The sequence below is a fragment of the Paenibacillus sp. FSL R5-0517 genome (assembly GCF_037974355.1).
Classification (GTDB): Bacteria; Bacillota; Bacilli; order Paenibacillales; family Paenibacillaceae; genus Paenibacillus.
In genome coordinates, this window is sequence record NZ_CP150235.1 from 1211099 (window position 1) to 1672471 (window position 461373).

At 47.1% G+C, this 461373-nt stretch carries 396 protein-coding genes, 6 tRNA genes, 2 pseudogenes, 2 riboswitches and 2 other annotated features (2 of these 408 only partly in view); of the genes and pseudogenes, 280 read left to right on the forward strand and 124 right to left on the reverse strand.

Annotated elements, in window-relative coordinates:
- Together MKX40_RS05330 and MKX40_RS05335 are read right to left on the reverse strand one after the other, a co-directional pair.
- Positions 1-708 carry the beginning of a YhgE/Pip domain-containing protein gene (locus tag MKX40_RS05330; RefSeq protein WP_339242929.1) on the reverse strand. It extends 1479 nt beyond the left edge of the window, so the window shows 708 of its 2187 coding nt (coding positions 1-708); it begins with the start codon at positions 706-708; its stop codon lies beyond the left edge, outside the window.
- 77 nt (positions 709-785) lie between these two features.
- Positions 786-1364 (reverse strand): TetR/AcrR family transcriptional regulator, encoded by a 579-nt coding sequence (locus MKX40_RS05335; protein ID WP_339239997.1) that lies wholly within the window; start codon positions 1362-1364, stop codon positions 786-788.
- A gap of 281 nt (positions 1365-1645) precedes the next feature.
- On the opposite strand from MKX40_RS05335, the gene MKX40_RS05340 reads away from it, so the two are divergent.
- Positions 1646-2422, forward strand: coding sequence for a hypothetical protein (locus MKX40_RS05340; protein ID WP_339239998.1), 777 nt, complete (start codon positions 1646-1648; stop codon positions 2420-2422).
- Positions 2423-2641: 219 nt separating this feature from the next.
- Here MKX40_RS05340 and MKX40_RS05345 read toward each other — a convergent pair whose 3' ends face one another.
- A complete protein-coding gene (locus MKX40_RS05345) occupies positions 2642-4378 on the reverse strand; it encodes a HAMP domain-containing methyl-accepting chemotaxis protein (RefSeq protein ID WP_339242932.1) in 1737 nt (578 codons plus the stop codon).
- A 590-nt stretch (positions 4379-4968) separates the two neighbouring features.
- On the opposite strand from MKX40_RS05345, the gene MKX40_RS05350 reads away from it, so the two are divergent.
- The 12 genes from MKX40_RS05350 (at position 4969) to MKX40_RS05405 (ending at position 24531) form a co-directional block, all read left to right on the forward strand.
- A complete protein-coding gene (locus tag MKX40_RS05350) occupies positions 4969-5178 on the forward strand; it encodes a tautomerase family protein (RefSeq protein WP_339240000.1) in 210 nt (69 codons plus the stop codon).
- A gap of 56 nt (positions 5179-5234) precedes the next feature.
- The gene (locus MKX40_RS05355; RefSeq protein ID WP_253442400.1) at positions 5235-6152 is read left to right on the forward strand and encodes an ABC transporter permease subunit; all 918 of its coding nucleotides are present in this window, start codon (positions 5235-5237) and stop codon (positions 6150-6152) included.
- Positions 6153-6164: 12 nt separating this feature from the next.
- Positions 6165-7043, forward strand: coding sequence for a carbohydrate ABC transporter permease (locus tag MKX40_RS05360; protein WP_124117211.1), 879 nt, complete (start codon positions 6165-6167; stop codon positions 7041-7043).
- 42 nt (positions 7044-7085) lie between these two features.
- Positions 7086-8123, forward strand: a complete 1038-nt coding sequence (locus MKX40_RS05365; RefSeq protein WP_339240003.1) for a response regulator — start codon at positions 7086-7088, stop codon at positions 8121-8123.
- The gene (locus tag MKX40_RS05370) at positions 8120-9958 is read left to right on the forward strand and encodes a sensor histidine kinase (protein WP_339240004.1); all 1839 of its coding nucleotides are present in this window, start codon (positions 8120-8122) and stop codon (positions 9956-9958) included. The genes MKX40_RS05365 and MKX40_RS05370 overlap by 4 nt, the downstream gene beginning before the upstream one ends.
- A 36-nt stretch (positions 9959-9994) precedes the next feature.
- Positions 9995-10762 (forward strand): 3-oxoacyl-ACP reductase family protein, encoded by a 768-nt coding sequence (locus MKX40_RS05375; RefSeq protein WP_339240007.1) that lies wholly within the window; start codon positions 9995-9997, stop codon positions 10760-10762.
- Positions 10763-10796: 34 nt separating this feature from the next.
- The gene (locus tag MKX40_RS05380) at positions 10797-13166 is read left to right on the forward strand and encodes a DUF4962 domain-containing protein (RefSeq protein ID WP_339240008.1); all 2370 of its coding nucleotides are present in this window, start codon (positions 10797-10799) and stop codon (positions 13164-13166) included.
- A 337-nt stretch (positions 13167-13503) separates the two neighbouring features.
- A complete protein-coding gene (locus MKX40_RS05385) occupies positions 13504-15054 on the forward strand; it encodes an extracellular solute-binding protein (protein ID WP_339240009.1) in 1551 nt (516 codons plus the stop codon).
- An 86-nt stretch (positions 15055-15140) separates the two neighbouring features.
- Positions 15141-19472: an alpha/beta hydrolase fold domain-containing protein gene (locus tag MKX40_RS05390; protein ID WP_339240010.1), complete on the forward strand. Its 4332-nt coding sequence runs from the start codon at positions 15141-15143 to the stop codon at positions 19470-19472.
- A gap of 358 nt (positions 19473-19830) precedes the next feature.
- Positions 19831-21813 (forward strand): CotH kinase family protein, encoded by a 1983-nt coding sequence (locus MKX40_RS05395; RefSeq protein WP_339240012.1) that lies wholly within the window; start codon positions 19831-19833, stop codon positions 21811-21813.
- A gap of 349 nt (positions 21814-22162) precedes the next feature.
- Positions 22163-23851 carry a methyl-accepting chemotaxis protein gene (locus MKX40_RS05400; protein ID WP_339240013.1) on the forward strand — a complete coding sequence of 563 codons (1689 nt, stop codon included), beginning with the start codon at positions 22163-22165 and terminating at the stop codon, positions 23849-23851.
- Positions 23852-23886: 35 nt separating this feature from the next.
- Complete coding sequence (locus MKX40_RS05405) at positions 23887-24531, forward strand: Vat family streptogramin A O-acetyltransferase (protein WP_339240015.1); 645 nt, start codon at positions 23887-23889, stop codon at positions 24529-24531.
- 296 nt (positions 24532-24827) lie between these two features.
- Here MKX40_RS05405 and MKX40_RS05410 read toward each other — a convergent pair whose 3' ends face one another.
- Entirely contained in the window at positions 24828-25100 is a 273-nt protein-coding gene (locus tag MKX40_RS05410; RefSeq protein WP_169480336.1) for an HU family DNA-binding protein, read from the reverse strand.
- Between the two features lie 100 nt (positions 25101-25200).
- The gene (locus MKX40_RS05415; RefSeq protein ID WP_017690333.1) at positions 25201-25401 is read right to left on the reverse strand and encodes a cold-shock protein; all 201 of its coding nucleotides are present in this window, start codon (positions 25399-25401) and stop codon (positions 25201-25203) included.
- A 169-nt stretch (positions 25402-25570) separates the two neighbouring features.
- On the opposite strand from MKX40_RS05415, the gene MKX40_RS05420 reads away from it, so the two are divergent.
- The 7 genes from MKX40_RS05420 to mglC all read left to right on the forward strand — a co-directional run bounded on the left by MKX40_RS05420 (position 25571) and on the right by mglC (position 35356).
- The gene (locus tag MKX40_RS05420; protein WP_339240016.1) at positions 25571-26461 is read left to right on the forward strand and encodes a tyrosine-type recombinase/integrase; all 891 of its coding nucleotides are present in this window, start codon (positions 25571-25573) and stop codon (positions 26459-26461) included.
- Between the two features lie 348 nt (positions 26462-26809).
- Entirely contained in the window at positions 26810-28543 is a 1734-nt protein-coding gene (locus MKX40_RS05425; protein WP_339240017.1) for a response regulator, read from the forward strand.
- A gap of 26 nt (positions 28544-28569) precedes the next feature.
- Positions 28570-30366: a sensor histidine kinase gene (locus tag MKX40_RS05430; protein WP_339240019.1), complete on the forward strand. Its 1797-nt coding sequence runs from the start codon at positions 28570-28572 to the stop codon at positions 30364-30366.
- A complete protein-coding gene (locus tag MKX40_RS05435) occupies positions 30344-31516 on the forward strand; it encodes a substrate-binding domain-containing protein (RefSeq protein ID WP_339240020.1) in 1173 nt (390 codons plus the stop codon). Before MKX40_RS05430 ends, MKX40_RS05435 begins: the two co-directional genes overlap by 23 nt.
- 163 nt (positions 31517-31679) lie before the next feature.
- The gene (locus MKX40_RS05440; protein ID WP_339240021.1) at positions 31680-32741 is read left to right on the forward strand and encodes a galactose ABC transporter substrate-binding protein; all 1062 of its coding nucleotides are present in this window, start codon (positions 31680-31682) and stop codon (positions 32739-32741) included.
- A 74-nt stretch (positions 32742-32815) separates the two neighbouring features.
- On the forward strand, positions 32816-34321 hold the full coding sequence (locus MKX40_RS05445) for a sugar ABC transporter ATP-binding protein (RefSeq protein ID WP_339240022.1): 1506 nt from the start codon (positions 32816-32818) through the stop codon (positions 34319-34321).
- Positions 34322-34336: 15 nt separating this feature from the next.
- The gene (gene mglC, locus MKX40_RS05450) at positions 34337-35356 is read left to right on the forward strand and encodes a galactose/methyl galactoside ABC transporter permease MglC (protein WP_076214373.1); all 1020 of its coding nucleotides are present in this window, start codon (positions 34337-34339) and stop codon (positions 35354-35356) included.
- Positions 35357-35593: 237 nt separating this feature from the next.
- On the opposite strand, the gene MKX40_RS05455 is transcribed toward mglC, so the two are convergent.
- The gene (locus MKX40_RS05455) at positions 35594-35929 is read right to left on the reverse strand and encodes a hypothetical protein (protein ID WP_339240023.1); all 336 of its coding nucleotides are present in this window, start codon (positions 35927-35929) and stop codon (positions 35594-35596) included.
- Positions 35930-36187: 258 nt separating this feature from the next.
- Between MKX40_RS05455 and MKX40_RS05460 the strand changes: the two genes are divergently transcribed.
- The gene (locus tag MKX40_RS05460; RefSeq protein ID WP_339240026.1) at positions 36188-37759 is read left to right on the forward strand and encodes an ATP-binding protein; all 1572 of its coding nucleotides are present in this window, start codon (positions 36188-36190) and stop codon (positions 37757-37759) included.
- A 367-nt stretch (positions 37760-38126) separates the two neighbouring features.
- On the opposite strand, the gene MKX40_RS05465 is transcribed toward MKX40_RS05460, so the two are convergent.
- The 3 genes from MKX40_RS05465 to MKX40_RS05475 form a co-directional block, all read right to left on the reverse strand.
- Complete coding sequence (locus MKX40_RS05465) at positions 38127-39959, reverse strand: ABC transporter ATP-binding protein (protein ID WP_339240028.1); 1833 nt, start codon at positions 39957-39959, stop codon at positions 38127-38129.
- Positions 39952-41739 (reverse strand): ABC transporter ATP-binding protein, encoded by a 1788-nt coding sequence (locus tag MKX40_RS05470; protein WP_339240030.1) that lies wholly within the window; start codon positions 41737-41739, stop codon positions 39952-39954. The genes MKX40_RS05465 and MKX40_RS05470 overlap by 8 nt, the downstream gene beginning before the upstream one ends.
- 102 nt (positions 41740-41841) lie before the next feature.
- Positions 41842-42276, reverse strand: a complete 435-nt coding sequence (locus MKX40_RS05475) for a MarR family transcriptional regulator (protein ID WP_339240032.1) — start codon at positions 42274-42276, stop codon at positions 41842-41844.
- A 253-nt stretch (positions 42277-42529) separates the two neighbouring features.
- Between MKX40_RS05475 and MKX40_RS05480 the strand changes: the two genes are divergently transcribed.
- From MKX40_RS05480 to MKX40_RS05495, 4 genes and pseudogenes are all read left to right on the forward strand, one after another.
- Complete coding sequence (locus MKX40_RS05480) at positions 42530-43468, forward strand: NUDIX domain-containing protein (RefSeq protein WP_339240033.1); 939 nt, start codon at positions 42530-42532, stop codon at positions 43466-43468.
- Positions 43469-43560: 92 nt separating this feature from the next.
- Complete coding sequence (locus MKX40_RS05485; RefSeq protein WP_339240034.1) at positions 43561-44046, forward strand: NADAR family protein; 486 nt, start codon at positions 43561-43563, stop codon at positions 44044-44046.
- A pseudogene (locus MKX40_RS05490) lies at positions 44039-44961 on the forward strand (TIGR02452 family protein). Before MKX40_RS05485 ends, MKX40_RS05490 begins: the two are co-directional and overlap by 8 nt.
- A 47-nt stretch (positions 44962-45008) precedes the next feature.
- Complete coding sequence (locus MKX40_RS05495; protein ID WP_339240035.1) at positions 45009-45431, forward strand: macro domain-containing protein; 423 nt, start codon at positions 45009-45011, stop codon at positions 45429-45431.
- A gap of 131 nt (positions 45432-45562) precedes the next feature.
- On the opposite strand, the gene MKX40_RS05500 is transcribed toward MKX40_RS05495, so the two are convergent.
- The 4 genes from MKX40_RS05500 to MKX40_RS05515 all read right to left on the reverse strand — a co-directional run bounded on the left by MKX40_RS05500 (position 45563) and on the right by MKX40_RS05515 (position 50505).
- Positions 45563-46510, reverse strand: a complete 948-nt coding sequence (locus MKX40_RS05500; RefSeq protein WP_339240036.1) for an iron-hydroxamate ABC transporter substrate-binding protein — start codon at positions 46508-46510, stop codon at positions 45563-45565.
- A 60-nt stretch (positions 46511-46570) separates the two neighbouring features.
- Positions 46571-47593, reverse strand: a complete 1023-nt coding sequence (locus tag MKX40_RS05505) for an iron ABC transporter permease (RefSeq protein ID WP_339240037.1) — start codon at positions 47591-47593, stop codon at positions 46571-46573.
- 2 nt (positions 47594-47595) lie between these two features.
- Positions 47596-48669 carry an iron ABC transporter permease gene (locus tag MKX40_RS05510; RefSeq protein ID WP_339240038.1) on the reverse strand — a complete coding sequence of 358 codons (1074 nt, stop codon included), beginning with the start codon at positions 48667-48669 and terminating at the stop codon, positions 47596-47598.
- Between the two features lie 99 nt (positions 48670-48768).
- Positions 48769-50505: an AraC family transcriptional regulator gene (locus MKX40_RS05515; RefSeq protein WP_339240039.1), complete on the reverse strand. Its 1737-nt coding sequence runs from the start codon at positions 50503-50505 to the stop codon at positions 48769-48771.
- Between the two features lie 654 nt (positions 50506-51159).
- Between MKX40_RS05515 and MKX40_RS05520 the strand changes: the two genes are divergently transcribed.
- Both MKX40_RS05520 and MKX40_RS05525 read left to right on the forward strand, forming a co-directional pair.
- A complete protein-coding gene (locus MKX40_RS05520) occupies positions 51160-52161 on the forward strand; it encodes a Gfo/Idh/MocA family oxidoreductase (RefSeq protein WP_339240040.1) in 1002 nt (333 codons plus the stop codon).
- 21 nt (positions 52162-52182) lie between these two features.
- A complete protein-coding gene (locus MKX40_RS05525; RefSeq protein ID WP_339240041.1) occupies positions 52183-52806 on the forward strand; it encodes a pyroglutamyl-peptidase I in 624 nt (207 codons plus the stop codon).
- 632 nt (positions 52807-53438) lie between these two features.
- Here the strand turns inward: MKX40_RS05525 and MKX40_RS05530 are convergent.
- Entirely contained in the window at positions 53439-54281 is an 843-nt protein-coding gene (locus MKX40_RS05530) for a 1,4-dihydroxy-6-naphthoate synthase (RefSeq protein ID WP_339240043.1), read from the reverse strand.
- Complete coding sequence (locus MKX40_RS05535; RefSeq protein ID WP_339240044.1) at positions 54278-55192, reverse strand: futalosine hydrolase; 915 nt, start codon at positions 55190-55192, stop codon at positions 54278-54280. The genes MKX40_RS05530 and MKX40_RS05535 overlap by 4 nt, the downstream gene beginning before the upstream one ends.
- 1157 nt (positions 55193-56349) lie before the next feature.
- Between MKX40_RS05535 and MKX40_RS05540 the strand changes: the two genes are divergently transcribed.
- The 11 genes from MKX40_RS05540 (at position 56350) to MKX40_RS05590 (ending at position 68486) form a co-directional block, all read left to right on the forward strand.
- Positions 56350-56739: a GntR family transcriptional regulator gene (locus tag MKX40_RS05540; RefSeq protein ID WP_339240045.1), complete on the forward strand. Its 390-nt coding sequence runs from the start codon at positions 56350-56352 to the stop codon at positions 56737-56739.
- Positions 56732-57634: an ABC transporter ATP-binding protein gene (locus tag MKX40_RS05545; RefSeq protein WP_339240048.1), complete on the forward strand. Its 903-nt coding sequence runs from the start codon at positions 56732-56734 to the stop codon at positions 57632-57634. Before MKX40_RS05540 ends, MKX40_RS05545 begins: the two co-directional genes overlap by 8 nt.
- On the forward strand, positions 57609-59636 hold the full coding sequence (locus tag MKX40_RS05550; protein WP_339240051.1) for a hypothetical protein: 2028 nt from the start codon (positions 57609-57611) through the stop codon (positions 59634-59636). Before MKX40_RS05545 ends, MKX40_RS05550 begins: the two co-directional genes overlap by 26 nt.
- Positions 59637-60295: 659 nt before the next feature.
- Positions 60296-61231: a hypothetical protein gene (locus MKX40_RS05555; protein ID WP_339240054.1), complete on the forward strand. Its 936-nt coding sequence runs from the start codon at positions 60296-60298 to the stop codon at positions 61229-61231.
- 80 nt (positions 61232-61311) lie between these two features.
- Positions 61312-62337 carry an alpha/beta hydrolase gene (locus tag MKX40_RS05560; protein ID WP_339240056.1) on the forward strand — a complete coding sequence of 342 codons (1026 nt, stop codon included), beginning with the start codon at positions 61312-61314 and terminating at the stop codon, positions 62335-62337.
- A gap of 52 nt (positions 62338-62389) precedes the next feature.
- Positions 62390-62935 carry a nickel-responsive transcriptional regulator NikR gene (nikR, locus tag MKX40_RS05565; protein ID WP_339240057.1) on the forward strand — a complete coding sequence of 182 codons (546 nt, stop codon included), beginning with the start codon at positions 62390-62392 and terminating at the stop codon, positions 62933-62935.
- Positions 62936-63227: 292 nt separating this feature from the next.
- Complete coding sequence (locus tag MKX40_RS05570; protein ID WP_339240059.1) at positions 63228-64889, forward strand: ABC transporter substrate-binding protein; 1662 nt, start codon at positions 63228-63230, stop codon at positions 64887-64889.
- A 42-nt stretch (positions 64890-64931) separates the two neighbouring features.
- Entirely contained in the window at positions 64932-65927 is a 996-nt protein-coding gene (locus MKX40_RS05575) for an ABC transporter permease (protein WP_339240060.1), read from the forward strand.
- Entirely contained in the window at positions 65924-66925 is a 1002-nt protein-coding gene (locus tag MKX40_RS05580) for an ABC transporter permease (protein WP_339240061.1), read from the forward strand. The genes MKX40_RS05575 and MKX40_RS05580 overlap by 4 nt, the downstream gene beginning before the upstream one ends.
- A gap of 3 nt (positions 66926-66928) precedes the next feature.
- Entirely contained in the window at positions 66929-67885 is a 957-nt protein-coding gene (locus tag MKX40_RS05585) for an ABC transporter ATP-binding protein (RefSeq protein WP_339240063.1), read from the forward strand.
- Positions 67875-68486, forward strand: a complete 612-nt coding sequence (locus MKX40_RS05590; RefSeq protein ID WP_339240064.1) for an ATP-binding cassette domain-containing protein — start codon at positions 67875-67877, stop codon at positions 68484-68486. The genes MKX40_RS05585 and MKX40_RS05590 overlap by 11 nt, the downstream gene beginning before the upstream one ends.
- Positions 68487-68694: 208 nt before the next feature.
- Here MKX40_RS05590 and MKX40_RS05595 read toward each other — a convergent pair whose 3' ends face one another.
- Positions 68695-69885: a MalY/PatB family protein gene (locus tag MKX40_RS05595; RefSeq protein WP_339240066.1), complete on the reverse strand. Its 1191-nt coding sequence runs from the start codon at positions 69883-69885 to the stop codon at positions 68695-68697.
- A gap of 410 nt (positions 69886-70295) precedes the next feature.
- On the opposite strand from MKX40_RS05595, the gene MKX40_RS05600 reads away from it, so the two are divergent.
- Complete coding sequence (locus MKX40_RS05600; RefSeq protein ID WP_339240067.1) at positions 70296-70985, forward strand: stalk domain-containing protein; 690 nt, start codon at positions 70296-70298, stop codon at positions 70983-70985.
- A 183-nt stretch (positions 70986-71168) separates the two neighbouring features.
- Here MKX40_RS05600 and MKX40_RS05605 read toward each other — a convergent pair whose 3' ends face one another.
- A complete protein-coding gene (locus MKX40_RS05605) occupies positions 71169-73178 on the reverse strand; it encodes a S9 family peptidase (RefSeq protein ID WP_339240068.1) in 2010 nt (669 codons plus the stop codon).
- Between the two features lie 394 nt (positions 73179-73572).
- On the opposite strand from MKX40_RS05605, the gene MKX40_RS05610 reads away from it, so the two are divergent.
- From MKX40_RS05610 to MKX40_RS05635, 6 genes are all read left to right on the forward strand, one after another.
- Positions 73573-74130 (forward strand): STM3941 family protein, encoded by a 558-nt coding sequence (locus tag MKX40_RS05610; RefSeq protein ID WP_339240069.1) that lies wholly within the window; start codon positions 73573-73575, stop codon positions 74128-74130.
- 44 nt (positions 74131-74174) lie between these two features.
- A complete protein-coding gene (locus MKX40_RS05615; RefSeq protein WP_339240070.1) occupies positions 74175-75041 on the forward strand; it encodes an aldo/keto reductase in 867 nt (288 codons plus the stop codon).
- Positions 75042-75260: 219 nt separating this feature from the next.
- On the forward strand, positions 75261-75647 hold the full coding sequence (locus MKX40_RS05620) for a GntR family transcriptional regulator (protein WP_076331852.1): 387 nt from the start codon (positions 75261-75263) through the stop codon (positions 75645-75647).
- The gene (locus MKX40_RS05625; protein WP_339240072.1) at positions 75640-76338 is read left to right on the forward strand and encodes an ABC transporter ATP-binding protein; all 699 of its coding nucleotides are present in this window, start codon (positions 75640-75642) and stop codon (positions 76336-76338) included. The genes MKX40_RS05620 and MKX40_RS05625 overlap by 8 nt, the downstream gene beginning before the upstream one ends.
- Positions 76335-77075, forward strand: a complete 741-nt coding sequence (locus MKX40_RS05630) for a hypothetical protein (protein WP_339240074.1) — start codon at positions 76335-76337, stop codon at positions 77073-77075. The genes MKX40_RS05625 and MKX40_RS05630 overlap by 4 nt, the downstream gene beginning before the upstream one ends.
- Positions 77076-77454: 379 nt before the next feature.
- The gene (locus tag MKX40_RS05635; RefSeq protein WP_339240075.1) at positions 77455-77955 is read left to right on the forward strand and encodes a hypothetical protein; all 501 of its coding nucleotides are present in this window, start codon (positions 77455-77457) and stop codon (positions 77953-77955) included.
- 104 nt (positions 77956-78059) lie between these two features.
- On the opposite strand, the gene MKX40_RS05640 is transcribed toward MKX40_RS05635, so the two are convergent.
- Both MKX40_RS05640 and MKX40_RS05645 read right to left on the reverse strand, forming a co-directional pair.
- A complete protein-coding gene (locus MKX40_RS05640) occupies positions 78060-78944 on the reverse strand; it encodes a WYL domain-containing protein (protein ID WP_339240077.1) in 885 nt (294 codons plus the stop codon).
- A complete protein-coding gene (locus MKX40_RS05645; RefSeq protein ID WP_339240079.1) occupies positions 78892-80247 on the reverse strand; it encodes a WYL domain-containing protein in 1356 nt (451 codons plus the stop codon). The genes MKX40_RS05640 and MKX40_RS05645 overlap by 53 nt, the downstream gene beginning before the upstream one ends.
- 459 nt (positions 80248-80706) lie before the next feature.
- Here MKX40_RS05645 and MKX40_RS05650 point away from each other — a divergent pair, with 459 nt between their 5' ends.
- Together MKX40_RS05650 and MKX40_RS05655 are read left to right on the forward strand one after the other, a co-directional pair.
- Positions 80707-82200, forward strand: coding sequence for a TROVE domain-containing protein (locus tag MKX40_RS05650; protein ID WP_339240081.1), 1494 nt, complete (start codon positions 80707-80709; stop codon positions 82198-82200).
- Between the two features lie 26 nt (positions 82201-82226).
- Complete coding sequence (locus tag MKX40_RS05655) at positions 82227-83030, forward strand: nucleotidyltransferase domain-containing protein (RefSeq protein ID WP_339240083.1); 804 nt, start codon at positions 82227-82229, stop codon at positions 83028-83030.
- 158 nt (positions 83031-83188) lie between these two features.
- Here the strand turns inward: MKX40_RS05655 and MKX40_RS05660 are convergent, their stop codons facing one another.
- Positions 83189-83581, reverse strand: a complete 393-nt coding sequence (locus tag MKX40_RS05660; protein WP_339240085.1) for a RidA family protein — start codon at positions 83579-83581, stop codon at positions 83189-83191.
- A gap of 277 nt (positions 83582-83858) precedes the next feature.
- Between MKX40_RS05660 and MKX40_RS05665 the strand changes: the two genes are divergently transcribed.
- Positions 83859-84110 (forward strand): hypothetical protein, encoded by a 252-nt coding sequence (locus tag MKX40_RS05665; RefSeq protein ID WP_339240087.1) that lies wholly within the window; start codon positions 83859-83861, stop codon positions 84108-84110.
- Positions 84111-84234: 124 nt separating this feature from the next.
- Here MKX40_RS05665 and MKX40_RS05670 read toward each other — a convergent pair whose 3' ends face one another.
- The 4 genes from MKX40_RS05670 to MKX40_RS05685 form a co-directional block, all read right to left on the reverse strand.
- Positions 84235-85071: a hypothetical protein gene (locus MKX40_RS05670; protein WP_339240088.1), complete on the reverse strand. Its 837-nt coding sequence runs from the start codon at positions 85069-85071 to the stop codon at positions 84235-84237.
- Between the two features lie 58 nt (positions 85072-85129).
- Positions 85130-85588, reverse strand: a complete 459-nt coding sequence (locus MKX40_RS05675) for a hypothetical protein (protein ID WP_339240090.1) — start codon at positions 85586-85588, stop codon at positions 85130-85132.
- Positions 85589-85604: 16 nt separating this feature from the next.
- Complete coding sequence (locus MKX40_RS05680; RefSeq protein ID WP_339240092.1) at positions 85605-86672, reverse strand: WXG100 family type VII secretion target; 1068 nt, start codon at positions 86670-86672, stop codon at positions 85605-85607.
- A 305-nt stretch (positions 86673-86977) separates the two neighbouring features.
- A complete protein-coding gene (locus MKX40_RS05685) occupies positions 86978-87898 on the reverse strand; it encodes an AEC family transporter (protein ID WP_339242935.1) in 921 nt (306 codons plus the stop codon).
- A gap of 120 nt (positions 87899-88018) precedes the next feature.
- Here MKX40_RS05685 and MKX40_RS05690 point away from each other — a divergent pair, with 120 nt between their 5' ends.
- The 3 genes from MKX40_RS05690 (at position 88019) to MKX40_RS05700 (ending at position 90926) form a co-directional block, all read left to right on the forward strand.
- Positions 88019-88534: a mismatch-specific DNA-glycosylase gene (locus tag MKX40_RS05690; RefSeq protein ID WP_339240093.1), complete on the forward strand. Its 516-nt coding sequence runs from the start codon at positions 88019-88021 to the stop codon at positions 88532-88534.
- A gap of 225 nt (positions 88535-88759) precedes the next feature.
- Positions 88760-89335: a sigma-70 family RNA polymerase sigma factor gene (locus tag MKX40_RS05695; protein WP_339240095.1), complete on the forward strand. Its 576-nt coding sequence runs from the start codon at positions 88760-88762 to the stop codon at positions 89333-89335.
- Positions 89313-90926 (forward strand): hypothetical protein, encoded by a 1614-nt coding sequence (locus MKX40_RS05700; RefSeq protein WP_339240098.1) that lies wholly within the window; start codon positions 89313-89315, stop codon positions 90924-90926. Before MKX40_RS05695 ends, MKX40_RS05700 begins: the two co-directional genes overlap by 23 nt.
- A gap of 227 nt (positions 90927-91153) precedes the next feature.
- Here MKX40_RS05700 and MKX40_RS05705 read toward each other — a convergent pair whose 3' ends face one another.
- The gene (locus MKX40_RS05705; RefSeq protein ID WP_339240100.1) at positions 91154-92215 is read right to left on the reverse strand and encodes a LacI family DNA-binding transcriptional regulator; all 1062 of its coding nucleotides are present in this window, start codon (positions 92213-92215) and stop codon (positions 91154-91156) included.
- Positions 92216-92630: 415 nt separating this feature from the next.
- Between MKX40_RS05705 and MKX40_RS05710 the strand changes: the two genes are divergently transcribed.
- On the forward strand, positions 92631-93950 hold the full coding sequence (locus MKX40_RS05710; RefSeq protein ID WP_339240101.1) for a glycoside hydrolase family 125 protein: 1320 nt from the start codon (positions 92631-92633) through the stop codon (positions 93948-93950).
- A 342-nt stretch (positions 93951-94292) separates the two neighbouring features.
- Here the strand turns inward: MKX40_RS05710 and MKX40_RS05715 are convergent, their stop codons facing one another.
- On the reverse strand, positions 94293-95348 hold the full coding sequence (locus MKX40_RS05715) for a Gfo/Idh/MocA family oxidoreductase (RefSeq protein ID WP_339240102.1): 1056 nt from the start codon (positions 95346-95348) through the stop codon (positions 94293-94295).
- Positions 95349-95387: 39 nt separating this feature from the next.
- Positions 95388-96275, reverse strand: coding sequence for a sugar phosphate isomerase/epimerase (locus MKX40_RS05720; protein ID WP_076214488.1), 888 nt, complete (start codon positions 96273-96275; stop codon positions 95388-95390).
- A 129-nt stretch (positions 96276-96404) separates the two neighbouring features.
- On the opposite strand from MKX40_RS05720, the gene MKX40_RS05725 reads away from it, so the two are divergent.
- Positions 96405-97301 (forward strand): AraC family transcriptional regulator, encoded by an 897-nt coding sequence (locus MKX40_RS05725; protein ID WP_339240104.1) that lies wholly within the window; start codon positions 96405-96407, stop codon positions 97299-97301.
- A 270-nt stretch (positions 97302-97571) separates the two neighbouring features.
- On the opposite strand, the gene MKX40_RS05730 is transcribed toward MKX40_RS05725, so the two are convergent.
- Positions 97572-98255: a serine/threonine protein kinase gene (locus MKX40_RS05730; RefSeq protein WP_339240105.1), complete on the reverse strand. Its 684-nt coding sequence runs from the start codon at positions 98253-98255 to the stop codon at positions 97572-97574.
- Positions 98256-98980: 725 nt separating this feature from the next.
- On the opposite strand from MKX40_RS05730, the gene MKX40_RS05735 reads away from it, so the two are divergent.
- Positions 98981-99898 carry a PD-(D/E)XK nuclease family protein gene (locus tag MKX40_RS05735; protein ID WP_339240108.1) on the forward strand — a complete coding sequence of 306 codons (918 nt, stop codon included), beginning with the start codon at positions 98981-98983 and terminating at the stop codon, positions 99896-99898.
- Positions 99899-100068: 170 nt separating this feature from the next.
- Here the strand turns inward: MKX40_RS05735 and ald are convergent, their stop codons facing one another.
- On the reverse strand, positions 100069-101202 hold the full coding sequence (gene ald, locus MKX40_RS05740) for an alanine dehydrogenase (protein WP_339240110.1): 1134 nt from the start codon (positions 101200-101202) through the stop codon (positions 100069-100071).
- Between the two features lie 189 nt (positions 101203-101391).
- Here ald and MKX40_RS05745 point away from each other — a divergent pair, with 189 nt between their 5' ends.
- The 3 genes from MKX40_RS05745 to MKX40_RS05755 all read left to right on the forward strand — a co-directional run bounded on the left by MKX40_RS05745 (position 101392) and on the right by MKX40_RS05755 (position 105800).
- A complete protein-coding gene (locus MKX40_RS05745; protein ID WP_339240111.1) occupies positions 101392-103062 on the forward strand; it encodes a PucR family transcriptional regulator ligand-binding domain-containing protein in 1671 nt (556 codons plus the stop codon).
- A 172-nt stretch (positions 103063-103234) separates the two neighbouring features.
- On the forward strand, positions 103235-103366 hold the full coding sequence (locus MKX40_RS05750) for a hypothetical protein (RefSeq protein ID WP_339240112.1): 132 nt from the start codon (positions 103235-103237) through the stop codon (positions 103364-103366).
- Positions 103367-103730: 364 nt separating this feature from the next.
- Positions 103731-105800, forward strand: a complete 2070-nt coding sequence (locus MKX40_RS05755; protein ID WP_339240113.1) for a hypothetical protein — start codon at positions 103731-103733, stop codon at positions 105798-105800.
- A gap of 47 nt (positions 105801-105847) precedes the next feature.
- Here the strand turns inward: MKX40_RS05755 and MKX40_RS05760 are convergent, their stop codons facing one another.
- Both MKX40_RS05760 and MKX40_RS05765 read right to left on the reverse strand, forming a co-directional pair.
- A complete protein-coding gene (locus MKX40_RS05760; protein ID WP_339240115.1) occupies positions 105848-107695 on the reverse strand; it encodes a sigma 54-interacting transcriptional regulator in 1848 nt (615 codons plus the stop codon).
- Positions 107696-108166: 471 nt separating this feature from the next.
- Positions 108167-109090, reverse strand: a complete 924-nt coding sequence (locus tag MKX40_RS05765; protein ID WP_339240117.1) for a proline dehydrogenase family protein — start codon at positions 109088-109090, stop codon at positions 108167-108169.
- Between the two features lie 259 nt (positions 109091-109349).
- Here MKX40_RS05765 and pruA point away from each other — a divergent pair, with 259 nt between their 5' ends.
- Both pruA and rpoN read left to right on the forward strand, forming a co-directional pair.
- Positions 109350-110897: an L-glutamate gamma-semialdehyde dehydrogenase gene (pruA, locus tag MKX40_RS05770; RefSeq protein WP_339240119.1), complete on the forward strand. Its 1548-nt coding sequence runs from the start codon at positions 109350-109352 to the stop codon at positions 110895-110897.
- 129 nt (positions 110898-111026) lie between these two features.
- The gene (gene rpoN / locus MKX40_RS05775) at positions 111027-112331 is read left to right on the forward strand and encodes an RNA polymerase factor sigma-54 (RefSeq protein WP_339240120.1); all 1305 of its coding nucleotides are present in this window, start codon (positions 111027-111029) and stop codon (positions 112329-112331) included.
- Between the two features lie 127 nt (positions 112332-112458).
- Here rpoN and MKX40_RS05780 read toward each other — a convergent pair whose 3' ends face one another.
- On the reverse strand, positions 112459-113892 hold the full coding sequence (locus MKX40_RS05780) for an aspartate ammonia-lyase (protein WP_339240121.1): 1434 nt from the start codon (positions 113890-113892) through the stop codon (positions 112459-112461).
- A 333-nt stretch (positions 113893-114225) separates the two neighbouring features.
- On the opposite strand from MKX40_RS05780, the gene MKX40_RS05785 reads away from it, so the two are divergent.
- The 3 genes from MKX40_RS05785 to MKX40_RS05795 all read left to right on the forward strand — a co-directional run bounded on the left by MKX40_RS05785 (position 114226) and on the right by MKX40_RS05795 (position 117523).
- A complete protein-coding gene (locus MKX40_RS05785; protein ID WP_339240122.1) occupies positions 114226-115503 on the forward strand; it encodes a methyl-accepting chemotaxis protein in 1278 nt (425 codons plus the stop codon).
- A 198-nt stretch (positions 115504-115701) separates the two neighbouring features.
- A complete protein-coding gene (locus tag MKX40_RS05790) occupies positions 115702-116547 on the forward strand; it encodes a hypothetical protein (RefSeq protein WP_339240123.1) in 846 nt (281 codons plus the stop codon).
- 268 nt (positions 116548-116815) lie between these two features.
- Positions 116816-117523: a hypothetical protein gene (locus MKX40_RS05795; RefSeq protein WP_339240124.1), complete on the forward strand. Its 708-nt coding sequence runs from the start codon at positions 116816-116818 to the stop codon at positions 117521-117523.
- A 328-nt stretch (positions 117524-117851) separates the two neighbouring features.
- On the opposite strand, the gene MKX40_RS05800 is transcribed toward MKX40_RS05795, so the two are convergent.
- A complete protein-coding gene (locus tag MKX40_RS05800) occupies positions 117852-118826 on the reverse strand; it encodes a ring-cleaving dioxygenase (protein ID WP_339240125.1) in 975 nt (324 codons plus the stop codon).
- A gap of 241 nt (positions 118827-119067) precedes the next feature.
- On the opposite strand from MKX40_RS05800, the gene MKX40_RS05805 reads away from it, so the two are divergent.
- Entirely contained in the window at positions 119068-119829 is a 762-nt protein-coding gene (locus tag MKX40_RS05805; protein WP_339240126.1) for a TIGR02206 family membrane protein, read from the forward strand.
- 139 nt (positions 119830-119968) lie between these two features.
- Here the strand turns inward: MKX40_RS05805 and MKX40_RS05810 are convergent, their stop codons facing one another.
- The 3 genes from MKX40_RS05810 to MKX40_RS05820 form a co-directional block, all read right to left on the reverse strand.
- On the reverse strand, positions 119969-120763 hold the full coding sequence (locus MKX40_RS05810; protein ID WP_339240128.1) for an SDR family NAD(P)-dependent oxidoreductase: 795 nt from the start codon (positions 120761-120763) through the stop codon (positions 119969-119971).
- 208 nt (positions 120764-120971) lie between these two features.
- Positions 120972-121235, reverse strand: coding sequence for a YqkE family protein (locus MKX40_RS05815; RefSeq protein WP_339240130.1), 264 nt, complete (start codon positions 121233-121235; stop codon positions 120972-120974).
- A 484-nt stretch (positions 121236-121719) separates the two neighbouring features.
- Positions 121720-122370 (reverse strand): peptidylprolyl isomerase, encoded by a 651-nt coding sequence (locus MKX40_RS05820; protein WP_339240132.1) that lies wholly within the window; start codon positions 122368-122370, stop codon positions 121720-121722.
- Between the two features lie 256 nt (positions 122371-122626).
- Between MKX40_RS05820 and MKX40_RS05825 the strand changes: the two genes are divergently transcribed.
- Positions 122627-123841 (forward strand): MFS transporter, encoded by a 1215-nt coding sequence (locus MKX40_RS05825; RefSeq protein WP_339240133.1) that lies wholly within the window; start codon positions 122627-122629, stop codon positions 123839-123841.
- A gap of 196 nt (positions 123842-124037) precedes the next feature.
- Here MKX40_RS05825 and MKX40_RS05830 read toward each other — a convergent pair whose 3' ends face one another.
- From MKX40_RS05830 to MKX40_RS05845, 4 genes are all read right to left on the reverse strand, one after another.
- Complete coding sequence (locus MKX40_RS05830) at positions 124038-124460, reverse strand: VOC family protein (RefSeq protein WP_339240135.1); 423 nt, start codon at positions 124458-124460, stop codon at positions 124038-124040.
- A 173-nt stretch (positions 124461-124633) separates the two neighbouring features.
- A complete protein-coding gene (locus MKX40_RS05835; protein ID WP_339240136.1) occupies positions 124634-124828 on the reverse strand; it encodes a hypothetical protein in 195 nt (64 codons plus the stop codon).
- Between the two features lie 39 nt (positions 124829-124867).
- Positions 124868-125239: a hypothetical protein gene (locus MKX40_RS05840; protein WP_339240138.1), complete on the reverse strand. Its 372-nt coding sequence runs from the start codon at positions 125237-125239 to the stop codon at positions 124868-124870.
- 120 nt (positions 125240-125359) lie between these two features.
- Positions 125360-125521, reverse strand: a complete 162-nt coding sequence (locus MKX40_RS05845) for a hypothetical protein (RefSeq protein ID WP_221819028.1) — start codon at positions 125519-125521, stop codon at positions 125360-125362.
- A 145-nt stretch (positions 125522-125666) separates the two neighbouring features.
- Here MKX40_RS05845 and MKX40_RS05850 point away from each other — a divergent pair, with 145 nt between their 5' ends.
- The gene (locus tag MKX40_RS05850) at positions 125667-125948 is read left to right on the forward strand and encodes a hypothetical protein (protein WP_062832955.1); all 282 of its coding nucleotides are present in this window, start codon (positions 125667-125669) and stop codon (positions 125946-125948) included.
- A gap of 152 nt (positions 125949-126100) precedes the next feature.
- Entirely contained in the window at positions 126101-127999 is a 1899-nt protein-coding gene (locus MKX40_RS05855) for a HAMP domain-containing sensor histidine kinase (protein ID WP_339240139.1), read from the forward strand.
- Positions 128000-128076: 77 nt separating this feature from the next.
- On the opposite strand, the gene MKX40_RS05860 is transcribed toward MKX40_RS05855, so the two are convergent.
- Entirely contained in the window at positions 128077-128319 is a 243-nt protein-coding gene (locus MKX40_RS05860) for an NHLP leader peptide family RiPP precursor (protein WP_017690236.1), read from the reverse strand.
- 54 nt (positions 128320-128373) lie between these two features.
- On the reverse strand, positions 128374-129321 hold the full coding sequence (locus tag MKX40_RS05865; RefSeq protein ID WP_339240141.1) for a hypothetical protein: 948 nt from the start codon (positions 129319-129321) through the stop codon (positions 128374-128376).
- Positions 129322-129541: 220 nt separating this feature from the next.
- On the opposite strand from MKX40_RS05865, the gene MKX40_RS05870 reads away from it, so the two are divergent.
- On the forward strand, positions 129542-130279 hold the full coding sequence (locus tag MKX40_RS05870; RefSeq protein ID WP_339240142.1) for a hypothetical protein: 738 nt from the start codon (positions 129542-129544) through the stop codon (positions 130277-130279).
- Positions 130280-130316: 37 nt separating this feature from the next.
- Here MKX40_RS05870 and MKX40_RS05875 read toward each other — a convergent pair whose 3' ends face one another.
- Together MKX40_RS05875 and MKX40_RS05880 are read right to left on the reverse strand one after the other, a co-directional pair.
- Entirely contained in the window at positions 130317-131570 is a 1254-nt protein-coding gene (locus tag MKX40_RS05875; RefSeq protein ID WP_339240144.1) for an acyltransferase, read from the reverse strand.
- Between the two features lie 178 nt (positions 131571-131748).
- Positions 131749-132744 carry an LCP family protein gene (locus tag MKX40_RS05880; RefSeq protein ID WP_339240145.1) on the reverse strand — a complete coding sequence of 332 codons (996 nt, stop codon included), beginning with the start codon at positions 132742-132744 and terminating at the stop codon, positions 131749-131751.
- A gap of 184 nt (positions 132745-132928) precedes the next feature.
- On the opposite strand from MKX40_RS05880, the gene MKX40_RS05885 reads away from it, so the two are divergent.
- The 5 genes from MKX40_RS05885 (at position 132929) to MKX40_RS05905 (ending at position 143611) form a co-directional block, all read left to right on the forward strand.
- The gene (locus tag MKX40_RS05885; RefSeq protein WP_339240148.1) at positions 132929-133480 is read left to right on the forward strand and encodes an undecaprenyl-diphosphatase; all 552 of its coding nucleotides are present in this window, start codon (positions 132929-132931) and stop codon (positions 133478-133480) included.
- 240 nt (positions 133481-133720) lie between these two features.
- Positions 133721-135436, forward strand: coding sequence for a methyl-accepting chemotaxis protein (locus MKX40_RS05890; RefSeq protein ID WP_339242937.1), 1716 nt, complete (start codon positions 133721-133723; stop codon positions 135434-135436).
- Positions 135437-135847: 411 nt separating this feature from the next.
- Positions 135848-138769, forward strand: a complete 2922-nt coding sequence (locus MKX40_RS05895; protein ID WP_339242938.1) for a glycoside hydrolase family 9 protein — start codon at positions 135848-135850, stop codon at positions 138767-138769.
- Positions 138770-139075: 306 nt separating this feature from the next.
- Positions 139076-142351, forward strand: coding sequence for a glycoside hydrolase family 48 protein (locus MKX40_RS05900; protein WP_339240150.1), 3276 nt, complete (start codon positions 139076-139078; stop codon positions 142349-142351).
- Between the two features lie 465 nt (positions 142352-142816).
- The gene (locus MKX40_RS05905) at positions 142817-143611 is read left to right on the forward strand and encodes an SH3 domain-containing C40 family peptidase (RefSeq protein WP_339240152.1); all 795 of its coding nucleotides are present in this window, start codon (positions 142817-142819) and stop codon (positions 143609-143611) included.
- 129 nt (positions 143612-143740) lie between these two features.
- Here the strand turns inward: MKX40_RS05905 and MKX40_RS05910 are convergent, their stop codons facing one another.
- Positions 143741-144649 carry an ArsR family transcriptional regulator gene (locus MKX40_RS05910; protein ID WP_339240154.1) on the reverse strand — a complete coding sequence of 303 codons (909 nt, stop codon included), beginning with the start codon at positions 144647-144649 and terminating at the stop codon, positions 143741-143743.
- A 179-nt stretch (positions 144650-144828) separates the two neighbouring features.
- Here MKX40_RS05910 and MKX40_RS05915 point away from each other — a divergent pair, with 179 nt between their 5' ends.
- The gene (locus tag MKX40_RS05915; protein ID WP_339240155.1) at positions 144829-146334 is read left to right on the forward strand and encodes an alpha-N-arabinofuranosidase; all 1506 of its coding nucleotides are present in this window, start codon (positions 144829-144831) and stop codon (positions 146332-146334) included.
- 619 nt (positions 146335-146953) lie between these two features.
- Here MKX40_RS05915 and MKX40_RS05920 read toward each other — a convergent pair.
- Positions 146954-147706 (reverse strand): MBL fold metallo-hydrolase, encoded by a 753-nt coding sequence (locus MKX40_RS05920; RefSeq protein ID WP_339240157.1) that lies wholly within the window; start codon positions 147704-147706, stop codon positions 146954-146956.
- 131 nt (positions 147707-147837) lie between these two features.
- Between MKX40_RS05920 and MKX40_RS05925 the strand changes: the two genes are divergently transcribed.
- Positions 147838-148269, forward strand: coding sequence for an Lrp/AsnC family transcriptional regulator (locus MKX40_RS05925; RefSeq protein WP_339240158.1), 432 nt, complete (start codon positions 147838-147840; stop codon positions 148267-148269).
- Positions 148270-148298: 29 nt separating this feature from the next.
- On the opposite strand, the gene MKX40_RS05930 is transcribed toward MKX40_RS05925, so the two are convergent.
- The 3 genes from MKX40_RS05930 to MKX40_RS05940 all read right to left on the reverse strand — a co-directional run bounded on the left by MKX40_RS05930 (position 148299) and on the right by MKX40_RS05940 (position 152506).
- Entirely contained in the window at positions 148299-148808 is a 510-nt protein-coding gene (locus MKX40_RS05930) for a hypothetical protein (RefSeq protein WP_339240159.1), read from the reverse strand.
- A 151-nt stretch (positions 148809-148959) separates the two neighbouring features.
- Complete coding sequence (locus tag MKX40_RS05935) at positions 148960-150771, reverse strand: ABC transporter ATP-binding protein (protein WP_339240160.1); 1812 nt, start codon at positions 150769-150771, stop codon at positions 148960-148962.
- Entirely contained in the window at positions 150764-152506 is a 1743-nt protein-coding gene (locus MKX40_RS05940; protein WP_339240161.1) for an ABC transporter ATP-binding protein, read from the reverse strand. The genes MKX40_RS05935 and MKX40_RS05940 overlap by 8 nt, the downstream gene beginning before the upstream one ends.
- A 361-nt stretch (positions 152507-152867) precedes the next feature.
- Here MKX40_RS05940 and MKX40_RS05945 point away from each other — a divergent pair, with 361 nt between their 5' ends.
- From MKX40_RS05945 to MKX40_RS05980, 8 genes are all read left to right on the forward strand, one after another.
- Positions 152868-153791, forward strand: a complete 924-nt coding sequence (locus MKX40_RS05945) for an S-layer homology domain-containing protein (RefSeq protein ID WP_339240162.1) — start codon at positions 152868-152870, stop codon at positions 153789-153791.
- Positions 153792-154604: 813 nt separating this feature from the next.
- Entirely contained in the window at positions 154605-155576 is a 972-nt protein-coding gene (locus tag MKX40_RS05950) for an ABC transporter permease subunit (protein WP_339240163.1), read from the forward strand.
- 15 nt (positions 155577-155591) lie between these two features.
- On the forward strand, positions 155592-156500 hold the full coding sequence (locus MKX40_RS05955; RefSeq protein ID WP_105600785.1) for a carbohydrate ABC transporter permease: 909 nt from the start codon (positions 155592-155594) through the stop codon (positions 156498-156500).
- A 41-nt stretch (positions 156501-156541) separates the two neighbouring features.
- Positions 156542-158137 carry an extracellular solute-binding protein gene (locus MKX40_RS05960; RefSeq protein WP_339240164.1) on the forward strand — a complete coding sequence of 532 codons (1596 nt, stop codon included), beginning with the start codon at positions 156542-156544 and terminating at the stop codon, positions 158135-158137.
- A gap of 112 nt (positions 158138-158249) precedes the next feature.
- Positions 158250-159536, forward strand: coding sequence for an alpha-L-fucosidase (locus MKX40_RS05965; RefSeq protein WP_339240166.1), 1287 nt, complete (start codon positions 158250-158252; stop codon positions 159534-159536).
- Positions 159537-159599: 63 nt separating this feature from the next.
- Positions 159600-160622: a carbohydrate-binding family 9-like protein gene (locus MKX40_RS05970; protein WP_339240167.1), complete on the forward strand. Its 1023-nt coding sequence runs from the start codon at positions 159600-159602 to the stop codon at positions 160620-160622.
- 7 nt (positions 160623-160629) lie between these two features.
- On the forward strand, positions 160630-163263 hold the full coding sequence (locus tag MKX40_RS05975; RefSeq protein WP_339240168.1) for a transglutaminase domain-containing protein: 2634 nt from the start codon (positions 160630-160632) through the stop codon (positions 163261-163263).
- Between the two features lie 5 nt (positions 163264-163268).
- A complete protein-coding gene (locus MKX40_RS05980) occupies positions 163269-164315 on the forward strand; it encodes a glycoside hydrolase family 18 protein (protein ID WP_339240170.1) in 1047 nt (348 codons plus the stop codon).
- 161 nt (positions 164316-164476) lie between these two features.
- Here the strand turns inward: MKX40_RS05980 and MKX40_RS05985 are convergent, their stop codons facing one another.
- Both MKX40_RS05985 and MKX40_RS05990 read right to left on the reverse strand, forming a co-directional pair.
- The gene (locus MKX40_RS05985) at positions 164477-166777 is read right to left on the reverse strand and encodes a helix-turn-helix domain-containing protein (protein WP_339240171.1); all 2301 of its coding nucleotides are present in this window, start codon (positions 166775-166777) and stop codon (positions 164477-164479) included.
- 314 nt (positions 166778-167091) lie between these two features.
- Entirely contained in the window at positions 167092-168606 is a 1515-nt protein-coding gene (locus MKX40_RS05990; RefSeq protein ID WP_339242939.1) for a glycoside hydrolase family 43 protein, read from the reverse strand.
- 173 nt (positions 168607-168779) lie between these two features.
- On the opposite strand from MKX40_RS05990, the gene MKX40_RS05995 reads away from it, so the two are divergent.
- Complete coding sequence (locus MKX40_RS05995) at positions 168780-169646, forward strand: helix-turn-helix domain-containing protein (protein ID WP_339240172.1); 867 nt, start codon at positions 168780-168782, stop codon at positions 169644-169646.
- A 135-nt stretch (positions 169647-169781) separates the two neighbouring features.
- Here the strand turns inward: MKX40_RS05995 and MKX40_RS06000 are convergent, their stop codons facing one another.
- The 4 genes from MKX40_RS06000 to MKX40_RS06015 form a co-directional block, all read right to left on the reverse strand.
- On the reverse strand, positions 169782-170351 hold the full coding sequence (locus MKX40_RS06000) for a YdeI/OmpD-associated family protein (protein ID WP_339240174.1): 570 nt from the start codon (positions 170349-170351) through the stop codon (positions 169782-169784).
- Between the two features lie 11 nt (positions 170352-170362).
- Positions 170363-170872, reverse strand: coding sequence for a DinB family protein (locus MKX40_RS06005; protein WP_339240176.1), 510 nt, complete (start codon positions 170870-170872; stop codon positions 170363-170365).
- An 82-nt stretch (positions 170873-170954) separates the two neighbouring features.
- The gene (locus MKX40_RS06010) at positions 170955-171872 is read right to left on the reverse strand and encodes a YafY family protein (protein WP_339240178.1); all 918 of its coding nucleotides are present in this window, start codon (positions 171870-171872) and stop codon (positions 170955-170957) included.
- Between the two features lie 268 nt (positions 171873-172140).
- Positions 172141-173058 (reverse strand): winged helix-turn-helix transcriptional regulator, encoded by a 918-nt coding sequence (locus MKX40_RS06015; protein WP_339240179.1) that lies wholly within the window; start codon positions 173056-173058, stop codon positions 172141-172143.
- Positions 173059-173443: 385 nt separating this feature from the next.
- On the opposite strand from MKX40_RS06015, the gene MKX40_RS06020 reads away from it, so the two are divergent.
- The 7 genes from MKX40_RS06020 to MKX40_RS06050 all read left to right on the forward strand — a co-directional run bounded on the left by MKX40_RS06020 (position 173444) and on the right by MKX40_RS06050 (position 182179).
- A complete protein-coding gene (locus MKX40_RS06020) occupies positions 173444-174364 on the forward strand; it encodes a glycoside hydrolase family 43 protein (RefSeq protein WP_339242941.1) in 921 nt (306 codons plus the stop codon).
- Between the two features lie 132 nt (positions 174365-174496).
- Complete coding sequence (locus tag MKX40_RS06025) at positions 174497-175840, forward strand: sugar ABC transporter substrate-binding protein (RefSeq protein WP_339240182.1); 1344 nt, start codon at positions 174497-174499, stop codon at positions 175838-175840.
- Between the two features lie 156 nt (positions 175841-175996).
- A complete protein-coding gene (locus tag MKX40_RS06030; protein ID WP_036611613.1) occupies positions 175997-176887 on the forward strand; it encodes a sugar ABC transporter permease in 891 nt (296 codons plus the stop codon).
- Positions 176888-176913: 26 nt separating this feature from the next.
- Positions 176914-177756 carry a carbohydrate ABC transporter permease gene (locus MKX40_RS06035; protein ID WP_036611483.1) on the forward strand — a complete coding sequence of 281 codons (843 nt, stop codon included), beginning with the start codon at positions 176914-176916 and terminating at the stop codon, positions 177754-177756.
- 56 nt (positions 177757-177812) lie between these two features.
- Positions 177813-179234 (forward strand): arabinan endo-1,5-alpha-L-arabinosidase, encoded by a 1422-nt coding sequence (locus tag MKX40_RS06040; RefSeq protein ID WP_339242943.1) that lies wholly within the window; start codon positions 177813-177815, stop codon positions 179232-179234.
- A gap of 920 nt (positions 179235-180154) precedes the next feature.
- Complete coding sequence (locus MKX40_RS06045) at positions 180155-181135, forward strand: family 43 glycosylhydrolase (RefSeq protein ID WP_339240184.1); 981 nt, start codon at positions 180155-180157, stop codon at positions 181133-181135.
- A 198-nt stretch (positions 181136-181333) separates the two neighbouring features.
- On the forward strand, positions 181334-182179 hold the full coding sequence (locus MKX40_RS06050; protein ID WP_339240186.1) for an EcsC family protein: 846 nt from the start codon (positions 181334-181336) through the stop codon (positions 182177-182179).
- An 866-nt stretch (positions 182180-183045) separates the two neighbouring features.
- Here MKX40_RS06050 and MKX40_RS06055 read toward each other — a convergent pair.
- Complete coding sequence (locus tag MKX40_RS06055) at positions 183046-184320, reverse strand: MFS transporter (RefSeq protein ID WP_339240187.1); 1275 nt, start codon at positions 184318-184320, stop codon at positions 183046-183048.
- Between the two features lie 210 nt (positions 184321-184530).
- Between MKX40_RS06055 and MKX40_RS06060 the strand changes: the two genes are divergently transcribed.
- Positions 184531-184743: a hypothetical protein gene (locus MKX40_RS06060; protein ID WP_339240188.1), complete on the forward strand. Its 213-nt coding sequence runs from the start codon at positions 184531-184533 to the stop codon at positions 184741-184743.
- Between the two features lie 137 nt (positions 184744-184880).
- On the opposite strand, the gene queF is transcribed toward MKX40_RS06060, so the two are convergent.
- The 6 genes from queF to MKX40_RS06090 form a co-directional block, all read right to left on the reverse strand.
- Entirely contained in the window at positions 184881-185372 is a 492-nt protein-coding gene (gene queF / locus MKX40_RS06065; protein ID WP_017690202.1) for a preQ(1) synthase, read from the reverse strand.
- A 149-nt stretch (positions 185373-185521) separates the two neighbouring features.
- A complete protein-coding gene (queE, locus tag MKX40_RS06070; RefSeq protein ID WP_339240190.1) occupies positions 185522-186295 on the reverse strand; it encodes a 7-carboxy-7-deazaguanine synthase QueE in 774 nt (257 codons plus the stop codon).
- Entirely contained in the window at positions 186288-186779 is a 492-nt protein-coding gene (gene queD, locus MKX40_RS06075) for a 6-carboxytetrahydropterin synthase QueD (RefSeq protein ID WP_339240192.1), read from the reverse strand. Before queD ends, queE begins: the two co-directional genes overlap by 8 nt.
- Positions 186776-187456: a 7-cyano-7-deazaguanine synthase QueC gene (queC, locus tag MKX40_RS06080; RefSeq protein WP_339242944.1), complete on the reverse strand. Its 681-nt coding sequence runs from the start codon at positions 187454-187456 to the stop codon at positions 186776-186778. The genes queD and queC overlap by 4 nt, the downstream gene beginning before the upstream one ends.
- Before the next feature lie 543 nt (positions 187457-187999).
- Entirely contained in the window at positions 188000-188704 is a 705-nt protein-coding gene (locus MKX40_RS06085) for an AIM24 family protein (protein WP_339240194.1), read from the reverse strand.
- Between the two features lie 17 nt (positions 188705-188721).
- Complete coding sequence (locus MKX40_RS06090; RefSeq protein ID WP_339240195.1) at positions 188722-189177, reverse strand: hypothetical protein; 456 nt, start codon at positions 189175-189177, stop codon at positions 188722-188724.
- A gap of 331 nt (positions 189178-189508) precedes the next feature.
- On the opposite strand from MKX40_RS06090, the gene MKX40_RS06095 reads away from it, so the two are divergent.
- The 3 genes from MKX40_RS06095 (at position 189509) to MKX40_RS06105 (ending at position 191718) form a co-directional block, all read left to right on the forward strand.
- Complete coding sequence (locus tag MKX40_RS06095; RefSeq protein WP_339240196.1) at positions 189509-189676, forward strand: hypothetical protein; 168 nt, start codon at positions 189509-189511, stop codon at positions 189674-189676.
- A gap of 207 nt (positions 189677-189883) precedes the next feature.
- Entirely contained in the window at positions 189884-190588 is a 705-nt protein-coding gene (locus tag MKX40_RS06100; protein WP_339240198.1) for a hypothetical protein, read from the forward strand.
- Positions 190589-190746: 158 nt separating this feature from the next.
- Positions 190747-191718, forward strand: a complete 972-nt coding sequence (locus MKX40_RS06105) for a WYL domain-containing protein (RefSeq protein WP_339240201.1) — start codon at positions 190747-190749, stop codon at positions 191716-191718.
- 56 nt (positions 191719-191774) lie between these two features.
- On the opposite strand, the gene MKX40_RS06110 is transcribed toward MKX40_RS06105, so the two are convergent.
- Positions 191775-192446, reverse strand: a complete 672-nt coding sequence (locus tag MKX40_RS06110) for a 3'-5' exonuclease (RefSeq protein WP_339240204.1) — start codon at positions 192444-192446, stop codon at positions 191775-191777.
- A gap of 426 nt (positions 192447-192872) precedes the next feature.
- Between MKX40_RS06110 and MKX40_RS06115 the strand changes: the two genes are divergently transcribed.
- Together MKX40_RS06115 and MKX40_RS06120 are read left to right on the forward strand one after the other, a co-directional pair.
- Complete coding sequence (locus MKX40_RS06115) at positions 192873-194819, forward strand: FAD-dependent oxidoreductase (RefSeq protein WP_339240206.1); 1947 nt, start codon at positions 192873-192875, stop codon at positions 194817-194819.
- 368 nt (positions 194820-195187) lie between these two features.
- Positions 195188-196972 carry a proline--tRNA ligase gene (locus tag MKX40_RS06120; protein ID WP_339240208.1) on the forward strand — a complete coding sequence of 595 codons (1785 nt, stop codon included), beginning with the start codon at positions 195188-195190 and terminating at the stop codon, positions 196970-196972.
- A 609-nt stretch (positions 196973-197581) separates the two neighbouring features.
- On the opposite strand, the gene MKX40_RS06125 is transcribed toward MKX40_RS06120, so the two are convergent.
- From MKX40_RS06125 to MKX40_RS06135, 3 genes are all read right to left on the reverse strand, one after another.
- On the reverse strand, positions 197582-199381 hold the full coding sequence (locus MKX40_RS06125) for a 5'-nucleotidase C-terminal domain-containing protein (protein ID WP_339240209.1): 1800 nt from the start codon (positions 199379-199381) through the stop codon (positions 197582-197584).
- Positions 199382-199554: 173 nt separating this feature from the next.
- Positions 199555-199971 (reverse strand): ImmA/IrrE family metallo-endopeptidase, encoded by a 417-nt coding sequence (locus tag MKX40_RS06130; RefSeq protein ID WP_339240211.1) that lies wholly within the window; start codon positions 199969-199971, stop codon positions 199555-199557.
- 42 nt (positions 199972-200013) lie between these two features.
- The gene (locus MKX40_RS06135) at positions 200014-200457 is read right to left on the reverse strand and encodes a helix-turn-helix domain-containing protein (protein WP_339240212.1); all 444 of its coding nucleotides are present in this window, start codon (positions 200455-200457) and stop codon (positions 200014-200016) included.
- 882 nt (positions 200458-201339) lie between these two features.
- On the opposite strand from MKX40_RS06135, the gene MKX40_RS06140 reads away from it, so the two are divergent.
- The 7 genes from MKX40_RS06140 (at position 201340) to MKX40_RS06170 (ending at position 207406) form a co-directional block, all read left to right on the forward strand.
- Positions 201340-201822, forward strand: a complete 483-nt coding sequence (locus MKX40_RS06140; RefSeq protein ID WP_017690187.1) for an ArpU family phage packaging/lysis transcriptional regulator — start codon at positions 201340-201342, stop codon at positions 201820-201822.
- A gap of 55 nt (positions 201823-201877) precedes the next feature.
- The gene (locus MKX40_RS06145) at positions 201878-203596 is read left to right on the forward strand and encodes a GAF domain-containing sensor histidine kinase (RefSeq protein ID WP_339240213.1); all 1719 of its coding nucleotides are present in this window, start codon (positions 201878-201880) and stop codon (positions 203594-203596) included.
- An 18-nt stretch (positions 203597-203614) separates the two neighbouring features.
- Positions 203615-204349, forward strand: a complete 735-nt coding sequence (locus MKX40_RS06150; RefSeq protein WP_339240214.1) for a response regulator transcription factor — start codon at positions 203615-203617, stop codon at positions 204347-204349.
- A gap of 189 nt (positions 204350-204538) precedes the next feature.
- Entirely contained in the window at positions 204539-205114 is a 576-nt protein-coding gene (locus tag MKX40_RS06155) for an NAD(P)H-dependent oxidoreductase (RefSeq protein ID WP_339240215.1), read from the forward strand.
- Positions 205115-205158: 44 nt separating this feature from the next.
- A complete protein-coding gene (locus MKX40_RS06160) occupies positions 205159-205617 on the forward strand; it encodes a VOC family protein (protein WP_339240217.1) in 459 nt (152 codons plus the stop codon).
- On the forward strand, positions 205614-206249 hold the full coding sequence (locus MKX40_RS06165) for a VOC family protein (RefSeq protein WP_339240219.1): 636 nt from the start codon (positions 205614-205616) through the stop codon (positions 206247-206249). The genes MKX40_RS06160 and MKX40_RS06165 overlap by 4 nt, the downstream gene beginning before the upstream one ends.
- Before the next feature lie 206 nt (positions 206250-206455).
- Positions 206456-207406, forward strand: coding sequence for a hypothetical protein (locus MKX40_RS06170; RefSeq protein ID WP_339240220.1), 951 nt, complete (start codon positions 206456-206458; stop codon positions 207404-207406).
- A 107-nt stretch (positions 207407-207513) separates the two neighbouring features.
- Here MKX40_RS06170 and MKX40_RS06175 read toward each other — a convergent pair whose 3' ends face one another.
- The gene (locus MKX40_RS06175; RefSeq protein ID WP_339240223.1) at positions 207514-207996 is read right to left on the reverse strand and encodes a hypothetical protein; all 483 of its coding nucleotides are present in this window, start codon (positions 207994-207996) and stop codon (positions 207514-207516) included.
- A 345-nt stretch (positions 207997-208341) separates the two neighbouring features.
- Here MKX40_RS06175 and MKX40_RS06180 point away from each other — a divergent pair, with 345 nt between their 5' ends.
- The 24 genes from MKX40_RS06180 (at position 208342) to MKX40_RS06295 (ending at position 238385) form a co-directional block, all read left to right on the forward strand.
- On the forward strand, positions 208342-210192 hold the full coding sequence (locus MKX40_RS06180) for a DUF4127 family protein (protein ID WP_339240225.1): 1851 nt from the start codon (positions 208342-208344) through the stop codon (positions 210190-210192).
- A gap of 330 nt (positions 210193-210522) precedes the next feature.
- Positions 210523-211446, forward strand: a complete 924-nt coding sequence (locus tag MKX40_RS06185) for a hypothetical protein (RefSeq protein WP_339240226.1) — start codon at positions 210523-210525, stop codon at positions 211444-211446.
- A 179-nt stretch (positions 211447-211625) separates the two neighbouring features.
- The gene (locus tag MKX40_RS06190; RefSeq protein WP_339240229.1) at positions 211626-211826 is read left to right on the forward strand and encodes a hypothetical protein; all 201 of its coding nucleotides are present in this window, start codon (positions 211626-211628) and stop codon (positions 211824-211826) included.
- The gene (locus tag MKX40_RS06195; protein ID WP_339240230.1) at positions 211826-213289 is read left to right on the forward strand and encodes a phage tail sheath subtilisin-like domain-containing protein; all 1464 of its coding nucleotides are present in this window, start codon (positions 211826-211828) and stop codon (positions 213287-213289) included. Before MKX40_RS06190 ends, MKX40_RS06195 begins: the two co-directional genes overlap by 1 nt.
- 96 nt (positions 213290-213385) lie before the next feature.
- On the forward strand, positions 213386-213793 hold the full coding sequence (locus MKX40_RS06200; RefSeq protein WP_339240231.1) for a phage tail tube protein: 408 nt from the start codon (positions 213386-213388) through the stop codon (positions 213791-213793).
- 256 nt (positions 213794-214049) lie between these two features.
- Positions 214050-214484, forward strand: coding sequence for a hypothetical protein (locus tag MKX40_RS06205; protein ID WP_017690174.1), 435 nt, complete (start codon positions 214050-214052; stop codon positions 214482-214484).
- A 182-nt stretch (positions 214485-214666) separates the two neighbouring features.
- The gene (locus MKX40_RS06210) at positions 214667-216433 is read left to right on the forward strand and encodes a hypothetical protein (protein WP_339240233.1); all 1767 of its coding nucleotides are present in this window, start codon (positions 214667-214669) and stop codon (positions 216431-216433) included.
- Positions 216434-216487: 54 nt separating this feature from the next.
- Positions 216488-217117 (forward strand): LysM peptidoglycan-binding domain-containing protein, encoded by a 630-nt coding sequence (locus MKX40_RS06215; RefSeq protein ID WP_339242946.1) that lies wholly within the window; start codon positions 216488-216490, stop codon positions 217115-217117.
- On the forward strand, positions 217114-218100 hold the full coding sequence (locus tag MKX40_RS06220; RefSeq protein WP_339240235.1) for a phage portal protein: 987 nt from the start codon (positions 217114-217116) through the stop codon (positions 218098-218100). Before MKX40_RS06215 ends, MKX40_RS06220 begins: the two co-directional genes overlap by 4 nt.
- The gene (locus tag MKX40_RS06225) at positions 218093-218503 is read left to right on the forward strand and encodes a hypothetical protein (RefSeq protein WP_339240237.1); all 411 of its coding nucleotides are present in this window, start codon (positions 218093-218095) and stop codon (positions 218501-218503) included. The genes MKX40_RS06220 and MKX40_RS06225 overlap by 8 nt, the downstream gene beginning before the upstream one ends.
- Positions 218496-218951, forward strand: a complete 456-nt coding sequence (locus tag MKX40_RS06230; RefSeq protein WP_339240238.1) for a DUF2634 domain-containing protein — start codon at positions 218496-218498, stop codon at positions 218949-218951. The genes MKX40_RS06225 and MKX40_RS06230 overlap by 8 nt, the downstream gene beginning before the upstream one ends.
- 4 nt (positions 218952-218955) lie before the next feature.
- A complete protein-coding gene (locus MKX40_RS06235; RefSeq protein WP_339240239.1) occupies positions 218956-220095 on the forward strand; it encodes a baseplate J/gp47 family protein in 1140 nt (379 codons plus the stop codon).
- Positions 220096-220232: 137 nt separating this feature from the next.
- A complete protein-coding gene (locus MKX40_RS06240) occupies positions 220233-220823 on the forward strand; it encodes a YmfQ family protein (RefSeq protein WP_339240240.1) in 591 nt (196 codons plus the stop codon).
- A complete protein-coding gene (locus tag MKX40_RS06245) occupies positions 220823-221845 on the forward strand; it encodes a tail fiber protein (RefSeq protein WP_339240241.1) in 1023 nt (340 codons plus the stop codon). Before MKX40_RS06240 ends, MKX40_RS06245 begins: the two co-directional genes overlap by 1 nt.
- A 262-nt stretch (positions 221846-222107) precedes the next feature.
- Complete coding sequence (locus MKX40_RS06250; protein ID WP_339240242.1) at positions 222108-222605, forward strand: phage holin family protein; 498 nt, start codon at positions 222108-222110, stop codon at positions 222603-222605.
- A 366-nt stretch (positions 222606-222971) separates the two neighbouring features.
- Complete coding sequence (locus tag MKX40_RS06255) at positions 222972-223937, forward strand: glycoside hydrolase family 25 protein (protein WP_339240244.1); 966 nt, start codon at positions 222972-222974, stop codon at positions 223935-223937.
- Positions 223938-224869: 932 nt separating this feature from the next.
- Positions 224870-226519 carry an ABC transporter substrate-binding protein gene (locus tag MKX40_RS06260; RefSeq protein ID WP_339242948.1) on the forward strand — a complete coding sequence of 550 codons (1650 nt, stop codon included), beginning with the start codon at positions 224870-224872 and terminating at the stop codon, positions 226517-226519.
- Between the two features lie 222 nt (positions 226520-226741).
- On the forward strand, positions 226742-227746 hold the full coding sequence (locus tag MKX40_RS06265) for an ABC transporter permease (RefSeq protein WP_339240246.1): 1005 nt from the start codon (positions 226742-226744) through the stop codon (positions 227744-227746).
- A gap of 41 nt (positions 227747-227787) precedes the next feature.
- Positions 227788-228687 (forward strand): nickel transporter permease, encoded by a 900-nt coding sequence (nikC, locus tag MKX40_RS06270; protein WP_339240247.1) that lies wholly within the window; start codon positions 227788-227790, stop codon positions 228685-228687.
- A 1392-nt stretch (positions 228688-230079) separates the two neighbouring features.
- The gene (gene htpG / locus MKX40_RS06275) at positions 230080-231960 is read left to right on the forward strand and encodes a molecular chaperone HtpG (protein ID WP_339240249.1); all 1881 of its coding nucleotides are present in this window, start codon (positions 230080-230082) and stop codon (positions 231958-231960) included.
- A gap of 717 nt (positions 231961-232677) precedes the next feature.
- Entirely contained in the window at positions 232678-234093 is a 1416-nt protein-coding gene (gene dgt, locus MKX40_RS06280; RefSeq protein ID WP_105597648.1) for a dGTP triphosphohydrolase, read from the forward strand.
- A 42-nt stretch (positions 234094-234135) separates the two neighbouring features.
- Complete coding sequence (locus MKX40_RS06285) at positions 234136-235170, forward strand: MsnO8 family LLM class oxidoreductase (protein ID WP_339242950.1); 1035 nt, start codon at positions 234136-234138, stop codon at positions 235168-235170.
- 256 nt (positions 235171-235426) lie between these two features.
- Complete coding sequence (locus tag MKX40_RS06290; RefSeq protein WP_339240251.1) at positions 235427-237139, forward strand: methyl-accepting chemotaxis protein; 1713 nt, start codon at positions 235427-235429, stop codon at positions 237137-237139.
- Between the two features lie 268 nt (positions 237140-237407).
- Complete coding sequence (locus tag MKX40_RS06295; protein ID WP_339240253.1) at positions 237408-238385, forward strand: RNA methyltransferase; 978 nt, start codon at positions 237408-237410, stop codon at positions 238383-238385.
- Positions 238386-238727: 342 nt separating this feature from the next.
- Here MKX40_RS06295 and MKX40_RS06300 read toward each other — a convergent pair whose 3' ends face one another.
- Entirely contained in the window at positions 238728-239684 is a 957-nt protein-coding gene (locus MKX40_RS06300; RefSeq protein WP_339240255.1) for a D-2-hydroxyacid dehydrogenase, read from the reverse strand.
- Between the two features lie 206 nt (positions 239685-239890).
- On the opposite strand from MKX40_RS06300, the gene thpR reads away from it, so the two are divergent.
- Both thpR and MKX40_RS06310 read left to right on the forward strand, forming a co-directional pair.
- On the forward strand, positions 239891-240493 hold the full coding sequence (thpR, locus tag MKX40_RS06305; protein ID WP_339240256.1) for an RNA 2',3'-cyclic phosphodiesterase: 603 nt from the start codon (positions 239891-239893) through the stop codon (positions 240491-240493).
- Between the two features lie 130 nt (positions 240494-240623).
- A complete protein-coding gene (locus tag MKX40_RS06310) occupies positions 240624-241469 on the forward strand; it encodes a cell wall hydrolase (protein ID WP_339240257.1) in 846 nt (281 codons plus the stop codon).
- 276 nt (positions 241470-241745) lie between these two features.
- Here MKX40_RS06310 and MKX40_RS06315 read toward each other — a convergent pair whose 3' ends face one another.
- Complete coding sequence (locus MKX40_RS06315; RefSeq protein ID WP_339240259.1) at positions 241746-242960, reverse strand: glycosyltransferase; 1215 nt, start codon at positions 242958-242960, stop codon at positions 241746-241748.
- A gap of 381 nt (positions 242961-243341) precedes the next feature.
- Here MKX40_RS06315 and MKX40_RS06320 point away from each other — a divergent pair, with 381 nt between their 5' ends.
- The 4 genes from MKX40_RS06320 to MKX40_RS06335 all read left to right on the forward strand — a co-directional run bounded on the left by MKX40_RS06320 (position 243342) and on the right by MKX40_RS06335 (position 252067).
- Positions 243342-243923 carry a TetR/AcrR family transcriptional regulator gene (locus MKX40_RS06320; RefSeq protein ID WP_339240260.1) on the forward strand — a complete coding sequence of 194 codons (582 nt, stop codon included), beginning with the start codon at positions 243342-243344 and terminating at the stop codon, positions 243921-243923.
- A gap of 206 nt (positions 243924-244129) precedes the next feature.
- A complete protein-coding gene (locus MKX40_RS06325) occupies positions 244130-246412 on the forward strand; it encodes a YhgE/Pip domain-containing protein (RefSeq protein WP_339240261.1) in 2283 nt (760 codons plus the stop codon).
- Between the two features lie 674 nt (positions 246413-247086).
- Positions 247087-251685, forward strand: a complete 4599-nt coding sequence (gene gltB / locus MKX40_RS06330; protein WP_339240263.1) for a glutamate synthase large subunit — start codon at positions 247087-247089, stop codon at positions 251683-251685.
- A gap of 226 nt (positions 251686-251911) precedes the next feature.
- Positions 251912-252067, forward strand: a complete 156-nt coding sequence (locus tag MKX40_RS06335) for a hypothetical protein (protein WP_215078381.1) — start codon at positions 251912-251914, stop codon at positions 252065-252067.
- 96 nt (positions 252068-252163) lie between these two features.
- Here the strand turns inward: MKX40_RS06335 and MKX40_RS06340 are convergent, their stop codons facing one another.
- The gene (locus MKX40_RS06340) at positions 252164-252532 is read right to left on the reverse strand and encodes a helix-turn-helix domain-containing protein (protein ID WP_047841965.1); all 369 of its coding nucleotides are present in this window, start codon (positions 252530-252532) and stop codon (positions 252164-252166) included.
- 348 nt (positions 252533-252880) lie between these two features.
- On the opposite strand from MKX40_RS06340, the gene MKX40_RS06345 reads away from it, so the two are divergent.
- From MKX40_RS06345 to MKX40_RS06480, 28 genes are all read left to right on the forward strand, one after another.
- The gene (locus tag MKX40_RS06345; protein WP_339240265.1) at positions 252881-253315 is read left to right on the forward strand and encodes a hypothetical protein; all 435 of its coding nucleotides are present in this window, start codon (positions 252881-252883) and stop codon (positions 253313-253315) included.
- Between the two features lie 155 nt (positions 253316-253470).
- Positions 253471-254229, forward strand: coding sequence for a CpsB/CapC family capsule biosynthesis tyrosine phosphatase (locus MKX40_RS06350; RefSeq protein WP_339240266.1), 759 nt, complete (start codon positions 253471-253473; stop codon positions 254227-254229).
- A gap of 32 nt (positions 254230-254261) precedes the next feature.
- Complete coding sequence (locus MKX40_RS06355; protein ID WP_339240267.1) at positions 254262-255017, forward strand: Wzz/FepE/Etk N-terminal domain-containing protein; 756 nt, start codon at positions 254262-254264, stop codon at positions 255015-255017.
- The gene (locus MKX40_RS06360; protein WP_339240268.1) at positions 254998-255675 is read left to right on the forward strand and encodes a CpsD/CapB family tyrosine-protein kinase; all 678 of its coding nucleotides are present in this window, start codon (positions 254998-255000) and stop codon (positions 255673-255675) included. Before MKX40_RS06355 ends, MKX40_RS06360 begins: the two co-directional genes overlap by 20 nt.
- 182 nt (positions 255676-255857) lie before the next feature.
- Complete coding sequence (gene galU, locus MKX40_RS06365; protein WP_253431548.1) at positions 255858-256760, forward strand: UTP--glucose-1-phosphate uridylyltransferase GalU; 903 nt, start codon at positions 255858-255860, stop codon at positions 256758-256760.
- A 35-nt stretch (positions 256761-256795) separates the two neighbouring features.
- Complete coding sequence (locus tag MKX40_RS06370) at positions 256796-257455, forward strand: sugar transferase (RefSeq protein ID WP_253442423.1); 660 nt, start codon at positions 256796-256798, stop codon at positions 257453-257455.
- Between the two features lie 34 nt (positions 257456-257489).
- Entirely contained in the window at positions 257490-258866 is a 1377-nt protein-coding gene (locus MKX40_RS06375; protein WP_339240269.1) for an O-antigen ligase family protein, read from the forward strand.
- A complete protein-coding gene (gene pssD / locus MKX40_RS06380) occupies positions 258863-259321 on the forward strand; it encodes a PssD/Cps14F family polysaccharide biosynthesis glycosyltransferase (protein WP_339240270.1) in 459 nt (152 codons plus the stop codon). The genes MKX40_RS06375 and pssD overlap by 4 nt, the downstream gene beginning before the upstream one ends.
- Positions 259318-259797, forward strand: coding sequence for a PssE/Cps14G family polysaccharide biosynthesis glycosyltransferase (gene pssE, locus MKX40_RS06385; RefSeq protein ID WP_339240271.1), 480 nt, complete (start codon positions 259318-259320; stop codon positions 259795-259797). The genes pssD and pssE overlap by 4 nt, the downstream gene beginning before the upstream one ends.
- A gap of 37 nt (positions 259798-259834) precedes the next feature.
- Positions 259835-260902 (forward strand): glycosyltransferase family 4 protein, encoded by a 1068-nt coding sequence (locus MKX40_RS06390; RefSeq protein ID WP_339240273.1) that lies wholly within the window; start codon positions 259835-259837, stop codon positions 260900-260902.
- Between the two features lie 21 nt (positions 260903-260923).
- Positions 260924-261868: a glycosyltransferase family 2 protein gene (locus MKX40_RS06395; protein WP_339240275.1), complete on the forward strand. Its 945-nt coding sequence runs from the start codon at positions 260924-260926 to the stop codon at positions 261866-261868.
- A gap of 11 nt (positions 261869-261879) precedes the next feature.
- A complete protein-coding gene (locus MKX40_RS06400) occupies positions 261880-262902 on the forward strand; it encodes a glycosyltransferase (RefSeq protein ID WP_339240277.1) in 1023 nt (340 codons plus the stop codon).
- Positions 262903-262945: 43 nt separating this feature from the next.
- On the forward strand, positions 262946-263851 hold the full coding sequence (locus MKX40_RS06405; protein ID WP_339240279.1) for a glycosyltransferase: 906 nt from the start codon (positions 262946-262948) through the stop codon (positions 263849-263851).
- A gap of 8 nt (positions 263852-263859) precedes the next feature.
- Positions 263860-265236, forward strand: coding sequence for an oligosaccharide flippase family protein (locus MKX40_RS06410; RefSeq protein ID WP_339240280.1), 1377 nt, complete (start codon positions 263860-263862; stop codon positions 265234-265236).
- Entirely contained in the window at positions 265223-266251 is a 1029-nt protein-coding gene (locus MKX40_RS06415; RefSeq protein WP_339240282.1) for a polysaccharide pyruvyl transferase family protein, read from the forward strand. Before MKX40_RS06410 ends, MKX40_RS06415 begins: the two co-directional genes overlap by 14 nt.
- Positions 266248-267630 carry a sugar phosphate nucleotidyltransferase gene (locus MKX40_RS06420; RefSeq protein ID WP_339240284.1) on the forward strand — a complete coding sequence of 461 codons (1383 nt, stop codon included), beginning with the start codon at positions 266248-266250 and terminating at the stop codon, positions 267628-267630. Before MKX40_RS06415 ends, MKX40_RS06420 begins: the two co-directional genes overlap by 4 nt.
- A gap of 32 nt (positions 267631-267662) precedes the next feature.
- Positions 267663-268994 carry a UDP-glucose/GDP-mannose dehydrogenase family protein gene (locus MKX40_RS06425; protein WP_339240285.1) on the forward strand — a complete coding sequence of 444 codons (1332 nt, stop codon included), beginning with the start codon at positions 267663-267665 and terminating at the stop codon, positions 268992-268994.
- A 13-nt stretch (positions 268995-269007) separates the two neighbouring features.
- Positions 269008-269928: an LCP family protein gene (locus MKX40_RS06430; RefSeq protein WP_339240286.1), complete on the forward strand. Its 921-nt coding sequence runs from the start codon at positions 269008-269010 to the stop codon at positions 269926-269928.
- 21 nt (positions 269929-269949) lie between these two features.
- Positions 269950-272109, forward strand: coding sequence for a hypothetical protein (locus MKX40_RS06435; protein ID WP_339240287.1), 2160 nt, complete (start codon positions 269950-269952; stop codon positions 272107-272109).
- Between the two features lie 29 nt (positions 272110-272138).
- Positions 272139-272702, forward strand: a complete 564-nt coding sequence (locus tag MKX40_RS06440; protein WP_339240288.1) for a VanZ family protein — start codon at positions 272139-272141, stop codon at positions 272700-272702.
- 86 nt (positions 272703-272788) lie between these two features.
- Positions 272789-273310 carry a hypothetical protein gene (locus MKX40_RS06445; protein ID WP_339240289.1) on the forward strand — a complete coding sequence of 174 codons (522 nt, stop codon included), beginning with the start codon at positions 272789-272791 and terminating at the stop codon, positions 273308-273310.
- 362 nt (positions 273311-273672) lie between these two features.
- Entirely contained in the window at positions 273673-273852 is a 180-nt protein-coding gene (locus MKX40_RS06450; protein WP_036668929.1) for a hypothetical protein, read from the forward strand.
- A 32-nt stretch (positions 273853-273884) separates the two neighbouring features.
- The gene (locus MKX40_RS06455) at positions 273885-274793 is read left to right on the forward strand and encodes an ABC transporter ATP-binding protein (protein WP_339240290.1); all 909 of its coding nucleotides are present in this window, start codon (positions 273885-273887) and stop codon (positions 274791-274793) included.
- A complete protein-coding gene (locus tag MKX40_RS06460; RefSeq protein ID WP_339240291.1) occupies positions 274786-275565 on the forward strand; it encodes a DUF2705 family protein in 780 nt (259 codons plus the stop codon). The genes MKX40_RS06455 and MKX40_RS06460 overlap by 8 nt, the downstream gene beginning before the upstream one ends.
- A 173-nt stretch (positions 275566-275738) precedes the next feature.
- Positions 275739-276812: an AI-2E family transporter gene (locus MKX40_RS06465; RefSeq protein WP_339240293.1), complete on the forward strand. Its 1074-nt coding sequence runs from the start codon at positions 275739-275741 to the stop codon at positions 276810-276812.
- A gap of 225 nt (positions 276813-277037) precedes the next feature.
- Entirely contained in the window at positions 277038-277433 is a 396-nt protein-coding gene (locus MKX40_RS06470; protein ID WP_339240294.1) for a GntR family transcriptional regulator, read from the forward strand.
- A gap of 23 nt (positions 277434-277456) precedes the next feature.
- Positions 277457-278557 (forward strand): DUF5808 domain-containing protein, encoded by a 1101-nt coding sequence (locus MKX40_RS06475; RefSeq protein WP_339240296.1) that lies wholly within the window; start codon positions 277457-277459, stop codon positions 278555-278557.
- Positions 278558-278607: 50 nt separating this feature from the next.
- Positions 278608-280191, forward strand: a complete 1584-nt coding sequence (locus tag MKX40_RS06480) for an alpha/beta fold hydrolase (RefSeq protein WP_339240297.1) — start codon at positions 278608-278610, stop codon at positions 280189-280191.
- Positions 280192-280288: 97 nt separating this feature from the next.
- Here MKX40_RS06480 and MKX40_RS06485 read toward each other — a convergent pair whose 3' ends face one another.
- Positions 280289-281647 (reverse strand): hemolysin family protein, encoded by a 1359-nt coding sequence (locus MKX40_RS06485; protein WP_339240298.1) that lies wholly within the window; start codon positions 281645-281647, stop codon positions 280289-280291.
- 375 nt (positions 281648-282022) lie between these two features.
- Here MKX40_RS06485 and cls point away from each other — a divergent pair, with 375 nt between their 5' ends.
- Positions 282023-283462, forward strand: coding sequence for a cardiolipin synthase (gene cls / locus MKX40_RS06490; protein WP_339240300.1), 1440 nt, complete (start codon positions 282023-282025; stop codon positions 283460-283462).
- 349 nt (positions 283463-283811) lie between these two features.
- Positions 283812-284723 (forward strand): YitT family protein, encoded by a 912-nt coding sequence (locus MKX40_RS06495; RefSeq protein ID WP_278296378.1) that lies wholly within the window; start codon positions 283812-283814, stop codon positions 284721-284723.
- Between the two features lie 54 nt (positions 284724-284777).
- Here the strand turns inward: MKX40_RS06495 and ligD are convergent, their stop codons facing one another.
- The 5 genes from ligD to MKX40_RS06520 form a co-directional block, all read right to left on the reverse strand.
- On the reverse strand, positions 284778-285668 hold the full coding sequence (gene ligD, locus MKX40_RS06500; RefSeq protein ID WP_339240302.1) for a non-homologous end-joining DNA ligase: 891 nt from the start codon (positions 285666-285668) through the stop codon (positions 284778-284780).
- Between the two features lie 39 nt (positions 285669-285707).
- Positions 285708-286658, reverse strand: a complete 951-nt coding sequence (locus tag MKX40_RS06505) for a DNA ligase (protein ID WP_339240303.1) — start codon at positions 286656-286658, stop codon at positions 285708-285710.
- Between the two features lie 53 nt (positions 286659-286711).
- Positions 286712-287809, reverse strand: coding sequence for an endospore germination permease (locus tag MKX40_RS06510; RefSeq protein ID WP_339240305.1), 1098 nt, complete (start codon positions 287807-287809; stop codon positions 286712-286714).
- Between the two features lie 182 nt (positions 287810-287991).
- Complete coding sequence (locus MKX40_RS06515; RefSeq protein WP_339240306.1) at positions 287992-288861, reverse strand: VOC family protein; 870 nt, start codon at positions 288859-288861, stop codon at positions 287992-287994.
- A gap of 271 nt (positions 288862-289132) precedes the next feature.
- Positions 289133-290044 (reverse strand): Ku protein, encoded by a 912-nt coding sequence (locus tag MKX40_RS06520; RefSeq protein WP_339240307.1) that lies wholly within the window; start codon positions 290042-290044, stop codon positions 289133-289135.
- 226 nt (positions 290045-290270) lie between these two features.
- On the opposite strand from MKX40_RS06520, the gene MKX40_RS06525 reads away from it, so the two are divergent.
- The 7 genes from MKX40_RS06525 (at position 290271) to MKX40_RS06555 (ending at position 297076) form a co-directional block, all read left to right on the forward strand.
- A complete protein-coding gene (locus MKX40_RS06525; protein WP_339240309.1) occupies positions 290271-290567 on the forward strand; it encodes a hypothetical protein in 297 nt (98 codons plus the stop codon).
- Between the two features lie 4 nt (positions 290568-290571).
- Entirely contained in the window at positions 290572-290748 is a 177-nt protein-coding gene (locus MKX40_RS06530) for an H-type small acid-soluble spore protein (protein WP_026081228.1), read from the forward strand.
- Positions 290749-290936: 188 nt separating this feature from the next.
- The gene (gene tsaE, locus MKX40_RS06535; protein WP_339240310.1) at positions 290937-291419 is read left to right on the forward strand and encodes a tRNA (adenosine(37)-N6)-threonylcarbamoyltransferase complex ATPase subunit type 1 TsaE; all 483 of its coding nucleotides are present in this window, start codon (positions 290937-290939) and stop codon (positions 291417-291419) included.
- Positions 291416-292270 carry a tRNA (adenosine(37)-N6)-threonylcarbamoyltransferase complex dimerization subunit type 1 TsaB gene (gene tsaB, locus MKX40_RS06540; RefSeq protein WP_339240311.1) on the forward strand — a complete coding sequence of 285 codons (855 nt, stop codon included), beginning with the start codon at positions 291416-291418 and terminating at the stop codon, positions 292268-292270. The genes tsaE and tsaB overlap by 4 nt, the downstream gene beginning before the upstream one ends.
- Positions 292271-292505: 235 nt before the next feature.
- A complete protein-coding gene (gene rimI / locus MKX40_RS06545) occupies positions 292506-293027 on the forward strand; it encodes a ribosomal protein S18-alanine N-acetyltransferase (RefSeq protein ID WP_237176573.1) in 522 nt (173 codons plus the stop codon).
- Positions 293024-294079, forward strand: a complete 1056-nt coding sequence (gene tsaD / locus MKX40_RS06550; RefSeq protein ID WP_339240312.1) for a tRNA (adenosine(37)-N6)-threonylcarbamoyltransferase complex transferase subunit TsaD — start codon at positions 293024-293026, stop codon at positions 294077-294079. Before rimI ends, tsaD begins: the two co-directional genes overlap by 4 nt.
- A gap of 321 nt (positions 294080-294400) precedes the next feature.
- Positions 294401-294759: a binding site (T-box leader), on the forward strand.
- 67 nt (positions 294760-294826) lie between these two features.
- Positions 294827-295165 (forward strand) — a binding site (T-box leader).
- Positions 295166-295519: 354 nt separating this feature from the next.
- Positions 295520-297076, forward strand: a complete 1557-nt coding sequence (locus tag MKX40_RS06555) for a 2-isopropylmalate synthase (RefSeq protein ID WP_253431642.1) — start codon at positions 295520-295522, stop codon at positions 297074-297076.
- Positions 297077-297647: 571 nt separating this feature from the next.
- Here MKX40_RS06555 and MKX40_RS06560 read toward each other — a convergent pair.
- Positions 297648-299606, reverse strand: coding sequence for an ABC-F family ATP-binding cassette domain-containing protein (locus MKX40_RS06560; RefSeq protein WP_339240314.1), 1959 nt, complete (start codon positions 299604-299606; stop codon positions 297648-297650).
- 280 nt (positions 299607-299886) lie between these two features.
- On the opposite strand from MKX40_RS06560, the gene MKX40_RS06565 reads away from it, so the two are divergent.
- The 11 genes from MKX40_RS06565 (at position 299887) to MKX40_RS06615 (ending at position 308013) form a co-directional block, all read left to right on the forward strand.
- A complete protein-coding gene (locus MKX40_RS06565; RefSeq protein ID WP_339240315.1) occupies positions 299887-300525 on the forward strand; it encodes a 5-formyltetrahydrofolate cyclo-ligase in 639 nt (212 codons plus the stop codon).
- A gap of 15 nt (positions 300526-300540) precedes the next feature.
- Complete coding sequence (gene moaC, locus MKX40_RS06570) at positions 300541-301044, forward strand: cyclic pyranopterin monophosphate synthase MoaC (protein WP_223869015.1); 504 nt, start codon at positions 300541-300543, stop codon at positions 301042-301044.
- A 37-nt stretch (positions 301045-301081) separates the two neighbouring features.
- Entirely contained in the window at positions 301082-301567 is a 486-nt protein-coding gene (locus MKX40_RS06575) for a MogA/MoaB family molybdenum cofactor biosynthesis protein (protein WP_017690080.1), read from the forward strand.
- A 209-nt stretch (positions 301568-301776) separates the two neighbouring features.
- Complete coding sequence (gene tatA, locus MKX40_RS06580; RefSeq protein WP_036611264.1) at positions 301777-302025, forward strand: twin-arginine translocase TatA/TatE family subunit; 249 nt, start codon at positions 301777-301779, stop codon at positions 302023-302025.
- Between the two features lie 78 nt (positions 302026-302103).
- Complete coding sequence (gene tatC / locus MKX40_RS06585) at positions 302104-302886, forward strand: twin-arginine translocase subunit TatC (protein ID WP_339240316.1); 783 nt, start codon at positions 302104-302106, stop codon at positions 302884-302886.
- Between the two features lie 481 nt (positions 302887-303367).
- Positions 303368-303649 carry a co-chaperone GroES gene (gene groES / locus MKX40_RS06590; protein ID WP_153977313.1) on the forward strand — a complete coding sequence of 94 codons (282 nt, stop codon included), beginning with the start codon at positions 303368-303370 and terminating at the stop codon, positions 303647-303649.
- Between the two features lie 73 nt (positions 303650-303722).
- A complete protein-coding gene (gene groL / locus MKX40_RS06595) occupies positions 303723-305357 on the forward strand; it encodes a chaperonin GroEL (RefSeq protein ID WP_094939589.1) in 1635 nt (544 codons plus the stop codon).
- 267 nt (positions 305358-305624) lie between these two features.
- Positions 305625-306056 (forward strand): hypothetical protein, encoded by a 432-nt coding sequence (locus MKX40_RS06600; protein ID WP_339240317.1) that lies wholly within the window; start codon positions 305625-305627, stop codon positions 306054-306056.
- Positions 306057-306063: 7 nt separating this feature from the next.
- Positions 306064-306306 (forward strand): hypothetical protein, encoded by a 243-nt coding sequence (locus tag MKX40_RS06605; RefSeq protein ID WP_339240318.1) that lies wholly within the window; start codon positions 306064-306066, stop codon positions 306304-306306.
- Between the two features lie 227 nt (positions 306307-306533).
- Positions 306534-307577, forward strand: coding sequence for an NAD(P)/FAD-dependent oxidoreductase (locus MKX40_RS06610; RefSeq protein ID WP_339240319.1), 1044 nt, complete (start codon positions 306534-306536; stop codon positions 307575-307577).
- A gap of 88 nt (positions 307578-307665) precedes the next feature.
- On the forward strand, positions 307666-308013 hold the full coding sequence (locus tag MKX40_RS06615) for a hypothetical protein (RefSeq protein WP_339240321.1): 348 nt from the start codon (positions 307666-307668) through the stop codon (positions 308011-308013).
- A 124-nt stretch (positions 308014-308137) separates the two neighbouring features.
- Here the strand turns inward: MKX40_RS06615 and MKX40_RS06620 are convergent, their stop codons facing one another.
- Both MKX40_RS06620 and MKX40_RS06625 read right to left on the reverse strand, forming a co-directional pair.
- Entirely contained in the window at positions 308138-308707 is a 570-nt protein-coding gene (locus tag MKX40_RS06620) for a hypothetical protein (protein ID WP_339240322.1), read from the reverse strand.
- A gap of 398 nt (positions 308708-309105) precedes the next feature.
- A complete protein-coding gene (locus MKX40_RS06625; protein WP_339240324.1) occupies positions 309106-312225 on the reverse strand; it encodes a glycoside hydrolase family 2 TIM barrel-domain containing protein in 3120 nt (1039 codons plus the stop codon).
- Positions 312226-312351: 126 nt separating this feature from the next.
- On the opposite strand from MKX40_RS06625, the gene MKX40_RS06630 reads away from it, so the two are divergent.
- Positions 312352-313185, forward strand: a complete 834-nt coding sequence (locus tag MKX40_RS06630) for an AraC family transcriptional regulator (RefSeq protein ID WP_339240326.1) — start codon at positions 312352-312354, stop codon at positions 313183-313185.
- A gap of 5 nt (positions 313186-313190) precedes the next feature.
- Here MKX40_RS06630 and MKX40_RS06635 read toward each other — a convergent pair whose 3' ends face one another.
- On the reverse strand, positions 313191-315245 hold the full coding sequence (locus MKX40_RS06635) for a helix-turn-helix domain-containing protein (protein ID WP_339240327.1): 2055 nt from the start codon (positions 315243-315245) through the stop codon (positions 313191-313193).
- A gap of 264 nt (positions 315246-315509) precedes the next feature.
- Here MKX40_RS06635 and MKX40_RS06640 point away from each other — a divergent pair, with 264 nt between their 5' ends.
- From MKX40_RS06640 to MKX40_RS06670, 7 genes are all read left to right on the forward strand, one after another.
- Positions 315510-316730 (forward strand): amidohydrolase family protein, encoded by a 1221-nt coding sequence (locus tag MKX40_RS06640; RefSeq protein ID WP_339240328.1) that lies wholly within the window; start codon positions 315510-315512, stop codon positions 316728-316730.
- 62 nt (positions 316731-316792) lie between these two features.
- Positions 316793-317959 carry a hypothetical protein gene (locus MKX40_RS06645; RefSeq protein ID WP_339240329.1) on the forward strand — a complete coding sequence of 389 codons (1167 nt, stop codon included), beginning with the start codon at positions 316793-316795 and terminating at the stop codon, positions 317957-317959.
- A 215-nt stretch (positions 317960-318174) separates the two neighbouring features.
- The gene (locus MKX40_RS06650) at positions 318175-319110 is read left to right on the forward strand and encodes a helix-turn-helix domain-containing protein (protein WP_339240330.1); all 936 of its coding nucleotides are present in this window, start codon (positions 318175-318177) and stop codon (positions 319108-319110) included.
- A 31-nt stretch (positions 319111-319141) separates the two neighbouring features.
- Complete coding sequence (locus MKX40_RS06655) at positions 319142-319630, forward strand: DinB family protein (RefSeq protein ID WP_339240331.1); 489 nt, start codon at positions 319142-319144, stop codon at positions 319628-319630.
- A 188-nt stretch (positions 319631-319818) separates the two neighbouring features.
- Entirely contained in the window at positions 319819-320106 is a 288-nt protein-coding gene (locus MKX40_RS06660) for a hypothetical protein (RefSeq protein WP_339240332.1), read from the forward strand.
- A gap of 156 nt (positions 320107-320262) precedes the next feature.
- Positions 320263-320619 (forward strand): DUF3021 family protein, encoded by a 357-nt coding sequence (locus MKX40_RS06665; RefSeq protein WP_339242952.1) that lies wholly within the window; start codon positions 320263-320265, stop codon positions 320617-320619.
- Between the two features lie 127 nt (positions 320620-320746).
- Complete coding sequence (locus MKX40_RS06670) at positions 320747-321265, forward strand: GNAT family N-acetyltransferase (protein WP_339240333.1); 519 nt, start codon at positions 320747-320749, stop codon at positions 321263-321265.
- Positions 321266-321300: 35 nt separating this feature from the next.
- On the opposite strand, the gene MKX40_RS06675 is transcribed toward MKX40_RS06670, so the two are convergent.
- Both MKX40_RS06675 and MKX40_RS06680 read right to left on the reverse strand, forming a co-directional pair.
- On the reverse strand, positions 321301-322545 hold the full coding sequence (locus tag MKX40_RS06675) for a hypothetical protein (protein WP_339240334.1): 1245 nt from the start codon (positions 322543-322545) through the stop codon (positions 321301-321303).
- A gap of 14 nt (positions 322546-322559) precedes the next feature.
- The gene (locus tag MKX40_RS06680) at positions 322560-322910 is read right to left on the reverse strand and encodes a hypothetical protein (RefSeq protein WP_339240335.1); all 351 of its coding nucleotides are present in this window, start codon (positions 322908-322910) and stop codon (positions 322560-322562) included.
- Positions 322911-323347: 437 nt separating this feature from the next.
- Between MKX40_RS06680 and rhaD the strand changes: the two genes are divergently transcribed.
- The 7 genes from rhaD to MKX40_RS06715 all read left to right on the forward strand — a co-directional run bounded on the left by rhaD (position 323348) and on the right by MKX40_RS06715 (position 336570).
- Positions 323348-324193 (forward strand): rhamnulose-1-phosphate aldolase, encoded by an 846-nt coding sequence (gene rhaD, locus MKX40_RS06685; RefSeq protein ID WP_339240336.1) that lies wholly within the window; start codon positions 323348-323350, stop codon positions 324191-324193.
- Between the two features lie 326 nt (positions 324194-324519).
- Complete coding sequence (locus MKX40_RS06690; RefSeq protein WP_339240338.1) at positions 324520-326337, forward strand: APC family permease; 1818 nt, start codon at positions 324520-324522, stop codon at positions 326335-326337.
- Positions 326338-326681: 344 nt separating this feature from the next.
- Entirely contained in the window at positions 326682-327644 is a 963-nt protein-coding gene (locus MKX40_RS06695; RefSeq protein ID WP_339240340.1) for a sugar ABC transporter permease, read from the forward strand.
- Positions 327641-328462, forward strand: coding sequence for a carbohydrate ABC transporter permease (locus tag MKX40_RS06700; protein WP_339240342.1), 822 nt, complete (start codon positions 327641-327643; stop codon positions 328460-328462). Before MKX40_RS06695 ends, MKX40_RS06700 begins: the two co-directional genes overlap by 4 nt.
- 388 nt (positions 328463-328850) lie before the next feature.
- Positions 328851-330209: an ABC transporter substrate-binding protein gene (locus tag MKX40_RS06705; protein WP_339240343.1), complete on the forward strand. Its 1359-nt coding sequence runs from the start codon at positions 328851-328853 to the stop codon at positions 330207-330209.
- A gap of 433 nt (positions 330210-330642) precedes the next feature.
- Positions 330643-336219 carry a 5'-nucleotidase C-terminal domain-containing protein gene (locus MKX40_RS06710; RefSeq protein ID WP_339240344.1) on the forward strand — a complete coding sequence of 1859 codons (5577 nt, stop codon included), beginning with the start codon at positions 330643-330645 and terminating at the stop codon, positions 336217-336219.
- A gap of 132 nt (positions 336220-336351) precedes the next feature.
- Positions 336352-336570 (forward strand): immunity 17 family protein, encoded by a 219-nt coding sequence (locus MKX40_RS06715; protein WP_339240345.1) that lies wholly within the window; start codon positions 336352-336354, stop codon positions 336568-336570.
- Between the two features lie 457 nt (positions 336571-337027).
- On the opposite strand, the gene MKX40_RS06720 is transcribed toward MKX40_RS06715, so the two are convergent.
- Both MKX40_RS06720 and MKX40_RS06725 read right to left on the reverse strand, forming a co-directional pair.
- Positions 337028-339619: a glycine betaine ABC transporter substrate-binding protein gene (locus MKX40_RS06720; protein ID WP_339240347.1), complete on the reverse strand. Its 2592-nt coding sequence runs from the start codon at positions 339617-339619 to the stop codon at positions 337028-337030.
- On the reverse strand, positions 339585-340814 hold the full coding sequence (locus tag MKX40_RS06725; protein ID WP_339240348.1) for a glycine betaine/L-proline ABC transporter ATP-binding protein: 1230 nt from the start codon (positions 340812-340814) through the stop codon (positions 339585-339587). Before MKX40_RS06725 ends, MKX40_RS06720 begins: the two co-directional genes overlap by 35 nt.
- Before the next feature lie 501 nt (positions 340815-341315).
- Between MKX40_RS06725 and MKX40_RS06730 the strand changes: the two genes are divergently transcribed.
- Positions 341316-341891: a GbsR/MarR family transcriptional regulator gene (locus MKX40_RS06730; protein ID WP_339240349.1), complete on the forward strand. Its 576-nt coding sequence runs from the start codon at positions 341316-341318 to the stop codon at positions 341889-341891.
- Between the two features lie 128 nt (positions 341892-342019).
- Here the strand turns inward: MKX40_RS06730 and MKX40_RS06735 are convergent, their stop codons facing one another.
- Together MKX40_RS06735 and MKX40_RS06740 are read right to left on the reverse strand one after the other, a co-directional pair.
- The gene (locus tag MKX40_RS06735) at positions 342020-343645 is read right to left on the reverse strand and encodes a helix-turn-helix domain-containing protein (RefSeq protein ID WP_339240350.1); all 1626 of its coding nucleotides are present in this window, start codon (positions 343643-343645) and stop codon (positions 342020-342022) included.
- Between the two features lie 185 nt (positions 343646-343830).
- The gene (locus tag MKX40_RS06740; protein ID WP_339240351.1) at positions 343831-345117 is read right to left on the reverse strand and encodes a DUF5050 domain-containing protein; all 1287 of its coding nucleotides are present in this window, start codon (positions 345115-345117) and stop codon (positions 343831-343833) included.
- 266 nt (positions 345118-345383) lie between these two features.
- On the opposite strand from MKX40_RS06740, the gene MKX40_RS06745 reads away from it, so the two are divergent.
- Entirely contained in the window at positions 345384-346370 is a 987-nt protein-coding gene (locus tag MKX40_RS06745) for a Gfo/Idh/MocA family oxidoreductase (protein ID WP_339242954.1), read from the forward strand.
- Positions 346371-346373: 3 nt separating this feature from the next.
- On the opposite strand, the gene MKX40_RS06750 is transcribed toward MKX40_RS06745, so the two are convergent.
- The 3 genes from MKX40_RS06750 to MKX40_RS06760 form a co-directional block, all read right to left on the reverse strand.
- The gene (locus tag MKX40_RS06750) at positions 346374-347168 is read right to left on the reverse strand and encodes a MurR/RpiR family transcriptional regulator (protein WP_339240353.1); all 795 of its coding nucleotides are present in this window, start codon (positions 347166-347168) and stop codon (positions 346374-346376) included.
- An 88-nt stretch (positions 347169-347256) separates the two neighbouring features.
- The gene (locus MKX40_RS06755; RefSeq protein WP_339240354.1) at positions 347257-348090 is read right to left on the reverse strand and encodes an ABC transporter permease; all 834 of its coding nucleotides are present in this window, start codon (positions 348088-348090) and stop codon (positions 347257-347259) included.
- Positions 348083-348988 carry an ABC transporter ATP-binding protein gene (locus tag MKX40_RS06760; RefSeq protein ID WP_339240355.1) on the reverse strand — a complete coding sequence of 302 codons (906 nt, stop codon included), beginning with the start codon at positions 348986-348988 and terminating at the stop codon, positions 348083-348085. The genes MKX40_RS06755 and MKX40_RS06760 overlap by 8 nt, the downstream gene beginning before the upstream one ends.
- 328 nt (positions 348989-349316) lie before the next feature.
- Here MKX40_RS06760 and MKX40_RS06765 point away from each other — a divergent pair, with 328 nt between their 5' ends.
- The gene (locus MKX40_RS06765) at positions 349317-351152 is read left to right on the forward strand and encodes an HSP90 family protein (protein ID WP_339240356.1); all 1836 of its coding nucleotides are present in this window, start codon (positions 349317-349319) and stop codon (positions 351150-351152) included.
- Positions 351152-352207 carry a hypothetical protein gene (locus MKX40_RS06770; RefSeq protein ID WP_339240358.1) on the forward strand — a complete coding sequence of 352 codons (1056 nt, stop codon included), beginning with the start codon at positions 351152-351154 and terminating at the stop codon, positions 352205-352207. Before MKX40_RS06765 ends, MKX40_RS06770 begins: the two co-directional genes overlap by 1 nt.
- A 162-nt stretch (positions 352208-352369) precedes the next feature.
- Here the strand turns inward: MKX40_RS06770 and MKX40_RS06775 are convergent, their stop codons facing one another.
- The 4 genes from MKX40_RS06775 to MKX40_RS06790 form a co-directional block, all read right to left on the reverse strand.
- Positions 352370-354562, reverse strand: coding sequence for a serine hydrolase (locus MKX40_RS06775; RefSeq protein WP_339240359.1), 2193 nt, complete (start codon positions 354560-354562; stop codon positions 352370-352372).
- 51 nt (positions 354563-354613) lie between these two features.
- A complete protein-coding gene (locus MKX40_RS06780; protein ID WP_339240360.1) occupies positions 354614-355384 on the reverse strand; it encodes a DUF3169 family protein in 771 nt (256 codons plus the stop codon).
- Position 355385: 1 nt separating this feature from the next.
- Positions 355386-355595: a helix-turn-helix transcriptional regulator gene (locus tag MKX40_RS06785; protein ID WP_017690042.1), complete on the reverse strand. Its 210-nt coding sequence runs from the start codon at positions 355593-355595 to the stop codon at positions 355386-355388.
- Positions 355596-355757: 162 nt separating this feature from the next.
- Positions 355758-357053 carry an MFS transporter gene (locus MKX40_RS06790; RefSeq protein WP_339240361.1) on the reverse strand — a complete coding sequence of 432 codons (1296 nt, stop codon included), beginning with the start codon at positions 357051-357053 and terminating at the stop codon, positions 355758-355760.
- 129 nt (positions 357054-357182) lie between these two features.
- On the opposite strand from MKX40_RS06790, the gene MKX40_RS06795 reads away from it, so the two are divergent.
- Positions 357183-359069 carry an ABC transporter substrate-binding protein gene (locus MKX40_RS06795; RefSeq protein ID WP_339240362.1) on the forward strand — a complete coding sequence of 629 codons (1887 nt, stop codon included), beginning with the start codon at positions 357183-357185 and terminating at the stop codon, positions 359067-359069.
- A 58-nt stretch (positions 359070-359127) separates the two neighbouring features.
- Here MKX40_RS06795 and MKX40_RS06800 read toward each other — a convergent pair whose 3' ends face one another.
- Entirely contained in the window at positions 359128-360621 is a 1494-nt protein-coding gene (locus MKX40_RS06800; protein WP_339240364.1) for a serine hydrolase, read from the reverse strand.
- Positions 360622-360869: 248 nt separating this feature from the next.
- Here MKX40_RS06800 and MKX40_RS06805 point away from each other — a divergent pair, with 248 nt between their 5' ends.
- The 6 genes from MKX40_RS06805 (at position 360870) to MKX40_RS06830 (ending at position 369659) form a co-directional block, all read left to right on the forward strand.
- A complete protein-coding gene (locus MKX40_RS06805) occupies positions 360870-362069 on the forward strand; it encodes a DUF4367 domain-containing protein (RefSeq protein ID WP_339240365.1) in 1200 nt (399 codons plus the stop codon).
- A 393-nt stretch (positions 362070-362462) separates the two neighbouring features.
- A complete protein-coding gene (gene alr, locus MKX40_RS06810; RefSeq protein WP_339240367.1) occupies positions 362463-363650 on the forward strand; it encodes an alanine racemase in 1188 nt (395 codons plus the stop codon).
- Positions 363651-363910: 260 nt separating this feature from the next.
- Positions 363911-364192 (forward strand): ribbon-helix-helix protein, CopG family, encoded by a 282-nt coding sequence (locus tag MKX40_RS06815; RefSeq protein ID WP_017690037.1) that lies wholly within the window; start codon positions 363911-363913, stop codon positions 364190-364192.
- A gap of 3 nt (positions 364193-364195) precedes the next feature.
- Positions 364196-364546 (forward strand): type II toxin-antitoxin system PemK/MazF family toxin, encoded by a 351-nt coding sequence (locus MKX40_RS06820; protein WP_024630714.1) that lies wholly within the window; start codon positions 364196-364198, stop codon positions 364544-364546.
- Positions 364547-364780: 234 nt separating this feature from the next.
- Positions 364781-366970 (forward strand): alpha-galactosidase, encoded by a 2190-nt coding sequence (locus MKX40_RS06825; RefSeq protein WP_339240368.1) that lies wholly within the window; start codon positions 364781-364783, stop codon positions 366968-366970.
- Between the two features lie 469 nt (positions 366971-367439).
- The gene (locus MKX40_RS06830) at positions 367440-369659 is read left to right on the forward strand and encodes a Tex family protein (RefSeq protein ID WP_339240369.1); all 2220 of its coding nucleotides are present in this window, start codon (positions 367440-367442) and stop codon (positions 369657-369659) included.
- Positions 369660-369839: 180 nt separating this feature from the next.
- On the opposite strand, the gene cmpA is transcribed toward MKX40_RS06830, so the two are convergent.
- On the reverse strand, positions 369840-369983 hold the full coding sequence (cmpA, locus tag MKX40_RS06835) for a cortex morphogenetic protein CmpA (RefSeq protein ID WP_017690033.1): 144 nt from the start codon (positions 369981-369983) through the stop codon (positions 369840-369842).
- Between the two features lie 180 nt (positions 369984-370163).
- Entirely contained in the window at positions 370164-370520 is a 357-nt protein-coding gene (locus MKX40_RS06840; protein ID WP_339240370.1) for a hydrolase/acyltransferase, read from the reverse strand.
- Positions 370521-370639: 119 nt separating this feature from the next.
- Between MKX40_RS06840 and MKX40_RS06845 the strand changes: the two genes are divergently transcribed.
- The 3 genes from MKX40_RS06845 to MKX40_RS06855 all read left to right on the forward strand — a co-directional run bounded on the left by MKX40_RS06845 (position 370640) and on the right by MKX40_RS06855 (position 371365).
- Entirely contained in the window at positions 370640-371101 is a 462-nt protein-coding gene (locus MKX40_RS06845; protein WP_036669054.1) for a SprT family protein, read from the forward strand.
- 93 nt (positions 371102-371194) lie between these two features.
- Positions 371195-371270, forward strand: a tRNA-Asn gene (locus MKX40_RS06850).
- Positions 371271-371276: 6 nt separating this feature from the next.
- Positions 371277-371365, forward strand: a tRNA-Ser gene (locus MKX40_RS06855).
- A gap of 225 nt (positions 371366-371590) precedes the next feature.
- Here MKX40_RS06855 and MKX40_RS06860 read toward each other — a convergent pair.
- Positions 371591-372289, reverse strand: coding sequence for a winged helix-turn-helix domain-containing protein (locus tag MKX40_RS06860; protein ID WP_339240371.1), 699 nt, complete (start codon positions 372287-372289; stop codon positions 371591-371593).
- Positions 372290-372416: 127 nt separating this feature from the next.
- Between MKX40_RS06860 and MKX40_RS06865 the strand changes: the two genes are divergently transcribed.
- A complete protein-coding gene (locus tag MKX40_RS06865) occupies positions 372417-373064 on the forward strand; it encodes a flavin reductase family protein (protein WP_339242956.1) in 648 nt (215 codons plus the stop codon).
- Positions 373065-373159: 95 nt separating this feature from the next.
- Positions 373160-373831: an MgtC/SapB family protein gene (locus MKX40_RS06870; RefSeq protein ID WP_339240372.1), complete on the forward strand. Its 672-nt coding sequence runs from the start codon at positions 373160-373162 to the stop codon at positions 373829-373831.
- Between the two features lie 66 nt (positions 373832-373897).
- Here MKX40_RS06870 and MKX40_RS06875 read toward each other — a convergent pair whose 3' ends face one another.
- Together MKX40_RS06875 and MKX40_RS06880 are read right to left on the reverse strand one after the other, a co-directional pair.
- Positions 373898-374794 (reverse strand): Cof-type HAD-IIB family hydrolase, encoded by an 897-nt coding sequence (locus MKX40_RS06875; protein ID WP_339240373.1) that lies wholly within the window; start codon positions 374792-374794, stop codon positions 373898-373900.
- Positions 374795-374798: 4 nt separating this feature from the next.
- Entirely contained in the window at positions 374799-375575 is a 777-nt protein-coding gene (locus MKX40_RS06880) for a DeoR/GlpR family DNA-binding transcription regulator (RefSeq protein ID WP_339240375.1), read from the reverse strand.
- A 306-nt stretch (positions 375576-375881) separates the two neighbouring features.
- Here MKX40_RS06880 and MKX40_RS06885 point away from each other — a divergent pair.
- The 4 genes from MKX40_RS06885 to MKX40_RS06900 all read left to right on the forward strand — a co-directional run bounded on the left by MKX40_RS06885 (position 375882) and on the right by MKX40_RS06900 (position 376833).
- Positions 375882-375953: transfer RNA gene (locus MKX40_RS06885), tRNA-Glu, on the forward strand.
- Between the two features lie 106 nt (positions 375954-376059).
- Positions 376060-376135: transfer RNA gene (locus MKX40_RS06890), tRNA-Lys, on the forward strand.
- Positions 376136-376152: 17 nt separating this feature from the next.
- Positions 376153-376235, forward strand: a tRNA-Leu gene (locus tag MKX40_RS06895).
- Positions 376236-376407: 172 nt separating this feature from the next.
- Positions 376408-376833: a helix-turn-helix domain-containing protein gene (locus MKX40_RS06900; RefSeq protein WP_339240376.1), complete on the forward strand. Its 426-nt coding sequence runs from the start codon at positions 376408-376410 to the stop codon at positions 376831-376833.
- A gap of 108 nt (positions 376834-376941) precedes the next feature.
- Here MKX40_RS06900 and MKX40_RS06905 read toward each other — a convergent pair whose 3' ends face one another.
- Genes MKX40_RS06905 through MKX40_RS06930 form a run of 6 tightly spaced genes read right to left on the reverse strand, consistent with a single transcriptional unit; the run spans position 376942 to position 381725 of the window.
- Complete coding sequence (locus MKX40_RS06905; RefSeq protein WP_339240377.1) at positions 376942-377913, reverse strand: urease accessory protein UreD; 972 nt, start codon at positions 377911-377913, stop codon at positions 376942-376944.
- On the reverse strand, positions 377819-378538 hold the full coding sequence (gene ureG / locus MKX40_RS06910) for an urease accessory protein UreG (RefSeq protein WP_017690021.1): 720 nt from the start codon (positions 378536-378538) through the stop codon (positions 377819-377821). Before ureG ends, MKX40_RS06905 begins: the two co-directional genes overlap by 95 nt.
- Before the next feature lie 33 nt (positions 378539-378571).
- Complete coding sequence (locus MKX40_RS06915; RefSeq protein WP_339240378.1) at positions 378572-379267, reverse strand: urease accessory UreF family protein; 696 nt, start codon at positions 379265-379267, stop codon at positions 378572-378574.
- 33 nt (positions 379268-379300) lie between these two features.
- A complete protein-coding gene (gene ureC / locus MKX40_RS06920) occupies positions 379301-381019 on the reverse strand; it encodes an urease subunit alpha (protein ID WP_339240379.1) in 1719 nt (572 codons plus the stop codon).
- Entirely contained in the window at positions 381016-381405 is a 390-nt protein-coding gene (locus MKX40_RS06925) for an urease subunit beta (RefSeq protein ID WP_339240380.1), read from the reverse strand. The genes ureC and MKX40_RS06925 overlap by 4 nt, the downstream gene beginning before the upstream one ends.
- Before the next feature lie 17 nt (positions 381406-381422).
- The gene (locus tag MKX40_RS06930) at positions 381423-381725 is read right to left on the reverse strand and encodes an urease subunit gamma (RefSeq protein WP_253431836.1); all 303 of its coding nucleotides are present in this window, start codon (positions 381723-381725) and stop codon (positions 381423-381425) included.
- A 261-nt stretch (positions 381726-381986) separates the two neighbouring features.
- On the opposite strand from MKX40_RS06930, the gene urtA reads away from it, so the two are divergent.
- From urtA to urtE, 5 genes are all read left to right on the forward strand, one after another.
- On the forward strand, positions 381987-383237 hold the full coding sequence (gene urtA, locus MKX40_RS06935) for an urea ABC transporter substrate-binding protein (protein WP_339240381.1): 1251 nt from the start codon (positions 381987-381989) through the stop codon (positions 383235-383237).
- Positions 383238-383433: 196 nt separating this feature from the next.
- Positions 383434-384339, forward strand: coding sequence for an urea ABC transporter permease subunit UrtB (gene urtB, locus MKX40_RS06940; protein WP_036610830.1), 906 nt, complete (start codon positions 383434-383436; stop codon positions 384337-384339).
- Between the two features lie 21 nt (positions 384340-384360).
- Positions 384361-385452, forward strand: a complete 1092-nt coding sequence (gene urtC / locus MKX40_RS06945; RefSeq protein ID WP_339240383.1) for an urea ABC transporter permease subunit UrtC — start codon at positions 384361-384363, stop codon at positions 385450-385452.
- A complete protein-coding gene (gene urtD / locus MKX40_RS06950) occupies positions 385415-386224 on the forward strand; it encodes an urea ABC transporter ATP-binding protein UrtD (RefSeq protein WP_339240384.1) in 810 nt (269 codons plus the stop codon). The genes urtC and urtD overlap by 38 nt, the downstream gene beginning before the upstream one ends.
- Positions 386202-386897: an urea ABC transporter ATP-binding subunit UrtE gene (gene urtE, locus MKX40_RS06955; protein ID WP_339240386.1), complete on the forward strand. Its 696-nt coding sequence runs from the start codon at positions 386202-386204 to the stop codon at positions 386895-386897. Before urtD ends, urtE begins: the two co-directional genes overlap by 23 nt.
- A 29-nt stretch (positions 386898-386926) precedes the next feature.
- Here urtE and MKX40_RS06960 read toward each other — a convergent pair whose 3' ends face one another.
- The 3 genes from MKX40_RS06960 to MKX40_RS06970 form a co-directional block, all read right to left on the reverse strand.
- Entirely contained in the window at positions 386927-387562 is a 636-nt protein-coding gene (locus MKX40_RS06960; RefSeq protein ID WP_339240387.1) for a hypothetical protein, read from the reverse strand.
- 27 nt (positions 387563-387589) lie between these two features.
- A complete protein-coding gene (locus MKX40_RS06965; RefSeq protein ID WP_253431853.1) occupies positions 387590-387799 on the reverse strand; it encodes an XRE family transcriptional regulator in 210 nt (69 codons plus the stop codon).
- Positions 387800-388069: 270 nt separating this feature from the next.
- A complete protein-coding gene (locus tag MKX40_RS06970; RefSeq protein ID WP_339240388.1) occupies positions 388070-388771 on the reverse strand; it encodes an urease accessory UreF family protein in 702 nt (233 codons plus the stop codon).
- Between the two features lie 444 nt (positions 388772-389215).
- Here MKX40_RS06970 and MKX40_RS06975 point away from each other — a divergent pair.
- A tRNA-Leu gene (locus tag MKX40_RS06975) sits at positions 389216-389298 on the forward strand.
- A gap of 147 nt (positions 389299-389445) precedes the next feature.
- Here the strand turns inward: MKX40_RS06975 and MKX40_RS06980 are convergent.
- Positions 389446-389925 carry a glutathione peroxidase gene (locus tag MKX40_RS06980; RefSeq protein WP_215076520.1) on the reverse strand — a complete coding sequence of 160 codons (480 nt, stop codon included), beginning with the start codon at positions 389923-389925 and terminating at the stop codon, positions 389446-389448.
- 370 nt (positions 389926-390295) lie between these two features.
- Positions 390296-390471: riboswitch (cyclic di-AMP (ydaO/yuaA leader) on the forward strand.
- A 115-nt stretch (positions 390472-390586) separates the two neighbouring features.
- Here MKX40_RS06980 and MKX40_RS06985 point away from each other — a divergent pair.
- Both MKX40_RS06985 and MKX40_RS06990 read left to right on the forward strand, forming a co-directional pair.
- On the forward strand, positions 390587-390985 hold the full coding sequence (locus tag MKX40_RS06985; RefSeq protein WP_339240389.1) for a hypothetical protein: 399 nt from the start codon (positions 390587-390589) through the stop codon (positions 390983-390985).
- Between the two features lie 329 nt (positions 390986-391314).
- On the forward strand, positions 391315-391998 hold the full coding sequence (locus MKX40_RS06990; RefSeq protein ID WP_339240390.1) for an HAD family hydrolase: 684 nt from the start codon (positions 391315-391317) through the stop codon (positions 391996-391998).
- Between the two features lie 134 nt (positions 391999-392132).
- On the opposite strand, the gene MKX40_RS06995 is transcribed toward MKX40_RS06990, so the two are convergent.
- A complete protein-coding gene (locus MKX40_RS06995) occupies positions 392133-393485 on the reverse strand; it encodes an Nramp family divalent metal transporter (protein ID WP_339240391.1) in 1353 nt (450 codons plus the stop codon).
- A gap of 329 nt (positions 393486-393814) precedes the next feature.
- On the opposite strand from MKX40_RS06995, the gene MKX40_RS07000 reads away from it, so the two are divergent.
- From MKX40_RS07000 to MKX40_RS07075, 16 genes are all read left to right on the forward strand, one after another.
- On the forward strand, positions 393815-394234 hold the full coding sequence (locus MKX40_RS07000; RefSeq protein ID WP_339240392.1) for an organic hydroperoxide resistance protein: 420 nt from the start codon (positions 393815-393817) through the stop codon (positions 394232-394234).
- A 216-nt stretch (positions 394235-394450) separates the two neighbouring features.
- A complete protein-coding gene (locus MKX40_RS07005; RefSeq protein ID WP_036610816.1) occupies positions 394451-394696 on the forward strand; it encodes a zinc ribbon domain-containing protein in 246 nt (81 codons plus the stop codon).
- Positions 394697-394795: 99 nt separating this feature from the next.
- Positions 394796-395074: a hypothetical protein gene (locus MKX40_RS07010; RefSeq protein WP_253431871.1), complete on the forward strand. Its 279-nt coding sequence runs from the start codon at positions 394796-394798 to the stop codon at positions 395072-395074.
- 180 nt (positions 395075-395254) lie between these two features.
- A complete protein-coding gene (locus MKX40_RS07015) occupies positions 395255-395677 on the forward strand; it encodes a thiol-disulfide oxidoreductase DCC family protein (RefSeq protein WP_339240394.1) in 423 nt (140 codons plus the stop codon).
- Between the two features lie 61 nt (positions 395678-395738).
- Positions 395739-396602: a DUF6612 family protein gene (locus MKX40_RS07020; RefSeq protein WP_339240395.1), complete on the forward strand. Its 864-nt coding sequence runs from the start codon at positions 395739-395741 to the stop codon at positions 396600-396602.
- 218 nt (positions 396603-396820) lie between these two features.
- Positions 396821-397204, forward strand: a complete 384-nt coding sequence (locus MKX40_RS07025; RefSeq protein ID WP_339240396.1) for a VOC family protein — start codon at positions 396821-396823, stop codon at positions 397202-397204.
- A 160-nt stretch (positions 397205-397364) separates the two neighbouring features.
- Positions 397365-398582 carry a ParA family protein gene (locus MKX40_RS07030; RefSeq protein WP_339240397.1) on the forward strand — a complete coding sequence of 406 codons (1218 nt, stop codon included), beginning with the start codon at positions 397365-397367 and terminating at the stop codon, positions 398580-398582.
- Positions 398579-399883, forward strand: a complete 1305-nt coding sequence (locus tag MKX40_RS07035; protein WP_339240398.1) for an ATPase, T2SS/T4P/T4SS family — start codon at positions 398579-398581, stop codon at positions 399881-399883. The genes MKX40_RS07030 and MKX40_RS07035 overlap by 4 nt, the downstream gene beginning before the upstream one ends.
- A gap of 40 nt (positions 399884-399923) precedes the next feature.
- Entirely contained in the window at positions 399924-400667 is a 744-nt protein-coding gene (locus MKX40_RS07040) for a type II secretion system F family protein (RefSeq protein WP_339242958.1), read from the forward strand.
- A 12-nt stretch (positions 400668-400679) separates the two neighbouring features.
- Positions 400680-401549, forward strand: coding sequence for a type II secretion system F family protein (locus MKX40_RS07045; protein WP_339240399.1), 870 nt, complete (start codon positions 400680-400682; stop codon positions 401547-401549).
- Positions 401550-401560: 11 nt separating this feature from the next.
- Positions 401561-401755, forward strand: a complete 195-nt coding sequence (locus MKX40_RS07050) for a Flp1 family type IVb pilin (RefSeq protein WP_339240401.1) — start codon at positions 401561-401563, stop codon at positions 401753-401755.
- Positions 401733-402410: a TadE/TadG family type IV pilus assembly protein gene (locus MKX40_RS07055; protein ID WP_339240403.1), complete on the forward strand. Its 678-nt coding sequence runs from the start codon at positions 401733-401735 to the stop codon at positions 402408-402410. The genes MKX40_RS07050 and MKX40_RS07055 overlap by 23 nt, the downstream gene beginning before the upstream one ends.
- A gap of 90 nt (positions 402411-402500) precedes the next feature.
- Positions 402501-404618 carry a hypothetical protein gene (locus MKX40_RS07060; RefSeq protein WP_339240405.1) on the forward strand — a complete coding sequence of 706 codons (2118 nt, stop codon included), beginning with the start codon at positions 402501-402503 and terminating at the stop codon, positions 404616-404618.
- 29 nt (positions 404619-404647) lie between these two features.
- Positions 404648-405679 (forward strand): pilus assembly protein, encoded by a 1032-nt coding sequence (locus MKX40_RS07065; protein WP_339240406.1) that lies wholly within the window; start codon positions 404648-404650, stop codon positions 405677-405679.
- Between the two features lie 16 nt (positions 405680-405695).
- Complete coding sequence (locus MKX40_RS07070; protein WP_339240407.1) at positions 405696-406205, forward strand: prepilin peptidase; 510 nt, start codon at positions 405696-405698, stop codon at positions 406203-406205.
- A 156-nt stretch (positions 406206-406361) separates the two neighbouring features.
- Positions 406362-408140, forward strand: coding sequence for a DUF6382 domain-containing protein (locus MKX40_RS07075; RefSeq protein WP_339240408.1), 1779 nt, complete (start codon positions 406362-406364; stop codon positions 408138-408140).
- A 24-nt stretch (positions 408141-408164) separates the two neighbouring features.
- On the opposite strand, the gene MKX40_RS07080 is transcribed toward MKX40_RS07075, so the two are convergent.
- On the reverse strand, positions 408165-409076 hold the full coding sequence (locus tag MKX40_RS07080; RefSeq protein WP_339240409.1) for a TIGR01777 family oxidoreductase: 912 nt from the start codon (positions 409074-409076) through the stop codon (positions 408165-408167).
- 156 nt (positions 409077-409232) lie between these two features.
- A complete protein-coding gene (locus MKX40_RS07085; RefSeq protein ID WP_339240412.1) occupies positions 409233-409700 on the reverse strand; it encodes a DUF2621 domain-containing protein in 468 nt (155 codons plus the stop codon).
- Between the two features lie 170 nt (positions 409701-409870).
- Here MKX40_RS07085 and MKX40_RS07090 point away from each other — a divergent pair, with 170 nt between their 5' ends.
- Positions 409871-410977: a deoxyribonuclease IV gene (locus MKX40_RS07090; RefSeq protein ID WP_149846393.1), complete on the forward strand. Its 1107-nt coding sequence runs from the start codon at positions 409871-409873 to the stop codon at positions 410975-410977.
- Positions 410978-411020: 43 nt separating this feature from the next.
- Positions 411021-411914, forward strand: a complete 894-nt coding sequence (gene purU, locus MKX40_RS07095; protein ID WP_339240413.1) for a formyltetrahydrofolate deformylase — start codon at positions 411021-411023, stop codon at positions 411912-411914.
- Between the two features lie 73 nt (positions 411915-411987).
- On the opposite strand, the gene MKX40_RS07100 is transcribed toward purU, so the two are convergent.
- Positions 411988-412464, reverse strand: coding sequence for a hypothetical protein (locus MKX40_RS07100; protein WP_339240414.1), 477 nt, complete (start codon positions 412462-412464; stop codon positions 411988-411990).
- A 431-nt stretch (positions 412465-412895) separates the two neighbouring features.
- On the opposite strand from MKX40_RS07100, the gene tkt reads away from it, so the two are divergent.
- The 5 genes from tkt (at position 412896) to MKX40_RS07125 (ending at position 418491) form a co-directional block, all read left to right on the forward strand.
- On the forward strand, positions 412896-414938 hold the full coding sequence (tkt, locus tag MKX40_RS07105) for a transketolase (RefSeq protein WP_339240415.1): 2043 nt from the start codon (positions 412896-412898) through the stop codon (positions 414936-414938).
- Between the two features lie 268 nt (positions 414939-415206).
- On the forward strand, positions 415207-415524 hold the full coding sequence (locus MKX40_RS07110) for a pyrimidine/purine nucleoside phosphorylase (RefSeq protein WP_105408176.1): 318 nt from the start codon (positions 415207-415209) through the stop codon (positions 415522-415524).
- 188 nt (positions 415525-415712) lie between these two features.
- Complete coding sequence (locus tag MKX40_RS07115; RefSeq protein ID WP_017689982.1) at positions 415713-417068, forward strand: glucose-6-phosphate isomerase; 1356 nt, start codon at positions 415713-415715, stop codon at positions 417066-417068.
- A 176-nt stretch (positions 417069-417244) separates the two neighbouring features.
- Positions 417245-417877 carry a YigZ family protein gene (locus tag MKX40_RS07120; protein ID WP_253431918.1) on the forward strand — a complete coding sequence of 211 codons (633 nt, stop codon included), beginning with the start codon at positions 417245-417247 and terminating at the stop codon, positions 417875-417877.
- A 5-nt stretch (positions 417878-417882) separates the two neighbouring features.
- Complete coding sequence (locus MKX40_RS07125; protein ID WP_339240417.1) at positions 417883-418491, forward strand: TetR/AcrR family transcriptional regulator; 609 nt, start codon at positions 417883-417885, stop codon at positions 418489-418491.
- A gap of 189 nt (positions 418492-418680) precedes the next feature.
- On the opposite strand, the gene MKX40_RS07130 is transcribed toward MKX40_RS07125, so the two are convergent.
- The gene (locus MKX40_RS07130) at positions 418681-419082 is read right to left on the reverse strand and encodes a secondary thiamine-phosphate synthase enzyme YjbQ (RefSeq protein ID WP_339240418.1); all 402 of its coding nucleotides are present in this window, start codon (positions 419080-419082) and stop codon (positions 418681-418683) included.
- A 500-nt stretch (positions 419083-419582) separates the two neighbouring features.
- On the opposite strand from MKX40_RS07130, the gene cysT reads away from it, so the two are divergent.
- The 11 genes from cysT (at position 419583) to MKX40_RS07185 (ending at position 428615) form a co-directional block, all read left to right on the forward strand.
- Positions 419583-420398, forward strand: coding sequence for a sulfate ABC transporter permease subunit CysT (cysT, locus tag MKX40_RS07135; RefSeq protein WP_017689978.1), 816 nt, complete (start codon positions 419583-419585; stop codon positions 420396-420398).
- Positions 420395-421192 (forward strand): sulfate ABC transporter permease subunit, encoded by a 798-nt coding sequence (locus tag MKX40_RS07140; RefSeq protein ID WP_339240419.1) that lies wholly within the window; start codon positions 420395-420397, stop codon positions 421190-421192. Before cysT ends, MKX40_RS07140 begins: the two co-directional genes overlap by 4 nt.
- A 1-nt stretch (position 421193) precedes the next feature.
- Positions 421194-422258, forward strand: a complete 1065-nt coding sequence (gene cysA, locus MKX40_RS07145; protein WP_091015266.1) for a sulfate ABC transporter ATP-binding protein — start codon at positions 421194-421196, stop codon at positions 422256-422258.
- A 24-nt stretch (positions 422259-422282) separates the two neighbouring features.
- Complete coding sequence (locus MKX40_RS07150) at positions 422283-423347, forward strand: sulfate ABC transporter substrate-binding protein (protein WP_339240420.1); 1065 nt, start codon at positions 422283-422285, stop codon at positions 423345-423347.
- Positions 423348-423504: 157 nt separating this feature from the next.
- Complete coding sequence (locus MKX40_RS07155) at positions 423505-423951, forward strand: hypothetical protein (RefSeq protein WP_339240421.1); 447 nt, start codon at positions 423505-423507, stop codon at positions 423949-423951.
- A gap of 193 nt (positions 423952-424144) precedes the next feature.
- Positions 424145-424939 carry an MBL fold metallo-hydrolase gene (locus tag MKX40_RS07160; RefSeq protein ID WP_339240423.1) on the forward strand — a complete coding sequence of 265 codons (795 nt, stop codon included), beginning with the start codon at positions 424145-424147 and terminating at the stop codon, positions 424937-424939.
- Between the two features lie 112 nt (positions 424940-425051).
- Positions 425052-425921, forward strand: coding sequence for an RNA polymerase sigma factor (locus MKX40_RS07165; RefSeq protein ID WP_339240424.1), 870 nt, complete (start codon positions 425052-425054; stop codon positions 425919-425921).
- Between the two features lie 18 nt (positions 425922-425939).
- The gene (gene clpP, locus MKX40_RS07170; protein ID WP_017689971.1) at positions 425940-426521 is read left to right on the forward strand and encodes an ATP-dependent Clp endopeptidase proteolytic subunit ClpP; all 582 of its coding nucleotides are present in this window, start codon (positions 425940-425942) and stop codon (positions 426519-426521) included.
- Between the two features lie 228 nt (positions 426522-426749).
- Positions 426750-427124, forward strand: a complete 375-nt coding sequence (locus MKX40_RS07175) for a GntR family transcriptional regulator (RefSeq protein ID WP_339242960.1) — start codon at positions 426750-426752, stop codon at positions 427122-427124.
- Between the two features lie 5 nt (positions 427125-427129).
- Positions 427130-427996, forward strand: coding sequence for an ABC transporter ATP-binding protein (locus MKX40_RS07180; protein ID WP_339242962.1), 867 nt, complete (start codon positions 427130-427132; stop codon positions 427994-427996).
- The gene (locus MKX40_RS07185; protein WP_339240426.1) at positions 427989-428615 is read left to right on the forward strand and encodes an ABC-2 transporter permease; all 627 of its coding nucleotides are present in this window, start codon (positions 427989-427991) and stop codon (positions 428613-428615) included. Before MKX40_RS07180 ends, MKX40_RS07185 begins: the two co-directional genes overlap by 8 nt.
- A 121-nt stretch (positions 428616-428736) precedes the next feature.
- Here the strand turns inward: MKX40_RS07185 and MKX40_RS07190 are convergent, their stop codons facing one another.
- Complete coding sequence (locus tag MKX40_RS07190; RefSeq protein ID WP_339240428.1) at positions 428737-430158, reverse strand: PLP-dependent aminotransferase family protein; 1422 nt, start codon at positions 430156-430158, stop codon at positions 428737-428739.
- Between the two features lie 123 nt (positions 430159-430281).
- Here MKX40_RS07190 and MKX40_RS07195 point away from each other — a divergent pair, with 123 nt between their 5' ends.
- Positions 430282-431220: an EamA family transporter gene (locus MKX40_RS07195; RefSeq protein ID WP_339240430.1), complete on the forward strand. Its 939-nt coding sequence runs from the start codon at positions 430282-430284 to the stop codon at positions 431218-431220.
- Between the two features lie 64 nt (positions 431221-431284).
- Here MKX40_RS07195 and MKX40_RS07200 read toward each other — a convergent pair whose 3' ends face one another.
- A complete protein-coding gene (locus MKX40_RS07200; RefSeq protein WP_339240432.1) occupies positions 431285-431854 on the reverse strand; it encodes a TetR/AcrR family transcriptional regulator in 570 nt (189 codons plus the stop codon).
- Between the two features lie 156 nt (positions 431855-432010).
- On the opposite strand from MKX40_RS07200, the gene MKX40_RS07205 reads away from it, so the two are divergent.
- Positions 432011-433537 (forward strand): FAD-dependent monooxygenase, encoded by a 1527-nt coding sequence (locus MKX40_RS07205; protein ID WP_339240435.1) that lies wholly within the window; start codon positions 432011-432013, stop codon positions 433535-433537.
- A gap of 40 nt (positions 433538-433577) precedes the next feature.
- Positions 433578-433757 carry a hypothetical protein gene (locus MKX40_RS07210; RefSeq protein ID WP_339240437.1) on the forward strand — a complete coding sequence of 60 codons (180 nt, stop codon included), beginning with the start codon at positions 433578-433580 and terminating at the stop codon, positions 433755-433757.
- 114 nt (positions 433758-433871) lie between these two features.
- On the opposite strand, the pseudogene MKX40_RS07215 reads toward MKX40_RS07210, so the two are convergent.
- Positions 433872-434366, reverse strand: a pseudogene (locus tag MKX40_RS07215) (HAD-IIB family hydrolase); the annotation flags it as partial.
- A gap of 16 nt (positions 434367-434382) precedes the next feature.
- Between MKX40_RS07215 and MKX40_RS07220 the strand changes: the two are divergent.
- Entirely contained in the window at positions 434383-434760 is a 378-nt protein-coding gene (locus MKX40_RS07220) for an EamA family transporter (RefSeq protein ID WP_339242964.1), read from the forward strand.
- Between the two features lie 183 nt (positions 434761-434943).
- Here MKX40_RS07220 and MKX40_RS07225 read toward each other — a convergent pair whose 3' ends face one another.
- Positions 434944-435342, reverse strand: a complete 399-nt coding sequence (locus MKX40_RS07225) for a helix-turn-helix domain-containing protein (RefSeq protein WP_339240438.1) — start codon at positions 435340-435342, stop codon at positions 434944-434946.
- Between the two features lie 179 nt (positions 435343-435521).
- On the opposite strand from MKX40_RS07225, the gene MKX40_RS07230 reads away from it, so the two are divergent.
- Positions 435522-436397 (forward strand): SDR family oxidoreductase, encoded by an 876-nt coding sequence (locus tag MKX40_RS07230; protein WP_339240439.1) that lies wholly within the window; start codon positions 435522-435524, stop codon positions 436395-436397.
- Positions 436398-436465: 68 nt separating this feature from the next.
- Positions 436466-437104, forward strand: coding sequence for a nitroreductase family protein (locus tag MKX40_RS07235; protein ID WP_339240441.1), 639 nt, complete (start codon positions 436466-436468; stop codon positions 437102-437104).
- Positions 437105-437238: 134 nt separating this feature from the next.
- Here the strand turns inward: MKX40_RS07235 and MKX40_RS07240 are convergent, their stop codons facing one another.
- Complete coding sequence (locus MKX40_RS07240; protein WP_192134328.1) at positions 437239-438042, reverse strand: Cof-type HAD-IIB family hydrolase; 804 nt, start codon at positions 438040-438042, stop codon at positions 437239-437241.
- A 278-nt stretch (positions 438043-438320) separates the two neighbouring features.
- Positions 438321-439325 carry a lipoate--protein ligase gene (locus MKX40_RS07245; RefSeq protein WP_339240444.1) on the reverse strand — a complete coding sequence of 335 codons (1005 nt, stop codon included), beginning with the start codon at positions 439323-439325 and terminating at the stop codon, positions 438321-438323.
- Between the two features lie 189 nt (positions 439326-439514).
- Here MKX40_RS07245 and cobD point away from each other — a divergent pair, with 189 nt between their 5' ends.
- The 11 genes from cobD to MKX40_RS07300 all read left to right on the forward strand — a co-directional run bounded on the left by cobD (position 439515) and on the right by MKX40_RS07300 (position 451102).
- Complete coding sequence (gene cobD, locus MKX40_RS07250) at positions 439515-440705, forward strand: threonine-phosphate decarboxylase CobD (protein WP_339240445.1); 1191 nt, start codon at positions 439515-439517, stop codon at positions 440703-440705.
- Positions 440702-441532 carry an adenosylcobinamide amidohydrolase gene (locus tag MKX40_RS07255; RefSeq protein WP_339240446.1) on the forward strand — a complete coding sequence of 277 codons (831 nt, stop codon included), beginning with the start codon at positions 440702-440704 and terminating at the stop codon, positions 441530-441532. The genes cobD and MKX40_RS07255 overlap by 4 nt, the downstream gene beginning before the upstream one ends.
- A 44-nt stretch (positions 441533-441576) precedes the next feature.
- Positions 441577-442557 (forward strand): adenosylcobinamide-phosphate synthase CbiB, encoded by a 981-nt coding sequence (gene cbiB / locus MKX40_RS07260; protein WP_339242966.1) that lies wholly within the window; start codon positions 441577-441579, stop codon positions 442555-442557.
- The gene (locus MKX40_RS07265; RefSeq protein WP_339240448.1) at positions 442548-443234 is read left to right on the forward strand and encodes a histidine phosphatase family protein; all 687 of its coding nucleotides are present in this window, start codon (positions 442548-442550) and stop codon (positions 443232-443234) included. Before cbiB ends, MKX40_RS07265 begins: the two co-directional genes overlap by 10 nt.
- A 151-nt stretch (positions 443235-443385) precedes the next feature.
- A riboswitch (cobalamin riboswitch) is annotated at positions 443386-443531 on the forward strand.
- 441 nt (positions 443532-443972) lie between these two features.
- The gene (locus tag MKX40_RS07270) at positions 443973-444971 is read left to right on the forward strand and encodes an ABC transporter substrate-binding protein (protein WP_339240449.1); all 999 of its coding nucleotides are present in this window, start codon (positions 443973-443975) and stop codon (positions 444969-444971) included.
- On the forward strand, positions 444968-446014 hold the full coding sequence (locus MKX40_RS07275; protein WP_307414522.1) for an iron chelate uptake ABC transporter family permease subunit: 1047 nt from the start codon (positions 444968-444970) through the stop codon (positions 446012-446014). The genes MKX40_RS07270 and MKX40_RS07275 overlap by 4 nt, the downstream gene beginning before the upstream one ends.
- Positions 446011-446817 carry an ABC transporter ATP-binding protein gene (locus MKX40_RS07280; RefSeq protein WP_339240450.1) on the forward strand — a complete coding sequence of 269 codons (807 nt, stop codon included), beginning with the start codon at positions 446011-446013 and terminating at the stop codon, positions 446815-446817. Before MKX40_RS07275 ends, MKX40_RS07280 begins: the two co-directional genes overlap by 4 nt.
- Before the next feature lie 45 nt (positions 446818-446862).
- Positions 446863-447984 (forward strand): nicotinate-nucleotide--dimethylbenzimidazole phosphoribosyltransferase, encoded by a 1122-nt coding sequence (gene cobT, locus MKX40_RS07285; protein WP_339240451.1) that lies wholly within the window; start codon positions 446863-446865, stop codon positions 447982-447984.
- Positions 447981-448541 (forward strand): bifunctional adenosylcobinamide kinase/adenosylcobinamide-phosphate guanylyltransferase, encoded by a 561-nt coding sequence (gene cobU, locus MKX40_RS07290; RefSeq protein ID WP_339240453.1) that lies wholly within the window; start codon positions 447981-447983, stop codon positions 448539-448541. Before cobT ends, cobU begins: the two co-directional genes overlap by 4 nt.
- Positions 448538-449428 carry an adenosylcobinamide-GDP ribazoletransferase gene (cobS, locus tag MKX40_RS07295; protein ID WP_339240455.1) on the forward strand — a complete coding sequence of 297 codons (891 nt, stop codon included), beginning with the start codon at positions 448538-448540 and terminating at the stop codon, positions 449426-449428. Before cobU ends, cobS begins: the two co-directional genes overlap by 4 nt.
- 129 nt (positions 449429-449557) lie before the next feature.
- Positions 449558-451102: a cobyric acid synthase gene (locus MKX40_RS07300; RefSeq protein WP_339242968.1), complete on the forward strand. Its 1545-nt coding sequence runs from the start codon at positions 449558-449560 to the stop codon at positions 451100-451102.
- Positions 451103-451368: 266 nt separating this feature from the next.
- Here MKX40_RS07300 and MKX40_RS07305 read toward each other — a convergent pair whose 3' ends face one another.
- On the reverse strand, positions 451369-453069 hold the full coding sequence (locus tag MKX40_RS07305; RefSeq protein WP_339240457.1) for a methyl-accepting chemotaxis protein: 1701 nt from the start codon (positions 453067-453069) through the stop codon (positions 451369-451371).
- Positions 453070-453420: 351 nt separating this feature from the next.
- Here MKX40_RS07305 and MKX40_RS07310 point away from each other — a divergent pair, with 351 nt between their 5' ends.
- The 3 genes from MKX40_RS07310 to MKX40_RS07320 all read left to right on the forward strand — a co-directional run bounded on the left by MKX40_RS07310 (position 453421) and on the right by MKX40_RS07320 (position 456440).
- The gene (locus MKX40_RS07310) at positions 453421-454818 is read left to right on the forward strand and encodes an L-cystine transporter (protein ID WP_339240459.1); all 1398 of its coding nucleotides are present in this window, start codon (positions 453421-453423) and stop codon (positions 454816-454818) included.
- 375 nt (positions 454819-455193) lie between these two features.
- Entirely contained in the window at positions 455194-455877 is a 684-nt protein-coding gene (locus tag MKX40_RS07315; RefSeq protein ID WP_339240460.1) for a queuosine precursor transporter, read from the forward strand.
- A gap of 209 nt (positions 455878-456086) precedes the next feature.
- Complete coding sequence (locus MKX40_RS07320) at positions 456087-456440, forward strand: hypothetical protein (RefSeq protein WP_339240461.1); 354 nt, start codon at positions 456087-456089, stop codon at positions 456438-456440.
- Between the two features lie 284 nt (positions 456441-456724).
- On the opposite strand, the gene MKX40_RS07325 is transcribed toward MKX40_RS07320, so the two are convergent.
- Positions 456725-457813, reverse strand: coding sequence for a Xaa-Pro peptidase family protein (locus MKX40_RS07325; protein ID WP_339240462.1), 1089 nt, complete (start codon positions 457811-457813; stop codon positions 456725-456727).
- A 271-nt stretch (positions 457814-458084) separates the two neighbouring features.
- On the opposite strand from MKX40_RS07325, the gene MKX40_RS07330 reads away from it, so the two are divergent.
- Positions 458085-459299 carry a PQQ-dependent sugar dehydrogenase gene (locus tag MKX40_RS07330; RefSeq protein ID WP_339240463.1) on the forward strand — a complete coding sequence of 405 codons (1215 nt, stop codon included), beginning with the start codon at positions 458085-458087 and terminating at the stop codon, positions 459297-459299.
- 552 nt (positions 459300-459851) lie between these two features.
- On the opposite strand, the gene MKX40_RS07335 is transcribed toward MKX40_RS07330, so the two are convergent.
- Together MKX40_RS07335 and MKX40_RS07340 are read right to left on the reverse strand one after the other, a co-directional pair.
- On the reverse strand, positions 459852-460583 hold the full coding sequence (locus tag MKX40_RS07335; protein ID WP_339240465.1) for an MBL fold metallo-hydrolase: 732 nt from the start codon (positions 460581-460583) through the stop codon (positions 459852-459854).
- A 56-nt stretch (positions 460584-460639) separates the two neighbouring features.
- Positions 460640-461182: a hypothetical protein gene (locus MKX40_RS07340; protein ID WP_339240467.1), complete on the reverse strand. Its 543-nt coding sequence runs from the start codon at positions 461180-461182 to the stop codon at positions 460640-460642.
- A 103-nt stretch (positions 461183-461285) separates the two neighbouring features.
- On the opposite strand from MKX40_RS07340, the gene MKX40_RS07345 reads away from it, so the two are divergent.
- Positions 461286-461373: the 5' end (the start) of an SDR family oxidoreductase gene (locus tag MKX40_RS07345; RefSeq protein ID WP_339240469.1), read on the forward strand. 776 nt of this gene lie beyond the right edge of the window; only the first 88 of its 864 coding nucleotides appear in the window; it begins with the start codon at positions 461286-461288; the stop codon falls past the right edge of the window.

Consider the following 461373-nt stretch of genomic DNA (forward strand, 5'->3'; position numbering starts at 1 on the left):
TTGGGCGAGAGTGGACGTACCTTCTTCTAACGAAACTATGCCCGTTTCGAGCTTGTCGGTGCCAGCGGCCAGTTTAGAGAGGTTCTCTTTTAATGTAGCAGCACCCTCATCCAGTTTGATCGCACCATTATGAATCTGACCTGCGCCATCCCCGGCATCCGCCAAACCACCAGAGATTTTTTCAACCTGATCCAATAACGTTTCGGTATACGATTCTGTGACTTTGGCAGCAACTTTGGAGCGAATTTGTTTAACCGCCGTGCCACCGATCTGACCCGCGAGGAAGTTGTATCCTTCATTGGGTTCGTAGATCAGATCTGCTGGCTCAGGGTGCTCATCCATCAGGGTCGTTGCTTTGGAGGAAAAGTCCTCCGGAATAACAATCGTCATATAATATTTATTGTCTTCCATGCCTTGATCTGCTTGTTCACGAGTGACGAATTGCCAGTTGAAATCATCGCTTTTTTTCAATTCATCGATCAGATTCTGACCGACCTCCAGTGATTTGCCGTTGTAGACTGCACCCTGATCCGTGTTGACCACGGCTACAGGTAATTCATTCATTTTGCCATAAGGGTCCCAGAATGCATTCAGGAACAGGCCGCTATACAATACCGGAATGAACAGTACAACGAGAATCGGAATAAATACTTTTGGTTTCTTGAAGGCGGACTTCAGATCCTGCCCAAATACGTGGAATGATTTCATCATGTTCTCTCCCTATCCTTACGCTCATCCATTTGTTCTGTCTCTATTATGTGTTGGATATAGTAGTTTACCTTTCTCTAGGTGGGGGATAAGCCATTCTTGAGAAAGAGGCCCACAAAATCCTTGATCTGATCCTTATGCAGCGTAGGATGCGCTTTGTTCCAATCCGAGGTTAAGGTGACATACAGCTTCAGCAGGACAAAAGAAACCAGTTTGGGATCGTCTCTGCGAATCTGCTCCAACTCCATGGCACGGCTGACCTGACGCTCCAGATATTCGAGAATGGCTGTCTCCACTTGCTGCAAACCTTCCTTGGCTTGCAGTGTACCGAACTCGTTAACCTCCTGAAAAAGCTTAATCAACAACTCATGTTCCTCCCGGTACTCCAGCAGAGAGTCCATACTCATATGCACGTTATCCAGAAAGGAATTTTCTTCCTTCACGGTCTGCTCTGTAATCTGTCTCATGTCCGTAATGATTGAGCGCAGAATCTCGCTGAACAGTTCTTCTTTATTTTCGAAAAAAGTATAGATCGTTCCCTTGCCCACATTGGCAAGTCTCGCAACCTGCTCCATCGTTGTGGCCTTGTAGCCAAACAGGGCAAAGGATTTCTCGGCAGAGTCCATCACCTGTTGCCTTCGATCTATCGTTTTCATGGTATTTACACCTCCTTGTGGTTGAAAGGATAAATGGGAAGATAAACTTTTATGACCGATTTACTATTATGGTCAGTTGGTCGTTAACAAATGTAGCACTTGAACAGGGAAGGTGGATGTGATCTTTGTCATAAAAGTGCTGGGATAGGTTCGATAGGTGCGAATGTGATACTCATATGAAAAAGCGATGACGGAGCGTTTAACGAGTAGAATAGCTGAGCGAAAAAAAGCTTGTAACTATGTCTTCGTTGAATCCGTCTAATAGGTTGAGGTGATTGAGAATGAAACCATTTAAATATTGGAGTCAGCGTTTGAGTATGCTTTTGATGCTAGTCATTATTGTTGGCTGTGGAATATCGAATAAGGGGGAAATAACATCCAAACCCCATGAAACGAATACGGAAGAAGTGGCAAAGGAATCAACGAAGGGATGCCCGGGAACCATTGAATGGATTGATTTTCTGATGTTCAATGATGTTACATACTTTCAAAACAACGAAGGGACCAAAGAGGTACCTGCAGAGCAAATTGGGGACAGGATAGGGGAAGTGAGCTACATGCTGAACGAGCATGTGTGTGCGGATCACGTGACCGAGAATGGAGATGCGGCATATCTTCCAATTGGAACGGTTATGTATGAACTAAAAGGTTATAAGTCACATTATCGCGTGGTAGCGAATAATAAGGTTTACGAAGCAAAAGAAAATCCCCATGCGAAGACAATGGGAGACCTGATGGACATTGAAGGCAAAGTGGAAAAAGTCAGCCTTGAAAGCGGCAATGATGGCAGCTCAATCGGTGACTTCCCCCAGGAAGCCGCATCTGAATTCATGAACGAGCTTCTGCCGTTGCGATATGTTGGCTTTGATGAAGTGTATAAGAAATCCAAGCATGAGACAGGAATTTTTTTACGTGTGCATCTTCAAGATGGAACATCATTTCGAATGGTTTATTATCCAAAAGCAAATGCTTTCTCAGCAGGAGCATTTGGAACAGAAAAGTTACAATTGTTAATCGTTTCTCAGAGAAAAGAAATTAAAGCAGCTGCTGGATTATAGAGTGGAGTGGAGGTTCAACAATTCAGCTACAATGACGAGAAAAAGATGATTATAAATGCAGAAGAATTACTGTCTGTTAAATGATACCTGGAACCTATCCACCTACCCTGGTAACAACAAAAAACCAAGGCTTCGAGTTAGTCACTCATTAGCCTTGGTTTTTACTGTGTCTTATTATTGTTATCTGTATCTATCCCTGTATCTGTGTCCTACTTAATTCTATTCTGCTCGTACTTTAAAGAATGAGATCAGTTCTTGCAGCTGCTCGGATACAACCGAGAGTTCATCGGAGGCACTCACAATGGCAGCCATGGAGGCTTCCTGCTCTTCAATGGACTGCTCAATTTGTTTACTGCTATTCGCTGCCTTGCTGACATTGGCAGAGAGTTCATCCGCCGTAGCAGACATTTCTTGTGTACTTGCCGAGATTTCTTCGGTAGAACTGGAGATATCCTGAATCTGGTTTGCAACTTTATTCGTAGCAGTCAGAATATTCTCGAAGAATACACCTGTCTCTTGGGTAACTTCCAAGCCTTTCGTTACTTCCTTGGAACCCAACTGCATCGCCGCGGCAGACTGAGTGATATCCCGCTGGATCTCCTCAATTAACTGTCGAATCTGCTTGGCTGATTCCTGGGATTGTTCCGCCAGATTACGCACCTCGCCTGCAACCACGGCAAAACCTCGTCCTTCTTCACCCGCGCGTGCTGCCTCAATGGAAGCATTGAGCGCCAGTAAGTTGGTTTGTCCGGCGATCTCCGTAATGAGATTAACAATGTTGCTAATCTCATTCGAGTTATTTTCCAACGACTGAATCGAGTTCGACGTATTTTGTACTGCACCGGAGATCAAGCGCATCTGCTCAATAACTTGCTGCATCACCACATTACCTGTACTGGAGCGCTGCTCCATGCTGAGTGCTTCGTCTGCCACATCAGCTGAACTGCTGGCGATGGTCTGTACGACCGTTGACATCTCTGTCATGGCACGTGCATTCTCTACCGTTGCTTTGTCCTGAGACACCAGTCCGGTGGATATCTCCCGAATATTGGTGCTGATGGATTGAATGTTCACATTATTTTTCTCGGAAATGCCCAGTAGTTGTTTGGAGGATTCCGAGAGGTGATGTGAAGTATTCTGTACTTTGTAGATGGTTGTATTGAAGCGATGGATCATCGCATTAAACTTCTCGTTGATGATACCCAGATCATCTCGCCCGGTGTCGATGATTACGTCCAGATTACCCGTGCTGACTTCTTCGATACCTTTCATCAGGTTGCGAATTGGAAGCAACGTTCTTTTCAGCAATATGAATTGCAACACCATGAACAGGATCAGGAATCCGACAAGGAACATCAATCCGTACGTAAGCAATTCCTTAAGTCCTTTTGGAACGGCACTTGCATCAACATCGAAGTAAAGAGCAGCGTACATGGAGCCATCTGCATTATTAATAGGGTAGATCAGTGTGGTCCAAGTTCCGTACTCGTCCGTGTAGAAATCACTGAAAGCAGGCTTCCCGTCCTTTTTCATCTGTTCCAGCACCACAACGTTATTTTGAGGTAGAGGATACATGGCACCTGCGGGCAGATTACCTTCCTCAAATGGTTGCAACAGGTTCGTTGGAATGGCGATGATGGACGTTCCGTCTCCTTCTTCAAGTTCTGAACCGAAAATGTACGCCTGTGCGATATTTGGATAGAACTCATGGATGGAATCAAGGTAAGCTTTCATTTCCTGCTGTACAGGACCGGAGTAGCTTTTTTCCTTAGCCGCTTCTGCCACTTTGGCAGTGTCGAGATCATCGTACCATTTCTGGGTGATGACGGTAGCCTGGTCGTGCAGCTGTTCAACCAGAATGTTTTTCTGCAATTGATATGCGGCAGTGATCAGGATTACACCAATCAACGTGATACTGCCGAATGAAATCACCAAATTTTTGATAAAGAAAGGCATGGTACTCCAGCGAAGCTTATTAAACAAGATGGTTCACTCCTTCTACAAATATGAAAATACACTATACCTGGATGGGGTGCTATACGCTATGTAATCTAACGAATATTTAGTTGGAAATGATTATCGTGCAACTTCTATAATTCTTATTTTTACTGTGGTTACGTGACATTCTCTTATGATGCAGTGTGCTTCTTGCATTGTTACAAGTTCTACTTCACTTATAGGACCCCCAGGTAAGTTACTTCGTAGAATATATCGTTATAAAGTCATATTAATATTAGCTTTTCGTGCAAAAATGGTTCTAAGGTACTGGTTCTGTGGGCGTGTTTTTCGTTTTCGATCTTTATTATTACGTTTGTTAATGCAAGGTCAGAAGGACTGAAACATGATATAACAAGACGTTGGATTGATGACTAATTTCAAAATAAACGGGACTCCCCTTTCATAAAGGGGACCTTTTGGGTTTGTTTGCCATGACCTAAAGAAAACACAAGAGAACGAAAAGACAGTCCATTGTTGCCCTTATGCAGGAGCGCTAAGATAAAGTTGTTAAAGCGTTTACATTATGGATTGAAGGGAGCTTAACTCGGATGCCAGAAATTACGATCAGGCTGTATGAAGGCAGGACGGATGAGCAAAAGCAGGAGATAGTGGAGGTGTTCACACGCGAGCTCTCGCGTATTATCGACCGTGAGCCGAATTATATTTCCGTTGAATTTAATGAAATCCCATGGGACGAGAACGTTCCTGATAATTTGAGAGCCATGCAAACACAGAAGCAGGGAGGGGAGAAGACGTGAAGCCGACGGATATCGTGCCACCAAGCCGGGGAACAACCGGACTTCACTCGTCTGGTCTGGGCACCCGGCTCGGAGATACAGGACGTTATCTGTGGCGATACCGGATCCTATATCTGCTCTCCGTACCGGGTATCCTGTATTTTTTCCTCTTCAAATATGTGCCTCTCTTCGGCTCCATCATTGCCTTTCAGAACTACAACATTTTCAAAGGTATCACCGGCAGTGATTGGGTAGGATTGGAACATTTCCAGAAGATGTTCAGCCATTATGACTTTTTGCGAATTCTCAATAATACACTTCTGCTTGGACTATATGATCTGGTAATTGCATTCCCGGTACCGATCTTACTGGCCATTCTGCTAAATGAAGTACGGATGATTGTATTTAAGCGGTTGCTGCAAACGATTGTATACATGCCTCACTTTCTATCCTGGGTCGTTATTAGCGGAATTTTCATGGGCATTTTCTCGATGGATGCCGGGGTGGTGAACAAGGCACTTGGGTTTCTGGGGATGCAACCAATCTACTTTCTTGGAGAAGACTCGTATATTCGTTCCATTCTGATTGGTTCCGGCATCTGGCGTGACTCCGGGTATGGAACGATTATTTTCCTGGCAGCCATTGCCGGCATCAATCCCGATCTGTATGAGGCGGCAGAGGTGGATGGAGCCGGACGTTTGAAGCAAATATGGTCGATTACCCTGCCATCCTTGCTGCCGACGATTATGATCCTGCTCCTGCTGCACATTGGGAAGTTCCTCGATCTGGGCTTTGAGCGTGTGTTTGTATTCCTGAATCCGCTCAATCTGGAATCGGGTGAAATTCTCGATACGTATATTTACAAAGCCGGGCTTCTCTCACAGCAATACAGCTATACAACGGCCATCGGATTGTTCAAGTCGGTCGTGGGTTTGATGCTTGTTCTACTCGGTAATTTCTTCAGCAAAAAAACAACCGGCGAAAGCCTGTATTAGGAGGCGAGCTCTATGCGTACCCCCAGTGTCCGTTACCGTATATTTCGCATTGGTAATCTCGTTTTTCTAACGCTGCTCTCGTTGACGATGATTCTGCCTTTCATTAATGTGCTGGCCCAATCACTCAGCAGCTCGGAAGCGATCATGGGTGGAAAGGTTAGCTTCTGGCCTGTTGATTTTACCTGGATCAATTATGAATATGTATTCGGGGATGCTGCATTCTGGCGGGCATTTGCGGTATCGGTTGGGGTGACGCTGTTCGGGACGCTAGTCAATCTTGCTGCAACGGCATCTCTTGCGTATCCTGTGTCTCGTCCCGAGTACAAGGGACGCTCTCTCGTTGTCATGTTTGTTCTGGTAACCGTCGTATTCTCGGCGCCGCTCATTCCGAACTTTATCCTGATGAAGGAACTGCATCTGGTCAACAATCCACTGGTGCTGATTGTGCCGGGAGCGATTAATGCCTTTAATTTCTTCGTTATGCGCTCGTTCTTCGCACAGCTGCCGGGTGAGCTGATTGACGCTGCTCGTATCGATGGCTGTGGAGAATTCGGTATCATCTGGCGTATCGTCATCCCATTGTCCAAACCGGCCATGGCATCACTCGGTATTTTCTATGCGGTAGGCCACTGGAATGCGTATTCCACGGCGCTCTATTATCTGAATGATCCGGCCTGGTGGCCGATCCAGGTAACACTCAAGAAGCTGTTTGAAAGTGACGATATTTCCGTCGATCCAGGTTCTGCCGTCTATAGCACCCTTGCGCATACATCGCCGGAAGGCATCAAAATGGCAACCATTATTATCGCCACCTTGCCGATCATTATCATTTACCCTTTCCTGCAAAAGCATTTTGTAAAAGGAATCATGGTCGGCTCCGTCAAATCTTAAGTACAAGCAACATACAGATCTGACGGAAACGGGGGAATGGCGATGTTCAGAATCTTGATTACGGACGATGAGCCCATGATTCGAATGGGTCTGGCGAAGATGATCAAACAAGCGGGACTGTTCGACTGTGAGATTCGGCAGGCTGCACATGGGGAAGAAGCTCTCCAGATGATGGGAGACTTTCGGCCGCACATCCTGTTTACGGATATCCGCATGCCAACGATGGACGGTATTGAACTATGCCGTCGTTTATCCGAGCAAGGCAGTACGATACGCATTATTGTGGTTTCCGGTTATTCGGACTTTGAATATGCAAGAGCCTGTATGGATTATGGGGTAAAGCGATATTTGCTGAAACCTGTGGGAAGACAGGAGCTTCATGAACTGCTGCTCAAATTGCTGGCATCCGAAGAGGATAAACCTACGGTTTCTCTTGTACCCGTGAGGGAGCTGAACGATTGGGCGATGCGTCTGGAAGAGGCGATATGGGAGCTAAGGCAATCCGATGTGACGGAGTTGCTCGCAGCATGGTCAGATCGTTATCCGGCATATGCCCTGATGCCTGAGCAGACAGCGGAGCTTTTTCAGGAATTGCTGGAATTGATTGTAGCCAGAATGAATGCACGGGGAAACGGAACGATGAGTACGTCCAGCCAGATTAATGAAAGCGCTTCCTCAAAAGAGTGCTTCAAGGCTCTGGGCAACGAAATCCAGATGTTGATGAAAACGATCAAGGAAAAGCGCAGCGGCAAGCGCAAGCATCCGGTGGAAGAAGCTAAGGCTTATCTGGAACAGCATTTGCGCAGGGAAGTGTCACTGGACGAGATTGCCGCCAAGTTGGGACTGAACCCGTCCTACTTCAGCCAACTGTTTAAACAGACGACAGGTCAGACCTTTATTCAATACCGGATACGCAGCAAAATGGAACTGGCCAAACGCATGCTGGAACAGCCGGGCAACCGGATTACGGATATATCCTACGAAGTGGGGTATGCGGATCATCCCCATTTTACCAAGACATTCAAGAAGATTACCGGACTGACCCCGTCCGAATACCGTAGCAAGTTGGGCATTGAATGATGAAGCGCAGCCTGTCGATCCGCCTGTTCTTTCATTTTGCCATCGTAATTACGTTGTCCCTGTCTGCTATCGGCTTGTTTACCTACACCTATGCCTCAACTGAGATGAACGACCAGTTGGCGGGCAACATCGCCCAAACGATGCGTAATACGGCGTACCAAACCGACCTGTATTTGCAAAATTATGATCGCTCAACGTACTCTATCCTCTCTAATGGAAGTGTGAAGCATTTCCTCGATATGAATTGGGAGGATAGTTATGCCTATTACGAGTACAGCCGTCAGATTAAAAGGAACGTGTTCCCGCCTGTATTTATGTTATATCCACAGATCAAGTTCCTGTATGTTATCGGGGAGAACGGGCGGGTTGTCATCGATGACAACCAGAATTCAGCGGGCATACCCGATATCGATGCTGCCCAGCAGTATAAGGAGCTGCTCGCTGCAACCCCTGCGAATGGCGAATCGACGTTGCTCACCCGCAGTATTCGCAGTGGACAGAGTTCGAATGTCATTACGATTGCACGCCGGATCAGGGGGATGTCCTCCTACACACCAAACGGAGTGCTGGCGATGGAAGTGAATGTGCTGGAGCTTGACAACATCTGGGGAGAACTCGATCTCGGTCAAGGGGGATATCAGTATGTGATGGATCAGAACGGAAATGTCATCTACCTTCCTGCGGTCGAGGAGGCGCAAACCGTGATGTCATCCAGCACCGTGGACAGACTTATGCACATGGAGGCAGGGTCACTGGAACAGAACACGGATGGCACCAAACGGCTCTTTATATCGGAACTGTCTGCCTATTCGGGCTGGCGCTTTGTCGCTTCCGTGCCGCTGTCGGAGCTTCAAAGGCCGATTGCAACGATTCGCTCAGCTACATTATGGGTTGGTGCAGGAACCTTGCTCGCTGCGCTTGTTGTGGCGTATCGGATCGGAGCATCTCAAGTGGAACCCATTCGGGTGCTGATGAACGGAATGAGACAGACGGAGAAGGGAATCTGGAACAAGGTGGAGATGAAGGAAAGGCGTGATGAGATCGGCGTGCTGATCCGCAGCTATAATCTGATGGTCAGCCGTCTGTCGGACATGATTGAGAGTGTATACGAGTCGGAGCTGCGTCGCCAGAAGTCGGAAATTGAGCTACAGCAGGAGGCGTTGGAACGACACCGTGCGGAATTTCAGGCGCTCCAGTTGCAGATCAATCCGCATTTTCTCTACAACACGCTGGAGACGATCAAATGTTATGCCGTTGTACAGGACTCCGAAGAAATTGCACAGATGGTGGAATCGATGGCCCATATGCTCCGTTATTCCATTCAGACCAATCTGGAGGAAATTACGGTGGCCAATGAGTTGAAGCATGTGCTCGCCTACCTTTCTATCATGAAACATCGCATGGATCGGGAGCTTGAAGTGGAGGTCATCATTGCACCGGATCTGTTGCTAGAAAAAATGGTTCGTCTCACCCTCCAGCCCCTGGTGGAGAATGTGCTGCAACATGCGTTTCCACAGGGCATGGAACCGGGTCATTATATCCGCATCGATGCTCGGCGCCTGGAAGATCGCTTCCTTGTGATCGTGCAGGATAACGGCATGGGCATGAACGATGAACGCCTGAAGAAGCTGCGTGACCGTCTGGAATTAAATCGTCTGGCAGGGGAAGATTCCGATGATGTCTACCATCGTGGAGGCATTGGTCTTATGAATGTCCATCGACGGATTCAACTGGTATTTGGAGAAACGTATGGCTTGATGATTGAGAGTGAGCGAGGCTTGGGAACGACCATTACGATGGCGCTTCCGGCCGATCAGCACAGCAAGCGGATTTAATGTAATTGAAACCAATAACAGGGAGGAAGATCAAACATGAATATTAACTTGCAGAACAAAATTGCGTTGGTAACAGGTTCCAGTGGAGGGATTGGCGCTGCTATTGCCGGGTCATTGGCTCGCTGTGGGGCAAAGGTGGCTGTGAATGGTCTGCATAATATGGAGCGGGCGGAGGAGGTCGTGGCAGCGATTCGGAATGCTGGCGGTGAAGCGGCGGCATTTCAGGCCGATGTGACCGATATGGATGCCATAGAATCGATGGTTGGGGATATCACGCTTCGTTTCGGCGGTCCAATTGACCTGTTGATCAATAATGCGGGGCATCTGGTGGAGCGGAGCCCTATTGAAACGATGAGCGAGGAGCTTTACAGCCGGATTATGGATGTCAATCTGAAGAGCGCCGTATTTGTCTCCAAAGCGGTCATTCCTGGCATGAAGGCGGCTGGAGGCGGACGAATTATCAATCTAACCTCGGTAGCGGCTCATAACGGGGGTGGGCCGGGTGCAGCTATTTACGCAGCCTCCAAGGCGGCTGTCATTGCGTTAACCAAAGGGCTTGCCAAAGAACTGGCTCCTGGGGGGATTACGGTTAATGCCCTTTCACCGGGCTTCATTGGACAGACGGCATTCCATGCTACGTTCACCTCTGCAGAAGGCCGGTCTTCTGCAGTAGGCAGTATCCCGCTTGGACGGGAAGGGACTCCCGATGATGTTGCAGGAGCGGCGCTGTACCTGTGTTCTGACCTGGGGGCTTTTATCACCGGAGAGACGATAGAAATCAATGGCGGAATGTACATGCGTTGAGGCTACAACATTGCGATAAGGAGGAAACGATACGATGGAAGTGAAACGGAAGCTTGCAGAAAGACCGTTGTACCAACCTATTAGCGGGCCGTTCCATGTGGACTATGCACCTGATGAACATACCATTCTGGCAGAGAATCCGCCAAGGTTTACCTGGATGGCGGCACAGCAGGAGGATGAGAATGCCTATCTGCTGCAAGTATCGGCGAGCCCTTCTTTTCAGAAAGAAGAGACGATGACCTTTACGCCGCTCCCGTATAATTTTTTCACACCTGACCGGGTGTTTGAACCTGGAGAGTATTATTGGCGATATGCGCTGCTTGTGGATCATCCAGTGCAGCAAGGAAGCGAAGCCGAAACGGATGCCGTGCAGGAGAAACAGCAGGAAATGTCATCATGGAGTGAGGTACGGCGGTTTACGGTTCCAGCGGGACTACCGGAGACACCTCTACCCTCCCGGGCACAGCGATACGTTTGCACAGACACATCTCACCCACGGCTGTGGCTTGGTGAGCGTGGACTGAATGCGCTTGCCGATGGTGTTGCGTCCGACTCCACGTATTGCGGCTGGGATGTGTTTATGGCAAATTCCGTGGAACCGTGGGCAGACCGTGAGCCAATTCGTGAACCGCTGCCTTACCCGGAGAACAAACGTGTCGCCACGTTGTGGAGACAAATGTACATTGACTGTCAGGAAGTGTTATATGCCATTCGTCATCTGAGTATCGCTGGGCGGGTGCTTCGAGACGAACGGCTGCTTGAAGCGGCGAAAACCTGGCTGTTGCATGTGGCGGCCTGGGATACGGAGGGAACAACCTCCCGCGATTATAACGATGAGGCAGCCTTTCGGGTCGCAGCGGCGCTTGCTTGGGGCTATGACTGGCTGCATGATGAGTTGAACAGTGAAGAGCAAGATGTGGTAAGACGCAGTTTGCTGCGGCGGACAGAACAGGTAGCCCAGCATGTAATGGTCCGCTCAAAGATTCATCATGTGCCCTATGACAGCCATGCAATTCGTTCATTGTCTTCCGTACTTGTACCGTGCTGTATGGCTTTGTTGCATGAGGAGCAGCAAGCTGCAGCGTGGCTGGATTATGCGATCGATTATTATGCCTGTCTGTACTCCCCTTGGGGTGGCAGTGATGGGGGTTGGGCCGAAGGACCGATGTACTGGACAACAGGCATGGCCTATGTAACCGAAGCGATGAATCTGCTGCGAAACTATGCGGGCATCGACTTCTTCCGTCGACCGTTCTTCCAGCGTACCGGGGATTTTCCACTCTACGTGTACCCGCCTGATGCACGGCGCGCCAGCTTTGGGGATCAGTCTACGCTGGGTGACCCGGTCAATTTGAAAACAGGCTATCTTGTGCGCCAACTGGCAGGTGTTACAGGCAACCGCTGGTACCAGTGGTACTTTGAGCGTGTACGCCAATCCGATCCGGGGACAGAGGGAGCCTTTTATAACTACGGCTGGTGGGATTTTAACTTTGACGAATTGGTATATCGCCACGATTATCCGCAGGTGGAGGAAGAGTCACCTGTGAACATCGAGCCGCTCAAATGGTTCCGGGATGTGGGATGGGTAGCTATGCATCACCGGATGGATGATCCGGATGAGCATATGATGCTGCTACTCAAGTCAAGCCGTTACGGCTCTATCAGCCATAGCCATGCGGATCAGAACAGCTTTACCCTGCATGCATTCGGTGAGCCGCTTGCGGCGGATACCGGCTATTATATCGCGCATGGAAGTTCCTTTCACCGGGAATGGCGCAGGCAGACACGCTCCAAAAACAATCTGCTGATTGGCGGAGCAGGTCAGTATGCCGAGAACAACAAAGTGCTGAACATGGCGGCAACCGGGCAGATCGAAGATGCCTATTGGCGAGACGGTGATGGTTATGTGCGCGCGGTAGCGACCGATGCCTACGCCAGCACCGTACCGCATGTGAAGCGTGTTGTACGGGAAATACATTTTCTGCAATCATCCTACTTCGTCATTGTGGACCACATTGACCTGAAGAAGCCGGACAGTGTTCAATGGCTATTCCATGCACTACACCCGTTACAGCTGAAAGGGCAGACCTTCCGTCTGAACGGTACTAAGGCAGGGCTTGAGGGGACATTTGTCTATGCTTCCTCCGGTGAACTGTCGCTCAGCCAGACGGATCAATTCGCAGAGGTGGACCCGGCAGAGTATGAAGGGCTGGACAGACATTATCATCTAAGCGCGGAAACACGGCCTGCTTCAAGCCATAGAATTGTAACGCTGCTTGTGCCATATAAGATTGAGGAGCCGAAGTATGTCCCTTATTTCATCGATGACCAGGATCACGGCATTCATCTCTATTTTACCGACAACGGTATAACAAAGAAGATCGAGGTATCCAAGACGTACTAGTTAAGATGAACTGAATATTTACACAAGAACGAAGAATGCAGAACCCATCTGAAGAAGCGAAGCGTTCGCTAAAGCTTTCTGTAAGAAAGCTACATCGGAAGCATACGCTTATCCCCGGATTTTCCCCTCCGAAAAGGGAATCAAAAAAATCTGGGGATAACTAGCGATCGGAAGAGGGTACTGCAATCGCAGTGGCAGAGTGTTGACCTAAAGAAAACGCAATCTAATCTAAAACATCCCCATTGTTGCAGGCGGTGGGGATGTTTTAACATCTATTTGAAAGCGCTTCACCAACGAGTGGTACCTAAATCTAAATCAGGATGAAAAGAGGGGTAGCATGAAAAAGTGGATGGTCACAGGCATGGCGCTATTGCTGGCGACAACCGTCATGGCGGGATGCAACACTGGAAGCGGGGCGAAATCCGGTGAGAATGGGGGAGACGGCAAGACGAGGTTCTCCATGTCACTGCGAACGCTGGCGTATACGTATGTGGAGAAGTCGCCCGACATCAACCAGGATAAATGGGTGAAAAGGCTGGAGGATCTGACCAATACCGATCTCAAAATTGTCCTGGTGCCTCATAAGGAATATGAGCAGAAAATGGTGCAAATGTTTGCCACCAATGATATTCCTGATGTGGTGCAGGGTGACGGCGGCGTCAACGGCAAGGAGATGGCCGGCTCGGTCGAAGCCGGAGTATTTCAGCCACTGGATGAGTTGTTGCAGCAGTATGGGCAAGATTTACTGAAAGCCGTGCCGAAGGAAGCCTGGGACCAGGTCACCCATGACGGCCAGATCTATGCCATCCCTGAATATTTATCCAATCCATCCCGCCGGGCAACCTGGATTCGTAAGGATCTGCTGGATCAAACCGGATTGCCGGTGCCTACTACGGTGGAGGAGACAATGGAAGTGCTGCGCGCCTTTAAAAAGCTTGGCGTGGAGAATCCATATATGGGGCGTGAGGATTTCAAATATGCGGATACCTTCTTTGGTGCCTATGATGTGCAGCAGTTCTTGTCCATGATGGAGCAGCAGGGCGACCAGATTGTACCGAAGTTCATGGATAACGAGAATATGCAGCAAGCCCTGACGGTGTATAAGACGATGTATGAGGAAGGGCTTATCAACAAAGAGTTCGCAACGATTAATTCCACCGTATTCAAAAATACGATCCTCTCCGGCAAAGCGGGCATGTGGTCCATGAATGCCAACGAACTGATCCAGTGGGAGAAGCAGATTAAAGCGTCGGTTCCCGATGCCAAAATCGAGATTATCCCTTCCCCTGTCGGCCCGGACGGAAAAGGCGGTTATTATCTGTACGGTCCTGTGACACGTGCCTACTTTATTAATAAGGATGCGGCCGATCCGGCTTCCATTATCCGTTTCTTCAACTGGATGGTGTCTGACGAAGCGGAGAAGTTCTTCACGTACGGTACGGAAGGAGAGACCTATACAGAGGATAATGGTGTGATTTCATATACAGCTCCGACAGACTCTGCTGGCGTGGACGAGGAGCGTTACCGTCAATCGTTCTTATGGTTCGTACAGGATACAACATACAACAAAGGCTCCCTATCCCTGACTGAAGAAGGCAAAAAGCTGATGAATATTTACGATACGGTTTTAGCCAAAGAAGGTCGGGATGGCATTAACTTTGATCCGCGTTTGGAAGCTTTTGTACAGAATCCCGATATTGCTCCCAATTCGGATACACCTCCTCAGGTATTGCTCACACACATGATCAAGATGGTATATGGCAAGGAGCCGATCTCCGATTGGCCGAAGGTAGTTGAAGAATGGAAATCCAAAGGCGGGGATCAGGCCATCAAGGAAGCCACAGAGAAGTTCAAGAACGGTGAAGGCGTGTCGGCACCGCGTCGATAGAATTGTACTGGATAAGCAATGATTACCATCAGCAATCGCAAGGGTATAACGTCAGGAGATTGGACTACCGTGCGGAGGGGATACAAGTGAATAATTTGTTCAAAACGTGGAAAAAACGCGTTGTCCTTGTTGCCATGTCTATGATTCTCATTAACGGCACCATCGTTCCCATGCATGAAGTCCGGGCGATGGAAGATGTTGTTCCTAGCTCTATTCGTAACCCTATACAGGAAGAAAGAGAGAACGTCCCGGAGCCGGAGGGCCCGGAGCTGGAGATTTACGCGGAAAACTTTGATGACCCGGACAATTTTGGCTCTACAGGTGGAATTGCATTGAGAGCTCCCTGGTCGCAGGAAGGGGCAGGTGGAAGCAAGGCCAAGACGTCATCTTCCACCACGGCTCCCTCGCTGCCCAATATGATCAAGATGGACGGAACCGATGCGCTTGCACTACCTCTCAACTTGACTGGATACGGAAATATTCGGCTGAGCTACTACACTCGTGCTTCCTCCTATATAACTGGAAGTGTGATTATCGAATGGTCGAAGGATGGTGGCACATCCTGGACGACGCTGGAGACATTTGAACTTCCCCCGGGCACCCCGGACCTGAAGAATAAGGAAGGCAATACGCTAAAAAGCTGGACGCTGGGTTCGGAAGCGAACAATAACAGCACGGTCAAAATTAGATTTCGGACAGGAGATGCCATGCAGGCCAACATGTATATCGACAATGTTGCCATTTACGGTCAGGCTATTCCCGGAATAACGCCTGCCCCATCCCCGGTGCCACCTGGAGAGGGGAATACTGAATTCACGCCACCGCAAGGAGTGACTTTATATGAGGATGTGGAGATCGGTACGGCTGGTGGGCGGGCGATGTATTCATCCATTGCCGTTCCCGAGACAGCGGCAGCAGAACCGATGCCAGTCATGGTCTATATCCATGGAGGTGGATGGAATCACGGGGACCGGAAGCAGGCACTGAACTCCATATGCAACTATGTACTCAAACGTGGTTACATCGGTGTGTCTCTGGACTACCGACTGACGCCTGAGGCACCTTTCCCTGCCCAGATTCAGGATGTAAAGCTTGCTATTCGATACCTGCGAGCTCACGCTGAGCAGTACAATCTGGACCCAAGCCGTATTGGTGTCTGGGGATCATCGGCGGGCGGACATCTCGCTGCATTGCTCGGTACAACAGGGGACATGGTCGCTGGTGACACTGTAGAGCTCGATACAGGGGTGACAGTAGATATACCTGATCTGGAAGGTTCAGGCGGATGGTCTGAGTATTCCGACAAAGTGCAGGCGGTCGCTGACTGGTACGGACCTGCTGATTTTACAACGACATTTGCTAATAACTATAGCTCGGTCACAGCTCTGCTTGGCGGGCATCGCGCGTTCGATGTTCCGGAGCAGGCCAGACTTGCCATGCCGGGCACGTATGCCTCACCAGATGATCCACCATTCTGGATTCGGCACGGTGATGCTGACGCCACTATTCCCTATACCGACAGCGTTACTTTCGCGGGACAGCTTCAATCTGCGGGTGTGCCGATTGTGGATATGAAAGTCGTGCCTGGTCAGGGCCATGGATTTACAGGAACCGCTTCCGAGACTGCGAATGCAGAGGCATGGGCTTTCATGGATGAACATGTGAAGAACCGGATCGTTACGGAGCCTATTATTTTCAAAAGCAATCCTGAAGACACTTCGCCTGAAGATGAAGAAGTGGCTGAAGAAAAACCGTTGATTGAAAAGGTCATCGCCAGTAAGCTGCCAAGCGACGATGCGGCGATTGACAGCAGCAAGTCTGACCTGAATTTCAATCAGGCCACGGGCTCCAGTACCGGATTACTAAGCATCTCTTCCACTTCTTCAACCAAGAAATATGTGTACTTCAAATTTGATATGTCCGGAAATGAGCCGGAAGGAGATCGGTATCGATTGCGGATTGCAGCCAAGAAAGGCACATCAAATATCGATACCACGTTGTCTCTGTACGGTTTGAATGTAACAGACTGGAGCGAATCATCGTTAACCTGGTCGAATGCTCCGGTCCAAAGTCTGAGCGAAGGTTCGCTGCTCGGCACATTCCAGGTTACGGCAGATCGGAATGGAAGTCCGGCCGTCTACGAAGTGGATGTAACCGATGTTGTGAAGAATCGTCCAGATGCGGATCAGGTTGCATTTTTGCTTGCGGATGCGGAATCAACGGGTGTTTCCGTGAACGTATACACCAAGGAAGCGAACGGAACGAGCAATCCGCGTCCACAGTTAGCAGTCATTGCTTTGATCGAAGAAGGCAGTGACACGCAGTCACCCGAATGGGAGCAGGGAGCTGAGCTTGAGATTCGCAACTGGGGGACAGATTTTGCGGAACTGAGATGGCCAGCGGCCAGCGATGATACAGCTGTATCTGCCTACCGAATTTATCGAGATGGAGTCCTGCTGGCAGAACAAAGTAAGCGGTCATTTCATGACAGCGAACTTGCAGCTGGGACATCGTATACGTTTCAAGTGAAAGCAATTGACGAGGCGGGCAATATCAGCAGTGCTTTATCAACCGAAATGACAACCCTAGACGTCCCGTTATCGTCCCTGCCTGTGGCTTCTGTAACGGCAAGTGGCAGCGACGGCAACCTGGCGACCAATACCCTCGACAATAACAGCTATACACGCTGGTCTGTTGCCGGGGAGGGGCAATGGATCACATTTGATCTGGGTCAGATACAGTCAGTGGGTTATGTGGGGATTGGTTTTTACAAAGGGGATGTCCGAAAGACCTTTTTTGAGATGGAATCGTCTGTTGACGGTGAGCAGTGGACCCAGGTATTCAACGGCGAAAGCAGTGGGGATACAATCGAAATGCAGGCATTTGATATCCCAGACACTTCTGCACGTTATGTACGAATCACAGGGCATGGCAATTCAGATGCGAGTATTTACACAAGTCTGACCGATGTGCATCTGTATGCCCCTTTTGCAGGGGGAGGGACACCTGTGGCTCTGATTCCATATATCGTGCCACAACCACCTGAAGGGACGATGCCCTTTATCGCCCCAGGTCTGACGGAAACAGATGGCACACCACATGTTGTCCATGTTCCACATGCCGTGACCGGACGTACAATTGATGTACGGGATTTTGGAGCAAATCCTGCCGACAACACGAGTGATGACCGACCAGCAATACAGGCTGCTATTGATGAGGCTGAGGTGGGTGATGAAGTGTTTTTACCCAATGGAGTGTACAATTTGTTATCCGGGCCGGATGGAACCACCAACCTGATGCTCAAATCCGGCGTGAATCTGAGAGGAGAGAGCCGTGAAGGAACCGTGCTCAAGACATCGCTGGATCAGGTAACGGGCAGTGCCGTTCTGAAGGCATCAGCTCAGCATAGCATTCTCGTATCCAACATGACCCTAACTTCATCCTGGTCCGGCAGCTACACGACGGATCATCAATCCAATAATCCCTCCGCTGGGGGGCCGGATAGTCTGATTCACATCGCCAATTATGGTGAGTTACCATCGTATGACATTACAATTGAAGGCGTAATTGTGGAGAAGTTCAAACGAATGGCGATCCGAATTGAGCACAGCCGCGATGTTGTTGTGAAGCATGCAACCTTTCGCAATGCAACAGATCTGGGCCCCGGAGGTTCAGGATACGGAATTTCGATTCAGGGAACGGCCAAGACCGATCGACTTGGTTTTGATAATGATACGTTATGGAATGTGGTGGAGGACAGTGCATTTGAGGGTCCTTATCTCAGACATGGAGCACTGATTCAGTTTGTGGCTCACAATAACGTGTTACGCGGCAATACATTTAATGGAACCAAGCTGGATGCCATTGATCTTCATGGTGAACTGGAGTATTTGAATGAAATCTCCGGCAATGTCATTACGGATGTGCTGACAGGTGCAGGGATTGGGCTTGGCAATACAGGGGGTTCAGCGCCCAGCAACCACAGCAAGTCTGGCAAAGGAAACTACATTCATGACAACACAATCAAGAACAGCCGGATCGGTATTTCGGTGACGATGGGTACTCCCGATACTCTAATTGAAGATAATCTCATCGAGAATACAACCACGATTGCAGATGCGGCTGGAATCAAAGTATTAAATGGACCAGGTACGGTAATTCGCGGCAATGTGATTCGTAACAATACTGCCAGTGGATACTGGGGCGTACGGCTTGAGCGCGACAAAGGCGATGCTGGAGCTGGCAATATAGGCGAAGGGAATCCCGAGAATGTGTTGATCGAGGATAACCGAATCGAAGGTAACACAAACGGAATCGGCTTGTTTGCCGGAGTCGGCATTCTGCTAAACGCTAACATTCTAAACAACGTGAATGAGGACTACTACCAAGCAGAAGGTGTGACCGTTACCGAACTATAAAGGATCAGAATAAGTAGCCTAGCAGGTATCTATATAAGTTGAAGCTCAATTTTACACCTAAACGGAGAGTGCAGAACCAATTTGAAGAAGCGTAGCGTTAGCCTTTTATCACCGGATTTTCCCCATAAACAAAGGGAATGATGAAAATCTGGGGATAAGAGCGATCGGAAAATGGTACTGCAATCGGAGTGATAAGGTGTAACATTCATAGTTCAACTTATGTAGCCTGATGGGCTACTTTTTGTTGTAGTCGTTTTTTTGTTGTAGTCGTTATTTAAGATTCACTAAAGGTTCGTCCTCTACCATGGTTACATAAGCCTCAGTTGCTTAACAGAAACCAAGAAGGAGGATTCATCATTTGAATATACTATTACGAAAAGTTGCAGTAACGGCATTATCCGTGACTATGGTAACGTCATCTTTTGGCCTGATGGCAGGTCCAAATACGGCATTTGCCGCAGAGAGCACAGCGACAACCGCGAGTGCAGGCGTGACACAAGCTTATGAATCGTTGTTCCAGACGGACAACGTGATTGATGTGAATGTAACGATTGATGATGCAGACTGGAAGAGTATGCTTGAAAGTCCGCTCGATAAGGATTACAAGAATGTGAGTGTGGACGTGGACGGCAACAAGCTGGACAACGTTGGTTTCTCCACCAAGGGGAATCTGACCTTGAAAGCCGTAGCCTCGATGGAGGATTCGGATCGATACAGCTTCAGACTGAAGTTCGATAAATACGACAAAACACAAACCTTGCTCGGACTGGACAAAATGGTGCTCAATAACAACTATGCAGATCCATCCTATATGCGTGAGGTACTTCACTATGAAGCGCTTCGCAGTATTGGCATGGATGTGCCGATGACAAACTATGTTAATCTGTATGTTAATGGCGAACTGGTCGGTTTCTACACCGGGGTTGAAGCCGTAGATGACAGTTACTTGGAACGCAACTACGGTGAGGATTACGAAGAAGGCGTGCTATATGATACAGATGAGAAGAGTTATCTTCAATATGAAGAGGGCAGTGACTACAGTACAATCACCAAAGACTTGGGTACGGATAAGGACAAAGCCAAACTAAAAACCTTCATCCAAACGCTGAACGAGATGCCAGAAGGTGAAAAGGGTGATATCGAGAGCGTGCTGGACGTGGATTCGGCGCTTCAATATATTGCAGGCAACATGGTTTTCGGCAACTATGACAGCTATAGCGGCGACAAAGGACATAACTACATGCTCTATGGCGATGAGGATGGCAAGTTTACCGTTGTACCTTGGGACTTTAACATGTCCTTCAACGGATACTCGGGTGGAGGCGGACGTGGCACAACAACCGGATCAACCACGACCAACACCAACGCAACGAACGTATCTGTGGACGAGCCTGTACTAGGCATTAGCATGGAAAATGTACCGATGATTAACAACCTGCTTGCTGTACCGGAGTATAAGGAAAAATATATGAGCTACGTCAATGAACTGACGGACTATATGGAAGGCATTCAGAATCGTATTACTGATCTTGCCAATGAGATTCGTCCTTATGTAGAAGCAGATCCAACGAAATTTTATACGACCGAACAGTTTGAATCCAACATTGCTTATTCTGCCAATGCAGATGTCGCAGGGGGGATGGGCGGTACACCACCTGAAGGATTTGAGGGAATGACACCACCTGAGGGTATGGAAGGCATGACACCGCCGGAAGGTTTCGAAGGAATGACACCTCCAGATGGAGCAACACCTCCGGATGGCACAACGGGAACAGGAACAACAGATAGCACAGGCAATACGCAGACGCGTCCTGGCGGTAACTTTGGCGGTGGAGGCGGAGGTATGGGTTCCATGGCAGCCGGGTCACTAACTACATTTGCACTGAATCGTCTTGCAAATCTGCAAGAGCAACTTGGGCGTGAAGTAACGCCACTGCCTGAGACCTCGGAAGAGACAGGCTCGAATACTTCATCTGGAACAACCGACAAAACCATTACCGTAACACTCGATGGTAAATCAATCACCTTCCCGGATCAGGACCCACTGCAGCAAAGTGGCCGAGTGATGGTACCTGTGTATGCAATCCTCGAAGCACTTGGTGCAGAAGTGACTTGGGACAAAACGGCGAAGACCGTAACAACCGTTCTGAATGACCAGACTCTTGTGCTCAAGATCGGAAGTAGCACAGCAACGGTAAATGGAGAGACAATTGAAATTGATGCCCCCGCGATCATTCAAAACAGTCGTACACTCGTACCCGTTCGCTTCATTTCAGAAGGACTGGGATTAGCCGTGGATTGGGATCAAGCTGCTGCACAAGTAAGCCTTACATCCAAATAAGCAATATCTTCTGCGGAGCAACGTTGTGGTACGGAGAGAGAGAAGGGATTCGATGGTCAGATCGAATCCCTTTTTGTTCTGCTTTTGTAGATTAGAAAGGAGCGAAGACATATCTAATTTATCGTTCCAGATTGATATTTAATTTCCAACCAGCAGATCATTCTCACATAATTACGGAGAAAGCGGAAAAACTTTGATTTTTAATTTCAAATAAATGTGATAAAAGTCACTGAAATATTATAAAAAATGTGAATACTCCTACCGATATGACTATAGTGATATTCGAAACAGACTCGAAATCGGCTTGAATATCCCCACAATTACATAGGGAAAAGGGTGGCTCACACACATGCGAAGCATGAGCATCGGTACCAAAATCAGTTTGATCGTTATCAGTATATTTATCGTCTTCTCCTCAGCCGTGGCGGTAAGTGTAATCATGGAGATGAGACAGGGGATTACGACATTCGCTACAGAGAAGGCGAAGCGAGATTTGGAGATGGCGAATAGTATCATTACATATAAGTATCCAGGAGAGTGGGCCATTCAAGACGGACAATTATTCAAGGGAGATATCGCGCTGGAAGGTAACTTCGAACTGGTGGATGAGATTGGACAAGCATCTGGGGACACGGTGACCATCTTCCGAGGTGATGAACGTGTCGCTACGAATGTTATGATAAACGGGGAACGTGCTGTTGGCACGAAGGTATCTGAAGAGGTCGCCCAGATCGTTTTGCAGCAAGGGGAAAAATACTTCGGTGAAGCCGTGGTTGTGGGTCAGAAATATCAAACGGCCTATGAACCCATCAAGAATGCATCCGGGGAGATTATCGGCATTTTCTATGTTGGTGCTTCTCAATCATTAATTGATGTGATTATCTCCTCGTTCCTCAAGACATTCCTGATCGTATTCCTGCTCGCAATGTTGGTCGCAATTACCCTGATCCTGTGGTACGTTCGCAGGGTGAGAGTACGAATCGAACGGGTATCCGTGGCAATTAAGCGGGCGGGCACAGGTGATTTTACACAGCCTGTAGTCGATAACGTCCAAGATGAAATTGGCATGCTGGGCACGGGATACAATGAGATGAGAAGCAATCTGCAGATGATCATTCAGGGTGGACTTCAAGCTGCGGAGAAAGCAGAGCATTCGACTGGATTGCTGCTCAAGATTGCGGATCAGACGGGTAATGAATCGGCACAGATCGCCTCTTCTGTTGAACAAGTCGCGCAGGGAGCCGAGCGTCAGACGGTCAGTACGGAAGAAAATCTGCAGGCGATGGAAGAAGTGGCTATAGGCGTACAACGTATGGCAGACAAGGCCTCCAGCATTTCTGACTCTGCTATGTATTCACGCAACCAGGCAGAGACCGGAGGTGAAGCGGTGCAACGTACCGTTCAGCAGATGTCTACGATTGAATCCTCCGTTACCAGAACGGATGAAGTCATTCGCATGCTGGAAGGGAAGTCGGCACAGATTAGCCAGATGGTTTCCACCATTCATGAGATTGCAAATCAAACGAATCTGCTCGCCCTCAATGCATCCATTGAAGCGGCAAGAGCCGGGGAACATGGTAGAGGATTTGCCGTGGTATCTACCGAGGTTCGTAAACTGGCTGAACAAGCGGGAGACTCTTCAGATCGTATTGAAGAACTGGTCAAAGCCATGGAACAAGATATGCAGCAATCGCTATCGGCCATGTCAAAAGTGAAGGATGAAGTGCAAGAAGGGCTGCGCTTGACCCGGGAAACGGAACAAAACTTCAGACTGATCCGGGATACGAACTTGCGTATGGCGACAGAGATTGAGGACATGGCTGCGACGAGTGAAGAGATGTCCGCAGGCGTGGAGCAGATTGTGGCTTCCGTACATGAGATCGCTCGCCATGCGCAGACGGCCAGTACCAATTCACAGCAAGCTGCCGAATCTGTTCATGAACAGCTCAAGTCGGTAGAGCAGATCAAGGCTTCTGCGGCTATTTTGTCTGATGTGTCGACGGAACTCCAGACTTCACTTCGTCCGTTTAAGATATAATATCTGTTACAATAGGGAAAAGGAGGGACTTCAATATGGCCCCTGATAAAACAAAACTTTTCCCCAATGAGAATATCCGCACCGTATGTTACATTCAAAACCTGCCGCCTCGTTCCAACGTGGACATCGGTGATTATACGTATTATAGCGATAACAGCAATCCGCCAGAGCAATTCTATGACCGGATACAACATCATTATGACTTTATTGGTGATCGCCTGGTTATTGGCAAGTTCTGTGCAATTGCGGAAGGTGTGACATTCATTATGAATGGCGCGAATCATCGGATGGAGGGCATGACGACGTATCCTTTTAACATTTTCGGTGGAGGATGGGAGCGCGTGACACCTACACTTGAGCAGCTTCCATATAAGGGTGACACGATACTGGGGAACGATGTATGGCTTGGACACCATGTGACGATCATGCCTGGTATCACGATTGGAGACGGGGCAATCGTTGCCTCCAATTCAACTGTTGTGAAGGATATCGAACCCTATACGATTGTTGGTGGTAATCCAGCCAAAACTGTTAAAAAGCGTTTTGATGAAGAAACAATTGCACTGCTGCTGGAATTGAAGTGGTGGGATCAGGATGAGGAGTGGCTGGATACGCACCTGGAACGTCTTGTCTCTACATATGATCTAGAGATATTACGCGGACTTTTGAACAGCAAGTAGAGCAGGTAGAAAGTGTATTTAACCAAAGCAAATCAGGCCCTGGACCGTTTTGAGCGGATCAGGGCCTCTTGTTGTCCAAGATGAAATGTTAGATTAGCGGATGGGGGGACGTAGAGTACAATCAGACTTTGCTAGTGGGGGTTTTGAATGAGTATGAGTTTCTGCATGATCCGTGTTTGTCTGTTTGCCTGAATAAAAGTTAATGATATCATCAACGGTAGTAAACACGACATTTAAATCCATATTATCATTGTGTGTTTGAATAAAAACCTCTTTTCAATGGGTTGTTGCGTTGTTTAATTTAAAGCTTCTTTCATGCTTAAGCCTGCTGTGAATACAGGAACTTTACCTGCAGGTAGTTGAATTTCTTTGCCTGTTCTCCGACTTCTTCCCGTTCTTGCCTCACGCTTCTGTACTTCAAATTTCCCGAATCCAACCAGTTGAACTTCTTTACCTTCTTTGAGAGCTTCCAGAATTGAGTCCAGTACAACGGTTACCGCCTTTTCAGCATTCTTCTTGGAGAAACCGCCAGCCTTGGCTACTTCTGTGATCAATTGTTCTTTATCCATGGGGAATACCTCGCTTTCATTGTTGGGGTGTGAAATTCTGTGCTGTACAACCTATGAGTAAATAAAAAGCTGCCTTATTAATAAGGCAGCTTTCATATAATTAAAGTTTAGTAACGTTCTCAGCTTGTGGTCCACGGTTACCTTGAGTTACTTCAAATTGAACGCGTTGACCTTCGTCCAAAGATTTGTAACCTTCACCTTGAATTGCACTGAAATGAACGAATACGTCTGTTCCTTCTTCAGTTTCGATAAAGCCGAATCCTTTATCCGCGTTGAACCATTTCACTGTACCTGTTTGCATGTGATTCCTCCAAAAAATAAGTTTTTAGCCGATCATTATGACGAGTATATTTAAAAAATTGACACTCACCTGGTGCATTTAAACCACAGACTTGATGTCCGCTAATGTATCGATTAATATTATAATACCATGTCCGCTAATATAAGTCAAGATTTGGAGGTAATTTCTAATGAATCAGTCATCAGGGATTTCGGTGCAGCGGGAGCCAACGATAGAAGAATTCATTCATATGCTTGCCAATGAGGATGAATTACAGCCCAAAACCGTGAAGGAATATGCAAGTGATCTGAAGCACTTTATCGAATGGTACAAGGAGAACACCCTGCTCGGGGAAAAGGTTACATTGAGAATTGAAGACATAGATACATCCACTTTAGTCCATTATCGTGAAGATTCACACAAGGTTATGCTATTGAAACCAGCCACCATTAACCGCAGGTTGATTACGCTGAAGCGTTTTTTCAAATGGGCAGTCCTGGAATCCAGACTCAATCATGACCCTTCCAAAGCATTAAAATTCATTCCGGAAGACAAAGTCAGTCCACGCCGAATGACATCCGAAGAAGAAGAAGCGTTCCTCGCGGCAGTGGAGTACGTTAACTCTCTTCGTGATCGGACTATCCTGACCCTTATGTTCCATACAGGCTTGCGAACGATGGAGGTATGCAATCTCACGCCTGGTGATATTGAACTTGGTAGACGAAGTGCTTACCTGACAGTGAGAGCCGATAAACGCAACCGGGAGCGTAAGGTCCCTTTGAATATGCAGTGTATTGTAATATTGAATCAGTACTTATCTGATTTTGCTACCGATCATACGTACCTTTTTCCTTCGGAAAAGACAAACGATCGTTTAACGGAGAGAGCACTACGCCATCTGATTAAAAAAGTAATGATTGCAGCAGGGCTGGAAGGACTGAGTTCACATGATCTGCGTCATCGTTTTGGCTACGCCATGGCAGAGCATACGCCACTGCACCGTTTGGCGGAGATGATGGGGCACACCAATCCAGATACGACAATGATTTATATCAAAGCATTAAGTACGAATCAGCGGTGAAAACATGAATAAAGAATCCATATGATACTTAGAATTAAACCCCTCTTATTAGAAGTTCTTCGAAATTTCCGTGTTTGTATTACTTTAACCTAACCTTGGCATTCATATACTCTCCTTCACATTTCACTTAGGCACTGCCCGACAGGGTTGCCTTACCTCTATTTAAGAAAGCGATTACATATCCCTAATAATATTGTATATTATGATGGCAACCTTGGATCTGATCAACATGATTCCTTAGCATTTGGCATAAATTCGGTGAGAAATAAGAAATCCAATGATTCACAATATCACACATATATCAGTTGTTAGGGCATACAGCCCATTATAAAAAGGAGGAATCCGAACGTGTACCGGGTACTGCTGGTGGATGATGAAGAAGATGTGCGGGAAGGACTTGTTGTAGAGGTCGATTGGGAAGCGCTCGATCTGCGGATTGTCGGTTTGGCTGAGAATGGGCGAGAAGCTTTGGAGATGGCGGAGCGGGTGGAGCCGGATATTGTGGTGACCGATATCAGCATGCCCTTCATGAATGGTCTGGAACTCGCGCAAAGATTGAGGAAGCGTAATCCACTTGTGAAGGTGGTCATCTTAACTGGATATGATGAATTTGATTATGCGAGGCAAGCCATCTCGTTAAGTGTGGATGAATATCTGTTGAAGCCGTTCTCGGCAGGACATCTCACCGAACTGCTCACAAGACTGCGCGCCCAGATGGCCGCTGAAGTGGCCGAGCGTGAAGATGTACAGCAGCTGCGTGAGCACTATCATACCAGCTTGCCATTACTGCAAGCAGATCTGATGGCGACCCTGCTCCATCGGCAGAAATCCTCGACATATATTCATAGTAAAGCCAAACAATGTGGTTTGGATCTGGCAGGAAAACGCTACGGGGTGTCTGTATTGACACTGCATATGGAAGGAGATGTGCAGAAGGACAAACCTGAGGAAGTATTCAACGAGCTGCCGCCGCGGCATAACCAATCAACATCTGAGGAAGCGGATCAGTCTGAGCTATTCGTGCCCGGAGGTTCATTGCGTCAATCGGAAGATGCTGAACTGAAACGCTTTGCTGCACTTAACATTGCGGCAGAAGTATGGGCGGAACACGGGGCTGGTCATGCCTTTATGCATCAGGAGACGATTGTCCTGCTCTATGTGGATCGCTTGGGCGGTACAGATGGCGCGAAGCGACAACAGAAGGCATTGGAAAATGTGATGCGCAGCATCAACCACTACTTGCGTATCCCGGCTACGGTGGGATCTGGTCAGATCGTGGATACACTTGCGGAGGTGAATCAGGCCTATGAAGATGCCCTGCTCGCCTTGGATTATCGGCTTGTACCCGGAACGGATTCAATCATATATATCGCGGATGTAGAGCGGCAGACGGCGGGCAAGCTGCGGTTCGACGAGTTGAAGCAGCAGACGCTGACACGTTGTCTTAAGGCGGGTACACAAGTGGAACTGGAGGAAGCACTGGCGATCATTTTCCGGGAAATTACAGTGGAACATGGGCGCAGTGATATTCAGCTCTATCTGATTGAAGTGTTAACAACAGTATGGAAGGCAGCGCAGGCATCCGGAGAAGAGATGGAGGACATCTTTGGAGCAGGGTTCCAATTGTATGCTGATCTGTTCCGACTGCCGGGTCTTACTGACGCACAGAAGAAGGTACGGGAGGTCTGTCTACTTGTACAACATCGCATTGCCAGTGGTCGCCAGCATGTATATAAGGATATTGTTGAGCAGGCGTTAGTCTTCACCAAAGAGCATTATGCCGACCCGGATCTGTCCATTCAGAAAGTGTGCGGACATTTGCATATCAGCTCCGGTTATTTTTGTGGCATTTTCAAAAAAGAAGTGCAGCTTACCTTCCTGCAGTACCTGATGCAGATCCGGATGGAGGCAGCCCGTGAACTGCTTCGCTCGACAGAGCTGAAGTCGTTTGAGATTGCGGAGCAGGTTGGCTTTGCTGAACCGAACTACTTCAGTTTTTGTTTCAAAAAACATATTGGCGTCTCGCCCAAAGAGTATCGTAAACAGGCTTCCCAGGCAGCACATGAAGGTTCAATCCGATGAAGTTCTGGTCCAAGTGGTTGAACTCCATGGGAATTCAATTTCGCTCCAGGCTGCGCTCGTCCAGAGTCAGCAGTATCCGTTTTATTATTACGTGGTCCTTCTCCGTCTTCATCGTTCTGGTGCTGACCATCATGGCGATGCTTCTGCATGACAAGTTCACGCAGGCTGCCGAGCGAAGTGCGGAACTGACGACGAGACAGATTGTGGATCAGGTCAGTTATAACCTGGAGGATTACGTCCGCAGCATGTCTCATCTGTACCGTGCCATTGAGGAACATATGCTGCGTGACGGGACATGGGAAGGGGAGTTGGTGGACAAACAGCTCGACACATTGCTCAGCAGTCGTGAAGATATCATCTCGATTACCCTGCTCGATTCCACGGGTCAATTGCTCAAGAACCGACCTACAGCTGAATTAAAACCGAGTGCCCATGTGACACAGCAAGGGTGGTTTCAGTCTGCGCTTCGTGTGCCGGATCACCTGAGTTTCTCGTTACCTCATATTCAGAATATGTACACAGGCCCATATAAATGGGTCGTTTCCATGAGCAAAGGCATAACGATACGGCAAAATGGTCAGGATCGGCAGGTTATCCTGCTGGTCGATATCAATTTCAAACAGATGGATGAATTGAGCCGCCGGGTCAGTCTGGGGCAACGGGGATACGTCTACATCATTGATGAGAGTGCGGGCAATATTGTGTACCATCCGCAGCAGCAATTGATGTATATGGGACTCAAAAGTGAGAATATCGAACAGGCATTGGTGGCTTCAGGCAGTTACGAAGATGAGGCAGATGGACAGAAAAGGCTGAATACCGTGAAGTCAGTTGCCAATATTGGATGGAAAATTGTCGGTGTGGCCTATTTGGATGAAATTATGACAACACGTCAGGAAGTGAACGGATATCTCATTCGTGTACTGGTCGTTGTGCTCGTGCTGGTCATCCTCGTATCGCTCTTTCTTTCCTCCAGTCTGACTCGTCCGATCCGGCGAATGGAGCGCAAGATGAAGGCTGTGGAGCGCGGGGATTTCAACGTGGAGTTGCCTATCGAAGGACCGCTTGAAGTGGAACGTTTATCCCGTCGCTTCAACCTGATGGTCAATAAAATCCGAACCCTGATGGATGAGATCATTCATGAACAGGAGCAGAAGCGTCGTCTGGAGCTGGAAGCCTTGCAGGCCCAGATCAATCCGCATTTTTTGTATAATACGCTGAATTCCGTGGTGCGCATGGTCGGCATGAGCCGCAATGAGGAAGTGATCACGATGATCACGTCTCTTTCGCGCCTATTCCGCATCAGTCTCAGTCAAGGTAAAACGATTATCACGGTCAGGGAAGAGCTGGAGCATGCGCAGCATTATTTGACGATTCAACAGATGAGATTCAAGCGAAAATTCAACTTTAACATTCAGGCAGATGAGACGCTCCTGGAATGCCTGACCTTAAAGCTGGTGCTTCAACCCCTGATTGAGAACGCCATTGTTCATGGCATCGAGTACCACATGGACGAAGGAAGTATTGAGGTCGATGTTTATTGTGAGGACAACAAGCTGGTGTTTCGCATTACAGATAATGGGGTCGGCATGACGGAAGAACAGATGTCGGGATTGTTAAGTGGCCGTCCGGTTGTCAAAAGCGGTGCAGGATCAGGTGTCGCGGTACGCAATGTACATGACCGAATCCGGCTCTATTACGGGGAGGGTTATGGTCTTGAATTTGCAAGTGAGCTGGAAGAAGGCACCACGGTCTGGATTCGAATTCCCATTCAATCGCAGCAGAAGGAGGTCGAGCCTGATGACGGACAAACAAGCGAATAGGAACGATGCCCGTAGAGTTAAAGGATTGAATATTTGTACGTATTGGAAAAAGGTTGCTGCGAGCATCCCGGGATTTCGGAAACGTCGGTTGTTAACTGTGACAGTTGCAAGCTTCTGTCTGCTTATAAGCAGTGCCTGTGGCCTCTCGAGTCCAGATGCTGCGGCAGTACCATCACGTATTGCACTGATTACACCAGCAGGCACTGGCGAACTTGCGGAAGCCATCCGGCTTGGTGCCGAAGCGGCTGCCAAAGAGAGTGGGGTGGAACTGATTACCGTGGAAGCATACCCTTCCGAGGGTCATGTGTACACACCTGCCCTTCTGGACGCTGATCGAAGTCAGATGAAGGTCAAACAGGCAAATCCGAACAGCCAAACGTTGTCTCGCAGTGTGCGAGAGCAGGCACAGGTTGAAGCAGCCGCATTGGCTCTGAAGCAGGGGGCATCAGCTCTATTGGTTGATCCCCTGAGTGAGAAGGCACTTAGCAATATTATTCAGGAGGCACAGACATCAAATTCCGATGGAACCATCGTTCCTGTCATTGTGCTTAACGATGAATTTCCCGTGAAAGGTGTAACCAGTATCATCTCCATGGATAATGTCGAGGCAGGGAGACAGGCGGGCCAGGCCATGGCGGAGCTGCTGAAAGGGCGAGGGCGTGTAGCATTATTGGGTCCAGACCCCGTTAATTCCGGTCTGATTCAGAGAGAGCAGGGGGTAATGGAAGTCCTGGTACAGTATCCTGATATTCAAGTGGAACCCAAATCGATATGTAATACACGGGATGGATGTTGGCAGACTGCGAAGCAATTGCTGGACCAGCAGGATGTGGATGGCTTTATCACTCTTCAGGAACCGGCTTCATTGGGAGCAGCTGATGAACTGAATCGACGCAACTCTGCAGACAAAGTAAGAATTGTTGGATTCGGCAGTGAACAACAGCAACTGGAGCAATTGCAAGAAGGGGTCTTTGATCATCTTATCGTCCAGAATGGATATAGCGCAGGTTATCTGGGATTGAATCAAGCCGTTGCACGGCTGAACAATCAACAGGTGCAATCGAGAGTTCTACTTGAGACGAAGCTGGTTAGTACAGACAATATGTTCTGGATGGATAACCAGAAGCTGTTGTTTCCTTTTGTACAATGAACGGATGCTGGAACGAATGGTGAATGAGAAAAATTAAGCTGTTTTTTAACTTGAGGAAGATTTCGATAGAACAGGTGAAGATATTGTATTCGAATTTAATGTAAACCCTTTCATAATAAAGACATCGGTTAAGCCGAATGAACTTGGGGGAGGTCATTAGGATATGAAGAAAACATGGATGACACTGTTGATTACAGCATGTATGGTTGTGGCGGCGGGTTGCAGTAGCGGTGGAGACAGCGCAGGTGGAAGTACAGGAACAGATACAGGAGGCCAAACAGCAGCCGGGACGGAAACGCCCAAGATTGGTGTCGCCATCTACAAATTCGATGATACATTCATGACGGGGGTACGTAATGCGATGACCGCAGCAGCGGAAGGTTTTGCGACTCTGGATATTGTGGATAGCCAGAATGCACAGCCAACCCAGAACGAGAAGGTCGATCTGTTTGTGTCCAAGAAATACAATGCCATGGCCGTGAATCCGGTGGACCGGACGGCAGCAGGTGTCATTATTGACAAGGCTAAGGCAGCGAACATTCCAGTGGTTTTCCTTAACCGTGAGCCCGTGGCTGAAGATATGAACAAGTGGGATAAAGTGTACTACGTAGGAGCAAAAGCGGAGGAGTCCGGTACGATCTCTGGACAGCTGATTGTGGACTACTGGAAGGCACATCCGGAAGCAGATAAAAACGGCGATGGCAAACTGCAATACGTCATGCTGAAAGGGGAACCGGGTCATCAGGATGCAGAGCTTCGGACCAAATATTCGGTTCAGGCCATCCAGGATGCCGGTATCGAAGTGGAAGCATTGGCGGAAGACACGGCCATGTGGGACCGTGTGAAGGGTCAGGAGAAAATGCAAGCTTTCCTGGCATCCCACGGCGACAAGATTGAAGCCGTTCTTGCGAACAATGATGACATGGCCTTGGGTGCCATTGAGGCATTGAAAGCAGCCGGATACTTCAAGGATGGCAAATCGATGCCGGTTGTAGGTGTAGATGCAACAGCTCCAGCCATTCAGGCTCTACAGGATGGAACGATGCTGGGCACGGTGCTCAATGATGCCAAGAATCAGGGTGCAGCCACGGTGGCACTGGCTTCCGTACTTGCCAAAGGTGAGACACCAACGAAGGAAAATACCAAATACGATATTACCGATGGTAAATACGTCTGGATTGCATACAAAAAGATTACCAAAGACAACATTGCCGACGCCCAATAACAGCACGAGACAGGGACGTCCGACATTCGGGTAACGTCCCTTTTTTGCTGGTCATATGGAAGGGAGGAACCAAGATGGAGTCACCTTACCTGCTGGAGATGAATGGAGTCTCGAAAGCATTTCCGGGTGTGCAGGCACTAAGTCAGGTTACATTGAAACTGAAGCCCGGTACGGTTCATGCCTTGATGGGAGAGAATGGAGCGGGCAAATCCACACTAATGAAATGTCTGTTCGGGATGTATCATCCGGATGAAGGAACGATACGCATCGAAGGAAATGATGTGGATATTCCGAATTCCAAGGCGGCACTTCAGCAAGGCATATCCATGATTCATCAGGAGCTGAATCCGGTCCCGCATCGCCCGGTGATGGAGAATATCTGGCTGGGGCGTTTTCCGATGAAGGGAATACTGGTGGACGAGAAACGGATGTATTCCGATACACTGGCTCTGTTTAAGGACCTGAATCTGGATATTGATCCGAAGGCTCAAGCGGGAACATTGTCTGTCTCCAAGATTCAATCGATGGAAATCGCCAAGGCGGTCTCATTCAATTCCAAAGTTATTGTCATGGATGAACCCACCTCTTCCCTGACAGGCAAGGAAGTGGAGCAACTCTTCGCCATTATTAATGAACTACGCAGTCGGGGGGTGTCCATTATCTACATTTCCCACAAGATGGAGGAGATCCTGACGATCTCGGATGAAGTGACAATCATGCGTGATGGCTTCGTTGTCGGGACTTGGGATGCTGCGGATTTAACGACAGATCTGATTATTACACGCATGGTGGGTCGTGATCTGGATGAACGTTTCCCGGAACGCACCAACGTACCTGGTGAAGTGATATTAAAGGCCGAGGGTCTGACATCCAACCAGTCCAAATCGTTTTGTGATGTATCCTTTGAGCTGCGAAAAGGTGAAGTGCTCGGTATTGGCGGCTTGGTTGGAGCACAGCGGACAGAACTGATGGAATCCTTGTTCGGACTGCGCGGACTCGCTTCAGGTACGATTTCGATTCATGGGCGCAAGGTGAAGATTAATTCCCCCGCAGCAGCGAAACGTCATAATATCGCGTTGCTCACGGAAGAACGAAGGGTTACAGGAATATTCCCCGTGTTGTCGGTGTATGAGAATACGATCATTGCCAGTCTGGGGCGCTACCGCAATCGCGTGGGCTTGCTGGATGAGAAAAAGGGACGGGAAGAAGCACGGGAACAGACGCAGAAGTTCAGAACCAAAACGCCTTCAGTTAACACGCTGATTCGAAACCTGTCGGGCGGTAATCAACAGAAAGTTCTGTTGGCCCGCTGGTTGCTGACTGATCCGGAGATTCTGTTGCTGGATGAACCGACACGTGGAATCGATGTAGGGGCCAAGTTCGAGATTTACACCATTATTACGGAACTGGCTCGTCAGGGCAAAAGCATTATTATGATTAGTTCGGAGATGCCTGAACTGCTGGGTATGTCGGATCGCATTATGGTGATGAGTGAAGGGCGTCTAACCGGAATCGTGGACGGAGCCGAGGCAACAGAGCAGGATATTATGAGGCTGGCCGCTCAGCAGCGGATGGCTTAGTCAGGAGGGAAACAGATGAACACACAGATGATCAATCAAGTGAAAAATTATGTAACACAACGCGCTATCTTTATCGTATTGATTCTGCTCATCATTGGTATAGCTATTGCCGATCCGAATTTTCTTGCCTTCTCTACACTGCGGGACATCTTACAGCAATCCTCCACACGGGCCATTATTGCACTCGGTGCAGCCTTTATCCTCGTCACGGGTGGGGTTGATCTGTCCGCGGGAAGGGTGGTTGGTCTGACGGCTGTTGTATCGGCATCGATGCTGCAAATTGATGAGTATGCGAACCGCTTCTTCCCCGATCTGCCCCATTTGCCGGTGTTGTTGCCGATTCTGGTTGGAATCACCGCAGGTCTATTCGTGGGTTTGGTCAATGGACTGATTGTCGCTAAATTACATGTGCCCCCTTTTATCGCAACGCTGGGTACAATGGTTGCCGTGTATGGACTGAACTCCATCTATTTTGATACGGAACCCAATCAGTCACAGCCGATCGGAGGATTAAGACCTGATTTTACCGTCATTGGCTCTGGATACATTGATCTGGGCGGGGGTTATTCCATCCCGTATATTGTCCTTATCGCTATTGCGGTGGCTTTAATCTGCTGGGTGATCTTTAACAAAACACGTCTCGGCAAAAATATGTACGCGATCGGCGGTAACATTCAGGCAGCACATGTATCCGGGATTCATGTGGCCCGCAACCTGGTTGCCTTGTATGCGATTGCAGGGGCATTATATGGCCTGGGTGGCGTGCTCGAGGCAGCCCGAACGGGTGGAGCAACAAACAATTACGGTAATATGTATGAGCTGGATGCGATTGCCGCATGTGTGGTAGGTGGCGTATCGACAGCGGGTGGTATTGGAACGGTACCTGGAGTTATGGCGGGTGTGCTGATCTTCGGGGTCATTAACTATGGTCTGACGTTTATCGGTGTGAGTCCGTACTGGCAATTGATTATCAAAGGATTGATCATTGTTGCTGCGGTGGCTTTTGACATCCGTAAGTATATGGCGAAGAAATAAGATTAACGTGAAAAGGTTACACCAGTCACTCCGATGACAGAACAACCTTCTGATCGCTGTTATCCCCAGATTTTTTGATTCCCTTCTAAAGAAGTGAAAATCCGGGGATAAAGGCGCACGCTCCGCTTCTTCAGGTTATTTCTGTCCTCTACGTTATCGTGTAAACAATTTGTTCATCTTATATGGTAAAGCAGCAAAAAAGCCAGCTCTCGGGATATAGAGAGCTGGCTTTAAGCGTTATGCATTTACAAACCAATCTACGACAGTAATTATAGGACTAATAATACAAAATACCAGCATAAATGCGGCCACATTACGGGCAACACTTGTGCCATAATGCGCACGATATTTTTTGGCGATCAGGAAGGCTGGAATCCAGAAGAGGGCTGCTACTACAAATGGTATGTGAAGTCCTTGAGTTCCATTGCTATAAATAGGTATGTTTATTAAGTTGAAAAGGTAATGACTGATCATAAAATCGGCTTTGCCCCATGGAAAGTTAAAGGCAAGGCCCATCGTCAGGACGAGCAGAGACAGCGTCCCGAAGCCCAGTGGTTTGCGTTGTGTTGTCATGTGACATCCTCCATAACCAAGAATTTATCCTAAATTAATCCATTAATGTATTGTAACACAATACTAACCATGCTTAGAGGAATTGTTTCACTTTTGTCGATTACAATTACATCATATGTCCTATTGCCTTCATAAATTATACATTCATGTGAATTTGACCAGCCTCCATTAATCGACAACATCAGCTATTCATAATCGATATAATACATGTACATAAGTTGTTTGATGTGAGTTTTATGTCAAAGGGGGCGAGGCTATTTGCTAAGTTACACGATGAAAATGGTAATTTTCCCACTGGGCTGTTTGCTTGTCATTCTGTCCTCTTATGTTCTAAGGCTTACCCCTCATTTGGCAATCATGTTGCTTTCGGGGACTTTATTGGTAGCAAGTATTTTTGGGGAGAGAAGATATCCTGTACTTAGGAAATTTCAATGGATTTTTCTCGGAACATTCCATTATTTCAGTGAGCTGAACTGGTGCAACATGTTGTATTATATGCTCATCCTTTCCATGATTCAGGGCAAACAGCGTGTAGCGCAGACCTTGCCCATTTCACTGCTGTTAATGCTGGAATATACGGTGATTCGCCTTTCCTATGTGCCTATAGATGCATATGCATTGCTGGTATCCATGTTTGATTTGTTAACCTCTATTGTCATTATATTTTTATATCATACCTTGGTTAACAGTGAGACTGAGAAGCGCAGACTTCGGGAAAAAAATCGGTTCCTCACCCTCCATGATCCGCTGACCGGACTGCTGAATTACGAAGGGTACATGGAGATGCTAAATAAGGCAGTAGAAGAACATCGCTTTTTTTTGCTTATCCTTTTGAACGTTAATAACTTTAGCGGTTATAAAAAAGCTTCAGAAGATCCTTGGTGTACGGTAATCACAGGCACAGGCCAGATGATAAGCAATCATTTCACCGAGGCCTATGGCATATCCCGGTATGCAGGAGATCGATTCGCGGTCGTTTTGCCGGAGATCCAGGATGTGGAAGAACGAATGTCGTCATTGTTGTCCGTTCAGCTGCAAGGACTCCAAGTAAGCTATAGTATCTCCCTGTACCCGGAAATGTCGAATTCGTTGCAGCACTTTATGACGGTGGCCGAGGATAGACTGCTTCAACAACAGCGCAGCAAATGGCTGAAAAATGAAGAAGAAGTATTTCGTTCCGAAAGGCTAAGGGCCGTAGGTGAACTGGCCGCGGGGATGGCTCATGAAATTCGGAACCCGCTTACCGCGATTCGAGGATTCCTGCAGCTGTCACGTGGACAAGCATTTAATATCGCACCATGGTATGAAGTGATCATGGGTGAGGTGACGAGAGTGACCGATCTGACGGCCGAATTTTTACAGTTTTCGAAACCTCATGCCAATCATATGAAGCCGGAACAATTGGGCCACTGCCTTGAGCGGGTGATGTCTTTGACTGAGTCAGATGCGGCATCCCGTGGACATCGAATTACACTTGAAATGTCGAATGAGCCAGTCGTAATCAACATGGATCGGGATAAGATTGTGCAGGTATTAATCAATCTGATTCGTAACGCCTTTGAAGCAATGACAGACCCTGGCGAGGTTCATATGGATTTGTTACAGGAAGGAGACGCTGTACTCATTTCCATTACAGATACAGGAAGCGGCATTCCGGAAAATTCGCTATCCACAATCTTTAATCCCTTTTATACAACCAAAGAAGAAGGGACGGGACTGGGACTTGCACTCTGCCAGAAAATCGTTCAGGACCACAATGGCAAAATCACTGTCCATAGCGAAATGGGGGTTGGTTCAACCTTCACGCTTCATCTGCCAATGGAGACGTAATGCGTATATCAAATATAGGGATAGTAGCAGCATGCTTTCATTTAAAAAAAACAAAAAAACGCCGCATTGGGATTGAAGAACCCCATGCGGCGTCTTGTATTTCGAATAAACTATTGTGCACAAAACACATCGGTTCAGATCATTTTAGCTAATTTCTAAGGAACATAGGACGTCTTATTTGGCCCTCAGGTCCTTACTTTAATTTGTAAGAAACTTCAGACACGTTATTTCCCAAAAAAACATGAAAAAAACGCTGAAAACGCCTGTTTACTCGGATATAACGTGGCTCTGGTTCCTTAGATTTCTGAAGGAGCTTCAAAAGCTTGAATAAGACGCCTCAGATTCGTTAGAGCTCGCCCCACACGCTTTAGTTCGACTTATTTAGCTGTCCCTGATGTAACTGATAGTAAAATCCCTGTTGCAGCATCAATTCGTCATGGCTTCCGCGTTCAGCGATCTGTCCATCATCAATGACGAGAATCTGGTCAGCTTCACGAATCGTGCTCAGTCTGTGGGCGATGACAAAGCTGGTACGGTCCTTCATTAACGTCCGCATCGCTTCCTGGATCTTCATCTCAGTACGCGTATCAATGCTGCTTGTTGCTTCATCCAGAATAAGAATGGCCGGATCAGCCAGAATTGCCCGGGCAATGGTCAGCAGCTGTCGTTGTCCTTGGCTTAGATTGCTTCCCCCGGAAATGATGGGGGTATCGTAGCCCTGTGACAGTTTGCTGATGAACGAATGTGCATTCGCCAGCATAGCCGCTTGCCTGATCTGTTCATCCGTTGCATCCGGCTTGCCATAGGCGAGATTGTCACGAATGGTACCCGAGAACAGGTAGGCATCCTGAAGTACAATGCCGAGCTGCCGACGGAGTTGATCCTTCTCCAGTTCCGAGATGTCACATCCATCGATGGTAATCCGTCCGCCTGTAATCTCGTAGAAACGGGGTAACAGGTTGATGATAGTCGTTTTACCTGCGCCGGTGGGTCCAACAAGTGCAATCATCTCGCCAGGGTTTGCAGTAAAACTGACCTTCTTCAGAATGTCTCGTTCCGCACTGTACCCGAAGGACACATCCTCAAATACAACTTTACCTTGAATCTGATCCAGTTGTTTCTTCTGTTCCTCCACATATTCGCCAGGCGTATCCATGATGTGAAACACACGTTCAGCACCCGCAATGGCAGCCTGAATCAGATTGTACTGATTGGCCAGATCGCTCAGCGGTCGCTCAATCTGGCGGGAGTATGCGAGAAAACTGACAATTAGTCCGATGGACGTCAGATCATGATAAGCCATCCATCCACCTACAGAAGCCAGTATGGCAAAACCAATATTGTTCATCACGTTCATCGTAGGCCCAACCAAACCCGAAACAGTCTGGGCCTGGGTGCTGGATGTACGAAGTTTCTCGTTCAGGTTCTGAAAATGTTGATGTGCCTGATCCTGACGGTTATAAGCCGCTACGACTTTCTGTCCAGCAATGGTTTCCTGAGCATACCCATTCAGTTCACCGAGCAATTTTTGCTGGGCGGTGAAATGTTTGCGTGTTCTTGACGCGATCAGACGAGTGGCGATGGTAATTAAGGGTACCGTCACCAGACTGAGCAGGGTAAGCCGAACATCAAGTGCGAACATGATCGACAAAGAGCCAACGAGCAGGATGGCGCTGGACATCAACTGGGTTACGCTTTGATTCAGCGTTGTAGATACGTTGTCAATATCATTGGTGGCCCGGCTCATCAGATCCCCGCTTTGATTTTTATCAAAAAAGCTGACAGGCAGCTCTTGCAGTCGGGAGAACAACGCATGACGCAGATCTTTAACGGTCAGTTGGGACACACCAATCATGACATAGGATTGAGCCCACATCAGGAGTGAGCCAAGGACATAAACACTCAGCAAGAGGAGACATTCTTTCAGCAAACCCGCTGTTAATTTGGGAACGATATGTTCATTAACGGCACGGCCGAGAAGATAAGGTCCCGCCAGATTGAGCAGTGTTCCGAGAGCGGTCAGCACCAATGCAGCAATAACTCCTTTGCGATGACGTCCCATGTATGACCATACCCGGATTAAGGCGTGGCGAGCATTTTTAGCTCTGACTTTGGGAACAGGTCCTCTGCCCGCTGGTCCGGGTCTTCCGATGGGAGGCACGACCGTTTGTTGTATGGAGGAAGAGGCAGGTTTAGCCAAATTGAACATCCTCCTTCCGTTGCTGCGAATAATAGATGGCTTGGTAGTGGGATGAATGAGCCATAAGGTCATCATGTGTGCCGCTGGCAACGATCTGTCCTTCATCAATAACATATATACAGTCTGCATCCTTCACGGAGGAGATCCGCTGTGCAATCAAAAAGGTGGTGCTGTTTTTCATTAGGGACTGCAAAGCCTTCTGAATACTTGCTTCCGTACGCAAATCCACAGCACTGGTGCTATCATCCAGAATCAGCACTTCCGGTCGCATGAGCAGGGCACGTGCAATGGATATACGTTGTTTCTGCCCACCGGACAGATTGACCCCGCGCTGACCCAGTTCCGTGTCATACCCATCTTTCAGTTTCATAATAAAATCATCCGCAGCCGCAGCTTGTGCCGCAGCACGCAATTCAGTATCTGTTGCACCGGGCCGGCCGAAGCAAATGTTATCCCGGATGCTGCCGCTGAACAGAATGGATTCCTGGAGCACAATGGACACACGGCTACGAAGATCCTGAAGATCCCAGTTGCGTACGTTCACTCCATTCACGAGCACTTCACCCTGCGAAGCATCATACAGACGGGGAATCAGCTGCACCAGCGATGTTTTGCCTGAACCTGTGGAACCGATCAGGGCCACTTTCTCACCCGGGCGAGCGATCAGGTTAATGCCAGAGAGTGCATGGTCTCCGTCATAACGGAAAGACACGTCCCTGAACTCCACTTGACCAGCTGTGCGCGACACGACAGGAGATGGACGGGATGATCTCTGGTGGTCACGGGTAGACGGAAGTGACTGTACAATCCTGGAGTTATCGCTTCCTGATTGAATATCCGGCTGTGTATGTAACACCTCGTTGATCCGGGCGGCAGATACCTTGGCTCGGGAGAAACTCATCATCATCATGCCGATCGACGTGAGGGATGAGAGTACAACCGTGACATAGTTGATAAAAGCAATCAGATCTCCGGCAGCAATATCGCCTCCAACTACCTGGAAACCTCCGAACCACAGCACCGCTACAATGGTAGCGTTCAGCATCAAGCTGAGCACGGGTGCATTCAGCGTGACTATACGCCAGGCTTTGAGGGCGGTTGAAGTATAATCTTCGTTGGATTGCTTGAACCGCTTTTTCTCCAGACGTGCACGTGCAAACGCCTTGACGACACGGATGCCGGCAAGATTCTCCTGGAGCACGGCGTTGACCTGATCAAGCTTGCTCTGAACACTGGCGAACAGCGGATAGGAAGCTTTTATCAGAATAAATAAAATAATAAACAGTACCGGCACAGTGGCAATAAGAATCAAAGCCAGCTTCACACTAATCGTAAATGCCATGATGATACTACCGATGATCAGCATCGGCGAACGGATGAACATCCGCAGCAGCATCTGTACAAAAGTTTGCATCTGTGTAATATCACTGGTCAGACGAGTAATCAGAGATCCTTCCTGAAACGTATCCAGATTACGGAAGGAGAAGGTCTGAATATGATCAAACAGTTCCTGACGCAGGTTCGTGCCGTATCCTACGGCAGCTTTGCTTGAATAGAGTGTGCAGCCTGCGCCGCCAACCCAGCCGATTAACGCAACAAGTAACATGATCAGACCTGTAGTTACGATATGGGACAGATTTCCTGCAAGTACACCATCATCCACGATGCTGGACATCAGCTTAGGCTGGAGCAGATCCATGGTTACCTCAAGTACCATGAGTAGCGGGGCGATGATCGCCGCTGACTTATACGGTGTCAAGAATCGTTTTAACGTCCACAATAGGAAATCACCTCGGTTTTAATTGCATAAGTAAATCAATTTCATCAATCTTTAGTTGCTTCAAGCCAGTTGTTATTAGCGATATCGAGAGTTTGCATCACCTCAGGATTCACGCAGGTTTTGGAGCATACGCTGTGCAAGTGCAGACATGATCTCGGATTCTTCCGGCGTAAAATCTTTCTGAGCCTGCTGTTCCAACTCCTGAATCACGATCCTCAATTCTTGCAGCGCGGAGCGTCCCTGATCCGTCAGGTATACCCGCAGACTGCGCAGATCCTTCGGGTCTGCTTCACGTCTCACATAACCGGATGTTTCCATGCGCTTGAGCATGACGGTTACCGTTGCGGGGCTGCGCTGAAGTTGTTCGGCCAGTTTTTTCTGGGATTGGCCATCCTCCCGTTCAAGCTGGAACAACAAAGGGGGCTGCCCCGGGTATAACTCGGGGTGGTTCACAAGTTTCTCATGAACCTTGTAACGTTTGAGTTTCACGAGTTCGGATAGCTGTCCCATTAACCGATCATTGTGGACTGGGTTCATATCATCCGCTCCATTTCTACTTCATTTCAACTTCTCGGTACTGAAAACTAGACATTTTTGAACACATCATTTAGTTAGTCGACTAACTAAATTTTAAGTTTGATTTGACATATCGTCAAGTGACTACAGATCATTTATTTTGGATTGGAAATATTGACCTGAGATAAAACGATGTGATAAATTGATATTATCTAATTGTTAATAACAAAATATTAATAACAAAATGTTAATAACAGAATGGGGTTTATATCGTATGACTAAGGAAGGTTCCTCTGGAGGAAATGCTCCCGATTACCAGGAGCATCAGGATCAGGCACATATTAGTGAAGAACAGTTTTTGGACAGCTATGATGCTGGCGATTATGAACGTCCTTCCGTCACCGTGGACATGTTGGTATTTACGATCCGCAGTGAAGCTCAGGAGAATTATCGCAAACTCGCGGAACCCGAACTCCAGTTGCTGCTGATTCGTCGAGGTGGCCATCCCTATCTGGGACAGTGGGCGTTACCGGGCGGATTTGTCTCCATGCAGGAATCACTGGAAGATGCTGCTCGGCGGGAATTGTTGACGGAGACGGGGCTGGATGATATTTATCTGGAGCAACTGTACACCTGGGGAGATGTGGAGCGAGACCCACGTACACGGGTTATCAGCTGTTCCTATATGGCGCTGGTGGATAGCAGCGAGCTGGAGCTTGAGGCCGGTGATGATGCCAGTGAGGCCAGTTGGTTTCGGGTGGAGCAGCGTCTTCTGGAAGAGAAGCGCCATATCCATGAGCGTGGACGTGTGACAGAACGCAGGCTGCAGTTGATTTTGACCAATGGAACAGAAGAGTTGTCGGCCATTGTTGAGACAAAAGAAACGATAGAAGGAAAAGTACGGAGCCATCATGTGACGTTGGGTGAGGTTCAGGGGATTGCATTTGATCATGCCAAAATCATTCATTATGCACTTGAGCGTCTGCGATCCAAGATCGAGTATACGGATATTGCATTCAATCTGATGCCGGAGACGTTCACACTGACTGCACTTCAGAAAGTACATGAGATCATCAGTGGCAAAAAACTGCTGGCTGCCGCTTTCCGGCGCAAAATCGCCGATTGGGTCATTGAGACGGGAGAATATGCGAGCAGTGCCGGTCATCGACCATCACGTTTATATAGATTGAATCCAGAGAGGCATACACCATAGAAACGGTAGGAACCAATGAACTCGTACGAAGTGATTCAGGCCAGAGGCCCGGATCGTTGTATACATGAGGAGCAAGTAAAGAGGGGATATGGATGGAAAAGTTTACGTTTTTCTGGCGGACAGCATCGCCGTTCTCACAGTGGCACCCGGCGGATTTTACTGTGAACGGGATTCACTACACGAGTGCGGAGCAATACATGATGCACCAGAAAGCACTGCTGTTTGGGGATCAGACCATGGCCGACAAGATTCTGAAGGCAAGCTCTGCTTCGGTACAAAAAAAGCTGGGCAGACAGGTCACAGGTTTCGACCAGACGTTATGGGGAGCTGAGTGCCAGCGCATCGTTTACGAGGGCAATTTGGCCAAATTCACACAAAACGAAGAACTGCTAACCGCACTGCGTGCCACTCGTGGAACGACCCTTGTGGAAGCAAGCCCGGATGATCGCATCTGGGGTGTGGGACTGGCGGAGGAAGACCCGCGCATTCGCAATCGAAGAACATGGCGGGGAACCAACTGGCTGGGTGAGATTCTGACCCGTCTAAGAGAAGATATAGGAAGTGATTCAGATGAGTGATTCTAGTAGATCAACGGGCAATGGTGGCTCCAATTCACGTTCCAAGCGGGCTAATATCGCACAGCAGACGTTGGCTATTTTGGATGAAGGGCATTACGTAAATGGGTATGATCGCAAGGTTGGGATCGGTACCGATGTGCAGCAAGCCATCCGAAATTCGGTGTTATACCATCCAGCAGCATTGTCCGCGCTCAGAGAAAAACGTCGTACAGAAGCTCACGTTGGAATTCAACCCGCTGCCCCATCATCTGAAGTTGAAGCTGCATTGGGTCGCATTGAAGTTACTGGCGAACTACACTTGGAGCCGCTTCACGTTTGGCAATAGCTGAAGGAAGAGAAGATGTGGTCTGTCTAAACTTTGCATCAGCGAAAAATCCGGGCGGCGGTTTCCTTGGCGGAAGTCAGGCACAGGAAGAGAGTCTGGCCCGAGCGACAGGACTATACCCGTGCATCGCCCAGATGGATGAAATGTACGATTACAATCGCAAACAGCGATCGGGTCTCTATTCGGATTATATGATCTATTCACCGGATGTTCCGGTGATCCGTGATGATGAAGACAGGCTGCTGGATAAATATTATGTATGCTCATTCATTACTGCGCCGGCGGTGAATGCGGGTGTGGTGAAAGAGCGTGGAGAAGCGGATGATTTACAGATTGAATCGGTGATGAAGGAACGCATCCGTTATATTCTGGATGTGGCTGTTGCGAATGGTCACCGCACGATTGTTCTGGGTGCGTACGGTTGCGGCGTATTTCGTAATGAACCAGCAGTAGTGACGAAGTATTTTCATGATGTGTTAGTGGGAGAGGCTTATAAGGACGCCTTTGAACGCATTGTATTTGCCGTATATGATCGATCAGCAGGTCAGAGAACATTAAAGGCATTTCAACGTTTTTTGGCAGAGGTCTAATAAATAAAATAAGGATCTGTGTAAATAGGATAAAGGAGAGAGATGACATGCAATTTCATGAGAGACAGCAGGATTTGTTTGATCTGGGAGATGATTACTCGCTTGCGCACTGCATATCAGCCGATGCAAGGATGGGCAAGGGCATTGCGGTACAGTTCCGCGAACGATTCGGTTTGGAGAATCTACAAGAACAGGCCAAACAAGAGCCGCTTGAGATTGGACGATGTTATCCGGTAGGCCGGACGCTCAATCTGGTCACCAAGGCAAAGTTCTCCAATAAGCCGACGTACCAATCATTGACGAATGCGGTAGAATCCATGCGGGACGTATGTGTGATGGAAGGGATTACGAAACTGGCGATGCCCCGGATCGGATGCGGGTTGGACAGACTGAAATGGGAGAAGGTCAGCCCAATTATTCAGGAAGCTTTTGCCGATATGGATGTTGAGATTATTGTCTGTACAGTGTGAGAGCGCTTGGTGGAAAAGGAAAGATTGCAGCTTGCTGACAGATTCAAAACAAAAAACCTCAACTTTGACCGGAATAGAGCGTCAGTATGATTCATACCAACGTTGTTCCGATTTCAAAGTGAGGTTTTTTGTTATTTTTTGGAGAACATTTCTTTGGCTTCATCCATGGCCATTTTATTACCAATCGATGAGTAATCGAGCCAAGGTTGTGCCCCAATCGGGTAGACATGACCGGCTTTGACTGCTTTCAGACCTTGCCAGATCGGATTGTTTTGCAGCTCCTTGAACATGGTTTGGGCTTCATCATCCGAATTCACAACCACAAAGATTGCATCTGCATCATAGTCCGGCAAGATTTCACGGGAGACGACCTGGTACGGTTTAGTTGAATCGATATCTGTGATGCCTTTGGCAGGTGTCAGACCGAGATCCTCATACAAAATGGGACCCATGGGACGGCGTGTACTGAACACACGCAACTCTTTGGCAGTAACACGAATCGCCATTACGGTACCATCACCAATCGTGTCATGAATCAGAGATTTCACTTCTTCCGTTTCGGTCGCGTAGTCCTGAATGTACTGCTCGGCTTCCTTCTCGCGATTCACGAGTTTGCCAATGTCTTTCAGATGATCACGCCATGTACCGTCATCCAGGTTGAAGACATGCACCGGAGCAATTTTCTCGAATTTGGCAATATCATCACCCGAGAATTCTTCGTCCAGATAGATTACATCGGGTTTCAGAGCAAGCAAAGCTTCCATATCCGGGTCTTTAACCGGCCCAAGTGGCGTTGTATTTTGAAGACGATCCGCAACATGGGACAGGAAGCCTTTGGCTTCGCCACCGATAACAGAACCAACTGGCGTAATCCCGAGTGATAGCAGATCATTGGTCAGATGGATCGACATGGAGGCAATACGTGGCTCTCCTGAACCTGCACTGTTATCCTGATTGTTGGTTGAAGTATCCGTGGATGAACCACCAGAAGCAGATGACGAGTTATTGGCCGTTCCACAGGCAGCGAGCACAAGCACCAGACAGATACTCATGACAAGCATAAGGTTTTTCTTTAACATGGGTAGTCACATTCTCCTTGAACATCTCTGGGATGTAATTATTGTTTTTGTAAAAAAAGATCACTTGCTTCGTACTAACAGGTACAAAAAGTAAGGTGCGCCAATCGCGGCAACCACTACACCTGCCGGAATGGCGTTAGGCTGAAAGATCGTTCGCCCGATCGTATCAGCGCTCACCAGAATAACCATCCCAATGAGTCCGGCAGCAGGGATCAGATGCCGATGCATCGGACCGACAAGTCTGCGCGCCAGATGTGGTGCGGCCAGACCGATAAAGCCAATCCCCCCGGCCATCGATACACTGACGGCAGACAAGGCTACGGCACAGAGCAACAAAATAATACGCTGGGATCGAACAGGCGTCCCAATGCTGGTTGCGGCAGCATCTCCAAGGTTGAAGGCATCGAGCGTTTTGGATCGACTCCAAATGTACGAGATACATAGCACCACCCAGGGAAGCAACGCTTGCACATGAATCCAATCCCGGCCCCAGACGCTACCTGCCAACCAGCGGGCGGCAAAGGAATAGGTGTCTTCATCCAAACGCAGGGATAAGTAGAGGGTCAACGCATGGAACCCGGCCGCTACCGCGATTCCCACCAGAATCAGCTTAATGGGAGATACGCCGTTATGGCGATCATAAGATAACAGCATGATGATCAGGGCGGCGGCAACACTGCCTGCAAAAGCGAACAACGGAATCAGCAAGGCTACAGAGCCATCCATTGTAAAGGAGAGACTAACAAACACCATTAGTCCAAACGCTGCCCCTGCATGTAATCCCAGAATGCCCGGGTCCGCCAGCGGATTGCGGGTAATCCCTTGCAAGGCTGCCCCGGCAATACCAAGTCCCGCTCCGGCCAGTACAGTGACCAGGATGCGAGGCAGTCGGTAATCAAACAGTACAATCTGATCATCCGAACTGCCATGACCAAGCAAGGTCTGTAACACAGCTACTGGGGAGAGGCGAATGGTTCCCGTGTTCAGGCTGATCACAATAACGGCAATGGCGATGCAGAGCAGTGTGATGCTGACGACTAACGAACGTTTACCTCGTGATCGTGAAGGTGTATTGAAATTCATCGCTACAAGGCCCTCCTTTCTTTACGGGCCAGATAGAGGAAGAACGGTACACCAACAAAGGCGACCATAATGCCTACTGCGAGTTCTTCCGGCGGGTTCACGATGCGTGAGCCCAGATCGGCGAGCACCAGTAATATCGCACCAAGCAGAGAAGACATCGGAATGATGAGTCGATAATCCACACCCACCAGTTTGCGTGAGATATGGGGGATGACGAGTCCAACAAATCCAATTGAGCCTACTGCCGACACGGACACACCAGCCAGCACAACAACTGCTGCGAGGGCAAGAAACCTCGTCCAGCGCAGGTTGATCCCGAGATTAATCGCGACTTCTTCTCCGAGTGACATAAGGGATACACGCCGGGCGAGTGGCATAATCAGGACGAGTGTTGCGAGCAGCACGGGAAGAATCAGCTTGAGATGCCGCCATTCAATTCCGCCAAAACCTCCTGCATACCAGAAGGCCAGATCCTGACTCAGGTCAAAATAAATGGCAACGCCTGTGCTGAGCGAGGTTAACATGGCTGCAATAACGGCCCCTGCGACCGTCAGTCTGATGGAATTCAGACCACCCGGTGCTGCCATTCCAAGCAGGAAGATAAGCAGTGTGCCCAAGACAGCCCCCACGAATGATAAAACCATGATCCAGCCATAGGGCAGTCCGGGCCAAAAGGCGAAGCTCAGTGCTACCACAAAAGTGGCTCCGGCATTGATGCCCAGAATGCCCGTGTCTGCCAGCGGATTACGTGTAATGCCTTGCATTAAAGCTCCTGCAACAGCAAAGGCAGCGCCGATGATAACCGCTGCAAGCACACGAGGCAGCCGCAGTTCATGAATAATCTGATGTGGTGTCAAAGCCGGGTTGTACTGAAATATGGCAGCCCATACGGTTTCCAGCGTTAGCCCTTTGGCACCTAACGAGATGGCGACAAACATACTTAGCAGCAGTATGGCTATGGCAGACAAAAACGTCAGCCCAACGGTCACCGCAGATTTTTTTGAATTAGATGGACGATGTGGCAGTCCCGGATGTTGAATACGGGTCACTCCTTCGGTACCAACAACGTATTTCATTGTTATTGATTATCATTATCAATTAGTCATCATTATAGAATCTTAATTCAGGCCCGTACATGGCATAAATTAAGATTCTGGAGATGGACATTTTTTAGATTACAAAAGTGAAGGTTTGTTCGTCAACATAGAGAGCGCTTCATCGAGCTGGATGTTGATGGAATATGGAGCATATACGACCCATGAGTTCCAGTCGATGAGATGCACACGTCCGTTTTTTACCGCGGGATGGCTGTTCCATAGTGGATTCGAAGCCATCTCTTTCCATAGTGTTGCCTTTTCATGCATAGAATTAATCGCCAGTACAAGCACATCTGCCTCCAAACCATCCCACTCTCCTGGTGTGAAGGGCAGCCAGTTGAATCCGACGCCGGGAGGTTTGCCAGCCAGTTCGGTCTGAATGCGCTGAGGAACGGCCAATTGCAGACTGCGGTAAAAGACATGTCCGAAGTTGCGATGGCTGTACATCCGTGGGCCTTTAGGCGTTAACGTGCCAACGGCAACGGTAATATCTCCGACGAGTTCCTTCATTTTTTTGCGTGCACGCTCCGCTTTGCGCTCATGTCGATCCAGCCAATCTGTCGCGGCTTGGGTACGATCCACAATGGATGCGATCTGATGCAGATGACCGAAGACGTCTGTCTGGTTCCAGGGAATGGTGATGATAGGGGCGACATCGCCAATATGCTCCATGGCTTTTGCAGTGGCATTGTCCTTGGTCAGAATCAAATCAGGATTCACATTGAGGAATGCCTGACGTCCTTGTTCCCACGGTTCGTAAGCATGGAAGGGCAGTTCCAGCGATTTGGGCAGATGAGGCAGATGCCCCTGGATCTGAGCTGCGCATGGTGTGACGCCAAGTGTCATCAGATGGTCCGTGTATGGATAGGAGAGCGACACGATGTTCCGGTGGACCTGCTTCGCATAGGAAGTGGGTGCATAACCAGCATGGTTCCGGAAACGTCGGCTGAAATAGAATTCGTCACGGTAACCCACTTCACGAGCCACATCACGGATACGCAGATCGGAAGTGAGCAGCAATTCCTTGGCCCGGTTCATACGCAGATGAGTGATGTATTCAATCGGATTCTTCTGCATGCGGCTCTTGAATAGCTGTGAGTAATAGGACGGATGCATGTCGGCCAGTTCAGCCAGCTTTTCCAGCTTGATTTCGTACATATAGTTTTCACGCATATATTGCAGGGTGGACCTGAGCCACTGTTCCGGTTCCTCCTGCCCAGCCGCTGCGTCCGTCTGATCTTCTTGTTGTTGGGGCCAGAGCATATGTAACAGTTCCGTCAGGAAGAGCTGCGCCTTCAAGCCTGTTTCCAAACCTTCGTTGGTTAATTGTGTAAGCTGGGCGGCAATGCGCTGTATACCGTAAAATGGGCCCTGAATCCAGCCTGTAACTGGTGAACTGAGTTCACGTTCGTAGATGCGTCTGGCTTTGGTTTTCTCCGTAGCCCGATACAGATCGAAATGAATGATATACAGTTCAATATCATGGTCTTCATCTCCGATCAGTTCAATTGAAGCGCCGGGTGTGCACAGACAAGCTGATTTGCGGACCACGTGGAATTCGGTCCCATTCATGATCAGTTGGCCTGTGAATTTGTGCATGTATATAAAGGTATGATGAGCAAGTTCAGTAGTGGACCAGCGCCATTTACCACGGGTTATGATATGTTCTGCCTGACGAAGTTCGATCAGGGTATCATTCAGGAATGCATCCAGATCTGCCCGGTTTGAGGGTTCCTTTTCTGAACGGGGATTTGTCTGCTGATGCAACAGGTATGGATTGATGCCGCTGTGGGCCGTACCAGGGATGGTAGTCATGGTGCTTGTGACCTCCTCTCTTTTGAAAAGTTATTAGGTAATCATTGAACAGTTATTTAGGTCATGATTGAAGCGGGGACGTACGATATTTTGGCGGACCTGAACGTCTTTGTTGAACATCCATTGATCGCGTGGCATGAGGCAAGAATTGTATGAATTGAATAGGGGCATATCCCCGGATCATGCCGTGTGGACACATGTGCAGATTCTGGATCGCGCTTAGTGATAACTATACCAAGAGCTTACCGTCAGCTCGGAGACGCTGGATTATAATCGTTGGCTGAGTTGCCTGTCAGGGCCTTCGCAGTATAGTCAGATATTTTTATATACCTGTAAGACAGGGATAGGATGTTGTTAATCAGGTATGATGGTTGATTTAACCGGATTATTGTGAGTTACAACCATGCCACGGGACAAGACCTTTTGGCTCCTAGTCTGCTGATAATCTTAGCAAATCTACTGAAGAATTGAAATGTACACAGATATGTTCGAGGTGCAGATGAGATGGAAGTCTAATGAACGTAAATAAAAGTAAATAATCGAAACCGTTTTCTGACGTAGGCGTTTCTTTTTGGTAAAATAAAGGGGATAACCTGTTGGCCTGATCTAAATCATGAACATTTTCAACCCAAATTGCAGTAGGGAGGCTTCGATATGACAGAAGTAGTGGAACGGAACAAAGTACGTTGGGGCATTATGGGCACGGGATGGATTGCATCCCAGTTTGCAAGGGATCTGGAGCATGCCGGGAACGCAGTGAAAGCAGCGGTAGGTTCGCGGACAGCGGGAAGCGCGGAGAAGTTTGCAGCTGAATATGGTTTTGCACGCGCTTACGGCTCGTATGATGAGATGCTTCAAGATCCTGAGGTAGATATTATCTATGTGGCAACACCACATCCTGTGCATAAGGAGAATGTCATGGCTTGCCTCGAGGCAGGTAAGGCGGTGCTCTGTGAAAAGCCGTTTACGATGAATGCGCGTCAACTGGAGCAACTGGTGGAGACGGCACGGGAGCGCAATCTTTTCCTGATGGAAGGGATGTGGACACGCTTTTTGCCGCCGATTGCTCAAGCCAGAGCATGGATCGCAGAAGGTCGAATTGGTGAAGTACGTTTGCTTCAGGCAGACTTTGGATTCCGTGCCGGTTGGGAGCCGGAAGGAAGGTTGCTTAATCCGGATCTGGGTGGAGGAGCTTTGCTTGATGCAGGGGTGTACCCGATCTCCTTTGCTTCGATGATCTTTGGCGAACAGCCCCAGCATGTATGGAGTACGGCCAATATTGGTGAGACGGGTGTGGATGAGCAGTTTTCCGTGCTGTTGTCCTATTCCGAGGGACGCTCTGCTTCATTGAGTGCGGCCATTCGTCTGAACCTCAGCAATGAAGCGGTCATATACGGTACGGAGGGCAAGATTCGTCTGCCTTTGTTCCTCGCGGGCAAAGAAGCTTATCTGCATGTGAACGGTCAGGACGAGCCGGAGAAATTCACGGATGATCGAACATGTATTGGTTATGCTTTTGAGGCAGAAGAAGCCGGACGCTGTATCCTCGAAGGTCGGACGGAGAGCAATACGATTAAACTGGACGAATCCCTGGAAATTATGAAACTGATGGACACGATTCGGGGTCAGTGGGGATTGCGTTACAAATCAGAGTAAACAGACAGGAGCTGACGTGTAATGGTGAAAATTCTGATATCCGGGTTTGAACCTTTTGGCGGGGACACAGTGAATCCGACTGGAGCGTTAATGGAAGCTCTTGCGAACGAGGTGGTGGAGGGGGCTGAGCTAAAAACAGTACTGTTGCCCGTGCACTTCGATGAATGTGCAGACCTGCTCATCGCAGAGATGGAAGCCTATCGGCCGGATGTTGTTATCGCCTGTGGGCTGGCCAAGGGCAGAACATGCATCACACCGGAGCGTATTGCCGTGAATGTCAAAGACATTCCGCCTGGCTCCTACGCGGATAATCAGGGGCAACGTTCCGTGGACGAGCCCATTGTAGACGGCAGCCCAGACGGTTTGTTCTCCACGTTGCCGATCCGAGCCATGGTGAATGACATGTCAGCAGCAGGTATTCCCGCAGCCGTCTCTAATACAGCAGGCACGTATATCTGCAACAACACGATGTACCGGTTGCTCGATCACATTCGAGTAGGGCAACTTCCGATCCGTGCCGGATTTGTACACTTTCCTGCCTCGACAGAGATGGCTGTGTTGCAGCCTTCCGTCCCTTCGCTACCTATACCCGTGATGCTGGATGCGCTGCGGATGATGATCCGCACCATTGTGGCTGAATCGTAGGGAAGGTTTGCTATCGTTCGGTTGCGGTTGCAGCAGATCGTAGGCGATGGTTGGATTTGTATCGTAGACCGCAATTGTGAATGGGAGAGCAGTGGGCTGGGATAATGGAGTACAGTAGGGTTCAAGATGACGTGGAGAGCTTGGAGTTGCATGGGGTTCTTTCTGCTTTGATCTTGGGTTGAGTAGAGTGTAGAGACATGAGTATAGATATGAAGTTGAACATGAAGTAGAATAAAAAGTTGAATATAGAATTGTATATAAAGTCAAAAAAAAGAGTTGTCCCATCGTCATGAATCTGACGTTAGGGGACAGCTCTTTCTGCTTCTATGTCGAGATCGTGTGTCGCTCAAGTCTAACGAACCCAGCGCACGCTATTCACTTGAAATTTGCACATACCCATTTCTAACGAATCGTAGAAGCGTTATTGAATGAAAATAAGCGAAATTTCAGTGATATGACCCATTTCTAGATGAATAGAGTGTCTGAGATTCGTTAGAATTCTCAACGCATGATATTAGGCTAAATAGGGTGCGTAGGGTTCGTTAGATTTAGAGCGTACAGATTATAGCCAACAAAATAGATAAAGAAATAACTAAAGAAATAGTTAAGAAATAGCTGAAAAAAATCTAATATTAGATCCGCAACAGATCAAGATCGAACTCAGGAACGAGTCCTTCTTTCATGGCGCGTCCAAGTAGTGCAGTAATCGCACCGTAGCCATCATCGCCCAGATTAGCGCTGAATTCGTTAACATACAGTCCGATATGCTGTGCAGCTACGTCAGGATCCATTTCTTGAGCATGTTCCATCACGTATGCTCTCGACTCATCCGGGTGCGCCCATGCATATTCAACGGAGGCGCGTGCCCATCCGGCGAGGGCGTGAGCATCCATGTCGCGACGTGCAATGATTGCTCCGAGCGGAATCGGAAGACCGGTATCGCTTTCCCACCAGTTACCAAGATCCGTCATCAGTTTGAGATCATAGTTCTGGTACGTGAAGCGTGCTTCATGGATGACAAGTCCGGCATCGATCTTGCCGTCCCGCACAGCAGGCATGATCTGGTCAAATGGCATGACCACAATCTCACCTACGCCGCCAGGAACATTTTGTGCTGCCCATAGACGGAACAACATATATGCTGTTGAGCGTTCGCTCGGCACAGCAACTCGTCGTCCAGACAGATAGGCTGGATCGGTCGTACCGTTTGCGGTCAGAACCAGCGGACCACATCCTCTGCCGAGTGCACCTCCAGCAGGAAGCAGAGCGTAGTCAGATAACACGTATGGCAGTGCTGCATAAGATATTTTCATCACTTCAGGTGTGTCGGGTCCATCCGGATTAGCCGCCAGACCATTGGTAATATCAATATCAGCATACCGGACATCCAGCTCAGGTGCGCCCGGGATCAGCCCGTGCACCCACGCGTGAAAGATAAATGTATCATTTGGACAAGGGGAAAATGCAATTTTCATGATGTAATAACCTCCCGTAAAATGGAACTTGCAGCCTGGAGCGCATCGAGGGCATCCTTGATGCGCCAAGCGTCGCGGTCGCGTGGACCGACCGCGTTGGATATGGCCCGCAGTTCGAGTGCTGGCACGCCGAACTGCTGGGCAGCTGTTGCCACGCCGAAGCCTTCCATGCCTTCGGCGGCGGCATCCGGCACGCGGCGCAATAGCTCCGCGGCCGTCTCCGCTGTTCCGGTCGCCGTGGACACGGTGACCGCAGTGCCTCCGCTGACAGCGAGCCCGGCCCGCTGCAGCTCATGGCGCAGGCGAGCGGCAAGCTCCGCGTCCGCCGCCACAATGGACGAGCCGAATCCGAGCTCGTCCACACTAAGGAAGCCGTCTGGCGTCTGCGAGCCCAGATCGGCAGCAACCATGGCGTCGGCTACCACAAGGGAGCCGACGTCCGCCCGGCCGGGGAACCCGCCGCCGATGCCGGCACTGATCACCAGCCTGTAGGCTGGTGAATATCCGGCCCCGGCAAGGGGCCCCGGCTTTGAAGATGTGGCAGATGTCTGTGCCACATCCGATGGGCTTGGCGCGGTGGAACCGTGCGCCAACGCACTTGTGCTCGCAGCCGCTACGGCATATGCCAATGTAGCGGCTGTTCCCGCAGCGGCCGAGGCTGGGCCAACGCCCGCAGCAATGACGTCAAAACGTTCCGCGGCCGTGTCGCCCAAGCCGCGGAGAACTGCATCTTTTTCCGCATCCACCGCGGTGACAATTAACACACGTTGTGATGAATTTGCTGGGACCGAACTTATATCTGAAGTGCCTGAAGTGATTGTTTCCCCAATTAAATCCCCGTGATGTCCACTACTTATGAATGATGCGTTTCGTTCATTATTCTGCTCTTCATCTTGCTTATGTTCATTCATGGCCGATTCTCCTTGTGAGGTATTAGAAGTGTAGCCTATGCCTACATAGTATCTTTCTCACAGCAAGCTTTTAGCTACACTTCTTCGGGTTATGACTTATTTCTATATTTCTGTGTAAATGTATAGCTCAACTTATATAAATTAAATTTGGGTATATATTTGTCCACTACAAGAGGACATATCTTGTAATTTTGTCTTTCAAAGAGTGGACACTTTTTCTAAAAAGGCACTCTATCCAGTCAGAAAGATGAAACACTACATATAGACGTTTTCGGATAGAAAATCAAAAATAATCTACATGTAGAATGCCGATTCCAGGTGGATTACTTAGGTCCGTGTCCACCCTTTGAAAGACATATCTACCATATGTATGCTCAGTGGGGACAGCGCAAGTTGGCACTCTAAACGAACAAATAAATGTTTAAAAAGGCATAATACTGCCCCGACCCAATCAACGCTAATCATACATATATCGCCTTCGGATTTTTGACCACAACAAACCCAATGAATAACAAGCGAAGTCTACACTCAACCACTGCATAGTAGCTCATTCATACCAACCCCGAATTTAAAGCAAGTGCATCGTTTTGCTAACTCTAATGTAGATGCCTGCTGAACAGCCAACCACCGTGCAGACAATAGATCTATGACGCAGCGCAACATATTTATTCATAACAGACCTAACAATCAATCAGGTTAAACGTGCACAAAAAAGTAATCAAGATACAGTGATTATTGAACAATAGATCATCTCCATCATAACGGAAGGGGAAAGACCTGAACAACCTTTGCATGTAATTCTTTCATAAGCGTCAAGCAAAGGTCCGGGTAGGCGTATCACATCAAATAACCATAACGCTTCAAGTAGACGTATCACTTCAGTAAGCCTATCTCACCTGACCTCATATAAATGCCACTCTAATTATATCCCGTCCTAAGTCGAGACGAACTTGCTCCCAAATATTTTGATATGTCAAATAAACCATATGTTATCTCTTTTAACGTACTCCGAATAAAACAGGAAGTCAAAGTTAACGGTTGACAATCCGATTTAACTGTATTAATAATAGTAGTACAGTTAATACACCTAATACACTTCAGATACAGTCATTTAAACCCATAGGTTATTTCAAACATCTACAGAAAGGAGGTGCGGGATGTTCGAATTAGATGTACGCAGCCGTAAGGCGATCTACGAGCAACTGGTGGACAAAGTCAAAGAAATGATCGTATACGGTATTCTAAAGCCCGACGAGCAGCTTCCTTCCGTTCGTGCGTTATCCACGCAGCTGACTGTGAATCCGAATACGATTCAGAAAGCGTATCGCGAGCTTGAACGTGAAGGTTACATCTATTCTTTGCAGGGAAAAGGGAGCTTCGTATCATCGTCAGTGGAACATCCGAATGAAGCCATGAGAGATGAGATCAGAGAGTCTCTGGTGAAGTTGATTGCAGAAGCTTCGTATTCCGGTATGACCAAAGCGGATATGACACTTTTGTTTGAGGAAGCGATGGCCCGTATAGAGAAGGAGGAGCCTCATGATTGAGCTGAATCAAGTCGTCAAAGCGTTTGAACAGGAAAAGGCAGTGGATGGCGTAACGATGAACATACATAAGGGATCGATCTATGGTTTGCTCGGTTCCAACGGGGCAGGCAAGACATCGCTGCTCAAAATGATGGCTGGTATTTACCGTCAGGATAGCGGGACAGTTCGTATCGAAGATAATGAGATTTATGAAAATATGGACCTCAAAGGCCGCACGATCTTTATGGCAGATTCGCCCTACTTTTTCCCGCAATCTTCAATAACACAGATGGCTGCATTCTATCGTTCCGTATATCCACGCTGGAATGAGGATCGGTTCAAGCAACTGGCCACCGTGTTCAAACTGGATGTCAAACGCAAGCTGCATCGCATGTCCAAAGGCATGCGCCGTCAGGCAGCCGTATGGCTGGGACTTAGCTGCATGCCTGAAGTGCTGCTGATGGATGAGCCGATTGACGGCCTCGACCCGGTCATGCGCCAGCAGATCAAGAACTTGCTCTTCCAGGAAGCAGCTGAGCGTCAGGTAACCATTGTTATCTCGTCACACAACTTGCGTGAGATTGAAGATCTGTGTGACCATGTGGCGATTATGCACAAAGGCCGAATTATTGTAGAGAAGGATCTCGATGATCTGAAGGCCGATACGCACAAAATTCAGGTTGCTTTCCGCCACCCGGACCATGCCAAAGCCATGGATGAACAGATTAATATTTTGCATGAAGAAAAACGGGGAAGTGTATCCCTGTACATTGTCAAAGGCAACCGACAACAGGTAACGGATCAATTCCGTATACATGATCCTTATCTGCTGGATGTACTGCCTCTGACGCTCGAAGAAATCTTTATCTACGAAATGGAGGACGCAGGGTATGATATTCAACCGATTGTTCTGTAACCGGGGCATCCTGATCCAAAATTTCAGACAGCATGGATGGATCGGCATTTTATATCTAATCACGTTGCTGTTCTCGTTACCGTTATATATCGCTACGGAGTACAGGGACGTGCCACAGCAGATTACAAGTCTGTTTCAGGCCAATGGTGAAGTGCAGATTCTGTTCGCCATTACACTACCCGTAGCGGCTGGAATCTTTCTTTTTCGATATATTCAATCTGGTTCACCTTCTGATCTGTTCCATAGTTTGCCTTTACGTCGTAAACATCTGTTAACGGTTAATCTGTTGACTGGATATGCCATGATCCTGCTTCCAATCTGGATTACAACTGCGATTACCGGCTGGGTATGGGCAGTGCTGGACCAACCTGCATTTCTGTTTGACGGCAGTGCGATCTGGATGTGGGGCTTGAGCATGAGTATTTACTCGCTGTTTATGTTCATGCTAACTGTGGCAGTCGGCATGTGCATTGGTCAATCTGTATTGCAGGGGCTCACCGTGTACGCGCTACTCTTGTTACCTGTTGTTGTGTGGTTCATTATGTCACTTCATCTCCAGCATTATTTGCTTGGATATCCGTACGATGAATTGGGACGTAATGCGGAAGAAATGTCACTTGTTCTTCGTGTAGCTTCAATCAGTTATTCTCCTGTCACTAATGGAGAGCTTATAATCTATTCGATATTTACAATCCTGTTTATTCCGCTGACTTATGTGCTCTATGCAAAGAGACAGGTTGAGTCCGCTACACAAGCAGTTACATTCACTCTAGTAAAACCTATATTCCGCTTTGGTTTAATGTTTACGCTTGTTCTGATTGGCGGAGCTTACTTCACGATCATTGCTCCAAGAGAATCAGCCGGATGGGGAATCTTCGGATATATTCTTGGTGGAATTGTAGGTTATATCGTTGCCGAGATGATTATTCGTAAAACATGGTTGATCTGGAGCAGCAAGTTACTACCCAAGATGATTCTATATGGTATTATCGCTGGTCTGATACTGTACGTACCTATTGCCGATTGGAATGGATACGCTACCCGAGTGCCTGAACTGAATAAGGTTAAAAGTATCAAGCTTGGCGGGGGTCGTTATATCTATAGTAATGGTGTCAATCAGAAGATGGATGACGGTCACCTCTATTCCAATGATCCGGAATACATGGGGGCAGTTATCGCTCTTCATCAAAAAATTGTCGATTCCGATCTTCCTTTACTGAATGATCCGATCAATCCAGGGATGCGTAACGATGAGTATGTATATATTAACTACAAGCTGGATAACGGCAAGTTGATGAAACGTAAATACTATATTCCAGAAGCTGAATTCCATCAGGAATTGATGGCTCTGAAACAATCCCAGGACTACAAAAGAGTTGCCTTTGAAACGTATAAGCTGGAAGAAGATGCATTAAGTTTTGGCATTCGTTCTTCCACAAGTTCATTCCGAAAGGTGTACATCAGCAATCCGGAGCAAGTCCGTGAGTTCAAGGAACTATTGAGACAGGACATTTTGGATCAGACCTACGAAGAACAGCGCTCTCCGTGGCAGTCGTTTGCTTACGCAGAGATGAATCAGGACTCGTCTTCGAAAGATCCAACTCAACCGAGGGAGATGTGGAATTTTGAGATCAAACCTAGCTATGATCGGGTACTGGCCTGGTTGAAGGAGAACAACTTATACGACCAGTTGCTTGTCCAGGCAGACGAGATTGTCTCCGCACAGTTTGTGAAGCAGGAGATCAACAGTCCGGGTTCGCTTCAGTGGGCGAACCCGGAGCCCGAATATATCGATGGGAGTCTAAGTATCAAGAAGCAGGTCGCAACCCAAAATAAAGAAATCATTAGCGATTTGCTCAAACGTCAACGGTCTGGTTATAAAACAGAGAAAGATACCATCTACCAGATTAAGTTGAATGTGACTCGTGGCGAGAACATCTACATGATGTTGAAAGAAGAAGACCTAACAGAGGCAATGAAAGCTATTCTGGTCAATCAATAAGCTGAGTTATATAGGTTGTTAACCATTAGCGGGAAGGGTTCTCCCGTTGATTAAAGGGTTGATATTAGACCAGGAAAACTATATAAATTGAACTAAACTATTTACACAAAACGGAGAGGACAGAAAGGACCTGAAGAAGCGGAGCGTTCGCCTTTATCCCCGGATTTCCCCTTTATAAAAGGAATCAAAAAAATCTGGGGATAACAGCGATCGGAAGGTTGTTCTGTCATCGGAGTGTGGAGTGTAAATATTCTTTAATTCAATTTATATAGACTCGACTTGACCAGATACAGAGAATGGAATATATTAGAAAAAGGGAAGGTTCGAGCGACTCGTTCAATCGAATCTCATATGGAACGGCTTATGAGGGAAGCACCCGTAAGAGCAGGCAAATGCCTGTCTTGCGGGTGCTTTTTTGTCGTTCGCTGATTTCGTTGGCGATTCTGCTACATATTTTAGAAGAAAGGGTGTAGAGACGCATGCAAACAGAAGTGTGGAAGGAAACGATAAACGATCAGGAGGCCATGATAGCGATGATATGTGGTTGTTCCCTATTGGAACGATCAAGATCACATCACTTCATAGACCATCATGGTTTCTTGGAAGGAACGAAGGGCCGAAAGCCTATCGAAGATTTAGCTTTAGAGGACATGGCTTCAATGGAGACAAGTGTAGGTCCATCTCGTGTTCTGACAGGACATAGCGGTAGTCACGCAGCACGTCAACGTAAAGTCCAACGATCTCATTTGCGATCATTCGCTCCTCTTTTATTTGGATCACGCCTACTTATAGGACTTGTGATTTTGTTCGGCGCAGGCATGAGCTATTTTGCTTCTTCAGTCGAGGCGGCGGGCATAGATCTTGGTGTAACCGCGCAGAAAGCCTGGGACTCCGTTTTGAACAAAGCCGATGCCAAAACCAAGTTAACCTTGAAGCAAACGTATGAGAAAGTAGGGAACTGGAAGGCTCAAGAGCAGGCTTGGGAACAAAAAATAAAAACACTTCATGCCGTCAATACCGCGGAATTGGAGCGATTGCGTGTAGTAATAAGACAAACTGATGACGCGAAGATCGCAGCTCTAACTGAAAAGGTAAAACAAACCCAAGCCCGATATGAACCTCTATTCGCCCTCTATAGTTCAGTCAATCGACAGCTGGATGCAGCCAAAGCCATCAAAAATAAGGAATGGAGTGCTGCGATTCGCACGCAGGCGGAGACATTAAAACCCGTTGTGCAGCTTGCCAGAGAAGACATTCGGATCAAGAAAAAGGAACTTGCTGAAGCGCGTAAACGGAAGAGCACTGAAATAAAACGTTTACGAGCTATGCTAGCAGGGGCCGACTCGGCGAAAAAACAGATTCAAACGGCTAAAAAACAGGCAACTCTGGCAAAAGAACGATATTCGGGCGCGCTACAACAGTTCAAACAGAATACAAAGCAAGGACAAACGTCGCGTGTACTCAGCTCATTGAACACATTGGCTTCTGCAGCAGAGAAGTGGGCAGGCACAAAACAACATATCCACACTTTGGAGCAGAAAGTATCCACTACATATATGAAAGTCAGACAGGAAATCGCCAAGAGATTCAAATAAGAGGAAACCCGGTCCTCTCCGCAACGTACACCACTTTAGATGTAAAGACGCTTCGATGATGATGGAACGAGGTGAAGCTGTTGCAGTCCAAGTTGGAGGCAAAACGTACGGGGGCAAGAGGGTTTAAACGTAAACGGTACTGGATTCCCAGCGTTGTACTCATTTTCATCATAGGTTTTGTTGGAATGGATGCTCAATTCACACCCAAAATAACGGTATTTTTATTAAAATCATTCATTGAGATTGCTAATCAAGATACGAACAGCAAAGATCGTATAATCTCGGAAGGCGTAACTCGTGTTGCGAATGTGCCCTATGCAGACGAAGGCCGTAATGACAGTACGCTGGATATCTATCATCCTTCCGTAACATCGGAACCTTTGCCGGTCGTGTTGTGGGTTCATGGCGGTGGATGGGTCTTGGGAGACAAAGCGGACATCGCAGAGTATGCCGTACAATTAGCCAAGCAGGGTTACGTTGTCGTTAGTATGAATTATGCGCTCGCGCCAGATACGACATATCCCACTCCCGTGATCCAGACGAATCAGGTTTTGACTTACGTGAAGAACCATGTCAGCGAGTATCAGGGTGACCCGGAAAACATATTTCTCGCAGGCAACTCGGCAGGTGCCCAGATTGCAAGTCAGACTGCGGCCGTGGTGACGAATCCATCCCTCGCCAAGCTGATGAATATAACACCATCCGTTCAGCCAGAAGAATTACGTGGGGTTCTTCTATTCTGTGGTCCTTACAATCTGAGCACAGTAGCGGAAACAGGCTTTCCACTCATACGTACATTTCTCTGGTCATATACGGGAGTCAAAACATTTGAAGACTACCCAAGATTAGATGAAATGTCGACCGTTCTACAGACTACCGAAGCGTACCCGCCTGCATTTATTACCTCAGGCAATGATGACCCGTTGACCAGTCAATCGATTGAGCTGGCACAAGTCTTGAAGCGACTTGATGTTGATACGGAAACGTTATTTTTCTCGAACTCCTCAGAGAAGCTGGGACATGATTATCAATTTGATCTGAAGAGTGATGCTGGTCAACAGGCAATACGTTCGGCAGTACGATTTATGCAACAGTATAGTCGATGAGCAGACAAGTCTGTGGTACACTCGAAGCAAATGAGGGCGCAGGAGGAGAAGCATGGCAGACAAAGAAGATTTGACCCGGTTCGGGGTGGCGTTTCCGACACCTCTAATTGAGCAGTTTGACCAGTATATTGAGGAACAGGGATACAAAAACCGATCCGAAGCTTTCCGTGATCTTGTTCGCAAAACATTACTTCAACCTTCCGTACTGCAATCCGATCAGGATGTAGCTGGCACCATTGTGATGGTCTATGATCACCATATCAGTGATCTTCCCATTCGCTTGATGGAGCTCCAACATGAGGCGCATCATGACATCATCTCCAATATGCATGTACACCTGAACCATGACCAATGCCTGGAGGTCATTGCAGTACGGGGAAACCTGGGACGTTTGCGACATCTGCATCAACAGATCCAGGTGCAAAAAGGGGTCTTGTATGCTGAGCTTTCTGTGACTTATGTGGATGAACTCAACAAACTGGCTCATGCTCAGAGTCTAGATCAGGAAGACAATCCGAATCAAAGTCAGGATCACAGTCACAGTGTGAATCAGCATGGTCACAGTCATCATCATAAACATCATCGTTCTGCCGATTAAGATGAAATGAAGTGTGAATTAATTTCTATGAAAATATAGCGAATCTAAAAAACAGACCTTTGGTTAGATGCCAACCGTCTGTTTTTTTGTTGTTTGTTACAATACCTAACTTTATGAAGCGATACAGTTGTCGGTTTATATGAATTTTCAATGATTAGATCGAATATATGAAAATATTTGGATTTTGAAGTTAACTTTATTGACATAAGTTTTGCGTTTTGTGCTACAATTTCCGTAAAAAGTAACACGGAATAAGTGAGTGCAGCACATATTTAGAGGGGGAACGACCAGAATGGACAGATTTACATGGAGATGGGGAAAACGAAGAACAGTTAGAACAGGATTAGGCATCCTGCTTATATGTTCCATTGGATTATCGGGTTGTGCACAGGGATCGGCGCCAACAGCTTCATCAGCAGAGAATGGCCAGTCCGGAACAACCTCAACCAAGGACGGATTGGTGCTGGCTGTTGGTACCGAGCCGGAAGGCGGGTTTGATCCGACAACCGGATGGGGGCAATATGGTTCACCGCTTTTCCAGAGTACTTTGCTGAAGAGAGACGCCAAGCTTCAACTGGTTAACGATCTGGCTACGGCATACTCCGTTAGTGAAGATGGGTTAACCTGGAAGATTGCGCTTCGGGATGATGTGAAGTTCTCTGATGGGGAACCTTTGACGTCTGAGGATGTGAAATTTACGTTTGATACGGCTGCTCAGAGTGGTTCTGTGATTGATTTGACGAATATGGCTGATGTGCAGGCACCTGATGATCAAACGGTCGTATTCACACTGAAGTCGCCGCAGTCCACATTCATCAGCCTGCTGACGACACTCGGCATTGTGCCTGAACACGCCTATGGTGCTGATTATGCAGAGCATCCGGTTGGATCAGGACCGTACAAGCTGGTTCAGTGGGACAAAGGACAACAGGCCATCGTTGAAGCCAATGAAGAGTATTACGGTAACAAGTCTGCATTCCACAAACTCACCTTCCTCTATCTGGATGAAGATGCGGCCTATGCTGCTGCACAGGCAGGTACAGTGGATATCGCTGCGATCCCGGCAGCATTTAGCAAACAACAGGTGAATGGCATGACATTAGAGGCCGTAAAAACGGTAGATAACCGGGGCATTATGTTCCCCATGCAGCCTGCTGGTGCCAAGTCGGGCGATGGTCTCCCCGCAGGGAATGATGTGACATCCGATCTGGCGATTCGCCAAGCGGTGAATGTCGTGATTGATCGTAAGGCTTTGGTTGAGGGTGTACTTGAAGGATATGGTCGTCCTGCTTATTCCGTCAGTGATGATCTGCCTTGGAGCAATGCAGAAGCTGTATTTACGGATGCCAACCTTGATGAAGCGAAGCGCATTCTGGCGTCTGGTGGCTGGGTGGATGCAGATGGTGATGGTATCGTCGAGAAAAACGGGGTTAAGGCCGAGTTCAATCTGCTTTATTTTGCAGGGGATTTAACAAGACAATCTCTGGCCTTAGCTGCTGCGGATATGGTTGCCCAGGCGGGAATTAAAATCAATGTTGAAGGCAAAAGCCGTGAAGAGACGAAAAAGATGGCTTACTCCAACGCTGTATTATTTGGTTGGGGCAGTCATGATCCACTGGAAACCTATAACCTCTATAGCAGTACCCACAAGGGAGAGGGATATTACAATGTAGGACTGTACAGTAATCCTGTCGTGGATTCATGGATGGAGAAGGCCCTTCAGGCCACCAGTGAGGAAGAGGCATTGCCCTACTGGCAAAAAGCGGAATGGGATGGCACAACAGGTTTCAGTTATCAGGGGGATGCACCTTGGGCGTGGCTCGTAAATATAGACCATCTGTATCTGGTTACGAATGGATTAAACATTGGCGAGCAGCAGATTCACCCCCATGGTCACGGCTGGTCAGTGACATCCAATCTGGAGGAATGGTCCTGGGATAACAGCGCGAAATAAGAAGCATAGCGGTAGCTTTAGCCTGAATTGGGGAGAGATTGGATGACGGGCAGGAATGGATGGGCCAGATTTGTTGGTAATAAATTGTTACGACTCGTATCTCTATTGGTTGGAGTCAGTGTGGTGTCTTTTATATTAATGCAATTTTCCCCTGTGGACCCGATCGAAGCTTACATTGGTGGAGACATGATCAGGGTAAGTGCCGAACAGCGCAGTTTAATCGAAGAGCGTTGGGGATTGAACGAATCTCCAATGGAACGATTGCTGACCTGGGGACAAGCACTTATTCAGGGAGATCTGGGAACATCAATGATCTATAGACAACCTGTAGCGGATATTATCCAGGAAAGATTCATGAATTCTGTCGCGCTTATGGCTGTAGCCTGGCTACTGTCTGGTATCTTCGGGTTCACTCTGGGTGTAGTTGCTGCCATGAGAAGGGATTCAAGGCTGGATCGCCTGGTCTGCTGGTATTGCTACACGCTGGCCTCTACGCCGGTATTCTGGATTGCGCTGTTGCTGCTAATGGTATTTGGAGTGTGGCTCGGATGGCTTCCAGTTGGTCTTGGGGTACCCGCAGGGATGTCGGCTGATCAGGTGACCTGGGGAGATCGGGCTATTCATATGATTCTGCCAGCGTTGACTCTCAGTCTGACCGGGGTAGCTTCCATCGCGCTGCATACCCGGCAGAAGCTCATGGATGTGCTGGATTCAGATTATATTCTATTTGCGAGAGCACGGGGTGAGCGTGGATTTCAGCTGTTTCGTCGACATGGGTTCAGACATGTTGTTTTGCCAGCGATCACGCTGCAGTTTGCTTCGTTCAGTGAACTGTTCGGCGGGGCTGTGCTGGCAGAACAGGTATTTTCATACCCTGGCCTTGGTCAGGCAACGGTTCAAGCGGGGTTGCGTGGAGATGTTCCACTGCTGCTTGGACTTGTGATGTGCAGTGCGATTTTTGTTTTTACGGGTAATATGATTGCCGACATTCTGTATCGCTTGATCGATCCACGAATGAAGGAGGAGTTGATATCATGAAGCAGACTGTAGAACGTTCCTCTGAGCAGACGGCAGATACAGCCCAAGTACAGAAAGTGAAAACTGCAAAACAAGAGATAAGGTACAACATTACTTCGGAATTTCTGCAAGTGGGGGCTGAACGAGAAACAAGCCAAACTAGAAGAGGAGGATATGCTCGTGCCAAAGACCAACATTTCCGCAATCCTCGCCAAAGGGCGGTGATCTGGGGAAGCCTTGCAGTGATCTGGATTATCCTTGTGTGGTCGACGGGAAGGCTACTACCCGCTGGTTCTACGCTGACTTCATTAATGGATCGAAATCTGTCTCCAACCTGGGCGCATCCATTTGGCACAGATTGGCTCGGAAGAGATATGTTCATGCGTACGTTAAAAGGACTGGCAACCAGCATTCAAGTGGGACTACTTGCTGCATGTGGTGGTGGATTGATCGCACTACTGCTGGGTTTGGGGGCGGCTTCTAGCCGAGTTGCTGACCGGGTAATCTCATGGATCATCGACCTGTTCCTGAGTGTGCCTCATCTGGTATCGCTGGTTATGTTGGCCTTTGTATTTGGTGGGGGTTTGGCAGGAGTGGCGGCAGCCATCGCGCTGACGCACTGGCCGAATCTGGCCCGGATTGTACGAGCGGAGATGATTCAACTGAAATCCGCGGAGTACATTCAGATTTCACACAAGTTGGGTCAATCGCGATTACGGATTGCGGTGCAGCATATGCTGCCACATTTAGTCCCGCAACTGTTTGTGGGCGTACTGTTAATTTTCCCCCATGCGATTCTGCATGAGGCAGCCATTACGTTTCTGGGGCTGGGGTTATCCCCGCAGCAACCGGCAATTGGCATTATTTTGTCAGAGTCGATGAGATATTTATCTGCTGGCATGTGGTGGCTCGCCTTTTTCCCGGGACTGGCATTGTTGCTGGTTGTTCGTGCGTTTGATGTATTGGGCAACAGTCTGAAGACGTTGACGGGTACAGGTAGTTCAAGGGAGGTGAGGTAGCCTATGGCTCTTCTTGATATTCAGGGAGTATCGGTGTCGTTTCGGCGCGCTCGCGGCTGGTTTGGACACGAACAGACGTATGTCATTCAGAATCTGGATCTTTCCATAAACGAGGGCGAGATTGTCGCTATTGTAGGCGCAAGTGGATCGGGTAAAAGTGTGCTGGCGCAGGCCATCATGGGCATTCTGCCTGCCAATGCCAAGTTGGAAGGCAGCATTAGCTACAATAACGAGCCTTTGACCCCGGAGTGGCAGCTTCAACTGCGTGGAGACGAACTGATGTTGATTCCACAATCCGTCAGTTATTTGGACCCGCTGATGAAGGTGGGGAGCCAGGTTCAGTCGGTAAGCCGGGGTGCCGGACAGAAGCGCAGATTCATGAATCGATCTCATATGAAAAAGACGGAGCAGGAGCTGATGGAGCGGTATCATCTGCCTCGGGAAACAGTTGGGAAATACCCGTTTGAGTTGTCCGGAGGTATGGCAAGGCGAGTGCTGATGGCTACAGCGACCTCAGGCCAGCCAAAGCTGATCATTGCCGATGAGCCGACACCAGGCATTCATCCCGAAGTGCTGGCCGAGACGATGAAGCAATTTCGCGAACTCGCAGATCAAGGCGTAGGCATCTTATGGATTACGCATGATGTTACGACTGCCCTGACGGCGGCCGATCGCATCGCTGTATTTTATGCGGGTGACAATGTAGAGACAGCCCAGGTGGATGATTTTACGGGCAATGGAGAACGACTGCGCCATCCGTATACGAAAGCCCTTTGGAATGCGCTGCCGCAGAATGGATTTCGGCCACTCCCAGGCTCCCAGCCGTTGGCAGGTCAAGGGATCATTAGAGGATGTTCATTTGCTCCCCGCTGTAGCGCAGCAACCGCTGCATGTATCTCTGAACGTCCTCCGCTTCGTCAGATACGAGGCGGAGAAGTGAGGTGTCTCCATGTCACTTAAAGCACAGGATGTAAGTTATCGTTACGATCAGAAATCGTGGGTGTTTCAGCAGATGAACATGCAGGTGCAACAAGGCGAAGTCGTTGGCTTGTGGGGACCGAGTGGCTGTGGGAAAACAAGTCTTGGGCGCATCCTTGCAGGATATGCCGAACCCGTGGCAGGACAAGTATTACTGGATGGTGAACCGCTCCCTCGTACAGGCGTATGTCCGGTTCAGCTGGTGTATCAGCACCCGGAGAAAGCTGTGAATCCACGTTGGCGGATGCGTCGTGTCCTTCAGGAGGCGGCTGTACAGGATGAGCAGTTGCTCGAAGCTTTGGGGATTCAGCAAGCTTGGCTGGACCGCAGACCGGGTGAATTATCCGGTGGGGAACTGCAACGATTCTGTGTGGCGCGAGCACTCGGTACATCGACACGTTATGTGATCGCAGATGAAATGACCACAATGCTGGATGCGATCACGCAGGCACAGATCTGGCATACCGTGATGGACGTGGCTCGCCAGCGTGATCTGGGATTACTGATCATAAGCCATGATCGGGAACTGCTGAACAGGCTGTGCAATAAAATTATTCCGATGCCGATTGCGATGTCACTGTAAGGTTAATTATGTTTCAATAAATATATGGATTGAATAGAAAAAAAGAGAATAGAAAAGAAAACGAAAAGGGGTGCCCCTAGTACTGTCATTGACCATGAATGTGAGTCATGGACTTGACTACGGGGCACCCCTTGTTCCATTTTACAGATATTCGTCTTATCGATCAGCATACGTTCTGTTCGCAACGTGCATAGAGTTAACTGTCAGCTTATTTGTCCGACAAGTTGTTGAGCAACACAGATAATCTGCGCATCGCTTCTTCCACCGTGGAACGCGGACAGGCTACATTAATACGCATGAATCCTGTACCTTCCGTTCCAAAGGAGCTCCCATCATTAAAAGCAAGCCCTGCTTCGTGAAGCAGCATATTGCATAGTTGTGCATGTGGGATATTCAGCTCCCGAAAATCCATCCATAACAGATAGGTTGCTTCGGGCAGATGCATTTTGATCTCTGGCATATGTTCTGCAACATATTGCTGTACATACTCCATATTTCCGCGGATATATACCAGGCACTCCTCCAGCCATTCCTCTGCATCATTGTAAGCAGCTTCGGTCGCAACAGCCCCCAGTGTGCTGATACCGGCAAGTCCCATCGTTCTTACACCCTGCGCGAAAGATTCCCGTAACTTGGCATTTGGGATGATGATGTTGGACGTGCAGAGGCCGGGAATGTTGAACGTTTTGCTTGGAGCCGTACAGATGATACTTAGATCAGAGACGGCGTCCGAGATCAGGGTGAGCGGTGTATGAGCTCCGCGTTGGTGAACAAGATCGGCGTGAATTTCATCCGAAACGATCAGTACGTTGTATTGCAGACATAACGACGTAAGGCCTTCAAGCTCCTCCCTAGTCCATACACGTCCAACCGGATTATGTGGACTGCACAGAATTAGCATTTTGACCCGACCGGTCTGCAAGCTGGATTCCAATTGTTCCAGATCCATCGTGTAATGACCCTTATTCTCTACCAAAGGATTGGTAATCAGTTCACGGCCTTGACCACGTACGACCTCGTAGAAGGGAGCATACACCGGAGTCTGGATGACCACTGCATCTCCCGGATCAGTGAATCGTTGTACAGCAATGCTGAGTGCAGGCACAATACCTGGCGTGAATACGATCCAGTCATCGTTAATTTTCCAGTTGTGGCGCCGCTGCATCCAATCTGCAACGGCTGCATGATACGCCTCGGTCCGCACTGTATAACCGAAAATTCCGTGCTCCATCCGTGTTTGCAGGGCCTGGATTACGGACGGTGGAGCAGCGAAATCCATATCAGCCACCCACATCGGAAGCGCATCAGCGACGCCGAAGATATCCTCAAGTGCATCCCACTTCTCCGATCCGGTAGAGACCCGGTTAATAGACTGATCAAATGTACTTTTATTGTTCATCGTATAAATCCCCCTTGAGTTCCGTTCCTTCGACCACAATTCGACATATCATTATCTAATACATTGGTTCATTTCGCAACTGTTGTGCGTGTATGATTAGCTTCATAGGTATGGTCTGGAATTCAGGACTTTATTCATATAAGAACAACTTAACGAGTCAGAGAACAGCAGGAATATGACAAAGACTATTTTTGTACGCCCTTGGTCCTGTTTTGTTCATTTATCGTTTACAACCTCTTGTCAGATGCTATTATATTGCTAACATTTGATGGGACAATGGCTGTTATCCGAATAAGCTCGTACCCATACATGATGAGCATAACGACATGAGTCTTTTGCGTAAATCATGCGGTTGTTATGAATTGTATAATGCATAAGGCTAACATTTGAACTCAGGAGGCGTTTTAGAGATGAAAAGCAAAAAGTGGTTGATTACTGCAAGTGTATTCGGCATGGTGTTGACCGGTTCGGCAGGCGTATATGCAGGTACACAACTGGAGACGATCAAAGCTTATCTGAACCATGGGCTCGCCATCGAAGTGAACGGACAGAAATTCACACCGACAGGTGACCAGGGCAAGAAACTTGCGCCAATTACATACCAGGGAAGTACCTATCTCCCCGTTCGTTCGATTGCGGATGCGTTGAAAACCGAAGTAAAGTATGATTCCCAGAACAATAAAGTAAGCATCGGCTCCTCAAGTTCCTCCGGTGGGTCGACATCCACAGGTAACAGCGGATCAACCTCACCCTCAACAGGTACTAACACACAGGCTGTAGGTGTGAAGTCCAAGTATCTGCCAGCAGATTTCCCATTACCGAAGGATGCGAAGGCGACAAGTCTCGTTGAGAACATCATGGATGGCAACAAAAAAGTGGTGCTCACGTACACAACAAAAGAAACGTTGCTAACCGTTGGAACCTCCTACAAAGACTACTATCAGACCAAAAACTTGACTCAGAATACTCAGGATATACAGGAAGATGGCTTCAGCATTGTGGGTCGTGAAGATGGTAAATATGCCGTAACGATCACGGGTTCTGTGTCTGCAACCAACAAGGACCTGAATGAAGTTACCGTGGTATGGGGCGAAGAGTAAGCGACGAATATAACCACATGTCCTCATACTACCCTGCTTGAGTCGTTCAAAGTATAGTGATCCGTATTCTTCTATTATTCAAAAGGTAACGCCAAAAGCCGCCCGTTGAAATCGAAACAGATTTCTGCGGGCGGCTTTTATGTTTAATTCATATCTGGTTCTATGCATGGAACTGACAGTCCGTTACAGGTACTCGTTAAACCAACCGGCAATATGCTCCAGACGGCGTACCCTCAAGTGGGGATGACCTCCGCGAGACAATTCGTGGTTGGCCCCTGGGAAACGAACGAGACGAGTCGTCTGCTTGCGGCGTTTCAACGCAATGAATAATTGCTCGGCCTGTTCAATCGGACACCGCAGATCCTGTTCACCATGCAAAATGAGCAGCGGAGTACTTACGTTGCCGACATAAGCGAGCGGGGAATGTTTCCACAGTTTTTCCGTGTCATCCCACGCGTTGCCGCCAATCTGATCTTCCGTGAAGAAATAGCCAATGTCACTGACGCCGTAGAAAGATAACCAGTTGGAGATGGAACGTTGAGTAACAGCAGCCTTGAAGCGATCGGTGTGCCCAACAATCCAATTGGTCATGAAGCCACCATAACTGCCACCGGTTACGCCCAGTCTGGACTCATCGATAAACTCATACTGGGACAGGGCATAATCTACGCTTTCCATAAGATCGCGATAGTCGCCACCGCCGTAATCGCCACGGCAGGCATCTACAAACTGCTGCCCGTATCCGAGCCCTCCGCGTGGATTGATGTATATAACAGCGTAGCCTTGTGCGGCGAGAATCTGAAATTCGTGCATAAAAGTAAAACCATACATCATGTGCGGGCCGCCATGAATCTCAAGAATGGTCGGGATTTTGACCCCGTCAACCATGCCACGAGGTTTCATGATCCACCCTTGCAGCCGCAGGCCATCCGAGGAATTGAACCAGAAGGTCTCTGGTGCACTAAGATGGATCTCATCCTCAAGCTGTGGATTGCTGCGGGTGAGCTGAATTGGTGCTACACCGGAATCTTCTGGCTGTTCATATATATAGAGGTCACCAGGACTTCGCGTATCGGCAACAGCGGCAACGATCTGTCCGTTTTCCAATTCGGCAAATTGATAAATCTCCCGTTCGTCAGGCAATATATACTCGGCACTGCTGCCGTCTTGTGCGAATTTGGCGATGCGTACACTACCGTGAATGGTTGCCAGACAGAAGATGGATGAACCATCCCGACTGAATACAGGTCCCGTGGTTGTCAGATGTGATCGCATGTCACCAACAATGCTGTGATTCAGCTGTACGTCCCAATCCGTGCTTAGACATACAGGTTCACCACCTGATATAGGAAGGGTATATAGCTTCGTAAGCGTGGCATTTCCATAAGAACGGTCACTGGCGAGCAGGGCCAGGGATTGTCCACCCGGTGCAAATGTCAGTCGGCTGAATGTATATCCTTCCGGGGTCAACTGCTGCACATCCGAACCGTCTGCCTTGGCAAGGTATACATGATTGGTCAGGGTGTAATCGTTGTGTTCCTCACCTGCTTCGGGCATCTGTGCAATCCATGCGATGGATGTTCCGTCCGGGGACCAAACGTAGTCTCCAACGTCATAGTGACCCGTAGTTACAGGAATGGCTTCCGCATCAATGGGTGCAAGAGCAAAGAGATGGGATCGTTTTCCGTCCCACAATCCGCCAGCATCCGATTTCATGCGAATGCGGTCCACAACATGTTCTTGCGGCAGTTTATGGTCATCGTCGTTAGAATCGGTACGTTTTGATTCGTCTTCTCCGCTTATATCCACGGATGATTTCACAAGTAGGGTATGGCCATCTGGTGACCAGAGCAAGGAGCTGACACCATGTTTCAGGTGACTGATCTGCTGTGCTTCTCCGCCATCTGTTGCGATAATCCACACCTGGGGTTTCCCATCAACCTCTCGTAAAAAGGCAAGCTGGGACCCATCCGGTGACCAGGCAGGGGAATGATCCTTCTCTCCAGAGGTAAAGGGCCTGTCCTTCTGACTCCCCAGATGCAGCAGTCTCAGGTGAGAACAATAACCGTCACGTGCTTCATTCGTTTTCCAGCTTACATATACCAGTTGTCCGCCTTGAGGAGACGGAGTTGGATCGTTAACCCATGTAATCTGATAAAGATCTTCCGATGTTATGCCGCGCTGACTCATCATTGTTTGTCCTCCCACCATGAATTAGAATTGGCTATTTTCCTAACCTTTCCATTTATATTAACGGAAAGCAAGGGACAGGACAATATGACCAAGGATGGGAGGGGAGACTTTTATAACAGCGATCGGAAGGTTGTTCTGTCATCGGAGTGACCCATGTAAAAATTCTTTAGTTCAATTCATATAAGTGTGTTAAAGGAATTGCTCGAAAGATGACGAATCCTAATGTTGAATAACCGCAGAAATGACGAAAAATGGTCTTAATTCAATGTTTAACATTGGTGAATTTGGTTTAATGTACAATGCAATTCCTGTTCTACATTTAAGTACTTGGTTCATAGCCATTCGTTTATATAGAACGCGTAAGATTCAGTCGTAATGAAGGAGGAACGTCACGTTGAGCACATCCTATGAACAGCATGTAGAATATCCAAACCGGAAACGATTGGCGTGGCTTACGGCGGGGGCGGCACTTTTTGTGGCAGCCGGATTTTTTTTGATTTTTGATCGTTCTTCAGTTACGAATGATTCCATCCTCTCGGGGGTGATTGGAATACTATCCATTTTGTTTTTTGGGCTATGTTTTTGCTACAGTCTGGTAAAGATGATTAAGAAGGAACCTTCTTTTGTGATCAATGAGGATGGGTTTGTAGATGCATCTTCTTATACCGCAGGAGGGGCAGTGGTCTGGAAAGACGTTGAGAATATTTTTATGTATGAATTGATGGGACAGAAAATGATCGGGGTTAAATTGCGGGACGAGAAAGCCTTTCTGGATCGTCAGAATGGGATGAAACGCAAATTGATGACGGTCAACAGCAATATGGTCGATGCGACCATCAGCGTTGCCCAGAGTAGCCTTACCATGCCACTGGATCAGTTGTATATCATGATGATGAGGCACTGGAGACATGTAAGTGATGGCATGATTTATGATTCGTATAGTCATCGTTAGAGAGGTCACAATGTCCATAAAGTCTTCAGAATGGAGGAATATATATGATGCATGGTGATCAGACACGCACGATTCTGCTTCCAGATGGAACTGTCCTGCCCGCGATCGGACAAGGCACGTGGTACATGGGAGAGAAGCAATCCAGCCAGGAAGAAGAAGTACGGGCATTGCGTTCCGGTATTGAACTGGGAATGACCGTGATTGATACGGCAGAGATGTATGCAGAGGGTGGGGCAGAAGTTGTTACGGGAAAGGCTATCTCAGGCCTTCGTGATGAAGTCTTTCTCGTATCAAAAGTGTATCCCCATCATGCAGATCGCAAGCAGATGATCACGGCCTGTGAGCGCTCTCTCAAGCGATTGGGAACAGATCGTCTGGACCTGTATTTGCTCCACTGGCGTGGAGGTGTACCGCTCGAAGAGACGGTTCAGGCTTTGGAACAATTGAAACAGTCCGGTAAAATCCTGCGATGGGGTGTCTCGAATCTGGACACAAGGGATATGCAGGAATTATGGAGTTTGCCAGAGGGTTCTCAGTGCATGGTGAATCAGGTACTGTACAATGCAACTTCGCGTGGTATTGAACATGATTTGCTCCCCTGGATGCGGGAACGTAGCGTTCCTGTTATGGCATATTGTCCACTGGCTCAGGGGGGCAGACTTCGGAGTGAATTGTTGGAGCATCCGGTCATTCAGGAGATTGCGCAGGATCGAGGAGTTACGACTTCTCAGATCGCATTAGCCTGGGTGATCCGGGACGGAGATGTGCTGGCGATTCCCAAGGCGGTACAGCTGAATCATGTGGCAGACAATGCAGCAGCAGTGAATATCGTTTTGACACAAGAGGAACGGACCCGATTGGATGAGGCTTTCCCTGCACCTAAAGGCAAGGTACCTTTAGACATCGTGTAGATGGTATCTTTGAACGATAAGCATGTGAGTAAGGTGAAAATACGAATATTGAGCGATGCAGGGCAGATCTATACGATCTGCTCTTTTTTGTATGTGCACAGAAATCGGAAGCATTCCATCAACGAAGCGAATATATATTTTGACAAATGGGCTTTACAACACTATATTACTAGTGTACTATGTAACTAACACACCAGTACAGAGAGGAGCGAGTGCTTTGTGACTATGGAATTTGATAACAACTTACCAATATATCTGCAGATTATGCAGTACATCAAGAGACAGATTGTAACCGGGACACTTCAGGCAGGTGACAAAATCCCTTCGGTTCGTGAACTGGCGGCTGAATTACAGATCAATCCCAATACAGTACAACGGACATTTCAGGAACTGGAGCGAGAAGAAGTGGTCGAAACCAAACGGGGCTTGGGCAGATACGTGACAAGTGAGGAGCGGAAGATTATGACGATCAAAAAAGAGATGGCCAGTGAGTTGCTGGAACGCTTTCTGACCGGAATGCAGGAACTGGGGATTGAAGAGCAGGATATTTTATCCATCGTAGCCGATGCCGTTGCGGAAGGAAAGGGAGGAACAACGCATGAGTAACATCCTTGAACTGAACCAGATTAACAAGACTTATGGCAATAAGAGAGCGCTCAGTAATATCACATTGGATATTGCTCCTGGCCGAATTGTTGGCCTGCTGGGTAGCAACGGCAGTGGCAAAAGCACACTCATGAAACTGGTTGCAGGTTTGCTGCATCCTACTAGCGGAACGATTCAAGTGACAGGTAAGCCTGTTGGGCTGGATACGAAGTCATTGGTTTCATTTATGCCGGATCGCCCATTAACCGAGAAGTGGATGAGAGTGCGGGATGCGATTGCGTACTACCGTGATTTCTATGCTGATTTTGACGAGGAGAAGGCACGGGAGATGCTCTATTTCATGAATCTTGTGGAGAGTGATCGGGTGCGGCATCTATCCAAAGGGATGAATGAACGACTGCAACTAACACTGGCGCTATCCCGAAAGGCTCGTCTATATCTGTTGGATGAACCGATTGGCGGAGTAGATCCGGTTGCGCGTGGCAAGATTCTGGATGCGATCGTCAAATTCTATGATGAAGACAGCAGTCTGATCATCTCCACACATCTGGTGAATGATATCGAACGGATTTTTGATGAAGTGGTCTTCATTCGTGAAGGTCAACTGGTGATGCGGGAAGAAGTGGAAACGCTCCGTCTGAAATATGGGAAAAGTGTGGATGAGATGTTCAAGGAGGTCTATGCGGAATGATGACATTATTGAAGTATGACTTTAGAAGGAACTGGAATACACTGCTGGCGGGGCTCGTTATTTTGATTATTGCGCAAGTGGCGCTATCCCTTTTCATGTCTGAGGTCACAGGGGTTGTGCTTGGCATTATGGGTTATGTTGGAGTAGGTGTGGCTATTTATGTGAAAATGATCAAAACATACACGTCCAATATCCGCTCTTATAATCGCCGTCTTTTACCCGTAACAGGCCTATCGCATGTGTTGTCTCCTTTGATCTTTGGAGCTCTTTGCGGGCTGGGATTAGTCATTATATTTACGACCCATGCCTACATTTATATTTCAATGAAGCTCAGAATGAACATGGCTACCCATATTGATCTTTCGGGTCTGCATGTATCGGATTATGTTAGTTTGTTACTGTTTATCGCATGGGTTATCGTATTCATGACCGTGATCATCTTCCTTTCGATCTCGATTGCAGGCAGCTTCCGTTGGAGAACCGGACCGTGGATCGGAATCGTTGCATTCTTGGTCCTCGTTAATCTGATTGGCTGGTTGGAGAATATGATTATGACAGGACGCTTCAGTCCAAATGAGATGTTCCGTTACACCGAAAATAGTACAGGGATTTCAATCACAGCCAATGGCGTATTATGGTCTGATGGCATGTGGGGAAGCACTATATTCGAAGTGATCGTAGCAGTTGTCTTGGTGTGGGCTACCATTTACCTGAACAACAAAAAAGTTGAAGTCTAAGGACCGCGCTATAAGCAGGTTAGAATAAAACGACACGGGCGACGAGAGTTGCTCGTTTTGTCATACCGAGATTTCACTTTTTGAATCGCATCCCAATGAATACACGTAATTCTATATAAATAGAACTAGACATTTACACAAAACGGAGAGGACAGAAAGGACCTGAAGAAGCGGAGCGTTCGCCTTTATCACCGGATTTCCCCTCATAGAAGGAATCAAAAAAATCTGGGGATAACAGCGATCGGAAGGTTGTTCTGTCATCGGAGTGTACAGTGTAAATATTCTTTAGTTCAATATATATATATATAGCGTATTCATAGGTTGCTAAACCCGGTTAAAGAGAACGAAAGGGGCCATGTAAGGGAAAGGAGAACGTAATATGGAGCTATACTTCAGGGATAATTTTTTTAATGCGGGTTACACCGAAATTATGAATTCGAATCAGGAACAGGCCGGACATCTGGATTTGAAAAGTGTTTTTGGCTCTTCGCTCGATGTATCCGATAACTCGGGATTGGTCTGTAGCGGCAAATTCCGCATGTTAACCAATCGTTGGGATATCACTGCAGCCGATGGGAGACATCTGGGCGTATTGCGAGCGAGGTTTAGTTTCTTCAGCAAAAAATATGAGTATGATGCAGGATCGCGCGGTATATACGATGTGTCTGCTCCCGCATTTTCGCAGGAATATGATATCAGTGGAAGTGGTGGACGCATCGTGGCAAGTTTCCGTCGCACCAGCGGCTGGTTTAGTTCAGGGGCATTTGTATTGGATAACCAGTCTGAACAACTGGACACATATGAATTAATTGCAGTCGTCATGGGTGTGCATGCGATCAACAAGAGACGAAATTCAGCTGCCAGCAGTGGCGGAACCTAGTTTAGGCTCATGAACAGTAAAAAGGTCTGGATGAGATCATCCAGACCTTTTTCATATGGGTTTATTTTTGGGCAAAAAATTAGGGTTAATCCACTCTTACGTAATCAATGACCATCGGCTTTTGCAAGCGGTTTTTCCTCATGTTGGCGGTGCTGAGCTTCATTGGAGTGTTCGGCATGGTTATCAGGCTCTTTTTCCGCATAACGGGCCAATGCCTTCGCAGCAGTCTCGGACATTCGCTCCCGCAACATTGGATGGTCAGCGATTCGAACCCGTTTGCCGAGAAAACGCATTTTGGATAAGACATAATCCATCTCATTTCGCGGGATGGTCAGCTCAATCCGATATGTCTGCTTGGCTTCCGTGTACTCGACCTGTTTCTCGAAGCATGAGAAAGCATAGAGGATTCGGGACAGCTCCTGATTGAACTCCGGCAACACTTCGATGGTGATCGTCGTTTTGCGCTTCTCCGTAATTGCAGCAATTCGGGCAGTATAGCGAGAAGCGGTATCCGGGTCAACCGGTTGGGCTTCCACGGCAACGATGCTGTGCAGCTTGGTAGACATGAGTTTGTCGAAGCGAGGTGCGTACCAGAGCACATACCATTCTTTTTTGACCATGGAATACTCCAGTTTATACGGGAAACCAAATTCATCATGGCTTGTGCGTCCATTGCGGCCGCGGCCTGTCATTCGAAATCCCTGATGATGCAGAATGATTAGCCGTAACGGTCTAAGTAGTGGATGAGAGACACTGTTTTCCTCACTTTTGGCTTTTTCGGTCAGATAGTCCTGAAGATTCAGATCCTGCTCATCGTTCAGCATGTTGTGCATTTTATCCAATGTTACAGCGCTCAGGGCTTCTCTTGCGGCAGGGTGATTCAGCATCATGCGAAGCCAGGCCCGTTCCTGTGAGGTCCAGGTGAACAGTCCGGTTTCATTCAGTCGGGTCATCATCTGGTAATTGAACATCTTCTCGAACAGGTTCATAATATTCGGCAATCTCCTTCCATTCCTGGATCATCTCCTGGCGTAGCCTCTGCGGTTCAATAATTTCGCAGCTTGAGCCAAAACTCCGCAACCACGGTTTGATCTCGGTGGTACCGTTAACCTGGATTTCGTAGAGAAAGGAATGGTCCGTTTCGGGTATGATCTTGCCCCATTGACCTTGAAGACGAACCCGATCCAGAATGAAATTGCGCTGACCACGTCCCGGGTGGAAAAAGCGAGCTTGAACCGTCACGGTATTCCCTGTGTCTACGAGCCAACTGTAGCGACTGATGTCAGTCCACTGCTGCTTCAACTCGAGCATGTATTCCTCTTCGACTGAATCCTCTTCCTCCAGTTGGGTTATGCCTTCCATGCGGAATTTCACGAAGCCACGGCGGCCCTGAAATCCAATGACATACCAACGACCATACTGATGGTCATAGACCACTTCAAGGGGCACGATCCGGTTGGATCGCCCACCTGCTTCTCGCTCAAAGCGTGGATTTGTATTCTGTGAACTGTAGCTGGATGGTTTTTTCGGTGAATAGTATAGGAACTGCACACGCTTGCGCTGACGAATCGCACTAAGCAGCGTGTAGAGATGAGCTTCGTCCAGGATACGAGAATAATAGTGATACTTGTAGATATAGGGTTCGGTGGCTTCTTCTTGCGGAAAACTTGCGGTAATGGCTTTCTTCAGACTGTCCCGCAATAAGTACCCCTGTACGGAAGGAACCTGGGTATTTGCCACTATATCCACAAAATCATACAACTCCAGCTGTTCCTCCACGGTTAATTCGGTAAGGACATCTTGCTCCAAAGCATAGCGATACGGTCTGCCACCCGGCTCTTTTCGAATAACGCCAACCTCTTCCAGATATTTCAGATCAGAGCGAATGGTTTTCTCATCAGGTAACGCCAGATCTTCCGGCAGATCAGCACAGCAGGCGTCCAGCAGTTCCATTGCGGTCAGGGCTGTGTTCTGTAGGGTATGCAAAAGGACGGAAAGGCGCTGAACTTCAGTCTCTTTCATCGACTTGGCGCGGAAGAGGAAGAGCAGCATGGGCTCTGCGGATTCTCCGTACTGGAAGCGCACGAGGTCTGCCATTTCCCGGCTTGCTTCGGCACCTAAACGTTGATCAGTGACGGTCTGCATGATTTCTTTTAACCTGCGATTGGTTTTATCAAAGGTATGTACGGATATGCCAAGCCGCTCGGCGTACTGTTTGCGGGTATATGCACCACTGGTCAGGGATAACATGCGTAAGAACTGAATTTCTTTGTCAAAACTCTCTTTAGCCATGAGTATTCACTCCTTGGTGGCCTGGAGTCAGGCGGATATAATGGACGACGATGTTGGCAGAACAATTCTGCGGTATAGGAACATTCTTGAACTTCCCATTGGCGATATCCCTTTATTGTAGCAGGAAGAGTGTCAGGTTTCATTTTAAACTTATAAAGGTTGACTCCATCGCAAAAATTCAGTCGTCGTCATACTTTCGCCATGTTCGCGTGCAGATGTGTGAGGCATAATGAGGTTGTGAAGCGGGGCAGCAACAAGCACTGTGGATCAAGGCTCCGAGGCGCCAGGGAGGGTTACTTCGACTGTTAATCGACCAGGTCGTTGGTTCGAATCCAATCGCCGCCGTCCATGGCGGTGTAGCTCAGCGGTAGAGCGGGTATTATACCTTCCCACCTTTTTCCTCGGACCATTTTATTATGAAAGAACAGCCATTAGACTCACACCAGGAGGTCATGAGTGATGAGCAGAGCGAAACAATTATTCAATCAACCTCAGCCAACGACACGTAATCATGGGGGCTACGGAGCCTATGAGCGATTGGTGGAGGAACAATATATACAGATGTTGATGACCAATACATTGAACAATACGTTCTATGCCGATACCCAGCAACTGATGGACGACGCGATGGTCAGTCATCAGGAGATGGCTGCGGTCGATGCAGGGTATATGGCGCGGGCACTGGTCTATGCTCGTAATGAAGGTTTGATGCGATTACAGCCTATATATGGGCTGGCACTATTGTCCAAAGTGGACGCGGATCAGTTTGCAAAGGTGTTCTCTCAAGTCGTACAGACACCGGCTGACTTGGCTGATTTTCTGACCATTCTGAGAGGAATGGGTCGAGGGCAGGGCGGTCGAGCAGTGAAGCGTCAGGTGAGTCTCTTTTTGAACGGGATCAATGAATACTGGGCGATCAAATACAACGGACGCGGGCGAGGATACAGTCTGGGTGATATGATCGCTACAGCACACCCCAAACCGATAGATATGAAGCAGCAAGCTTTGTTTCGTTATTTGCGCGGGCATGAGGTGGATCTTACGGAACTGCCGCAGTTGCAAGCGCTGGAAGAACTGAAAGCTACGCCCAACCCCGCAAGCCGGATGCATCTGATCGAGAAAGGTAAACTTCCATACTCGGTGGTCACCTCGATCATGCAACCGACACGCACGGTGTGGGAGGCGTTAATGTCACAAATGCCGACCTTTGCGTTGCTGCGTCATCTGAACGCAATGGATCGGGCAGGGGTTTTTGAGAAATCGAAAAATATAGAATTTGTTACACGTCGTCTAACGGATGCGGAGGCCCTACGTAAGTCACGAATACTGCCTTTCCGATTCGCCAGTGCGTATGAAATGATTGCGAGGGAAGAGCTGCGGGATGCTTTGCGACAAGCGGTGGAGCTATCCATTGGCAACCTGCCAACGCTGTTGGGAAGAACGGCTATTTTCCTGGATCGTTCCGGTTCCATGCAAGGGGATTATTTACGCATTGGTTCGGTGCTGGCGCTGGCGCTTTATAAACAAACGAGAGGTAACGCACTGTTCTGGTTATTCGACCATTTGGTTGAGGATGCTCGGCCGCAGATGAATGAAAGCATTCTTTCTCAAGCTCATCGGATTCGCGCACAAGGTGGAACAGATACAGGTCGACCCGTGCGGGAACTTCGGGATATTGGAGAGAAAGTGGATCAGATCATTATGATCACCGATGAACAGCAGAATGAAGGCAGTCCGTTATATGCTGAGCTTGAGCGATATCGTCGGATGATGAATCCGGAGCTAAAGGCATTTATTGTGGATATAGCACCTTATCAGCAGGCACTGGTACCACCACGGGATGGCAAAACCTTTTACATCTATGGTTGGAGTGAAACGATATTGACGTATATTGCCGAGACTGTGGCCGGATATGATACACTCGCGGACCGGGTTAGAGCGATGGATATTTAATTTGGGGAAATTGGAGGCGACTGGGCATGACCTATGTTCATGAAGAAATGAAAGATACGATCAGAGAACAGCTGAGGCAGATTGAACAGGAGGAGAAGGTACGAATCATCTATGCCTGTGAATCAGGCAGCCGGGCGTGGGGGTTTCCTTCACAGGATAGTGATTATGATGTGCGTTTTCTGTATGTGAGACCGCTGGAATGGTACTTGTCGATTGAGGATCGAAGGGATGTTATTGAACGCCCGATCAGTGATCAGCTCGATATCAATGGTTGGGATCTGCGCAAGGCGTTGAAGCTGTTTCGCAAATCAAATCCGCCCCTGTTGGAGTGGTTGCAATCCCCCATCCAGTATGATGAACAATACAACGTGGCACAGCATATCCGTGCACTTTCACCGTTGACCTTCTCGCCCAAGTCCTGCATGTATCATTATCTGAATATGGCGAAGGGCAATTTCCGGGATTATTTACAAGGTGAGCGAGTGAAGATCAAAAAGTATTTCTATGTTCTACGTCCATTGCTCGCTTGTGGATGGATCGAACGTTATGATGCGATGCCACCGATGGCATTCGAAGAGCTGGTGCAAGAACTTATACCTGCGAATACACCGCTGTATACGGAGATTCTTGAATTGCTACGCCGTAAAAAGGCGGGCGAGGAACTGGATCTGGAGCCGCAGTTGCCGGCAATACAGACTTTTTTGGCGGAGAAGATCGAGCATTTTGAACAACTGGCCGGACAGCTGGTTAATGAGCAGGTGATTCAATATGAAGAATTGGATCGAATTTTCCGTTTGGCATTGCAGGAGGTGTGGGGCGAAGGGGAATAAGAGAGCGAAAGTGAAAGAATAAAAATAAGAAATCATACAGAAGCAGGTTGGGATCTAATCCTAACCTGCTTCTTCTATTGTAGTTATACATGCATTTATTTTGAGTCGATTCTCATCGCACGTCGTATCTTGAGCAGGGACGTATGAGGTGAGCCGGATCAGTTGGTATGTGCAACCGCACGAATCTCAACCAGTTGATGAGGGAAGGCCAGCCCCGATGTCCCAACCATTGTGACAGCCGGACGATGCGTACCAATGTACTCTTTGTACACGGCAACACATGGCTCAAGATGCTCTTGAGGATGAACCAAGAAAATCTCCAGTTCAGCAATGTTCGACTTGGTCACGTTGAATCCTGCGAGTACGCGATCCAGGTTATCCAGTATCTGGCGAACCTGTGCTTCAATATCATCCACACCAATGAACGTCCCCTGCATATCATGCGAAAATTGCCCTGCAATGTAGATCATACCGTTAACGCTGTATCCCTGAGCCACGCTGAATGCTTCTTCCCACGGTACACCGTGGCTATAGATTTGAGTTGTAGTCATATGTTTTTCTCCTTTGTAATTCAAGATATGCCCTATTATAAACGGAGAAAAACAACTTGGGCAGTACGCACTTTCATGACAGTGACTATCCAAAAGGATAGTATTAACACGGTGTTTTGTGAGCCTTATGACTCATTTTGGGAAATCTTTATATCAGGATATTTAATTTAGATATAACTAACTTAAGTCCTATATCCTTCCCCTAGAATCTGGGTAATAATTAGAGTAGGCAAGTGATTGATGGAATCTCATAACGTAACGATAGGGGGTAACCTGTATGGCATCCGTAATTCTGCTGGTGAAACAGACGGAGGACGAGGAGAAGGTTATTTATCGATTCGGACCGAATGAGCGTAAGATGGGGCTCATTGAGATGAATAAGATCAAGGAAAGTGTGAGGGAACTAGAACCTGTTCATGTGGATGGTGTAAGTCCAAGCTTTTTCTTTAACCGAGCCGCGCAGCGACTGGTACGATGTTTATTCAGGGAAGGCGGCAAGTTCCCGGAACGAACGACGTTTGAAACATAGTCCTATGGCAGGCTGCATGACAAGTAGGCTGAGCAGGCAGTGAGAGTTCATGGGTTAAATAATGGAAGAAGTCCAAGAGGCCAAAGGTAGTGGCTCTTGGACTTTTTTTGCGTGAGCTGCACATTTAAGTATGGGAGACAGGGACCGCGAAACAATCGATCCATTCTCGCAATTGTTTACGAAAGGAAGAATTGGTATGCTGGTCAATCTCGATGTTAGAATTATTTTCACTGGTGGAATCTCTGCTAGTCATGCTCCAGATACCTTGTTCGGTATGAAGCAGCAGGAGAGCTTGATCGGGCAGAGGAATTACATCTTCGGCATAATTAATGATACTGAGGTTATCCACACTACATCCAGAGGTTTCAAAAGAGTTATGCCATACCTTCAATAACTCGCGTGTTTCTAGAGGTAGCTCCCAATCCTCCATGAATTTATCTAACAGCATATGGTTTTCCTCGTTCGTCAGGATAGCCCATTGTTCCTCTGTTATCGTGAACTGAGTAGGTTGATCAATGAAAGGTGTGTGTTGCCCTATGTAAAATTGGAACAATTCCTCTTCCCATTCCTCAGGTTCTGTCCAGGTGAACAAATGCACACGTTGATCCACTGCCAAATGATAGAGGTATGTATCGTTGTTATCCGTACTTTTGTGAATGGTTAATACCTTTTCTTGTTCAAGGCTGTCTGAGTATGCTCTAATCATGCTGTGGCTTTGGGTAAAATGCATAAGCATCTTCAGGAACTCCGGCTCGATCTCTATCTTGGTATCTTCCATATGCAAGATGAGCCCCTTGGATAAAAGACCGTGAGAGGCAGCTCTTAGAACGAGTTCCCAGTGTTGTTCAGATAACTCGCCATACATCGGTTTTAGGAGACCGGCTGCAATGTCCTCCGCGCCAAGTGTGGCCAGCGCAAATCCGAATTCTTCAATGGATAAGGTGACAAGTGGTTTATTCATGAACTTAACCGCCTACTTTCCATGTAGATTGATAGATATAGGTTGCTTTTTTAGAAGGTCATTTGTGCTCATTCCAGGTTTTCCGAAGTAATTTAAGAATATCGTTTTCCTGATGTTTCAGTAGACTATACGTATATACTTTATAGCTCTTTCCATCAACCATTTTGAATAAGTAATAGGATGGAGTAGGTTGAATCCATTTGTTTAGTCCCGGTGCTACGAAATCAATGGTGCGTATATCCTTCCAAGATATCTGTATTCCTGTATTTGTCTTAATACCAGACAGATCGAAGGAAAATAAGATGTTTGTTCCAAATACTCTCGTGATGTTCCAGATAAACAGACGTCCCACAAACCAAAAGCTTAAGAATGCCGCACTAGTAAAGTACAAGGTTTGAAGAACGCTATTGTCACCATAGATAACATCTCCAATTAAGACAAGTCCAGCCATGATAAAAAGAGCAGATATCAACGTATGACGAATTGCATATTTGCGTTGGTATGTAACGAGCTGCATGGATACCTCCTAAGTATTACTTGAAGAGTTTACTAACCCATCGAATTCCTTTTTCAGCCGCTGATGCTATATGTTTTCCTGCGTAACTACCTATAGCTCCACCTACATAAGCTCCAACTGCTGTTCCTGCAGGCCCGGCAAACGATAATAGGGTCCCGCCAACAATAGCCCCCGCTCCTGCAGAGGCAGACTTGATCACGATATTCGATGTGGACACGGCGAGATCTGTTTTGGTTAATGTTCCTTCCTTATACTTGGAAACCGTTTTAACCCCTTCATCCCAAACATTAAGTCCTACGTTGATAGGGAACAGTTTTTTGCTTATCATTGTAGGTATTTTGGAAATCTTCATACCGTATTGACCTTTATTCACACCAGCAATAACATTCCGGGTCCATTGACCGAAGCTGTTGGCTTTGTTGAAACCAAGCCCGATATCACCTACTTTTAATTTACCTGCAAGTCGATCGAAACCCTTCAATCCTTTCATAACCAGACCCGGGCTGCGGAATTGTTTATCCAGTTTCCGTGCCATGTTACTCAGAAAGGAATTCCCCTTTCCCTTCACCCAAGGAGCATTATGGATTTTGGCACGGCTGGAGTTCCGGGGATCTACTTTGAAATGAACCGTTTTGGAGAGTACCATGGATGTAGCCATAGCAGAATATAGTCCTGTTCCAATCAGGCCTACATTTCCATGAATCCCATTCATTTTATTCCAAGACTTACTTCCTTGATCATATATATCCGATAGCGTCGTTTTTACATCTTTCCCAGAAGTGGATTGGCTTGAACTGGTCTGTACACCATGCTCTTGAGATTGATCCGCTTGTGAGAAACGAGTTGCGATGGTATGTAGTTCCGTGCCGATCGCAGAGACTGAGCTAGAAAATCTCTCCATTTGCCGATGAGCCACCTGAAAGTTCTGAAAGAAACGCTCCTGTGTGATTCCTGACCACTGGTCCTGTAACGTACTTATATGTCTGCTTAAATTGTTAATCATGCTACGACTATGTTCCGAAGCTTGAGCAAATTGGTTGGAAATTGCATGAAGCTGCTCAGGCGTTACAATAATCCTGGTCACGACATTCACCTCGTGGAAGATAAAATTAAGAATTTCTACAGATTATGTATAGATCAAAAATGAAATGCTGTGAAATATTTACCCACTAATTTTAAAGGTCGAAACGTTTATTCGCAACGGATAATAAGCAATTGACGCGCAAAACAGTCCTTTGGTCGGGTTAAATATGTGCTCTTCGTAATACTTTGTTCCTGCAAATGGGACGAACAGTATAAACAAAGAAGCCCACAACCTTTTATAAGGGCGTGGACTTGTAAATTTTATTTTGGTCTTAACGGAGGGATATACGTATGAACAATCCTGTTCTAGAACGTTTTGGCATAAGAGATCAGTGCGGTAATCGTGATGATGTTCAAGAGCGTTGAGATCAGCACCGTCTGGGCTGCAAAATCAGGTTCGTTATCGTATTCTTCCGCCAGGATGGATGCGTTGACACCTGTAGGCATACCCGAAGCGATGATGAGAGCCTGTGCAGCAATGCCTTCCAACCCTAACATGAGCACAATCGAAATCCCGATCGCGGGGCCGATCAGGAGTCGCAAAAATGTGCTAATATACACATCAAGACGGTACAGCCGGATGGGGTATTTTACAATCTGCGCCCCTAGTGTCAGTAACGCTACGGCAACCATACTTTGCTGCGCATAGGTCAGTGGCATGGACAGAAACGTCGGCAAGGGAAGCTTCCACATGTGAAACAGAATCCCCAACAAGAGCGCATAAGGAACGGGCATTTTAAGAAATCCAATAATCACCGCACGGTAATTACCCTTGAGCTTCGCGCCCTGAATGGACAACACGCCATAGGTGAATGTCAGTAATGCCTGTAAAGACATGACCAGCGCCTGAATGGAAGAGGCGAGTGGATCGCCGCGGAATACCAGTGCATTGATAGGCAGTCCATAGTTGCCTGCGTTATCCAGCATAATACTGTTGTTGAAGGCAGCCTTCATGCCTTTATTCATCCGGAGAGAACGGGAAACGACTGAACCTATAATATAGAGAATCAATACATAGATTGCGTAAAATAATGTCACAGTCCCGAGCAATTCGCCCGACATATCCGAGTGATACATGCTCATAAAGACGGCTGCGGGGGTAATACAATAGAAATTGATTTTGGCGAGGGTGTACAAGTCCAGCTTGAACACCTTTTGCATCCAGGATCCGACGGCGATCAGGAGAAAAACGGGTAGGACGACTTCAAGCATGATGTCTGCAATCATTAGTTCAGCTTCCTTTTTCATGAAAATTTCATCCGATTTCGAAAATGCTTTGCTTATTATATCATTTTATACACAACCAAATGTGGGAATAGGCTAAAAAAGATCAGGAGGTGTTGCATCATGATTCCAGATCATCTGGATGTTGGTTTATCGATATTGTTTATTGGCTTCAATCCGAGCATTACGTCTGGAGAGACGGGTCATCATTATGCGTACAAAGGCAACCGGTTCTGGCGCATTCTTGAACAGTCGGGATTAACGCCGCGTTTATATGATGCACAAGAGGATGGAGAGTTGCTGAAGCTGGGGTACGGATTCACCAATATCGTGGCCCGCCCTACCAGAGGCGTGGAAGATATTACGAAGGAAGAGTACGCAGAAGGACGCCAGATTTTGCGGCAAAAGCTGGAGGACTACCGGCCGGACATCGCCTGTTTTGTAGGAAAAGGGGTATACACCCAGTACAGCAAACGTTCCAAAGTGCAGTGGGGATTTCAGGATGATCCGGTCGTCAAGGAAATTCAGGAATTCGTCGCTCCATCGTCCAGTGGACTCGTGCGCATGTCGATGGATGAGATTGTGGCGATCTATTCACAGCTTGCTGATTTTGTTGCGGACAAGAACAGGGAGAATTAAGAGGAAGAAAGACAGGAGAGGTAAGATAGCAGCAGTAATAGGCTACTACGAAACCTATAGAGAATGTGCAGCGACAATCACAGAATGTTGGTACGCAGAGTTCACCCTGTCGGCTTCGCCGATGAGGGCGAATTCTTTTTTTTGGATAAAGTGAGAGGTTTCGGGAAGGGCTTCCGTCTATATAGTACAGAACCATGCATGGAAGCTGTAGAGAAGGGGGATTACATGACTCAACAGATACCGGAGGAGGAGCTTATTGAGCGCATTATTGCAGGGGATAAGCAGTTGTTCTCTGTGCTAGTAGATCGATATAAAAATAAAGTCTACGGCATTATGCGCGGAATGGGTGCGAGTCATCCGGATGCCCAGGATCTCGCTCAGGATACGTTTATTCGTATCTATCGTTATCTCCCGTCGAGGCGGGAGGGAAGCAGTTTCTCGTCGTGGGTGTACACCATTGCAGTGAATCGGATGCGGGATTTTATACGGGAAAAGAAACCTGTGATGTCTCCAGTCGATCAGGGGATTGAACCTGTCAGTAACGAGACACCGGAAAAGCGTGTGCTGCATAAAGAGATGCAGCGTGAAATATATCGACATCTCGAACAGTTGCCTGATTCGTATGGGCTGGTGTTATTACTGAAGTACACAAACGAGTTGAGCTATGAAGAGATTGCGGATGTTACGGGTTTGAGTTCAACCAAAGTGCGTAACGCCCTTTATCGCGGGAAAAAAACGCTAAGGAAGCAAATGGAACGCAAAGGAGGTTTAGCTACGTATGAAGCCTATTTCAAAGGATGAAGATCGGTTGTGGGAAGAGCATCTGTATCGAGAGGAGCCGGACTCCGATTTTACGCTGAAGCTCATGCAGAAGCTGGATAGCGTGTCCATGGAAAGTGGAGAAGACGGAAGTCCATTCGTAAAAAAATCCATAAAAGCGCATTGGAAGCGCCGGACGGGGATCGCCGCCGCGGCAGTTGTAATACTTGCCGGAGGGGCCTGGTTTGCTTTTGACCGAACAGCAGAGCCAGCACAACCCGCGGTAAATGCTGTGGATCGTCTGCCATTGCCTAACATCCCTGTGCCTGAAGCATTGAAATATTCCTATTTTGCGGATGATTATAAACGTCTTAAACCTCTTGGACTTGTGGTTAATCCGGATATCCATATCAATGACCAGGGCTACACGCTTAAAATTGAAGACGTGCTTGTAGACCGATCTCATATGGTAATGACCATGCAACAAACAACACCTGATGGATTAGGGTTATCACGGTCACTGTATGCGATGGGGAGAATTCATGTTACGGATGAAGAGGGGCGACAGGTTGCCACTCTTGCAAGAGATGCAAGAACAAAGGGCCCTCTAACTGAACGGTTGTTATTCCAGTTTTATGATGAAATTCCGGATAAAGTTGTCGTGCGGGGTGAACTGCGTAATTTAAATGTGGGCAGATATTATGATTACGAGAAGAAGTCCTACAAAGATAGAGATGTTAAGGTGGATTGGAGCTTCCAATTCAATATCGATATGACCAAAGCCAAAACATTGGCTGTTGAAAACTCTATGGATAACACATATACGACGCCAGAAGGACTAAAGCTTGATATGACACAGCTTGTACGTACGCCAAATGGAACCCGGCTAGATCTAAATGTGAAGCTGGAGGATAAGCTTCGTGGCAAAGTTGATGAGAATTGGGCGAGTTATATGAGTATCATCTACCATCTTGAGATTCCTGAAACAAATGAATATCGAATTTTCAATGGAATAAGACCAGATGCCCGTCAAGCCAAGTTTCAGCTCCAAGATCTGAGTGACTTAAGAAATGGTGGACCGTTGAAGTTGTCTGAGACATGGGACCCTGCATTTGTTACGGTAGATGCGAAGAACATTCGCTTTGTTCTGGATGGTTACACCCTCCCGGTGAAGGAAGAGAAATCAGTGGAAGTTGATCTGGAGAAGAGGCGTAAAGACACGAATTTTTATACTTTTGCACAATTTGAACAGCTTGGAGATAAAATATTATTCTATGATTTTGAGTACGAGCCACTGATGGAATCGTATGATCCTCCGAAGATTGATGTAAAGGAAGGGTATTCACTAGTTCTGAAGGGGAGTGGGACGTTCCGAAATGCTTTCATGGGTGATCGCTGGGTTGCAGTAGATTCGGATGGAAAAGAGTATCCTGTTGAAGTGAACGGTTATCCGGATCAACCTAATAATAACAGTGAATACGTTGAAGATGATCTGCAATTAAAAATTCGGGGGTTTAACGAAGAAAAGGGTACAAAATTCACTTTGAAAAGAACAGTAGTCAATAGAGAGTATCGCGATGTGAATTGGGAAGTGGATCTTCCATCGTACGATAGCCTGCCTTGGCTGAAATAACCACTAGTATATCTTTGGCCATGAAGTGAAGAAAAGCTTGGGATGAAGTAAGGATGGATCAACAGGATTGAAGAGTGAATGTATAGACATATAAAAGTATAAATGACTAATATACGAAAAGGCCCTGCATCATTGTGCGGGGCTTCTTTTCGTATGCATCAGATATAGCGGGAAAAGCTTGTACCTAACGAATTCATCTTCATAAAAGAGAGGTGGCGCACGCCGAATTACGCCGATTCCCTTGGAATTAACGTAGTCGATAACATCACCGTTTCTTTCGGAGTTCCCGGGCGTTCGATCCGGCGTTGTAAAGCTTCAACCGCACGTTGTCCAAGCTCCTCTTTGCACAGATTAACCGTTGTCAGGGGTGGGGAGGAAGTCACTGCAGAATGTACATTGTCGATACCGATGACAAGGCAATCTTTCGGTGTGGAGATGCCCATCTCCTGTAATTTGTGCATCCACTGCAAGGCAATATCATCATTAACACCAATCCAGGCATCGGGACGTTCGTCACCTGGCATGTTTTGAATGCTAGTGGCTAACTGATTAACCCATTCCCCGTTCTCATACGGAATATTCCATTCTCTGAAGCTGGTCGTATGACTGGTATCCACATGGAAATGATTCAAGGCCAACTCAATCCCGATCTTCCGCTGCGCGAAGCTTGCAGCACGCCCATCATCTGTGATGAGTCCGATCCGTCGGCAATTCATAGACATTAGATATCTCGCAACAGTAATGCCAGCTTCCAGATTATCATGGCTGATCGTATCACAATTCAGCAGCGGCTCCTGATGATCTACGAGTATAATAGGCCGACCCGTCTGAGAGAGGCGTTGCAGAACCGTATGAGGAAAAGCACCCATGACAATAATTCCTGCACAACGTTCCCAGTCCAAATGAGGAGCAATAGCTTTTTCGGGAGAGGTGTTCTCGTCCATCACTCCGAGTGAGGGAGATACAATGGCATGATGCCAACCACGTTCATTACAAGCGGAGATCATGCCTGACAGAACACGTTGCCAGTAGTGGGGTTCACCGCGGTTAAGCTGATTCATGCATATGAGAACAAACGGGGGATCGGACGGATCTGCATGGTTTGCGGCAGTAGAACTGTTAGTAGCCCCCGGCGTACTTTGGCGATATCCCAAAGCCCTGGCGAGTTCCAGTACCCGAGCACGTGTCGCTTCACTGACACCCGTCTTGCCACTGAGTGCGCGGGAGACGGCATATTTGGATAATCCGAGCTGGTCAGCCAGCGTCTGAATGGATACTTTGCGTGACATATCATTACTCCTTCGTATGTGAGCAAACTGCATAAATCCATTGAGATGACCTCTAATAATTGACGATCCTCTTCGGACACAGTACACTTACAAATAATAATGTTATTATAATTTATCATAACAAAAATAACAATAGAATTGGTCATATAGTCAATCTATATAAGTTGAACTAACATTTACACGATAACGGAGAGGACAGAAGAAAATTGACAAAGCGAAGCTAAAAGCTTTCTGCAAGAAAGCTGCATCGGAAGAATAAACCTCGCCTTTATCACCGGATTTCCCCTTGAGAAAGGGGATCGAAAAAATCTGGGGATAACAGCGGTTGGAAAGTTGTTCTGTCATCGTAGTGCCAGTGTAAATAATCTTTTTATCAACTTATACATAAAACCTCAATTCAAAGGAGACGACATCCATGGAACAGTTCAGATTACCGAAAATCCCTATGCCGCATCTGGAGTTGCCACAAGCTGTGCAGGATATTCTGACTGAGGCGGACGAGCGTTTGCAACATCGGCCGAGATTATTGACTCAGTTTCGTAATTGTTTTCCCAATACGTTGGAAACGACCACGAAGCTGCATGATGATGGGACAACCTTTGTGATTACTGGGGATATTCCTGCCATGTGGTTAAGGGATTCGGTAGAGCAGGTCATGCATTATGTTCCACTTGCGAAGCATGACGAGAAGTTACAGCGAATCATCGGAGGCCTGATCAAAAAACATACATTTTATGCTGATAAGGATATCTATGCCAATGCGTTCAATGAAACGGCGAATGGATGGCATTGGGATGCCAATGATGAGACGCAGATGTCACCATGGGTGTGGGAACGGAAGTTTGAGCTGGATTCTCTATGTTTCTCCATGAAGCTGGCTTATACATATTGGCGGGAGACGGAACTGACGGATATATTTGACGAGCGCTTCAAGAGCGTAATGGAAAATATTGTAGAAATGTGGGAGACAGAACAGCATCACGGAGAGCGTTCAACTTACCGGTTCATGCGTCGCAATTGTCCAGCCCATGATACGCTGCGTAATGAGGGGTTGGGTATGCCTGTGAATTATACGGGGATGATCTGGTCCGGATTCCGTCCGAGTGATGATGCCTGTGATTTTCATTATAATATTCCGGCGAACATGTTCGCTGCGGTAACCTTGCGCCAGATGGGGGAAGTCGCGAAGTGGGTGTTCCGGGATGAACAACTGGTGAGCCGGATGGCTCGATTGGAGGAAGACATTCGACATGGCATTTCTCTGTACGGTACTTATCGTCATCCAGAGTATGGACAGATCTATGCCTATGAGACGGACGGTTACGGCAACTTTTGTCTGATGGATGATGCGGGCACGCCTGGGCTGATGTCCATCCCGTATATGGAGTATGCTTCGGTGGAGGATGCTGTGTATCAGAACACACGCCGATTTATTTTGAGTAGGGAGAATCCGTTCTACTATGAAGGGAAGGCAGCCAAAGGGATCGGTAGCCCGCACACCCCGCCGGGATACATCTGGCACATGGCGTTATCCATGCAGGGTCTGACCGCAGACAATGACGAGGAAATGCTGGCCATGATTGAATTGCTGGAGAACACGGATGCGGATACGGGATATATGCATGAAGGCTTCCACGCTGATGATCCCAACACGTTCACCAGACCATGGTTTGCTTGGTCCAACAGCCTGTTCTCGCAACTGGTGTATAAGGCAATGAAGAAAGGGATTTTATAAATGATTTAGTTCAAAAAAGTAACTGCCTGCAAAGTGGCCGTTCCGGTTACGAATCGTTCTTTCGATCGCTGTTATCCCCGGATTTCCTGATCGACTTTTGTAAAGTCGAAATCCGGTGATAAGCGTATGCTTCCGATGCAGCTTTCTTTCAGAAAGCTTTTAGGCGACCGCGTTGCTTCTTCAGAATCGATTTCGTTCCCTGCACTACTTTTACTATTTGGCTTGACTATTTTTTGAAAGACATCATTTTTGGAATAGGAAAGTGGGTAAAAAAAACAATGAAGCCCAAACTGCTAAACTATTGCAGTTTGGGCTTTGTTTAATTGATGTACACAGGCTTTTCTATGTGTTTTTCAGCAGATCGGCGATGAACACTTTCTGGCCTGTGCGTGCGCTTTCGAGGGATGCCAGGACCATAGCCATGCTGAACTGGTTATCACTGCAATCCGTTTCAGGCAATCGACCTGATTCGAGTGCAGCGAACATGTCTTCGAGGCAGCCATGATGACCTGTTTTGTCCATGACAGGCAATTCCGCTTCGATCCGCTCACTTGGCTGGAAAAAGGATGGTTTGCCGTCAGCATCCAGACTTTGCGCGGCGACCACCTCAGCATAGATGTCATCATGACCATCCCAGATGGCGGTCCCTTTTTCACCGATTACGCGCCAGCTTGCTTCCCATGATGTGGGTACACCCTCCGCGCACCAGGAACCGCGATAGTTGAATACGGACCCGTCAGACATCTCAAATATACATAACGCCATCGCATTGCCCTGATACCAGGAACCTGGAGGATTGAACTCGTGGCAGTACACTGATACCGGGTTGGCTCCGAGAATATAGCGTGCCTGATCAAACGTATGTATAGCCATATCGAGCAGCAGTGGGCTATCCATCAGATCCCGGAATCCCCCGAAGTGAGGCCCGATGAAGAAGTCGGCTCCTGCGTAACCAACTTGCCCTATAGCTCCGCCGGAAATGAGATGCTGATAGGCGCGGATACGTGGATCGAACCGACGATTCTGCATCACGGCTTGAATATGTCCTGTACTGCGAGAGGTTTGCACAATATCTGTGCAGTCGGAGAAGGACTCTGCGAGAGGTTTCTCGCCAAATACATGACATCCCTCCTTCAGCGCTGTCATGGCAATGCCGTAATGACTCGCCGGAATCGTGACATCGAATACGATATTCGCGCCAGTCGCTTGAATGGCCTCGCGGATATCGGTGAACGTAGGGCAGGTGAGGCCGTGTCTTGTAGCAAAAGCAATGGCTGTCTGTTCATACAGATCAACCAGCCCGACGATTTCTGTATCCGGCCTTTGCAAGGCATAGTCCGCCCACGTGTTTGCCATGGCACCGCAGCCAGCGATAATTACCCGATAAGGATGACTCATCCGCTCATCTCCTTCGTATGGATTGTGTTGTGTAGTACTTTATACCGGATTGGGCACAAAATCGCCGCCGCGACATTGTTTCAAATACCGCAAAGCATGTACCTGTCCTGTCATTTCGAGTTCGTCTTTGTAGACGGGATCATGCCAGCCTTCAATATCAATCGTGCCCTGGTAACCGTTCTGACGCAGAATGGTGATGATGTCTGCCCAGTTGTTATCCCCGAAGCCGGGTGTGCGGTGCCAGACAAATTCACGTGGGCCGTGTACGCCGTATTCCTTGACAATATCCCAGGCAATCGTGGCATCTTTGCCGTGTACGTGGAACACTTTGTGAGCCCATTTGCGCAGCTGTGGAATCGGATCGATCAGGCTGGACATTTGGTGGCAAGGCTCCCACTCCAGACCAACATTTTCATCTGGGACAGCATCGAACATCATCTCCCAAGCCGTCGGGTTATGGGCAATGTTCCAGTCACCTGTCTGCCAGGTGCCACCCATATCACAGTTTTCAAAAGCAATGCGTACACCCCGGTCTGCTGCCCGGCGTGCCAGTTCGCCAAATACTTCCTTGAACCGGGGGATGGACTCGTTAATGGGTTGATCGGTTAATCGTCCGGTGAATCCGGAGACAATATCTGCACCGAAGAGCTGTGCATGATCAATGACCCGCTCCCAGCTTGCTAGTGTATCGGCGTTGTCCCCGGCTCCCGTGAGCGGGTTACCAAATACACTCACCGCAGAGATGACAATACCTTGTTCGTCCACGATTTCACGGACACGTTTGGCTGTCTCTGCCAGGTCCAGATCACCAGTGGTTTGCCAGAAGGTCAGGTTAAATGATTCGAAGCCATGTTGCATGATCTGCGGGATAACACGGACGGCGTCCTGCCCGCCTACAAGGGTACCGATGCGTAATGATTTATTCATGGTTGTATTTCACTCCAATATTGGCTTATAGTACTTCGTGACACACTCATTATAGCCGTGCATTAACGGGATGGCTCTACACAATCTTGTGTAATATTAGTCGGATCTTGTGAAGAGGGGGAAGAAGTCGTGCTGGATCTGAAAGCGCTTCACGAAAACACCCGAATTGACCATAAATCACATCCATTTCAACTGTTCCAAAATCGATGCTCAGATATGAAAGCGGAAGAATGCATTCTGTATTTGCATTGGCATGAACATTTTGAACTGATTGTCATGCGCAAGGGAAGTGCGCTGTTTCATATTGATAGCAAACCATATGTGGTTAGCGCAGGTGAGGTCATCATCATTCCTGGAGGTACGTTGCATGTGGGGTATGCCATGGACGAGGGGGATGTGCATTATGATTCCGTTGTAGTCAACCGTGCACTGTTTCATGATTTCACCCACGATCCCGTGCATGAGCAATATGTCGCGCCGTATCTGGAGGGAAGGGTGAGATTTCCGGTCAAACCGGCAGAGGAAAACATCGCCTGCACAGGCTATTATTCTTTGCTAAATGAAGCCGTGGAAGAAATGGCATTACAGCCCCCGGCTTATCAGCTCGTGGTGAAGTCCAAGCTGCATGCCTTATTCACGCTGCTTGCGCGAACCTTTATGCCGCAGCAGCTGCCGGATCGATCGGTTGGATCGTATTTTCCCAATCGCGAACGTTTCAAACAGTTGATTGCACAGATTGAAGCCGACCCCACAGGTAAGATGTCTGTTACGGAAGCGGCAAGCCATGTGGGACTGAATGCGTATCATTTCTGCAAAATGTTCAAAAAGCTGACCGGACGCACCTTTGTGGAATACGTGAATGGGTGCAGGATGAGTGAGGCCGAACAACTCCTGCAAGGCAGCAGTCTGACCATTACGGAGATCGCCGCCAGAGTAGGCTGCGACAACGCCAATTATTTTACGAAGTTATACAAACAGTACAAGGGTATGACCCCTTCACAGGGGCGGGGGAGAAAAGAAGGTTAAGCGCAATTAGTATGCAATCATAATGGCAGTCTCAGATAAAAAGGCATCATGGTGTTTGTAATCCTGTACAACTCGCAGTCATGATTATGAGCAGAAGCAGAGCGTACGGCAGTAATTACTGTACTATCAATGTACTAATCACCATACTCCATACTTGGACTTACATCCATGAATAATAACCCGGATCGAGGCCAACTCAAGGCGTTCATCCGGGTTGTTTGGATTGCAGAATCAGAATAACAAGACTGTCCTATAATGTGTACAACGTACTCATTTCATAAATCTGGAGAACAATCTATTCGCCTTTTTGGAGAGATCGTCCATTTTGACATTGGCATGATCGAGCTGATTGTACCCCCATTTGATCGTCTGCAGCATGCGCGGAGATATGGGCGTTCCTTTGATTCGCGGATAGATGTTGTGATAGGCCCAGACGAGATGCTCCCAGCGATTGTCATTGCCGTCCTGAATGTATTCGGATACGTCAATCACTTTCCCGCGCCCGTCCTGAAGAATTACATTTTTCAAATGAATATCACGGGGGTTCAGCCCGCGGCTGCGAACGGCTTCTCGCGCTGCGTCCACATCGAGCATCACCTGCTCGGGGACGGGGATTCCTTTTTCCAGACATTCCAGCAGGGTATCTCCGGGTTCAAAACTAATTACGAGAACATTTCGGCCGCTGCCGTAATAGGTAGGGAAATATGGCAGACCTTTGAGTTGTTCGTATACCTGCTTTTCATTTTCGAGTTTGTCCAAGGCATGATCCGAGTACATCTTGAAGGCATACTGCGGCAAACCGTCATACGTAAATACAGCCGCATCCGTACCTGTGCCAATGCAATTCAATCCTTCTACATCGCCGATGATGTTCACGAGCTCATTCCGGTCGCTTCCGATGACTTGGATCTGTTGTAATGCTTCTTCCGCCTGGAACCAATCCGGTCGATTCATGGGTGGTGCCTCCTTTTTGGATATGCCTGTACAGAATCTACGCATAAGTTATAATTTGAATGGTCCACTGGGCCATCACGCGCGTTGCAATATAAAGATCAGTGTGCATATTCTAACGAAACGTATAAGTCTTATTTTGCTGAAATCGGCAGTTCTGAGAATGTAACGAATCAGAGGCACGTTATTGGCTCGTTTGCACACTGTAAACACGTGATCCAGCCGGAATGAGACTATATAACATGTCTGGAGTTCGTTAGATTTGGATCGTGCTGTACATCCATGTAATAAGGTGTATGTGATTCGTTAGAGCTGGGCCCAAATTAGCTCAGCTTACCTTCGTTAAAGGTTCGGTCGGTCAAGGCTGCCTTCAAACCTACCGGCAATAGGCACACTACCTCCAACTCTACTGGCAATAGCCATACTACCTTCAACCTATTGGTAACCCTACCGGTCGCTCACCCCGGCAGTTCTCTACAGAAATTTTTAATCCCGCTCTTCAGTTTCAATGTCCTCTTTTTACTGCCCTCTATGAAGTATATTATGCGTTCTGCTCCGCAATTTCATCTTTTGGTGATGTTACTATATAAACGATACGGATCGAATCGGAAACGGTTGCGTCAGAAGAAAATAACGGAAGTGCGCTTGCGGCAATGTTGCCCTGGCTTTATACTGTGAGCATTAAGGGATCTCATGCAGATCCGGCATACAGAAAGGCAGAAATCCTTATGGCACAATACCCGCAATGGTCTTATTCGCAGTCGCGGGCGAGTATGTTCGATGAGTGCCTGCGCAAATATTATTATCATTATTACGGTGCCCATAACGGCTGGAAGACAGACTCTGCTGATGAGATGCAGGTTCGTCTGTACCGTCTGAAACAACTTAGTAATCTGTACCTAGTCTTCGGAGACCTTGCGCATCGGATGTGTGAGTCGGCGGTACGCAGCAGGGAAGAGGGCAAGGATAAGCCGCGTGAACACTTTCTGGAACAGACGATACGCAAACTGCTGAATCAGGCATATGTGGAATCAATGGATGCGGATCAGTGGCGACTGAATCCCAAGAATCGCACGATGCTGTCCGAGATCTATTACGGGGATGATACGTTGAATGACCGAATCGCCACGATTAAGGAGCGAGCTTCGGCCTGTGTCAGTAACCTGTACCAGACGCTTACGTGGGAGGACTTGTCCCGGGCAAGCACGGACATTCTGGAGATCGAGAAATGGGATACCATGATGCTGCACGATACACGCGTGTATGTGAAGATGGACTTATTGTATCGGCGCAGTAACGGCAATATTGTCATTGTGGACTGGAAGACGGGCAAGGAGGATGACTTCTCTGATCAGCTCATGCTGTACGCATCCTATGTAAGAGAGCACTACCGGGTTCCTTTGGAGCAGATTGAGCTGCGAGTGGAGTACCTGTTAACGGGAAAACACCGGGAGTTTACAGCCACAGAAGAGGATATTCGAAAAGTGGAAGAGAACGTGGGTCGTTACATCGAGGAGATGCGATCCTGCGTGGAGGATGAGTATTACAACCGTCCAAAGGACGTCAGCTATTTCACAGCGATGCCTTCGCACCGGTCCTGCCGGGATTGCAACTTCCGCGAAGTATGCAGTGAACGGGCAGTCTGAAGCGCCATAACCGGATGAACATAAGACAAGGCCTTATCCGAATTGATCTATTTTATATGTGGCAAAAAATCAAGAAGCGCAAGCCGGGTACAACATCTGCCCGACTCGCGCTTCTATTGCGTTCCACAGGCCTGGCGACATGGCGCCGGGGTGGAACGATCCTATCCAGATTATTGGACAGCGGCGGCATTCTCCAGCGCCTGGCCCACAGGAACATAGGCATGCCCGAGATCCCGGGCAACCGCCTCATACGTGATATGTCCATTCAGCGCATTGACCGCGCTGCGAATGGACGAACTGCCGCGAATCGCGGCTGCTGCACCGTGGTTGGCCAGCTGCAGCGCATAAGGCATGGTGGCGTTGGTCAGCGCCACCGTAGACGTACGCGGCACAGCGCCCGGCATGTTCGCCACCGCGTAATGCACGACGCCATGTTTCACATAGGTTGGTTCATCGTGGGTGGTGATATGATCAATGGTCTCAACGATCCCGCCTTGATCAATCGCCACATCCACAATGACCGATCCCGGTGCCATCGTCTTCACCACCTGCTCGCTGACTAGCGTTGGCGCCTTGGCGCCCGGAATCAGCACCGCACAGATCAGCAGATCTGCCGCCGCAACAGCTGCCGCAATGTTGGACGGGCTGGATACCAGCGTGTGGATCTGATTGCCGAAGATATCATCCAGCTGGCGCAGTCGATTCAGATTCAGATCGAGGATGGTTACATCCGCTCCAAGGCCAATGGCAATCTTGGCTGCATTTGTACCCACCGTACCGCCGCCAATAATGACCACTTTCCCCCGACTGACACCAGGTACACCGGACAACAGAATGCCCTTGCCACCTTCGGTCTTCTCCAATAGCTGTGCTCCGATCTGGGAGGCCATGCGGCCTGCAACTTCACTCATTGGAGTTAGCAAGGGAAGAGTACTATTAACCTCCAGCGTCTCATAGGCAATGGCTGTTACTCGACTTGCAATAAGCGCTTTTGCAAGCTCAGGTTCCGCTGCGAGGTGCAGGTAGGTGAACAGAATCAGCCCCGGACGAAAATATCCATATTCACTGGCAAGCGGTTCTTTCACTTTGATGATCATATCGGCCTCGGTCCACACGGACTTGGCATCAGGACGAATCTCGGCGCCCGCAGCTTGATATTCATGATCCGTGAATCCGCTGCCGATTCCCGCGCCTTGTTCAATCATCACCTGGTGACCAGCTCTGATGAAATCAGCAGCCCCGGCCGGAGTCATTGCTACACGATTCTCATTGTTTTTGATTTCTTTGGGAATTCCGATTCTCATCACCATGCACCTCGTCCATTTATTGGTTGTTAGCTTATACTACAAGTTTATGACTTGCATATTTGTTTTGCACCAGACTTGATGTCTAATTTTTAGAAATAGTACTCAACATATTGTCGAAAAAGACTATTCAGGACATTTGTCCATGGATTATAATGTAAGAAAAAATAACACGAAGAGGGATCACCATTGCAAAATGATCGCGTGTTTACGATTAAAGATATCCTTGCACGTCCGGTATTCGGCCGAGCGCGACTAGCGGCAGGGAAGGATGGAGTGAACCGTCAGGTTGGCTGGGTTCATGTGCTCGAGATTACGAATGTATCTCCATTTGTAAGCCCCCATGATCTGATTTTATCCACTGGACTGTGGCTTCAATCGGAAGAAGGGCGTGAAGAGTATCTGCTCCAGCTCATTGGAAGTGAGGCAGCGGGGTTATGTGTGGAGTTTGGTACCAGCATACACGGAATCCCGGAAGAACTGATTGAACTGGCGGACAGACACGAGTTTCCGCTGATTGTATTCGAGCAACCAGTTCGTTTTGTCGAGATCACACAGGATATTCACTCTCTGCTCATTAATCATCAACACCAGCTGCTGAAAAGTCTGGAAGCTTATTCAAGACAGCTTCAGCAACGAACATTACAGAGTACGGATATGTCTGCTGTGCTGAATCTGCTGCATGAGTATGCTGCCAAACCGGTAGTGTACATTTCGTCCATGGAGCCGGGCAGTTTTGTGCCCGAACTTGTACCGGAGGTGGAACAGACCATCTACACCTGGTATGAGCAAGAGGTAGAACATCTGGATTTGAATGATTCAGATACCGAATTATGGTTCCATATGGATGAAGAGAAAGTTCTGCTGTGCCATCCGGTCGTCTGCTTCGGCCAGGTTTTTTCTGCTGTAGGCATGATTGTGCATCCGGCAGCTCCAGTGGAATATCTCAAGCTGCTGCTTGACTACACCGCGAAGGCAGCGGCAGCACTCACACTTCGTTCCCAGTTTCTTGAAGAGAAGATGGTCCGCAATCAAAATGAACTGATCCAGGATCTGATGAATGGCAACATCCAGCAGGAGGACCAGGCTCAGACTCGAATGGGGCTTCGATTGCTGGTGAAGGGACAGTACTGGTTCGCAGGTGGGGTCATCGAGATTGAACATCGATTGAAAGGCACAGGCCGGGAGCGAATGGAAGCGAATCATCAGGATGTTCTTGTCCTGCTTCGTTCCCTGCTCAAGAAGAACAATCTGCCTAGCCTGATTATGCTGAAGAACAACCAGGTATATCTGTGTTGTGCCAAGGAAGCGGTATCGGCTGCTGCACGTCATCAACTGCTGCGATTGCTTGAAGGGATTGCCCTGGACGTGAAACGGTTTGCCAGTCGTAACTTGAAGCAGGTTATGATTCATGTGGGAATTGGAAAGTTCCGCAGCCGTTTGACCAGTCTGCCGGAGAGCCTTCAGGAAGCCTATCAGGTCATCGAAGTTTCGAGGTCGGTAGATCAGATGGAACATGTTCACTTTTACGATCGTATGGGTATATATCAAATGTTGAAGGCATTGCCCCAGTCGTTCCTTCAACCCTTTGTTCAGGATCACCTGGGTGTCTTGATTGAACATGACCAAACGCATCACCTGCGGTTGGTAGAGACACTGGATGCTTACCTGCAGAACTTTGGTTCCAAACGGGATGCAGCCGCCCAGTTATTTATTCATCGGCAAACGTTGTACAACAGACTGGAGAAGCTGGAAGAACTGATGGGGCCAGATTACATGGATCAAGGGAGAAGAATCTGTCTGGAGATGGCGCTACTGGCACACGCGATGATCGAGAATGGACAGTGGCAATCCTCTTGATGCGGTGAAAGGGATGCAAGACAGACTGTGCATCGATTTTACATTACCTTGTGCACAGTCTAGCAGTTTTTACTAATCCGCCGGGTATGTTGTAATGAAACAGGCAGGCGTTGCAGGGTGGAAGTGGAGCGCCGGCCCCGATAAAGCTTCGTTTGACCAGAAGATGGTGCTAGTGATAATGAAGAGGGAGCAGCCAGGCGATACGGGGGTGATGACCGGTCGGGGCGTCCGTCTGTTTCTGCTTCAATGGCTGCCGCTGAAATGCCGCTTTGGTGCAGCCACTCCTGAAGTCGTATTGGATTGATTCCGAGTTGTCCGCTCAGATTACAGATATCGAGGTTTATTCTCACACAAATCCGCCTTTCCTGGAATATCGGGCTGGTAGTAGGGTTTGAAAGGGAAGCATGAATTCGAGATCAGTAAATGCTCATGTACATGGTAATCGTAACTTGATCGGCGGAATGATCCATTATATTGAGAAGTAGCGCGGAGGGGGTTATGTATACCCTGTTAAATGTTCTCCTATCCGCTTTTTTGATAATTCCCTATAAATTGGCTTTTAACAAGATTCTATCACTTCACATGAAGCTGTGCGTCTCAATATAGTCTCAATTTTGGTGAAAAAATAAATACATTAAAAGTACCAGTATCTAGTACGGAGGACATATATGGGAAACAGTAGTGAGGCTCAATATGACGAGTATGTTGAGGATGGCAAACGTTTTGTTGGTCGAATCAAGGAACTGACAACACTGGAACGGTGGTTCAATCATCCAGAAGCCCCATTGACCATATTTTCAATTACCGGCATGGGAGGTATCGGTAAATCTTCATTGCTTTCAGAGATGTTATCTGTCTCTCGGAATCGAGGTGCGACAGCAATCTGGATGGATGGCCGATCATGTGGGGGGACACCTTCCGTTTTTATGGATTATTTGTCCTCTACATTAGGATTGGAAACATTGGATAGAGAAGGATACCCACGGCCATTGAGTCTGCTGAAAGACACATCAATCGAGAAGCGAATGGTCCTTGCAGTGGATAATTATGAAGAGCTGGCTCTGTTAGAAGGTTGGTTTATGGAAGTATTTGTATCCAAACTTCCGTTAAGAGGCATACTTGTCATTCTTGCATCACGCCCGGAATTGGCATCCACTTGGCGGACACATCCCCGATTGCATCAGCGATTTATACAGATGCGGCTTCAACATTTTACAGTTGATGAGATTACGGAATATATCATGGTGGCAGGCTCTCTGAATCAGGGCATGGCAGGCACCATTACGAGAATGACCGATGGGCATCCACTGGGTCTGGCCTTAGCTGTAGAAGCTGCGGATCAGAGAAGGAATCTTCCGCAATCCGAATGGGCTGAACTGTCGCATATGATCAGTGCTCGATTATTATTGGAACTGACTACACCTCGTCTGCATCCCATGGTGGAGGTGCTGACACTGCTTGAGACAGCCAATCAGGAATTGTTATCATCCGTACTGGATATGATCGTGACTCAAGAAGAGTACCACATGCTGAGACAGATGTCGTTTATCCGTTCTGGCCCGAATGGTCTTGCCCTGCATGATATGGCCAGGGTACATCTACTTCGGGACTTTCGCCAACGTGAGCCTCATCGGCTGCAGACCATGCGCATCAAGATTGTGAAATTGCTAAAACCACTGCATGAACAGGCGGGACTGCATGAGCGTCGCCAGATCGCACGGAAGATGCTGTTACTGTGTCAGGAATCCATGCTTCAATACCGCAAGTACGCGGATGTGTCCCGTGATTCCTTGTTCTCACCTCTGGAAACGATGAGAAGCGAGGATCTGCCAGCTCTGCACAGCCTGTTACAACAATGGTGCGAGTACAGTGTGGAACCATGGCAGGCTGTACCCTATGGCCCCTTCCTGGATGAACTGGCACACCGTTATCCCGAAGGAATCGTATTAATGCGTGACAAGCTTGGGGAGACAATCGCCATGTTCATTACAGTCCTTGTGCATAAGGATAGTAGTGAGCTGTTGTTAAAATATTTTCCGAATGAGATGTATGAATGCTTCACACCACAGGAGCTGGAAAATGACCCGGACCAGAGTGATACGCACTTTGCCTTGCTGGCTGCCGCAAGAGATGATGTGCCTGGTTATACACGGGAAGAACTCGTTGGATACATGACACTGGACCGACTGGCTCTGCTGGGTGATGGTGCGCGAGCGATGCTCGTCGCAACGAATCCTCATCTGAAACTGTTTTTGCAAAGTATTGGATTCCAGATGCGAAGAACAAGCACCCGGGTCTGCGACAGCTTTGAGCATCAGGCGGACGTACTTGAATTGGATTTGCGTAGTGGGCAATTCGGACAGTGGGTCATGTCTCTGCTTGATCCGGAAGCAACAGAGAATCGGATACAGCCGGAAACAACGGATGCAGATGACTCAGTCTGGACTGAACAGGATGTTCGCAAGATGTTGGGATACCTTCGATCTCCTGGAGAATTACATGAATACGCTGGCAGAGTTACAGGAGTAAGGGATGGTATGCAATTACAGCTGTATGTCATGGATTTGTTGGAAGGCAGAGTTCATGGTCTGTCCCCGCAGGATCAGATGCTGTTGTACGCGGCCTACTGGACGCATGCTGGCAATCCAACTGCCGCAGCCCAGACGTGTTCCATGAGTCGGGCGACCTTCTATCGCCATCTTAGAACAGCGCTGACTCGCTTGGCGCGGATTTTGTAGGTAGCTGCCGTTCCATCCAAACCGTAATTACGACAAGAAGAGGCGGGTCATAGACCAAGCCTCTTCATGCGATTATAGAGCGTTGCTCTGGAGATGCCGAGTTGTTTGGCGAGTGTTCGTTTGTTGCCACCTGCTTCTTTCAGACATTGAACCAGAAGTTGCGCCTCATAGGTGTCCAATTTTTGCTGGAAGGTAACAGGGGAGACTGGATCTGAATGCTCTGAATGCTCTAATTCGTCTGCAGCTTCAACAGTTCGAGGTTCTTGTTCGTCTCCCAACTTCTTCGGATGTTGCTGATATTCGCTATTGGCCTGTGGATGGATTCCCGAGGTCAGTTGAACTTCGGACTGCTCATGCACGATGAGGGAGGTGAGGGTGTCAGGCAGATATTCCGGCTTCACCTCGCCATCTGTCGTCAGGATGGTCAAGCGTTCTATCACATTTCGTAATTCACGGACATTGCCTGGCCAATCATACTGGAACAGAAACTTAAACACTTCAGGTGGAACCAGCTCAATATGACGGTTATAGAGCAGAGAGAATTCTTGAAGGAACGTCTGGGTTAACTCATATATATCCTCCTTGCGTACACGCAGTGGAGGGATGACGAGGTTAATGACATTCAGCCGATAGTAGAGATCTTCCCGGAATTGATTGCGTGCAATCATATTCAGCAGATTCTGATTGGTCGCAGCAATAATCCGGCAGTCCGCCTGTTTCATGCGTGTTCCGCCCACGGGGAAATAACTCTTCTCCTGCAACACCCGAAGCAGCTTCACTTGCAATTCCAATGGCATCTCACCGATCTCATCCAGAAAAAGCGTCCCCCCTTCGGCAAGCTCAATCTTGCCCTTTTTGCCTTTGGGATCCGCTCCGGAGAACGCGCCTTTCTCGTAGCCGAAAAGTTCACTTTCAAACAATGAAGCAGGGATTGCTCCGCAGTTAATCGCGATGAATGGTGCAGTCTGCAATTCACGAAGATCATGAATGGCTTTAGCGAATAACTCCTTGCCTGTACCGCTCTCTCCGAGGATCAGTACGGTTGCTGAGGTGGTACTGATCTTGCGAATGGTCTCCAAGCACTGCTGAATGACCGGGCTGCTGCCCTTGATTCTGGCGAATGGATCTGATTCGGGCCGTAGCCGAGCAACGGCTTTCTCCAGATGCTGGACTTTGGAAGTCATATGTAAGAGTTCCTGATGTAATCGGATTTCAGTTGTTATATCCACTTCAGCAGCAACTGCGCCCACAATCTGTCCATCCAGTTGGACAGGACGGGCATTAATTAGAGCGAACAGGTCGGGCCGTGGCTGATGCTGTTTGCGATAGACCGTTTCGCCGGTATACAGCGTCTTGAGAGACTGTAGCCGATCTGGAGGAAAAAAGTCCGCTGCGGGTTGTCCAATGATGTCTTTTTTGCTGATCGAAAAAACATGCTCCGCGCCAGTTGTCCAGTAGGCTACCCTGGCCTCTTCATTAATTAATGTCAGAGCTGAGCCTGCTGTCTCCAGTGTGGTCTCAAAATAAGCTTCTATCAGGCGATGCGCATGCATCATGGCATGCAGGACATCGGATACGGCGATATATCCCACGTATTCGCCCTGATTATTCTTTATTAATAACAGGGGACTCTTAGCAAACAAAGGGATCACTTCCGCAAGTTCGATCGAAGCAGAGACGACAGGCACAGGAAGACGACCATATGATAATGTTCCATTGGGTTGGCTGTACAACCAGGCATATTCTGTATTGCGGCGTACAAAGACAGGTCTGTCCGTACCGATATGGAGTTCTGATGGTATAGACTGAGGTGTGGTTTCGTCATATAGGACTTCATCCAAAATACTCATATCTGTTCGTAACAAAGCATTCAGCTCAGGAAGTAAATGTCTCATCAGGATCACCTCGGTTGCAGCATATACTTATAAAAAATGTAAATGTGAAATTATGTATATTATAACGTTCTGATGAAGCTGTGTATATATTTTTTGACATCAGGTGTGCAGGTTGGGATATTGACTCGATAAATAAAAATTCATTTTTAATTGTATGCGATTACATTGGATCGAAACGAAGATAAGCGTTGATTTTAGCTAGAATACAAAGCCTCTAAGTGAATTTTATGTTATAAAACATAACGTATATATCTTTGAGAAATAGAGCAGATAGAACGGACTAAATAGGAAAGTGGTGTGATTTAACTTTATGAAGAGGTACAGATGTGTCTATTATATTGGACATTTCAATTTGGGGATTCTTATTTTTTAGACATATGAATGAGTTGATATCATGTAAATTTGAGAATTCAGTATTATAGCTCAAATAACCATGCTTTCCCCAAAAAACAGGAGAGCATGGTTATTTATTTATCGAAACATATTCTTAACGACCATCCAGAGATTAGCCGGTTTTTCGGCCAAACGGCGCGTATAGTACGGATACCACATGGTGCCGTAAGGAACGTAACAGCGAATACGATAGCCTTCTTTGGCGAGACGTTCCTGTTCGCTCATGCGCAGTCCATATAACATCTGAAATTCAAAGGCATCTGGCGAAATTCCACGGTCTTTAGCATATTGTTTTGTCCAGTTGATGATGTGATCATCATGCGAGGCCACCGCAGTGTATACACCCTGATCGAGGTGATTACGAATCATCGTTTTGAATTGATGAATGACTTCAGCGGTATTTTGATAGGCGACTGATCCGGGTTCTTTGTATGCACCTTTAACGAGCCGGAGCCGGATGCCTTCCCGAATCATATCACGCGTATCTTCTTCGGTGCGATGCAGGTAGGCTTGCAAGACTGTGCCCGTATTGTGCAGTCCTTCCGAGTGCAGTCTTCGAACAATATCCAGCGTTGCTTGAGTGAATGGACTATCCTCCATATCAATTCGGACAAATAGATCATGCAATTTGGCTTGTGCGGCAACGGCACGGATATTTCGATAGCCCTCTTCCGGGTCCAGTGCGAGGCCCATCTGGGTTGGTTTCAGTGAGACGTTGGAGTCTACACCTTCACGTGCGATGCCTTCTACCAGTCGTATATACTCATCCCTGTATAATGCTGCTTCGCTCAGGCGGGTGATACCTTCGCCCAGATGATCGAGGGTAGCCATAATGCCTTTATTATTGAGTATGCGAATCTCTTCGAGAGCTTCTTCCAAGGTGTTTCCTGCAATAAACTTCCCTGCAAGCTTCTTGCCATATTTGATGGACAGGTTCTCTACCGCTTTGTTGCCTGCCACGGTCAATAAGGTCTTGCGATATATTTCCGTTCCTACACTCATTTTCGTTTCCTCCTTCAGCATTGTGCATCATTCGATTCAGGCTCGGTGGAATCATGCTTTTTTTATCCCTTAATAGAAGCAAGAAGCATGCCAGATTTGGCGAGGCTCTCCTATTTTTTATGAAAATTTAATAAGAAAAATATTTCAGGTCCAACCGGAGTTGGCACGGATTTTGCTACATATATTTAGTGAAGAGTAACATGCAAAATAATTCAGGCGAGCAGCCAGTGAACCCCACATCCTGAAGGAGGAATCATTGATGAATATCCCTTTTGTTAACGAACCATTCACACCCTTTGCGGTCCAGGCGAACCAGGAAGCATTTGAAGACGCACTTCGTCGGGTAGAAGCTGAACTTGGGCAGGAATACCCGATTATTATTGGTGGGCAAAAAATAACAAGCAGCCGCACGTTAACGTCCGTGAACCCCGCGGCCAAGAATCAAGTCGTCGGAACGATCCATCAGGCAGATCAGGAATTGGCCGAAAAGGCCATTCAGACAGCAGCGGAGACATTCCACACCTGGAAACATACCGATCCGAATGAACGGGCTCGATATCTATACAAAGCAGCTGCCATTATGCGCCGTCGCAAGCATGAATTCTCCGCATGGATGGTCTATGAAGCCGGCAAAACCTGGCCTGAAGCCGATGCGGATACAGCGGAAGCCATTGATTTTATGGAATTCTATGCACGGGATATGCAGCGACTAAGTGAACCCCAGCCCCTCGTGCGAATTGCAGGGGAAGATAATGAACTGAGTTATATACCGCTGGGCGTTGGTATTGTTATTCCACCTTGGAACTTCCCGCTGGCGATTATGGCAGGCATGACCTCTGCTGCACTGGTCTCTGGCAACACGGTGGTATTAAAGCCTGCCAGCACAACTCCGGTAATTGCCGCGAAATTTATGGAACTGCTCGCAGAAGTTGGCCTGCCGGATGGCGTCGTGAACTTTTTACCAGGACCAGGCAGTGAAGTGGGCGATTATCTCGTGGATCATGCGCTCACTCGGTTTATCAGTTTCACCGGTTCCAGAGATGTAGGACTGCGAATTAATGAACGTGCAGCACGTACAGCGCCAGGCCAGAAATGGATCAAACGGGTCATTGCAGAGATGGGTGGCAAGGATTCCATTGTTGTAGACAGTGACAGTGATCTGGAGCTTGCGGCAGAGTCCATTACCGCTTCGGCATTTGGTTTCTCCGGGCAGAAATGTTCGGCGTGTTCCCGAGCGATTATTCATAAGGATGTATATGATGAAGTGTTGCAAAAAGTGATTGAACGGACACAGAAACTGACGATGGGCAGTCCACTTGAAGTTGGCAGTCAGGTTGGACCGGTTATCGATGACAAGGCATATGCGAAGATCACGGAGTATATTGAGATTGGCAAGGGAGAGGGGCGTCTTGTGCACGGTGGCGGTACAGGGAATGTTGAAGGTTATTTCATTGAACCAACCATCATTGCCGATGTGGACCCCCACGCCCGGATTGCTCAGGATGAGATTTTTGGACCCGTGCTTGCATTCATCAAAGCCGAATCTTTCCAGGACGCATTGGATATCGCCAATAATACCGACTATGGACTGACCGGCGCGGTGATCTCGCGTAATCGTGAACATCTGGAACAGGCAAGACGCGAGTACTTCGCGGGTAATCTGTATTTCAACCGGAAATGTACCGGAGCACTGGTGGGCACGCATCCATTTGGCGGATTTAACATGTCAGGCACGGATTCCAAGGCAGGTGGAAGAGACTATCTGCTGCTGTTTACACAGGCGAAGCTGGTATCGGAGAAATACTAGACAGGAACTCATAATCGGACGGAATTCCTCTTACAATCGCGTGAATAGTATGCTATTATCCCTGCAAATCCTTTTGTTCGTATAAAAAACAAGCGCTTATTACTCAGCTAGGCATAAGGAGGGAAACGGATGTTAGGTGTTCAGTTGGTGCAGGAACAACGTATTCGGCTGTCCATCACGCCGGAGATGAAACAATCCTTTCATTTGCTAACCATGTCCGGACAGGATCTGAATCGTTACTTGCTGGATGCGGCAGAGGAAAATCCAGTTCTTGAACTGGAAGAACAAGCTGGGCCCCTTGCCCGAATTCCACGGCGATTGAATCAGCGCAGGTATGATTCCTACGATCCGCTGCTTCAGGTCAGAGGTGCCGAGTCTACATTGGAACAATTGCTGATTGCGCAAATTCGAGTGATGACAATTCCAGCCGAATTGGAAAAAACGGCAGTATATTTGGCAGGATGCGTCAATGATGATGGTTATCTGACCGTTGAACTGGCAGAGGTGCAGGCAGCGCTTGAGCAACCGATGAGCAAAATTGCAGCGGGACTAGAGCTGCTCCAATCGCTGGACCCTGCTGGTGTAGGAGCGCGGAATTTGCAGGAATGTCTGTTGCTCCAGATTAGACGTGATTCATCGGCTGCGCTGTATGCGGAGCGGATGGTGGAAGCGGGATTGGAAGCACTGGTTCCTTTTCACCCAGGTAGAACAGGGAGTCGATTAGGTATGACTTCACGGGAAGCTCAGGTTGCCTACGACTATATTACACGTCTCGACCCCAAGCCCTGCCGATCCATCGGATGTACGGAACGACCACATTACATTATTCCAGATGCCATTGTAGGGTTGCGTAACGGTGAGGCCCATTTTAGCCTACATGTGTCAGGTAACCCTCGTGTATCGATGAATGAAGCGTGCATCCGCTGGATCAGGGAAGCGGCGCCAGATGAAATCTGGGCTCACCGCGCCGCAGAAGCGAGGGCGATCATTCGGAGTGTACACCTGCGGCGCAGGACTTTAGTGCGTGTGCTGGCGGCCGTGATGGAAGAGCAAAAGGACTTTTTGGTCAAAGGCCCATCCGCGTTAAAACCGCTTAATCTGGCTATTATTGCAGAGAAGATTGGCATGCATGAATCAACGGTAAGTCGTGCCGTCAGTGGTAAGTACATTCACACGCCATATGGTGTATATGAACTCAGGGCTTTTTTTGCCTCGGGAATCCGTACAGCGTCAGGGAATAAAACATCAGCATCAGTAGTGAAACGAAGATTAAAAGAAATCATTCGTACGGAACAGACACAGCGGCCATACTCGGATAGTCACTTGACTACACTGCTTGCCGAAGAGGGGATTGTCATCTCCCGCAGAACGGTTTCCAAGTACAGGGAGGAACTTCAGATTCTTCCTTCCCTTGAGCGTAAACGATGGGCTTAACCAAATAGCTGGTGTCTGTCTTACCATCTCTGAACAAACAATAACCCCCGCGAACCGGATGAACGGTCTGCGGGGGTTATTGTTGCATGATTGGTGTATCGGTTCCTGCGTTAGATTTCCAGAGTTCCTACAAGCGTTCCATATTGCGCAGGAAATGTTCCCCGGCAATTCCTGGCGTGGTCATCTGCTCCGGATGAAGAATCTCTTCCAGTTCTTCCGGAGTCAGCAGTCCGCGTTCCAGAATGATCTCTTGCAAGGTAAGTCCAGTTTTGAGCGCTTCCTTCACAATGGAAGCCGCCACATTATAACCTAAGTGTGGGTTCAGCGCCGTAACCACACTGAAACTTTGTTTCATGATTAATTCGCAGCGCTCACGGTTAGCATCCATCTCTTCAACCGCATAACGTGTGAACACATCAATCCCGTTATTCATGATTTTCAGTGATTGCAGCAAGTTAAACGCAATGACCGGGCCCATGACATTCAGCTCGAATTGACCAGCTTCACACGCCATGCAGATGGTATGGTCATTCCCCATCACCTGGAAGGATACCTGGTTAATCACTTCTGCCATTACCGGATTGACTTTGCCCGGCATAATGGACGACCCTGGCTGACGCGGTGGCAGGAGTAGTTCATTGAATCCTGCACGCGGACCTGAGGCCATCATGCGAATGTCGTTACAGATCTTGGACAGACTGACTGCACATACCTTCAGTGCCGCCGAAAGTTCCAGATAGGCATCCGTGTTCTGTGTCGCATCCACGAGATCCTCAGCTGTTTGTAGGGGCAGTCCGGTAACATCAGATAGGTGTTCCGTAACCTTAACGATGTATTCAGGTTTCGCATTAAGCCCTGTACCTACGGCAGTTGCACCCATGTTAATCGTAAGCAATCGGCGATTGGCGAATTCCAGACGCTCGATATCCCTGCCGATGACACGGGCATAAGCTCCGAATTCTTGTCCAAGGCGAATAGGCACGGCATCCTGAAGATGGGTACGGCCTACTTTGACCACATCGTTGAACTCTTCTTCTTTTTTATGGAACGCTTCCTGCAGTCTCTTCATGGTAGCGAGTAACGTCTCGGACAGTTGATATGCCGCAATACGCAGTGCTGTAGGTACCACGTCATTGGTGGACTGGGACATGTTAACATGGTTGTTCGGATTGCAGTGGAAGTAGTCTCCCTTGCTTTTGGTTAAAAGTTCCAGTCCGCGGTTGGCCAAAATTTCGTTCATATTCATATTCATGGAGGTGCCTGCACCGCCCTGAATGGAGTCTACAATAAAATGATCCAGATGATGGCCTTTCATCATTTCTTCAGCTGCCATGACAATCACTTCGCCGATTTTGCTTGGTAGCATTTTCAGTTCCATATTCGTAATTGCCGCTGCTTTTTTCACCGCAGCCAGAGCTGTGATCAGCTCCCGGTGTACCGGAACGCCGGTAATCGGGAAGTTCTCCACGGCCCGCACCGTCTGAATGCCGTAATAGGCATAAGCCGGAATTTCTTTTTCACCGATAAAATCTTTCTCCGTCCTTGTGGACATAGTAGACATTTCGTTCGCCTCCAGTGGCATCCAATAAATAGGTCAGCTCCGGCAATGCCGAAGCGCACTCAGTATATCATTTAAGCAAAATGGATGCCAATCTAAATCATTTAGCCTCTTGTGCCGATAATAAATAAAATTAAAGATGTTAAATGGAATATTATTCAATTTTATGAGAAAAGGAGGGCGGCTAAGCTTGTCTTATATATTATGCGCTTCATGATAGAGAAGTCATGCATAAACGGTAAATATGGGGCGGATAGAACGTTTTCAGTGATGTATATCACATGAAATTTGGTACATGATTGGTAAAATAGGAAAAAAGGACTACGGGGTGTAAACATGAAATGGACTTTAGGCGCAAAGACAGTCGCAGGTTTGGTACTAATCTCAATTATTACGTACGGAACTAGCGGCTTTTTTATATTTTTTGTCAAAGACTGGGTTACGTTAGATATTCCGAATTGGGTATACATATCGATTATCCTGATCATGGGGGTATGTTGGAACGGAATTCTCGGGTGGTTTGCCTCTCGCTGGCTGACTCGTCCGATTGTTCATCTGTCTCGTGCGGCGCAACAGGTCTCATCTGGTGACCTGACAACGGAGATTCCGCAGCGGCGTACACAGGATGAACTTACTGTATTATATGATGCTTTTCGTGTAATGGTCTCTAATCTCAGAAGTATTGTGAACGATATTTCGGACAGTACACGAACTACATCACAGAATGCGCAGTCGCTTAGTGAAGCGATTACCCAAGCTGCGGAGCAGATCGAGATGATGTCAGAAGCGGTGGATCATATTGCGGTAGGTGTAGAAGAGCAGAAGGTTACTTCCCATCAATCCCTGATCACGGCGGATGAGATGCTGAACGATTTCCAGCGTATGCATAGCCAGTCCATGGACATGACAGAGATGTCCGGTCAGATGGAGCGATCGGTGGATCATACGAAACAGACATTCTCATCGCTGATGAAGGGCATGGACGAGCTGGCTGAGTCGCACAATCGTTCCCGCGACATTATGCTACTATTGGAGAAGGAAGCCTCTGATATCGAGGTAATTACCCAGTCTGTCAAAAATATTGCTGAGGAAACAGGATTACTTGCCTTGAATGCTTCCATTGAGGCTGCACGAGCTGGCGAAGAAGGATCTGGTTTTGCAGTCGTGGCGCAGCAGATTCGTAAGCTGGCAGACGAGAGTAAGGAATCGGTCCATCGGATTAATGAGCTAATTAGTCGTGTGCAGCAGCGAATCAGGGAGACAGCACAACTGTCTCATGAGCAGCATGGTCTTGTGGTTAATGAATCGGAGCGGACCATCTCTGTGGATCAGACGTTGCATGAACTGACAGGCACGGTGGAAGTATTTATGAAGGGCGCGCATGATATCGGTTCCAAGATCGCAGAACAGACTGGCCGCGTGGAGCAAACGCATGGTCATGTGAAGAAGATCCAGGGGAAAGCCGGATCGTTCTCGGATGAGGCGAGACGAATCATGGATGCCGCACACGAAGAGACAGCCATCATGGAGGAGATTTCTTCCTCGGCTGAAGAACTGAGACAATTAACCGATCGGTTATTGGACAAAACCAAAGCATTCCGGATGCAGCCTTAAGCTGTGTTCGGGATTTTTTTTGCTTTTTGAGAACAGTTTTGGCATAATAATTTGCTTATTCTGGTTAAAGCCGAACGTTCTTTCGTGAAAACAGAAATTTGTAAAGATTATTTTATGAAAGATTAACAAATTCGCAACTTGCGGGCGATAAATGAAGATATAATAGGATTATCACAACAGATAAAGGAGCCCAGTATATTGAAAACTTGGACAGGTATCCTGCTGATGATTATTTTGGCGGTAGCTACGATTAGTACAACTTCGGCTGCCAGAACCATGAATGAATCGCAAAAACAGCTTAATATAGATGATCAATCCAGCCAGACCGCAGCGGTCGAGGCTTCCAATATAGATAAATTGCATGACACAGCGAAGACAACACAGGAATCAACCCCGGTGAAAGAGGAATACGTTTCGGTAGCTCCAGAGAATGAGAATGTCAGATTATACCCTATGAAAGTTGAGGGTTCGGGATATATATATAACGGAATGATTTTGGAAGTGGACGGCAAGACAAGAGAATTTAGTGATTGGCAAGGAGAAGGCGGGTCTTACAAACCCGAAGTGCACGAGCTGGATCTGAATGGAGACGGACAGAATGAGATCGTTGTTCTGTACACGGAAGGGCATGGAACAGGTATTTATTTGGGACAAGCACGTATCATTAATCCGGTAACGCTCGAAGAGATGAAGATGCAATCTCTGGATGAGATTACGAAACAGCATGTGAAGTCAAAAGTTACGGTTAGATCAGAACAAGTGGATGTGGATGTCGCCGTTGATGGTGTTCAAGCAGAACCTTTACGGATCGAGGAAGATACGAGTGGCGGCGTTTATAACAAAGAGTTGGGATTCGGTGGAGTAACCTATTACAGTGTGGAGGATGGCCGACTTGTCGTATCCGCAGCAGGATCTTATGGTGCGGCTTTATATGCGGGTGATCTGACATTCGCTTACGCCTATCAAGATGGTGAGTGGAAGGCGGTAGATTTGAAATACAGCATGGAAGTATATGAAGAAGAATATTATGAATCCTTTGATTGATAACATCGTGTTGATAACGTAGTGCAGCGGGAATTTGGAAGTTCTCGAATGTGAAATGTATTGAGCGTCTGAACAGAATATCCCTTATCTGCGTTTGCAGACGGTGGGAAACAGGGCGAGGCTGAAAAAATTGGGACATACTGCCTCGTTTTTGTGCTGCCTACAGATAGGAACTTTGTACTAAAAATGCAGTAAACAATTGACATTATCACTTTAGTGGTTTAAATGTATAAAGGACAAATCATTTTAACGTTCAGGAGGGATTTTGATGAAGAAGAAGGTTGTACTAGGTTTGATGGTAGGCACATTAACGCTTGGGATCGGGACGGGTGCGCTCGCAGCAACAGGGTTGGAGCAGATTAAAGCCTATCTAAACAGCAAGATTACGCTAAAAATGGATGGTGCCACGGTGACAGCCAAAGATGCCAATGGTAAAACGGTGTTGCCTATCACTTACAACGGAACAACTTATTTGCCTGTGCGTGCTGTGGGATCATTGCTTGGGACAGAGATCACGTATGACAGTGCAACTTCATCCGTCCTGATTGGCGGAACAAATGGATCTGCGCCCGTAACGAGCGGAAAAGTAACGCTGAGTGCACTTGGAACATCCGTACTGGGATCTACCGCTTGGCACACCAAAGATCCTAAGGATACCACATATAAAGGCAAGGATTACAAGGATGTTTATCTGCATAATGATCCTAAGAAACAGGGGGATGATATCCAGATTAATACGGATAAAAAGTACTCTTCTCTACACTTGGAACTTGCCGCGCTAACAGGAAATCAGGAGATTCATATCTATGATCAGGATCTCGCGACACTCAAAAAGTTCAATATCACTCCAGAAAGCGGTATGATGAGTCTGGATGTGGATGTTAAAGGTACAGACGCTGTCTATGTAGAGATTGTATCTGAAGATCCGGGTTCGGCTCTGTTTGTACCCCTCACAACATCGTATCTGACGAAGTAAAACACAATCTGCAAGTTTGCCACCTTACAGAAGGGGCAAGGCAAGCATACACATAAAAAAACGATGATTCACTAGGGCGTGTCTGAAAACTCCGAAGGACGCAGATTTTGGCGATTTTTCGTTCCAAGCAAGGAGATTTTCCGCAGGCGTGCCGGGGCACGTCAAGGGAAAGTGACGCAGCAGGGGGCGAAAAGGCGGTAAAAGATGCACTTCAGTGAGTTTTGAGACACGTCCTAGGCAATCCCTGAACCGTATCCGGTATTCAGAGTTGCCTGGTGAACATCGTTTTTATTTTCGATTCATGCCGGATTGTACAGCTTAAGCGCGATTAACGAATGACTGTATCCAGTGGTTTCAGATTCGCTTCAATCTCAGCGCGGCGTCCTTCGAGGAATGGAGGCAGCGCCAATGATTCTCCCAGATGCTCCATTTCTTCGTCTGTATCAAATCCCGGACCATCGGTTGCAAGCTCGAACAGAATCCCGTTTGCTTCACGGAAATACAGGGAGCGGAAGTAGAAACGATCTACAAAACCGGAGTTAGGGAATTGGAAGTTATGAACCCGTTCCACCCATTGTTTCAGTTCTTCTTCATTGTCCACGCGGAATGCAACATGGTGTACGCTGCCACGTCCTGGACGTTCTTGGGCAAGGTCATTTCGTTCTTCCACATGCACCTCGGAGCCGCTACCACCCTCACCGGATTCAAAAACGAGTACATCAGGCTGACCAGGAGTGAAGGCAGGATAACTTCCTTTCGCTCTGAAACCAAGCAGTTCGGTCAGAACCGGAGCGGTAAGGGAAGCATCTTTTACCGTAAGATGGATGGGACCAAGACCTACAATGCCATATTCAGCAGGCACAGGACTCTGATCCCATGGTTTACCCCCAGCAACACCTGCATTGTTTTCATCCGAGACCAGAATCAGACGTTGTCCTTCAAAGTCTGTGAACGAGAGCGTGGCACGACCACCGCGTTCCACAATCTCTCCATGCGGGACTTCGAATTCGTCAAAACGTTGCTGCCAGTACGTAAGTGCCGCATCATTTGGAACGCGCAGTGATGTTGCCGAGATGCTGTTCACACCTTCACGCGTCTGTCCAGCCATCGGAATCTCGAAGAAGGTAAGTTCTGTACCTGGATTGCCTTTCTCATCGCCATAGAAGAGATGGTAGACGGACACGTCATCCTGGTTGACTGTTTTTTTGATTAGGCGCAGACCCATGACATTGGTGTAGAAACGATAGTTCTGATCGGCATGTGCTGTTAGCGCGGATACGTGGTGAAGTCCTTTGATTTGCATAATAATTCCTCCTAGTTCAATTGAACAAATTTTGAGTTTATTTAAAATGATTTCCGTTTAAGAAAGTTACTAACTTTTAGTTTGTTTTGGTTCTGAATTTATCTTAACATAAAGATATTTAAATTACAATGCTTATTTAGAATTCCAACTGGACAGCTCTTTCATTCAATGGCAAAATGAAAAAGTTAACATTAAAGAGAGATAATGTAGCTGAGATGTTTGCAAAGGAGAGAAGAGATGCATGGCGTATCCACCATGGCTGGACCCTTATGATGCAGAGCCGTTTATCCTGTTCTCCACTTCACATATCGTAACCATTAGCTTAATTGCATTAATTATTATGCTATTGTTTTTGCTACGACACCGTCTTCGATCTTGGTCAGAAGGGGCCCGCCGCAAACTGCGGATTGTTCTGGCCTGTATCATGTTTACCTGTGAAATCGTGCTGCAAATCTGGTATGTGTACGGCGACGTATGGAGCCTGCAGACGTCACTACCACTTGAACTATGCAGTCTGTCTTTGTTATTATCGGCATTGTTACTACTGACACGCAGTCGACTGTTGCATTCTGCACTGCTGTTTGCAGGCATTGCTGGAGCTCTTATGGCGATCCTGACTCCTAATCTGGGTTATGGTTATGCACATTTTCGATTCATTCAATTTTTCGTTGCTCATGCCTGTATCATTCTGGCTTTACTATACATGACCTGGGTGGAGCAGCTGCGACCTAGCTGGAGATCTGTAGCAGGTTCGATGATATTTGTGAATTTGGCAGCACTCATTGTATACGTTGTAGATGTTTTGCTTGACGCAAATTACATGTTTTTGAGATACAAGCCGAGTACACCCTCAGTGCTTGATATGTTAGGTCCGTATCCCATGTACATCCTTGGGGAAGAGATGCTTGCGCTAGTCTTGTTCTCGCTGATGTACGTCTTGTTCTTTGCCATTCCAGACCGAATGAAGGATCGTGTGAAAAAGAATAAAAGCTCCGCGATATAGGGATAATCCTTGTAGTTGCATCTGCACCGAATTATAAACTTCCTATACATGAAATATCCCGCAGTAATCTGACCGGATCAGATCGCTTGCGGGATATTTGGGCGTTGTCCCTGTATTGGGCCAACGTATATGGATATGTTTATCCACGGAGCAGAGATTCCGCACCATCCACGTAGATTCGTGTACCTGTAACATGAGAGGCTTCATCAGAAGCAAGGAACAGAACGAGGTTAGCGACTTGCTTCGACGTTCCAGGTTCGCCCTTAAGCGGATGTTCATGACCCTCAGGGAATTCAACTGGAATCTGTACTTCTTTCAGATCATCGGACGGGTAGGTGTTATCATCAATGTTGGTATCGATGGCACCTGGGCAGACGGCATTAACACGGATCTTATAACGAGCCAGCTCCAATGCAGCCATCTTCGTAAATGCAGTTTGTCCTGCTTTGCTGGAAGCGTATGCAGAGAATCCGATTCCTGAGAAAACCCGGTTACCGTTGATGGAACTGGTGATTATGATGCTGCCACCATGTTCTTTCAGATGAGGGATGGCATATTTGACGGTTGCGAAGGTTCCGCGCATGTTGATCTCCATCGTCTGGTCCCAGTCCTCCATTTCCATCGTTTCAATCGGAGCCATCGTTCCGTTGATGCCGGCATTCGCAAATATGATATCCAGCTTGCCCGCTTCAGCCGCAGCCTGATTGATCGCCTTCTGCACTTGGTCCGGTTTGGAGATATCACATTCGATCACATACGCTTCTCCGCCAGCCTTTTCAATCGTCTGTTTGGTTTCCTCTGCAGTTTCCGGTGTACGATCCAACATGTAGACTTTGGCTCCATGCTCGGCAAAGCGAATGGCGGTAGCTTGCCCAATACCCGAGCCCCCTCCAGTTACTATTGCAACTTTGCCTTCCAAACGTTGTTCAGTCATCTCTGATCCCTCCATGAGTTAGAATATCGTTGTACCTTCTACTTCTACATACCCGGCTCAAGACTGGTGAATCAATATGTGTCCATATCAAAAAAACAGGACCGCAAGGCGGCCCTGTCCTGTGAGCAGATCGGCTTCATGATCTGTCGGCTTGCAATATTATTTTGGCATGTGGGAGGTAGTAGACACCTTCAGATCATGCCCTGGCTTACTTATGTTTCTTCCAGTCCATCGCGCTGTTATTCAGCAGATATTCGAAGTCGTTATCCCGGCGCTTCTGTTCCGCTTGGCGAGCTTCTTCTGCTTGCTGGCGTTCCTTCTCTTTAAGTGCCGCCTCGGCAGCCTTCGCCTCATCTGCCTGAGCTTTCAGCTTCTCCAGCACATCACTGCTAAGCAGATCTTTCAGTGTTGTGGGTTTATCCTGTGCTACTGCCGCTTTGGGAGCAGGAGTGCGTTTCTTGGATTTTGCCATAGGAAAATCTCCTTTCCAAACATGAATCAGGTTCCATTTATCGTACAGTAGTCATAGTATATCAGGTTCCCGTAAAGCATTCCATGAATCTGCGGAACAAAAGCAGGAAAATGAGGGTTGCATGGCGAATGAATTCGGGTATAAAATCATATACTATTACCGATACTGCGACTATTCCCTGGAGAAAGGAGTCGTTGTTCGTGGAAGTAAACCGTGGTTTACTGAAAGGGCTTGCATGGGGTGTTGCCTTTAGCTGCCCGTTATGGATTGCGATTGTCGGCTGGTTACGTTTGATGGGATGGATGTATTGAGGATGATGCCGGAAGAGGTCATTTTATATAAAGTCAGATATGTAACCGCTATCATTAATATTATTAAATAAAGCTCTGCCTTGTGACATTCGCACAGGACAGAGCTTTTGTTTGTTCAGACTTCATTAACAAGTCATAACCATGGATTATCATCCGTTTGGCAAGGATGTTAATTAAGGCATTTTTACCGGTTCTGGATATTCCAGACCGTGGGTATCTACCGTAACTTTTTTCATAACTTGATCCTTAACGGGTTTGTCACCTTCACCTATTTCCTGAGCTGCAATTCCATCAACAACTTCCATGCCTTCAGTAACCTTGCCAAAGGTGGCATATGAATTATCCAGGTAATCCGCATCTGCTAACATGATGAAAAATTGGGAGCCTGCAGAATCCAGATTATCCGATTTACGTGCCATCGAAATGATTCCCCGAGTATGATTCAGGTGATTTTTGTGACCATTGGAAGTGAACTCCCCTTTGATTGTATAACCTGGGCCGCCCGAACCGTTGCCCTCTGGATCTCCACCCTGAATCATGAAGCCCGGAATGACCCGGTGAAAGATCAGGCCGTCATAGAACCCTTTATTGGCAAGGGAGATGAAGTTATACACTGTGTTGGGCGCAATCTCCGGATAGAGCTCAATAACGATCTTTTGACCATCCTGCATCTCAATAGTTGCCACAGGGTTTGGACCTTCAGGTGCGGCTGGCACCGGCGTTTGCTCGGCACTGGACGCAGGGCGCCCGCAACCACTAATGACGATAAGCAGCATCGCAAGAACGAGCGATACTGCGGTTGTTTTTTTCCACCGTAAAGACATGAAAACGTTCCTCCTTGCATCTCTGCATGATATATTTTCTCCAAATCGTATTTGGATATTTACCCAACTATCATACCGTTTTTGTGGACAGAATGGCAATGTAATACGTGTAGTTGTGGTGAACAAGGGATGGCCTTCATGGAATGATGGGTGTAAAATAAGGAAAATGCTTCCGCATCGGGGACGTACGGGTCTGTTCCGTCCGCTCCAATATACGGCAGTCCCGGCGTCAGTAACGGAAAGGACGTGCGGGTATATGAACTTCTCGTGGAAGCGAAATCTCATCATATTATGGATTGGTGTATTTTTTTGCAGCACGGCGTATTCGATCTCAATTCCATTTCTACCCCTGTTTCTAAGTGCTGACTTGGGGGTTCGTGATCACCTGGAGTTATGGTCGGGACTTGCCTTCGGCATTACGTTTCTCGCGAGTGCGCTCGTGTCTCCGTTCTGGGGTTCGCTGGCTGATAAATACGGGCGCAAACCTATGCTCATCCGGTCAGGATACAGCCTTGCCGTCTTGTATCTTATCAATTATTTCGTGCAGGACCCCTATTCGCTAATTGTTGTTCGATTGTTTCAGGGTCTGCTTGCAGGGTTTGTTCCAGCAGCAATTGCCCTGGTAGGCACCAATACACCTGAGGAGAAGACCGGTTATGCACTGGGTATTATGTCTACTGCTGGAGCCACTGGCGGTATTATTGGACCGTTAATTGGTGGCGTGGTGAGTCACTATTACGGCAACCGGAATGCATTTTTGTTTTCGGCAATTGTTGTATTGGTATCAGCTATTATTGCAACCTTTTGGGTAAAAGAAGAGAACTTCAACCGAAATAAAGCTCGTTCCCATGTCATGGATGACATTCGTGAAGCGAGAGCGAATCGTGTGTTTATGACGGTGCTTGGCATGATGGGCATATGTACGTTCTCCGTTATGATTCTGGAGCCACTTTTGACGGTCTATGTGATGGAAATGGGTGTTCAGCCTGATCGTGCCTCACTTAGCTCAGGTATTATTTTCTCGGCGGTGGGGGTAGCAACAGTTATTATGGCACCGCGTTGGGGCAAGATTGGTACAAGGATCGGATACGGTAAAGTGCTGATCATTGGACTGGTTGGCGGGGCTGTAGGCAATCTTCTACAGTTCTTTACAACAGGTTATATCGCATTTGGCATTTTGCGATTCGTGTATGGTCTATTCTTTGCAGCTGTATTTCCGGCCATTAACGCCATGATTGTGCAGGCTACCGCATCAAGTTTCAGGGGAAGGGCTTTTAGTCTGAACCAGTCCGCTGCCCAGATCGGGACGATGGCGGGACCAATTATTGGTGGCGTTCTCGGTGGCTGGTTGCCAATACGCTGGATATTTATCATTAATGGACTTGCGCTGATCATCACTGCGATTGTAGCAAAGTGGTCGGGATTGGATCACAAACTGCCTGGAACAGGCAAGATTTCCGCTAAGCGGTGACCGCTGGAGCAGCCATTAAAAACGGAAATCCTTGAAGTTAAAAGGATATTTAGAAATAAGATAAGCATTCTATAAAGAATCAAAGAGAGATGGCGCTGTAATCATGCAGTCGTCATCTCTCTTTGATTCAGATAGAGGAATATAAGTCACATGTTTATAACACATTAATCCCAATCTGATCTCGGAAGCTTGGAGATTACTTAACGCGCTTGGAAATGGGATGATCCTTATTCATTTCCAGTAGGTCCCACAAATTTCCATACAGATCTTTAAATACAGCTACTGTTCCATAAGATTGTTCTTGGGGAGCTCTAACAAATTCGATCCCTTTAGTGACCATCTCATTATAATCTCTCCAAAAATCATCAGTGTTTAGAAACAAAAATACCCGACCACCAGCTTGGTTACCAACAAATGGCTCTTGCTCAGGTTTAGATGCTCTGGCAAGTAAGATTGTAGTACCAACAGAGCCAGGAGGAGAAACCACGACCCACCGTTTATCTTGTTCCGGTTGATATATATCTTCAACTAATGTGAAGTTCAACTTTTTTGTATAAAATGCGATTGCTTCATCATAATCTTTCACAACCAATGCAATATGTACGATAGACTGAATCATATAATCAATCTCCTTCACTACCCGTAATAACTTTTGTAATATGTATCTTTTATAATAATAATGGAAGGGCAATTTTTTGACTATACTGTCATGTCAGCAATCAGGGATTAAACGTCAAAGAAACCCCTTTTCAAGAGGTTTCTGTAAGTCTGGAATTATCATTGTCCAAGTGATTATTGACCATCCGAAGAGGGCTTGCGAGAAGCCTTCTCTTTAGGAATGGCATGCTCCACCGCATCACGTTGATCCTCATCCTCAAGTGCTTCGGGGAAGGAATCCTCAGTGAACAGTCCGAAGTCCGGGTCAATATCCCTTTCGGTCACAAGATTATCCGGTTCATGCGTATGTTTGTCGCGATCTTCCTTCATCGTGTATGCACCTCCTCATTCAGGATGTCATAACTGCCGTTAACGTCGTGGTGGAACATCGTTCTCGGGTTTGGCATCTGCACCAGCACCATTGAGCAGATCAGTACCATGCAGTGCGTCCGGATCGGGGGCAGCAGGATCAACTGGACTGTTTGGTTGCAGCAGGTCTGCATCCGGTACAGATTCCAGCGGTGTCTCCGCCAAACGTGAATCCAATTCCGGCTCGTCCACAGCCGTTGCGGCTACGGGTGCAAGATCCGCATCTTCCGTTACAATCCGTCTGCCGGAAACTTCATCAAAGGTATCCATATCGCCTTCCGGGACTTCCGTCTCTGGCGGAATATCGCGGAACCTCTGATAACGGTCATAATAGCGGTCGCTCTCTTCGTTACTAATTGGTTTGTCAGACATGAATAACACTTCCTTTCATTGTTGGTTGCCCAAGCTTCTCTACCCCGTAGTTACCCAAAGCGCTATTGTTGTAATCTTGCACATTTTATTATCCCCGGGGTTTGCTACGATATGAATGCCTTAGAATTTAGGGAATACATATTTAACCAGGAAGTATAAGAATCCGAAAAAGATTATCACATAAGCGGCATATTTAATAAATGTGGAAGCGACCATACTTGAATCCGATTTATGCTGAACATCCTTATGTTCCACCTCAACTGTACGATGCGGCTCATTCATTGCAATCATCTCCTTAGCGTGTTTGTTTGCTTTGAGAAACCATTACACCTGAAGCAAAGGATTGAATCTCGGTCACCGTTTTTACAGCTTTTCCTGTTTTGCCTATGTTATGATTAAGCTTGAATATGTAAGGGAGGGGTCTCAAGTGGACTGGTTCACACTGGGCAATATGATTACACGCATCCGTATCGGGCAAAAGGCGTCTACACCCGGTTTCTCCCGTACCGTCATCCGTCGTCCGGACGGTTTATTTTGGGTAGGCGGAATATGGTCCGGACAAGTTGTACAGTTGCGGGATTTCCTTTTTTCCGATATATGGACCATCTATGATGATGAGGAAACAGAGCAGTGGCTTGAATTCCGCAGTCAAGTTGAACAGAAAGAACGGGAAATGATAGAGAACCAGTTCGAAGACTTGCGTGATTAATCATATATGCATAACAATAAAATGGAAATAAAACTATAAATCGACTTAAATGTGAAATTTCATTTTATCTAAGAAGGTGACGTGACAAATGGTGGCGAATGATAAATGAGAGAATCTAAGATAGGGAAAATTGGAACTTTGAGGTGCTGTGAATGAAAAATGTGCCCAAAGCTATCGTCATCTTATGGATGAGTGTATTGATTATTCTAGGTATGCCACATGGAATGGTCTTTGCAACTACAGGAGCGATTCAGCAACCTGCATCCATTACAGGATGGGAAGTAAAATGGGGGAACGTTGACGATCAAGGGTTCATAAGTGAGGTTAAGGGAACAGATGAGATATGGGAAAAGCAGGGCATCGATAAGTTGGAGTATAGCAATACGGATCGATCGAGTTCCTTATGGACTCGCCTGACCATCCCTGAATTGAGTGAAGAAAGCTCAGCCATTCGATTTGAGAACATTAAAGGCAATCATATTGTTATCTATCTGGAGGACCGCAAGGTCTACGAGAACTATCATTACAATTATGATAATAATGCGGTGTTACTACCCTTATCCAGCGAAAATTCGGGTGACACGCTCTATGTATGGTCGCAAAATGAGAAAGGTCGTCTGGGCATACAAGGTACTGTTCAAGTTGGCCCATATGCTGCGTTACAGGAGAGATATATTCATAACGGGCTTATTGATGTCATTTTGGGTGCGACCTTTGTTTTCACAGCGATTACGATGCTGAGTTGTACGTTCTTCCTTGGCAAATTCCATAAGGGATTGTGGATCTCACTATGCATGGTGATGGGTTCCATCGGCACAATGATCATCACGTATTCGCAATTTTTGTATACGTTCTATCAGGTGTATGGTGATCTGTATTCGGTAGTCTTTGATCTGGCTATGCTGCTGGGAATGCCAGCGCTATGTTATTTTTTTGAGCAGATTATCGGGCCGGGACTGCATGGTATCTTCACCAAACTGCGAAAAATAACATTCATATATTCAGTTATCGCTGTGTTCTCTCTATTTATCTACGTTACTTCAGGTGGGCAATGGGAGTTTCTCTACAATCTGCTCGTACAGCGTGTGGTCGGTATGGTGCTGGTCATCCTGCTGACAATTCTGTTGGTTGGAACCATCGCCAAAGCACTGCAACGAAATCGGGAAGCCATCCTGCTTGCGACAGGATTCGGTACATTTGCCTTGATCAGTGTGGCTGAACTGTTGTGGTATTATCAGCGGAGTGGGACGTATCATCTGTTATGGTGGAAATGGTCCATGGTTGCATTTGTGATCTCGCTGATTGCCATTCTCGGAAGTCGGTTTGCCGAAAAACACACCAAAGTGCTGGAGTATTCCAAGGAACTGGAGTTATTCAACAATGAGTTGCAGCGATCCGAGAAGATGGAGATTATTAGCGAATTGGCCGCTTCCGTTGCCCATGAAGTACGTAATCCGCTTCAGGTGACAAGAGGGTTCCTGCAACTTATGACAGAACAGGAAGACAACAAAAATAAGGGATATGTGCGTATTGCACTGGAGGAACTTGACCGTGCTTCGGGCATTATCACGGACTTTCTTACCTTTGCCAAACCTGAATTCGACCATATTATCTCGCTTAATATCTCGGATGAGTTCAATCATATTGAAGGGATCCTTGTACCGATGGCTAATCTGGAAGGTGGCAAAATCACCACTGACATTCCGCCAGATTTATATATTCGGGGCAATTCCTCGAAGTTTAAGCAGGCTTTTATCAACATTATCAAGAACAGTATTGAAGCTCTGCAGGGACAAGGCCAGATTGATATCTGGGCTTACAAGCAGGATGGGGTTATTAAGGTGCATGTCAGGGATAATGGAGAGGGAATGGATGAGGAAGCACTCTCCCGGTTGGGCGAGCCTTATTTCTCCAATAAAATCAAAGGCACTGGTCTCGGCATGATGGTGACATTCCGAATTGTTGAAGCGATGCAAGGACAGATCAGCTTTACAAGTACCAAAGGGGTAGGAACAGAAGCGGTTGTATCTTTTGCTGAGTTCGTCGAATGACGAACTCACAGAAGCATACAGCGGCTTTTTTTGTCCCTACCCCTAATCACTTACGTTACCAATTTAACTCACCCGATTTAACTTCTCCAAGGTCCGCAATTCACATCATAATTTACTTTGGAAGGGTTGGGAGGTATGACAAGAACATAATCATTCTGCTGCTCCTCAACGGTACGTACCTGAATGTGCTCCGGGATTATGATTCCGAAAGCTTCACGAAGCGCTTGCTTCGGATTGGAGTGCAATTGTTGTCTGAAATGCTCGTCAGTCCAAGCCTTTTCAATAATATCCTCATGCAACGTTTTCTCTGATACCATCATCGTCAACATTCCCTTCATATTTGAAATTAAACTGAATCAGCTTAGTCCTTATGCTCATAATTCCAACTGTTGATCGCTGATCCAGTGATGAAACCCACCTTGGAGGAGCCGTTTCTTCCGTTGTGTAATGTCCTGAACAGCTTGTACTAAAGTGCTGCATAAATAAGAATCAAACACCTCGAGATGCGATATCCCTAAGTTAGACGATGTTAATGTACGATTATAGTGAAATGCAATGTCTACATAAGAGTTCATGAGTTGAGTGTTGTATACATTGTCATGTATACGTTCGCTAAGAGGATGAACGGGATAGTTGTGATTCAGTGCTGCGGATATGTGGGAGAGGTAGCTGTTGTAGTTTCCATGCACAGCATCTTGATGCGTATCTGTGAAGTCATCGGTCATCTGGAGTGTCATGAGTGTAATGTTGATGGCAGAACATACTGGGATGATCCGCTCGGATTGATTCAACAGAAGGAGTGCACCTGTAGCTCCGATGAGTAGAGGGGCAGCCTTTTGCGCAATCAACAAGGGATTCTGTTGAAAATAATCAATGAAATGCTCACCCGTAACACTCACGGCCCAATCCACTACATATTGTCTGAAATAGATCCAGAACGTGGAGGAAAGATCGAATAATGCCGAGTAAGATTGAAGTGCATCCATGTAATATAAATTGCCCAGGGATAACTTCAGAGCGGCATTCTCCGGTTGTTCATCCATCACGTCGTCCTGATTCAGAAAATATAACATGTGAATCAGACAGGCTGTACTTAATTGTTGTGCTTTCTCCTGAGGCAGTTGATCCGAGTACTGCATCCAAAGTGGGATGATATACCCGATATAACTGTGCCCCGAATCTCGTAACAGGGGATTAACCGAATGAAGTTGCTCCAATGCATGTCCTGACAAGGGTTCGGGATATTCCCGTACGAGTTGTTCCGCTGAAGCAAAAACGACCTCCAGATCGGAGCTAAACGGATCTAACCAATCTTTCCGCATCGTTACGTCTCGTCCTTCCTGCGATAAGGTGGTCCAGGACTGTTCGACTGAATCATGAAGTTACATTCAGTATAGCTGAAATAAAATGAAAAAAATAGGATTTTTTGTGATCAATTGTGAGAAAAATGATGACTTTTTGTATTTTATGGCATAAAAAAGTGGATTTTAGGCTCAAACTAGGAAGGTACAGAGATTTCGACATCGGAAAGGCGGCAGAAAAATGATTTTGAAATGGAAAACATGGATGGCAGCCGGATTGGCAGCCGTAGTTATAACAGCAGCAACAGGACATGTAGCATTCGCTGATTCAACGGCTCGGGCTGAGGAATATGGTGGTGCATCAAAAGCTTCTTCCTCCGGCAAACCAGCGAAGCCATGCATGCAGGCAGGACACGGTCTGTTCATGATTGGTGAAACGGCAGACTTGCTTGGGATTGGGCTTCGGGATCTGAAAGAACAGATGGAACTTGGCAAGACGTTGTCCCAGATTGCGAAAGAGCGTAAGGGACTTAGTGAGGAGCAGTTATTGCAGAAGTTGAAGCCTACACTTGCACAGCGTCTGGATCAAGCAGTAGAAGAGGGGTGTCTCACCAAGGATCAGGCTGCAGCCACGAAGGCGGACATGGATACCAAATTAAAAAAGGTCATCAATACCCCGCTGCGTGATTTGCGGCGTGAATTTGCCCACCATGGCAAACGTCCTATGGTGGATAAGGGCGAAATTGCCCGGTTTATTGGGGTCACCCCTGCTCAACTTCATGAGCAGCTTCAGGGAGGAAAATCCTTGGCTGAGATTGCTCAGGCAAAAGGTATTAGCGAAACACAGCTGGTTAACAAGCTGAAGGAACAATTAACGGGTGATCTGAAGAGATTTGTGAATCAGAAGGGCAACGTACATCCAGCCCCAGGTCCCCAGGAACCTGTTCCGGGACGATCAACGTCGAGCGAAGCAAAATAAAGAAGCGTGTCTCCATCAGGGGACGCGCTTCTTTATTTTAAAACGGCTCACTTGTTCCCGGACTGCGAGTTGCACCGGGTGAGGGGGTTCGCTCAGGTAAATTTCTTTTGTCCACAGCGCCAGCAGAATCTGGGTTTGAACGTCGTTTACGCATTAACCCTACGGTGAAACGTGAGCCAGGAAGTTTGGAGAGTGCCCAGCTGATTGCAAGAGTAATACCAACCGTAACAAGGAACGATAGCAATGTTACAGGCAGATGCCATCCACTGAGTTGGAGCGGTCTGGTTACGTAAGCGATCGCGTAGATCACCAGTGCATGAACCAGATATCCACCAAACGAATAACGGCCAATCCAGGCTAATAGGCGCTGAAACCATGTGTCTTTGCTCCGCATCAGTACAAGGAAACCATACATCATAAGCATCTGGGCCATAATGATCAGAAATGTGGTTGGTTTCAAATAGGTGGAGATATTCAGATTAACAACATCCCCGGACCCGCGGAGCACATCGTAACCAAGCCATATATACATCCCAATAAACAGACAGATGGTCCATGGCAGTAACTTGGTGGTCCAACTTCTCCAGCTATCGACTGACCAGGCGCATACGGCACCCAGTAAAAAGTAGAACCAGTACATCACCCATGAATAGGAGCGATACTGCAGCAACGTTGACCATGGCTCAGACATGGATTCTGTCCAGCCCCCCATATTGTAGTAGGACCATTTCATAAGCAGGGCGTAGAGTGCAGCTGCAAAGAGAATTAATGTCACAATAACTTGCATTGGCGTGAAACGTATGACGTTTTGGATACGCTTCTGAATGGCTTTTGCTCCTGTCCAAAACAGGGGGAACAGAATATAGAACTGAAACACCATAATGACAAACCAGAGATGATATCCGGTCTGTGGTAGAAACAGTTCACGAACCAGACTGCGCATATCCGGTATGCCACTGGCCCAGAACGCAGGGGTGAAAATTCGGACAGCAAGCCAATAGATGAGTGTCCATACCACAAACGGTATATAGATATCGCCAAATCGCTTTCGAATGAAGCGAGGGTATTCCGGTTTGGTGTTATGGTGATGGTAAAACAACATGACTCCCGACAGAAATACAAATGTTGGCGTACCAAAACGGGTCAGATGATAAATCATAGTCAGCATAATGGAATCGGGTTGTTCAATATCGGCGCGATAGATATACTCGGCGATATTATGCTGCATGACGATCGCCAGAAAGGCAATGCCACGCAGTTCGGTCCATTCCGCTATTCGCGGTTTTTTCACATGTAATCCTCCCTCCAGGAACCGGAGTTCATCATATAAGAGTACCTGTTAAACATTAAGGCTGCATTAAATGGGGAAAATAGGTACAAAAGAAGACGGCCGAAGCCGTCTTCTTTTGTGGGTATTAAACTGAAATATACGTTGTTTAATAATCGCTTCATTTTCAACTCTGTTATTCTCAGTTCTGTTCATCTGATGATGAAGACTCCGAGGGCGCAGCATCTTCTTCAAACAGTTTCTGAATATAGGACTGGAGTTTGCTTACATCGACACCCAGCACCTGAGCGGAGCCTACCAGTTCATTGGTGAGCAGCTTGTTCGGTGGAATCTGCTGCTGGTCTATTTCGTTCGCATGGATATCGAAGCCAAGGGACGCCAGTTTCAACATCTGGGTCGGACTAAGATCCGTCTCTATATAAGGTGCGATCGCTTCCAGGATATCCGGGATTTTGAAGAGCGAAGTGGTACTCTGCATCTTTTTGGCCAGTTCGGTCATGAAGATTCGCTGCCGTTCGGTACGGGTGAAATCCGAGGTAGCATCATGGCGGAAACGAACATATTGAAGGGCTGTTTTGCCATCCATATGCTGCAATCCCTTTTTTAAATCGATGTCATACATATGTTTATCTGCTTTGCTGGTGTAATACATATCTTTCTCAACATCAATCTCAATACCACCTACCGCATCAACGAGTGCCATGAAGCCTGTAAAGTCCGTGTACACATAATGCTGAATGGGAATACCGAGCAGATCACTGACGGTTTGTTTGGTCAGCTCTGCACCTCCGTAGGAAAAGGCTGCATTGAGCCTGCTCTTTCCATGACCGGGGATTGCGACATAGGTATCTCGCAGTACGGAGAATAGATGGGCTTTCTTCGTGACGGGATCAATAGAAGCGACCATGACCGAGTCCGAGCGTCCCGCATCGTCACCTCTTGAATCTCCGCCAAGCAGCAGAATGTTCACCCGTTCCTGGCCCTCCCATCTGGGAATCGTTGTCGTTTGGGTATCTGAGTCGCTGTCTGTGCCAGATGAGGAAGCGTTGGATGAAGTCCCGGAAGTGGTTGAGATGCTATTGGCAAAATGAACAATCGAATATCCGTAATATACAACGACCCCTGTGACAGCAAGCATCAGGGTCAGGGCTGTACCCCATAACCATTTTTTAAGCATAATCTTCACCTTTCTATGTTTGAACTGATATGTAACCCAAACTAGTTTAACAAAAAGAAAGTAAAATGTCCTCTTTGATTTCGTAACTTCGGTCAATGTGAGGATTGTTTGACAAATAGTTAGTGACTATTTAATATGTAAAAAATAATCTTGTTGTGTGTAATGGAGGTATTAAAAGCCAGTTATGAATCAATCCGTATTTCATTGGATTAATCAGTTTGCAGACCAAATTCCATTTCTGGACTGGTTTATGATTACATCATCGGAGTATGCGGTCTGGGTTATGATTGCACTACTCGTTATTGTATGGTTTCTTGGCGATCCATCCAAACAGCGTATCGTTTTCTATGCTTGCGTGGCATCCATTGCAGCGTTAGTTCTGGCGAAATGGGGCATATCACCTGCGGTCGGCCATCCAAGACCTTTTGTGGAGGGAAACGTACATCAACTGGTTGCCCATGTACCTGACCCATCTTTTCCAAGTAAGCATGCCTCCTTTGTATTTGCTCTCGCGGCTGCTTCATTCTTTATTGGGCGTCGCTTGGGGTTATGGATGCTATTACTTGCTGTGTTGACAGGGGTGTCTCGTATATACGTTGGTGTGCATTATCCAGGAGATATTCTGGGAGGATTCCTTCTCGGTAGTCTGCTTAGTGTGGTTCTGATTACAACCCGCAATTATACCAAGTCGATACCTGACTTCTTCATTAACATACACCGGCGTGTTTTTGGTTAGCGATTGAAAGAAATGTCTAGTGAATAGATGGTAGTTATTATTATTGAAAGAAGTCTCGTATCTCTGGTTTTTCCAAAGATGGGAGGCTTCTTTTGCTTTATTTTCGAAGTTACATGAAATTTGTAGAAATTGAATTCTGACATCTACAATTCATGACTAGAGGTGACGATATATTATTCATATGCATTAGTTTATGCGCTAAGTTGAGGAGTGGGGAATGTGGAAGACACGCGGGGGAATATGTTGGGGAAATTGAGGTTAACGATTCGAGGCAAGTTATTGACTGGTTTTCTGGCAGTCGTAATTCTGCTGGTTTTTGTAAGTGGCTACGCATTAGTCCAGATTCATAGTATGTCTGGCAAGGCGAATGAAGTGGATCAGACCTGGATGCCGAGTGTGAGCTTACTGGGAAAGATGAATGGTGATATTTCCGATGTAGAGCGTTTGGCTCTGGGAATCATCGTTGAACAGAACGAAGATGAGTCGGCTAAGATGAACGAAGCGCTACAGTTGCTGCTTACCAAGATTGAAGATGAGCGTAAACAGTTACAAACGTTGATTGCAAACAACGATGCAGCGCTTAAGCTCTATAATGATTTTAGTACGAATTATGATGCTTATGTAGCGAAAATGCCGGCATTTATCGAATTTGGTTTGAACAACAATTATGATGAGTCTAGTCGTTTACACACAGAGGCTTATCCGATGTGGTACACAGCAAATGACTCTATCACCAAGTTAATTAATTTGGGCAATGAAGGATCGGATGCTGCAACAAATGAGTCTGTTTTGCTTGCGGAAAATACATTTAATGTAATTTTGGCTGTTACAATTTTTGCCTTCCTGGTTGCGATGTTCATTGCCTTCTTCATTGCAAGCATCATCTCACGTCCAATCAAAAAGATGAATGAAGCTGCCATGGCAATAGCAAGTGGTGATCTGACAGGCGAGAAAATTGTACTGAAGAATAAGGATGAATTAGGCACGTTGGCTAATTCCTTTAATACCATGTCGGGTAATCTGCGCGAGATGATTGAATCGGTATCAATGACTTCCGAACAGGTAGCTGCTTCATCGGAAGAGCTTCTTGCAAGTGCGGAGCAGAATACCCAAGCTTCGGAACAGATCTCCCAAACGGTAGAGGAATTGGCTGTGGGTACGTCCGATCAGGTCGATATTGTGAAGCGTTCTGCACAGGCGATGAATGAGATGGCTCTCGGGTCGGAGCAGATTGCTGAGCTTGCCCAGAGTGTATCTGTATCTGCTGTGGATGCGGCGAATCAATCTTCCGAAGGGAACATGATCATTCAGCAAGCGGTTGAACAGATGGGTTCTGTTCGAAATTCCATTGCTTCACTTACAGAGTTGGTAACAGGGCTGGGGGAACGTTCAGCAGAGATTGGAACCATTACCGAGGTAATCAACAACATTGCCCGGCAGACCAATCTGCTTGCACTGAATGCAGCCATTGAAGCCGCACGAGCAGGAGAGCATGGACGTGGTTTTGCTGTAGTTGCAGGAGAAGTGCGTAAGCTTGCTGAGGAATCTTCCACATCAGCCCAACGGATTACGGATCTCGTTCAGTTGATTCAGAAAGATACCGATCATGCTGTTCAGGCAGTCAAAGTGAACAGCAGTGAGACGGAAGCAGGAATCGAGATGGTTACTGCGGCAGGACAAGCGTTCGAGCAGATCTCGGATGCGGTTAACAAAGTAGCGGGTGAAATTCAAGAAGTATCCGCTGGTTCAGAAGAAATGTCAGCGAGTACGACTGAAGTCGTAGGCTATGTAAGTCAGATCTCCAACATCGCCGGAGAGGCAGCAGGCGGGGTTCATAATGTGTCTGCCGCAACTCAACAGCAGTTGGCTTCCATGGAAGAGATCGCTTCATCCGCAGGTTCATTATCCAAAATGGCTGAAGAACTGCAGGAGCAGATTAACAAGTTCAAAGTATAATCATTAAGATGTTTGGATACCTAAGGGTAGAAGAATATACAGACGGAATGGTCAGAATGCCATTTAATTTGTGGTATTGATTATAGCAAGGGCGAGAAGCTGTTTCTCTAACGCGTATATGGGTTAGAGAAACAGCTTTTTTGTCGTTTGACGCAGACTAGGTCACAACAATGTTATTTCAGAAGTCACCAACGCTTATATAGCTAGTAAAACAAACGGCTATAATGGTAATTAATGGTGGAACTTACACTCAAATACACCATGGAGAGGAGCGATATAAACTTGCAGTCCAGAGTAATGCATAAGGAATATTCATGAAGAGGAGATGAATAGTTGAACATGAAGGGGAGCTGGTGGAGACGAGTCGCCATGATCGCGTTATCGGCAGGATTATTGGCAGGGAGTTTCTCGATGAACACAGGACTTCGTAAGGCGGATGCGGCCGCCGGAGATCAGAACTATGCTGAAGCACTGCAAAAAGCCATTTACTTCTATGAAGCCCAGCGTTCGGGGCCATTACCAGCAAATAATCGGGTCGAATGGCGTGGTAATTCAGGCATGCAGGATGGGTCTGATGTAGGCGTCGATCTGACCGGAGGGTGGTATGATGCCGGGGATCATGTGAAATTCGGCTTTCCGATGGCTGCTTCCGCTACGATGCTCGCCTGGTCTGTCGTGGAATACGGCGACGGATATGAACAGGCAGGACAACTGGAGGAGATCAAGGATAATATCCGATGGGCGACCGACTATTTTATGAAAGCGCATACCAAACCAAATGAATTATGGGGACAAGTCGGAGCAGGTAATACGGATCATGCCTGGTGGGGACCGGCAGAGGTCATGCAGATGAACCGTCCTTCGTTCAAGATTGATGCTACCTGCCCAGGCAGTGATCTGGCGGCAGAAACAGCGGCAGCACTGGCAGCGTCGTCGATTGTATTTGCAGATGATGACCCGGCATACTCGGCCAGATTGCTCCAACATGCCAAAGAGCTGTACAACTTTGCAGATACGTATCGTGGGGAATACACCGATTGTATCACGGATGCCGCAGCGTTCTATAACTCGTGGACAGGATACGAAGACGAGCTGGCATGGGGTGGAGCATGGTTATATTTAGCCACTAATGATAGCGCTTACTTGTCCAAAGCCATTGCAGCTACGGACCGTTGGTCTTCTAGCGGAGGCTCAGCCAATTGGCCGTATACCTGGACACAAGGTTGGGACAGTAAACATTATGGTGCCCAGATCCTGCTTGCCCGGATTACGTCCAACTTGAACATGCCGGAGGCGACGAGATTTATTCAGTCGACAGAACGCAACCTGGATTACTGGACAGTTGGAGTTAATGGGACACGAGTCAAGTATACGCCAGGAGGTCTTGCGTGGCTGGATCAATGGGGCTCGCTCCGTTATGCAGCGAATGCAGCCTTTATTTCTTTCGTATACTCCGACTGGGTCAGTGATCCTGTGAAAAAATCAAGATATCAGGATTTCGCCGTCTCGCAGATGAATTATATTCTGGGTGATAACCCGCGTCAGAGCAGTTATGTGGTCGGATACGGTCAAAATGCACCCCAACATCCGCATCATCGAACCGCTCACGGTTCGTGGCTGAATAACGAGGATATCCCGGCTAACCATCGCCACATTCTGTATGGTGCCATGGTCGGCGGACCGGATGCATCAGATGGATATACCGATGATATCGGAGATTATGTGAGCAATGAGGTGGCAACTGATTACAATGCCGGTTTTACTGGCGCACTGGCAAAGATGAATCTATTGTTTGGTCAGAATCATCAGCCCCTTGCGAACTTCCCTGCACCTGAGGTTAAGGGCGATGAGTTCTTTGTGGAAGCTGCCATCAAATCATCCGGTTCCAACTATACGGAAATCCGGGCACAGCTTAATAATCGTTCCGCTTGGCCTGCCCGAATGGGAGATCAACTGTCTTTTAAATATTTCCTGGATTTGAGTGAAGTATATGCTGCCGGACGTACGGTATCGGACGTTCAAGTGACAACCTCCTATACGGAGGGAGCGACGGTATCCCAACCGGTTGTGGTGAATGCAGCCCAGCATATCTATGCGATTACGGCGAACTTTGGTAATACGAAGATCTATCCCGGTGGGGAAGGGAATTATCGCAAAGAAGTACAGTTCCGCATTACAGGACCACAGGGCGCATGGAATGCAAACAATGATCATTCGTTCCAGTCGCTGACCACAGGCAATCCAGTGAAGAGCATCTACCTTCCAGTCTATGATGCCGGAGTGAAAGTGTATGGACAGGAGCCTGGTGTCACACCAGTTACGGTTCCAAGCGCACCTGCTAGCGTGCAGGCTGTGGCGGGAAGCAGTCAGGTTAACCTGACCTGGACAGCTGGTTCCGGGGCTGAATCGTATACGGTGAAGCGTTCCGAGGTAAGTGGAGGGCCATATACCACTGTCGCGACGGGTGTGAATGGATTGACCTATACGAACACGGGGCTGACGAATGGAACCACTTATTATTATGTAGTGACTGCAGTGAACTCAGCAGGGGAATCATCGGGTTCTATGCAAGTGTCGGCTACACCGCAAGCAGCTTCAACAGTGCCGGGAGCACTGACTTTAAGTGGGACGGCTGGCAATGCACAGTCGGTCCTGACCTGGACAGCAGCTTCGGGCGCTACCAGCTATAAGGTACAACGTTCGGTGGCAGGAGGAACATACGCGGATGTGGCAACCGGATTGTCCATATTGACTTACACGGATACGACTGCGCTGAATGGCACCACGTACAATTACCGGATTGCAGCCATGAATGCGAACGGGCAGACGCTGTCCAATGTCCTGGCACTGACGCCTTCTGCACCTCCGGTGACGACGGATACACTCGAAGTGCAGTACCGCAGTGGAGGGTCCGGGAATTCAAGCAATGCGGTGACCCCGCAGTTCAATGTGAAAAATACCGGCACACAGGCAATCGATCTTAGTACAGTGAAGATCCGATATTATTTTACCAAGGATGGTACCGATGATATGACGTTCTGGTGTGATTATGCCCAGATGGGTACGGCCAATGTTGAAGGAACATTTGTCGCGGTGAATCCGGCGAAGGGTACAGCTGATACGTATCTGGAGATCAGCTTCAAGTCCGGAGCAGGCAGTTTGGCCGCTGGAGCAGAGACCGGCGTGATCCAGACACGCTTTTCCAAAAATAACTGGAGCAATTTCGATCAAAGTAATGACTATTCCTATGATGCCTCCAAGACGGCTTTTGCCACATGGAACAAGGTAACCGCGTATCAGGGAACCAACAAAGTATGGGGCTTGGAGCCGTAACTGGCTGAATGTCATAAGTCGAAGAGCAGCATGGACAGACCAACAGCACTTATAGAGGATGTTCAAAAAGTTCGCTTTTGATTACGAAGGATGCCTGGGGGCATCATCAGCATCGAATATGGAATTCAGCCGAAATAAGTGGGAGGCTTACGAAGAATGTTTCCTTGGGAAAATTGTGGTCGCTCAACGTAGTTTTCCCTACGCTGCGCTACGCCATTTCTAGCTTCATCCCCCTCTTCTCGGTACTGAAAACCGCTCTTTTTGAACACGCATTTATATTCCACTATTCCAGGGAGGTATATATCAATGTTGAAATCAGCTGCGAAAAAAAGTTTAACAGCCATGCTGGCGGGTACTGTCATGTTGACCGGATACACCGGACTGTGGGCAGGGCCGCAAACGGCACACGCCGCAGATCAGGCCATCGAGATTCAGTCCGACAGCATCAATGAAGCCCGGTTTTTGCAATTGTATGAACAGTTGAAAGATCCGGCAAACGGATATTTCTCGCCAGAGGGTCTACCTTATCATTCCATTGAGACCCTGCTGAGTGAAGCCCCGGATTATGGTCATATGACGACGTCCGAGGCATACAGTTACTGGCTATGGCTAGAGACCATGTATGGTCACTATACGGGAGACTGGTCCCAACTGGAAGCAGCATGGGACAGTATGGAAAAATTCATTATCCCGGTCAACGAAGGTGACGGCAAGGAAGAGCAGCCTACGATGAGCTCATACAACCCGAACAGCCCTGCTACGTATGCAGGGGAAAAGCCATTCCCGGATCAATATCCATCGCAACTTAATGGGCAGTATGCAGCGGGTAAAGACCCGATTGATGCTGAACTGAAGGCGACCTATGGTGACAATCAGACTTATCTCATGCACTGGCTGGTGGATGTGGATAACTGGTATGGATACGGTAACCTGTTGAATCCATCCCATACGGCTACCTATGTGAACACATTCCAGCGTGGGGAGCAGGAATCTGTGTGGGAAGCGATTCCGCATCCATCCCAGGATGATAAATCCTTTGGTAAGGCAAACGAAGGCTTCATGAGCTTGTTCACAAAGGAAAATCAGACACCGTCAGCGCAATGGCGTTACACCAACGCAACGGATGCCGATGCACGTGCTGTTCAGGTTCTGTACTGGGCGAAGGAGATGGGATACAACAACCCGGAATATCTGGATAAAGCGAAGAAGATGGGCGACTACCTGCGCTATGGCATGTATGATAAATACTTCCAGAAAATTGGAAGTGCTAAGAACGGTACACCGACGCCGGGTACAGGTAAAGATTCCAACATGTATCTCATGGCTTGGTATACGTCATGGGGCGGTGGTTTGGGTCAAGGTGGGGATTGGGCTTGGCGCATTGGAGCGAGTCATACCCATCAGGCTTATCAAAACCCGGTTGCAGCCTATGCCTTGTCTGACCCGGCTGGCGGCCTGATTCCTGAATCAGCAACAGCGAAGGCAGATTGGAATGCCACGCTCAAACGTCAGCTGGAATTCTACACTTGGCTGCAATCCCATGAAGGAGCCATTGGCGGGGGGGCAACCAACAGTATCGGTGGTTCCTATGCGGCCTATCCGGCAGGAATCAGTACCTTCTATGACATGGCCTATCAAGAAGCACCCGTGTATCGTGACCCGGATTCCAACACATGGTTTGGATTCCAGGCATGGCCGCTGGAGCGTGTAGCCGAGATGTATTATATTCTTGCCGAGAGCGGTGATCTGTCCTCTGAGAACTTCCAGATGGCCAAGAAAGTGATCACGAAGTGGATTGACTGGTCCAAGGATTATGTATTTGTAGGTGAGCGTCCGGTGACGGATGCGCAAGGCTACTATCTGAATGCGGCAGGACAGCGCATTTTGGGTGGAACCAATGTTCAGGTAGCGACAACACCGGCTCCGGGAGAATTCTGGATTCCGGGTGGTCAGGAATGGCAGGGTCAGCCGGACAAATGGAACGGCTTCAGTTCGTTTACGGAAAATCCGAACTTCCGTGTAACGACCAAAGATCCCGTGCAGGACACAGGAGTTCTGGGAAGTTACGTTAAAGCACTGACCTTCTTCGCGGCAGGGACACAGGCGGAGAACGGCACACTTAGTGTGAAAGGTCAAGAAGCCAAGGATCTGGCGGAAGCTCTGTTGGATACTGCTTGGGATTACAATGATGGTGTGGGTATCGTTACCGAAGAAGAGCGTAAAGACTACTTCCGCTTCTTTGCCAAAGAGATCTATATCCCGGCCAACTGGTCCGGAACCTTTGGTCAAGGCAATACGATTCCAGGTACAGCAGGTGTACCTTCCGATCCAGCGAAAGGCGGCAATGGCGTATACATTGGATACTCCGACCTGCGTCCGGCCATCAAGCAAGATCCGGCATGGGCTTACCTGGATAACCTGTACAAAACGTCGTATAACCCGACCACGAAGCAGTGGGAGAACGGAGCACCTACCTTTACGTATCACCGCTTCTGGTCACAGGTGGATATGGCTACAGCTTATGGAGAGTATGATCGACTCCTCGGAGATTCCGATAGTCCGGGAGTGGAAGTGCCCGGTGCTCCTGCTGGCGTAACAGCAACCGGAGGAAGCGAGCAGGTGGTTCTGAATTGGAACGCAGCCGCTGGTGCAGCCTCGTATACTGTGAAACGTGCAGAAGTGAACGGTGGTCCTTATACGTCTGTAGCAACAGGGGTCACAGGATCAACATTCACGGATACGGGCTTGACCAACGGTACAACGTATTATTATGTCATCACTGCGGTGAATGCCGCAGGTGAGTCTGCACCGTCGACACAGGCATCTGCAACACCACTCGCAGGTGTCGTTGTGCCAGGCGCATTCAACCTTACTGGAACGGCTGGGAATGCCCAGGCGGTACTGACATGGACAGCATCGACTGGAGCAACAAGTTATAAGGTACAGCGTTCGGTAGGCAACGGGGCGTATGCTGATCTGGCAACGGGGTTGACTGCACTGACGTATACCGATGCTACAGCGGTGAATGGTACGGCATATAATTACCGAATCGTAGCCGTGAATACGAGTGGTCAGACGAATTCGAATGTCTTGGTATTGACCCCATTAGCCCCTCCGGTCACAACGGGAGCACTTGAAGTACAATATCGCAATGGTGGTTCAGGAACTTCAGGCAATGCGATCACTCCACAGTTCAATGTGAAGAATACAGGTACAACTGCTGTGGACTTGAGCAAAGTGAAGCTCCGGTATTATTTCACGAAGGATAGTGCGGCTGATCTGAGTTTCTGGTGTGATTATGCCCAGATTGGAAGCAGTAACGTGGAAGGACATTTTGTTTCGATCGATCCGGCCAAGGGCACGGCAGATACCTATCTGGAGATTGGATTCAAATCGGGTGCGGGCAGTTTGGCAGCGGGTGCCGAGACCGGAATTATCCAGGTGCGTTTCTCGAAAAACAACTGGACGAATTTTGATCTAACGAATGATTATTCCTTTGATTCCACCCAAACGGCCTTCAGTGCATGGACGAAAGTGACAGCTTATCAGGACGGCGCGAAGGTATGGGGAATTGAACCTTAATCAATAAACAGCTACTTAACCAGTAGTAGGATCATTAAGGACACGAGAAATACAGATTAAGCTGGGGAGAAATCCCTGGCTTTTTCTTTTTTTATAATAAACCTTCAAATGGGTAACGGTAATTAGAAATTGAACCATAGTAATGTTTACCATATTTTCGATTTTAAACATTAAAATATAGTTCATATGACCCATGTACTGGATGAGGATTGACCTAACTCTTTTATCGGTGAAAAATGAAGCATATCAAATAGTTACAATAATTTAACCTTTGTAAAAGAAGGAATCAGCAGTGCTTTTTGCCAATAAAGGATGGACAGACCCTGTTACTTAGTGCTCAAGTGCGCCTACATCAATACAGGACTTTTGGCTGATGAACGTTATGGATAGCCCGTTTACAATGGGGCAAGCCGGGGAGAAGCAACCCAGGTTAAAATTCTGTAACATCAGGGGGAACTCGACATCATGAATTGGAAGAAAACAATTATTACAGCAAGTGTCACAGCATCGATGCTGATGGGAAGTCTGACGACAGGAGCACTAACGGCACAGGTATCGGCAGCTGCTGTTGAGAATTCACAAGTAAAAGTAATTTGGGGCGTAAACCTACGCACAACACCTTCTTCTTCTGCGAAAGTTGTTCGCTTGATCGCTAAAGGGGAGACGGTAACAGTGCTTCAGCAATCCGGTTCGGATTGGTATAAGATTAAGGATTCTGCGAATCGGACAGGCTACATATCTTCTTCATCCAAATACACACAAGCTGTAAGTGGCGGTACAAGCGGGTCAGGTTCAAATAGTGCCACATCGGAAACCGGCAATGCGTCTGTGGAGAAAGTTATTGCGGCGGGAATGAAATATTGGGGTACACCGTATGAATTCGGAGCGAGTCGTAACAGCACAGCTACGTTTGACTGTTCCAGCTTTATACGTCAGGCTTTTATCGATGCACTTGGCATCAAGCTTCCAGCTGATTCTCGTAAACAGGGAGCATATGTGAAAGCTAAGGGTGCTGTTCAGACCAACTGGAAAAACCTGAAGCGCGGGGATCTGATGTATTTCATGTCGTATAAAGGCAGTTCTGCATCATCGTATTCGGGCGTGAATAAATCCAGCGCAACCATTACGCACACAGGGATCTACCTGGGCGACGGCAAGGTATTACATACGTATTCCAACGCCGGCGGTGGTGTAACGATTAGTGATATCTCTGGCAAACATTGGGAGTACCGCTTCCTGTTTGGTGGCAGTGCGCTGTAGGTTAGAACAAGACTTTCTTAGAACCTCTATGATATTCTGCGGATGTTTATAGGTATACAAAACACCTTCCATTTTGCCTTTGACGGGCGAGTGGGAGGTGTTTTTGTGTTATCTATTGAACGGAACAATTCAATCCTGATAGTACAGGCGGAACAGGATGTCCTGATTGTAGTTGCCAAATCCCTCACCATACAATGTGAGTCCGCCTACATGCTGGGCATCTTCCTCTACAGATAGACGAAGGGTCCACTGGTTGCGTTCAACAGGGATATCTGAAAGTGTAATTGCGGATAGGTGTTGTCCATCAATAAATGTACCCTCATTGGTGATTCGCAGTACCTTGAGCATGCCATATTGATTGACACTGTCGCTCCACCATTCCGGGGTGAACATGCCGCGTCCGTTGCCTGAATCTCCAGGGCTTGTCCATTCACCCAATCGGATGCCATTGAGCATAAAAGTAATATCCGAGGGCCAATTGGGATTAACGGATGGGGCTTCTGATCCGATCTCCAGGGACAGTTCAATGGCGTTGATCTGCTGTCCGGATAAAATATAGTTTGGAATTTTGTATTCCACAAATCCACGGCCAAACCACAGAATATGGGCATGCATTCGCTCGGGGTCGAGGAAATAGCGAGGGTCATCGTACTGGCCAATCACCTGAGTGGACGTTGCCAGCCCGCATGTCGGATAGACGTCAAAGTGGGTGTAGTGTCCCACAGGTACAGAAACCTCGTGCAGCTTGCGGGCTGTGCCGCTTTCCTGCGGCATGGAGATGCCAATCCAGTCTACAGCAAGGCTGTTCATTTTATGCGTGCCACCGTCTTTGCGTATCATTTTGGACTGAATAATGCCCACATCCTGAAGTTTGCGGACATGCATGGTCACGATGGCACTACTCAGACCCAATGAAGCAGCGAGGTCTTTCACATTCATGGGTGTCTTGGCAACAAGGCGGATAATCTGTAAACGTACTTCACTGGCAAGTGCTTCATATAGGGGTAGCCATTCGGCATCGGTATTTGCTCGGATCACAGTTGTTCCTCCAATATGTCTTTATAGAATTAAGTTAAACATAAATTCAGTAAAAAGAATAACATTTTGCAAAATTCAGGTTGAAATTGAGGCTATAATCGATTTTAATATAAATATGAACGTTGATCCATAGAATATCAATTAATTTTTATATTAATCTTAGGGAGTTGAAATTCATTATGGAAAAAGCAAAAATGACGGTAGACAAAGATTTTACTATTGGAGTAGTTGATAAGCGTTTATACGGTTCATTCATTGAGCATCTTGGACGTGCCGTGTATGGTGGAATATATGAGCCTGGACATCCATCTGCGAACGAACAGGGTTTTCGCACGGATGTGCTGGAGATGGTCAAAGAGCTGCACGTACCGATTGTACGTTATCCAGGAGGTAATTTTGTATCCGGTTACAATTGGGAAGATTCGGTTGGACCTGTGTCAGAACGCAAACGCAGACTGGAACTGGCTTGGAGAACAATTGAGACCAATGAATTTGGCTTCAACGAATTCGTGGACTGGGCGAAACAGGCCAATTCCGAAGTCATGATGGCCGTTAATCTGGGAACACGTGGCGCCGATGCAGCCCGCAATATTGTAGAGTACAGCAACCATCCGGAAGGTTCGTATTATAGTGATCTTCGCATCAAGCATGGATACAAGCAACCGCATGCGATCAAAACATGGTGTCTGGGCAACGAGATGGATGGTCCTTGGCAGATCGGTCACAAAACGGCAGAAGAGTATGGACGTGCAGCTGTTGAAGCGGCAAAAGTCATGAAGTGGACGGACCCGACCATTGAACTGGTAGCCTGCGGAAGTTCGAATCTGAATATGCCTTCATTCCCGGATTGGGAAGCAACCGTGCTGGATCATACGTATGATCATGTGGAGTATCTGTCCCTGCATCAGTACTATGGTAATCAGGAGCAGGATACGCCAACGTTCCTGGCACGCTCACTTGAAATGGATCGTTTTATCGATACCGTGAAGGCGACCTGTGATTATATTAAAGCGAAGAAACGCAGCAAAAAGACCATGTATCTGTCCTTTGACGAGTGGAATGTATGGTATCACTCCCATGAAAGTGACTCCAAAATGGATCCGTGGCAGATTGCTCCGCCACAGCTGGAGGATATCTACAACCATGAGGACGCACTGCTTGTTGGTTGTATGTTGATCAGTATGCTCAAACATGCGGATCGGGTCAAAATGGCATGTCTGGCACAACTCGTTAACGTTATTGCGCCGATCATGACAGAGACGGGCGGTGGTTCGTGGAGACAGACGATCTTCTATCCATTCATGCATACGTCCTTGTTTGGACGTGGAACGGCATTGGTGCCATTGATCCAATCTCCGAAATACGATACCAAACAAATCACAGATGTTCCTTATCTCGAGGGCATTGCAGTTCATAACGAAGAGCAGGGTGAAGTGACTGTATTCGCAGTCAACCGTCATCTGGAAGAAGCGCTTCCGCTCGAAGTGGATCTGCGCAGTTTCGGGAAATGCAGCTTGATCGAGCATATCGTGCTGGAAAGTGATGACCTCAAAGCATCGAATACGGCCGCACAACCGAACCGCGTTGCTCCTCATAATCGCGGGGGTGCAGTGGTATCCGAGACCCTGATTACAGCGAGCTTGGCGAAAGCGTCATGGAACGTGATCCGTTTGAAAGTGCAATAAGGGATCAGGTAAAAGGTGAGGCACGGGAACCTGATTGCAGGTTGGATGTCCGAGAGGGATGCCTGCGGGTTAGCTTGGTTCATGTATCAAAAAAGCTGGGTGCAAGTTCAATGCATCCAGCTTTTTCGTCGTATTTTATAGGGAACAGAAGGCATGGCGACACGGGCAATAATGTGGCTGACGCGTAGCAAGCAGGGTATCGATGTAACACGTGTGTTGAACATGTAGTAAACAGTACACAGTACGGAGTAAATAGTACGTATTACACACTACATACTACAAACCACAAACCACATACTACGCAGTTACACACTGCATGTACACAGTGATCTGCGTACGTGCTAACGAACCTGGGACACCTTATTATGTCGATTATCTTTATAGTTGAAATTTAACGAATCTGAGACACCTTATCATAGTAAAATGACGGGCAAATCTCGGGAAAAGCACATCCAGATAGCGAATAACGTGTAAAGGATTCGTTAGAATATTAGATTAGCCGAAAACAGACGAATAGCGTGTGCTGAGTTCGTTACAATCACCCGCCCGTTTGAAAGGTTATTTCTCTTCAGCGTAGCGTTCACTTCAACCTCCAACCTTCAACCTCCAACCTTAAAACTTAAAACTCAAAACTTTCGCCATCACGCGGAATGAGTACCTGACCATCCAACTGCTCGGATGTCAGATAAGTGGCAAGATCCGTACGAGACATCATACAATGATTAATCGCATCCATGTGCACGGCGATGACATGAGCAGACGGCGCATGGCGCTTCACGGCTACAACGTCAGGCCCGTCCATTGTAATGGGATCACCCTCCAGGAAGCGTGCGCCTCCGGCATTCACGATAATGACTTCAGGTGTGTATTGACGAATGGCTTCAGCAGGTTCTTCGCACCAGATGGTATCCCCAGCGATATAGGTGACGGGTTCTCCATCTGCTTCAAGTACGAAACCGGACACGTTGCCCATACGTTCTCCGATTTCACCTGTGCCATGATGCCCGGATGTGCGGGCGAATCGGACAGAGTGATGCTCATGTTTTTCTTCGACAACTGTTACATTTGTGAATCCGGCACTCAGAAATACATGCTCATCCCCAGGCTGGCAGATTAGAGGAATGTCTTTACCAAGTTGTTTCGCCGCTGCTTCATCCCAATGATCGGGATGGGTATGTGTCACAATCAACAGATCTGGATGCAGATAATCCGTTTCGGTTTCAGGCAGAGCTACTCTTGGATTACGTAACTCATTGGGTGTATTGGGGAATGCGGGCATGACTTCGGCGTCCATCAGCATGGGATCAACGAGAATGTTCAGCCCTCCGTATTCCAGCCACAGTGTTGCATTGCGAATCAATTGAATTTTCATGATATTTGCACTCCTTCGGGTTGTTGAATAGTATTACCCTATATGGTATACAACCCGTTTAACGGCGTACATAACATGATGAATGGAATTAGGCTAAGCTAATTTCACCGTGAAAGGATTGCTGAAGCAAGATGAATGAAATGATAGATGACACAGATATCCGTATTTTGCAGATCCTGATTCAGGATGCCAAACGTTCTCACAAAGAGATCGGTGAAGAGGTTCATCTCACGGGACAGGCCGTCGGTGCAAGAGTGCGCAAGCTGCAAGACCTGGGGGTAATCGAAGGGTACACGGTAAAATGGAACCCGGAACGCCTTGGCCTCGGCCTACAGGCCTTTGTCACGGTTTTCTTGAACTCCGGTGACAGACATGCTGCCTTTCGTACATTCATTGCTGATCGTAAGGACATCGTTGAAGTCCATCGCGTCAGCGGAGAGGGCTGTTATCTGATGCGGGTGCAGACCAGCACCACAGAGCAACTTGGACAACTGTTGGAAGCATTGCTGCCTTACGGCAATTACAGAGTCAGCCTGTCCATAGGTGTGGAGAAATCACAGTGATGTGTGGTGTGGGAGGCTTGTCTCATCCCTCACGATAGTCCATGATCTTGCTGCTGATCATGCAAAGTCTCCTGAAGCAAAGTCACCGCTTGGTTCAGCTCTTTTTTGCTGAGTAGATGATCGGTCTGAATATGAGACCGGGTGCCGTCCTTCAGGAACAGAACGATCATGGGAGAAGCAGACAGGAGCCACTTGTTGCGGGCAGGTGAGGCAAGTTCGACTTTGCGAATCCGGCTCCATGGAATCTTCCGCTTGCCCGTGTTCAACGCATCATCATCCCAGGATAACAACACGGCAGGGCTTCTGGTTAGTCGTGACACGAACATGAAGAATAGCGGTCCGATCAACCACATGCCCAGCACGGCAGCGATGGAATAGTATATCGTCTCCAGTCTTTCGGCTTGTCCGTCCACGATGATCCATAATAGGCTCACACACAAGAGAAGGAAAAGGAAGCATAGACTTGCTTTCCATAGAGCGGTGCTGCGTCGGTAATATATCTGCTGATGATCATGCTTGGGTATTCCAGATTGCTGCATAGATGTTCCTCCTCATAACAATGCTGATCGATATGCCAAACGTGCCGCCTGCATGAGCAGAGCGGCATGTTCAACGTTATTGGCTATAACACAGGCTCAGATGAATTCATTAGCCCGATCTATAGTTTAACACGAACTTAATTCAGGTCCATTACCCTGATATCGCTGAATTTTTACCTGCATCACGCGCATGTGTGTACAGATCGGCATACACGCCTTGAGCTTCAATCAGCTCCTGATGCGAGCCTTCCTCCACAATCTCGCCATTCTCCATCACCAGAATTCGGTCCGCATGCATCACTGTGGACAGACGATGGGCAATGACAATGGTGGTGCGTCCTTGGGATACCGATTCCAGAGCCTGCTGCACGAGCTGTTCCGTGTGTGAATCCAGATTGGCCGTTGCCTCATCCAGGATGAGCACTCGGGGCTGGAACACAACGATCCGGGCAAACGATATCAACTGCCGCTCCCCGGCGGAAAGCCCGCTTCCGCGTTCGGACAGATGTGTATCATATCCTTGTGACAAACGTGAAATCATGGCATGTGCTCCGACAAAACGGCAGGCTTCAATCGCTTGCTCTCGCGTAATATCCTCACGAAACATTCTCACATTATCAATGATGGAACCGGAGAAGAGGAATGGTTCCTGTTGAATCAGACCCACGATCCGATGAAGTTTGGCCTGCGGCAACTGCCGAATATCGGTACCATCAATTTCGATACTGCCCTTGTCTACATCATAAAAGCGATTGAGCAGGGAGATCAGGGTGCTTTTTCCAGCGCCTGTTGTGCCCACGATCCCTACCATTTCACCTGGATAGAGGTGCAGGTTCATATGCTGGATCAGGGGCCGATCTGCCTGATAACCAAACGACACATCATTAAAATCAATCTGGCCCATCACGTTCCGAGGTTCCAGCGAAGAGGCCTGCTTAGGCTCAGGATCGGCAACTTCAGGCCGCGTATTCAGAATGTTCCAGATGCGATCCATGGATACGGTGGTGGACTGGAATGTATTCCACTGCATCGTAATCTGGTTGATTGGTTGGAAGAACTGCCGAATATAACTGATAAACGCATATAATACCCCGACTTGCAGGGACTCACCCAGAACGGCGCGACCTCCAAGCCAGACCATCATGACCAGTGCCGCATTGCCAAGGATATCAAAGGTCCGGTTGAATATGACATTGGAGCGGGCTTGAGCAATGTTGGCTTTCAGATGGAGCGCATTTTGTTCCGAGAAACGTTTCTTCTGTTCTTCTTCCTGGTGAAAAGCCTGAATCAGGAACATGCCGGACAGGTTCTCCGCTGTAAATGCGATTAAACGGGAAAGACGCGTACGGGCATTCTGATAAGCCTTCCGCAGTCGACTACGGAATAATACCGCAACCACTGCAATGACAGGCAGGACGATCAGGGAGTAACCCGCGAGCACAGGATCAAGTTGGAACATAAAGACGATAATGAGCACCAGCATCATACCATCCCGAATCAGACTGAGCAGTACTTGGGTGAAAAAGCTGCTGATAGTCTCCGTATCACTGGATACGTTCGTGACTAGACTGCCGATATGAAAACGGTCAAAGAAAGACATGGACATCTTGGAGATATGTTTGAACAGGTCCTTTCGAATCCGGGATACAATGTTCTGTCCCACATGCTGCAACAGATTATTCTGCACATAGGTAAAAATAAAACTAATAACTGCCAGCCCGAGAAAGATGGCTGCGAGCTGAACGAGAAAGCCCACACTGGTCTGGCCGATGGCCAGATGATCATCGATGGCGATCTTCACCAGATAGGGTTGCAGTAGATCTGCCGATATGCCCAGCAGTGAGCAGAAGAAGATGCCGGCAAATGCCCATTTATGCGGTTTGGCGTATGCCATCATCGCTTTGAACGAAGTTCGTTTACTCTGATCGTCTTCTGCATCTGGTCGAAGTTCAGCGTTAGACATGATGTAATCCCTCCTCCTGCAAACGGTAGGTGGCCGCATATAACCCCTTGGCAGCCATCAACTGCGCATGTGTTCCCTGCTCAGCGACGCGCCCTTCATCCAGAACGATGATATCGTCTGCGTGACGGACCGCGCTGATGCGATGAGAGATGATCAATGTGGTCTTGCCCTTGCCGATCTCGCGCAAACTGCGCAGAATACCGCTCTCTGTAACGGCATCAACCGCGCTCATGCTGTCATCCAGAATAAGTAACTGTGCTTGCTTGATCAATCCTCTTGCAAGGCTGGTTCGCTGACGTTGTCCACCAGACAGGGTAAGTCCACGTTCGCCAAGACGTGTATCGAAGCGATCCGGAAAACGGACAATATTGTCATAGATCATGGCTTGCCGTGCACTATGTTCCACTGTATCCAGCGATACTTCCCGGTCGCTGAATGCGATGTTATCCCGGATGGTGGTGCTAAACAGGAAACCATCCTGAGGGACATAGGCGATGCGCGATCTCAGACTTTCCAGCGATAGCTGCCGAATATCGGTACCATTGATGCGAATCGTTCCTTCAGGTGGTTCATATGTACGCAGCAACAGCTTAACGAGGGTGCTTTTACCTGAGCCGGTCTTGCCTACAATACCCACCGTTCGCCCGGCACGAATATGGAGTTGAATATGTTTGAGAGCAGGGGATGAACTGCCAGGATAGGAGAAGGTTAGATTCTCCATGGTGATATCTTGTACGGTATGGAGCGCTGTGGCTTCGGGAAGTTCACGCACATCCGCTACTTCGCTGAGCAGGTCATTCACCCGCTCCAAGGATGCGCCTGAGCGCTGAACGGTATTGATGACATTACCGATCTGTTGAAGCGGTCCCATGATAATGCGCAAATATAAGGTTAGGGCGACAAAACTCCCGAGTGTAATGGAATTCTGCATGGTCATCATACCTCCGACAAGCAGAGAAACAACCAGTGAGATGGCCCCCAGCAGCGGGAGCAAAGCTTGAAACAAGGAAGACAGACGAACAAGCCGAAGCTGTTTGCTCTTAATTGCATCGACGGTAGTTCCAAAACGTGCACGAGCACTGTCTTCGATGGCAAACGTCTTGGTTACGCGAATGCCGCCCAGCTGTTCTTCTGCAGATTCCGTCATGGTTGCAAGGGCTTCCTGTACTTCACGAGAGCGCTTGCGAATCCGCGGACCGAAAAATACGACCAAAAATGGAATCGCCAGCAAAGGTACAACGCTGATTAGAATGAGTGTCAACGGAATCCCGCTAAGCAGCATCATCACAATGCAGGACAACAGCAGGAAGGTGGCATTGGTCATGAGTGTCACGCCATTGGATATTGCTTCACGTACGGAAGTAACATCGTTCATGACATAACTGAGCAGTTTTCCGTTCCCTTGTTTGGAGAAATAATGTTCGCTAAGTTCGGAAAACTTACTGAATATACGCTCACGCGTCATGAATTCGAAGCGTCGACCAAGCTTCATAATCATGAACTGTCCGGTACCGAACAGTAGATTATAACCGATGGCAATAGCTAGAAGGGACAGGCTGTACCTTACGATTGTCTGCATCTGGAGTGTGTTCTGCATCAATTGATCCGTGAAACTGCCGAGTATGCGGGGCAGGGATGCTTGCCCGACATTGGAGGCAATAATCAGAAGAACAGCAAACAGATAGATAGGCCAGTTCGATACGACATAACCGCGAAGTAATCCTTTCTTGGACATAAGCATTGTTCTCCTTTTGTTATAGGTGAAGTCAGTTCAGCGGGTGGAGTCAAGAAAAGGGCCGACACCTGTTATTAGCGCGTCGTGCCCTCTTACTGTATGCGATCCGGTTCGCTGTTTATCCGTCATCCGATGGATTTCTCTATTCTTATTTTTGCGCTAATCCGATGGGATGTCAACGAAGTCAGTTAGCAGCAGGCAGGTGGATCGGATTAGTGACTGCGGAGAAAAGTTCTATGCAGTGTTCCCGTGTTGTATTCACCAGATGTCGAAATTACTGAAACATTTTCTAGAGGTACCCCGTCTGTAGGAATGAAGAGGTAAAAAATAGGCTTTACTAATCATATGGAGGTGCCAGGAAATGAAACATAAAAAAGGATTGGCTGCAACGCTTGCACTCTGCGTTTCTTTGACAGCAGGAGGTGCATCCGTATTTGCTTTCTCAGATGTGAAAGATGAGGGTCAGAAGTCGATTGTGGATTCATTGAAAACAAAAGGTGTGATTAACGGAGTAACAGCGGATCTGTTCCGTCCAGATCTTGCATTGTCCGAGCCACAGGGTGTTCAACTGATTGTGAATGCATTTGGTCTGAAAAATGCATACGCGGCGTCTGCCGCTCAGAATAAAATTAGTCCGGACACATGGTATGCCGATGCGGTACAGGCCGCTACCCAAAATGGATTGTCTATTCCGGTAGAAGTAAACCCGCAGGGCAAAATGACACGCGAGCAATTTGTTATTTTGCTTCATGAAGGTATTAACACAACCGGGAATTATCCAGTCATCATGAAGTATAATCTTGTTAAGGACGAAAATAAAATCGGTAAGGACGCCATATCTGCGGTCCAGAACTTGCTGAACATGAACATCATTGAACTGGATAAGGACGGTAATTTCCGTCCAGATCAGTCGCTTACCCGTATGGAGGCTGCAAGCATGATCTTCAATGCACTCGAATTCGTGGATAAACACGGCAATGGCGGCTCAGCAGAGCCGGCTCCAACCAATCCAGGTGAAGGCCAACAAGCGATCGTACCTGAAGTGACTACAACGAAGGTTGATGACAAAACAACCAAAGTTAAACTCAGTGCTGAAATGCCACACCCTGGTTATGGATTGAAGATTGATGATGTGAAACTGGAGAAGGATGGACGCGCGATCGTGCTCTATTCCATTATTCAACCTGACCCGGACATGATGTATCCGATGGTTATCACGAATGTGACTGCAGAAACGGATATCCCAACAGGATATACGGCAGAAGCTCAACCTTCAGGCAAGTAAATTCACTGCAAACCCTATAAACTATCCTGGATAAACGAATTGTATCCTGGAAACCACTCTCCATACGTATATGGAGAGTGGTTTTTTTATTTGACTGAAAACGTAAAAAAGTTCTTATATGTTCACTTATATTACATTTAAAGAAAAATAATATTACATTTAAATCAATTGAATGGATAACTGCTTGGGTTATAAGGCCAATTCATGTTATGAAATCGGTGATTTTTAAATAGTATTTTCCCAAATATCTATGGGTCTAAGCGTGCAAACCTTGTGCAAAATCTACACATATGACTTCGAAAACTCAATGTTTATAAGCGTTTTTATATCCTGCACGCAAAGATAAAAACAACATATATACGAAAGAGACAGGAGAAATATAGAATAAAAGCAAGCAATGACGGGCTTGTAAAATGCGATAGATGTATGATAGGTAATATTACATAATTTCGCATCGGTAACATCTGTAAACCTCCACATTCTGCATGATGCTTGTAAACATGAACACGGTATCTGATCGTATATGTGGGTTTTGACTTTAATGCCTGTTTTCTAACCTCATTTAAGATCTGACATCTTTCCAGGTTCATGTGACGGAATCCTAAATGACACTTAAGGAGGGAAACCGGTCAAATTCTACATGTTTTACTTCCCCAAAATGACAATGACAAGCTGCCAACATAAGTGTAAACCCCTGTTGTAACAGTATATTCGGTGATTTTATATGGAAAGGTTGAAATGGCATATTTACGGATGGGGAAATGAACCATAAACTCGGTATGTAAGCGTTACCAAAAAAGGAGGAAACAACTGATGCAACCAGATGGGAAGTCCACCTTGTCGCAAAACCTATCGGTATACACCAATCCGAGCAGTAAGAAAAATAAATTAGGGAGAAGGATGATTCGAAACTGGGAGTTGTATCTGTTTATCGCGCCAGCCTTTCTATACTTTCTGATATTCCATTATGGTCCGATGTACGGCATACAAATTGCATTCAAAAATTTTATTCCAACGCTTGGTGTCACGGGAAGCCCATGGGTCGGATTCGATCATTTCATCCGTTTCTTCAATTCTTATTATTTCTGGGATTTGCTATGGAATACACTTAGCATCAGCTTATATGAGTTGGCTATAGGTTTTCCACTGCCGATCATTCTGGCGTTAGCGTTCAATGAAGTGAAGGATTCCTTCTTCAAGCGTACTGTGCAGACCGTCACGTATGCACCGCATTTTATTTCGGTCGTTGTGATGTCGGGCATGATCATTACCTTTTTGTCTCCCTCATCAGGCATGATTGTCAATTTGGTGGAAGCCCTTGGATTTCAGGCACCTCAATTCCTGACGGACCCTGCGTGGTTTAAAACAGTGTACGTACTGTCCGGAGTCTGGCAAAGCGCAGGCTGGGGCACGATCATATACCTCGCTGCCCTATCTGGCGTAGACCCGCAACTGCATGAAGCGGCTGTGGTGGATGGTGCGAGCCGGTTTAAACGGATTTTACATATTAACATACCAGCCATCATTCCTACGATCACCATCTTGTTAATTCTAAATATGGGCAGTATTTTGGGCGTCGGATTCGAGAAAATCCTGCTGCTGCAAAATCCGCTGAACATGGGCTCGTCCGATGTCATCTCCACCTTCGTCTATCGGTCGGGTCTGGTGGATGCACAGTACAGTTTCTCCACGGCGGTGGGATTGTTCAACTCCGTAGTTAATGCGATTCTGCTCATTACCGTGAATCAGATCGCACGTCGTACCAGTGAAAACAGCCTGTGGTAAAAGGAGGGAATACACATGTCATCCGCAGTGAAAGAAAGCAGAAGCGATAAGGTGTTCTTAGTGTGCAATTACATCTATCTGACAGTGGCGCTCGTGATTGTGTTGTATCCGCTGCTATACATTATCAGTGCCTCAATTAGTGATCCCAAATACGTAAGCTCCGGGGAGATGTGGTTACTTCCGAAAGGAATTACATTTGAGGGCTATGCCCGAGTGTTTGAGAACACGAACATCTGGATCGGGTACAAAAATACAATCATCTACACTGTCGTAGGTACCATCGTCAACCTGATTGTCACGTTACCAGCAGCCTATGCGCTCAGCCGCTCGGATTTTGTGGGGCGCGGATTCTTCATGGCGATGTTTATGGTAACGATGTTCTTCGGCGGAGGGCTTGTCCCAAGTTACCTGCTGGTCAAGGATCTTGGTATGGTGAACAGCATGTGGGCACTTATTCTGCCTGGAGCTGCATCCATCTGGAATATTATCGTATGTCGTACGTTCTTCCAATCGACGATTCCCAAGGAGCTGCAGGAAGCGGCGCATATTGATGGGTGTACCAACACCCGGTTGTTCATCAAGATTGTGCTTCCGCTCTCCATGCCAATCATTGCAGTGATGGCACTCTTTTATGGAGTCGGACACTGGAACAGCTATTTCAGCGCCATGATCTATCTAAATGATTCTTCCAAGTATCCGTTGCAGCTCTTTCTGCGGCAGATTCTCGTGCTTCAGGAAATGGCAGCTCAAGGGGGAGGAGCCATTGATACCTCTTCAGCAACGGCGATGAATACCAAAGCGGAGATTGCTGCACTGGTTAAATATGCTGTCATTATTGTTGCGACCCTTCCTGTCATTGCAGTGTATCCATTCCTTCAGCGTTACTTTGTCCAGGGTGTTATGATCGGTTCCGTTAAGGGCTGATCTTAATCCATATACCACATTAAACAAGGGGAGTTGTTGTCATGAAAAAGCTTCGCAAGGCTTCATCCATTACACTCTGTCTCACCTTATTCGCAACATTGCTTGCAGCCTGTGGTTCAACCAATGAAGAAGGAAGTGCGACCTCCACAATTGAGGGGGTCAAAAAAGAAGGTTTCCCCATTGTAGACAAAACACTAACGCTGAAGGTCATGTCCCAGGATGCGGGTGTAGCCGACTGGAGCACAATGCCTGTGCTGCAAGAGATGGAGAAATTGTCGGGCATCAAGCTGGAATACCAGCTATCACCGATCGACAGCTTTGAAACGAAAAAAAATCTGGTATTTGCCAGCGGGGACTTGCCGGATATGTTCTATGCTGCGGACCTCAAGCCAGCCGAGCAGGTGACATATGGCAGCCAAGGCATCCTGATCCCGTTGGAGAAATACATTGACGAAGGTTACGCCCCGAATATCAAAAAGATTCTCGATGAGAACCCGGATGTCCGCAAATCATTTACAACACCTGATGGACATATGTATGCACTCCCATTCATTGATAAAGCCGCTGTGTGGTATAGAGGCCCAATGTGGTACAACGGGGAGTTCCTAAAGGCACTTAACGTAGAAGAGCCTAAGACCACGGAAGAATTGTATACGTATCTCAAGCGTGTCAAAGAAGAAGACCCGAATGGCAATGGCCAGCAAGATGAGATTCCGCTAACTTCTGTAAAACTGGATGATCTTCGCATGTTTTTCTTCGGCTTCTGGGGGATGTACAACGAAGGTATCTATTCCGATAAGGACGGAAAAGTTCACTACCCTTATCAAGAAGAAGGCTATAAAGGGTATCTGACATTCATGAATCGCTTGTGGAAAGAAGATTTGCTGGATCATGAGACCTTCTCTCAAACAGGCGATCAGAAAAAAGCAAAAGGTGTAAGCAACAAACTTGCACTGTTCAACGATTACCATCCATACTTCACGCTCGGTGGTGAGCCAAGCACGGATCATCCGCTGATGACACCCGTGAAGAGCGAAGTGGCAGACTCTCCGGTATACGGCAAACACCCAGGTATGTCGGCTCGCGGTACCTTTGCGATTACGAGCAGCAACCCGTCACCCGAGGCGACGATGAGATGGATTGATTACTTGTACAGCTATGAAGGTGCGACTCTGTTCAATCAAGGTCCGGAAGGTGTGTTATGGCAATTCAAAGACAAGGAAAATCACGTAAAAGAGTGGCTCCCCGTTCCTGGGGGTGGAGATCGTGAAGAATATCGGGGTAAGATCACGCCGAACTTTGGTATCTTGACACCGGGCATTAATGATCCCGAAGTAGCGAAGGGTCTTCGCACCGAATTTGATGAGTGGATTGACCAGCAGAATCAAGAGAAGTTGGTACCTATTGGTAAAGCACCATTTCCTAACGTTTATCTGACAAATGAAGAGCAAAGCGAAGCCACCGCTCTATTGTCTGACCTGGATACGTACGTCAAGCAGATGGAAGCAAAGTTTGTGACGGGTCAGGAACCCCTTGAGAACTGGGATAAGTACATTGCACAGATGAAGAAAATGGGCAGTGACCGTATCATCGAACTGTATCAGGGAGCATACGACCGCTGGAATTCCGGGCAATAAAAAAAGTCTGTCGATCCAACATATTTCCCAGGGAGGAAGAAAGATAACCGCAAGCTTCAGTGATTTTCATATTTTTCGTATATCACAATGCTCGGGGGAGGTGTGAACAGATATGCAAAAATGGTTTGAAGAAGCCAAGCTGGGGATATTCATCCACTACGGCATCTATGCGGTAGACGGGGTTGCGGAGTCTTGGTCCTTCTATAACGGCAGGATGTCCTACGATGAATATATGAAGCAACTGAATGGGTTTACGGCTTCGGCATTCAACGCAGAGAAGTGGGCGGACCTGATTGAGAAGTCTGGAGCCCGGTATGCGGTACTGACAACGAAGCATCATGATGGCGTTGCATTATGGGATACGCAATATAGTGACCTGAATGTCGTCAAACAGACACCGGCGAATAGGGACATCGTGAAGGAGTATGCGGAAGCGATCCGTGAGAAAGGGATTCATCTGGGGATGTATTACTCGCTCATTGATTGGTCACACCCGGATTATCCTAGCGTGTATGAAGGGGAAAAGGTGCCGGACGATCTCAGCGATGTCAACCCATATTCAAGTCCGGTGGACGGCGTTCAGGATCAGGAAAAGTGGCAGAAGTTCCTGCAATTCAATAACCATCAACTAGGGGAGATATTAACGAATTACGGAAAGGTGGATCTGCTATGGTTTGATGGGGATTGGGAACGGAGTGCACAGCAGTGGAATCTGCCGGAGTTCAAGCATTACCTGCACTCCTTCAACCCGGATATCATCATCAACTCCCGCCTTCAAGGGTATGGGGATTACAAAACGCCTGAGCAGGGCATTCCGATTACAAGACCGGAGGGACCTTGGGAGTTCTGCACCACGATCAACACATCCTGGGGATATATACCAACTGATTATAAATATAAATCCCTGAATCAGATCATTCGGATGTTCTGTGATTGCATTTCGATGGGCGGTAATATGTTGCTGGATATTGGTCCGCGTGAAGATGGCACCATCGATCAGAGGCAGGAAGATATTCTGCTTGGGCTGGGAGCTTGGATCCGAACCCATGAGGAGGCTGTCTTCGGAACGGGTGAAGGCATTATGTCCCGCTATTATCTGGGAGGCAGCACGGTATCCGAGGATCGAAAGACGTTGTATCTGTTTGTGTATGATGATCCAAAAGAGAATGTGTGCATCAAAGGTCTCTGCAATCCGATCCAAAAGATTACCGTATTGCATTCAGGCAAAGAGCTTCATCATGAGATCCATGGGGGCGTGCCTTGGTTCAATATCCCGGGAACAACGTGGATTAAGATGACCCCGGAGGATACACATGAACAGGTGACCGTTCTTAAGCTTGAATTCGATGAGGAGCTGGAAATGTACGGCGGCGCTGGAGCCGTTGTCACCCATAACTAACCATTACGGGGAGGGCGTGTGCCGATAGATGCATGCCCTCCCTTACGAATTGGAGAGAGTGACATGAACAGAAGTGGAGTGCCAGAGCCCAGGATTGAGTATGCTCCCAAACATTATATATGCAAGCGTGCGCAAGAACCGTTGGTGTTAGACGGCCGTGTGGATAAGGCATTTTGGGAGGCGGCCCCTTGGACGGATGATTTCGTTGATATCGAAGGTGATCTTCGTCCAAAGCCAGAGAAACAGACTCGGGTAAAGATGCTGTGGGATGACGACTATTTCTACTTTGCTGCCGAGCTGATGGAAGATCAGATATGGGCTACCTTGACTGAGCGTGATTCCGTTATTTTCTATGATAATGACTTCGAGATTTTTATCGATCCTGACGGGGATTCCCATCAATATTATGAGTTCGAGATCAATGCGCTCAATACGGTATGGGATCTGTTATTGGTGAAGCCTTATCGGGATGGTGGGCCACCGGTTAACGGTTGGGATATCAGCGGTCTCAAGACGGCCGTATATATCGATGGAGAACTGAACAATCCTGGGGCGGATAACCGGAAATGGAGTGTGGAAGTCGCGATTCCCTGGACCAGTCTAAAGGAATGTGCCGAAGGAAACCGTCCACCTGCACCAGGTGAATTCTGGCGTGTCAACTTCTCACGTGTGGAGTGGCAGACCGAGGTACAGGGCGGTGAGTACCGTAAGGTGCTGAATCCGGAGACCGGAAAACCTTATTCGGAGGACAACTGGGTGTGGTCACCTATGGGCATTATTAACATGCACTACCCGGAGTTATGGGGGTATGTTGTATTCTCGGATGACGGAACGGATGAGTCGTTTGCGTTGCCGGAAGATGAACGAATCAAATGGGAGCTTCGCAAGCTCTATTACCGTGAACGCAATTATTATGAAACCCATGGCGAATTTACCCAAGATATGAAGTTGCTTATGGGTGAGGATTCGTGGAGTTGTGAGCCTGTAATCGAAACGACGCGCAGCCTGTTTCAGATTGCTGCGCCTTCTTCGGACGGCACGGCCTTAATCTGTATTCGGGAAGACGGAAAGCTGTGGAAGGAGTGAGGACATAATGACCAGTCAAACCTTGATATTTTCCCTTGATGCACAGTCTTTGGCGAGGATCGAGCAGAAGTTCCAAGAGAAGGTGCAGTTTGCAGAGGCCCGCAAATCGGAGTTGTTTGATATTTTTCAGCAGGAGCTAACGGAAGAAGAGACATGGGCGTTGAAATATGTCTATGCCTATATGCCGGTAAACGACATGGCTGATTATAACGGGGACTTGTTCTTGAGTCATGTGCGCCGGGCTTTGGACACCCGCATACGTGTGCCTTGGGGAGATCGCGTTCCGGATCATCTGTTCCTTCATTTTGTGCTGCCTTATCGGATAAATACGGAGAATATTGAAGATTTTCGCGGTTTGATCTATGACGAATTAGCTGAGCGGACAGCGAAGTTATCCATGGCAGATGCGATTCTGGAGACCAATTACTGGTGTCATGAGAAAGCGACTTATATTGGCAGTGATTTGCGTACGATATCACCGCTGACGATGATCCAAAATGCTCGGGGTCGATGCGGCGAAGAATCCACGCTGGCGGTGGCTGCTCTTCGTAGCATCGGCATTCCTGCCCGTCAGGTCTACACACCTCGCTGGGCTCACTGTGACAGTAATCATGCTTGGGTAGAAGCTTGGGCAGATGGTCAATGGTATTACATTGGGGCATGCGAGCCGGAAGCCCGTCTGAATCAAGGATGGTTCAGTCCGCCAGCCCGCAGGGCCATGCTCATTAATACGAGAATCTATGCCAACTATCCCGGACCGGAGGATATAACGCTCTCCGAAAAGGGATTTACGGAAATTAATCTGCTTGAGAATTATGCACCTACACGCACCATTCGTGTGAAGGTGAACAATGAGCAGGGAGAGCCCGTACCCGATGCCAGCGTCCGTTTTGAGCTGTATAATGCGGCGGAATTCTATCCGATTGCCGAAGTGAGGACGGACGCACAAGGGGAAGTGGCCTTAAAGACAGGCTATGGCGACCTGTTGATTCGTGCGGTCAGTGAGGGTAAGTGGAGGGAGATCCTATTCAAGGCTCAGGGGAACGACCATGTAGAGCTTGTGCTGGATTCGTCAGAGCAGCCGGCAGGGAGCGTGGACTTTGATATGGTTCCTCCTCCAGAAGGGGATGGAGAGAACACGGTTGCGTTATCGGAAGAGCAGATTCAGATTCATAATCGTCGTCTGGAGGAAGGAGCACAGACCCGAAGCGAGTATGAGGATACTTTCCTGAGGCAAGAGGAGGCCGTCTCACTGGCTCATTCGGTTGGACTACCCCAGGTGCGGGTGTGGAATATTCTCCAGAAGGCACGAGGGAACAGTCATGAAATTGCAGCTTTCATAGAGGAATGCTCCAATGTATACGGTGAGTGGCCGCTTCGTCTGCTGGAGTCGATGAATGAAAAAGATTTAATTGATACTTCTCGCCAGACGCTACACGATCATCTGATTGGTGCGCTCTCGCAGCAAGGATCATGGGCGGAAGATACGTTTGTGAGATACATCCTGTGTCCGCGGATCTCCTATGAGATGCTGGTCCCTTATCGAAGTGTATTCCAGTATGCATTTTCGGCAGATGAGGCAGCAGCCTTCAGGGAGAATCCCTCGACACTTGTCCGAATGCTGGAACAGCAATATGAATACTATGACGATCTTCCTAATCTAAAAGGCAAAGGGAATCCGATTGGAACGTTTAGTCTAATGAAGGGAGATGCTCAGTCGCTGGATATACTGTTTGTGGCGGTATGTCGCAGTTTGGGTATTCCGGCCCGATTACATCCGAGCGCTCAGAAACCACAGTATCTATGCGATAGAGGATGGGAGGACGTGGTGTTTAGTCTCACCTTACCTCCAACTCAGGGAAGTATAACCTGGGGAAAGCTCCAACTTCGTAGAGATCCAAAATCTACGCAGGATACCCCTGCAGCATCTTATTTTGAGAACTTCTCGTTTGCCCGTCTGGAAGATGGTATCTATAAGACACTGATATATCCTTATGGCAGTACGGATGTCTATAGCGAGCCATATGAGGTTGAACCGGGCGCTTATCGCTTAACGACAGGCATTCGTCTAAAAGATGGAACGGTAAACGTACGCTTCGTGTACTTTACCGTGAATGCCGGAGATACAACTGAGGTTGTGTTAACTTATCGCGAGATTGAGGTTGATATTCCTGTACTGGGTAAACTTGCACCAGGAAGTATACTGACCCATCTGAATGGTTCAGAGGTGGAGCTGGAAGAACTTCTGGGATCGGAGGGCGCCATAGCTGCCTGGATTGAACCTGAGCGTGAACCAACGAAACATCTGATTCGTGAACTGTGCGAGCTGGCAGAGCCGCTGGATAAGTTGGGCATCCCCATCGTGCTCATAATTGGAGACACGGAATGGAACGCTTCCTTTGACCCTGTTGGTTATCCTAAGCTGCCAATATGCACGGTTTTTGTACGGGATTCCAATTATGCTTCCTTGTCCGGTTTCATTTCGAAACCTGCAGCTCACGAAGCAGGCTACCCACATCTGTTTGTGCTGGATAACCAGCTTCAGATTCGTTACTCGGCTTCCGGGTACAAGATCGGTACTGGGAAGGAAGCCTTGCAGATAGCTGCTGCGATAACACAATCATCGAATGGATTGGAGTGAAGCGGGTGACGAAATATATTGTTGCAGGTTATGCCGTGGATTCTGCTCTTCCTGACATGACACATGAGGATCTGTTGAAGTTAACACATCTGAACGTAGCCTTCGGACATGTTAAGAATGATACGATCACTACCGAGCATTTAAAAAATGGCCATGTGATCGCGAACATGAAGCGAAATCATCCGAATCTTACGGTGCTGTTGTCTGTAGGGGGATGGAGTGCGGGCGGTTTTTCCGAAGCCGCCTCAACCCAGTCTGGAAGGGAGAGCATGGCTGCATCGGCGGTTAGGGTGCTGGAGGAATATCCTTTTGACGGGATCGATCTGGATTGGGAATATCCTTGTTACGGTGAAGCCGGTATTGCATCCAGCCCTGATGATAAACGGAATTTCACCTTGCTTCTCAAGACGATTCGGGAGGCGATGGATACCAAGGGCGCAGTGGATGGTCGTCATTATCTGCTCACCATTGCGGCAGGTGCTGATCAATACTACGTTGATGGTACAGAGATGGCCGAGGTGCAGCAGTATCTGGACTACGTGCAGTTGATGACCTATGATATGCGCGGCGGTTTTCAGGTTCTGACCGGACACCATACGAATCTGTACACGTCAACAGGAGATCTGTTTCGAATTAGTACGGATGCTTCCGTAAATCTGTTCATCCGCGCCGGCGTTCCGAGAGAGAAGATTGTGATCGGCTCCGCATTTTATTCCCGGATCTGGACGGAGGTTCCTGATCGAAACCACGGGCTTCATCAAATGGCTGGCAGCACAGGCGGCTACGGCCCATCCTTTGCCGAACTGGAAGCGAAGTACATCAACAAGAATGGTTATACCCGTTATTGGGATGAGGAAGCCTGTGCACCGTTTCTGTTCAATGGGTCCAGTCTCATATCGTATGATGATGAAGAATCGATCCAATGCAAAGGTGATTACGTAAAGGATCAAGGTCTGGCCGGCATCATGTTCTGGGAGTACGGCTGTGATCCGACCCACCGTTTGCTTGGTGCACTGCATCAAGGACTTCATTATTTTCCGGCTGGAAAATAGGATAAGTAAGTCGGAGCAGGCGGATCAGATTATGTATATGGACTAAAAACATACGAAGGGGCCGTTCCATAAGTCAAGAGCATGACTTATGGAACGGCCCCTTGTTTGCATTATTTTGGTCTAATGAATCACGCACTGCGTCACAGAGGTGATATCTCCATTTATCCAATACACTCCTCGTCATCATCATCCGGGGAATCGGCAGAGCCGTTGGGACGGTGCATTTTACGGTATTGCCCTGGGGTATAACCTGTTTCTTTCTTGAATTTGCGGATGAAGTTTGGTGTGTCCAGATAACCGACGCGGGTGATGATATCCTTTAACGGATCGGTTGTATGCAGCAGTAGCCGAATGACCTCATCCACTCGTTTTTGCCAGATATATTGGGTGAAATTCATGCCGATCTTTTCTTTGAAAGAACGACTGAAATAGGATGAAGAGATTGTAAATTTTGATGAGATCGTACCCAGACTGAGGTCATAATCCGAGTAATTGGCATCAATATAAGCAACGATTTCATCCATCAGGGAGCTTTCTTCCGTCTCACTCTTCGCCTCGACATGAGCGCAGATTTCAGCGGCAAGGCCTGTCAGCTTCTTCTCCAGATCCTCCAATGAGTCATAGGACGTGATCCTTGGAAGTTGATCAACCACATGATGGATTCCAAGCTCCGAGGCGGTTTTGAGCATGGTATTCAGGATATCAAAGCAGATGCAACGCAGTAGCGGTACAGATGGCATTTCAGTTTTCAAATTGTTCAACGCGGTCGAAACCATCTGAACCGCCACATCATAGCTGCCCTGTTTTAAGCTCTGGACCAGCTTCAATAACACATCCTTAGGGACCCAGAAGGAAGAATCCTGCACAGCGGAACCGGAAAGGTTGTTAAAGTATGTACTGCTTCCCTGTCCGTGCAGCATCGATGCTTCCAGAGCGGTCGACGCCTCGATGTAGGACTGATTCAGTTGTTTCGGATAAGTGTATCGATTGCCTATCCCGATTGCGGGCGCGACCCCGGTGTGTTCTACCACCATCCATTGCAGTTTTTCAACAATAGGCTCCATACGGGCATTGAGACTACCTTCATGCCCAATTTCGGCATCGAATCCCACGATAAGGGCCAATTGGTCTGCCTGTGGCAGCTCCACACCGTAAGCATATGCAGACAACTCCGGCAGCTCCACATCGTTCATCAGCTGCATGACCGTAGGCTGCTCGGGGGCATCCCCAATACGTAAAGCATGCATCTCCCAGCCCATTGTCATGACAAAATAATGGGATCGGTTGAAGTGTATGCCAAGCTTATCCGTAAATTCAGCAGGGAAATCTCCGGTGTGACCGTGCTTCAGCAACATGAGCAAAATATGATTGCGCGCATAGGGCTCTTGAAGATCTACGCGCTGACTATAATCATGCAGTGTTTTCTTGATCCATTCCAGTTCGTTGGTGGTTGCAGAAGTATCAGGATCATTTTTCAACCGAATGAACTCCATTAAGTCTGAAATGGGATGGTATTGTCTTCGGGCCAACATGATGGCAAGGATCGTGCCCATCGTCACCACAAACGAGAATACAAGGATAATAAAGGTGCGAATATGGACAATTCGGCTGAAAAACTGGTTGCTTGGCATAGCGGTGACATAGGTCCAACCCGCATCCGATTTAACGGATACAACCGAATGGGGTTCTTGATTTAAGGAGATGCTGTGCGTACCGGGTTCAAGTGAAAACAGAGCGCTGACTTCTTGTTCGGATATGATTTCTCCTTTGTAATTGGCTGCCAGTACTTGCCCGTAATTATCGAAAATATAAGTCATCCCGTGATAATCACTCAGGATGGAATCAATTAAGCCTGTCAGATTGGACTCGTGAATCAGGTACATGACAGTTCCATGGGCGGGTGTATTGTTAGGTGCAATCGGTACAAGGTAGGCCAGCATGGAATTGGGGATTCGGGTCCCTTGGACGACCTGCTCGGCTGGTCGTATCGTGGGGAACGGGACGTTATTCAAATCCCGGATCATGTCCGTTTGGTTCCAGGTATTAAATTTGTAGCGGGCCGTGAATACATCCAGATTCTCCGAGCCTTGAGAAGAGTAGATGTTATCATCTCCTCGGAAGAACAGGAATAACTCATCAATAATGGAACTGGTGGCTTTGTATTTGACTAATGCGTTAATGGATTCCCGGCTATAGTACGGATGGTGGGTCCAATACCGCGTTAACTGCTCATCATAGGCGATGCGAAACGCGATGTCCTGTAATTCCTTCATGCGATCATCAATGACCGTTTTGGCTTGAGTGAGCTGATTAACATTGGTCTGTTCAATCTCTGAACGGAGCGTGTCCACAGCATTGTGATAAATAATGATGGTTAGGATAACAAGAGGGATAAGGAAGATGGAGATATAGGATAGTGTGTACTTAAGCAGAAGCTTGGACTTGAAGTGATTCCATTTCATATCTGCAACCTCCCGTTTTCTTTCGTGCTGCAGCGATAGCGCTCTCATATGGGCAGTGAAGGTATTGCCAAAATGGGAGCTGCTGGGGTGTTCCTTCTAAAAATACTAGGAGAACTTCTCTAATAAAGCAATGGTTCTTTTATATATTTCAGAGCAATCCTCGAGAAAAATATACAGATAGCAAAATCCCCTCAAAGTTTACTCATTTCCTTATGCTACCACATAAGGCTTTGGTAAGAGTATCTACTTTAAGGGGATAACTTTAGCTGATCATATATTATATTTTCTATTACTGAATATAGGAGTTAAAACGATTATTCATCCAGCGGTTCATAGTCAAACCAATCGAAACTTGCAGGTGTACACTCCTCTGACGGAGCATAAGCGTACATGGCTATCATTACACCTGTGAAACCACTCGCCACTTCGGTAGATAACAGATGTGTTTCTCCTAAACCCACTTCAATGGCATCGGATGAACCCTGCTGATAGAGGAACGTAAAGTGATTACGGTCAGCCTTGATTTGTAATACAACAGGCCCTTTGTCACAATCAAGCACCTGTTCGGTTCGCATAGAGCCGACGGTTCGCCGCAATACGATTTTCTTCTGACCGTCAATCCGAGTTACAGCCAAATCATAATGGTATTTATGATTCATAAATACAGTTAATCCGGCTTCCTCGCCGTTCACACGCGGCTCATAATATAGCTCGGTCGACATATTACATAAGAAATGGCTCAATCGACGCCCAATAAAGGCTGGATTTCTACCCTCATCAAGTGAAACCGAATGACCACGCAAGATGAGCCGTCCTGGATTTTCTGTGAGAGTCCAACTACCTGGAGCCGGGTTACGCAAGAAAATCCAGTTCAAGCCTAATGATGCTTCGTCAAAATCATCCCGGATAGGCTCATCCGACCAAAGGTGCTCAGTTAGCAAAGGCCCCGTCATCTCCTGCTCGATATGTCCGTCAACACCGATCATCGGCCAACCGTTATCCGTCCACGTGACGGGTGCCAGGAACGTTTCGCGTCCCAGATGGTGCCGCATGGGGTAACCCGCTGGACGAATGCCAAGAAATACAGCCCACCAGCTTCCATCCTGGATCTGGACAAGGTCTGCATGACCGGTTGCGTGGATGCTGGATTTCATGCTCCGATTGGAGAGAATCGGATTATGAGGACATGGATCATATGGTCCGTATGGCCCTGTGCTTCGAGCAATGGTCTCCATATGGCCATACTCGGTTCCGCCTTCAGCGATCATCAGATAGTAGAGGCCGTTTATTTTATACATGTGGGGAGCTTCGGGGGCTGCGCCTCCAGTTCCGGTCCAGATTAATCGGCTATCCGTTAGTCTGGCTCCGGTCGTGATGTCTATCTCACACTGATAGATGCCCTCGCCCTCATCGCCATTACAGGCCGTTTGAAAATACACATGTCCATCTTCATCGAAGAGAAAAGAGGGATCAATGCCGCCCTGATCGACAAAAATCGGAGCAGACCATGGTCCCTGGGGCTTAGCACTACGTACATAAAAATTCCCGCCGCCGCTGACATTGGTTGTTGTCATATAGAACCAGCCATCATGGTACCGGAGAGTAGGGGCATAGATGCCGCCAGAGCTGCCTGCATTCGCTAGAGGGAGTTGTTCCGTTGTTGTGAGGACATGACCGATCTGTCGCCAGTTCACAAGGTCTTTGCTGTGGAAGATAGGCACACCAGGGAAATATTCAAAAGTACTGGTTACCAGATAATAGTCTTCATCTACACGGCAGATACTTGGATCTGGATAAAACCCTGGAATCACCGGATTGGTATATTTCATCATGTGATGCTCCTATTCATTGTGAGAGTTTAATATGGTCCTGAACGTATGAGAGATATCCTTGCTACAAGGGGCATTATATCGTCTTCAATCATTTCCAACCTTGATTTTTCGGTCCTCGAATAGCATGATATAGACATTCAACCCAACATGGTTTGCGGAGGGGAATGCTTTTGAGTAATGCATATTTGAGATGGTTTACCTCGGATCATCAACAATTTCCGTTTTTTATTCAGTACGGTGCACATGCTGAGGACATGGAGCTCCATAATCATATGGATTTTACGGAACTTGTGATTGTTCTGAATGGTCATGCAACCCATGTGGTGAACACCGAAGAATTTTTTATTAAAAAAGGGAACGCATTTGTGATTAATGGTGACACCCATCATGCGTACAAAGACCCTCATGATTTTAGGATCTGTAACATTATGTTCAGTCCCGAGATGCTTGCTTCGGCTGGGCCCGATCTGAGAAAATCGAACGGCTTCCAGGCGCTGTTTGTTTTGGAACCGTTTTATCGAAATATTCATTCTTTTCCGAGTAAACTTTCGTTATCCATTTCCAGTCTGGAGTATGTGGAATCACTGATATCGTTCATGATTGAGGAGTATCAAAGTAAACAGCAAGGGTATCAGACCATGTTGATCTCACGTCTTACGGAGATGGTTGTTTATTTGTCGAGACAATATGATACGCAGGAGAAAGGGATCGAAGGTAATAATCTCATGCATCTGGCCAATGCCATTTCATTTATTGAAGATCATTATCTTGAGCCGCTGTCGTTGGAGGATATTGCGGGGAAGTCGAATATCTCCATAAGGCATCTGAATCGGATTTTCCGATCCTATTATCAGATGACCCCGATCTCTTATCTGCAGAAGTTGCGTCTGGAGAAGGCATGCCATTTGTTGAAAAACGGGAATATGTCCATTACGGAAATTTCGTATGAATGTGGATTTAACGACAGTAATTATTTCACCCGCCAGTTCAAGAAGACCTTTGGTAAGTCTCCCAAAACATACAGGCAGAATCATTAACACCCGAATGAATATGATGTGTGAGCGGGGAGAGGTGAACAGAGAGTCTGGGCCGAGATTCGCCAACGTATAAATGCAAAAAAACAAGCAGGACCATCCTAGGAGGAGGTCCTGCTTTCGTATTTTCAAGGCATTTTAATAATCCAGAAGCCGTCCGTGATCATGCCACTGACCGTACATTTTATTTTCCTTCGTATTGGTTAAGAATTTATCCAATCTGCTCTGGAATAAGGCGGGTTGATCTTTAACACTTTGAATCGTGTCGATTCGAACGTTTCGATACAGGGCAGGAAAGGCCAGAAAATTCACATAAACCTGATGGTCCTCCTGCAACCTTTGTTCGATCACACCATCCATAATGAAAGCATTTGGGTCCATAACAGGTAGTACCTGTCTACCCTCGTCATGCATAAGGCCTAACTTTTCAAGACGGCGGACACGTTCCTTATTCAATTCAGTCCAAGAGCTGCGTTTGCTTCGTGGAGATAATCTCTGTGCTAATTGAGTCTCGGATATTTTCTTTTTGACCCCATCGATCCAGCCAAAGCACAACGCTTCCTCAACCACGTCCAAATACAGCAGAGTATCCGGAGTGGGTTTCAAGCTAACCATGACCCAGCAAGATTTCTGGACTTTTCCATGCTCCTGCAACCAACTTCTCAATTCTTCCCTCGATGTCACGGGGATACAATGTACATTTTCCATCGCATCGTTGTCTATACTTGAGCCGGTTCTTGATACCAGAAGAGAGAATAGTCGTTCATGACGGAAGCATGCCCCAATTGACGGAGCATGGTAGACACATTACCTCGGTGGTAGGTCCCGTGATTGACCAGATGAAATACCATTTCCAATAAGCGGGTTTCGCGGACGCCGGCAAATGGATTATCGAGCAGTACGGTGTGTTCCAGATTGGTTTGGCCTTGGAGCCATTCGCTATATTGTGCCGACAGATCGGCAAACATTTGCATGTACTCATCTATTGAACCATGAATTTCACCATTGAGAGGCATGCATGCCTGGAGTGCCTCGGGCATACCGGTGCCCGTTAACACCAGATACCACATCTTATCCACTGCATAGATATGGCTGAGAGCATGGGCGATGGTTGGAAATGAACTGTTCACTTCCTGACTTAGTACAGAAGAGGGGAGTTCTTTAATTCTGTTCAGGATGGTTTGATTAGCCCATGCGTTGTAGTTATACATTTGTTCCGGATGATTCATGAATGATCGTCTCCTTTAATTTGGCGAGGAATGTGGTTACTTACTAAAATGATTATAAAAAAAGAAGTATGACAACAGCGTGTCATACTTCTTCATAGAGTTTAAGTGCGTCTCGAAGCTGTTCTTTCAGAATACCACGTAATTCAATCGGTTCAAGCACCTCAGCGCCACTTCCCAAACTAAGCAGAAACGACCATAACCACTTGGCTTGTAACGGTTGATGAACCGAGATGCGCATCGTCATACTGCCATCCTCGTGAAATTGCTTATCTGCCTGTTGAAAATGATCCATGGCTTCTGCTAGCGCTTCCGGGTTCACTCGAAATACCACATCACTTACTTGATCTTGCCAGGATGGATCGGACACAACCTCCGCCTGAGGAAGTTCAAGATGTGGTTGAAAGTGTTCCGATGTCAGGGCCACATTCATCATCCGGGACAGTCGGAACTCGCGATAATCCTGCCGTGTCTGGCAAAATCCATATACATACCAATTACGGTATTTGAACTGGAGTCTTACCGGCTCCAGATGGCGAGGGGTATGTTCATTTTTCGTATTGATGTAGTCAAAACGCACAACCTGATGCTTCGTAATCCCTGTACGCAGATGAGGAAGGGCATCAGGCTCCGTTCGGCGAGTCTCCAGATCCACAGATAGACTTGAGGTCTGATGCTCCGGTCCAATCGTTTGCAGACGTTCAATTGTGCCCTGTGCACGTGCATCCTCAAAGACCGTGGAGAGACTGCTAAGAACCGTAATCAGAGAATCGACATCATATGAACCAAGCAAGCTTTTATCCATTTTATATCCGTCCATCATGCCGTAGCCGCCCTTGAGTCCCTGATGGGAAATGACGGGGAAGCCGGCTGCACAGATTACATCAATATCCCGATAGATCGTTCTCGGGGACACCTGAAACTCTTCTGCCAAGGTGGAAGCAGACAACACTTCGTGGTTCAGCAGTTTGTATATGATTGAGATTAATCGCTCCAATTTCAAGAAATATCCCCGCCCGTTATTCCATTTTGTCATTACAGGCCTATATTATATCACGACATGATGAACACAATGGATGAATACAAAGGGTTCGTAAAAGTCATATCATCCAGTGGGTTTATTCCAGTTCGGTTGAATAAGTTCTTAGCCGAGATGAAAAAAAGAGTGCTGGATAGCACCCTTTTCGAAGACAGATTGTTGTTGTTGTATGGAACAGTTATTTTAGAAGTTTGGTTGAGCTATTAATCCAACGTTTAGAGTAGAGTGGGCTCTACTCTTCCTGCACGTTATAGAGAACCCGAGCGAGCAGATTCTGTCCGTAGTTACCAAAGTTTTTACCAAAGATCGTTAAGCCCCGTTTGTTCAAAGGTCCGTCCGTAACCGCAATGCGGAAGTGAATATCGCTCTTGTAATCCAACCCAATCTGGTCCAGCGTTACGTCCGAGATGCGGCATCCGTCGATATAGCTGCCCTCTTGCGTAATCCGGATCAGCTTCAGCATGCCGTACTGATTCAAGTGGGGAGGCCACCATTCCGGGTTAAAGGTACCGCGTGTATTGCCGAAATCGCCTGGACTCGTCCAGCAGCCAATCTCAATACCATTGATGTAGAAATAGATATCCGAAGGGTAATTGTCGCAAAAACCAGGTGCCTCCGACCCCAGCTCCATGGATAGCTGAATTTCGCTAAACAACTGATTGGGCTTGAGGTAGTTGGGGATACGATACTCCAAGTAACCTTCAGCCAGCCAGATCATCTCCGCATCAATTCGCAGTGGATCAGCAAAGTAACGCGGATCATCGAACTCCCCAACAATGCTGTCCCGGGTAGCAAGGCCGCATGTAGGTGCAGCTTGATAATCGCTGTAGTGGCCTACCTGAATTTCAACCTCGTATCGATTATTTATTTCCTGTGAACGCAGATCAACCATCAATTTTTCCTCATTGAGATAACATATCTTCTGAATGCCATGTTTGCCAACGGCGGTATTGATCTCGATCAATCCGCTCTCCTCAAGCTTTTTAATATGCATTGTGATAGCGCCATTGCTCAGCCCCAGTTTGGTTGCGAGATCATTGAGATTAAGACTTTGGTTCTTGGCCAGTAGCTCGATGATCTGAATCCGGATTTCTGAACTGAGCGCTTTGAAGATATTCACACCCGACATCAGATCTTTAATATAAATCATAGGTGGATTCCTTTCCCCGTTCTGAACAAAGTCTCTTTTCAATGCAGACATTTGCACATTTATATGTTTTATTTCAGATAATTATAAATCATTCCCTCATGGAAGGGAAGGGCAGAGAAATAGAAGCCAAAACCCTTCTGTATAGCGCAAATATGAAAATGTAATCCACTTTTTGTTCACTATTACGGTTAAAATAAGTGTTAATCAGTTCATGTATATTTGAAATATACCATTGAAATGTAATGTAACCGCTTTTATAATCCTATTATACCTAAATTGATTCAATACATCATGAACCAAATTAACCATTTGAAAGGTGGAGTTAGGTTTGGATAAGTTGAAGACGGTGCAAAAGTTCAAAAGGAAACGTTGGGCATTACCCGCATTGCTTGTCTTAGTATTGCTGCTTGCAGGTCAATCACGGGCTTTTGCAGCATTTTGGAATCTGACCGGAGATATCGCTGTTCATGATCCATCGATTATCAAAGAGGGCAGTTCCTGGTACACTTTCTCAACGGGGCCGGGCATTCAGGTATTGAAATCGGATAATGGATCGTCCTGGTATCGGGTTCCGCAAATCTTCCTGAGTAAGCCATCCTGGTGGGCTTCTGCGGTTCCGGGGCAGAGTGGATTGGATGTATGGGCACCGGACGTAGAGCAGTATAACGGAAAAGTGTGGCTCTATTATTCAATCTCCACCTTTGGTTCTAATCGGTCTGCGATTGGTCTCGCGTCCGCGAACAGTATCGGTGCAGGGCAATGGAAGGACGAAGGGATGGTGCTTCAGACAACGACCGCCAATAATTATAATGCGATTGATCCGAATCTGGTCATTGATGCTTCAGGCAATCCATGGCTGGCATTCGGTTCTTTCTGGAGCGGTTTGAAGATTGTCAAGCTGGACAAAAATACGATGAAACCGACAGGCAGCATAACATCCATTGCTGCGCGCCCGAATAACGGAGGTGCTATTGAAGGACCAAGTGTTGTATACCGTGGCGGCTATTATTACCTGTTTGCCTCCATCGATTCTTGCTGCCAAGGAGTGAACAGTACCTACAAAATGGTCTATGGACGTTCGACCAGCATAACAGGCCCTTATGTGGACAAAAACGGAGTCAATATGTTGAATGGGGGCGGTACGATATTGGATACAGGCAATGTGAAATGGAAAGGTCCAGGTGGTCAGGACGTGTACAACGGTAATGTCATCGCAAGACATGCCTATGATGCAGAGGATAATGGCAATCCGAAATTGCTGATTAATGACTTGCTTTGGGATGCCAGTGGCTGGCCTATGTATTGATTTATTTTATATAAATATAAAATGTTTTATAAAAGTGTTGACTAAAGTGATCTGGATTTGATAAATTTAACAACAGAAATCTTATTTCATCCAATTGAATACGGTTACAAGTCCAGATCAGGAGGGGTTCAGATGGTAAAGAAAAAGAATTGGGTCACATTTATGCTTCTAATGCTAGTAAGTGCACTGGTACTTGCGGGCTGCGGAGGAGGAAGTAGCGCTTCAAATGGGGACAAGGAGTTAACGTTTATGTTCCGCGGTGGTACGGACGAGCAGAAAGCATACCAGGCGGTGGTCAAGAAATTCGAAGAAGATCATCCGGGTGTGAAAGTCAAAATCATTGTAACGGCTGCGGATCAATATGCAACCAAGCTGAGAGCGGCAATTACAGGCAACAGCTTGCCTGATGTATTCTACATCAATCCGGGCGATGTGAAAGCGTATGTGAACAGTAATGTACTGATGAATCTTACACCGTATGTTGAAAATAACCCGGATGTTGATCTGGATAATATCTGGAAATACGGTGTGGACTTGTACCGTTATGATGGCCAAATGTCAGGACAAGGCGACATCTACGGTATGCCGAAGGATCTGGGGCCATTTGCACTGGGATACAACAAAACTTTGTTTGAAAAAGAAGGCATTCCCTTCCCTGACAAGGATAAACCATATACATGGGAAGAGTTCATTAAAGTAAACCAGCAAGCGACCAAGGATACTAATGGGGACGGAAAACCCGATGTGTATGGTACTGGCTTCAACGTACAGTGGGCACTGCAATCCTTTGTATGGAGCAATGGCGGCGATTGGTTGGATGAGACTAAAACAAAAGTAACGATTGATGATCCGAAATTCGCGGAAGCGCTGCAATTCTTCGCGGATATGCAAAACAAATACAAAATCACACCTTCCATTGAGGAAGCGCAAACATTGGATACGTACCAACGCTGGATGAAAGGTGAGATGGCTTTCTTCCCTGTTGGACCATGGGATATGAGTACATTTGAGAAACTGCCTTTCGATTATGATTTGCTGCCATTCCCTGCGGGATCTACTGGAAAATCGGCAACGTGGATTGGATCTCTCGGAATCGGGGTATCCGCGAAAACGAAACATCCGGAAGAAGCTACTGCATTGGTGAACTACCTTACGGCTTCGAAGGAAGGCATGCAGCAACTGGTGGATGCCAAGGTACAGATTCCAAACTTGCTTGATATGGCAGACGAGTGGGCCAAAGATACATCCACGAAACCAGCCAATAAACAGGAATTCATTGATATCGTTGAGGATTACGGTCGGGCTCTGCCAGGCAATTACACATACAATGCGGAGTGGTATGACCTGTTCTTCACGGACATCCAGCCGGTATTGGATGGCAAGATTACAGCCGCAGACTATGTGAAGCAGCAACAGCCGAAAATGCAGAAGCTGCTCGATAAAGCAGTTGAACAAGAAAAGAAATCACAGAAATAGTAGATAGGTAGAGCGATGCCGGCAGAGTGCAATCATGCTGCTGGCATCATTCGTGTTGGAATTTGTGGAGTTCCATACGGGCATGTGGCATTCGTTGATCGGCAAGGTTCAATCGAAGAATGCCACATGCTGATACTAGAAACAGGGGTGAACGCCGTGATTACGAAATCGAGTTTGTATCGCAAAGAGATGCTGTACGGATATCTGTTTATTTTACCTCCGATTCTTGGATTGCTGATCTTTGTCATGTTCCCGTTCCTCTACTCCCTATATGGTTCCTTTACGGATTGGGACGGACTGGGACAGATGAATTTTATTGGTCTGGCCAACTTCAAGGATTTGCTCACGGATGACCTCTTTTACAAAGCGATGTTTAACACATTTTTCCTGATGCTTGGTATCCCGATTGGTCTGTTGTTGGCGCTATTGCTGGCAATGGGGCTGAATCGTAAAATCCCGGGCACAACGACATTCCGAGTGATCTACTACATTCCGGTTATTTCCTCACTCGCTGCCGTGTCCATCATGTGGAACTGGGCGTACAACGGAGATTACGGTCTGGTGAACCAGTTCCTTGACCTGTTTGGGATTAAAGGCCCTAACTGGCTCGCGAACAAAGATACGGTCAAACCCGCTCTGATTATTATGACGGTGTGGAAAGGCTTGGGATACACGATGTTATTGTACCTGGCAGCACTGCAAAGTGTATCACGTACATATTACGAGGCGGCAGAGCTGGATGGAGCGAATGGATTCCAAATCTTCCGCAATATCACCTGGCCGATGGTGAAGCCGGTTACCTTTTTCCTGATCGTTACGAATATCATTGGCGGTTCCCAGATATTCACCGAGATGAACATTATGACACCTACGGGTGGTCCTGAATATTCTTCGGCATCAATCGTCTTCTACATCTGGCAGAAGGCCTTCAGTAACTTGCAGATGGGTTATGCCTCAGCGATGGCCATGATTCTGGGTATTTTCATTTTTGTCATTACCCTTGTGCAATTCAAAATGAACGAAAAATCAGCCTATGATGGGGATTGATTGTCAAGGAAAGGAGTGAACCGGAGATGTCTTACAGTCAAAAGAGGAAGTTAACGAATTCGATCATTTTTATCGTACTCGCGATTGGTGCAATTGCGATGATTGCACCACTGATCTGGATGTTGTCCACGTCATTGAAGGAGAAGCAGGATGTGTTCGCGCTTCCGCCTGTATGGATACCTGAAGTATTCCAGTTTGGAAAGTATAAAGAAATCTGGGAAGCAGGGCCGCTGCTCAGCGGGATCAAAAACAGCCTCATCGTTGCGGTGAGTGTAACGGTGGTGGGTACGTTTACGTCCAGTATCGCTGCCTTTGCTTTTGCCAAATTAAGATTCCCGCACAAAAATAAATTGTTCCTCGCATTGCTGGCATCCATGATGATTCCTTATCCGACCGTCATGATCCCGCAATTCATCATGTTTGCGAAGCTGGGCTGGGTGGATACGCTGCTTCCACTGATCGTTCCAGGCCTTTTCGGTAACGTCATCATGATTTTCTTCCTGCGCCAATATCTACTTAGTGTGCCTGATGCGATTATTGAGGCAGCCAAAATCGATGGAAGCTCCTATTTCCGGCTGTACTCCAGCATTACGTTTCCACTGATCAAACCGGCGATCGCTGCACAGTTGATTCTCTGGTTCATGGGCATCTGGAATGATTATCTGGCACCAATTATCTATCTGAACTCACCGGAGAAGCAGACGTTACAGCTCGTTATAGCGAATTTCAATGCCACGTATGCGATTCAAACCGATTACCCACTTATTATGGCGGCGTCCATCGTAGCTCTGTTACCAGTGTTGATCATCTTCCTGATCTTCCAAAAACAGATTATTGAATCGGTTGCCATCTCGGGAGTGAAGGGATGAATCAGCGGAAGAACTTCCGAGGGTGGACATTTTCGAAGAGAGGGGTTGTTGCTTCCATGTTGCTGTTGTTGATTACTGGGGCTACGGGATGTGCTGGAGAAGGGGCTGGAGAAACGGTGTCCCGTCCGGTCTTTCCTGAAGCTCCTCAAGATACCCAACTGTATGATACCTCCATATTGGATGACGAGTCCCGTTGGACAGTAAACAATGCACATGATCCGGCCATTATCAAAACAGACCAGGGTTACTACGTCTATTCCACAGACGTTCGTGTAGCGGGAGAACCGAAACCCGGCGTCATGGTACGCAAATCGGATGATCTGATCCACTGGACATGGGTAGGCCAGGCTCTGCCAGGCATTCCCCAAGAAGCGCTGGATTGGACAGGTGCAGTGAACCTGTGGGCGCCGGATGTGATTCAGGTTGATGACACCTATCGGATGTACTATTCGGCATCCAGTTTCGGTAGTACCCAGTCGGCCATTGGTTTGCAGACAGCTAAGTCCCCGGAAGGCCCATGGACAGATGAAGGGCTGGTTGTGAAAACCCTTGCGAATGAACAGGATAAACTGAATGCCATTGATGCCAATCCCATTGTGGATGCCGAGGGCAATTCGTGGATGGTATATGGTTCGTTTTTTGATGGCATCTATATTGCCCCACTCGACCCGGATACCGGAAAGTTCAAGGACGAGGGTTATGGTACCCGCATTGCTGCACGGGATCGTGCAACCGAAGAAGGTGCAGTCGAAGGTCCATACATTGTGTATAACCCGGAGTTCAAAAAGTACTATTTGTTCGTCTCCTATGATTCCTTATTCGAGGACTATAACGTGCGGGTTGCGCGTGCCGATTCAATCACAGGACCGTACACGGACATGAATGGCATGAACATGCTGGATACAGAACATCTGCCTCAATATGAGATCGGCACCAAAATTCTGGGGGGTTATCGCTTCACAGAAGGTGAGGGCTGGGTAGCGCCCGGACATAACTCTGTTCTCAAGGACGGAGACGATTATTATATCGTGCATCATGCACGGGGCGAGACGGATAAAAACTGGCCCTATCTGCATGTACGCAAAATGGTATGGACGAAGGATGGCTGGCCTGTGGTTTCACCTGAACGGTACGCCGGTGAGACTGCCCAGGATATTCCGAAATCCATGATTGCCGGGGAGTGGGAAGGCATGGCGCTTGATCCGTCCGTGGACGGGCAGATTCAGGCAGTGCCTTATACCCTAACAAGCAACGGTAAAATTAAAAGCGAAAATGGTTCTGGAACCTGGACATTTGATGGCCAACAAACATTGACACTGACGTGGAAAGAAAGCCCATGGGGCGGAGCTTCCATAGAAGAGCTGAAGCTGCTCCCGTCCTGGGACTGGGAGCGAAGCCAGCCTACGCTGGTGTTAACAGGCCTCGATGATCGCGGCGTAGCGGTCTGGGGCAAGCAGATTAGCGCAGCGGAGGAGTAAGGCGGGAAGCAACGCGTAACCCGCGAGCGCGATAAGAGCGAGCTGCTGAACCAAAGGTGCACAAGCAGTGAGGGGGAGGAAGGAGTCGCAGGAGCGAGTTTGGCATCCGATTTCAACCGCCAGGAGCGGTGGAAAAAGAAATCGGAGGACAAGAGAGCACCAAGGCCCTCCCACCCCTGAACGTCCGCAGTGTATTCCAAATATTCCCTGTTAAGGCGCGCTAACGCACAAGACATTGCTGCTAATAAACATTCAAGATGCATTTATACTGGCCAATGTCTGAGGCCAATCAAGTACTTAAATATGGGGGAGTTGACCCTGCGAAGCGGTCAACCCCATTAGACCGAGCCAATATAAGGCTCGAGTGAGGTTGTAACCCAGCGAGCGCGATAAGAGCGAGCTGCTGAACCAAAGGTGCACAAGCAGTGAGGGGGAGGAAGGAGCCGCAGGAGCGAGTTTGGCATCCGATTTCAACCGCCAGGAGCGGTGGAAATCGGAGGACAAGAGAGCGCCAAGGCCCTCCCACCCCCGAACGCCCGCTGTGCACCAAAGCTGGCCTATAGCTCTGCGGCCAGCTCTGTATACATGGGGAGAGTTGACCCAGCGAAGCGGTCAACCCCATTAGACCGAGCCAATATAAGGCTCGAAGTGAGGTTGTAACCCAGCGAGCGCGGTAAGAGCGAGCTACTGAACCAAAGGTGCACAAGCAGTGAGGGGGAGGAAGGAGTCGCAGGAGCGAGTTTGGCATCCGATTTCAACCGCCAGGAGCGGTGGGAAAAGAAATCGGAGGACAAGAGAGCACCAAGGCCCTCCCACCCCTGAACGTCCGCTGTGCACCATGTCTTGCCTGTTCTTTTCACGTATGCGTTACATCCTCAACTCCGAGCCATCACACACACATTTGAAAGGGGAGCATTCCCATGACAGATTCCATTACCTTTACTAATCCCATTCTGGAGCAGCGTGCTGATCCGTGGGTGTACCGTCATACAGACGGCTACTATTATTTTTCCGCTTCCGTACCAGCCTTTGACCGGATCGAGATCCGGAGAGCAGAGACGTTGGAAGAGTTAAGAGATGCTGAGCCGGTAACGGCTTGGACCAAGCGTGACACGGGGCCGATGAGTGCCAACATTTGGGCACCGGAGATTCATTTTATCGATGGCAAATGGTACATACATTACGCTGCGGCTCATACCAGTGAGACCAACGAAGGTCTGTTTGATCACCGGATGTATGTGCTGGAGAACGATTCTACGAATCCACTCGAAGGGGAGTGGGTAGAAAAGGGACAGATCTATACACGCTGGGAATCATTTGCGCTGGATGCAACGACCTTTGAACATAAGGGAATCCGCTATCTGGTCTGGGCACAGAAAGATCCCGATATCGTGGGTAACTCGAACCTCTACATTGCCGAAATGGAAAACCCATGGACGCTACGCGGCGAACAGGTCATGATCTCTACGCCGGAGTATGATTGGGAAATCATCGGCTTTAAAGTGAATGAAGGCCCTGCGGTGATGCATCGCAATGGACGGTTATTTATTGGATACTCGGCGAGCGCGACCGACTACAATTATTGTATGGGTTTGCTCACCGCAGATGAAGATGCCAACCTGCTTGATCCGGCGAGTTGGGTGAAGTCACCCAAGCCGGTGTTCCAGACCTGTGAAGCGAACGGACAGTACGGTCCAGGTCATAACAGCTTTACTGTATCACCAGATGGCAAGACGGATATCTTGATCTATCATGCGCGTAATTACAAAGATATCGAGGGCGATCCATTGTATGATCCAAACCGTCACGCCCGTGCTCAAGTGATTGGCTGGCGTGAAGATGGCACACCTGATTTTGGTGTTCCGGTACCGGATGGAAAAACAGTAGCAGAAACGAAATAAGATGTAGTATGTCTTTTCAATACGAGAGCCCTTGGTTAGCGAGTGATGCTGATTTAAGGGCTCTTTTGTATGGAAAACGATAGGAAAGAGCGGTATGGGTGTCAATGTGTTGGATATAAAACAAAGCAACCACAACGATGATTTCTGCGTATGAGAAAGATACAGATTACGATGCACAACCTATTAGGAGGATTATATATGGATTCACGCGAAACCTTGGACCAGGAACTGGAACAGATTTTGAAATGGGAAAAACAACAGAAGGACTTGTTTATATGGGATAAAATTGGGCGTTTGCCCTTTGCGATGTTGGATAAAGTGATGCCTAAAGCGTTAAAACAGAAAATTGGAGATTCCCTGAATGACGTTGGGCAGTATGTCCAGCATGGGGGAAAGTTCCTCGTACAGAAGAAAAAAGTAGCTAAGCTGCTGCAAGAGGAAGCCGAGAAGTCCGGTTATTCCATGATAGATACGACCTATCGTTTGGAGCAGGAAGCTGAAACCGAGGGCACAACGAAGATTCATAGTGTGGAAAAGTTGCCGCTTCAAGTGTTGGACCAGGTGGCTGATAACATTACCGAGAGTCGAACCAAATTTGCTGCGGCACAGGGTGCAGCTACAGGTTTTGGTGGCATTGTAACTATTGCAGCAGATATTCCGATGGTGATGGGACTTTCCCTGAAGGTGCTTCAGGAGATGGCGCTATGTTACGGCTATGATCCAGATGAACCGCTGGAGCGCATCTTTATTGTGAAATGTCTGCAATTCTCATCCGCTGATATCGTAGGCAAGAAAGCGATCATTGAAGAACTCGCCGCATACGACGACCCGGACAAGCCGATTGAAGTGGTATCGCAGATGCAGGGCTGGCGAGAAGTTTTTAATTCCTATAGTGAATCCTTTGGCTGGAAGAAGCTGTTCCAGCTCATTCCAATTGCCGGCATGGTGTTTGGATCAGTGAGCAACAAAAATACGATCCGGGATGTAGCGGAGGCAGGCAAAATGCTGTACAAAAAACGTCTGATCCTTCAGCGTTTGAAGTAATATTAGAGAAAACGTACTAAACGTAATATTACAGAAGAATACTATATAGGTTCGATTTAACATTTACACAATAACGGAGAGGACAGAAAGAACCTGAAGAAGCGAAGCTTGCGCCTGTATTCCCGGATTTCCCCCTTTAGAAGAGGGATCAAAAAATCTGGGAATAACAGCGATCGGAAGGTTGTTCTGTCATCGGAGTGTCCGTGTAAATATTCTTTATATGAAGCTATATAGCGTGTCTGACAACTCCAAAGAAGCTGATTTTCCACATTTTCGTTCCATGAAGGAAGTTTTCCAAAGGCGTGCTAGGGCACATAAATGGAAAATGACGCAGCATATCATCCGATAAAAAATACGGTGATGGTATTTCTTGAGTTTGAAGATGTGAAGGAACTGCATACAGCCCGGGTTAACAGCGTTGTGATGTGAGACATGAGTGATATGGTTGAGGATCATTACGAGAAAATCTAAATATAACAAAAAGGGTTCCTGCCGAACTGTAAATACAGAGTTGGCGGAACTCCTTTTGTTGTTATGGTTTAAATTGTTAATTTAGACTTCAAATGTAGTGATTAAAGTGAAGTCTAACGAACTCAGCAGACGTTATTTGGCGATGTTTAACTCATCCTGATTTCTAAAGAATCTCAGACACGTTATTTACTCATTTCACACGCACATCCCAAGGTTCTCAGCCGTTTTCTCGGGAATAGCGTTACTCAGATTCATTAGATTACGAAATATGTGATATTCGTTCAAATAAGGGCTATCAGGTTCTTTAGCACAGCTAACGTCTTATAAGGGCGATGCTGCCACGCAAGGATTGGATTTAATATAGAATGAAAAGTGGACACCTATTGATGTAATTTTTACTCTTCGCTACCGTTTTCTTTGGCCCAGATATTCAGCAATTTATCGGATGGAAGCAGGAATGTGAAGATCCCTAGCAGGGGCAGGAAGCTGCACATTTGCATCACGGGTGATACACCGAAAACGTCAATCCAGTTCCCTAGCACGAGTGCACCCAGCCCCCCCATACCAAATGCCAGACCTGTGATCAGACCGGAAACCGTTCCGATTTTGCCTGGAATCAGCATTTGTGCATATACCACCGTAACCGAGAAGCTGGATAACATGATAAAACCAATAATGGTTAGCAGTACACCTGTCCAGAACAGATTCGCATAAGGTAACAACAGAGCAAGTGGAGCAGCTCCGGCCATGGACAGGAAGATCAGATTACGTTTGCCGAACCGATCCGCAAGAGGTCCTCCGAAGAACGTACCGAGTGCTCCTGCAGCCAGGAACAGGAAGATATAGATCTGTGCGTCCTCTGTGGACAATCCAAAGGTATCTTTCAGATTAAACGCGTAGAAGCTGCCAATGGAAGCGATATACCAGGAACGAACAAAGACGAGCAAGATCAATAGCGTAATGGCGGCAGTGATCTTTTTGCGCAATGCTGGATTGGGTGCACGCCGGGCAGCAGCTTGTCTACGCAGATATCCACCCGATTGCAGCATGCGTCCATACCAACGGGCGATGTAGATCTGAACGGCGATTCCCATGGCGGCAATGCCTGTAAATCCAATAGCACCGAACAATCCAAACGGGATAAAGATCCAGCGTGTAAGCAATGGGGCAAGAGACTGCCCCGCGTTACCGCCCACTTGGAAGATGGACTGTGCCAGTCCACGGCGCTGACCGGCAGCCATATGGGATACCCGCGAACCTTCCGGGTGGAAAGCGGCAGAACCCAGACCGACAAAGATAACGGATATCAGGACAGCCATATAACTGTCAGCAAAGGCCAACAGCAACATGCCTGTAAATGTAAAACCCATACCGATGGGTAGAATGGACGGCGTTGGTTTTTTATCAGCAAACCAGCCTACGACAGGCTGCATAATGGATGCGGTAAAGTTGATCGCAAAAGAAATCCATCCGATCTGAGTATACGTGAGGTGCATCGAGTCTTTCAGAATCGGGAAAATAGCTGGAATGACCGACTGGATCGAATCATTGAACAGATGAACCAGACTGATCGCAATAAGTATCCGGTAAACGGTGCTTTGTGCATCCAATCCGGGTGGGGCTTTCGAACGCGCTGCGGCGTCCTTGGATAATGAGGTTTGTGTAGACATGTACAATTCTCCTTTGGTCGCGGTCACGAGGGATCAGCGCCTGATGTTGTATTCTATGCGTGTAAGCATATTGTTACATAATAGGATAGATTGATTGGACCGACAAGGGGAACAAGAGAAAACGTACATTTACAAAAGAAATGTATTACTTTAGACTTCATAATAATAAATTCCATATTTTAGAATGAAAAGGAAAGGGGAGGGATGGCATTGAAATCCTTATCGCCTTATGAATCAGCTCGACGTGAACTGGTAATGACCATTGTATATATGGCTGTAATCACGTTTCAGGCTCTCTATGTTGCACCGAAATCTCTATCTGCTGCTATCGTCATATTTATCATTTTTCAATCGATTGGTGTTCTGATGTTGAGACATTACGTTAAAAAAGTCAAAGAACTGAAGGAAGATCAATCTACTTGAAATTGACTCCAAACTTAGGATTGAGACACGGAGGTTCTACAGGTTTATACTAAAAAGCCGAACTTCTTCAGATGGAAGAGTTCGGCTTTTGGCATTCAATGATTCTATTTTATAGAGATTGCATGAACCAGACTACTTTAACGATTATCAATCGTCTCTGGATACATATCATGATTCATCATGCGGTGGTCGGCCATCTGCTCGTACTTCGTTCCCGGCTTACCATAGTTTGTATAAGGGTCAATGGAAATACCACCGCGCGGTGTGAATTTGCCCCATACTTCAATGTAGCGCGGGTCCATCAGCTTGATCAGGTCGTTCATGATGATATTCACACAATCCTCGTGGAAGTCACCATGGTTGCGGAAGCTGAACAGGTACAGCTTGAGTGATTTGCTCTCGACCATTTTGATATCAGGAATGTAGCTAATATAGATCGTTGCAAAGTCTGGCTGCCCCGTAATCGGGCACAGGCTGGTGAACTCCGGGCAGTTGAATTTAACAAAATAATCACGGTACGGATGTTTGTTATCAAAGCTCTCCAGAATGCCCGGATCGTACTCAAACGTATATTTTACGTTCTGGTTGCCTAGCAACGTCACATCTTGCATCTCATCAGGTTGTCTCATCGGTTATTAAGCGCTCCTTGTTTCCGTCAAAGCCCGAAGCTTCGCGGTATATATGAATAGGCCGTCTTCAATCTTGCCTGTTTAATTCTCTTCATTGTCTGAGGACATTTCGTTCTCGTCCATGCCGCCCATTCCACCCATACTGCCCATTAGACGCCGCGTTTGTTGCCCCATACCAACGTATGAAGCTGTGGAAGCACACGAACATCATTCAGGTCATCAGATGCACTGACTTGGTCAATCAGCCACTCATAACGAACAAGCAGTGAGGACGCCAGATCTGGCGTATCGGCGGAAGTCACATCCGGGTTCCCGGTTTGTAAAAATAGATCCGTGCCCGGATATCGTGCATGCACACGGCGGGCATAGCCCAGGTCTGTCTCATCGAAGATCACGATCTTCAGACTATGGCTTCGTTCTGCCGGGCCAGCGGCTAGCCGTCCGATCAGATCATCCAGCACGGACCAATCCGTGTCCATGCCGGAGCTGGGTGGCTTGGGCGAGACGGTGACTTCGTCAATGTCCGCCAGCCAAGGCTGCCAGCGGGAGCCCTGCGTCTCCACCGCGGTGCGGATGCCGTTCTCCCGCAGCAGGGCAACCAACCCGCCCAGCGAAGCGAGCAGGGCGGGATTACCGCCGGAGATGGTGACATGGGAGAAACGCGTGCCGCCAACGCGGCGCAATTCTTCCCATACGCCCTCCGGCGTAATCATCTGGATCTGGTCCTTGCCACTGCCGTCCCAGGTAAAGGCCGAGTCGCACCAGGAGCAGCGATAATCGCAACCCGCGGTGCGAACAAACATCGTTTTTTGCCCGATGACCATGCCTTCGCCTTGAACCGTCGGACCAAAAATCTCCATCACAGGGATGCGAGCCTCTTGGTTACGTTCACGCGACGGCCCATGTTCTACAACACTACTCATCAATCATCCACTCCCGTCTCGCTTCCGCGTAACTGGTTGGTGTCTCGAAGAGCCTTACAAACTCTGTCCGTCCGCCGTCGGTTAGCCCAACATATGGCTCTGTCTGAAGCGCATGTTCCATCTGTTCGAACAGCCAAACGACCATATTTTCAGCCGTTGTATTCATTAAAGGAAGTGACTCGTTGAGGTACTGATGATCCAGATAACCCTCAATCTGAGTTTTCCATATATCCTTGATATGTCCAAAATCAACTGTCAGCCCGGTTTCACCCGGATAACCGCTGATGCCAAATATCACTTTATACGTATGACCGTGCAAGTTCTTGCACTTGCCTTCATAACAATGCAGATGATGTGCCGCGTCAAAGGTGAATTCTTTGCTTACAAGCACACGTTTACGGTGATAGCGCAGCTGGGTGGGTAGAATATCTTCACCTATTCGTTGCAGATGCTCCACAATACGGAATGTTCCCGGCTCTCTCATCGTACATCCACTCCCGCCGATTCAGCAGCAGCACCTTGCTGTACATAACGATCCAGTCCGGCTTTGCGCAGTTTGCAAGCAGGGCATTCTCCGCATCCATCGCCAATTACGCCGTTATAACAGGTCAGGGTACGCTCACGCACATATTCGAAGGCACCGAGATCATCTGCCATCTTCCACGTTTGGGCTTTGTCCAGCCACATGAGCGGCGTATGAATGACAAATGGGTAGTCCATCGAGAGATTAAGTGTCACATTCATTGACTTTACAAATGAATCCCGGCAATCCGGGTATCCGCTGAAATCCGTCTCACATACACCTGTAACCAGGTGACGAGCTCCTTTTTGTTTGGCCATAATGGCTGCAAAGCTGAGGAACAACAGATTCCGTCCATCCACAAATGTACTTGGCAGTTCGCCTTCTTCATGTGTAATTTCAACATCCGTGCGCGTGAGGGCATTGGGTGCAAGCTGGTTTAACAGGCTCATATCGAGAACCGTTTGCTGCACGCCCAGATCGCGAGCGATCTCGGAAGCACATTCAATCTCCAGCTTGTGGCGCTGACCGTAATCAAACGTAACAACCTCGACTTCGGCAAACTGTTGTTTGGCCCAGAACAGACACGTGGTGCTATCCTGACCGCCGCTGAATACAACGACTGCTTTTTCTTCGTTCAACATAAAAAAACCTCTCTATCTTCTTGAGATCAAACCATGCACGAAGGCATAGAGTGTCGGAAGAACAGAGAAGTTCATGAACTGGCATCCATCAAAAAACACACCTTCTCAATAACCGCTTCAAAAAAAGCAGCCATGAGCAAGTGTCCTTAGTTTTTTACGTACATTACGATAAGTAACGTGTACGCAAGACTTATACTGACCATCACAAGGTCAAGTCTTATAGAGGGAGTTCGCGAACCTCTCCCATGCCGTAGGGCGTGTCTCAAAACTCGCTGAAGTGCATCTTTTACCACCTTTTCGCCCCATTCTGCGTCACTTTCCCTTGACGTGCCCCGGCACGCCTGCGGAAAACTTCCTTGCTTGGAACGAAAATTCGGCAAAATCTGCTTCCTTCGGAGTTCTCAGACACGCCCTATGGCACGGATTTTCTTCTTCAATTGTCTGAACCATTATAACATGAAACCGCGTGGTGACCACCCCACTTGAGCACAGTGGCAGTTAATCGGTTGGCTTCATTAACTAACGGTCTATTTGATATGTTTATTTGATCAGTACATTCCCGAAAGGGATCACTTCTTTCAGAATTCGTTTGAACAGACCCTCATCGTTGAGATCCTGTTCCAACCGACGATTCTCACGTCCAGCCTGAAAGAGTACAGATCCATGTCCTGTCATCTTCCAATGATAATTCATATGCTGACTGGCAAGGTTGTTACCATATACCGTGAGTTCCAGATGTGCATTCTCGGGATAGGCAATGATGCTACCGGCATCCACATACAGCGGTGCTGTTGGGTGAAGTTCCTGTTGGCAGACCTGGCCTTGAGTGAGCAATCCGATTTTACCTCTGCCGGAAAATTTCATTTTCACTGCATCACGGGTGATCAGCATGTTTTTGATTTTTTGGATTTTGGTATGCATCGTTACACCATCCGAGTAGAAGAACAGGTGGCGGAAATCATAGAGCAGATCACTGTCCTCCGTGAGCTCCACTTCCTTCATGGTGAATCCGGGAGGCAGGGCAGCCACAAATTGGCAAGGTCCGGTAATTTCAGATTTAATCAGCTTTTTCTTGCGATATATGCCTGTAATATTCATGAATTTATCATTGCGGCTCCCACTTGGACCGCGGAAGGCCACTATTTGCTGTGGATGCAGAATATGAAGGCGGTCATCTTTAATCAGTGAAAATGTGACGACTTGTCCAGTTCCGCCTGCTTCAGCATGGTTCAGGTGTATGTTCATGCAGTTGCTCCTGTCTTTTATACTCGGCCTGAACGGCGACGCATTCCCCAACGCATCACACGAATCAGAACAAAATAACCCAATATGAGAGAAACGACAGTGATGATCATCGTCTGAATTCGTTTGCTGGCAGCCACTCTGGCATTCTGGTCATCTTGCAATTTGCTTACCATTTCAGTAAGTTTCTGGTTCTGAGCCAGTAGCTGTTCGTTCTGGGTCTTAAATGCTTCGACATTGGCCTGAGCTTGTCCCAGCTGAGCGGATGTTTGATTCAATTGCTCCATGGTTTGTTTGTAACTTTCCTGCAGAGCGTTCACTTCTCCAGGCAATTCGGAGACTCGCTCCCAGCCGCTATATATATCCGTAAAAATATTGGCACTGGCTGCATTTGCTGTCGAAGCGATCGAAACGGTAAATAGAATGCATGTGGTGAATAACACCCGAATGAAATAACCCTGAATGGATTTTGGCATCGTTAACACCTCTTTCTTCGGTTAGATCGAGCAATCGCCGAAATCGTCGTCTATTGTTGAAATACGGCTCTTACATTATACGTCAAAATCGGGACGATGGGTTCAAGATGATATCGTTTTATTACCCGAAATATTTAAAATGATTTAGGAACAGGGCTGTTTAGCATATAAATCTGTGGGGTAATAGAACGATAGGCAAGCACACCGGACCGTTTTAACAGAACTTTTACTTCAGTTCCGGGTGCATGCTATTCACAAATACGCAATTTAATGAACGATACCAATATATCCGATTGAATATAAGATCGCGAACATGAAGGAGTAGAAACATATGTATACGACAGATCAGAACACATCAACCAAAACAATTATGATCACTGTTAACGGAGAGCCAGTAGGGCGTAAGCTGGTCATTGACAGTGTCACCTATGCTCCGGTAACCCAAGCAGATGGTGCACATTATTTACACAAAATGGGAATCGATCACCCTACAGTTTAATTTGGGACTTGTCATAGATAAAGGATTGAAAAGCTTGGCATAGTGCCAGGCTTTTTCGTCGTTTATTGTCGTATTCAGGCGGATTTGGGGATGAGAAAATAATATATTGGAAAAATTTAATGGGAACATGTGTTCCGTGACAATATAGTGTCCATTCACCCTGATAACTTAGAAGATAATACACATAAATCGGGGGAGAGACTACCAGTGAACTCAGTCTTTGAAGTATCTTATTCGTGGAATAAAGAGGCCATACCGACAGGGGGAGCCGACCCCGTATATATGATGGTAGAGTGGCGTAACGGTGCCCCTGCCAAAAGACTTAGGAAAATAGCACCCAAAATTGTATCAAGAGATTTGGAACTTTTGCTCAAACCGGAATATGGGGTGCAGCTCAAAGGCATCTATGGATGTCGCTCCAAAGAAACAGATATTGGTTGGTTACTCAGGCTTGGTGATGTATACAAAGGGGAGAGCAAACAAATTTTGCTTGAATTCGTCATGGGACCCCGGGTATCCGGAAAAGCAGCGGTATGTTCAGCCTACTGGAGCACAAGGAAGTTGAAGCAAAGTCAACGCGTATTGTTACGAAGAGAGCAGTTGTATATTCAGTACACCAGTCATCTCGGCATGCTGAGACAGCCGGAAGATCCGAAGGTGGAAAAGACCATTAAGTTAAGTGAAACTGTACCGTTGATCAAGCAAGCCTTACGTGCCTATGAAAGGGGCCGGGTTCAAGAGGGGAGTCATATGTTGCGTCGTCATGCAGATGCGCTGTTAATTGAAGCCGCACGCAAGCAGGATCTGGATTATTACACAGAAGCCGAGATCGTTGAGAAGCTGCGTTGTCATTATGAAATCACGTTTACAACCGGATATCATGACCGTGAACAAAAGATATTAGGCGAATAGGGTTGATTTCAGATGGTTACGGTATAGAGAGAACGAGTCTACATATGTTTTGAAGGTGAAGTTTAGGAGAAGGTCGAATGTATGTATCAATATCATATTAAACTATGGATGGAGTTGTATCAAATTTATTGAAACAACATCGTGGAGGGTCCGGCAAAATGACAGACCGACTAATCCGATTAATGCGCATTATCACGCTGGTACAAGCCAAGCCAGGCATTCTGGCGCGTGAGCTTGCCCAGCGATGCGAGACGACGGAAAGGACGATATACCGCGACATGGAGGCCCTCAGTGCAATGCATATCCCGATCGCCAATATGGGACACGGACAAGGGTACATGTTTATCAGCAATTTTGCCATGTATCCGCTTAATTGGTCTGATGAAGAAGCCCAAGCTTTCATGCATCTTGCTGAAGTTATGGAGAATATTCGTCCTTTGCTGAAACCTGCTTTTGAGAGCGCGTATGAGAAAGTGGTTGCTTCGAGTCAGAAAAACAAAACAGAACGTGTGGAATGGTCGGAGCAAATAAGTGGATTATTCAAAGTGGGATTGCCCGTATGGCAACATGAAAATAATGATTCACAGAACCAATCCCTGATTACCCTGCTTCAGGCAGGAATCTCACAGAACACTATTGAAGCGGAGTATCTGTCTCAAGGAAAAAAAGGAATTGTACGCATAGATCCTTACTGTCTTATCCCGCAAGAATACAGATTTGAGCTGTTAGGGTATTGTCATATGTCGGAGAAACTTCGAATATTTCAGGTGAGCCGGCTGCTAAGGATACGGATCTTGCCGCGTACGTTTCGAAAAGAGGACTATCTCATACAATCACACTTCCGCATTCCTTGGGCATATGAGGGAAGTACGGAGTGGACTGCGTTCAAAATTCGATTTGCACCCCATGCTGTGGAGCGTGTAATGCAGGAACAATTCTATATACGCCCCATCTTAACCATAGAAACGGAAGGTAGCCTGTTATTTGAAGCCATTTTAAGTGACGTTGAGGAGTTTCTCGTATGGATATCCAAATATGGACCTGATGCGGAGATCCTCGAACCAGAGATATGCCGCATCAAGATGAAAGAACGCCTGAATTATTGGCAGCAAATGTACAATAGAAGTTGAGATTAGAAGGCTCCTATTCTATCGCAACACACGATTAGGCACCGTGCTGTGGAGAGCTACTCTTTGAATTTGAACAGGTTTGCCAGGTTGCCAAACGGAGATTCTTTCTCTTCATCTTCTGTAGAGCTGGAATAGACAACCTTGGATGCAATGCCTTCATCATCGGCTGCACAGTTATTTTCCAGCGTGAATCGGTCGAATTGATGCATGAATACCTTGGCTGTATTGATGGCATCATCCAATGCGCGGTGCTGGGTACCATCGAATTCAATGCCACAGATTTCAAGAGCCTGAGCGAGACCGAGTTGACGGAACTTGCCTTCTTTGCGAACGGTGCGCGACCATTGTTGCTGGAGATCGTTATGATTGGTGATCCAGGCCACATCCAGTTGATGGGTACGACAATGAGAGATCAGTTTGCTGCGGTCGTCGGGTCCCCAGGAACACATGTAATAGGGGTCACTTCCCATCCAGGCAATGAATTGATTCAATGCTGCCGGAAAAAGTGGGGCTGCATCAATATCTTTCTGTGTGATGCCTGTAAACTGAATCGTGTCAGTGGACAGAACGGATTTGTTGGAAGGACGAACATACGTATGGAACGTGTCCGTAACGGCCAATCCATCCGCACTTTCCGTAACTTTGACGGCGCCGATATCAATGATTTCAGAAGAATAGCGAGTATTGCGGCTTACCGTGAATTCAAGATCATATATGATATATGGCATAGGACAAGCTCCTTTATCGATTAATACCTGTGGTAGATTTCTATTTCTCTATATTACAGGGAACATGCTTCCATGTCAGCCATCGCCAGAGAATTCATTGTAGTCAGGATGAACGAACTGTTTGAATGTTTAATCATCTAACAGATGCATTTCCGGTTTTGGTAAGTCTTTACTTCGCAAAAAGTGGTCGTTATAATGAGTGGAGTTAGGGGCTTTCCTATATATTGGTCTGTATTTATGGCAACATAAAAGTAGAATTATTATCAAAACTTCCTAACACAGTTTGAAATGTTGGGAAGTTTTTTTGTTATTTATGCCTATTCATGCAGGAAAGGAGAGAAATTAGTCGGTTGTTGGTATAACATAGGAAAACTGCTTCACGAGTTCGTATTATTGAATTTACAGTACATATGGAGGTTTGTTTCTTTGATTAGCAGAAAAAGGAAAATAACAGCAATCACAGCTAGTGTGTTTGTTGTGTTAATGAGCGCTGCTTATGGTGCATTTTATATTTGGAACAAGAATTATAAATTTAATAATAATTATGTATGGCAGCCACTGGAGAACGTAGAATCTACATTAACCTTGAAAGATTCCTATAACGTGATTGTAGCTGGAACGGACCCTGAAGGTATTACCGCTGCCTTATCAGCTGCTCGTAATGGGATGCGTGTGTTACTGGTGGAAGCCAGAGATCGCAACATGTTGGGCGGATTGTTAACCGAGGGAGGCCTTAATACGCTGGATCTAAATTATTCCCCTGAACAACCGCAGTTATTGAGTAGTTTGCGACAGCCTGATTTTTTGAACAAGGGCATTTTCCAGGAATGGTTTGACCAGATCGAGGGCAGTTCTTTTGATACCCATACAGCAGCTAACGTTTTCTATCGGATGGTTCGTTCTGAACCTAATATTGACCTGTTGATGAACGCGAAGGAATTAGTTCCTCTTACTGAACAATCTACGGGAGATCACACGACAATAACGGGGATGAGCATAACGAAAGAAGACGGAACAACGGTTCAGATATCAACCCGCTCCATTATTGATGCGACGCAAGATGCGGATATTGCAGCCGCTGCAGGAGTTCCATACTCCATCGGTAGACAAGATATTGGAGATGGTAAATCCAAAATGGTCTCTACGCTCGTATTCAAGCTAAGCGGTGTTACAGATGAGGTATGGCAAAAGTTTAGGGAAAGAGAGGGAACCGGGGTTGATAAGATGAGTGCTTGGGGATACGGTGATGCTCGAAAATATGAATCCTCCAATCCACAACATATTAAGATTCGTAGTCTGAATATTGGAAGACAAAATGATGATACAATCTTGGTTAACACGATGCAGATTTTTGGGGTAGACCCGTTAGATCCCATATCTGTGAAAGAAGGTTTGGAGATCGGGAATAAAGAAGCCCCACGAATTGTTGATTTTCTGAAGAAAAATTATGATGAATTCGCAGGGCTGCAATATGCTGGGACAGCGAATGAGCTTTATGTGAGGGAGTCACGTCACATCTATGGCGAGTATCGATTAACTTTAGCGGATGTCATGGAAAATCGTGATCATTGGGATGCCATTGGATACGGTTCATACGATATTGATATTCAGAGCACGAGTGTTGGAAATGCCGGCACGATTATGTTAAGCCCGATTCAATATGGTGTACCTTTTCGTTCTCTTGTTCCGCTAAAGGTGGATGGTATGCTTGTCGTCGGACGTGCAGCAAGTTATGATACAATCCCACATGGTAGTGCGAGAGTTGTACCGCTGGGAATGGCAGAGGGAGAAGCGGCAGGAGCGGCGGTCAAACTGGCCTACGTCCATAAGGAGTCCTTCCGAGAACTCTCAGCTTCTGAAGAGAGAGCATCTGAATTACGCAAAATGCTGGAAAAACAGGGTATGGATCTAAAGGTACATCATTTCGAACAGCCTAAGTATATGGAACATAAGGATTACAAGGGATTGCTGGCTGCCACGAGTATGTATATGACTTCAGGCAATTATAATAACGATGGTTGGGAACTGGATAAAGGAATGAATCCGGAACGATTTTTAAGTAAATTGAAAAGAATGCAGTCGATGTTCCCAGAAGCCTACACCGGCAGTGCCGATCAAGCTCTGGCCACTATGGAGAATGCCTCAAGTCTACCTTTAACGTTGGATCAGGCTGCGTATATGTTATGTCTGGCAATGGGATCTGCAGAAGCTGAAACTTCACTTGAAGATGCACTTGCTCAATTACAAACGCAAAACTTTATAAGTGACGACACACTTGCTGGCATTGCTGACAAGAACAATCTTACCAATGGGGATGCGTTTATGCTCATTCGTGATGTAGTGGAATATTATTCAGGCGTTGTATTTGGTTAAGTTGGTTGACAATTACTTGTAAATGAACTAATGTGGTCAAAAATGATAACAGCGTTATAACGAGGACATGATTGTGCAAGCCAGCTTCAACAGAGAGGGGACAGTATGGTGTAAGGTTCCTGTAGCTGCTTCCTAATTCCTACCTCGCGAGCTGCGGAAGAGAATACTCATTCAGGGTTGCAACATCCGCCGGCAGGGCCCGTTATGCCCCGTAGGACTGCATTTTACAGATCGCATAGGTTGCGAACGGATGATTATGCAGTTAAACAAGGGTGGTACCACGACACATTCGTCCCTTGACGGATGTGTCTTTTTGCTGTTTACACGCCGTATTTTGATAATAAAAAAGAAGATTGGGAGTGGTCCAGATGCGTCAAAGTGAAATGTTTGTTCCAACATTACGTGAAGCGCCAGCGGAGGCAGATGCGGCAGGACATCGCTGGTTACTGCGCTCCGGTATGATTCGCCAACTGGCAGCAGGAATCTACAGTTACCTGCCTCTTGGACGCCGTATATTGTTGAACGTTGAACGGATCGTTCGAGAAGAGATGGATCGTGCCGGTTGTCAGGAAGTATTACTGCCGATTATGCAGCCAGCCGAACTGTGGGAAGAGTCCGGAAGGTACACCCAGTATGGTCCTGAATTAATGCGTCTAAAGGATCGTCATGCAAGGGAGTTTGCTCTTGGACCAACACATGAAGAAGTGGTAACTGCGTTAGCGCGGGATGAGGTGAACTCGTATCGTAAGCTGCCATTCACGCTGTACCAGATCGGAACCAAGTTCCGGGATGAACGCCGTCCTCGATTTGGATTGCTGCGCGGTCGTGAATTTATCATGAAAGATGCGTACTCCTTTGCTTCCGATTGGGAAGAACTTGATCGTACCTATCAGGCGATGAATACAGCTTACAGTCGCATTTTGGAACGTTGTGGTCTGGACTATATCCGTGTCGAGGCGGACGCAGGAACGATTGGCGGTCAGGGGGAGACACACGAGTTCATGGCTCTTGCTGATGTGGGTGAGGACACGATTGTCACCTGCAAACATTGTGGATATGCCGCAAATCTGGAGAAAGCTGATTATCAGACTTCAGAAGATACGGAGAAAAAAGAAGGGAGCTTGGAAGTTCCAGTCGACTCTGCCAGTGCAGACTCCGCTCTTCAAGCGGATGAACATTCAGGAGCGGAAAGCGTAGTACGCATCTCGACACCTGGCGTTCGTACGATTACAGAGTTAAGCGCCTTTGTGGGCGAAGCTGCTAATCATATGATCAAAACACTACTTTATCTGGCAGACGGTCGGCTCGTTGCTGCCCTTGTACGTGGAGATCATGAACTGAATGATATCGCATTGAAGCAGGTGTTGGGTGCAGAGGAACTGATCCTTGCAGACGATGCAGCCATTGCAGCACATCCGAGTCTGAAGGTCGGTTTTCTGGGTCCGATTGGACTGAATCTGCCGATGGTAGTGGACGCTGACGTGGCAGTGATGAAGAGTGCAATCACAGGAGCCAATGAAGTGGATATGCATATTTCCGGTGTACGCCCAGGCATTGATTTTGCATTGGAGCGAGTAGAACGAATCCGTTTTGCTGCTGAAGGGGATGCTTGTCCAACATGTGGCTCACCACTTGGTTTTACCAAAGGCATTGAGGTTGGACACATTTTCAAATTGGGAACGAAATATAGTGATGCCATGGGTGCTTCATTCCTGGATCGTAATGGTCGCCAGTGCGCGCCAGTCATGGGGTGTTACGGCATTGGCGTATCCCGCCTGATGGCTGCTATAGCTGAGCAGTATGCAGGAGATGAAGGCATACGATGGCCTGCGACTGTGGCGCCATATGATGTGCATCTGATTCCGGTAAGCTGGAAGGATGAGCAGCAGCGTCAACTCACGCTGGAACTGGAACAACAATTGGTCGAGGGTGGTTTCACTGTATTAGTCGATGACCGGGACGAACGACCAGGTGTGAAATTCAAGGATGCGGAGCTAATCGGATTGCCTGTACAGATCGTGATTGGCCGAGGAGCAGCAGAAGGACAGGTTGAACTGGGATCACACGCCCTTGCTGCATCAGGTGAATCGAAGCGAATCTCGTTAACGGCCCAGGAAGCCGTGTGTTATGTGAAGGAACAGCTCACTTCCTAGATCTATTTGGCTAATGATATAAGTTCATATAGTAGTACCGAATATCATGCGGTCGATCATTTTGATTGCCAAAATTCCAATTCGAGTATGAAAAAGAGGGCTATAGACATATAAATAGGCGAGATTGTAGTTGTTGTATCAGACGAAATAACTAAATGGGGATCGTTGTATTCAGTATACAAATGGTTTTATGATTAAGGAATTCGAGATCATCATGCTCAGGGCGGATTGATGTGCAAGTATGCAATTTTGAGAAGACAGAGATGTCGAAATCAAATGTATAATAACCGCATGAATACAGTAATTTTGGAGAATTTTTATATAGTTCGGTATCGAAGGCACGTGATAAACTTGGTCCGTAAAGTCCATGCAGGGATTTATTTTTACTTCAAATGATTGTCAAGATCAGCAGGATATGTCCACGGGAAATGTTCAACATAACTGATATGGGTGGATGTTTAACAACAGATATTAAAAAATGGAATAGAAAAAAAGGGAGTCCCTTAACCAGTAATCTGGCTTGAGGGACTCCCTTTTTGTTATGGCAAGATAGATTCGTGATGTAATTGAACCATATCAGCGGTCACGCCTATACGCACTTTGCTGAGCTTAAGAAGCTGCAGGCAATTTCAATTGTTGACCTGGATAAATCCAGTGTGGATTTTTGATATTGTTCAGCTTTTGCAATGCCTGCCAAGTTGTGCCGTATTGTTTGGAGATAGAGTACAGGGAATCCCCAGATTTCACAACATGCAGTTTCGCTGGAGCTGGTTTGCTTGGGGTTGGTTTAACCGGTTTTTCCGGTTTTGGTGTTTCTGGTTGTGGCTTGGTTGGAGCTGGTGTTTCTGTTGCCGGAGTTTCCGGCTCTACTGCAGGTTTTTTCGCTTCACTGATCCGACCATCTGTTTTGATGTTAACTGCGCCAAGCTTCTGCATGTAATTGATCAATGCTTCGTCCAGCGCGCCATACATACCTGTTGTTGGGTATTTGGCAAACATGGTGTATTCGTCACCACCAACAGCTGTGAAATCATTGGTTGCCAGCGTGTATGTGGCTTCCGGATCAAGGGCTTTATCACCAACAGTCACGGAATGTACACGGCTACCTTCAGCAGCGGAAGCGTCGATTTTGAACTTGATTCCAGATACTTGCGGGAATCCACCGCTTGGTTCCGGATAGGAGGCTACACCGACTTCAAGGGCTGCCAGGATATCGGACCCCTTCACTTCAAGAGTTACCACTTGATTACCAAAAGGAAGCACTGTGATGATATCACCTTTGGTTACGACACCTTGCTCAATGGAAGAACGGATACCCCCACCGTTAGTCAGTGCGATATCGGCATTGCTGACATCACGAATGGCATCTGCAAGCAGGTCACCCAGGTTAGTTTCACCTGCACGTACTTGTTCACGTTTACCATCCAGCAGTATAGCTGTATTGGCTACTTCTTCTTTCAAAATCGGTTCTTGTTCTTTTTGAATGGAGTTTACGAGAGTTGCAACTTTCTCATTCGGTTTGATGTCTTTTGCTTCCGTTTCATCAATTAGAGTTGCTTGTTTCTTCGTTACTTTACCACCGTCTACCCACAGATCGATGACACCCACATAATTGGTGTATTCCCCTGCACTTGCAATCAATGTTCCATTATCGGATACAAGACCATCTTGCAGTACAGTGTGGCTGTGACCATCAATGAATACATCGATGCCAGGAACTTCTTTAACGACTTTGAAACTAGTATCCGTGCTGGATGCGTCTTGTCCAAGGTGTCCCAAGACAACAACAACATCTACTTTGCTGCGAATTTCGTTTACCAGAACTTTGGCTTCCGCAGATGGATCTGTAATATCAAGACCTTCTACGTTTTTCGGATTCGTTTTGTACAACGTTTCCGGTGTAGTCAAAGCGATGATACCGATCTTCACGCCATCCACCTCTTTGATGAGGTAAGGATCAAAGAGTCGTGTTCCGTCTTTTTTCTTCACGTTGGCACTCAGCATGGGGAAGTTCATCATGTCTGCCAGTTCAATCAGGCGATCCGAACCATAGTTGAATTCGTGGTTACCCGGTACGATGGCCTGGTATCCCATTTCATTCATGACTTTTACGATGCTCTCACCATTTACGAGAGTGGCAAAAGTTGTACCATGTACAGCATCTCCGGCATCCAGCAGGAGTGTGTTCGGGTTTTCGCTACGATATTTGTCAGCGATTCCAGCTACTTTGGCAAAACCCATGGCAGGTGAAGATTCAACTGCACGGGCATGCGTATCATTCGTATGTAGAATGGTAATGTGTTTGCCTGTGCCCGGAGTGGTGTCCGTTGCAGCCGCGGCAATACCTACACTGCCAAACAGCAAACAGACCGTTAGCAGAAGTGAAACGTAATTCTTCCAGATTTTCATATGAATCCGATACCTCCCCAAATAATAATCTACTAGAGCGTTTACATAGCTCAAATAGTATTTTAACAGACTATTATTAGGAAATCTCGCGAATCACGTAAAAATAAGTAACCTGAAAGTGACATGTTTAAATTGGTATTGGTAAAAATAATCTCCGCAAAGAACGTATGTTCTTAAATGGTGTAAAAAAAATGCTGCACTTCACGCGGCAGTCCGGTACGTAAACAAAATTTCTCCAAAGATTCATCCGGTTCAGGCATTACCCCGGAGGTTAGTAACTGAATGGCAAAACGGTTAGCCTGTCTTTCCAGCTTGCCTGGAGCAAAATAGGAATGTTCCTCCAGAAAGAATCGATTAATCCCTTTATGAAGCCGGTCATGGCCAAGCTCATGGGCGCACACGAACCGTTGCCATTCCGGCGGCAAATCATTGTGTATGACGATAAACCTGCGCCGGAGCTTGCGGAAGTACAGCCCCTTGGTGGATTTCCCCAAATTGGTGAAACGAATCTGTATTCCAACCGCGCGGGCAATGCTGAAAGGGCAGTTGGTCCGGTGTTTTCGAATCAGCTTTGTTACGATATCATCCATATGATCTCACCTGCTGCTTCATTAAATTCAGTTCGTCGTGCCTCATGGGCGATTGTCCGATTCGTCTGTCTTTTTGCGTTTGTTCATCTGTTTGGCTTCCCAGAACAGACCTGTCAGTACATCCTTAATTCGTTTCTTGTCATCTTCATCAAGTGGAATGCCGTCAAACATCAGATCATCATCGTCCTCCAGCATCTTTTTGAAATCACGACGGTCTTTGTATGTAGCCCATTCCGGTACTTCCTGAAGTTCAGTGGCACTCCCTGGTTCGATATAACCAGCCTGTTTCATCATCTCTGTATAAGGCACCGAGAGTGCATCTGAAATCTTGCGGATAGTTGCTGGTTTCGGCACACCCCGGACCCCATTTTCAATACGTGAAATCTGTGAGTTACTTATTCCGGCTGCTTCGGCGAGCTGATTGATGCTGTATCCCTGTTGCTCGCGCAGTTGTTTCATATAAGGACCAAAAGCGTGCTCCACCATGTATGCCAACTCCTTCGATTCGTACAAGTGCTTGGAATTAATATTAAGAAGAAAGGTGAATGCGACAACCCTAAAACTCTGCGGGTGCGCCGTTCCGGATTCGGATCGTTCTTTTGATCGCTGTTATCCCCGGATTTCCTATATCCCTTTCCTAAAGGGTGAAATCCGTTGCTAAAGGCGAACGTTTTGCTTCTTCAGAATCGATTCCGTCTCCTCCACTACGTTGGCTCTTGGTAAGTGCATTAACACATATTTCAAAGGCATCTTCTTAATATTAAAAATCAAATGACTTATACGGAAGTTCATTAATTAAACAGTACTATAACGTATATATACCATTAGGTAAAGGGATATGAAACAATTATGCCAAAAGGCATAGGAAATGAGAGCGAAGGTTTTATTTTATCGTCAAAATGAACCAAAATGAAGGTTTACTCCGATCTCCAGAAAGTGGTATCCTCAAATAGAAATACGAACACCATACGAACAAAATGTAACATTGACACAGGTTGGAGTTTAAGAAACCACCCTTTGAAGAAGGGAATTCCCCGGATTATACCGATTTGGAGTGATTCCAAAAGGCAACAGCGGGAAATTGAAAAAATGTCGTTATTATTTCAGAGATCTGGATAACTCTAATAAAGATGAGAGCATGAGGGTTTAACTTTTATAGAATGAATTTTAAGGTACGCAAGAACGAAGAGGGCAGAAAAAAGCTGGAGAAGCGAAGTGTTCGCCTTTATCACTGGATTTCCACTTTTGAAAATATAATCAAAGAAATCCGGGGATAACAGCGATCGGAAGGTTATTCTGTCATCAGAGTGAATATGCGAAGCTACTAGACTTTCATTCTATACCTAATGTTAAAGGAGGAAGATAAATATGGAATTGATGCTGCCCGAATTGGACCGACGCAAAACGCAAACGGCTGTTGAAGCTGCGCTGGAGAAATATCGAATCTATAAAACGATTGCATTTGAAGAACGAGAGGTTATGGTGACGGCAAGTTATGCCGAGCGTTTCCACGGTGCAACCAATGTGACGGGGGATTCCACGGCACGAACGGCGATCTATAATGTGGATGTGCAGCGAGCGCGTCAGGCATACTGCGATACGATTGATTTTGTGGTGTCCCGCCTGAGTGAAAAGGAACGTGTTCTCGTATGCGAACGATATCTGAAAGACGATGATGTGTTTGATTATAAAGTGTATAACCATGTGTTTGATCCGCCTGTCAGCAAGGACACGTATACGAAGATTCGTACGCGTGCTTTCTACAAAATGGCGCTGGCTCTATCAGATCGAGGACTAATTAATATGGAGCCGTTGTCTGTGTCCCGCAAGGAGCGGCAGAAGCTGGGCTAAGTTATCGATTGAAGAAGTTGAACCTTTAATATCCAAGGTGGATTGGTTACAATAATTGAACAAACCACAGTTGGCATTAGCCAAAGGAGAGAAGTCTGTCATGTCGGAAGAAGTCGGAATGCAGGAAATGGTCACGCTGAAGACAATCGCAGAAACGCTCAATACGTCCAATGATCTGAACCTCATGCTGGATACCGTGGTCGGCAAATTACTGGAGTTGACCGGATTAACAGCAGGCTGGATGTTTCTGATTAATGAACGTGGAGACTATGCCTGTGTTTCGGATTACAATCTGCCCCCGGCATTACTGCGTAAAGATAAAGAGCCCATGCGAACGGGTACTTGCTGGTGTGTGAACCGCTTCAGGGACGGTCGTCTGAATCATGCGGTCAACATCATTAACTGTAAACGGTTGGAGGATGCCGTGGAATTCCAATGGGGAGATACCCATGATATTACCCACCATGCGACCGTTCCGCTGCGGTCAGGTGATAAAATGCTGGGCTTGCTCAACGTGGCTGCGCCAGCCAAGGAACATTTTAGCGATAGTGAACTGGCACTGTTACAGGGCGTCGCGTACCAGATTGGTAGTGCGATGGATCGGATGAGATTGTATCGTGCGGAGCAGCAGCGAGCTGATCTGTATGCCAAGCTAGGGGAGTTTAGCACGGCCTTGGGCCTTGCGGTGAACGAATGCAGCAATTCGGATGCCTTTTCTGTAAAAGTTGTACAGCTGCTTGGACAGCATTATGACTGGCCTTTTGCCGCAATCATTCAGCAGAAAAACGGAATGTTCGTTTTGCAGGCGGTGTATGCAGACGATAAGGTTCGAACATTATCCAGTGCGCTGGTATCCTCGGAAGCGGCAAACCACATGAACCGGGTAATCCATAGTCACCGTGCCACATCTCTGTCTGCAATAGAGGCGGCTGAGATACTTAGTCTATGCGAGCCTGACCAGACGATGAATTCCATTGCCTCGGGAATGGCTGTTCCCCTCCCGTATCATACGCCAGGGGAAACGGGAGTTCTGGTGATCGGAATAGGAACAGGAACAGCAGGTCCTGTACAGGCAGACCATGAAGTGCTGGAAGCATTGGCTGAGCATATTGCGGCTGCATGGGAGAGTCTGAAGCTGGCGGAGAATCGCCGAGAACTGGCACGACTGGAAGAGAGAAACCGGTTGGCACGTGATCTTCATGATTCGGTTAATCAGATTCTATTTTCACTATCGTTAACTGCTAAAGGTGCGGAAAGTATGTTGACAGCATCCGAACAGGCCCACCCGGCAGCGGAAGCGATGAAGGATATTCGGACTTTGTCTCAGGAGGCTCTTAAGGAAATGCGCGCATTAATTATGCAGCTACGTCCTGCAGGACTGGAAGCAGGGCTACTCCATGCGTTACAGGAATACGGTACCAGCCAAGGTCTTCAAGTGGTGATGAATCGGACGGGAATACGGTCTTTACCGCGTAATATAGAAGAAGCATTATGGCGAATTGGGCAGGAAGCGCTGAATAATATACGGAAACACGCGGATGTTCCTTCTGCTGAGGTCAGCCTCAAGTTAAGTGAGCATGAAGTGGTGTTCACCGTTGCAGATCACGGAATAGGCGGTGCGCAAAGGCCAAAGACATCGTCTGGAAATTCACTTGGCCTGTCCATTATGAAGGAACGGGCCGAATCGCTTGGGGGCAGGTTGGAGATAGTTAGTTCTTCCCGCAAGGGAACAACAGTAACGGCAGTCATTCCACTTCCGTTCGAATCCGTATAAAGTCAGGGGGGAGAAGAGATGCCGATTACGATTTTGCTCGCAGATGATCATGCGATGGTGAGACGAGGACTGCACGTTTTTTTGAGCACACAGCAAGACATGGAGGTTGTTGGTGAAGCATCGAACGGACAAGAAGCTCTGACGCAGGCGGAAGCGTTAAAACCCGACGTGGTATTAATGGATCTGCATATGCCGGTCATGGACGGAATCGAAACAGCTAGACGGCTGCGTACACTAATGCCAACAACCCGAATCATAGTGCTCACCTCGTTTTCCGATCAGGATCATGTGGTTCCTGCTGTGCGCGCTGGGGTGCAAGGATATCTGCTCAAGGATATTGAACCAGAGGACCTGGCTGTGGCCATTCGTAATGTGCATGCGGGTCAGGTGGAATTACATCCTGCTGCTGCAGGTCAATTGATGCATGTGATGGCTTCATCCGATGGGTCGATGAGCGAACAGTTATCAAAGCAAATACCGTCAGATCAGTCGGCGGACACTCTACATCCAGAGCTGAAGCAGGTGGAGCAAACAACGCAAACATCTTCTGGCGGTCCGGATATGCTCACTCGCCGTGAACAAGAGGTCTTAGGATTGATTGCTCAAGGGCTGAGCAACAAGGAAATTGCGGTTCAATTGGTCATTACCGAAAAAACGGTCAAAACCCATGTCAGTCATCTGCTCGACAAACTGGGGTTGGCGGATCGGACACAAGCGGCTCTTCATGCGTTAAGAAATGGCTGGGTCGTCTGACCATTTCCGACATATCTTCATACTTAAGTCGTATAAACTCAACCTAAAGGTTGAGTTTTTTTGGTATTCAAGTTAAGTCTATCTGCTGACGAATTGAATGCGGAAAAAAGGTAAGATAAGGATAGTCAAAGACGGATCGGTTGAAGGAACGTTAGCGTTTGAATCCAAAAACCAAGGAGAGTGACATGAATGAATATTGTTATTTTGGCAGGCAGCAATCGGAATAATGCAACCAGTACACGTCTGGGAGAGTATGCGGTGGAGATTATTCGGGGTCAAGGACATCAGGCCAGCCTGTTTGACCTGTATAAGTCACCGCTCCCATTCTACGCACCAGATGAGAAACAAGCGGATCACGAACATCTGGCAGACCTGAACACGCGAATGCTTGCTGCGGACGCAATCATCCTGTCTACTCCGGAGTATCACGGCAGTATTAGCGGTGTGCTCAAAAATGCACTGGATCACCTGAGTCAGGCTCATTTCAGCGGCAAACCCGTCTTGTCCATTAGCTCCTCCGGCGGAGCAGTGGGGGTAAGTTCGCTTTTACAACTGCAAGCGATTGTCCGTAATCTGCATGGCATTAATGCACAAGAGTGGATCTCCATTGGGGGTGCACAGCGCAGACGATTCGAAGCGACATTTGACGGATATGAAGAATACGAAGGCAGTCAGGATATAGAGGACCGGGTGCAGCGGGTTATTGGATCGTTTTTGAATCTGGCCCAGACGTTAACGAATGCGCGGAATGCATCCACGAGTTAAGAAAGAATGAAGAAAAGGCGAAAATGGAAAAGAGGTTGAGCATCATGATTACAGGCATATTTGAAACACATCTAAACGTGACGGATCTGGAGAGATCCCATCATTTCTATGAAACGGTCTTGGGTTTACTTCATGCCTATGGGCAGAAAGAACGCGGAAACTCCTTCTACTGGATAGGTGGAAAAGGCAATGCCATGCTGGGATTGTGGCAAAAGGAACCTTCCAAGGTGCAGCGTCAGCACTTTGCTTTTCAAGTATCTCTCGAGGATATGAAACATGCGGTGGCTCACTTGGAGAATAAAGGGATCAAGACACGCAACTTCCTGGATGATGATATCGGTGAACTGTACGTCTTTGGCTGGATGCCTGCAGTATCTGTATATTTTAACGACCCGGATGGTCATTCGCTTGAATTCATCGCCATGCTCCCCGATGAAGCGAAGCCTGAACTTGGCATGGTGCCATGGAGTGAGTGGGAGAAGATGCAGGGGCGAAGCGTATGATCATCGAAGAATTACAGTTATACACAACTCGGCTGGAGGAGCTCAAGCATTTTTATAGTGTTACGTTAGGCATGGAGGTGTCCAACGAGACGGATCAGGCCTTCCACCTTCAGGTTGGATCGACCAGGATGATATTCAAACAGTGTGAGACGGATCATGAGCCCTTCTATCATGTGGCCTGGATGATTCCGACGAATCGATTCAAAGAAGCGAAACAGTGGGCTGCATCCCGTGTTGTTTTAAGCAAGGAAGGGGAGCAGGATGAGATGTACTCTACGAATTGGAACTCTCATTCTCTCTATTTCGAAGATCCGGCAGGTAATATTATCGAGCTGATTGCTCATCATCGTATTCAGAACGAGAGAGATCATAACTTCTCTGCGAAAGACATCGTACAGGTATGTGAGGTTGGATTGGTGTCGGATGATGTTCTGTCTACGGTGAATGAGCTTCAGCAGATGGGACTCACGCGCTGGGGGGAGGTTAGTGAAACCTTTGCTCCTGTAGGAGATGTACATGGTTTATTTATTGTGGTGAAGAAGGAGCGGACGTGGTTTTTCTCTACGCAAAAAGCACAGATCTATCCACTGGAAGTATCCATCCGTGACGTGGGCAAGCTTCGAATAGGCTAAACTTTGCATTCCGGGTCAAAACGGGCATATGTGGAGCAATTCCATCATGTTATAGAAGTAAACGCTTTATTTATTAACCAGAATATATAAGTTGAACTACATTTACACGATAACAGAGAGGACAGAAGAAACCTGAAAAAGCGAAGCCGAAAGCTTTCTGAAAGAAAGCCACTTCGTAATACAGATGATGAAGGGTGGTGGCAAGCTTGGATCGACGTTTGTTGGAAGAAGGATTATCGATTATCGTTTCCAGTCGGGAACGTACAGGAGATCTGTGGCACGCCCATTATGGGGCGGGTGCGATTGCGGCATATTTTTGGGTGCGGGAAAATCGTCTCACTGCCCTTGCCGCCGGCAGTGTTACCGCCGAAGCAAAAGCCATGCTTCGCCAGCATGGAATCAGCCCTGGTCAGACCTCTCCAATAGGTGAGATGATGCCCAGGGAAGATGCCGAAGCGTGTATTACGGACGCATTGGATCGAACCATTGGAGAGCTGCACTGGGTTGGACACCAGGCCATCTACGGGGCAATCAGTCTGAAAGCCATTCGCGAACTGGATGGATGGGGCACTGCGGAGGATATTGGTCGGCTGGTTGAACTGATCGATTCATTCGATCGAACCATTCCGGGGAGATCCTGGATGAACACAACGATGAAAGAAATTCGCAGTCTGAAGCCAGAGAAAAGTGATGGTTTCCCCGAGATCGAAGATCCAGTTCAGTTGTCACGTCTGATTCTGGATGAACTTGGTGCGTTCCAAACGATCTATCACGCGGAAGCGCATCATGACCTGATTGGTCATATGCTGACTTACGGACATGCGCTTAACATATTATATGAACTGGGTTATCCGGCATTATTCCACAAAGGCATCCCGCCATTCCTTACCATGGTGAAGGCATTACGATTAAGCCGAGATGTGGATATTGAACAGGCGATGCCGACATTGCAATCACCTGTAGATCTACTGCCACTAGCACGAGCGGAACGGTCGGTGGCGTTGCCCCATGAACTGGAATATTGGCTCACCGATAGACGTTCCCGTGACTGGAACGGAGGTCATGTATTCAAATTCCCGTTCAGCTTCTATCATCATGCGAAGAACGGGGAGCCCGTACCAGAAACATGGGAGAACTTTCGTTATATCATCGCGTGAGATGAAACATACATTTTACAAGGGGTGTCCGTCAGTCAGGAGTTTGACGGAGGACATCCTTTTTGGCATTATTCTGTTCTACTGAATCATCGGCAGGCTGTATCTTTTTAACGAGGCCAAATTTCAAGGATAAACAGGATCAGAATGACTCGGGACACCAACATGTATGGCGATTTTCGTATAGGCTGACGTGCTGCCCATATACCCCAGGAACTCATAAGTGCAATACTCCCCCAGAACATCCATAAGGAGATGCCTTCGGGTGTAAATAGAAAGGACAGCTGGGGCAGTCCCCTGTTGCCAGCCCCAAGAAGAACAGTGGTCATATAGACGAGGACAAGGAAAAACAACTCGAAGAGCAGGGTTTGCAGCCAGAAATAATAGATGTTGAACACTCGTAGCACGATGACTGTAATCAGGATAAACAGGATACCAACGGATAAGAATGTTGCCGCGGTCCATCCAATGAGAGATGTTGTTATAACATCTGTTTCCTGATATAAGATGTACATCGCCAACGCATACATAGCGGGGCCCGCCATATAACTGGTGACAGCAATCCAAAGATAGAAGAAATACCTTTTCTTCATGGTCATATTCATCCTTTATTGTTCGTAGAATTTGAAAACTGCTTACGTCATATAAACATCAACAGGATGGGTTTGGTTGGGTTATCGATAGGAATTCCTCACAATAAATCGGCTTCTAACCGCCATAGAGACGACCACATTCAGGCGTAATTCATCCCGATTACCATCTGCACGAGTGGGCAAAGGCGGTAAAATGGTATTATCGGATCAGCAGCAAGGCAGACAACACTGACAGCTCATACGCTAAAGTACAGACCGGCCATGGGGCCGGTTTTTTAATTCGGTGATTGTTCCCTTGCCCTGATCGGGTAATAAGACTAAACAGATGACAGGAGGCTACGTGATATGAAAACAGTATTGTATGTTCCACTGGATGATCGTCCAGCGAATCTGGATGATGTGATTGTGCAAGGGAAAGCAGCCGGTATCCATATCGTTACACCGAACCTGAGTGATATTAAGAATCGTCTGGACTCGGAGAAAACCGTAGATGGCACAACGCTGCTCGGTACCTCCACGCCGGTTTATGGAAAACCATCCAAGATTCACGACTTTATTCTGAAACATGCTGCCAAGGTCGACGGATTCATTATCTCATCCGATATGCTCGCCTATGGCGGTCTGATTGGCAGTCGTCAGCTTCGTGAAGATGGGGGAGGCACCTATCCTGAATACGATGGAGAAACCACTCGTTTGCTGGATGTAATCCGCGTGATTAAGCAAAAATATCCACGTAAACCTGTGTTCGTAATGGATACCATCATGCGTCTGGCTACAACCTCTTTTGCAGATGGTTTGGCACTAGATGCATATAATGAGTCCCGTGCGTTGATGCAGCAGCCGCGTCAGACATACACCGAATTTGAAGATATTATTCAAGGTTATAACCTGTCCCCGGATGGAGTGGAATATGGGACAACGACCTATTTTGATAAAGAACAGTATTACAATACAAGACAGCATAAATTCAAAACAAATCTGTACATTTTGGATCAGCTGGCTCGCTCAGGTTATATCGATTTCCTCGCCGTGGGTGTCGACGATGCCAACACGCAGGGTGTTCAGATTAATGAAATCAACTATGTAGAAGCACGAATCAATGAATGGCTCAGTGGAACCAATGGACAAAATCCGGATCGTGCCATCATCTTGCCGGATGCGGATGGTCTGGGGCACGCTTTGGTTGCTCGCATGGCTAACCAGTTGTTCCGAGGCGGGGCGAAGACACGTTACGCCGTGAAATATTTTGGTCCTCACGGCAATACGATCATTAACACATATGAATACATGGACGTACACGAGAATGTGGTTCGTCACGTGGATATTGTGGGCGGTGTGCTTGTGGCGGATTCGGCATATCCTGAACCGGAGGTGGTGACGGATCCGATGACTAGTGTGGATAATGAACAGCTGGTGGCTGTATCGGTCGAGCAAGTTGTTCCATTTGATATGGCTTCCGAACTGGATCGTATGACCAAGGGTCATCCGGGAGTTTCCGGAGAGAACACAGCCGTCGACATCGAGATTATTGCGATTACCGCTCTGGATCAGGTGCAGGCTGCGTTGGAGCAGTTGACGCTGAATGGGGAGCAAGGCCTGCCTTCGGTGTTAATTGATTTTGTGGGAAAAGGTCCAGCGAATGTTGATGTTGCTGAAGCGTTGCTGAGCAGTCCATATACCGGACGGGTGTTGGGATACAGTGCTTGGAATACACCGGGCAACAAGATCGGTATTGCCGTAGGTATGGGGCAGTCCAGGTACGCGTTGATCACCACAGAGAAGCATGAGCATAAATTGCGAGATGCAATGAATGCACATGGCTCACTGTTGTTTAAACGTTTCCTGAAGGATTATTACTATAAAGCGGTAGCGATTGCAGAGATTCGCACGTATTCCCGAGCTCACGCGTTGTATACCAATGTGGCTACTCTTTCAGATCAAAATATGTTGCTGTTCAACTCGGAGGAAGATTATGCCCATCTGCAAACATTGCTCCGTGATCTGATGCAAACTTATACCACGGCGCTTGCGAATAAGACAGCCTTCCAGACAGGCAATGTGGCGATTAAGCAGATCTGTAATGACGAATTGTCCTATGCCACGTATGCTAGTGCACTGTTGGAATATGCGAATCCCGATTTCATCTGGGGCCGTGCGTTTGAGATTACGTTGAACCCGAAGGTTACTTTGAACTAAGGTTTGAAATAGTAGAACGCGTTATGTCGTCTTTTTTCCACCCGAACGACTCCCTTTATCGCACCGAAGTCGTACGGAACACCATCCGCGCTAGGGATGAAAGGGTATAAGATTGTATTATCGGATCAATAACAAGGGACGCACCGAAAGCACATACGCTAATGTACAGACCGGCCAAATGGCCGGTCTTTTTGATGCGGTGAATTAGTCCCGGTACTGGTTCGATCGGAATACAGACTCTGAGTTCAAAGGGGGAGTCTACTGCTGCTGCATTGTCGCTGCACGGTGTGGGCAGATCTCAAACTTGCAGCCAAAGGGGGCGAAATGAATGTGTCTATGAACAATGAGATTAGCACGATCATGAGCACCGGTAAAATGAGTACGCTCATTAAAAAAACGCTAAAACAGAAGCTCGCGGTCCTTGTTCCAGATTGGGATGATCGTGTGCTGGATGTACCTGCTTCAGGCGAAGTGTTGGCTGGGCCTTGTGCCGTGGTTGCGTTTGCCGAAGAAGTGCCGAAGTCTGCCTGGGCGGGATATCGAAGGATTATTAAAATCTTACCATACGCTCGTCCGGAAGATGGTGGCGCTGAAAAGGTAGAAGCTTGGTCAGCTGATCTAATCGAAGGATTGCATCAAGTAAGGCTAGTGGATGAAGCAGGTGAGTCCTTCACTTGTATCTATCTGGGTTCTTCAGATAGTGACCGGGTGGATGCAGGGTCTGGAATGTTTACGCGCAGTCTGCGGTTCGGAGTGTATGTTCCCGAAGACTCGGGAGCTGCTCTCGTTGAATCAGAGGATGCGTGGTTAGCTGCGCTTCAAGGCTGGACACAGCAGGAACTTGGCTCGAACTGGTCGGTATATGGTGATGCCTGGCCTGGTGGATACGATACGCCGTCTGTGTTATGGCGATTGGCCGGATGCAGCACGTCTGTGGCGGGCACTTCGGCATTGGAGGTTCGACAACAGTGGATTGGGCATGTGCTAACCGATCATTCGGTGCTAACACGCCAGACCGTTACTCGGTTGGTCGAAAAGCTTGCTGTGCAATCTCGTCTTGCCGTTAATGAAACGGGGGGCCAAGCGCACGAAGGTAACACGAGATATATTACAGTGGATGAGGTCACCGCAGATCTGCAGGCGGATGCGTATCTGAATGGTCAAATTCGTCTGACACTACAACAGCGGATTCGTCGTCCGGGTACGAATGTACCTTTGATCCGTGAGATTTACCATAGCAAAGGTATGGAGTAAACGTTAGTCGAGAGGAACCTTCTATTAAAGGTGGTTCCAGATTATAGCTTTGAGTAGATTGGTTTAGCTTCAATATTATAGCTTCAAATTCATAGGTTCATAGGGTCGAAAATTCATAGGTTACGCTTAAAGATCAATGTTAACGAAATTAGCAGTCCAACAAATGAGGTGAGATGGCAATGGCAAGCTCAGTGAAAAAAAACAAACAGACCGCTCCGCGGTATACACGGGCCGAACTGATGAATCATGCAGAAGCCCTCTTTGCCGTTAAGGCAGAGGTGCTGTACGGTGCGCTGTACGAAGCGGCGCAAGAGACGTTTTCCATTGAAGAAACACAAGAACGAATTAACCAATTTATGAAAGCGAAGGTGAAGGCATAATGGCAGGTGGAACTTGGGAGCAAACGAATCGTCCGGTCCTTCCGGGCTTATATATGAATTTTCAGGCGGCAGCATCCTCGGCCATTCAAGCGGGAACGCGGGGGACGGTCGTTGTGCCTATCAAGGCCAACTGGGGTCCTGTAGGGACTTTTGTTGAAGTAGGGAGCGAAGCGGCGATTGAACGTATCTATGCGGCGAATGCGCTGGACAACGGTACAGCTTATACGTCCTTGAAGCTTGCCCTGTTGGGCGGGCCGAAGAAGTTGCTCGCTTATCGGGTAGCAAATGCTGCTGCCAAAACAGCTACGCTCACCTTGAAGGACAGCAGTGATGCCAATGTGCTGCAACTGGATGCGAAGTATCCTGGGGATCGTGCGAATGGATTCTACGTCACCATCCAGCCAGGTGTAATTGATAATACGAAACATGAAGTGCGCCTCTTTGAAGGTAACCGGATGTTGTATGCGCTCCTGACTGCGGATATCACAGCAGCTTCTCTGGCAAAAGAGATTAATTCGGATGAACGAAATGTCTGGGTGACGGCGCAGGCGATTGGTGATGGTGCGGGTGTGGTAGCTACTGTTGCGGGTGCGGCATTCAAAGGCGGCGTAAATGGCAATGATGACCTAACCAATGCGGAATACATTGCTGTGCAGGGTGCGCTGGAAGGAGAGCAATTCGACGTCTTGGCTTTGGATCAGGCGGCTGATGCACCTCTGCTTGCGAGCTTTGCGGCATGGGTGAAACGTGTGCGTGGTGAAGGCAAGCCGGTGATGGCTGTATTTGGCGGTTCCGCAGCGGATGATACCTCCGCTACAGCAGTACAAAAAGCAGCAGCACGTTCGCTTGCGCTCAACCATGAAGGTGTTATTAACGTTGGTACAGGCGTTCGCCTTGGAGATGCATTCTATAGCTCGGCAGAAACGTCTGCTTATGTTGCAGGACTGATCGCCGGACAACGTCTGAACCAATCTACCACTTATGCAGCTACGCCGTTCGATGATGTGACACGTCGTTGGACGCGCGCAGAACAGGAGCAGGCGGTACAGAACGGCGTATTTATTTTCTTCCATGATGGACGTCAGGTGAAAGCACTTCGCGGTGTAAACACACTTGTAACGCCAGCCGCTGGCCAGAATAATGCGTGGAAAAAAATCCGATCTATTCGTGTGTTGGACGCCATTAACACGGATCTGCAACGTTCCGCGGAAGATACGTATATCGGTAAAGTGAACAATACTGAAGAGGGTCGTCAGGCGTTGATTAGTGCCATGAAGGCCTATTTGGCGCTGCTTGCACAGAGCAATGTGATTGAAGCAGATGGTTACGATGTCATTCTTGACCCTGCATACTATGGTGCTGCGCCAGTTCTCAAACCGGAAGCGGATCAGGTATTCCTGCAATGGAATGTGAAGCTGACGGATGTGATGGAGCAGTTGTTCGGTACATTTTACGTGCAATAAGGTTGTGTGGAAGGAAAGAACTGTTTTACTAAAATAATTACTACACGTTGAGCTGATGGTTTACACGATATTTTTTAATTTCAAGGAGGAAAATATATGTTGGATGCGTCAAGAGTAATTCTCGGTACCCATGGTCAGCTGTATATTGATGGTGTGTGGCAGACAAACATTAACAAGTTGGAAGCGAGTGTGGAGATTGAAAAGCGTGAGCTGAACCTGGTCGGTAACGACTGGAAAGTGCACAAAAACGGCGCAAAAAAAGGAACAGGCACGATGACGGGCTACAAGGTCACTTCGGATATGATCCTGCGCGGCTTCACCAAATTCGAGATTATTTCGAAGCTGAACGACCCTGAATCGTATGGACACGAGAGTGTTCTGCTAAAAGGTTGCATGGTGGACAAAATCCAGCTTGCCAACTGGACAGCGGGTGAGGAAGTACCGGAGGAAACGGGCTTTACGTTTGAAGGATTTGAATTGTTGAATCCGATTGTGGCGAACTAAAAAGGACTTTAATGGAGGCCGAGATGATCTCGGTCTCTTTGTTGTCTACTTAAAGCAAATTTAGTATCTACACGATAACGGAGAGGACAGAAATAACGTGAAGAAGTGGAGCGTTCGCCTTTATCCCCGGATTTTCCCTTGAAGAGGGGAATTAAAAAAATCTGGGGATAACAGCGATCGGAAGGTTATTCTGTCATCGGAGTGGCTAGTGTACCATTATGATTGCCAAATGTGAGCAAGAAGGAGATAACGCCCAATGAGTATGAATGAAAATATGTCCGAAGAACAGATTTTGGATCAGTTGTTTGAAGCAGCAGAACGTTTGCCAGAGGAGAATGTGCGTATTCAGCGTCTGGATCTACTGTTGACCTTGCGTGGACTGACGTCTTCCAAAGTGGATCACATTCGCGAACGCTGTACAATTCGAAAAACGACCAAAGGCCGCACCGAGGAAAAGGTGGACACGGAAACATTTAACGCGCTTCTCATTTCCGAAGCAACCGTGAAATTGAAAGTACGCAGCCTGGAACTGTCCGGCTGGGGCGATACCCGCATTACCGGCCGTATGAAGCTGTCTGGTGGAGAACAGGCGGTTCGCCGTATGCTGCTCGCGGGTGAATTGGATGCTGTAGGTGATAAAGTGCTGGAGCTGTCCGGCTTCGGTGTGGAGATTGAAGACCTAAAAAACTGATTCACTCCGGCGGGATGACCACGTTCCTGTATCACATGTGGGTGCGTCATCATCTCCGGCCCGGAGAGTTCTGGTCTTTGCCACGCGGGGAGCGTTCGCTGTTGATCGCGTTCTCGGAAGAGGAAATGGCAGCGATCACTTCGCAAATAAATAGATAACGATATAAGGCAGGAGGTGAAAAAATGGCAGAAATGATTGTAGGTCTATCCAAGTCCAATGCCGAAATGCGGACAACCCTTCGATACCTGGATCAGATCCAGCGTTCTACGGAACGGCTGGGAAGAGTTCGATATCAGAGTCTAATCAAGGTGAACAATGAACTGAGAACGACTGGGCGCAGGTTGGAGCATGTTTATAGTATGGCCGTGCGAATCAGCAGGCTGCGTATTACACCGACGATTGGGTTGATTGATAAGCTCAGTCCAGCACTGGATCGCGCATTGGCGAAACTGAATAGTTTCAGGAATCAGATGGTTATGGCTTCAGGTACAGTATCGCTTGAGGTTCGACAGAAGATCGAAGTGGCTATGGGTAAGGTGAATCCGGCAAGTGGGCCTTCATTGGCACTGAACATTGGAAGCAATAATAATACGGTAAAGAATGTTGCGAAGGAAGAAGATCCTAAGAGTTGGTGGGATAAATGGATTTTTGACCCTGCCGACAAGATTAATAGTTTGTTTGATGTATTTAATAACGTTAAGGGAATATTTGATAAATTCAAAAAGAAAAAGGATGACAATCCTTCACCAGATCCAACCAGAAGCCCGGCTTCCAAATGCTGCTGTTGCACAGGTGGAAAGATGGGCAAAAGCCGCAGAGTTCGTACACCGAATGCGGGTGGAGGCGGAGGCCCCGATCGGGGTAGACGAGGCTATCGAAGTGGTAGAAGATCAGGCAACGGACCGAATCCAGGCCCAAGACCAAATCCGGTACCGAGGCCACCTGTACCTGATCCGCCTAATCCTCCACCCGATCGAAATAGAAATGGGAGAAGAGGACGAAGAGTTAGAGGTATGGGTGGCTTAGGTTTTGCCGACTCGGGTTCACTCGGATCATTAACCGATATGCTGGCAGGTAGTGGGTTGATGGACAGCTTGAGTGGAGGTTTCGCCAAAGGTGCCAAAAGGCTTCTCGGACCCATCAGCATGCTTGCAGATGTGGCGAATGTAGCGACAGCACCCCCGGAAGAACGTGGTCGAGCAGTAGGTTCCATGATTGGCGGCACAGCAGGTACTGCGATTGGCAGCGCCATCGGTAGTGTTCTTTTGCCTGGCATCGGGACCTGGGTTGGTGGTGCAGTAGGTGGTTGGGCCGGAAGTGCAGCAGGCGGCTGGATTGGAGACAAAGCGAAGGATATTGGAAACTTTATGTCTAGTGCTACCGAGGGTGTAGGGGATGCTTTGTCCGGTGCGGCGGATTATGTCTCTGAGAAAACCAAAAAAATCACCGATGGCATATCCAACTTCTTCGGCTTTGGTTCCAAAAAAGAAGAGAAGACGGTCTCGGCAGCAACAGTAGCTGCACCGTCGCAAGTACCAACAGGGCCGCAGATGGCACCTGCCTATATACCACCGGCACTGACCATGACAGGCCCAGCCGCATATATGAACAGCAAGGTCGGTCAGCCTACATCCGCTGGATTCATGGGAACGAGCATGATGCAGAATCAAGCCATGGCGCTTGGTAACGGTGCTGCGCAGACGAATGGAAAATCGTCCACGATGACGGTACAAATATCCGAAGACCAGATGAGCAGTCTGTCCGGATACTTGAAGGATTTCAAAACCGAAACTACGAATCAGATCTCCGTGAATGTTCCACCAGGTGCGGTGCAGGTGACCGTTCGTGAAAATGCCATTGACTACGATGGACTATCACGTCAAGTTGGACAACGTATTGTAGGGGAAGTGCGTCGTGCGATGGAAAACCGAAAAACGATTATGGCCTAAGTAGAAAGGAGGCCGTGTATGTCTGTATTTGAAGATAAAGTGGAAGGGATCAGAATGGAATTTACCCTGATCGATGGGAAAACGCAGTTTCAATTTCCAGTGAAACCGGAAGAATTGACGATCTCACGTTCCAAAGGGTACGAAACGATTAATATGCTGGAGCATGGCGAGTTTGATTTTGCACAGGGGGAGAAGGTGAAGGAGATCACCTTCTCTTCTTTTTTTCCCAAAGAGTATGATGCGTCCTATTGCATGTACGAAGATTTGCCTGATCCGCGGGTAGCGATGAATATGCTGAATACGTTTTTGATATCGAAGAAGCCGCTGCGCTTCATCATCACCAACACGGGGGTGAATGTGCCGGTATATCTGATCTCGCACAATACGACCTTCCGGGGCGGCGAGAGCGGAGATATTTACTTCGACCTGACCCTGCGCACATGGCGGGATTCCAAGGTGGAGAAGGTGGGCTCTGCGGCATCAGGTAGCAAGTCAGGTTCTCGTACCGATTTGAAAAAGTCTAGCAAGACCTACACCGTCAAATCTGGTGATTCCCTGTCCAAAATAGCAAAGCTTGAGCTGGGCAGCAGTTCCAAATGGAACGAGATTTACAAGCTCAATAACAAGATCATCGGCAGTGATCCGAACCGGATCAAGCCGGGGCAAAAGCTGGTGATGCCATGACCTACAAGGTCATTGTCGACGACAAATATGACGTCACCAAGCTGGTGGAGACAATTACGCTGAAGGACTCGCTGGACCAGATTGCGTATCAGGCCAACATCCGACTGGCGGTGTCTGCATCTTCGGGTCTGCCTTCGATCTCACCGGGCATGGCGGTGCGGATTAGCGGGGTTCCTTTTGGCGAAAAATCCATGGTTCACTTGCTGCATCCTGCGGTCATCTGGGAGGTGGAAAGCTCGAACAGCGGCACCAAGCGGCTGTCTCTCACGGTGTACGACCGGATGATCTATCTGGAAAAATCAGAGGACGAGTTCCTGCTGCCGAAGGACCAGACTGCTACGCAGCGACTTAAAACCTACGCCAAAGAGTGGAAGATTCCATACGCTACACTGCCGGATACCAAGACCAAGCTGGGCAAAGCCGTGTATCGTTCACAGACGATCTTTTCGATGATGTTTGCCGATCTGAAAGAAACGGCGAAGTCCGGCGGGGAAATGTATCATCCACGGATGACACCCGGCGGGTTGCAGCTCTTCCAGGTGGGAAGTAATGCCAAGGTGTATGAGCTGGATCGGCTGATCGATCTGACCCAGATGCGTACGCTCGAAGGGGCGGTCACCAAGGTGAAAGTAATGGCAGCGTCGGAGTCACCGAGTGGCAAAGAAGTTCCTTCCAAAGTGCTTGCGATTGAGCAGGATCGTGTGGAAGAACTGGGCACATTACAAAAGCTGGTAGAGGACGATCAGGTGAAATCCACAACCGCCGCGAAAAAACTGGCGAAAAGTCATCTGACGGGTATTCAGGAGACCTTTACGATATCGGCACCGGATATCAATACGATTCGCGCCGGGGACGCAGTGTTGTTGAAAGGACTGAAGCTAATCGTCATGTCGGTCAGCCGTGATTTGTCTGCCGGGCCTGGAACGATGACGTTGGAACTGGGTACAGCTGAGATGGTGAAAAGGAGGTATTACCTTGAATAAAGATGATCCGTATGGGCATTTTGCCGACGTCATGCGGGGAGCGATGAGTACACATTCTCGTCAGGCCGTGAGCGGCATGGGCGCGGTATTGGGTACGATGACCTCATCCGGCGTGAAGTTGGATGATTTCAAGCACGAAGTGCAGGATTATCTCGTGGCCGAGTTGCCGGGCACGCTTGGACTGCCGGAGCGCGAGGCTGCTGGCGCGATCTCGGGTATATCTGACGTGGCAAACGGCGGAACGACGGGCACGGGACGGTTTCTTTTGCAAGAAGAGGAAGTGGAAGAAGCGGTGTGGTCTCTTGGTAAAGGATTGAAAGCGGGAGATCGCGTACTGGCGATGCGGGTGAATGGCGGTAACGACATTGTGGTGCTGTGTAAGGTGGTGAGTGCCAATGCCTAGTTTGTTCCCGGAAACGGATGTGGTCTGGGGAGATGAGGAGGATCTGTCGGGGGCGGCTTCGGAAGAGGTGCGCTTTGGGCGGAGCTGGCGATTCGATTACGATGCAGGGGATTTTGTGCTGACCCCAAGTGGCAAAGTGGCTGCGGCTGACGCACATGAAGCGTGGGTACAGTGGTGCATCAAGGCGGTCAAGACGCCACGGTACAGACATGTGATTTACTCTCGAAACTATGGTTCGGAGCTGGAGGATCTGGTGGGGCAGGGTGACAGTCGGGGTGTGATGGAAAGTGAGATTACCCGGATGGTCACGGAGACGCTGCTGGCTGATCCACGCACGGATTCGGTGGACCAGTTTACGTTCGATTGGAATCGGGAGCAGTGCATGTTCTCGTGCCGGGTGGCGAGTGTGCAGGAAGAGATGTTTATTCTGGAAAGTGAGGTGATCTGACGGGATGGCTGAGATTCCGCGTTATTTGGAGGACCAGACGGAGGAACAGATAATGCAGCGTATGCTGGATCGTCTGCCCGCGGATCTGGATAAGTCGGAGGGTTCGTTTCTGTGGGATGCGGAGGCTCCGGTTGCGTTTATGCTGTTTGAGGCGGCATTGTGGGCGCAGGAATTACTCCGGCGGGGGTTTGCAAGTACGGCTGCGAGCAGTGATCCGAATTTTCGTTCGGAAGAGCTGGATCTGCGGGCGGGAGAGCATGGCATTACGCGGCGGGCTGCGGTGGCGGCACAGGGTTCGGTGAGGTTCGTGGGTACGCCGGGGAAAGGGGTACCTGCGGGAACGGTCGTGGCTACGCTCGCGGATGAAGTATCTGCTGAAGCTTCGCTCGAATATGAGACGGTAGGACGTGTGGAACTGGATGCTGAGGGCTTCGGGGTGGTAGGCGTGCGAGCGCTTGTTGCCGGAAAAGAGAGCAATGTGCCTACGGGCACGGTAAATGTGCTGTCTACACCTGTAAGTGGCGTGACTTCAGTCACGAACGTTGAGGTGATCAAAGGCGGTGCGGATATTGAGACCGATACGGCACTGCTGGAACGCTTTTATGCCAAAGTCCGCAACCAAGGGACAAGCGGCAACAAGTCGCAATATGTGCAATGGGCCAGTGAAGTGCCAGGTGTTGGTGCAACGCGTGTTATTCCGTTATGGCAGGGGCCAGGCACGGTGGGATTGTATCTGCTGGACACGGACAAACGTGCTGCGGGTACCGATCTGGTGGCGGCCGTACAGAAGTACGTCGATCCAACGCAGGATGGACAAGGTGAAGGTGTTGCGCCCGCGGGGCCAGTGGTATCCGTAATGCCAGCCGAGGAAGTACCGATGAATATTCAGGTCAAGTTGACGTTGGCAAGTGATGCGACACTGACTGATGTACGGGCACTGATCGAACGCGGGGTGACCGCGTATCTGAAGCAGTTGGCTTTTGCCGATCCGCTCGTGCGTTACACTCGCATTGCCGCGATCCTGCTGGATATTCCGCCCATTATCGACTATTCAGAGCTTACCGTGAACGGTGTGAGCGACCAGAATATCGAGATGACCGCGAGTCAGGTGGCCGTGTTGGGGACGGTGGATGTGCATGAGTAGTGTTGGGCAGATGGTGGATGAGGAAGTAGTTAGGGAGTGCGGAGACCAAGGAAGATTGGGAGAAATACGCCGATCTGGGTTGGATCTGGTGAGCGAGACGCTCCATGAACATGAGGAAGGAAGGGAGGGGACAGGGCATGAGTGCTCCTTCTATTGTAGATGTTGGACTGACGAGTGAGAAAGGGCGGGAATTGTTCTCGTATTTGCCAAGGTACTATGAGACTTCTCGTGTAATGCAGGCCGATATGCAGGCCAAGGGCACCGAGATGGATCTGCTGTATCAGGCGCTGGATGAGACGTTGGAGCAGTTTTTTGTCCGTACGGCGACGTGGGGGCTGGACTTCTGGGAGCAGGAGCTTGGCATTGAGACCGATCGTCTCAAACCTGTGGAACAAAGGCGTGCTGTGGTGGAGTCGAAGCTGCGTGGTGCCGGGAAATTCTCCGGCAGGCTGGTTGCGAATGTGGCTGAGGCTTATGCCGGAGGCAAGGTGGATGTAACTTTTCAGCCGGAAGCGTGGAGTTTTACGGTGAGCTTTGTGGATACGATGGGCATCCCGCCCAATATCGATGATCTGAAACGGGCGATTGAAGAATTGAAACCGGCCCATATGGCCGTGGAATATAAATATCGTTATCTGGTCTGGGATGATCTGGACGACAAACAGATGACATGGGACGAACTCGATGCCGCGTCCTTGACGTGGAATGAACTGGAGGTGTGGGCGTAATGCCAAAAGAAACGGATAGACTGAAATTGCCTCTTCCCTTGGGGAACGAGAATGTGACCCGGGAGAGTATTAATGGAATTTTTGAGAAGATTGATGCAGGTGTGGCGACGCAAGTGGATTTGGATGCGCTTCGTGAAGCGGTAAGTCAGATGGATATTCCCGATGCTTCTTTGACGCAAAAAGGGAAGGTGCAGTTGTCAAGTAAGACGGACGGCACGTCCGAGACGGTGGCGGCAACGGAGAAGGCGGTTAGTGATGCGAGGGTTGACATAAATAATGCAATTAATTATCATGCTAACTCGATAATTAATAGTTCTGAGGCGCACGGCTTGCGAATCAAGGTGGGAAAGATGGAATATTATAATGGGGTAAAATGGACTTCGGTAACTCTAGGTCCAACTACAACTACTGAAAATCTAATATATTATGTTAATGCAAGTACTGGGAATGATGATAATACAGGCTTGTCTTCCGCACAGGCTTTCAAAACAATAGCTAAAGCTATTTCAATTTTACCTGAAATTATAAACCACACTGTTTATATAGTTGTCTATAAAGGAAACTATCCAGAACAGATTAGAGTATCTGGAAAGTCAGGTATAGGTAAAGTTTATTTAAATGCTTCTAAAGACGAAGTGACAATAGGTAGCTTCTATTTAAATAATTGCTCAGTCGAAGTCGAAATATACGGATTTGATGTAATCAACACTCAAGGTACTTCTTTTCAAATTGATCTATGTAAATATGTACGTTTGAGTAATTGTAAATTTGAACGGGCAACTAGTGATACTGGTACTGGTGTTTTCATACGCCGTGCTTCTAATGTAGTCCTTATTGAAAACAAAATTAGTAACAAATATTATGCACTATATGTGGATTTAATTAGCCATGTGTATGCTGAGAAAAACACAGGTAGTAATAACTATCTAGCTTTGTATGTCGTTGGTGGATCTGTCGTATCAAAATCAGATTCACAGCTACAAGGTTCGGAACTTACTTTTGGTGGTGGGGTAATTCGATGAAGTTTTTAAAGTCTATATCAGTTCAATAATGGGTTCAAATTGTGACAGAGAGGAAATACTTAATTACGTATAAGGAAGTAGAAAGCTTTTCTGAGGATTATTTATAAGTTAATTTTTGTATTGTAAATTTGATAGATTACATTATATTTAACTCTTATTTTTAACAGGGAAGTACTGTTTGGGATGAATAATTGGACACTTTGCTTGTTATGTTTGAGAGAAGAAGGATACTAGAAACTTAAAGATTGATTGAGGTGAAACCATGGAAAGATGGGATACCCTATGGAAATGGGGAATTGCACTCATGAGCAGCTCAGTAACCTACTTCTTCGGAGGCTGGTCAGGGGTGCTCGGCGTACTACTCGTTTTCGTCATCCTCGATTACCTAACGGGCATCGCAGCGGCGGGTATGAGTGGAAAGTTAGAGAGTAATGTTGGCATGTTCGGCATTGCACGAAAGGTATTTATATTTGCAATGGTATCGGTGGCTCATCTGGTGGACGGTGTTCTGGGAGACGGACATTTGTTCAGGGATGCGGTCGCCTTTTTTTATATCGCAAATGAGTTGTTGTCCATCATCGAAAACGGGGGTAAGTTGGGCGCTCCGATTCCGCCTGTGATTCGGCAAGCCATTGAAGTGCTCAAGGGAAAAGGGGGAACCGGGGGGATCTCGGGTAACTATACTCCTGATTCCAGAGAATCTTTTGTACAGTCAGATCATGAGGACGTTGATCAACAGATTAGAGATGAAACGAAGTAAAGGCTCAGCATTTATTTAAAATTGCCCTGTGGCAAGATATAGAGCACAACAGAGTCGAAAGTCTGCACCAGTAGCCTACAAGTAGTGAAAGAGACGGAATCGATTCTGAAGAAGCGGAGCGGTCGCCTTTGTCTCTAAATTTTAACCATTAGAAATAAAATCATAAAAATTTGGAGACAACAGCGATCATAAGAACGATCCGTATCTGGAACGGTCGCGTACCGCTTGATATTTTTTCCTAAGAGGATAGATACTATTTGAACATAGCTATTACCATCAACAAGGGACACGCACACAAGCAACCTCTAACTCAACAGCATTAACTATATACAAACGGCAATTTGCCGCATAAAGGGTGTGAGAAACATGCAAACGAGAAGTTCGGGCAACACACAGGGCATTGACGTCTCCCGGTACCAAGGCAATATTGATTGGGCCAAAGTGAAGGCAAGTGGCATGACATTTGTATTCATTAAGGCAACCGAGGGACAGACCTATACCGATCCAAATTATCAGAAAAATGTAACAGGTGCACTGGCGGCGGGTATGCTGGTGGGAACATACCATTTCTTCCGCGCGACCTCTACCGATGGTGCCAAAGCAGAAGCGGCGCATTATGCCAATACACTTAACAAAGTTGGAGGCGCCAAGGCGTTACAACTGCCACCCGTCATGGACTACGAGAACAACCCCGGCAACTTGAGCAAAGCGCAAATGAATACAGTTGCCAAAGCTTTTTTAACCGAACTACAACGTCTGACAGGTGTAAAACCGATCATATACACAGGCAATTCATTTGCCGGGAATTTTGACACATCACTCAGCTCATACGATCTGTGGATCGCGCGTTACAGCAACACCCGTGTACCGGATGACCAGCCGGCATGGAAGCGTTGGACGTTCTGGCAGTACACGGATTCGGGCAAGGTGAATGGCATCAGCGGCAACGTGGATATGAATGAATTCGAGGGAACGGCGGCACAACTCAGAGCAAGATACGCAGCAGTCACTCCGAAACCTCCGGAGCCAACCAATCCAACCAATCCAACGAATCCAACGAATCCAAGTAATCCGAATCCACCAACCGAACCACCGAAAGGGGGCGAACCGATGACAGCCGAAGAGAAAGCAGCGTTTGATGCGCTCAAATCCCAAGTCGACAAACTGCAGGCGCGTCAGCAAATGGAAGTTCCAGTATGGGCAAAAGCAGCTGTGGATGCAGCGCTGGCATATGACACCAAAAATCCATTGTTCAGCATCGATAATGGGGCGAGTTATGATTTTTACCGTTTCATTACCGTGATGCATCGCAGAGGTTTGTTTAAAAAGTGAGCTGATTCTTAGCAAATTAAAATGTTGATTTTATATAAATGTGGATTGAGTGGAGAAGGAACACGAGACGCTTTTTGTCGAACTGTGTTCCTTTTTTGTGCTTTGTGTAAGTAATATTAACGCATATAATAAAGTTGAAGACTTATGTCTGTAAATCTCTTGTCTAATTGATTAATGTGATGTAAAGTAAGTTACACGAAATTGTTTTTCACCACAGTTTATTTACACAATCCTCCTCATCATGACAAAACCATAACATAAGAAGTTATTGTAATGTCTCCCTGTTGTACAATCCAACATCTCAAGATGACTCGTTCATACGTTATACACATCCAATCTGCAAGAGAAAACCACCGTTTAAACAACTTAGCCTATGTTGAGTTTCTTTCATCCGTATTGCTAACGAACGATAACGACACCTAATCTGGTATCCACACTTCATGCTCAACACGACACGCTCAAGGAACAGACTTTATTGCGTAGCTAGCAGCGTAGTATTTATATGCCCATCTGTATTTTCAATAAACTGACTTGAACATGCTCTTCCCGGTCTGTAACCGTTTGCTGTTGCTTATTGACCTAAGTTCAAATAAAACGCAACAATTTCATTTCATTTTATTGCATAGAGTCATCTCACAAGGCACTTTGTTTTGTTGTACGTCTTCTTTCACTATAAAAGTAATCGTCCATATCCGTAATCCATGCGCAGGATGATCTGGCGTTTACTTATATCCATTGTTCACCTGTCTCCCATACTTTTTTTAAGTTTCATATACATGCCTTACTTCTCCCGGAACTTTAATTCAGGTATCACAGGCACCTAAAGCCTTTCATTGATACAAGCAAGCACCGAACCAATGGCTATCATTGAAGTTTTTTCATGCCAGCATCACACACATTATGAGACAGGGAAGGGTGTTGTACGTATGCGAATGAGAAAGAAATGGATGTCCGGTTTTTTGACTCTGGCTTTGAGTACCGTCTTGGTGTTGTCAGGCTGTTCGAGCAATGAGGGGGCTGGGAATTCACCTGCTCCGGCGGAAGGCAGCGAGCCGCCAGCCGAAGTGACAGAAGCGCAAGATACGATGATTATGGGGCGTGGTGGGGATTCCGTTGCACTCGATCCGGCGATTGTGACCGATGGAGAGTCGCTGAAGATTGGACATCAGGTGTTTGATTCATTGTTGGATTACAAGGAAGGCGGAACAGAAGTCGTTCCTGGACTGGCAGAGAGCTGGGAGATTTCGGCGGATGGACTCAAGTATGTGTTTAAGCTCAAGTCCGGTGTGAAATTCCATGATGGTACGGACTTCAACGCTGAGTCTGTTGTGTTCAACTTCAACCGCTGGGGCGATCCGGCGAGTGAATATAAATTCGAAGGGGATTCCTTCGATTATTATGATTCCATGTTTGGTCCAGAGGACGGACGTGTGATCAAGGAAGTGAAGGCGACGGACGAGACTACGGTGGAGTTCACATTGAACCAGCCACAAGCGCCTTTCCTGCAAAATATTGCGATGACGCCATTTGGCATTGCCAGCCCAAAAGCGATTCAGGAGAAAAAAGAAAACTTCAAGAGCGAGCCTGTGGGCACCGGCCCATTTGTATTCAAAGAGTGGAAGCGTAACGACTCCATCACCTTGGAGAAAAACGCGGATTACTGGAAAGAAGGACTGCCGAAGTTGAACAAAGTTATCGTGCGTTCGATTCCGGATAACACGGCTCGCTTCAATGCCCTGCAAAACGGCGAGATCGATGTCATGGAAGACTTGAACCCGGACGATCTGTCCATCCTTGAAGGCAACAGTGAGTTGCAGAAGATCGAGCGTCCACCGTTCAACGTGGCGTATATAGGCTTTAACTTCAAGAAGAAACCATTTGATAATGTCAAAGTCAGACAAGCCCTCAACCATGCGGTGAACAAGCAGGCCATTATTGATGCATTCTTTGCTGGACAAGCTGAGCCTGCTGTCAATCCGATGCCGCCAACGCTATGGGGGTACAACGATACCATTGAGGATTACCCATATGATCTGGAAAAAGCAAAAGCTCTACTCGCTGAAGCTGGCTACCCTGACGGTTTGCCTGATCCGGTAACCTTCTATGCCATGCCGGTATCTCGCCCGTATATGCCTGATGGCAAGAAAGTAGCGGAAGCGATCCAGGCTGATTTTGAGAAAATCGGCGTGACAACCAACATTGAATCCCCAGAATGGGCGACGTATTTGGATGATGCCAAAGCCGGGGAGAAAGACGATATCTACATGCTCGGTTGGACGGGGGATAACGGGGACCCGGATAACTTCCTGTACACGTTACTGGACAAAGACGCCATTCCGGGCAACAACCGTAGCTTCTATGTCAACGAAGAGTTGCATGTGTTGCTGACCGATGCGCAGAAAGAAACAGATCAGGAGAAACGTGCGGAGCTTTACAAACAAGCGCAGGTGATTATCAAGGAAGACGCACCGTGGATTCCACTCGTGCACACCACGCCAATTCTGGCGGGTAAATCGAACCTGAAAGGTTTTGTACCATCTCCGCTGGGCAGTGAATCCTATGCTGGTGCCTACTTCGAATAATACAGACGTAAACTGAGCTTATCCATTTCAGGATAACGTAGTGTACAGAATCACTCTGAAGATGGCGCTGGACTCAGAGTAATGAAGTGTAACTTCTTTCTATCAAAGCGCTGGTGAGACGCAATGCTTGGCAGAACCCACATCCGGACGTAACTATCCAAAGCATGCGTATCTGCCAGCGCTTTTTATTTTGCATGATATGTCGAAGGCAGGTGAACAGGATTGAACAGCTATATTGTCAAACGTGTGCTTGTGTTGCTGCCCGTGCTGCTGGGCATGACCCTGATTGTCTTTTCCATCATCCATGCCATTCCGGGTGATCCGGCCGAGACCATACTTGGGCAAAAGGCAACCGAACAATCCAAGCAGGCCCTCCGTGACCAGCTCGGTCTGGATAAACCCTGGTTCCAGCAATATTTCGCCTACTTGGGCGATTTGATCAAAGGCGACCTCGGAACATCCATCCGCACCAAGGTGCCTATTGCCCAGGAAATTGTGCCTTATCTGACAGCAACCCTTGAATTAACGATGGCAAGTATGTTGTTTGCTGTCATTATCGGGGTGAATGCCGGGATTATCAGTGCATGGAAGCACAACTCCTGGTTTGATTATTGTTGTATGGTCATTGCTTTAGTGGGTGTATCCATGCCGATCTTCTGGCTCGGTTTGATGGAACAATGGCTGTTTGCAAACAAATTGCAGTGGCTGCCATCCATTGGGCGCATGAATGCACGTGATCCGGTGGAAGCCATTACGGGCTTGTATGTGCTGGACACGATGATCGCTGGACAATGGAATCAGTTGTGGACCGTAACGAAACATTTGTTGCTTCCGAGTATAGCGCTGGGCACCATTCCAATGGCCGTTATTGCCCGGATGACCCGTTCCAGCATGCTGGAAGTGATGAGTTCCGATTACATTCGTACAGCAAAAGCCAAGGGACTGGGGCCGTTTTTTGTTGTATATGGACATGCCCTTAAAAATGCGTTTATTCCCGTGCTTACGGTTATCGGCATCCAGACCGGATCGTTGCTCGGGGGTGCGGTGTTGACCGAAACGATCTTTGCTTGGCCGGGCGTGGGACGTTATATATATGAAGCGATTAGTTCGCGGGACTATCCGGTGATCCAGAGTGGCATTCTGATCGTGGCATTCTTTTTCGTGGTGATCAATCTGATTGTGGACTTACTCTACGCCGTGTTCGATCCTCGGATTAGTTATAAATAGAGAATTCATTAATCATTCATATCCAAGAAAGGAGACGCCGCATGGCCAAATTATCGACCAATACCGGACCATCCATTGAAGCTGCATCGGCGAGCACAGCCGGTCCATGGCGGGAAGCGTGGAGAACGTTTCGGAAGAATCGGCTTGCGCTTGCGGGCTTGATTATTATCGTGTTTTTTATTCTGTTGGCTTTCCTCGCGCCATATATTGCCCCCTACGATTACAAGGAACAGGTGCTGGTGGATCGGCTTCAGGCCCCTTCGGCAGAGCATTGGTTTGGTACCGATGATCTGGGGCGTGACGTGTTTTCCAGAGTGCTGCATGGAGCGCGTATTTCCTTGTGGGTAGGCTTCTTCTCCGTCATTGGTTCCATTATTGCGGGCACGTTGCTTGGTCTGATTGCCGGATTTTATGGAAAATGGGCGGACATGCTCATCTCGCGTCTATTTGATATCTTGCTTGCCTTTCCGGGGATATTGCTCGCCATCGCCATTGTGGCGATATTGGGCCCATCGTTGCAAAATGCGCTGCTCGCCATCGCTATCGTGAACATCCCGACCTACGGAAGGTTGGTGCGTTCACGGGTACTCAGCTTGAGACAGGAGGAATTCATTACGTCGGCGCGGACACTCGGAGCAGGCAACGGGCGAATCTTGTTTCGCCATATCTTGCCCAATAGCCTTACTCCACTGATTGTGCAGGGTACGCTCGGGATTGGAACGGCGATTATCGAAGCTGCTGCACTCGGATTTCTGGGCATGGGTGCGCAACCACCTGACCCGGAATGGGGTAAAATGCTATCAGACTCCCGTCAGTTTATACAAAAAGCACCGTGGACACTCATCTTCCCCGGCGTTTCCATCATGTTGACCGTGCTCGGCTTCAACCTCATGGGCGATGGACTGCGCGATACCCTTGATCCGAAAATGGCAAAAAAGTAGAATTTTCAAACTCAAACTCAAACTCAAACTCAAACTCAAACTCAAACTCAAACTCAAACTCAAACTCAAACTTGAACTCAAACCGTAACCGTAACCGTAACCGTAACCGTAACCGTAACCGTAACCGTAACTTATAACCTTATTCTGCATTCTAACTTTTTCTGTAACGCTTTTATGCGGCACTGCTAACTATAAAACTAAGCGTATGTGCTACTTTTTAACGCGTCCCTATTTGTACCTGTAATGCTAACTTCTGCATCATCTCTAACGAACCTGGGAAGCCTTATTTTACGATTTTTAGCTGATTTCCTAATCTAACGAACTTCACACACCCTAATATGTGAAAAACTTTCGAATGTGCTCCATAGATTGGATTAAATTGAGCAATAGCGTGTCTAGGGTTCGTTAGATTACAAATTCATCCCAAAAAGGCCATTTAACGCCTCTGAGGTTCGTTAGCGCGTAACTGCCATACTTCTCAAGACATTTAAGCAATCACAGGACCAAGTTACCAATATACCAACGAACATATCAACACATATATCAATACAAAAATAGCAATAGGGACCTATCAATACGAACACATCGATACGGCAGTCTCAACACTGCAAACCCGAGGATATTCCGAGGCGCATTAAATAGACAAGTTTTAAAGCCATCCACGATACCAATGGACAGATTACGATCTTCCCCCATAAGCCGGTTCGAACTTTGGTTCGAGGCGGCTTTTGTTTTACCTGCGGGATTACGTTAAAATGATTGGTGATGTGCAAAAGTAGAAGGGTTATTCGATCTTTTTGTTAAAATAACCGCCTGCGTATTGACACCCAATTTTCCCATATGTTATATAAAAGGAAGGGTTTAGCACTCCGATCATTAGAGTGCTAACAAATGATGTTTTTACTATACGCCTACATATGGAATGATTCTGTTTTTGAAAATAGAGATTGAACCTGAGTCAGACATGCGAATCCCAAAGGGGCACAACAGACCTGAAGCGGCATTCCACGTTTAATAAAAGATATCACTTCATTGATGATCTCTATCCTAAAAAATCAGTCGCTGATCAGATGCAAAAATAGTGCAGGGGACGAAATCGATTTGGAGGAAGCAGAGCGTTCGCCTTTATCACCGGATTTCTCCCTTTTTAAAAAGGGAATCAAAGAAATACGGGGATAACAGCGATCCGAAAAACGATTCGTAACCGGAACGGCTATATTGCAGAACGTCATGCACTTATTTTTTATAATGAGCCATTAGAGTGAATCACATATCTGTGGACTAGAGCGATCAAGGTTTTTGAGTCTACTAATGGCCGCAGGATTATCTCAGTTACTTCCTATTTTCAATCAAATCATTCGATATCCCAATTTGAAAGGAGTCCAACCATTCATGGCTAAAAAAGAATTCCAAGCAGAATCCAAACGTTTGCTGGATATGATGATCAACTCCATTTACACCCAAAGAGAAATCTTTTTGAGAGAATTGATCTCCAACTCCAGTGACGCCATTGATAAAATTTACTACAGAGCACTGACAGACGATACGCTCGTTTTCAACAAAGAGGACTACTTCATCAAGCTTACCATCGACAAAGAAAATCGCACGCTCACACTGACGGATACCGGAATCGGGATGACACAGGAAGAGCTGGAGAACAATCTGGGCGTTATTGCGAAAAGTGGTTCCCTGGCGTTTAAGAAGGAAAATGAAGCCAAAGACGGCCACAACATCATCGGACAATTCGGGGTTGGTTTCTACTCGGCATTTATGGTGGCGGACAAGCTTACCGTAACAAGTAAAACGCTGGGCAGCGACGAGGCTTGGAAATGGGAGTCCGAGGGCGCGGATGGTTACACGATCACACCGGCTGAGAAAGATTCCGTAGGTACAGAGATCGTCCTGACGATCAAAGAAAATACCGAAGAAGATTCTTATGACGAATTTTTGGAAGAGTACCGCCTGAGATCCATCATCAAGAAATACTCCGACTTCATTCGCTACCCGATCAAGATGGATGTGACGGGTCAACGTCCGAAAGAGGGCACGGAGAACGAGTTCGAGGAATACCAAGAAGAGCAAACCGTGAACAGCATGGTACCGATCTGGCGTAAAAATAAAAGCGAATTAACCGAAGAAGATTACAATAACTTCTATATGGAAAAACGCTACGGTTTTGACAAACCGCTCAAACATTTGCACATCAGCGCTGATGGCGCAGTGGTGTACAATGCAATCCTGTTTATTCCGGAGAACACACCGTTTGACTACTATACCAAAGAGTATGAAAAAGGCCTTGAACTCTACTCCAACGGTGTACTGATCATGGATAAATGCGGGGATCTGTTGCCAGATTACTTCGGATTTGTCAAAGGTATGGTGGATTCGGAAGACCTGTCCTTGAACATCTCCCGTGAGATGTTGCAACATGACCGTCAACTTAGCCTGATCGCGAAGAACATTAAGAACAAAATCAAGAGCCAATTGCAAAGCCTGTTGAAGGACGAGCGTGAGAACTACGAGAAGTTCTACCAAGCGTTTGGTCGTCAATTGAAATATGGTGTATACAGTGACTATGGTGTGAACAAAGATACATTGCAGGATCTGCTGTTGTTCACGTCTTCCAAAGAGGGCAAACTCGTGAGCCTGGACGAATACGTCTCCAGAATGCCGGAAGACCAGAAGTACATCTACTATGCATCCGGTGAGTCCATTAGTCGTATTGAGAAGCTGCCACAGATCGAGGGTGTTCTTGAGAAAGGGTACGAAGTACTGTACTTTACCGATGACATCGATGAGTTCGCAATCAAGATGATCATGAACTACAAGGAGAAAGAATTCAAATCCATCTCCAGTGGTGACCTGGGTATCGAAGATAGCGCGGACCAAGAAGAAACGGACGCTCAAGATAACGACAACAAAGAGTTGTTTGAAGCGATGCAAGCTCAATTGGCGGGTAAAGTCAAAGCCGTTAAAGCTTCCAAACGCCTCAGAAGCCACCCGGTATGTTTGTCCACTGAAGGTGAGCTGACGATTGAAATGGAGAAAATCCTGAAAGCTATGCCGAACAGTGAAAACGTACAAGCCGACAAAGTGCTGGAAATCAACGTGAATCACGATGTATTCAAATCGCTGAAAGACGCTTTCGCACAGGATCAGGAAAAACTGAACCTCTACACAAGCTTGTTGTACCATCAGGCACTGCTGATTGAGGGATTGCCAATTCAAGATCCAGTAGAGTTTACTAACGATATCTGTAAGGTTATGGTGTAAACTCCCATCGTACAAAGGTGCGATAATATCCTTGATGCAAAAATTCACACCGCCTCAAGAGTTAAATGGCGTGAGCATTAAGGCTAGAAGTTAAATTACTTCGATGCATCTACCATATTCATCCGACAGGGCATTTCCGTCCTGTCGGTTTTTGTTTTTTTACCCACAACGGGGTGGGCGTGGGGTAGGCAGACTATCATTGCAGCGATGGATAAACATCTTAATGGAATTCTTTAGTCATTCAAAAATGTGATGAAATCCCCTTTTCTAGGGGATGTGATGTCACTTAGATTGGGTGTGAATTAAACGGCAAAAGTAGTGAAGGGGACGGAATCGATTTTGAAGAAGCGAAGCGGTTGCCTGAAAGCTTTCTGCAAGAAAGCTGCATCGGAAGCACATGCTATTCCCGAATTTCTCCCTTTCTAAAGGGAATCAAAGAAATTTGGGAATAACAGCGATCATAAGAACGATCCGTAACCGGAACGGCCACGCCAACTGTATCATGCACTTTTTTTCATCATAAGTCACTTTCAATATAGAATCATGATCATTTAGGTGCACGAATGATAGTCTGGCAGGGTATAATAAAAGAATAGGACTGTTTATTACAAGTTGATGTAAGAAGAGATGACAATCGCAGACAGGTTTTACTTTTCGAAACCACAGATGTTGTGTATAATCACTCAAAATAGAGACAGTCGGCTAGGAGTGATCCCCATGCAATGGAACGATCTGAGAGAACATAGACAATATCCTGAACTAACCAAATTGGATGGATCTCGTGCAGCATACGAACGGGACTATTCCAGACTCATTCACTCACCGACCTTCCGTCGGTTACAGGGCAAATCACAGGTGTTTGGCGCAGGAACGGGGGATTATTATCGTACTCGTTTGACCCATTCCCTGGAGGTGGCGCAGATTGCACGCGAGGCTGCCCGCAGCCTGATTCGTCGTTTTCCCGAGGTGGACTGGGACCGTGCCGATAACCCCGGCCTTATTATTGATTCAGAAGTGGTGGAGTGTGCTGCAATCGCACATGATTTCGGTCACCCGCCGTTTGGACATAAAGGTGAAGAAGTATTAGACGGTATTCTGGATGACCTCATTAACACCGAGGCTAAGAAAATTATGAAAAAAAGCCGCAGCGCCAAAGTTCCCAAGGTGGAGTCTGAGGTTCGTGCCGAGCTAAAACGGAAATATGAGCATTTTGAAGGAAATGCACACAATTTCCGTCTCATTATGCATTTGGAGAAGCGTGAGGATATCGACGGACTGAACCTGTCTGATGCGGTATTACTGGGAATCAACAAGTATCCGTACCCCGGGACAGAGAGCAAGAAAGGCATGTATCATCATGAGTGGCAATATATTCGTGAGATCCGTGAACGTTGGAACGTGCCGGCAGGCAAGAAGACGCTTGAAGCACAGCTGATGGACCTATGTGACGATATTGCGTACTCCTCGCATGACCTGGAGGATGGTATCAAAGCAGGCAAAATTGAAGTACACGAGCACTTCCTGCAAGATCCTCATGTGAATCGACTGATTGTGGATAAGATTACAACGTTGGAGGATCTGTTCTGGAACGGATGGACTCGGGAAGCAATTGGGCAAAAGGTAGAAGAGGTGCTCGCTTCGTTCCTGCGCATCTGGAATGAGAAGATGCCGTTCTGTGAGCATGATTACTCGCGTACCCGACGTGAGGTGAAAGCTTATTGGGTGAGTTTCTTTGTAGGCAGCCTAGGTGTTATTGATGATGGTGACTGGAAGAAGGTTACCTTTGTCCGTGAAGGGGCTGAAGACCTTGATATGCTGCGTACGGTGAGTGTGCTTAAGAGTTTTGCATGGGTGACGATGATACGTGATCTGCGTGTGCAACGGCTACAGAAGCGAAGTGAGTGGATGATTAAGCGATTATGGGATGCATTCCTCGATCCGGAAACGTCCAAATCCATTATTCCATCCGACTGGCTGCAGCGGTATGAGAAGGATCAGGCCAAAGCGCAACCGATCTGGACCTGGGAACATATGGTGATTGATTATATTGCAGGAATGACGGATGCATTTGCCGAGAAAATATACAATGAACTTTATGGACTGAAGGTAGGTTCCATCTACGATCTGGATTAAAATGAACCGATATAAAGGGAGATGAGACGCTTGGCTACAAGAATGAGTGAGACGTTCAGTCTGGGCGTACTTGACCTTGTTCCAAGGTTAAACGATGCCACAGCGGAACAGGCACTTCAACAATCCGTGGCACTTGCGCAACAGGCTGAGGCTTGGGGATACACCCGATACTGGACATCAGAGCATCATGATATGGCTGAACTGGCATCGGCCTCTCCCGAAGTACTGCTATCCCACATCGGAGCAAGAACGACAACGATCCAGCTTGGCTCTGGAGCGGTCCTGTTGCCACACTACAGTCCGCTCAAGGTTGCAGAGTCGTTCCGTCTCCTGGCTACCCTCTATCCGGGGCGCATTGAGCTTGGGCTCGGACGTGCTCCTGGCGGTGGTCCTCATGCGACGATGGCACTCAGTGGCAATTACTTGCAACATGTGTCCAAGCTGCCCGAATCACTTGCAGCACTGACCGAACTGCTTGAAGATCGATATACCTACGAGGATCATCCTGTGACGGCTCGTCCGATTCCCAAGCTTCCGTTATCGCTTTGGATGTTGGGGACCAACGTAAAGAGCGCAGAATTTGCGGCACGGTTCGGCATGGGCTATGTCTTTGGTCAATTCATGAGTGATGCTGATGGTACAGAGGCTGTAAGGCGATACCGAGAAGGATTTGTTCCCAGTGCAACCATGAAGGAACCTGAAGTTATGGTGGCAGTCAGCGTATTGTGTGCGGAGTCAGAGACGGATGCCTTGGCCTGGAGTCGTGACATGGCAGAGAGACGCAGGGCGGATGGAAAAGAACGTTTAAGCGAGCTGAATTCGAATAGTATCGAGGTCTCCGGCACGAATGATTCAGCCAGTGCTGATCTTCATGAAGCTGAGCGGCACTATGCAGGTACACCTGAGCAGGTATGGGGTCAATTGGAACAAGTAAGTCGCAGGCTGGATACGGAGCGGTTGCTTCTGGTTACGGCAGGACCCGATTATGAGCGCAGGCTGAATTCTTACCGATTGCTGGCCGAGCAAAGACAGAGCAATCTTGAAGTAGGCGAAGCACTTTATGATGCAAACCGTTAAAATTTGAATAAAGCAGAGAGCTGCAGATCGGGATGTTACCGTATGCTGCAGCTCTTTATTGTAGAATATGCCAAAATTCAACAAGACTTTACTAAATTAAGCTTCTTAATAACAAAATAATGTTATAATACTTTACGTCTATTTTCCTATCGATATAATATAGATAAGTTCTTTTGACAAGAGGTCAAAAGAAGGGGAAAACAATGACAAAAGCACCTGAATTCGGGATGACCGAAGAGGTCAAGGGGGAAATCATATGTTCAGCAGATTTAAGATCAAAAGTATCGGTCTGCGTATCAGCATCGCGTTCTACTTGTTAATCCTCTGTTTGATTATTTTGAGTGTCACCATTGTCACCCGCATGAATTCAATCGAATCCAACACAAATGAGATTACAAACAATTGGATGCCATCAATCCAGCAAATTAACCGGTTAAACTACACTACGGAGCACGTTCTTTCGCTAAGTTATCGTCACTTTGACGCGGATAAATTGGACAAGGGAGCTTTGTTAGAAGAGCGTACCAAGTATATTCGTGAAACAACACAGGCGATTAAAATTTATGACCAGCAGGAAAAGTCTACGGAGGAACTCGAACACTGGAATGCGTTCAAGAATAAATGGGAAGCGTATCTTAAGATTAATACGCAAGCAATCAAGCTGAGTGATGAGGGTCAGACACAGCTGGCCAAGGAAGTCGCTGAAAAAGGTGCAGACTCCTTTGACGCCATGCAAGTCGATCTGGATTATCTTGTGGAATACAATCAGAAACAGTCCGATATTGCGGCGGCCCAAACGATCAGATCGGTTCAGGATGGTAGAATAATCATTATTATCGGTGTTCTTGTCATGATTGTCATTACAGCGATCAGTATTCCGATTATTCGTTCACAGGTCGTGAAACCACTGCTGCGTGTTATTAGTTCGGTGAAACTGATTGCAGAAGGCCAATTGAATGTACAGGATATACATACCAGACATGAGGACGAAGTCGGTGTTCTGGCCAAAGCGGTGAATGACATGAAAGGTAACCTGACTTCCATGGTTCTGAGCGTTAGACGAATTGCGGAAGCTGTCAATCGTCAGAGCGGGGAACTGGCAATCTCCTCCGAAGAGGTTAAGATTGGCAGTCGCCAAATTGCTGTGACCATGGAAGAGTCGGCCAAGGCTGCGGAAAGTCAGGCAGAGACAGCGGTGGAATCAGCTCGTACGGTTGAAGTGCTGAATGATCACATCCAGAATCATACGGAGCAAGGCAGTCAGCTACGCGTCATGTCGGATCTTGTACTGGAGCAAGGGCTGAATGGTCGCAAGGCGATGGAACAGTCAGTTCAGCAGATGCAACAGATTTCCGGAGCGGTCTCAACTTCCATGAACAAAATGGAACGGCTGAATCGTAAAAATGAAGATATCTCCAAGCTGGTTCAGGTCATTCATGAAATTGCACGCCAAACCAACCTGCTGGCATTGAATGCCTCCATTGAAGCAGCCCGTGCGGGAGAGAGTGGACGCGGGTTCGCCGTAGTGGCCTCAGAAGTGCGGAAGTTATCGGAAGCTGTGCAGACTTCGGTCGAAGAGATCACGGCGATTACCGAGGATATTCAGCAGGAGTCACAAGGGGTGGTTGCGGAATTGCGTACAGGCGTTCAGGAGACCGAACTGGGTCAGGAACATGTACTTGCTTCAGGTCAGCTCTTCCGTACGATTAATGAATCGGTGGAAGGCATGGTAGGTGTGATCAGCACCATGACAGATGGCCTCGCGGGAATGCAGGAAGCAAGCGGACGAATGAATGATTTCAGTCAGCAGATTTCGGCTGTTTCGGAACAATCAGCAGCAAGTGTGGAAGAAGTTTCTGCATCGGCGGAAGAGCAGGTCAGTTCCATGGAAACGATTAGTGGCAACATTCAAAGTCTGAAAGAATTATCGGAAGATTTGCTAACATCCATTGAAAAATTAAAAATATAACCTTCTTCTTATAATAGAAGAAACTGGCTCGTGCATGGGCGGGCTGTTGAGAATCTCAAAATAAAATAAGGTGTTCCTCGATCCTGGGGACACCTTATTTTTTTCTTTCCAAATAGTTACCTCCAAAGAAATGGATAGTTGTCTAGCCGTCTAACATTGTATACAATGACTACCTGAAGCATTCGTAACAGCTGATATTTGATATGTATACACTGAGCTACTATCTATATAGAAGAAACATGATTAATGAAGGAAGGAGAGGAGAATTTTGCCTGATGGAACACTTGGTAGTTACACTACTTCTGGGAAATACCTCTACACCTTTGCTTGCCACGAGAACGAGCGTGAATTATGCATGCTGGAGCTGAATACGTTGCTTGAACCGAGTTCAGAGATCGGTATGGATAGGGGAGCATATGTGTGGTCTGAACGACATATATCACCTGGACGTAGTCCTTTTATCCATGGCAGATTAGATGTAATCGGTGAAGGCAATACGGTGAATGACCTGCTCCCTCTTGCCAAAGAGATTCAGCTGTTGCCAGAAGAGACATTTAAGGTGATTTGTCTGAAAGAAGGGGATCATGCCCCTGATTATGCACAGTCTCGTCAACTGGAAAAAGAAGTCGGCATGTGCATTAAAGGCAAGGCACAGATGAAGCAACCAAAAGTGACTTTCGGCCTAATCCAAACAGGAGAAAAATGGATCTTGGGCCAGTGGACAGAAGCTGATCGATCATGGCAGATTCATCGGCAGAAGCCGCAAAATTACTCGACTGGATTTGGCATCACACTCGCCAGAGCGCTGGTGAATATTGCTGTTCCGAACGTGGAAAACCATCGATTACTTGATCCGTGCTGCGGTATGGGAACAGTTGTCATTGAAGCTTTATCCATGGGAATTGATGCGAGAGGTAACGACTTGAATCCTCTGGCTGTCCGAGGTGCACGTATCAATCTGCCGCATTATGGATATGATTCGGATCGAATCACGTTAGGGGATATGAATGAACTGCAAGATCGGTATGATGCAGCAATTCTGGACATGCCCTATAATCTCTGTTCTGTACTCCCAGATGCTGAGCAACGAGACATGCTGAAGAGCTTGCGCAGATTGACCCAGCGGGCAGTGATTGTTTCCACAGAGTGGGTAGAAGAGCACTTGTTGGAAGCGGGATGGACAGTAAAAGAGTACCGAACAGTAAACAAAGGCACGTTTATACGTCATATCTGGTTGTGTGTGTAAGTATAAAAAAAACAAAACTCTACCTCTAAGGAAATTTCCAGAGGTAGAGTTTTTTTACTGTGTACATTTTAATTGAACTAACGATTTACACGAGAAACGTAGAGGACGGAAATAACCTGAAGAAGCGGAGCTAAAAGCTTTCTGCAAGAAAGCTGCATCGTAAGCATACTCTTCGCCTTTATTCCCAGATTTTCACTTTTCTAAAAGTGAGTCAAAAAAATCTGGGAATAACAGTGAGCGGAAGGTTGTTCTGTCATCGGAGTTGTAAGTGTAAATATTGTTTAGTTCAATTGATATCGTTGATCTGATTTGCACAATATTGCATGGGAACGGATGTTTGTGTTAATATTTATGACTATAATCCACCAGGTTAAGCGGAAGTGTCTGGCCAGCTACATAAGCTTCCAGATTTTTGACGAAAATATCGAGGGCACGATCCGTGTATTGCTCCGTGCTTCCTGCGATATGTGGCGTCATTAAGACGTTATCCATGCCCCATAACGGGTGGTCTGCCGGAAGGGGTTCTTCTTCGAACACGTCCAGTGCGGCGAAGGCAACCTGGCCGTTTTGGAGTGCATTCAGCAAGGCTTCCGTTTTCACACTGGGGCCGCGGCCCACATTGACGAAACATGCACCAGATTGGAAATGCTCAAATGCAGTTTGATCATATATATGTTTGGTTTCATCGGTCAACGGTAAAATATTAATCACATAATCGCCTTGGCTCAAGGCTTCATGCAGCCCGGTCATGTCGTACATCTGATCCACGTTGGGCACATCTTTGCCTGAGCGACGAACACCGATCGTTCGCATGCCGAGTGCTTTGAGGATGCGGGCTGTTTCGGTTCCAATCTCACCTACACCAACGATGACCGCTGTTTTGCCGTGCAGTTCGGGTAGGGGTTTGGCGGGAGCTTTCCATTCGGACTGCTGTTGATGCAACATGGCTTGTCTCAGCCAGCGGCTGTGGGATAACATCATGCCCAGAATAATTTCGGTGATTGGAATGGCGTGAACTCCATTTGCACTGGTGACCTGAATGTTCTTCTGCTGCAAATCTGCAAAAGGAAGATTGTCCACACCAGCGGACCAGACCTGAACCCACTTCAACAGGCTGTCTTGTCTCAATGCATGTTCAGTGACAAGAGGTGACCAACCGAGAATAATCTCAGCCTCTTTCAACGCAGCAGGGTCCAATTCCTTGGCTTTTCCGAATGTCAGGGTGTACCCCGGTGCGGCGTTCTGAATGCGTTGTTTCTGTTCTTCGGATAGAGATGGAAAACATACAATTTTACCCATAATGTGTGGTCCTCCTGAGATCAATAGTTTGATAAGTTTGATAATTGCAGTGTATCAGATTTGATGTTGGATGTGCATAAGGTGGTAAATGCAGGAATCTAGCCTTATTTGCAAATGGTTATCTTTGTGTCACTCTATACTTACCCAACTTGAAACGATATGTATAGTTATGAAATAATAGAGCGAACTTTAGAGAGGTGTATGCAATGAATAACCAATCACATCAGGATCATTCATCCCGACGGGAAAGATTGTTTGTGGCGATTCGTCTTCCTGGTCCTGTTCAGCAGTCTCTTCAGATGGACGCGAGGCTTGTACAGAACAAGCTTGATTTTCGTAAATGGACAGATCATCGGGATTATCATATAACCTTGCAATTTCTTGGAGATACACTTGTTAGTGAGATTGGACATCTTCGGAAAGCGTTGCGCTCAGTAGCAGTTGAATTCCAGGCGTTTGAACTTCAGCTTGCGGATTGGGGCACATTTGGACTTGAAGAAGCGCCTAAAGTGTTATGGAAGGGTGTTAGCGGAGAGATGGATCGGTTGATTTCATTGCAAAAACAAATCGTTCAGGCCACATCGACTCTTGGATTCGAAGCTGAATTAAGACCATATGCTCCCCACATCACCGTTGCTAGAAAATATCTGGGACAACTCCCAGGTAATGAGAATAAAGGGGTATCTGGAGTGCTTCCGGAACATGCCTCAGGTGTTAATTCATGGATGGTGGAGGACATTGTACTTTATGTGACAAGGCTTGGACAATCTCCAATGTATGAGGTCGTGGACACGTTCTCTTTTTCCTGATAATCATTTTTATGCCATAAAATCACATTGACATTACGTTTATCCCTATGTAATATTAGCCATCGTTATTCAAATTCTTTTTTTTGGGTTACTTAGATAAGGGAAATGTTTCGACAGGAGGAATCTTCGAATGAACATTATAAGCAAGAATCGTTGGGTAGCACCGATGTTATCAGTGCTGCTTGTATGTATAGTGGGGGTAAATGTCGTTCAGGCGACGGGGAAGTGGAATGAAGCTAGTGATAGTAAACAGATGACCGAACTTGCGGCTTCTGTGCAAAATAACCAAACATCTGCGCAAGAAGAGAGGCGCATGATGGAAGATGGGACAAGTCTGTCTACACAAACCGTAGCGTGGACTGAATCTCTGCCAGCGAAGAACTGGTTGACGACTGCTCAAGAAAAGCAGGAATTGCAAGAAGCCAAGGCCAAGAACAAAGCTAGAGCTGTAGCTGCGGCCAAAGCCAAAAAAGAAGCTGCACTGAAATTGGCCAAAGTGGAACGTGCCAAAGCGGTGGCTGCTGTAACAACTCCCCCCCAAAAACTATACTTTACGCGGACCAAACTTCTGAACCAGGAAGACTCGAAACTCGCAACCTGGTCATACAGTGTGTCCGATAAAGAACTGCATCTGCTGCAAAAAATCGTCATGGCAGAGGCGGAAGGTGAACCGTACGAAGGCAAAGTGGCAGTTGCCAATGTTGTCTTAAACCGGCTGCGGTCAGCCAATTTTCCCGATACCATTTACAAGGTGATCTATCAGAAATCCCAGTTCAGTCCTGTAGCGAACGGACGTTTGAAACGTGTGGTTCCCAACGAGGACAGTATCAAAGCAGTGAATGCTGCGCTGAACGGGAAGAAGGAAGTTGCCGATGATACGTATTATTTCTTATCATTGACGCTTGCCGACGATCTGACAGTTGCCCGCTCGCAGAAAAAAGTAAAAACGATCGGTCATCATACTTTCTACAAGTAATCGACCCGTAAATTCTGCAAACAGGCAGGGTAGTTAACAGTGTGTGCTTCACACGGCCCCTTCAAAAAGCCTGAATCGTAGTTTTATTTCGTTATTTAAAATATGGTTATACTCTAAATTACCCTTTTTTCTGCCAAATCATACGGTCGAAATCAATGAAAATAAAAGAAGGTTCCCTTCCAATAATTCGGAAGGGAACCTTCTTTGTATATCGTGAGCACTTGCCTTGTCCTCTATAACACCTCATGAGAGCTGTTCTATAGGTCCATAGAGACGTTAGAATGGGATTCTGGTACCTGACAAGGACGTGGCAGCAATTCCGGCTGAGAATCGCTCTACGGGTGTTTTCGTAACTTCGGCTGTCGTCGGGAATAATAAATCATGAACAGCTTGGGCGCAACACGTTGGATCATAGGCTGAACGGCTGCCGGTAATATGTGCTACGTTCAGCGGGCTTTCAGCTTGAGTGGATGCCTGTTCACAGAGTTGGCTGAAACGTTTGGTAATCACATCGGCAGAGTGGATGACCTGGCCGTATCCGGCTTGTACAAAGTATTCACAGTTCTCTTCCTCTTGACCCGCCAGCGGAGGAATGAACAGCATGGGTAACCGCTTAGCCAACGCTTCGGTACATGTCATGCCACCAGGCTTCGTGATTAGCACATCGGATACATCCATCAGTTTGCTTACTTCACGGGTATATCCCAGAATACGAATATTAGGGTGCTGGAAGCAAGGCATCTCCTTCATTTTTGCAATCATTTTCTCGTTGCTACCAAGACAAAACACCAATTGAACACGATCTGCCCAGGACGTGAGAGCTTTCATATGATCCTCATCAAAAGAAAGTCCCCAGCCTCCACCCATAAGCAGTGCGGTAGGCATGTTCTGAAGCCCCATCTCTTGCCGCAACTTTACTTTGTCACCCGCTTCCCAGAAGTCAGGATGCACAGGAATTCCCGTGATCTGAATGTGGGAGGGATCGACCCCTCGAATTTCAAGTAATGCTTTGACCTGAGGGGTGGAGACCAGATATTTATTCACTTCCGGATTAATCCATGTTCCATGCACGTCATAATCCGTCACGACGGTATAGAGCGGGATATTCAGGCCCTGGCGTTTGAGCCGGGAGATCACTGCATTTGGAAAAGGATGGGTACAGATCACCGCATCTGGTTTCAGTTGGGATACGACCTGTGCTGTCTGTGTATAGAAAATTCGATGCAACGCCAGCTTGGTAAAGCCATTTAATGACTTGTTGTACTGTGTGCGGTACAACAGACTGACCAGTTTGGGTTGAACCGACAGTGTCTTCCGATATGCAGAAAAGATTAATGGAGCTACCGTTGGGTTTAAAAATTTGCCTAGTTCAATGACACGACTGTGAACATGTGGACTGACTTTTTTGATGCCATGTGCCAGCGCATGAGCGGCCTGAGTGTGACCGGTACCGAATCCTTCCGATAATAAGAGCACTCTTGGTTTTCGCATGAGTTCACCTTTATTCATAAGTTTTAATTCATAATGAAGATATTCATCGTTTTCGTTAGCTATGGATCATACATTACTACATGAATATACATTGAAGCGCAGAATCATGTTTCATCCATAAATATTTACACCATATCTCTTGGTCTGAGACATTCTGGCTTCATTTATATACGTATGTTTGAGTCATCTTACACTATAGACGACGACAGAAGGAGTTTCCACTGCATTTCGGTTAAAAAAAATTAACACAATATTTAAAATGTTAGGGTTGCAATCTTATTGCTGAGGTGGTAATGTATATTTTGACCGAATGACCGAATTGTATTTTTGGTCATTTATGTAGGACGAATGAACATTGAATGGAGTAAAAGGAGGGATATGATGGCTCCGATTGACAGGAGACAGCAGGTTATTCATGCAGCAGCCCAGTCGTTTGCCATGTTTGGATACAAAGCAACTACGATGGACCAGGTCGCCAAGATTGCGAACGTGGGCAAAGGAACGATCTATACGTTTTTCACCAACAAGGAACAATTGTTTGATCAGATTCTGGTAGAAGTGATTCAGGAAATGAAGAACATCGCACATCGTGAAGTGCATCAGGAAAGTGCATTTTTTGATAATCTCTTTCGGGTGCTGGATGCGTTGTTGGAATTCCGCCGTGATCACGAGCTGCTGGTTAAGTTATCACAGGAATTGAAGGACTTTGGAACACTGCAGGCCAAGGAAGGTTTGGACAAAGTGGAGAAAGTTATTTCCGATTTTCTGGCTCGGGAGCTTGAGAAAGCGAAGGATAATGGAGAGATTCGGGATTGTGATCCGCAAGTGGTCGCTTTTATGATGATTCGCTTGTATATTGCACTCACCTCTGATTGGAACAAACAACATCAACCACTGAGCAAAGAGGAAATCAAGAATTACTTTCGCCTTTTCTTAATGGAAGGAATTGCTGCTGTAACGTAATCCGAATTTATTCTACTATAAATAAGGGTTATCATACATGTATGGCAGCGAGGCTTGTCGGAAGACAGGTTTGTTTTTTTGCTTTAAATTGACCGTTTGAGGAAAATGGTCACTTCGTGTTTCGGTAATTTTTCTGGAACGCGACATTTTATTTCATTATAGTTATTCCTGCTCATGAAGCAGAGAGATTAAGGGGAGAAAATGACATGAAATCTTTATCCGTGTTTTTCAAGGATGTGGGATCGGCCGTGAGAAACCCGAAGGTGTTGATCCCTGTTATTGCAATTATGTTTATACCGATCCTGTATAGTGGCATCTATCTGGCGGCTTATTGGGACCCATATGGTCATGTGGATGAGATGCCGGTTGCCGTTGTCAATCTGGATAAAGGCGCAGAGCTGGAGGGCAAATCACTTCATGTAGGTAATGATCTGGTGGATGAGCTGAAGAAAAATGCAGATTTTAAATGGGACTTTGTCAGTGCGAGTCAAGCCAAAGAAGGCATGAGTAATGACAAATATTATATGCAAATTACGATTCCGGAGAACTTCTCATCTCAAGCAACAACGTTGCTCGATGACAAGCCGGCACCGGCTGACCTGATCTACGAACCGAATGGCAATTACAGCTTTGTCGGGGCACAGATCGGCAAGACCGCGATTAAGGATCTGAAAGCCAAAGTCTCAGCCAAAGTAACAGAATCCTATGCAGAGACTTTGCTCGACAAGTTCTCCGAAGTATCTGATGGCTTAGCGGAGGCGGGTGATGGAGCTGGTGAACTGAATACCGGCGCAGGCAAACTGGATGATGGTGCAGTTAAGCTCAAGGATAACTTGGCGAAGCTTGCATCCGGGACGCTTGAACTTCAGGAAGGACTTTCTCCATTAAGTGATGGGGTTAACGCGTTGCACACGGGTGCGACCAAGCTTGAAAGTGGAACAACGAATCTTGTATCGGGTCTGCAACAGCTTCAGGCAGCCGCTTCGAGCCAGCTTCAGAGCGGAGCAGATCAGTTGAAGGATGGCAGTGCCAAGTTGGAAACGGGCCTTCAATCTTCACTGGATGGTACAAGTAAGTTGCAGGCTGGCCTGGCATCGTCAGAACAGGGCAGTGCGAAGCTGTCTGACGGTCTGCAAAGTGCCGTTCAGGGCAGCGGTACACTGGCAACAGGCCTGCAATCGGCTGTGGATGGCAGTGGGAAGGTTGCGGATGGAGCACAGAGCGTAGCCGCCGGATTGAAGCAGCTTGCTGCATCGAACCCGGAACTCGCCGAAAATGCGGATGTACAGAAACTGCTTGCCGCAAGTGAAGCGGTTGCCGATGGCAGTGCGCAACTGCATGAGAGCGAGCAGAAGCTTGCACAGGGTGCAGATCAGCTGCATCAGGGCAACCAGCAGTTGGCCGCGGGCGCATCCGAGCTCCATGGTGGTCAGAAGCAACTACTTGCTGGTGCAGACCAGCTGGTAGATGGACAGAAGCAATTGCTGGCTGGAGCCGGACAGCTTAGTCAAGGGGGAGAGAAACTCTCCGATGGTCTGAAGCAGTTCAGCGGCAAATTGGGTGATGCTGCAAGTGGCGGTACATTGTTGGCGAATGGTGCCAAGCAGCTGGGCTCAGGTACAACAGCTTTGCAAACGGGTGTGGGCAAACTCAGTGGTGGCGTTAGTTCACTAACCGATGGTTCCAAGCAACTGGGTGATGGCGCAGGCAAACTGGCTGACGGTCTTACTGAGCTAAAAGATGGCTCAAGTGAACTGGCAACCAAGCTGAATGATGCCGCGCAGAAAACATCCGAAGTGAAGAAAACGGATGATGTGGTGAACATGTTCGCTGAACCGGTGAACTCCTCGGAGAACACGGCAGAGAACGTGAGCAATTATGGTACAGGATTGACACCGTTCTTCCTGTCGATCGGTCTGTTTGTGGGATCATTGATTTCGACGATTGTATTGAAAATGCGGGAAACGTCCGTACCTGGTGCAACAGGCTGGAATCGTTTTGTCAGCCGGACACTGGTATTTGGCTCCGTGAGTATCTTCCAATCGGTTATCGTGGCAAGCTTCATGTTATATGGTCTTGGACTGGAGACGCACAGTGTAGGGCTGTTCTATCTGTTTACCATTATTACAGGGCTGACCTTCATGTTGATCGTTCAGGCGCTTGTAACCTGGCTGGATCTGCCTGGACGTTATGTTGTCATTCTGCTGCTGGTCTTCCAACTTGCGGCTAGTGCAGGTACATTCCCGGTAGAACTGATTCCATCGTGGCTTCAGGCATTTAGCCCTTGGTTGCCAATGACACACAGCATTATGGGCTTCAAAGCTGTTGTATCGAGTGGTAATCTGGATGTGATGTGGCATCAGGCAGGAATTCTTAGTATCTATGCAGGTGCATCTATTCTGCTGACGCTTGCTTACTTCCTTTGGAATGGCAGACGTCCGAAAAAAGAAGTCGAACAGGCTGATTCCGGTCAAGTTGTGACGGCATAAGTCGAACCTGATCTTCAGCAGGGGCATATTTTTGAATAAAAACTTTATTTTCTTGTAGTGAAATTATGCAATATAGTAGTCAAATAGTGCAAATAGCCTGTGACCCCAAAAAGGGGTTACAGGCTATTTTGTATACAAATGCATAAAGAAGTAAAGATTCGCTGGCTTACGCAGTGGAAATTTGGTTGAATTATGGATAAACGCAGGCGGTACATGGAACGATTTTCTTCTGTCAGCAATTTAATTCAGTTGTACTCTGGCTTAAAAAGTGTATAATTATTCGAAAAAGAGATGAATTTAAACGTCACTACTGTAAAGCTGTACTGCAAAACATTTCTTATCAGAGGTATTAAAAAGTTTAAATTGCGCTGATGTTAGGTCGGTGTTAAAATAATAGAACTATATCAAAAAAACGTCGCTCCATTTCAGTAGCCGTGCCAGCGGCTGCGTGTTGATTTATACATGATGCTGTTTGCCGGATCGTCCGGATCAGCCCATCTCATTCAATGGCTTCTGCCCAATAGCAGGCTTATTTTTGACAGTCTCATGCTGTCACCTCTTCTATCTAGCAGGCTCTATCGCAAGCGAAAGGCCAGCTCCTCCCGTTTCATTGTTGCCTGTTGCCTATGTTCTTGATCTTTCCGAAATACTTCATTATAGAAAGGTTGCGTTCCATGAGACACATCGGATTACCTCCAAAACAGGGTCTATATGACCCGCAGTTCGAAAAAGATGCATGCGGAATGGGTTTTGTTGCCAACATCAAAGGAGTACCTTCACACGATATCGTTAGTCAGGCACTAACCATGCTCAGTAACATGGAGCACCGTGGAGGACAGGGAAGTGAGCCGAATTCCGGTGACGGAGCAGGTATCCTGATTCAGATTCCACATCGTTATTTTGCACAGGAAGCGGAACGTCTTGGTTTTGCATTACCTGAACAGGGATTCTATGGCGTGGGAATGTTGTTCATGTCCCAAGACCCTGCCATCCGTAGTGCGCACGAAGAGAGCCTCAAGAAGATTATTGAAGAAGAAGGACAGACGTTCCTGGGTTTCCGGGATGTTCCTACTTTTGATGAAATGCTTGGCCGTTCTGCACTTGCAGCGAAACCTTATGTACGTCAGGTGTTCATTGGAAGATCCGCAGATGTGAAGGATGAGCTTGGATTCGAACGTAAACTGTATGTTATTCGCAGACGCGCTGAGTTGGCTATTCGATATTCGGCAGATGAAGCAGAAGGTGGTTCATTCTACCTGCCAAGCTTGTCTTGTCGCAAAATTGTTTATAAAGGCATGCTCACAACGGAACAGGTGGGAGAATTCTATCTGGATCTACAGCATGATCTCGTGGAATCTGCGATTGCACTCGTGCATTCCCGTTTCAGTACGAACACCTTCCCGAGCTGGGAACGTGCCCACCCGTATCGCTTCATGATCCACAACGGTGAGATCAATACGATGCGTGGTAACGTGAACTGGATGCATGCACGGCAGTCCTTGTTCGAGAGTGAATTGTTCGGTGACGACATCGCCAAAGTGAAACCGGTCATTAACCCGGATGGTTCCGATACAGCGATGTTCGATAACACACTGGAGTTCCTCTATCTCAGTGGTCGTTCACTGCCACACGTGGCCATGATGATGGTTCCTGAACCTTGGAGCACAGATGAGGGCATGGACCCTGCCAAAAAGGCATTTTATGAATATCACAGCACAATGATGGAGCCTTGGGATGGACCAGCAGCAATGGCCTTCACAGATGGTTTACAGATTGGTGCCACACTTGACCGTAACGGTTTGCGTCCAGCTCGTTATTATGTAACCAAGGATGACCGCATTATCCTGTCCTCAGAAGTTGGGGTGCTTGATATTGCGCCTGAAGAGATCCTGTACAAAGATCGTCTGCGTCCAGGTCGGATGTTGCTTGTGGATACACAAGAAGGCCGCATCATCTCAGATGAAGAAGTAAAAGCGATCATTGCAGCCGAGAATCCGTATCAGGATTGGCTTGATGAGCATTTGATGGATCTGAGCGAGCTGCCGGAAGCACCGGAACTTCCTGATCCAAAACATGATAACGTGACCCAGCTTCAGCTGGCATATGGATATACATTTGAAGAGCTTCGCAAAATCCTGGAGCCAATGGCGACAACAGGTATGGAAGCTACCGGTTCGATGGGCTATGATGCACCACTGGCTGTGCTGTCGGATCGTCCGCAGCGTCTGTACAACTACTTTAAACAGATGTTCGCCCAGGTAACCAACCCGCCAATCGATGCAATCCGTGAAGAGATTGTAACGTCTACGGCAACAACCATTGGTCCTGAGCGCAACTTATTGAACCCTGAACCGGAGAGCTGTCGCCAGATCCGTCTGGATACACCGGTATTGTCCAATGAAGACTTTGCAAAGATTCGCCATGTGCGTCGCCCAGGCTTCCGCTCCATGACGATTCCGATTTTCTTCACCGCTGCGGAAGGAGCAGAAGGACTGCGCAAAGCAATGGATCTGCTCTTCGAAGCTGCGGACCGTGTCATCGATAAAGGTCATAACATTCTGATCCTGTCTGACCGCGGTGTGGACGCAGAGAATGCGGCCATTCCTGCATTGCTTGCTGTAGCAGGTCTGCATCACCATCTGATTCGTCAGGGAACCAGAACAAAAGTCAGCATTTTGCTTGAATCAGCAGAGCCGCGTGATATTCACCACTACGCATTACTGCTGGGTTACGGTGTGAGTGCTGTGAACCCTTATCTGGCCTTTGAAACGCTGGATGACATGATTCAGCAAGGATTGCTTCGTGGCATTTCGCATGAGAAAGCAGTGAAAAACTACATTAAAGCAGCTACCAAAGGCGTTACGAAAGTGTTGTCCAAAATGGGGATTTCTACGATTCAATCGTATCGTGGCGCTCAAATCTTTGAAGCGGTGGGTCTGAAATCAGACTTCGTTGACCGTTACTTTACCTGGACACCTTCCCGGATCGGTGGAATTGGGTTGGAAGAAGTGGCAGCCGAAGCGCTGACACATCACAACCGTGCCTTTACGGATAAAGACGGTAACGATAAAGTATTGGATTCCGGTGGCGATTATCAATGGCGTAACGACGGAGAAGAGCATCTGTTCAATCCGCAAACCATTCATACGTTGCAACACGCAGTTCGTACCGGAGATTACAAGCTGTATAAAAAATATTCCAAACTTGTGCAAGGTGAGAATGATCAGCTGTTGACCATTCGCTCCATGCTGAAACTGAAACCGGTTGGAGCTTCCATTCCACTTGAAGAAGTTGAATCCGTAGAAGATATCATGCGTCGTTTCAAAACGGGTGCAATGTCCTTCGGTTCAATTAGTAAAGAGGCGCATGAAGATCTTGCCATTGCAATGAACCGTGTTGGAGGTAAGTCCAATACCGGTGAAGGTGGAGAAGATCCGGCTCGCTTCATTAAAGATAGCAACGGGGATTCCCGTCGCAGTGCTATTAAACAGGTCGCATCCGGACGTTTCGGTGTTACTTCCAACTACTTGGTTAATGCCGACGAAATTCAGATCAAAATGGCACAGGGAGCAAAACCGGGTGAAGGCGGACAACTGCCAGGACGCAAAGTGTATCCTTGGGTTGCTGAAGTCCGTGGTTCAACACCGGGTGTAGGTCTGATCTCGCCACCGCCGCATCACGATATCTACTCGATCGAGGATCTGGCAGAGCTGATCTATGACTTGAAAAATGCCAATCCGCGTGCTGAGATCAACGTGAAGCTCGTATCGGAAGTGGGCGTGGGTACGATTGCGGCAGGTGTAGCCAAAGGACGTGCCGATATTATCCTCGTCAGCGGTTATGACGGTGGTACAGGTGCATCTCCGCAAGGTTCGATCCGACATGCGGGTATGCCGTGGGAACTGGGTCTTGCAGAGACACATCAAACGTTGATGCTGAACAATCTGCGTGATCGCGTCGTACTCGAAACAGATGGCAAAATGCTTAACGGCCGTGACTTGGCGATTGCAGCTTTGCTTGGAGCTGAAGAGTATGGTTTCTCTACCGCACCACTCGTTGCACTTGGCTGTATCATGATGCGTGTCTGTCAAATGGATACCTGTCCGGTGGGTGTAGCAACACAGAATCCGGAGTTGCGTAAAAATTATATGGGTGATCCGGCTCATGTGGTTAACTTCATGCGATTTGTTGCTGAAGATGTGCGTGAGATCATGGCTGATCTTGGTTTCCGTACCATTCAGGAGATGGTCGGACGTACAGATTGCCTCGAAACGGTAGAAGCCGTAGATCACTGGAAGAAAAAAGGTGTGGATCTGTCTGTATTGCTGCACGTGCCTGAAATGCCGGAAGGCTCTGCGCGTTACCGTACACAGCATCAGAACCACCAATTGGAAGAAACGCTGGATATGCAGCAATTGTTGCCACTGGCACAGTCTGCTATTGAATCCGGTCAACCGGTTGAAGCGGTGCTTCCAATTACGAACGTTAACCGTGCCGTAGGTACCATTCTGGGTAGTGAGATCACACGTAAATATGGACTCGCAGGATTGCCTGAAGATACGGTTAAATTCAAATTTGTCGGCTCTGCCGGACAAAGCTTTGGGGCCTTTGTACCTAAAGGCATGACCTTGACCGTTGAAGGGGATTCCAATGACTACGTGGGTAAAGGATTGTCCGGAGGTAAACTGATCGTGATGCCTTCTCCGAAAGCAACGTTTGAGGCTGAAGATAACATCATTATCGGTAACACGGCTCTCTACGGTGCAACAAGCGGTGAAGCGTATATCCGTGGTATTGCGGGTGAGCGATTTGCTGTACGTAACTCCGGTGCCAAAGTAGTCGTTGAAGGGGTAGGCGACCATGGTTGTGAGTATATGACGGGTGGACGTGTCGTTGTACTCGGCGATACAGGTCGTAACTTTGCAGCAGGGATGTCCGGAGGTATTGCCTATGTGTATGATCCGGAAGGCACATTCTTGCAACGTTGTAATCTGGAAATGGTTCTTTTGGAGCGTATCGAAGATGTTGCCGAAAGTGCAGATCTGCGAGGCATGATTCAACGTCATGTTGCCAATACAGGAAGTGCTGTCGGTCAGCGCGTTCTGGATAACTGGCAAGATGCGGTGAACCAGTTCGTTCGGGTTATTCCGAAGGACTTCAAGCGTATGACGGAGCAGATTGAACGGGTTCAGGCGACGGGCTTGACTGGAGAAGCAGCACTGCTTGCAGCGTTTGAAGCAAATATGCGTGAACTTGCACGTGCTGGGGGTTAACTCCTTGTTCAAAGGTGAACGTGCATGAACAGGTTGTATTAAGAATAATAGGAGCTATATGGTTGCCATTTTGGCACCATATAGCTCCTATTTGGCTTTCGACAAAATTAGAACCCCTTCAAAAAACGTTATCGTCATGAGACGACAACATCACGGAACGTTCTCAAGTATAATAAGGCTAGTTTTGGAGGGCAGGGAAAGTATATAGATAAGAGAGGTTATCGGAATGAATATGAAGCATCCAAACAGGGACGATCGTAGGCCGACAGGGAAACAAGTCGAAGCAACCCAGATGGACATCATGAAAGTTTTACTGCAATGCGGAATCGACCCGGAGCGTTGGAACCATTTCATATCCTCCGTCAACAACAAGCGTCCTTGACACAATAGATAACCATGGAATGGAGGGAATTAGGACACAAAAAAAGCCCAGAAGCCAGAGATAGCATCTCTTGGGAACTGGGTCCTCTTTTCGGGTTTAGTCCATGCTGCGTTCCATGCGGACAAACGCAATAAAACGACGTGCCTCTTCTTCCGTTAAGGACTTCCCATCAATCATCAGATCGAAGCGTTCTAACACTTCTTTGTCCGATAACTCCAAGGTATCAACGAATTCACGTACGTCCTCATCCATCACGACATCGCTTTGCTTCGTACGTCCTATAAGATAATCAATAGACACATCAAAGATGTCAGCAAGTCTCGTTAACACTTCGAAGTCCGGTTTACGTCGGTTCTTCTCGTAGTGGGAGAGAGCAGCTCTGGTAATATGAATGGAGCTCGCAAGTTCTTCTTGAGTAAGTCCCCGCTGTTCCCGTAATTCAGCAATGCGATTTCCGTAGCTCATAAGCTATTTCCCCCTGAACGACATCAAATATATATAGAAACAATCCTGAGCCAAGTTTTTGATCAGGGCAGCTTTCCTGCAAAAGAGTAACTCCTCATAAGTTTCCTTTAACCCATTTCCATTTGTAAATAGGTCTGTCTAAGGACATCTCAAATTGTCGTAAATCAAAAGAACCATGTCCAAATACCGCTTGACATGATACGTTTTGTATCGTAAATTGGACGTATGGAGTTACAAAATGTATCATTTGGGATATTTTAAGTATCTCCTTGTTGCCTGGACCATATACCTGTGAGAAGGAAGTAGAGGCAGTCCATGTAGGCTAATCCATTCTAAAGGAATGAAACCATGCAATCAATAATTCAGGAATGGGCTGATATGAAATTAAATGTCCATATGTACATTCAGGAGTTTCATAAGAAAATGGTAGACCACAAAAGACGCCCTGTTCTGTTACTTGGAATGGACACTCAAGCAATCACCTTCCTGAGCGACCTGAACTTGCCAGTATCATCAGAAATGCTCATAGGTTTGGATGTTGAAGATCATCATGTATGTGTAAGACTTCACGCAAGGTTGCAATGGAAACAGCCCTTCGGAGAGCTCACAATGTATCATTCAAATTTGCATATTCAGCACGAACAGAAACTATATATAACTGGACAGTTAAACACAATGCTTACTGAAGTTCAGTTTCCCACGGTTTCCCGTTCTCAGTATGAAAAGGCAACAGAGCAGAAGGATCTGCAGAAAACCTATCATTACATTGATTTCACCATATAATTCCAAGTCGATTCTTAACAAATTCTGAACAAAACATGTACTTAACGCCATTTTACTATATTTCATAGCGTTATGCATTAGTTCTTTAACACCAAAAGCATTTGCGCAATGAATAAAGGGGCGAGGGGGCTCATACTATTTCAGGAAGTTTGGATATGGTTGAAATGCACTGCCACATATTATCCGGTCTGGATGATGGTCCTGTTCGAATGGAGCAGTCCGTTGCGATGGCTGAGAAGGCGGCAGCCTCTGGAATCACCTCCATTATTGCTACTCCGCATCACCTGAACGGGCAATACAACAATGAACCGATGGTGGTTAATCAGGCCGTGAACCTGCTACATGCAGAACTTCACAAACGTAACATTCGCCTGGAGATCCGTCCCGGACAGGAGATCAGGGTGCATGACAACCTGATTGGAGACTTATATGCAGGAAAGTGCTGCACACTCGCCGGAAGTCGTTACATGTTGCTGGAACTGCCCTTTGGTCATATTCCCTCACAGTTCCCCAGGATACTGCATGAATTACGAATAGCGGGAATTACCCCTATCATTGCTCATCCGGAACGCAATCGTATCATTTTGAAGAAGCCAAAGTTGTTGGCGGATTATTTGAGTCAAGGCGGGCTATGTCAGCTTACGGCTCAATCTTTCACTGGGCTTTTCGGACGGAAAGTTCGGCAGTGGTGTTTTCATTTTTGTAAAGAAAACGGGTTTCATTTCATTTCATCAGATGCACATGATACGTGCAAAAGGACATTTGCCATAAGTGAAGGGGAGCGGGTGATTGAGCGTCGTTTTGGAGCTGAGGCCGTTAAGAGGCTTGCAGAGAATGCGTCGCACATCCTATCGAATTCGTGTCTTGTCACAGAACGCTGGAAACCTCGCAAATGGCTACTGTCCATCTGGTAGTTACATAGGATAGATCACAACGTATAGGAGGAATGAAAGTGGAACTGAAAGGATATTTTCGACTCTTACAAAAGAAACTGTGGTTGATTGTTGCAATTGCTCTGGTAGCGGGTGTGGGTGCAGGGGTCAAAAGTATTTTCTTCACCCAACCGATCTATGAGGCGAGTTCCAAGCTTATCGTGAACCAGACCTCCAATGTTCAAGGCCAGGCGATGATGGACTTCAGCATGATTCAAACCAATATCAAACTCATTAACTCCTACAGAGAAATTATTAAATCTTCAGCCATTATGGATAAAGTGGCTTCCACGTATCCAGACCTTGGCTTAACCTCAGCACAGCTCATGAATAGCACCTCCGTCTCTACAGCCAGCGAATCCCAAGTGATGAGCATAACTGTACAGGGGACTTCCTACGAAAAAGCCGCAAAAACGGTCAATGCCATCTCCAACGTGTTCCAATCTCAAATCCCCCTAATCATGAAAATCGATAATGTCGCTATCCTCAGCGAAGCCAAAGTGGATAGTAACGCATCTCCAATTAATATGAAAACCACATTAAGCATCATTGTCAGTCTGTTCGCAGGTTTTGTGCTCGCGATTGCACTTGTATTCCTGATGGATTATCTGGATGACACATTCAAATCCGAGACTGAACTTGAAAAAGAACTGGGCCTGCCTGTGCTTACGGTGATATCCAAGATGAAAAAAGATGATCTGAAAAATACGAAAAATTACGTATCTCAACAGAAAGTGGGGGATGGCAAATATGTCACGGCTAACCAATGATAATAACAGTCTGGTGACCTATTTTAACTCCAAATCTCAAATCTCGGAGGGGTACCGTAAATTGCGGACCAATATTCAGTTTTCCTCAATCGACAGTCATATCAAAAAAATCATGGTTGCTTCAGCCGAAGCCGGTGAAGGCAAGACCACCACCATTAGCAACCTGGCGGTCACCTATGCTCAGGAAGGCAAAAAGGTTCTGCTGATTGATGCCGATCTGCGTAACCCTTCTTTGCACCAGGTGTTTTCCGTACCCAATCATATCGGGCTTAGCAGTGTGCTGTCCAATCAGTACGGTGTGGAAGAAGTGCTCAGAGAGAGCTATATCGATAATCTTCAGTTATTCACTTCCGGCCCAATTCCGCCAAACCCTTCCGAGATGATCGGTTCCAACCGGATGAAGAGGCTGATGGAGAAGTTAGAGGATCAATATGATGTCATCATGTTTGACACACCACCGGTGCTCGCAGTAACGGATGCGCTCATTGTGAGTTCGCTGTGTGATGGTGTGCTGCTGGTCGTGAACTCAGGCAAGGTCAAGAAGGAATTGGTGAAGAAGACCAAGGCTGCTCTGGAGCATGTGAATGCACGAATCCTGGGCGCAATCCTGAACAATATCAAAAACGTTGCAGTTCCGGTGGGTTACGGAGAGAAATAAAGTTCTGTCCGTTGCTCCAAGTAAACAGGTAATGTCTACTGCACCTTTATCACTGTAGGCACTCGGTCATGCTGTGGGTTCAGTGAACCTTAGACGTTAATCGTCGAAGGTATGACGTGAGGACGGGTTAGATGCCCTGGTTCAACTTTTAAACTAAAAAAAAAGAGGATAGGGTGGTATTTATGAAAAAAGTGAGAAAAGCAATCATTCCTGCAGCTGGACTGGGTACACGTTTTTTGCCAGCCACGAAAGCGATGCCCAAAGAAATGCTCCCTATTGTGGACAAACCAACTATACAGTATATCGTTGAGGAAGCCATTGCCTCTGGAATTGAAGACATTATCATCGTAACAGGTAAAGGGAAGCGCGCGATTGAAGATCATTTCGACAACGCTTTTGAACTGGAACATAACTTGCTGGAAAAAGGGAAGCTGGGCCTGCTTGAAGAGGTTCGCAAATCCTCTAACGTGGATATCCACTACATAAGACAAAAAGAGGCCAAAGGACTTGGTCATGCTGTCTGGTGTGCACGTAACTTTATCGGTGACGAACCTTTTGCCGTGTTGCTCGGAGATGATATCGTCGTATCGGAAGTGCCATGCACCAAACAATTGATTGATCAATATGATCAGGTTCAACATTCCATTGTTGGCGTACAAACCGTACTTGCTGAACAAACAGACAGATACGGTATTGTGGACCCGCTTCAATCGGATGGCCGTTTGACAGAGGTTCTCAGGTTCGTAGAGAAACCTGCCCAAGGCACAGCGCCTTCCAACCTGGCGATTATGGGGAGATACGTACTGAGTCCAGAGATTTTCGAACATCTGGAACAACAAGAGATTGGTCAAGGGGGAGAGATTCAATTAACAGATGCGATTCAGCGTTTAAATGAGACACAAGGAGTGTATGCTTACGATTTCGAGGGAGTACGTTATGACGTGGGAGAGAAACTGGGATTCATTCTGACAACCATCGACTTCGCTCTGCAAAAACAGGAGCTTAGAATTCCAATGCTGCAAGCACTGCAACATATTTTGGAAAAAGAGTCGGTAGAATATGCAGCCGGGGGGGAGTTTGAATGAGTCCATCTCCCCAAACGAAGGAAGCGGAGATTGTTATGGACCCAAGTCTGGGGTACAATGCATCAACGATGTCAGGACAAAATGCGGATAAAGTGTATCTATTTATGAAAAGAATGCTCGATTTGCTGGGTTCTTTCATAGGTTTGATCATTTTGTGCCCCTTGTTTGCGGTCATCGGAATACTAATCAAAATCGAGGCCCCTCAGGGGTCTGTTTTTTTTCGTCAGGTACGGGTTGGACAGAATGGGAAAGAGTTTCATATGTACAAATTCAGGTCCATGGTTGCGAATGCTGAAGATTTGCTGGAACAACTGATTGATCAGAATGAAGTGAACGGGAATATGTTCAAAATGAAAAACGACCCCCGCATTACCCGCATTGGCAAGTTCATTCGGAAGACCAGTCTGGATGAGCTGCCCCAGTTGTGGAACGTGTTCAGAGGTGAGATGAGTCTCGTTGGACCCAGACCAGCTCTGCCCAGAGAAGTGAAGAACTACACTTCCTATGACAGACAACGCCTGCAGATGATCCCGGGATGTACGGGATTATGGCAAGTCAGCGGTCGCAATAGTGTTGGGTTTGAAGAAATGGTAGAGCTGGATCTGACGTATGCCCGTGAACGCAGCATGATGGTGGATATCAAAATTATCTTCAGAACGTTCAAGGTGCTGGTAGGTTCGAAGGATGCGTTTTGAAACACGATTCTGGCTTTGAGGTGGCATAGCAGATATGCAAAAAACCGGTATACTTGCTGCATTAAATATGAAGTCGTTTAACATCATTTTGTTTTCACTAATAATCGTCTTCGCAGCAATCTATCTTCCGCTAGTTTCAGTTGTTGCACTTGTAGCTGTGATTCTGCTGGGCGTTTATATTAAACAGCCCAGCTGGATTTTTATGATTCTTATTGTAAGTTTCTCATTGTCCATTGATAAGATATTTAGCATTCATCTGGCAGGACTGGATTCGCTGTCCTTCTACAAGCTGGCGATTCTGGGTTTTGTCATTTCTCTTTTTTTACGATTTGGTATTCGAAAAGATCTGATATATCCTGCACTCGCAATTGTTTTTTTATTTGTGGAGAGTTATTTTCTATCGGATCTGCCCAGTAAGGTTAATCCGCTGGATCCATTCAAGGCCTTTCTAGGAGTCATTGTTCCTTTTTTGTTGCTGATGCCCCATTTTTCAAGAGAGATCAGTCAACGAATTATACGTGTACTCGCATGGTTGCCACTGTTCAGTCTCGCTGGTGGTTATATTCTACAACTCGCCGGCATATTGTCCATTACGAACCTGGAGATGTCGGGCGTAACCCGGTTACAGGGAGCTAATATCGCCGCGCATCTGGCCATGTTGTGTTTTATCTCGATCTGCGTCTGTCTGATCCAGATCAAGCAAGGCCATCAGGTTGTACTGTATTACATGCTTACCTTGACACATCTGGTTATTCTGGTCCAGACAGGAACAAGGGGACCACTTATTGCACTCATTCCAATTATTCTGGTCTATCTTTTTGATCAACTGAAAGCCTTCATCAAAGGCAGAGTCAGTGCCATTATTCCTCTCATTCTATTCGTTGTGGCCGTCGCCTATATGGTGATTGCGCAGTGGGACAACTATGAGATGAGATCAGAGAGCAAAGGCTTGTCGGGAAGGGATGTAGCCTGGAACTATTTCATTGGCAAAGCGAATGAGTATCCGATATTTGGACGTGGGCTCGGCTCAACGCTCGTGGCTAATGATGGAAGTATCTTTTCTGGCTTCGTCGTTCCGCATAATGAATACATTCGTTTTTATTACGATGGCGGGTTAGTTGGAGCCATCCTGTTGTTTCTATCGTTGCTTCTGGTATTCCGTGCCGTATTCTTCCGATTGAGCGGCATGATCCGGTTGTATTTTGCCGGTATGATTATCGGTTTCCTGACCTATTCCTTTTTTGACAATACCCTGTCCACCGTTCATCTGATTGCTCCATTCTGTATCTTCCTGAACGCATTATATGCTACGGGAAAAGGAGTACACTCCAACTCAGGGGCTGAAGCAGAAGTGGATATACAGGTACAGCGAGCCAAGGACGCATCCTTTTCAAAGGAGATTAGAACATGAAGGTCTGTTTGATCAGTTCTACAGGCGGTCATTTTGATGAATTGACCAAGATTATACCTGCGGTTGAAGAACATGATTATTTCCTGATTACCGAGAAGAACAAAAGCAGAAAAGTAGATTCATCTCAGGGCAAAATATACTTCTTAATGCAGCAAGAGCGTAAGAATGCGATGTTTCTGCTGATTTTTATGGCTAACATTATCAAATCATTCTTTTTATATCTGCGCGAGCGTCCAAAGGTCATCATTACGACAGGGGCAGGGGCCACATATCCATTTTGCCTCATCGGTAAAATCTTCGGTGCCAAGCTGATTTATATCGAAAGTTATGCCAAAATCTATTCCTCCAGCGCAACCGGGAGATTGATGTACAAAATCTCGGATGAGTTCTTTATCCAGTGGGAAACGTTGCAGGATAGCTATCCCAATGCAAAATACAGGGGGGCTTTATTTTGATATTTGCTATTGTTGGAACCCAGCGCTTTCCCTTCAATCGCATGTTCGAGCTTATTGATGAGGCGATTGAGGCTGGAATTATTGAAGAGGAAGTTATTGCCCAGTCGGGATATACGGAGTATCAGCCGCGAAACTTCACTGCAATTCCTTTCCTGACGCAGGAAGAGATGAATGGATATGTGCAGCGCAGCAGATGTATTATCACTCATGCGGGTGTTGGCTCCATCACGAATTGTCTCGAACGCGGCAAGCCGGTGATCGTCATTCCGCGCCGGAAAGAGTGGGGTGAACATGTTGATGATCATCAACTTGAGATTTCTAAGGTTTTTCAGGAGAACGGCTATGTTGCCGTTGCAGAGAGTCAGGCTGAATTACAAAAACTGGTTCCTTGCATAGAGCAGCAGACGTTCCAGCCTTATGTGAGAAAACAGTCTGATCTGATCTCGTCCATCAAAAATTACGTGAATAGTCTGTAAGTATTCTGAAGATTAACCATGAAAAAAGGAGTCTATCATGAAACCAAAAGTATTGGTTGTTGGATCATCCTTGAAGGATATGGGTGGAATTGTGAGTGTAATCAAAAACATTGAGGATTCTTCCATCTCTGATATGTATGCCATGCAGCGGGTGGAAACGTATATCACGGGCAGCGTGTTCTCACGGCTGCTTATTTTTATACGGGGATTCATTCAATTCTGGATGAAGCTGTACACGTTCAAGCCGGATATTGTTCATATTCATATGGCGAACAACGGGAGCTTTTATCGGAAGTCACTATTCCTGCTAACCGCAAGAAAATTGTTTCGAAAGTCAGTCATTCTGCATATTCATGCGGCCAGCTTTGATGATTTCTACAATCGATTCGCCCTGCAGCGCAAGTATTGTCACTACATTTTGAATCAAGCCGATAAATTGATTGTCTTATCCCAGACGTGGAAAGAATACTTTGTCACGATTGTTCCGGAGACAGCTATTGAGGTGCTCTATAACGGAGTCTTTGTGAAAGAGCCCTTTGCGAAGGAGCAGAAGGCGGCAGTTAATGCTCTCTTCATGGGAAGACTGGGTGAGCGAAAAGGCGTCTATGATCTGCTTCAGTCTATTCAGCAATTAAAGGCGCTGGGCGTTACAGCTACCTTCAATCTGGCGGGGGATGGCGAAGTCGAAGAGGTCAAAGCGCTTGTACAGCAGTATGGAATTGAAGAGCGTGTCAACGTACTCGGCTGGATTAACGGAGAGCAAAAGGAAAAGCTGATGCGGGAAGCGGATCTGCTGGTCCTGCCTTCTTATCATGAGGGATTACCTATGGCCATACTTGAAGCAATGAATTGTGGCTTGCCCATTATATCGACCAACGTCGGAGGCATCCCCGAAGTGATTACATCCGGTCATAATGGGCTGTTAATCGAGCCGGGAGATGTGCACGGGCTAACATCAGCACTGGAATATCTCATTACGGATGAAGAGATTAGAGCAAGAATGGGTTCATATAACAGAGCGATTATATCGGATAGGTTCGATATGAATCTTCTCGTAGGCAGGCTGTCAGGAATATATGATGCACTTCAAGTGAAGGTATCCTAGTGAACAGGAAAAGGTGATGAAATGAACCCCTTGGTATCTTGCATCATTACGACCCATAACCGGGCCGAGTTATTGAAAAATGCGTTGAGAAGTGTACGAGAGCAAACACATCCGTATCTGGAGATTTTCATTGTGGATGATGGATCAGAAGACCAGACGCCAGAGATCTGTCAGGCTTGGGCCCGGGATGATTCACGGATTCGGTACATTCGGGTTCCATATCCCAAAGGAGCCAATCATGCACGGAATGTGGGGATATCCCAAGCCAATGGCAAGTACATTGCCTTCCTGGATGATGATGATGAATGGATGGCCGACAAAATTAAAACCCAGGCGGAAGTGCTGGAGCGTACGCAGGAATCGTTTACCTTTTGCAGCAAGTATCTCGCATACACGAATGAGCAGCATCAGGTGGTCAAACGGAAATTGTCGGTGGAGCCTCGTGATATTGTGCGGTATGAGGATCTGCTTACATTCAACTGGATCGGGGAAACGTCCAAAATCATGGTACTTACCTCGCTTGCCCGTGAAGTTCGATTTGATGAGAATCTGACATCCGCTCAGGACTATGATTTTTATCTGCGCATATTGAAACGAGGCTACATTGCCGTGAATGTGAAAGAACCGCTCGTGGATATCAATATCCATAGCGGGCCGCGCATTTCAACCTCCACAACGGCCAAGTACAAAGGCCAACGCAAAATTATTTTGAAATACTACAACGATATGTCCAAGGAACAGAAACGCCGCCAATTACATCATTATCGAATGCTCGAATGGTCGAGAAATACTCTGCGCAATAACGTTTATTTGAAAAAAGCACTGTCGCTGTATCCCTGGTGGAAGGATTGGGTGCTGCTCAAGCGTAATACCAAAATTATGATGCAAGGTTTTCTGATGAGATTTCATGCAAGGCGCGCAGTTGGAACGTATAGAGAGGAACCTGTGCGAATGAAACTAAAGTAAGAGGTGTCTGGATGGAAAATCCGACGGTGTATATGCTGCCTAAGATGATTGAGAACAATAAATTTAATGAGCTGTTATCCGATTCCATTGAGAACAAGGGATGGGAAGTAAAACAGTTTACCAAAAAAGATCTAATCAAACTGAGAAAAAATGATGTGCTGCATTTTCATTGGCCCAGCTTCTATTACAGAGGTTCATCCGTGCTGTCAACCGTGATCAAATCCATTCTATATGTATTGATGATTTGTTTTGCGCGGTTGCGCGGTGTCAAGTTGTTTTGGACGGTGCACAATATCTGGCCTCACAACAGCGGTAAGACGCGTTTCGATTATTGGATGAGAAAAATACTGGTCCGAAACTGCTCCAAGCTGATTGTCATGGGCAAACCCCTGATCTCTGAGATCTGTTCGACGTTCGGGATTGATCCCAGCCGGATCGAGGTTATTCCGCATGGACATTACAAGGGCGTGTATCAGGGAAAAGGCGTGAATATTCGCTCCCGGTTTGGCATCCCGGAGGATAGTTATGTGTACGCGTTCTTCGGTCAGGTGTCACCCTACAAGGGCGTGGATGATTTGCTGGAGGCATTCAAGGAACTGGATTCGGACCAGGCCCATTTGTTGATTGCCGGTAAAAAAGTGAAGGACTACGATCTCGGTGAAGAATTCCTCGAGAGCGGTCATATTCATACCCATTTTCATTTTATTGAAGATGATGAATATTCGGACTATTTTGATGCGGTCGATTCCATCATTCTGCCATACAAGCAAATTGCAACTTCTGGTAGTGCAATTCTGGCTTTGACCTTCTGTAAACCGGTGGTGGCACCACGGATTGGCTTGTTGGAGGAATACCTGCCCGATGATTGTGCGGTACTCTATGAACCTTCGGATCCGGATGGATTGCTTAAAGCGATGAATATGATCCGTTTAAAACAATCGGAGTTTCAGGAAGGCAGTGGTTTTGTCAAAGCGTTAGAGCGGCTGGATTGGCCAGTGATTGCCCAAAGGACACTTACCCTGTACTCCAGTTAGTGCAGATGAGAGGGTGGACCTAATTGAACAATATGGGGATGAAATGATGAAGGTAACCGTCGCGATCTGTACGTATAACCGTGCACATGATGTGGTAGAGGCGATACGAAGTGCAATACAACAGAATTACGCAAGCAGCGACTATGAGATCATACTGATTGATAATAATTCGAAAGATAACACACGGGAAATCGTGCTTCAAACGATCTTGCAGCATGAGACCCATTCGATCCGGTATGTGTTGGAAGAAAAGCAAGGCTTGTCTGTAGCCCGTAACCGGGCCATTCACGAGGCGCGCGGCGAGTATATCCTGTTTCTTGACGATGATGCCTTTGCTTGCAGGGATTGGATTCGCCAGATCGTTAGTGTGTTTGAGATGAGTGAAGATATCGGATGTGTCGGTGGCAAGATTGATCCGATCTGGGAAGTACCAGAACCGATGTGGATTCCACCCGAGAATAGGTCGCTGTTCACCATTCTGGATTTTGCAGATGAAGTCACTGAAATGAAAAGCCCCTATATTCCATTTGGTGCGAATGTGGCTTTTCGGTTATCCGTCTTTGAACAACTGGCTCCCTTCCGTGAAGACCTTGGAAGAGTGGGCAACAATCTTCTCTCCAGTGAAGAGAGTGAGTTAATTGCAAGAATACGGACAAAGTTCAAGGTATATTACACGCCGTATGGGGCAGTACAACATAAAGTAGCCAAAGAGCGAACGACGAAGAACTGGTTTCTGCGCCGAATCTATTGGCAGGGTGTGAGTGATGCCATTCGTGATCAGGATCGTGGTGTTGTGCGTACGGCCAAACATGGCATCAAGCTGGCACAGGGGATAACAACTTCTCTGATCTACATCTATAATGCAGATCGGTTCACACGTCAGCTTGCCAAAGTATGTTACCGAAACGGCATGATTGTTGGGTCGCTTCGTCAAAACAGTAAGGGATGAGGATCGCTATGGCGCAAGTTGCACTTCGCAAAGTATTCAGAGGAAATGGCTTAATGAGTGCCATATTTCAGACAAGTGGAACCAATCTGCTGGTCATGACACTGACGATGCTGTCTTCCATTTTGACGTCACGCATGTTCGGCGTAGAGGGAAAGGGCGCATTCTCAGCCATCCTGTTCTGGCCTGCGCTCTTAACCGGATTGGTCGGATTCGGACTACCCACGTCTATCATCTATAACATCAAACAGAGTGCAACCGAGAAGAGTGCACAGTATGTTCGATTAAGTTTTCTTTTTCAAGTTCCAGTGTGCATCATCATTGGTGTTGTGGCCTGGTTTGGATTACCTTTCTGGCTCTCCAGCTTTCCGCCGGAGGTCGTGCAGATCTCCAGATGGTATACGATTGCTACGGTTCCTGTACTTATTGTCATCAATCTCATATCAGCCCTCTCGCAGAGTCGGGAGAAATTTGCTGTATATAATGGCATCCGGTTGATGATCCCCCTGTTTAATGTAGGTGGGCTTTTTGTGTTATGGGGCCTGGGCATGCTGAGCATTCAGCTCGCGGCTGCGATCTATTTTGTAACCAGCTTCTCCGTGGTGGCGTGGGCCATCTATGCCAACCGTAATGAATTGAGACTGAGATGGTTCAAGGATCGGGTGGACCGGAGCTCAGCCAAGAAGCTTTTTGGTTATGGCAGCAGGGTGTATGGCGTTGAATTGTTAGGAACGCTGTATACCCAATTCGATAAAATCATTATTTTGGCTTTGCTCACCCCGCGTGATTTTGGACTGTATTCCGTCGTATTTGCCTTATCCCGAATCTATAATGCCGTTCAGACGGCGATTAGCAATGTGGTTTTCCCAAAAGTGACCGGATTGCCTCAAGAGCAGATTATTCGAACGGTTGGCAGAGCCTTCCGCATCTCGCTCATGGTCATGATGATCATCGTAATTCCTACCATGTTTGTGGGGAACTACCTGATGGGTCTTCTGTTTGGCTCCGAATTCCTGGAAGCGAGCGTCGCATTTTATATTTTGGCTGTGGAATGCATCATTGGTGGTGGTTCATGGATTCTGGCATCCGCATTTAATGCGCTTGGACGACCAGGGCTTGTGATGATCAGACAGCTCATTGCACTCTCGGTGACGGTGGCCTTGTTCTTCGTGTTCACCCCGCTATGGGGGCTCAACGGAATTGCGATTGCTTTATTGATCGGGTCCATTGTACGAATGGTAGTCACTGTGGCCGCGATGAAGATTGTATTCAAGGTGAAGTTCGCCGCCATGTTCTATGACAAGGAAGATCTGCCGTTTCTCTATGAACGGTTAAACAAAAAAAGAAGAAGAGTCACCCAAGGAGGAGATGGAGATGCTGGGCACTAACAATATTCATCCAATGGAAGAGTTGAAGGGACATTTACGTCAGATTTTGAAGGTCATTCCACCGCGTACCGAAATCTATTATTTGGATTACCCGGTGCATAGCAATGGTGGCGACTTGTTGATTATGAAAGGGACTGAGGCTTTCTTCCGGGACAATGATATTCAAGTACGTGCCAGATACAGCATTCTGGATTGCCCTTTGTCTCTCAAGGTACCGGAAGGTATCACAATTGTGTTGCATGGGGGAGGTAACTTTGGTGACCTGTACCCTGCTCATCAGAAATTGAGAGAACGAATGATTGCCCAGCATCCGAATCATCGGATTGTCATTCTGCCTCAGACGATGTTTTACAAAAGTGATATTGAATTGAAAAAAACAGCCCAAGTATTCAATCGTCATAAGGATGTGCACTTTTTTGTCCGGGATACCTTATCTTATGAGATAGCCAGTAAAGAATTTCAACAAACAAATGTTTATCTGTCTCCCGATATGGCGCATCAATTGTGGCCTCTGAAGTCCAAGAGCAAGCCCAATGCAGAGATGTTGTATTTCTTCCGTAAAGACATTGAGAAGACTCAGAATCAGGTGCATTACGAATCCGTCAGTGGACCTAAAGCCACGTTTAAAGACTGGGAGACATTGTACAACCGGGTTGACCGGAAAATCATTCGCATGATTACATCCCGGTTGAAGTCAGGGAAAGGCAGCTCTTTCGCCCGCTGGTTGTGGTACAAATACTCTGATCGGATGGTACATACGGCCATTAAGGAATTCAATAAGTACCAAACCATTACGACATCCCGTCTGCATGGACACATTCTGGCCTGTCTCCTGGATCAACCGAATATCCTGCTGGATAATTCATATGGCAAGAACTCGAATTATTATGCAGCCTGGACCAAGAGCAACCCAGCAGGCAGACTCGAATCCAATCAGACCAGCACATATACCAAGCAGACCGAGACCGGCAAGGGAGCGAGTTCGGTCGTACTGTCAGATGGTGCAGCCCTATGAGAAGTATTCTGTTATCCGGTGGTTCTGGCAAGCGACTCTGGCCGTTATCCAATGATTCCAGATCCAAGCAGTTTCTTAAAGTGCTCCATGGGCCGGGGGGGAGTCCGGAATCCATGGTACAGCGGGTATGGCGACAGTTGAATCATGCCGGACTTGCATCACAGGCGCTGATCGCAACTAGTTTGCCACAGGTCGAGATTCTGACTTCTCAGTTGGGAGATGATGTGAGACTGGTCGTGGAGCCAGAACGGAGAGATACGTTTCCTGCAATTGCGCTGGCAGCCTCCTATCTTTATTCCGTAGAGAGTGTGAGTTTGAATGAGACGATTGCAGTGTTGCCGGTGGATCCTTTTGTTGAAAAAGAATTCTTCGAAGTGCTGGCAACCTTGCCGGAGATACTCGATAAGTCAGGTGCCGATCTGGCCTTAATGGGAGTTGTGCCGACCTATCCGTCAGAGAAGTACGGATACATCATTCCGCAATCCCGATCTTCCAGTGAAAATAACGATGAATACGTCAATGTAGCGAAGTTCCAGGAGAAACCCTGCGAATCCGATGCGGTCCTTATGATGGAGCAGGCCGCATTATGGAATTGCGGGGTTTTTGCTTTTAAGCTGGGTTATTTGATCAATCTGCTGATTGAGATGGAACTGCCGATCCAGTACGACGAGATGCTGAAGCAATACGGAAGATTGAACAAGATCAGCTTTGATTACCAGGTTGTCGAGAAGGCGAATCAGATTATCGCTATTCCGTATAACGGATTTTGGAAAGATCTAGGCACATGGAACACACTCACGGAAGAGATGGGAACTTCGGTGGTAGGAAAAGGGTGGATTACAGGCGATTCCCTGAACACACATCTGGTCAATGAACTGAACATTCCGGTTGCCATATTGGGCTTGTCGAATGTGGTGGTGGCCGTAAGTCCGGATGGCATTCTGGTCAGTGACAAAGAGGCAAGTCCACGCATCAAGGAAATCTTGAAGAACGAGGATCAACGTCCCATGTATGAGGAGCGTAGGTGGGGTTGCTACCGGGTTCTGGATTACACCAGAAACGAAGCTGGTGGTGAGGTTCTTACCAAACGAATCTGCATCAGTGCCGGGAAAAATCTGAGTTATCAATACCATTTGCTTCGCAATGAGGTGTGGACGGTTGTATCGGGAACAGGCGAATTGATTCTGGATGGGCAGAGCCGAATGATCGGGCAGGGAGATACGGTGGTCATTGACCGGAGCATGCTTCATTCCGTCAGAGCCGTTACGGAACTGGAGATCATCGAAGTACAGATCGGAAGCCAGTTGATTGAGGAAGATATCGTTAGAGTGTCTACCGAATGGCAGGACATTGTTCAGACATATGTGAAGCACGCGTAACCAACACATTAGGACATGGGGGAGATTATGGAATGAATATTACGGTGATTGGCACAGGGTATGTGGGTTTGGTATCAGGCGTATGCTTTTCGGAACTGGGAAATAACGTGATCTGTGTCGACAATAATGTGGAAAAAGTGAATTTGTTGACGGATGGTCACGTTCCGATCTATGAACCGGGTCTCAAGGACATTATGAATGCCAATATGAAAGCGGGTAGGCTGTCCTTCACGACGAACATTCAGGATGCCATCAGTCGTTCGGATATTATTATCATCGCTGTAGGAACACCATCCCTGTCTAATGGCGAAGCGAATCTGAGTTATATTGAGCTTGTTGCACGAGAAATTGGTTCTCATATGGATAATTATAAAATAATAATGACTAAAAGCACTGTTCCTGTCGGAACTAACGATCGTATTCAGGAATGGATCAGCAGTTTGACGAATCATCCATTTGACATGGCATCGGTACCAGAGTTCCTGCGTGAAGGTACCGCTGTGCAGGACACACTGTATCCTGACCGGATAGTCATTGGCACACATAGCGATCGGGCAATTGCCACCTTGAAAGAGCTGCATCAGCCATTAACCGATCAGATTATTGTCACGGATATTCGCTCAGCCGAAATGATTAAATATGCATCCAACGCATTTCTGGCAACCAAGATCTCCTTTATCAATGAAATTTCTAACATCTGTGAAAAAGTAGGCGCAGATGTCAGCCGCGTTGCTGAGGGTATGGGCTATGACAGACGAATCGGTGCTTCCTTCCTCAAGGCAGGCATTGGTTACGGAGGGTCCTGTTTCCCTAAGGATACACAAGCTCTGATTCAAATTGCAGGTAATGTGGATTATGACTTCAAACTGTTGAAGTCGGTGGTGGAAGTGAACAAGGATCAACGCTTCAACGTCATTCGCAAACTGGAAGACGCGTTGGGCTCGCTTGAAGGGAAGGAGATTGCGATCTGGGGGCTCGCCTTCAAGCCGGATACGGATGATGTTCGGGATGCTCCGGCAATTGAGATCATTCAGCGTTTGCTTGAGCAAGGAGCAGTCATTCGGGCGTACGACCCCATTGCTACTGAGAACTTCCGCAAAGAGGTGGATTCTTCATCCATTACGTGGGAGGATCGTGCGATGAACGCAGCGGAGGGCGCTGATGCACTCTGTGTTCTGACCGAATGGAAAGAGTTCATGGAGGTTAATCTGACCGATTTGGCAGCACATATGAATCAGCCCATTCTGATTGATGGAAGAAATATTTATGGAGAAGAACAGATTCAAGACACCCCCTTTCAATACTACTCCGTCGGTCGTCCAGGTCTAACCAATATCGATGGAAGAAAAACGGCAGTTATCTGACGGAGGCCATAACATGAGACGCGGGATTAAAATAACATTAGGTGCCATTTCCCTTGTTGCAGTCGTTATGATTGGATATTCTGTGTATCTGTATCTGCATGTTAAATCAGCGGCAGATCAGATGTATGAACCCCGGGAGCCCATCAAGCAGGTATCTATTGTCGACCAGAGGGGCGGGGGAGATTTCCCCGTGGACATGGAGAATGAGGAACCTTTCAATGCTTTGATTCTGGGTGTGGATGAGCGTTCGAATGATCGGGGTCGCTCCGACACCATGATTGTATTGAGTGTTAATCCTGCGAAACAATCGGTACTTATGTTTAACATCCCCCGGGATACCCGAACTAGTATCGTTGGGCATGGCACGGAGGATAAGATCAACCATGCCTATGCCTTTGGGGGCGTTAACATGTCTGTGCAAACGGTGGAACAAATGCTTGACATTCCCATACATTACTACATGAAAGTGAATATGGAGGGCTTTGCACAGGTCATCGACATGGTGGGTGGAGTGGACGTGAATAACCCGTTCGCATTTGACTACGAGGGTTACCGGTTTGAACAGGGGAATATTCATCTGGATGGTGAAGCTGCTTTGGGATTTTCGCGGATGCGTTATGATGATCCAAAGGGAGATCTTGGGCGTAATGACCGCCAGCGGGAGATTATCAAACAAGTGCTGAAGAATACGGTCCAGGTATCCAATGTGTTGCAACTGGAGACGTTGCTGGACGAAGTCAGTGCACATGTGAGAACCGACGTTACCTTTGATGAAATGAAGCAGATGTTCTCCAACTATCGTCCGGTGCTGAATCATATTGAATCTGTAGAGATCAAAGGCACAGGCAAGAAAATAGACGGCGTGTATTACTATATCGTGGAACAGTCAGAGCGAGACAGAATACATCAGATGATTGAAGGCCATTTAAAATGATCAGATAGGGCGGTGAACCAGATGCGTATCTCCAGGCTATTGAAATTATCCCTGATTGTGCTACTAATGTATATGCTCATGATACCCGCAAGTACAAACGTTGTTCAATCAGCCCAAGACTATCAATGGAAAAATATCCCCATTGGTGGAGGGGGGTACGTTACAGGTGTGGTCATTCATCCGACTGAGCCTGATCTGGTTTACGCTCGAACTGATGTGGGGGGAGCCTACCGACTGGATGTAACTTCAGGAGATTGGGTTCCACTGCTTGATCATTTTGGAGATGAGGATAGCAATCTGTATGGTGTGGATGGCATTGCGCTGGATCAGCAAAATCCCAATGTCGTGTATATCGCTGCTGGGAAGTACGGGAATGTGGGGCCAAGCGATATTCTAAAATCTACAGACCGAGGAGAAACCTGGATTCGAACCGGACTTAATCTTCGGAATGAATCGAATGGAAATATTCATCGAGCCATGGGAGAGAGCATCGCTGTGAATCCAACCAATTCCAATTACCTGCACGTCGGTACACGATATGATGGATTATACACCTCCAGTGACGGTGCAGCCACGTGGAGCAAAGTGTGGGATGTACCAAACGGGTTGGCCGGTGAGGGCATACGGAGTGTAGCATATGGATTAAATCCGGTGACGAAACAAGGTCAGGTTGTGTATGCGGGAGTTCGCGGTATTGGTGTCTATAGCAAAGCACCTAGAAGCAATGGGCAGACCACATGGCAGCTTACCGGGAGAAGTCCCGAATATCCTGCGCGTATGACTGTGGCGAAGAACGGAACCTTATATGTCACCACGGATAATCAGGGCGTCTATAAGTTCAATGGTGTGCAGTGGACGAATATCACACCAAGTTCCAGTTACTCTTCTTACTATGGGATCACCATCGATCCCAATAACGATAATCATATCCTGGTAGCCGTTCGTACAGGCGGAGATAATCTGCCCCTGTATCGTTCGGTAAACGGCGGAATTAGTTGGACTGTAGTTAATAAAACGCTGGTATCCAAACCATCATGGTGGACACCCAACATGTTTTTCTCAGCAACATCCAGTATCAAGTTTGATCCAATTCATCCGGGCACCGTATACGCTACAGACTGGTTTGGCGTGTACAAGACGGAAAATATCAATGGTACCAATGGATTGACTGGCAATACGTCGAGTACTTGGGAAGCCATTACCGATGGTCATGAAGAAGTCGTTGCACTCACTGCATCCACACCGCCTCAAGGTGTATCGTTCTTTAGTGGGTTAACGGATCAGGTCGGATTTAGACATGACAATGTAAATAATGTTCCTCTTAATAAAATTCCGCTCGCAGGTATGCGAGAAATTGTGAGTATTGACTATCATGAGGCAAATCCGAATTACATGATATTTCTCGGAAGCAGTGACTGGTATGGTACGACCACACGCTTATTTGTCTCTTCCAATAACGGAGTTACAGTAACTCCGGTAAATGTTCCGGCAGGCTCTACACTGGGGCGAGTGGCCTATTCTGCCATTAATCCAAATGTAATTGTTTATTATCCTCAGACAGGTAATCCGGTCAGAAGCACGAATCGTGGCGCAACGTGGCAAAATATGAATGGTGCCCCTTTTCAGGCCATTGGGGGAAATATGGTCTTCGCCTATAACCATCCACTGGCTGCGGATCGCATCAATGGATATAAATTTTATATGTACGCTGCTGGTTATCTATATCGCTCAACGGATGCAGGTGCGAACTGGTCCAAAGCCAATACAGTTCGTCTTCCTGTTAACACGGATATCAATACGAGCTTCATTAAAGTCGAGGCTGCCCCAGGTGTGGCGAATGCCGTATGGGTAAGTCTGGGAACCGATGGACTATATGCATCGACGAACTCGGGAAATACATTTTCTAAAATCCAGAGCGTGCAGAATTCCAAATTATTTGCCTTTGGAAAAGCTAAGCCAGGAAAATTGGTTCCAGCCGTCTATGTATACGGCACCGTTAATAACGTGTATGGTTTCTTCCGTTCAGATGATATGGGAGTAACCTGGAACAATATAGGTCCAGTAGGTGAAGGAATTGGGCTAGGCAATGAGCCGCAAATTATGGCGGCAGACCGTCAAATCTATGGTCAGGTATATGTAGGTACGAATGGCAGAGGCATGTATGTTGGATCAATAGAATAAAGAGAGATATGAAAGTGGTGAAGATCAACATGATGGAGGAGGGCTCCGGGCGCGCGAGACAAAAGCATGTACGAAGAACGTACGGGTTTCTCATTGCTCTGCTGTTGATTGTGATCTGGATTCTGGTCATCTGGTCCATGTCAACGCAATCCTCTCAACAGCAAGACATTCAGCCTTGGCTTCATAAATGGTCTCAAAAATTGCACATCGGTTTTACGCTTCCCGATGTGCAATTCACTTACGGGGAGTACGAGTATTCACTGAAACAGAGGCCGTATGATTTTGCAGAGTTCATCTTTCGCAAGAGTGCGCACTTATTTGTCTACGCTGTGCTTGCCATGCTTGTGTATGGCGGGCTTCGATACAGGAGAACATCCCTTGTGACCAGTATCGTGTCTGCTCTGGCTGTAGTGTTCGTCATAGCCTCTATCGATGAGTATATTCAGCAGTTCAGCCCGGACCGGACAAGCTCGATACGTGATGTTGGAGTGGATTTGCTCGGTGGTTGCTGTGGAATTGCCATATATGCAGGACTTCATTCCATTATTCGCAGGATTATAAAGAAAAGGCGTGCTTCCATCTACGATAAGTGATTTCCCAGGAAATGCTGTCTTCAGAACCTGCTTCTACTTGTCTTCCAACCATCATAAGTATGGAGTAGGACAAGGAGGGCGGGGACATGCTGCGAAGAAGGAATAGGAATGCTTTGTTTAAGAAGATCGGTTTCATTGCGATCATTCTAATGTTACTATGGTTAATCGGCAGAACCATTCCATATGTATTTCGTGCAGATACACCGGATGAAGCTGCAGCTGTTGCTGAAGAATTTTACAAATATGAGCAGACGGGTGACTTCGGCAGTTCGTGGGAACTCTTTCATCCGCTGATGAAAGAGCGGTTTCCGAAAAGCGCATATGTACAGAACCGAGCACATATATTCATGCAGCATTTTGGCGTGGAGACCTTTGAACTGGAGATGGAAAAGCCGGAGCGCGAATTCGATGTAACCGTGATCGATGGCGTTAAGCCATTTTCTGAAGCCTACAGAATCCGTATCACCCAGAAGTACTCCGGTACCTTTGGCCAATTCGATATTGTGCAGACCTGTTATCTGGTAGAGGACGGTGATGAGTGGACATTACTCTGGTATTATCCAAATCAGAAGAATAAGGATACCTCACATGTCGACAATAGTGACTGATCAGGCATCGTGGGATCGTTGTGAGAGAGACTGGAACTCTGTCATGATGATATTCACCTATACATTGAACCAAATTGTATCATTTACCTTACATGAAGCTCTGTGAATGCGAGACTTTTGTCGCATTTATGGAGCTTTTTTTGTGTTTTCCTCGTTTTTATGGCTGTAAAGCCTTGACAACAGTCCCGGTGTCAAGTAAATTACGAGATAGATACAAAATGTATCAATTTTCAGCGTCTAACGACAAATAACAAGGACTTCTAAGCTCCTTGTGAGGGGAAGGAATATCATTGATCGAAACGGGCCGCTTTTACTGTGTCAGTTGTGGGATGATTGTGTCGGTCGCTAGGAGCTCTGTCGAAATGAAGGAAGAGGGCAATGGAGGCAATCACGTATTTCGCACCGGATTCTACCGGAGTGAAATGCCGCTTGGATGCTGTGAAGCGTGTGTAGTTGAAGCGAAACGTCAGGGGAAATCCCAGTTTGCGGGACAATATACTAAAGATTATGATACACTATGTGCATATGAGAAACGGGCATGATGTATATGTTCGTCCATGAAGGAGGGGATTGAATGCAGCAGGAGCCGGTCGTCCGGATTCAGGGCGTCAGCAAAATCATATCCTCCCGATCATTGGTCAGCGACCTGACTCTGGATATTTCTCCGGGGCAGGTTTTTGGTTTTTTAGGACCTAATGGCGCGGGGAAAACAACGACGATCCGAATGATGGTTGGACTGATGTCCATCAGTAAGGGTGACATTTTAATCTCGGGACACAGTGTGAAGAATGAGTTCGAGCAGGCGGTAGCGCAGGTAGGAGCCATTGTGGAAAATCCGGAGATGTACAAGTTTCTGACCGGGTATCAGAATCTCGTACACTTTGCCCGCATGTCACCTGGAGTTACCAAGGAACGAATTGCGGAAACGATTGAGCGTGTCGGGCTTACCGCCCGTATTCACGATAAAGTCAAAACCTACTCACTGGGCATGCGCCAGCGTCTGGGTGTCGCACAAGCGATATTACATAAACCAAAGTTGCTTGTACTGGATGAGCCAACCAATGGACTGGACCCACAGGGCATACGGGAACTGAGAGACTATTTGCGTGAGCTCACTCAGGCGGAAGGCATTACGGTCTTCGTCTCCAGCCATTTGCTGTCGGAGATGGAACTGATGTGTGATACGGTGGCTATTATCCAGAACGGCAAGTTGATTGATGTAAGAAACCTTCGAGCTGAAACGGGTGCGGATGCATTAATTGAAGTTGCTTTTGAAGTGAATGATGCAGAACGCGCTGTCAACCTGATTCAGGGTGCTACTGCACAGGGCAATGTGCTTGTGGCACGGGTGTCTCGTGAGCAGATTCCAGATATCAATGCCAAGCTGGTTAGCGAAGGGTTTCAGGTATACGGTATTCGTAACGTGACTCATACCCTGGAAGAACAATTCTTGCAAGTCACTGGGGGTGGAGGCATTGGGTAGTTTCGGTAATCTAATATTGAATGAAAATATGAAAATATTCCGTCGTCCACGTACCTGGATCATGTTATCAATTCTGGTGCTGATCTCACTGTTAATGCCCGTGTTATTGCGAGAAGGAATGGGTTCCGCTGGTGTTCCATTCTGGGAAGCGGCTGTAACCACTGTTCAGATTGTATTCTTTCTGAATACGATCTTCTGTGTTGTGATTGCAGCGGAAGCGGTCGCGGGCGAATTTACTTGGGGAACAATCAAACTGCTGCTTATTCGTCCATGGTCACGAAGCAAAATTCTGGCTTCCAAGTACCTCACTGTGATCATCTTCAGCATTTTGAGTACTCTGGTTGTCATTGTCATGGCAACAGGGATGTCCTATCTGCTGTTCTCGCATGATGCTCCTTCGGGGAGTGGCAATGCACTAACGTTATGGGGATATTTGTACGTTGATCTGTTCATTACACTTGCGATTGCCTTCATGGTGTCGTCCGTATTCCGTTCAGGCGCACTTGCAATTGGCTTATCCCTGTTCATTATGTTCTCACAAAGTATCTTCTCACTCATATTTAATCCGGCCCGTTATGAGTGGGCCAAGTATGTTCTATTCAACAACATGGACCTTAGCAAATACATGAGCTCGGGAGCGGATTTTGCGCTCATGGGTGGTCCGAGTGCAGGAATGACACTTGGTTTCTCCATTGCAGTCCTAGCAGTGTATTATGTTATTTTCATGGTGATTTCCTGGGTTGTATTCAGCAAAAGAGATGTGGCAGGCTAACGCCTGCTTCTTTTTTTTGCTCCAATGCTGTCTTGGTAAGAAAACAGTGTATAATCAGCATCGCCTGTGGCATGACTGTCATTTAAGGGTAATTAGTACCATAAGTAAATGACTATATACATATGAACGCCGCAGTCACTTTGGCCGAGCAGCGCATGGAGGGATCACGTTCCTTGATTAACAACAAGTTCTACCGCATATGTACAGCAATTATTTTGTTGCTGCTCATTGTGTACCTTGGGGATAAAGTAAACTTTATATTCAGCCCCCTGACCTCACTGATTCATATCATCATCATTCCGCTGCTGATTGCCGGGTTCTTCTATTATCTGCTTAGACCGCTCGTCGATTATATGGAAAGGCACAAAATTAAGCGTGCATTGTCAGTTCTGATCATTTATGTCGTGACTGCATTGATGATTGCAGGTTTTAGTGTACTGGTATGGCCTTCATTGAGAGAGCAGCTGCTGAATTTTGTGGAGAATGCTCCAGCATTGGTTACTTCGCTCAGCGAACAGTTGAATGCACTTGAAAAGAGCAATTTTGTATCCAGATACCTGCCTGATGATTCCAATCTATTCTCACGATTATCCGATGTTCTGAGCCAAGGGATCACGCAGGTTACCGATTACGTCTCCGGGTTATTCTCCGTAGTATCGAATCTGGTTATCATTCTGGCGACGTTCCCGATCATGCTGTATTACATGCTCAAGGAAGGCAGCAAGTTTGGAACGAATCTGACCTTATTGTTGCCGAGGCATTATCGGAAGGATGGAGAAGAAACCGTCCATGAGATCGATGAAGCACTAAGCAACTATATTGTTGGCAGGGTCATTGTTAATGTTGCTCTGGGCATTCTGATGTACATCGGTTTTCTTATCTTGGGTCTGCCGTATGCATTGCTGTTGACTGTTGTGTCGATTATTCTGAACTTTATCCCTTATGTGGGTGCATTGCTGGCAGCTATTCCGGTTGTCATTGTCGCGTTTATTGAATCCCCTTCGATGGCGATCTGGTCACTGGTGATTATTGTGATCGCACAGCAAATTCAGGATAACCTGATCTCACCTTACGTTTATGGCAAACAGCTTGATATTCATCCTCTCACTACCGTTATTCTATTGCTCGTGGGTGCCGATCTGGGGAATATCCTGGGCATGATTATCGTTATTCCGCTGTATATGATTCTGAAAATTATCGTTCGCAAAATCCATTATCGGATTGTCGAAGATAAGACTGAACTTTGAAGAGCATTCAAAATATCCCGCTGTCATAGGATAACACTAAGGTTATTTTGAATCACATAGAATAAGCTCAATAGGATAAGCCGCATATCAATGGTGATGGGTCAGGTAAGTTGGCACTCACGATGGATATGCGGCTTTATTTTTTTATTTTCATTTTTATTGCTCACTTATGTTATAGCTGTTATACTTGATATATAACAGATAACAAAAAAAGAAGGTGAACCCTTGATTATTCAACTGGATATGCAATCTGAACTTCCCATATATTCGCAACTCGTTTATCAAATTATTGAAGGCATTGCCAGTGGAGAGTTACAGCTAGGTGAGGCGTTACCTTCGGTTCGGAATTTGGCCGCAGATATTGGTGTTAACCTTCATACAGTCAACAAGGCTTATACAATACTCAAGCAAGATGGGTACATTCTGGTTCATAGACAAAAGGGCGTTGTGGTAAACCCTGATGGAATGCCTAATTTAACGGATGATTTTTTGAAAAAGCAGCAAAGAGAATTAAGACCGATTATTGCCGAAGCAATATGTCGCGGAATGACCAAAGAGGAACTGTCTGCGGTATTAGACCAAATGTATGATGATGTAAAGATGGGTCACAACAAAGAATAAAGAATCAAGGGAGTGTGTTATGTATGCAACTATTTAGTATATTGCCTATCATTTTAATCTTTGCTCCATTAGCCCTACTTTTATCCTTTGCACCTTATGTGACAAGGGAAACCATCAGCTTTGGGGTTACGGTAAGTCAATATAATTACTACACACCAGTCTTACGTAAGCTCCGGAGAACGTTTACCACAGTAAGTCTGATCGGAAACGGGCTGATTATTCTTGCCTGTCTGTATGTACTCCGATCTGCCAATGAAGAGTCTACCGCAATGATCACCAGTGTTTGCACCATGATATTCATTGTGTACTGGTCCGCACTACACATAGTATTTCATTTCAAGATGAAAAAGATAAAAGAAACACTTACAACTGTAGAAGCACCTCAAAGGGTTAAAATCGACACCACCTTCCGCCAAAATAAACTCACCTATTCCAACTATTGGTTTCTCGTTCACATAGCTATTATTGTAGCCATTGCGATCATTACAATCTTGAATTATAACGCACTGCCTAACGTCATTCCGATGAAATATGATCTTCAGGGCAATGTCACTTCCAGTGTGCCCAAAACCTATCTTTCGGTACTGGCTATTAACCTTGTACAGCTAGGTATCATTGCACTGATGATGTTGGTGAACTGGAGTATTAAAACAAGCAAACAACAGCTTGCTCCATCTAATCCTGCCCAATTTGCTGCTGATCATATCCGATTCCGCCGTAAGTGGTCTCTATTTACGATCATAACAGGCTTGCTTCTTACCATCTTATTTGCCTTCATTCAGATAAATATGTTCGTTCCTAATCAGGTCTTGTTAACAGCGATTAGTCTGATCACCTCAGTGGGGATCTTATTAGGTGCTATTTTGTTGTCTCTCACAGGCAGACAAGGCGGTGGGAAAATTAGGAATCATCAGGAAGATCGCGAACGTTCCAGGGAGCAGCCTGTGAATGACGATGATTATTGGAAGCTTGGCTTTATTTACTTCAATGCCAATGATCCTTCTTTTACCGTAGAAAAACGTTATGGCATAGGCTGGACGATTAACTTCGCTCGTCCACTATCTTGGGTCCTAGTGTTACTCATTATTGCTATTGTTGTTTTAAGCAGAGTTCTGAGCCAATAAAAGCTCATAGACTATGCATATTATAAAAATGATTTGGAGGAAATATGACCATGACCAATTGGAAAAAGCTACTCCTGTCTCTTAGTTTCGTATGTCTCATCCTGCCCGTGACATCGATCTCAGCAGCTGCTGAAGAACACGCTGGGAATGAAAATCTGGTTCCTATTCGTGAGATTGCAGAACAGAATGGTGCAGAGGTATCTTGGCAACAAAAAACAGGACAGATCACGATACGCAAAAATGAACTTATCATTGTAGTTAAGGTAGGGGAGAAACAGGCGATAGTGAATGGGCAAGTAGTACCCATAAGCAATCCTGTTCGGTTAACGAAAGGGGTTACCTTCATGGATGAAGGATTTCTTAACGAGACTTTGAAGACATCAACTGAGGATCGGTTCATTTCACTTATAAGTGAGGGCAATGGCAAGGAAGCTGCGAAGTATGTTCATAGCTCTGTGAGTGGAGTGTTGTCTCCTGCGTTGTTGAGCCAGTTATGGACAGCATTAGAAGGACAAAATGGTAAAATCACAAATAAAGCCATAGCTAAACACGTAGAAAATAACACCGTGCATCGCAATGTCACCTACACGTTCAAGACAGAGCTTACTCGTATTAATATTACGGTCAGAATGAATGATAATGGACTTGTGGATGACTTGCATATTGCCGCCGCTACTCCAGATGTGTATCAAAAACCAAGCTACGATGACCCATCTGCGTACATAGAACAAGACATAACGGTGGGTCAGGGCGATTTAGCTTTACCAGGAACATTAACATTGCCCAAAGGAGAGGGACCTTTCCCGGTTGTCATTCTGGTACACGGTTCTGGGCCTAGCAATCGAGATGCTGCCATTGGTGGGGCGAAGCCATTCCGTGATCTTGCGGTAGGTTTAGCTTCACAAGGCGTTGCCGTATTGAGATACGATAAGGTCACGTATGAGCATACCTATAAGGTGGCTTCTCAGCCTAAATTCACGTTAAAACAAGAAAGTGTAGATCAGGTAGCCGATGCAGTAGATTTGCTTAAAAAGAATTCAAATATTGATCCTACAGCCATTTTTGTGGCTGGACATAGTCAAGGCGGGTTTGCAGTACCGTTGATTATTGCTGACGATAAGCAGCATGATCTTGCAGGAAGCATTCTGCTTGCTGCGCCAAGTAGCAGCTTTGCGGATGTGCTTATCGAGCAGCAGGACGAATTGGTAGACCGGATGGAGCGGCTAGGTTTAGACACGAAGATCATCAAAGAACAAGCTGCTTTTTATAAAAATGCTGCTGCGATCGTCAAAGATCCTCAATACTCTATAGATCATCTTCCTGAGGCATTTCCACTTCAACCTGCTTATTGGTGGTTTGAGCAGAGAGATTATGTGCCTGCGGAATTGGCTAAAACGCAAAATACTCCTATGCTTGTTATACAAGGCGAAAACGATGTGCAAGTGTCTATGAATCAGTTCCAAACCTGGAAATCGGCTCTTCAAGGTCATTCCAATGTAACGTACAATAGCTATCCAAAGGTAAATCATCTTTTATCCAGCTATGATGGACTTTCGATTGGTCAAGAGTACGCTGAGTCGTCTAATGTCTCCAAAGCCATTATCGATGATATAGCGAATTGGGTATTAAAATGATATGGAGAAGAGTAACACATTGAGCCTAAAATAATAAAAAAGAGGAGCACTTGCCAATGTAGGCAGCTGCTCCTCTTTTTTTGTTTATGAATGTGCTTTATTTAACCCGATTGGACTCTTTGTCGTCTTCATCGGTGTAATCAGACATCGTCAATGGTTCCTTGGGGACAATGGCCACTTTGTAGAACCGATTCTTGTCTTTTTCCAGCAAAACAAAAGTAAGATTCTCGAACTCATATTCTTCCTGTTCGTTCATCTCGGGACGATGACTGTAGAGCCATCCACCAATGGTGTCCCACTCATCTGCATCCAGGCTGGACATAAACATGTCGTTCACCTTCGATAAGGAAACCTTGCCATCCATAATGACATAGTTCTCATTGATGACCTGAATATCTTCCACTTCGTCTGCGTCGAACTCATCGCGGATCTCACCGACAATCTGTTCAAGCACATCCTCGATGGTTACAATTCCGGATGTTCCTCCATATTCATCCACCAGCACGGCGATGTGCACGCCATCCTTCTGCATTTTCTTGAGCAAGTCCTTTACAGGAGTTGTTTCGTGAACAGCGGATACAGGCTGAATCAGGGAAGACAGATCGACAGGCTCATCATTTCCGTATAGTTCCAGGAAGAATTGCTTCGTATTAATGATACCGATAATATCGTCTTTGCTCTCATTAACTACTGGAAAACGGGTATACTGTTCTTCACGAATAATCTCCAGGTTTTCCTCATTCGTTCTATTTACATAAAGGCAGACCATATCGGTCCGGGGTACCATGATTTCTTTGGCTAACATCTCATCAAAAGCAAAAATCCGGCTTACATAACCGAACTCGGCTTGGTTTATTTTACCGTTTTCGAAGCTTTCATTAATAATGATCTGCAACTCTTCTTCAGAGTGAGCATCTTCGTGCTCGGAAGCAGGTTTGATTCCGAACAGTTTCACCAGTTGGTTCGCTGAGCCGTTTAACAGCCAGATAAAAGGATACATAATTCGGTTAAACCAGATGATAGGTGTAGACGTCAGCAGGGCTACAGTTTCTGCTTTGCGGATTGCAATCGTTTTTGGAGCAAGTTCACCAACCACAACATGCAGATACGTGATGGAAGCAAACGCAATAACAAATGATAAGAATGAAGAAACGGCCTCAGGAATTTGCAAGCTTTCGAACACAGGGTGGAGAATCTTCTCTACCGTCGGTTCACCCAACCAGCCCAGTCCCAGAGAGGTAATCGTGATGCCGAGCTGGCAGGCGGACAAATATCCATCCAGATTGGCAACGGCTTGTTTCACAGCCAGCGCACGCTTGTTTCCTTCTGCAATCATTTGGTCGATCCGGCTTGGACGAACCCGTACCAGAGCGAACTCCACTGCAACAAAAAACGCCGAAAGTCCTATCAAAAACGCAACCAATATTAAATTTAACGCATACCTCTCACTGTCCATTCACTACTGTTCTCCTTTAAGTAATAAGTTTTTAACGAGTATTATATCTAATTTTACGTAAGAAGACCACCTTCTCATGAAGAAAAGAGGAAGAGTCTGGAAGGGACGATGAGCAAATTGGCGCTGCAATGGGGTTCTGTATCATGATTAATCTGATATGTAGAAGGTAACACAGTCATAATATACAACCTGTGATGAGATATTCCGATTACCAGAATCAAGTATGCGGTCTGCTTATGTAAAGTTTTATCTAAGCAAACGTTACGAATAGGGGCTACATTGGGTATCTATGATTAGCTGTATGCATAATCGTCAAAGCTGTGTAAGTGAGAGAACGGCAAGGTCATGAAGCTTGCCACCTAAGGAGGAAGCCGAATGTTCTGGCTGGTCATTATATTAGTCGTATTTATTTTTCAGGCAGCCACGATTCTTTTGCTGGAATTTCGGAATCCGGCTAAGGCTGTGGCTTGGCTGTTTATTTTGTTCTGCGTGCCTTTGATCGGTTTTGTAGTGTATTATTTCGTGGCGCAGGATTTTAACAAACGAAAAAAACTCCGCAAGGGTGGATCGCGAATCTTCCGTGAAATGAAGGAAACGATCTGGAAACAAGCCCACATCATCGGGGATGTCGAACAGATGCCTGGCGATCGTTTCAGCCATCAGCATCGATTGTTTAATCTGTTAACCCATCTGTCGGAGAGCCCGATCACGGGTTGTAACCACAGTACGGTACTCACCAATGGTGAAGAGGCATTTGCGGCAATGCTGAGAGAAATGAAAAAAGCAAAGCACCATCTTCATGTGGAATTTTACATTTTCCGTGATGATGTCATCAGCACCATGTTTCAGGATGTCATGATTCGTAAGGCGCAAGAGGGAGTGAAGGTTCGGTTTATCTGCGACGGTCTAGGCAGCCACAAGATGAGTGGAAGCTTTATCCGCAAACTTCAGGATGCTGGTGTGGAATTCCATTATTTTCTCCCACCGCTGATCGCTACGATTGACCGCAGAGTGAACTACCGGAACCACCGCAAAATTGTTGTTGTGGATGGACGGGTTGGCTTTGTGGGCGGTATTAACGTAGGTGATGATTATCTTGGACAATATCCAGAGGTAGGTTTCTGGCGGGATACACATGTGCAGATTGAGGGAGACGCTGTATACTTTCTGCAAAGTACGTTCCTTAATGACTGGAAACTGGCTGCTGGTGAGCGAATTACCGAACCCCAGCTTGCAGAATTATTTCCTCCGCATATCTGTAGCGGGGAAGAGCGAATTCAGATATTGGCTAGCGGACCGGATCAGGACTGGGATGCGATTCAGGAGATGTGTTTTGGGGCCATTTCGGTAGCTTGTGAACGGATCTACATTACCACACCTTATTTTATACCTGATCCCGCATTATATGAGGCGCTCAAAACAGCTGCAGTCAGTGGCGTCGATGTGAGAATTATCATTCCGTATCAATCCGATTCAAAACTCGTACACCTGGCGTCACTTTCTTATGTGGAGGAACTGTTGCGAGCAGGTGTGCAGTTTTTCCAATATCGCAAAGGTTTTGTACATGCCAAAGTGATGATTGTAGATGAGTTGCTCGCTACAGTCGGAACAGCCAACATGGATATGCGCAGTTTTTTCTGCAATTTCGAGTTGACGGCGGTCCTGTTCGAATCCTCTGCGATTCAGCGTTTGATGAATGACTTTGAACGTGATCTCGGGGAATGCAGTCAGATCGATGGGAAGGTATTTCAGAAGCGTTCACGGGGACAAAAAGGCGCAGAAATGCTTTCTCGGATGCTTTCTCCGCTTCTTTAGCCGATTTAGGACAGATTTCTGAAGATAAGTTCACTTTTTGTGAATTTATCTTCTTTTTGCTTAGTATTTTGCGCAAATTTGATCTTTTATGATATAATAGATATATAAATCATGTCTTGGCGAAGGAGGGGAGTCTGCGGGAAAACAGGCTCCCTTTTGCTCTCTTTTGAAAGTACAAACCGGGATGAAGAACATTTTGAATCCATTTTATATCGCCTTTAGATGCTTGTGCTTGTATGGCCAGGGTACATGTAGAACGCAGTTTGCTGTTTTCTATATGTCGATTCACCCTGAGTATTTAAATGATTTATAAAATGGATTCACACACTGATTTAACGGGGGGGATACCATGTCCAATGTAACGGTGAAAGAACTAACAGCCAAGCAAGCTGACCGCGGGGTCAAAAGCTCGGTGTTTACTTTAAAGCTGCTGCAACGTATTGTGATGATTCTGATCGGTGCTGCACTAATGGCTGTATCGCTTGAAGTATTTCTCGTACCGAATGGTGTTATTGATGGTGGGATTACGGGGATTTCAATTATGGTGTCAGAGCTTACACATCTGCCACTCGGCGTATTCCTGACCTTGCTCAACTTGCCGTTCCTGATTCTGGGTTACAAGCAGATTGGTAAAACATTTGCGTTATCCACATTGCTGGGGATCGTGGTCATGTCCATCGGGACTTCGTTATTGCACCATGTTCCTGCATTAACACCGGGTGAGCCTTTGCTGGGAGCAGTTTTTGGCGGATTGATTCTGGGTGTGGGTGTTGGACTCGTTATTCGGTCTGGCGGTTCACTGGACGGTACGGAGATTGTGGCTATCCTGCTTAGTGAGAAGTCACCGTTGTCTGTAGGACAGATTGTATTGTTCATTAACGTATTTATTTTCGCAGGTGCAGGATTTGTATTCGGTTGGCCGAATGCCCTGTATTCCATGATTGCATATTATATTGCGATGAAGATGATTGATATCGTGAATGAGGGACTGGATCAGTCCAAATCGGTATGGATCATTAGTGAGAAGTATCGTGATATCGGTTCAGCCCTGACAGACCGTCTTGGTCGTGGTGTAACTTTCCTGGATGGCGAGGGTGGATTCAGCGGGGACGAGAAAAAGATCATCTTTGTTGTCATTACCCGCTTGGAAGAAGCCAAACTCAAGTCCATCGTTGAAGATTGGGACCCGCAAGCTTTTGTGGCGATCGGTAACATTCACGACGTGAAGGGCGGACGTTTCAAGAAAAAAGGTATCCATTAGCGATTTATCCACGCATATATGATAATAGCCGACTCCCTTGTGATAAGGGGTCGGCTATTTTTTCTTCAAATGCTTGAGAATGAGTTCAACCGGTTGCGGCTCGACGGCTGCGATCAAATCTCCGATATCATTCAGGCGTTCCACAATGTTCATCAGATGGTAATCCTGGATGGAGACGTTGTTTCGAACCTCATCCCAGGTAAGTGGCGTAGATACGGTGGCTCCTGATTTGGCACGAGGTGTATAGGGGGCCGCAAGGGTCTTGCCACCATAATGCTGGAGGTAGTCAAAATATATGCGGTCTCCACGATCCTTTTTGAGTCGTTCCAGTGTGAACAGATCGGGGTGCTTCTGCGTGACATATTTGCCAACAAAATAACCGATATCCCGCAATTCATCAAAGGTAACACCTTGCACAATAGGAACGATAATCTGAACTCCGGTTGCCCCTGAAGTTTTGGGAATGGACCTCAGACCAAGGGAAGTCAAGGTTTCTCCAACGATGAGTGCAGCCTGCATGATCCGTGGCTCATGTTCCTGAGAGGGGTCCAGATCAATCATCCATTCACAGGGCAGCAGGCTTCCGACAGCATGAAGAGAAGGATGGAATTCAAGTGCAGCCAGATTGCCGAGCCACAATAATTCAGGCAGTCCATTCATTACCACATAACGGATGCCATCGTGTACTTCAGTCCGAACATAATACGGGACGGGTTCGGGGGCATTCTTTTGGTAGAAAAATGTCCCTCCCGCCCCATGGGGGTATCTTATGGTGGTTAATAGTCGATTGCTTGTATATGTGAGCAGGTATGGAGCTAAAGCTGCCAGCTTTTGCAGATAGATTGCTTTGGTGACACCTGCTTCCGGCCATAACAGCTTGTCCGGGTTCGTAACGGTTAGCTCTGTGCCTTCTATTATGATGGTTCCTTGAATCTTAGGGGCCACACCGAACACCTCCTATACGTAATCTATATACGAACTCATTCATTGAAGAAGCTGATTCGCCAGGCAATCCTCACGGGTTACCTCTGCGAAGGTCTGAATACTGGGATGGCGTAGTGTGCGATGATGCGTCAGTTCCATATATTGCACTTTGACACCTATTCGTGGTTCTACCCAGGTGGTTTCCGCACTGCGTTCGGGTACATTATGGAACGGTCGGTCCTGCCTAATCAGAGGCTCAACCTGATGGGTAAGTTCACGCCAAGTATTGGAGTTCAGCTTGCCAGTCCCGACATGACCAATATAGACAAAGTTAGGCCCATCATATACGCCAACCGCGACGGCGTTAACAATACCGCTTCGGTACGTGACTCCACCGATCATGGCATATACATCATGCATGATTTTGACCTTCTGCCAGCGCTGATCCTTACCCTGTATGCCATAAGTGCTGGTGAGATCCTTGCAGACGATGCCTTCCATCTGATGCTGTCTCATGACCGTAAGCAGGGATGCGGCATCAAGTGTATTGGTGACCTCCTGAACATGGGGAGCGCTCTTAAGAACCTCGTGCAACAGGCGCTGTCGATCTGCCAAAGGCTGATCCGTCACCCATTGTCCCTCATAGAACAGGATATCAAATACCATATACGTGACCGGAATCTGATGTATGGCTTGGGCGATGCCTTCCGGTCTGCTCATGCGATCCCGCCGCAGAACGTGATAAAACGAAGGTTTGCCGGTGTCCGGGTCCAGTGCAATTACTTCTCCATCCAAGATATAGGATGCTCCTGAACATAAATTACGTGGTGTGACCAACTCGGGATACTGTGCGGTTCGATCATGTAACCTGCGATTCACCAGGCGAAGCTCATGCCCGTCCTCATAAGCAAGCATACGGACTCCATCCCACTTGATTTGTGCAATCCATTGAGGTCCTGTGGGCAAGGTATCCCTGGAGATGGGTTCGAACGGAATCAGCGGTTTGAACATGGGGAACTCCTTCCTCGCCCTAATGATCCGGCGCAGGTTCATTCAGAATTTTGTTATATTTTTTGGAAGCGGGACTTCATATGATGCACCAGAATGAGCAGTAACGGAAGTGCAATACCACAGGTCAGATCCCAATCAATCCAATAGGGAATGATGACCTTGAGATAAAAGGTCTCGTTCGGAGCGATTAGAATAGACATGGCGAGAATAAGCATGGAACCCGGCAGGATCAGAGAACGGTGACTGGACAAGTGAAACAGGTGAGCGACGCCCAGGATAAAACCGTAGAAGAACAGAGCGGCTTTGAAAAAAACAGCAATAATCCAGACCGATGTTATGAAGGCTTCGACGCGTTGCATAAAGTTTCCGATATTGATCTTCTGTGAAAGGTTGAATGAAGCGAACCAGTGATGCTGCGTCATCCATGGTCCCATAACGAACAGACACATGCTTAGCGTCAATGTGAGTAACAATCCACCAATCATGCCAGCGAACAGAATGTCCTTTTGCAGATGGGGCTCATCTTTCGTGTAGGGAAAGAGCATCATGAAGATGCACAACTCGCAGTAAGGATAGGTGAGTACAGCAACAAAACCTTTGAATGGATCAAGAAAGCCTTGTGCAAGCACAGGTTGGATGTTAGCTATACGTATATGGGGGATTAGAAATACCGTCAGAAAAAGCAGAAACAATACGATCAGAGGAAGAAAGACCTCAGCAGTCTTACCAATGCTCTCCAGACCGGAAAAAAGCCCCCAGACAAGTGCACACATAAAAACCAAATGAAGGATCATTAATGGAGATTCCGGCAAGATCTGGGTAGACATAAAATCGCCAATCTCCCTAATGAACGTTGAGGTGCTGATTAGGAAATAAAAAATATAAAAAGAACCAAACAATGTCCCGATCCAGGGTCCCAATGTTCGAAGGGCATTTTGAATCAGATTCAGCCGGGGATGCGTTCTGTAGGCAACAAGCATAATGAAGAGTATTCCAAGGCCCCCTGCGACTCCCAACAAGGCTGATAACCAGGCATCCTGATGAGCATAGGATGTGATCATGGAAGGGAAGACGAGAATTTGCTCCCCGATGGTGCACAGGAACATAAGTGAAGCGAGCTGTCTAACAGTCAAACGTCCCTTTTCGATCATGAAGTATCTCCTTAACAGATCATGTCTATGTATTGGTTAGAATGCACCAATTGTGCCAGTTTTATAAAAGCCAACGTAAAAAGCCCGTGCAGCCGACCTCTCTGTGATGTAGAGAAATCAGTTACCCGGGCTTATTAACATGTGGTTAAGCAATCATATTGTATTATAACGGCTACATAGAATCAGTTCGCAGTTGTCAGACGTATACGAATATTCTGTGGGTCTACCGTAAACCAAGTGTCCTCTACTGGTGTAACGACTGCACCGGATTGACGTAATTGTTCAAGTGCCTGTTCCAATTGTTCCTTGGTGGCGTACACAATGGTGAAGTAATCAATTCCTGTAGCGTTATCTGGATTGACAGGTGCATTCACTCCTGCCCAGATATTGAGTCCCAGATGATGATGATAGCCGCCTGCGGATACAAATAGTGCTGACATGTTGGCGAAGTTACCCACGATATCAAAACCGAGTATGCCGGTGTAGAAGTTGCGGGCTTCTTCCAGGCTGCGGACGTGTAAATGAACGTGACCGATAACTGTGCCAGCAGGCAGACCTTGCCAAGGTTCATTCTCCGATATGGCAAACAGGCTTTCCACATCAACCGGATCACTTGCCATCACGTAGTTATTGTCGCTATCCCGTTTCCAGGTATCACGTGCACGGTCAGCATAGATCTCAATTCCGTTCTGATCAGGATCGGAGATATAGAAGGCTTCACTGACCAAGTGATCGCCTTGACCGATATCGATACCGGATGCAGCCAGATTACGAAGAGCGAGACCCAGGGACTTACGGTCAGGCAGCAGAATGGCGAAATGGTACAAGCCAGCGTGTGAGCGTTCCGGCAGGGTAATGCCATCCGTGAGCTCTTCCAATCGCAGCAGGGACTGTACACCGTCGGCTGTCAACGTAGCCACTTTGTCACTCCGCTCCAGTAATTTCAATCCAACTACATCGGTATAGAACTTAATCGAACGGTCCAGGTTCATAATTCGGAGACTCACTTCACCCAGATGGGTTGTGGCAGGGATTTGATACGGCGTATTCATGATTGTTTCCTCCTGATAATAAATAATATGGGTTCTCGTTTTGAATGTGTATATGCGATGAAGATGAATTATTAGATTGCATGTTGTTAAAGCAGGATTGCAGAGTGACTGTATATTCATAAATAAGTTACTTTTCATAAGTTAATATAAAATATAAATCAGCTTTCGTCAATCGCATTTTACAAAAACAAAAAAATCCGACTGTGAAGCCGGATTGGAGTAAATTTCATTACATGAGCAGATAACGGAATCGTTCTTGCGCTGACGACATTCAAACTTTTGGTTTGGGTGCTGCCTTTTTCCTTTTGGCTGGTGCAGGTGCATCGGATTCCCCTCCGGCAGCCGCCTGAGCGGACGTTTTTCGCGCTGCGCGTTTCTTCGGTTTGGCCGTTGTTGTCCCAGGGTCAGCCGGAATAGGTTTCACCGCCTCGATGCTTGCTTGTAAGGCAGCCATCAAATCCATCACATTGGCTTCAGGTTTGGCTGGAGCAATCTTGATTTCTTCGCCTGCCACTTTGTGCTGGATAAGATCCAGCAGTTTGTTGCGATAGTCATCGGTGTATTTACCAGGTTCAAAAGGCGTAGACAATTGATCAATCAACAGCTTTGCCATCGTGAGTTCCTTCTCATTCACGTTTTGCACTTCCGGCAAGTTGGGCACCTGGGAGACAGGACGAATCTCGTCCGGATAGAAAATCGTCTCCATGGAGAGGCAATCTTCCAACACGCGTATGGCAGCCAGACTGCTCTTGGAACGAATGGAGATTTTGGCGATGCCGATTTTGCCGGTATCCCGCATCGCGTTCATCAACAGTTGGTAGGCATTTCCCCCGGCCTGATCGGGCGAAAGATAATATGTTTTCTGAAAATAAATCGGGTCAATCTCAGTTAAGTCTACAAAATCCAGTATGGTGATGGTTTTGTTGGTGGAATCATTTAACGCTTCTAATTCATCTTTTTCGAAGAGTACGAACTTTCCTTTTTCATATTCATAGCCTTTGGTGATCTCTTCCCATTTGACGTCCACTTCACAGGATGGACATTGGCGAACATAAGCGAGCGGGCTGCCGCAGACTTTATGGATATAGCGCATGGAGATGTCTTTGTCTTCGGTAGCCGAGAACATTTTGACAGGGACATGAACAAGGCCAAAACTGATTGCGCCTTTCCAGACGGTATGCATAGGTCGGCTCCTTTCGAAAGGGTGTTCAAAAATTCAGCTTTTGATTATGTCAGCCGAATGTCCGTTACTGAAAACCGGATTTGTTGAACACGGATTTATATTCAATAGTATGGGCATATGGCGCAAGGGATAATCGTCTTATGGACGAACGAATTCGTATGGTTCGACGAGACTCGGGGATGATAACAGAAGTGATCTCACAATGATTAAGCTGGGAGGTGCTGAAATGAAGAACAGACGGGATGAAGAGGAAGCACACAAGCATGCGTTTTCTCCGTATCCTCTTGCGGAAGCCGAAAGCGCAGAAGAATTCTATACACCCGCTACAGCTGTGAACTGGGAAGCGGTAACCTCCGAAAAATTGCCCCTTGATCGGGAGTCGTTCATGCTCGACATTGACCGGATGGTGAATGAAGGGTTAGGCGGGGGACAAGTTACGGACGATAACGGTTATATTGGTGAAAGTACAACAGATAGCATGGTTCGAGAATCACATGAGGATCCGGAAGGGGAGTATGAATAAGATGATGGATGCAAAGCGTGCCAAAGCGATATATGATTCCAAGGATACGATTGCCGTTACGCTGGAAGGAGATCCGGTCTGGATTGAGAACGTGGATGAAGCCAATGGTATGGCGACCGTTCAGGTTGGCAGCAGACCAGGAAATACCCAGACGGTACGTGTGGATCGCTTGGAGGAGTAGGTACAAGTAGCATATTGTTATTAAGCAATTCGAGAATGAATAAAAGCTGAATATATGTATAACACGGCCGGTACCGGGAGGTGCCGGTTTTTGGTTTTTGCTAGGGTTGTTGCGGGGGAAGAAAGGGACCGATATAATAAGGTTCAAAGTGAACTCAGGCGGCTAGACCGCCAAAGGTGGGGCGAATATTGAATCAGACGCACGAGCAGTGGGTGTTTTTATCCCATGGCATTGCAGATACAGAAGCACTCGCTTCCGCACTCGCCAGACAGGCAAACGCCGGCATGGTGATTGCTTTGGATGGTGATCTGGGTGCGGGTAAAACGGCATTTTCGCAGAAATTTGCCTGGCATTTGGGTGTACGTGATGTGGTGAGCAGTCCCACATTCACGCTAATCAAGGAGTACGAAGGGCGTCTGCCTTTATATCACATGGATGTATATCGCATATCGCTGGAAGAAGCGGATGAGCTTGGACTTGATGAATATTTCTATGGAGCCGGAGTCAGTCTGGTGGAGTGGTCGAGTATCATTCCCGAATTGCTGCCGCAAGAGCACTTGCATGTGCAGATTGAAACAACGGGCCTGGAGGATCGAACGATTACACTGGATGGGTACGGCGAGACTTATGCAGCCTTGTGCCGACAGTTCAGACAGAATGGGGTCAAATGATGATGGAAGATTTACAAAAAGAGCCGCGTCAGCGGTTTTTGGCGTTGGATACATCCACCGCAGTAATGGCTGCTGCGATGATGGAAGGTCATGCGCTTCTGGAAGAACGCAATGAACGGGCTGAGCGCAACCATTCGGTACACGTTGTACCGGTGATGGAACAGCTGCTGGCCGCCAGCAGCACACAGCCTGGCCAACTGGATGGCATTGCCGTTGGCGTTGGGCCAGGCTCGTACACGGGCATCCGCATTGCGGTGACCGCGGCGAAGACACTGGCCTGGGCGTGGGACATCCCCGTAGCCGGGGTGTCCAGCCTTCAGGCCCTCGCCTGGGGCGGCTGGCACAGCGGCCTTGCCGCCAAGGCGGAAGCTGCGGCAGACGATGCCGCAGCAGGGGCTGGCGGAACGCCATCCGCGGACCAGGGCAGCACAGGTGCTGCCCCTGTCCACTGGATCGTTCCGCTTGTGGATGCAAGGCGCGGTCAAGCGTGCACCGCGCTGTTTGCCTCCGCCGGGAGCGATGCGCCCCGGCGTCTGGCGCCTGATGCCATCCGCAAGATGGACGGATGGCTGGAAGCCCTCGCCGCCCGAATGGCGGAGGCGGCGCCGGAAGAGCGGCCCGCAGCCGTCTGGTTCGTCGGCGAGACGGGCCCTCATGCTGCGGCAGCGGCGGAGCTTCGCTGCCCCGCAGGAACGGCGCTCCAGCTCGTACCTTATGAGCTGGAAGGCCGCTGGGTTGGGCGGCTTGGCGCCGCCGCGCTGCTTGCAGGTCAACGTGATGACGTGCATGCGCTGGTGCCGAACTATACCCAGTTGTCTGAAGCGGAAGCCAATCTGCTGCGCAAAGGCTAAAAGAGGTTGCTCAAAAAGTCCGCTTTTGATTACGAAGGATGCCTAGCGGCATCATCAGCGTCGAATATGGAATTCAGCCGAAATAAGCGGGGGCTTACGAAGCATGTTTCCTTTGGAAACATTGTAGTTGCTCACGTAGTTTTGACTACGCTCCGCTACTCCATTTCTAGCTTCATCCCATCTTCTCGGTACTGAAAACCGGTCTTTTTGAACACGCACTAAAGGGGGGAAGCAGATGGACAACGTGGCGAATAATAAGCAGGAAGCATCGCTTCAGTTCAGGTTCATGACACTCGCGGATATTCCCGATGTGATGGAGATTGAACATGAGGCCTTTACCCTGCCTTGGACAGAAGAAGCATTTCAAAATGAATTGACACACAATCAATTTGCTAAATATATGGTGATGGAATTGGAAGGCAAAGCCATTGGTTATGCCGGAATGTGGACGATTATGGATGAAGCCCATATTACCAATATTGCAGTCAGAGGCGCGTATCGTGGACGCAAGCTTGGCGAAAAGTTACTGGATGAATTAATGAGTACAGCGGCTTATCTCGGGATGGAACGAATGACATTGGAGGTCAGAGTGTCGAACAGCATAGCTCAGCGTTTATATCAGAAAAAAGGGTTTGAATCGGCGGGTCTTCGTAAAGGGTATTACTCCGATAATGGGGAAGATGCGATGATTATGTGGGCGAACTTGCCGTCTGCAGGCCGGAGCGGCGAAGAGGAAGGAAGCGTACTGGATTCATGAACGAACTCAATGAAAAAATAAATTCTGCACCATCCTACATTTTGGCGGTGGAGACAAGCTGTGATGAAACATCGGTAGCTGTAGTCAAGGACGGACGGGAAGTGCTGTCCAATCTGATCTCAAGTCAGATCGAGACGCATAAGGCATTTGGTGGTGTGGTCCCTGAAGTCGCTTCACGCAAACACGTGGAAGTCATTACGTTGATGCTGGAACAGGCGATCGAACAATCCGGCATTCGTCCGCGTGATCTGAGTGCAATTGCCGTGACGCAAGGCCCGGGACTCGTTGGGGCATTGCTGGTCGGAATCGTTGCGGCCAAAACGCTGGCGATGGCACTCGGCAAACCGCTCATTGGCACACACCATATTGCTGGGCATATTTATGCCAACCGACTTACCCATGAACTGCAATACCCGGCGATGGCACTGGTCGTATCGGGTGGACATACAGAACTTGTGCATATGGAATCTGAAGGCAAGTTCAAGTTGATTGGTCGTACGCGAGATGATGCCGTCGGCGAAGCCTATGACAAAGTAGCACGTGCATTGGGCTGTCCTTATCCGGGAGGTCCGCATGTGGACCGGATGGCGTCTGAAGCGGAGGATGTGGTACCACTACCAAGGGTATGGCTGGAAGCAGGTTCATATGATTTCAGTCTCAGTGGTCTGAAGTCTGCTGTACTGAATGCGCTGAATCAGGCTAAAATGCGCGGAGAAACCTTGGAGCCATCTGCCGTTGCACGTGGCTTCCAGGAAGCTGTCGTAGAAGTCCTGGTGGAGAAAGCAGTAAGAGCCGTTCGTGAGTATGGTTCAAAACAATTGCTGTTGTGTGGTGGTGTTGCCGCTAACCGGGGATTGCGCTTTGCATTAAAGGAGCGATGCACGAAGGAAGGGCTTGAGCTGTTAATCCCGCCAATGGAATATTGTACGGATAACGCGGCCATGATCGGAGCGGCTGCATATCTGAAATGGCAGCGGGGAGAAATCTCTGAATTTGATGCCAAAGCTGACCCGGGGCTTTCCCTGGAGGCATGGTCCGTTCAGTCCTTATAGAGGTTGTTCAAAAAGCCTGATTTTGATTACGAAGGATGCCTAGCGGCATCATCAGCATCGAATATGGAATTCAGCCGAAATAAGGGGGAGGCTTACGAAGGTTGTTTCCTTCGGAAACATTGTAGTTGCTCACGTAGTTTTGACTACGCTCCGCTACTCCATTTCTAGCTTCATCCCATCTTTCGGTACTGAAAACCTATCTTTTTGAACACGCACTTATAGTTTATATAAACAGGCCGTTTGAGATTAAGAGTTGACAGCCTGCATGTGAAGAATGTATATTAGTTACAAATTTAAACAGGAAGTTATTTTCCTGAATGGATAAACGCGATGAACAGGAACAGTAAGGTCAATTCCCGGTTTAGAGAGCTGCGGGTTGGTGCAACGCAGTCGAAGGAAACCTGAAACTCACCTGGAAGCGGAACGATGGAACACGGTGACTCCCCGGGAGAATCCGAAGGCCGATTATTGGCCCAAAGTACATGGTTACGGGTTGCCTCCGTGAATGGGCCGTTGTCGGAAGGACTGTTATTACAAGGATTGCCGACAATAACTGAGGGGGCTTTCAGGCTGCTTCAAGTGATCCGGAGGTGCGAAAGCATCTAGGGGTTCTCTTGAATGAACAGGAAGGAAGTCAACAAGAGTGGTACCGCGAAGGTGAACAGCCTGTCGTCTCTTGCATTATTGCATGAGGTGGCAGGCTTTTTTTGATTTTTAAAATAAGGATGAATGAAGTTAGGTCATAGGTTAAATGTGATGAACGGGAGCAGTAGAATGATAAAGCGCTCAGAGAGCTGCGGGATGGTGCGACGCAGTGGCTTGAGTCATTCGAATCTCGCCCGGGAACGGAGTTGTGGAAGCATGGGGACGATATCAATCGCCCCGTTGTCCTAATGGTCAGCGACATGTGTTACACAGCAACGGTTAACCTCCGTTATAGGGTGTTTCTCCGAATTCCAGTGATGTCGTACGTGCACACACATCCAACGGATTTCGGAGACGACGAGGTGGATGGAGTCCGGCGTAAGTCTGGCCCATCAAGCAAGAGTGGTACCGCGGAGGGGAGAACAACCCGCCGTCTCTTATATGAGATGGCGGGTTATTTGTGTTTGCTGCCGGCAGCAGGGTGGGCGTGGGATAAACCATATGGAGATTGAAAAGGGAGAAAGACAGGGTGTAAGTCGACGTACAACCTGTCACAAGCAAGTAGGCTATTTAACAAACGAGCAATGAATATGGAACATCGAGTAAATGAACATGAAATATCAAGTATAGGCACTAAATATGCAATAGGCTCTAATGATTACCAAGGACTAAGCTACTAACGACATACGCATTTACAAACAAAATATATAACAACATTGATGGCGATCAGCGGGTGTTCTATGGCTCGTGGATCGTAACAAAAATGAATATAAAATTTGATGGAGGTTGATGAATATGACAACGATTAATAACAAACGTATGATTGAGATTTTTGATACAACGCTGCGCGATGGAGAACAGGCCCCGGGAGCGAGTCTGCAACCCGAGCAAAAGATCGAACTGGCACACCAACTGGCATCTCTGGGGATTGACGTCATTGAGCCTGGATTCCCGATCTCCAGTCCAGGTGAGTTCGCGGCGGTTCAGGCGATTTCGAGACAGTTGCAGAACGTGGAGATTTGTGGATTCGCGCGTGCGGTCAAAGGTGATATTGATGCAGCCGTTCAGGCAACAGCAGATGCAGCACGGCGCCGAATTCACCTGTTTATCTCTTCCTCGGATATTCATATAGAGCATCAGCTGCGCCGTCCGCGTAGTGAAGTGGTGGCTACCGCTCGTGAGATGGTATCTTATGCGCGTCAGTTCACGGACATCGTAGAGTTCACTGCTATGGATGCGGCTCGTACCAAGATGGACGATCTGATTGAAATGGTTGAAGTCGCTATTGAAGCTGGAGCGAGTATTATCAACCTGCCGGATACCGTTGGTTATGCTCTGCCACATGAGTATGGCGAGATGTTCCGCCGGGTACGTGAGGGTGCAAGAGGAGGCGATCAGGTTCGCTATAGTGCACACTGTCACAATGATCTGGGCCTGGCTGTAGCGAATAGTTTGGCCGCGATTGCCAATGGGGCTTCCCAGATTGAAGTGACGATCAATGGTATCGGAGAACGGACGGGGAACTGTGCACTGGAAGAACTGATTATGGCTCTGGAGACCCGGGGAGATGCAATTGGTGCAACGACCAACATTAAGCTGAACCAGCTGTATGAGACTTCTCGTCAGATTAGCCGTGCCATGCACTTCCCGATTGCATACAACAAACCGGTGGTGGGACGTAATGCATTCCAGCATGAATCCGGCATCCATCAGGATGGTCTGCTGAAGAATCGGAGCACTTATGAGATTATGGACCCGGAAGCGCTGGGTATCCCTCGCAGCATGATTATTCTGGGCAAACACTCTGGTCGTCACGCTCTGAAGGATCGGGTTCGCAAATACGGTTTTGAGCCGGATGAGCAACAAATGGAGCAATTGTATGAGGTGTTCAAAGAAACCGCAGACCAGCAAAAAGTGGTCAGTGACGACCAGTTGCTGCAGATGGTTAGCCAGACCATGAATATTCCTGCACAGGATTATGAGCTGGTTGAATTGCAGGTGACGGCGGGCAGCATGACCGATCGAATGGCCGCCGTTCGTATTCGTACAAGTGCTGGAGAACAGTCTTACTCTGCCGTTGGCGGGGGTCCAGTGGATGCGACCATTCGTGCGATTGGTCAGAGTATTTCGGATGACATTGCTTTTGTTGATATGGAGATGCATGCCTTGAGCGGTGGAGAGGGTGCAAGTGCGGAGGCTGTAGTTACCGTGGAGCGTGCAGGACGTGAGTTCCGGGGAACGGCAACACATAATGATATCGTCATGGCTGCCGGTTTGGCTTATGTGGCGGCTTGCAATGCTGCTGGGCTGAAGGCGGAGCCTTCCGAACATCATGAACAAGCACATGCGTAGATCATCTGGGTCAGATCGTATGTGCAGCAGGTATAGTACTCATCGCGATTCGATTTGATCTACATTGCATCATGTGAGTAAACAACGGGCAGGCCTTGAACGACAGAGGTCTGCTTTTGTCTTTTTATGGAGGAAGTATGAAGAGAGGGAAAGTCTATTTGTCAAGGTGTGACTATAGTTATCCACATATCCAGTGAAAATTGTGGGTAACTGGGATAAAGTCAAACCAGTGCAGTTTTCGAAACGAAAAGGGTTTAGGGGATAGAACGACTCCTTACTATCCACAAAGTTGTGGATAACGTGGATAACTTGGTGGATAAATATGGTTTTTGTGTGTAAAAGGCTATTCTACCGCTGTATAATTAAGGTTATTAATGTGCTTGCTATCTTGCTTTGCTGTGGATAAGTATGAAAGATGGGCGTATAAAAATATTTCTCCTCATTCGAGTGAATTTGACAAAATCCAAAACAAGTCACCCCAACTTAAACAAAAAGCTGATCCCAGTAAGGAATCAGCCGAGGTACAACTATATTTGTAAGGACTTGTTCAAGCCATGTTTCTCAATTTGGGCTATTCCATAGCTAGTTCTTCCCACTCCTCATACGCCTTGGTGAGCTCTGCTTTGCGCTCCTCCGATTGTTGCTGGAGTTCTTGCAGCTTCATATAATCCTGGTAGATTTCAGGCAGAGCCATCTGCTCCTCAAGCTCTGTAATTTTCGTTTCCAGTTCCGCGATCTGTTGTTCCAGAGCTTCCTGCTTGCGTTGCCGGTTACGTTCTTCACGCTTTGCTTGTTTTTCCGCTTCGAACGAAGCCGCTCCAGATTTTTCGGTTGTTGCTGTACTCGGATCGGATTTGGAAGAGTTCTTGGATGAAGCTTGACGTGCCTCAGCAGCTTCGCGTGCGATGTCCTCAAGCTCCTGTTTCTTCTCCACATAATCATCATAATTTCCGAGATAGTGTTCTGTTCCACCTGGATGAAGCTCGACAATGCGCTCGGCCATTTTGTTGAGGAAGTATCGGTCATGGGAAATGAACAGCAGGGTACCTTCATAATCCATTAACGCCGCTTCCAGCACCTCTTTGGCAAACAGGTCGAGATGGTTCGTAGGCTCATCCAGAATGAGCATATTGGCTTCCTTCAGCATCAGCTTGGATAGAGAGACACGTGCTTTCTCGCCGCCGCTGAGGGAAGAGATTTTCTTGAGCACATCGTCACCGCTGAACAAAAAATTCCCGAGTACGGTACGAATACGTGCTTCTTCCATCCCCGGATAGGCACTCCACAGTTCTTCCAGAACCGTGTTGGACGGATTGAGCCCCGTCTGTTCCTGATCATAATAGCCAATCTGGACTTTCGTTCCCCATTGGATATCCCCGGATACCGGACGTAAACTTCCGGTGAGACACTTCAGCATGGTGGATTTGCCGATACCGTTTGGACCGATCAGAGCAACGGTTTCCCCGCGCCGCAGATCAAAGGATACATTGCGGAACAATGGAGAAGCCTCGTCATAAGCGACAGACAGTTGATCCACACGAAGCACTTCTTTGCCAGACATCACGGCTGTTTCGAAGGAAAAATGAGCTTTTTTCAAATCTCCCATCGGCTTATCTAGGCGCTCCATTTTTTCGAGGGCCTTCCGGCGACTTTGAGCCCGTTTGGTCGTCGATGCACGTACAATATTTTTCTGGACAAAATCTTCCATCTTCGAGATTTCACCCTGTTGTTTCTCATATTGCTTCATCTGCGTCTCATATTCGGCAGCCTTGAGTTCCATATAACGGCTATAATTGCCCGTATATTTTTTGGAGCGATGCCGTTCGATCTCTACGATGGTCGTTACGAGCCGATCGAGGAAGTACCGGTCATGGGATACCACGAGCAATGCGCCTGAATAACCTCTCAGATAATCTTCCAACCAGGTGAGGGTTGCGATATCGAGATAGTTGGTAGGCTCGTCCAGCATGAGCAGATCGGGTGCCTGAAGCAAAATGCGAGCAAGTGCAAGGCGTGTCTTCTGCCCGCCGCTCAGCGTAGCAATGGGGGTGTCCGGCGAAAATTCCCCGAATCCCATCCCGTGCAATACGCTGCGAATGCGGGTTTCCATCTCATAACCGCCATGGTCCTTGAACCAGTCGGAGCGTTTCGCATAACGTTCCAGCAGGTCCGCGTACTTTTTCTCGTCTTCCATCTGGGCAGGGTCGGCAATATCGCGCTCCATCTGACGCAAATCGGCTTCAGCCTGTGTCAGGTGAGCGAACACGTTCATCATTTCTTCCCAGATGGTGCGATCGGATTGCAGCCCGCTATTCTGAGCCAGGTAACCGAGCGTCGTTTCTTTGGATTTGAAAATCTGTCCCCCGTCATAGGACATTTCACCAGCTACAATTTTGAGCAAAGTGGATTTTCCTGCACCGTTTACACCAACGAGGCCGATGCGCTCGCGTTCTAATATTTGTAAGTTCACGCCGTCCAGGATTGGATCGACACCAAAACGTTTGATAATTCCGGATACTTGCAGCAGCATAAAATTAAGTTCCTCCATAGGTCCAGTTCTTGATATGACAACTATATCCCAGTTTACATGAAATACAGAGCAATTGCACCGATTGGGAACGCATGGGGCATGTAGTCTTTTTGATCAATCAATGATAAACTGAAAGAAGGCATGTTATTACATGAGGATTTTGCAGAAAATGAATCATTTTAACCTTTTCAACAAGATGACAACTGGTCATAACATATAAATTGTTTTTTAATGAGCGCTTTTTTGTACCTTCCCTATCAACAGGAGGTTATTCAAGGATATGCAGGATCATGCGGAACTGAAAAGCCAGCTTCGATCCAGACTGAGACAGAGCCGTGATCTGATGGATGCGAGCATGCATCAGCAGGCGATGACTAAGATTAACGTTGGAATGAGGCGTGAGCTGGATCGCCTTAGACAGGCCAAGAGTAAGGTCATGAACAGACCACTCGTCATATTCAGTTATCTGTCCTATGGAAGCGAAGCATCCACAGCTTTTCTTTTTCAAGAGGGCTGGAATCATGGAGATGTGATGTATGCACCGAAAGTGTTGGCGAACCCACCTCGAATGGAGCTACGGCGAGTGACCGGAGAACGGGATCTGGAGCCAGGCATATGGGGGATACCGGAACCCAAGGATTCCTGTGAAGTTCTCAAGCCTGAAGATTGGCCGGATATCGATCTCGTACTGGTACCGGGGCTTGGTTATGATCTGCATGGGGGGCGTATTGGTTACGGTGGCGGTTATTATGATCGTTTTGCCGAGACGCTTGCAGCAACATGTGTGATGACGGGCAAGAAACCTTTGATGGCTGCGATGGTATTGCCGGGTCAGTTACAAGAGGAGATCCCGATGGACCTGCTCGATCTGCGGATGGATCTGTTGATAACAACCGAAGGTATATTACATATCGAATAAAGGGTTGTGATGTGATTGAGTTCAGAAGTGAACAACGGCCAGGCTTCGGGTGGAAAACTGACCCATTTTAATGAACAGGGGCGGGCCCGGATGGTTGATATTTCGGGTAAGGAAATTACCGTGCGTACGGCTGTGGCCGTAACCAAGGTGACGATGAATCCAGATACATTGGAAGCGATTCGGGAGGGCCGAATCGGCAAAGGTGATGTTCTGGCTGTGGCTCAGATTGCCGGGATTCAAGGCGCGAAGAAAACGTCGGACTGGATTCCGATGTGCCATCCGCTGGCACTGACGGGTGTGGATATTCGTTTTCATGATAACGGAGTGGATGAATTACACATTGAAGTTACTGTCAAAACCGAAGGTAAGACGGGTGTTGAGATGGAGGCGCTCACGGCTGCCTCGGCTGCAGCACTGACGGTCTATGACATGTGCAAGGCCATGCAAAAAGATATGATTATCGGTCCAACCATGCTGAATTCCAAGAGTGGTGGCAAAAACGGTGATTACAGCCGATAGACAATATTTATTTTCATAGAGGAGAAGGGTGATCTTTATGGTGTGGAGAACAGCAATCCTGACAGCCAGTGACAAAGGAGCCCGCGGGGAACGTGAGGATACGAGTGCACAAGTCATTCGGGAGCTGGTGGAAGAAGAGCTGGGTGGTCAAATCGTGGAGTACCGTATCGTCCCGGATGAACCCGATGAGATTATCGCGGCTTTGATTGAGATGACGGATTATTTTCACGCCGATCTGGTGCTGACTACCGGTGGAACGGAGCTGGCCATTCGTGATATTACTCCAGAAGCGACCCGGCGCGTAATTGAACGGGAAGTTCCAGGGATGGCAGAGGCTATGCGGTACAGTGTAATGAGCAAAAACCGTTCTGCCATGCTGTTCCGTGGGGTCTGTGGCATTCGTGGTCGCACGCTGATTGTCAATCTCCCAGGTACGCCAAAGGGTGTGCACGAACATCTGGCTGCCATTATGGATCAGCTTCCGGAAGCGCTGTTGATGGTTACGGGTCAGTTTAAGCAATAAGCGAGTACAGACTCTCGGGCATGATATCCAATTACGCATAAACCATGGTTGGTTAGTAAGGTGATATCTCTTATTTGTGAATATTGCGGGTTATGTAAGTGGTTACATCTGTGGTATGATGGGCTTAAATTAAGAACGACGCAGAAGACATCTATGAACATCTGGCCGAATATGCGCATCTTTGAAGCTTGAGACGAGGAGGAATATCAATGTTAAGTTCCATTGGACCAACGGGTTTTATTTTGCTGGCCGTGATTGCATTGCTGTTGTTTGGACCCAACAAACTTCCGGAACTGGGACGTGCAGTTGGGCGTACCTTCCGTGAATTCAAAGAGGGCGCTCGCGAGATTATCTCTGAGGATGACTCATCCAATCGCAAAGAGCAGGAGAAGGCAAAACCGCTGGCGGCTGAGAGCACACCTGCAGACAAGCCTGCTGATAAACGCCTGCCGGAATAATCTTGACGGCAATGAAAGAGAAATCCCTTCCTGCCGGAAGGGTTTTGTATTTTAAGCTGGCAATAATGGGGGGCAGGCATGACGCAGCAAATGGAAGAAATGTCGATTACGGAACATCTGAGTGAGCTGCGGAAGCGGCTGATCTACGTATTAAGTATTTTTGTGCTGGGACTGATTGCAGGATTTTTTGTAGCGGACCCGGTATACCAATATCTGACCAAGTCAGAGTCGGCCAAAGGTTTTGTATTGCATGCCTTCTCGTTCTGGGACGGGATTGGCATTTACATGAAGATTGCGGGTTTATTTTCACTTATCATTACGCTGCCGTTTACGGTGTATCAGATCTGGAAGTTTGTTAGTCCGGGGCTTAAACCGCGCGAACGAAAAGCAACGCTGAAGTATGTGCCTTATGTATTTCTGTTATTTCTTATAGGGATGGCCTTTTCGTATTATGTTATATTTCCGATGGCACTCGCCTTTACAACAGCGATTACGGAGAAGATGGGGCTTGTGGAGACCTACGGGATGAAACAGTATTTCAGCTTCCTGTTTGGCATTGTGCTGCCTGTGTCCCTGTTATTCGAGCTTCCTTTGCTTATTATGTTTCTGACAGGACTGCGGATTCTGAATCCCATTCGTCTTCGCAAGATGCGCAGAGTTGCTTATTTTGTCCTGATCTTCATTGCAGTGGTGATTACACCTCCAGACTTCATATCCGATCTGCTGGTGATGATTCCCTTGCTTCTGTTATATGAAATCAGTGTGTTATTATCCGCAATTGTATACCGCAAGCAGCTTGCGGCCGATGAAGAGATCGAATCCCGTTACGTCCGTGCCGAGGATAAGAAGCATGCAGGTTAGAACATAAGATGGTATCAAAATGGAACACAGGATATCTCATTCATTATGGCTGGTATATGACTGGTATGCGTGTGAGTGAGGATGATCAGTAACTGTAATGTGCCCGGAGAAGACGGTTTGTTCTTTTCCGGGCTATTGTTGTAGATTGTTCCACAGCTAGGCAGGACAAGCAGGCATATTATGTTCAACAATGGATACAATGGGAAAGGGACTGTCTGCTAACGTTGCAGAAGGGCTCAAGAATTTCGTAAAATAAGAATAGTGAATTTCCACATAGAACCAGGCACAGCGGGTGTACTTTGGCTATGTTCGTGTAAAATCAACGTAAATTCTCACAGGAATTCGTCAAAAGGACTTGAAATCATGCTTCAAGTTGAGTATCATAAAGTTGGTTGTTAGCACTGAACACTGTCGAGTGCTAATACATATGGCTACAACCTACAATGTAACGTTATATAATTTCAAAAGGAGGCTATTTTTCATGATCAGACCTTTAGGTGAACGCGTATTGGTAGAACCACTGGAGCAAGAGCAAACAACTTCTTTCGGGATCGTACTCCCGGACTCCGCCAAAGAAAAACCGCAAGAGGGTAGAATCATTGCAGTTGGTGCTGGAGCATTGAAAGACGGCGTACGTGTGGCTCTGGAAGTGAAAGAAGGAGATCGCGTTATTTTCTCCAAATATGCCGGTACAGAAATCAAGTTCGAAGGTAAAGAATATTTGATTATGAAAGAAAGCGATATTCACGCGATTCTCGACTAATTCAAATTTAATCGGATAACCGAACCATATAGCAATACCATTTTCCAACAAAAACTAGGGAGGTTTTCTTAACATGGCTAAAGACATTAAATTCAGTGAAGACGCTCGTCGCTCCATGCTTCGTGGTGTGGATGCATTGGCTAATGCAGTAAAAGTAACACTCGGTCCTAAAGGCCGTAACGTGGTTCTGGAGAAAAAATTCGGAAGCCCGCTCATCACTAACGATGGTGTAACGATTGCTAAAGAAATCGAACTGGAAGATGCATTCGAGAACATGGGTGCACAACTGGTTAAAGAAGTAGCTACTAAAACCAACGATGTTGCCGGTGACGGTACTACAACAGCAACTGTACTCGCGCAAGCGCTGATCACAGAAGGTCTGAAAAACGTAACTGCAGGTGCTAGCCCAATCGGTATCCGTAAAGGGATCGACAAAGCGGTTAAAGCTGCGGTTGCTGAATTGCAATCCATCTCCAAACCGGTTGAAACCAAACAATCCATCGCACAAGTTGCAGCAATCTCTGCAGCTGACGAAGAAGTAGGCGAACTGATCGCTGAAGCTATGGAAAAAGTAGGTAAAGACGGCGTTATCACTGTAGAAGAATCCCGTGGATTCGCTACGGAGCTTGAAGTGGTTGAAGGTATGCAATTCGACCGTGGATACATCTCTCCTTACATGATCACAGACACGGACAAAATGGAAGCTGTTTTGGACAATCCGTACATCTTGATCACAGACAAAAAAATCTCCAGCACGCAAGACATCTTGCCATTGCTTGAGAAAATCGTTCAACAAGGCAAACCGCTGGTATTGATCGCTGAAGATATCGAAGGCGAAGCACTGGCTATGCTGGTTGTGAACAAATTGCGTGGTACATTCAATGCTGTAGCTGTTAAAGCTCCAGGATTCGGTGACCGTCGTAAAGCAATGCTGCAAGATATCGCTGCTCTGACTGGTGGCCAATTGATCACGGAAGAACTGGGTCTGGACCTGAAATCCGCTGTTGTGGAACAACTGGGTACAGCTCGTCAAATCCGTGTAACCAAAGAAAACACAATCATCGTTGACGGTGCTGGTAACAAATCCGATATCGATGCACGTGTTAGCCAAATCCGTACACAACTGGAAGAAACAACTTCCGAGTTCGACAAAGAGAAACTGCAAGAGCGTCTGGCTAAATTGTCCGGCGGTGTAGCAGTAATCAAAGTCGGTGCGGCAACTGAAACAGAATTGAAAGAACGCAAACTTCGCATCGAAGATGCCCTGAACGCAACTCGCGCTGCGGTTGAAGAAGGTATCGTATCCGGTGGTGGTACAGCGCTCATGAACGTATACAACGCGGTTGCAGGCGTAGCCCTGTCCGGTGACGAGCAAACAGGCGTAAACATCGTCCTGCGCGCTTTGGAAGCACCAATCCGTACAATCGCAGCTAACGCTGGCGAAGAAGGTTCCGTAATCGTGGAGCGTCTGAAAAAAGAACAAACTGGCGTAGGCTTCAACGCTGCGACTGGCGAGTGGGTTAACATGATCGAAGCGGGTATCGTTGACCCTGCGAAAGTAACACGTTATGCATTGCAAAACGCTGCTTCCGTAGCAGCAATGTTCCTGACTACTGAAGCGGTTATCGCTGACAAACCAGAACCAGCAGGTGCTGGCGGCGGAATGCCTGATATGGGCGGTATGGGTGGAATGGGCGGCATGATGTAATAAAGGTGTAAAAACCTTAAATGCATCATGTGCCTGCCAGAGCGAATTCTCGTTATGGTGTGACAAGAATTCTTGAAGCAGCCACTATTAGAATGATAAATAAAACAATGACCACTTCTTAATATCTATTAAGGAGTGGTTTTTTGTGTTGTTGAGTATTTTCATAATTAAGTCACTAGCATTTACCTTATATATAGTTCCTATTGCATAGGAGATATTTACAGTTGTATGATGAAGGTTAGTATTGAGATTTGGGGGCCATATATCATGAAGCATATTAGAAAAATGATAGTGGCAGTTCTTGTTTCTGCTGCGGTTATCATCTTAATCTACAATTTCACTTCCCAAGATGAAGAGAGATTCGTAAAAGCGAATGAATCTATAAGTACTTCATTAACAGTAATCAATAATGAGGATTTCGTGGGTACTGCAAATATGCATCGGTTTGATATTGCAGCAGGATCTGCATTGGTGAAAGTGAGTTTTACAAACACGGGTTCGAAACACTTTACGTTCACCATTAATGAAGGATCGACTAGTGGAGCGAAGATCTTGTCTGGCAGTATTCCGGCTGATGGAAAAGAGCATACATATTATAGTGACAAAGCGCTGTCGACGGGTGGGTATTATGTGAATACCTCTTCTGCACAAGGGATGTCTGGCATATTGAATGTTTCTCTGGAAACAAACGCTAATTAAGGAGGAAATGATTGTGAGAAAGGGTACGAAATGGACATTGTTGATTCTGGGCTTGATGCTCGCTGCAATATTTATCAACTTCTTCATGAATCTATATAGCTTTGCATATGCACTGATTACGGTGCTGCTACTTGCTTTTATGGGCTGGGGATTCTTAGCGAAGTTAAAGAACGATGTCCGTCAGCACGAAGATCACCATAGAAGAGAGCACGAGTCAGCGATGGATGACATTGACCGATACACCAGGTAATAACTAACGGGTAAACAAAATATCATCATATTTAGGTTCAAAGTTACGCTAGATCGAACCCACAGCTGAAATATGTAAAGGCTCCCGCGAGGGAGTCTTTTTAATGATTTTTTGAAAAAAAGGCAGTGATGATTTCTTCACTTGCTAAACAGCCAACTCTTAAGTAAAATAAACATATGAATAAATGCTCATATATTAATACATAAATGATATTGGAGATGATTCATATGTACGATGCATTGGTTATCGGAGCTGGGCAAGCAGGATTGGCAGCAGGTTACTATCTTCAGAGGTCGGGCTTAACCTTTGTAATCGTTGACGCTGCTTCATCTGTCGGGGAATCTTGGCGTAAACGGTACGATTCCTTGCGTCTTTTTACTCCACGAATGTATGATGGGTTACCGGGAATGCCGCTTGGTGGAAACGAAAATGATCTGCCAAGCAAAGATGAAATTGCAGATTATTTTGAAAGTTACGCCAAGCAAATGCATCTTCCCATAAAGTTAAACTGTTTAATCTCCCGTCTCTCCAAGCAAGATGAGGTGTACTATGCTGAAACCAATGATGAAATAATTGAAGCGCGCAATATTATCGTTGCCACAGGGCCTTTCCAGACCCCAAATGTTCCATCTTTTGCAAAGTCATTATCCGAGAGTGTAATTCAGCTTCATTCATCAGAGTATCGAAATAGCTCTCAATTGCTCCCTGGCACAACAGTAGTTGTAGGCGGAGGCAATTCGGGTGCCCAAATCGCCGTAGAGTTAGCAGCAGATGAACAACAAATGGTATACATATCCATAGCTCGAAATATTACCTTTAGGCCATTGCATATTATGAAACGAAGTATATTCTGGTATTTCGAAAAGCTCGGAATATTACGTGCAAGTGCTGACCGTATGGTTGGAAAATGGTTGCGGAATCAGCCTGAGTACGTCTATGGCTATGCGTTAAAAGAATTGATGACCCAGGGGAAGGTCAACATGCGCCCACGTGCCATTAATGCGATAGATGACCGCATCCTATATGAGGATGGGAGTGAGACACGAATAGACAATATGATCTGGGCGACTGGATTTAAGCGAAATGATAGTTGGATCGATATCCATACTGCTTTTGATTCCAAAGGTGAAATGATACACGAGAGAGGCGTATCACCGGTTGCTGGACTGTACTATGTTGGACTACCTTGGCAAACATCTCGGGGCTCAGCGCTGTTGGGATGGGTCAAGTACGATGCTCAGAAGATCATTAGTCATGTGATTCAAAGGTAAGACACATTATACTGGAGCAGATGCTGGGGATAATTAGGCAAATATCACATCTCACATTTTTGGGTATATTCCTAAAAGGAGGGATTTTATGAAATTATTTAAACTGTCAATGATTCTTTGTATTATAGTGCTTGTATCTATTGTCTCAGCTTGTGGTGCGGATGATATCATCCGCGGAAAGAGCGATAACTGGAATATATCTCTTCAGAGATCGACAGGGATCTATACGATAACCTACATCGGTGATGAAAAGCGTATAAAAGATTTTGTGTTTGACCTTACGGGCAACAATTTATCACAACAGGGGAAATCACTTGATGAAGAAGGGGTACCGTTCACGATGTCGGGAACAATTACGGAGACGGAGAAAATGAAAGATCCGATTACTTTTAAAATGAGTTGGAACAATCAAAGCGAGACTATAACTTTTGAGTAAATCTCGCATGGCGGAGGTGTTCATCATTGGTTTGGTGGCAACCACTGAGTCAATCTATAGTACATAGAACATATCACCCGATAGGCCGTTCCTTCATGGAGCGGCCTTTTTACTCCAATGCATCTCACTTCGCAACAGTTATTTTAAAAGTAGATTGTTCATGATCCTGGATGCTGAAGCGATATTCCAATCCATTTCTAACCGTTGCCCCATCAAAATCTGACTGATTCACATCGCGATTCAATAGACCGATATCCTGAATAACATCTTGTGCATCGTTATACGTGTACTCACTATTGGTTGTGAGAATGAGCGTGGCCATAGCAGTCAAAAAAATTCCACCCGTTGGTTCTCTTGTATCACCAGTATCATATAACGTGACTTCCTGTAAGCTCTCATCTGCATTCACTACACCAACCAGGCGCAATTCGTCATTGAACACATACTCGAAAGTGCTAGTAACCTGATTGGAAGACTCTTTCATATTCAAGCGGGTAATACTCAACCCATTCAGTCGGTATTTGCCCACGGCGCCATTAAACTTGTTTTTAAACTCTTCGGTAGTCATGTGGAAGCCTGAGGGACTCGTCTGATTTGCAGCTTCCTGTTCTTTGTCTGTGGTAACATTACCTGAATTTTGTTCCACTGTCTGATCTTGTCCAGTCTGAGCGGAGTTCGAAGATAAAGTCAGCATGCCATACAACCCTATTGAAGCCATTCCGAAGCATAGCACGGATAGAATAGTATGTCTTATCGTTATCCGGTTATGTTTGCGCATGGAGAGGATCATCAAAACAAGAAATCCCAAGAAAGGAAGTAAGCCAAGAAGAAAGATGACTGTAAAAAGGTATTGCACATGCTCACCTCGTAGTAGACGGGTATTTGGAATAGTACTGTATCAAATGCTTAATAAGTGTGTCTCAACATCTGTGGCCCAAAATGATATATGTAGAATTGGGCCTATTCCAGCGGGCACAATTCCATTTGCGCCTCATTCATTATAATGGTTCCATCAAAAACTTCAAACTCTCACTACTCACTGCCCCAACAAAAAAGCACTGCCGACATACTGCCAGCAGTGCTTGCTTGATGTTATACAGGTCTTACCGTAAAGGTGAAGGAATACGCGCGGTTGGCCGGCAAGGTGTATTCAGCGTGGGTACGTGCGCCCCAGCTATCATCCCCGCCGACACCCATTTGTTTGTAATTAATGCGGGCGACAGTCTGTGTACTCTGAGGTAATTTATACACATGATCATTGGCTTCGAGTTCCTCAGGTGTCCACGGCAACGCATTGATCTCAAATGGTATGTTGGCTTCAACGTGCAGGCCACTTTGACCATCCGTTGACGTGATTTCAGCAAAGCGTACATCGGTTTTGTTACCACACTCTTGTGGTTTCAGGTATGGAACGAATTGATCTCGAACCGCACCTGTGTAATAGCCGAGACGTGCACTGGTTAGGCGGTCTGCGTAATTGTCATGCGGGCCTCTGCCGTACCAAGAGATTGTATCCAGGCTGTTACTCAGTTGCAGCAACATGCCGAACTCTGGTAGATCAGGTAGGCCCTCGCCTGGAATAAGCGTTTGACTGATTTCCAATACACCATCCATATCAATACGGTACGAGATGGACAACGTACATCCCGGATGTTGATCCCACGTATAATCGGTCGTCACGAGAATGCCTTGTTCGTCTGAATGGTGTTCAAAGCGAATTAATCTACTGGTAGCGTGAGCATCTCTCCAGAAAGCAGAACGCATATTCAGCTTGTTCCCCATATCGTTGTCTGTCATGGCTCTCCAGAAATTCGGCCGGATCGGTGCCAGCAATTGTTCCTGATTGTTGATCTGATAAGACGTTAACACGCCAGTAGTCGGGTTAAAGCTCAACGTGACTTGCCCTGTAGCTACTTTCAATTCATCTTGCAGTTCCTGTACCTGTGGTGAATTGCCTTGTCCTTGGTGTACCGGTTGGATTGGACGCAGTCGCGGAGATACCACGAACTGATCCCAGGCAATTTCGTGACCGACTCCTGCCCATTTGGTTGCGACTTTGGTTACCAGAGATACAGTCAGCACCGCTTCCTGGAACAGATCGGATGATGGCGTGTAAGGGATACGAACTTCAGCCGATTCGCCTGGAGGTACCGCAATATCCAACGTGCCGTTCTCAACGGATACACCATCGTGCGTTACTGTCCATACGAGCGAATATTCACTCAGATCCGTGAACAGGAACTGGTTTCGAATGCGCAGCAGGCCTTCTTTGACATCAATAGCCTCCATACGAACGTTCTGATAACATTTCTTCACTTCTTCCAGCTTCGGTGTAACCGTCTTATCGGCCAGAATCAGTCCGTTTCCGCAGAAATTGCCATCATGAGGGAATTCGCCGAAATCTCCGCCATATGCGAGATATTCCACACCGTCTGCCGTCGTGGTACGAATGGACTGATCGACCCAGTCCCAGATGAATGCACCTTGCAACACATCATATTTATCGAACAATTCCCAATACAGATGCAGACCGCCGCAAGAGTTGCCCATGGCATGGCTGTATTCGCAGATAATATAAGGTTTCTTCGGTCCTTGCATGCGAGCATAATTCTCTACATCCTGAGGACTGATATACATCGTCGATTCAATGTCGCTTGCCGAATCGGAAGGGCGATAATGGAAAGTCCCTTCGTAATGAACGAGACGGGTCGGATCGACTTGTTTCAGATAATCGTACATGGCGATGAAGTTATCGCCGCCGAAGGACTCATTGCCTAGAGACCAGATAATAACGGACGGATGGTTTTTGTCCCGCTGGAACATCGAGTTACAGCGATCGATGACGTTGTTACGCCATTCCGGCTTACTTGCCGGGATATTGTTTTCGTTCATTTCCTTTTGCCCATAGTACCACGTGCCGTGAGTCTCCAGATTCGTTTCATCAATGACATAGAGGCCATATTCATCACACAGTTCGTACCAGAGTGACTGATTCGGATAATGGGATGTACGCACAGCGTTAACGTTATAGGACTTCATCAGCTCGATGTCACGGATCATGTCTTCCCGACCAATGGCTCGACCGGTATCCGGGGAAAATTCATGACGATTCACGCCCTTGAATACAATGCGTTTGCCGTTGATTTGCATCAGGCCATCCTTGAGTTCAAACTTGCGGAATCCGATCCGGCTGCGAACCGCTTCCAGCGTTTCGCCTGATTCATTCTGAATGGACAGCACAAGTGTATACAGATGAGGAGTCTCGGCGCTCCATAGAAGCGGCCGGATAACCTCTGCTGACAATTGGAATGAAAGTTCATCCTCACCCTGGAAAGTGACCGCCGCAGTAAGTGGTTGCTTCAATACAGTCTGCTGTTGTGCATCATAGAGCTGTGCCTGAACGGACAATCCGGCTGTGGTCTGCACCGCGTTATGATTGAATAATTTTACATCCAGCAGCAGCTCCGCATCCTGATAGGCATCATCCAGTTCAGTGCGAACAAAGAAATCGGCGATCTGAACCGGTGAAGGTGAATGCAGGTATACACCACGGAATATGCCGCTTAGCCGCCAGAAATCCTGATTCTCCAGCCAGCTCGCATCACACCATCGATATACCTCCACAGCCAGCTTGTTTTCACCTTCCGTCAGATATGCAGTGATATCGAATTCTGCGGGTGTGAACGTGTCTTCGCTATAACCGACGAGCTCCCCGTTAACCCATACATAAAAGGCGGATTCAACGCCCTCAAAGTGCAGCAGAACAGGCCGGTCTTTCCAGTCTGCAGGAACCGTAAACGTACGGATGTACGAACCCACCGGATTATAAGTCGTTGGTGCAAAGGGTGGCTTCAATTCAGGCTCACGCTCGACCCACGGATACGTCATATTCGTATATTGGGGATAATCGTAACCTTGTAGCTGCCAGTTGGAGGGAACGGCGATCTCGTCCCAGTCACTGGCATCATAGTTGTTCTCATAAAAGGATGCAATCCGTTGCTCCGGTGTCTCCGCAAAGGCAAACTTCCACTGACCATTCAGTGATGCGTACCATGGCGATGCACTGGATTCATTGGATAACGCTTCTGCTACAGATGGAAACGCTACCATAGACGCATGTGCGGGTAGACGGCCTACTTGAAAAGTCTCAGGATTATTGTTCCATTCCGGGTATCCATTAGCCGGAGGGGTGTATACCAATTTGTTTCGCATAACAGCAACTCCTTCTGAAATGTTATAATATTGTCATTATAGAATTGAATGATGACTTAGAGAATAAAGAATATTGCCCATATATATCACAATATGAAACTAACGATGGAGAAAGGGGTGTACTGGATGGATACCCGGATTTTTTTTGGTAAAACAGAAGAAGCTGCTCGCCTGCCGATCTATATGACCACGGTTGGTTACTGGGAACACCAATATGAAACCGAGCGTCCAGAGGGATTCCCGGATTATCAGATCCATCAGATTATTCATGGCCAGGGGAGACTGATTATACAGGAAGAAGAGTATATCGTCGGCCCGGGAGACGTTTTCTTTCTGTATCCTGATATTCCGCATCGATATATGCCCATCAGTGATCGTTGGGAGCTGGCTTGGGTGTCGTTCCAGGGGAGAGAGGCCAGCCAGTTATTATCTTACGCGGGGATAACCGGTTCAAGCGTGTGCAGACTCAGAAAAGCCACGCTGTTACGTGGCCTGGAGCAACTTCTGGTTAGAGGAGAGCATGGGGATACGACGGATTACGCAGATTACGATGTGGAATGCTCCAAACAATTATATGCCCTGCTGCTGGATCTAAAGCCAATGCTCATCGCTTCCGCTAATTATAATGATGAACTGGAGCGCTTGAAGCCTGTGCTGCGTTATATTGCAGAGCATCTGGATCGTTCATTGTCGCTGAAGGAACTGGCCGATGTGGCTGTAGTATCTCCCCAATATTTGTGCAGGCTGTTTCAGAAGGCGCTCCATATCAGACCTGTATTTTACGTGAACCAGGAACGGATCAATCGGAGCAAACAACTTATGTTCAGTGAAAGAGAGCTGCGAATCTATGAAGTGGCTGATCGAGTGGGTTACGAGAACGCCAGTTATTTCTGTGCGATGTTCAAACGGCATACAGGCATGAGTCCCGAACGTTTTCGCAAACTGCATGGACTGAATTGATGAAGTTACAATTTTGATGCTCCACCTGCCCTAGGGGCAACAGAGTACACATCACTTAAATGACATGCCAGATACACCTTCATCCAACCCTCGGAATCGTTCAGATCCACGCGTAGAATCTCCTCTATTTTGCGCAGACGCAGGTACAGCGTATTGGTATGAATATGAAGACGTTCGGCTGTGACTTGCACAGATCGATTTGCGGCAATGTAGGTTTTGAGTGTGAGTTCAAGCTCTCCTGATTTTTGCTGTTGAAGAGGCGACAGAATTTCATGAATGTAGTTCTCAATATCAGACGGTTCCTGATTCAGAAACAGCCGATTGATCCCGATTTCTTCGTAGAGCATCAGGCCCGCTTTGTTTTGTTTCAGCAAAAAGGATAACGAGCGTGTAGCCTCGTCATTGCTTTTGGACACGTACTCAAGCCCTTGATAAAGTCCGCCGATGCCGATAGATAGGGCAGGGGTTTTGGAGGTGGTCCATTTCTCTACAGCCGATTCCAAACTGCTGATGATCCAATGTCTGACCTTGGGCTCGGGTGCCGCAGCCAGAATCGTAATTTTGTGATGTGCACTGAACAACAGATGTTCACGGGTGCCTAGTTCCTTTTCGATAAAACCAATCAATTTGCGCACCCAATTTTCAGTGGTTTTCATATCGGGATGTTCCCCATAGAGCTGCAATTGTGCGACGAACAAGGACTGATGGGCTGGCAATTGAAAGCTGGAAAGTCGTGCCTCCAACTGCTGTGGATCTCTATATTGCACGAGATCGCTGAAGAAATCCTGGTTTTTTCGATAGGACATTTCGGTGAGGGAGTAGGTGTTCATCATCTCCAGCATGACAATAGCTCCGCCTTGCTCCAAAATCACATGATCCAGCTGACCTAACGGATGATCTAATTGGATGGCAAAACAGCCAAGCATCAGTGATCCATTCACAATCGGATACAGGTAATAATCGCTTTGATTCGTTCCACCGGATAAGGTGATGGGGTTAAATTGACTGTCCAGAGCAGTGTAGATATCTAGCTCACTTAACAAGACACTTTCTGGGAGAACGGGGTACCAGTCATTTCTGGCCATGTCCACATAATAGGTAGGAAGCTTCAACATCGACCCAACCGTCTCAATGATATGTTCAAGGCTCACATGTTCAATGGAAAGGGCCGTGAATTGATTATGAATTTCATTGCGGCTAACGAGATATCGGTTCGTTTCCAGCAGTTCTGAATACATGGTGGCATTGGAGATCGCAATGGCTGCCTGATCCGCGAATCCCTGCATCACATTCAGATCATGTGGGGCAAATCGTCTGTGTTGTTCAAATTGGTATACCAGCATCACTCCGATTTTATGGGTGTTCATCGTCACAGGAACGGCGATAAGCCCTTTCGCCATAACACCATCAGGCAATGAACGTACAATGATATCCGCATTCTCCTGACTGACATTGCCCATATCCTTAAAGGCATCATCCGGTGTGCTGTACATTCGGCCAATGCCTTCCTCGTATACTTTTCCCGTAATGCCCTCATCCAGCTCGCCCTGATATTGATACACACTATCCTGAAAACCGACCTTGGCTCTAGGGATCATCTTGCCAGAGTCCGGATCAACCATCATGAACAGTCCACAGGAAAGAGAAGGGATGACATGCAGTGCATTCTCCATGATTTTGAATAACAAGTCGTTCAACTCCAGGGAACAGGTCAGCTCCCGCAGTCCGGTCAACCATCGATCATTGTGTGCACGTTCCATCTCGATCTGCTGTTTCAGCAGTCCTTCCCGAATCAAGGACTCCAGACGTTCACTTTGTAGCAGGGTGAGTTGTTTCTGGGTATCGATCACCACACGAATGTTGATATTGGACAGAAAATCAAACGTATACCTGAGAATCTTCCAGGATGGCTCGATCTGTTCTTGATCTGTATATTCAGGTACCTCTCCTTCGCACAGCCAGTTATTCCATTGGAAATCGTATTCGTCCTTCATCCAGATTCCGTACGAAGCAGATCCAAAGACCTGAACCATAAATGAGCGAACCGCTTCATGAATCATAGCAAACGTACTCCTTTCGTGTTCACAGGGTGGCAAATGCTTACATATATAACATGACCTTCACTATGCTGTGTAATTTATATTCGATATTGTGTATATCACCATAATAAATATCAAAATGCTGTTGTTATCAACAATGACATTATACATTTGCAACTTATATAATGTCATTAACTTTAACACTATACAATTTTATCGTAGTACAACAGTAGAGCTGTAAATAGTTGAACTTGCAACCAAGTCTGAAAATGAGGTGGAGTACAGATGAGTCAAATTACTGCTTTTGTAGGTGCATTGTTGATTGATGGACAAGGTGGAGAGCCTGTTTCCGATAGTGTGGTCCTGGTTGAGAACGGAAAATTCATAGCTGCGGGTGCGAAGGCGACCGTTCCAGTTCCGGAAAGTGCCAAGCTTGTTGATGTAACAGGCAAAACGGTGATGCCCGGATTAATTGATGCCCATGTCCACGTGCATGGAGCCAAAAACCTGAATATGGCTGCGGTGGCGCTCGAAGCCAATGAACTTCAGATGGGAAGAGCACTTCAGGATCTGCCGAAACTGATCAACGCGGGCTTTACAACCGTCAGGGATGTAGGCAGCCACGTTGCTGTGTACATTCGTGATCTGATTAAGGAAGGTGTGGTGAAGGGGCCGCGAATTAAAACATCCCGTCATATGCTCTCTCAGACGGGTGGACATGCAGATATTCATATGATTCCAACGGAACTGAATATGTTTACCGTGTGTGACGGCGTTCCCGAAGTGATTAAGGCAACACGTACGCAGTTCCGTGAAGGGGCAGATTTCATTAAAGTGTGTTCCACAGGCGGGGTGCTTTCGGAGAAAGATGACCCTCGCTGGTCGCAATTCCGCTTGGATGAGCTGAAGGCGATCGTGTATGAAGCGGAAGCGGTACAGTCATATGTGGCTGCACATGCGCAAGGTACACAGGGGATCAAAAATGCGCTGGAAGCGGGCGTGCGCACGATTGAACACGGAATCTACATTGATGAACAAGGTATTGGCATGATGCTGGATCAAAAGGCGGTTCTGGTTCCAACGTTGGCCATTGTACATCGGATTATCAAAGAAGGGCATAAATACGGTGTTCCCGAATTTGGCATCCGCAAAGCCAAAAGTGTATATCAGGAGCATATTGAGAACATGATTATTGCACGTAAGGCAGGCGTAACCATTGCAGTAGGGACAGATTTCTGCACGTGTGCACCTGTTGAACATGGCGGGAATGCACTCGAACTGCGATTGCTTGTGGAAGATGTTGGATTTACGCCGATGGAAGCGATTGTTGCTGCAACACGAGATGCAGCAAGAGCGATGCAGATGGAAGCGGAGATCGGCACGATTGAGCCGGGGAAAGCTGCTGATCTGCTGGTATTAAATATGAATCCGTTAACGGATATCGGACTGCTCGAAAACACAGAGAATATCGAACAGGTCTATTTATCAGGTGAACGCTTGAAATAAGAAAGAGAAAGATGGTTCTGCGTGCACTGCACTGACAACATAGAGAATGGGGAGAAGCCACCATGTTTAGTCAACCGATATATATCGCCACGGTATTACTTGTTATTTTAGCTATAGGGGAACTGGTTTCGATCTGGTCCAAAGCACGAATTCCTTCCTTGCTTGTGATTCTGATTGGATATTTGCTGCTGAACTGGGCGGGGTTATTTCCCAAAGGAGTAGTATCGAGCTCCGCTCTCACTGCGTTCGGGGCTCTCATGGTGGCTCCGCTGATTGTACACATGGGCACATTAATACCACTGAAGTTAATACGTTCCCAATATAAAGCAATACTGATCTCTTTGTTTGCATCACTCACGGCGACAGGTCTTATCCTGTTAATCGTATCACCGTTCTATGGTTATCCTACCGCTGTTGCCGGATCAAGTCCGGTTGTCGGTGGCATTATCTCATATCTAATCACAACGACGAAGTTGCAGGAGATGAACTTGGGGCATCTGATTACGATACCAGCCGTTATTCTGGGAATTCACTCTCTCGTGGGAATGCCGATTGCAACCAACATGCTGCGCAGATATGCGCTGAAACTACAGAAACAGGGTGCTTTTGAGAACAAGGTTGCAGGCGAATCCAATGTGAACATTAAAGAAGCGAATGCCAAAACATTCCTTCCACAACGTTTCCAAACCGCACCTATTCTGCTGTTGCTTTTGTTCATTATGGGCAGTCTCTCCATTTATCTAGGCAATGTAACCGGACTTAGCTACAGTATCTGGGCTCTGTTGCTTGGGGTGCTAGGACATCTGATTGGACTATTCCCATCTCGTATTCTGGATAAAGCAAGTACATCGGGGATTGCCATGACAGGTCTGATCGTAGTCGTGATGACAAGTATGGAGTCGATCACTTTCGATGCGGTGGTTAGTTCCATTATTCCGGTGTTATTCATTATCGCAATCGGTGTAGTTGGGGTGCTGATCGGTGGATTTGTCGGTTCCAAGCTGTTCAAATGGGACCCACTCAAAGGTCTGCCTGTAGCACTGACCGCACTATTCGGTTTTCCGGGGGACTATATTATCTGTGAGGAAGTAAGCCGTTCGGTTGGACGTGATGAAAATGAACGCAAAGCCATCCTCGATGAGATTTTAACGCCAATGCTGGTGGGGGGATTCACAACGGTCACAACAGCATCTGTGTTAATTGCGTCCATACTGATCAAGACACTTTAGAAAAATTGATGTTCTTTTCATCCCAATTTCAGTTTCTATTAAGGTTACGGAGGTAAGATAAGTCTTGTAAACCCCTTCTCGTGTTAAATAGATGTGTGACTGGCCCTATCGGATTGTCCTCCGGTAGGGCACTTTTTTTCTTCCTTTGTGCGGTTGATGGTATGATAGATGAATACATAATGTGTAACCAACTCTAGTGATCGGAGGATTGCATAGTGGATCACAGCTTGCACCCGTTGTTTAAGCCGATTCAGATGAATGGAACGTATTCGAACAGTTATTATGTTGAGAAAATACCCGCCACCGGCTTAATGGCATATGTGGCCTGTTATTGGGAATCGGGATCTCTTTCAAGCACACGCAGGGATGTTGCTAAGGGAGCAGGTCGAGATCAGTCGGTGATATCTGTACCTGCCCGAGTATTGCCTGATGGTTGCACGGACATGCTGATTACATATGATCACGTCCGTTCAAAGTACGCCTATGCATATTGTGGCAATTATACACAGCCATTCACTATACCTGAGCCATCTGATGATGGTCCTCCTGCTGGAGATTATACTTTTGGTGTCCGGTTCTTCCCAGGTGGAGCGCATATCTTCCATGGCATGCCTCTGGAGTGGTTTACGGATAAGCGAGTTGCCCTTCAGGAATGTTGGCCGGAGGGGCTGAACGAGCTTCAGGAACGGATGGCTGAAACGAATAGTTTTGCAGAACGGGTAGAGGTCATGAACGCATATTTGAATCCGTTGTCCGTGCAGACCAGCACATCTGAGAACGATCTGATGAAAAACGTGTTGCACAGTATTTTTATAGATGGGGGACGTATGAGTGTCCAGGAGCTGGCAATGCGTGAAGTGATCAGTGAACGGCAGTTGCATCGCAGATTCTCGGAATGGGTCGGAATCAGCCCCAAACGATTCAGCGAGGTGGTTCGTTTTCATCGTGTACTGAGCGATATTCATCAGGGGTACACGGCAGACTGGGCCATGCTTGCCCAGAATCATGGTTTTTTTGACCAAGCCCATCTGATTCGGCAATTTCGCAAGTTTTATGGAGAGACTCCGTTGACGGCAGCCAGAGAGCATGGCAGGATGTTGTCCGATTTGTACAATAGATCTGTAGAGTCTTCAGTTATACTAAGATCATGAGTGAGAATAAAAGATAAGGGAGACATCATATATGAATGGAACATTGCAGATTCGGGATCATTTGTTAACTGAACTGGAAACAGGAGTACGGACAGGGGCTTCGTTAATTCGATTGATCCGTCCGGAGGATTGGTCGTATCGTCCACAGGAGAATATGCGTTCATTGGTGGAGCTTGTACATCATTTTATCCAGATTACCGCATCGGACCTTGCCATCATGCAGGAAAAAGATGAAGCTGAGGTTGGACTCGTAGAGAATAGCCTGTTGGGGATTCAGGATATCGAGAAGCTTGAAGCAACATTGTGGAGTAATTTCGAATCCTACAAAGCCTATATCACGGGATTAAACGAAGAAGATTATCTGAACCGCTCTACCAAAGCTTTCTATATGGAACACGGTCACTTGCAGGCACAATGGCAGATTGAAACGTTAACGCATGTATTCCATCACCGCTCGCAGCTCTATAATTATCTGAAGCAGCAGGGCCATGAATTAAATTTCTTCATGCTGTATGCGTAGTTAAATCTGTAATATTAAAGTAAGAGTAGTTGGCTCCATCGGACGTTCCGGTGGGGCTTTTGGCGTACAGTGGTCTATTAATCTATGAAGTCTATCAAAAATGGACACTATGACAAGGGTAATTCACCGTTGCTTTAATAGATTTCAAGCATAGAATACCGTATCAAAGCAAAAGGAGGTGATTTCAAATGGCCATCCTTTTACCGCAACAGATTTACAATCTGGATCCAAGTGTGGGCAAGTCGTATTACGAAGATCTGACTGGAGGAACCAATGCGAGTATTACGGTTAATAACTTTGGTCCGTTCGCAGTTGACCTGGTTGTTACTCGTGTGAATGCACCGGTAATCACGTATTTGATCCCTGCTGGCAACAGCCTTACACTGTCTGTAGATTTGCTGCTCGTCGCTGCGTTATTGACCAGTGCAGCTGGTGCATCTACGGGTACGATTCAAATTGCAACATCTGATTTCTAATGATGTAATGTACTTGTTGAACCTCTGTCGGACATCTTGTCGACAGGGTTTTTTTCTTTTTTTTGATGAATAAACATAGATTTAAAGTAATATGGACTATATAAGTTCAAATAATGAACTAATTTTTCTTCAAGAAAGAAGGTGAGAATCTTGGTTATGAAAGCACTCTTAAGAGGTGGAATACCATTCGTCATTATGAGCGTTATTGCTCTATTACTTTATTCTCAAGGGAAGTTTTCTGATGCTAAAGGTACATTTGTTGCAAGCCTAATCGCTCTTTTTATCGGTGCTGCATCCGTTATCTATAACATAGAACATTGGAGTTTGACTAAACAAAGCGCTGTTCATTTTATGGTGATGGTTGTAACAATTTATCCTATCCTTATATTAAGTGGCTGGTTTACGATTACATCTGTAGCCGATGCATTTATAATTTTTTTGATTTTTATTTTTGTTGGGCTCATTCTATGGTCTGCACTGTTTGCGTTAGCCAAAATTTTTTCTTGGTCATAATAAATGCGTATTACCTTTAAACTTTAGTAGTGCTTTATACAGGTTTGTTTACTTTGGCAGTTATTCGATTAATTTAAGGTATAGACGGCACACAGTCTTGTGTTGGCATACAGGAGGTTAGTCGATAATGAACAGAACCATTTTATTTGAAACCGAACGGCTGGAGTGTGCCACGTGGAACGAAGGGGATCGTGCACTGGCATTTGCGCTTTGGGGTGATCATGAGGTTGCCAAATGGATTAGCAGCAATGGATCATTGAGTGAGGATGAAGTAGAAGCGAGATTAACACAGGAGATTCAAAGGCAACAGGAAGCGGGGGTGCAGTATTGGCCTTTCTTTGAGAAAGAGTCGGAGGTGTTTGTTGGTTGCTGCGGTCTGCGTCCGTATTCGCCAGAAGAGGATATCTATGAACTGGGATTTCATCTAACCCGGGATCACTGGGGGAAAGGGTATGCGCAGGAAGCTGCACAGGCGGTGATTGATTATGCGTTTGACGAAAAGAACGTGAAGGCACTGTTTGCCGGACATCATCCGGATAATGAAGTGTCACGTCATATCTTGATCAAGCTGGGATTCGAGTATACAGGTGATGAACGCTATGAACCCACCGGAAATATGCATCCATCATATATGCTGCGAAAATAAGAAACCCCTGACCAATGGAGGACAGGGATGGTTTGTTAGGCGATGCTGAATAATACGGTTTTGGTTCCCACAAGTGTAGAGCCGCTGTTCACAAAATAATAGTTGGAGGCGGTATCCAGTGTTAAAGGTCCTGTCCAGGTAATCGTCCCAAATTGACTGCTGAATATGCCTGTTGGCGGGACGTCACTCAAGGCGAGTGTAACTGTCACATTGCCATTCATTGTGGAATTGGTAATGTGAGAGTATCCTCTAACGTTAATGATACTGTCTGACACACTGTCTACCATACGTTGAATATTCAAACCGGTATGGACCATGGTGTTGATGCGACTGTGATACAGGTACGTGTTCAGATTGCCCATATGACCGGATTGTACGATATTACCCACGACTCTGGCATTGAGCAGTTGAAACTCAATGGTTGTGAACGGGTCAACCGGAGCAACGTTCTGGAAAATGACATCACCGCTTATAATGGCCCCGTCAGTATAGTTGGTGTGTGTGCTGACGGACGTGCCGTCATTAAACGTTCCTATGACCGTAACAGGACGAGCATCAAAAGCAGGTCCTTGAACCAGATAGACATCTTCTGCAGCCTGGCTCGTTTGGATCGTGACGTTGCGGGGGATGGAAGAAGCAAAGTTGGCCAGATCAGAGTTGCCCAGTTGCCATGGACCTAGACCCAGAAGCTGCACATGCCTTGCTGGTGGAATGACAATATCCTCATTGAAGGATGAATTGCCAGCAATGAGAATAATTAGACGGGCTCTCATGCCAAAAGTAACCGCAAGTGGACTATTTGTCGCTGCATCAATAGCAGCCTGGAGAGAATTAAAGGGATCAAAAGGTGATCCGGTGCCCGGTCCTGGAGCACTCGAATCAGCCCAGTAGATCGTCTGTCCCCACTCGAAGTTGGGAGTTCCGCCTTCAGCACCAAGTAACTCAGAAGTTACCAGTCGGTGGGCAGCGACCAATTGTCCAGTGTTATTTTTACCCCACATGGAAACGTCGGTTGAGCTTTCTGCCAAGCCGCTGGTAGTGAAAACAAACTCAAAGCCATCCAGGTTTGCAAAATAACTTTTGGTGAAGACTTCATTGGGAGCAAGTGAGATGGATTCCAGTACATACAAGGTTCGCGTTCCGTTCAGCGCATATCCTTCGATTAGAACAGTTGAGGCGTTGACTGGATCTTCGTTATCAATTTTGATAGTAACCGATTGGGTGAGTCTTGATCCGGCTACCAGGTTGTTCTCAATGGGACCAGATGAGATTGTGGCCATTTTTTTTCCCCCTTTTATAGAGATAGTTCTTTTGAAACAATGCGGTGTGCGGTGACGATTTGCCCAGTGTTGTTTTTGCCCCATACTGAAATTTCGGTTAGCGCAGCCGCACCTCCACCCGTGGTAAATACATATTCGTATCCATCCAGGTTGGCGTAATAGGTTTGGGAGAAGACTTGTCCGGGATTCAGATTGACCGATTGTTGAACATACAATGTCCGCGTTCCATTTAGAGAATAACCTTCAATGAGTATATTGGATGTATTAATGGAATCAGTGTTGACCATTTTGATGGTGACTTGTTGCGTAGGCCTGCTGCCACCAGAGAGGTTATTCTCGATTGGCCCGGTAGAAAGAACTGCCATAGGTTCATCTCCTTTTTTATGAATGTCTTTTCCTGAGAAAAGCTAGAATAGCATATGCTAGAATATACAAAATAGTTTGGACTGAGAGACATATGTACTGAAAGTAAAGAAGATACTGAACCCCAGTCTCAAGAGAGGATGTATGTTTTCATGCTTTTTTTATTTCGCTTTCAGCTTCTATTAAGGTAGCGGAGGTATGATAACTCTTGTAAACCCCTTCTCGTGTTAAATAGATGTGTGACTGACCCCGCCGGGCGCCGGCGGGGTATTTTTTTGTTTTATTTTCAAATAAACAAAACTAAACAAAAATAAATAAAAGATTATTTCTTTGTTTGTTATTGACTACCAAAGATAAACAAAGGTATAATGAATGTGAAAAAAGGAACTTACTATGTACGTGGCAAGCATATGATTTTTAATATAAGGAGAGATTGATCATGAACGTGACCCTTACCAACGCCAACACACAGGCTGCAGGTTTCGATATTCCATTTGTTCGAGAGATGGCGGAGATTACACAACATATGTGGAAGAATGGCTGGGATGAGCGCAATGGAGGCAATGTCAGCTATCTGCTGGAGGAAGAGGAAGTAGCACCATATATCGATATCCATCATGTGATCCGCAAGATCAAACCAGCATTTTCGGTGCAGGAGCTGGCAGGCAAGTATTTTATCGTGACAGCATCGGGTAAATATTTCAAAAATGTACTCGCTGATCCGGAGAGTAATCTAGGGTTGCTGCGTGTATCGCAAGATGGACAGGAGCTGGAAGTGCTCTGGGGATTGAAGTCGGGGGCGAATCCAACCAGTGAATTACCTACACATTTTATGAGCCATATTGAACGTTTGAAATTGGACCCGAACCATCGGGTGGTCATGCACAACCATGCCACTCATGTATTGGCCATGACGTTTATCCACGAATTGGATGAGGCCAGATTTACGAAGACCCTCTGGCAGATGTGCACCGAGTGTGTAGTTGTATTCCCGGATGGCATTGGCATTATTCCATGGATGATTCCTGGATCGAACGAGATAGGCCGCGAAACGGCGGAGAAAATGAAAGAATACCACGCGGTCATCTGGCCGCAACATGGCATCTTTGGAACAGGTACAACGATTGACGAGGCTTTTGGTCTGATTGAGACGATTGAGAAGGCAGCCCAAGTGTATATGCTGGTTGCTGGTCACGAGATCCGGCAGAGAATTACGGATGAGCAGCTGATCACCCTGGCGCAAGCGTTTGGCGTAACCCCTCGTCTCGGCATTTTGGACAGCTAAAGAGAAGCTTAATAAGGAAGCTGCACAGGTCTGGACAAGGCAGATGCAGGGAAATTACATTGCTGTACAGTCAACGCATAGATCAAGGAAGTGGTCTTTGGTTCATTGAACCGAAGGTCATTTCCTTTTTTTTGACGAACAAACGTCATTTTGGTTCAAAAAAGTTCAAATTGCTGAACAAGAATGGCTTTGTTATCGATTATTGAATCGTAGAATGCATTATCACGCGCTGGCGAAATTCGGGTGAAATGACGTATTGTCAATGGCTCTGCGATTTTGCATAATAACAATGCTTCACAGATGAGAGATGGAAGGAAGTTATGATCATGCTTGGCAAAATGAAGAGAATCTTAATAGGCAAGCCAATGAAATCGGCTGAACTGGATGGAGAAAAATTGGGGAAATGGAAGGCGCTCGCCATCCTGTCCTCGGATGCCCTATCGTCCGTTGCCTACGGTACGGAACAGATTTTGCTGGTGCTCGTTGCGGCCGGATTCGCCGCCCTGTGGTACTCTGTTCCAATTTCCATCGCCGTGCTGGGATTACTCGTCATTTTAATTTTTTCCTATCGCCAGACGATATTTGCTTATCCAACAGGGGGCGGCGCTTATATCGTAGCCAAGGATAACCTGGGTACAACATCCAGTCTGATTGCCGGAGGATCTCTGCTGGTCGATTATATTTTGACCGTTGCGGTAAGTTCGTCCGCAGGCACGGATGCGATTACATCGGCTTTTCCTATGCTGCATGACTACAGTGTTGTGATTGCACTCATTATGATTGTTTTTCTAACCATTATGAATCTGCGGGGAGTGACGGAGTCGGCGTCTGTGCTGGCGATCCCCATCTATCTGTTTATCTTTTCGATTGCAATTCTGATTATCTCGGGTGGAATCAAATTTCTTGCCGGGGGCATGGAAGCAGCTGCACCAGAATTCGGAACAAGTCTATCCCATGTGAGTATGTTTCTGTTATTGAAAGCATTCAGCTCCGGATGTTCGGCCTTGACTGGCGTGGAAGCGGTAAGTAACGCGATCCCGAACTTCAAGCAGCCAGCCGAGAAAAATGCCGCGGGTACATTACTGCTTATGGGTTGTATATTAGGAGCCATGTTCATCGGTATCACCTTACTGGCTTATGGGTACGGAGTGAAGCCTGATCCCAAAGCAACGGTCATTTCCCAGATTGCTGAAGCGACGTTTGGCAGGGGCACGATGTATTTTATCATCCAGGGTGTAACGGCGCTGATCCTGTTCCTGGCTGCCAACACAGCATATTCGGCTTTTCCGCTGCTATCCTTCATGATGGCAAAAGATAAATTCATGCCACATGCATTTATGGTCAGAGGAGACCGCCTTGGTTTCTCGAACGGAATCATTTTTCTTAGTGTGATGTCTGCCTTACTGGTGGTTGGGTTCAAAGGAAATACGGAAAGCCTGATTCCGCTCTATGCGGTAGGGGTGTTCATTCCATTTACCCTGTCACAACTCGGTATGATGATTCGTTGGATCAAAGTCAAACCATCTGGCTGGCAGATGAAACTGCTCGTGAATACGATCGGTATGCTGACTACATTATCGATCACCCTGATCTTTATTTTCACCAAGTTCACGCAGACATGGGTCATTTTTATCTTTTTGCCGGTTGTTGTCTATGTGTTCATGCGTATTCACCGTCACTATTGCAACATTGCCGATGAGCTACGAATTGACATTCAGGTGGAAAAACCAGCCCACAAAGGCAATACCATCATCATTCCCGTTGCTGGCATTACCCGGGTCGTCATGAATACGATCAGTTATGCGCAGACGATGTCGGATCACGTGGTCGCGCTGTACATTGGATTCGATGATGAGGCGATACGCAAGATGGAGCAGAAGTGGGAAGAGTGGAATCCCGGTGTTCGTCTGGTCGTGATCAAATCGAGATACCGCAGTATTATGGGGCCGCTGAAGAAATTCATTGATACCGTGGAGTGGAAAACGGCCGAGACCGATCACATCACCGTATTGATTCCGCAATTCATCACCAAGCATTGGTGGCAAAATGTACTGCATAACCAGACCAGCTTCATGATCCGGGCCTATCTGATCAATTACAAAGACGTGATTGTCACCACGGTGCCCTATCATCTGAATCGTTAACTTGAACAGCTCATCGCTTCATCCCGTTTGAAAGATTTACAGATTATTGTAAAATGAGTCACGTTCTTTAATAGGTATACGTTCATATTCCATTAACACATCGAACCGCAAGGATATCTCCAAAAAGGGGAGTACTTGCGGTTTTTTTGTCGTGTAATCCGGTCTGGATACCGCTTTCGGAAGGATGCACATTTGCGTAAAGTCCCTTGTCCATGATTAACGTTACGTTGATTCAGAATGAATTTTGCTGTGACATTCGACTCTTACACTAGATAACGTGGTGCTGAAGTGGATGTAACCTTTCACACACACTGAATGCGTGAAACAAGGGGGAAGAAAATCCGATGAGTGAGCTTGATAACCGGATCAGCTTGCCCGCGGCCAAACGGCGTGTATCAGGTACGAGTGAGCGCCGGGCAACCTCGCTGCGTGTGCAGCGAATGCGGGAGAATCTGCTGGCCTATGGTTTCCTGGCACCATCGCTGCTTTTGTTTGCAGTGTTTCTGTTTTACCCGATGTTTAAGTCCGTGTACCTTAGTCTGCATTCCACAGATCCGACGGGGCAGATTGCAGCTTATGTAGGAATGGATAACTTCAAGGCGGTGTTCCAATCGGGGCTGTTTATGCAAGGCATGAAAGTGACATTACTATTTGTCCTGTTTACAGTACCTACGGGTATGTTGGCCGCTCTGATTCTGGCTGCACTGACTCACAACCGTTTCAAGGGTATGCGTGTATTCCAATTTGTGTTCTCTCTGCCCGTGGTATTATCCGTCGGTTCGTCAGCGGTCATCTGGAAGTTTCTATTCCATCCGACCCTGGGCATGCTGAATTATCTGCTTGGCAAAGTAGGCATTGACCCAATCCCCTGGCTTACCAGCCCGGACTGGGCACTGATTTCGATCTCCATCATGACCATCTGGATGAACCTCGGATTTAACTACATTATTCTATCCAGTGGTTTGGCAGGCATACCGGATGAGATCTACGAGAGCGCCAAGATTGATGGTGCAGGAGCAATGCTTACGTTTCGTAAAATCTCGATGCCGCTACTGTCACCAACGTTATTTTTTGTTACGGTCGTATCGATCATTGGCGCTTTTCAATCGTTCGGTCAGATCAACATTCTAACCCGGGGTGGCCCGATGGACAGTACAAATGTGTTTGTCTATTCCATCTATCAGGAAGCCTTCGTTAATTTCCGCTTTGGTACAGGTAGTGCACAGGCACTGATCCTGTTCGTGGTAATTATGCTGCTGACCCTGATCCAGTTCAAATGGGTAGAAAGGAAAGTGCATTACCAATGAGTGCGAGATGGACAAAAACGCTGTTGTACGGAGCACTGACCATTTGTGCGGCACTGGTACTGTATCCGGTGATGTATACCTTTTTCATGGCTGTCATGACGCCAGAAGATGCGAGCGCTTATCCGCCGCATATCATTCCGAATTCCATCGATCTGTCCAACTTTAGCGAAGTATTCGATATTGTTCCGATCGGTCGATTTATCGGCAATACCTTCCTTGTCGCAGGACTGACGACACTTGGTCAATTGATTACAGCGAGTATGGCAGCCTATGCTTTTGCGAAAATGCAGTTCAAAGGCAAAAACGTTATCTTCAGCATGTTTGTCGCTACGATGATGATTCCATGGGAAGTGACGATGATCCCGAATTACCTCACGATTCGCAGCTGGGGCTGGCTGGATAGTTACCAGGGGCTTACGGTGCCATTTCTGGCGACAGCGTTTGGTACATTCCTGCTCAGACAGTTCTTCATGCAGCTGCCCAAGGAGTTGTTCGAAGCAGCGAGGATCGATGGTTGTGGTCATATTCGTTATTTCATATCGCATGTTCTGCCTTTGTCCCGTCCGGCACTTGGAACACTGGCAATCTATTCATTCTTAAGCATGTACAATTCGTATCTCTGGCCGTTGCTGGTGACCAATACACCGGAGATGAGAACCGCACAGATCGGGATCTCGATGCTGGAGTTCCAGGAATCCACAGCGTGGAATCTGGTATTTGCCGGAACCGCAATGGTGATTCTACCATCCTTACTACTCCTGATCTTCGGCTTGAAACAGCTTGTCCGCGGAATGGCCGCAGGCGCGTTGAAGGGGTAAGGAGATAGTATTTCACAAGTATTCAAGTGAATGGAATATCTGAAGGTTTTGATCTTAAGTTTTTAATCTAAAGGTTCCGTATTAAAGATTTTGATTTAAACCTTGTATCTTCGTACAAGGTCTTAAGGGTTGGATACCAGGAGCGAATAAATGAGGCTCGCATTTTCAATAAGTCTCTTGAAGAGCTGCAAAAGTAGTGAAGGAGAAGAATCGATTCTGAAGAAGCGAAGCGTTCGCCTTTATCACCGGATTTTCCCCTTTGAGAGGGGGAATGAAAAAAATCCGGGGATAACAGCGATCAAAAGAACGATTCATATCCGGAACGGCCATCTTGCAGCACCTATGCACTTATGATTGCGCGAGCCATATAAAAGGAGAGCGATTTCGGTTGAAAAAAAGAGGAACATTTGCATTAATGCTGGCAGCACTCATGTTGGTTATCTCAGCTTGCGGAACAAAAGCGGAAACAAGTAGCCCGGCGAGTGGCGCTCAAGCAGAAGCGGCTGCCGCCGAAACAACACAACTGACGTGGTGGCACTCCATGTCTGGCGCAGGGGAGAAAGCCATTAATCAACTCGCCTCTGATTTTAACGCCAGTCATCCGAACATTCAGGTGAAGCCCATCTATCAAGGGAAGTACGATGAGAGTCTGAACAAACTTAAAGCATCCATGGGCTCGGACAGCGGTCCTGACATTATCCAGGTCTACGAGATTGGCAGCAAATTCATGATTGATTCAGGCATGATTACGCCGGTACAACAGTTCATCGACAAGGATCAGTTCGATCTGTCCCAACTGGAACCAAACATCATCCGATATTACACGATTGATGGCAAATTGAATGCCATGCCGTTTAACACATCCAACCCGATCCTGTACTACAACAAGGATATGTTCAAAGCAGCAGGTCTGGACCCGGAGAACCCGCCGAAGACGTATGAAGAGTTTGAGCAGGCGGCGAAAGCATTGGCGAAAGACGGCAAGCCAGGTGCGTCCATGGCGATCTACGGCTGGTTCATGGAACAGTTCTTTGCAAACCAGAATGCAGATTATGTAAACAATGGTAACGGAAGAACGGAAGCAGCTACAGAGTCTCTGTTGAATTCCGAAGCAGGCGTGAAGACGTTAACGTGGTGGAAAAAGATGATCGACGAGAAAACCCTCTCCAATCTGGGGCGTAGCACAGACGATACAACAGCAGCATTTACCGCTCAGCAGATTGGTATGACTCTGGATTCCACGGCTGGCCTGCGCAAAATCGTGGAAGGTTCAGGTGGCAAGTTTGAACTGGGAACAGGCTTCCTGCCTCGTCCGTCAGATGCCAAAGAGGGTGGCGTTGTGGTTGGCGGAGCAAGCCTGTACATCATGAATAACAAATCGGAAGCGCAACAGCAAGCAGCATGGGAATTCATCAAGTATTTGGCTACACCAGAGGTGCAAGCGAACTGGAGCGTTGCGACAGGATATTTCCCTATTACGACAGCAGCCTACAATGAGCAAGTATTAAAGGATAATATGGCGAAGTACCCGCAATTCCAGACAGCCGTCGATCAATTGCACGCTTCCGCGGATTCGACAGCAACATCCGGGGCATTAATGGGTGTATTCCCTGAAGCGCGACAACTTGTCGAAGGAGCGATTGAAACGGTCCTGAATGGACAAGGTACACCGCAAGAAGCATTGGATGCAGCAGCCAAACAAATTACGGACAAAATTGCGCAGTATAACAGTACGGTGAAAAAATAATTGTAGGCTAATCTCAAAATAAAGATGCGGCGATCATTCCTGATCGTCGTGTCTTTATGATTTTATGAATTTTAACCAGTGAGACTTAAGTTGGACTTTTCTTGATGTATGGAGTCATAGGTGTTATCACAAAATGTCGAAAGAAGATATGCTTTACATTTTGTATGTTAGTTTAGATGACGCAAATTAGTTTTTTATGCACAGACATGGTAGATATAAGGTTCAAAAAGTCACAATTAGTACCCGTTATTAGTCCTATATGAAAGAGAATGATGTGATTTTGTTTATTTTTGTAATGTATATGTTCTATTTTCTTTCATAACGAAGAAATATTGTTTACACAGGTCGCTTATTCAGTTATCTTATATTTGAACTAATGTACAAGCTGTCTGAACAAATGATTGAAAATTCATAACATGGGGGTAGGAGAAAGATGCAAAGTAAGCAAATAAAGAGTTGGCTTCGATTATTCTTAGCTGTGGTGCTGTTGATTACCGGAGCTATACCTGCTGGCTTATTCAACAGCAAAGCCGCCGCAGCTGACGAGCCATTAACGGTTACACAGGCGCTCGCTCTTGGTTCGGATGATTCAACCGCTACAGTTGAAGGTTATGTTGTAGGGACCTACAGCAACGGTCCAAGTGTAAATTCGAATCCACCCTTTACTGTAGACACCAATTTTGCTATTGCGGATAGTCCAACCGAAAGAGATATTAGCAAAATGATGCCTGTGCAGGTACCCACATCTGTTCCTCGCAGCACGTTCGGACTACTAAGCAATCCCTCCTTGTATCAATCCAAAGTGCGTATTAACAACGGTACGTTATCTCAATATTTCACTTCTAAAGGTATACGCTCCGTTGCATCAACAACCTTTCAGCTCATGGATGAGACACCCGAAACGGAAGTAGCCAATGTTACAGCTAACCCATCTTCAGGGGAAGTTCCGGCAGGAACACAGGTGACCCTAGGAACAACTACAGTCGGTGCTGCCGTATATTACAAGTTAAATGATGAAAATGCGTTTCTTCCTTACACAGTTCCCATTACGGTAAATAATGCCATACACATTGAAGCCTATGCACATAAAGAAGGCTTGCTGGATAGTGCAATTGCTTTGTTTAATTACACCATCGTGGACAATACGCCAATCTTAATCTCTGATGCCAGAAACAAACCGGAAAACACTTCAGTTACCGTTCAGGGGATTGTCACCTATCGAGAGGAATCCGGAGGGATGGCAAATCTATACATTCAGGATGAGAATGCCGGTATCGTCATTCGGGGCACGGATTCAACTGTGGAGCCCGGTGACCGGATAGAAGCATATGGTCCGCTCACCATTTATAACGGTCTGCTCCAGATCGAGAAGGATAAAGCAGGATTTCCAGGCGGATATATCAAGATTTTAGACAAAGCACAAGAAATTCCTGAACCGCTTGTATTGACCTCCAAGGATTTTACACCTGCTGAAGGCGGAGGTAAGGGTGCGGGCGGCATTTATGAAGGAATGCTTGTCGAAGTTCATGGGGTTACAGTGACAAGAAGCAGTAGTTCCACCTTTTTTGCGACAGATGTCGATGGTGGAGAGATCACGATCTATGCCAAGAATAGCCCCACTGCACTATCAACAGGCAAAACATACGAAAAAGTGACAGGTGTCATGACTTACCACACAAGCTATGGACTGGAACTAATCCCGCGTACAGCAACGGATGTTGTCGAAAATCTGCTTTCTGTTACAGCTAGTGTTCCGTCAGGTGGTATTGTCAAAGGATCAACCGTGACCTTATCCTCACCAACAGCAGGAGCGGAAATTTATTATTCGGTTGATGGAACAGAACCAACCCAAACATCTACGCTTTATAGTGGCCCGATTACAGTAGACGAAGATACCGTGGTTAAAGCGATCGCCGTATCAGGCGGCAATACAAGTCATGTATATAGCTTTACGTACACCGTTCTTCAGGAACTGGACAACCTGAGAATTCACGATATACAAGGCGCATCTCATAGCTCCCTGTATGATGGTCTGGCTGTCCAGAATGTTGAAGGTATCGTGACTCATATTGTAAATGCAAGTTCGTTCTATATGCAGGAGATCCCTGGCATGGAAGATGACGATATAAAAACATCTGAGGGTATCCTTATTTATAAATCCACTCATGGCATGGCGGTAGGCAACAAAGTCAGCGTATCCGGTCAAGTGAAGGAATATGCGACAGCAACGACCGAGCTGGCGACAACAGAAATAGTGGCTACAGCAATTACGGTTGAGGGTGAAAATCAGACACTGCCTGAACCTGTGATCCTTGGGAAGGACGGACGAATGATCCCTAACGTCATTGATTCGGATCAGTTCGGTGAGTTTAATCCGGATGTGGATGCAATCGACTTTTACGAGAGCTTGGAAGGCATGAGGGTGCAACTCGATCAAGCCACGATTGTCGGTCCGTATTCAAGTGAGCCAGGGCTGGCAGTCGTAATCGATAATGGTCCGAACAATCCGTTACGAACACCTGCAGGAGGCGTCATTCTGACAGGAGATGGTGTAGAGCCGTTTGAGAGTTCACTTAATCCGCAACGACTGTTCATCAATAAAAAACCATCCCAAGCGGTCAAAACGGGAGACAAGCTGGATGGCTCTGTGAAAGGGGTTATGACATACTCCAATGGGAACTTTAAAGTGATTCCTGAGGGTAATCTTCCGGCAATCACACCGAGTTCTCTTGCACAAGCCATAACCAATATTCAACCTACGGATGACAAATTAACGATTGCAACGTTCAATGTAGAGAATTTCAGTCAAAAGGATGCGGCTAGAGCGGTTAAAATTGGCGGTATTGTTGTAAATAATCTGAAAAATCCAGATATTATTGGCATTATGGAAGTACAAGATAATGATGGAGCAACCGACAGTGGAAACACTGCTGCGGATGCGAGCTTCCAGACTTTAATTGATGCAATTGCTGCCAAAGGTGGTCCCACGTATAAATACACAGATATCGCTCCGGAAAATAACAAGGATGGCGGAGCACCAGGTGCCAACATTCGAGTTGGGTTCCTATATAAGGAATCAAGAGTGTCCTTGAAAGAAGGAATTAAAGGTAATGCGACAACAGCAATTCAGGTAGGCGCTGACGGCAGTCTCTCCAATAACCCGGGTCGTATTGCACCAGGGGATGAGGCGTTCGCCAGCTCCCGCAAACCGCTTGCCGCTGAATTCGAATTCAATGGTGAACGTGTAGTGGTGATTGCCAACCACTTCAATTCCAAAGGCGGAGACCTGAAACCGTTTGGAAGCATACAGCCTGCCACTCGAAGCAGTGAAGTTCAACGTGCGAAGCAAGCTGCGCTGGTGAATGGCTTTGTGAAAGACTTACTAGATAAAGACCCAGAGGTAAATGTTGCTGTTCTCGGTGATTTCAATGACTTCCAATTCTCAAATACCTTGAACATTGTTGAGGGTAATGAACTGGACAATTTGGTAAACGAACTGCCAGAAAACCAGCGGTACTCCTACATCTACGACGGCAACTCTCAGACGCTGGATCACATCCTGGTGAGCAAAAATCTGACTGAAACGGCAGCCATCGAAGTGGTGCATGTGAATGCAGATTTTGAGGCAGCGGATGGACGGGTGAGTGACCATGATCCACTGCTCGCACAATTAAGTATTGGAGAGCCGGTGGAAGAAGGAGACTTCAACCTGCGCGTACTGCACACGAACGATACCCATGCGCATCTGGATAACATTCCGCGCCGAGTTACGGCAATCAAGGAAGCACGCAATGATAACACGTTGGTGCTGGATGCAGGGGACGTTTTCTCAGGCACATTGTACTTCAATCTGTTTAATGGTTTGGCTGATCTGGAGTTCATGAACATGATCGGATACGATGCCATGACCTTCGGTAATCATGAGTTTGATAAAGGTCCGAGCGTACTGAAAGAATTTATTGAGAAAGCAGAATTCCCATTCGTGAGCGCCAATATTGATTATTCAAAAGATGCGAATTTGAGTGGTTTGTACAACGATAACATCGGGAATCCTGGTGAAAAATCCGAGATCTATCCGGCGATTATTACGGAAGTGAATGGTGAGCGAGTTGGTATTTTTGGACTGACGACACCGGATACAGTATCTCTTTCTTCACCGGGAGATGACTTGAAGTTTGTAGATTATAAGGCAAGTGCACAAGCAACCGTACAGATGCTGCAAAATGAAGGTATCAATAAAATCATTGCTTTGACTCACCTCGGCTACTCAGAGGATCTGAAATTAGCTGAGTCCGTAGAAGGAATCGACATTGTGGTAGGTGGGCATTCACACACCATTCTGAAAGAACCGATTATGGTGGGCAGCCAGGATGAGCCGACATTGGTTGTACAAACTGGTGAATATGACGTGTCTCTTGGTCAATTGGATGTTACGTTTAATGAAGCAGGTATATTGAAAAAGTGGAACGGCAAATTGCTGAGTCTGGATGCAAAAGATGCTAACGACCAATTCGTCTATGCTGATGATGTGGAAGCCGCAAACAAGCTGAAAGATTATGCGCCTCAGTTGGAACAATTCAAGAAAACGGTTATCGGTAAAACGAATGTCTTCCTGGATGGAGAACGGGGCACTGTGCGGAAACAGGAAACCAATCTAGGAAACCTGATGACAGACGGCATGCTGGAAAAAGTGAAATCCATTGTAAAGGAGAATGATGTCAAAGGATACATCGCGATCCAGAACGGCGGCGGCATTCGAGCTTCATTCCAGACAGGCGATATTACGCTGGGTAATCTCTTGACTGTGATGCCATTCGGTAATAACCTGTCTGCGTTAAAAATGACAGGTAAGGAAATCACAGCCGCGCTGGAAAATGGAGTAAGTGGTGTGGAAACAGGAGAAGGGCGCTTCCCGCAAGTGGCAGGTATGCGGTTCTACTACGATTCCACGAAACCGGGCGAAAAAATTGATGCTACGACCAACACCGTAACCCAAGAGGGCCAACGTGTGGTCAAAGTTCAGATTAAAAATGCAGATGGTACGTACTCGGATATCGATCCGAACGGGTATTATATCGTTGCTACCAATTCATTCATGGCTAACGGTGGAGACTTCTATCGTGCGATGAGAACGGCGAAAGATGATAATCGATTCTACGAATTGAATCTGGTCGATTATGAAATCTTCCATGAACATCTGGACCGTGTAGGTACAGTTAATCAAAAGACCGAAGGACGCAGTATGGATCTGAAGGGCACGCCACTTCCTGGTGACGGAAATGGAAGTAACCCTGGTAATGGTGGCGGCAATAATGGCAGTAATCCGGGCAGTGGCAACAGTGGTGGAGGATCTACAACACCTACTCAGCCGGTAACTCCAACCACACCGACTACGCCAACCAACCCTACGAACCCTACTACACCAACCGTTCCTGGTAATGAAGGAGGTACGAGTCCAACCACTCCGGGTGTAGACCTGAAAGATATCGGGAATCACTGGGCAGCAGCTGCCATTGAGCAGGCCATTTCCCGGGGAATTGTGAACGGGTATCAGGATGGTAATTTCCGTCCAAATGCACCAGCCACACGCGCCGAATTCATTGTTATGCTGGCAAGAGCATTTGAACTTCCAGCCAGCAACAAGGCTTTGACGTTTAAGGATGCTGCTGGCATACCTGCGTGGGCGCAAACCTTTATTGCCCAGGCAGTGGAGCAAGGCATCATTAGCGGGTATACGGATGATACCTTCCGTTCATCGGGCAAAGTATCTCGTGTAGAGATGACGGTTATGCTCGTCAGAGCACTCGGTCTTCCGGTACAGTCCAATCCGACACTGAGTTTCGCGGACGCAGATAAAGTACCAACCTGGGCTGTTCCATACATCGCTGCTGCTTATGATGCAGGACTGGTGAAGGGAACAGGGCAAAATAGATTTAACCCTCTCGTTGAAGCAACACGTGCGGAAGTGGTGACCTTGTTATTGTCGGCAATTGAATTGCAAAAGCAATAAACGCATATACAGACGGTTTAGAACAGCTCGCAGGCTTCCATCTGCGAGCTGTTTTTTTACTAATTAATGCCTGTTCATTTTCACCAAGCGAAGGTATAGTAGACAGGATTATATTGAAGGAGTGTTGACGAAATGCAAGAACAACCCGTATTAATCGCACTATTTGCCATCGCGGCAGGAATTTTTAGTTTGCTCGGTGGGATCAACAATTGGGACTGGTTTATGAAGAGCTTTCGAGCAGGGATTTTTGTGAAGACCATTGGACGGCAGGGCGCAAGAGTGGTATATGGTATTCTCGGTGTTGTCATGATTGTCATTGGTGTATTACTGCTACTGATTGATAAAGTGTAGGAATAGAAAAGAAAAGAAAAAATTTGTAGAGCCTGAGTACATAATTCAGTTATACAGCCTTTAATGTAGAAGGTAACAATTAGTACGTCTAGCTTTATGCTTGAGATTTTTGAGACTAGTTAGGGTGTGGAGATTAGTATTTTAAAATGTCTTGAAGTCAATGCCTCTATCCTTGGGGAAAGGTAGTTAATTCTCTAAGGAACTCAGGACGCCTTATTTCGCCTTCAGCTCTTCTTTTTACAAAGTAAGGAACATCAGGCACGTTATTTACTGGAATCTCTAATAAAAGCAATGCAAATGACTGTTTTATTCTGATATAGGATGTCTCAGGTTCTTTAGATTACTGGAATCAGTTGATATCCTTGAATAAGGCGTCTCCGATTCGTTACTCAAAAAGACCACCGAAAAATTTCGGTGGTCTTTTTACCAAATTCAGGTTTAACCATCTCAAACTGGTTTAATTATCTTTTAAATCTTCAATAGAGTTGATGTCCATATAGGTTGGAACAACCAGACCTGTTTTGGCACCGTCCATATTCGGACCGAGATCATCGATCTGATCCTTATACTTGTTGTAATAATCGGATGAAGTAAGTGGTAACCACGCAGCTGGCGTAGCATCTACATCACCGTTGGCGATGCCAGTCCACATTGGACCAATTTCAACTTGAAGAGAAGTTACGTTGTAACCGAGTTTTTCCTTCAGAACATACTCCAGCAAGTTGGTACTTGCGATTTCGGAGTCCCAGGCTACATAACTTAGTTTGATGGGGTCACCATTCACTGGAGTTAGACCTTTGGTCCACTCAGCCACCTGGTCACTATGCTTTTCTGCATAAGCGGCAGCAGCTTGCTGAGCATCTTCTCCATTCTGAATAGCGATCATAATCTCACCCATCTCTTCGGTTGTCCAAGAGAAGCGATCAAGGAATTCATAAGCGACAGGTTTGTCTTCCTTTAACCCTTTGCGGGCAATGGTATGAATCTGCTCGGCTTCACCGTAGACGCCTTCTGGATCCTCCAGATATTTCAGATCATACGCGTTGAACATCCAATGTGGTGTCCAACCAGTAACGATGACCGGTTCCTTATTTTTTACTGCTTTATCCAGCGTAGCTGTCATTGCGGCTCCTGAACCTTCAACCAGTTTCCAGTCAGACAAACCATATTTCTCAATGGCGCTTGCTGTAGATCTCATAATTCCGGCACCCGGATCGATACCGATAATTTGATGATTGACCTCTTTACCTACATTGGCACTTGCCGATGGAGCGGAGGAAGAAGTAGCACCTGTCTCCAGATCTGCAATCGAATTTACATCCGTCATGTATTTAGGAACCACGAGGCCCGTACGTACACCCGTCATGTTTGCACCCAGGTCGTCCACCTGGTCTTTATAACGTTCCCAGTAGTCAGCGTGTGTCAATGGCAACCAAGCTGCTGGAGAGGCATCTACATCGCCTGAGGCAACACCTGTCCACATTGGCCCAGCTTCTACTTGCAGAGCGTTAACTTTGTAACCAAGTTCGTTTTCCATCACATATTTCAGCAAGTTGGTACTTGCGATTTCGGAATCCCAAGCCACATAGCTTAGTTTGAATGCATCACCGTTCACTGGAGTCAGACCTTTGGTCCACTCAGCAACCTGATCAGCATGCTTCTCGGCATATGCTTTAGCTGCTTCTTCAGCAGAGGTACCTTCCTGAATGGCAGTCATCATTTCACCCATTTCATCGGATGTCCACTTAAATCGGGACAGGAATTCATACGCAACAGGGTGATCTTCTTTCAAACCTTTACGGGCGATGGTATGAATCTCCTCCGCATCACCAAAAGATTTCTCTGGATCTTCCAAATATTTCAGGTCATATTTGTTGAACATCCAGTGCGGAGTCCAACCTGTAATGATGATAGGTTCTTCATTTTTGATTGCTTTGTCCAGCGTGGCTGTCATGGCTGCACCAGAGCCTTCAATCAGAGTCCAGTCAGTCAGCTTGTAGTCTTCAATCGCTTTTGCAGCGGACTTCATGATACCCGCCCCTGGATCGATACCAATAATCTGATAATTAACTTCTTTACCTACAGCGTTGGCTGCTGAATTGTTGCCACCAGCGGAAGTTGTGCCACCAACGAAGTATTGTGAGAAACCAGCGACAAGCACAAGGAATGTTGCCGCAGCCGTGATCCATGCTTTTTGCTTTGCTGTAACGCGTGAGGTCTTTTTGCGACCTGGCATAAACAGATTTTGTGTAAAACGGTCCAATACAATCGCGAGTACAACAACGGCAAGACCGGCTTCAAAACCTTTACCGATTTGCAGCTGTGTTACCGCACGATAGACTTCCGCACCAATACCTTGTGCACCGATCATGGATGCAATAACAACCATGGACAATGACAACATGATCGTCTGGTTAATACCGGACATCACGGTAGGCAAAGCGAGTGGAAGCTGTACTTTGAACAACTTCTGCATGGAGGTCGAGCCGAATGCATCGGCTGCTTCAACCAATTCGCCAGATACTTGTCTGATACCCAGATGAGTCAGACGAATCGTTGGTGGAATCGCAAAAATAACGGATGCGATAACACCTGGTACGACACCAAGGCTAAAGAATGTAACTGCAGGCAGCAAGTAGACAAATGCAGGCATTGTCTGCATGAAGTCAAGCAGCGGTGTGATTATGCGTGCTGCAGTTTTGCTATATGCCAGCCAGATTCCGACCGGAACACCAATCAGAATGGAGATTAATCCTGAAGTGATAACCAGGCCGAGTGTGTCCATGGATTGGGACCAGTACCCAAGGTTATCTACCAGTAAGAATCCAATCACCGTAAATAGTGTCAATGGGAGGCGACCTACGAGGAACGCTAGAACACCCAGTATCGCAATGAACAGAAGCGGATGGGGCAACATGAACAGCCCGGAGAAGAATCCGACTACTGCCTGAATAACAACAGAGATTACATTAAACAATCCGGAGAGCGAGGAGCTCATCCAGTCAACGATGGATTCAATCCACGATGCTAGTGGTATTTTGGGAATCATTCACAAGTTCCTCCTTTACTGCAACTTCACCGCTAAGTGCACCCAGCAGGGCACCGCGGACGATAACACCTTGCAGACGGCCATTCTCACCAACAACAGCGAGAGGCACATGGGCTGAACTTACCATTTCGAATAATTCATGAATCAAAGTCTCAGGCGCAACAGTAGGCCCGTCTGTGATCAGAATGTCGTTTAATACTTTATTTTCGCGCATCGCACGGGTAGCATCTTCAGCTGTGATGACACCAAGCAGTTTTTTCGAACGGTCAATGACAAACAGGTTGGAAATTCCGCGTTCGCGCATTAATTCGAGGGCAACACGAGGACCACGATCAAGTGTAATCGTTTCAGGGCGACGCATTACGTGGGATGCTGTAAGGACCTTGGACAGATCCACGTCTTCGACGAAGCGGGCCACGTATGAGTTGGCCGGTTGAATCATAATCTCTTCCGGTGTACCAATCTGCACAACTGCGCCGTCTTTCATGAGGGCAATACGATCGCCGATGCGCAGCGCTTCGTCCAAGTCATGGGTAATGAAAATAATGGTCTTTTTCATTTTATCCTGAAGCTCGATCAACTCATCTTGCATATCACGACGAATCAATGGATCAAGTGCACTGAAGGCTTCATCCATTAGTAGTACTTCCGGGTCATTGGCAAGTGCACGCGCCAAGCCGACACGTTGCTGCATCCCGCCACTGAGTTCATCTGGCATTTTGTCTTCCCAGCCTTTCAGGCCAACCAGCTCAAGTGAGGTTTTTGCCTTCTCCCGGCGAACTTCCTTATCTACTTTTTGTATTTCCAATCCATACTCCACATTATCAAGAACGGTACGGTGCGGGAATAACGCAAACTTCTGGAAGACCATGCTAATCGTTTTCCGGCGCACTTCGCGCAATTGTTCTTTGTTCATCTTGCGTAGATCCTTACCATGGACCAGAATTTCTCCGGATGTTGGTTCAATCAGACGATTGAACATCCGAACCAGTGTGGATTTACCACTCCCGGACAGCCCCATAATAACGAAAATCTCGCCTTCCTTAATATCCATGTTGACCCGGTTGACACCAACCGTTATCTGTTTTTCTTTGGCCAACTTTTCTTTACCCCAACCTTGCTCCAGTAATTGCAGACCTTGCTCGGTTTGGGGCCCAAACAATTTACTTACGTTTTTCACTTCAAGTATGGTCATGTTTTCACCCCTTCTGATGTGTTGTGCACTTCGAACGGCTTTCAGCATCCATAAGCCCATACACTTATGCGCCCAGCCACGAAATCCGGTAGTTGTTGCTTCGCTTCCCGTCTTTCTGGGTAACGAGTTTAATACTAACAATACTTAACCAGTATATCAACCGAATAAACAGTACATAATGTTTGTACAGTAAAAACTGTACAAAGTTTTTCGTCCAAATACTCCGTCATTCTCCTTATTCTGGCTTATAAGGCAGCTTTACATTTGACAATGCTTTTCCTACAATAGAAAATGAGCTGAATTGAAGCTGAATTTTTTGGTTAAAAGATAGTCATAGGCAATTGTAGCCTGGTAAAGTTCCCATTTTCATACATTGGGTGAATGAAAGCCCTCTGGCATATATGATGTCCGGCCGAGAGCTTTCCCATGTAAGCAGGACTTTTAAAGTGTTGCAATGATTTCGCCAAAGACTGTGGAATGTTCAGAATGGAGGTTGCAAGCATGGGCTTGGACCATTTACAAGAGGAACAGCAGGCAACCGTGCTGAAGATTCGTAAGCGCGTTATTGAAGCCATTGGACGTAATATGGATCTTTACGGGGTTACGCTGTCTACGGGACACTTATATGGATTGCTATTTTTTGCAGACAAACCAATGACCCTTGACGATATGGGACGGGAAATGGAAATGAGCAAAACGAGTATGAGTACAGGTGTACGAACACTGCTGGATTTGAAAATGGTAAATAAAGTGTGGAGCAAGGGCTCCAGAAAAGACCTATATGAAGTGGAATATGACTGGCATCAGACGTTTACGGATTATTTTGCGATTAAATGGAGAAAAGCCGTGGAGAGTAACCTTCAGGTTCTACGCAAATCGATTGAAGAACTGAATCGACTAGTTGAAGATCTGGATGAAGAGACGGATGTTGAACTAATCCGGACCCTGATGGAAGACAAACATAAGATTTTGCAAGCGGAAGCATATTACAAATGGTTGGATCGATTGATTGATACCATGGAAGATGAAGAGATATACAAGCTGGTTCCGAAGGAAGAGATCAAGGAACATCTATAATGACATGCAAAGGGCCCTTTCCGTTAGAGGAGAGGGCCCTTTTGGCTTGTGCAATATCTTACTGAATTATAATGAAGGAACACGATGTAAAAGATAACTTTGCCCATCGTATCGACCTATGTTCACATTTAATGTCCAATCAGACCTGCATGAGGAAAGGCTACAGGCTGCTGTGAAATCTGTTGCAGTTCATTCAGTATCTGCATTTGGCCACCTGGAGTCCAGCATAACTGATGCCAATTCGAGATATCGTGAACGTTACCTTGTAACACGGCAGGGGAGCGATTCCAGGATGCCGTTTGCTTCATGCGCCGGAACACCTTTTCACTGGCAGGCTGAAGCGAAGCGCGGTGAATCAACAGGTAATCCGTGTCCAGCACGGGGATACTATCTGCTGCATAATCATACCGGGAGATGTCGGGAGATATAATCTGGGCAGGGAGCAGTCCCAATTCAGCATACAACAAATGATTTAATGGATGCTCGCCAGTTCCTTGTAAGCGAATGAACTGATTCGTGACCTCCATCAGAGTCAACCGTTTTTGTCGGAAATAAGGTTGTAGGTTCAATCCTGCTTCAAGTTTGCGAAACTCAAGTTCCTTGAAGTTTAGCAACGCTTGCTTCTCGCGTCCGACCAGTTCGGCTATGCGAAAATGGTTCTCTTTCCAGTCATCCGTGGATTCCAAGATGACGGTGGGAGCAATATTTTTCAGTCGATCGTAATAGGGCTTGTGGTAAAAGTCACCGATGATCAGATCTGGCTTCGCATGCCGAAGTTGATCTAATTGTCTGGTTAATTGACGTTCATGTTCATATTCATCCGATTCCCGGTCAAGAACTCCTTCCAGCACAGCTACAGGGCGCAATCCAAGCGAAGTCAGATTCTGATCGAATCCCATGATGGATGCCGTAGCTACGCGAAGTTGATCTTTTTTCATATATACGCTGGGAGCAATCCCCAAGGTTTGTTTGAATTTGCGGCTAAAATAATACTCGTTGCCATACCCTACAGATACCGCGACGTCTTTAAGAATACAGTTTTCTTCGGTCAGCTGTTTTTTGGCTTCATCTATCCGTAAACGATTGAGATAATCGGTCGGCGACATGCCTTTGGCTTTCTTGAAACTGCGTGAATAGGAGCTGGGTGTGAGACCGGCAATCTTCGCAAGCTGATCCATGCTGATTCCTTCACTCATGTAGCGTCGCATATACATAATGCTGCGTTCCAAGGCAGGGTCCACTTTCTCATGATTGGCTTCCAGCCGGTTCTCCGAGAGAAACTGCAGCAGTTCATGCAATTGGCCATGTATGCTGATAAAGTGATCTGGCTGACAGCCCCGATAGGTCTCATACAGTTGTTCCAAACGTGATACAGCCTGCTGCTCGTGACGAACTAGCAACCTGCCTGTTTGCCAATCCAGCGGAAAGCCAGGTGAAGAGGTCATTTTCCACTCGCCTCGCACTTGCTGCAAACGAACGGTATCCATGCTTAGCAAAATACATTCGGTCACCTTCGAGCGAGCAGCGGCCTCGATGGTTGTACCTGGCTTCAGTACATATATGCTGCCCGCTTGAGCCGGATAGGCTGTATCATTCAGGACCAGAACACCGTCTCCTTGTAAAATAAGACAGAGCATGGGCCGGGACACCGTCTTGCCTTGCACACGGAAATTCTCCCCGCGACGCATACGGCACATGGAGGAGAGGAGCGGTAGAGATGAGGTTTCAGCAATGAAGGGAAACTGTTCAGTCATACGGACCATCCTTTTGTCTTATTTTCTTAATGATAACAATTATCATTCTCATATGGAAGATGTTTTTTCAAATAGTTTTCGACAACCAAAAAAGGATTACCAAGAGCCACTAGGGCTGCAGGGTAATCCTTTTTGTTATGGACAAGTCCGTAGAATGAGCTACATGCTTGAATCAACAGGATATATTAGTACGGTGTCACCAATAGAATATTGTCCAGGAAAACGTCACTCATGACTTTTTTGCCTGTTCCGCCCGTTTGCACATGATACAAGCGATACTGATCTTTGGCATTGATGTAGAACAGGCCTGCAACATCATCTCTGATATGGAATGCATCCCATTCGTCACTGGTAAGTTTGGTTACCTTGAGAGTAGTATTGACCGAATAGAGACCATTGTTGCCCGAGATGTAAGCAGCCGTAGGTGTACCATTGGTCAATTGATTAGCAACATACGTTACATTGTTCAGGTTCAGGTTGGCGGACTTGGTTACTTTGTTGCCGGAGACCGTTTTGGCATAAGCCTTCTTGTCTGCATCAATAAGGACAACCTTGTCTGTACCTAGAGCACTTACTTCCCGAACGCTTTTGTTATGAAGCTGAAGTGTTTTGGCTGAAGTTGTTAACGCAAACGCTTTGCCTTTGGCATAATTGTAATCCTTGTTACTGTCGAGCTCGATTCCTTTGTTATACACGTAAAGATTGTTACCCCAACCACCGGAGTATACTGCATTCACATCCAGTTTGGCTTTGGGATTTACCGCAGTGGCCTTGCCCGTGTTGTAATTCACCTTATACATGACAACAGCATTGGTAGAGTAGTACTGCTCATATGGGTCTGTATTGACCATGAGTTGCAGTTCGTTTTTGGCCAGATTCGTAAAATAACGACCTTCCACTGCACCTGCGGCAATTCGCTGCACAGCTCCAGAACCGTTGGATGTTTTGGACACGATCCACGTGTTTCCATTAACCAGTGCGTTATAGTAAACCCGCCCTTTGGTTACCACGAGAAACGGAAAGTCGGTATCAGCCTTGTCCGCAATCTTGGTAACAGCTGAAGCGTCACTATTGCCATTAGCGCGATATATCGTGCCTGTAGCATCCAGATAATAGATGAATCCATTATCCGTATAATAGCTGAGCACATCTGTTGCAAATGTCTCTGCCGCATCGCTGGACCCGTCATTCGGAACCCGAAGCAATGTTGTGGAAGAAGCAGTCTGGGTGTAGTAGAGATAAGAACCTGCCGCGAGCAAGTCCACCCCTTGGAAATCAATTAATACTTCTGTTGTATTGCTTCCATCCGCGGATACTTTGTACAAAACGCCGTCGGACTCATAATACACAGTGGATTGGCTAAGTGAAGCTGCCTGGGCTTCGCCCCCGCCTCCGAATGCCACTGCTGCAATGAGTGTAAATAACAGCAATGTACAGATGATGCGTTGTAAATATGTATGCCCTGTTCTCATGCTTTCCTCGTCCCCTTCGTTCTATATGTATGTCGTTAATTTCTTATGTTATATCGGTAAACTATGGAAGATATGTTAGATCTCAAACATGAAAAAAGAAGCGAATGAAATTGAATTTCATACACATTCAAACCTGAAATGGAATTGCGAATGATGCTGCCAATCCGGCTCCAAAGCATTCTCCGCCTGACTTGATCGTGATAACATAACATTTAATCAGCGAAGAGAGTCAACTGACTAATCAACGACAGGAGCGAAACGATATGATGAATATAGCAACGATCGGTACAGGGTCCATTGTGGATGCCGTTCTATCCGCGATCAATGAACTGGAAGATGTCATTTGTACAGCGATGTACTCCCGGAAGAGAGAGACAGCACAGGAGCTTGCGAGTAAATATGAAGTAAATACAATCTATACGGACCTGGGGTCACTATTTGCAGATACAAATGTAGATCTCATTTATATTGCTTCACCAAACAGCATGCACTACGAACAGGCTTATCAGGCACTTCAACACGGCAAACATGTCGTCTGCGAAAAACCGTTCACGTCCACGCTTCAGGAAGCAGAAACCCTGATTGCACTTGCAAAAGAAAAAAATCTGTTGCTGTTTGAAGCCATCTCGAATATTCATTTGCCCAATATTAAAGTCATACAGGAGCAGCTGCCAAAGCTTGGCCCAATCAAACTCATCCAATGTAACTACAGTCAATACTCACGCAAATACAATGATCTGCTTGCAGGGGGAACACCGAATGTATTTAATCCACAATTCTCTGGCGGAGCGCTGATGGATATTAATATATATAATCTTCATCTGGTCATGAATCTGTTCGGCAGTCCGAATACCGTATCGTATACTGCGAACCAGCATGCAAACGGCATTGATACGTCAGGCGTTGTCGTTCTCCAATATCCGGAGTTTATTGCGGAATGTGTGGGTGCCAAAGATACAAGCAGCATGAACTTTGTGCTTATTCAGGGAGAGAAAGGGTATCTTCAGGTTGTCGGGGGAGCAAACGGTTGCCGGGAGATCAAGCTTCAGAACGGGAATGAGTCTGCTGAGGCGTATAATGCCCAGACCAAATCCAATTGGCTCTACTATGAGTGGGAAGTGTTCAGGGACATCCATGCAGGTGGGGATTACAACCGGTGTTACGAACTGCTCGAACACAGCCAGTCTGTGATGAGTGTACTCATGGGTGCGCGTAAGGATGCCGGAATTGTATTCGCAGCAGATCAGCGTTAATCGTTAATACGTGTCACTAATGCTGCTCATGTACAACATGTCGAAAATATAAAGTACGGAGACCATCGAAGACATTTTGGACAGCCTTAATTGTTCATTGTATCCGTAAGCGAGTAACGTTTCGTCACAATGTTTGGACAAGGTTGAATGGTTGCTGCCCGTGACCGCGATAACTTTCATCTGTTTGTTGCTCAGCACTTTGGCCGCTTCAATCATGGATTGGTTCTCACCTGTGTGTGATATAACAAAAGACAGCGTCAGGCTGTTGGGATTCATCGTATTCAAGTAATGCATGTTGGCATTATTGTGAGCAATTGCAGATATGCCGAGTTCATTCCATTTGGCACAAGCCTGTTGAGCTAGATAATAATTCATATCACTGCCATAGATATCGATGCGTCCAGATTCTTTGACCCAGTTAGAGATTCGCAGCAAAACAGGAGCGTTTAACATCCGGCGTGTATCCTCCAGCGCCTGCTGATACAGGTAAGGAACCGAGTCGATGGCAGCAAGCACGTTGCCTTGTTCTGCAATTGGACAATCCTGCGTCTGCAACGCAGAAGGTATCCGTTGATATTCAAGAGCAAGCTTTAACTGGAAGTCTGGGTACCCTTTGGTACCCAGCTTTTTGCATAAGCGAACAATGGTGGATGAGCTTGTATAGGTCTGCTGAGCCAGTTCATGGGCTGTAGAATCAAATACAACTTCGGGATTGTTCAGGATATAGTCCACAATATGCCTCTCCTGTGCCGTTAATTGTGAAGCATATTTTAATTTTTGAAGCAGTTTGGATTCCATGCGGTTGTTCCATTCCTCTCTATAATCATCCCAAAGCATATATCTCTTCATCATAACCTGCGTTTATTGATTTCTCAATCTGCACATCTCAAATCTGACTTTCCGCCAGTTGCTGACGACTATTCCATTGGGTGACGAAACGAAGAAGAACCATACTCATGAGCAGGAGCAATGCACCGATCAAGAGTAACATCCAAGGACCGATCAGCAGCATGCCACTGGCTTGACCAGCCACTAAGGCGATCAGGGGAAGGACAATCAATCCGCCGAGCTGATAGGCTTCCTGGAATCCGCGAACCTTGGCCGAGATCAATACGTTTAATAGAATGACCATAAGACTGCAAGCCGGAACAACCCACACCACAAGTATGATCCAGTTCAGATTGGGAAACATCAACGTTCCAAACAAGGGGTACATCAGAATATTGGCAATGATTCCATAGATCAGGAAAGTAACCCAGGATAATAGAAGGGAAGGGATTAGGGCAGCCAACACTTTGCCTTTGAAAAGTGTGTCCATGCTGATCGGTGTGAATAATAAACCTTCCAGTGTCTTGCGTTCCTTCTCACCAGCGAAACTATTGGCCGTCAGAATACTGGAGGCCATCACCGGAATGATGAGAAACAAGGGCGCGAACATATACATGGCTAAATAATAAACAATACGATGATTATCTGTAGGCATGGAAGCAAGCTGAGGAATCTGTCCACCATGGGTTAATGCATCCAATGATTCAAGCAAAAAGCTGATGTTGCCCAGAGAACGAAGTTCCATTCTGGAGGCCGCCCACAGAAGAGCAGAGGGCATGATGATTCCGATAATCAGTGGAACGATCAACATGGGCAACCAGAGCTGAACGCTGGCTGTGACGGACCGGATATCTTTACGGATCAGTGCACGTATGGCTTGGCGATTATTCATGGTGGTGTGCCTCCCTTATGGCAAAATAGATACTCTCCAGATCACTGCCCGTGATGCGGGCCTGATAGACTTGACCATGCTCCGTTAATTGCCGTAGCAGTAATGGAATATCTTCACGAGATGTAAGCTGAAATGTAGCTTGATGTGCAGAGATTATTTCAGGTGTGTAGTCAGTTGCTGTGTTCCATCCATCGGGCATGTCGGCTTCAACTTCGAGTTTCGGAGTGGACAGGTACCGGCTAACAATCTCCTTTTCCGTGCCTTCCTCAACGATGCGCCCCTTTTCCAGAAAAATATAACGATCACAGACGGCTGACAGTTGGGACAGCACGTGGGATGAGACCAGAATCGTCATCTTTTCTTCCTGATTTAATTGACGGATGATACGCAGTACCATCTGGATTCCATCCGGATCCAGGCCATTGGTGGGCTCATCCAGAAACAGGATGGAAGGACGATGCAGGAGTACTCGTGCAAGGCCCAGGCGTTTCTTCATGCCTGTGCTATAAGTGCCGACTTTTCGATGCTGATAATCCTGCAGCTCGAACAGAGTTACAAGCTCGTCGATACGTTCTTGGGCATGCTTCAGGCCAAAAACATCTGCGAAGAAAGTCAGATTGTCACGGCCACTCATATTTTCATATAGTCCACTTTGTTCGGTAAGGGTGCCACATATGGCCAGTACTTTCTCGGCCTCACGAGCGGTGTCCAATCCGTTAATGGTTACCTGTCCACTGGAAGCACCCAAGACCCCATTCATGATGCGGATCAGTGTGGTTTTGCCCGAACCGTTAGGGCCAATTAATCCGGTGACACTGCCTTGTTGAACTGTGAAACTGACATCATGCAGTGCTTGATGTACCTTGAATTGCTTGGATATGTTGCGTGCTTCAATCATCTATATTCACCATCCGATCTGAGTTTGGAGATTATACGTACAGTAGGCTGATATCGTTCAAATGGACGACAAAAAAGATCTATTCCTGCTTCAATAGTCCCGAATGCAGGGTGCATATTTACCCTGAAGTCTGGCTGAAATCGGGTCTCAGGTTTGTTTTCACTATGGCGTGTAACATGTATCCTTATTTTAGGGTAGAACATCCGTTTCATTGCTATTCATAATGTGGTAATGAATTGAATTACATATGAATTCGTCTAACACATCCATATGAATACATCATATGGGTACATATAGTGTTCTGGACGTAGAGGAAGGTGAGTGACTCATGGCAGCATCCAATGAATATCGTTTTCAAGTGAACCTGAGCGGGATGATTCAGATTTTATCCAACCATCTATATAGTAGTCCCAAGGTGTTCTTGCGTGAACTCATGCAAAATGCAACAGATGCGATCACGGCACGCAAGGAAGTGGAGCCGGGATATCAGGGCGAAGCAAGGATTGAGCTGACAGGAACCGGTGATCAATTGACGATGATGGTGGAGGACAACGGAGTTGGCCTGACCGAAGCGGATATCCACGAGTTTCTGGCGATGATTGGACAATCCTCGAAGCGGGGGCAGCAGGCACTGCTGGATGGCGAGACATCGTTTATTGGACGTTTCGGTATTGGTCTGCTCAGCTGTTTCATGGTAAGTCATGAGATCGTTATGCTGACTCAATCGATTAAGGGTGGTCCCTCGATGGAGTGGAGAGGTAAGCCGGATGGTACATATACGATTAGACAATTGGACACACAGTTGTCTCCCGGAACGAAAGTATATCTGCGTTGTACACCGGATGCAGCACATTATTTTGAAGCGGAGTATGTGAAAGAAGCTTTATTTTACTACGGCGCTCTGCTTCCTTATCCAGTCACGTTGATACATGATGGGGTGCAGTCTGTTGTCAATCAGGATTCTCCGATCTGGCTAACACGCCCAGAGCTTGCCCGTTCTTGCCGAGCGGAAGTGCTTGCTTTTGGTGAACGTCTGCTTGGGGAGAAGTTCCAGGATTTCATCACGCTGACAACGGCTACGGGCCGTACGGGAGGCATTGCGTATGTGCTACCACATGCAGTGAATCTGAATGCCAAGCGTTCTCACCGAGTGTACCTGAAGCGAATGCTGATCTCGGAGAAAGCCGAGAACATTTTGCCGGAGTGGGCGTTCTTCGTGAAATGTCTGATCTGGACCGATGAGCTTCAACCGACGGCGTCAAGAGAACATTTCTATGAAAATGAAAAACTGGAAGAAGTGCGCTCCGAGCTTGGAGACGCTCTGCGTACGGGGCTGGCTGACATGGCTGAGAATCAGACCGAACGCTTGCAGAAGCTGATTCGCCTGCATGCCCTTTCGATGAAAGCATTGGCCGTTCAGGATCAGGCGTTCTACGCGATGATTCATCGCTGGCTGCCTTTTGAGACGACGAGAGGACACCGGGAACTGGGTGAACTGATTGATGAAGGGGATACGCTGTATTATACCGGCTCCATTGATGAATATCGTCAGATACACCATGTGGCTTCAGCACAGTCCATGCTGGTCGTCAACGCAGGTTATATCTACGATAAAGAACTGATGGCGATGCTACCTGTCATACTGAACCATGTACAGACCGAGCGAATTGAGCCAGATGAAGTATCGATGACATTCACGGATGTTGCACCGGCTGAACGTAACCAGTACTATGATGCGCTACGGTTGGCAGATTCGGCATTACAACGTTTCCGCTGCCGGGCTGAAGTGAAAGGTTTCAAGCCATCGGATCTGCCGGTGTTGTTTACCCTTTCGCAGGAATCATCCACGCTGCGTGCGTTGGAAAAAGCAAGCGAAGAGAGCACTGACTTATTCTCCTCTGTTCTCGGTTCGTTGTCGGCAGGCATTAATTCGGCAGGGTACTCGACGTTGTATCTGAATGTAAACAATCCCATCATTAAACGGGTGCTGACTTCACCGGATAATCAGATGACACCGATTGCTATAGAAATGTTGTATGTCAACGCACTGATGATGGGCCATTACGCCATGAACAAGCAGGAACTTGAAGTATTGAACCAGGGAATTGTACGGTTTATTGATTGGGGTTTACGCGCAAATATGAATCATGAGGGAGATGCCTGATGAAGACAGAGATGGATTTTGAAGATTTGATGGAAGAGGCCTATCAACTGCCTAGTGGTCCTGCGAAGCTCGGTTTTTTGGAGGAAGCAGCGCGGGTAGCCGATGTCAATGGTATGGTTGAGGAGGCGTACGAAGCACGCTCCGAGATTGTGGATGTAGCCACCTTCTGTGGATATCCGATGAAAGCTTTGATCGCTTTTTCCTGGCAACTGGGCAAGTTCGATCAGCAACCAGAGCTGTATGATGAAGAGACGTTATTGTGGTCATATAAATGGATTCTCGGTAAAATGCCCGATTTCCCTGAAATCTCACGCGAGAAGATTATGGAGCTGTTGGAGGACTTCGGAGCACGGTTCAAGTCTTATGGTTACAGTGAGCGTTCTTACTGGTACTATCGTTTCCGCATCTTTATGGATTTTGGAGAGCTGGAGGAATCAGGGCGCAGTTATGACAAGTTCAGAACATTGGACCGCGACTTCATGAGTGACTGTGAGGCATGTGAGCAGGATGAGATTATGCGTTATTTTATGTTAAAAGGAGACGACGAGAAGGTGCTGGAATTGGCCAAGCCTATTCTCAAAGGACGCATGAGCTGTGCGGAGATTCCGCATCTAACGTTGTCGGAAATTCTGATGCCGCTATATCGTCTGGGGCGGACGGAGGAAGCCGATAAATATCAGGTCAAGGGATACCGCTTGATCAAAGGTGAGAACGATTTTGTGCAGAGTTTTTCCGAGCAGATGGAGTATCTCACACTTACGAATCCGGCCAAAGGCATTGATGTCCTCGAAGAAACACTGGTACTCGCAGCCGATCATGAAGATGCATATGCCAAAATGTTGTATTATGCGAAGGCAGCCCCGTTATTGCGGCGTTGGGCTGAAGAAAAAGAGTCGGATGGGTATCGCCTGCGCTTGCCAGCATCCTTCCCGTATGAAGGCGATCCCGGCGACTTGCTCAAGTTGGCTGATTACTTTGCGGAGCATGCTCAGACCGTTGCAGCCAAGTTTGATCAGCGTAACGGAAACACACATGTATCCTCGTTGATCGCATAGAGACGGTTATTACTCCGTAACATATAATAAATTTACTAGTAGCGATAACGTAAGAAAAGTAACGAAACAGGCTTGTTCAAGAAGGTTTATATCCTTCTGAACAAGCCTGTTTTTCTCATTTATAAGCATGATAAATCTTATCAATATGAAGATACTTTGTTTTTATTGTGCCGATACTTCAGAAGGGACCGTCGTTGGTGAAGGAACCGTTGCAATTTCAGGCTCTGCTCCTTCAGCAGGTTCGGCTTGCGGCTGCTGAGCAGCCATCAACTCAGCGACGATGCGATCTGTCGGCTGTGTGATTAAAGCATACATGATAGCAGCCTCTTCTTGACGAATCAGAGGTTTGCGAGAAAGAAGATCAATGGAACCATCCTCCATCACCTTCGCCTCAGGTCCATGGATACCAAGCTTCGCCATCATCTTAACAGCAGGTACAGCCCATGGATCTGTGTGCCCCGCAAGTTTCACATCATTGAAAAGTTCGCTAGGATATTGCAATTGCATAATTCTCCACATCATGACCATGGCTTCCTGTCGGATAATCACTTGATCCGGCTTAAACTGCTGTTCGTTCGTGCCCGTAATCATACCCAATTCATATCCAAGTTGAATATATCCGGCTGCTGCATGGTTTGCCCAGTCGGTGCCTGCAGGTGGCGTTGTTTTGCTGGGCTTCAATCCACTGAGTTTAAGCGTATTTTCAATGAATTCAGCTCGTGTCACAGCTGTCTTCGGTTGGAAAGACTTGTTGGCATCATTCTCATAATATCCAAGAGATTGTATGGCATAGATTGCTTCAGCGTAGGGACTATTCTCACGAACATCCCGGAAGCCCGCAGGTTTTTGTCCTTTTTTCTCATAACCCATAGGGTTAAGGTAAGGTTCTTTCAGATAGGTGGTGCCATCTGCATTTTCTTTGAATGCTGTGAATTGACCGGTCAATTCGTCTTTGAAAAGATTATCTTCCACTTGAATCAGATTGCGTTGGCCCAGGAATACATCGTTAATGCTCAGATGTCCTGGCTTATCGTCGCCACCTTTCAGAGAACTTACAATCGTGCTAAGTCGAAGGTCTGCGTACAATCCGGTAAAGCGTTGCAGCTCAGCTGCGGATTGCGGCGTGTAATCCTTGAACTGCACTGGCTCTGCATATTGCGGGAAGAAATTCTGGATGAATGCCGGGTAGAACAGATTACGAAGTGCTCCATTTTGATTATAGGTCAGGAAGACGCCTGTGTTTTGCTCAGGAATAAAAAATAGATAAGAGCTGAATCCTGTCAGGTCGCCTGCTTTGGTAATCACGCTGGAACTGCTTCCTGCCCCGGGAAGCTGAAACGGTGCTTCGAACCCGTAAGTGGTATCGGGCAGTAATGGATGAATGGAGGAACGGTACTGTTCCATGCTTTTCACTGTAGATTCCTTGAGAATACGTGTGTTGTCCTTCACGCCATCATTCAGGAACGCAATCATGAACTTCCCGATGTCCTCAGCGGTAGACAGCATGCCACCTTGAGGCATTGGTGATGGAGAGAGGGTATACAGATCAAGCGGGTTGTGTGCCGCATCATAGCCTACAGCAAGTTGCTTTTGGAACTTTTCGTCCAGTATGAAACTGCTGTTATTCATTCCTAGTGGTTTGAAGATATGCTGCTGCATATAGGATTCAAAGGGCTCTCCGCTAACATTCTCCACAATCATGCCGAGCAGCAAAAACGAGAAATTATCGTACATGTAGGCGCTGCCAGGCTCTCGAACGACGGGAGGCATGTGTTGCTGAGCGTAATCCTCCATCGTTATGTATTTGTCAAAATCAGTATGGATGTCTTCCTGCTGCGGATCACGGATCTCGAATCCGGTCGTGTGTGTGAGCAGGTTATCCACAGTTACAGGTTTGTCAAAAGGATTATCGAATTCGAGCCCTTTCACATAGGTTTGAAAATTAGCTTGCAGGTCAACTTTGCCTTGCTCCGCCAGCTGCATCACGGCTGCTGCCGTGAATGTTTTGGAGACAGAGGCTACACGGAAGGCCGTATTTTTCGGATCGATAGGCGTTTTGTTCTCTTGATCAGCATAGCCGTATCCTTTTTCCGCCAGCACTTTACCATCCTTCACAACAACAACGGAGGCTCCAACATAATGAGCTTTTGCCTCAGCGGAATCAAAGAATGAGTCGAGAAATGCTGTAGCTGATTCGCCTGTCAGCGTTTTCGTTTTCCCCTGTTCAGTAGCTACTGGAGTCGCGGTCTCCGCCTGAACTGCGGGTACCCATAGACTAAGAGACAGAACAACAGCCATGAAAGCTCCGATTAGGGAGGTAAACCTGACGCGGGTCTTTCGTTTGGATAGATGCATGCAAACACTCCTTTTATGAAAATATTTACAAAATAGTTACTTATCCATGTATTACTGATTACTCGCACGATAGGTTTCACGATAATAGATTCCAATGTTGACAATCCAGATGACGGAGAGCATTACAATTGGGAATGGAGCAAAGCTAAAGAGGGCTGAATATAACACCATGGAGACCATGCCGATCCCAAGCAAAATGTTCATCATCAGAAAAGAACGATAGGCTGCACGGTATACGATCCATTTCTCACCTTCATCCAGTTTCTCGAAATGATCCTTCTTCATGTTGCGTGAATTCAGATCCAGTGCGCGATCAGGGAAATAGCGATTGTATCGCTTCACAGTCAGTGTTTGCAGTATAACGACGATGATAATAGAGATACACGCAGCAAAGAGATTCATGAGGTTAAACAGTTCGGGAAAATTCGGCATGTTTCTGTTGGAAGCGTTTAAGGACAGAGCAAGTGCGATCCAGGTAAACGCAACAATAACGCTCAATCCGCTGAGAATCATCGCTTTTCCGAGGGAACGCTCAGCGGGAGAGATGAGTGAGTCAGAATCTCCATACACCTCATCTTCCGTTGGAGGCACAGATGGCGTACGAACAAGACTGAGCGTGTTCCACAACATCATAACCACCACTGAAGCAGCCAGTAATGCAAATAAAAGATCATAGTCATAGTAAACGGACAACGTCCAATTCAAATTAGATGGAATTTTGTTGATTCCGCTGGCTCCGAGAAAACCGACTACAGCACCACCTGCCGCATACAACGGAAGACGCATCTTGTTCTTTTTGGACGGGGAAGTTGTTCTGTTCATCTTAATCTCCACCTTTCAATTCAAAGATTTTTTCAACAGGTTCACGAAAGACATGGGCTATTTTTAATGCCAGGACGACCGATGGGGAGTAATCTCCGCGTTCAATCAGGGCGATGGTTTGACGGGATGCGCCGATGAGTTTGGCTAATTCCGCTTGGGACAACCGGTCTCTGGCCCGTAACTCCCTAACATGATTGTGCAATTCTTCCACTTGCTCACCTCCATGAATGAAATGTACATGATATTTTACTAAATGTAAACTATAATATACAAAATGTTAATAATAATTTACTTGTATGCGTTGAGTTTGGACATGAAAAAGAGAGCCTGCCATGGCTCTCTTAGTGATTATGTTGTTGCCGAAAAAGTAATATCATGATGCCTCTGCACACGCCAGATGTTGATGCTGTTCCTCTGTCTTCCGAAGTGACATTCGGAAAAAGACAAGTGCTGCAAGCCCCATGAGTACATACAGAACAGCCATTACGTATGAGGGCAGGAAGGCTCCGATGGTTAACCCGATACTTCCGAGTAGTGCTGCCACGTTATAGCTCAACCCGTCAGCAACCATGTAGGCAGCCCGGTCCGAATCTGGGATCATACCGGCTAGCATGACCTGACGAACAGGGGCGTACATCAATTCTCCAATGGTCAGCAATATAGCGGATGATATAAGTAGCCAAGCCCAGTTGCTGAAAGCAAGAACGGCGAAACCTGCGGTATACAGGCACATACCGACAGACATGATCGCTCGGGACTGGAAACGGCCCATCCATCTAGAGAATGGGATTGCAACCAATGCAACCAGTACAGTGTTGATGATCATAATCAGGCTGAACATACGCAGACCAGAGATATCTGAGCCGAACAGTTGGGCGGTGAATTCACTTTTTAGACGAACCGCAATATATTTATCCAACTGGAATTCCAGGGAAACGGCAAGGACCGTAGCCGTGAAAAATACCATGAAACGTTTGTCCTGAAAGACCGCCCGGTACGTTTTCAGTATGTTCCTCTGGATGGGAGCATCGGATTCCAATATTCTGGTGGATGGACCGGAATGATTGGATTGATCTCCATGATTGGGTGCACGTTTTTCCATTGTTTCCCGAATCATAAAGACTAATATAAACAGCGTAACCATACTTTCCAGGCACACCAGACTGAATAATAAGAAACGAAATGATTCGAAAAATAGCCCGCCCAACAGTGCGCCAAAGGTTACAGCAACGTTTGTTGTCCAATATTGTAACCCATATACATAATGACGTTCATGTTCACTGCTTACATCGACAATCATGGCATTCGCAATCGGCACTGTGATCCCTGAACTTAGACTGCTGAGCAGAAACATGAGACAAGTGACGATGATCGAATCCATCCATGGCGAGTTGGCAATAGCCAAACAAAGTAGAGCCACGACCTGCAAAGTTTGTGCAATCACCATTAATTTCTTCCGTCCCATTCGATCCGACCAATATCCTGCCCACAAACCCACAATCATGGAAGCCGCAATATTGACCGTCAGCAATAACCCTGCCACACCTGCGCCAATCTGAACACTCAGATAGATCGCCATGAATGGAATGATGGACTTCTGAGTCAGATCGGTGAAAAAATCTGTAATGATACGTATTCGGATGTTAGGGTGCAGATCGGCGTATTTCATAAATTGTTCTTCTTCCTTCCCACTGGTCATGTTGATGTTACTGAGTATAATGGAGGAAAACCTGAAGAAAAACTGTAGAAGCATCCGGATGGATTTCGTATTTTAGAAAGAGACGAAGGAAGGGCATATATGGACGTATCAGAACATTACATTCAACTGCGGTTGAACTTCCCACATGTGCATTATGAACAAGAAGTACATACAACGGTAGGTGAACTCGCTGATCTTTTATGTTGCACCATGCGTAATATGAACCTCATTATAAACAAATTCAAGGAGAACGGATGGGTCAGGTGGAACCCACAGCGTGGGAGAGGCAAAAAATCGATGCTGTTATTTTGTGTCCCTTTGCTTACTGTGGCGCGTAAACGGTTCGACGATTTACTGAATGGCAACAGGATGGAGGATGCCTATGAACTGGCCGCCACCTTGCCAATTACGATGCGAGAACATTTGATGAAGCAAATGCAGACTCAATTCGGCCTGCTTTCGAATGAAGGAGACAGAGGCCGGGTGGATACATTGCGGATTCCGCAGAATACACCTTTTAAGACTCTCGACCCTACGCAGACGGGGATGTGGGGAGAAGTATTCATTATTACAGAGGTCTTTGATCGTTTGGTTCGTTATAATGGGGAACGCCAAGTCTGCGAACCGAGTCTGGCTATGGCATGGGAGAGTGATGCGGATGGACGGGAATGGACCTTTTATCTGCACAAAGGCATACCTTTTCATCATGGAAGGATCCTGGATGCAGAGGACGTCAAGTTTACCTTTGATCGAATTATCTCTAATAAGAGTAACCCGTGCAGGCCGCTGTTTGGTTCCATTGAGAGCATAGAGGCGTATGACCTGTTGACTGTACGTTTTGTGTTGAATATGCCCAACTTCATGTTCCCGGATCTGATGAGCAGTATGTGTGCATCTATCCTGCCTAGAGATGTGGAGATGAACCCGCTTCATCCGATTGGAACAGGACCTTATCGATTGACTCGTCATGATTCGAAGCTGCTTGTACTTGAGGTATTTCTGGCCTATTTCAGAGGGCGTGCTTATGTAGATCGCGTTGAAGTATGGCAGCTTCCCCACTCGGCAAAGGCGGAGTCCATCATCAAGCATGATTTATTTCCGGATGCGGAGCCTCGTGCAGTGCAGCATGAGATACAGGGCGGTGTGTATATGACGTTTAATATGCAAAAGGAAGGGCCGCAGCATGATGTGAATTTTCGCCGGGCTGTTCAACAGTTATTGAATGCACATGAGCTGTCGGAAGCGATCGGGAGCACAAACACACAGGCTGCTTACAGTTTGATTCGAGGACGAGTACAGGAACAGCAACCAACAGTGGGTGCGGATCAAGGGGAGTTATGGAAAAAGCATTCCGAACAATCGAATTTTTCTGTCACACCTATACCCGCACTTTCCGTGGAGACCTCACTGGCGCAGGCCGCGGCATTATTACGTCGTAGCTCATACCAAGGGCAGAGTTTAAGTCTATGGGTGGAAGAAGGAGAGAAGATGGAGGCAGACATGGTCTGGTTTGCAGAGAGATGTAAACAGATCGGCCTACATATCAACATTATGCCGGGAGATCCGGTCCATGCAGTCTATCAAGATGGGTTCAGGGACTGTGATCTGATCTATACAGGAGAAGTCTTCAATGATCATGTCATGCTGAGCCTCGTGACGATGTATACCTTCCGGAACACGTTATTCCTGATTGCGATGAATGATTACTGGAGACATGAACTGGAACAGGAATGCGGACGTGTGGTGATGATTCAAGAACCTGAGGAGCGGTTGGGAAGATTGATTCAGCTGGAAGATCGACTGATACAGGAGGCGCTGCTTCTGCCCGCGTACAGCTTCAGGGAAGAACATGCCCATCATGATTCGCTGCGAGATTATCGTGTTGCGGGGTATGGTCTGCCTGATCTGCGCAGACTGTGGGTGAAAAGAAAGCCTGGTGCCGAGCAAGAGGATGGGAGTTATCCGGTGTATATTCCGTTGTGGTAGGTATGGATGGTTACCTACCACAACGGAAATGAAGCAGATGTTCACCAGTTCAGATCATTTACGAAACCCTGTTGAATTCAATCGGTTTTGTACCCGGTTCAAGGAGCAGAGGAATGGAGATGGATTGAGCAACTTCTGATGATTCGTTCAGGGTGAACGTATATGTGACCTTCAGACCGAATGTGACCAGTTCGACAGAGAACGTATCTTTTCCGGTGTATTCCATGGGCATTTCGAGGGCGTTAAAGGTTGCCTGCAACCCGTTCGTTGTTTCCTGAATAGACATCTCGCCATAACCAGGATGCGTGTAAATACCCGCATAAGCGGTGTAAGGTCGATCACAAGGTATGATGAGAGGTTCTTCCATTTTTTCTTCAACGGCAGTGTCTGCTTGAATAGGCACTTCCAAAGGATTCTCCGGATTAACCTCCGTTTCTTCTGATTCTTTCCCCATTAATATGCTTAATTTGGAACTCCAGTTGACAGGCTCAAGCCCAAGCAGTCGGTCCATGATATGAAAAGCAACCGTATACGGAATTATACTTCCGTTGGTATTGCTCAGAACCACGATTCCAATCTGCTCCTCTGGCAAAAAGGCAACTTGTGATGCAAAACCATCAATAGCCCCACCATGATGAATCATGGCATGTCCACGATAAGGCTCAATCATCCAACCGAGACCATATGTACTCACAGGTAGCTCTTGGCTTATGAACGGCGAATCACTAGTCATCTGAGGACTATGCATAATCTTCATCTGTTCCTTAGAGATCAGTGACGCTCCTTCCCATTGACCTTGATTCAATTGGAATTGAAGCCATGCGATCATATCGACTAGATTACTGTTAATGGAACCAGCAGGTCCTATGGCATCAATGACACGAAATGGTATTCTCGTATTCTGACCCTCTTTCTCTAGGTAAGGGTAAGCATAGTCTGACTGGAGTTGCATTTCTTCAACTGAGAACAGACTTGAGTTCATCCCGAGCGGATTAAATAGGGAATTTTGAACCATCTGCTCCCACGAAGTTTCATTGAGCTGTCCAACAAGGTAACCGGCTGTCATGTACATCAGGTTTTGATACTGCCATTTGTTACGGAAATCTTGATTTGGCTCCAGATACTGTAATGCGTGTACAAGTTCTTCTCTTGTACGTGGGGAGTTGTACCATACCAACTCATGCCTTGGAAGACCGGAACGATGACACAACATGTCGCGAATAGTTAGACGTTCTGTTGCGACCGGATCGAACATTTTGAAGTCTTTCATGTACGACTTCACGGGGGCATCCCAATCCAGTATTCCTTGATCAACCAGGAGAGCCGCGGTTGCTGCAGTAAAGGCTTTGGTACTTGAACCGATGGCAAACAACGTATTAGGGGTAACTTCAAGTTTGGATTCCAGGTCACGATAACCGTAGCCTTTTTGCCAGATGACCTCATCCTTATGGATCACAGCCACCGCTGTACCGACACCATTCCATAGTTGAAGTTGATCATCAATGAACTCATCCAGTCCTTCCAGTGATGTGCGAAGCTTAGTTCTTGTCATACCCTTCCCTCCCCATAGTCAATAAAACGAATAATTTCCTACAATTCACTATGCCTTTTCTGGATAAAGTTAACATCCTACCCGAGACTGATTTTGCGTAGCAATGCCGTATTAACCGACTTCACCGATTGCTTGTCAAACTAGTCCGCATATATCGAACAAGTCCCTCATAACATGTACTAATCAAGTAGGGGTTCTGCTGCAAGCACAATCCTGAAGTGAAAACATGTGCTAAAGGGGATGATGTCATGCGCCGAATATCATGGATGCTTGCCATGGTATTGGTCTTATCGGCCTTACTTGCCGCCTGCGGGAAGAAGGATGCGGCAGCTGTGGTCAAAGATCTGAACGAAGTCGTAGGAGAGATGGAAAGTTACCAGGGGGCAGGCGTGATGACGCTGCATACCGGAGATGCGCCGCAGCAGTACAAGGTCGAGGTGTGGCATCAGAAGCCTTCCTATTATCGTATTGCATTAACGAATGCCAAAAAGGATGTAACACAGATTGTACTGCGTAACGATGAAGGCGTGTTTGTTTTGACACCGAGCCAGAACAAAAGCTTCCGTTTTCAGAGCAATTGGCCGGATAATCAAGGACAGGTATATCTCTATGAAACATTGATTCGGAGCATTACGGGGGATACAACTCGCCAGTTTGCGGATGAGAAGGAGAGCTATGTATTTGATGTAGCTGCCAATTATAATACACATGCACTTGTCAGACAGAAGATCTGGCTGAACAAAAGTGATTATGCACCTAAACAGGTGGAGGTATCCGACTCCAATGCCAATGTTGTGGTCGATGTGAAATTTGACTCCTTCAAATTCGGGACTGAATTTGAGAAAGATGCCTTTGACATGCAACGTAACATGACAGCCGGTACTGAAGAAGGCGGCAAGACAGGAACCGACTCCGGTGTGACTCCTGTGGAGCAAACCGGTAATGAGGGCGGCAAAGAACCAGCCAATCCTCAGACTGCGCCTGAACCAGAAGGAGCTGTCACTGATGGACAGACGGGTGTGGGTGGGGACACAGAGCAGCAAGGTACAGAGGGGGCCGCAACAGGTCAGGAAGGCGAAGAGCCAACACTTGCTGAACCGGAAGGGGCAGACAGCTTCGGCGTGATTCAACCAACCTATGCACCGGAAGGCGTACAGCTCAAGGATGATCAGATCCTGGAAGAGGCAGGAGACTATTCGGTCATGCTTCGTTATGAAGGAACCTATAATTACACGATATTCGAAGCCAGACCTCAGGATCGAGCTGTATCGCTTGCTCCATCCAGTGTAGTGGATCTTGGATTCACATTGGGAATGATCAGCGGAGATGCATTGAAGACTCTGACATGGATGACAGATGGCATAGAATATCGGATCACCAGTGCAGACCTGCCTCAGAACGAAATGGTACGCATCGCAACATCAATGCAGGAAGAGTCAGGCAAATGATTTTTGCACAAAAGAACGAATAGTAGCATAAACATAAGGAATGCTAAGAAGCATCGGAGACTCGTTCTCCGGTGCTTTGTTTGATGAGAGACAGGTATTTATCTGGAACCATTTTTCCTGCTCCATCATCCAATAATGCAAAATGCGCTTCTATGCAGAGGGAACCGGGTAAATAATCGATATAAGCAGCTCTTTGATGGGGTGAAAAGTGAAATTATACCCTGTCAATCTCGCTTATCGGTCTTCTTCTGTATTCACATTGGTTCCTCAAACGGCGCGCCTTGCACCTGTTTTTGAATGTGAAACTTAGGTTCATTTGACAGTCACATGCAGGAGCATTACGATGGAGTCTGACGTGAGCCGGATTAAGATGATTAGAGAAGGTGACTTAACGTGCAAGGACAATATCGGCCGACCCAAGCGGACATCAATTTGGATCATTTGTGTACTAACGTAGAAGCTTTCCGCAAGGCATTGCCTCAGGGCATGAAATTCCTCGCCTGTGTGAAGGCCAATGCTTATGGGCACGGAGCGGTGGAGATGGCCAGAGAACTGGAACGAGTGGGTGTGGATTACTTAAGTGTTGCTTTTCTTGACGAAGCTCTGGAACTGCGACAACATGGGATTACGATTCCAATTCTGGTGTTGGGTTATACGCCGCCTGAAGGGATCGCTGTTGCATGGGAACATGATGTGACCATCACGCTGTTCAGCAGGGAAGTGCTTGACGCCATTCGACATCTGGATGCGAGCACATTCGCGAACAAACTGAAGGTTCATATTAAAATTGACAGCGGCATGGGCCGATTAGGTCTGTTACCTGGCGATGAGGCATTGGCTTTCATCCAGGAAGTAGCTTCGCTAAATCAGGTGATGCTGGAAGGCATGTTTACCCATTTTGCCAGAGCGGATGAAGAAGACAAAACCTATACACTGGAGCAGTATCGACGGTTCCAAGGCGTGGTTCATGCGCTCAGGGATCAGGGATGTTCCATCCCGATTATACATACGGCGAACAGCGCCGCTGCCATTGATACACCTGAATTGTCTTATGATATGGTACGTGTGGGAATAAGCCTGTACGGACTGTACCCTTCGGCTGAGGTGAATCATCAGGTGGTGAAGCTGTCACCGGTATTGACGCTGAAGACGAAAGCGGTTCTGGTCAAAACACTGCCACCCCATTGGGGGATCAGTTACGGAACCCGTTATTTTACGCAAGGGTACGAACGAATAGCGACCCTGCCAATCGGATATGCAGACGGATACTCAAGAATGCTGACAGGTAAAGCACAAGTGCTTGTACGCGGCAGCCGCGTCCCTGTCGTCGGTACAATCTGCATGGATCAGTGTATGGTGTCGTTACAATCTTTCGCAGAAGAAGCGGAAGAAATTCAAGTCGGCGAAGAGGTTGTCCTCATCGGTCATCAGTCTGGTGGCGTTATAACCGCAGACGAGGTGGCATCCCAGCTCGGTACGATTGCTTATGAAGTGATCTGCATGATGGCGCACCGCATTCCACGGGTATATACCCGTGGGGGAGCAGTAGTCGCCAAAATTAATCCACTTTTGACATCCTGACAGGTAAACTGGACGTCATTACCAATAAACTTTTTTTCAGAACAGAAGGAAAACTGTCGGAGCATCTCGAATGTTGTATGACAGTGAGGATTTAATTCCTGAATTGAGATGTTTGGTCTGTACGAATATTGTTCCCCGTGTTTATAATGGAGTACAGCATACTTGATATACTCGGGGCATATATATTCCTTTGTATAAAAGTTCTGGAAAAACGTAATACTGGTTCACAATGGCGAAAGGTTTGTGGGGGTGGAAGAAAGGTGGCCAACTTGCAGAACACCAAGCGGATCATGATCAGTTTACCTGATTATCTTTTGCAGGAAGTGGATGGCATCGTAGCGCTGGAGAATTCCAACCGCAGCGAATTGATTAGGCAGGCTATGAAGCTGTATTTAACGGAGCGTAAGAAACGTTACATCCGTGAAACGATGCAGCGAGGGTACATGGAGATGGCAAAAATTAATCTGACCATGGCATCCGAAGCCTTTCATGCGGAGGAAGATGCGGACAGCACTCTGGACCGCTTAGTTAGCGGGGTGTAGACATTGATCGTAAAACGTGGTGACGTTTTTTTTGCGGATCTTTCTCCCGTTGTCGGTTCCGAGCAAGGTGGAGTCAGGCCGGTTCTGGTGATCCAGAATGATATCGGCAACCGGTTTAGTCCAACTTGTATTGTGGCGGCTATCACCGCCCAGATCCAGAAGGCAAAGCTGCCAACGCATGTTGAAATTGATGCGGCGGCTCATGGCTTTGACCGGGACTCGGTTATTTTGCTCGAACAAATACGGACGATCGATAAGCAGAGGCTGACTGACAAGATTACCCATCTGGACGAGGAGACCATGAAATTGGTCAACGAAGCCTTGCAGATCAGCCTGGGATTAATCGATTTTTAGGCAGTAACCAGCGTTTTGTACGCTGCCCTGCTGTCCGTTGGCAATGGATGTTCCTGGAAGGGAACACACTGAATTCAGACTGTAACCAAAAGAGCGTATGACATCCTTCGGGCTGTTGTACGCTCTTTTGATTAAAGCTTCATGAAAGCGTAGAACATTGGCGATCTTTTCGCTATAATGAAACCTGAGAAACCGTTTACCCGAAAGACCTATATATAGAGGTGGAGGAGACATATGAGCATTTACATCAATCAGGAGAAACTTCAATTTCATTTACAGACCCGTGAGGCCAGTTACGTATTTCAGGTACTGCCTTCAGGATATTTGGTGCATTTGTATTATGGCAAAAAATTACGCGACACCGATCTGAGCTGGTTGCATGTACGGACAGAACGAGCGTCCTTTAGCCCTAACCCGGTGCCAGAGGATCGTACGATCTCCTTCGATACGTTGCCAGTGGAATTGCCAGTGTATGGCACGAGTGATTTCCGTAACCCTGCAATCCAATTGGAACTTGAGAATGGCTCAACGGTTTCGGAGTTTACGTATACAGGTCATCAATTGGTCAAAGGAAAGGCAGCGCTTACCGGACTGCCAGCAACATACGTTGAATCCGATGACGAAGCAGAGACGTTGGTTATTGAGCTGGAAGACCGCGTCGCTGGTATCAAGATCGAGCTTTCTTATACAGCCTTTACGGCATTTAATGCAATTACACGCTCCATGCGTATCGTGAATGAGAGCGCTACCGCTGTGAATGTGGTGCGTGCGCTCAGTTCTTCTGTCGATTTCCCGCATGCGGATTATGAATTGTTGCAATTGTCAGGGGCTTGGACACGGGAACGTGATATCGTGCGCAGACCGCTTGCGTCAGGCCTGCAAGGCATTGAGAGTCGTCGCGGTTCAAGCAGTCACCAGCAAAATCCATTTATTGCGCTGATGACACCAGGTACGGATGAAGATCAAGGTGAAGTCTACGGATTCAGTCTCGTCTATAGTGGCAGCTTCACCGCACAGGCTGAAGTGGATCAGTTCCACACCACCCGTGTGTCACTCGGGATCAACCCGTTCGAGTTCAGCTGGAAGCTGGAGCCACAGGAAGCTTTCCAAACACCGGAGACCGTTATGGTGTATTCGGCTGCAGGTTTGGACGGCATGTCACAGTCCTACCACGAATTGTATCGGGAGCGTCTGGCACGTGGCAAATTCCGTAATGCGGAGCGCCCGGTACTGGTTAATAACTGGGAAGCGACTTACTTTGGTTTCAATGCGGACAAGATTGAACAGATTGCTCGCGCTGGGCAGAAGCTGGGTATTGAGCTGTTTGTTCTGGATGATGGTTGGTTTGGACACCGGGACAGTGATAACTCCTCGCTGGGTGACTGGATTGTCGATAAAAACAAATTGCCACAGGGGCTGGATGATCTGGCAAACCGCGTAACAGGTCTGGACATGCAGTTCGGACTGTGGTTTGAGCCTGAGATGATCTCACCAGACAGTGAGTTATATCGTGCGCATCCGGACTGGTGTCTTCATGTTCCTGACCGTCGCCGGACAGAAGGACGTCAACAATTGGTGCTCGACTTCTCTCGTCAGGATGTACGTGATGAGATCGTGCGCATGTTAACAGACGTACTTGGTTCTGCACCAATCACTTATGTGAAATGGGATATGAACCGCAATATGACGGAAGTGGGTTCCGCATTGCTTCCGGCAGACAGACAGCGTGAGACTGCGCACCGTTACATGCTCGGATTGTATGACGTTATGGAACGAATCACTTCGGCGTTCCCGAACATTCTGTTCGAGAGCTGTTCAGGTGGTGGTGGCCGTTTCGATCCAGGTATGCTCTATTACATGCCACAGACGTGGACAAGTGATAACACGGATGCGATATCCCGTCTGCGGATTCAGTATGGTACCAGTCTTGTATACCCAGTGAGCTCCATGGGATCACATATCTCAGCGGTACCGAATCATCAGGTGAACCGGATCACTTCTCTAGAGATTCGGGGACATGTGGCGATGTCGGGCAACTTCGGGTATGAGCTGGACCTGACGAAATTCACGGAGGAAGAGAACGACATCGTGAAAGCCCAGGTTGAGCTGTACAAGGAGATCCGTGGAACGGTCCAATATGGAACATTCCGTCGCTTGCTCAGTCCGTTTGAAGGCAATGAGACAGCGTGGATGTTTATTGCACCAGACGGAAGCGAAGCGGTTGTATTCTACTTCCGTGTGCTCTCTGAGCCTAATGCGCCACTTCAGCGCCTGAAGCTGAAAGGATTGGACCCGAATGCGGATTATCGTCTGAAAGGCGGATCAGAGACCTTTACCGGCGATGCCTTGATGTATGGCGGTATTTCGGTAGGCAGTGCATCAGGAGACTATCTGAGCGAACTGTTCCGCTTTGAACGCGTCTAGATAAGTGAACTACAATTTATTTACACGGGTACTACGATGACAGAATAACCTTCCAATCACTGTTATCCCCAGATTTTTTGATTCCCTTTCTCAAAGGGAAAATCCGGAGATAAAGGCGAACGCTTCGCTTTTTCAGGTTTTTTCTGTCCTCTCCGTCATAGTGTAAATGAGTAGTTTCACTTATTAGATTGCTATTGTATATAGAGTTTTTAAACAAGGGAGGATCGAGGAGCGTCGTGATGACGTTTTTCGGTCTTTTTTTGCCGTAATGGGGAAGGCTGGAGGATGACATCATTCTGTCAGAACTTGTATGCTTGCGGATTGATGGAAATCTGGATGTGATTTTGTGATAATATAGGATAGAGTGGAAAAAACAAATGGTTCAACTATACTGTAATTACAGCAGCAAAGCTGCCCTGAAATGATTGTAACGAACGATTCAGATTCAGGAAGGAAAGAGGGATTTATTTTGTCTGAACAGGAAACGGTTCTGGAACCCAATGAAGAAACAATAAAGGCAGAACGCCATGAACGAATCATCAAACAGGTAGCCAAGGAACTGTCACTGTCCTTGAAGCAGGTCCGTACGACCTCGGAGCTTCTGGACGAAGGCAATACGATTCCATTTATCGCCCGCTACCGTAAAGAAATGACTGGAGAGCTGGATGAGAACCAGCTGCGATTGATTGAAGAACGCATTGTCTATCTGCGCAATCTTGAGGATCGCAAATTGGAAGTCATCCGTATTATAGAGGAACAGGGCAAGCTGACCGGAGAACTGAAGAATTCCATTACCCAGGCTGTGAAGCTGCAGGAAGTGGAAGATTTGTATCGTCCGTTCCGTCAGAAACGGAAAACGCGTGCAAGCGTGGCTAAGGAAAAAGGTCTTGAGCCCCTTGCTGTATGGATCTGGGGTCAACCGAAGCAAGGCAATGTACTCCAGGAAGCTGCGAAATATATCAATGCTGAACTGGGCGTAGAAGATGCGGAGTCGGCACTTCAGGGAGCCAAAGACATTCTTGCTGAGAACATCGCAGACGATGCTGCCATTCGTGCATGGATTCGTCGGTACACCTTGGATCACGGAATGCTGACTTCAGAAGCGAAGGATGCTCAAGAAGAGTCCGTGTACGAGAATTATTATGATTACCGCGAACTGGCCAAAAAGATGCCTCCACACCGAATTCTCGCGATTAATCGCGGGGAACGTGAGAATATTCTGAAAGTTGGCCTGGACGTACAGGCAGAACCGGCCCATCGTCATATGGAAGGACAGATCATTCGTGGTGCTTCTGCCGTGCAGGATATCCTGCGTGATGTGATTGAAGATGCATACAAGCGGCTTATTGCGCCTTCCATCGAGCGTGAAGTTCGTGGAGAACTGACGGAAAAAGGCGAAAATCAGGCCATCTCGGTATTCTCGGCCAATCTGCGTAATCTATTGCTTCAACCACCGATTCATGGCAAACGTGTGCTGGGTGTCGATCCTGCCTATCGTACGGGCTGCAAACTGGCTGTCGTAGATGATACGGGCAAGCTGCTGGAAGTGGCTGTGACCTATCCAACGCCACCACACAACAAGAAACGTGAAGCTGCGGAAGTATTCCACCGCATGATCAAGCAATATGATATCGGACTGATCGTCATTGGTAATGGTACCGGATCTCGTGAAACGGAGCAGTTTGTTGCCGAGATCATCCAGGAGAACGGTGATGAAAGTCTGGTGTATCTGATTGTTAACGAAGCAGGGGCGAGTGTGTATTCTGCATCCAAACTGGCCCAGGAAGAGTTCCCGGATCTGGATGTTGCGGAGCGCAGTGCAGCTTCCATTGCACGCCGGGTACAAGATCCGCTTGCGGAGTTGGTTAAGATTGATCCAAAAGCTATTGGTGTGGGGCAATATCAGCATGACGTTTCCCAGAAGGTTCTGGAAGAAAGCCTGAAGGCTGTCGTCGAATCTGCAGTTAACCATGTCGGTGTGGACGTGAATACGGCTTCACCTTCGTTGCTGTCATATGTGGCTGGAGTTAACGCTACGATTGCCAAGAACATTGTGAAGTACCGTGAAGAGAATGGCCGGTTTACGAACCGCCGTCAGCTTCAGAAGGTGCCGCGTCTGGGTGCCAAAACCTATGAGCAGTGCGTAGGCTTTATGCGGATTGGTGAGGGTGAGAATCCATTGGATCGTACGCCAATTCACCCTGAGTCCTACAAGGTTGTCGATCAGCTGTTCAAGGAGCTTCAGGTTGCACTGGACAAGCTCGGCAGCAAGGAACTGTCGGTGTTACTGTCCGAGCAACAGCCGGAGCAACTGGCTGTGAAACTGGACGTAGGTGTGCCTACATTGCGTGACATTCTGGACAGCTTGCAGCGTCCGGGTCGTGACCCGCGTGAGGAGATGCCGTTGCCAATCTTCCGTACAGATGTATTGAAAATTGAGGATCTGGTGGAAGGCATGGAGCTGCAAGGTACAGTTCGGAACGTTATTGATTTTGGTGCCTTTGTTGATATTGGGATTAAGAGTGATGGGCTTGTCCATATCTCACAGCTCAGCAACGGATATGTTAAACATCCGATGGATGTTGTATCTGTCGGGGATAATGTAACGGTGTGGGTCATGAATGTGGATACCAAAAAAGGCCGTGTCGGCCTTACGATGAAGAAGCCTGCTTCTGCGCAACAGTCTTAATAAGCAACAGAATTGGAGAACAGCCTTCCCTGAACAGGGAAGGCTGTTTGTTGTCGACAGTAATAGTCCCGTTGTCCGTTCTAATTCCTCTGATAAGTACGGTGGGAATATGTGCATTTTCTTAAAGTGCGTGTTCTAAAGGCCATCCTTCGTAATCCAAAGCAGACTTTAGGAAACTTCTTAAAGTTCGTTCTCCGCACTGCGTGGTGTGCCATTTGCTGGTTTGTTACGATAAAAGAACCAGCATTCGTTCAGCAACTTGATTTGGCGGCTATCCTTTTTGTGAAATGCACGCATCAGTTGATTGCAAAGCCATTGAGGCAAGGGTATCTCCTCCTCTTGCATAATTCATCTGTACGTTAGCATATGTGGCAATAGCCTGGACTGTGCGGCTTAAGTGAGGAGCTCCGCCAAATCATTATCTTAATCGCCAAAAAGCACAATTCCCAATGCCGGGAGTTGCGCTTTTTGAACTTGTCATTTTAAAATGATACCTCAGATGAATTAGAGAGCTTCCATCTCTTCTTCATACCATTGTTCCAATTGAGCCTGGAGCGCCCGGATTTCAGTAAGCAAGGAAATCAAGGGATAATGGCTCTCACGTAGTACTGCAAAAGATTCTTCAAGCGCATTGATATAATCAAGGCCGCCGATGATGGTAAGATTTTCGTTCAGAAGATCGAGGTTGTCACATTCGGCGATTGCCCAAGGCAGGACAGGGACATCTGCTGCCGTGAGTTTATCTATCTCCTTGTGAAGGCGCAGATTGAGCGCGCTAAGTTGATAGGCGTAATCCGCCGGCATTTCCACGAATTGCAATTGTTGTTCCTGCTGCAGGATGACATAGCGCATTGTAGGCATAACGAGTAATAATCTCCCCTCATACATTCTACTTGACAGTGTAGCCTACGAAACGGTTAAAATTCAAGTATTATGCCGGAAAAACAAATGCTCCGAGGGGGTGCAAGGAGAGGACACCGATGGAAAATGAGGAGTTGCAACAGTGGATTGAACAGGTATCACTGGATCATTTCGGAGTACCGTTCACCCATGAAGCGTTGTTTAACAGTCGTCTGACCACGACGGGAGGGCGTTATATGCTCAAAAGTCACCGGATTGAGATCAATCCGCATCAACTCGAAGCCTACGGGCGAGATGAGGTTGAAAAAATTATCAAGCATGAGCTGTGCCACTATCATCTGCATATTCGTGGACGCGGCTATCAGCATCGTGACCCAGAATTCAAGGCTTTATTGCAGAAGGTGGGCGGTTCGCGTTACTGTCAATCTCTGCCTGATGGCAAAGGCAGAAAGCCGCTACCTTATCGTTATAAGCTGGTGTGCAAGAGCTGTGGGACGGAATATTTGCGCAAACGGAAAATAGATCCGAAGCGTTACCGGTGTGGTCGTTGCGCGGGAAAGCTGGGCCTTCAGAATATCTGATGTGAGTATCATTCAATGTATTGGAGAAAGTGATGGAAGGCATGTTGACTTGGATTATTAATCATGATAAATTAATCTTATTCAAGTTAATTTTCCCTGATAGCTCAGTTGGTAGAGCACTCGACTGTTAATCGAGTTGTCACAGGTTCGAGCCCTGTTCGGGGAGCCATTTCTTGGAGAGATACCCAAGTGGCTATAAGGGGACCCTCTGCTAAGGGGTTAGACTGCGTAAGCGGTGCGAGGGTTCGAATCCCTCTCTCTCCGTTCTGAATTAAACTTCTCTGCAAAGGGATGAGAACCCTAAAGGTTCGTCGGAGCATAAGCTTCGTTAGCAATACTCCGCAGTCTCGAACGAAGTGAGAGTATCCCTCTCTCTCCGTTCTGATTCAACCCAAAATCCCCTTCACATTTGACCGGATAACGGTTCAGTGTGAAGGGGTTTTTTTGCGTTCTCATCTTGGAGTATCCTTCGTATATTTTTCTGTATCGCTAAAGTGAAATATCCAGCACCTCGTATAAACCTTTCTTGCCTGCTTCCGTTACTTCGACAGAGCGACTTCCTGTTTTTTGACGAATCCAGTCCAGTTCCGATAATCGATGTCTGAGTTGTTCCCCAAGCATGCCTGAGAGATGATGACGGCGTTCGCTCCAATCCAGACATTTGCGAGCGATGGCACGGCGTGATCCTGGCTTCATCTGAAGTTTAATTCCAAACGTAGTGAACCACTGTGTTCCTTTCTCTGTAACTTGATAATCCTTGCTGTGTGCCTCTTCGGGCTCTTCAAGATAACCCTTCTGTAGTAAGGCTTCACAGAGCGAGATTCCCAATTTCCCGGCCAGATGCCCATAACAGGTCCGTGCATAACTCAGTTGTTGAAGCTGATTGGATTGTTTGAGAGAGCGGATCTGTACAGGCGGAGCAATACTGGCCATGGTTTCAATCAGATTAGCAATTTCCTTGTTTGCAAGACGGTAGTATCGGTGACGGCCTTGCTGTTCAACTTCCAGTAATCCTCCCTCTACGAGTTTGGCGAGATGACTGCTTGCCGTCTGGGGCGTGACACCTGCCATATGAGCAAGCTCTCCTGCGGGCAACGCCCGGCCATCCAGTAAGGATGACAGAAAAATGGAGCGACTTGGATCAGCGATTAACGACGCAATAACAGTGATATTCGGGTATACATTCATACTTCGATCATATCTGAACTATTACTGTATTACAATTCGGTTGTATCGTCCCATACGGATCAGACGAAGCTTATAAACGAATGGATTGGAACAGGAGAGGTACAAAATGAACAAGGTGAACAAGATAATGAAACCGGAGGCTGCTACTGGGCAGCTGAACAAAAATTCCACAGTGGTACGACATGAAACGATTAATCCCAGTATTTTATATTATGGTACCCCTGTATTGCTGCTAAGTACATTAAACGAGGATGGGTCAACCAACGTGTCTCCACTGTCCTCATCCTGGGCGCTGGGGGACTGTCTGGTGCTAGGTATAGGTACACAGGGGAAAGCCTATGAAAATCTGATTCGACATCCGGAGTGTGTGATTAATTTACCAGATGCGACCATGTGGAGACAGGTTGAGGCATTAGGCCGTTATACGGGAGTTAACCCGGTTCCTGAGGAGAAAAGGCAGATGGGCTATGAATATTGTCATGATAAATTCACTGTAGCTGGACTGACATCCGAATGCTCGGTTCAGGTGGCTCCAGATAAAATAGTCGAATGTCCGCTCCAGATTGAAGCGGCTGTACAACACATACGCATTCCCGAACATACACCGTTCATGGCGATTGTGGAAGTGAAAGCGTTGAAGGTGCATGCGCACACACGACTGATATCTGGACCAAACAAGATTAATCCAGAAGAATGGCATCCGCTGATCTATAATTTCAGACATTATTTCGGATTGGGAGAGAGACAAGGGAGCAATTTTCGGTCAGAGAATTGACCTGAGTGGAATTTCAACTTATGTAGTCAGGGAAAGATTGGGTAATAGTAAAGATAGCAAATGTAAGCATATACATAGTAAAAGAGGTGATGTGCATGGAATTGGAATATTTGATGCGTGTACTCATAGCTGGAATATGTGGTGTGTTAATCGGATATGAGCGCAAGAATCGAATGAAAGAGGCGGGAATTCGTACTCATTTTGTAGTCGCTGTCGGCGCGGCCCTGATGATGATTGTATCGAAGTATGGATTCCAGGATCAGGCGGGCTGGGCCAATCTGTCGCTTGATCCATCAAGGATTGCGGCACAGGTCGTTAGCGGTGTGGGGTTCATTGGAGCAGGCATGATCTTCACACAGCGCCACACGGTCAGGGGATTGACCACAGCGGCTGGCATATGGGCTACGGCAGGCATGGGACTTGCTGTCGGTTCAGGTCTGTATTGGACAGGTGCAGGCGTGACACTGCTTATTGTCGTAGCACAGATGTTACTGCATAGGCCCACACGCTGGCTGGTATCCGCTCGAACAGAGACGTTAACCATCCATCTGCAGAATGAGGGAGAGGCCCTGAAACGTGTTTTGGCACTGCTGGGGCAACAGAAGATCTCGGTCATCGGATTTAAGACAGAACAGCATTCAAGCACAGACTCCATAGAAGAGACTGTGCTTGAGTTCACGTTGCAACTGCCGGGTTCATATCGGGGCGAGCAACTGATTATTTTGTTACAGGACGTGCCTCACGTTCGATCTGCTGAGTTGAAATGAAACGAAGAGAAGCTGCATGGATCTACAGGCGACCATGCAGCTTCAGTATTTAATTCCGTTGCGGGATTACTGTCCTTCTCCAACAATCGTTTCCGGACGGGAGACCGGTCTACCTTCAAGCAGGCACTCAATGGCATGTGCAACGCCGTTCTCCACATTGGTCAGCGTTATGGCTTTGGCTAATGCCTGGATTTCGGGTTCGCCATTACCCATGGCGATGCCGAGTCCTGCCATTTTTAACATGGAGACATCGTTGAAGTTATCCCCGATCGCTGCTGTATCTTCCATGGAGATGTTCAGGTGAGCCGCCAGTTTGGTGAGAGCATTCCCTTTGGATACGTCCGGGTGCTGCATTTCGAAGTTGTGCTCAAAGGATACAACCATAGCGACATCCGTTCGGGAAGCGAAGTGTTCTCGTCCTGTTTTTACTTTGTCCGGATTCATGGAGAAGGCCATAATATTATAGATATAGGCTTCTGCCGGAATTTCGAGGTGGCTGTTTACCCGGTGGTAGTCTTTTTTTTGATAATGTTTCTTAATGCCCCGAATCATGCGTGCAATGTCCTCACCAGGGTTCGAACCAAGAACACGTTCCATCTCTGCGAGCAAGGTTTCATGACTGCTAAGTGGGGCATAGATGCCTTGTTGCGTTGAAGCTTCATAATAGACATCATGATCTTCCAGCCACTGCATAACGGAAGCGGCTGTGTCGCGCTCAAGCGGAAGATGGAATAGACGTTCACCGTCTGCATCATGAATCGTAGCTCCGTTAGAGCCGATAATTGGGGTTTTGATCCCGCCTTCGCGGCTGATGGTCACCACATCGGAATAGACGCGTCCTGTAGCAATGGTAACTTTCATACCGGATTGCTGGGCCTTTTGGATGGCTGCGGCATTCTCCGGGCTAATCTGGCTATCTCTGTTCAACAAAGTTCCATCTAAATCTGTGGCAAATAATTTCATATATTTACAACTCCTTATCATCTGTAGGTTCAGGAATGAGAATCTCAACCTGTTGTTCGGCTAGAAAAACAAGCCATTCTTGGGTTGGCCATTGATCCGTAATCAATACATCCACCAATGACCAGTCAGCAAAACGATAACCATATCGTTTATCAAACTTGGATTGATCTGCAAGAACAATGACTTTCTTGGCAGCTTTCATCATTTGGTGTTTAATTTTACCTTCCTCTTCGGAAGCACTGAAGCCGTCCATGGTGATACCGCCAATTCCGATAAAGGCTTTATCTGCATAATAGTGGGAGAGTGTCTCGATCACAGAGGTACCATAGACATAACGTTGTTCCTTATCCACTTTGCCACCGAGCAAACGAATCTGGACAGCCGTGTGATTGGAGAGAAGATCAGCGGAATGAATCGAATTGGTAATGACGGTACAGGATTTGCCGTTCAAATTCTCGGCACAAGCCTGCACGGTCGTGGAAGAATCCAGAATAATGATCTCGCCTTGTCTTACTATAGCGGCAGCGAGTTTGCCAATGGCTCTTTTTTCCTCAGATACATCGAGTAAACGGTCTTTGTAGGATCTGAACTTTTGCGGAGGAGGGGGGAGAATTGCACCGCCACGTGTTCGAATGATGGCATCCTGTTCCTCAAGCTTGATCAGATCCCTGCGAGCAGTATCCCGTGATACATCAAACAAAGTGACAATATCATCAGCTGAGATGCGATTGTGTTTGTGAAGATGTTCAACAATGAGCTGCATTCGTTCTTCTTGAAACAAACATGTCACCTCCAAGGGTATGGATGACCGTACTTATCTTGATACTTTAATTATAAGTATTCCTAATGTGATTTGCAATATTATAAGTCAACGTAAGGCTTTGTAAGTTTTTTAATGAGGAATTTACTTTTTCCCCGTACAGGTGTGACATTGGCGTGCATGTGGAGGTCGACTAAAATGCTCTATGAAGAACAGTTTGAAATGGACAAAAAAGCCTGAAAAATAAATTTTAAAAAAAGTATTGCAAGTTTAAATTGTCCTGTGGTATACTCATTCTTGTCGCCAAGAAAGACAACTTGTTATTAAGGCCCGTTGGTCAAGGGGTTAAGACACCTCCCTTTCACGGAGGTAACAGGGGTTCGAATCCCCTACGGGTCATATCTTCACCACCTCATGAGATTTATATTTTCGTTGAGAAATCCTCAAAGTCAATGCTCTTATAAACAAGAATGAAGCATGGCACATCCGGTGAAGTTTACAGCAAGAGCCATTAGCTCAGTTGGTAGAGCACCTGACTTTTAATCAGGGTGTCGAAGGTTCGAGCCCTTCATGGCTCACCATTTTTACAATTGAATATGCGGTCGTGGTGGAATGGCAGACACGCTATCTTGAGGGGGTAGTGGGTGTATACCCGTGGAGGTTCGAGTCCTCTCGACCGCATCACAGCAACAACGTTATAAGATAGACTTTCATGATCATTCATGGAAGTCTATCTTTGTGTTATACGCTATACCTTATCCTGTTCCAGGTATATAAAGGCTGAGCATTCAGGAATAATGTGGTATAATTCAAGCAGATGAGTTGATTATTACGGTTGGAAGGCGGTTCTTGTATGCAGTCGATCTATGAGCGAATTGAACACCTGATTGCCGAACGAGGAATGACCAAGAAGGCTTTCTGCCAACAGCTGAAGATTAGCACAGGCAATCTGGGTGACTGGAAACGTGGCAAGTCTATTCCGAGTACGAATAAATTAATTGAGATTGCTTCGTTTTTTGATGTGAGCCTTGACTGGCTCATGATTGGTCGTCCATCGAAGGAAGCGATGGTTCGGGAAAAACGGGAGGATTATTTTTTTGACGTTTTGCGGCAATTGAATTGCCAGGAAAGTGAATTATCGACTGTGGAACAGTCTTTTATCAGCGAATATATTGAATTCACCCGTTACCGCAAATCCAAGGAAAGCAAAGACGCAGGAGACTATCGTTATAAGTCTGAGAACAGATCAGAGATTAATTCTGAAGAGAACGAAGCGTAACTGATATGAGCAGCATCCATGGACTGAATGAACAAAAACCTCTGGACTAATCCGAACATACTCGGAGACAGTTCAGAGGTTTTCTGTGTTAAACGATGCTTCATGCCCTTATTTACGAAAGACAAGAGTTTCTTTGCCTAGCAGTTGGGAACGGAGTGTGTTCCAGACCTGAAGACACTGCTCCTGAAGCTCCCAAGCGGCCATGCCAAGAATTCGAACACCGATACCCCCAGTTGCCAGTAAACTTGCACCTGCGAGCATCCGTCCATCGGGTGGCAGCGCGGATCTGACTTGTTCCAACTCCGCAGTGCCAAGCCCCGGAGCGATTATCCACAATGCAGCGGTATGTGTGTAGTGAAGGAGAGATGCTGAGTGTTTGGGGTCATCGGTTGCCGGTTCGAGTCCGAAACGATCCCAGACAGCCAGTTTCTTACCTTGCCATATCTCCGTCAAGCTGCGGTAGCGTTCGAACTGGAATGCTTCTCCCCGGTGAATCCGTCCGGCAGACCAGATATCTGCATAGGCAAGAATGGCCTGTTCATCCAGCTCCAAGGTTACTGCGAGTGAAGAAGAACTCCCTTTGAAGGGAATGACGCATTCCGGGAAGTATTCCAGCATAGCTCCTTTTCCCAACCGAAAGTGATGATTAACGGATGAGGGAATGGAAGGAGTGGGATGAAGTCTGGTCGCTGATGTGCTGCTCAGCATGACATGTGTGCCTTCACCTAATTCCCACTCGGAATGATAATGATCCCCATTAAGGACTCCGGGAGAGACGTCTGATGTGTACACGCATAACTCGGTTCCGCCTCCAGGAGGCCGAAAGGATCGGCTAAACCGGAGAGGGGCGCTGTAATAACGATCGGTCATAACCGTCCGCTCGCCTTGAAAGGCAAAGGTGGCCCGAAGCTCGCTGCGGCGCGTGACAGGCTCACCTGTACTTTCGTTCCGATTCACTCCTGTCCCGGTGGGCACAGAAGGTGAATTAATGTGAGTGAGTGCCATGTTCATGGCTGTGTGAATGCAGATGTGCAGCGGAAGCATCGTCATCCATGTATTGATGTTCGAGCCAGTGGACAATCTCCGATACACCTTCACCGCTCATTAGATTAGACATGACATAAGGGCGGCCTTCGCGTACCCGCTCGGTATCATTTTTCATCACTTCCAGGCTTGCTCCAACGTAAGGGGCGAGGTCCGTTTTGTTGATTAACAACAGGTCTGAACGCGTGATGCCAGGTCCGCCTTTGCGCGGGAGTTTCTCTCCTTGGGCAACGTCGATAATGTAGATGAACACATCAGCGAGTTCTGGACTGAATGCAGCGGAGAGATTGTCGCCACCGCTCTCGATAAAGATCAGTTGCAGATCCGGGAAACGTTCAATCAACTCGTCAACTGCTTCGAAATTCATGGAAGCATCCTCACGAATAGCCGTGTGCGGGCATCCGCCTGTCTCTACACCGATAATACGCTCTGGTGCCAGTGCATTCTGACGCAGCAAGATCTCGGCATCTTCCTTCGTATAAATGTCATTGGTGATGACAGCAAGGCTATAACGTGTACGCAGTGCCTTGGACAGCTTCTCGACAAGGGCTGTTTTGCCTGAACCTACCGGTCCGCCAATGCCAATTCGCATCGGACGACTCCGATCAAATGCCTTACGTTCCCACTCCGGATGATGCGTATGATTAGCTCCTCCACACATAACAATTCCTCCTAAGTTAGATAAAAGTTGTAGTTAAGACATAAACAGCCGTGCGGGTAAGGTCTCGTGCCGCATAGCATAGATTTCCTGGGCGATTCCGAAGCTGTGCATATCTTCCGGGTCATTTTCCCGAATGACTGCCCATTCTGCTTCGATATCATCGAGCAGCTTCTGAATCAACATCTGCGCCTCGGTTTGACCGATGGGCAGAAGGCGAAGTGCACTGTTCACATAAGCGTTAACTGAGGTATACAGATGCCCGGTAACGGCTTCATCCAATGCAATCTCCAATTGATAGTTGATATAACCGTGAATGGTCGTAATACCGCAATACGCGCCGTGTTCCCGTATGGCCTCATCAATCAGGGTGAAGTCCATCCAAGGATAGAGTGAACGGGCCAACTTGAGTAGTCGCTTTCCCATTTTGTGGCCGCTTTCCCTGAGTTCCCGAGGGGAGCGCTGGGCGTGGACATGTTTGTCATACAGGGCAAGTAGAGCGGCATCCTGCTGATGTATTGCCTGATAGACGCCTTTGATGGCAAGACCATCTAGTCTTACAAGACTGGAATGAAGCTGACTGCGAATAAACTGTTCGAGCTGCGCGGTATTTTGTACCGTGCCATCATGTGTATAAGCCTCCAGACCGAAGGAATGGGAGAACCCGCCGATGGGCAGGGCTGAATCCAACAGCTGAACGTAACGGAGCAGCTTCGTACCACTATTCATCATGAGTGCCCCCTTATCAGCTAATCCGTATTCAGATCAAAACATAAAGTAGCGCTGTGCCATAGGCAACTCGTCTGCGGGTTCACAGGTGAGCAGTTCGCCGTCGGCGCGTACCTCATAGGTTTCGGGATCGACCTCAATGACAGGGGTGACGTCATTGTGGATCATGTCTTTTTTGCTTACCGAGCGGCAGCCTTTAACAGGCTCAACCCGCTTTTTCAGCCCTAATGTCTCTTTGATTCCCGCATCTGCTGCGGCTTGGGAGACAAAGGTGATCGATCCGCTGGCAATGGCGCTTCCATAGGCTCCGAACATCGGTCTGCCAAATACTGGCTGAGGGGTCGGGATGGATGCATTGGGATCACCCATCTGGGCGAATGTAATCATGCCACCCTTGATGACAATCTCGGGTTTTACACCAAAGTAGGCCGGTTTCCATATGGTTAGATCTGCCAGCTTGCCGACTTCCACCGAACCGACGAGATGTCCGATTCCATGGGCGATCGCCGGATTGATGGTGTATTTGGCGACATATCGCTTGATCCGATCGTTATCGGAAGGTGAGTCTGGGTTGAGTTCAAGTTTGCCGCGCTGTTTCTTCATCTTGTCGGCTGTCTGCCAAGTGCGTATAATGACTTCGCCCACTCGGCCCATGGCCTGTGAATCGGAACTGATGATGCTGAACACGCCAAGATCATGCAAAATGTCTTCGGCCGCAATGGTTTCGGGACGAATCCGCGAATCGGCAAAAGCGACATCTTCCGGGATGGAAGGGTCCAGGTGATGGCACACCATCAACATATCCAGGTGCTCTTCTACAGTGTTGCGTGTGTACGGTCGTGTTGGGTTGGTGGATGAGGGGATAACGTAGGACTCCCCAGCGGCCCGAATAATGTCCGGTGCATGTCCGCCACCAGCGCCTTCCGTATGGTACGTGTGGATTGTCCGGCCATTGATCGCGGCCAGTGTGTTTTCGAGAAATCCGGTTTCGTTCAGTGTATCGGTATGAATAGCGACTTGAACATCATGTTCACCGGCGGCAGTCAGGCAGGCATCGATAGCGCTCGGAGTAGTACCCCAATCCTCGTGCAGCTTCAGACCGATTACACCCGCTTCAATCTGTTCGATTAAAGGTGCAGTACTGGAGCTGTTGCCTTTGCCGAGGTAACCGATGTTCATGGGAAAAGCTTCTGCGGACTCCAGCATCCGGTGAATGTGCCAGGCCCCTGGTGTGCAGGTGGTGGCTTTGGTTCCTGTTGCTGGTCCTGTTCCGCCGCCAATCATGGTCGTTACCCCGGAGGATAATGCAGTCTGAATCTGTTGTGGACAGATGAAATGAATATGGGTATCAATGCCGCCAGCGGTTACGATCATGCCTTCACCAGCAATGATTTCGGTGGAAGCGCCGATGACCAGCGCGGGGTGAACCCCATCCATTGTATCCGGGTTACCGGATTTGCCAATGGCGCAGATGTGACCATCCCGAATGCCGATGTCTGCTTTTACAATGCCCCAATGATCAATGATGATGGCGTTGGTAATAACGGTATCAGGAGTACCGTCACTGCGCAGGGCAGAGGTGGACTGGCCCATCCCGTCGCGGATGACTTTGCCACCCCCGAACTTGCTCTCATCTCCGTACACAGCATAGTCATGTTCGATCTCTGCCCATAGTTCGGTATCTGCGAGCCTTACGGCATCACCGGTTGTGGGTCCGAACATCGAAGCATATTGCTCGCGACTCATTCGTTTCATGAAGGCTCACCTCTATCCTGTATGGGAGGGGAGAACGTCTTCAGGAATGCCTCCAGTTTCTGTGGATCGGGTTGTTGATCTGCTGAGCCTTCCGTTAATCCATTGAATCCGTGAATCTGGCGTTTGCCGCCAAAGGTCGTGAGTTCGACGGGTTTCTCTTCACCGGGTTCGAAACGGACGGCGGTGCCTGCCGGAATATGCAGACGATGTCCAAAAGCTGACGTGCGATCAAAGTCCAGTGCGGCATTAACTTCATAGAAGTGAACGTGAGAGCCGACCTGGACGGGACGGTCGCCGCGGTTCAGGACAATCAGGCGTAGAGTTGGGCGATCCGGATGACAGATGATATCGTCATCTGGCTTCAAGCGATATTCACCAGGAATCATGGTTTCTCCTGCCTTTCTCAGCGTATAGGTTCATGTACAGTAACCAGTTTGGTACCGTCAGGAAATGTGGCTTCTACCTGTACTTCAGGGATCATATCAGGAACGCCATCCATACAGTCTTCGCGTGTCAGGATGGTGCCTCCGTGTCTCATTAAATCGGCAACACTCATTCCATCCCGTGCCCGTTCCATGAGTTCGGAGGTCAATAAAGCGATGGCTTCGGGAACATTTAACTTGAGTCCGCGTGCTCTTCGTTCGCGGGCGAGGTTAGCGGCCACGGTAATCAGGAGTTTTTCCTTTTCCTGTTCAGTCCAGTGCAAGGCAATCCGACCTTTCGCTTATAATGTCTGATATGTTCATGAATCATGTTATATGTTAAATATACTCACACAGGGTGAATCCTTTGTCAATAAGCTTCAAAGCTTATTAGCAACATGCATGAAATGAGTAGGCATGAAATAAAATTATGTAAGCTATATTGACATGAAGAGTGTAAGACTCCATAATTTGGATCAACGAACATTTCGGGTGTAAATGACCTTAATGTTCGGCAATAGACTAAAAAAAGGGAGTGTAGGCTATTGAAGAAGAGGTCGGTCAAATTATGGAGTGTTTTGCTAGGTGCGGTCATTGTCATGACGGGATGTGTGGAGGGTGCTGCGCCGCCTGAAGCTTCAGGTTCGGGTGGTACAGGAGAGCCGGCTGCATCCAGTGATACGATTAAAGTTGGTATTCTTCACTCCCTCAGCGGAACGATGGCAATCAGTGAGGTATCTGTTAAAGATGCCGAGATGCTTGCTATTGAAGAGATTAACGCCGCGGGCGGAGTTTTGGGTAAGCAGATCGAGCCAGTAATTGAGGATGGCGCTTCGGATTGGCCTACTTTTGCGGAGAAGGCTGGAAAGTTGCTGCAACAGGATAAGGTCGCTGCAGTATTTGGTGGATGGACCTCTGCAAGTCGGAAGGCTATGCTCCCGGTGTTCGAACAGAACAAAGGTCTGTTGTTTTACCCGGTACAATATGAAGGATTGGAATCGTCGCCAAATATTTTTTATACAGGAGCAACAACCAATCAGCAGATCGTTCCATCCGTAACCTGGTTACTGGAGAACAGGGGCAAGACGTTTTATCTGCTCGGTTCGGATTATGTTTTCCCGAAAACGGCCAATCAGGTCATTAAGGCACAACTCGCAGCTGAGGGTGGCGAAGTGGTGGGTGAGGAATACACACCCTTGGGACATACGGATTACAGTACCATCATTAGTAAAATCAAGGCTGCGAAGCCGGATATTGTATACAATACACTGAACGGGGATAGCAATGTGGCCTTCTTCAAACAATTGAAGGACGCAGGAATCTCATCGGATCAGATGACAACCCTGTCGGTAAGTGTAGCGGAGGAAGAAATCCGTGGTATTGGCGCAGACGTATTGAAGGGGCATCTCGCTTCGTGGAATTATTATCAGACAACGGATACACCTGAAAATGCCACATTTGTTGCCAAGTACAAAGAAAAATACGGTGCTGATCGGGTGACAGCAGATCCGATTGAAGCGGGATATGTGGCAGTTTATCTCTGGAAGGCAGCGGTGGAAAAAGCAGGATCAACCGACGTGGAGAAGGTTAAGGCAGCTGCGAAGGGTCTGGAGTTTGATGCACCGGAAGGTAAGGTGACTGTGGATGGAGAGAATCAGCATATCTACAAAACCGTACGGATCGGTGAGGTACAGGAAGATGGACAGTTCAAGGAATTGTGGAATTCTGGTGCGCCTGTCAAGCCGGACCCTTATCTGAAAACGTATGAATGGGGAGCTTCCCTTAGCGCCAAATAACATAGAAACCCCGTAATAAACATAGATAACTCGCTTCAAAGCAGCCTAAACAGAAACGAGGGTGTGACAACACATCCTCTAACCGTATCGCGGTAAAGCGTTGATGTGATGAGTGTATGTATTGGATGTGTAGTGACTGAGCCGGATTGAAATCATGCGCATTAGCGAGAGTCACGGTATGGAGGAGGGGATCGCGATGGATATGTTTATCCTGCAGATGTTCAATGGTCTGAGTATCAGTTCAATTCTATTGTTGATTGCACTCGGTCTGGCGGTAACGTTTGGGTTGATGAATGTCATCAATATGGCTCACGGTGAACTGATCATGATCGGTGCATATGCAACGTATGTAACACAAAATCTGTTCATGTCCTATGCTCCAGCGGCGTGGTTTGGTGCCTACTTTGTTGTGGCTTTGCCGATTGCGTTCATTGTAGCTGCTCTGATTGGCTGGCTGCTAGAAGTCGTACTGATCAGGCATCTATATGGTAGGCCGCTGGACAGTCTGCTTGCGACATGGGGCGTAGGGATGATGCTGCAACAGCTGGCCCGCACGATATTCGGAGCGCCGAATGTGGGGGTATCCAGTCCGGCTTGGCTCAATGGGGGATTGGCGATCTCGGATGGCATTGTATTTCCGTACAAGCGAATTTTCATTATCGCATTGGTTGCGGTTGTGCTGTTGTGTATGTATCTCTATATCTATCGAACATCATCCGGAAGACGAATGAGGGCTGTGATGCAGAATCGGAGTATGGCAGGATGCCTTGGAATTTCGACCCGGCGGGTAGATGGCATGACCTTTGCCATCGGTTCGGGCATCGCGGGAATTGCTGGCTGTGCATTAACGCTCATTGGTCCGATTGGCCCTTCCCTTGGCACGTATTATATTGTGGATGCATTCATGGTCGTTGTTCTGGGTGGCGTAGGGAAATTGGTCGGAACCGTGTGTGGTGCACTGGGAATTGGTATGTTCAACACGCTGTTCGAAACGTATACCTCTGCCTCCATTGGCAAGGTGCTGGTATTTGTGTGTATCGTTGCTTTTCTGCAATGGAAACCACGTGGCCTGGTTGCAATGCGTACACGGAGTCTCGATTAACGTGAAGAAGGGGGTTAGTTCATGTCGGCATTACTCAAGACTGGCAGTCTGAAAATGAGGATCATCTGGGCGGTTGTGCTCATCATGATGTGTCTTGCTCCACTGATCTCCACGGAGTTTCGTCTGAGTCTGTTAGCCAAGTTTTTGGCGCTGGCGATCCTGGCCATTGGTCTCGATCTGATCTGGGGATATGGGGGTGTGCTGAGTTTAGGGCACGGTGTGTTCTTTGGACTGGGTGGTTACGCGATGGCAATGTATCTGAAGATCCAGGCCAGTGGAGCAACGCTTCCTGACTTCATGGGATGGAGCGGTCTCAGTGGTCTGCCCTGGTTCTGGGAACCATTTCGCTCTTTCCCCGTGGCCCTCCTATTGGGGATAGCCCTTCCGGCATTGCTCGCCTTTGCTCTGGGGTGGTTTACGTTCCGTAACCGGATCACTGGTGTATACTTCACTATTCTTACACAAGCCTTGGTTCTCATTACGGTGACATTATTTGTTGGTAAACAGGAATGGACGGGTGGGACGAATGGCATTACCGGATATAATTCAATCTTTGGTTTTACACTTCATTCCGCTGGAACAACAATTGCTCTCTACTATATAACCCTGGCTGTTCTGGTGATTGCTTATGTGCTCTGTCGTCGAATGGTGAACAGTCGGTTCGGCCAAGTGCTCGAAGCTGCGCGTGATGGAGAAAATCGGGTGCGATTCCTCGGATATGATCCGGCAGGATATAAAACGCTGGCTTTTGCTTTTTCTGGTGCGCTTGCAGGCATCGCGGGCATGTTGTTTGTTCTTCAAGTCGGTATTATCTCGCCATCCATGATGGGGATTGTGCCCTCCATTGAGATGGTTCTGTGGGTTGCGTTGGGTGGTCGCGGTACGCTTATCGGTGCAGTCATCGGAGCGGTGGTACTGAATGCAGCCAAAACAGGTATAAGCGAGGCTTACCCTGAAGGATGGTTGTTTGTCATTGGTGGGCTCTTTGTAACGGTAGTTTTGTTCATGCCGAACGGTATTGTGGGTGTGTATCGTCATGTTGTTCGCTTGCTGAAGCGGAGAGGAGAGAGTGCGCATGTCCAAGTCACTCGGGAAAAACCTGAAGTCTACTAAGGATTCGGCAGTCCTGGTAGCTGAGGATATTACAGTGGCCTTTGGCGGGTTCGTTGCTGTCAAAGGCATGAATCTGAAGCTGCATGAGCATGATCTGCATTTTCTGATTGGACCGAATGGTGCAGGGAAAACGACGATGCTGGATGTGATCTGTGGTAAAACCAAACCGTTGTCCGGCTCGGTGAAGATGGGGGATGGCGCGGACTTGACGAAACTGAGAGAACACCAGATTGTTCGCAAAGGTGTAGGACGCAAATTTCAGGCGCCATCAATCTTCGCGGGTCTGACGGTGCAGGAAAATCTGACGCTGGCAGCGGAGACTCGACGTTCCCCTTTGCAAGCCATCGGTATTCGTCGATATGGGAAAATGAGTGCTGCGATGGAGCGTGTTACGCTACAGATTGGTCTGCAAGATCGCGTTGAGACTCGTGCAGGAGCGTTATCGCATGGGGAGAAGCAGTGGCTGGAGATCGGCATGTTGCTTCTGCAGGAGCCACGTGTGTTGTTGCTGGACGAACCAGCCGCAGGCATGACGGATGAAGAAACGCACAAGACAGGGCGACTCCTGCAAGAGATTGCACGTGAACGCTCGGTTGTGGTGGTGGAGCATGATATGGAGTTTGTGCGAGAGTTCGCAGCCAAGGTAACGGTAATGCATGAAGGGAAACTGCTGAAGGAAGGTACAATGGCGGAGGTGCAGGCAGACCCGAAAGTGGCAGAAGTGTACCTAGGCAAAAGGAGGGATGACCATGCTGTCGCTGCAACGAATTGAATCCGGCTACGGGGAGAGCAATGTGCTCCGCGGTGTGAACCTTGACGTACAGCCTGGACAGGTGGTGTGTCTGATGGGGCGTAACGGTGTGGGTAAAACCACGTTGATGAAAACATTAATGGGGCTGCTCAAAACACGCAAGGGCAGTATTCAGTGGCAAAATCAGGAGTTATGCACCTTGGACACAGCCAAGCGGGCAAGGGCAGGGATCGGTTATGTACCTCAAGGGCGGGAGATTTTCCCGCAGCTTACGGTGAAAGAAAACCTGTTGCTTGGTCTGGAGACAAGTGCTCCGGGATTAAAAACGTTCCCGGAGGATGTGCTTGCGATGTTCCCGGTGCTTGCTACGATGTATGGACGGCAGGGCGGGGATCTGAGTGGTGGACAGCAGCAACAATTGGCATTCGCCCGGGCATTGGCTTCACGTCCGGGGTTGTTACTGCTTGATGAGCCGACAGAAGGCATCCAGCCTTCTATCGTGGAGGACATTCGGCAGGTTATTCTGCAGCTCAAGGCGAAGGGAGACCTCTCTGTTCTGCTGGTGGAGCAAAGTATTGATTTTGTAAGGAGTGCCGCCGATTATATCTATATCATGGACAAAGGAACCATCACCCTGCATGGGACACCGCAGGAACTGGATATGTCGCAGTTTGAACATCATCTGTCCGTGTAGTGTTAATTAGCGTGTTGAGTAGTTAAGTTTCAGGAACGCTTGTCCAGGATATTCGAGTATTTCGGATATAACCGCCGGATGCATTCAGGACAGATGTCATGGGTGAATTCGGCGTGGGTATGCTTCTCCAGATAATTCTCAACGGAGGTCCACTGTTCCTCTTCGTCCTTAATTTGTTTGCAGACAGCGCAAATAGGCAGCAGTCCACGCAATGTGCGCACTTCAGACAATGCCTTCTTCAATTGGTGTTCTGTCTTCCTCTGTTCGGTAATATCCATGTGTGCAATCAAAGCTAGATCGGTATCCAGAATTGTATTCGTGTGAGACAGAGGGGTGAGTTCCACGCGAAACCACCTCTCTTCGTTGTATACAGTATACACGCAGATATCATATGTATGATTTCGATTAAAGGGTATTCCGCGTTCTTTCAAATTCTGTGCGACAAGTGCCGTGTTTGCGTTCTTGCTTCGTATTGCCCAGGCTTCCGTCAGATGCAGGTAATGTGCATGATTAATATTCGCATCCGGGTATGGTGGTGATTGGCCGAGCCCCTGTTGCCAGGCGCGGTTACAACTGTGAATGATCCAATTATGATCAACGATGATGAGTTGGTGACGTATGGACTGGAACGACAGTCTCTCCAGATCGGATGTAACATGTCTCATGGATGGGACCCTCCTTTGACAGAAATCTTATCTCAGTTCATCTGGAATATCCAAAATATCAGCGACCATGTGCCTGAATCGGGTTGCTTTGCGTGTGCCGTGGATGAGATTGGATAAACGGTAGGGTGGGATGCCGTGCTGTTCACAAAAGGTCTTCTGGTCCACTTGTAGTTCGGTTAGCCGTCGTTTGATGGCCCATCCGAACGGAGTGACTGGTTTTTTCTTGTTCTTGTTCAAAAGGGTTCACCCCTGGTTAGAATGTAGTATTCAGTCGCCCTTTCTTCATGTAGAATATATAGAAATGCGAGCTGTATATTTCATTATATACGTAAATCCGTCATCTAACAATTAAAAAAGACGGAAAAAAGTGTATTTTGTGATGTTAAATGGCGTAAATACGTTAAATAAACAAATAAAATGACAAAAAACACGTCGGCAAGGAGGTTGCCGGCGTGTTTTTTAGTTTGTTTGATGAAGGGAAGGGGGCGGGTTTGTGGATCAAGAGGACTAGGCTCTGTAGGCATGAAGTCCAGCTCCAAGCATATGGAAACTGGGGAAAAATGATTTCATGGACATTGAGGTTGGCTGTGCCAGTCCATCCGCAGCCGAGGCGCTTACGGTATTCCATTCAGTCTCCAGATCTGAGGCCAGGCGTACCATCAGATCTTTGGTTATATCGTTATTCAGGGGAATGACTTTGGAGGCTTTGGTTATGCAGGCATTCATGGCTGAATGCAGGTAACCAAGGACCGCTTCCTCGACCGGGATGTCGAGGTGGTGGTTAATCCAGGCGTGAACAGTGGAGAGGCAGCCAACCGAATCATATTTGGCGAAGATCTGTTCGAGCTGGCTAAAATCAATCCAGGGGTGCAGAGCGCGTGCCAGTCTGATCAATCGTTTTCCCATGGCGGCAGCTTGTTCTCTGAGATCTCCAGGAGTTCGCTGAACATGGACCAGTTTATCGATCAGAGCTATCCGCCATGTATCCTTGTGATCTGCTGCGGTATAGATGCCTTTGATGGCCATGCCTTCAAGACGAACAATGCTGGGATGCAACTGACAACGCATGAATGATTCGAGATCTTCAGCATTACGAATGGTACCCTCCCTGATATGGATATCCATGCCGAAGGAATGGGTAAACCCTCCAACCTGAATAGAGGAATCAAGCAGTTTGACATAATCGAGCAGCTTATTCCCACGGTTCACAATCATTCGCCTCCTGTGTTCGTTAAATGTCATGTTAAATGACATTTATATTCCTTTTTGTTAACTTTATGTTTGAAAATCCGAATTATATGATAGTTATCATCCCATAAACGTCCGCTTTTTGTCAATAGTATCCGTTAAATTTAATGAATAGATTCTGATATTTAATGTTTGTGTTATTTTATATTACTTATTATGTTATTTATGTGACGAGGTGCAGGGAGGACTATATATAAGGAAGGACTATATATAAATGAATCAACAAGATCAGCTCTTACCGAAAAAGAGGGGATCAAATCTAATAATATGCAGTTCATGGGTAAACATGACGAGAATATGCGTTTTTTGAGGAAAATGCCTAGCTAAAAAAGAAGGTTTAAAAAATACTTTACTTTTATTTCAGAACCCTGTATAATCAATTCTGTTGCCGATTATTTACGACATGCGGTCGTGGTGGAATGGCAGACACGCTATCTTGAGGGGGTAGTGGGCGTATGCCCGTGGAGGTTCGAGTCCTCTCGACCGCATCATATGAACGATGAAGAAGAAGCTTTCCATTAATGGAAAGCTTCTTTTTTTGCCTGTTTGAACAGTCTGGTACCAGAAGTTGAAAAAAGGCCATCCATTACCGGGGGTAATGGTGCTCTACCTTCCGGCTAAGGGTGGCAGATGTACTATTTTTGCAGCAAGTTCTTGATATCTTCTTCAATCTTGTCAGGTGTTGTTTTGGGAGCATAACGTTTAACTACCTGTCCGTTCTGATCCACAAGGAATTTGGTGAAATTCCATTTGATTGCTTTGGAGCCGAGCAGGCCGGGTGCTTCTTTGCTAAGGTGTTGGAAGAGCGGGTGAGCACTTGAGCCATTCACATCAATTTTCTCAAACATAGGGAAGCTCACGCCATAATTCATCTGACAGAACTCCGCGATATCGTCGGAAGAACCTTTTTCCTGGGCAAACTGGTTGCTTGGAAATCCAAGGACTTCAAATGGCGCATCCTGGAACTTGTCTTGCAGTTCTTGCAGACCTTTGAATTGAGGTGTAAGTCCGCATGAGCTTGCCGTATTCACAATCAGTAACACTTTATCACGGTAGTCGGACATTTCAACTTCTTGACCGCGAAGGGTATTCACTTTGTAATCGTAGACTGTCATCTCAATCGCCTCCATGATATCATCTGATACCTTTCATTATATTGGTTACAATTAAATAATGCAAAACTAATATGGTGTTAAAAGAATCAAAACTGGCAAGTTGTGCAGAATGCGTGAATGAATTACGAAGTGATTTACGCCAGAGTGAGAATTAGATAGCCTTGACGAGGTGGATAGCGTATAACCTTATTGTAAGCGTTATTATATATGAATAATGGCGAAAATCTGCCGATTCGGTGATCTGTCCGGACTTTACACCGTCATGGCACGGGTGTATGATTCATATCGTAATTTCAATTTAAACTAAATTGTACCTGAAAAACGAAACAAACGATAATATCGCTCAATCTTAACTTAAGATATACGAACGATGTTTTAATCGCTGAGTTTCCATTCATTCATGAGTGGGAAACGGGGGAACCAACGGAATGCGCTGTCCAGGACAGTAGGCATTCATGGGGTGAATTTTCCGGTGACAGCCGGAAATAGGGCGACTCTCGCGCCCGAATCCGTCAGCTAACCTCGTAAGCGTTAAAGGGAGAGGCAACAAGCCGTACGCTGGTTCATGGCGTTTTCGCCATGGATTCTTTAAGAAGCGTTCGGGAGGCCTTGGTCCCCCACGCTTCTTTTTTGTTGTCTTTTCACGCCAAGGGAGGAACGAATGATGGATACTGAGATGATCTTAGTGACTGCTCCTAATGAAGCAGGACGCAAATTTATCAAATTGCTGATGTACAAAAAAATGCCGTTTGCCGTTCTAACCAACAGTGCAGGGGAAGAGCGCAGACTCCGTAGAATCGGAGTAGAACATGTCATTCGCATGAATACGGCTGCAGCTCAAAAATGGTTTTTGCCGCAGGCAAGCGTTGGCAACGTGTTTATTTTCGAGAACAGTCTGAATCTGACCTGTCGTTATTTACAGATCTGTCGATCGTGGACATCGAAATCCCTATGCGTCATTACGGAGCAAAGCCATCCGAAGGGGATCTATCGGGGAATGGGTGCAGACCGGATTGTATATTCACTCAATGGGGAAGTCGGCTTTCTCCTCAATGGGTAATGTCATAGCTTGAGATTGCTCAGGTGTAAGGTGCCTGTTATAATTGAATGTATCGATAAACGGAAATTTGAGGAGACTCGTGCATGATGGTGAGTCTTCTTTTTTATGGTTTTAAAGGTAGTTCAAAAAGTCCGCTTTTGATTACGAAGGATGCCTAGCGGCATCATCAGCATCGAATATGAAATTCAGCCGAAATGTCCGTTGCTCACGTAGTTTTCCCTACGCTCCGCTACTCCATTTCTAGCTTCATTCCATCTTCTCGATACTGAAAACCAGACTTTTTGAACACGAACTTTTAGATTGCCTGTGGCTTACAAGGAGGAATTGGCGTGCCGGATGTGGGTGGATTAAAGTGGTTGTTTTTTGATGTTGGAGATACGCTGGTGGATGAATGGGAGCCGGTTGATGATATTATCGGACAGTTCGTTCGCGAAGCCTGTGCTTTGGGGTATCCGGTGAAGATTGAGGCGGTACGTGAACTGTTCGCGAACTGTTATCAGAAATATGAACAATGGCCCATGAGAGTGGCGATTCGCACATTCATTGAAGATGAGGGACATCAGAAACAGATTCAGGACAAGCTGAAGTTTAAAAAAGATCTTGAACGACCTTTTCCTTCAGCGGATTCCGTACTTCAGCAGTTGTCGCGGTATTATCGCATTGGCATTATCGCCAATCAGAGTCCTGGAACGGAAGAAAGACTGGAGAGTTACGGACTGCGAAAGTATGTTGATGTTCTGGCATGCTCGGCTGAAGAAGGGGTGTCCAAGCCAGATCCAGAGCTGTACGCTGTAGCCCTGAAACAGGCGGGTTGTGCACCGGAGGAAGCCGTCATGATCGGGGATCGGATTGATAACGATATCATTCCTGCCCGGAAGCTGGGCATGCGTACGATTCGAATTATGCAGGGGTACGGAAGATTCCAGCCAGACCGATCGGATGACGAACGCGCGGATTGGACTGTGGATTCATTGGATGAACTCCTGCCTTTACTGGTGCCGGATCAGGAATAGATGATTATTTGTTAGAGCTCGGAGTTTTACTACAAAAGAAACACCTCGCTGTACTGCAATAATAAAGGCTGATCAACTTGGTATTGAATACCGGAGTTGATCAGCCTTTTTGATGTTTAGTCGATAAGACGAGATTAGAATAACCGGATCGTCTGAATGATCAGATATACATTCAGCACAACGATAATTGCGGCAATGACCCATGAGATGATTTTGAGCCACAATTTGTTAGCGAATGCACCCATGCTTTTTTTATCACTCGTGAACATGACCAGAGGGATTACCGCAAAAGGTAATTGAAGAGAAAGTACAACCTGACTCAAAATGAGCAGTTCTTCTGTGCCGTGTTCTCCTGCAATTGCTGTGACAATTACTGCCGGGATGATGGCGATCAGACGTGTGACCAGTCTGCGCAGCCAAGCCGGAATCCGAATGTTGAGGAAACCTTCCATAACAATCTGCCCTGCGAGTGTACCTGTAAGGGTAGAATTCTGGCCTGATGCTAACAGCGCCACACCGAACAGGATACTTGCGATTGTAGTCCCTAATAGGGGTGTGAGCAAGTGGTAGGCATCGGAGATCTCGGCAACCTGCGTCATGCCGGCACTATGGAATACAGCAGCTGATACAATCAGGATGGCCGCATTGATGAACAAGGCGAGTGTTAGCGCGATTGTAGAGTCCATGGTCGAATAACGAATCGCTTCTTTTTTGCCCTGTGGTGTCTGTTCGATCTGACGCGTCTGCACAATGGAAGAATGCAGATACAGATTATGCGGCATCACGGTTGCTCCTATAATACCAATGGCAATATAGAGCATGGCAGGGTTCTGCAGGATCTCCACATTTGGGACAAAACCATGGAGAACACCGCCCATATCCGGTTTTGCCAGGAACAGGTCAATCCCGAAGCAGAGGGCAATGGTGGCCATCAGCACGATGACGAGTGTTTCCAAGGCGCGGAAGCCTTTATTTTGCAGTACAAGAATCAGGAGTACATCAACAGCGGTGATGATAACTCCGTACAACATGGGGATGTTAAATAAGAGCTTTAATGCGATGGCAGAACCGATGACCTCAGCCAGATCGGTAGCTGCAATGGCCAGTTCACACAGAATCCATAACATGACGACAACAGGCATGCTGAAGCGTTCGCGGCAGGCTTGGGCCAGATCCCGTCCAGTGACGATGCCAAGCTTTCCTGCCAACGATTGAAGTACAACGGCCATCATGTTTGAGAGCAGGATGACGGATAACAAAGTATACCCGAACTGCGATCCGCCTGCGATATCTGTTGCCCAGTTGCCGGGGTCCATGTAACCTACGGCCACGAGATACCCTGGCCCTACAAAAGCGAGAAATTTCTTCCACCATGCCGCATTCTGCGGTACTTTCATGGAACTATGTGCTTCTCCGAGTGAAGGGGCTATGCCTGCAGTAGACAATGATTCACTTGAAGGAGCGTTGAATGGATTTTTTTTACTCATACGTTTATCACCTGACTCTTTGGAATAGTGATGCGGGACGAACCGCTCAAGATATATCTAAATTTTTATGTTTATTGTTACATTGTACTCCTTCAATAATTTTTGTCTAGTGCAACTTTTATGTATTAACACAAAAATTATGTTCTAATTTGAAAATGCTCTTTTGTATATTACCCAACCCCGAAAAAAATACAGATATGTGGATAAGATGCATGAAAATAATAAAGATGTAAAAGCTGATAAAGATATAAAATGCGTTTCAAATTGAGCCAGAAGTTTAAATTGAATTGAAGGCATTTAAAACTATATGGATAAGGGAGAGATTCTTAATGGAAGCTTTATATACAGCAGTAGCGACAGTTAAAGGTGGACGTACAGGTTCGGTGACATCTTCGGATGGCATGCTTAAACATGATCTGAAAATGCCCAAAGAGCTTGGAGGTTCCGGTGGTGAAGGTACCAACCCTGAACAGCTCTTCGCCGCTGGATATGGAGCATGTTATGAAAGTGCCCTTGCCAATGTAGCACGCAAAGCAGGCGTGAAATTGGAGGATGTGGTCGTTACAAGTAACGTATCCATTGGTAAAGACCCTGCGGATGACGGTTTCCAGTTATCTGTTCGTTTGGACGTGAGTATGCCTGGTGTGGATCACAGTCAAGCAGAAGAGCTGGCTCGCAAGGCACATGATTTCTGTCCATATTCCAAAGCGACACGTGGCAATATTGATGTTGTATTAAACGTAGTCTAAGATTTGACTCCCCCAATCAAAGGGGAACATATAGAGCAGGGTATCTCAGATACCTGATGTTCGTTCGTTTGAGTACAAAGCCCTGCTGGCCATCGGCAGGGTTTTGTGTTGATTATAATATAAGGGCAGGATGCAGGAGATTAGATGTCCAATCGCGTACTTTTACATAATTGCACTCCCACTTCATGCTACACATTCCATAAAGGGGGAACGAAGATGAGTATTGAAGAGATGATCGAGCGCCGATTTGTATGTACAAAATGCAGGGGCACGGATTGTAACATTAAGGAAGTTTCCATGTCAGGAGCAGGCCTGAGCAAGATGTTCGATATACAGCATAACCACTACCTGTTCGTGGCTTGTGCTTCCTGCGGCTATGTTGAAGTATTTGATCCGGATGTTTTGAAAGGTAAAAAACAAGGGCAGGTAGGGACGATTCTGGATATTCTGTTTGGTGGGTAGACATGCGCGAGTTGACATTGAACTGAATTTTCTTTAATATAACTTAGTACTGAGTAGTGTCATTGCATGAACCAAATTTGAATTAAACAGGTGATATCCATGTCTTATAGACCGCGTATTGCAGATTTAGAACTAGCTTATGGTAACAAGGAAGACGGATTGTACGAATTCAAAATGAATTTGGTAGACGGTACAAAATGCCGTGTATTCTACTCCCGTTCTCCGGAATGGAAGATGACCAATATCAGCCGTCTGCAGAAAACGCCTTGTCCAGTATGTCGCAAAGATTTCATTTGCAAATGTATGGACCAGTGGGCAAGTGACCTGCATCAACAAATGATCGATGACCAATGGATGGAAAAGGCAATTGCTGAGTAATTGTCGGACAAGATACGAGCGTGGGCACAATGCCTGCGCTCTTTTTCTTTATACTTCCTAACAATGCGTGTTCAAAAGTGGACTTTTTGAACCACCTCTATAATTAAATTTTAGAATTAGGAAACAAGATGGCTCAGATTGGGTAAGTTACTCTAACCGCAACAATAGGAGGCAGCCAATATGACAGCAAATCAAACGGATGTGCATCAGGGACATCCCATCGTACTGGTGGATGGCGTCTGTCACTTCTGCCAGGGCTTAACCAAATGGATTATCAAACGTGACCCGGAAGGGAAATATCATTTTGCTTCGCTCCAATCGGATGTGGCCAAGGAACTGCTGGTAAAGGGCAACCTGTCGACAGACAGTATGGATACTTTTGTTCTGATTGAGAATGGAAAATACTATACACGTTCAACGGCCGCACTGCGATTAGCTAAAGGTCTGAAGTTTCCTTATCCATTGTTATATGTGTTCATTATTGTACCGAAATTTATTCGCAATGCAGTCTATAACTGGGTTGCTCGCAACCGTTATCGCTGGTTTGGCAAGGATGAAGCATGCATGTTGCCTACCCCGGAGATCAAAGATCGATTTTTATGATTAATAACGGAAATAATTGGGTAATGACTACAGATCATATCTAATTTGGGAGGACAACAACTTGAAGAAGTGGACTACATTATTTATCGGGGCATTATTAGCAGTAAGCTTGGCAGCATGCGGTAACGACACAGATAATACAGCAACGCCGCCAGCCACTAACAACGAAACATCCAACGAGGGCAATACACCTGCAGAGCAGGAAACAAAGATCCCTACTTTGGACGAACTGATTACCAAAACCAATGCAGCAACGAAAGAAATGAAAAGCTTCACAACTGAAGCAAACATTGATCAGAATCTGAATCTGGATGCGGGTGAACAGTCCCAGGATCAACAGGTTAAAACATCGCTCAAGATGGATATTATCAAAGATCCAATGATGATCTATCAAGAGATGAAAATGGAAATGTCGGGACAGGAAGCCCAGAACGTGAAGCAGTATATCACTTCGGATAAAATCTACTCCCAAGTTGGGGACCAATGGGTTGCGATTCCTGAAGCTCAAACTGCTGCATTAATTGAGCAGATGAAAGCAAGCATGAATCCGGAAGGTGAATTGGAGCAATTCAAAAAGATCCAAGAAGATACTGAAGTAACCGAAGAAGGCGACAATTATGTGATTAACGCTGACGTATCCGGTGATAATGTAAAAGAGTTGGCCAAATCCGTAATGGAGCAAAACGGCTCGGATGCCCAGATGCAAGCGATGCTGGATCAGATGAATATCACCAGCATGAAGATGAAATACATGATCAACAAAGAAACGTATTTGCCGGCAGGTACAGATGTAGCCATGGTCATGGAGATGGAACAGAATGAACAGAAAATGACGATGGACATGAAGATGACCAGTACATTCTCCAACCATGATCAAGTGGAAGAGATCAAGATTCCACAAGAAGCATTGGATAGCGCGAAGTAAATTGGCTGGCACAACTGCCCAAATGAAATGCTGAAGAACATAAGAAGCGATGGACGTACATCCTTGTGTACCATTTACGCGCACCTCTGAATTAGATCTGTGTGAGCCACGAGGTTCACCGGATTCAAGCAGGGGTGTTTTTCTTTTTAAAAGAGAATATGTTCAGGCGTCAAGGTGTTATAGTATAGTCATAATGAAGCAGAGAGGGGAGACAAAAGATGATCGAATATGCACACATTCACCATGTTAGTCTGGCTGTACGAGATCTGGAAGTCGCGAAAAAATTCTATTCGGGGTTACTGGGAATGCAGGAGATTGAACGTCCGGCTTTTCGCTCCACAGGTACATGGTATGCCATCGGTAGCCAGCAGCTTCATCTGTTACAGCACCCGGAGGGTCACACGTTACGTGAGGCTGGGATTGATACAACGGACGGCCACTTTGCGATCTGGGTGACCAGTTATTCAGGGACTATCGCTTGGCTGGAGCAGCAGGGAATTGAGTACGAAGCCAGACCTGATAGTGTAGCGGGATTCGCGCAGATTTTTGTACTTGATCCCGACCGTAACATTATTGAGTTCGATTCACCCTATGAATCCTAAGGATGAAGGGTTAGAATAAATCCCTTGCTCCACCAGAAATTGTATGCTATATTATCCATACATTCATAGCACGTGACGGAAGCACCGTCCATATACTGCATATTCATGCGGTTATTGGGCGGTGCTTTTTTGTGCTTTCTGACAGGGAGGGAAGGGGAATTTGATTGTACTGAAGGTTGTTCTGGTTTCGAAGGATAGAGATTACATTAGCGCATGGCTGGATTTTGTGCAGGGGAGCTCGTCTGGTTTTCATGTTCGTTTCACGGCATTCTCCCAGGGGGATTCCTTCAGGGAGCATATGAATGAGCAAGAAGGTCGGGAATTACCGGATCTGGTTATTGCGGAACCGGAGTTTCTGAATGACTGGCTGAATAACGGGGGAGAAGGATCAGGTGTACCTTGGCTGATGCTTAGTGAAGGCATGGAAGAGGTGGATGAGGCCAAGCGGCTGTTGAAGTACCAACCTCTGCCTGCTTTGCTGGATGCTGTGATGCATGCCTGCCGGCAACCACGCCGCAAGAAGGTGCATCTTCCTGGACAAGAAACTCTCTCCATCGGTGTAGTATCCGCTTCGGGTGGAAGTGGCAAAACGGCGGTAGCCCTGCATATGGCGAAGCAACTGGGACTTGCGGGATATGCTGTTCTTTATCTGAATCTGGAGACGTTGGATAGTACGCTCCCTTTTCTGGAAAAGGGACTAACTAGAAGTGGGCAGCGCCAGCCTGATGCGGGGACGGGATTGTCACGCCTGTTATACGATCTGAAGGTGGGCAGAAAGGAATCCGGCAAGCAGTTACAGGCGCTATCTAAGGACGTGGATGGATATGTGGTCCGGCATGAAGCATTGAAATCCGATGTGTTCTGGCCATTATCGAATCGTAAAGAATTGTTGCAAATGACTCGTGAGGATACGTCGAATCTGCTTCGTTATTTAACCGATAGCGGACAATATGACATGCTGATTCTGGATGGGGACTCAGGTTGGGATGGGCGCAGTGAAGGGGTGCTGGATACAGCAGATGCATTTGTCTGGTTGGTTGAGGATGATATATCTGCCATGCATCGATGGGGACAATGGTTGCAGCATGCTGAGCGAACGAAGCCGGAGGTGTACGAAAGTATCATGGACCGATCACGTTTTGTAGTTAACAAATATCGGGACAATGTTATCAATGCACTTCCACGTCCTGATCTGCATCTGGATGCAGTGTTGCCCTATATCCCTTCTTGGAAACAACTCAGTCAGGAGGAAGTCCTGCTTAGTTCACCGATCTTCCAACGTGAAGTGAAGAGATTATGTGCCATGCTGGTACAAGATGGCGAAGAAGAATTGAAGCAGACGGGACGAATTCAGAAGCAGGATCGGTGGGCACTATGACGGATTCAACCCATAGAATACTGGATCGTGAAGAACAGTTTCAGATGATGCGCAGGGAAGTCAGAGCTGGGCTCGATTTAACCTCTTCAGCAGGAGATGATGAACTGTGGCAAGGGATAGAACGCAAAGTTCTCACCGACCCGAAGCTGGATGATCTGACCTCAGGAGAGCGTCACACGCTGGTACAGCGATTGTTTGACTCCTTTCGTGGATTGGATATTTTGCAGCCACTTGTGGATCATCCCGATATTACGGAAATTATGATCAATAGTCACAAGGAGATTTTTGTGGAGCAGGAAGGTGAAGTCAGCCAGATCACCCTTGAATTTGAGTCCAGGGAACGGCTTGAGGATATTATTCAGATGATTGTGTCTGGTGTAAACCGGATTGTGAATGAGTCTTCGCCAATCGTAGATGCCCGTTTAAAGGATGGTTCACGGGTCAATATCGTGTTGCCTCCCATTGCCTTGAAAGGCCCCACGATGACGATTCGTAAATTCCCCAGTGAACCGATGAAGATGTCCGATCTGATTGAAAAGGGAGCCCTGCATGAAGAAGCGGCAGAATTATTGCAGCAATTGGTACGGAGCAAATATAACATCTTCATTGGAGGGGGGACCGGATCGGGAAAAACGACCTTCCTGAACGCACTATCCCAGTTTATCCCTGCCGATGAGCGGATTATTACCATTGAGGATTCGGCTGAGTTACAGATTGTTACGGTACCCAATCTGGTGTCACTGGAAACGCGGAATGCCAATACCGAAGGCAAGGGGCAGATATCCATTCGGGATCTGATCAAGTCTTCCTTACGGATGCGTCCGAATCGGATTGTGATTGGTGAGGTAAGGGGCGCAGAAGCGCTGGATATGTTACAGGCCATGAACACAGGTCATGATGGATCTTTATCAACTGGGCACGCGAATACCATCTCGGACATGATTAGCAGACTGGAAACGATGGTGCTCAGTGGTGCGGATCTCCCCATTACGGTTGTAAGGCAGCAGATTAGTTCAGCAATTGATATTTTTGTACATCTGTCCCGGCTACGAGATCGCTCACGGCGGGTGACAGAGATTAGTGAAGTGATTGGCATGCAGAACGGTGAGGTTTTGCTGAACCCACTGTTTCGTTTTCAGGAGCAAGAAGAGCGTGAAGGCAAAATTATTGGTGGACTAATACAGGTTGGAAAGTTGAATCAGGTGGATAAAATTCAGATGGCTGGGCTCGGAGAATGGCTGGATGGATACATAGAACAATATAGTACGGAATCGGATTCATCAGATAACAACGTGAATTAAAGTTATTGGAAGGTGATTACTGTTGGGTGAAGCCAGACAGATGTTGACGGATTACACCGTATATACACTTTCCCGGAGACAGCAAATGGTCTGTATGCTGATTAGCGGTCTGTTGTTTTTTGGCATCGGAATTCTGTTCTACCATCACTGGTTGGCTGGGGCAATCCTGGCTGCAGGTTGTATATGGGTACCAAAACATTGGACTAAAGTGCTGCTGGAACGAAAAAGAATGACACTCAGTTTACATTTTAAACAAGCATTATATGCATTATCTTCGGCACTTGCCGCCGGAAAATCGGTGGAAAATGGATTCAAGGAATCCGTAGAGGATCTGCGAATGTTGAACCCGGAAGCAGATACCGATCTGATTCGTGAGTTCACGATATTGCGAACACGGATGGAGTATGGACAACCGATTGAAGAGGCACTACAGGACTTTTCGGATCGGGCACAGATTGAGGACATTACGAACTTTGCAGATGTGTTCATTACTTGTAAACGAACGGGCGGGGATCTGGTTGAAGTCGTGCGCCGCACCTCGGCTGTTATCGGGGAAAAGCTGGATATTCAGCAGGATATTATGGTCGCAGTGGCACAGAAGAAATTTGAATCCAAGGTCATGTTTTCAGCTCCATTTATTTTTTTGATATTTCTCAATCTGACCGCCAAGGACTTTATGGAGCCATTATATAGCGGGATGGGATATCTCATCTCTACTGGTGCACTTGCAGTGTTAGCCTGCTGTTATCTGTGGATTAATCGCATTATGGATATCAAAGTATAAGGAGCTGAAACGATGCTGCTTCCCGTTATAGTCGCAGGGATGCTCGGAGCGGGATGGCTGGTACTGGATCGAACCCGGGGACAGACCTACCGGCATCTGCGCAAACTGGATATGGAAGGATTACGACTGAAGAAATTGCATAGCCCATTCCTGTTCATACTGGACAAGTTCGAGATTGGACGCAGATTGCCTGTGCTCATGTTTCGAATGCAACATGCCATTCAGAAAATGTATGGCATACAGCACAGTGGGGAGAAAACGATGCTCTATTGCGCTGAAATGTTAACCTACACGTGGCTTATGTTACTGGCAGGTTGTTTGTTAACACTTGTTGGAGATATGGGCATCGGAGGTATGGTGGGTGGACTGGCATTAGGAATAGCTTTACCTTTTGCACTCTATAAAGACCTCAATACCAAGGTCCAGCGGAGAGATCAGGACATCCTTATGGAGCTGCCCGAGCTATTGAACCGAATTGTTCTATTAGTAGGCGCCGGGGAGACCGTTCAGCGTGCCATCGTCCACTGTGTCACAAGCCAGGGGGAACGAGATCATCCGCTGTACAACGAACTCAGAAAAACCGTGGGAGATTGGAATAATGGCTACTCGTTTCAACAATCATTTGAACAGTTCAGTCGCCGCTGCGGTGTGCAGGAAGTGACGATCTTTACAACAACGGTGCTGCTGAATTTCCGGCGTGGGGGAGGTGACTTTGTATTGGCGCTGCGGGATCTGTCACATGTGTTGTGGGAGAAACGCAAGGCTGTCAGTCGGGCGAAGGGAGAACAGGCTTCTTCCAAACTGGTGTTTCCGATGGTACTTATCTTTTTTACAATTGTGGTCATGATCGGGACACCTGCTTTTATGATGATGAATATGTAGGAGGAATTGGGATGATGGAATTGATGAAAAGAAAAGTAGCTGGATTTTGGAAGGAAGAGGACGGGCTTGGCACGTTGGAGCTGATTCTGATCATTGGGGTTATTATCATTATTGCTGTGATATTTAGAAAGCAAATAGAGGCATTGGTGACTGACCTTCTTGACAAAGTAGACACAAAAAGTAATGAATTCTTCCCGAATTCTTAGGCTGAAAAAGGAAGAAGGGAGCTTCACCGTTGAAGCCTCCCTGATCTTCCCTGTTGTGCTGTTTATTTTGGTGTTACTGCTATTCTTCACCATGTACATGTATCAAAAGACATTCCTGAATCAACATGCCTATGCAGCTTCCGAACGTGCAGCTTATAGCTGGGACAACAGTCACAAACAGGCGATGACAGGTGAATTCGTCGCTGGGGAACATGACAATCTTTACTGGAGACTGACGGATGATCGGATGCTCGGAGCACTGTTTGGCTGGGCGGGAGCGGACAACCAGGTTAGCGTTTCAATACCTGCTGGTGAAGGCGGAAGTCTCTCGGAACAGAAATTGGCACAAGCAGTTCAACATATGCCCTCAGCCATGAAAGGCACGATTGAGTATCAGAATTCTCTGATTCAGCGAAAAATAACGACCAAGCTGGAACAAGTGATTTCTTTGCCTCTGCCTTCCTTTTTGTTTGATTCAGGGAACCGGGTTCTAACTCAAGGATCATCCGCAGTTGTTGAACCGGTGGAATTCATTCGAACGGTAGATTTGGTCCGTTATTACGCAGCCAAGTTTAAAGGCAAGGGTGGTGCGGCGACCAGTACAGCGGCAGAGGCTGGACAGGTTGTGCAGCATTTTGGCAAAAGCAAAAAATGAGAAAAGGAGGAGGGGGAGCTGTTTAGAAAAAAAGACGGTGAGTTGGGAGCCGTAACCCTTTTTTTAATATTAATATTGGCGGGAGTTTATATGTTTGTCGCCATATTTATTGATTATGCTCGTATTGCTGCCTTCAAGGTGCAGACCGAACGAATGACTCATGCTGCAATGAGATCGGTCATGTCAGCCTATGACACCTCCCTGCGGGAGTACGGTTTATTCGGGTATGGTGACAGCAGTGGGGATGCAATTATGGCGAAAGTGCTGAATGATAGTGTGAAACCCTCGTCTGTAAAAGACAAATTTCCCATTCTGGATATCCAGTGGGATACAACTTCGCTGAGCATGGAGCGTGAACTGGGAAGATACGATATATTTAATCGTCAGATTCAGGAGGATATGAAGTATCGGGCTCCGGTTGATTTTACCCTTGAAGTGATCAATCGGTTCAAACCGATGTCAGACGAGATGAAGGAAGCCGCGCACACGGTAGACTTGCTGAAGAAATTACAAAAGTTATATGACAAACGTGAAGAGTTGTTGGATGAGGCCATTGCCAATCAGATGGAATCGGCAGAGAAACTGAAGAATCTTCCGAAGTTGATCATGGACCCGCCTTCACAGGCTATCTACGATGAGATGCTGGAAGATACACCAGAGACTGCTGCCGAGGCAGCGGCACGTTATGCGGATTATCTGAACAAGCAAAGGGCGGACGAGGGATTGCCGTTCAGAGAGCAACAATACATATTGGAACTGGCTCGTTATCGGACGGGTGTTGGGAATGTGGTGACTGGCATCAGCATGATCATACAGCCCGCTTTACAAGCCCACCAAACGAAGCTGGAGGAAGCACAGTCCAAGATCGAGGAAGCACGCAAGATCAATGAGGAAATGAAACGTGTGATCGCGGAGGGGGAGAACCGTTCGGAGAATGCCAGTTACGACAACGTGGGCAATTCGAACCTGCCTGGAACGAGCCCTGCATCTACAGGATCGGGCACTGAAGCCAAAAGTGCACGTTCTCTTGCTTCGGAGCTTGTGAGGGCAGATAGCCTGTTTGATCAGTTGAAGGCACGAGTGATTTCCCAGAATTCGGACTTCTCTAACGTCAGAAGAGACAACATGGAATTAAATACACAGCTTCGCAGTGTCACGGGTATGAGCGGTGTTCCAATTAAACCCGCGGTTAGACAGGCAAGCCAGATAACAGAACGATACATGGATACTTATGTGCGCAGCGGCCCTGCCAACCTCATCGAACAGAGTAAACAGCAGCTGGAGAGTGGTCGTGGTTCGGACGCCCAGCGTAAAGCAAATGATAAGGAATCCAAAGGGAAATTAAAGGAAGTTAAACGAATCTTGTCGCAGATTCAGAGTGGAAGTTCAGGTTCCATGGACGCTTTCAAACAGCTGGAGGAGTATTACAACGCTAATATAGCTTTTAATGAGGCTAGTCGTGAGGAGTCCAAAAAGGCAGAGATTGCTGGTGATCCCTATGACTCTGGTGGCGATGCCATGAAGGGAATGGACAGTTTATTTGGCGGGATGTCAGGTCTCCTGGATAGCCTGGGTGATGAATTATTCCAAAATGAATACGCTCTAGCCTATTTCAATTCCATGGATTTTGGTCAGTTATTTACCTGGACTGAAGGTGGTGGAGATGCGGGTGATGTTTTCAAATTGGAGAATCAGGAACTGGAGTATATCGTATATGGGTTTCATAATCCATCGGGTAACATCGCTGCGGCATATGCGGAAATCTTCGGGATGCGCCTCGCTATTCGAACCGCAGAAGGATTAATTGAACACAGCAAGTTGGGAAATCCACTTTTGGTGTTATCGGCAGCCATTTTATATGGAATTACAAACGCTATTGCGGATATGGTGAAACTTGCAAAAGAGGGCAGTGTGGAACTGTCCAAATATATCAAAGTCAAATTGACGTATAGGGACCATCTTCGATTGTTCCTCTTGATGCACAGCTACAATGAACGCAAAATGTCCAGAATGCTGGCGTTAATTCGATTGAATACGGGTGTGAATCCGGATGAGAAACAGACGTACGCTTCGGGTAACATGCGAAGTAGCATCAAGTTGTGGTTTTTGCCAGGGGTGGTTAGAAGCATAGGTGCAGTTATGGGTAGTGAGGATCAGGTTGAAGGTGGGCGATTTTTCATTGAGCGGAAGGCGGATTATTCCTATTGAGTGATCGGGATTGTTTCGGTGGAGGGATTATGGATAAGCAGCAACATTATGAAAAAGAAAACGCACAATTACAGATTCGTTTAACCAGAATAATCAGATTGCAACGTTTGAAGTCTCTGAATAATCACATATGTTCTCCGAAAAAGGAACAGGGCAGCATGGTTCTGGAAGCCTCACTGGTGTTGCCTGTCTTTCTGTTCTTTATCATGTTTCTCATCTTCATTGTGCAAATGACTTTAATCTCCACAGCGTTACAGAGCACAGCAGGGGAAGCGGTGAAGCAGTTATCAACGAAAATATATCCTGTTTCCCTTGCATTCACACCTTCTGATTCTGCCGGTGGTGAAGGCTCTGGAGGAGGGTGGAAGATACCGGAGTTGTCTCTGACGGAATGGGCAGAAGGTTATGCTTCTTCTCTGCCCGAGCCATTAAGTGATTGGGTACGTTCAGCAGCGGCCAGTGGTGAACAACCACTACAGGAGATTAAGACATCCGTCTTGGAAACCGTGCTTGATCCCACGGTAAAACCACTGCTTCAACCCTTTATCGAGCCAACTCTACTGAATATGGAACGGGTTCATGTGAATGGGGTTTCCATACCTGATCTCAAAAACAAAACTAATCCATATTTCCGACTGGAACTGAGTTATGAATTGCCGGTAAAAGTCCCCTTTCTCAGTAAACCGCTTCGGATTCAGGCTGCTGCGGCAGAACGGGTATGGATCGGAGATACCGGAGAAGGGGCAGATGGTAGCGCAGGGAGCGGGGATACTGCCGGTTCAGCAACGGTATTGTCTAAGCCTGACCCGGCTTACATAGGCAACAATGCAACGATCAAGGTGAAGGTAGAACCAGGAGCGAGCGCGAATTTAACGATATTTTACAAGTCAGGTGAAAGTTCTGCGAAGCACATCGGATGGGCCACCGCAGATGAGAATGGAATAATTGAATGGACCTGGTTTGTTGGCACTCGGACAACAGAAGGAACATGGAGTTTTGTTGTCGAGACAGGAGACGGTACCAAGACGGAGACTACGTTTAACGTGGCCTCCAGAAAATAAGGAAGGGGATGATAGAGTGGAGTGGTTCTACATTGCCTGTGGCATATACATTATTGCAGCTTTTATTACTGACATACGATCCATGAAAATTCCAAATCGATTAACTTTACCCGTGACTGTTGCAGGTGTACTGGCCCATATCATATGGGGAGGTTGGGATGGGTTCTTATTCTCGGCTGCTGGATTTGCAGCAGGTTTTGGTATTTTGTTTCTGATGTATGTCATTGGCGCAGTAGGGGCAGGAGATGTGAAATTGTTTGGTGCGATTGGCGCATGGACGGGTTTTGCTTTTGGCATTCATGTAATTATTTACTCTGTTTTGTATGCAGGAGCTATTGGTTTAGTGATACTTCTATTCCGCAAGGACTCAGCGAAACGAATTCGTGGCATGGCAGGCAATCTTGCCGGTTTTTTCATGCTTGGTTCCCTCAAGCTGCTGGACACAGAGAAGACATTAAAGTTTCCGTTTATGCTGGCCGTATTGCCTGGATTTATCACGGTGCTTATTTCAGGACTTTTCCCTTGAGTGAAGGAGTAAAGAAGTTTTGAGAGTAACTGTGATAGAAGATGGCACTACAATAGGAGTGGCAGAGTGTAACATATTGTAACTCAACTTAGATCAACTAAACTTTTTACACTTTCTTTAGTTGATCCTATATAACAATGGAAAGAGAGGATTGGCATGTATGGATTAACGAGAGATTTTATTCGTAACGGCGGAGCGTTTATGGTTTTGGAGAAAGAGGACGGATTACGAATGGAGGAATTGAGCCGGGTACAGATGGGCATGCTGTCCTCCAATCAGATTCCGCGACTTCTTCCTGTTCATATTCGGGAAGTGGACCGAAATGTAACTTTGCAGTACGACATATCGGGGTACAAGATGTTATCCCAGATGTTAAAGTCAAGTAAAATCAAATTGCGTGTTCTGTACGGTCTGTTGTTCCAATTAGCCGATGCCTTCACGGAATGCCGACAGTATATGCTGGAGCCTCGTAAATTATTGATCCAGGAAGAATACTTGTTCATCAACGGTTCATTCGAACAGGGTGAGCTTGGCATAGTCTATGTACCAATCATGGATACGGTTGAAGTTGATCCAACGCCTCAGCAATTCCGTGAGCTGGTAATCACACTGATGGCCCATGTACAGGAATTGCAGGGTGAAGGAATCCAGCGTGTTCTACAGTTTTGTGACAATGAACGCTGGGATATCAGACAGTTGCGAGAGCTCTTGCTGGAATTGTACGCGGACGAGCAAGAGAATGGAGGAAGTGCAGCATTTCTCTCGTCCAGAACATCGGAAAAGGTCAATGATCTACGAGGTAATTTTCATTCGTCAATTACTGGGCGGGATAACAGGCAATTCACTAGTTATTCTCTTCCAGATCAACCTGGTGCGCCTGTTCAAAAGGTTGCTGTGGAGCCCGTGCTAAATTTCCGTCAGACACAGAAAACGAGTGAATCCGAGGTTGAAGACTTTCCGATGAGATCTCGGACCTTTTCAGGCAGGCGCTCACCTGGACAATCTTCATTGGAGAGTACAAACAGCATGGATAAGAGACGAAGTAACCCGCATAATTCTAATTCGCTAGAGCCCGTTGATATGGAAGTAGAGGAAAAGCCTGCAACCTCCAAAATAACCTATGTCATATTGGGCTGCATGGTAGCCATGGCATTGGTATGGAGATTCATATACATGGAGCAACCGGGACAGACGCAGATGATCCTGTGCATGGTACTGAGCCTTGGTTTGCTTGGTTTAGCAGGATGGACTTGGAAGCGTAAGGGAATCACTCATAATGAACCAGAAAATAAGCGGTCTTTTTCATTCAATTTAGGTAAGAACAAAGGGAAGCAAACGGAAGATGAGGAGGAACCGTTTCAGGAGAGTTGGCGCTGGAATACAGCTGAAAGGCCGGTGGAACGCATAAACCAAACGATTGCATCCGCGTCAGAAGGTGGTAGTGAGCATTCCCATTATCAAAGCCTGCATATGACACCTGGACACTCTGATCCATCGTTCGTTCAGCGCCATGTGGAATCGGTAGCTTCAACTTCAGAGCTAATTCGACAGGATGCAGTTGCGGAGGCAACCGTGAATTTGCAGAATCTGGCCAAAGGTAACTTTAATGGGGAAGGGCCGGTGAAGGCGTCTTATTATCTTGAACGAAGATCGGGAATCAGTGACCAACATGAACGGATGGATGTGCAAGGAGCATCTTTTGTCATCGGAAGATCAGCCGACATGGTTCAGTGGGTCGATACAGCGACCGGTGTGTCCCGTGCTCATGTGGAATTGAGCCGGAACAAATCGGGCTATGTCATTAAGGATCTGGGTTCAGTGAATGGAACTATTCTTCAGGGTAATATTCTTGCTCCTTATAAGGAGTACCCCTTGGCGGATGGAGATACATTTACACTGGCGGAGTCTGTCTACATTTATCGGTCGGTTGGATAAGCAAAGATCAGTCCCGCAGTTGTATTAATCAGATAATCCACGATGTTTCAAGTCTTCCAGCGCTTGAGTTAACGTAGGGAAGGTGAATTGGAATCCGTGGTCGAGTGCTTTTTGCGGAATGACTCTCTGCCCTTGAAGCAAAACAACGGATAGTTCACCAACTAAGGTTTTAATTAAGAAACCGGGTACGGGGAACCAGTGAGGGCGATGATATACCTTGCCCACCGTGCGACCGAATTCATCATTGGTGACAGGGTTCGGGGAGGAAGCATTGACCGGACCTGCCACTTGTTTATTTTGAATGCTAAAATCAATGAGTCTTACGATATCCATAATGTGAATCCAGCTGGTCCACTGTCTGCCACTGCCGATTTTGCCGCCAAAACCCAGCATATAAGGAAGTTTCATCAATGGAAAAGCACCTTTTTTATGACCGAGAACCAGACTCACCCGGATTTTAACGAGTCTTACATTTTTGATTGCATCTGCAGCAACTTCCCACTGTTCCGAGACCCGGGATGGGAAATTCATGGATTTTTGCGGACTGCTTTCATCAAAGGTTTCGTTCGGTGAGGTTCCATAGATGGCCATGGCAGAAGCTTGAACGACCACTTCCGGCTTTTGCTCCAGGGTTTCTACCAATCGGGCTACCCGCGCTACGGTCGTTACTCGGGATTCAACAATCTCCAGCTTTGCCTTGGTTGTCCAGTGTTGATTCAGCGTTTCTCCAGCAAGGTTAACGAGAGCGTCCATACCTTCAAGCAAGTGAGGCTGTTCTTCGACTTGCTCCCATGATATATATGTAAGATTTTTACTTGGATTATGCAGGTCAGGCAGTTTTCGTGTAATAACTTTCACATGGTGCCCGGCTTGCAGCCAGTAATCTACAAGTGCTCCTCCCACAAATCCGGTACCTCCACAAATGGCAATTTTCATATCAAACATCCTCTCTATATTTCACTGCCCTGATATACACCCATGAATCGACAAACAGCCCCGTACGGTAAGCAATGCTTGTTGGGAACGACTTACCTGACGGAGCATATCTGTACATTAACCAAATCTATATATGGCTTAACTTATCTTTGTACTTTATTTAATCAAATGTTGATAAGGGGAATAATCGATTTTGTTTTTCTCCAAGAATTTTACCAAAAACTTATTATCCCGCTTCGGGGTGGCAATAATGTATCCTTTGATACAATGATCTCTCGATACTTCCGGGGCGTTGTCTTCAACTGCAATTTTACCGATCTCTGCAGCAATGGAATGTTTGGCGATGTCACGAAATGGCCCAGGTACAGGTTCAACGAGCTGATCCAAAAAAGCTTTGGCTTCATCCGTCCATAAATGACGGCTGGTTTCCACCCAATAATTTTGCCAATCCAGTTTGGACTTTCCGTCTGCTTTGGGTAGCACTTTCAAAAACTTGCGCATCATGAAAAATCCACCGATACACATGCTGCCAAGCAATAAAAAAGTCCAGAATGCGATCGTATTCATAAACCAGTTGCTGGGGGAACTGCTGGTCAGTATCATCGTGTAGGAGTCGAAAATCATTGCGGAGTCACCTCGGTTCATTGATTTTCACGGAAAGACGGATTCCGCCTACCCATGTTCCATAAATTAGCTGTCAAAAATAGCCTCTATCCCGAATTATAGCGCATTTCTAGATTTATTTCGATAATCGCGTTAGAATAAGGGATAATTCAGATTAAGGGGGATCAATAATGCTGAAAATCGGCTCCCACGTGTCCTTTTCGGACAAGGGATTATTGAGTGCAACGAAGGAAGCGTCCTCGTACGGTTCCAGTTCGTTTATGATATATACGGGTGCACCACAGAATACACGTCGCAAGCCAATTGAATCCATGTATATTGAAGAAGGTAAGCTAGCCATGCAAGAGGGTGGAATGGAAGATATCGTTGTCCATGCACCGTACATTATCAATCTTGGCTCATACAAAGACAACACGTATAGACTCGCTGTAGATTTCCTACAGGAAGAGATCCGTCGTACTCATGCCATTGGTGTCAAAAACATCGTATTACATCCCGGCGCTTTTACAGATAAAGATGCCCATTATGGGATCGGACGGATCGCAGAAGGGTTGAATGAAGTGCTGGAAGGTGTGAAAGAGACAGATGTGAACATCGCTCTGGAAACCATGGCTGGCAAAGGTACGGAGATGGGTCGCAGTTTTGAAGAGATCGCCCAGATTATCGAGAAAGTAACGTATAACGAGCGCCTGACAGTGTGTATGGATACGTGCCATATTCATGATGCCGGATACGATATCGTTAACGATTTTGACGGTGTATTGGAACAATTCGATCGCACGGTAGGACTTGACCGCATTGCCGTAATGCATATTAATGATAGTAAGAATGCTGTGGGTGCACACAAGGACCGTCATACTCCAATTGGCTCCGGCTGGATTGGGTTTGAAGCGATTAACCGCATTGTTAACCATGAGAAGCTTCAAGGACGTCCATTTATTCTGGAGACACCTTGGATTGGCAAAGAGGCCAAAACACAGCGCCCAATGTATGAGGTGGAGATTGCGTTGCTTCGTGGGGATGTTGCCGGTCGATTCGGCCAGGAATTCCTGACAGAAGTAGAACAATTGCAACACTTTTTCAAAGGTAAAGAGATTGAGTCCCGTTCGTATATTCTGGATGTGTGGACGCTGCTCAAAAATGATGCTAAAGCCAAAAAGGCAGACCCGCGTGAACCGCTGGAACGCCTCTATGACATGGTGACTGAAGCTGCGTTGTTCCCACATTTGAATGAAGAACAACTGAATCATCGCTTGATTGCATGGCTTGCGGGTTAACCCCGCAGGTCATGGCTTATATTGAAGGAGGAAGAATAACCCGATGGAGATCCACGCTAAACAAGTACGCCCTGATTCTAAAAACCGCGCCGATCGTGCGCGCATGCTCATTTCCTGTCCGGATGGTCCAGGAATTGTAGCTGCGGTATCTCATTTCCTGCATCAGCATGGAGCAAATATTGTTCAGTCGGACCAGTACACCATGGACCCTGCTGGCGGCATGTTCTTTATGCGAATTGAGTTTGATCTTCCGCAATTGTTGGTAAATTTGCCGAAACTGGAAGCAGACTTTGCAGAAGTGGCAAGCCGTTTTCAAATGGAATGGACGCTATCAGCGGTTAGCCGCAAGAAGAAATTAGCTATCTTTGTATCCAAAGAAGATCATTGTCTGGTGGAATTGTTGTGGCAATGGCAGGCAGGCGATCTGGATGCAGATATTGCGCTTGTGGTCAGCAACCATCTGGACATGAAAGAATATGTAGAATCATTCGGCATTCCATATCATCATATTCCGGTTACAGCAGATACCAAGAAAGAAGCGGAACAGCGTCAACTGGACGTGATCGGCAACGATGTGGATGTGATCATTCTGGCTCGTTACATGCAGATTATCTCTCCAATGTTCATTGAGCACTATCGCAATCGAATCATTAATATCCATCATTCATTCCTGCCCGCCTTTGTGGGTGGTAAACCGTATGCACAAGCGTATAACCGTGGTGTCAAAATCATCGGTGCGACAGCGCATTATGTTACGGAAGAACTGGATGGCGGCCCGATTATTGAACAAGACGTGCAACGTGTAAGCCACGGGGATGATGTCACCGAACTGAAGCGTATTGGACGTACCATTGAGCGTGTTGTGCTTGCACGTGCCGTGAAATGGCATGTTGAAGACCGGGTTCTCGTTCATGAAAATAAGACGGTTGTATTTTAAGTTTATACTTTAATACTGTGCAAGGTTGATTCGGAACCACATAACAGATTGAGTAAAAAGCGACCCCATTCGTTTACGAACGGTGAGTCGCTTTTTTTGCGCTGATATACTTTCCGCACAAGCCGAGCACAATACCGAATAACAGATGTCCGATTATCCAGTAGATAATGGCTGTAATATCGTAAAGGTCGGGTACACGTGAAGATAGTTGAGAGAGCGGGATGTAGAGCAGGGACGATCCAGCTCCAAGCAAGATTCCTTTGAACATCGGGTGACCTGAACGCCCTACCCACCATAGATAGAAGATGCCGATGAACACGGAAACGACGAGATGCAGAGAGAATTCAATCCATTCGGGAAGGGTTGGCGGAAGTCGAGGTACAAAATCAATATTCAGAAGCAGGGTATATACCTTTTCACCAGTGTAAAACTGAATTGTTTTGAGAAAGAATCCAAGGACAACGCCCGAAACCATACCTGTTAAAATACCCGGGAACCAGGGTAATGAACGATTTGAGTACCTAGTAGGGGGAGCAGCGGGTACAGACATGATAACAACCTCCTATGATTGATGCTTACTTTGAAAAGTAAACCACAGTCCCGCTTTCGAATCCATATTCAGGATATGTTATGTAAATTTAACTTGGATATCTAAAAAGTGTATGGTTTTCGTGTTAAAGGTTATACTTCATGCGATGGATTTGCGAGGCTTAATAGGTCTGTTTATGGAATTTAATGCCTTGTCCTGATACGGTTTTTGCTTGATTGGCAAGGGATTATTCATCAAAAACAACCGATTTTTCACGAACTTCTAAAAGAAGGTTATGGAAAAGCTTCACGCCAAGTGATACAATACAAAAGTGAATAAGTCAAAATGAAACACTCAAGCGGATTCACTTATTGTGAAATTCGGTTTGCTTGTATGATGAGAGGGATTCGCTTGCGCACCCGACTTATCTAAAGACATGAGGAGGACAAACCATGACTGACAAGAACGAAGCGATTCAAAAGGATGAAAATACTACAATCGACAACCTGTCGATTACGACCGTACGTACTTTGGCGATTGATGCAATTGAGAAGGCAAATTCCGGACATCCGGGTATGCCTATGGGCTCCGCTCCAATGGGGTACCAACTTTTTGCAAAAACGATGACTCATAACCCGGACCACCCAACTTGGGTTAACCGGGACCGTTTTGTCCTGTCTGCAGGACACGGCTCCATGTTGCTGTACAGCTTGCTGCACCTGAGCGGATACGATCTTCCAATGGAAGAACTGAAACAGTTCCGTCAATGGGGAAGCAAAACACCGGGTCACCCGGAATTCGGACATACTGCAGGTGTTGATGCAACTACAGGCCCACTGGGTCAAGGTATTGCAATGGCTGTAGGTATGGCGATGGCTGAAGCTCAACTGGGCGCAACTTACAATAAAGATAAGTTCAACGTCGTTGACCACTACACTTACGCAATCTGTGGTGATGGTGACTTGATGGAAGGCGTATCGCATGAATCAGCTTCCCTGGCTGGACGTTTGCACCTGGGCAAATTGATCATGTTGTTCGACTCCAATGACATCACACTCGATGGTAAATTGGATCTGTCTTCTTCCGAAAGTATCGCGAAGCGTTTTGAAGCTTATGGCTGGCAAGTGCTGCGCGTAGAAGATGGTAACGATCTGCCTGCAATCGAAAAAGCAATTCAGGAAGGTCAAGCAGATACACTGCGTCCTACACTGATCGAAGTTAAAACGGTTATTGGTTATGGTAGCCCGAACAAACAAGGTAAAGGCGGCCACGGCGGTACTCACGGATCTCCACTGGGTGCAGACGAAGCCAAATTGACTAAAGAGTATTACAAATGGGTTTATGAAGAAAACTTCCACGTACCAGCTGAAGTTCGCGATCACTTTGCACAAGTGAAAGATCGTGGTATCTCTGCTAATAAAGCTTGGGACGAGAAATTTGCCGAGTACAAAAAAGCATACCCTGAGCTGGCAGCTCAATTCGAAACAGCGATTAACGGCGACCTTCCAGAAGGATGGGACCGTGATCTTCCTAAATATGCAGCAACAGACAAAGCGCTCTCCACTCGTGTAGCATCCGGTAACGCTCTGAACGGTCTGGCACATAACGTGCCACAACTGACAGGTGGATCTGCTGACTTGGAAAGCTCCACAATGACTCACTTGAACAACCTGGAGAACTTCACACCTGAAGATTACTCCGGCCGTAACATCTACTTCGGTATCCGGGAATTCGGTATGGCTGGAGCAATGAACGGTATGGCACTGCACAGTGGTGTGAAAGTATTCGGAGGTACGTTCTTCGTATTTACCGATTACCTTCGTCCGGCTGTTCGTCTGGCTGCCCTGATGGGATTGCCTGTAACGTATGTTCTGACTCACGACAGTATCGCTGTTGGTGAAGACGGTCCTACGCACGAACCGATCGAGCAACTGGCATCCCTGCGTATCATCCCTAACCTGACGGTTATTCGTCCGGCTGACGGTAATGAAACTTCGGCTGCTTGGGCTTACGCGCTTGAGAACAAGAGCAATCCGGTTGCACTCGTACTCACTCGTCAAAACCTGCCGATCCTCGAAGGTACCGTTGAAGGTTCACGTGAGAACGTGAAACGTGGTGCTTATGTTGTGTCTGATGCAAAAGATGGCAAACCGGTAGCACAAATCATCGCTACAGGTTCTGAAGTGCAATTGGCTGTTAAAGCTCAAGCAGCACTTGCAGAACAAGGCATTCAAGTTCGCGTAATCAGCATGCCAAGCTGGGATCTGTTCGAGAAACAGGACAAAGCTTACAGAGAGTCAGTTCTTCTTCCGGATGTTAAAGCTCGTCTTGCAATTGAAATGGCTTATCCAATGGGCTGGGAGAAATATGTTGGAGATCAAGGTGACATTCTCGGAATCAGCACATTCGGTGCTTCCGCGCCTGGCGACCGTGTTATCCAAGAGTATGGCTTTACAGTGGACAACGTGGTTAGCCGCGTAAAAGCATTGCTGTAATAGAGGTTGTTCAAAAAGTCTACTTTTGATTACGAAGGATGCCTCACGGCATCATCAGCGTCGAATATGGGATTCAGCCGAAAAGTACTGAAAACCTGACTTTTTGAACACGCACCTATAGTTTCATAAGCGCTGCTATGGTTGGGAGGGCACCATGCTCTCCTGATCCATGGCAGTAAGTTATTTCCGCAGAACATGGGCGGTAACTCATTATCGCCCTGATCTGTTTTGCCTTTTGTTTTCATTAACTTCAGGGGAGCGGGTACGCATGTCACAATTCGATCAAGTCAGTGTAGTGAAAGAGGCCAACATTTATTATGAAGGTCAGGTAACCAGCAGAACGGTTATTTTGGGGGATGGCAGCAAAGTGACTCTGGGCATCATGCTTCCAGGCAGTTATGAATTCGGTACGGATTCCCGTGAAATTATGGAGATTCTGTCCGGAGATCTGAAAGTATTGCTTCCCGGAGAAGAAGAGTGGCAAGAGATTCAAGGCCAAGCTACGTTCCACGTGCCTGCCGAATCCAAATTTAAACTGGAGATACGCAGCGTTACTGACTACGTCTGCTCGTACCCGGCGGAATAACATAAGAAGGGTAAGCAGAACCGCAACCTGCGGATTCGGTTTACCCTTTTTGCTTCTTGAATACGAACGACAAAGTTCGAGCGGCAAGCTTGTCAGCCCCGTGGATTTGAAGTATCCTTAAGGCAAGTTGTTTAGAATGGAATACGGAAAACACGCACTATAACCGAAATCAGGAGGTATTTGAGATCATGGCAAAAAAAGTGACATTTGACTATAGCACAGCATTGCAATTTGTAAATCAGCACGAAGTGGATTATTTCGCAGAACCAATTCGTTTGGCTCATGAGCAGCTCCACAACGGAACAGGAACAGGGTCCGACTATCTGGGCTGGATTGACCTGCCAACGGCTTATGACAAAGAAGAGTTCGCCCGCATTCAAAAAGCAGCTGCCAAAATCCAAAGCGACTCCGAAGTACTGATCGTTATCGGTATTGGTGGATCTTACCTGGGTGCACGTGCAGCGATTGAAATGCTGACACACTCTTTCTATAACAACCTGCCAAAAGATAAACGCAAAACGCCTGAAATCTATTTTGCAGGAAACAATATCAGTTCCACATATGTAACTCACTTGCTGGATCTGGTTGAAGGCAAAGATTTCTCCGTAAATGTTATCTCCAAATCAGGTACAACAACAGAACCGGCAATCGCTTTCCGTATCTTCCGTGCAGCATTGGAAGAGAAATACGGTAAGGAAGAAGCACGCAAACGCATCTATGCAACGACAGACAAAGCGCGCGGTGCATTGAAAGAACTGGCGAATGCTGAAGGGTATGAATCTTTCATTATTCCGGACGATGTAGGTGGACGTTACTCCGTTCTGACAGCTGTAGGTTTGCTGCCTATCGCAGCAGCGGGTATCAGCATCGAAGAAATGATGCAAGGTGCGGCTGACGCATCCAAGGAATACAGCAACCCGAACGTAGCAGAGAACGAAGCATATCAATATGCAGCTGTTCGTAATGCATTGTATCGTAAAGGAAAAGGCACAGAGATTCTCGTAAACTATGAGCCATCCCTGCACTTCGTGTCCGAGTGGTGGAAACAGTTATTCGGAGAGAGTGAAGGTAAAGACTACAAAGGGATCTACCCAGCATCTGTTGACTTCTCTACAGACTTGCACTCCATGGGTCAATTCATCCAGGAAGGTAGCCGGAATATCTTCGAAACCGTGATTCAGGTTACTGAAGTTGCAGAACATATCTCGATCAAATCCGATCCGGATGACTTGGATGGTCTGAACTTCCTTGAAGGTAAAACGATGGACTTTGTTAACAAAAAAGCGTTCCAGGGAACACTGCTTGCACATACAGATGGTCAAGTACCAAATCTGATTGTGAACATTCCAGATATGACTCCATATTCTTTCGGATATCTGGTATACTTCTTTGAAAAAGCATGCGGCATCAGTGGCTACCTGCTGGGTGTCAATCCATTTGACCAACCGGGCGTGGAAGCGTACAAGAAAAATATGTTTGCATTGCTGGGCAAACCAGGCTTTGAAGAAGAGAAAGCAGCGCTTGAAGCGAGACTTTCCGAATAATTCATCGGTCTGCTCATATAGTTAAATAAGCTAATGTAAATCTATCCGGGGATTACTGTTGAGTGTAATACAGGGTTCCCGGATATAGATAACCAGGGCAGTTCGTCCGCGTTCACGCGGGGAACTGCTTTCTTGTAAAATGGGACTCAGGAAAAGACTAGAAAGTTGGATTTGGGATGATTGAACGTTATCGCACGGTTCGAGGACCGGGCAATCTGGAAATTGTAATCAAGAAGTCGCGATTTATCGGACATATTATGCCGGTCACGACAGAGGAAGAAGCCGTTGCCTTTATTGATGATATCAAGAAAAAACATTGGAATGCGACTCATAACTGCTCTGCGTACATGATTGGGGAGCGGGATGAGATCCAGAAGCAATCCGATGACGGGGAACCTAGCGGAACAGCAGGGAAACCCATTCTTGAAGTAATTAAAAATCAGAAATTAAAAAATGTGGCAATTGTGGTTACACGATACTTTGGGGGAATCATGCTTGGAGCCGGAGGGTTAATTCGGGCTTATACGGATGGAGCTGTAGCAGCCATTGAAGCCGGAGAAGCCATTACCAACGTGCTGCATCGTGAAGTGTTTGTTGAACTGGATTATACATGGTTGGGTAAAGTGGAAAATGAGTTAAGGAGCCGGGAAGTCCGTACAGGTGAAACTGGATTCACCGATAAGGTTACGTTGACTTGTCTTCCGCCGGATAGTGAAACCGAGGCTTTTGTAGCCTGGATCACGGATTTGACGCAAGGGCAATCCCGGATCACGGAGGGACAGCGGCTTTATTTTATTGAAGGGGAATAAAATATATGGCTAGAAGAGCAGTCGAACAGGAGTTGTCGAGGGAGCGGATACTGGAGGCGGCGAGGCACCTTTTTATTACCAAAGGATACCGCGCCATTTCGATGCGAAGCATCGGCCAGCATCTAGGCTATAGTCATGGGTCGCTGTATTATCACTTTAAGGAAAAGGCAGAGCTGTTCTATGCCATCGTGGTTGAAGATTTCAATTATCTGGGGCATTTGCTGCTGCAAGCTATGGTCAGGCCGGTTCGTGATGATGTTAGCAAGGTAGAGCACATTATGATGGAGTTTATTCGTTTTGGTCTGGAGAATCCCTATCAATACGAGATTATGTTTATGATCAGGGACGAAGAACTGTTGTCTTATTGTCGTACCGAACAGGGACGCTGCTTCGAATTATTTGCATCGATTATAAGGCAGTATATGAACGAAGCGAACTGTACGGAAGAGGATATTCAAAGGGTACCGCGTACGCTATTTTTGGCTATGCACGGATTCATTTCTTATTACATTCAGGACCGTTTAACGTTTGAGGAGATTGAATCGTCTGCGCTGTCTCATGTCAAAGTGCTGTGCCGCAATCTGGGTCAGCAGCCTGAGTCTGGCGTCCAATAATGGCGCAATTGTTGCACCCCTACACTTCAGGGCGGTGATTTGTCATAACTTTAATTCTTTATCACATTGTCTCGCGAAAGTTAATGAGCGCAGAAGACCAAGTCAGGCGGCTCCGACCCGGTAAGAGGGTGGACCGCCTGTTTGTGTGTGCAAAAACGAAAGAACAGATGCAGGCCTGTTCGCCTGGAACTAGCCTTCCATGATTTTGAGAAAGTACTCCCGCTCACGTGGTCCATCGAATTCGCAAAAATAAATGCCTTGCCAGCGGCCAAGCAGCAACCTGCCTTCGTGAATAATCACCGTCTGTGATGGCCCTGTTGTGATTGATTTGAGGTGAGAGGCTGTATTGCCTTCGGCATGTCGGTACTTGGGATGCTCCCAAGGATACACTTCGTCCAGACGTAACAAGACATCGTGTTTTACATCCGGGTCTGCATTCTCGTTGATGGCGATCCCCGCGGTTGTATGTGGGCAGTAGATGAGCACCGTCCCGTTCTGCACACCACTACTCTGGACAACCTGCTTCACGTCCCGTGTGATATCCTTCATTTCATCTCGTGTGGAAGTGGATATATTCTTCGTATATAACATGTTTAATCACTCCTTATCATCTCTGTTCTTACCCTCGATTGTACCTTAACCACTACATACCAAACAAACCACATATGTAAGGTGAAAAAAAGAAAATCGCCTCATAACGGAGAGGACAGAAATAACCTGAAGAAGCGTAAGCTAAAAGCTTTCTGTAAGAAAGCTGCTTCGGAAGCATAAGCTTCACCTTTATCACCGGATTTCCCCTTTAATACAAAGGGGATTAAAGAAATCTGGGGATAACAGTGATCGGAAGGTTGTTCTGGCCTCGCAGTGTACAGGTGCGATTATAATTAATTGATCTTATATCTGGCCTAATTATATTCAATAAAAGCATTGACGATTAGCACTGCAAACTGGTAAAGTATCAGAAAAGCAAAACCAAGTAGACTAATGGGAATAATAATAAAGTAATATCATCCAACTTAGGAAAATGTCGTATTGAAGCCAGGAAGACTGCCGACCGGAGCTAAAGCCGGAGGCTGGGAGGGAACGCAGCAATGAATACCGTTCTTCGTCATAAGGGATGGACTTGGGGATTCCGCAGTACCGTATTGTTATATTTTATCGTACTTATTGTACTTCCAATCATCGGTGTGTACGTCAATTCCTTCTCTGAAGGATGGAGCAACTTTGTTCAGAGCATTATGGACCCCATCGCGTGGAAAGCCGTACTGCTGACGATTCGGTTGGCCGTGATTGCTACGCTGATTAATGTGGTTCTGGGCACAATGATTGCCTGGGTGCTGACAAGGTATCGCTTTGTAGGCCGATCGTTTCTTAACAGTCTGGTTGATCTCCCGTTTGCACTGCCAACAGCGGTGGGCGGTTTGATGATTATGCTGCTATTGGGTCCGGTCAGTGCCATCGGGAAACTGGCAGAATCCATGGGGTTTGAGATTGTATTTCACCAGCCCGCAATTGTTATCGCGATGACTTTTGTCACGTTTCCGTTTGTGATCCGCGCGGTGCAGCCTTTGCTGGAAGAAATCGATCCTTCCGAGGAAGAGGCCTCGTACACAATGGGGGCATCCAAGGCTCGCACGTTCATGCAGGTTATTCTGCCATCCATGGCACCTGGCATGATCAGTGGAGGGATGCTCGCTTTCTCCAGAGGACTGGCTGAATTCGGGGCTGTCGTGCTGGTGGCTGGTAACATTCCGGGAAGAACACTGACTGCTTCCGTATTTATTTACGGGGAGATTGAAAGTGATAATCCCACGGGTGCCGCTGCTGTATCCGTGTTGCTCCTAACGCTCTCCTTCCTGATCCTCTGGCTGATTAATCTGGTGCAGATGCGGGGGAGAAGACGATGAGACGACTCTTAATCGGATTGACGTTTGCGGTATTTATCGTACTGCTGATCATCCCGCTTGGACGCATTTTTATTGGTGCATTTGAAGACGGGGCAGATGGATTCCTGAAAGGGCTGATGCGCCCTGAGGCGTTACATGCTTTGATGATGACCGGACTGGTAGTCCTGGTGGTCACCCTGTTAAATACATTGTTTGGCATCATGATGGCTCTGTATCTGGTTCGTGCCGGATGGTTGAGTGAACGGATAAAAGGGCTGCTGAACAGCATTGTAGACCTGCCTTATGCCGTATCTCCTGTCATTGGCGGTTTGATGATTGTGTTGATGTTGGGACCTAACAGCATTATGGGCGCTTTTTTTGAAGGGATTGGATTTAATGTGGTCTATGCCTTCCCGGGTATGGTGATCGCAACGTTATTTGTTACCTTTCCACTGATGGTCAGAGAGGTTATGCCTGTCCTGCAGGAACTTGGTTCTCAACAAGAGGAGGCTGCTTCTACACTGGGCGCCTACGGCTGGAGAACGTTCTGGAGTGTGACATGGCCTTCGATCCGCTGGGCGGTAGTGTATGGTCTGGTCTTGACGGTTGCGCGCTCACTTGGGGAATTCGGTGCAGTGCTGGTTGTATCCGGTAATATTATGAACAAAACGCAGACAGCAACAACCCTGGTGTATCAGGATGTTGAGAATTTTAATGTGGCTGCCGCAAATGGTGTTGCATTGGTGCTGGTCACCTTCTCCGTCGGGCTGCTGCTCCTGATGGAATGGGCCAAGAAGCGAAAGGAAGTGCATTGATATGCATGTAGAAGTCCGTGATCTGAACAAACATTTCGGTGATTTTCATGCGGTAAAAGATGTCTCATTCGATATTGCCAAAGGCCATCTGATCGGTCTGCTTGGACCCAGCGGAGGCGGGAAGACTTCCATTCTGCGGATGCTTGCGGGTCTGGAGAATCCAGGTTCCGGAGAGATTCGCTTTCATGGGAAAGTCGTGAACCATCTGCCTCCACAGGAGCGTGGAATCGGATTTGTATTCCAGAACTATGCCCTGTTCAAACATATGACGGTATTTGAGAATATTGCTTTTGGACTCAAGGTCAAGAAGACACCGAAGGCCCAGATCCGTGATCGGGTTATGGAACTTGTTGAACTGACCGGGTTAAAAGGTTTCGAACAGCGCTATCCACATCAGTTGTCTGGTGGGCAGCGTCAACGTGTGGCTTTTGCCAGAGCACTCGCCCCGGAGCCGCAGCTGTTATTGCTGGACGAACCGTTCGCGGCCATTGATGCCAAAATCCGTCAGGAACTGCGTTCATGGTTACGGGAGCTCATCGAGCGAGTGGGAATCACTTCGATCTTTGTAACGCATGACCAGGATGAAGCAATTGAAGTGGCGGACGAGATCATGATTATCAGCCAGGGTCGTCTGGAACAGAAGGGCACACCTTGGGATATCTACAAAAACCCGCAGACACCGTTTGTCGCTACATTTATCGGGGAGTCTACGGTTGTGGAGGATGCTTCCCAGTTGAAAGGATTCGAACATGCCGTCGAGGGTGAACACACCAAAGCGCTAATTCGACCGGAGTATATTGAGATCGGCTTGAAAAACGAGTTCACCATGTTGTCTGCAACGGAAAAAGGTACAGTCAAACATCTTCATTTCCGCGGTAGTCAATGGATGGTAGAGGTGGATGTACAAGGGCACAAGTTAATCACCTATCGTTCCCTGGAGAAAACGACCTTGGAGATTGGTCAACAAATTCGCGTTCTTGTACACCGTGCATACCTGTTCAATGACTCCAACAGTTGGGTGGTTGAGAACCGACTGAAGGAAGATCCGATGCCGGTGATGATTTAGTCAAGTGGAAGAAAGGGGCTGCCCATGCAGATGAGGAAGAAGAAAGTCATACTCTTATATGTTGCCCTCATGCTTCTGCTCGTCTGCATGACCGCTGGATGCAGCAAGCAGGAGGAGTCAAGCGAACAGAATGAGCCCGCTGGTACCGATTCATCCAATACGCTAGTGATCGGTGCTTATAGTGTAGCAAAAGACGCTGTAGGCGAGTTGCTGCCCAAGTTCCAGGAAGAGTGGAAGGCAAAGACCGGACAGACGATTAACTTCCAGGAGTCCTATGAAGCTTCGGGTACACAGGCAAGAGCCATCGTCGGTGGATTCGAGGCGGATGTGGCCTTGCTCGCGATGGAGAGTGATATCGACAAGCTGGTCAAAGCCGATCTGGTTAGCCCCGATTGGAAACAGACCCCTCATGAGGGCATGATCACCCGTTCGATTGTTGTTCTGGGCACCAGAGCTGGCAACCCGCTTGGAATTCATGATTTTCAGGATTTAACCAAGCCGGGAGTGAAGGTACTCTACCCTAATCCAAAGACATCTGGGGGCGCACAATGGGACATTAATGCCATTTATGGTGCCGGATTGAAACTGTCGGAGGAGCAAGAGGGGAAGAAAGATCCTGCCGCAGCCAAAGCTTTTCTCGAACAGGTACATCGTAACGTTGAGTCATTGGACAAGAGTGGGCGTTCTTCGATGGCGGCTTTCGAATATGGCGTAGGTGATGTAATCGTCACATATGAAAATGAATTGCTTGCCCGGATCGCCAAAGGTGTAGATTACGACATCGTTATTCCGAAAAATACGATTCTCATTGAGAACCCGGCAGTCGTGGTGAATAAGTATGCCGACAAACATGGGAATCGTGAACTGGCTGAAGCCTTTGTCGCATATCTGCGTACACCAGAAGCACAGCAGATTTTCGCGAAGCATGGTTTTCGTTCCGTAGACCCGGATGTATTTGCACAGACGGAGTCGACATTCCCAACACCTGAAGGGTTATTTGATATCAACTATCTGGGTGGATGGGACGAGGTACGCAGTACGCTGTACTCCAAACGTGGCGTGTGGTATCAGGTGCTTGCGGGATTATGAGTATTGCTGATGTAATCGAATAGATAACCGAGCATGTGGATACTAAACCTTCATTTCAATGGAAGTAGAGATGAAGGTTTTTTACTGCCAATAGGATATAATAGAGGTATACTGAATCATGATTGTTACATAGTACTAACAGGAAGGCGTGAATTGGATGAGTTCAGAGATTAAATTATCCCAAAGTACAGCGATTCGACTGGAGCAGGCCCGCGGTAAGGGGATGTCCGAGGAAGATATTCTAAAAGCTATTCAAGCCAAAGATGTTTCCGCTTTTGACGCAGTGTCTGAAGAGGAATACCGATATAATGAATTTTTCTCGTATGCGGACGAGCACGGTGAAAATCTGGAGGCAGCAGTGAAAGACGGCTACCGGATTACCTTTAACACGCGTGGTGGGCTTGGAATTTGGTTGGAAAAGGCCTTTAAGGTGCAGCCAGAGAAAGACTTCACGGTGGGTGAAGGAATCGTCACCGGATTACAGTTGAAACCGGAGCAGGCAGAGGTGCTGGCGAAGCGGCTTGCGTCGAACTGGGTGATTACGGATTCGAAGGATGTACCTGCGGGTAAGGAATTGACATTGAAGCTGCGGGCACTGGTGTAGTTCGAGCATTGAATTCATATGAATTCAACGCTCCAAAATGGAGCGAAGCATGGAGATGAAGGTCTGACGGTGAACAGTCAGACCACAGACTGTCCTGAATTGCAGTGCATAACTGCTGCGGGATGGTCTTTTTTTGCAAAAACAGAGGTGCACGATTACAATCTACATATCATGAATTCAGGGGGAATGCGGATTGAATCAGCTAACATTTCTGGGCACTGGCGATGCGATGGGCGTTCCACGTGTGTATTGCGATTGCGAAGTGTGTACAGAGGCGAGGCTTACGGGAGAGAATAAACGGAAACGTTCCTCTGTTCTGATTGACTATGATGGCGATGGTGCGAGTGAACAATTCATGATCGACTGCGGGCCGGACTGGAGATCACAGATGGAGGATCAGGGATTGCGTATGGTGCATACGCTGCTCATCACGCATGCCCATTTTGACCATATTGGAGGATTGCCGGAATGGGCAGATGCGTGCCGCTGGTTGGGTGTAAAGGGACGTTTGTATGCACCACGCGAAGTGATATCCACCATTCAGGGACAGTTTCCCTGGTTGGGGCGTCATATGGACTTTCTGGAAACGGATGATGATATTGAACTCGGGGGATGGAAGGTGAATTCCTGGAAAGTGTGCCATGGGCATAACGGGTATTCGTACGCGTATCGGCTGGATCGGGTTGGGTATAGCTGGGCGTACTGTTCAGATGCCATTGACCTGAAGGAATCCGAGAAAGAGCCGCTACACGGATTGGATATGCTGGTGCTGGGAACAAGCTTTGTACATGAACATGCGGAATTCTCCACACGTTCCGTGTACGATATGCGCGAGGCACAGGAGCTGCTGCGGGAACTGAAACCGGGTCATACCTATTTTACACATATGTCCCATGACGTTGATGTACGCCAGAATTATAATCTGGATCAAGGCATTACGATTGCTCTTACCGGGATGAAAGTGCCGCTTGGAACCCTTCGTACTTAAAAGTGGGAGCAGGGAAAAAATGATTTTAGAAGAGCGTATCCTTTGGAGGAGGTTCTTCGTTTACATAGTGTGAGTCACAATAATCAGGAACCAGCAAAGGGGGGCCCCCGATATGGCCTTTGTGAAGTCCGTGAATTGCCGCATGAACAGACCACAAGAGGATGAACTAAAAAATAAACCTGATCTGGAATCCGGTGATATCGCCGGACATCCAGTTAACCAGGACATTCATGCCGTCTTAACCGACCTGATGGGTCCGTTATATGCGTATTGCTTATCCCTGACCAGATCTGTACCCGAGACCGAGGACTTGGTTCAGGATACTTGTCTCAAAGTATTGTCGTCCACGGCGGTGCAATCTTCCGAGACGACGAAAGAGATGAACTGGGAGGCTTATCTGATCCGAATTGCTCGCAACAGCTGGATTGATATGCTTCGGAAGCAACAGAGATTGCATTCCATATTGGATGGCTTGAAGCCTGTTATGCGAGAGTTCACAGAGGAAGAGCATTTTGAAGAGCTAGAATCTGCTGTTCAGTTATTAATTAGCGAATTACCACCCTGGCAGCGTGCCATATATGTATTACGTGAATTAATGGGTTATAAGGCGGCAGAGACTGCGGATATGCTGGAGACGACAGAAGGCGCTGTGAAAGCGGCGTTAAGTCGTGCCCGTTCAGCCATCGCTGAGGTGAGGCACAGGTTGGAACAATCGGACGCTGAATTGCAGTATGAAGAGGGCTCAGTGGAGGACAATCAACAGGAGCTGCGCAGCTATCTGCTGGCATTCCGCACGGGAGATACTGCGCGCATCATTGATCTGTGCCTGAATCGGACCGATGATCCGATGGCTGTGGCCGGCAGCATTTTGCAGCAGACTCTGCCGTCTCCATCCATGCAGCCAGTGATGTATGGGTACGCCGCTTCCGTAACGAATGCGATGTCGTATGGAGGTGGGTACACGGTCAACATGGTTGCCTAAACCAAGGAGGCGACACACATGAATGTAGTACCCTATGTAGTGGAACAGACCGCTCGTGGTGAGCGGAGTTATGATATTTATTCACGTTTGCTCAAAGACCGAATTATTATGGTGTCCGGGGAGATTGAAGATCAGATGGCAAATGCCATTGTGGCTCAGTTGTTATTTTTGACTGCCGAGGACCCGGAGAAAGATATTCAGATGTACATTAACAGCCCTGGTGGGTCGGTGACCGCGGGATTTTCGATCTATGACACGATGCAATTCGTGAAGCCGGATATCTCCACGATCTGTACAGGTATGGCGGCAAGTTTTGGTACGATATTGTTGGTGGGTGGAACAAAAGGTAAACGTATGGCGTTGCCCAACAGTGAGATCATGATCCATCAGCCACATGGCGGTACGCGAGGGCAGGCGTCGGATATGCTGATTCATGCTAACCGCATCATTCAACATCGTCAACGTCTTAACAAGCTGTTAGCCGATCATACAGGACAGTCGATTGAGCGGATTGAGAAAGACTCAGATCGAGATTATTTCCTGACCGCTGCTGAAGCAGTCGAATATGGATTGGTGGATAAAGTCATATCCAGCTCATAACAGTAGCCCGGAGGGTCATGTGACCTTTCGGGCTTGATTAACCAAGAGGACGAACAGGAAACTGACGTCCTCTTTTTTGTCGTCCAGATTTGCCAGCCCATGTCTATGGATCGAATCAGAATTGAGAATAATGTGAAAAAAGATTGACCATCGGTAGGTATAGTGTATATATTATATATACACACTATACCTACCGGAAACTATTCAACATCAATGAGGTGAGGAAAGATTAACATTTTAATATCGAACGCATCGAGCGATCCGATCTATATGCAGATTTTAACTCAGATCAGACAGAGCATCTTGAGCGGAGAATTGGTTGCTGGAGATAGTCTTCCTTCCATTAGGCAGCTCGCCAAGGATCTGCAAGTCAGTGTTATTACAACTAAACGTGTCTATGAAGAGCTGGAGAAGGAGAAGCTGATCGATTCAGTTGTAGGAAAAGGTAGCTTCGTATCTGGAGTCAATCAGGATTTTATTCGGGAGCGACGGATGAAACAATTAGAAGAGAAAATGCTCGAAGTAATTGGGGAGAGCAAAAAACTGGGTATGAGTGCACAGGATGTAATCCAACACTTTACATTGTTGTATGAGGAGGAGTAAGCATGATGAACGCCATCGAATTACGTAATGTAACCAAAACGTATCCCTTATTTAAAGTGGATAATGTATCTCTGGATGTCAAAAAAGGATATATCACAGGACTCATTGGCCCCAATGGGGCGGGAAAGAGTACAATTATCAAAATGATCACGGGGCTGATTGGTCCCGATAAGGGAAGTGTTCGAACATTGGGCAGCGAGATGTCCAATCATGAAGTTACCATCAAGCAACGCCTTGGCATTGTGTCTGATGAATGTTTTTACTATGAGCATCTAACAATCCGTGAAATGACACAAATGATCGCTCCTTTCTACACTAAATGGGACGATAAAGCGTTTAATGGCTATCTGGATCAGTTCGAGCTGTCTCCCAAAAAGAAGATCCAGGATCTTTCCAAAGGCATGAAGATAAAATTTTCTCTTGCCGTAGCTCTGTCACATGAAGCAGATCTGCTGATTATGGATGAACCAACATCTGGGCTTGATCCTGTGTTTAGACGGGAACTGCTCGATCTTCTTGCGGATATGATACAGGACGAGACACGGTCCATTATTTTCTCTACGCATATTACAACCGATCTGGAACGTATTGCAGACTACATTACGTTTATTCATCAAGGAAAACTGGTGTTTAATGAAGCCAAAGATGATGTATTGGAAAGATATACGATTGTAAAAGGGGATATGGATCTGCTTGATTCCGACATTCGAAAACATTTCATTGGAATACGCGAGACAGCCGTTGGTTTTGAAGCGTTGTCGGACCATAAGGCAGAGGCGGAACAGTTGTTTGGCAGACTGGCTCTTTTACAAAGACCTACGTTGGAAGACCTCATTTATTTTACCGCGAAGGGAGGACGCAAATATGCTTAACTTGCTTCGTAAAGATTTCATTGTACTAAAAAGTTCACTGTGGATCATTGCATTATATCTGGTTGTGTTCAGTCTTGCATTTATACCGCAGAGTGAAATGTCGATGTATTTTGTAGGGATCTATACCGCATTTGGTTCGGTCATCCTTGCAACTATGATTGATATCAGAAACCATAATCATAATTTTCTGGTCACACTTCCGATTAGTCGCAAGCAGATTGTGAAAGCAAAGTACCTTTCCGCTATCCTATATACGTTTTTTGGAGTTCTTGCTTCATATGGGATTCACTGGCTCATGAAATTGAATTATTCTGAGCTGAACAAGCCGAACTACACTATACTCGATATTCTGTTTGCAGTAGGCATAGTGTTTGTTCTGGTTTCAATCTATATGCCTCTGTTTTATTCACTTAGCAAGAAGGGAGCTGCTATTATCAATGCAGTATTCATGACCTCTCTCATCATCCTTGCGCAACCAGTTGCTGTGCTCTTGGATATAGTGAACGAGAAAGGCAGGATTGGTGTGCCGTTAATGATTTTAATTTCAATGGGCATCTTGTTATTGTTCTTTGTATCTTATGTTGTTACAGTTCGCCTATTTTCCAGAAAGGACTTGTAGAACATAGGGGAAATCGCTATAAGAGTCGCCACATGGCGACTTCTTGTGTTAACTGAGGTTATATTTAAAAGAATAGCCTTATCCCATCTTCTTGGGACTGAAAACCGGACTGAACACGCACTTATATACTTTTAGCCAGCGTAATAAGCCTGTTCATGCCTTCCCGAATCTGCTGCTCATGTGCATAAGAGAAGGACAAACGCAGCTTGCGACTGGCTGAATGATCCGAAGAATCGAATACGGTTCCGGGTACAAAGGCAACGGATTGTTCCATGCATCGGTGAAGCAGTCTTCCGGTATCCACGCCCTTCGGAAGCTCCACCCAAAAGTTGAGTCCGCCCTCGGGTCGGGTCCACGTCCAGTCCGTTTCCAGCAGATATTGTTCCATCACTTCCATACGTAGTTGAATGGCGGTCCGCAGCTTGGACAGATGCTGATGCATACGTTCTGACTGAAAATAACGGAGAAAAAGCTTCTGATTCAGGAGAGGCGATCCGTTATCTGTCAGTGATTTTACGGCCTGTAGTCCTGGCATGAAACGCTGACGGCATATGATGGCTGCAATCCGCAGCCCGGGTGCAACATACTTGCTATAACTGCGAATGTACAAGGTGTGTCCCGTGGTGTCATAGGTGAAAATGGGTGCAGGGGGTTTCTCCTTAAAATAGATATCATAGGTGCTGTCGTCCTCGAGCAGAAAACAACCGTACTGTTCTGCAAGTTCGGGTAACTGTTTGCGCTGTTCTACTGGAACATTAATACCGGTTGGATTCTGAAAGGTCGGTGTCATATAAAAGAGGCGTGGCTTCTCACTCTTCATCAGCTGTTCGATCTGCTCCAGATCATAACCCTCGGGATGAATGTCGGTGAAGATGAGCCGGGCACCTTGTTTGCGGAAAATCTCCATTGCCGGTCCATACGTAGGCCGTTCCATCAAGACCCGATCTCCGGGCTTGACCAGTGTCCGCGAGATGACGTCAATCGCTTGCTGGGCACCCGATGTAATTAACACCTCGTCTGCGGAGAGGTAGAAGCGTTCCTTGGTTGTCAGATGGCTTGCCATCGCACTACGCAATTCCAGATCTCCTTGAATCGTGGAGTACGTTCCAAGCAGACGTGGATATTGATCCAACAGATCGCGCATCAGTTCTCCCCAATACCGATTGGGAAGCAAGGCGGGATCAATCAATGATTTGGAAAACTGGAATTCGGCTTCAAGCGATTGTACATGTGCGAGGGAGTCCCAATGCAACCAGGCAGACACGGCGGGATCATCCGCCTGATCTGTTACTGAGAATGGAGTTGCTGGACTCACATAATAGCCGGACTTGTCCTTCACATAAACATTCCCGCGCTCCTTTAACTCCTGATAGGCTTTGAAAACGGTCAGCCGATGTACGCCGAGCAGCTCGGACAGGCTTCGTACAGATGGCAGTTTTTCATGTTCAGCCCACTCTCCCGCTTCAATACGTACAACGAGATAATGGATGACTTGCTCATATAATTTCAGGCTGTTATCTGTCATCATCAAGGTTTTGCCCATCCGGCTCACACTCCTTTGTGAACTCTATTGTAACAGCTAATAGGCGCCAACTGTTCTGTTTTATTCATTCTGTTCTATAGACCATGAGATATGATGAAGAACAGATAAAGGAGTGGTTAAATCATGGTGGGGATTGCATTTACGGTTATGTGTCTTATTTTCGGTACAACGTTTCTGGCTATTAAAATTGGAGTGGAGGCAGGCATGCCGCCTTTTCTGTCAGCTGGACTGCGATTTGTAATCGCGGGAGCGCTGATGTTTGCATGGATGAGGATGAAGGGCAAGGTGAGCTGGTCCCTGCTGTTCCGCAAGGAGATGCTGCTGACGGGAGCAGGTCTGACATTCGGCACCTTTGCCACATTATATTGGGCTGAACAGCATGTGAGTTCGGGTGTGGGTGCCATTCTGTCAGCGACAGGGCCGCTGATGATTATGTTGATGCAGACGGCGCTGTTGCGGCAAAAAACATCTGCCCGTATGATGGTAGGCTGCCTAATCGGGTTCACGGGTGTGGTTCTGGTTGTGCTGCCAGGTGTATCGCTTGGTGCAGGTTCCCTGTTCATGTGGGGCTGTATTGCGGTATTGGTGGGGGAAGTCTGTTATTCGGCAGGTGCATTGTACTCCAAAAAGGTCATTCATCAGTTCAAGGAGGCTAGTCCTGTAGCGATTAATGCGGTGCAGATGATGTATGGGGGATTGCTGCTGACTCTGCTCTCTGCTGGAACGGAATCGTGGAATATGTCTGTTCTGGATTGGGTGCCTGCAGTCTCGTCGGTCATCTATCTGACGGTCATTGGCTCGATGGTGGGGCATAGTCTGTTCTACTGGATTATGTCGCGTACCAATCCGTTATTCCCGGCAACCTGGTTATACATCTCACCGCCCATCGCCGTTGGGCTTGGCGCTGTTGTCTATGGTGAGCATGTCAGCTGGATTACGTGGATCGGTGTGGTGCTGGTCGTTTCAGGTCTGCTGGCGATGAATGAGAAGGTGAGCGGCTGGTTGAAAAAAGGAAAGCGTGCGAGGGTGACAGTGCAGGCTTCCGAAACTGTTTTAAAGTAGGTAAAGACTAATAGTATGCAGCTCCATCTCAAAATCAGCTCTTGATTTTAGGTTGAGCTGTTTGTTATTCCAACATAATGTTCTCGTTAACCAGTTGGTAGTAGTATTCATCCATTTGTTCTGCTGTAACATTTTCTTCGAAATGTTGTATCCACCACGTCACAAGTAAACGAATTACCCCCGAGTGAAACTCGGCTACCAGTTCTATGGGAAGTGAAAATTGTTTACCTCTTCTCTTCAATTCCAGAAAATCTCTTCTGAATATCTCTCCGATAAAATGTATGAAAAAGTTGTTAAAGCTCCCATCCTTTTGTTGGTTCTGCACGATGGTCTCCAGTACATTGCCAAACAAAATTTTAGATACGCTTTGCAAAGGCTGCTGTAGTCGATCTTCTACATTCATTTGTAAATAATCCCGAAGGACCCAAGTTAGGGTGGAGGACAGTAGAGCAAATTTATCCTTAAAATGTTTGTAAAACGTGGTCCGGTGAACCATAGCTTTGTCACATATTTCATTAATCGTGATGTTGCTGAATAGCTGGCCTTTCTCGCATAACAGATCGAGTAGCGCCATTGTTAACAATTTATGAGTTCGGGTAACTCTCAAATCCACCTTTTTACCAATCATTTTCATCTACATCATTTCCTTATTGTAGTTTAGCTATATAGTATCCTGATATTGATTCTTACTTGATAGGAGATTTTGAGTGTATATTGGTATTATAAGTAATTTTTTGATATAGCTACAAGTACGGATGGATTATAATGGATTAGAGAGGATGAAGTGGCGATGTCCGACATGAAAAAAGCTGTAGTAATTGGGGCAGGTATTGCAGGGTTAATCACTGCAAGGATGTTATCTGATTATTATGATGAAGTATGTATCATTGAGCGAGATGAATTGCCTTCTGAGCCGGCGAATCGGCAGGGTGTGCCTCAATCCTTTCATCCACATCGTGTATTACCGCGCGGCGGACTCATTTTGGAACATTACTTTCCCGGATACAATGATGAATTGGTCGCACTTGGCGCCATTCCTTCACAGGAAGAGAAAGTTGTGATTGCCAATCGCTACGGTACATTGGTGAATAAGGCGAATGCTGCTTCCTCATTCAAAATTGCATCGAGCAGTAGAGCCTTGCTGGAATGGGTACTGCGTCAGCGAGTCCGGAACATAGATCATATAAGCTTTTTAACGAATACAGAAGTTACGGGATTAATGGCATCAGAAGATCAGCGTTCCATTACAGGTGTGTATACCAAAGAAAGAGGCCGGGATCATCAGGAAGAAATGCTTGCAGCGGATATGGTTATAGATGCTGCGGGACGTTCTTCCAAATTAATCAGATGGCTTGGTAAGATAGGGCTGTCCGTGCCTGAGCCGGAAGTACTAAAGGTGTCTCTTGGTTACAGCACTCGCTATTATAAGATACCACCCTCTATTCAAAATAACTGGGCAACGGTCATAACAGAGTCCGATCCTGCGCAAGGAATGCGTGCAGGCATGTTGTGGCGCATTGAAAATGATATCGCTGGACTATTACTGTTTAACGCAGGAGGAGATGAATATCCTTCAACCCATCCAGATGAATTCCAAGAACAAATCAAGCTTCTGTTTGCTTCGGATGATAACGTAGCGTTGATAGACCAGCTGGAGCCTTTTCAAGGACCGCGGGGATACCGTATTTCCGAATCTGTCCGTCAACATTTTGAACTCATGGAGAATTGGCCCTCCGGATTACTCGTACTTGGCGATGCATTTTGCAGCTTCGATCCGATCCATGGCCAAGGCATGACGGTCGCTGCAATTGAAGCCGAGACCATAGGGAAATGTTTGGATGAGCAGCGAATGCACCCTGAGCCACAGTTTGAACGCCAAGTACTGCATCGTATGCAGCAGGCCATTGAACCGGCCTGGTGGCTTAGTTCTGTGGCTGATCTGCGTTGGAAAGGGGTCGTACATATCGGGCCTTCTCGAATGAAAGGGGTCGCCTTTGCGCAGAAATATATCAATTTGTTCAACAAGCAGGCCATGAAAAAGGCGAGTCAGGAAAACAATAAGCATCTCTTTATTTTGCAGTTCCTGATGAATGCTTTAATTCTTCCGCCAAGAGAATTTTTTAAAGCGGACGTTCTGAATATGATCCTGAATGATAACGGTTCCGAAGAAGAATTGGAGTTAAGAGCAGAGCTTGGTGTACAGGATCCTGAGCGGTTTCAGCAAAGAATTGATGAGCTCCTTCCGTCTTTTCAGTTGGAGCCTGATGGCCGAATCAAGAAACTGCTGGAGTCTATTCAACATGCCTTGAGCAAGTAAGCAGTTTAAAAGTGGGGGGGAGTCTGGGAGGAGGCAAAACATGAAACAAATCATTCTTAATTTCTTAGCTAGCATTGTAATCTCATTCATTGTATTTTTTATTGTTTTGTTTTTTGACGATGTCCCAGATACAGATCGTGTCATCTTAGCTATGGCGATTACGATTTCACTACAGTTATCCCTGATCACCGCATTATTGCTCTCAAAACATAAAAAATAACAGAGAAAATATACCAAATATAATCTTATAAACAAGAAAATTACTTATTTTTAAACATCAAACAAACAGCCCTGCACAGTGAAATTCACTGACCGGGCTGTTTGTTGACCTTATCTACTCTGCGTTCAATACAAACTTCTCAATAACCTCTTTTACACCGTCTTCGTTATTACTTGCCGTAATGAAGTCCGCCAGCTCTTTCAACGCAGGGATGGCATTCCCCATCGCTACACCAAGACCAGCAACTTCAAGCATCTCATGGTCATTCCAGGAGTCGCCGATGGCAATACACTCGCTGAGCTGGTGACCGAAATGGTCAGCCAGGAACGTAAGGGCGTGGCCTTTGGTTCCTTCATTGTGCATAATCTCGAGGAAGTAAGGTTTGGATTTGGTGATATGCACTTGTGGTCCGAGCAATTCACGCAGTTCAACAGCAACCTTATCCAAGTAATCAGGCTCATCGATAATAAGCAGCTTCGGTGTCTTCTGTTCGATGACTTTGATGAAATCAGATTCGATATAATATTGGGTGCCGTTTAGTTTGGCATAATCACGCAGCTTGTCGTTTTCCTCACGGGCATACAGCTTGTCGTCAATATATGTAGCCATTAATGCGGTGCAGATGATGTACGGGGGATTGCTGCTAACGCTGCTCTCTGCTAGAACGGAATCGTGGAATATGTCTGTTCTGGACTGGGTGCACTGGGTGCCTGCTGTCTCGTCGGTGATCTATCTGACGGTCATCGGCTCGATGGTGGGGCATAGTCTGTTCTACTGGATTATGTCGCGTACCAATCTGTTATTCCCGGCAACCTGGTTATACATCTCACCGCCCATCGCCGTTGGGCTTGGCGCTGTTGTCTATGGTGAGCATGTCAGCTGGATTACGTGGATCGGTGTGGTGCTGGTCGTTTCAGGTCTGCTGGAGATGAATGAAAAGGTGAGCGGCTGGTTGAAGAAAAAGGAAAAAATGGGGTTAAAGTTTCCTAAATCTATCAATTGAATCTCCTTTAGGCAGTCAAATGAAAGGTATAGGGTCGAGCATGAGGACAGCGGGATATAGAGTTGTTAAGGATCAATGAATACGTGGACACGCAGCCCTTCGTTTTTCATGTACCCGATACACTGCCGCTCCTCATAAGCATATTAAACTTGCTAGGAATTTTTTTGGTGTGAATAATTGTTGTCAGCGAAGAATCTGATTTTCATTATTTTCTTGTTGTTTCATATATTCAATATGGTTTTTCCCCCAATTTGTTAGCGAATCTAAGATGGGTTTTAAGCTTTCACCATATGCGGTAATCGTATACTCTACTTTCAAAGGCATTTGGTTATATACTGTTCTGCTAATTATCCCATTCTGCTCCAAATCTCTAAGTTGTGAACTTAACATTTTTTTGGTGATATCGGGTATGTTTCTCTGAAATTCGCCAAATCTCATCGTTTTATTCAAAGCAATATGTGACAAAATAATCAATTTCCATTTACCCACCAAAACTTCCAATGCAGTCTCGACTTCATGCTGGCAATTAAAAGTCATCTTTTTTTTTACCCCCACTGATGTAATAAAGATAGTATAACCCAATCTCTCCTAAATTACAGAGATTAAATAGTAGCAGTAGAGCCAATTTACCTTGATGTATCAAATAGTATACGTTAAGTAACTATGTTTATTTAATGTGACTACTTGTACAGATTACTTTTTCTTAGTTAATATAGAGCTGTAATAAAGAACAGAGATACTGGTAGAAAAGGAGAAATAAAATGAAAATATTAGTGACCGGAGCAACAGGAAAATTGGGTTCACTAATTGTGGAGGAATTATTAAAGTTAGTTCCTTCCAATCATGTTGCAGTAAGTGTACGGGATCCCGAAAAAGCAACTCATCTACTAGAAAGAGGAGTTGATGTCCGTTATGGGAATTTTAATGAATATGATTCTCTAGTAACTGCCTTCTCGGGCGTAGATCGTTTATTAATGATATCAAGTGATGATGCGATCAACCGCAAGAAACAGCATTTAACAGCTATCCGAGCAGCACAAGCTGCTAATGTCAGATTTATCGCTTATACAAGTGCACCAAAAGCTGACGTAAGTACAGTTGAGCCTTTCAACGACCATCGCATCACAGAAGAGGCGATCAAACAATCAGGAATAACCTACGCTATACTTCGGAATAACTGGTACATTGAAAATGAAGTCAACACTTTCCAAGCTATTTTGAATGGTGCTCCATGGGTCATTGCGTCATCTCAAGGGAAAGCTGGTTGGGCTCCAAGAATGGATTATGCTGAAGCAGCGGCTCGTGTGTTGACAGGTTCAGGGCATGAGAACTCTATATATGAACTAACTGGGGAACTCTTGACGCAGGAAGAGTTAGCCCGCCTTTTTGCAGAGGTATCTAAACGAGATGTTCAAATAAAATATGTTGAAGCAGAAGAATATAGTCATATGCTTTCAGAGGCTGGGATACCTGATGCATTCGTTTCTATTCTCGTTCATATGCAACTTGAAATTGGCCGAGGTGCGCTAGAAATTGAAAGTTCGGATTTAAGAAACTTACTTGGGCGTCAGGTAACATCGTTAAAAAAAGCGGTTCTTGAAATTTTAGAAGAGATGCATGAAGACAATCATAAATAATTTAATACTCTTGTTAAGAGTGTCTGTTTGAACCTATTAAAAGATAACTTAGAGAAGGAAGATGTTAAATGGGAAATATTCAAAAAACAAATGATTTTAATGAAATTGTACTTGGACGCCGATCAATTAAAACGTACGATCCCAATGTGAAAATCAGTAGAGAGGAACTTTCTGCAATTTTGGAAAAGGCCTCCAGAGCTCCATCCTCGGTAAATATGCAACCATGGCGTTTTCTGGTCATTGACACTGAAGAGGGTAAGAATAAATTAGCTCCACTTGCTCCTTTTAACGGATCACAAGTAGAGACCTCAGCTGCTGTAATCGCTGTTTTTGCAGATATGCAAAATATAGATTTCATGGAGGAGATTACGGCAAAGTCTGTTGAACTTGGCTACATGCCGCAAGAAGTACGTGATATGATGCTGACCAACTTCAAGCCTAAATTAGAAGGTTTATCCAAAAACGAGCTAAGCCACAATAATCTAATTGATGCAGGACTTGTATCTATGCAGTTCATGTTGGTTGCTCGTTCGCATGGTTATGATACAAATCCTATGGGGGGGTATGAGAAGAGTCGGATAGCCGAAGTATTTGGTCTTGACGAAGAACGCTTCCTACCGGTAATGATTATTTCTATTGGTAAAGCGGCGATTGAGGGGCATCCGTCGTATCGCTTGCCACTGGAAAAAACTACAGTGTGGGCATAAATGGAAGTTACATTTTTAGATTGAGTAAATAGTGAATGAAAAATCAAATTTCAAGAGTAGCCCTGTTCAGCTATGATGCTGAAAGGGCTGCTTTTGAAATATAGACTTTTTATAAATATAATTTGAAGCCTCTTTTACTCTGCGTTCAATACAAACTTCTCAATAACCTCTTTTACACCGTCTTCGTTATTACTTGCCGTAATGTAGTCTGCCAGCTCTTTCAACGCAGGGATGGCATTCCCCATCGCTACGCCAAGACCAGCAACTTCAAGCATCTCATGGTCATTCCAGGAGTCGCCGATGGCAATACACTCGCTGAGCTGGTGACCAAAGTGGTCAGCCAGGAACGTAAGGGCGTGGCCTTTAGTTCCTTCATTGTGCATAATCTCGAGGAAGTAAGGTTTGGATTTGGTGATATGCACTTGTGGTCCGAGCAATTCACGCAGTTCAACAGCAACCTTATCCAAGTAGTCAGGCTCATCGATAATAAGCAGCTTCGGTGTCTTCTGTTCGATGACTTTGATGAAATCAGATTCGATATAATATTGGGTGCCGTTTAGTTTGGCATAATCACGCAGCTTGTCGTTTTCCTCACGGGCATACAGCTTGTCGTCAATGTATGTTTGAAGGTGGAGATTGTTCTCCAGGCAGTAATCATACAATTTGCGGGAAGCTTCCTGTGGAACGTAACGCTCATAAAGTACTTTTTCGTCCAGCAGGTTTTTCACCAAAGCGCCTTGATACGTAATGATCGGCACGTTAAGTCCGGTTTGACGAGCAAGCGCTTGTGCGGAAGCATAAGCACGTCCAGTCGCCAGCGTTACCGTTACACCATGGGCAACTGCTTGTTCCAGTGCAGTCTGTGTTGCAGGGGTTACTTCCTTGTTATCGTTGATCAGGGTGTCATCAATGTCGATTGCAATCAATTTGTAGGTCATCTGTGTTTCTCTCCTTTTTATCTGTATCTATACTAACGAACGAAAAAATAAGTTTTACACGAGGCCACTCCGAATACAGATTCATCTTTCGATCGCTGTTATCCCCGGATTTTTGATTCTATTCCCCTAAGGGGAAATCCGTTGATAAGCGTATGCTTCCGATGTAGCTTTTTTTCAAAAAGCTTTAAGCGAACGCTTCGCTTCTCCCGATAAATTCTGTCTTCTCCGTTAACGTGTAATCTTAGACTCCATTCTAAAACTATACTTCCATCTAAATCTTACTCTTCCAGGAAAACAAGGCCAATAAAGTCTTCCAGCTCAAGGTTGCCGAAGTAATGTTTTACATCCAGGCCCTCAAGTGCAGTACGCACCTCGGATTCCTCATAACGCTTGCCGCGCAGCATATTTTCGATATCCGCCACATCGCCTACACCGAAGAAGTCGCCAAAGATTTTGATATCCTCAATGCGTCCATCCTTGATGTTCATGCGCAGATCGATGATGCCGACAGGGAATTTGCGAGTGTGCTTCACATTGCTTTCCGGAGACAAGCCATAGTTCCAGTCCCAGTTGTTATAACGCTCAGCAGAGATTTCCTTGATTTTGTCCCAGTCCTTCTCAGTGAGCGTGTACTGTGGAACGTCCTTAGGCTCCATTCTGAAAATGTGACGCAAAAGCTCATCACGGAACTGCTCGATCGTCAGGTTGGTGTCAATCAGATCCCGTATGTTGGCGACCCGGCTGCGCACGGACTTGGTGCTCTTGGATTTGAATTTCTCGGGATTGACGTTCAGGGAAGCCTGAACATGCTCCAGATTCAGATCAAACATCAAGGTGCCATGACTGAACATGCGCCCACGTGTGGAAAACTGAGCGTTGCCCGAAATTTTCTTTTCGCCCACTTGCAGATCATTACGCCCGGTCAACTCGGCATTTACACCAAGCTCGTGCAAAGCTTCAACGACAGGCTGGGTAAACTTGCGGAAATTGTGGAAGGATTGACCGTCATCCGCTGTAATAAAACTGAAATTCAGGTTGCCCAGATCGTGATATACCGCTCCGCCGCCCGAAAGACGACGAACCACCTGCACACCGTTATCCTGAACGTACTCGATATTAATTTCTTCAATTGTATTTTGGTGCTTTCCGATGATGATTGACGGACGGTTAATGTAGAACAGCAGATAGCTGTCATCCTCCATCGGCAGATGCTTCAGAATGTACTCCTCAATCGCCAGGTTTACAGAAGGATCTGTAATGCCCTGATTGTCTACAAACAGCATGGTCATTCCTCCATTAATGTATGTGAGGGATTGCTAGTCCCTTATGTAGTGAACCTTGTATATCAAAAGGAACCGAAATTCCTCTTCTATTGTAAACGAATTATGGTTGGGACACAAAGAAAACAGGATTGACCCACACCTCCGGTGCCATCCATAATAAAAAGGACATACAGAAAGGATGACGGAAGAATGACCGGTTATATCGAAGTGTTCGGACATGGCGGGGACGTGGAGACGGCTGCGTCACGATTTGGAAGGGAAGCCGCTGAATTTCTGGATTTCAGTGCTAACATTAATCCGCTCGGTCCGCCCAGAGAAGTGCTGGAGTCTATACAGCAAGGGTTGCAGTCCGTGATTCGGTACCCCGATCCGGGGCATCGTAGATTCAAAGCACTGCTGAGCGAGCGTCTTGGTGTGATGCAGGAGCAGATTTCCGTGGGCAATGGTGCAGCCGAAAGTATGGCGCTCATCCTGCTGGGGCTTGCCCCGCGCAAGGTGGGTACGGTGGAACCGGGATTCTCGGAGTATCGGGCGTTGGCAGAACAATTCGGTGCCGAGGTTGTGCATACAGAGGGAAGAGAAGAGCTGGCGTGGCGAGCGGAACCCGAGGACATCGAACAGCTCATGGAAAAGGTAGACCTGCTCTTCCTCGGTCAGCCCAACAATCCGAACGGTGTACAATATCCGCTTGAGGTATTGCAAAGGCTTGCCCGCAAAGCGGAAAAAACGGGAACTGTCCTCGTCATTGATGAGGCATTTATGGATTTTATCCCGGTAGCCCGGCGTCAGTCCCTGGCAGCACATCTGAGCGACTATCCCAATGTGATCATCATTCGTTCGATGACGAAGTTTTATGCCATTCCGGGCTTGCGTCTAGGATATGCTTTGGGCCGTGCGGAATACATTCAGGCAATGACGAAGAAACAGGTGACCTGGAGTGTCAACGGTCTGGCGCTTATGGCAGGTGAAGCCTGTCTGCGCAGTGGAGAACGGTACGAACAGGAGACCATTTCACAGATCACGCGGGAACGGGAACATCTCATCGCAGGATTGCAGACGTATGGATGTGCGATCACACCGGGAGAAGCGAACTTTATTTTGGCACGTGTTCCAGTGCCTTGGACAGCAGCATCCATGCAGGAGGCGCTGGGCCAAAGGGGGATCTTGATTCGCAGCTGTGCGATGTATCCGGGACTTGATGAAGGCCATGTACGTTTCGCGGTCAAGGATGCAGACGCCAATGCCACATTACTCGAAGTGCTGGGCAGCGTGCTGGAAAGCAAGGGAGATCCGAATGCTGATCAGACCTCCATTCATGAATCAAGTCAGCAGGAGCAGACGAAAGATTCGGAACAGGAACAGGGAGGGAAACGGCAGTGACACTCCCGTTTTATAACTACTTCGCGAATGGAAAAACAGACGAGAATGAATATGCCGCCTCTTCCTGGCCGGGACTAAACATATCTGCATATGAACGACATATCAAAGCACAGAGCCCAATGGCTGCCCAAGCGTTGTCGAGTGCGGTATATGGCGGTGGGATGCTAGAACTGGATCGCATATTTAATATCTATGTGGACAGGCATTACCGTTGTGATGATCCGCCGCGTGATATCGAACAAGCACTGAACGAATGGCATGAGCCAGAAGATCAATGTGCCGGATTGTTGACAGCGGTAAGGCTGGAGCATACCTCCATTCAGGAATTTACAAGTGATGAATTTGGTCTTCTGTGCTGCACCACTGCGGGGGTATCGAATGCAGCACGCGCGGGTTCGGAGAGAACGGTATTTGATGCAGCGGGAAATAAGAAGATGGCTTCCGACATGAAGCGTTCTGCTCCTTCAGCACGGAATCTAACGAAGCAGCCCTATGTCCCGGGTACAATTAACATCATGCTCTGGTTGAATGGACGCATGACCACCGGGGCGATGGTGAATGCGGTGCAGACGGCGGTGGAAGCCAAAGCGGCAGCGCTTGCGGATGCAGGTGTTTTGGATTCGGAGAACGGGTTGCCCGCCACCGGCACCACAACTGATGCCATTGTGTTTGCAGTACGTCAGGCAGTGGAGGAACCACAACCGATGATCACTTATGCCGGGACGGCGACTACGGCGGGGGCGGCGATTGGCAGATTGGTATACGACACGGTGACGGAGAGCCTTCAGGCCGGACTGTTATGGAAAGAGAGGATCAGGCACAAATGACTTTTGAGATAGAGCATCTATGGACCTGGCCGTTCTGGACAGGCATGGCTGGAGCCTGGATTATTATACTGGCGTACCTGTTAGACCGATGTATCGGTGATCCGCGCTGGATTCCCCACCCGGTGATTGGCATGGGAAAAGGCATCTCGGCGTTGGAGCGTGTTATTCGCTCGCGTGTGAACACAGATTCGGGGCTGAAGAGAGCAGGGCTGTTGTTCCCGCTTGTGGTTGCGGGGGGTTCTTTTGCCATCACTTGGGGACTTGTATATGTGCTTGGATTGATTCATCCTGTCATTGCGGCGGCAGCTGAAGTGGTGCTCATCGCAACGACCATTGCTTCAAAAGGGCTGAAGGATGCAGGTATGGAAGTGTATCGTCATCTGAAGCATCAGGATTGGCCGGCGGCCAGACGTTCACTGAGCATGATTGTAGGACGTGATACGGCGCATCTGGATGAACCGGAGGTTGTGCGGGGAACGGTAGAGACGGTTGCTGAAAATATTGTGGATGCCATTGTATCCCCGTTATTCTATGCACTCATTGGAGGCGCACCGCTAGCCATGGCTTATCGTGCCGTCAACACACTCGATTCCATGGTCGGATATAAAAATGACAAGTATCTGCATCTTGGCTGGGCCTCGGCCCGTCTGGATGATGTGGCGAACTGGATACCCGCCCGGCTCACCGCAATGCTGTTAATCGTGGGTGCCTGGGTCATGAAATTTGATGCCAAAGGAGCAGCACGGATGGTCGCTCGGGATGCAAGACTGCATCCAAGTCCGAATAGCGGGTTTCCCGAATCAGCAGTGGCTGGAGCACTGGGCATCCGACTTGGCGGACATAACGTGTATCACGGAGTTGCTTCGTTTCGTGCCTATTTGGGCGAGGCCACACGGCCGATGGAAGCCGAGGATATTGTGCGAACATCACGCCTGATGTTCTGGTCCGCAGGGGCTTTTGTTGCACTTTGTGTGTTAATATCGCTGGGTGTGTGGCTGGCAGGAGGGATGCTGTTATGGCCCTAAATGAGGGGAATGCAGGCAAGGACGTACATACGGATCAACCGGCTTCAATGAAACGAAACATTCTGTGGGTCCGTCACGGGACAACGCTATGGAATGTGGAAAAAAGATACCTGGGGCATACCGACATCGGTCTGCTGCCAGACGCCAAAGAAGAACTGGCTCCGCTTCATGAACAATTGAGCGGTGTTTCGTGGCACGAGGTATATTGCAGTGATCTGCTGCGCTGCCGCCAGACGCTGGAACAGATTCTTCCTGATGCCGGCGGAGAGGTGAAGTTCGATCAGCGTCTGCGGGAAATTGATTTTGGACAGTGGGAAGGGCTAACGTATGAGCAGCTCAAGGATAACCCTGAGTACCGAAACTGGATTGATGCGCCGCAGGAGGTCACTCCGCCCGAGGGTGAATCGTGGCAGAAGTTTACGGAGCGAATGGATTCATTTCTCCAAGAGATGTTGTTGAATGGTCGGCCTTCAATGCACGTTGATGAGGGACGGGTACCTACCATAGTTGTGGTTACGCATGGTGGTGTCATCCGATATGCCTTGTCCCGTCTGATTGCCGGGCTTGGGTTCTGGGATACACATGTCGTACCGGGACAGGCGATTCAGGTCCAGCTTGATCGACAGGGGAATCAATGGTTTGGTAGCAGAGTGACTTTTCCGCCAATCGGGTTGTAAGGATGTACAATATACCCTATAATCACAACAGAAGTGTGACTTCAGCATGGATACAGATACGGTGCAGGCTGTGAAGGCTAATGCGTATATAACATGCAGAAATTACATGACAATGATATACCATATCAGCGACCAAGGGTCCCGCGTGTGAAGGCTGTTTTCATGGCAGAGTAGTACGAGTCGTGAAACACACAAGGGTGAAATGGGGAAGCCGGTGCAAATCCGGCACGGTCCCGCCACTGTAAAACAGGATGATTCCTGTAAGTCAGGTTACCTGCCCTGGACGTACAAACCGGTGTTCCTTCGAGGAAAGGACAGCGTTTCGGGCAATTCTATGCGCATGGACAACCTTGGGTTGAACATGTACAGATCGCCATATGCGAGACGTCATCCCTGATCCTGGACGTAAGGATTAGGGATTTTTTATTGTTCATGTAAGATAAACCGAACTTTTACACGTTAACGAAGAGTGCAGAACCGATCTGAAGAAACGGAGTGTTCGCTTAAAGCTTTCTACAAGAAAGCTACATCGGAAGCATACGCTTATCCCCGGATTTTCCCTTTCGAAAAGGGAATCAAAAAGTCTGGGGATAACAGCGATCGGAAGATGGTACTGCAATCGGAGTGGACTTGTGTAAATTGATGGATTTTACTTGTACAGGAACACCAAGGCAAGGTAGTAAGAGTTCAAGCATGTTGCAAGAAAATAGTACAGATAGAGAAGGGGAGAATAACAGAATGAATATCAAGAATTGGAAAAGCGTAGCGTCCCTGCTAAGTGCAGCGGCACTCGCACTGGCTTTGGCCGGTTGTGGCAATGCAACAACGAACGAGGGCACAGGAACTTCGCAGCAACCGGCACAGGAGCAGTCCCAAGGCCAGGCGCAGACGGACCTCAAAACGCAATATCCACTGACCGTTACGGATGCAACGGGTGAATCGTTTACTTTTGAAAAGGCGCCAGCCAAAATTGTATCCGTGTCACCAGCTGAGACAGAGTCCCTGTTTGCCCTTGGATTGGATGAACAGATCGTTGGTGTATCCGACTATGATGATTATCCGGAAGCAGCAACAACCAAAGCGAAAATGGGTGGCATCACCAAGCCCAACGAAGAGTCCATCATTGCATCTGAAGCCGACATTGTCTTTACAGGTATCTCGATGAGTGAGGATGCCGTGAAGAAGCTGCGCGAACTCGGTATTACCATTTTCAAAACGGATCCTAAATCCATTGACGATGTGATGAACAATATCGAAACCTTCGGTAAAATTACCGATCATCAGGAAAAAGCACAAGAAATCATCACTCAGATGAAACAGGACGTGACGGATGTAACCGAAGCGGTGAAGGCCGTTAAACCGGAAGAGAAGAAAAAAGTATACGTTGAATTCTCCCCAGGTTGGTCGGTAGGTAAAGGTGAGTTCATGGACGAACTGATCACTGTAGCCGGAGGAACCAATATCGCTTCAAACGAAGAAGGCTGGTACCAAATCAATGAAGAAAACGTGATTGCCTCTAACCCCGATGTAATCTTGTATGCCAACGATGTAATTGATGAAAACTCCAAAACACTGGATCAGATCATCAAGGCGCGCAGCGGCTGGGATCAAATTACGGCTGTGAAAAATGACGCGGTTATTGGCCTGGATGCCAACCTGCTGAGCCGTCCGGGTCCACGGGTAACTCAAGGGTTGAAAGAAGTAGCCAAAGCGATCTATCCTGACTTGTTCCAATGAGTAAAAAGCTGATCCTGTTCGGAACGACGGGCATGGTGCTGCTGGTGCTTACCGTGCTCATCTGCACGGGCATTGGTTCAGTAGCTTTGCCAATTCGGGATATTGCCGGCATCCTGATTCACAAAATTCCCTGGGTGGGCGACTGGATTACACCGGATTGGAATAAGGCAGCCGAACAGATTATCTGGAAAGTGCGTTTTCCGCGTGTACTGCTTGCTGTGCTCGTGGGGGCTTCACTGGCTATTGCGGGTGCGGGCTTCCAGGGTGTGCTGCGTAATCCGCTGGCCGATCCGTTTACGCTCGGTGTATCATCCGGTGCGTCGGTAGGGGCGGCTTTCCTGATTTTCTTCGGATTGCAGTACGCACTGATCGGAATCTGGACGTTACCTCTAATTGCATTTTTGACGGGTGTAATCACGTTATGGTTTGTGATGGCACTGGCTCGTGAAGGGCGTAAAATACCAACACACAGCCTCATTCTGGCTGGTGTGGTCATGCAAAGTTTCCTGGGAGCAGTTGTTTCCTTCCTGTCGACCATGTCGAAACAGACGATTAATGAAATTATATACTGGACGATGGGAAGTCTGGCATTACGCGGGTGGTCGTATACGGCCATCCTTTTCCCGTATTTTCTGCTGGGGCTGGTCTTTCTCTGGAGCCGGGCACGCTCGTTAAATGTGCTTGCGCTGGGAGAACGTCAAGCGGCACATATCGGGATCGGCGTGGACAGGCTTAAGCTCTCCGTGCTGGCAGTCGGCACACTGCTGACCGCAGGGGCTGTCTCGGTATCCGGTGTCATCGGATTCGTTGGATTGGTGATCCCGCATATGTTGCGGCTGCTGGTGGGGCCGGATTATCGACTGTTGGTACCTTTATCAGCCATTGGTGGAGCGATCTTCATGGTGTGGGCCGATACCATCGCAAGGTCGTTGCTGGCGCCCACTGAAATTCCGCTCGGGGTCGTCACCGCCTTTGTTGGTGCGCCGTTCTTTGCTTACCTGCTGCACCGGAATAAAAAGTTGCAGAAGGGGATGATGCCATGAATTCCAGTACCGGTTCAAACTCACTTATTTCCATTAAGGGAGCTGGGAAGTCATATGGTGATCATCAGGCATTGCGCAGTGTAGACTGGCATGTTGATGAAGGTGACTGGTGGGGAATTGTTGGTCCAAACGGTAGCGGCAAGTCCACTCTGATCCAGCTTATTGCCGGAACGGAACAGTTAAGCGAAGGTCAGATCCGTATCGATGCTCGAGATATCAGCTCATACAGCCGTAAGGACCTGTCACGCATGATCGCTGTATTGCAGCAGGACGGCTTGCCACCCATCTCTTATCCTGTACGAGACGTGGTGGAGATGGGGCGATATCCGTACCAGAACTGGCTGGGGCGGGAAGCGGGTGATGGGGCACTTGTGGTAGACAGGGTACTTGAAGATCTGGGATTGACGGAGCTCGCGGACAGACCTCTGGATGCACTCAGCGGCGGACAACGGCAGCGGGTCGCACTAGCAAAAGTCATGGCTCAGGAGCCACGGTTGTTGCTGCTGGACGAGCCGACTACGTTTCTGGATATTAAATATCAATTGCAATTCATGGAGTTGTTATCGGCCTGGCGACAGAGAAATAACATTACGATTGTAGCTGTGCTGCATGATCTGAATCTGGCCGCATTATTTTGCGATCACATTCTGGCGCTGCGTGAGGGCATGGCGGTTGGAAAGGGCACACCTCATACGTTAATCAACGAAGCGAATATTCAGGACATATTTCGCGTCAAACCCGCAATTGTCTCCCATCCCGACCATGCCATACCTCAACTGCTGCTACGGCGGGACATCGATTAATTGAAGCGGGGCAACCCATATTTTGATGAAGGAAGTGCTGGTTGTATGAATAATGAACAGATGTTGGAGCAAATAACCAAAAGGATTACCGCTCCTAATCAGGAAGTGGCGGCAGAAACCTCTGCGCACGTGGATTCGTTGACGAAGCCGCCAGGGAGTCTGGGCAAATTGGAAGAGCTGGTGATCCGCCTGGCTGGCATGACGGGTAATGCACGTCCGCGTTTTGATCACAGGGCGGTCATTGTCATGGCCGCAGATCACGGCGTAGTGGAAGAAGGCATCAGTGCTTTTCCTGCTGAAGTAACTCCGCAGATGGTCCAGAATTTCCTCGCTGGGGGCGCTGCGGTGAATGTGCTTGCCCGTCACGCCGGAGCTGATGTGATCTGTGTGGATATCGGTGTGAATGCCGATCTTGAACATCCAGACCTGCTTTCCCATAAAATTCGCAAAGGCACGGCCAACATGGCCCGAGGTGCAGCGATGACCCGGGATGAGGCCGTTCGGGCTATCCTTGCAGGAGCCAAAGTTGTATCGGCAGAGGTGGCGAAGGGAACACAGCTGTTTGTCACTGGAGAGATGGGAATCGGCAACACCACTGCAAGTGCTGCGGTAATGAGCGCACTAACCGGAGTTGCACCTGCCGCCGCCGTGGGGAGAGGTACCGGAATTGATGATGCAGGCTTGCAGCGCAAGGCTGCTGTAGTCAGCCGGGCACTTAGTGTAAACGCTCCGAACCCGGAAGATGCACTGGATGTTCTATGCAAAGTGGGTGGACTGGAGATTGCTGGACTCACGGGGGTTATCCTCGCAGCAGCTGCTCATCGTTGCCCGGTTGTTGTAGACGGGTTCATCTCTACCGCCGCGGCGCTGGTTGCGAGACAACTTGCACCGCTGAGTACCGCTTATATGATCGCTTCTCATACTTCACATGAAAATGGACATGGAGCGCTGCTGCGTGAACTGGATCTGAAATCGATGCTGGATCTGGACATGCGTCTGGGTGAAGGCACAGGTGGTGTGCTCAGTCTTCATCTGATTGACGCAGCATGCCTTATTCTGAACGAGATGGCGACCTTTGCAAGCGCGGGTGTCTCGGACGGGACAAGCCCTGCTTCGGACTCCGCTGCGTCGGATGACTCATCCGTGCAAAGAGAGGATTCCCGATGAGCGTACTGGTGACGGGCGGGGCACGCAGTGGCAAAAGCTCCTTTGCCGAACGTCTCTGCATGCAGCGTTCCTCGGAGGCCTGGTATGTGGCGACAGCCCAGGCGTACGATGATGAAATGCGTGAGCGTATCGCCATGCATCAGCAGCAGCGCGAGGCATCGGGGTATCTGTGGCATACGATGGAAGAGCCGATGCATCTGCCTGCTTTGATTAATCGCATGGGTGAAGGGCACACAGGGACTTCTGCACCCACCATTCTGGTGGATTGCCTGACGCTTTGGCTGACGAATGTTTTGTTAGCACATGAGCATGACGAGAAGCAGGTGTTACAGGGACATTTGGATGCGCTGGTTGAAGCGATTCGAATCTATCCCGGTTTGCTCGTTCTTGTTACAAATGAAGTGGGGGACGGGATCGTACCGGAATATGCCCTTGGCAGGAAATATCGGGATTTGGCCGGTGTATTAAATCAGCGCATTGCGGCGATATGCGGTGAAGTGTTTCTGGTAACCGTAGGCATTGCGACTGAACTGAAAAGCAAGGAGTACCGCTTATGAAGGATGGCACGCCTGCTCCTCAGCGCAAAAATGCCGCGGCAGCCGCTTTTCAATTTTTGTCCCGTTTCCCTGTCAAAATGCACATCGATTTTGTCCCGCCGCTGCTGCGTGAAAGTGTTGTTTTTTATCCGCTGGTCGGTGCTGCAATCGGTCTGTGTGTCTGGCTCGCGGGAGCCTTAAGCGGTGCAGTGCTTCCCGCCTTTCCGGCTGCCGTCCTGACCTTGACGCTATGGGTGTGGCTCACTGGTGGGCTTCATCTTGACGGATGGATGGATACGGCAGATGGTTTGCTCAGTTATCGTACTCGTGAGCGAATGCTGGAGATTATGAAGGACAGCCGTGTGGGGGCCATGGGCGTGATCGCCTGCGTCTTGTTGCTGATGATGAAAGCGGCGCTGATCGCCGATTTCATTGCCCGGGGCCACTGGGTGTATGGTGCGCTGTTGATCCTGCCCATGATCTGGAGCCGCTGGTTCATGGTGTATGCGATTTCTGCATGGCCGAATGCGCGCGGAGATGATGGACTTGCCGTATTGTTCAAAGGACTCGGTGAGCGGAAAGAGGTCCAGCGTGCACGCAGCTCAGCCGTGGGGCTGACCTTGATCGCAGGGGCAGTTACGTTTGCCGCGGTGTGGCTTTTCAAGCCGGATATGGGGATTGCAGATGCAATGCTGAGTGGTCTGGGAACACTGCCATGGTGGCTATACCCGGTGACGGCCGTTATTATACTGCCTGTGGCGTGTTATTACATCGGCCGATTCGTGGCTGCGCGGATCAGTGAACGACTCGGCGGTTTAACCGGGGATACGTATGGTGCCATGAATGAGCTACTGGAGGCGGCTTTGTTGACCGTGCTGAGCGTGCTTCAAGGACTGTTCTGGCTTTAACTTTTGAAGTGTGAAGCAGTTTGGAGAGCGTTACGCATGAGGTTGGCAGCATGGTGATCTGGAGATAACACGTAGACAGGGGGAGAGATCGTGGAGGGTAAGCTTGTACAGCAAACAGCAGCAGTACTCATGCTGCAAGGGACGGCTTCCGATGTGGGTAAAAGTGTCATCACAACGGCATTATGCCGTATATTCAAGCAGGATGGCTTTAAGCCAGCCCCGTTCAAGTCACAGAATATGGCGCTGAATTCCTATGTGACGGAAGATGGCAAGGAGATTGGTCGGGCCCAGGGGGCACAGGCCGAAGCCTGCGGTATTGAGGCGACTACCGACATGAACCCCATCTTGATCAAGCCGGTGCGGGACATGCATTCGCAGATCGTGGTGCATGGGGTACCTTTTGCCCAGATGAGTGCTTCGGACTACCGTCAGCATTTCCTGCCAGAAGCAAAGCAGACGGTTATGGATGCGTTGAACCGGTTGCGGGATACCTATGACATTGTCCTGATGGAAGGAGCGGGCAGTCCAGCCGAGATCAATCTGAAGGATCGGGATATCGTCAACATGAATCTGGCAGGTTGGGCCGATGCGCCGGTAATTTTGATCTCCGACATTGATCGCGGCGGGGTGTTTGCTTCCATTGTAGGTACGCTGGAGCTGCTGGAACCGCATGAAGTGGCTCGTGTCAAAGGGTTCATTATCAACAAGTTCCGAGGCGATCTGTCCCTGTTGCAGCCGGGACTCGACTGGCTCGAAGAACGGACAGGCATTCCAGTATTAGGGGTATTGCCTTACATAAGAGATATTCAGATTGAAGCGGAAGATTCAGTGGTGCTGGACTCCATGCGTCATGGGAAATTCGGCAAAACCGAGCTGGATCTGGCAGTGATTCGATATCCGCGAATTTCCAACTTTACAGACTTTGATGCCCTTTCCCGTGAACCGGATGTGAATGTGCGTTACGTGACATCGCCAGAGGAATTGGGCAGTCCGGATGCCATTCTTCTGCCGGGTACGAAGGATACGATAGGGGATCTGGGATTTCTGCGTGAGTCTGGTCTGGAGCAGGCAATCGCCAGCCAGACCGAGCGTGAGCATGTCCAGCTCGTAGGCATATGTGGCGGATACCAGATGCTGGGACGTCATCTGAAGGACCCATTTGCTGTGGAGGCAAATCAGATTCAGGAAGCGAAGGGACTTGGCTGGCTTCCGCTATCGACAACGTTTCTTCAGAACAAACAGACGGTTAGAGCTTCCGGTCGAGTGCAGCCTGATCATCCTGTTCGTCTGTATAGTGAACAAGATGCAGCTGACGCTTCATTACCTGTAAACGGATATGAGATTCATATGGGTGTTACGGAGTGTCACGAGCCGGAGCATGTCACCGGATTGTTTGAAATCTCCCATCCAGGTGGTGAACCATTCCATGAAGGCTGGGGCACAACGGATGGCAGGGTGTGGGGAACTTATCTGCATGGTTTGTTTGAAAGTGATCAATTCCGACGTTCATGGCTGAATGGTTTGCGTGTTGGAAAAGGACTCGTTCCGCTTCAGGAGACATACAGTGCGCATGAACGTAAAGAGATGGAGTTCGATCGGGTAGCCGAATCATTGCGTTCGGCATTGGATATGCAGCGTGTGTACGAGATAATGGGTATTAAGTTACCGGAGTGAGCAGGAGAACAGAGTCAACAGCCGATCTGAGCGAGAAAACATCAAGTGATATAATCAGTATGGGAATGTGATTAATACGCTCAGGTATTGATTATGAAATGGATTAAATGCATTTGTTAATCGTCATAAAACAGTTCTTATACAACAATACCCCCATGTCCGACATACCTTTCTCTAGAAACGGAATGTTAGCGGCATGGGGGTATTGTATATCCTATGATTAAACAAGGTTTAAATCAGGTGATGATGGGTTAATGGTTTACCTGTTAGTTTATTTTGAATTTCTTCATGGCGGATTGCAGCTCTACAGCTTGTTCATGCAGATGGCGAACCGTATCCGAATGTGAATCCATCTCGCTGAGTTGAAGATCTGCTGTTGAAGCAATCTGTAACATGCTCTCACGGGATTTGGACGTAATCTGTGCCGTTTCTTCCACGGACGCACTTACTTCTTCAGCACCAGCGGATACTTGTTGTGTCGAAGCAGAGACGGTCTGAATGGTCAGATTGACGTTCTGGATCAATTCATTCAGTTGCTGGAAGGCTGAGCCTGCTTGTTGAACAACAGTTGTACCTGAACCAATCTCCTGGGTAACACGGTTCATGGCATCAACAGACCGTTCAGCGTCTTCTCGAATGGTGCCCAGATAATCCGAGATTTCCTCTGTGGCTGTTTTGGATTGTTCGGCAAGTTTGCGAACTTCTCCGGCAACGACAGCGAATCCGCGGCCATGCTCTCCGGCACGTGCTGCTTCAATGGAGGCGTTGAGTGACAGCATGTTGATCTGTTTGGTGATTTCAAAAATGGAAGCAACAATGGTACCTACGGCTACCGAACGTTCATTCATGGTCTCCACATACCGTAGTGATTCACTTGCTGTCTGGCCTACACGTTCCATCTGCTCAACGGCATTCTGAGCCAATCGGTTACCGTTAACTGCTTCATTGGCTGCTTCCCCAATCTGCTCGGATACTTCGGCAGAAGATGAAGCAATATGCATGATGCCCTGCGTAATTTCCTCCATGGCTCTGGCGTTCTCGGATGCGCTTGACGCAATGCTGATGCTGCCTTTCTCTGCATCTTCTGCAGAGCGGCTGGAGTTCCGTACCATACCAGACATCGATTCAACCCGTTGAAGCAGGTCATTGGAGCCTGACACCACTTCATTGGACGTGGACAAGGCACGGCTGATCATTTCTTTCAGATTATGTGTCATCGTCTGGAAGCTTGAAGCGAGCTGGGCAATTTCATCTTTGCCTTTGATCTGGAGTTCAGCGGTCAGATCACCTTGGGATATTTGTTTACTATGTTGGACAAGCTTGATGATCGGTTTGGTTACTCTTTTGATCATACTAGTGGAGATCAGCCAACCGAGCACAAAGACTAATGCTGTAATCCCAAGACATAGCCAGAAAATTTGGGTAATCTTATCCTGAATGAATTGGGCGTCCATGCTCACAGCCATAATCATATTACTACCTGCAATTGGAATGAATGCTGCTTTATGTACACCAAAGGAGTCCGAATAGACTTCGCTGATTACCATTTCTTTGCTCTCGATGGCTGTGTTCATTGCTGGCTCTACAGTGATCTCATCCTGGGCTTTCATACCTGAGGAAGAGTTGGCTACAACGACTTTGGCTGAGCCGTCCTGAATAGCAACAACGTAAGCCGCATCTAGATTATGTTCTTTTGCTTTTTCGGCCAGATACGATTCCACGGTCATGGCAGCACCTTCTGAACCGGCTCCGCCACTCTGTACCTGTAGGATTTTGGAGGCAGAAGTATTCTTGTATATATCCTGAATGGACGTGTTTAGGACTTTGTCGAACTGCGGTAGAACGTAACTTTGAATAATATTCATCGACACGGCATAGAAACTAATACTGAACAACAGAGAAGCAACCAGCAGAACGAGGAACAAGGTGCCTCTGATTTTACCGGCAACGGTGCGATTACGAAACATATGATCATCCTTTCACGTCAAGTTCATTAACATTATCGCTTTTCCGTACTCATAAGACCTATCTACCAATGAAGAAAGACCTAAATTATATGTTGAGAAAACTTGGGAATAAGCGGATATACCTATATTACAAAATTAACCGGAGGTTGAATAGAACAATTTTCACGAATTGGTGTATTTTTTTCAGAAATTGATGAATCTGTTACATACATATTACATAATATCAATTAATACCTACCAGAATAGTTTGTTATATGGTATATTGTAAAATGTCTTGTTGGAAGTACAAGAAATAGAAGAGAAAATCGGATATGTTCCGGTTACACACATGCCTGAGGAGGATTTAAAGAAATGGATACTTTTCTAATCATATTGAATGTAGTGGTGATGCTTGCTTTACTTGGCATCCTCTACTGGATGCAGAAAAAGCATATCTCCTTTACGAAACGCGTATTTGCGGGTCTTGGACTGGGGGTTGTGTACGGGGTTATTCTTCAATTGGTGTACACATCAGGTTCTGATGTAGTTACGAAATCAGTCGATTGGTTCAATCTGGTCGGTTCAGGATATGTTCGTTTGTTGCAAATGGTTGTGATTCCATTGATCATGGTGTCGATCATCTCAGCCATCATGAATCTGAAGGGCAAGCAAAATCTCGGTAAGATGAGTGTTTCCATCATTGCCATTCTGTTGATCACCACAGCGATTGCTGCAGGGGTCAGCATTGTAACGAGCCTTAGCTTTAACCTTACTTCCATTGAAATTGAAGGTGGAGATCGTGAGATCGCCCAGGGTCAGAAGATGGAGGAACGTCTTGTTGATGTGAAGGATCAGACCATTCCGCAGCAAGTGCTGGAATTTATTCCTTCGAATCCATTTGCAGATATGACAGGAGAACGTCGTACATCCACACTGGCGGTCGTTATCTTCTCCGCGTTCATCGGTGTAGCTGTACTTGGACTGGATCGCAAAAAACCACAACAGGCGGAAACATTCCGAGGTATGGTTAATGCCGTATACGCGGTGGTTATGCGGATTGTAACATTGGTGCTCAGGCTTACGCCATACGGGATTCTGGCCCTTATCACCAAAGTGACGGCGACCACGAATCCGGATGAAATTCTCAAGTTGATCAAATTCGTCATTGCGTCCTACGTGGCCCTCATCGTGATGTTTATCATTCACCTGATCATCATCTCACTGTCCGGGTTCAACCCGATTACGTATGTGAAAAAGGTTCTGCCAACACTGGTATTTGCCTTCACATCCCGTTCAAGTGCAGCGTCGATCCCGCTGAATGTGGAGACACAGACGAAGAAACTGGGCGTATCGGACGGTATTGCGAATCTGTCTGCAAGCTTTGGTGCTACAATTGGGCAAAACGGCTGCGCCGGGATCTATCCGGCCATGCTGGCGGTGATGATTGCTCCAACGGTCGGCATCGACCCGCTGAGCTGGGACTTCATCGTGACGTTGATCCTTGTTGTTATGATCAGTTCGTTTGGTGTGGCAGGTGTTGGCGGCGGGGCAACGTTCGCTTCCCTGATTGTATTGTCCACCATGAACCTGCCTGTAGCTTTGGCAGGATTGCTGATCTCTGTTGAACCGCTGATCGACATGGGTCGTACAGCCTTGAACGTGAACGGGTCCATGACTTCTGGACTTGTAACCAGCAAAATTTTGAAAGAAAATGATCATGACACATTCAATGATCAGAGCCGTGAGCTGGATTCAGCTGTTCAGGCTTAATAGACTGGATTGGATAGAGGCTCGTGGCAAGATAGTTAGAGCCTTCTGCAATCTATGTGAGAAAAGCCGTCCTTCGGAGGAATCCGGAGGGCGGTTTTTTTTGTAGCCATCACATCATCAAACCTGTGCATGTTGTGTGAAGCCGTATGCTTTTTGATGCTCGTGGTAAGAGAGATGGATGTAGGAAAAGCGTAGTATGGTCGAGAGGAACACATGGAATATAGGAGGGGCGTAGTGACTCATGCACACTTGGAGTTATTTAGTTCTGTTCATGGGACGAGAAATGTGATAGAGTATTCATGTTTTGGCCCTGAGCCAAACCGCGGTTCGTAACCATCCCGCGTAATCAAAACTAGGAAGGCAGTGTATGTATTTATGTTTAACTTAGGGTGGGGAGCGGTTTTCGTTCTCGTAACTTATGGATTTTTCCTGTTGTGTTACCGCTTGTTCGGTAAAAAAGGTCTCTATGCCTGGATTGGTGTGGCTACGGTTATAGCCAACATTCAGGTGACCAAAACGATAGATATTATGGGAATCGTACTGACGCTTGGCAACACGATGTATGTCAGCATGTATCTGACCAGTGATCTGCTCAATGAGAAATATGGACCAGGTGAAGCGCGCAAAGCTGTATGGTTCGGATTCTTTACGTTGATCATGACGACGGTGCTGATGCAGATGGTGTTGTTCTTTGAGCCGGCACCGACGGACTTTGCACAGGATTCGATGAAAACATTGTTCGGTCTGCTGCCACGTCTGGCTCTCGGAAGTTTGACCGCCTATTTCATCAGTCAGTTCCTGGATGTACGATTATATTCCTGGCTGCGCAAGGTGGCCCCAGGGCGCAATCAGTTGTGGATTCGTACCAACGGCAGTTCGATCATCAGTTCATTTGTGGATACATTGGTGTTCTGCACGATCGCATTTGCGTTCATCTATCCTTGGGATGTATGGCTGGAAATCTTCCTGACGACGTATATTATCAAATTCGTATTAACTGCGGTTGGAACACCGTTCCTGTATGCTGCACGCAGCTTTAAGTTTAAGGATGAAGTTTAAAGAATATTCAAAGAGGATCACTTAAAATCACCCTTTGTGCAGTCCATTATAATTCGGACTCTGCAAGGGGATTTTTTATAGAAAACACATGTCCCCGAAACAAGAAAAACTCTTTTTACATTATTATGAAAACGTTATAATATAAACGACCTGTCGTTATGAGCATGTATCATTAGCCAACGATGATTACAACCAAAGGGGAATCGCACATGTACTCTACACTGCGTTATACACTGGAAAGCAATGGCACAACCTACGAGAATGATAGCATGAATGCCTCGTTATTGGTGGATTTGATTACCAATCTGGAATTGCAGGACTACGTAGTACTTGTACCTTCGGAGCTGGTGGAGGGAAGTATGTATATGCAGGCTGCTGCGCTTGAGGAGCCAGGGTACATGGTGGCGGAGATTCGCTTGCAGGAAGGTGAGGGCGGTTTCCGGCATTACAGCTACAGCACAACAGATCCGAACGCGATTATTCAATGGTTTCTGGATTATTGGGGGAAGCAACAGCTGCCACAGCTGGAATCCTGGCAGGATATCACGCATGAGTTTGACTAATGCTAAATGAGTAAGCAGGAATAAGACACGTAGGATGCCGACGGAGTAACTTAGGATATGCTTCGTATAAATAAAATCCCGCAACCCATGATATCATGGATTTCGGGATTTTGCGTTCGCGATTGTACTTGCTACTCTTTCTGTATATGGGCCTAAGGCGTACGCCTAAGGAGTATATTATTTTGAAGATACAGCTCAGCGCAGTTTCGTGCAGTGCGGTTCATGATGCAAGATCGGCTGAACATAGATGGATATGGTGTTGTTTTGACATAGATCCAATTGGATTAGTCGCTAAGGATTTGCAGTTCTTTTGGATATGTTGTCAGAACTTCGACACCTGTCTCGGTCACGATGACATCATCTTCGATACGAACGCCGCCTGCTGCGGTATATATGCCCGGTTCAATTGTGAATACGGTACCTTCATTCAGGATGTCCATATTCTCTCCATGAAGAGAAGGATACTCATGTACGTCAATACCCAGTCCGTGTCCTACTCTATGCATAAAGCGCTCTCCGTATCCGGCTTCTTCCGTGACCTGGCGTGCTGCACGATCCACTTCAGCGCAGGTGATGCCTGGTTTTACGATTTGGATAGCCGCTTCGTTCGCTGCGAGCACCGTGTTATAGATGGTTTTGAGTTCAGGTGAGATGTCACCAAAGGCAAATGTACGCGTGATATCCGAAGCATATCCTGCAGCATACACACCCATATCAAACATCAACAGGTCACCATGTTGCAGTTTCCGTTCACCCGGTGTCCCGTGTGGCAGGCCTGTTTTGGGTCCCGTGAGCACCATGGTATCAAAGGAAGGGCCGTCAGCGCCCAGCTTTTTCATCTGATACTCCATCTCGGCAACAAGTTCAATCTCGGTTACGCCTGTGCGAACATGAGAGAGCCCTTGACGCAATGTTTCTTCGATCAAATGAATGGCGTGGCGAATGCGGGCGACCTCATCGGGTGTTTTTTTCACACGTAATGTGCGAAGCAACGGGCCTACATCTTGGAAGCTGGCAGCACCAAGAGCGGCAGTAAGCTGCTCATAACGTGCGACCGTCACGTATTCTTTTTCAAGACCGACTCGGCCCAAGCGCCCCTGATAACGATCAAACAAAGCATACGGATTATCCGTATCCGTGTGAGTTGCAATGTTGGATACCGAAGAAGCGGCTGCCGCAGCTTCAGCGTCAAGTGCAGGTACAATCAACAGGGGCTCTTCGCCGCGTGCGAGAACCAGGCCAAGGAAGCGTTCATGCGGATTGCTCGCAAATCCAGTTAAATAGTAGATATGTTTCGGATCTGTGATCAGCATGGCGTCCAATCCTTGCCCGGACAGATCGGCTTCAAGACGGGATAAAGGGGTTTGATTCATAAGTGTAGTTGTCCACCTTTCGATTCTTACTATCTTTCTATTATAAAAGAATATGATGGAATTCCAAACTGTAGTGATTTCAGATCGGTTGAATCCCTTGAATTCTTCGTTTGAGCGGCTGGTGTGAAGGGTAATACAGGGCGAAACCGCTGTACATGAATAATAGCATCACAACTATAGAGAACAACATAAAAACAACAGATTAACCATACGTTGAGGTTTAGCTTCGTTATTTTATACAAAAGTACGATCTGCGAAGGGAGATGTCATCATGAATAATCGAGGAACCGTTCCACTGTATGCTTCATTATTAAGTGTGGCACTGTTAACAGCGTCATGTTCTTCAGCCGATCCCTCTGTTGGTGGAACAGAGCAGACGTCGTCTCAGGGACAGGGGACAGGTCAGGGGCAGACAGCCAACGGAGGCAATACTGGTGCGAGTGAAAACGAGAGTGGAGCGCAGGGAGAGGCGGTTATTCCGTATCAGGCTTCCGTTCTGGTTGAAGGATTGAATGCACCCTGGGAGATGGTAAGTGTGCCTGATGGTCGGATGTTTGTAACGGAGCGCCCTGGTGCAATTCGGATTATTGAGGATGGAAAACTGGCCCCTGAACCATTGATTGAATTCTCAGCTCCGTTTAATAAAGAAGGTGAAGGAGGGCTGTTGGGTCTTGCAGCTGATCCGGACTTTGAGGAGAACGGTTATTTGTATGCGTACCACTCCTATCTGGAAGGCGACGACATTGCCAATCGGGTGTTACGCCTCAAGGTGACTGAGGGGAAAGCCGTTATAGACAAAGAACTGCTTGGTAACATTCCAGGCGGAACGAATCATAATGGTGGGCGGATCAAGATTGGCCCGGACAAGTTGCTCTATATCACGACAGGTGAGCGGTATGAACCGGAACTGTCACAGAACAAAGATAGCCTTGGGGGTAAAATACTGCGGATTGGTCTCGATGGATCGATCCCTGCAGACAACCCGTGGCCGAATTCACCTGTGTACAGCATGGGGCACCGAAATGCACAGGGACTGGCCTGGAACCCGGACAACGGTTATCTCTATGCGACTGAGCATGGTCAACGTAATCATGATGAGATTAACCGGATTGTAGCGGGTGAGAATTATGGCTGGCCCGAGGTGGAGGGAGACGAGGATGACAATGGTGCATATCAGGCTCCACTCGCACATAGTGGGAATGATACGTGGGCGCCGTCTGGTGTAGCTTTTGTTGAAGAAGGACCTTGGGCCGGCTCACTGATTGCCGCAAATCTGCGTGGAGAGCAGTTGCTGAAGATTACTCTTTCGGAAGACGGTACACAGGTGGAGAAGGTGGAACCGATCTTCGAAGATGAGTGGGGACGGATTCGCAATGTGAGTGCTGGCGAGGACGGAAAGTTATATGTGCTTACGAACAATCGGGATGGACGAGGAACGCCACGGGATGGGGATGACAAGCTGATTGTACTTACCCCGGAGAGTTGATTTATTCTAACGAACCTGACACACCTTAAATAGAGGTTTAATGGCGTTTGTAGAATGTAACGAACCTCAGCCACGTTATATCGCCAAAATTCACTCGAAACCTGCGGGAAAATCAACGAAATGAGTAAATAAGGTGTCTGGAGTTCGTTAGAAAATCTTGATACTCAAAATACTGCGTATAGGGTGTCTCAGATTCGTTACAAAACAGCTATAGCGTTTAGAGTGTGCCCAATTCATTAAAGGTGGGACTCTGTCAAAAATCAGACACTCACGTTACGGATTTTTCGGTGAATTGTTTTGCCAAACGGGCAGGAGAAAGATTCTGTGCACATGCGTGGTGAAATATAGCGGTGTAATATAAGTAGATGTACATGCTTAATTAATCAAAGGAGCTGTCCCGTCAAATTCATGACTTATGGGACAGCTCCTTGATTGTAAAGGATGTGTCATCCTAATCCTGAAGAGGGTACAACGTAGGTGTGCCACACCAATCTACAAGATTTAAAAGGATGCGTTATGGTCGCCAGAACATTCACAGTTCCGCGTTCTTATTTATTCTGCGCTCTCCGCAAGTGTGGCAATACGCTGAGCCGGATCATTGGTGTACTCTCCACCGTGATAACAGAGAACTTTATCAAGTTTAAGGTCTGTCAGTTTCTTCAAGCTTCGGAGTGCTTCAGGCATGTCCGGTGTCGCAGGTGGCGCAGGGCCAACGAGTTCATCATCAACCACACGAAGTTCATCGGCAGCAAGCAGGAACTGCTGCTCTCCGAAATACAAGCAGATATGACCTGGGGTATGTCCAGGTGTATGAATGACTTGTGTGCCTCCTTGAAGCTGTAACAGGTCTCCGTCTGTCAGAATTCTGCTGATGTTCACTTCGGGCAGCTGCAAGAGCAATTGGTCTGCCAGTGCCAGAACGGGCGCAGGCAACAGAGCACGACGTTCAGGAGTGAACTTGATCAAAGGTTTCTCACCAGTTAGATATGGAATCTCATCGGCATGTGCCCAGATTTCCAGATCGGGGATAGCATCCAGAAGAGCGCCCAGATTACCGATATGATCGATGTCCTGATGTGTAATAATCACACGTTTGACGTCCGAGAGTTGTACGCCCTCTTGTTCCAATGCGGATTGAAGTTCAGCAAATTGGCCAATCATGCCCGTATCCACCAAGGTCACGCCATCTTCATCACGAAGCATGACGGGAAATATGGGACTGTTCCCGGAAGGTGTGGGAATCTGAAGATGTAGCACAGTAATTGAAGTTGTTGAATGGCTCATGGTAATCCGGACAGTAGTCCGGTACACCTCCTTTTCTTTTTTAGCGATAATTGTTGTTATTCAGGGCGATTATATTTTAAGTGTTTTCTATATTTTTTGACCGTATGGAGCAGTGATTCGAACGTTTCTTCTTCATTACTGCCATCCTTAACGATGGAGACAAAAGAGAAGTTCTCATGAACAAGTTTGTTCCTTGTCTGAAATACCAGACCGAGGGCTTCGGCGAATTGTTCTTTTTCCGATTCCAGAGCAATGAACTCTTTACTCAGTTCGGCTTGAATGATCTCCATGTTGGAGCGTGCCCGATAGGCAGGAGTTTTCATCAGCTGGGTCGAATTAAACTTTTTCTGATATACGTGTCTGTACAGTTGATGTAACGTCTGTTCAATGATGGAGCATAGTTCGATGACCAGTGAAGCATATCTTCGGTTTTTGCGTTTTCGGGTGAACTCACGTGTTTCTTCTTTGTCCAAAATACCGTATTTTTCATACAGCGTTGAATCAACGTTTTGCAAGATCTCCTGATATTCCTGTTCGAGTAGTGCGATTTCAAGTTTGGCTTGTTTTTTAACTTTTTTGAAGTCATCTTTGGTCAGCATACTTGTCCTCCCATGGAAACCGAGATGTGATCCTATCATTATCTCATATTGTCCGTCGTCGCGCCTCTAATTTCGGAACCTTTGGTTCAGAAGGGAAGTACTCATGTCCATTCAGACAGCAATTGTAACAGGGGCCAACTCAGGGATGGGTTTGGCAACCACCATTGAACTTGCAAAGCAAGGATATCACG

Excerpts from the sequence above, each read along its gene's own strand:
- MKX40_RS05835 (WP_339240136.1), bottom strand. The coding sequence starts at position 124,828 with ATGAAGGAAGATCGCGACAAACATACGCATGAACCGGATAATCTTGTG.
- MKX40_RS06980 (WP_215076520.1), bottom strand. The coding sequence starts at position 389,925 with ATGACAGTCTACGATTACAAAGTGAATACCCTTCGCGGTCAAGAAGTT.
- MKX40_RS07205 (WP_339240435.1), top strand. The coding sequence starts at position 432,011 with ATGTCCGACATGAAAAAAGCTGTAGTAATTGGGGCAGGTATTGCAGGG.
- MKX40_RS06525 (WP_339240309.1), top strand. The coding sequence starts at position 290,271 with ATGAAGAACAGACGGGATGAAGAGGAAGCACACAAGCATGCGTTTTCT.
- MKX40_RS05590 (WP_339240064.1), top strand. The coding sequence starts at position 67,875 with ATGTCACTTAAAGCACAGGATGTAAGTTATCGTTACGATCAGAAATCG.
- MKX40_RS06325 (WP_339240261.1), top strand. The coding sequence starts at position 244,130 with ATGAAATCTTTATCCGTGTTTTTCAAGGATGTGGGATCGGCCGTGAGA.
- MKX40_RS05760 (WP_339240115.1), bottom strand. The coding sequence starts at position 107,695 with ATGAGACATTTACTTCCTGAGCTGAATGCTTTGTTACGAACAGATATG.
- MKX40_RS06390 (WP_339240273.1), top strand. The coding sequence starts at position 259,835 with ATGAAACCAAAAGTATTGGTTGTTGGATCATCCTTGAAGGATATGGGT.
- MKX40_RS05535 (WP_339240044.1), bottom strand. The coding sequence starts at position 55,192 with ATGAATGAACATAAGCAAGATGAAGAGCAGAATAATGAACGAAACGCA.
- MKX40_RS06900 (WP_339240376.1), top strand. The coding sequence starts at position 376,408 with ATGCAGTCGATCTATGAGCGAATTGAACACCTGATTGCCGAACGAGGA.
- MKX40_RS05755 (WP_339240113.1), top strand. The coding sequence starts at position 103,731 with ATGGGAAACAGTAGTGAGGCTCAATATGACGAGTATGTTGAGGATGGC.
- MKX40_RS05570 (WP_339240059.1), top strand. The coding sequence starts at position 63,228 with ATGGACAGATTTACATGGAGATGGGGAAAACGAAGAACAGTTAGAACA.
- MKX40_RS06205 (WP_017690174.1), top strand. The coding sequence starts at position 214,050 with ATGAGTATGAATGAAAATATGTCCGAAGAACAGATTTTGGATCAGTTG.
- MKX40_RS06645 (WP_339240329.1), top strand. The coding sequence starts at position 316,793 with ATGTTTAGTCAACCGATATATATCGCCACGGTATTACTTGTTATTTTA.
- MKX40_RS05810 (WP_339240128.1), bottom strand. The coding sequence starts at position 120,763 with ATGACTGAACAACGTTTGGAAGGCAAAGTTGCAATAGTAACTGGAGGG.
- MKX40_RS06960 (WP_339240387.1), bottom strand. The coding sequence starts at position 387,562 with ATGAGACATGTTACATCCGATCTGGAGAGACTGTCGTTCCAGTCCATA.
- MKX40_RS05530 (WP_339240043.1), bottom strand. The coding sequence starts at position 54,281 with ATGAAAATTGCATTTTCCCCTTGTCCAAATGATACATTTATCTTTCAC.
- MKX40_RS05805 (WP_339240126.1), top strand. The coding sequence starts at position 119,068 with ATGGCGTATCCACCATGGCTGGACCCTTATGATGCAGAGCCGTTTATC.
- MKX40_RS06055 (WP_339240187.1), bottom strand. The coding sequence starts at position 184,320 with ATGTCTACACAAACCTCATTATCCAAGGACGCCGCAGCGCGTTCGAAA.
- MKX40_RS06135 (WP_339240212.1), bottom strand. The coding sequence starts at position 200,457 with ATGGTGGAGCACGCTTTTGGTCCTTATATGAAACAACTGCGCGAGCAA.
- MKX40_RS06425 (WP_339240285.1), top strand. The coding sequence starts at position 267,663 with ATGAATATTACGGTGATTGGCACAGGGTATGTGGGTTTGGTATCAGGC.
- MKX40_RS05445 (WP_339240022.1), top strand. The coding sequence starts at position 32,816 with ATGGAGTCACCTTACCTGCTGGAGATGAATGGAGTCTCGAAAGCATTT.
- MKX40_RS06095 (WP_339240196.1), top strand. The coding sequence starts at position 189,509 with ATGTATACGACAGATCAGAACACATCAACCAAAACAATTATGATCACT.
- MKX40_RS06315 (WP_339240259.1), bottom strand. The coding sequence starts at position 242,960 with ATGCGAAAACCAAGAGTGCTCTTATTATCGGAAGGATTCGGTACCGGT.
- MKX40_RS05915 (WP_339240155.1), top strand. The coding sequence starts at position 144,829 with ATGGAAAAAGCAAAAATGACGGTAGACAAAGATTTTACTATTGGAGTA.
- MKX40_RS06755 (WP_339240354.1), bottom strand. The coding sequence starts at position 348,090 with ATGAATAATCGCCAAGCCATACGTGCACTGATCCGTAAAGATATCCGG.
- MKX40_RS06415 (WP_339240282.1), top strand. The coding sequence starts at position 265,223 with ATGCTGGGCACTAACAATATTCATCCAATGGAAGAGTTGAAGGGACAT.
- MKX40_RS06760 (WP_339240355.1), bottom strand. The coding sequence starts at position 348,988 with ATGATTGAAGCACGCAACATATCCAAGCAATTCAAGGTACATCAAGCA.
- MKX40_RS07280 (WP_339240450.1), top strand. The coding sequence starts at position 446,011 with ATGAATTCCAGTACCGGTTCAAACTCACTTATTTCCATTAAGGGAGCT.
- MKX40_RS06615 (WP_339240321.1), top strand. The coding sequence starts at position 307,666 with ATGAAATTATTTAAACTGTCAATGATTCTTTGTATTATAGTGCTTGTA.
- MKX40_RS07195 (WP_339240430.1), top strand. The coding sequence starts at position 430,282 with ATGGTGGGGATTGCATTTACGGTTATGTGTCTTATTTTCGGTACAACG.
- MKX40_RS07245 (WP_339240444.1), bottom strand. The coding sequence starts at position 439,325 with ATGCTGTTTGTAGACAATCAGGGCATTACAGATCCTTCTGTAAACCTG.
- MKX40_RS05670 (WP_339240088.1), bottom strand. The coding sequence starts at position 85,071 with ATGAATAAACCACTTGTCACCTTATCCATTGAAGAATTCGGATTTGCG.
- MKX40_RS07065 (WP_339240406.1), top strand. The coding sequence starts at position 404,648 with ATGGATAAGCAGCAACATTATGAAAAAGAAAACGCACAATTACAGATT.
- MKX40_RS05540 (WP_339240045.1), top strand. The coding sequence starts at position 56,350 with ATGTTCGAATTAGATGTACGCAGCCGTAAGGCGATCTACGAGCAACTG.
- MKX40_RS07185 (WP_339240426.1), top strand. The coding sequence starts at position 427,989 with ATGCTTAACTTGCTTCGTAAAGATTTCATTGTACTAAAAAGTTCACTG.
- MKX40_RS06255 (WP_339240244.1), top strand. The coding sequence starts at position 222,972 with ATGCAAACGAGAAGTTCGGGCAACACACAGGGCATTGACGTCTCCCGG.
- MKX40_RS05930 (WP_339240159.1), bottom strand. The coding sequence starts at position 148,808 with ATGCAGCAATCTGGAATACCCAAGCATGATCATCAGCAGATATATTAC.
- MKX40_RS05840 (WP_339240138.1), bottom strand. The coding sequence starts at position 125,239 with ATGTCTGACAAACCAATTAGTAACGAAGAGAGCGACCGCTATTATGAC.
- MKX40_RS06800 (WP_339240364.1), bottom strand. The coding sequence starts at position 360,621 with ATGACAAGAACTAAGCTTCGCACATCACTGGAAGGACTGGATGAGTTC.
- MKX40_RS05675 (WP_339240090.1), bottom strand. The coding sequence starts at position 85,588 with ATGCAGCTCGTTACATACCAACGCAAATATGCAATTCGTCATACGTTG.
- MKX40_RS06050 (WP_339240186.1), top strand. The coding sequence starts at position 181,334 with ATGGATTCACGCGAAACCTTGGACCAGGAACTGGAACAGATTTTGAAA.
- MKX40_RS05625 (WP_339240072.1), top strand. The coding sequence starts at position 75,640 with ATGAGTAACATCCTTGAACTGAACCAGATTAACAAGACTTATGGCAAT.
- MKX40_RS06125 (WP_339240209.1), bottom strand. The coding sequence starts at position 199,381 with ATGAAAATCTGGAAGAATTACGTTTCACTTCTGCTAACGGTCTGTTTG.
- MKX40_RS06220 (WP_339240235.1), top strand. The coding sequence starts at position 217,114 with ATGACCTACAAGGTCATTGTCGACGACAAATATGACGTCACCAAGCTG.
- MKX40_RS06865 (WP_339242956.1), top strand. The coding sequence starts at position 372,417 with ATGAAACCGGAGGCTGCTACTGGGCAGCTGAACAAAAATTCCACAGTG.
- MKX40_RS07090 (WP_149846393.1), top strand. The coding sequence starts at position 409,871 with ATGCTGAAAATCGGCTCCCACGTGTCCTTTTCGGACAAGGGATTATTG.
- MKX40_RS07100 (WP_339240414.1), bottom strand. The coding sequence starts at position 412,464 with ATGTCTGTACCCGCTGCTCCCCCTACTAGGTACTCAAATCGTTCATTA.
- urtE (WP_339240386.1), top strand. The coding sequence starts at position 386,202 with ATGCTGTCGCTGCAACGAATTGAATCCGGCTACGGGGAGAGCAATGTG.
- MKX40_RS05430 (WP_339240019.1), top strand. The coding sequence starts at position 28,570 with ATGGGAATTCAATTTCGCTCCAGGCTGCGCTCGTCCAGAGTCAGCAGT.
- MKX40_RS07310 (WP_339240459.1), top strand. The coding sequence starts at position 453,421 with ATGGATACTTTTCTAATCATATTGAATGTAGTGGTGATGCTTGCTTTA.
- MKX40_RS06445 (WP_339240289.1), top strand. The coding sequence starts at position 272,789 with ATGCTGCGAAGAAGGAATAGGAATGCTTTGTTTAAGAAGATCGGTTTC.
- cbiB (WP_339242966.1), top strand. The coding sequence starts at position 441,577 with ATGGCTGGAGCCTGGATTATTATACTGGCGTACCTGTTAGACCGATGT.
- MKX40_RS05890 (WP_339242937.1), top strand. The coding sequence starts at position 133,721 with ATGTTGGGGAAATTGAGGTTAACGATTCGAGGCAAGTTATTGACTGGT.
- MKX40_RS05700 (WP_339240098.1), top strand. The coding sequence starts at position 89,313 with ATGAAGCCTATTTCAAAGGATGAAGATCGGTTGTGGGAAGAGCATCTG.
- cobU (WP_339240453.1), top strand. The coding sequence starts at position 447,981 with ATGAGCGTACTGGTGACGGGCGGGGCACGCAGTGGCAAAAGCTCCTTT.
- MKX40_RS06210 (WP_339240233.1), top strand. The coding sequence starts at position 214,667 with ATGGCAGAAATGATTGTAGGTCTATCCAAGTCCAATGCCGAAATGCGG.
- MKX40_RS07125 (WP_339240417.1), top strand. The coding sequence starts at position 417,883 with ATGGCTAGAAGAGCAGTCGAACAGGAGTTGTCGAGGGAGCGGATACTG.
- MKX40_RS07140 (WP_339240419.1), top strand. The coding sequence starts at position 420,395 with ATGAGACGACTCTTAATCGGATTGACGTTTGCGGTATTTATCGTACTG.
- MKX40_RS06105 (WP_339240201.1), top strand. The coding sequence starts at position 190,747 with ATGACAGACCGACTAATCCGATTAATGCGCATTATCACGCTGGTACAA.
- MKX40_RS06610 (WP_339240319.1), top strand. The coding sequence starts at position 306,534 with ATGTACGATGCATTGGTTATCGGAGCTGGGCAAGCAGGATTGGCAGCA.
- MKX40_RS05925 (WP_339240158.1), top strand. The coding sequence starts at position 147,838 with ATGAATGAAATGATAGATGACACAGATATCCGTATTTTGCAGATCCTG.
- MKX40_RS06680 (WP_339240335.1), bottom strand. The coding sequence starts at position 322,910 with ATGGCAGTTCTTTCTACCGGGCCAATCGAGAATAACCTCTCTGGTGGC.
- MKX40_RS06405 (WP_339240279.1), top strand. The coding sequence starts at position 262,946 with ATGATGAAGGTAACCGTCGCGATCTGTACGTATAACCGTGCACATGAT.
- MKX40_RS06285 (WP_339242950.1), top strand. The coding sequence starts at position 234,136 with ATGAGTGAGACGTTCAGTCTGGGCGTACTTGACCTTGTTCCAAGGTTA.
- MKX40_RS06160 (WP_339240217.1), top strand. The coding sequence starts at position 205,159 with ATGATTACAGGCATATTTGAAACACATCTAAACGTGACGGATCTGGAG.
- MKX40_RS06675 (WP_339240334.1), bottom strand. The coding sequence starts at position 322,545 with ATGGCCACAATCTCATCTGGTCCCATTGAGAACAACCTGGTAGCCGGA.
- MKX40_RS05525 (WP_339240041.1), top strand. The coding sequence starts at position 52,183 with ATGGTGAAAATTCTGATATCCGGGTTTGAACCTTTTGGCGGGGACACA.
- MKX40_RS06495 (WP_278296378.1), top strand. The coding sequence starts at position 283,812 with ATGTCCAATGTAACGGTGAAAGAACTAACAGCCAAGCAAGCTGACCGC.
- MKX40_RS06215 (WP_339242946.1), top strand. The coding sequence starts at position 216,488 with ATGGAATTTACCCTGATCGATGGGAAAACGCAGTTTCAATTTCCAGTG.
- MKX40_RS05615 (WP_339240070.1), top strand. The coding sequence starts at position 74,175 with ATGATGCATGGTGATCAGACACGCACGATTCTGCTTCCAGATGGAACT.
- MKX40_RS06690 (WP_339240338.1), top strand. The coding sequence starts at position 324,520 with ATGCTTGGCAAAATGAAGAGAATCTTAATAGGCAAGCCAATGAAATCG.
- MKX40_RS06200 (WP_339240231.1), top strand. The coding sequence starts at position 213,386 with ATGTTGGATGCGTCAAGAGTAATTCTCGGTACCCATGGTCAGCTGTAT.
- MKX40_RS06665 (WP_339242952.1), top strand. The coding sequence starts at position 320,263 with ATGAAAGCACTCTTAAGAGGTGGAATACCATTCGTCATTATGAGCGTT.
- MKX40_RS05970 (WP_339240167.1), top strand. The coding sequence starts at position 159,600 with ATGAACAGAAGTGGAGTGCCAGAGCCCAGGATTGAGTATGCTCCCAAA.
- MKX40_RS05990 (WP_339242939.1), bottom strand. The coding sequence starts at position 168,606 with ATGAAATATACCAATCCGGTGATTCCAGGGTTTTATCCAGATCCAAGT.
- MKX40_RS06715 (WP_339240345.1), top strand. The coding sequence starts at position 336,352 with ATGCAAGAACAACCCGTATTAATCGCACTATTTGCCATCGCGGCAGGA.
- MKX40_RS07025 (WP_339240396.1), top strand. The coding sequence starts at position 396,821 with ATGATCGAATATGCACACATTCACCATGTTAGTCTGGCTGTACGAGAT.
- MKX40_RS07235 (WP_339240441.1), top strand. The coding sequence starts at position 436,466 with ATGGGAAATATTCAAAAAACAAATGATTTTAATGAAATTGTACTTGGA.
- MKX40_RS05730 (WP_339240105.1), bottom strand. The coding sequence starts at position 98,255 with ATGAATCGACCGGATTGGTTCCAGGCGGAAGAAGCATTACAACAGATC.
- MKX40_RS06700 (WP_339240342.1), top strand. The coding sequence starts at position 327,641 with ATGAGTGCGAGATGGACAAAAACGCTGTTGTACGGAGCACTGACCATT.
- groL (WP_094939589.1), top strand. The coding sequence starts at position 303,723 with ATGGCTAAAGACATTAAATTCAGTGAAGACGCTCGTCGCTCCATGCTT.
- MKX40_RS05575 (WP_339240060.1), top strand. The coding sequence starts at position 64,932 with ATGACGGGCAGGAATGGATGGGCCAGATTTGTTGGTAATAAATTGTTA.
- cobD (WP_339240445.1), top strand. The coding sequence starts at position 439,515 with ATGACCGGTTATATCGAAGTGTTCGGACATGGCGGGGACGTGGAGACG.
- MKX40_RS05920 (WP_339240157.1), bottom strand. The coding sequence starts at position 147,706 with ATGAAAATTCAATTGATTCGCAATGCAACACTGTGGCTGGAATACGGA.
- MKX40_RS05785 (WP_339240122.1), top strand. The coding sequence starts at position 114,226 with ATGAAATGGACTTTAGGCGCAAAGACAGTCGCAGGTTTGGTACTAATC.
- MKX40_RS07015 (WP_339240394.1), top strand. The coding sequence starts at position 395,255 with ATGACAGCAAATCAAACGGATGTGCATCAGGGACATCCCATCGTACTG.
- MKX40_RS06750 (WP_339240353.1), bottom strand. The coding sequence starts at position 347,168 with ATGGAATCCAAACTGCTTCAAAAATTAAAATATGCTTCACAATTAACG.
- MKX40_RS05370 (WP_339240004.1), top strand. The coding sequence starts at position 8,120 with ATGATGAAGCGCAGCCTGTCGATCCGCCTGTTCTTTCATTTTGCCATC.
- MKX40_RS05340 (WP_339239998.1), top strand. The coding sequence starts at position 1,646 with ATGAAACCATTTAAATATTGGAGTCAGCGTTTGAGTATGCTTTTGATG.
- MKX40_RS06485 (WP_339240298.1), bottom strand. The coding sequence starts at position 281,647 with ATGGACAGTGAGAGGTATGCGTTAAATTTAATATTGGTTGCGTTTTTG.
- queE (WP_339240190.1), bottom strand. The coding sequence starts at position 186,295 with ATGAGTAGTGTTGTAGAACATGGGCCGTCGCGTGAACGTAACCAAGAG.
- MKX40_RS06450 (WP_036668929.1), top strand. The coding sequence starts at position 273,673 with ATGAAGGAAGAGGGCAATGGAGGCAATCACGTATTTCGCACCGGATTC.
- MKX40_RS05380 (WP_339240008.1), top strand. The coding sequence starts at position 10,797 with ATGGAAGTGAAACGGAAGCTTGCAGAAAGACCGTTGTACCAACCTATT.
- dgt (WP_105597648.1), top strand. The coding sequence starts at position 232,678 with ATGCAATGGAACGATCTGAGAGAACATAGACAATATCCTGAACTAACC.
- MKX40_RS06395 (WP_339240275.1), top strand. The coding sequence starts at position 260,924 with ATGAACCCCTTGGTATCTTGCATCATTACGACCCATAACCGGGCCGAG.
- MKX40_RS06660 (WP_339240332.1), top strand. The coding sequence starts at position 319,819 with ATGGCCATCCTTTTACCGCAACAGATTTACAATCTGGATCCAAGTGTG.
- groES (WP_153977313.1), top strand. The coding sequence starts at position 303,368 with ATGATCAGACCTTTAGGTGAACGCGTATTGGTAGAACCACTGGAGCAA.
- htpG (WP_339240249.1), top strand. The coding sequence starts at position 230,080 with ATGGCTAAAAAAGAATTCCAAGCAGAATCCAAACGTTTGCTGGATATG.
- MKX40_RS05845 (WP_221819028.1), bottom strand. The coding sequence starts at position 125,521 with ATGAATGAGCCGCATCGTACAGTTGAGGTGGAACATAAGGATGTTCAG.
- MKX40_RS05650 (WP_339240081.1), top strand. The coding sequence starts at position 80,707 with ATGAGCAGAGCGAAACAATTATTCAATCAACCTCAGCCAACGACACGT.
- MKX40_RS07120 (WP_253431918.1), top strand. The coding sequence starts at position 417,245 with ATGATTGAACGTTATCGCACGGTTCGAGGACCGGGCAATCTGGAAATT.
- MKX40_RS06370 (WP_253442423.1), top strand. The coding sequence starts at position 256,796 with ATGGACCCAAGTCTGGGGTACAATGCATCAACGATGTCAGGACAAAAT.
- tsaB (WP_339240311.1), top strand. The coding sequence starts at position 291,416 with ATGATGATGGAAGATTTACAAAAAGAGCCGCGTCAGCGGTTTTTGGCG.
- MKX40_RS05515 (WP_339240039.1), bottom strand. The coding sequence starts at position 50,505 with ATGACTACCATCCCTGGTACGGCCCACAGCGGCATCAATCCATACCTG.
- MKX40_RS05955 (WP_105600785.1), top strand. The coding sequence starts at position 155,592 with ATGTCATCCGCAGTGAAAGAAAGCAGAAGCGATAAGGTGTTCTTAGTG.
- MKX40_RS06605 (WP_339240318.1), top strand. The coding sequence starts at position 306,064 with ATGATTGTGAGAAAGGGTACGAAATGGACATTGTTGATTCTGGGCTTG.
- MKX40_RS07010 (WP_253431871.1), top strand. The coding sequence starts at position 394,796 with ATGTCTTATAGACCGCGTATTGCAGATTTAGAACTAGCTTATGGTAAC.
- MKX40_RS06120 (WP_339240208.1), top strand. The coding sequence starts at position 195,188 with ATGCGTCAAAGTGAAATGTTTGTTCCAACATTACGTGAAGCGCCAGCG.
- MKX40_RS07150 (WP_339240420.1), top strand. The coding sequence starts at position 422,283 with ATGCAGATGAGGAAGAAGAAAGTCATACTCTTATATGTTGCCCTCATG.
- urtC (WP_339240383.1), top strand. The coding sequence starts at position 384,361 with ATGTCGGCATTACTCAAGACTGGCAGTCTGAAAATGAGGATCATCTGG.
- MKX40_RS05630 (WP_339240074.1), top strand. The coding sequence starts at position 76,335 with ATGATGACATTATTGAAGTATGACTTTAGAAGGAACTGGAATACACTG.
- MKX40_RS07000 (WP_339240392.1), top strand. The coding sequence starts at position 393,815 with ATGGAAGCTTTATATACAGCAGTAGCGACAGTTAAAGGTGGACGTACA.
- cobS (WP_339240455.1), top strand. The coding sequence starts at position 448,538 with ATGAAGGATGGCACGCCTGCTCCTCAGCGCAAAAATGCCGCGGCAGCC.
- MKX40_RS05600 (WP_339240067.1), top strand. The coding sequence starts at position 70,296 with ATGAAAAGCAAAAAGTGGTTGATTACTGCAAGTGTATTCGGCATGGTG.
- MKX40_RS06300 (WP_339240255.1), bottom strand. The coding sequence starts at position 239,684 with ATGGGTAAAATTGTATGTTTTCCATCTCTATCCGAAGAACAGAAACAA.
- MKX40_RS06530 (WP_026081228.1), top strand. The coding sequence starts at position 290,572 with ATGGATGCAAAGCGTGCCAAAGCGATATATGATTCCAAGGATACGATT.
- MKX40_RS06410 (WP_339240280.1), top strand. The coding sequence starts at position 263,860 with ATGGCGCAAGTTGCACTTCGCAAAGTATTCAGAGGAAATGGCTTAATG.
- MKX40_RS06195 (WP_339240230.1), top strand. The coding sequence starts at position 211,826 with ATGGCAGGTGGAACTTGGGAGCAAACGAATCGTCCGGTCCTTCCGGGC.
- MKX40_RS06430 (WP_339240286.1), top strand. The coding sequence starts at position 269,008 with ATGAGACGCGGGATTAAAATAACATTAGGTGCCATTTCCCTTGTTGCA.
- MKX40_RS05940 (WP_339240161.1), bottom strand. The coding sequence starts at position 152,506 with ATGTCCAAGAAAGGATTACTTCGCGGTTATGTCGTATCGAACTGGCCT.
- MKX40_RS05660 (WP_339240085.1), bottom strand. The coding sequence starts at position 83,581 with ATGACTACAACTCAAATCTATAGCCACGGTGTACCGTGGGAAGAAGCA.
- MKX40_RS07275 (WP_307414522.1), top strand. The coding sequence starts at position 444,968 with ATGAGTAAAAAGCTGATCCTGTTCGGAACGACGGGCATGGTGCTGCTG.
- MKX40_RS05475 (WP_339240032.1), bottom strand. The coding sequence starts at position 42,276 with ATGAACCCAGTCCACAATGATCGGTTAATGGGACAGCTATCCGAACTC.
- MKX40_RS05985 (WP_339240171.1), bottom strand. The coding sequence starts at position 166,777 with ATGAAATGGAATCACTTCAAGTCCAAGCTTCTGCTTAAGTACACACTA.
- MKX40_RS05960 (WP_339240164.1), top strand. The coding sequence starts at position 156,542 with ATGAAAAAGCTTCGCAAGGCTTCATCCATTACACTCTGTCTCACCTTA.
- MKX40_RS06150 (WP_339240214.1), top strand. The coding sequence starts at position 203,615 with ATGCCGATTACGATTTTGCTCGCAGATGATCATGCGATGGTGAGACGA.
- MKX40_RS06350 (WP_339240266.1), top strand. The coding sequence starts at position 253,471 with ATGGTTGAAATGCACTGCCACATATTATCCGGTCTGGATGATGGTCCT.
- purU (WP_339240413.1), top strand. The coding sequence starts at position 411,021 with ATGGAGATCCACGCTAAACAAGTACGCCCTGATTCTAAAAACCGCGCC.
- MKX40_RS06290 (WP_339240251.1), top strand. The coding sequence starts at position 235,427 with ATGTTCAGCAGATTTAAGATCAAAAGTATCGGTCTGCGTATCAGCATC.
- MKX40_RS06795 (WP_339240362.1), top strand. The coding sequence starts at position 357,183 with ATGGACGTATCAGAACATTACATTCAACTGCGGTTGAACTTCCCACAT.
- MKX40_RS07050 (WP_339240401.1), top strand. The coding sequence starts at position 401,561 with ATGATGGAATTGATGAAAAGAAAAGTAGCTGGATTTTGGAAGGAAGAG.
- MKX40_RS05900 (WP_339240150.1), top strand. The coding sequence starts at position 139,076 with ATGTTGAAATCAGCTGCGAAAAAAAGTTTAACAGCCATGCTGGCGGGT.
- MKX40_RS07115 (WP_017689982.1), top strand. The coding sequence starts at position 415,713 with ATGGCAAAAAAAGTGACATTTGACTATAGCACAGCATTGCAATTTGTA.
- rimI (WP_237176573.1), top strand. The coding sequence starts at position 292,506 with ATGGACAACGTGGCGAATAATAAGCAGGAAGCATCGCTTCAGTTCAGG.
- MKX40_RS07220 (WP_339242964.1), top strand. The coding sequence starts at position 434,383 with ATGTACGGGGGATTGCTGCTAACGCTGCTCTCTGCTAGAACGGAATCG.
- MKX40_RS07200 (WP_339240432.1), bottom strand. The coding sequence starts at position 431,854 with ATGAAAATGATTGGTAAAAAGGTGGATTTGAGAGTTACCCGAACTCAT.
- MKX40_RS06745 (WP_339242954.1), top strand. The coding sequence starts at position 345,384 with ATGAATATAGCAACGATCGGTACAGGGTCCATTGTGGATGCCGTTCTA.
- MKX40_RS06440 (WP_339240288.1), top strand. The coding sequence starts at position 272,139 with ATGATGGAGGAGGGCTCCGGGCGCGCGAGACAAAAGCATGTACGAAGA.
- MKX40_RS05665 (WP_339240087.1), top strand. The coding sequence starts at position 83,859 with ATGGCATCCGTAATTCTGCTGGTGAAACAGACGGAGGACGAGGAGAAG.
- MKX40_RS05825 (WP_339240133.1), top strand. The coding sequence starts at position 122,627 with ATGAACTTCTCGTGGAAGCGAAATCTCATCATATTATGGATTGGTGTA.
- MKX40_RS05605 (WP_339240068.1), bottom strand. The coding sequence starts at position 73,178 with ATGATGAGTCAGCGCGGCATAACATCGGAAGATCTTTATCAGATTACA.
- MKX40_RS05360 (WP_124117211.1), top strand. The coding sequence starts at position 6,165 with ATGCGTACCCCCAGTGTCCGTTACCGTATATTTCGCATTGGTAATCTC.
- MKX40_RS06770 (WP_339240358.1), top strand. The coding sequence starts at position 351,152 with ATGAAGACAGAGATGGATTTTGAAGATTTGATGGAAGAGGCCTATCAA.
- MKX40_RS06600 (WP_339240317.1), top strand. The coding sequence starts at position 305,625 with ATGAAGCATATTAGAAAAATGATAGTGGCAGTTCTTGTTTCTGCTGCG.
- MKX40_RS07210 (WP_339240437.1), top strand. The coding sequence starts at position 433,578 with ATGAAACAAATCATTCTTAATTTCTTAGCTAGCATTGTAATCTCATTC.
- MKX40_RS06915 (WP_339240378.1), bottom strand. The coding sequence starts at position 379,267 with ATGATGAATAGTGGTACGAAGCTGCTCCGTTACGTTCAGCTGTTGGAT.
- MKX40_RS06355 (WP_339240267.1), top strand. The coding sequence starts at position 254,262 with ATGAAAGTGGAACTGAAAGGATATTTTCGACTCTTACAAAAGAAACTG.
- ureG (WP_017690021.1), bottom strand. The coding sequence starts at position 378,538 with ATGTGTGGAGGAGCTAATCATACGCATCATCCGGAGTGGGAACGTAAG.
- MKX40_RS06575 (WP_017690080.1), top strand. The coding sequence starts at position 301,082 with ATGGTGTGGAGAACAGCAATCCTGACAGCCAGTGACAAAGGAGCCCGC.
- rhaD (WP_339240336.1), top strand. The coding sequence starts at position 323,348 with ATGAACGTGACCCTTACCAACGCCAACACACAGGCTGCAGGTTTCGAT.
- MKX40_RS05945 (WP_339240162.1), top strand. The coding sequence starts at position 152,868 with ATGAAACATAAAAAAGGATTGGCTGCAACGCTTGCACTCTGCGTTTCT.
- MKX40_RS06040 (WP_339242943.1), top strand. The coding sequence starts at position 177,813 with ATGTTGCTGTTGTTGATTACTGGGGCTACGGGATGTGCTGGAGAAGGG.
- tsaD (WP_339240312.1), top strand. The coding sequence starts at position 293,024 with ATGAACGAACTCAATGAAAAAATAAATTCTGCACCATCCTACATTTTG.
- MKX40_RS06925 (WP_339240380.1), bottom strand. The coding sequence starts at position 381,405 with ATGATTCCTGGTGAATATCGCTTGAAGCCAGATGACGATATCATCTGT.
- thpR (WP_339240256.1), top strand. The coding sequence starts at position 239,891 with ATGAATAACCAATCACATCAGGATCATTCATCCCGACGGGAAAGATTG.
- MKX40_RS05865 (WP_339240141.1), bottom strand. The coding sequence starts at position 129,321 with ATGCGGAAAGATTGGTTAGATCCGTTTAGCTCCGATCTGGAGGTCGTT.
- MKX40_RS05415 (WP_017690333.1), bottom strand. The coding sequence starts at position 25,401 with ATGCAAACAGGTACAGTGAAATGGTTCAACGCGGATAAAGGATTCGGC.
- rpoN (WP_339240120.1), top strand. The coding sequence starts at position 111,027 with ATGTTAGGTGTTCAGTTGGTGCAGGAACAACGTATTCGGCTGTCCATC.
- MKX40_RS07075 (WP_339240408.1), top strand. The coding sequence starts at position 406,362 with ATGTATGGATTAACGAGAGATTTTATTCGTAACGGCGGAGCGTTTATG.
- MKX40_RS06775 (WP_339240359.1), bottom strand. The coding sequence starts at position 354,562 with ATGCATCTATCCAAACGAAAGACCCGCGTCAGGTTTACCTCCCTAATC.
- MKX40_RS06400 (WP_339240277.1), top strand. The coding sequence starts at position 261,880 with ATGGAAAATCCGACGGTGTATATGCTGCCTAAGATGATTGAGAACAAT.
- MKX40_RS06165 (WP_339240219.1), top strand. The coding sequence starts at position 205,614 with ATGATCATCGAAGAATTACAGTTATACACAACTCGGCTGGAGGAGCTC.
- MKX40_RS05685 (WP_339242935.1), bottom strand. The coding sequence starts at position 87,898 with ATGATTGCAGACATCATGCTTGAAGTCGTCCTACCCGTTTTTCTCCTG.
- MKX40_RS06840 (WP_339240370.1), bottom strand. The coding sequence starts at position 370,520 with ATGCCTACAATGCGCTATGTCATCCTGCAGCAGGAACAACAATTGCAA.
- MKX40_RS06635 (WP_339240327.1), bottom strand. The coding sequence starts at position 315,245 with ATGATTCATGAAGCGGTTCGCTCATTTATGGTTCAGGTCTTTGGATCT.
- clpP (WP_017689971.1), top strand. The coding sequence starts at position 425,940 with ATGAATGTAGTACCCTATGTAGTGGAACAGACCGCTCGTGGTGAGCGG.
- MKX40_RS06725 (WP_339240348.1), bottom strand. The coding sequence starts at position 340,814 with ATGACCATACTTGAAGTGAAAAACGTAAGTAAATTGTTTGGGCCCCAA.
- cysA (WP_091015266.1), top strand. The coding sequence starts at position 421,194 with ATGCATGTAGAAGTCCGTGATCTGAACAAACATTTCGGTGATTTTCAT.
- MKX40_RS06235 (WP_339240239.1), top strand. The coding sequence starts at position 218,956 with ATGGCTGAGATTCCGCGTTATTTGGAGGACCAGACGGAGGAACAGATA.
- ureC (WP_339240379.1), bottom strand. The coding sequence starts at position 381,019 with ATGAAACGAATGAGTCGCGAGCAATATGCTTCGATGTTCGGACCCACA.
- MKX40_RS07230 (WP_339240439.1), top strand. The coding sequence starts at position 435,522 with ATGAAAATATTAGTGACCGGAGCAACAGGAAAATTGGGTTCACTAATT.
- MKX40_RS06345 (WP_339240265.1), top strand. The coding sequence starts at position 252,881 with ATGCAATCAATAATTCAGGAATGGGCTGATATGAAATTAAATGTCCAT.
- MKX40_RS05545 (WP_339240048.1), top strand. The coding sequence starts at position 56,732 with ATGATTGAGCTGAATCAAGTCGTCAAAGCGTTTGAACAGGAAAAGGCA.
- MKX40_RS05710 (WP_339240101.1), top strand. The coding sequence starts at position 92,631 with ATGGAACAGTTCAGATTACCGAAAATCCCTATGCCGCATCTGGAGTTG.
- MKX40_RS06735 (WP_339240350.1), bottom strand. The coding sequence starts at position 343,645 with ATGACTGAACAGTTTCCCTTCATTGCTGAAACCTCATCTCTACCGCTC.
- MKX40_RS05815 (WP_339240130.1), bottom strand. The coding sequence starts at position 121,235 with ATGGCAAAATCCAAGAAACGCACTCCTGCTCCCAAAGCGGCAGTAGCA.
- MKX40_RS06240 (WP_339240240.1), top strand. The coding sequence starts at position 220,233 with ATGAGTGCTCCTTCTATTGTAGATGTTGGACTGACGAGTGAGAAAGGG.
- MKX40_RS05385 (WP_339240009.1), top strand. The coding sequence starts at position 13,504 with ATGAAAAAGTGGATGGTCACAGGCATGGCGCTATTGCTGGCGACAACC.
- MKX40_RS06360 (WP_339240268.1), top strand. The coding sequence starts at position 254,998 with ATGTCACGGCTAACCAATGATAATAACAGTCTGGTGACCTATTTTAAC.
- MKX40_RS06045 (WP_339240184.1), top strand. The coding sequence starts at position 180,155 with ATGACAGATTCCATTACCTTTACTAATCCCATTCTGGAGCAGCGTGCT.
- MKX40_RS06620 (WP_339240322.1), bottom strand. The coding sequence starts at position 308,707 with ATGCTGACTTTATCTTCGAACTCCGCTCAGACTGGACAAGATCAGACA.
- MKX40_RS07005 (WP_036610816.1), top strand. The coding sequence starts at position 394,451 with ATGAGTATTGAAGAGATGATCGAGCGCCGATTTGTATGTACAAAATGC.
- galU (WP_253431548.1), top strand. The coding sequence starts at position 255,858 with ATGAAAAAAGTGAGAAAAGCAATCATTCCTGCAGCTGGACTGGGTACA.
- MKX40_RS05655 (WP_339240083.1), top strand. The coding sequence starts at position 82,227 with ATGACCTATGTTCATGAAGAAATGAAAGATACGATCAGAGAACAGCTG.
- MKX40_RS07265 (WP_339240448.1), top strand. The coding sequence starts at position 442,548 with ATGGCCCTAAATGAGGGGAATGCAGGCAAGGACGTACATACGGATCAA.
- MKX40_RS06730 (WP_339240349.1), top strand. The coding sequence starts at position 341,316 with ATGGGCTTGGACCATTTACAAGAGGAACAGCAGGCAACCGTGCTGAAG.
- MKX40_RS06710 (WP_339240344.1), top strand. The coding sequence starts at position 330,643 with ATGCAAAGTAAGCAAATAAAGAGTTGGCTTCGATTATTCTTAGCTGTG.
- tkt (WP_339240415.1), top strand. The coding sequence starts at position 412,896 with ATGACTGACAAGAACGAAGCGATTCAAAAGGATGAAAATACTACAATC.
- MKX40_RS05510 (WP_339240038.1), bottom strand. The coding sequence starts at position 48,669 with ATGAAATACGTTGTTGGTACCGAAGGAGTGACCCGTATTCAACATCCG.
- MKX40_RS06025 (WP_339240182.1), top strand. The coding sequence starts at position 174,497 with ATGGTAAAGAAAAAGAATTGGGTCACATTTATGCTTCTAATGCTAGTA.
- MKX40_RS05635 (WP_339240075.1), top strand. The coding sequence starts at position 77,455 with ATGGAGCTATACTTCAGGGATAATTTTTTTAATGCGGGTTACACCGAA.
- MKX40_RS05860 (WP_017690236.1), bottom strand. The coding sequence starts at position 128,319 with ATGATGGTATCAGAGAAAACGTTGCATGAGGATATTATTGAAAAGGCT.
- MKX40_RS06090 (WP_339240195.1), bottom strand. The coding sequence starts at position 189,177 with ATGCCAAAATCCATTCAGGGTTATTTCATTCGGGTGTTATTCACCACA.
- MKX40_RS05795 (WP_339240124.1), top strand. The coding sequence starts at position 116,816 with ATGAAGAAGAAGGTTGTACTAGGTTTGATGGTAGGCACATTAACGCTT.
- MKX40_RS06340 (WP_047841965.1), bottom strand. The coding sequence starts at position 252,532 with ATGAGCTACGGAAATCGCATTGCTGAATTACGGGAACAGCGGGGACTT.
- pruA (WP_339240119.1), top strand. The coding sequence starts at position 109,350 with ATGAATATCCCTTTTGTTAACGAACCATTCACACCCTTTGCGGTCCAG.
- MKX40_RS07240 (WP_192134328.1), bottom strand. The coding sequence starts at position 438,042 with ATGACCTACAAATTGATTGCAATCGACATTGATGACACCCTGATCAAC.
- nikC (WP_339240247.1), top strand. The coding sequence starts at position 227,788 with ATGGCCAAATTATCGACCAATACCGGACCATCCATTGAAGCTGCATCG.
- MKX40_RS05690 (WP_339240093.1), top strand. The coding sequence starts at position 88,019 with ATGATTCCAGATCATCTGGATGTTGGTTTATCGATATTGTTTATTGGC.
- MKX40_RS06140 (WP_017690187.1), top strand. The coding sequence starts at position 201,340 with ATGGAATTGATGCTGCCCGAATTGGACCGACGCAAAACGCAAACGGCT.
- MKX40_RS06335 (WP_215078381.1), top strand. The coding sequence starts at position 251,912 with ATGAATATGAAGCATCCAAACAGGGACGATCGTAGGCCGACAGGGAAA.
- tatA (WP_036611264.1), top strand. The coding sequence starts at position 301,777 with ATGTTAAGTTCCATTGGACCAACGGGTTTTATTTTGCTGGCCGTGATT.
- MKX40_RS06310 (WP_339240257.1), top strand. The coding sequence starts at position 240,624 with ATGAACATTATAAGCAAGAATCGTTGGGTAGCACCGATGTTATCAGTG.
- MKX40_RS06870 (WP_339240372.1), top strand. The coding sequence starts at position 373,160 with ATGGAATTGGAATATTTGATGCGTGTACTCATAGCTGGAATATGTGGT.
- MKX40_RS07325 (WP_339240462.1), bottom strand. The coding sequence starts at position 457,813 with ATGAATCAAACCCCTTTATCCCGTCTTGAAGCCGATCTGTCCGGGCAA.
- cysT (WP_017689978.1), top strand. The coding sequence starts at position 419,583 with ATGAATACCGTTCTTCGTCATAAGGGATGGACTTGGGGATTCCGCAGT.
- MKX40_RS06000 (WP_339240174.1), bottom strand. The coding sequence starts at position 170,351 with ATGGAAAATGTACATTGTATCCCCGTGACATCGAGGGAAGAATTGAGA.
- MKX40_RS05830 (WP_339240135.1), bottom strand. The coding sequence starts at position 124,460 with ATGATTCAGTCTATCGTACATATTGCATTGGTTGTGAAAGATTATGAT.
- MKX40_RS06320 (WP_339240260.1), top strand. The coding sequence starts at position 243,342 with ATGGCTCCGATTGACAGGAGACAGCAGGTTATTCATGCAGCAGCCCAG.
- cobT (WP_339240451.1), top strand. The coding sequence starts at position 446,863 with ATGAATAATGAACAGATGTTGGAGCAAATAACCAAAAGGATTACCGCT.
- nikR (WP_339240057.1), top strand. The coding sequence starts at position 62,390 with ATGGCAGACAAAGAAGATTTGACCCGGTTCGGGGTGGCGTTTCCGACA.
- ald (WP_339240110.1), bottom strand. The coding sequence starts at position 101,202 with ATGAGAATCGGAATTCCCAAAGAAATCAAAAACAATGAGAATCGTGTA.
- MKX40_RS05855 (WP_339240139.1), top strand. The coding sequence starts at position 126,101 with ATGAAAAATGTGCCCAAAGCTATCGTCATCTTATGGATGAGTGTATTG.
- MKX40_RS05645 (WP_339240079.1), bottom strand. The coding sequence starts at position 80,247 with ATGGCTAAAGAGAGTTTTGACAAAGAAATTCAGTTCTTACGCATGTTA.
- MKX40_RS06695 (WP_339240340.1), top strand. The coding sequence starts at position 326,682 with ATGAGTGAGCTTGATAACCGGATCAGCTTGCCCGCGGCCAAACGGCGT.
- MKX40_RS07190 (WP_339240428.1), bottom strand. The coding sequence starts at position 430,158 with ATGGGCAAAACCTTGATGATGACAGATAACAGCCTGAAATTATATGAG.
- mglC (WP_076214373.1), top strand. The coding sequence starts at position 34,337 with ATGAACACACAGATGATCAATCAAGTGAAAAATTATGTAACACAACGC.
- MKX40_RS05400 (WP_339240013.1), top strand. The coding sequence starts at position 22,163 with ATGCGAAGCATGAGCATCGGTACCAAAATCAGTTTGATCGTTATCAGT.
- MKX40_RS06790 (WP_339240361.1), bottom strand. The coding sequence starts at position 357,053 with ATGAAATACGCCGATCTGCACCCTAACATCCGAATACGTATCATTACA.
- MKX40_RS05410 (WP_169480336.1), bottom strand. The coding sequence starts at position 25,100 with ATGGATAAAGAACAATTGATCACAGAAGTAGCCAAGGCTGGCGGTTTC.
- MKX40_RS05505 (WP_339240037.1), bottom strand. The coding sequence starts at position 47,593 with ATGAATTTCAATACACCTTCACGATCACGAGGTAAACGTTCGTTAGTC.
- MKX40_RS07055 (WP_339240403.1), top strand. The coding sequence starts at position 401,733 with ATGAATTCTTCCCGAATTCTTAGGCTGAAAAAGGAAGAAGGGAGCTTC.
- MKX40_RS05965 (WP_339240166.1), top strand. The coding sequence starts at position 158,250 with ATGCAAAAATGGTTTGAAGAAGCCAAGCTGGGGATATTCATCCACTAC.
- MKX40_RS07085 (WP_339240412.1), bottom strand. The coding sequence starts at position 409,700 with ATGATTTTCGACTCCTACACGATGATACTGACCAGCAGTTCCCCCAGC.
- MKX40_RS05885 (WP_339240148.1), top strand. The coding sequence starts at position 132,929 with ATGAATCAATCCGTATTTCATTGGATTAATCAGTTTGCAGACCAAATT.
- MKX40_RS05520 (WP_339240040.1), top strand. The coding sequence starts at position 51,160 with ATGACAGAAGTAGTGGAACGGAACAAAGTACGTTGGGGCATTATGGGC.
- MKX40_RS07320 (WP_339240461.1), top strand. The coding sequence starts at position 456,087 with ATGTACTCTACACTGCGTTATACACTGGAAAGCAATGGCACAACCTAC.
- MKX40_RS06435 (WP_339240287.1), top strand. The coding sequence starts at position 269,950 with ATGCGTATCTCCAGGCTATTGAAATTATCCCTGATTGTGCTACTAATG.
- MKX40_RS06845 (WP_036669054.1), top strand. The coding sequence starts at position 370,640 with ATGGAAAATGAGGAGTTGCAACAGTGGATTGAACAGGTATCACTGGAT.
- MKX40_RS05715 (WP_339240102.1), bottom strand. The coding sequence starts at position 95,348 with ATGAGTCATCCTTATCGGGTAATTATCGCTGGCTGCGGTGCCATGGCA.
- MKX40_RS06180 (WP_339240225.1), top strand. The coding sequence starts at position 208,342 with ATGAAAACAGTATTGTATGTTCCACTGGATGATCGTCCAGCGAATCTG.
- MKX40_RS06670 (WP_339240333.1), top strand. The coding sequence starts at position 320,747 with ATGAACAGAACCATTTTATTTGAAACCGAACGGCTGGAGTGTGCCACG.
- MKX40_RS07130 (WP_339240418.1), bottom strand. The coding sequence starts at position 419,082 with ATGTTATATACGAAGAATATATCCACTTCCACACGAGATGAAATGAAG.
- MKX40_RS06130 (WP_339240211.1), bottom strand. The coding sequence starts at position 199,971 with ATGGATGATATCGTAACAAAGCTGATTCGAAAACACCGGACCAACTGC.
- urtD (WP_339240384.1), top strand. The coding sequence starts at position 385,415 with ATGTCCAAGTCACTCGGGAAAAACCTGAAGTCTACTAAGGATTCGGCA.
- MKX40_RS06015 (WP_339240179.1), bottom strand. The coding sequence starts at position 173,058 with ATGATTTATATTAAAGATCTGATGTCGGGTGTGAATATCTTCAAAGCG.
- MKX40_RS05500 (WP_339240036.1), bottom strand. The coding sequence starts at position 46,510 with ATGTTAAAGAAAAACCTTATGCTTGTCATGAGTATCTGTCTGGTGCTT.
- MKX40_RS06005 (WP_339240176.1), bottom strand. The coding sequence starts at position 170,872 with ATGAATCATCCGGAACAAATGTATAACTACAACGCATGGGCTAATCAA.
- MKX40_RS06510 (WP_339240305.1), bottom strand. The coding sequence starts at position 287,809 with ATGATCGAAAAGGGACGTTTGACTGTTAGACAGCTCGCTTCACTTATG.
- MKX40_RS06985 (WP_339240389.1), top strand. The coding sequence starts at position 390,587 with ATGATGGATACTGAGATGATCTTAGTGACTGCTCCTAATGAAGCAGGA.
- MKX40_RS07155 (WP_339240421.1), top strand. The coding sequence starts at position 423,505 with ATGAGTTCAGAGATTAAATTATCCCAAAGTACAGCGATTCGACTGGAG.
- MKX40_RS06245 (WP_339240241.1), top strand. The coding sequence starts at position 220,823 with ATGCCAAAAGAAACGGATAGACTGAAATTGCCTCTTCCCTTGGGGAAC.
- MKX40_RS06565 (WP_339240315.1), top strand. The coding sequence starts at position 299,887 with ATGCAGGATCATGCGGAACTGAAAAGCCAGCTTCGATCCAGACTGAGA.
- MKX40_RS05555 (WP_339240054.1), top strand. The coding sequence starts at position 60,296 with ATGGAGACAAGTGTAGGTCCATCTCGTGTTCTGACAGGACATAGCGGT.
- MKX40_RS06805 (WP_339240365.1), top strand. The coding sequence starts at position 360,870 with ATGCGCCGAATATCATGGATGCTTGCCATGGTATTGGTCTTATCGGCC.
- MKX40_RS06190 (WP_339240229.1), top strand. The coding sequence starts at position 211,626 with ATGGCAAGCTCAGTGAAAAAAAACAAACAGACCGCTCCGCGGTATACA.
- MKX40_RS06780 (WP_339240360.1), bottom strand. The coding sequence starts at position 355,384 with ATGAACAGAACAACTTCCCCGTCCAAAAAGAACAAGATGCGTCTTCCG.
- queF (WP_017690202.1), bottom strand. The coding sequence starts at position 185,372 with ATGAGACAACCTGATGAGATGCAAGATGTGACGTTGCTAGGCAACCAG.
- MKX40_RS05765 (WP_339240117.1), bottom strand. The coding sequence starts at position 109,090 with ATGAGTGTAGGAACGGAAATATATCGCAAGACCTTATTGACCGTGGCA.
- MKX40_RS06630 (WP_339240326.1), top strand. The coding sequence starts at position 312,352 with ATGGATACCCGGATTTTTTTTGGTAAAACAGAAGAAGCTGCTCGCCTG.
- MKX40_RS05880 (WP_339240145.1), bottom strand. The coding sequence starts at position 132,744 with ATGCTTAAAAAATGGTTATGGGGTACAGCCCTGACCCTGATGCTTGCT.
- MKX40_RS06625 (WP_339240324.1), bottom strand. The coding sequence starts at position 312,225 with ATGCGAAACAAATTGGTATACACCCCTCCGGCTAATGGATACCCGGAA.
- MKX40_RS05375 (WP_339240007.1), top strand. The coding sequence starts at position 9,995 with ATGAATATTAACTTGCAGAACAAAATTGCGTTGGTAACAGGTTCCAGT.
- MKX40_RS05820 (WP_339240132.1), bottom strand. The coding sequence starts at position 122,370 with ATGTCTTTACGGTGGAAAAAAACAACCGCAGTATCGCTCGTTCTTGCG.
- MKX40_RS06720 (WP_339240347.1), bottom strand. The coding sequence starts at position 339,619 with ATGATTCCCAAAATACCACTAGCATCGTGGATTGAATCCATCGTTGAC.
- MKX40_RS06260 (WP_339242948.1), top strand. The coding sequence starts at position 224,870 with ATGAGAAAGAAATGGATGTCCGGTTTTTTGACTCTGGCTTTGAGTACC.
- MKX40_RS07180 (WP_339242962.1), top strand. The coding sequence starts at position 427,130 with ATGAACGCCATCGAATTACGTAATGTAACCAAAACGTATCCCTTATTT.
- MKX40_RS06250 (WP_339240242.1), top strand. The coding sequence starts at position 222,108 with ATGGAAAGATGGGATACCCTATGGAAATGGGGAATTGCACTCATGAGC.
- MKX40_RS05720 (WP_076214488.1), bottom strand. The coding sequence starts at position 96,275 with ATGAATAAATCATTACGCATCGGTACCCTTGTAGGCGGGCAGGACGCC.
- queD (WP_339240192.1), bottom strand. The coding sequence starts at position 186,779 with ATGAGAGAGCCGGGAACATTCCGTATTGTGGAGCATCTGCAACGAATA.
- MKX40_RS05480 (WP_339240033.1), top strand. The coding sequence starts at position 42,530 with ATGACTAAGGAAGGTTCCTCTGGAGGAAATGCTCCCGATTACCAGGAG.
- MKX40_RS05735 (WP_339240108.1), top strand. The coding sequence starts at position 98,981 with ATGGCACAATACCCGCAATGGTCTTATTCGCAGTCGCGGGCGAGTATG.
- MKX40_RS06825 (WP_339240368.1), top strand. The coding sequence starts at position 364,781 with ATGAGCATTTACATCAATCAGGAGAAACTTCAATTTCATTTACAGACC.
- MKX40_RS06455 (WP_339240290.1), top strand. The coding sequence starts at position 273,885 with ATGCAGCAGGAGCCGGTCGTCCGGATTCAGGGCGTCAGCAAAATCATA.
- MKX40_RS07110 (WP_105408176.1), top strand. The coding sequence starts at position 415,207 with ATGTCACAATTCGATCAAGTCAGTGTAGTGAAAGAGGCCAACATTTAT.
- MKX40_RS05405 (WP_339240015.1), top strand. The coding sequence starts at position 23,887 with ATGGCCCCTGATAAAACAAAACTTTTCCCCAATGAGAATATCCGCACC.
- MKX40_RS05580 (WP_339240061.1), top strand. The coding sequence starts at position 65,924 with ATGAAGCAGACTGTAGAACGTTCCTCTGAGCAGACGGCAGATACAGCC.
- cls (WP_339240300.1), top strand. The coding sequence starts at position 282,023 with ATGTTCTGGCTGGTCATTATATTAGTCGTATTTATTTTTCAGGCAGCC.
- MKX40_RS05550 (WP_339240051.1), top strand. The coding sequence starts at position 57,609 with ATGATATTCAACCGATTGTTCTGTAACCGGGGCATCCTGATCCAAAAT.
- MKX40_RS06765 (WP_339240356.1), top strand. The coding sequence starts at position 349,317 with ATGGCAGCATCCAATGAATATCGTTTTCAAGTGAACCTGAGCGGGATG.
- MKX40_RS05595 (WP_339240066.1), bottom strand. The coding sequence starts at position 69,885 with ATGAACAATAAAAGTACATTTGATCAGTCTATTAACCGGGTCTCTACC.
- MKX40_RS07330 (WP_339240463.1), top strand. The coding sequence starts at position 458,085 with ATGAATAATCGAGGAACCGTTCCACTGTATGCTTCATTATTAAGTGTG.
- MKX40_RS05495 (WP_339240035.1), top strand. The coding sequence starts at position 45,009 with ATGCAATTTCATGAGAGACAGCAGGATTTGTTTGATCTGGGAGATGAT.
- MKX40_RS06505 (WP_339240303.1), bottom strand. The coding sequence starts at position 286,658 with ATGTTCAAACCGCTGATTCCGTTCGAACCCATCTCCAGGGATACCTTG.
- MKX40_RS05780 (WP_339240121.1), bottom strand. The coding sequence starts at position 113,892 with ATGTCTACTATGTCCACAAGGACGGAGAAAGATTTTATCGGTGAAAAA.
- MKX40_RS06640 (WP_339240328.1), top strand. The coding sequence starts at position 315,510 with ATGAGTCAAATTACTGCTTTTGTAGGTGCATTGTTGATTGATGGACAA.
- MKX40_RS07270 (WP_339240449.1), top strand. The coding sequence starts at position 443,973 with ATGAATATCAAGAATTGGAAAAGCGTAGCGTCCCTGCTAAGTGCAGCG.
- MKX40_RS07165 (WP_339240424.1), top strand. The coding sequence starts at position 425,052 with ATGGCCTTTGTGAAGTCCGTGAATTGCCGCATGAACAGACCACAAGAG.
- MKX40_RS05975 (WP_339240168.1), top strand. The coding sequence starts at position 160,630 with ATGACCAGTCAAACCTTGATATTTTCCCTTGATGCACAGTCTTTGGCG.
- urtB (WP_036610830.1), top strand. The coding sequence starts at position 383,434 with ATGGATATGTTTATCCTGCAGATGTTCAATGGTCTGAGTATCAGTTCA.
- MKX40_RS05350 (WP_339240000.1), top strand. The coding sequence starts at position 4,969 with ATGCCAGAAATTACGATCAGGCTGTATGAAGGCAGGACGGATGAGCAA.
- MKX40_RS06175 (WP_339240223.1), bottom strand. The coding sequence starts at position 207,996 with ATGAAGAAAAGGTATTTCTTCTATCTTTGGATTGCTGTCACCAGTTAT.
- MKX40_RS06655 (WP_339240331.1), top strand. The coding sequence starts at position 319,142 with ATGAATGGAACATTGCAGATTCGGGATCATTTGTTAACTGAACTGGAA.
- MKX40_RS06420 (WP_339240284.1), top strand. The coding sequence starts at position 266,248 with ATGAGAAGTATTCTGTTATCCGGTGGTTCTGGCAAGCGACTCTGGCCG.
- MKX40_RS05870 (WP_339240142.1), top strand. The coding sequence starts at position 129,542 with ATGATTTTGAAATGGAAAACATGGATGGCAGCCGGATTGGCAGCCGTA.
- MKX40_RS06995 (WP_339240391.1), bottom strand. The coding sequence starts at position 393,485 with ATGAGTAAAAAAAATCCATTCAACGCTCCTTCAAGTGAATCATTGTCT.
- MKX40_RS07045 (WP_339240399.1), top strand. The coding sequence starts at position 400,680 with ATGCTGCTTCCCGTTATAGTCGCAGGGATGCTCGGAGCGGGATGGCTG.
- MKX40_RS06230 (WP_339240238.1), top strand. The coding sequence starts at position 218,496 with ATGCCTAGTTTGTTCCCGGAAACGGATGTGGTCTGGGGAGATGAGGAG.
- MKX40_RS06035 (WP_036611483.1), top strand. The coding sequence starts at position 176,914 with ATGTCTTACAGTCAAAAGAGGAAGTTAACGAATTCGATCATTTTTATC.
- MKX40_RS07035 (WP_339240398.1), top strand. The coding sequence starts at position 398,579 with ATGACGGATTCAACCCATAGAATACTGGATCGTGAAGAACAGTTTCAG.
- MKX40_RS05905 (WP_339240152.1), top strand. The coding sequence starts at position 142,817 with ATGAATTGGAAGAAAACAATTATTACAGCAAGTGTCACAGCATCGATG.
- MKX40_RS05335 (WP_339239997.1), bottom strand. The coding sequence starts at position 1,364 with ATGAAAACGATAGATCGAAGGCAACAGGTGATGGACTCTGCCGAGAAA.
- MKX40_RS06475 (WP_339240296.1), top strand. The coding sequence starts at position 277,457 with ATGCAACTATTTAGTATATTGCCTATCATTTTAATCTTTGCTCCATTA.
- MKX40_RS07080 (WP_339240409.1), bottom strand. The coding sequence starts at position 409,076 with ATGAAAATTGCCATTTGTGGAGGTACCGGATTTGTGGGAGGAGCACTT.
- MKX40_RS06515 (WP_339240306.1), bottom strand. The coding sequence starts at position 288,861 with ATGAATACGCCGTATCAAATCCCTGCCACAACCCATCTGGGTGAAGTG.
- MKX40_RS05950 (WP_339240163.1), top strand. The coding sequence starts at position 154,605 with ATGCAACCAGATGGGAAGTCCACCTTGTCGCAAAACCTATCGGTATAC.
- MKX40_RS06375 (WP_339240269.1), top strand. The coding sequence starts at position 257,490 with ATGCAAAAAACCGGTATACTTGCTGCATTAAATATGAAGTCGTTTAAC.
- MKX40_RS05420 (WP_339240016.1), top strand. The coding sequence starts at position 25,571 with ATGAATCAGTCATCAGGGATTTCGGTGCAGCGGGAGCCAACGATAGAA.
- pssD (WP_339240270.1), top strand. The coding sequence starts at position 258,863 with ATGAAGGTCTGTTTGATCAGTTCTACAGGCGGTCATTTTGATGAATTG.
- MKX40_RS05695 (WP_339240095.1), top strand. The coding sequence starts at position 88,760 with ATGACTCAACAGATACCGGAGGAGGAGCTTATTGAGCGCATTATTGCA.
- MKX40_RS05640 (WP_339240077.1), bottom strand. The coding sequence starts at position 78,944 with ATGAACCTGTTCGAGAAGATGTTCAATTACCAGATGATGACCCGACTG.
- MKX40_RS06560 (WP_339240314.1), bottom strand. The coding sequence starts at position 299,606 with ATGCTGCTGCAAGTATCCGGAATTATCAAACGTTTTGGTGTCGATCCA.
- MKX40_RS05455 (WP_339240023.1), bottom strand. The coding sequence starts at position 35,929 with ATGACAACACAACGCAAACCACTGGGCTTCGGGACGCTGTCTCTGCTC.
- MKX40_RS06155 (WP_339240215.1), top strand. The coding sequence starts at position 204,539 with ATGAATATTGTTATTTTGGCAGGCAGCAATCGGAATAATGCAACCAGT.
- MKX40_RS05800 (WP_339240125.1), bottom strand. The coding sequence starts at position 118,826 with ATGCAAATCAAAGGACTTCACCACGTATCCGCGCTAACAGCACATGCC.
- MKX40_RS06110 (WP_339240204.1), bottom strand. The coding sequence starts at position 192,446 with ATGCCATATATCATATATGATCTTGAATTCACGGTAAGCCGCAATACT.
- gltB (WP_339240263.1), top strand. The coding sequence starts at position 247,087 with ATGAGACACATCGGATTACCTCCAAAACAGGGTCTATATGACCCGCAG.
- MKX40_RS05485 (WP_339240034.1), top strand. The coding sequence starts at position 43,561 with ATGGAAAAGTTTACGTTTTTCTGGCGGACAGCATCGCCGTTCTCACAG.
- tatC (WP_339240316.1), top strand. The coding sequence starts at position 302,104 with ATGACGCAGCAAATGGAAGAAATGTCGATTACGGAACATCTGAGTGAG.
- MKX40_RS07340 (WP_339240467.1), bottom strand. The coding sequence starts at position 461,182 with ATGCTGACCAAAGATGACTTCAAAAAAGTTAAAAAACAAGCCAAACTT.
- MKX40_RS05440 (WP_339240021.1), top strand. The coding sequence starts at position 31,680 with ATGAAGAAAACATGGATGACACTGTTGATTACAGCATGTATGGTTGTG.
- MKX40_RS07040 (WP_339242958.1), top strand. The coding sequence starts at position 399,924 with ATGTTGACGGATTACACCGTATATACACTTTCCCGGAGACAGCAAATG.
- MKX40_RS05345 (WP_339242932.1), bottom strand. The coding sequence starts at position 4,378 with ATGCCTTTCTTTATCAAAAATTTGGTGATTTCATTCGGCAGTATCACG.
- MKX40_RS05895 (WP_339242938.1), top strand. The coding sequence starts at position 135,848 with ATGAACACAGGACTTCGTAAGGCGGATGCGGCCGCCGGAGATCAGAAC.
- MKX40_RS05705 (WP_339240100.1), bottom strand. The coding sequence starts at position 92,215 with ATGTCACGCAAAGTATCCATTCAGACGCTGGCTGACCAGCTCGGATTA.
- MKX40_RS05935 (WP_339240160.1), bottom strand. The coding sequence starts at position 150,771 with ATGTCTAACGCTGAACTTCGACCAGATGCAGAAGACGATCAGAGTAAA.
- MKX40_RS07315 (WP_339240460.1), top strand. The coding sequence starts at position 455,194 with ATGTTTAACTTAGGGTGGGGAGCGGTTTTCGTTCTCGTAACTTATGGA.
- MKX40_RS05365 (WP_339240003.1), top strand. The coding sequence starts at position 7,086 with ATGTTCAGAATCTTGATTACGGACGATGAGCCCATGATTCGAATGGGT.
- MKX40_RS06875 (WP_339240373.1), bottom strand. The coding sequence starts at position 374,794 with ATGAAATTATTTGCCACAGATTTAGATGGAACTTTGTTGAACAGAGAT.
- MKX40_RS07335 (WP_339240465.1), bottom strand. The coding sequence starts at position 460,583 with ATGAGCCATTCAACAACTTCAATTACTGTGCTACATCTTCAGATTCCC.
- MKX40_RS05585 (WP_339240063.1), top strand. The coding sequence starts at position 66,929 with ATGGCTCTTCTTGATATTCAGGGAGTATCGGTGTCGTTTCGGCGCGCT.
- MKX40_RS06520 (WP_339240307.1), bottom strand. The coding sequence starts at position 290,044 with ATGCATACCGTCTGGAAAGGCGCAATCAGTTTTGGCCTTGTTCATGTC.
- MKX40_RS06085 (WP_339240194.1), bottom strand. The coding sequence starts at position 188,704 with ATGAACATACACCTGAACCATGCTGAAGCAGGCGGAACTGGACAAGTC.
- MKX40_RS05435 (WP_339240020.1), top strand. The coding sequence starts at position 30,344 with ATGACGGACAAACAAGCGAATAGGAACGATGCCCGTAGAGTTAAAGGA.
- MKX40_RS07060 (WP_339240405.1), top strand. The coding sequence starts at position 402,501 with ATGTTTGTCGCCATATTTATTGATTATGCTCGTATTGCTGCCTTCAAG.
- MKX40_RS06740 (WP_339240351.1), bottom strand. The coding sequence starts at position 345,117 with ATGAGAACAGGGCATACATATTTACAACGCATCATCTGTACATTGCTG.
- MKX40_RS07300 (WP_339242968.1), top strand. The coding sequence starts at position 449,558 with ATGCTGCAAGGGACGGCTTCCGATGTGGGTAAAAGTGTCATCACAACG.
- MKX40_RS07305 (WP_339240457.1), bottom strand. The coding sequence starts at position 453,069 with ATGTTTCGTAATCGCACCGTTGCCGGTAAAATCAGAGGCACCTTGTTC.
- MKX40_RS06480 (WP_339240297.1), top strand. The coding sequence starts at position 278,608 with ATGACCAATTGGAAAAAGCTACTCCTGTCTCTTAGTTTCGTATGTCTC.
- MKX40_RS06860 (WP_339240371.1), bottom strand. The coding sequence starts at position 372,289 with ATGAATGTATACCCGAATATCACTGTTATTGCGTCGTTAATCGCTGAT.
- MKX40_RS06555 (WP_253431642.1), top strand. The coding sequence starts at position 295,520 with ATGACAACGATTAATAACAAACGTATGATTGAGATTTTTGATACAACG.